Here is a 369,587-nt window from a genome sequence, read left to right as displayed (position 1 = left end):
CGGTTGCCTCGGCCGCCGCCAATCTCGGTGCCGTCAAGAACCGCATCGCGACCAACACCGAGTTCGTCAAGAACCTGATCGACTCCGTGGATCGTGGTGTCGGCCAGCTCGTCGACGCCGACATGAACGCGGAATCGACCCGCCTGCAGGCGCTCCAGACCCAGCAGCAGCTCGGCGTTCAGGCGCTCTCGATCGCCAACCAGAACAGCCAGAGCATCCTGTCGCTGTTCCGCTAAGCTTCAAACCATCGGCAAGGGGCCGCGCTTCTCACGAAGCGCGGCCCTTTTTCTTGTCCGGCGTAAGGTCGCGTACAAGCAGTGATTCCACCCCATTGTTGCGGCCGGGTCACGGAGCCACAAGCTTCGCACAAACTTCGCGTGCTATCGCCACTGTTACGTCAGGTTGAGTGCGCTTTTCCGCAGCCCAAAGGCATGATGCCGCCCTGCCGTACCGGTGCAAGCCCGGTATGTCCCCAAAACTCAATTTAATCTTCAAAGGGGCGTCAAGAAATGAGTTCCAGCCTTCTCACCAATTCGTCTGCAATGACCGCGCTGCAGACGCTCCGTAACGTCAGCTCGCAGCTCGCCACCACGCAGAACCGGATCTCGACCGGCCAGCGCGTCTCGACCGCTTCGGACAATTCGGCCTATTGGTCGATCGCGACCTCGATGCGCTCCGACAACGCCGCGCTCTCCGCGATCTCCGACTCGCTCGGTCTGTCGGCCGCGATGGTCGACACCGAATACACCGCTCTGAACACGGTCATCGGCGACAAGGACTCCGGCCTGACCAAGCTGCAGGCGCTGCTGGTCGAAGCCAAGACCGCCGGTATCGACCGCACCAAGATCCAGTCGGAAATCACTCAGATCCAGCAGGATATGAAGCTGAAGGCCAGCTCGGCCACGATCAACGGCATCAACTGGCTGAGCATCGACACCTCGACCAGCTCCACGGCCACGCCGACGACCTTCAACCTCGTGTCGTCGTACTCGCGCGTCGGCGGTACGCCCACCATCGGCTCCATCACCGTCACGACCGCGACCTACGCGCTCTACACCACCGGCGGCGCCACCAAGACCGGCATCCTGGATACGGTGTCCGGCGGCTCGACCGGTATGTCGGTCGACACGATCGCCATCGGTGCGCTGACTGACTCGGCGGCAGACCAGACCAAGCTCGATAGCTACATCACGCAGGTCACCACCGCGATCAACACGGTTGCCTCGGCCGCCGCCAATCTCGGTGCCGTCAAGAACCGCATCGCGACCAACACCGAGTTCGTCAAGAACCTGATCGACTCCGTGGATCGTGGTGTCGGCCAGCTCGTCGACGCCGACATGAATGCGGAATCGACCCGCCTTCAGGCGCTTCAGACCCAGCAGCAGCTCGGCGTTCAGGCGCTCTCGATCGCCAACCAGAACAGCCAGAGCATCCTGTCGCTGTTCAAGTAAGCTTAAGGCTTCGAAAAAAGACCGGGCTCCCATGGGAGTCCGGTCCCGCCATGAACGGCGGATGTGCCGGCACATGACGTGCCTGCGTTGGTCTCCTGACGCTGCATTCCAGGCGACACGCCGTAGCCGATTGCGCTGCGATGCGTCCGGCTGTCCGCCTGTTGCCGGCACGCAGGATGGCGTCACTCATTTTCTTGTAGAATTGCAACGCCTCGCCCGCGAACCGACACATTCGTGTTCTCGCGCAACCTTCAGACAAGGTTGGCAGCGGAATGTCGTCGACGTTCGCATTGGTACGAGGTCATATGCTGTTCAGTCGTGCGCAGATACAGCAACTGCTCAACAATCTGCTGGAGCTTGGGCCGCGACGGCTGATGGCCCTGGGCTTGATCGGCTTTGCCGTGCTCGTCACCGTCGTCGGCGGCGCGTACTATCTGAGCCGGCCCGAGTTCGAGACGCTCTATACCGGCCTCACCCGGGAAGACGTGACGCGCATGGGCGCTGCGTTGCGCGAGCAGAACATCGCCTTCGACGTCAATACCGCCGGTGACGCGGTCTCGGTTCGGCCGAGCCAGACCATGCAGGCGCGCATGCTGCTCGCCGAGAAGGGGCTGCCGACCAGCGCAAATTCCGGCTACGAGCTGTTCGACAAGATCGGCTCGCTCGGCCTGACCTCGTTCATGCAGGAAGTGACGAAGCTGCGCGCGCTCGAGGGCGAGATCGCGCGCACGGTCCAGCTGATGAAGGGTGTGAAGGCGGCGCGGGTGCACATCGTGCTGCCGGTGCGCGGCTCGTTCCGCGCGACGCAGCAGCCGCCCTCGGCATCGGTCGTGCTGCGCACCGACGGCGCGATCGAAGCGCGCACCGCGCAGTCGATCCGTCATCTCGTCGCCGCCGCCATCCCTGGCATGAGCCGCGACAAGGTGACCGTGCTCGATGCCGACGGCTCGATGCTGCTCGCCGAAGAGGACGAGGCGAGCGCCGCGCCGACCAAGATGGCGAGCCTGCAGAAGACGGTCGGCGGAATGGTGCAGGAGAACATCCGAAAGGCGCTGACGCCGTATCTCGGTCTCGACAATTTCGAGGTCAGCGTCGCTCCGCAGCTGTCCACCGACAAGCGGCAGACCAACGAAACCGTCTACGATCCCGAGGGTCGCGCCGAACGGTCGGTGCGGAACGTGCGCGAGAAGGAATCGTCGCAGAACGCGGACCGGTCGCAGCCGACCACGGTGCAGCAGAACCTGCCCGACCAGCAGGTGAACGCCGGGGGCAGCAAGAATTCCAGCGAAGACAAGACCCGCCGCGAGGACGTCACCAATTTCGAGGTCTCGTCCAAGACCACGACGACCGTCAGCGACGGCTATCTGGTCAAGAAGCTCTTCATCGCCGTGCTGGTCAACCGCGCACGCCTGGTCGCCGATCTCGGCGACAAGAGCAACCAGGCCATCGTCGACAGCAAGCTCGCCGAGATCAGCCAGCTCGCGGCGACCGCCGGCGGACTGGACAAGGCGCGCGGCGACCAGATCCAGGTCACTGCGGTCGACTTCATCGAGGGCTCGCGCGAGCTCGCGCCGGTGCCGCCGATCAGCTTCGTCGAGATGATCAACAAGCAGCTCGGCAGCGTCATCAACGCGGTGACCATCCTCGCGGTCGCTTCAATGCTGGTCTGGTTCGGCCTGCGGCCCGCGGTCAACGGCATCCTGACCCATCGCGCGGCGCAGGAGCAGACCGAAGCGGCGGAGGCCGCCGAGCTCGAAGCCGCCGCGGCCCTCGCGTTGGCCGAGAGCCAGGATCCCGAGCTCAACCTCGTCGAGGATCTCGAGGGCAAGATGCAGCGAACGCCGCAGAAGCGACTGGAGCAGATCGTCAGGCTCGACCAGGGCCAGGCGGCAGCGATCCTTAAAGACTGGATGCGACGCGAGGAGGCGGCATGAACGCGGCAATCGGAAAACTCCTGACGCAGTTCGACGCGAACGGCCGGGCGAAGTCTCCGCCGCCTCCGCCGCTCAAGCTCCAGGATGTGCTGACGAGGACGAAGGAAACGCGGCGGGAGCCTCAACCGCAGGCACAGCCGCAGCAGTATCAACCGCAACCGCAACCGCATCCGCAGCTCGAGTCGCCGATGCCGGCGACCGCGGTGGAAGCACCGTCGGCCAATCTTCTCGACGACGCCTATCGTCGCGGCCATGCTGCCGGCGTTGCCGAAGGCGACGCCAGGGTTGCCGAGGAGCGCGTGCGCAGCGCGATCCGGCTCGGCGAGGAACGCGCCAAATGGTCCGACCAACAGGCGACCACGATCGTCGGCGGCTTCGAGGCGGCTTGCCGCGAGATCGAGACCAACATCGCGAGCTCCGTCGCGCGCATCCTGTTGCCTTTTCTCGCCGATGCGGTCCGTGACAAGGCGATCGGATCGCTGGTCGAGCACATCGCGGCGCTGACCGGCAATTCCCCGGTCCCGGCGTTCAAGATCACCGGTCCGAGCGAGCTGCTCGACCTGGTCAAGACCCAGCTCGACGCTTCCAGGCGGACGGGGGTGGCGTACGAGCCCGCCGAAATTTTCGAGGTCCGCGTCGTGGCCGACCAGACCGTGATCGAGACGCAGATTGCGGCCTGGAGCGAACGCCTGAACGAAGCGCGCCGGTAGCCCGTCATGGAAGAGGTCAAGCAAGAGCTGGTGATCATCCGCCGGCGCAACGCGTTCGCCGAGGAGGCGCATCACGGCGGCGTCTGGAAGATTGCCTATGCGGACTTCATGACCGCGATGATGGCGTTCTTCCTGGTGATGTGGCTGCTCAACGCGCTCAACCAGGACCAGAAGCAGGTGGTCGCGAGCTACTTCAACCCGATCAAGCTCGCCGAGAATGCGCCGGCGCCGAAAGGTTTGAAGGATCTCACCAAGAAGGAGCCGACCACGTTCGACGGCCAGGAGGGCCGGCGTCAGCCGGGCGGGCCGAGCGAGGAGCGTCGCGGTGACTCCCCGACGGCCGAGAAGCCGCCCTTCTACGAGGAGAAGGTCCTGTTCCGCGATCCCTATGCGACGCTTGCCGAGATCGCCAACAACGCGAACGAAGCCTCGGGCCAGCGTCGCGCCGGCTCGCTGACCTCGGCCGAAGAAGACGGCCTGAAGGGCGGCGATGCCTATCGCGATCCCTTCGATCCCGGCTTTTGGAAGCTGGCGCCGCAAACATCCAAGGACGCCGATCGTATCATCGACAGCGAACCCAAGCCGAACGCGTCCGCACGCGACAGCGCTTCCAGTGCGGGGCAGGGCGAGCCGCAGCCGCGCCGCGCCAAGACGGACGATGCCGGCGGAAGCGTGGCTCAGAACGCCGATGCGTCGTCGGCAAGCCTGTCGCCCCTGCTGCCGCCGGGACATGCGCCGTCGCAATCGTCCCGCGAAGGCAGTGCCCAAGCGAATGTCCAGGCGAACGCTCAGGCCAATGCCGGCGCACAGGCGCGCGCCGGCGACGCGAAGAAGGATTCCGAGCAGCGCGAGGCCGCGCAAACCCAGCAACCGACCGTCAAGCAGCTTCAATCCGCGATCGCGGAAGCGCTGTCGGACGTCAAGGCCGGCGCTGGACCTGCGGCCGAGGTGCGTCAGGTCGAGGAAGGCCTGCTCGTCAGCCTGACCGACGACGCCAGCTTCGGCATGTTCGCGGTCGGCTCGGCCGAGCCGCGGCCCGAGCTGATCCGCGTGATCGACAAGATCGGACCGCTGCTGTCGAAGCGTTCCGGCGTGATCATCGTGCGCGGCCATACCGATAATCGGCCGTACAAGTCCGAGAACTACGACAACTGGCGGCTGTCGACCGCCCGCGCGCAGATGGCCTATTACATGCTGGTCCGTTCCGGCGTCGATGCGCTGCGCATCGAGCATGTCGAAGGCTACGCCGACCGGCGGCCGAAGCTTCCGAACGACCCTGCGGCCGCGCAGAATCGCCGGATCGAGATCCTGATCCGGGAGAAGCGCCCGTGATCAGGTCGCTCCTCTGCGCAGCCCTGTTGATGGTGTCGCCGCTAGCGCTCGCCGAGCCGGGCCCTGCCTCGAGGTCGAGCGAACCGTATGAGCTCGTGCGTGCGTTGCAGGCGGTGCAGGACGGAATCGCCAATGGCGATACCGCGGCGCATGGCAGCCACATCGCGCTGATCCGCCAGGTCGGCGAGAAGTTTCTCGCCGCCGATGCGAGCGTGTGGAGCAATCCGCAGAACGGCCAGGCCGTCGTCATCTACCTGCTCAGCGGCGGTGCGCCGCAACTGGTCCGCAAGCTGCCGCGCGACAAGATGAGTGTCGACAGCCGGCTATTCGACGGTGCGCTCGCCTATGTCGAGGGCCGGCAGGACGACGCGCGCGATCTGCTCAAGGACATCAAGCCGCGAACACTCCTCTCGGGCCTGGGCGGTCAGGTCGCGCTGGTCCAGGGCGCGCTGTTCGCACGCACCGAAGCGTCGCTGGCGATCGAGCGCCTGGACGACGCGCGCCTGCTGTTGCCCGGCACGCTGGTGGAAGAGGCGGCGCTGCGGCGCGAGATCCTGCTGGTCGGGCAGGCCGAGGACTTCGACAAGTTCGAGTTCCTGACGCAGGCCTATGTCCGCCACTACCGCAATTCGATCTATGCCGGCGATTTCTGGCAGCGCTTCTCCTCGGGCCTGACGCAATCGAACCTCGCTCTCGACGAGCGCCGCTTCGCGCGGATCGCCGCGCTGCTGGAGCAGATCGACCGCGCCAGCCGGCTCAAGCTTCATCTCATGATCGCGCGCAATGCGATGCTGCGCGGACTGATGCAGGTGACCCGGCTCGCGTCCGAGCGCGCCCTGGCGCTCAGCGCCGACGCCTCGGCGGAGCGCGAGCGCGCGCGTTTCTTCCGCGGTGCCTCGCGGGCGCTCACCGACGAATATGACGGAGGTCTTGCCGAGCTGAAGGCTATCGATCGGTCGAAGCTGCCGGAGCGCGACGTCCCGCTTCTGAATGCGACGGTCCAGCTCGCGCTCGACATCCGCAAGCCGTTCGCGGGCAAATCCACCGCCGAGAAGCCGCCGGTCACGCCGGCGCGCCTCGATCTCGCATCATCGACCGCGATGCTTGCGCGCGCGCAGCAGCAGCTCGGCGAACTCGAACTTCTCACCAGGGATCGCCGCCCATGACCAAGCTCAGCGGAACCTCCGGACAGCTCTTCTCGGGACTTGCCGAGAGCCTCAATATGCGCGGTGCGTCGCGTTCGGCGAAGGGCACGGCGACGAAGTCGCAGGCGGATTCGTCGTTCAACGACCTGCTCCACACCGTCTCGAACCTGGCCAAGCGGGCACTCAACGACGCGGGCAGCGATACCACCGTGAAAGCCGGAACGCTGCGTACGCGCTTGGCGCACTCGGCCGGCAAGGACGACGCCGTGGACGATCGCACCGAAGCGACCGACGACACCAAGTCCAGCCACAAAGCATCCGACCAGAAGACCGACCACGCGTCGGAGACGGAGCGCCCGCTCGACGTCGCCGTGAAGGCGGACGCTGCGAACCGCGCGAGCATTCCGGCGATCGTCGGCGAGCAGCTGGCCGTCGCGCCGGCCGTGAAATCACAACTGCAACCGCCATCGGGCGAGGGCAGGGATGCGTCCGCGCGCGACGAGCGCTCCTCCACGACGAAGCGTGAGGTGCAGGCGACGGGCATGGCGAAGGCGGCAACGGTCGATGCCGAGCCGTCCGCCGCCGCTCCGATCGGCGCGCGCTCGCAGGCCGCAGCGTCCCAGGCAACGGCAACCGCGCAGCAAGGCGGCGAGGCGTCTGCGAAGGCGATGCCCGCGACGCCGGGCTTCGAGGCCGTCACGGCCAATGTCGAGCGCGCGGTCAAGGCCTCGGCCCGGGACGCGCTGCCCGAGGCGACCAAGGTCACCGTGCTCCAGCAGGAGACCCATCTGCCGCCGGCGCAGTTCAACGCGCCGCAGCAGGTCGCCAGTGCGGTGGTCTCCGAGCTGAAGGAATCCTCGGCATCGGCTGCGTCCGCAGTCCCCGATCTCGCAACGTCCCAGACCAACGCACCCGACCAGCCGCTGAAGGTCCTGACCGTCAGTCTCGAGCCGCCGTCGCTCGGCAATGTCACCGTGCGGCTTCGCCTCGTCGGCTCGGAGGTCTCCGTTCACCTCGCCGCCGAGCGCAAGGACACGAGCCAGATGCTCGACCAGCAGCGCGATACGATCCGCGATCTGATGCACTCGGCCGGCTATGTCGCCGACGTCGCGCCGGTCCAGCACGGTTCGCTGGACGGATTCCAGAGCGGCTCCAGCCAATCGCAACAGCAACCCTCGGGACAGCAGCTCTCGGGCCAGCAGCAGCCCTCGTCGCAGTCGCAAGGCTCGTTCGACGGCTCCGGTACGTCGTCCGGACAATCGGACGGCAGTGCGAGGCAGGCCCGCGACGAGCGCCAGTCCAACCAGGAGACGCGTCATGACCAGGACGTGGCGCCGCAGATTAGTCGCGGCCCTGTTTATCTGTAACGCCGGCGCCGCCGAGGCCGCCACCGACAGCGCGCGCCCTTGCGAGCGCGAGATGGCGCGTGCGGCCCAGCAGCACGGCATTCCGCTCGGCATCCTCTATGCAGTCGGCCTCACCGAGACCGGACGGCGCGGCGCCCTCTATCCTTATGCGCTGGGCGCCGATGGCCAGACCGTGTTCGCCAAGGACATGAGCGACGCGATCGCGAATTTCGAGGCGATGCGCGCCAAGGGCATCAAGCTGATCGACCTCGGCTGCATGCAGATCAATCACTACTATCACGGCGACAAGTTCGCCTCCGTGCAGGCGATGTTCGATCCCGCCAAGAATGTCGAGTACGCCGCGCGCTTCCTCAAGGAGCTGAAGCAGCGCGAGGGCAGCTGGACCATGGCGGTGGCCCGCTACAATGCGGGCCCCAACAACCAGCCGGCGCAGAAGCGCTACGTCTGTCACATCGTCGCCCATCTCGTCTCGAGCGGTTTCGGCGCGTGGACCGACAAGGCGCGCTCGTTCTGTCAGCCGAAAACGACCTGACAACATGAAGTTGTGCATGGTTCCCGACCATCAGCCCCGCGCAAGCAAGAACCCTCATTGTAACTGCAACCTACCGAAGGAGCCCAATTCATGAGCCTGTATGGTGTTATGCGCACCGGCGTTTCCGGCATGTCTGCGCAATCCAACAAGCTGTCGACGGTCTCGGACAACATCGCGAACGTCAACACGACCGGCTACAAGCGGGCTTCGACCGAATTCTCCTCGCTGATCCTCAAGAGCGGTTCGGGCAATTACGATTCCGGCGCCGTCGAGACCACGGTGCGCTACGCCATCAGCGACGCAGGCCACACGCAGTTCACCACCTCGACCACGGACCTTGCCGTGCAGGGCAACGGCTTCTTCGTCGTGTCGAACGCCAACAACACGCAGCAATATCTGACCCGCGCCGGCTCGTTCGTCCCGGACAGCCAAGGCAACCTCGTCAACGCGGCCGGCTTCTACCTCCTGGGCCAGCCCGGCAAGGTGACCAATTTCTCGCAGAACAGCCTGTCCGGCATGCAGATCGTCAACGTTGCCCAGGTTTCGCAGGTGCCCGTGCCGTCGACGGCAGGCACGCTCACGACCGGCAATATGGATCCGAAGGCGGCCGTGATCGCCGGTCCTCCCGGCCCGGCGTCATATTCTTCGAAGAGCTCGATCGTGGCCTACGACAATATCGGCCGGGCCGTCACGCTGGACGTCTACATGTCCCACACGGCGACGGCCGCCGGCACGGACACCTGGCAGATCCAGGCCTACAACTCCGCAACGGGTACGTCGGTCGGCGCCGCCACCACTTTCACCTTCGATACGACCGCAACCGGCAATGGCGCGCTGGCCGCGGCGAGCCCGACGACGCTCGCCTTCACCGTCCCCGGCGGTGCGGCGATGACACTGGACCTGTCGAACATGACGCAGGCCGGAACCGACTTCAGCTTCAAGGCGACCGTCAACGGCAGCGCTCCTTCGGCCATCGACAAGGTCAACGTCGACGAGAACGGGTTCGTGACGGCCGTGCTCAAGAACGGGCAGCAGACGACGCTCTTCACGATCATGCTCGCCGACGTCGCAAGCCCGGACAATCTGACGCCCGAGCCGGGCAACGTCTATTCGACCAACATGAATTCCGGCAACGCGCAGGCCGGCAATGCCGGCACCGGCGGGCTTGGTACGGTTCAGAGCGGCGCGCTGGAAGATTCCAACGTCGATCTCGCGGACGAGCTCACCGGGATGATCGAGGCCCAGCGCGGCTTCACCGCGAACTCGAAATCGTTCCAGACCGGCGCCGACCTGCTCGACGTCGTCGTCAACCTGAAGCGCTGAATTCTTCGGCGCGCACTCCGGGCAAGAGCGAAACATGTCCCTTACTGCTGCTCTCGACTCCGCCCGCGCGTCGCTCATGGCGTCGGGCATCCAGTCCTCGACGATCTCGCGCAACATCGCCGGCGCCAGCAGCGCCGGCTATTCGCGCAAGATCGCCGTTCTGGACAATCTGCCCGGGGCCGGCGTCTATGTGGCGGCGATCCAGCGCGCCGCCAGCTCGGGTCTCTACAACAACGTCCTGACCGCGACCTCGTCGTCGGCCAAGCAGGGCGCGATCTATGACGGTCTCCAGAAGATCGCAACGGCCACCGTGGACGATCCGGAGCTCGACCAGTCACCGACGGCGCAGCTCAACGCGCTGAAGAAGGCGCTGCAGCAATATGCCAACGCCCCGGACAACACCACGCTGGCGCAGGCGGCGGTCACGTCCGCCAAGGACATGGCGGCCGGGCTCAACCAGGCGACCAATACCGTGCAGACGGTCCGTGAGGGCGCGGATGCCGACATGGCGACCTCGGTCGCCAACATCAACCAGCTGCTGACCCAGTTCGAGAAGGTCAACAACGCGATCGTGAGGGGAACGATCTCCGGCGACGACGTCACCGACTATCTCGACCAGCGCGACAGCATCGTCTCGAAACTGTCGGAAGAGGTCGGCGTCGAGATGTCGCTCCGCCCCAACGGCGACGCGGCGCTCTACACCGACAGCGGCGTCGTGCTGTTCGACAAGACGGCGCGAACGGTCAGCTTCACCGCGACCAACATCTATTCGCCCGGCACCACGGGCAATGCGGTCTATATCGACGGCGTCCCCGTGACCGGCGCCAATTCGGTCATGCCGCTGAAGTCGGGCAAGCTCGCGGGTCTCGCCCAGCTGCGCGACAAAGACACCGTCACCTATCAGAGCCAGCTCGACGAAATCGCCCGCGGCCTGATCAATACTTTCAAGGAGAGTGATCAGACCGCGGCGGCGCTGCCCGACGTTCCCGGCCTCTTCACCTATCCCGGCGCGCCGGCCATGCCGGCGAGCGCCACCGTCTCGGTCGGCCTTGCCGGCCTGATCAGCGTCGCGGCATCCGTCGATCCGGCGCAGGGCGGCAATCCCAATCTGCTGCGCGACGGCGCCATCAGCGGCAACGTCGCATACCGATACAACACCGCCGGCAACGCCGGTTATTCGACCCGCCTGCAGCAGCTCATCGGCGGCATGGATGCCTCGCAGCCGTTCGACGCAACCACGCAAGGCAAGCCGAGCGGCAGCCTGATCGACTTCGCGTCGTCGTCGACCAGCTGGATCGAGAACCAGCGCCAGACCGCGGACTCCAACGTCACCTACCAGAAGACGCTGCTCGACCGCAGCACCGCGGCGCTGTCCAACGTCAGCGGCGTCAACATGGACGACGAGATGTCCTTGATGCTTCAGGTCGAGCGCACCTATTCGGCCTCGTCGAAGATCATCTCGACCGTCGACGAAATGTTGCAGAGCCTGCTGGCTGCCGTGGGGAATTAAGCCATGATGAGCGCGAATTACATCTCGACCCTGATGCTGTCTTCATCGTTGAGGTCTTCGATCACGAACAACCAGGCCGCCCTGAGCAAGGCCTCGACGGAAGCGACCACCGGCCGTTTCGCCGACGTCGGCCTCGAGCTCGGTGCCACGACGGGGGGCGACGTTACCCTGCGTGCGGACTGGAGCTTCGCCGATCAGCTCATCGATACCAACGAGCTCGTCTCGGGGCGCCTCGACGTCACGCAGAACCGGATCACCCAGCTTGGCACGACCGCAACGGACTTCCTCAAGGACCTGATCGCGGCCCGCAGCACCGACAATGGCGGGCGGATCGTCCTGCCGCCCGCGTCCGCCAACCTCCAGGATCTGATCGGCGCGCTGAACGTTTCCTACAACGGCTCGTATCTCTTCTCGGGCGTCAACACGGCGAACATGCCGGTCACAGCCTATGCCACGGGCTCGGCCAGCAAGAACCAGGTCGACGCGGATTTCCTCGCGACCTTCGGCTTCTCGCAGTCCTCGGGCAGCGTTGCCAGCATCACCCCGGCCCAGATGCAGACGTTCCTCAACACCACTTTCGATGCCGAGTTCGCGAGCCCGGCCTGGAACACCAACTGGTCGACGGCGACTGACCAGGTCATGCAGAGCCGCATCTCCACGACCGAGATCGCAGATACGTCCGTCAGCGCCAACCAGACCGGCTTCCGCAAGCTCGCCGAGGCCTACACCATGATGGCGGATCTCGGGAACGCGAAACTGAGCCAGGAAACGTTCCAGGTCGTCGTGGACAAGGCCATCTCCCTCGTCGGCGGCGCGATCACCGATCTCGCCACGCTCGGCGGCAGCGTCGGCACGGTCCAGCAGCGGATCGACTCCGCGACCGACAAGCTGAAGACGCAGCAGGACATTCTGAACAACCAGATCGTCGGCATGGAGAAGGTCGATCCGACGGAGGCCTCGGTCCGGGTCAACACCCTGCAGACCCAGATCCAGACGGCGCTGGCGCTGACCTCGCAGCTCCAGAAGATCAGCCTCATCAACTATCTCTGAGCCAGAGCACGTTTTCGAGGTTTACGACCCTTGTCTTGTAATTCCGTTTCCTGCGCAGAGTGGTGCTGATGAGCTTTGAAGCCTATGAAGCAGTCGTCGACGAGAGCGGCTCCGAGGCGAGAGGTCGCGAGCGGCAGGCGCTCAGCGTCGGCATCGACCGCCTCGAGCGCCTTCAGAAGGGACGCGCCAGTTTCGAGGATCAGGTCCAGAGCCTGCTCTATGTGCGACGGCTGTGGACGATCTTCATCGAGGATCTCTCGCATCCGGAGAACGCGCTTCCCGAGAAGCTGCGCGCGGAGATCATCTCGATCGGCTTGTGGGTGGTCAAGGAAGCCGACCGCCTCCGTGAGGAGAAGTCGAACGACGTCGTGCAGCTCATCGAAATCAACCGCCTGATCCGAGACGCGCTCTAATGAAGATATCCTTGCGGGCGGGCGAACGGATCTACATCAACGGCGCGGTGCTGCGTGTGGACCGCAAGGTCTCGGTCGAGCTCGTCAACGACGTGATGTTCCTGCTCGAAGGGCAGGTGATGCAGGCCTCCGACGCCACCACGGCGATGCGGCAGCTCTATTTCATCGTCCAGCTCATGCTGATGAACCCGACCGACGTCCGCGACGCTTCGGCACTCTACGCCCAGCATCACGCGGCCCTGGCCGCGGTGTGCGAGAGCCACGAGATGCTGGAGGGACTGGCCGCGGTCGACGAGCTGGTCAGGGCGACTCGCTACTTCGAAGCGCTCAAGCGGATCCGGGCGCTGTTCCCGGTGGAGCAGGCCATCCTGGCCGGCGCCACCACTGAAGTCCCATTCCAGGCTGCCTGACATCGGAGAGGCACATGAACGTCACCAGCGCGACCGACAGCACCAGCAAGTCGTCCAGCTCGACCAACTCCACGACCACGGCGAGCAACAGCGTCGACTACAATACGTTTCTTCAGCTCCTCGTGGCCGAGATGAAGAACCAGGATCCGACCAATCCGATGGATACCTCGCAGTATATGAGCCAGTTCGCCCAGCTCTCGACGGTCGAGCAGGCGATGCAGACCAACACGAAGCTGGATGCGCTGCTGTCCTCGCAGTCGCTGTCGCAGGCCGACGGGTTGATCGGAAAGACCGTCAGCTTCACCGATTCCACTGGCGCGACCTTCTCCGGCAAGGTCAAGTCGATCTCGATCAACAGCGACGGCTCCGTCGCGACCCTCGAGGACGGCACGAAGGTCGCCGTCGGGCCCGGCCTCACGATCAGCCAGTCATGAACGAGCGGGACGCCCTCGACATCGTCCAGGCGGCGATCTGGACCATCATCGTCGCCTCCGGGCCTGCGGTCGGCGCGGCGATGCTGGTCGGCACCATCATTGCACTGATGCAGGCCCTGACCCAGATCCAGGAGGTGACGCTGACCTTCGTCCCGAAGATCATCGTCATTCTCGTGGTCGTCGCGGTCTCGGGCTCCTTCATCGGCGCCCATCTCTCCACCTTCACCGAGATGGTCTACTCGCATATCGAGCGGGGCTTCTGAGCCGCGAGGGTCCACCACCCTCGCGTAAGCTTTGCACGGCAGATTACGGGGCGGACCCTCTGCCGGTGACCCATGGCCGATACGTTAGCTGCTAGCCTGCCCAGCCCTCGCCGTTTCGGGGCGGACGCCTTCTTTGCGGCCGGCATCGTGACCATGCTCACGATCCTGTTCCTGCCGATACCGCCGATCCTGATCGATCTCGGCCTTGCCTTCTCGATCGCGCTGTCGGCGCTGATCCTGATGGTCGCGCTGTGGATCCAGCGGCCGCTGGATTTCTCCGCCTTCCCGACCGTGCTGCTGATCGCGACGATCCTGCGCCTGGCGCTCAATATCGCGACCACGCGTCTCATCCTGTCGCGGGGCGGCGAGGGCGAGCAGGCCGCAGGTCACGTCGTCGCCGGCTTCTCGAAGTTCGTCATGGGCGGCGACTTCGTCATCGGCTTGATCATCTTCGCGATCCTGGTCACGGTGAACTTCGTCGTGATCACAAAGGGTGCGACGCGTATCGCCGAAGTCGGCGCCCGTTTCACCCTGGACGCCATCCCCGGCAAGCAGATGGCGATCGACGCGGATCTGTCCGCGGGCCTGATCGACGACAAGGAAGCCCAGCGCCGGCGCCGCGAGCTCGAAGAGGAAAGCGCCTTCTTCGGCGCCATGGACGGTGCCTCGAAGTTCGTGCGCGGCGACGCCATCGCCGGCTTGATCATCACGGCGATCAACATCTTCGGCGGCATCGTGATCGGCGTCACCCATCACGGCCTCACGCTGTCGCGCGCCGCCGACGTCTACACCAAGCTCTCCGTCGGCGACGGTCTGGTGTCGCAGATGCCAGCCCTGATCGTGTCGCTGTCGGCGGGCCTGCTGGTCTCCAAGGGCGGCACCAGGGGCTCGGCGGAGCAGGCCGTGCTGCGGCAGCTCGGCGGTTATCCTCGCGCCGTGTCGGCCGCCGCGCTGATGATGTTCGTGCTCGCGCTGATGCCGGGGCTGCCGATGCCGCCCTTCATTCTGCTCGGCGGCGTCATGGCCTTCGTCGGTTACTCCCTGCCGAGGCGGCAGGCGGCCGAGAAGCAGAAGGAAGATGCGCGCAAGGCCGACGAGCGCGCCCAGGCCCAGGCCAAGGAAGCGGTCAAGGACTCGCTCAAGACGGCGGAGATCGAGCTGGCGCTCGGCGGCCACCTTTCGGTCCACCTGCTGGGCTCGCGCACCGAGCTCGGCCACCGCGTCGCCAAGATCCGCAAGAAGTTCGCCAAGCAATACGGCTTCGTGATTCCCGAGATCAAGCTCACCGACAATCTGTCGATCGATCCGAAGAGCTACCAGATCCGGATCCACGACACCCGCGTCGCCCACGGCGAGCTCAGGCTCGGCGAGGTGCTGGTGCTCGTCGACAAGGACGGAAAGCCCGACGTGCCCGGCGAAGAGGTGATCGAGCCCGCCTTCGGCATGAAGGCGCTGTGGGTCACGGAAGCCTTCACCGACGAGGTCAAGCGGCAGGGCTGCAAGCCGGTCGACAATTTGTCGGTTCTGCTCACGCATCTGAGCGAAGTGCTCCGGGCAAATCTCGCCCAGCTCCTGTCCTACAAGGACATGCGCGGCCTGCTCGACCGGCTCGATCCCGAATACAAGCGTCTCGTCGAGGATCTCTGTCCTTCGCAGATTTCCTACTCGGGCCTGCTGGCGATCCTGAAGATCCTGCTGGCCGAGCGCGTGTCGATCCGCAACCTGCACCTGATCCTCGAGGCGATCGCCGAGATCGCGCCCCATGTGCGGCGCCCCGAGCAGGTCGCGGAGCATGTGCGCACGCGCCTTGCCCAGCAGATCTGCGGCGACCTCTCCGACAACGGCGTGCTCAACGTGGTCCGCCTCGGCAACCGCTGGGATCTCGCCTTCCACCAGAGCCTCAAGCGCGACGCCAAGGGCGACGTCGTCGAATTCGACGCCGATCCGCGCCTCATCGAGCAGTTCGCGACGGAAGCCAGCGCCGCGATCCGCAAGTTCACCGAGAACGGCACCAGCGTCGTGCTGGCGGTGACCCCCGAGGCGCGGCCCTATGTCCGGATGATCCTGGAACGGGTATTCCCGACGCTTCCGATCCTGTCGCATGTGGAAGTGGCGCGCAGCGCCGAGATCCGTGCGCTCGGAGCCATCTCGTGATCAGCGGCCTTGCCGACAGCGTGCTGGTCACGTTCATCGTGTTCTGCCGCATCGGCGCCTGCCTGATGTTCGTGCCCGGCTATTCCAGCGTCAACGTCCCGGCCCAGGTCCGCCTGTTCATCGCGCTGGTCACGACCTTCGCGCTGACGCCGATCCTGATCGCGGTGGTGAAGCCTCTCACCGAGAACGTCGCGCCGCTGTCGCTCGCGCTCCTGATCGGTTCCGAGATCCTGGTCGGCAGCGTCATCGGCCTCGGCGGTCGCGTGTTCTTCCTCGCGCTCCAGACCATGGCGACCGTGATGGCGAGCGCGATCGGGCTCAGCAACATCCCGGGCACGCCGGTCGCCGACACCGATCCGGCGCCCGCCCTCGTGCCGCTGATCATGGCATCGGTCACCACGCTGTTCTTCATGACCGACCAGCACTGGCAGGTGCTGCGCGGGCTGATGAACTCCTACGACGTCTGGCATCCCGGCAGCAGGATCGGCGGCAGCATGCCGCTCGACCAGCTCGTGGGCCGCCTGTCGGAGGCGTTCGTGCTGACACTGCGCATCGCCAGCCCCTTCATCGTCTATTCCGTCATCGTCAACTTCGCGGTCGGGCTGCTCAACAAGCTGACGCCGGCGATCCCGGTCTATTTCATCTCGGTGCCCTTCGTGCTGTTCGGCGGCTTCCTGCTGCTCTACCTGACCAGCGACGAGCTCTTGACGCAATTCATCCTCGGCGTCTCGTCATGGCTGGCGGAGTGAGGGATCATGAAGTCGCGCGCGGACAAGCTCGGTCGGATGGTCTCGCTGGTGAAGCTCCAGCTGCGGCTGTCCGAGTGGCAGCTCGCGCATCTGCGGCAGCAGGAGCGCAGCCTGCAGGACGAGCAGGAATGGCTGGTGGGCGCGCTGAACGGGGGCAAGCCGCCGGCGGGCTCGTCGAGCGACTCGATCGCACGGCGGCTCAACAGGACGAGCGTCGGGGCGCGCGCGGTGAAGGAGCAGGCCTCGCGGCAGCTCGACCAGGTTCGCGCCGAGACCCGCCGCGTGAAACAGCTCGAGGAAGTCGCCAAGGCGGCGCTCGCGGACAAGGTTCGCGACGCCGAAAAGCGCGCGCTCGAAGAGATGACGGGAACAAGCCTCACCGTGCGCGCGTGGACGCCACGGCCAGCCAGCCGGACCAAGACATGATCGTGACAGCAACACCCGACCTCGTCCTCGACGTCCTCGAGGCCGCCGATCCCGTGACGCAGCGCACGGCGACCGCGAAGCTCGATGCGCTGAAATCATCGGATGCCGATTTCGCCGCCACGATGGCCACGGAAGCAAGCAAGGCAAAAGCGGCTGCCGATCAGTCCGCGGCAACGCTTGCGGGGACGCAGTCGACGGCCGTGAACGGGCCGCCGGTGCAGGTGATCAAGAAGCCCGGCCAGGACGAGGTCTATCGCAAGTTCGAAGCCTTCATCCTGCAGACCTTCGTCGAGACGATGCTGCCGAAGGATTCGGAGCAGGTGTTCGGCAAGGGGACTGCCGGCGGCGTGTGGAAGTCGATGCTGGCGGAGCAGCTTGGCGCCCAGCTGGCGAAGGGCAAGGGCATTGGCATTGCCAAGCAGCTCGCCGGCGCACATCCGGTGGGACCGGACACGACGGGCAAGGCCGGATGACGATCAGGGAAATGGGTGACAGACGTTGAGGGGTGAATTTCCTATGCAGGCACAAGAAAGCGCGGCGGCCCTGGTGATGGAGCAGCCGGTGGTGGACGCCGAAGCGATAGCGATGGAAGCGGCATCAAGCGATGCGCTGCTGCCCGTGCTGCTGACCAATGTCGGCGGCGAAGCGGTCATCGAGGCCACGGAGACGGAGAAGTCGGACGAGGTGCGCGGCCTCTTGGCGTCGATCCGCCGGCTCGAAGGCATTGTCGAGGAGGAGACGGAGGCGCTCTCGACGGGCAAGAAGATCGATTTCGACGAATTCAGCGCCCGCAAGAGCCGCGGCATGCTCGAATTCGTTCGCCTGATGCGGGCGCGCATGCATCTCGGCGCCGAGCTCGAGGTCACCGAGGAGATCCAGCGTCTGCGCGAGAAGCTCGAGCGCAATCGTTCCCTCCTCGAGATGCATTACGATGCGGTGCGCGAGGTCGCCTCCATCATCGTCAGGGCAATCAAGGACGTCGAGTCGGACGGCACCTATACCGGTCGCGCAGCACAGGACGGAAAATGATCAGGGTCGTGCTGGCCGGGCTCTGGGTCTGCATCCTCACCGCGGGCACGAGCTATGGCGTGGCCTACTGGAAGGAGAACGGCAGCCTGCTGCCGCCAAAGGACGCCTATCTCGACGGGCTGCAATACCAGAAGACGCGCGCGTTGAGCGTGCCCATGGTCGAGAACGGCAACGTGCAGGGCTACATCGTGGCGCGCTTCGTCTACACCGTGGAGGCGCGGACCATGCACCAGCTCAACGTCCCGCCCGAGCCGTTTGTCGTCGACGAGGCCTTCCGCAGGATCTATGCCGACGACCGCCTCGATTTCCGGAAGCTCGCCCGCTACGACCTCGGCATCCTCACGACGGCGATCAAGCAGCGCGTCAACGAGCGGATGCAGGCCGACGTCGTCCAGGACGTTCTGGTCGAGGACTTCAACTACGTCTCCAAGGAAGAATTCCAGTCGAAGCCGTAGGCATCGCCGGCGGGCAAACCCCGGCCATTCTGAACAGTCGTGCCGCATGAAAGCCGGGGCGAGAGCCCTGGTCTGGTCGCGCCTGCGCTGCAGGGCCTGCATTCCCGCACTCCCGGCCTGACAAATGGAAAAGGCCTCTGCGAAGTCTTTCGCAGAGGCCTTTGTCCGTGCGGTGGCGTTCGCCGGGTCAGTTTCCGGGTTGATACGCCGCCGGGGCGGCATGCGCCCTGTTGAGGAGGATGCCGACCTCGTCGAGGTCCTGCATCGGCTCGTCGAGGGTCTCGCCGGCCGGGATGTTGAGGCGATACCCGACGTAGCGGCGGGCCACGATCGCATCGAAGCCGAGGCGGTCGCGGAGCTTCTTGCGCAGCTTGCTGACGTGGCTTTCGATCACGCTCTCGTCGAAGGTGGACTCGAAGATGCCGTAGACCGCGTTGAAGATCTGCGTCTTGGTGATCCACTTGCCGTGGTTGCTGACCATATACTCGAGAATGCGCAGTTCGCGGCGGGGCAGGGTGAGCGCGTGGCCGGCGATTTCGGGATCCCGCCCGTTGAAGAAGACCTGGATCCTGGTCTCGCAAGGCCTCGGCAGCTCGCCGACCCGGCGGCGTGCGATAGCAGCCGTTCGGGCCAGGATCTCGCGGAGATGTATCGGCACGTGCACGACGTCGTCGACGCCCGATTCAAACAGCTCCAGCGTGTTCTTGAGCATCTTCTGGCTGCTCATGGCGATGATGGGAGCCGACGAGCGCTTGCGCATCGCCCGCGGCAGAGTCCCGCGGCCGTCGCAATCCCCGAGAAGGAAGGCATCGACCGCCGCCAAGTCCGATTCACTCGCGGATTGCAGCCACTCCCAGAACTCTCCGGAGGAGAAGCCGATCGACGATACACCTTCGCGAACGAGCCCTCCAACGTAGCTGTTCGTGACGCTCTCGCGATCATCAACGATAATATACATCAGTCTTTCGCCCCTGTTTCGCACTTATCGCGGCCGGCTGGTTGTTGTGATGCCCGGCTCGGCGACTATGCTGTTTGACGATATTCCCATCCCGCGAACCGTTGTTATGGTTTCGATATTCGCGGGCAGCCCTACGCATTCAGTGCCTGCGTTTTCCGCGGGCCTGTTACTTCGACTCGATACTGAACGCTTACTGCGTGAGGCCCGGCGGGTGTCTTACGGATCACCTCGCGGGGCGGATTGAGACAGCGACCTAGAACAGTTGCGCCAAGTTGCTTATCGCGTCCGAACGCTACTGAACCTTGCCGATCTCCTCGCCAACTGGCGAGAATCACTTAAGTAGGACCGTAACGATTGCCGATTTCCGATCAAGCGTGCGGAACAAAGCGATTGCTATGCGTGTTTGATGCTGTTGGTTTGTTACGAGTTGTTTCTTGATATATCTGATCGCACTAATTGATTTGAAATCTAAACTACTTCTGAATCGCGCCGTGTCTACAGTTCCGCATCTCTGTATAATCACTACTATTTTGGGTGGTGCTGGGGGTCGTGCGTAGAGGGGGGTTTTCAACCCCGGATTGACTCTATCCACCGCTTGTCCACATGCGACAATTCGACTCATGTGTGGCGACTAGACTCCAGCTTGGCGAAATCTTGGCGGGTGTGTGTCTTTCGAGTCGCACTTTCGCCGCGTGCGTGACGCGTTTGACTCATTCGACGTCGCATCGCGCGCGATGAGAAGTTTTCGACGCGCACGTTTCAGGCAAGCTTCGACAAATAAATTCGTCGCTCGATAGATCGAAGCGAACGGAGCATTCTCACATGTCGTCCGATGGACAAGCTCGTCCCGGCGCAACGCCCGATGTTGCCGCGGCGGCGAAGCCGGCTCCGGAAGCACGCAATACAAGTTCGCCGCAAGCGACCAAGCCCGCGCCAAACGCAAAGCGCATGTCGGCTGCAGCGAACGACGAGACTTTGGCGAAAGAGGCGCTCGAAGGACTGAAGCGCATCCGCGCCAAGGCGCGCCTCGACAAGATGGCAATACCCACGCCGGCACCGGCCGTGATCAAGCCGGCCGTGATCGTGGCCAAGCCGCCGCCGCCGCGGCCAACCTGGGTCGTGCCGCTCGCCACCTTGGCCGCCGCAGCCATCCTGGTGGTCTGCGCCTGCACCGGCGTCATCGCCTATCTCACCACGCAGCCCGCCCAGAACAATGTCGCGGCCAATACCGAGATCAGGAATCTGCGCGAGACGGTCGCGCAGCTGCGCAAACAGCTGTCGGGCGTGTCCGAGAATCTGGACGGTCTGCGCACCGCGGTCGATCAGTCGAGCAAGGCGACCAGTGATCGCTTCGGCAGGTTCGCCGAGAACCTCGACCGCATCGAGCGCGTGAGCTCGTCCTCGACGGTGAAACTCGACAAGCTCGCCCAGGCGCAAGTCCAGGTACCGACGCCGGCGACTGTTGCTTCGCAGCCGACCTCGCAGACGATGCCGATGATGGCCTCGGTCGCCGTTCCCGAATACACGGGTTCGGTGCCGGCGTCCGAACGCACGGCGGCGCCGCGCAAGGTGGTCAAGGGCTGGTCGGTGCGCCAGGCCTATGAGGGGATCGCGATCCTGCAAAGTCCGAACGGCGTCATCGAGGCCGTGCTGGGGCAGCAGGTGCCAGGTCTCGGCCGCATCGAGGAGATCAGAACCGAGAACGGGCGCCTGGTCGTGGAATCCAGCGGCGGTGTCATCTATTCGTCACGCAAGACGACGCCTTGATCTGAGCCCGCCGCCTACTGGCGGTGATGCTCGAAGCTGGTGCAGAGCAGCTCGACTTCCGGCTCGGCGATGGGCGCGCGGAACAGGCGGCAGGAGAACTCGGCCGCCGTCTTGCCGTCCGCGATGATGCGGTCCTCCCGAAGGAAGATGCAGCGCTTGCAGACGTCGGTATGGTGCCGCTGCTCGGCCGCGTCGGACTGATCCAGCACGTGGCGTAGCGCGTCGCGCAAACGGATCTTGGCTTCGTCGTCGAGCACGGCAATGGCGTCGACGAGAACGTTGACGGGATCGCGCGCCAGGAACTTCTTGCCCTGCTGCGTGACGCTCAGCATGACCGACCGCTTGTCCTTGGCCGAGCGCTTGCGCTCGATATAGCCGAGCCGTTCGAGTTCGCCGATGATGAACGAGGCGGTGCCGCGCGTGGTGCCGACGTAACTCGCCAGCGCCGAAGGCGTGCGGGAAAACCGGTTGGCACGGGAGAGGAAGCGCAGCGCCATCCATTCGCGGTCGCGCAGGCCGTGCTTGGTGCCTTCGAACCACAGGATGCGAGCGACCTGCTCCACCAGTTCGATCGATTCGCGAGCCAAATTCATTTCAATTCCGGACCGGATAAATCTTTATTCAATTGAGCCTGGGGCAGCGCAATCTGGGTGGACGACAATGAAGCTCTCGGATGATCCCTCGTCCTCGCGGAGCACGCCCTGGGGGATGACGCTTCTCCGTTCCCGAACATGGAACTTCCGGCCGTCGAACTAGAGCGTCACAAAGAAAGTTCGGGTGAATCGCACGGCTCAACTCTTCGGAAAATTTCAGTCAAATGACTGCGCTTCGCGCCGGATTCCGACCGCGCGCGCGGCATCCCGGCAATATGATGTGTCGTTACCGCCACTGCGCAGGCTATTTGTTGCAACCGAACGCTTCGAACGGCGCGAAGCGGCCGCGGATCTGCAACTCCTGGCCGCGCGGGCCGCGGCTGTAGAGTCGCAATGTTGGGTTAATGGATGTTGCGCCGCAGTGCAGCCACGCGGTTAAAGCCCGCACACGATCAGATTCGGATGGGTGGACCCGAGCGACAGTCGCAGGACGCCGGTCTCGCGCCAACGAAGGAATGAGACGGAGAGCCGCATCCTCGCAGGCTGGTGACTTGCCTTTGCCCGGCAACTATTGGCGAATGCGTCGCCCCGGGGCACCAGCATTGGGAATAGGAAGGGAAAGACCGATGAGCTTTGAAACCACCATGACATCCGACGTCGTCGGGCTGACAAAAGTCGCCCCGCTCTCGCGCCGCGGATTCATGAGCGCCACCGCGGCCGTCGCCGCTGGCTATACGCTCGCGGCCGGTCCGGTCCGCGCCGACATCATCACGACTGACACGAACGGCCTCCAGACCGGCGATGCCAGGATCAAGGTGGGCTCGGAGGAGATGCCGGCCTATTTCGCCCGCCCGGCCGGCAACACCAAGGCGCCGGTGATCATCGTGGCGATGGAGATTTTCGGCCTGCACGAATACATCAAGGACGTGACGCGGCGCCTCGCCAAGCTCGGCGCCTTCGCCATCGCGCCCGATTACTACTTCCGCAAGGGCACCGACCTCACCAGGATCACCGACATCAAGGACCTGTTGCCGATCGTCAACGCCAAGCCGGACGCCGAGCTGCTGTCCGACCTCGACGCGGTGGTGGCATGGGCGGGATCGCAAGGCGGCGACACGGCGAAGCTCGGCATCATCGGCTTCTGCCGCGGCGGACGCACCGTCTGGGAATACGCGGCCCACAACGGCAACCTCAAGGCCGGCGTTGCCTTCTACGGCACGGTGGTCGACCCCGCCAATCCGCTCTGGCCGAAGAGCCCGATGCAGCTCGCTCCCGAGATGAAGGCGCCGGTGCTCGGCCTCTATGGCGGTGCCGATACCGGCATTCCCGTCGCCCAGGTCGAGCAGATGAAGGCGGCGCTCGCAGAGAACAAGAAGACGGCCGAATTCAAGATCTATCCCGATGCGCCGCACGGCTTCCACGCGGACTATCGCGGCAGCTACCGCAAGGACGCCGCGGACGATGCCTGGAAGCAGGCGGAGGCGTGGTTCAAGAAGTACGGCGTGTTGAGCTGATACCGAATTTCAGGGCGGCCCGCGTGGCCGCCCTTTCTCTATCAAGAGGCGCTGGTCTCACTTCGTCATCGCGCCGTAGACGATGTCCTGGACCTGCTCGCGATAATATTTGCGCAGCTCGCCCGGCGCCGCCGTTCCCACCACGACGACGAGGCGCTCCTTCGGATCGCAGAAGAACTGCGTGCCGTAGGCGCCGTTCCAGGTGAACTCGCCGGGATTGCCGGGGACCGACGACAGGCCCTCGCCGGTGCGGACCGCCACGGAAAGGCCGAAGCCGAAGCCGCCGCGATGCGGCTCGACATTCGCCACGTTGTTCTTGATCTCCGGGCCGAGGTGGTTGGTCGTCATGTGGTGCACGGTCTTCGGGCCGAGGATGCGCTGGCCGTCGAGCTCGCCGCCGTTGAGCAGCATTTGTCCGAAGCGGACGTAGTCGCCGACGGTCGCGAACGAGCAGGCGCCGCCGCAATCGAACTTGGTCGGGCTATCGAGCAGCTTGATGGTCTGCGGCTTGCCGGTCAGCGGATCGTTCGCGAACGGGCGGGCGAGGCGAGGGCGTTGCGCGTCGGTCGGATGGAAGGTCGCGTCCTTCATGCCGAGCGGCTGCCAGACATTGGCGGCGAGATAGTCGCTGAGCTTCTGCTCGCTGACCTTCTCGACCACGGCGCCGAGCACGTCGATCGAAAAACCATACTCGAACTCGGTCGAGGGCTGATGCGCCAGCGGCAGCTTCGTGATGCGGTCGACGAAGGCCTGGGTGTCGCCCTCGATCGCGGGCGCGACGCCGTCAGGGTATTGCCGCGCCACCGGGCTCGACGAGTCCGGGCGGCCGCCATACATCAATCCGGAGGTGTGCCGGTAGAGATCGTGGATGAAGATCGGCGAGGCCTGCGGCTCGAGCTTGAGCGAGCCGTCGCTCTGGGGCACGCCGACCTTCATGTCGGCAAAGCCGGGATAGTAGTCGGACAGCTTGGCCTGGAGCGGCAGCTGGCCCCTTTCCATCAGGGTCAGGCCGGCGACCGCCGCCATCGGCTTGGTCATCGAGGCCAGCGCGAAGATCGCATCGACCGGCATCGGCGTGCCCTTGTTCGGATCGAGCATGCCATAGGCCTTGTAGTGCACGAGCTTGCCGTCCCGCGCGACGGCGACCACCGCGCCGGGGACGCGCTTGGCGGCGATCTCGCGTGCGAAGAAACTGTCGAGCCGCGCAAGACCCTGCTTCGAGAAGCCGGCGTCGTCCGGAGTGGTTTCGGGCAGCGGCGCGGCCTGTGCTGCACCGAGCGTGATGGCGGCCGCCGCCGCCGCGATCATGGCGATCGTCTTGTTCATTCTATTCCTCCCAGGCGAGCTCGTTATCGCAGTGGCTCGCGCGCTGCCTAGATCACGACCGCGCCGGAACGAAGTCAAGCGCGGGCAGGGCATGTCTGGGAGGCGCCGGACGTGCCGGAACCTAGCGGCCTTCGCCGGCGCGCCACAGCGCATCCAGGGCCTGGCGATAGCTGGGATAGGCGAGGGTGACACCGAGCTCACGCTTCAATTTCGCATTGGAGACGCGGGCGCTGCTGGCATAGAAGCTGCGCGCCATCGCCGACATCTCGGCGGTCTCGAACGCCTCTTCCGGCGGCGGCGCGACACCCATGAGCCGCGCGGCATAGGCGATCACGTCCTGGGGCGGTGCGGGCTCGTCGTCGCAGACATTGAAGATGCCGGCGCCTTCGTGGCCGATCGCGGCCACGATCGCGTCGGCGATATCATCGGCGTGGATGCGGTTGAAGACCTGCCCGGGCTTGATGATGCGCCGGGCCGTTCCGGCGCGCAGCGTCACAAGGGCGTTGCGGCCGGGGCCGTAGATGCCGGCGAGCCGAAGGATCGCGACGTTGCCCGGTACGATGTCCATCCAGGCCTGCTCGGCCGCGAGCCGCAGGCGCGTGCGCTCGAAGGCGGCCTGGGGCGGCGTGCTTTCATCCACCCACGCTCCGCCGTGATCGCCATACACGCCGATGGTGGAGAGATAGATGATCTTGCGGCGGCCTCCCGTCAGCACGTCGCCGAATGCCGCGAGAGCGGGGTCGCCGGTGCTGCCGGGCGGGATCGACACGAGGACGACATCGGCCTCGCTGAGGCGCCTGACGGTCTCATCGGTCGGGCTGCCGCCGGAAAAGCCATGCAGCTCGATACCCGCAAGGTCGTCCCGCTTCTTGGGATCGCGCACCGTGCCGGCAATGTGCGAGAAGGCGCCGCCGAACTTGCGGGCAAAATGCTGGGCGCTGTAGCCGAGGCCGAGGATGAAGAGCCGCATGCGTCTCCCGTGCAGGTCGAGGTTCCCGTTCGCGCTGGCGGTGCGCCTGTCGCTCATAAGAGATTTTTGGGTCCGGCAAAAGATATTGCGATTTTACTCGGCCGCCAGTGCGGGCGATGGTCGCCCGTGACAGGGAGGCATCGACCATGCAGGCAGAAGCGATCGCTCCAGCGGGTGCAGCCGAGCTGATCCGGCGCGCGGCTGCGCTGATCTTCGATGTCGACGGCACCCTGGCCGAGACCGAGGAACTGCATCGGCGGGCCTTCAACCACGCCTTTGCCCGTCACGGTCTCGATTGGCATTGGGACCGGGCCACCTACAAGGACCTGCTGCGCGTCACCGGCGGCAAGGAACGCATGCGCGCCTACCATAACAGGCAGTGGATCGCGCCGCCGTTGTCGGACCCGGATATCGCCGAGCTTCACCGCATCAAGACTGCCCATTACGCCGAGCTGGTCGAGACGGGCTGCTGCCCGTTACGGCCGGGCGTGGCGGAGCTGCTCGACGCTGCAAAGGCGCGGGGCCAGCGGCTTGCGATCGCGACCACCACCTCGCACGGCAATATCGATGCGCTGCTGTCGCAGGCGCTGGGCCGGCGTTGGGCCGCCGATTTCGATGCGATCGTGGCCGGCGACGATGTCAGGCACAAGAAGCCGGCGCCGGATGTCTATCTCGAGATCCTGGCGCGGCTGAAGCTCGACGCGGCCGACTGTCTCGCGATCGAGGATTCCGCAAACGGCCTGATCGCGGCCTCGCAGGCCAACATTCCGGTGCTGATCACGCGCAGCATGTTTTTTGGGGATGTCGACTTCACCGCGGCGAGGGCCGTGCTGGATGATCTGTCGGGCCTTGGATGAGGGGCCAACACAAAAGTTGGAAAACAACCCCATGCACAGTAGACCACGCCGGCGTGGGAGCCCGTCGTCAGTGGACCCTGTGGCTCGCTCTATCGTCTTCAGCCTGCTCGACAATCTGCGCAATCGGGCTCGACTGGTGATGGACGAGGCGCCAGCCGTCGCCGACGCGCCGAAAATGGTTGGCTGCGGCCAGGGCGGTGCCATCGACGATCTCGATGCAGAGCACGCGCGCGCTGTCGCCGTCGACGATGGCCTGAGGCTCGGCGCAAACGATCTGCGGCCGTTCCGGATTCTGCAGGATGTCCCGCCAGCTTCCGATCACGGTGGCGCGGCCGATGATCGCGGGCCAGCCGGGATGGATGCAGGAGATGGCGTCGTCGTCCGCCCACATCTTCTCCATGCCGGCGAAGTCGCCGGTGGAGAAGGCGGCATAGAAGGCCGCGTTCGCGGCGATGACCTTGCTGTCCTTTGCCATACCTCTCGGGTGCGGCAATGACAGGCAAAAATCAAGCGCGACTTCCGTTCGATTTTGCGTTTGGTTTGACCGCAGTGCAGCATTCAAGACGCTGCCCACTTTATGGTCATGCCGAGACAAGCGTCTCCACGGCCCGCCGCGCGCCGTCTTTATAAAGACGGCCGAGCGCCGCGGTCACGGCTTCGCGCAGGCGCGGCTCGTCGCCCAGGGGCCCGAACACCTTCTGGACGCCGAGCAGTGCGGGCGCGAGCCGTTCGGCGACGGGACCGGCCTCGCGTGCCAGCGCGGCGAACTCGGCCGCAAGCGGATCGCGCACGTCGGTGGCGCGGCCCTTCTCGTCAGTGGCGGTGACGTAGCGCATCCAGCCGGCGACCGCGAGCGCATGCGTATCGACCGGCAGGTTCCGCGCGAGACGATCCTGCATCGCGCCGAGCAGGCGCTGCGGCAATTTCTGCGAGCCGTCCATCGCGATCTGCCAGGTGCGATGGTGCAGCGCTGGATTGGAAAAACGCTTGAGCAACGAGGCGCGGTAGGCGGCGAGATCCGTGCCCGCGGGCATCGTCAACGTCACCGCGGCCTCTTCCATCACCCGCGCGGCCAGACGCGCGAAATGCGGATCGGTCATGGTGTCGGCGATGGTCTCGTAACCTGCGAGATAGCCGAGATAGGCCAGCGCCGAATGGCTGGCATTGAGCAGTCGCAGCTTCATCAGCTCGAACGGCTTGACGTCGGTGACGAGCTCGACGCCGGCGGCGGCAAGGTCGGGCCGGCCCGCCGTGAAGCGGTCCTCGACCACCCATTGCGTGAAGGGCTCGGTCATCACCGGCCAGGCGTCGCGCATGCCGAGCGCGGATGACACCGCATCGCGGTCGGCGTCCGTCGTCTCCGGCACGATGCGGTCGACCATGGTCGAAGGGAAGGCGGCGTCGTCCGCGATCCACTTGCCGAGATCCTTGGAGCGGAGCGCGGCGAACTGCGTCACGATCCGCTGCACGGTGTGGCCGTTGGCGGCGAGGTTGTCGCAGCACAGCACGGTGAAAGGCGGAAGTCCCTGTGCGCGCCGGCGTGCCAGCGCCGCCACGATGAAGCCGGGTGCCGAGCGCGGCGCGTCAAAATTGTTGAGATCGTGCACGACATCGGGATGCCGCTCGTCGAGATCGCCGGTCTGCGGCGTGTGGCAATAGCCCTTCTCGGTGACCGTGAGCGAGACAATGCGGGTGGCGGGATCGGCCATCCGCTCGACCAGCGCTGCGGGCTTCTCGCGCGCGACGACGCTGTCGAGCAGGGCGCCGATCACGCGGTGTTCGGTGCCTTCGGCGGCACGTACGGCAACGGTGTAGAGATGGTCCTGCGGGGCGAGGGCGTCGCGTGTATCCGGGCTGCGCAGGCTGGCGCCGACGATGCCCCAGGACATGCTGCCGCCGGCAATGCAATCGTCGATGACGACCGCCTGGTGCGCGCGGTGGAAAGCGCCGAGGCCGAGATGCACGATACCGGGCGTAACGCGCGCGCGGTCATAGGCCGGGCGGCGGATGCCGGGTGCCAACCGGTCGAGATTGGCGCTGCCAAGGCGCTCTGAATTGCGCATGGACGTCTCCCCCTTGCTTTGCCGCTGCTTGACATGGCGCCCGTATCAGGTCAATGCTCCGGTCAATTGGTAAGACCAATTTCCAAAAATTGGCGGGCCGCGGGTTTGACGACCCCCGCGCAGCCCTTTCGGGAGGACCAGCGTGCCGCTGGAAGCTGTGGAGGCGAGACGGCTTTATCGCCAGGTCGCCGATCAATTGCGAAGCCTGATCGACAGCGGCGAGTACGCGGTCGGCAGCCGCTTGCCGACCGAGCGCGAGCTCGCCGAGCAGCTCAAGATCTCGCGCCCCACGGTGCGCGAGGCCCTGATCGCGCTCGAGGTCGAGGGGCGAGTCCGCATCCGCGTCGGCTCCGGCATCTACGTGACCGAGCCCGCGGACGCCGCACCCACGCTGCCGGCCGCCGGTATCGAAGGCCCGTTCGAGCTGCTGCGCGCCCGCGAATTCCTGGAAAGCGCGATCGCCGAGCAGGCCGCGCGCGTCGCGACCAGGGACGATATCGCCCGCATCGATGCCTCGCTCGTCGCGATGGAGAATGTCGAGCACCCCGGCGAAGCCTCGATGGTGCATGACCGCGCCTTCCACGTCGCGATAGCCGGCAGCCTCGGCAACGCGGTGCTGGTGCGCGTGGTCGGCGAATTGTTCGACCAGCGCCTCAATCCCTATTTCGCGCAGCTTGCGCATTATTTCGAAAGCCCGGGCACCTGGCGCACCGCGCTGGACGAGCATCGTGCCGTGCGCGACGCGATCGCGAGACACGATCCCGACGCCGCCCGTGAGGCCATGCGGAAGCATCTGGCGCGCTCGCAGGAACGCTTTGCGCAGAATTTTGGGGCCGAGACTGCCGCCGGAGGAAACCGGCCGGCGCGAGCTCCGGCAAAACCAGACAGCGCACCGAAGAAGCAGGCCAAGGAACGCCCCAAGGAGCGTGCCAAGAGCGGCAGTGCACGGCGTCGATGAGATTGGGCGGTCCGTCCCGATGTTGGGGCGGACAAACAAGAAGCAGACTTTAGTCAGTGGAGGATAAGACAGTGTTGAAGAAGATGACGATGGTGCTGGCGACTTCGGTCGCGGCGATGTTCGCAGCAAGCAATCCCGGCATGGCGCAGACCAAGCTCAAATGGGCCCATGTCTACGAGACCTCGGAGCCGTTCCACACCGCTTCGGTCTGGGCCGCGCAGGAGATCGGCAAGCGCACCAACGGGCGCTATACGGTCGATGTCTATCCGGCCTCGCAGCTCGGCAAGGAAGCCGACATCAACCAGGGCCTCTCGCTCGGCTCGGTCGATATCATCATCTCCGGCTCGAGCTTCGCGGCGAAGAGCTTCGCGCCGATCGGCGTGACCTACTATCCTTACACCTTCCGCGACGCGGACCATCTCCTCGCCTACACCAAGAGCGATATCTTCAAGGAGCTCGCCAAGGGCTATGAGGACAAGAGCGGCCACCACATCGTCGCGGTGACCTATTACGGCGTGCGCCAGACCTCGTCGAACAAGCCGATCAAGAGCTGCGCCGACCTCAAGGGCCTGAAGATGCGCGTGCCCGACGTGCCGGCCTACCTCGCCATGCCGCGCGCCTGCGGCGCCAACACCGCGCCGATCGCGTTCGCCGAAGTCTATCTCGCGCTCCAGAACGGCACCGTCGAGGCGCAGGAGAACCCGCTGACCACGATCGAGGCCAAGAAGTTCTACGAGGTGCAGAAGCACATCGTGCTGACCGGCCACATCGTCGATCACCTCAACACCGTGGTGGCCGGCGCGCTCTGGAAGAAGCTCTCCGACGAGGACAAGAAGATCTTCACCGACGTCGCGCAGGAAGCCGCTGCCAAGGCCACCGAGGAAATCAAGCAGAACGAGGCCAAGCTCGTCGCCTTCTTCAAGGACAAGGGCCTGACCGTGACCGAGGTCGACAAGAACGAGTTCCGCGACATCGTGCTGAAGAACGTTCCGTTCGAGACCTTCGGTTATCGCAAGGCCGACTGGGAACGCATCCAGGCGGTGAAGTGACGACGTAGTCGTCATCCCGGGCGGTCCGCAGGACCGAACCTACGGTGCGCAATTGCGCACCTGAGATCTCGAGGTTCCGGGTTCTCGCTTCGCGAGCCCCGGAACGACGATTTGGAGAGAGGTAACCCCATGTCCACCGTCGAAGTGCACAGGCAGATCACCGGCGACGAGATCGCCCATACCTTCGAGGAGGAGGCGACGCCGAAGGTCGATCTCGGCGTCTACGCCTTCGAGGATTGGGTGGCGCTCGTGATCTTCTGGGTGATGGCGCTTGCCGTCTTCCTGCAGTTCTTCACCCGTTACGTCCTCAACGACAGCTATGCCTGGACCGAGGAGATCGCGACCTATTGCCTGATCGGCGTGGTCTTCATCGGCTCCTCGATGTGCGTGCGGCTGTCGCGGCACATCCAGGTCGACCTGATCTACCGCTATCTGCCGCATCCCGTGGCGCGCGCATTGTCCACGGCGATCGACCTGATCCGGATCGCTTTCTTCGGCTACGCCATCAAGCTGGTCTGGGTCTACATCCAGATCATCGGCGATGAGTCGATGACGACGATCAATCTTCCCAAGGACTACGTCTATTACGCCGTCCTGGCCGGCTTCGTGCTGATGTTCGCGCGCTCGGTGCAGGTGGCCATTCAACATTTGCGACAGGGTTATTCGATCCTCGAACGTCCCGGCGCCTACGACGGTTTTGAAGGGTAATCCCATGTTCCTGTTGCTCGGAGGTTTCCTCGTCCTGATGCTGCTCGGCGTTCCCGTGGCGATTGCCATGGCCGCGTCGTCGCTGCTCTACATCCTGGTCAGCGGCGTGACGCCCGACGTTACGCTGGCGCAGCGCATGATCGCCGGCGTCGAGAGCTTTCCGCTGCTCGCCGTCCCCTTCTTCATCCTGGCCGGCAATCTCATGAACATCGCCGGCGTCACCGGCCGCATCTACAAATTCGCGGTCGCGCTGGTGGGGTGGATGCGCGGAGGCCTCGGCCACGTCAACATCATCGGCTCGGTGATCTTCTCCGGCATGTCCGGCACCGCGATCGCGGACGCCGCGGGTCTCGGCACCATCGAGATCAAGGCGATGAAGGACCACGGCTACTCCACCGAGTTCTCGGTCGGCGTCACCGCGGCCTCGGCCACGCTCGGGCCGATCATCCCGCCGTCGCTGCCCTTCGTGATCTACGGCATGATGGCGAACGTCTCGATCGGCGCGCTGTTCCTGGGTGGCGTCATTCCCGGCATCGTCATGACGCTGCTGATGATGGCGACGGTCACCTATTTCGCGCACAAGAACAAATGGGGCAGCGACACGCCGTTCTCCTGGCCGCAGCTCGGCTCGGCCGGCCTCGAGATCGCCATCGTGCTGGCGTTCCCGATGGCGATCTGGCTGATGGTGATGGCCGGCATGTCGGTCAACATGGCCGTCGTCATCGGTCTCGGCACGCTGCTGATCATCGACTGGTATTTCGATTTCTCGGCGGTGATGGCGCTGATGGCGCCTGTCATCCTGATCGGCGGCATGACGCTCGGCTGGTTCACGCCGACGGAAGCCGCGGTGGCCGCCGTGATCTGGTCGCTGTTCCTCGGCCTCGTCCGCTACCGCACCATGACCCTGAAGACCGTGGCGAAGGCGACCTTCGACACCATCGAGACCACGGCCTCGGTGCTGTTCATCGTCACCGCGGCCTCGATCTTCGCCTGGCTGCTGACGGTGTCGCAGGCCGCCCAAATGCTGTCGGACTGGATGCTCAGCATCACCCACAACAAATGGGTGTTCCTGGCGCTCGCAAACGTGCTGATCCTGTTCGTCGGCTGCTTCATCGACACCACGGCGGCGATCACCATCCTGGTGCCGATCCTGCTGCCGATCGTCCTCAAGCTCGGCATCGATCCCATCCATTTCGGCCTGATCATGACGCTGAACCTGATGATCGGCTTGCTGCATCCGCCGCTCGGCATGGTGCTGTTCGTGCTCGCCCGTGTCGCAAAACTCTCGGTCGAGCGCACGACGGTCGCGATCCTGCCCTGGCTGGTGCCGCTGATGCTCGCGCTGATCGCGATCACCTACATTCCCGAACTGACCCTCTGGCTGCCTAAATACATGGGACTCTCCAAATGACCTCGACCGCTCTCGCCGCAACCCTGTTCGGCCCCGAAGACCTGCGCATGGTCGAGCATCCGCTCGACAAGCTCGCGAACGGGATGGTGCGCATCCGCTTCGGCGCCGGCGGCATCTGCGGCTCGGACATGCACTATTTCCGTCACGCCCGGACCGGTGATTTCGTCGTGAAGTCGCCGCTGGTGCTCGGTCACGAGATCTCGGGCGAGGTGGTGGAGATCGCAGGCGCCGCTGCCAACCTGAAGGTCGGCGATCGCGTCGCGGTCAACCCGTCGCGCTGGTGCGGCCATTGCGCCGCCTGCCGCGAGGGCCGGCCGAACCTCTGCGAGAACATCTACTTCATGGGCTCGGCCTCGAAGACCCCGCACATGCAGGGCGGTTTCGCCAATTATTTCGACGCGGTCCCGGCGCAGTGCGTGAAGATTCCGGACCATGTGTCGTATCAGGCGGCAGCACTGGCCGAGCCGCTCGCGGTCTGCCTGCACGCGGTCGCGCGCGCCGGCAATATCGAGGGCAAGCGCGGCATCATCTTCGGCGCCGGGCCGATCGGCCTACTGACCATGCTCGCCGCTCACCGCGCCGGCATGGCTGATGTCACCGTGGCCGACATCGCGCCGGCCCCGCTTGCGTTTGCGACCAAGCTCGGCGCTACGCATGTCGAGAACGTCTCGGGTGGTGAGGAAGGCCTGAAGGCCCAGGCCGCGTCGCGTCCCTACGACGTCGCGTTCGAGGTCTCGGGGACTGCTGCGGGCCTCGCCAGCGCGATCGGCATCGTCCGGCGCGGCGGCGTCGTGGTCCAGATCGGCAATCTGCCAGGCGGCCAGATCCCGACGCCGTCGAACGCGGTGATGGCGAAGGAGATCGACCTGCGCGGCTCGTTCCGCTTCGGCTTCGAGTTCATGACCGCGGTGGAACTGATCGGCAACGGCAGCGTCGACGTGTTGTCGCTGGTGACCGCCGAGCGGCCGTTGTCCACCGCACCCGACGCGCTGCGGCTCGCGCTCGACCGCTCGCAGAGCGTCAAGGTCGTGCTGACCGCCAACTGATCGGAGACAATTCATGATGCTCGAGGGATGGCGCTGGTACGGACCGGATGATCCGGTCTCGCTCGACGACGTCAGGCAGGCCGGGGCGAGCGATATCGTCTCGGCGCTGCATCAGGTGCCGATCGGCGAAGCCTGGACGCGCAAGGCGGTCGAGGAGCGCAAGAATTTCATCGAGAACGGCCAGCCGGGCCGCTCGCAACTGACCTGGTCGGTGGTGGAATCGATCCCGATCCCCGACGACGTCAAGCGTCTCGGGGGCAAGGCGACGAAGTCGATCGCGGCGTGGATCGCGAGCCTGGAGGCGGTCGCCGCCAGCGGCATCAAGATCATCTGCTACAATTTCATGCCGGTCGTGGACTGGTGCCGCACCGATCTGGAATGGGAGCTGCCGAACGGCGCCCGCGCCATGCGCTTCGACCAGGACCGCTTTGCCGCGTTCGAGCTGCACATCCTGAAGCGCCCTGCCGCCGCGCAGGAATATTCGCCGGAGCAGCAGGCGCGCGCGAAAGCGCTGTTCGAGAAGATGAGCCAGGCCGACATCGACTATCTCGTGATGGTGATCGCCAGCGCGCTGCCGGGCTCGACCACCGAGCCGATGACGATCCCGCAATTCCGCGACCGGCTCGAGACCTACCGCGACATCACGCCAAAGATCCTGCGGCAGCATCTCGCCGAATTCCTGGCGCAGGTGACGCCGGTCGCCGAGCAGCTCGGGGTGTCGCTGACCCTGCATCCGGACGATCCGCCGCGGCCGCTGTTCGGCCTGCCGCGCATCGCCTCGTCCGCGGACGACTACCAGGCGCTGTTCGACGCCGTGCCGTCGAAGGCCAACGGCATCTGCCTGTGTACGGGCTCGCTCGGCGTGCGCGCGGAGAACAACCTGCCCGAGATGGCCGAACGCTTCGGCCCGCGCATCGCCTTTGCCCATCTGCGCGCCACCAAGCGCGAGGCGGACGGCCTGTCGTTCTACGAGTCCGATCATCTCGACGGCGACGTCGACATGGTCGCGGTGCTCAAGGCGCTCCTGAAGGAGAACGCCAAGCGCTCAAAGGACAAGAGGATCGTGTTCCGGCCCGACCACGGCCACCGCATGCTGGACGATCTCGCCGCGACCAAGCGCACCAATCCCGGCTACACCGCGATCGGGCGCCTGCGCGGCCTTGCTGAGCTCCGCGGCGCGATCCGGGCGATCGAGCATCGGTGATGCCAGCGCTTTAGTTTTGGCGGCAGAGCGGCGATACTCCGGGACGAAATCAGGGAGAGCTGACCTTCCATGCGCGTCTTTTCCGCCGCCCTTGCCACCGAGACCAACACCTTTGCGCCGATGCCGACAGGCGTGTCGGCATTCCACGAGCGTGCTTACTATCCGGCCGGGCAACATCCCGACCGGATGCAGATGCACGGCGGCCCGCTTTGGGCCGCCCGCGAGGTCGGGCCTTCGCGTGGCTGGACCCTGATCGAGGGGCTGGTGGCGGCGGCCGTGCCCAACGGCATCGTGACGCGCGCGGCCTTCGAGAGCCTGCGCGACCAGCTCCTTGCGGACCTCAAGGCCGCTCTTCCCGTGGACATGGTCCTGCTCGGCATGCACGGCGCCATGGTCGCCGACGGCTATGATGATTGCGAAGGCGATCTCCTTGCGCGCGTCCGGCAGATCGTCGGACCTGATACGGTCATCGGCGGCACGCTCGACCCGCATACCCATCTCAGCGACGCCATGGTTGGCAATGCCGACCTGCTGATCTGCTGGAAGGAGTACCCGCACACGGACATCCTGGAGCGGGCGAGGGAACTCGTCGGGTTCTGCACGGCGCTGGCCGAGAAGCGGCTCAAGCTCAAATCCGCGGTCGTCGATACCGGCATGATCGCGACGCTGCACACCACGCGCGAGCCGGGAAAGAGCTTTGTGAACCGCGTGCGCGCGCTCGAGGGCAAGGACGGCATCGTCTCGGTCTCGATCGTGCACGGCTTCTCGTGGGGCGACGTGCCTGACATGGGCACCAGGATGCTTGTCTACAGCGACGCCGCGATGGATCCCGACGGCGCGCGGGGGAGAGAGCTGGCGCAACGCCTGGCGCGCGAGCTGTGCGAATTGCGCGATGCGCTCGTCGAGCCCCTGATCGGCGTCGATGCCGCGCTCGATGCGGCAGTGGCCACGAACGGGACGGTGGTGCTCGGCGACGGAAATGACAATCCCGGCGGCGGCGCGCCGGGCGATTCGACCTATATCCTGCGGCGCCTCATCGACCGCAACGTCGCGAGCGCCTGTCTCGGGCCGCTGTGGGACCCGGGCGCCGTGCGGATTGCCTTCGATGCCGGTGTTGGCGCGCGCCTTGGCCTGCGCATCGGCGGCAAGATCGGGCCGCTGTCCGGCGATCCCGTCGACGCCGTCTGGGAGATCCGCGCACTTAGGCCGGACATGGTCATGACGGGACTTGCGGGGACGCCGGCGAAGCTTGGCGACTGCGCGCTTGTTGCGTGCAACGGCGTCGAGGTCGCGCTCTCGACCTTCCGTTGCCAGGCCTTCGGCGCCGATCTCTTTACGCAGCTCGGGGTCGATCCCGCGCAGCGCAAGATCGTCGTGGTCAAGTCATCCCAGCATTTCCGCGCGTCGTTCGAGCCGATCGCCGCGAGGGTCATCATGGTCGACGTGCCCGGCGTGGTCGCGCGCGACATCACCTCGTTGCCGTATCGCAAGATCAAGCGTCCGAAATGGCCGCTGGACGCCGGCTGACGGCGCATCCGCGCTTCAATAGCAGGCGGTCATCAATTTCAGCTTCGGATAGAGCCGGTCGATCGCGGCGATCTCGCTTCGCATCTGCGCGATGATCCAGTCGCGGATCTCGGCGGCGATCGGGCGCATCGCCCGGTTGCGCGGCGGCAGGAATTCGCAGATGCGGCGCGTGGTGGTGAGCCGGTCGGAGGCCGGCACCAGCGCGCCGGTCAGCAGCCAGTGCGAGGCGACCGTGAGCCAGCCGAGCGCGATGCCCTGGCCGAGCAGGGCGGCCTGCACCACGACGGCATAGTCGGTGAAGCTCAGTCCCTTGGCCGCGCCGCGGCGCCCGGTGAGGAGCGAGGCGTAATCCGCGGCCCAGTCGCCCGGCGTCTCCGCGAGGCGGATGATGGTGTTGCCCTCGGCGGGATCGGTCTCGCCGAGATAGGCCGGGCTGCACATCGGCAGCATCGCTTCCTTCATCACCAGCGTGCCGCCGGACGACGGCTCGTCACGGTCGCGAAAGCGCATGCCGAGATCGACATTCTCCACCGGCCCGCGCAGCGCGCCGGAGATGAGCTGGAAGCGCAGGTCGACCTGCGGAAACTGCTTCTGCAGCTTGTCGATGCGCGGCATCAGCCAGTGCGTGGTGAAGGGAGGAGACCGACAGCGTCACCGTCTCGGTGCCCTTGCGACGCCGCTCGATCTCGGTGAGCCCGCTCTCGATGCTGCGAAAGCCTTCGAGCACGCGGCGATAGAGCAGCTCGCCTTCCTCGGTGAGCACGGCGCGGCCCGCCTTGCGATCGAACAGGCGGACGCCGAGATGATCCTCGAGCTGGCCCAGCATGCGGCTCACCGCGGGCTGCGTGACGTTCAGCTCGGCCGCCGCCGCGGTGAAGCTGCCGTTGCGCGCCGCCGCGTCGAAGACGAACAGGGCGTTACTCGACGGCAGCATGCGGCGCAGCTCTGGCATAACGTCATGTTATGGACGCGGTGAGAATTTGGCAATTGCCGAGTTTTGCCAAGTCTGGTGTCATTGGCATGACAGCCTAAACACAGGGGCTTCGGGAGAAGATTTGGTGCGGCGCACGCTTTGACGGTGCGGGCTCCAGATCCCTGTCTATAAAGCAGGCTTATGGCGCGCAGTGAGGCACGCCATTGCAGGACATGGCGAGGTCGATCGTTGGACAAACGAGCGGAAAGCGTCGAGATCAGGTCCGCGAGCAAGGCTTACGGCGCGGTGCGCGCCCTCGACGACGTGTCCCTCAATGTCGGCGCCGGCGAGTTCGTCTCGCTGCTCGGCCCCTCCGGTTCTGGCAAGACCACGCTGCTCGGCATCTTGGGCGGCTTCATTCTGCCGACCTCGGGCACAATCCTCTTTGGCGGGCGCGACGTCACCTACATGCCGCCGCACAAGCGCGACATCGGCGTCGTGTTCCAGAACTATGCGCTGTTCCCGCATATGAGCGTCGGCGAGAATGTCGCTTTCCCCTTGCGCGCGCGGCGCCTGCCGAAATCGTTCTGGCCGGACAAGGTGCGTGCGGCGCTCGGCATGGTCGGCCTTGCCGGTTATGAGGAGCGCGGCATCGCGCAGCTCTCGGGCGGCCAGCGCCAGCGCGTCGCGCTCGCGCGCGCCATGATCTTCGAGCCGCGCCTGATCCTCATGGACGAGCCGCTCTCGGCGCTCGACAAGCAGCTGCGCGAATCCATGCAGATCGAGCTGCGGGCGCTGCACCGGCGCATCGGCGCCACCATCATCTACGTCACCCACGACCAGCGCGAGGCGCTGACCATGAGCGACCGCGTCGCCGTGATGAAGGACGGGAGGCTGGTCCAGATCGACGTGCCCGAGCGGCTGCACGATCACCCCGCGGATTCCTTCGTCGCCAGCTTCATCGGCGAGGCGACGATGCTCCCCGTTCGCCGCGTCGACGCCTCCAGCGTCGCGCTCGGCAACGCACTTCTGCGCAGTGCCCGCGCCATTCCCGACGGCGATGCGCTGATGCTGGCCGTGCACAGCGAGAAGCTGCTGATCGACGACGGCGCGCAGGACGGCGCCTGCAACCGGCTGACCGGGACGGTCACCGACATCGTCTACCAGGGCGAGAGCCTGCGCATCTTCCTGGCGCTCGCCGATGGCATCGCGCTCAGCCTGCGCCAGCCGGCCTATCACCAGGCCTATCACCGCATCCCGCCGCTCGGCGGCAGCCTCACCGTCACGCTCCACCCCGAGGACACCATCGTCGTGCCCCGGGTGGGGGACTGAACCTAACGCCGCGTCCAACCGGAGAGAAGAAACCACATGTCGACCCAAGCCGCGTTCAGCAACTTCAAGGTTCTCACTTTCGACGTCGTCGGCACCTTGATCGATTTCGAGGCCGGCGTGCTCGCAGCGGTGCGCAGGATCTCCGGCAAGACGCCGGCCGAGCTCAGCGACGACGTCATCTTCGAATCCTACAAGCGCGGCCGCGACAAGCACTATGAGCGTTCGAGCGAGGTGATGTTCCATGTCTACCGCTATCTCGCCAAGGAGCTCGGGCTGCCCGCCGACGATGCGTCCTGCGACGTGTTCCAGCTCGCCGTCTTGCGCTGGGGTCCGTTTCCGGATTCGGTCGAGGCCTTGAAGCGCCTGCGCACCAAGTTCCGCCTGGTGGCGATGACCAATGCCGACCGTGTCGCGCTGTCCTGCTACGCGCATGCGCTCGGCAATCCCTTCGACGACACCGTCTGCGCCGACGACACGGACGTTGCAAAACCCAACCCGGAATTCTTCGCCTACAACAGGGGTCGCCAGTCGGCGTTCGGCTACAAGCAGTCCGACATCCTGCACGTCGCGCAGAGTCAGTACCATGACATCGGGATCGCGCGGAAACTCGGCTACAAGGTGTGCTGGATCGAGCGCCGCCAGGGTATCGCCGGTTTCGGCGGCACGCCGGCGGTCGAGACTTTGACAAAGCCGGACTTCCACTATCCGACGCTGAAGGCGTTGGCCGACGCGGCGATCGGGCCGGCGGCGTAAGGTCGTGAGCACGGGCATGACACGGGACTGGAGCGCGCTGCCATCGGTCAATTCGCTGTGGGAAGCCACGGCGGATCCGGCGCGCGCCTTTCCCGTGCTGTCGGGCGACCAGCAGGCGGATGTGGTGATCATCGGTGCGGGCTATACCGGCCTCTCCGCCGCGCACCACATCGCCAGGAGTGGACTCGCACCGATCGTGCTGGAGGCGAACCGTCCCGGCTGGGGGGCGAGCGGGCGCAATGGCGGGGTGATCACCGCAAAGTTCCGCCTCTCGTTCCGCGAGATCGACGCTGTGCACGGCCGCGCCATGGCCAAGCGCATGTACGAGATCGCGCATGAATCGACCGACATGGTCGAGGAGCTCGTCTCCGAATTCGGCATCGCCAGTGCGAATTTGACGCGCACCGGCCAGGTCAAGGCTGCACATAACGAGACGACGCTCCGCGCTGCGATCGACGAAGCCAACTGGATGACGCGCGAGATGGGATCGGCCGAGGTCCGCATCCTCGACCGGAACGGCGTGCGCGAGGAGACCGGCTCCGACATTTTCGTCGGCGGCGTGCTCAATCCCGGCTCGGGCGGCATCCATCCGCTGAACTATCTGCGCGGGCTCGCGAGCGGCGTGGCCGGCCGCGGCGTGCCCATCTTCCAGGAATCGCCGGTGATAAAACTTCGGCGGGAGAAGGATGGCATCGTCGCCGAGACGCCACGAGGCGCCGTGCGCGCAAAGCAGGCGATCATCGCCACCAACAGCTATTCCGACCTGACCGGCGCGACCGCGCATCTGCAGCGCACGCTGATCCCGTTCCGCAGCGCCATGGTCGCGACGGAACGACTGCCGCGCAATCTTGCGGGAAAATTGATGCCGACGGGGCGCACCTATACCGAGACCAAGCGCATGATGCGCTGGTTCCGCATGGTCGACAACCGCGTCATCTTCGGTGGCCGCGGCGCTTTCGGCAAGGAGGACTCGCAGGCCGCCTTCGACGCCTTGCGCAAGGCGATGGTCGGCATCTTCCCGGATCTCGCCGACATTCCGCTCGAATACAAATGGTCGGGCCTCGTCGCGATGACGCTGGACTCGGTGCCGCATATCGGCCGGCTCGACGACCGCACGCTGGTCTCGCTCGGCTACAACGGCGCCGGCGTTGCGATGTCGAGCCTGATGGGCCGCTATCTCGCCGCCCTCGTGCGCGGCGAGAGCCCCGACGTCGGCCTGCTCGATGTCAGCCGGATGAAGGCGATTCCGTTCTATCCGCTGCGCGAACCCGCCGTGCGCATGGTCGCCGGCTGGTACCAGTTTCTCGATGCGATCGGTCGGTGAGATCATTTTGGCGATGGAGGAGGCGAGGATGAACACGAAACGGAATTTTGAAATGGGCTGCGCGCTGTTGGGCGCGCTCGCGCTCGGCGGCACCGCGGCGAATGCCGCCGAACAGATCACCTTCGTCTCGCAGGGCGGCGCCTATCAGCAGGCGCAAACGGTGGCGATCCTCGATCCCTCCGCCAAGAAGCTCGGCATCACCATCAACCAGGATTCCATCCCCGACGCCTGGCCCGCGATCAAGACGCAGGTCGGCAGCGGCAAGCCGATCTGGGACGTGGTCGACACCCCGACCGGCAACTGCCTGCGCGGCGGCGAGCAGGGGCTGATCGAGAAGCTCGACTTCTCGAAGATCCCGAACGGCGCGGCGATGCCGGAGGCGTATCGCAGTCCCTATTCGGTCTCCTACGAGTTCTATTCCAGCGTGCTGGCCTACAGCCAGAAGACCTTTCCGAAGGATGCGCCGAACAGCTGGGCCGATTTCTGGGACGTGAAGAAATTCCCCGGCCGCCGCGCGCTGCGCAACCACCCGTTCGCAACGCTCGAGGCGGCGCTGATGGCCGATGGCGTCGCGCCGGACAAGCTCTACCCGCTCGACGTCGATCGCGCCTTCAGGAAGCTGGAGGAGATCAAGCCGCACATCACGGTGTGGTGGACCTCGGGCGCGCAATCGGCGCAGCTCCTCAACGACGGCGAGGTCGACATGGAGATGGCCTGGAACGGCCGCGTCAGCGCGGTCGCCAAGGAAGGCGCCAAGGTGTCCTTCACCTACAACCAGGGCATCCTGCAGAGCACCTCGCTCTGCATCCTCAAGGGTGCGCCGAATCTCGACACGGCGGTGAAGTTCCTCAACGAGGCCGTCGATCCCGTGCACCAGGCCAATCTGCCGCTGCACATCGACTATGGTCCGGGCAATCCCAAGGCGTTCGAGACCAACGTGATCAAGCCCGAGCGTGCCGCGCAGCTGCCGAGCGAGCCCGCCAACGCATCGAAGCAGGCGCTGATGTCCTATGCCTGGTGGTCTTCTCCGGCCGGAGAGGCCGCCGAGAAGCGCTGGGCATCGTTCATGCAGAAGTAAGGTCGGAGAAGGGATGAACTCGAGCCGCATCGACAGAGACGGTGCGCTCCCTCTCCCGCTTGTGGGGGAGGGTTGGGGAGGAGGTGTTTCCGCAGTGAACGCTCCCCAAGAGGAGAAAGCCCTCACCCGGATCGCTTTCGCGATCCGACCTCTCCCGCAAGCGGGAGAGGTGCAGCACCCGAGATGAGCGAGCGAATGCTGACAACATCGGTGCCAGATCCATCCCAGAAGCATCAGCGCCGCGAGCATGCGCTGATGCTGGCATTGGTGTCGCCGGCGCTGCTGGTGATCCTGGCGCTGATCGTGCTGCCGGTCGGCTGGCTTGCCTGGCAGTCGATCTATCATGATGGCTTCACGCTGGAGAATTATCGCCGCGTCTTCACCGAAGACGTCTATTGGCGCAGCTTTGCGCTAACTTTCGAGATCAGCCTCGCGGTGACGATCATCGCGCTGCTGCTCGGCTATCCCGTCGCCTATCTCGCCAATTCCGTGCCGAAGGGATGGAGCATCCTCATCCTGTCGCTGGTCGTGCTGCCGTTCTGGACCAGCGTGCTGGTGCGCGCCTATGCCTGGCTGGCGCTGCTGCAGCGCACCGGCGTGATCAACCAGTTCCTGCGCTATCTCGATGTCATCTCGGAGCCGCTTGCGCTGGTCCACAACACGTTCGGCACGGTGGTCGCGACCGTGCACATCCTGCTGCCGTTCATGGTGCTGCCGCTCTACGCCACCATGCAGAAGATCCCCGGCGATCTCATGCAGGCCGGCGCCAGCCTGGGCGCGAGCCCGTCGCTGACCTTCATGCGGGTCTTCCTGCCGCTGTCGCTGCCGGGCGTGCTCGCCGGCTGCACCATGGTGTTCGTGCTCTGCCTCGGCTTCTACATCACGCCGGAGCTGTTAGGGGGCGGGCGCACCGTGATGGTGTCGATGCTGGTGAGCCGCAATGTCGAGCTCTACAACCAGTTCGGCGCCGCGAGCGCCGTTGCCGTGGTGCTGCTGCTCAGCGTGCTCGCGATCTTCTTCGTCGTCAGCCGCTTCATCTCGCTCGATCGCGTGCTGGGGCAGAAATGATACGCACCTCGCCCGCACGGATCGTCCTCTACGTGATCAGCGCCTTGGTGCTGGTCTATCTGATCCTCCCCGTTCTGATCATCGCGCCGATCTCGTTCTCCAGCGCGCGCTTCCTGACCTTCCCGCCGCCATCCTTCTCGCTGCGGTGGTACCAGCAATATTTCTCCAATCCTGCCTGGATGCAGGCGACGCGGGTGACGCTGACGGTCGCGCTGCTCACCGTGGTGATCGCGACGCCGTGTGGGGTTGCCGCCGCCTATGCCATCAGCCAGTCGAAGCTGCGGATCATGCGCCTGATCCACATGGCGTTGCTGTTGCCGCTGGTGGTGCCGATTATCATCACCGCGGTCGGCATCTTCTTCGTCTATGCCAGGGTCGGCCTGGTCGCGACCATGCCCGGCCTCGTATTGGCGAACGTGATGCTGGGGCTGCCCTATGTCGTGATCTCGGTGCTGGCGGGCCTGCAGAGCTTCGATCCCGCACAGGAGATGGTGGCGCGCAGCCTCGGCATGAACCGCCTGCGCAGCTTCTTTGCGGTGACGCTGCCGCAGATCAAGTCCAGCGTGGTCGCGGGCGGCATCTTCGCCTTCATCTCGGCGATGGACGAGACCATCGTCGCGCTGTTCATCTCCGGTGGCCAGTACCAGCCGCTGACCAAGCGCATGTTCACCGCGCTGCGCGACGAGATCGACCCGACGATTGCCGCGATATCGACGCTGATGACGGCGGCGTCCTTCATGCTGGTGTTGCTGGCGAGCACGCGGCAGAAGCGGGGCGGGTAGGGGCTGTTGCTCCGCTCTCGGTGTCATCGCCCGCGAAGGCGCGCGATCCAGTACTCCGAGGCGGTTGTGGGTCCTCGATAGGCCGCGGCGTACTGGATTCCCCGCCTTCGCGGGGAATGACAGTTGGGGTGCAGTGCCAGCTAACTCTTCGCCCCCAGCCACGCCAAGATCATCTCCACGATTTGGCTCCTGCTCTTCGCCAGCACCTTCGGCTCGCTCAAATCCCGATCGAACAGCGCCCCAAAGGTGTGGCGGTTGGCGACGCGGAAGAAGCAGTAGGAGGAGATGGCGAGGTGCAGGTCGATGGCGTCGACGTCGTCGCGGAAGGCGCCCTCGGTGCGGCCGCGCCTGAGGATGCCGTCGAGGGTTGCGATCACGCTGGCATTGAGCTGGCGCAACTGAAGGTTCTGCTTCAGGTGCTTGCCGTGGTGGATGTTCTCGATGGAGACGAGGCGGATGAAGTTCGGATTGCGCTCGTCATGGTCGAAGGTCGCCTCGATCAGCCGACGCAGGCCTTCGCGGGCATCGCAGCTCTCGATGTCGAGCTGGTCCTCGAGTGCGCGGATGCTGCGATAGGCTTCCTCCAGCACGGCGAGATAGAGCTGCTCCTTGCCGCCGAAATAGTAGTAGATCATGCGCTTCGACGTGCGCGTCCGCGCCGCGATCGCGTCGACGCGGGCGCCGGAATAGCCCTCCGAGGCGAATTCGGCCATCGCCACTTCGAGGATGTCGCGCTTGGTGCGCTCGGGGTCGTTGGTGCGCTTTGATGGGGGCGGCATGCGCTCGAGCATTGCTGTTTCTCCCGCCAGTTTCCACGGATCACCTTGAAGGTGAAGGCAAATTTCGCCCCCTCGGGCCGTGATCCAACGCGTATTGCATAAACGTACTAGTTCGTACATTATGAGCCGGAAGCAAAGCTGCGGCAACAAAAACCAGAACAGGCGGACTGGCGAACCGCCTGACGCGAACCGCACGGGACACATGGGGAGGAATTTCATGACGGTGACGTCAACCGCATCGCTGCCTGCGTCATCCGCAGCGCAAGCCACGCCGAACAAGCTGCCGAAGCGCGCCGCGCTGGTCAGCTTCGTCGGCAGCATGCTCGAATACTACGACTTCTTCATCTACGGCACCGCGGCGGCGCTGATCTTCCCAAAGGTGTTCTTCGCCAATGTCGATCCCGGCACGGCAACGCTGCTCGCGCTGCTGAGCTTCGGCATCGGCTACATCGCGCGTCCCGTCGGTGCCGTCATCCTCGGTCATTTCGGCGACCGCATCGGGCGCAAGACGGTGCTGCTGTTCACGCTGGTGCTGATGGGCGGCTCGACGCTCGCGATCGGGCTGCTGCCGGACGCGAAATCGATCGGCAATGCCGCGCCTGTCATCCTGACGCTGCTGCGCCTGTTGCAGGGCCTGTCGGCGGCCGGCGAGCAGAGCGGGGCGAACTCGCTGACGCTGGAGCACTCCGCCAATTCCAACCGCGCCTTCTTCACGAGCTGGACGCTGAGCGGCACCCAGGCCGGCGCGATCCTGGCGACGCTGGTGTTCATCCCCGTGTCGAGCCTGCCCGAAGACCAGCTCCTGAGCTGGGGCTGGCGCATTCCGTTCCTGCTGTCGTTCTTCGTGCTGGTCGTCGCCTATCTGGTGCGGCGGACCATGCCGGAAACGCCGGTCTTCGAAGACATCAAGGACAAGGCGAAGGTGGCGCGCTTTCCCGTCGTGGCACTGCTGCGCGACTACTGGCCCGACGTGCTGCGCGTGATCGTCTGTGCTTTGATCGCCACCGTCAGCACCATGACTGCCGTGTTCGCGCTCGGCTACGCGACGTCCAAATTCGGCGTCGCGCGTCCGACCATGCTGTGGGCCGGCGTGCTCGGCAATGTCACCGCGCTGATCACCCAGCCGCTCTGGGCCCTGCTCGCCGACAAGATCGGCCGCAAGCCGGTGTTCATCGGCGGTGTGCTCGGCTGCGCCGTGCTGCTGTTCCCCTATTTCATGCTGGTGACGTCGGGCAACACGATCGCCATCTTCGCCGCCGCGATGATCCTGTCCGGCGTGGTCTACGCCGCGCCGAACGCGATCTGGCCGTCGTTCTACGCGGAGATGTTCGAGGCGCGCGTGCGCTATTCCGGCACGGCGATCGGCACCCAGCTCGGCTTCCTCGCCGCCGGCTTCACGCCGTTGGTCAGTGCGAGCCTGGTCGGCGAGGGACCGAACGGCTGGGTTCCGGTCGCGATCTTCGTGGCCTGCTGCTGCGTGATCTCGGCGGCGGCCGCGGCGACCGCGCGCGAAACCCACACCGTGGATATCGCCGATCTCGGCAAGCGCCGCGCTTGAGCAAACAGACAGGATAGCAGCGCATGCTGACCAACGCAGTTTCGACCACGAGCGGGCCGGTCGTCGGCGCCGAGCAGGACGGCCTGCGCGCCTTCAAGGGCGTGCCGTTCGCGACCGCGCGGCGCTTTGCCGGGGCGGTGCCGCCCCGCGCGTGGACGGAGCCGCGCCGCTGCACGGACTACGGCGCCTACGCGCCGCAGCCCGGCCACCTCGATCAGGCCGCCGAGGAGTCATGTCTCAGCCTGAACATCTGGGTGCCGGCCAAGGCCGATGGCCCGCTGTCGGTGCTGTTCTTCATCCATGGCGGTGCCTTCGTCACCGGTGGCGGCGCCGATTACGATGGCGCATTCCTCGCCGCGCATGGCCCCGCGGTGGTCGTCACCATCAACTACCGGCTTGGCCCGCTCGGCTTCCTGCAGCTCCAACGTCACGGATTGAGCGAGGCCAACAACCTCGCCATCACGGATACGCTCGCCGCACTCGACTGGGTGCGCGCCAACATCGCCGGTTTCGGCGGCGATCCCGACGCCATCACTCTGTCCGGCCAGTCGGCCGGCGCCTCCCTGGTGATCGCGCTGGCGACGCTGCCGCAGGCGAGGGGCAAGTTCATCCGTGCCCTCGCGCTGAGCGCACCGGGACGGACCATCATGAGCGCCGATCATGCCGACGCGGTCGCGCGCCGCGTGCTCGACGAGCTCGAGCTGGCGCGCGATCCGGTCGCGATCGCCTCGGTGCCGCTGCCAAGGCTCTTTGCGGCCGTCGAGCGCGTCGGCCGCATGATCGCGGATGAGACGGCGTCAGGTACCGTGTTCGGTCCGGTGCTCGACGGCAGCGTCATCCCGCGCGAGTCGTGCGACGTCTTCGCCGCGGGCGGTTTGCGCGACATTCCGCTCTGGCTCGGCTCCTGCCGCGACGAGATGGCGATGTTCCTGAAGAGCACGCCGCCGGCTGCGATGATCCGCACCACCGAGCGCCAGGTGCGGACCTCGCTCGGCGATGCCGGGTGGGAACGTCTGCTGGCCTATTACCGCGCCACCGCGCGCGTCGATGAAGATCCCTACGAGGCGCTGCTGTCCGATGCGTTCTGGCATCGCCCCATGGCTGATCTCGCGCGGTTGCATGCTGCGGCCGGCGGCGCGGTGTGGCTGAGCCGGTTCGACCATCGCCCGGCGCTGGAGCCGTTCCTGTCGCAGGGGCCGACCCATGGCGCTGATAACGCGTGCCTCTGGGCGCATCTGCCTGACTTCATCGATCGCCCGATCCTGAAGCGCAAGGGCGGGCCGATGACGCCTGGCGACATCGATGTCGCCGCACGTTTTCAGGCGAGCCTGCTGCGCTTCGTCACGACGGGTGTGCCCGATGTCGCGGAAGCCTGGCCGCGGTTCGCACTGGAAAGGGAGCCGCTCGCCATCTTCGGCCAGCCGTTCCATGTCGTGCCTCTCAGCGAAGGCGTGCGTCCGCGCCTGTGGGCGGAGCTGCAATCCGGCGCGCCGCGCGTCCCGGCGATCGCTTGATCGCGATAGTCCGGTCATGTAAGGCTTGCTCCAGCGCCGATTTGATCCTCAGCTTGCGGGCGCTTCTAAAAATGCAGCTAAAGAGAATCGCAGCCCCTGCATCGACCCGCATTGCGTGAATCGTCGGCCATCTCGAACGGAGAGGCCCAATGAAGTTTGCTGCCATCGCGGACGTGCATGGAAATCGTCCGGCGCTCGAAGCCGTACTCGCGGACATTGCCGCGCTCGGCATCGACGAGATCGTGAATCTCGGCGATCACGTCAGCGGCCCGCTCGAGGCGGCGCGAACCGCGGACCTGCTGACGGAGCGCGGCTTTCCGTCAATCCAGGGCGATCAGGATCGCATCTTGCTGGAGCTCCGGCAGGCCGGCACCTCGTCGCGCAGCGATTTCCGGCAGCTCGAGCCCAGGCACTTCGATTGGATCGCGAGCATGCCGTCCACCCTGATGTACCGGGATCGGGTGTTCCTGTGCCATGGATCGCCGAAGGACGATGCTGCGTTCTGGCTCGATCATATCGCGGATGACGGCAGTGCGCGCCCGGCCGGGATCGCGGCTATCGAAGCCGGCGCCGCGGGGATCGATGCCGGCCTCATCCTGTGCGCGCACACGCACATTCCAAGAGTTGTTCGCCTCAGGGACGGACGCATGGTGGTCAATCCAGGCAGCGTCGGATTGCCCGGTTACGACGGGAAGGCGCCCGTGCCCTATGTCGTCGAAGTCGGCACGCCGCACGCGTGCTACGCCATCCTGGAGCATGGCCGAGGAGGCTGGTCCGCCATGATCCGCTACGTACCCTACGACACCGCGACCATGGCCGCACTGGCGCAGGCCAAGGGAATGCTCACCTGGGCGAGCGCCATCGCAACGGGCTGGGTGCAGCGGGAGGGGACGTAGCTCTCATTTCTGTTCGTTGTGCACGACCAGCACCGGCACGCTTCCATCCGCCAGCACCTCCGATGTCTGACTCCCGAGGAACAGCTTCTTGATACCGCGGCGTCCGTGGGAGCCCATGACGATCAAGTCGCAGCCGCCCGACTTGGCCGTTGCGATGATCGTGGTGGCAGGGTGCGCGTTCGGAACATGCAGGAGCTCCGCAGCTATCCCGGCCTGCTCCGCCATGGCGCGGGCTTGATCGAGGAAGTTGCCCGCGCGTTGCTTGGACGCGGCGTCGAAGACATCCATCTCGTGCTGCGAGGGTATCCATCCCGAGGCGTGTCCGCTTCCGTAGTCGATCGGCAGCGGCTCCGTCACGGCGATCACTGTCACCTTGGCCTTCACGGCCTTCGCCAGGGCAATTCCGTGCCTGAGGCCGTTTCTCGCGACCTCCGATCCATCCGTGCTCAGCAGAAGATGGGCGTACATTTGCGAACTCCCTTCTCGACAACGTCGTCAGCGTGTTCCGGCGCTGGATTGACCTTCAGGCGGGTCTGCACCTCATGGACAGACCAGGACCGGGATTTTCGCGTGCGTCAGTACCTTGCTGGTCACGCTGCCGATCAGAAGTGCGGACAGCCCGCTTCGTCCATGCGACGACATGACGATGAGGTCGCAGCCCTTGTCCGCGGCAGCCGCGAGGATGGCTTGATGGGGTTGCCCGCTCTCCGTCTGGATCGTCTGGCAGGACACACCGGCCGTCCTGGCGGCATCCGACGCGCGATCGAGCACCTTCGTGGCCTGCTCCTTGCGATACTCGACATAGGTCGCGACAGCCTCGAGGAACCGTCCCGAGAGGTCTGAAAACGGTTCCACGACGAAGATGATGGAGACGGCGGCGCGAAGGGATTTCGCGAGTGCCAATCCGTGCGTGACCCCGCGCTCCGCCAGCTCGGACCCATCGGTCGGAATGAGAATGTGCCGGTACATGCTTTACCTCCCGATTGTCCGGACGTATCGCTGCCCCGCGGGTAAGCCTAGCTCGCGCTCCGAATGAAGTCTTGAGATAAATCAACCTAGCGGGTTCACCGTACCGCGATTGGGCTGTCCGCAATCGGCACAACCTCGACGTCGGTCGAGGCGACCTCGGCGACGACAGCGGCGTCCGTGAGGGAACCGCGGGAGTCTCGAGTCCACACGCCGGCGAACGTCGCGCCGTTGGCGCTGCGGGCGTCGTGGGACCGGACGGTCGGGCCTGCCGGCTCAAGCCGCGAACAGAACCCAAGCCAGAGATGCCAAGAGACCCGCGAACCAGGCAACGCAAACCAGGAACAGCCAGTCGAACCTGGTCATGGTGCCGAAAACCGAGTCCCAGGATTCGCGGCAGCGAGATGCGAGCGAAGCCAGAAGCTTGTATGAATGCATGGCACAGCTCTAGCGCAGGACGATCCGCCAGGTCTTGCTCGTCTGCGCCAGGGATTTGAGGCTTTGAGCCAGCGCGTCAGCCGCTCCCGTTCGAACTGCGATACGCCCTTGGCGTGACGCCGGCCCAGCGAACGAAAGCGTGCGTGAAGGAGCTGACCTCACTGTAACCCAGCAACCACGCGATCTCGGAAATCGGCAATTCCTCTTCCATGAGATAACGGCGTGCAAGCGCATTTCGAAACGCTTCGAGGATGTCCAGGAAGCCCGCGCCTTCGGAGGATAACGCCCGAGAGAGTGTTCTCCGGCTCATGCCGAGACGGCGCGCGACTTCCGCGGCGTTGGCTTTGCCGTGCGGAAGCAATTGGGCGATCTGATCTTCGACACGAGACCGCATGCTGGCCCGCCGCGAGGGCCGGTTGGTCAAGGCCTCGTCGGCATATTGAAGCAGGATTTTGTTGAGGTGAAGATCGGCCCTCACGAGCGGCAACGCGCCGATCTGCGAGGGAAACAGAATCTCGTCCCTGTCGGCCGAAAATTCGATGCTGCATCCGAGCTGAGATCGGACATCCCGGGGAATTTCACCCCTGCCGTGCTTCAACTTGATCTGCTTTGGCGCCAGCCTGGCGTCGGTCAGTGCGCGGCAGATGCGAACGAGCGCAATCAGCCAGAATTCCATATGATGCCGATCCGCACGTCGATCGATGTCGACATACTCAAATCCAATCGCAAATCCCTGTTCCAGCGACGTCTGCAGCCTTACGCCCTCGTTGTTGATCGCGCAGTAGCGCTCTGCGGCATGCAGCGCGTCCACGAGCCGCTCTGATGAGGCCATCGCGTAGTACAGAAGTCCGATCTCCCCCAGCTGGAAGCCTTGAGCCAGATGGAAGCCGAAGCAGTCGTCGTGCAATTCCTTCGCGGCGATCTCGAGGAGCGATACTTGCGCGCTTGCAGCAATACGGAGCGCGGGGTTCTCGACGTCCCCGATCGTCAGGCCCACGGCCGAGAGGATCGGAGTGAGGTCAATCCTCGCATCCCGGAGGCGGGCACATGCGAGGCGGGCTATCCCCCCGGTTGAGCTCGGGATCGATGGCAAGCCGCTTGCCGGGCGTTTGGCGGTTCTCATTCGGCACCGAGTTGTGGTCTCGGCAAACGTCGGGAGGTGAGGAGGCTCGCATCTTGACCTATGTCAAAGCCTGATGCCTCCGGGACAAACCGGTGTGACCCTAACTCGCAATCGATTGACCCAGGATCACAAGACGTGACGCAGACAATCGTCTAGCCGGTTGCTTTGCGGCCACCGCATTTCCGCCTTTGGACCGACGGCGGATGTCTCCGGCTGGGCGCACGGGGGCGAATGCAAATGAAGGACATGATTGCGCATTGGGAAAAGCTTCAGGCTGACGCAGCCGAATGCGCGCTGATCAGGGATCTTGCGACCGACAGGATGAAGCGTGAGTTGTACTCGCGCCTTGCCGAACATCTCCGCACATTGGCGGGTGAGGTGGAGCGGGTGATTTCCGCCAAGGTCAACGATCAGACCGGCTAGGCCATGGCTGGCAAGCAACCCGGCCGGCACAGCGGCATCCATCGGTCGATTCATTTCCTGATCATCGAAACCGGGCAGTCCGGAATCTGGGAATACCGTTTTCGTGTCGGCGCGCGCGACGTCTCGGGCAAGGTGCAGGCGATCCTCGCGCTGCTGGCGGCGCGCCGCGTCAAGATGAGGATCGACAAGGCGTTAAAGCAAGCTGCGGCGAGAGAAGCGACTGCCGACGGCGTGGCGAAACCGGATGCTCCCATTGAGGCGGCCCCGCCTGCGCATGTGAGGTGTCGTCGCCGGGCGTCGGAGCCTCAGCAGGCTGCGTCTGACACGGCGGTGGTGTTCACCTGCGAGGCCTGCAATGCCGTCTACGAGGCGTTGCAGGTTCTCGTTGGGGCCAAGGGGATTTTCCGCTGCACCGTTTGCTATTGGCCGGTCCATCAATGGAACGGTGATCATGATTATGCTTGCTGGCGCCTGCTCGGCGGGAAACCGCGCCGCTCATGAGGGCGAGCCCCCTCAGAACTGCACTTCGCTCGGGATGTCCTCGGCACTGAGGCCAACGGTTTCGTAGGCCTTCAGCAGCCATTCGCGGGTCTGGCCCAGCGAACGGTTGTAGTCGGCCCAGGCACTCAGGAAATCCTTGTAGCGACGATCGGACTCGGCGCGGATGCCGAGATTGGTCGGCAGCGTCAGGAGCGGCCGCGGGATCGCGAGATCGCCAAGCGTCGGATTCTTCTTCAGGGTGAAGATCGACAGCACCGCCAGCGAGACATTGCAGTCGGCGCGGCCGGTCGACACCGCGAGGATCGCCTCGTCGCGCGTCTTGAAGCCGAGGATGGTCGCCTTCGGGCAATAGCGGCGCGCGATCGTCTCGTGCGTCGAGCCGATGTCGACCGCAATCTTGACCTCGGGCTTGTTGAGCTCGGCCCAGGTCTGAGGCTTGGCAAAGCCCTTCTTGGTGATGACGGTGAAGGAGTGCACCAGGATCGGCGTCGAGAAATCGATGACGAGCGAACGCTCGGGCGTCGGGTTCACGGCAAAGGCGAGGTCGATCTTGTCGGCCTGCAGGTCCAGGATCTGGTTGCCCCAGGTCGATTCCAGCGTCTCGACCTTGGCCCCGAGCTTGGCCGCGATGTCGTTCGCCATGTCGATGCAGGCGCCCGACCATTGATTGGTCGCGAGGTCCTTGTGGAAATAGGGGTCCTGGCCGGCGATGACCGCGACCCGCAGCACGCCGGTCTTCTTGATGCGATCGAGCGTGGAGGTCGGCGCGGTATCGGCCTTGACTGATGTGGTCGCGGCCATTGCGGCGCCCGCCAGCGCGACGGTGGTGAGTGCGTCCCTGCGGTTCATGGTCAGTGCTCCCTGGGAATGATCAACAACTCCGGCCGGTGGACTATTTCTGTATTCAGATCGTAATGCAATATGGTATTGCGGATCTGCCAGCGATTTGAGCGATGAGGCAGGTCGGAGCCTAGCCCGTTGGCAGAACGAGAGAAATCCCCCTGGGAGTGGGCGCGGCTGGCGGGCCGGCTTGCGGGTTTCGGGAATGAGGAGAAAGTCTGTGCGTGCTGTTTTCGTCGATGCCAATGACACGCTGGCCGCGGTCACCGAGAAGCTGCTGGGTGCCGCCAATCTGCCTGTTAGCATCAACCGCAACCCATCCATCAAGCCCGACGATCTGCCCGACCTGCTCGCGGATGCGGAGATCATGATCGTCGATCATACGGCGGTGCCGACGGCAATCGCCGGGACGTGCGCCAGGCTGAAGCATGTCGTCTTCCTCGGCACCGGCGCGCGCAGCTACATGAATCCGGAGGAGCTCGCTGAGCGCGGCATCTCCGTCCACACCATCAAGGGCTATGGCGACACGGCCGTTGCAGAATGCGCGATCGCGCTGATGTGGGCCTCTGCGCGAAATTTTGGCGAGATGGACCGCGGCATGCGCGAGGGCAACTGGCTGCGCCGCGACGCGATGCAGCTCACCGGCAAGACGCTCGGCCTGATCGGCTTCGGCGGCATCGCGGCGGAAGCCGCGCGCATGGCGGCAGGCTGCGGCATGAAGGTGATCGCCTGGAACAGGACGCCGAAGACCCATCCGGGCGTCGCGTTCGTGTCGCTGGAGAAGCTGCTGGCGGAGAGCCACGTCGTCTCGCTGCATCTTCTGCTCAACGACGAGACCAAGGGTTTTCTGTCGCGCGAGCGCATCGCGCAGATGCGCAAGGGCAGCATCCTGATCAACACCGCGCGGGGCGCTGTCGTCGACGAGGATGCGATGCTGGAGGCGCTTCGCTCGGGCCACATCGCCCATGCCGGCCTCGACGTCTTCACCGTCGAGCCGCTCCCGGCGGGCCATGCGCTGACGAAACTGCCGAACGTGACGCTGTCGGCGCATTCGGCGTTCCGCACGCCGGAGGCGAGCGACAATCTCATCGGCGCGGCGCTCGATCACTGCCGCCGCATCATCGCCACCGGCAAGTAAGGGGGACATCCCATGTCTGACATCACCCGCATCGACCAGAACGCCCGCCGCAGCCGCGCTTCCGTGTTCGGCGATCTCGTCTTCCTCGCAGGCCAGGTCGCGGACACCAAGACCGCCGACATCACCCAGCAGACAAAAGAGGCGCTGGCCAAGGTCGACGACATGCTGGCGCGCGCCGGCACCGACAAGTCGCGCCTGCTCAGCGTCCAGGTCTGGCTCAAGACCATGGACGATTTCGATGCCATGAACGCTGTGTACGACGCCTGGGTCGTGGCGGGCAACGCACCGACGCGCGCCTGCGGCAAGGTCGAGCTCGCCGATCCGGCCTACCGCATCGAGGTGATCGCGATTGCCGCGCGCGGTTGACATGCGCGCCGAAGGCCTCTGCACTGTTTGCATCGGCCTTGCACCTTGTTCCCGCCTGTCCTACGCCACCTCGGAACAAATCTTGCGCGAAGCCTTGAAGCGCATCGCCAAAGCCTGCAGGGAGCTGTCATGACCATCAGAAACACCCGCACCGGGGGCCAGATCCTGATCGATCAGCTGGTGGCCCAGGGCGTCGACCGCGTTACCTGCGTGCCGGGCGAGAGCTACCTCGCCGCGCTCGACGCGCTGCATGACAGCCCGATCGACGTCGTGATCTGCCGCGCCGAAGGCGGCGCCGCGATGATGGCGGAAGCCTATGGCAAGCTCACGGGGCGCCCGGGCATCTGCTTCGTCACCCGCGGCCCCGGTGCCACCAATGCCAGCCACGGCGTCCACATCGCGATGCAGGATTCGACGCCGATGATCCTGTTCGTCGGCCAGGTCGACACCGGCATGCGCGAGCGCGAGGCGTTCCAGGAGCTCGACTACAAGGCCGTGTTCGGTCCCATGGCGAAATGGGCGGTCGAGATCGACCGTCCCGACCGTATCCCGGAGCTGGTCGCGCGCGCGTTCCGCGTCGCGATGCAGGGCCGTCCCGGTCCCGTCGTGATCGCGCTGCCGGAGAACATGCTGACCGAGACTGCCGCGGTCGCTGATGCCATGCGCATCGAGCCGGCGGTGAGCTGGCCGGCGCCGTCTGATATCGAGCGCGTCGGCGCGATGCTCGCCGGCGCCAAGGCGCCGCTGGTCATCCTCGGCGGCTCGCGCTGGACCGATGAGGCGACCAAGAGCATCGCGCGCTTTGCCGAGCGCTTCGACCTTCCGGTCGCGACCTCGTTCCGCCGGGCCTCGCTGATCGACGCCGATCATTCGCACTATGCCGGCGATCTCGGCATCGGGCCGAGCCCGGGCCTGAAGGCGCGCATCGACAACGCCGACGTCGTCCTCCTCATCGGCGGCCGCATGTCGGAGATGCCGTCCTCGTCCTACACGCTCTTGGATATTCCGACGCCGAAGCAGAAGCTGATCCACGTGCATCCGGGCTCGGAAGAGCTCGGCCGCGTCTACCAGCCCGAGCTCGCGATCCAGGCAACGCCCGCTGCATTCGCCGCCGCCGTCGAGACGCTGAAGCCCGCGGGCGCGGTTGCCTGGAAGGGCGAAGCCGCCAAGGCGCATGCCGATTATCTCGCCTGGACCGAGAAGGCGCGCGAGCTGCCGGGCCATTTCCAGTACGGCCAGGTGATGACCTGGCTGCGCGACCGGCTGCCGAAGGACGCGATCGTCTGCAACGGCGCCGGCAATTATGCCGGCTGGATCCATCGCCATCACCGCTTCCACAGCTTCGCCGCGCAGCTCGCGCCGACTTCGGGCTCGATGGGCTATGGCGTGCCGGCGGGCGTGCTGGCGAAGCGGCAATATCCTGACCGTGTCGTCGTCGCCTTTGCCGGTGATGGCTGCTTCCTGATGAACGGCCAGGAATTCGCCACCGCCGTGCAGTACGACGCGCCGCTGGTCGTGATCGTGGTCGACAATTCGCAATACGGCACCATCCGCATGCATCAGGAGCGCGACTATCCCGGCCGCGTCGTCGGCACCCAGCTTAAGAACCCGGACTTCGCGATGTACGCCAAGGCGTTCGGCGGTCATGGCGAGCGCGTCGAGCGCACCGAGGAGTTCGCGCCGGCGTTCGAGCGCGCGCTGGCCTCGGGCAAGCCGTCGATCCTCCATTGCATCATCGATCCCAGGGCGATCTCGGTCGGCAAGGATTTCACGCCGCAAGTGAAGGCTTAAGCGATGCCGGAAGGCCGCCACGTCGCCATCATCGGAGCCGGCGCGGTCGGCGTGATCAGCGCCATCGAGGCGCTGCGCGAGGGTCATCGCGTCACGCTGATCGATCCGGGCGAGCCGGGTGGCGAGCAGGCGGCAAGCTATGGCAATGCCGGCTGGCTGTCGTCGCATTCGGTGATCCCGCCGGCGGAACCCGGTGTCTGGAAGAAGGTGCCGGGCTATCTGATGGACCCGCTCGGGCCGCTGGCGATCCGCTGGTCCTACTTGCCGAAGGCGCTGCCCTGGCTGATCAAGTATCTGCTGTCGGGCTGGACCGAGGCGAAGGTCGAGAAGACGGCCTTTGCGCTACGCGATCTTCTCAAGGACGCGCCGCTGCTGCACCGGAAGCTGGCGGAAGAGGCGGGTGTTCCTGAACTGGTCGAGCGCAACGGCGTGATGCACGTGTTCCCGTCGCGCGGCAATTTCGACAATGATCTCGGCTGGCGCCTGCGCAAGAAGGTCGGCGTCCAGTGGATGGAGCTGAGCGCCGATGAGATGCGCCAGCGCGAGCCGGATTTGCACCCGCGCTACACCTTTGGCGTCGTGGTGGAGGAAGCCGGCCGCTGCCGCGATCCCGGTGCCTATGTCGCAGCCCTTGCCAATCATGCGATCGCGAATGGTGCCAAGCACGTGCGAGCCAAGGCGACGGGGCTGAAGCTGAACGGCAACAAGGTCGTGGCCGTTCTCACCGAGACCGGCGAGATTGCTTGTGACGCCGCCGTGGTCGCGGCTGGCGCGCATTCAAAACGGCTCACCGCATCGGTCGGCGATCCCCTGCCGCTCGAGACCGAGCGCGGCTATCACGTCATGATCGAGAATCCGGAATCAGGTCCGCGCAGCTCGATGATGGCGTCCGACGCCAAGATGGTGGTGAATTGGACCGACAAGGGCCTGCGCGCCGCCGGCACGGTCGAGATCGCCGGGCTCGAAGCCGCGCCGAACTGGAAGCGCGCCGAGATTTTGCGCAACCACCTTCTCGGCATGTTCCCGAAGCTGCCGAAGGACATTCCGGCCTCGCGCATCAAGACCTGGTTCGGGCATCGGCCGAGCATGCCGGACGGGCTGCCCTGCATCGGCCATGCCCGCGCCTCGCGTGACATCGTCTATGCCTTCGGCCACGGTCATGTCGGCCTGGTCGGCTCCGCCCGCACCGGCCGCCTCGTCGCGCAGCTCCTGAGCGGCAAGCAGCCCGAGATTCCGGTCGCACCGTTCGCACCCACCCGCTTCCTCTGAGATCGCGCCCATGACCTATCCTGCCAACTCGCCTTCTCGTATTGCCCGTGGCGGCAAGGCCGTCTACGGCGCGCCGCTCGGCATCCTGATGCTGGAAGCGCGCTTTCCCCGCATTCCCGGCGACATGGGCAACGGCACGACCTGGCCGTTCCCGGTGCTCTATCGCGTGGTGAGCGGCGCTTCGCCGGAGAAGGTGGTGCTGAAGGGCGCGGCCGGCCTGCTGCCTGATTTCATCGACGCGGCGCAAGACCTGGTGCGGCTCGGAGCCGAAGCCATCACCACCAATTGCGGCTTCCTCTCGCTGTTCCAGAAGGAGATCGCGGCAGCCGTCGGCGTTCCCGTCGCGACCTCGTCGCTGATGCAGGTGCCGTGGGTGCAGGCGACGCTGCCGCCCGGCAAGCGCGTCGGCCTCGTCACGGTGTCGGGCTCGACCCTGACGCCGGCCCATCTCGAAGGCGCGGGTGTGCCGCTCGACACCCCCCTGGTCGGCACCGAGCACGGCAAGGAGTTCTTCCGCGTCCTGATCAAGGCCGAGAAGGACGACATGGACATCGCGCAGGCCGAGCGCGACGTGGTCGAGGCCGGCAAGGAGCTTGTCGCCAAAAACCCTGATGTCGGCGCCATCGTGCTCGAATGCACCAACATGCCGCCTTATGCGGCAGCATTACAGGCCGAGGTCGGCTTGCCGGTCTACGACATCTATTCCATGATCACCTGGTTTCATGCTGGGCTGCGCCCGCGCGCCTTCGCCTGATTCCTTCTGTCGCAAAGCTCTGAACAAACTCGGCTAAACTCTGGTTTGCATTGCCATCGACCAACCAGCCCCGGTATATTGGGCTGTGTTCGGGCATGAATGCAGCTGATGATGAGCAACGTGGAACTGGCCTCCGATAGTATTGTCGATCGCGTCTATGAACAGCTCAAGGCGATGGCCGTGAGCTACGAGTTCAAGCCGGGCGAGCGGCTCAATGAGGGCGAGCTGGCCAAGCGCCTGGGCGTCAGCCGCACTCCGCTGCGCGAAGCGCTCAACCGTCTCAACACAGAGGGCTTCCTGCGCTTCACGCCGGGCAAGGGTTTCTTCTGCCGCGAGCTCGATGCCCACGAGATCTTCGATCTCTACGAGCTGCGCAAGTCGATCGAGGTCGCCTCGATCCGCCTCGCCATCAAGCGCGCGAAGGACGAAGACATCGACGCGCTGCTGAAATTTCTCGAAGCCACCGGCCCGGATCCCGGCGAGCGCACCTCGGTGGAGCTGGTCGAGCTCGACGAGACCTTTCACGAGCGGCTGATGGGCATGTCGAACAATGCCGAGATGCTGCGCGTGTTGCGCAACGTCAATGCCCGCATCCGCTTCGTGCGCTGGATCGACATGGACCGCATCAACCGCTCCAACACGCAAGCCGAGCACCGCGCCGTCGTCGAAGGCCTGAAGGCGCGCGACGAGGAAGCATGCGTTTCCGTGCTGGAAAAGCACATCGACCGCCGCCTCGATCGCATCACCTCCGCGATCAAGGAAGGCTACGCGCAGATCTACATGCCGGCAGCGGCGAGGACCGCGGCGAACTAGGCAGCGTGCCGCAGCGACGGCGCCCTTCCTTCTCCCCTTGCGGGAGAAGGTGGCATAGGCGGCCTTCGGCCGCCGTTCTTGAGAACGCCGAAGCAAGGCTTCGGCTACGGCGCGGATGAGGGGTATCTCTCCGCATCCACGGGTGCGCCTGACCGAGTCGAGACAGACGCCTCACCCAAGTGAATATGCGTCTCCTGCGGTGATGCCCTCTCCCGCAAGGGGAGAGGGCGCAGCAATGCGCATCGTCCCGCCCTCACACTATGCCATCTTTATCGGGACCGGATTCCGTGCTCATCTCGGCGTCGTCGCGGCCCGGGCCGGGTGTCTCATCCGGCGATAGCCGCAACGAGCAGCTATCCTGGAGTGAGACCATGAAACTATCCGGCAAGGTCGCCGCCATCACCGGCGCGGCGCGCGGCATCGGCAAGGCTTGCGCGAAGAGGTTTTTGGATGACGGCGTCAAGGTCGTCATCTCGGATGTCGATGCCGATGGCCTCGCCGCGACCGCGGCCGAGCTCGGACGGCCGGATGCGTTGCGCACCGTGGTCGGCAATGTCGCCAAACGCGCCGACGTGGACCTGCTCGTCGCAACCGCCGTGAAGGAATTCGGCCGGCTCGACATCATGGTCAACAATGCCGGCGTCGCCCGCAATCGCGACATCCTCGAGATTACCGAACAGGAATTCGACGAAATCATCGGCATCAATTTGAAGGGCGCGTTCTTCGGCGTGCAGGCGGCGGCCAAGCAGATGATCGCGCAAGGCAGCGGCGGCGGGGTCATCATCAACATGTCCTCCGTAAATGCGCTGCTCGCGATCCCGGCGCTTGCGACCTACGCCATGTCCAAGGGCGGCATGAAGCAATTGACGTCCGTGGCCGCCGTCGCGCTCGCCCCGCACAACATCCGTGTCGTCGCGGTGGGACCGGGCACGATCCTGACCGACATGGTGGCGTCGTCGATCTACACGTCCGACGATGCCCGCAAGACCGTGCTGTCGCGCACGCCGGCCGGCCGGGGCGGCGAGCCGAGCGAGGTTGCCTCCGTGGTGGCGTTCCTGGCCAGCGACGATGCGTCGTATATCACGGGGCAGACGATCTATCCGGATGGCGGCCGGCTGGTCCTGAACTACACGGTGCCGGTGAAGGAGAAGTAGGGAGCGGAACGCGCCACGTACTCGGTGTCATCGCCCGGCTTGACCGGGCGATCCAGTACTCCGTGACGCTTGTGATTGAACCGATGGGCTGCGGTGTACTGGATGCCCCGCCTTCGCGGGGCATGACAGCTACGATGAGGCGGGCTGCATGCCCTTCACTCCGCCGCCACCGTCATCCCATAGCCCAGCCGCTTTGAAATCCCGCCCGCGCAATCGCGCAACGCGTTGGCAATCGGGCTGTCCCAGCGCGCATCGAACGTGCCTTCCGGGCCCATCGCCGTGATGACCAGCGCGACATGGCCGGCATGGTCGAACACCGGCGCGGAGAACGCGTTGACGCCGGGCAGGGGATCGCCGAGCGCGCGCGCGAGGCCGTGCTTGCGGACCTCGGCCACCATGTCGGCGACCTTCGCGCCCTTGACGGCGCGCTTCGGGTTGTAGCCGACGCCGTGACGGTCGAGGCCGCTCTCGAGCGCGGCGTTGATGGTCTTTTCCGGCAGGAAGGCCGCAAACGCACGTCCTGTCGCCGTCTCCAGCAGCGCCATCACCGAGCCCGCGCGCATCACGATATGGACGGGCTGTCCGGGCTCCTCGAGCTGCACCACCGTCGGGCCATGCGTGCCCCACACCGCGAGCGACACCGCGTGCCCGATCTGGCTCGCAAGGCTCGCGATCTTCGGCCGTGCGATGCGCACGCCGGAGAGGCGGCGCAGGCTGATCAGGCCGAGCTCCAGCGCCAGCGCGCCGATCTCGTAGCGGCCGGTGGTCTCGTCCTGCTCGATCAGGCCGATGCGCGAGAAGCTGGCGAGATAGGGATGCGCCTTGGCCGGCGTCATGCCGGCCTCGCGCGCGAGATCGCGCAGCATCATCGGCTCGCCGCTGCGGGCAAGCGCCCGGAGCAGTTCTCCGCCGACTTCGATCGACTGGATGCCGCGGCTTTCTCTCTTCATGCGCCTCCGATGCGCTTAGCTTACGCCGCGTTGCGCCTCGCGGCGCTATCGGCGAGATGACGGCCGGCAATGTAGCCGAAGGTCAGCGCCGGCCCAAGCGTGATGCCGGCGCCGGGATAATTGCCGCCCATGATGCTGGCCATGTCGTTGCCGGCGGCATAGAGCCCGGGAATCACCCGGCCCTCGGCGTCGAGCGCGCGCGCATTCTCGTCGGTGACGATGCCGGCATAGGTGCCGAGATCGCCGACCACCATCTTGATAGCGTAGTACGGGCCGTTCTCGATCGGTGCGACGCAGGGGTTGGGGCCGTGCATGGCGTCGCCCTGGTAGCGGTTATAGGCTTTCGAGCCCTTGCCGAAGGCGGCGTCGTGACCGAGCGGCGCGGTCGCATTGAACTCCTTGACCGTCGCGGCGAATGCCTTGGCATCGATGCCGGCTTTCGCCGCGAGCGCTTCAAGTGAGTCGCCGCGCATGAGATAGCCGGTATCGAGATGATGACCCAACGGCATCGGGAACGGCGGCACGCAGCCGAGGCCGTATTTGCGCAGTGTGGGATGATCGCAGACGAGGTAGGCCGCGATCTCCTCTCCGGGCTTTGCCGCCTTGATCATGGCCTGGACGAAGTCGTGATAGGAATTGCCCTCGTTGGCGAAGCGCTTGCCGTCGCGCATCACCGCGATCACGCCGGGCTTGGCGCGATCGATGAAGTGCGGCATCACGCCCTTCGAGCCGTCCTTGCGCGTGGTCAGCGATACCGGCACCCACGCCGCCGCGTTCGGCAGGCGATCCTCGACATGTCCGCCGGCGCTTTCCGCAAGGCGCAGCCCGTCGCCGGTGTTGCCGGTCGGGCCCGGCGAGAAGTGCTCGTTGCCGGTCGGTGCGTGCGGAAACATTCTTTTACGCCGTTCGACATCATGCGGAAAGCCGCCGCAGGCAAGCACGACGCCCTGCCGCGCGCGGATGCGCACGTTGCGTCCTTCGCGCGACACAATTGCGCCGGTCACCGCGCCGTTCTCGACCGTCAGCTCGCGCACCGGCGAGGACAGCCACATCGGGATCTTCAGATCTTGCGCGGATTTCGCGAGGCGGCCCGCGAGCGCATTGCCGTTGGTCAAGGTCATGCCGCGGCCATAGCGCAGCACGTCCATCAGATGCCGCGACAGACGTTTTGCGACGTAGACCGCCGAGGTCAGCGACTTCGTCACGCGCATGAAATGGATGATCTCCTTGCCGCTTCCGAGCATCATGCCGAACACGGTGAGCTCGGGCAGGGGCATGCCGAGCGTCTTGATCTGGTCGCCGAGCTCGCGGCCGTCGAACGGGCGGGTCACCATGGAGCGGCCGCCCTGTGCGCCGCCGGGCGCTTCGGCGTGATAGTCCGGAAACACCAGCGGCATGTCGAAACGCAGCGCGGTCTTGCTGGTGAAGAAATCGACCGCTTCCGGGCCGGCGCTCAGGAACGCATCGACGCGCGCGGCGTCAAAATTGTTGCCGGCTTCATGGCGCAGATAGGTGCGCGCCTGCTCCGGCGTTTCCGCGATGCCATAGGCCTTCGCCAGCGAGGTGCCGGGGATCCAGAGCCAGCCGCCGGAGCGGGCGGTGGTGCCGCCGAAGCGCGGCTCCTTCTCGACGATCAGAACATTCAGGCCGCGAGAAGCCGCGGTGATCGCGGCCGACATTCCGGAGCAGCCCGATCCGGCCACGAGCACATCGCACTCGTATGTTTCGCTTGCGTTATGCTCGTTGCCGGTCATGTCTCATCTCACTTCTTCAGCAGCGGACATTTGGATTCGGAGACCGGACGGAAGGCGTCCTCGCCCTTCACGGTCTTGATGATCTCCAGATAGTCCCACGGCTCCTTGGACTGTTCGGGCGTCTTCACCTTGGCCAGATACATGTCGCGGATGACGCGGCCGTCCTCGCGGAGCTTACCACCGTGGACGAAGACATCCTCGATCGGCAGCTCGCGCATCTTCGCCATCACCTTGGCCGGATCGTCGGTGCCGGCGGCCTTGATGCCTTTCAGGTAGTGCAGCACCGAACCGTAGACGCCGGTCTGGATCATGGTGGCATCACCTTGGTCCGCTCGTAGAACTTCTTGGACCAGGCCCGCGTCGCCTCGTCCATGTTCCAGTAAGACGCCGTGGTCATGTAGGTGCCCTGCGCGGCCTTCAGGCCGATCGCATGCACGTCGGTGTCGAACATCAGCAAGCCGACAAGCTTCTGGCCGCCCTGGACCAGGCCGAACTCGCCGGACTGCTTGATGGCGTTATCGGTGTCCTGACCGGCATTGGCGAAGGCGACGACGTCGGACTTCGAGCTCTGCGCCTGCAGCGCAAAGGAGGAGAAGTCTGCGGTGTTGGTCGGATGCTTGACGCCGCCCAAGACCTTGCCGCCCATCTCGTTGATGAAGCGGGTGGCGTCCTTCTCGAGCTGCTGGCCGAAGGCATAGTCCGCGGTGATGAAGTACCAGGACTTGCCGCCTTCCTTGATGACGGCGGAGGCCGTCACCTTGGACAATGCATAGGTGTCGTAGGTGAAGTGCACGGTGTTCGGGCTGCACAGTTCGTCGGTCAGCGAGCTTGCGCCGGGCCCGGAGAGCAGGGCGATCTTGTTGCGCTCGCGCACCATGTTGTGCACGGCGATCGCGATGCCGGAATTGGGGATGTCGACGACGGCGTCGACCTTGCCGTTGTCGAACCAGCCGCGCACGATCTGCACGCCGACGTCGGTCTTCATCTGGTGGTCGGCGCTGATGATCTCGATTGGCTTGCCGAGCACCGTCGGCCCGAACTCCTCCACAGCTATCTTGGCGGCCTCGACCGAGCCCGGCCCTGAATTGTCGCGGCCCCAGCTCGACAGATCCGTCAGCACGCCGATCCGCACCGCGTCGTCGGAGACCTGCGCGGTGGCCGCGGACGTCATCGCAGCTGATGTCATGGCCGCGAGCATCGCGCAGGCCAGAAGCCCTCTCATCGTCGTTCCCTCTCTTTTATGGGCCACCTGGGGCGGCCGGTTTATTCGGGCGACAAATTAGATAATGGCAAATGAGTTTGTCAATGGCGAATAGGGCGGTTGGGCGGGTTCCACGATTGCCGAGGCGACGATCGCAGCGCTGTGCACCGCTGCCTCATCACCCGTCATTGCGAGCGCAGCGAAGCAATCCAGAATCCTTCCGCAGGCATTCTGGATTGCTTCGTCGCAAGAGCTCCTCGCAATGACCGATGAGGGGGCGGTGGCACCCAACGCTCTCGTGTCCCGGACGCGCTGCAGCGCTCTTGCGCTGCTGCGCAGAGCCGGGACCCAGAAGGCAACACGGGAAGGCGCAGTGACATGGGCCCCGGCTCTGCAGCGCACCGAAGGAGCGCTGCGCAGCGTCCGGTGCACGAGAGCGACCAAATGCGCGGGCAGGTTGCAACCATTCCCACGATTGGCCATGATGCCCTCTGGAATGATGGGGCAGGGCATGACGGCAGCAATTGGGGTCTCCACTTCGGCGGAGAGGTCGACGACGGCGCATGTGGTTTGGGCGAGTGCGCTTGGTACCGCGATCGAGTGGTACGACTTCCTGATCTACGGCACGGCCGCGGCCCTCGTCTTCAACAAGCTGTTCTTCCCGAGCTTCGATCCCTTCGTCGGCACGCTGGTGGCGTTCTCGACCTATGCGGTCGGCTTCGTGGCGCGGCCGATCGGCGGCGCCATCATCGGACATTACGGCGACCGGCTCGGGCGCAAGACGATGCTGGTGGCGACGATGATCGCGATGGGGCTCGGTACCTTCCTGATCGGCTGCCTGCCGACCTACAGCCAGATCGGCGTCTGGGCGCCGATCCTGCTGATCGCCTTGCGCTTCGTCCAGGGCATCGGGCTCGGCGGCGAGTGGAGCGGCGCGGTCGTGATGGTGATCGAGCACGCCGGAAACCGCCGCGGCTTCTATGGCAGCCTGGTGCAGATCGGCTTTCCCGTCGGCGTTGCCGCCTCCACCGGCATCTTCGGCCTGATGACCAAGCTGCCCGAGGCCGACTTCCTGAGCTGGGGCTGGCGCGTGCCGTTCCTGATCAGCATCCTCCTGGTCGGCGTCGGTTTCATCGTGCGCATGAGGCTTGCGGAGACGCCGCACTTCAAGGAGGTGGTCGAGCGCAAGGAGGTGCTGGCGCAGCCGGTATGGGAAGTGCTCCGCCGCGACTGGCGCAGCTTCCTGCTCGCGATCGGCATCACGGTGTCGGAGGTGGGGCTTGCCTATCTCCTCACCGTCTTCACGGTGGTTTATGCCACCACAAAACTCGGCCTGCCGCGTCAGGTTATCCTGGACGCGGTGGTCTATGCCGCGATCGTCGAGTTCGCGACGCTGCCGCTCGCCGGCTGGCTGTCCGATATCTTCGGCCGCCGGGCGCTGTATCTCGCCGGCGGCGTGTTCTCGGTGGCGCTGGCGTTTCCGCTGTTCTGGTTCCTCGACACCAAGGAGCCCGCGCTGATCACGCTCGCGCTCGTCGTCACGATGACGCTGACCCATGCGCTGCTGTTCGGGCCGAAGGCGGCCTTCATGCCGGAACTGTTCCGCACCCAGGTGCGCTACAGCGGCGCATCGTTAGGGGCCAACGTCGCGGCCGCGCTGAGCGGCGGCTTCTCGCCGTTGATCGCCACCGCGCTGCTGGCCTGGGCCGGATCGTACTGGGCGGTGTCGATCTACATCATCGCACTGTCGATCATCACGATCGTCGCGACCTTGATGGCGCCGGAGACGGCGCGCGACGCGCTTAAATCCTGAACTTCAGTGGCAGGCGGCCACGTCCTGCATCACCAGGAAGGTGATGCTGGCGGGCGGCAGGCGAATGCGGCCTGCGCGTGCAGCTTTCGGCGCGAGGCGAGGCAGATCGTCGCCGTCGGTCAGGGCGAGTGTCGCGCCGTTCAATTGCACGTTCGCGCTCTGGAGGCGGCGCGCCCGAAGTGTGTAGCGCTCGGCCCGCGCCGCCAGCGTCACTGCGTGCGATCCATGTTGCGAGCTGTTGATGAGAAGCACGGACGCCGCGCCCCTCGTCGTGGGATGGCAATGGGCATAGGCGTGAACCTGCGTCGAGGCCATGTTCGGGTCGAGCACGGTCGTTCCCATCAGGCGATGCCAGAGCAGTGCGGCCCAGTAATTGGGCCGTGGCCGAAATGTCTTTTCCTCGAGCAGGCCGTAGTCGCTCGCCGCGAGCGTGTTGTGCATCACCACCTGCACACCCGCCTTGGCCAGGCGGCCGAGCTGGTCGAGATAGCGAAAGCTGTCGAGAAAGGTCGCATCCCACGGATTGCCTCCGCAGGCGGCCGCCGCGGTCTCCGTCAGCCAGATCGGCTTGCCCGGCTCGAACGCGTCGCGCAGGCCGCGATGGACGGCGAGCACGGTCTCGGTCCGCGACAGCCAGTCATGGGACAGCGCCCGGGCCGGATCGTCGTGCACGCCGCAGCGGAGCGAGAGCGTGTTGTAGTGGTGATAGGAAACACGATCGAGACCCGGGCTGGACGCGGCCAGCAGATCGCGCGTCTTGATGCCGGAATCGCCGACCGAGCCAGGCCCTGCGATGAGCGTCTCCGGCGACGCGCGCTTCATCCATCTTTGAAAGATCTTGAAGTCGCGGCCATAGGCATTGGCGTCATATCCTGCCGGCGCACCATTGCTCGCTGCGAGCGTAGGCTCGTTCATGAATTCGGCGGCAGCGATGCGGCTGTCCAGCGATCGCGTGAAATCGAGGAGGCGCTGCGCCTGGCCCGGCGCCCAGACGCCGTCGGCGTCGCGGATGCCGGGGCTGACCGCGAAAGACGTCACGATCTCCGCATTGGCGATGCGTGCGAAGTCAACGACGCCGCGCCATTGCGTACGACCGAGCACGGTGTCGAAGCCGGCAGGCGGTGCGGCCGGCGGATCGTCGGTGTCGGCGAAAAAGGTGGCATTCGCCCAGGTGCCGCTCACGCGCAGATAGGCCGGCCCGAGTGCTGCGGCGAGCTTGCGCAGCCGCGTGTTGGCGAGATCGATCGGCGGCCGATAAGCGTAGCGATCGCGGCGACCGCCTCCTTGCGCATAGGGTCTCCAGAACCGCCCGCCGGTCACCTCCACCATCTCGACGTTGTAGGACTGAAAGCGTGGATCGATCGTGTCGATGACCCTCATCGCCTTGGGATCGACGATCTCCGCACCGGCTCCCGGCGATATCGCGATGGCGAACAATGCCATTCCGGGCGCGCGGATAGCGCACGCGGGTACGTTCAGACATCTCCACCAGATCTTCTGCATGGCTGGGTCCTGTCGCACGACCGATCCTAGCGCGTCGTCCGCATGATGCGCTGCGATATCAAGGCCAAAGGCGTTGCCCGGAGATGTCCGATCCATTATCGGTCGGTCCGACGCAACTGGCCGTCCCCTGGAGCATAAGACATGAAAAAAACCTCCTCACCCACGCGACGCGATCTGCTCGCAAGCGCCGCCGTGGTGACTGCAGCCGCCATCGCCGACACCTCTCCTGCAGCAGCGCAAGCCGGGCCGAAGCCGATCTTCGCCGTTCCGATGGTGACGATTCCGATCGTCGGCGAGACCCAGGTGTTCCAGGTCCGCCGCATCTACTGCATCGGGCGCAACTACGCTGCGCACGCGATCGAGCGCGGTTCGGACCCGAACCGCGAGCCGCCGTTCTTCTTCCAGAAGCCGACGGATGCGATCCAGAACGTCGCGGTTGGCGAGGTTGCCGACCATCCCTATCCGTCGCTGACCAAGAACTATCATCACGAGGTCGAGCTGGTGGCCGCGCTGAAATCCGGCGGCACCAACATCCCGGCCGACAAGGCGCTCGACCATGTCTACGGCTACGCGCTCGGCCTCGACATGACCCGGCGCGATCTCCAGAACGGCATGGCCGCGGAGAAGAAGCCCTGGGAGATAGGCAAGAGCTTCGACCACGCCGCGGTGATCGGCCCGATCCACCCGGCGAGCAAGACCGGCCATTTCGAGAAGGGCGCCATTTCGCTCGCGATCAACGGCACGGTGAAGCAGAGCTCGGACCTCAGCAAGATGATCTGGAGCGTCGCCGAGCAGATCGCGAAGCTCTCGGAAGCGTTCGAGCTGAAGGCCGGCGACATCATCTATTCCGGCACGCCGGAGAATGTCGGGCCGGTGGTGAAGGGCGACTTGCTCGTGTGCAAGCTCGAGGGCCTGCCTGACATGTCGATCAAGATCGTGTAGCCGCGGCAGCTTTCCTACCTCGCCCCGCTCGCGGGGAGAGGTCGGATCGCTCTTGCGATCCGGGTGAGGGGGTACAGGCTATCGACGAATTCCTGCGCGGAGGCAGCCCCTCACTCCAACCCTCTCAGCGCGAGCGAAGCTCGTCGCGGCCCCGTAAGAACGGGGCGAGGGCGTGTACCGCCGTTTTGTCGACGATGGTTCAACTTGGAGGGCAAGATGCTGCGGCAAGGTCTAATTTTTGCATTCGGTTTGCTCCTCCTCGCGACCGCCGCGAAAGCCGAAGGCCCCACCGACGTCGCACCCACCGGCACACTCCGCGTGGCGGTCGCCGTCGGCCCCGCCGCCTCCGCGTTCTGGACCACGCGCGATCCTTCGACCGGCAAGCCACGCGGCGTCACCGTCGAGCTCGCCAAGGCCGCCGCCGACAGGCTGCACGTGCCGCTCCAACTCGTCGAATACCAGAGCTCCGACGAGATCGCCGCGGCGAGCAGCAAGGACGTCTGGGATCTCTCCTTCATGCCGGCGGACGTGAAGCGCGAGGCGCTCGTCGACCAGGGTCCGGCCTATGTCGCCTATATGAGCGGCTATCTCGTGCGGGCCGGCTCGGACATTCGCACCGTTGCGGATGTCGATCGTGCCGGCATGCGGATCGGGTGTATCGAGGGAACGTCGACGTCGCGCACGGTCGAGAAGTCGATCAAGCAGGCGAAGCTGACGAAGTTCGTGAAGCCGGAAGAGGCCGCCGCCTTGATCGGCAAGGGCGAGCTCGACGCGCTCGCGATGGGCATGGGGGCCCTGGAAGACCTCTCGCGAAAGCTGCCGGGCACGAAGGTGCTGGACCAGGTGATCCAGTCGACCGGCGTCGTCGTTGTCGTGCCCAAGGGCAAAGCCGCGGCAAAGGTCTGGGCGGCGCATTTCCTTGATGAAGCCAAGGCGGACGGCACGGTGCGCCGCGCACTCGATGGCAACGGGTTCACCGGCGACAAGGTCGCGCCGTAGTTGCGGTGATCGGCGTCCGGCTTGCCCCTGAATTGCCGGAGTTCCCCGCGCGATTGCCCCGTGTTGGGCAACAGACAAACGTCCTGCGGCCATATTTCGGTAAGAAGTGATCTCCCGTGAGGGAGGCACTCCGATGAACAAAGCTCTGATCACTGCCGTCGTGCTGCTTGCGGGCGTGCCTGCAAGCGCTGCCGCACAGGAGCGTGCCGGTGCCGCGGCAATCGGAGCCGTGTCGGGCGCCGTGGTGCTGGGTCCGATCGGCGCGATCGCCGGCGCTGCGATCGGTTACACCGCTGGACCTGCAATCGCCCGGTCCTGGGGCGTGCGAGATTCGCGCTCGGCGCGGCAGCGGCCGCCGCCGCGTCGCGAGGCCAATCGCGCAGCCGGCACGCCGCCGCGCACGCGCCAGGCGATGGACGCCAGCGGCCAGATGAGAGCCGCCAGCAATCCGCCGGTGCAAGCCGCGCCGGCGCCGCAGCCGGTTCAAGAGGCTCCCGCAGCGCCCGTGCAGACCTCGGCGCCGCCTGCTCAGGGATTCGAATAAGGCCTCGGCGTCAGGCCGCGGTGGTCTTCGGCCGCAGCCGGTCGACCGTCCGCGCGATCAGCGCGGCCACGTCCGGCACCTTCGGGCCGATGCGAAATTCCGGTCCCGCAACGACGACCGACAGCCTGCGGTCGCCGATCGGCAGCGGGATCGCGGCGCCGGCGAGGTCGCGGCTGTAATCTGCAAAGCTCTGGCAATAGCCGCGCGAGATCGAGTTGCGCAGCTCGGTCTCGACCGCCTCAATGCTGATCGGCGTCGAGGGCCCGTACTGCTTGAACTCGATCTTGCGATAGACCGAGTCGCGCTCTTCCTGCGAATATTGCAGCAGCAGCGCGCGGCCGCTCGCGGTGGCGTGGATCGGCACGCGATGGCCGATGGTCGCGAAATAGCGGATCGCGGCCTTGGACTCGACGACGTCGATGAACACCGCCATCACGCCGGCCGGCGCCACGATGGAGGCGGTCTCGCCGGTCTCCGTCGAGAGATCGGAGATCAGCTGATGCGTCCAGGCCGGCAGCGGCTCGACCTCCGAGATCATCCGCGCCATGGCGAGCCACCGCGGCGTCGGATAGAAGCCGGCGCGCGGCCGCGGCTCGTAGAGATAGCCCTTCTCCGACAACGTCGCGAGCAGGTTGAAGGTCGACGAGCGCGGCCAGCCGAAATGATCGGCGATCTCGGCAAGCGTTGCCGGCTTCTTCACTTGCGCGAAGAACTCCATGATCTCCAGGACGTTTGCGGCTTGGCGAACGATCATGGCGAGGCTTGCAATCCTTTAACCCTGGCCGAGAATCTTCTTCGCGGCGCGAAGATGCGGCTTGTCGATCATCTGGCCGTCGAGCCGCAGCGTGCCGGAATTCGGATTGCTCGCGAACGCCGCGATCACCTTCTCCGCCCATGCGCGCTCGGCGTCGGTCGGCGCGAACGCCGCGTTGACGACGTCGACATGTTTGGGATGGATCAGCGCCTTCCCCGAAAAGCCATCACGCCGCGCAGCGCGCGTTTCGGCTTCGAGGCCCGCGAGGTTGTCGATGTCGGTATAGACGGTGTCGATCGGTGCGACCTCGGCCGCGGCGGCCGCCATCAGGCAGAGGTCGCGCGCGAGGCGGTAGGGGCTGTGGAACACGCCGCCGCTCGCTTTTTCGGTGGCGCCGAGCGAGGCCGAGAGATCCTCCGCGCCCCACATCAGGCCGGCGAGGCGAGGGGAGCAGCCCTTGTAGCTGCCGAGGCCGAAGATCGAGCTCGCGGTTTCCGTCGCGACGCAGACGATGCGGGTCGCGCCGACCGCGATGCCGGCTGCTGCTTCCAGCGCCTCGAGCCAGGTTGCGACCTGCCGCACGTCGTCGCCGCCCTGCGATTTCGGCAGCACGATGCCATCGGGCCGGCCCGGCATCACCGCGGCAAGATCAGCCAGCGTCATCCCGGTGTCGAGCGCGTTGACGCGGACATAGAGCTGGTGCGGGCCGGGACGGCTCTTCAGCATCGCCAGCGTCAGCCCGCGTGCTTCGGGCTTCTTGTCGGTGACGACGGAATCCTCGAGGTCGATGATCAGCGCATCGGCCTTGCCTTCGCTCGCCTTCTCGAATTTGCGCGGGGAATCGCCCGGCACGAACAGCATCGAACGCATCAGACCGGCCTCTTGTGCATCATCGCCATGCGGCGGCATTTGCCGACGATCTCGTCGTTCTGGTTCAGAGCGTGGTGCTCGAACTCGACGATGCCCGCCTTCGGGCGCGATTTGGATTCCCTCAACGAAAGCACCTTCGTCGTCGCCCGCAAGGTGTCGCCATGGAAGACCGGTTTCGGAAAGGTGACGTCGGTCATGCCGAGATTGGCGACGGTTGTGCCCATGGTCGTATCATAGACCGTCATGCCGATCATGATGCCGAGGGTGTAAAGGCTGTTGAAAATGCGCTGGCCGAACTCGGTCTTTTCCGCGAAATGCGCGTCGATGTGCAGCGGCTGCGGGTTCAGCGTCAGCAGGCTGAACATGGTGTTGTCCATCTCCGTGACGGTCCGGGTCAGCGGATGCCTGAACTCCTGGCCCACGGAAAAGTCTTCGAAATAAAGTCCGGCCATCGCGGTTTCCTCCCTGTGTTCTGCGATTTGGCCCGCGCTGCGGCTTTAAGGCGGCGCGGCCAGGTGAACTGCTTTTTGCTCTGCGAGCTGCTCGATCTCCTCAGTCGAGAGACCGGCCTCGCGCAAAATGTCGCGGCCGTGCTGGCCGAGCGTCGGGGCGGGACCGGCGGCTTCCGGCTGGGTCACGCTCCAGGTCGAGGGCACGCGCATCTGGCGGATGCGCCCCTCGACGGGATGCTCAACCGTCTGGAAGAAGCCGGTCGCCTTGAGGTGCGGATCGTCCAAAATCGTCTCCAGCGTGTGCATCGGCATCACCGGGATGTCGGCGCGCTCCAGGAGCTCGCGCCACTCCGCCGTGGTGCGCGTAGCGAAGATGTGCCCGATCTCCTCGTAGATCTCGTCGATATGTTTCGTGCGCGCGGCGTGGTTGGCGAAGCGCGGCTGCTCCAGGAAATGCGGCTGTCCGATCGCCTCGAAGAAGCTGCGCCAGTGCTTGTCGTTGTAGATGAGGACGCAGAGATAGCCGTCGCTGGTCTTGTAGGGCCGGCGATAGCGCGAGAGCAGGCGGGCATAGCCGCCATGGTCGAGCGGGGGATCGTAAGTCAGGCCGCCGAGATGGTCGACCAGCACGAACTCAGCCATGGATTCGAACATCGGCACGTCGATGCGCTGGCCGACACCCGTGCGCTGCTGGTGCATCAGCCCGCCCATGATCGCATTCACCATCATCAACCCGACGATGCGGTCGGCGATGGTGACGGGCACGTAGCGCGGCGTGCCGTCGCCGGCGGCGGCGAGCAGCGTCGGAATGGTGGCGGCGCCCTGGATCAGGTCGTCATAGGCGGGCTTTGCGGCATAGGGGCCGGACTGGCCGTAGCCGAACGCACCGACATACACGAGGGCGGGATTGATTTCGCGAAGCGTCTCGTAGTCGAGGCCGAGCCGCGCCATCGCCTGCGGGCGCACGTTGTAGACCAGCGCGTTGGCACGCTTGGCCAGTCGCAGCAGCGTGTCGCGGCCTTCCGGCTTCTTCAGATCGAGCACGATGCTGCGCTTGCCGCGATTGGCGTTGTGGAACATCCCGCCCATGCCGGGTGTGCGACCCGGGCCGATCTGGCGAACGATGTCGCCCTCGGGGCTTTCGACCTTGATGACGTCGGCGCCCATGTCCGCGAGCACCTGGGTGCCGTAGGGGCCCATCAGCACCGAGGTCAGGTCGAGAACGGTGAAGCCGGCGAGCGGTCCCATGGGGCCTCGTGAGATGAATTCATATACGTGGAGTTAGAGTTCAGAAAACGCTGGTGTCAATTCAGCGTAGTCGGCCAGGCGCGCATAGCGCCATGCGTAGTTCATATACTTGACAGATAAATTCACATATATGTACATTTTCCTCAAGCAAGAAATGGAGCGAGGGCCGGACGGTGCTGCAGCAAGCCGCTGCCGCCTTCGGCATGGGGACGCGTTAGGGAGAACCAAATGAAGAAGAACCTGGCCTGGGCCGCCGCCGCGCTCGCGCTTTCGCTGCCGGTCTCGACACTTCAGGCTCAGGCGCTCGAGCTGAAGGTCGCCGACAGCTTCCCCGCCGGCCACTACCTCGTCCGCCTGCTGCTCAAGCCCTGGATGGACGACGTCACCAAGCGCACCAACGGCGCGGTGACCTTCACCTATTATCCCAACCAGCAGATCGGCAAGGCGGCCGACATGCTGCGCCTGACCCAGTCGGGCGTGGTCGACATCGGCTACATCGGACCGTCCTATGTCTCCGACAAGATGCCGCTGTCGGAAGTCGCGCAATTGCCGGGCGCGTTCGCGACCAGCTGCCAGGGCACGCTCGCCTACTGGAAGACCGCGCGCGAAGGCATCCTGGCCAAGCAGGAATACGCACCGAACAAGATCAAGCTGCTGATGGCCGTGGTGCTGCCGCCCTATCAGGTGTGGACGGTCAAGTCGAAGGTGGAATCCACCAAGGACATGCAGGGCCTGAAGCTGCGCACCACGGGCGGTGCGCAGGATCTGACGCTGCGGGCGCTCAACGCCGTGCCGGTGCGCATGGCCGCGCCCGATGCCTATGAGTCGCTGTCGCGCGGCACGATGGACGGCCTGCTGTTCCCGCTCGACAGCGTCGTCTCCTACGGTCTCGACAAGCTGGTCAAGCACGCCACCGAAGGCGTCAGCTTCGGCAGCTTCATCGTCGCCTATTCCATCAACCAGTCGGTCTGGAACAAGCTGCCCGACGACGTGAAGAAGGCGATGGACGAAGCCTCGGAGGCGATCACGCCGAAGGCCTGTGCCGACGTCGACAAGGAAGGCGAGGTCACCAAGAAGCAGATGCAGGATGAAGGCGTCAGCTTCGATCCGCTGCCCGAAGCGACGCGCGCCGAGATCAAGGACAAGCTCAAGGGTGTCGGCAAGGAATGGGCAAGCGGGCTCGACAGCCGCGGCAAGCAGGCCTCCGCCGCGCTGAAGGAGTTCGAGGACCTGCTCGCCGCCGGCGGCACGAAGTAATCCGACAGCAACGAGGGAGGCGCGAGAGGTGATCAAGCGGGCAGGAGATGTGCTCGGCGCGCTGGAGCGCGCGCTGACGGTGATCGCAGTGGTGTTCCTGTTCGCGATCATGCTGCTGGTGGTGACAGACGTGTTCATGCGCTACGCGCTGAACAGTCCGTTCGCCTTTACCTATGACCTGATCGGGCTCTATCTGCTGGCCGGCGTGTTCTTCTTCACGCTGTCGGACGGCCTGCGCGAGCATGCGCATGTCGGCGTCGATATCCTGCTCTCTCGCTTCTCGCCGGCGGGCCGGCGGCTGTCGGAGATCGTCACCGCACTTGCGGGCCTGTTCGTGTTCGTCCTGATCTGCAAGGTCGGGTTCGAGCGTGCGCTGGAGAATTACGAGCAGCACGATGTGCTGGCCGGCGCGATTGCCTGGCCGACCTGGATCTCGGCGGCGCTGGTCCCGTTCGGCTGCGGCGTGCTGGTGCTGCGGCTGGCGCTGCAACTCGTCGGCAATGTGCTGAGCCTCGTCAGCGGCCGGGACCTCTATCCCCTGCCGCCGGTCGCCGGCGTTGGCGAAGCGCGATCCTTCGAGTAACGGGCGATATCCATGACACCTTTCATCGTTCTTGCCCTGCTGTTCGGCCTGCTGGCCCTCGGCACGCCCGTCGGCTTCGCCATGGCCTTTGCCGGCTCGGTCGGCCTCGTCATGGTCGGCGGCTGGTCCACCCTGTTCGGCATCCTGCAAACCGCGCCGCTCTCGACCGTCTCCTCCTACGAGCTGATCACCATCCCGATGTTCCTGCTGATGGCGGATCTCGTGCTGCTGTCGGGTGTCGCTGACGATCTGTTCAAGACCGCCTCGGCCTGGGTCGGCCGCATTCCCGGCGGTCTCGGCATGGCAACGGCACTCGCCGGCGCCGGCTTCGGCGCGATCTGCGGCACCTCGACGGCCTCGGCCGCGACGCTGTCCTCAACCAGCCTGCCCGCGATGATCCGCCAGGGCTACGAGCCGAAGATGGCCGCCGGCGTCGTCGCGATCTCGGGCACGCTGTCGATGCTGCTGCCGACCAGTGTCGCACTGGTGATCTTCGGCCTGCTGGCCGAGGTGAACATCGGCAAGCTCCTGATCAGCGGCATCATCCCGGCGATCCTCGTCACCATCACCATCATGGCCACGATCTATTTCCTGGTCTGGCAGGACCCTGCGCGCGCACCGGCCGCGAAGTCGGTGCCGTGGCGCGAGAAGTTTGCGCTGCTGTGGCAGGTTTCGCCGATGGTGGTGCTGTTCTCGATCGTGACGGGCACGATCTATCTCGGCGTCGCCACGCCGACCGAGGCGTCCGCTTTCGGTGCGTTCGGCGCGTTCCTGCTCGCGATCGTCAAGGGCAAGATCACGCCGTCATCGCTCTACAGGACGCTGCTGCGCGCCAGCCACGGCACCTGCATGATCATCATGATCCTGGTCGGTGCCTCGATCTTCGGCTATTTCTTCACGCTCACCCATGTGACGCAGGATCTCGTCGCCTGGATCGGCAGCTTGCCGACCTCGCGCTGGGTGATCATCACGCTGATCCTGTGTGGCTACATCGTGCTCGGCTCCTTCATGGATCAGATCGCGATCCTGGTTCTGACCGTGCCGATCGTGCTGCCGCTGATCAAGACGCTCGGCTTCGATCCGATCTGGTTCGGCGTCATCAAGATCGTCACCGCCGAGGTCGGCATGATCACGCCGCCGGTCGGGCTGAACTGCTTCATCGTCGCCCGCTACGCCAAGCGGCCGGTCGCGGAAGTCTTCCACGGCACCTTCCCGCACTTCATCGCGCACCTGATTGCGATCGCGATTCTGGTGGCGTTTCCGTCTATCATCCTCTGGCTGCCCTCGCAGATGGGGCGCTAGGATCGGAGCCCGGCTCCCAATAAGGAGAACAAGAACATGGATTTCGCGCTTACCGATCAGCAGGAAGCCATCCGCGATGCCATCGCAAAGATCTGCGAAGGCTTTCCCGATGCCTACTGGCTGAAGAAGGACCACGACGGCGGCTTCCCGCACGACTTCCACAAGGCGCTGGCGGATGCCGGCTGGCTCGGCATCTGTGTGCCCGAGGAATATGGCGGCTCGGGGCTCGGCATTACCGAAGCCGCGATCATGATGCGCACGATCGCGGAGTCCGGCGCCGGCATGTCCGGCGCCTCCGCGGTGCATATCAACGTGTTCGGTCTCAACCCCGTCGTCGTGTTTGGCACCGAGGAGCAGCGCAAGCGCATGCTGCCGCCGATGGTCGAGGGTCGCGAGAAGGCCTGCTTCGCCGTCACCGAGCCCAACACCGGCCTCAACACCACGCAGCTCAAGACCCGTGCGGTCGCCAAGAACGACCGTTACATCGTCAACGGCCAGAAGGTCTGGATCTCGACCGCCCAGGTCGCGCACAAGATCCTGCTGCTGGCGCGCACCACGCCGCTGGAGGAGGTGCGCTCGCCGACCCATGGCCTCAGCCTGTTCTATACGGATTTCGACCGCAAGAAGATCAAGGTCCACGAGATCGAGAAGATGGGCCGCAAGATCGTCGATTCCAACGAGCTGTTCTTCGAGGATTTTGAAATCCCGATGGAGGACCGGATCGGTGAGGAGGGCAAGGGTTTTCAGTACATCCTCGAAGGCATGAACCCCGAGCGCATTCTGATCGCGGCGGAAGCCGTCGGCCTCGGCAAGCTGGCGCTGTCGCGGGCGACCGAATACGCCAAGACGCGCGTGGTGTTCAATCGCCCGATCGGCAAGAATCAAGGCATCCAGCATCCGCTCGCGGTGAACTGGGTCGAGCTCGAAGCGGCCTGGCTGATGGTGATGCAGGCGGCCTGGCAATACGACAAGGGCCTGCCCTGTGGCGCCGGCGCGAACGCGGCTAAATATTTCGCGGGCGAAGCCGGGTATCATGCCTGCGAGCAGGCGGTGATGACCCATGGCGGCTTCGGCTATGCCAAGGAATTCCACGTCGAGCGGTACCTGCGCGAAGTGTTGATCCCGCGCATCGCGCCGGTCAGCCCGCAGCTCGCGCTCAGCTTCATTGCGGAAAAGGTGCTCGGGCTCGCCAAGTCGTACTAGGCTGCGCGGAGGATCGTCATGAACCTCGCTCATCATCTCCTGCGTGCCGCTAAGGCCGACGCCTCCGCGCCGGCGCTGCTCAAGGGTCTGACGCCGGTCGCCGACTACGGCCGGCTCGCCACGACGGTGGCGTCGCTTGCTGGATCGCTGCAGCAACGCTTCGGCCTCGCCAGAGGCGACCGTGTCGCGCTGCTGATGAAGAACGTGCCCGACTACGTCGCCTGCCTCTATGCCTGCTGGCACGCCGGTCTCGTCGCCATCCCCATCAACGCAAAACTGCATCCTCGTGAGGTTGCGTTCATTCTCGACAATTCGGGCGCCGCCGTCGTCTTCGTGACCGGGGACATGGCGGGCGTCGCGTCGGAAGCTCTGGCGCTGGGCACGACCCAGCCACGTATCGTCGAGATCGGCTCGGCCGAACATCGCGGCATGGAGAAGGCCGACGGCATCGCCATCGCCGATGTCGCCATCACCGATCCCGCCTGGATCTTCTACACCAGCGGCACCACCGGCCGGCCCAAGGGCGCGGTACTCAGCCATCGCAATCTGCTCGCGATGTCCCTGAATTATCTCGCCGAGATCAATCCGATCGTGCCCGGCGAGGCGCTGCTGCACGCAGCTCCCATGTCGCACGGCTCCGGCCTTTATATGGTGCCGCATGTGCTCGGCATGGGCGTCCAGATCATTCCCGAAAGCGGCCGCTTCGAGCCCGACGAGATTCTCGAGCTGACGGCGAAGCGCGAGAACATCTCCTTCTTTGCCGCGCCCACCATGGTGCGACGCCTGACGGTTGCGGCGGAAGCCGCTCGTGCGGCCGCGCCGGGGTTGAAGACCATCATCTATGGCGGCGGTCCGATGTATGTCGCCGACTGCAAGGCGGCGCTCGCCGTATTCGGGCCGAAGCTCGCGCAAATCTATGGTCAGGGCGAGACGCCGATGACCATCACCTACCTGCCGAAGTCGATGCATGCCGATGCCGGCCATCCGCGCCATGAGGAGCGCCTTGCCTCCGTCGGCATCGCGCAGGGCGTGGTGCAGGTGCGCACCGTGGATGAGGCGGGGCAGGATGTTGCGCCCGGCGAGGTCGGCGAGATCATCGTGCGCGGCGACACCGTCATGTCCGGCTACTGGCAGAACCCTGACGCCACCGCGAACACACTGCGCGACGGCTGGCTCTACACCGGCGACATGGGTGCCTTCGACGCCGACGGCTTTCTCACTCTCAAGGACCGTTCCAAGGACGTCATCATCTCCGGCGGCACCAACATCTATCCGCGCGAGGTCGAGGAGGTGCTGCTGCGGCACGAGGCCGTTGCCGAAGTCTCGGTGATCGGCCGGCCGCATCCGGAATGGGGCGAGGAGGTCGTGGCCATCGTGGTTGCCGCTGAGGGGAGGACGGTCACGCGAGACGAGCTCGACCAGATCTGCAACGCCTGGATCGCACGTTTCAAGCGGCCCAAGCACTATTACCTTACCGGCGAATTGCCCAAGAACAGCTATGGCAAGATCGTGAAGACGGAGCTGCGCACGCTGCTCGGCGAGGCCTCTGCGCGCCTCACGCCGATAGGCTGAGGCCGCGATGCCGGAAAGCGCGCAGCCGATCGACTTTGCCGGCCTGATCCGTGAAGGCGATCTCGTGGTGTGCGGGCAGGCAACGGCGGAGCCGCTCACCCTGACCGAAGCGCTGATGGCGCAGGCGGCGCAGCTTCCGCCCTTTCGCATGATGGTCGGACCGGTATTCTCGGAGACGTTTTCCGCAGCAAGCCCGAACGTGTCGTTCCGGAGCTATGGCGTGATCGGCACTACGCGGCGGCTGGCCAGGGCCGGGCGGCTCGAGGTGATCCCAAGCAATTACAGCGCCTTCTGCGCCGACTTCGCCACGCAAAGACACAAGGCCGATGTCGTCCTCGTGCAGCTTGCGCAGTCCGGCGGACGTCTCAGCGCCAGCCTCTCCAACGACTATGTCATCGATGCCGCGCGCGGCGCGCGCCTTGTCATCGCAGAGATCAATCCCGAGGCGCCTTTCACCTTCGGTGCGGAATGGCCGGAGGACGTGCCGATCCACCGGCGCGTGACGGCGCGCCGTCCGCCGGTCGAATTGGCATCGACACCGCTCGACGACACCTCCCGCCGGATCGCGTCCCATGCCGCGAGCCTCATCGCCGACGGCAGCACGCTGCAGTTCGGCGTCGGCCGCATCCCCGACGCGATCCTGTCCTCGCTGTCCCATGCGCGCAATCTCGGCATTCATTCCGGCCTGATCAACGACGCCGTGGTCGATCTGATCGAGCGTGGCGCGGTGACGAATGCGGAGAAGGGGATCGATGCCGGGATCACCGTCACCAACCAGGTGATCGGCACGCAGCGGCTCTATCGCTTCGTGCATGAGAACAAGGCGGTCACGGTGCGACCAACGTCATACACGCATGGCCAGGGTGTTCTCGCCCGGATCGACCGGTTGGTTGCGATCAACTCGGCGCTTCAGGTCGGGCTCGACGGCAGCGTCAATTCCGAGACGCTGGATGGCATTGCGATCGGCGCGATCGGAGGCCAGCTCGATTTCGTGCGCGGTGCCAATGCGTCACGGGGGGGCAGGGCGATCATCGCGCTGCCGGCGACGGCGTCAGACGGGAGCAGCCGGATCGTCGCCAATGTCGAGACCGTGACGACGCCCCGAGCCGACGTCGACGCCGTCGTCACGGAATGGGGCATCGCCGAGCTGCGCGGCTGCGGCCTCGCAGAGCGTGCGCGACGCCTGATCGCGATCGCGGCGCCCGAGCATCGCGATGCCCTGTCGGCGCAGATCCGCAAGGCCGCCGGCTAGCTCAGTTCATCATCGCGAGCGTCGGACGCTGGCTCTCACTGGTGCCGATGATGGCAGGGATATCGGCCGCCTCGCCGGCGATCATGTGCGACATTCCCCAGAACAAATGCGCGAGGCGGGAGAACACCAGCCGCTCGCGCTCTGCAGGAACGGTGCCGTCGGGGATCGTCACGGTCTCCAGGCCAACGACTTTCTTGAAATCCGGCCAGATCGTCATCGACTGCGCGATCACGGAATAGCAGCGCGGATCCTCGTCGCTCTCGTCGGGCGCCGCCGGCAGACCCGGATATTGCGTCGGTGCGGCGTAGAATCTGTAGGCGCCATAGCCGAGCCGGAGCAGGAATTTTTCGGGAACGGCGACGTCGGCGGCAAAGGACACCAGCCGCGCCTCGCTCAACACCTCCGCTTCGATGGCGCTGAGGTCCGATGCGCGCAGCGCCGAGCAGAAGGCGAGGTCGCGATTGTGCTCGCGGAGCAGATTGGCGAGCGGTTGCTGCTGTTGCACGGTGTCGGTGAGCAGGATGATGGTCTTGAGCATCGGTTGATATCCGTCAGGGGAAGAGGTGGCGGGCGGTCATGACCGCCTGGTCGGACGCATGGGCCGCGAAGAAATCGTTGGCGATGCGCTGGCCCGGTGCGATCTCCAGGATGCGGTGGCGCGCGAGCGCGGCGGCCTCGCGCGCGGCGCCGATGTCGTCCTGCCAGGCGCACAGCGACAGCTCCAGCCGGTCGTAGCCGCCGCAATCGGCGGCATAGGCGCCGGTCACGGCTTCCACGGTCGCCGGCCACCGCGCCGGCGTCGCTTGCCGCGACATCGCGCAGGATCACGGCGATGCCGTTGCCGGTCTCGGCTTTCGTGGTCATCACCATGAAGGCATCGCGGGCGCCGGTGCGTCCGGCCCGGCGGGCCGTGCGGGCGATGCCGGCAAAGCCGGGATCGGGACCGAGATCCAGCGTCGTCGTCTGCCGGTCGTGCAGGATCGTGGCGCGCATCGCGCCGAGATCGCCCTTCAGCGAATGATAGGAGCGGGGCAGCCACACGGTATCGAGCGGCACCTGTGACGAGGTCAGGCTCCACGCCTGGTCGAGTAGATAGCCCTCCCAGATCGCGGGATAGGATGCGGCGAGCTGCTGCCAGGCGCGCAGCAGCATTTCGGCGCGCGCGGTGCGGCCGAGATAGAGCACGCGCGCCGACATCTCCCAGCGGTTCCACTTGTGCAGGGCCACGTCGCAGCCGAGGTAGGACGGCAGCAGCGGCGCCTCGCGCAAGCTCGCGTCCACGTCGACGAACAGCAGCGGCTCGCGATATTTGTTCCACATCCGCAACATGAACTCGGCCTTCTCGAAGCAGAGCATGCGGTCGCCGAACTGGGTGGCGATCGGCTCGATGTGACAGGCGAGGTCGAACCGTTCGAGCGAGTGCCGGAGCGCAAAGGCCGCGGTCGCGTCGGCTCCGCGCGGATAGCAGGAGACGATACGGGGGCGGACGCTGGATGCGTCGGCGGCGGTGAGGAATTTCGACCAGCCGATGCCGCCCCACCACATCTCGTGCGGGCCCTCGGCGCCGCAGGGGCCGACGGTGCCGAATTCGGTCAGTTTTGATTTCAGGAAATCGAAGCCGGGATTCTCGCTTGCGGGAATGACGACGGCGCAGCCGGGATTGAGCGAGCGATAGAACAACTCGGCGGCCGCCCCGCTCGGTGGCTCCTTGAGGATGATGACGCCGTTGCGCCGGCCTTCGCCGACGCCGTCGAAGATCGGAGCGCCGTACTGGCCGACCAGCCATTCCAGGCGACCGCGCTGGGCCGGGCCGAGCCTGATGCCGCCGGATCGCAGCAACCGATCGAGGTCTTCGTGCGTCTCGTCCGTCAAGTCCATGCCCCTTCGCGTCAGCCCCTGGACTTCAACGATCCGGGCGGCGCGACCAGGCGGACTATTTCGGGTGGGAGCCGAGCGGAGTGATCGCGACGGAATAGATCGCGATCTCCTTGGCCAGCGGGGTGACCGGGATCAGCAGGCAGCCGTCCTCGCTTTCGCTGTGATAATGTTCGCCGTTCCGCTGCATGCCGGCAAAGACCAGGCTCTCGGCTGCAATGCCGATGACGTCCTGGCTGGCAGCGGCCTCACGGATCTCGCCGGCGGATTGCACGGTGACGCCATGCAGCAGGCCCTCGGCTGCGAATTTCGGCAGCGGAAGCGCCAGCATGGCGATGCCCATGGCGCGCGAGACGGGAATGCGCACGCGCAGCTCCCCGAGCCCCGTGCGATGGATGGCGACCTGCTCCAGCACTGCCTCGCCATCGGCGCGAAACAATCCGACCTGAACCGTGCCGCAAGGGCTTTCCTCGAAGACGTCGGCGGGCAGGCGGTTGGCGCCGAACAGCGTATAGAGATAGGCGTAGGACGGTGACGTCAGCGCGAAGCTGCCGGCGAGCCACATCGGCGGCCCGGCCGACGTGCAGGCGGCCGAGAGGCCGCGGGCGGTGATCTGATTGCGGACGAAATCGCGGTCGAGCATCGGCGCCAGCGCCTGCGTGCCGAGATTGACGTCGTGCTTGAGGTCGCCGAGCAGCGCCAGTTCGTCCTCGTCGGGCAGCAGCAGCAGGCGCGCCAGCGTCGCGGCGCTCCAGCGTGCAGCGACGTCGGGCGCATCATAGGGCTGCAGGGAGAAGTCCCGTGCGATGTCTCCGGCGCTTGCTGCGAAGGCGCGCGCACCGGCCTGGATTTCGGCGGCCAGCGCGATCTGGCTGGCGGCGTGCGGGTTGATCTCGCGCAGGACCTCGCCGCCGTCATAGTCGCGCACCGAGCCATCTGCGGAACAGCAGACCTGCTCCAGCAGCGCGACATTGCGCACCAGCATGCGCTTGGCGTGAGGTGTGATCACGAGATCGGAGATGAAGCCTGTCGCGCTGTCCTCGTCGGCGAGGTCATGGAAGGAATCGTCGAGGGAGATGAGGTAGGCGCCATGGAGACGGATCTTGATCCCTTCGAGGTCGAAGACCCGCCGGAGCGCCTTCTGGACGCTGCCGGAATAGCCGAGGTCGGCGAGCACGAGGTCTGTACACTCGTCGAAGCCCGGTATCGCCTGACGCAAATAGGCGAGCAGCCGCGCACGCAGGATCGCGGCGAGCGCGAGAAGCTCGCTGGTCTCCATCAATTCCGGCAGCGACTCGGCGAGCGCCTCGCCGGTCACGATGCCGTCTGGCGATTTCGCGAAGAACGCCGCGACCTTTGGTGGCAGAACCTTGACCATATCGCGGAAGGTCGGCGCGTCGAACTTCGCGATCTTCGGCAGGAATTCGAGCAGCGGCTGCATCGTGTCGGCCGAAGCCATCAGGCTGACGCGGCGGTTGATCTCCAGATAGGCGGAGGTCGCGCCACGCGGATCCTGCCAGATCCGGTGCGACAGAAAGCCGTCGCGGCCGAGAACGCCGAGCGCCACCCGACGGCCGGGACCTGCGACCTGTTCGCAGCGCTCCGCAATGAAGGCGTCGAAGGCGGTCATGACAGGACCGAGCACCGTCGCACCGAGATGAAAGGCGGGAGACCTCTCGGCGCTTCGTGCCGCCATCATGCGCCGCAACGTGCGCATGCCGTTGTCGAGCCGCGAGGGAACACCGGGACACAGCAGCTCGAACAGCGAGGTTTCACGCTGCAGCTTCGAAGCCAGCTCACGCGAGGCCTGGGGATAGTAACGCGGCCGGATGCCGTGACGTCGCGCCCCCCTGACGTCCGCGTGCTCGTTGTCGCCGATGTGGAAGGAGGCGTGCGCATCGACGCCCTGTTCGGCCAGGTACTTCGCGAACAGCGTTTCGCTCTTGCCGCTGCCATGGTCGCAGGAGGCGTAGAGAAAGTCCCAGACGAGGCCGGGGCTGCGGGCGCGCAGCAGCCGCGCCAGCCGGTGGGAATCCCAATAAGTGTCGGAAATGAATCCGACGCGATGGCCGGCGCGCTTCATGTCCTGATATTGCCGAAGCATGTCCGGATTGACGCGGCAGAGCTCGAGCTCGGCCGCGAACTCCGATTCGACGAGGTCGTTCAGATCGCGGCGCGCCAGGCCGAACAGGTTGAACGGAAAGAACGAATAGATCTCCTCGATGTGAACTTCGACCGCGCCGTGCCGGTCTTTCGCGGCCTTGCGTGCGCGCCCTTCGGCCTGGATTCGATGCTGAACAAAACTGACGGAAACATTCGGACAAGTTCTTGAAATGCCCGAAAGCTCGTAAGTCCTTTCAAATACGCCATCCGGCGTCGTGCAGGCGCGAAGCAGAAATGTATCGAAAACATCGAACGACCATGCGGAAACAATTTGAGCACGGCGCGCCGCGCCGATCGTTGCGATCGTCATGCTGTAATTCCCCGTCCACCATTACGATTAACGTGCGCATGCGGCCGTTCAGGCGCCGTGCGAGCGAAAAAAATTCACGCGCGATTCAAAATCGCATTCGTCGCGACTGACAGATTCAAAAAAATCGCTAGGTTCGAAAAAGGTGATTCGGAAAAAATTGCCGGGTGCGGAAGTCGTCGCGCGTTCATTCACACTCGGAAACAATCGCTGCGTCGCCTGCGATGCGCGTGTCGCGTTCGATCACCTAGTGCCGCGTAATGTCAGCGTTTTCTCTCCACTGCATCTGTTCAGGATGGATGATCCGCCATGGCGCGAGACGATGTGATGATTGCAATCGCGATGCGCGAGATGATCGCGCGATCGGCAATTATTGCCCGACACCCGGCAAAAACGACCGGCTAACATCTTGAAAAACAACAAAAATTATTCGCCTGGATTGTTTTGGCGGCCCGTTCAACGCCTGGAAGCCGTGTGGCATGTGCGCCGCCGGCGTTGCGGGTTGGAGGTTGCGGGATGAGTTACGCTGCTGATGTCTGGGCTCCCGCCGAGGCGGAGATCGCGACGACGGCGCCGGTCGATGCGATCGTGCAGGTCGCGCCGTCGGTGCCGCTTGCGCCCGACTGTGCGCCCGACGTCGTCTTCGATGAAGACAGCGAACTCCTCGACAGGCTCGCCGCCGACGACGAGACAGCGTTCCGCATGCTGGTCGAGCGTCACATCGATCGCGCTTACGCCATCGCGCTCCGCATCGTCGGCAACGCGGCGGACGCCGAGGACGTGGTGCAGGACACCATGCTCAAGATCTGGAGCCATCGCGGCCGCTGGCAGCACGGCCGCGCCAAGTTCTCGACCTGGCTCTACCGCGTCATCTCCAACCGCTGCATCGACCTGCGCCGCAAGCCGCGCAACGAGAACGTCGAGACCGTGCCGGAAGTCGCCGACGGCCAGCCCGGCGCCGTCGAGATCATCGAGCGCAACGAGCTGAACGACATGCTGGAGCTGGCGATGCAGCGCCTGCCCGAGCAGCAGCGCATCGCGGTGATCTTCTCGTACCACGAGAACATGAGTAACGGCGAGATCGCGCAGGTGATGGACACGACGGTCGCCGCGGTGGAGTCGCTGCTCAAGCGCGGCCGCCAGCAGCTGCGCCAGCTCCTGCGCAAGCACGAACGCGACATCCGCACCGCGTTTACCGATTGCTAACCATAAAATTTGCCCCGCACGAATTTTCGCGCCTGATCTCGCTGCGCTCCGCCGTTTGAGCGAACGGACGGGGCTGCGGTCCGCGTCGTCGTAAGTCGATTTCCACGATGCGGCACGCCATGCCCATCAGCACAGGAGCTTCCAATGCCCGCGATCAACACCAATACCGCTGCCAACGCCGCGGTCCGTTACCTCAACATCAACTCTTCGCAGGAGACCAGCTCGCTCTCGAAGCTGTCGAGCGGCTCGCGCATCACCTCCGCCTCCGACGACGCCGCCGGCCTTGCGATCTCCACCCGCATTTCCTCGGACGTCACCACGCTGCAGCAGGCCGCGACCAACGCCTCGCAGGCGACCGCGATCCTGCAGACCGCCGACGGCGGCGCCTCGAACATCTCCGACATTCTCGCCCGCATGAAGTCGCTGGCCTCCGAATCCGCCTCGGGCACCACGACCGATTCCAGCCGCGCCTACATCAACTCGGAATTCACGCAGCTCACCAGCGAAATCGATTCGATCGCGTCCGGCACGCGTTATTCCAGCCAGAGCCTGCTCGACGGCTCCAGCGTGTTCGCCTCGGGCGTCTCGGTGCTGGTCGGCTCCTCCGGCTCGGACACCATCACGATCACGCTCACGAGCCTCACCGCGTCCTCGCTCGGCGTCTCCTCGCTGGACGTCAGCACGCTGTCGGATGCGACCTCGGCGCTGACCACGCTCGATACCGCGATCGACACGGTGTCCGCGGCCCGCGCCAGCATCGGTGCCCAGGAATCGCGCTTCAACTTCAGCGCCGATTCGATCTCGACCCAGACCCAGAACCTGCAGTCCGCGAATTCGGCGATCAAGGACGTCGACATCGCGGCCGAGCAGTCCAAGCTGTCGTCGGCGGAAGTGAAGACCCAGGCGGCCGTGTCGGCGCTCGCCGCGGCGAACCAGATGCCGCAGTACCTGCTCAAGCTGCTGGGCTGATGATGACCAAAGCGGGCCGGCATGACGCCGGCCCGCGTCCTGCCAGGGGATAGTCAGGCAAAGTGACCAGCGTCAGCAGCAGCACAAGTTCCGGCGTCAGCGTCACCACGAGCGGGACGACCAATTCGAGCAGCATCGATTGGTCGGCGCTGATCCAGGCCGCCGTCGACGCGAAGACCGCGCAGGCGGACACTATCTCGACCTCGATCACGAGCAACGAGGCCAAGATCTCGGCCTATCAGACGCTGCAGACCGATCTGCAGACGCTGTATTCGGGCCTGTCGTCGCTCTCGACCGCGGTGGTCAACTCGCTTTCCTCCAGCGCGTTCGCGACGCGCTCGGCGAGCATCAGCTCGACCGGCGACGTCAGCGCCTCCTCGGCGCTCTCCATGACGATCAAGAACGGAGCCGCGATCGGCGACCACACGCTGACGATCAGTCAACTCGCGACCGCGCACAAGGTGTCCGGCACGGCGCAATCGAGCCAGACCGACGAGCTCGGCTATTCCGGCACGTTCTCCATCGGCCTTGCTGGCGGAACCACGTCCGACATCACCGTCACCGACACGATGTCGCTCCAGGACGTCGTCGATGCCATCAACGCCCAGACCTCGACGACGAATGTCCAGGCCTCCATCGTGCAGGTCTCCAGCACGTCGTACCAGATGGTGCTGACCGGCACCGAGGATGCAGCCGACATCACCTATTCCAGCACGTCCGGCGACGACCTCATGAACGAGCTCGGCGTGACCGACAGCTCGGGGAGTTTCACCAACGTCATCCAGGAGGCGCAGTCGGCCGAGTTCTCGCTCGACGGCATCGCGATGACCCGCGACACCAATGACATCTCCGACGTCCTCAGCGGGGTCACCTTCAGCCTGCTCCAGGCGACACCGGACGGAACCTCGCTGAACATCAGCATCGAGACCGACACCAGCCAGATCGAATCGGCGGTGGAGACGTTCGTCACCAACTACAACGCCTTCCGCGACGAGGTCGTCGCGCAGCAGGCGACCGCAACCGACGGCACGGCGGATTCGAGCGCGGTCTTGTTCGGCGACGGAACGATGCGCAACATCATGGATGCGCTCCAGAACGCCCTGAACAGCACCGTGGGCGGCATGACCATGGCCGATCTCGGCCTGTCCTTCAACGAGAAGAACGAGCTCGAGCTCGACACCTCGACGCTATCGGATATCCTCAGCACCAATCTCAGCGGCGTGACCAAGCTGCTGTCGGCGCAGACGACGACGTCCTCGAGCCAGCTCAGCGTCGTCAACACCGGGACGGCGCCGCAATCCTTCACCCTGGATCTGACCGTCGATTCCGACGGCAATCTCGCCTCGGCCTCTGTCGGCGGCGATTCCTCGCTGTTCACGGTCAGCGGCACCACGATCATCGGCGCCGCCGGATCGATCTATGCCGGTATGGCGTTCACCTATAGCGGCTCGACCTCGCAGTCGATCACGGTGACCTCGACCACGGGGATCGCATCGCAGATCTATCAGATCGCGAAGAACTCTTCGTCGTCATCCGGTGCGCTGCAGACGCAGATCACCAGCCTGACCAACCGTGACGACGACCTCCAGCAGAAGGTCGACGACATCAACAGCGCGGCCTCGACGCTGCAGTCGCAACTCCAGACGCAATACGCGAAGTACCAGGCCGCGATCGAGAGCGCCAACAGCACGCTCAACTATCTCAAGGCCCTGCTCAATTCCAGCTCGAGTGATTGATGATGCATAATCCGATGGCGTATATGGCCAACCAGGCCTATCGGGGAACGGCGACGACCGTGCCGCCGCTCAAGGCGGTCTCGATGCTGCTTGGCGGCACGATCACGTTCCTGCAGAAATCCTTGGCCGCCCAGGAGGCGCGGCGCTTCGAGGAAGGGCACGACTATCTGATGAAGGCGACGGCAATCCTGCGCGGGCTCAGCCACAACCTCGATTTCGCCAAAGGCGGCGACGTGGCGGAGCATCTGTTCCAGACCTACAATGCGATGATCCTGGCGAGCCTCAAGGCTTACGGCCGCCCGCACGCCCGCCAGAGTTTCGGCCGCATCATCGCCGGGTTGACCGAGTTGCGGGAGGCCTGGGAGTTCGTCGACGCGACGGTGCGCGGCGGCAAGCCGGGGCCGGCCGATTCGGCCCGCAAGGGCTGAAGAAACTGGTCGTCGGTAATGCGGGGAGGGCAGGCCACCGGCCGCTCCGTTGCTTTCCGTAGTGCTGCGGGCGGTTTTGACGCCCGAAGCCGTCGAAATCCGGTTTCCGCCGCGGCTGCAATGCTTTATGACGGGCCTGACCGAGGCGGGACCGGCGGGCGATGGACGTCACCGAGTTTGAGGAACTGATCGATCGGCTGGGCGAGGATCTCTCCCTCTGGCCCGACGATCGGCGCGTGCCCGCCGAAGAGTTGCTGGCGCGATCATCCGACGCGCAGGCCCTGCTGGACGAAGCGCGCATCTTGCGCCAGGCACTTGCCGCCCCTCCGGTCCGCGCGCCCGCGGGTCTCGCCGACCGTATCGTCGCCGCCGCTGCAAAGACCAAGAGCGACACCGCCGAGCCGCGCACCGAAGGCGAGACGGCGGGGAGCTGAGCGGCTTCGCCTTTCCACGCTGGCACATTCCGACCGCACTCGAAGCGATGACGTTTCCGCATCGTGACGGCCGGGCTTGTCCCGGCCATCCACGCCTTGCTTTGTGCGGCAGAGAACGTGGATGCCCGGGACAAAGCCCGGGCATGACGACGTCGTTGGGACGGGGTCGATCGTCTCACCAAACCAGCCCGACATCATCGCTCTTATAATGCGCCTTACGCGGCAGATTTTGCCGTGTCGAAAGCGGTTTTCACGCACGCGAATCCTCGCCTGAATCCGCGCGCCCACGCGTTTCATCAGCACACAGATTTCAAGCGCCGCGACCGCACACGCAGTCGCCGATCGCGCAAGAAAGCGGAGTTTCTGATGACCGTTTCGGCCGTGAGTTCAACGACGACCGCAAGCACGACGACGTCGTCGTCGAGCACATCGTCCAGTTCGTCCCTGACGTCGAGCGACTTCCTGAGCCTGCTCGTCAGCGAGCTGCAGAACCAGGATCCGCTGAACGCGACCTCGACCACCGACTTCATCAATCAGCTCACCTCCTACGCCAATTTCACCCAGCAGCAGTCGATCAACTCCAACATGTCCTCGCTCGCGAGCTCGTTCTCGAGCCTCGTGACGCTCAACTCAGTGAACTATATCGGCCACACCGTCGAGGCGAAGACCGATACCTCGACCCTCAGCAACGGCTCGGCGACGTTCGGCTATTCGCTGTCCTCGGCCGCGTCGAACGTCTCGATCAGCATCTCGGATTCCTCCGGCAACGTCGTCTACACCGGCACCGGCACGGGCAATTCCGGCTCCAACAGCTTCACCTGGGACGGCAAGGACTCCAGCGGCAATCAGCTGTCCGACGGCGGCAAGTACACGATCGCGGTGACCGCGACGGACAGCGCCGGCAACTCGGTCCTCAACTACACGACCGTCACCGGCACGGTGACCGGCATCGACACCTCGACGTCCACGCCTTCGCTGACGGTCAACGGCGTCGCCGTCAGCGCCGCCAACATCCTCGGCGTCACGTCCTGATCCTGCGGCCAGCTTTTCTCGGAGTTTCATCATGAGTCTCACCGGTGCATTGTCCTCGGCGATCTCCGCGCTCAGCGCGCAGAGCCAATCCCTGTCGATGATCAGCGACAACATCGCCAACTCCGATACGACCGGCTACAAGACGACGTCGGCGATGTTCGATGCGCTCGTGACGGCGTCGAGCAACACCACCTCCTACGCGTCGGGCGGCGTCACCGTCTCGGGCCGCTCCAACATCACCCAGCAGGGCCTGCTCGCCGCGACCTCCAATGCGACGGACGTCGCGATCCAGGGCTCGGGCTTCTTCGTGGTGACCAGCGCCGCGACCGGCGGCATCACGTCCTATACCCGCAACGGCGCCTTCACGATCAACAATGCCGGCTATCTCGAGAACAACGGCAGCTACCTCGAGGGCTGGCGTACCGATGCGGACGGCAACGTCGTCGGCAGCGAGTCCGCGAGCAACTTGTCGGCCATCAACACGCAGATCGCCTCGACCAGCGGCAGCGCCACCACCAAGACCACGATCGCGGCCAATCTGCCGTCGGACGCCGCCACCGGCGACACCTATACCAGCTCGATGACGGTCTATGACTCTCTCGGTGCGGCCAACACGATGCAGGTCACCTGGACCAAGACCGGCACCAACGCCTGGAGCGCGAGCTTTGCCAATCCGACCTCCAGCTCGGACACCACGACCGCCACGGGCACGGCGTCGGGCACGATCGACATCACCTTCAACAGCGACGGCTCGCTGGCCAGCACCAGCCCGGACCCGGCAACCGTCTCGATCACCGGCTGGACCGACGGCGCGGCCGACAGCACCGTCACCATGGCCCTCGGCACGGTCGGCGGCACCGATGGCCTGACGCAATACGCCTCCGGCGAGACGACGCCTGATGTCAACGTCACCAGCATCGATTCCGACGGCCTGTCCTATGGCAAGCTGTCGAGCATCTCGATCGGCAAGAGCGGCGTGGTCGACGCCACCTATTCCAACGGCGAGACCATCGCGATCTACAAGATCGCGGTGGCGACGTTCGCCGATCCCAACGGGCTCGCGGCCGCCAGCGACGGCCTCTATTCGGCGACGGTGGCCTCGGGTAATGCCGCGTTGCAGGCCTCCGGCGAGAACGGGGCGGGCACGATCTACGGCAGCGAGCTGGAATCCTCCACCACCGACACCTCCAGCCAGTTCTCGAGCATGATCTCGGCGCAGCAGGCCTATTCCGCCGCGTCCCAGGTCATCTCCACCGTCAACAAGATGTACGACACCCTGATCTCGGCGATGAGGTGAGCGATGCCCGGTGAAACGGCAAGCGCGGCCGGCGAAGCGCTGTTGCGCCGGATGCAGCGGCTGCTGGCGCGAGCCGCGACCGTCAGGGGCAGTGACTGCAAGCAGCTGCTCGCGCTGCTCGACGATATCGGAACAACTCGCCGCGGTCTGCTCAGGGAATGTGCGGAGATCGAGGGCAAGATGCGGCAGGCAACCGTCAGGGCGAGCGCGATCGGCGCATATTTGCGCAATTCGCAGGTCCACCGCGGTAAACGGCACAACTAGAAGAAGGCGATGACCATGAGTGTAGCTCAAGCCAGGACGACGAATGCCGCGAATGGCGACGTCAGGATCAAGTCGCTGATCACGCTGATCGACACGCTGACCGCGCTTGTCGCCGAGGAGAATGCCGAGCTCGCCAAGGGCCTGCCGGCCTCGCGCCTGAAGCAGGTGGACGAGAAGAACCGGCTGGCGGAGATGTTCGAGCGGACGGTGGCCGAATGCGCGGCAGGCACGACCAGCCTCAACGTGCGCGACCGCATCCTGCGCGAGCAGCTCATGGAGCGGATCCTGAAGCTGCGCATGGCGATGGACGAGAATCTGGTGCGCCTGCGCGCGGCGATCGAGGCCAGCAACCGCCGGATCGAGGCGGTGATGCAGGCGATCCGCGAGCAGATCGCCGCGGTGTCGCCCTATGGCGCGTCCGGCCGCGTCGCCGCCGCCCGCGCCGTCTCCAGCGGCACCAGCCGCAGCGCCTGACGGTCTTGGGAGCCCGCCGTGTCACTCGATATCGCCCGATCGATCGCCTTCAGCGGATTGTCGGCGACGTCCGTGCAGATCAGCGTGACGTCGTCGAACATCTCGAACGCCGACACGACGGGCTACACCAAGAAGTCCGCGAACCAGTCGAGCAGCGTCACCAACGGCGTCGGCACCGGCGTCACGGTGACGGGCATCACCTCGACGGTCGACAAGCTGCTCCTGAAGTCGCTGGTCGGCGCTGATTCCGAGCTCGGCGCGGCCGACACCACCAACACCTATCTGACGTCGCTCCAGAAGCTCTACGGCTCGATCAGCAGCAGCGACGATTCATCGTCCGGGACCTCGCTCGCCAACAGCATCGCATCGCTGGAATCGGCGCTGTCGTCGCTGGCGAGCACGCCGAGCAGCGCCTCGCTGCAATCCAACGTCGTCAGCGCGCTCGACGACGTCGCAGGCCAGTTGCGGGAGACCTCGAGCGGAATCCAGAAGCTGCGGTCGGATGCCGACCAGGATATCGCGTCCTCGATCGACGACGTCAATGCGGACCTGCAGCAGATCGCGGATCTGAACGCCGAGATCAAGCAGACCGCGGCGACCGGCCAGTCGACCGCGGATCTGGAGGACCAGCGCAACACCGCGCTGCAGGACCTCGCCTCCAAGATGAACGTGAGCTATTTCACGGCGTCGAACGGCGATCTCCAGATCTATACGACGTCGGGGCAGGCGCTGGTCGATTCGTCCGCGCATACGATCAGCTATACGGCCGCCGCCAATGTCACGGCGGCGACGACCTACACGGCCGGCTCGTCGTCGAGCGGCTTCAGCGCGATCACTGTGAACGGCGTCGATATCACCTCCCAGATCACCGGGGGCGATATCGGGGCCCTCATCACGCTCCGCGACGACACGCTGCCGGACGCGCAGTCCCAGCTCGATCAGCTCGCGCAGCAGCTCGCCTCCGCGATGAACAGCATCTCGAACAGCGCCTCCTCGGTGCCGGCGTCGACCAGCCTCACCGGCACGACGTCAGTCACCGGCAGCACGGCGCTGTCCGCCACCGGCACGGTGCGGCTTGCCGTGACCGACCAGAGCGGCAATCTGGTCTCGTATGGCGATCTTGACCTGTCGTCCTATGCCACCGTCGGCGATCTCGTCACCGCCATCAACGGCATCTCCGGATTGTCCGCCTCGGTGGATTCCGACGGCCATCTCTCGATCACGGCGACCGGTTCCGGTAACGGCGTCGCCATCAACGAGATGACGAGCTCGGTCGGCAGCTCGGGCGAGGGATTCTCCGAGTATTTCGGTCTCAACGACCTCGTGACGGGAACAAGCGCCTCGGATATCGCGGTCAACAGCAAGATCCTGTCCGGGACGAACGAGCTGCAGCTCGCGACGCTGGATTCGTCGTCGAGCCTGACGGTCGGCAGCACGGTGCTGTCCTCGGGCTCGGCCACCGTGATCAATGCCTTCTACGATGCCTTGACGGAGTCGCGGTCGTTCGCGTCCACCGGAGGTCTTGCCGCCTCGACCGGCTCGCTGGCCGACTATGCCTCCGCGATCGTGTCTGACGTCTCGAGCAAGGCCTCGCAGGCGTCGACCAATTACACCGCCAAGGAGACCGCTCAGTCGACCTATGCGAACTCGCTGGCGTCGCAGTCCGGCGTCAACCTCGACGAGGAATCGGCCAATCTGAGCACGCTCCAGAACAAATATTCGGCGGCATCGGCCCTGATCCAGGCCATCAACTCGATGTACTCGGCGCTGCTCACCGCCGTGCAGTCGACGTAAGAGGGGCGCGCGCATGGTCGCGATGAGAGTTGCCACCTTCGCCCAGTCGAACAGGATGATCGCCGACGCGATGCGCGTGGAATCGGTCATGGCCAGCAAGCAGATCCAGGAGTCCTCGGGGGTCGTCTCGACCGATTTCGGCGGCTACGGCTCCGACGCCCAGCACGTCGTCAACCTCCAGGTCTCGGTGACGCGCGCGCAGTCCTACATCGACGCCGCAACGCTCGCCGACAGCAAGGTCCAGGTGATGTATTCCGCGGTCGGCTCGGTCACCGACATCCTCACCCAGCTTCGTTCCCAGCTCAGCGCCGCCTCGACGGGAAGCTCCACCGAGGTGAATTCGGTGATCGGCTCCGCCCAGCAGATGCTGGAGCAGATGGGCTCGCTGATGAATACGCAATATGACGGCCAGTACGTCTTCGCCGGCGGCAAGACGGAGACGGCGCCGGTCGATCTCACGAGCTTCTCGTCCGGCGCCGGTTCGACGACCATTGCGGACACCAGCTACTATAGCGGCGACAGCGAAATCGCGTCGGTGCGGGTCGCGGCCGACGAAACCGTGTCCTACGGCGTCACCGCGGATAATTCGGCCTTCGAGGAGGTGATGCGTGTGCTGAAGTTCGTTGCCAACAGCACCACGCTGTCGTCCGCGGACATCACCAGCGCGCTCGATCTCGCCAGCACGGCGCTCGACGACACCGCGGCGGTGCAGGCGAAGCTCTCCAGCGCCGCATCCTCGATCGAGACGGCGAGCGCGCGCCAGACCGACTACAAGAGCTATGCCGAGACGTTGTCGAACGACCTCACCAGCGTCGATGTCGCCGCCATCACGGCGCAGCTTTCGACCTACCAGACGCAGCTCACCGCATCCTATTCGGCACTCGGCAAGATCCTGAGCCTGAATCTGGCGAGCTACCTGAAATAGGCCCGGCACACTCAGTGTCATTCCCCGCCTAGTGCGCAATTGCGCACGGGGGCGGGGAATCCAGTACGCCGCGGCCGCTCGGTTCTATCACAGTCGCCTCGGAGTACTGGATCGCCCGCCTTCGCGGGTGATGACAGTATGGTTGCCTTTCGGCGGCTTATTCTGCCGCGATCCGCTCCATCGCCATGGTGCGAAGCCTGGCGCGCTGGATCTTGACGCCGTTGGCGCTGTCGGTGACGGGAAAGGCCTCGACGAGATATATCCGCGCCGGCACCTTGTAGCCGGCGAGCCGCTCGCGCAGGCGCGCGGTCAGCGCCTCCTGCTGCGGCGGCGCCATGGTCGGGATCACGAAGGCGACGCAGCGCGCCTGGCCTTTCAGGTCGACCGCGACGACCTGGGCGTCGGCAACGCCCGGACAGGATTTGAGCTCGTCCTCGATCTCGCCGGGTGCGACGAGAAAGCCGCCGAGCCGCATCGCGTCGCCGGCGCGGGTCTCGTAGACGAAGGCGCCGTCGCCGCGCAGCCGGCCGATGTCGCCGGTGCGGAAGAATCCGTCGGCGGTGATCGCATCGCGCGTCGCATCCGGATTGTTGAAATAGCCGAGGAAGCGCGAGGGCGCGCTGATCTCGATCTCGCCGGAGACGCCGTGAGCCGCAAGTTCGCCGGTCTCGGTGTCGCGCACGCGAACCTCGGCGTCGGGCGACATCGGCCAGCCGCCGCCTTCGATCCGCTCGGCGAAGGCGTCGCCGGTGCGGGCGATCGAGAACAGCGCCTGCACCTCGCTCGAGCCATAGAGGCCGAACAGCTTCATGCCGCGCGCCTCGGCCTCCGCGGCAAGCTCGCGCCAGCCGGGCTGGAATGCGGCAAAGCCGCAGATCTCGAGATGCGGAAACGGACGCGGCGCATCGGTGAGGGCGAGGATGCGGCGAAACATCTCGTCCGAACCGAAGGAATGGGTGATCTTCTGCTCTTCGAGGATCTTCTGCGCCGGCGCGGCCTCGAAGGCATCGAGCACATGGACGGTCGCGCCCGCCGCGATGAAGCCGAGCAGGCTGGTCATCCCGAAGGTGCCGCAGAACGGCAGCATGGCGAGCAGCGAATGACGCTGCGGCGAGAGCTTGAGCGCCGTGGCGACCGAGGCGGCGTGGCTGGCCAGTGTCCGCTGCGAATGCGCGACGAGCTTTGGTCCCTTGGTCGTGCCTGAGGTGGTATAGAGCAGGACCGGCAGGTCGACATCGTCCTCGGCGCGTGGCGCCGAGGGATAAGCCTTGTCGAACGCATCGAACCGCACGCAAGGCCAGTGCGCCGGCATCGCATCCGCGCCGACCACCGCGAGCTTTTGCAGCGCGGGCACCTCGGTCTTGGCGACATCGGCGAGAATGGCGGCAAAATCGATCGCGCGGAACGCGGCCTCGACCACCATCAGCCTGGCGCCGGATACCTTAAGCAGATGCGCGACTTCGGCACTGCGGTAGCGTGTGTTGACGGCGGCGACGATCGCGCCGAGGCGCGCGGCGGCGAACAGCAACGCGACCCATTCGATCCGGTTGACCAGCCAGACCGCGACCACGTCGCCCTTGCCGATCCCCTGCGCGGCAAGCCAGGCCGCGGTCTGCCCGATCTTCTCCCGGAATTCCGCGCGCGAGATAGCCACGCCATCGAACACGAAGGCGGGATCGGCGGCGTCCTCGATCCGGATCAGCGATTGCAGCGAGAAGTCGTCGGCGCTCATGGCAACCGGAGTAACCCGATCGCGCAAAACTGTCTACTTGGTGCCGAACATGCGGTCGCCGGCATCGCCCAGGCCCGGCACGATGTAGCCGTGGTCGTTGAGCCGCTCGTCGATCGCGGCCGTCCAGACCGGCACGTCGGGATGTTCGCTCTGGAACCGGGCGATGCCCTCGGGCGCGGCCAGCAGGCACACGAAGCGGATGTCGCGGGCGCCGCGGTCCTTGAGCAGGGACGCGCCGGCGCAGGCCGAGTTGCCGGTCGCCAGCATCGGGTCCATCAGGATCACGGTGCGGTCGGACAGGTCCTGCGGCGCCTTGAAGTAATATTCCACGGCCTGCAATGTCTCGGGGTCGCGGTAGAGCCCGATATGGGCGATGCGCGCCGATGGCATCAGCGCCAGCATGCCGTCGAGGAAGCCGACGCCGGCGCGCAGGATCGGCGCCAGCGTGAGCTTCTTGCCGGCGATCTTCGGCGCCTGCATCGCCGCGATCGGAGTCTCGATCTCGACCAGCTCGAGCGGCAGGTCGCGCGTCACCTCGTAGCCCAGCAGCATCCCGATCTCGTTCAGGATCTCGCGAAAGCTCTTGGTCGAGCGGTCCTTCTCCCGCATCAGGGAGAGCTTGTGCTGGACCAGGGGGTGGGCGACGACGTTGACGGTGCTGGTGCTCATGAAACCGCTCTACACGGTTCCGTGAAATTGCGCCAGATCGGCAAGTCCGTTCGTTCAAGCCTTTTTCCCCCGGGATCCGGGGCTCAGGCAGGCATCGCCACCGTGCTGCGCGCCCGGTTGCTTGCCTCGTAGGCAGCTTGGTCAATTCACGGTCGATCGCGGTGCGCATGGCTGACCAGAGCTGGCGCGCCTGATCGAAGCCAAGAAGAGGTGAGGGCTAGACGCCGAGCCCGCGGGCGGCGAGCGTGATCACGATCGTCAGGACCGCGCCCCAGACCAGGCTCAGCGTCATGGTCAGGATGGTCGTGGTGACCGCGTGCTCGAGATGTCCCTTCAGCAGCTGCACGCTACTTGTCCGAGGCGGGTTTTGCGCCGGCGCGCATGCCGAGCAGCAATGCGGTCATCAGCGCAACCAGGATGGCGATCTTGAGCTCGATCATGTCGGCCGCCGCGTGGTCATGCGTGCGAGCAGCCGCATCGCTCTCTCCGCCAGCACCATCAGCGGATTGCCGCGGTTCTCGACGTCGAGCTCTATCGTCTCGGTGGGAAATACCAGCGCACACCGCGCCGGCGCACTCTGGCGGTTGGCGAAGTCCACGGCGGAGCTCCTGAACAGGAACAGGCCGCCGATGCGGCCGGTCGCCTCGCGCGCGACCCAGAAGCCGGCGCTGTTGCGCCCGATGAAGAATGCCGGGATAGCGGCGCTGAGGATTTCGGGATCGAGCGGCTTGAGCGCCGCCGCTGGCCTGGACTGAGTTTGGCGGCGATCCGCCTGGAGGGCGATGGCGGCCATGGCGGCCTCCTCACACATCTGCAGGGTCATGATGCGTACTCCAAAAGTCAGCCATGGAGATGCCAGACATAGATTGCGGTCTTCAGCGCGATCAGCGCGGTCAGCACGCTGCCCATCGAGAGCAGGGCGAATGCCTGAAGCGCGATGCCCTTGAGCCGGGCCTTGCGCGCCGCCGGCGGCGTCGCAGGGCGTTCGGTTGCATCGAAGCGCCGGTCAAAGCCATATGTCAGCATCGACATGTGATTGTTCCTTGCTTGTGGGCGGCGAGACCGCCGCTTGTCCCTTCGATGATGTTCATCGGCGCGTAGGATTGCGAGATGAGCGCCGGGGCGCCCGCATAGGAATGTCATAAAGACGCGGACCGGCGTGACGGCAGCCCTCTGAAGAGGCCGGGGTGTCGCTTCGGCTGAACCGGCTGGGATGGCACCGGATCGGAGCGCGTGATCCCGATCGCGGCCGCAAAGGCAAGCCGCAGCCGCGGCTGCTCGATCTGCTTGCAGAAGCCGTCCAGGATGGCCTCGGCGTTCGGGACTTGCCCGCCGATGGCGGCGCACAGCCGGGAACTGGTCCGCCGGAAGAAGTGGAGCGAACAGCCGGCATCGTGCCGTCCGCCGGAGCGATCGAGCTCCGCCGCGAGCGCCGCAACGTTGATCCTGTCGGATTCGTCGTGCGTCACGGCAAGGCGCAGCAGTGCCAGCTGCCAGGCGTGGAGCAGCCTGTGGGATCCGTCGGCGGGTTTCGGCATGCGGTGTCCGGATGGAATCGGCGCCTCAGGCACCGACACCGTCGATCAATTCCTCGTCGGCGATCGCGGCGAATGCCCGTACCACCTCCCTCTGCGCCGCAGCGTCCAGCGGCACGATTGGCAGCCGCGTATGCGCCGCCATCAGGCCGAGCACGCTCAGCGCATATTTGAGCGCGGCCGGGCTCTCCTTCGACAGGCAGGTGCTCAGGGGAATGAGGCGCTTGTGCAGATAGCGGGCGGATTGCAGGCGGCCCTGCCTGACATGCGAGAAGATCGTGCGGCAGAGATCCGGCGCGATGTTGGAGACCTCCGAAATTGCGCCGTCGCCGCCGTCCGCGATGAAGCCGAACGCGGTCCTGTCGTCGCCGGAGAGACAACGAAAGCCCGCGGGAAGGTTGCGCGACAGGCGCATCGGACGGGTGATGTCGCCGCTGCCGTCGCGCAGGCCCACGAACTGGCGGGATTCGACGAGACGCAGCAGCGTCTCGTCGGCAAGCGGCCGCAGCGTGCGGGACGGATTATCGTGCAGGATCACCGGCAGGCCGATTGAGCCGGCAATGGCCCGGAAATGCGCCAGCATGCCCTCCTGCATCGGCTTGTTGTAGGCGGGCACCACCGACATGACGGCGTCGGCGCCGGCGGCCTCCGCGCGCCGCGCCAGCTCGATGGCGCGGTCGGTTGCGTTCGAGACCGTGCCCGCGATGACCCGCACGCGGCCGCGGGCGATGTCGACCGCGGCGCGGATCACGAGCTCCTGCTCGGCCGGCGACAGCGTCGGCGCTTCGCCTGCGGTTTCACAGACCACGATGGCGGGAACATTCGCGGCGATCTGGCGCTCGCAGAGTGCGGCGAAGGCCTTGAGATCGATCGCGTCCGCCGCATCGAACGGCGTCGGCAGGTCCGGAATGAAGCCGGTGAACCAGGCGGAGGGAGGAATGAACATGGCTTTGCTCGCTGCAAGGCGCCGGCTCAGGCCGCGCGCTGCGAGACGATGCCGTTGGGGCTCTTACCCATGTCGAGCTCGATCTCGCGCGGCAGCTCGACGATGGTTTCGGAATGCTGCCCGTTTTCGAACAGCGCGTATTTGATGGCCTGGGCCCGGCTGACGAACAGGCCGCCATAGAGGCCGTTCTGCTCCTGCGCGACCCATTGTCCGCGGCGATTCCTGCCGATGAAGACGACGGTCGAAGGCGAGCTATGCGAGGGAGGTTCGACGAGTTTCACGGATGTATTCCTTCTTGGCGATGCCGGCCTGGGACGCATTTTTCCGCCGGCGTCCTCAATATTCCCCGTCGCGAATATGATTTCGAGGGCGGGACCGCGGCGATCTCATAGGAAGATCATAAGGGCGGGCGCTCAGGCGAGCTCGCTGACGATGTGGATCAATGCGAACAGCGCGCCGAAGGCGACGCCTTCGTCCCAATGATTGAGCGCCGTTCCGAACAGCGGCTCGCGCCTGACGAGGCCCGCGAGCACGCACAGGATGATCGACATCCAGAGCAGTACCGAAAGACTCCGGCCGAAGCCGACGCTGCCGAATGCGGCAAAGCCGGCCAGCAGCACGAAGCGAACGGCAAAGCGCATGATCACCCGCGATGAGCTCAGCATGCGCGGCATGTTGGGGGCCTGCGGCATGGCCTCGATCCGCCGGACGGCTCTAGCCGAAATTGTCGCAGGCGACCGGCTCGTAGAGCGGATCGATCGCCGGGCGCACCGTGGGAACGCTCGGCCGCGCCGATTCGGCGGTCAGCGCCTGGACCTCGACGAAGGCGGACAGCAGAGCGAGCGCGAGGTCGGCATGGTGCGCCTCGACCGCGGCGTCCAGCCAGTCCGGCAGTTCGCGCTCGCGCGAGAGCGCGCAATGCCACTCGCCCTCGTCATAGGCGATGCGGCGGACCTGCCACATCGGCAGCTCGAGGTCGATCAGCGCCAATGCCGCATCGGCCCAGGCCTCGACGTCGACCAGGCGCATGATGCGAGCGCTGCGTTCGCTTTGGCCGAGCGGCGGAAAGCGCCGGCAGGCATGCGCGATGATCTCGAGCATCAACGGCCGCGTCATCGCCGGTGCCGCGCGGAGCTGCTGGGCGAGGGACGGTGGGCTTAGGCGTCGGAGTGCGGCGGTCATGTCGGGCCTCCTGGAGTTGGTGTCGGTCAGTCGGCCGGCACCTCCAAGATGGCTGGAAGGGCATTTGAAAACGAGATGGGGACCGGGCGGGCGATATAGGGATTTCATAAGTGCCCGTATTCTTCCCGCTAAGCCCGACGGAGCGTCCGCCGCCGCCTCGCCAGAGGTCGGGATTTATAGAGGCAGGGCATTTTGAGAAGACGCGCGGTCGCCGTCCGCCGTACCAACCACAGGTGAAGGCGCCGGCGGATTGCATGCTGCAAAGCCGGACGGGAACGTGCGTCTGGAATGCGGTGTCGGTGTCACATGGTGGGCGGCACGACGTGCCGGCCTTTATGAGATTCCTATAACGTCGCCATAGGCCTCATCTCGAAAACCTATGTGCGCAATGGCACCTCAGCGCGGTGAAGTTCCCGGCCGGGAGAGACACGTGCTGCATTCGCTTGCAGCAAGCGGCCTGCCGGGAATCCAGAGACAGGCAATGCCGGATATCGTCTCGTATTGAGGAGTATCGCCATGATGGACATTCTGATGCTGGGGCTGGGCTTCGTCTTCTTCGCCCTCGCCATCGGCTACACCTATGCCTGCGAACGGCTGTGAGGGGCGCGCCATGATCTTCGATTACGCGCTCGCCGGCGCCGTCTCGTTCGGCCTCCTGGTTTATCTCACCTATGCGCTGCTGCGGCCGGAACGGTTCTGAGTCGTGCTGCTGCTTGCCGAATTGCTGCTGGCGGACGCCGCGCTCGTCGTCTGCCTGCTTGCGGTGCTCCTGCCGCTGTTGCGCCAGACACAAAGTCTGAAGGGTTAATGCCATGACTATGATCGGTTGGCTCCAGATCATTCTATTCTGCGTCATCATCGTCGCGCTCACCAAGCCGCTCGGCGGCTACATGACGCGCGTCTTCAACGGCGAACGGACGTTCATGTCGCCGGTGCTGCGCCCCATCGAGGCCGGCATCTACTGGGTTTCCGGCGTCAACGAGCGGCGCGAGCAGCACTGGCTGACCTATACGGTCGCCATGCTGCTGTTCCATGTCGGCGGCTTCCTCATCATCTATGGGGTGATGCGGCTCCAGGCCATGCTGCCGTTCAATCCGGCCGACCAATCCGCGGTGGCCCCGGATCTGTCCTTCAACACCGCGATCTCCTTCATCACCAACACCAACTGGCAGAACTACGGCGGCGAGAGCACGGTCTCCTATCTCGTCCAGATGCTCGGCCTGACGCACCAGAACTTCCTGTCGGCGGCAACCGGCATCGCGCTCGCGGTGGCCCTGATCCGCGGCTTCTCGCGCGCCTCGGTGCGTACCGTCGGCAATTTCTGGGTCGATGTCACCCGCACCACGCTTTATGTGCTGCTGCCGATCTGCGTGGTCTACACGCTGTTCCTGGTCTGGCAGGGCATCCCCCAAACGCTGGGTGCCTACGTGGACGCGACGACGCTCGAGGGGGCCAAGCAGACCATCGCGGTCGGCCCGGTCGCCTCGCAGGTCGCGATCAAGATGCTGGGGACCAATGGCGGCGGCTTCTTCAACGCCAACGCCGCCCACCCCTTCGAGAACCCGACTGCGTTGTCGAACTTCGTGCAGATGCTGTCGATCTTCCTGATCGGCGCGGCCATGACCAACGTGTTCGGCCGCATGGTCGGCAACCAGCGCCAGGGCTGGGCGATCCTGGCCGTGATGGGCGTGCTGTTCATCGTCGGCGTCGCCGTGACCTATTGGGCGGAAGCGAACGGCACCTCGATCATGCACGCGCTGGGCCTGACCGGCGGCAACATGGAGGGCAAGGAGGTCCGCTTCGGCATCGTGGCGTCCTCGCTGTTCGCCGTGATCACGACGGCCGCCTCCTGCGGCGCGGTCAACGCCATGCATGACAGCTTCACCGCCCTCGGCGGCATGATCCCGCTCATCAACATGCAGCTCGGCGAGATCATCATCGGCGGCGTCGGCGCCGGTCTCTACGGCATGCTGCTGTTCGTCGTGCTCGCGATCTTCGTGGCAGGCCTGATGGTCGGCCGCACGCCGGAATATGTCGGCAAGAAGATCGAGGCGCGCGAGGTCAAGATGGCGATGCTCGCGATCCTGGTGCTGCCGCTGATGTATCTCGGCTGGACCGCGGTCGGAGTGGTCTATCCGGCGGCAGTCGCCTCGATGGCGAATGCCGGCCCGCACGGCTTCACCGAGGTGCTGTACGCCTTCACCTCGGCGACCGGCAACAACGGCTCGGCCTTCGCGGGCCTCACCGGCAACACCTTGTTCTACAACCTCACGCTCGCCAGCGCGATGTTCGTCGGCCGCTTCTTCATGATCGTTCCGGCCATGGCGATCGCCGGCTCGCTCGCCGCCAAGAAATCGATCCCGCCGTCGGCCGGCACGTTCCCGACGACCGGCGGGCTGTTCGTCGGCCTCGTCGTCGGCGTGATCCTGATCATCGGCGGCCTGACCTTCTTCCCGGCGCTCGCGCTCGGCCCGATCGTCGAGCACCTCGCGATGAACGCCGGTAACGTCTTCTGATTGTCGGAGTGACCTCCATGGATACGATGAAACTGCAAAAGCGCGCTCCGACGTCGGCGATGCTCGATCCCAAGATCGTCCTGCCTGCGATCCGCGCGTCCTTCACCAAGCTCGATCCGCGGCTGATGGTGAAGAACCCCGTGATGTTCGTGGTCGAGATCGTGGCCGCGCTCACCACGGTGATCTTCCTGCGCGACCTCGTCACGGGCGGCACAGGTCTGGGCTTCACCTTCCAGATCATCCTCTGGCTCTGGTTCACGGTGCTGTTCGCCAATTTCGCCGAAGCCGTCGCCGAAGGCCGCGGCAAGGCCCAGGCTGAATCGCTGCGCAAGACCCGCACCGAGAGCCAGGCCAAGCTGCTGACCGGCGCCGGCCAGGCCTTCAGGCTGGTCCCGGGCACCAGCCTCAAGGTCGGCGACATCGTGCTGGTCGAGGCTGGCGACACCATCCCGTCCGACGGCGAGGTGATCGAGGGTGTCGCCTCCGTCAACGAGGCCGCCATCACCGGCGAATCCGCGCCCGTCATCCGTGAATCCGGCGGCGACCGCTCGGCGGTCACGGGCGGCACGCAGGTGCTGTCCGACTGGATCCGCGTGCGCATCACCGCGGCGCAGGGCTCGACCTTCATCGACCGCATGATCAAGCTGGTCGAAGGCGCGGAACGCGCCAAGACGCCGAACGAGATCGCGCTCAACATCCTGCTGGCCGGCCTCACCATCATCTTCGTGTTCGCCACCGTCACCATTCCGAGCTACGCGGCCTATGCCGGCGGCTCGATCTCGGTGATCGTTCTGGTCGCGCTGTTCGTGACGCTGATCCCGACCACGATCGGCGCGTTGCTGTCGGCCATCGGCATCGCCGGCATGGACCGCCTGGTGCGCTTCAACGTGCTGGCGATGTCCGGCCGCGCCGTCGAAGCCGCGGGCGACGTCGACACGCTCTTGCTCGACAAGACGGGCACCATCACCCTCGGCAACCGCCAGGCGACCGCGTTCCGCCCCGTGCGGGGCGTCACCGAGCAGGAGCTGGCCGATGCGGCCCAGCTCGCCTCGCTCGCCGACGAGACCCCGGAAGGCCGCTCGATCGTCGTGCTTGCGAAGGAGAAATACGGCATCCGCGGCCGCGACATGGCCGAATTAGGGGCCACCTTCATTCCGTTCACGGCGCAGACCCGCATGAGCGGCGTCGATGCCGGCGGCTCGTCGGTGCGCAAGGGTGCCGTCGATGCGATGCTGAATTATGTCGGCGGCGGAGCGCCGCTGGCGATCACCTCCGGCAACACCGCGCGCGCCCTGCAGCCCGGTGGGCTCTCCGAGGTCGGCCGCGAGGTCCAGACCATCGCCGACGAGATCTCGAAGGCCGGTGGCACGCCGCTTGCGGTCGCGAAGGACGGCAAGCTGCTCGGTGTCATCCAGCTCAAGGACATCGTCAAGGGCGGCATCCGCGAACGCTTCGCCGAGCTGCGCCGCATGGGCATCCGCACCATCATGATCACCGGCGACAATCCGATGACCGCGGCTGCGATCGCGGCGGAAGCCGGCGTCGACGACTTCCTGGCGCAGGCCACGCCTGAGGACAAGCTCAAGCTGATCCGCGACGAGCAGGCCAAGGGCAAGCTGGTGGCGATGTGCGGCGACGGCACCAACGACGCGCCGGCGCTGGCGCAGGCCGACGTCGGTGTCGCCATGAACACCGGCACCCAGGCCGCGCGCGAAGCCGGCAACATGGTCGACCTCGACTCCAACCCGACCAAGCTGATCGAGGTGGTCGAGATCGGCAAGCAGCTGCTGATGACCCGCGGTGCGCTGACGACGTTCTCCATTGCGAACGACGTCGCCAAGTACTTCGCGATCATTCCGGCGATGTTCCTGGCGTTCTACCCGCAGCTCAACGTGCTCAACATCATGAACCTGTCGAGCCCGCAGAGCGCCATCCTGTCGGCGATCATCTTCAACGCGCTGATCATCATCGCGCTGATCCCGCTGGCACTGAAGGGCGTCGCCTATCGCGCAGTCGGCGCCGGCGCGCTGCTCCGCCGCAACCTCCTGATCTACGGTCTCGGCGGCATCGTCATTCCCTTCATCGGCATCAAGGCGATCGACCTCGTCGTCGTCGCCCTGCACCTCGCCTGACCGCCGTCCCCGGGCGTGCAACGCGCGCCCGGGGGTCGACGAAGACATTGGAGATCCAACATGCTCAGAGAAATCCGCCCCGCCATCGTCCTGCTGCTGGTGCTCACCGCCATCACGGGCCTTGCCTATCCACTCGCGATGACCGCCATCGCCGGCACGCTTTTCCCCGCGCAGGCGCAGGGCAGCCTGATCGAGCGTGACGGCAAGGTGGTCGGCTCCGCCCTGATCGGGCAGGAATTCAAGGAGGACAAATACTTCCACGGCCGTCCCTCGGCGACGCTGGCGCCGGACCCGAACGATTCGACCAAGACGGTGTCCGCGCCCTACAACGCCGCCAATTCGGGCGGCTCCAATCTCGGCCCGACCAGCAAGGCGCTGGCCGACCGGCTGAAGGAGGATGTGGACAAGCTCAAGGCCGAGAATCCGAACGCGGCCGTCCCGGTCGACCTGGTCACCACCTCGGCCAGCGGCCTCGACCCCGACATCTCGCCGGAAGCCGCGCAATTCCAGGTGCCGCGCGTGGCCAAGGCGCGGAATATGCCGGAGCAGGCGGTGACGCAGCTCGTGGCCGCCAACGTCCAGGGCCGTCTGTTCGGCGTGCTCGGCGAACCCCGCGTTAACGTATTGGCCCTGAACCTCGCGCTCGATCGCGCATCGGCGAAGTAGCGGCCTATGCCGGTCGCGTCAGGATGACTATATTGCCCTCATGGTCCGAGAGCGCCGCGATCCCGAACAACGTCCCTCGCCCGAGGCGCTGCTGGAAGCGGCGCGGCGGGAGGAGAGCGCGAGCGGCAAGCTGAAGATCTTCGTCGGCGCCGCTCCCGGCGTCGGCAAGACCTACGAGATGCTGCAGAGCGCGCACGCCAAGCGCAAGGCCGGCATCGACGTCGTGATCGGCTTCGTCGAGACCCATGGCCGCGCCGAGACCGAGGCGCTGGTGCGCGGCCTCGAAGCGGTCCCGCGCAAACGGCTCGATTATCGCGGCCAGATCGTCGAGGAAATGGACCTCGACGCGGTGATCGCGCGGCGGCCGGCCATCGCGCTGGTCGACGAGCTCGCTCACACCAACGCTGCCGGCAGCCGCCATCCCAAGCGCTATCTCGATGTCGAGGAGCTGCTGTCCCACGGCATCGACGTCTACACCGCCGTCAACATCCAGCACATCGAGAGCCTGAACGACGTCGTCGCCCAGATCACCCATGTGCGCGTACGCGAGACCGTGCCGGATTCGGTGTTCGACCGCGCCGACGCCATCGAGCTGATCGACCTCACGCCCGACGATCTGATCCAGCGGCTGAAGGAGGGCAAAGTCTATGTCCCCAAACAGGCCGAGCGGGCGCTGGAGCATTATTTCTCGCCGGGCAACCTGACCGCGCTGCGCGAGCTGGCGCTGCGGCGGACCGCCGAGCGGGTCGATGAGCAACTGCTCAACCACATGCAGGCGAATGCCATTGCCGGCCCATGGGCCGCCGGCGAACGCATCCTCGTCTGCGTCAGCGAGGATCCGCGCGCGGCCGGTCTCGTGCGCTACACCAAGCGGCTCGCCGATCGGCTGCACGCACCCTTCATCGCGATCTCGATCGAGACGCGGCGATCGCTCCAGCTGTCCGACGCGGAGCGCGACCGGCTCGCCGACACGCTGCGCCTTGCGGAATCGCTGGGTGGCGAAGCCCTGACCATTCCCGCCGTCGGCCGCCGCATCGCCGACGATGTCATCAGTTTCGCGCAAGCCAACAACGTCACCCAGATCGTGATCGGCAAGTCGACGCGGTCGCGCTGGTTCGAGATGACGCGCGGCTCGGTCGTGCACGATCTGGTGCGCCGTGCCGGCAATATCAGCGTCCACGTCATCCCCGGCGACGAACTGTCCGAAGAAGCCGCACCCAAGACCGCGGTGCAGACGGCGGCGCGCTCCGATCCTTTCGATGCCCGGCCCTATCTCAAGGCGATCGGGATTACCGCGCTTGGCCTTGCGGCCGCCGTGGTCATCAAGCCGTATTTCGGGATCGAGAATGTCGATCTCGTCTTCCTGACCGCCGTGGTGACGGTCGCGGTGCGGTATGGACTGTGGCCCTCGCTGCTTGCCAGCCTCGTCTCGTCGTTCGCCTACAATTTCTTCTTCCTGCCGCCGGTCTACACCTTCACCATCACCGATCCGACCAATGTCGCGGCGTTCTTCTTCTTCATGCTGATTGCGATCCTGGTGTCGAACGTGGCCGGACGGGTGCGCACCCAGGCCGATACCGCGATCGGCCGTATCCGCACCACCGAGCAGCTCTATGCGTTCAGCCGCAAGCTCGCCGGTACTGCGACGCTCGATGACGTGTTGTGGGCGAGTGCCTATCAGATCGCACTGATGCTCAAGGTGCGCGTCGTGCTGCTCCTGCCCGAAGACGGTCTCCTGACGGTGAAATCCGGCTATCCGCCGGAGGACGAGCTCGACCAGGCCGATCTTGCCGCCGCCAACTGGGCCTGGAGCAATGATCGTTCCGCCGGCCGCGGCTCGGACACGCTGCCGGGTGCAAAGCGGCTGTTCCTGCCCATGCGCACCGGGCGCGGCCCGATCGGCGTGATCGGCATCGACAACGACCGCACCGGCCCGCTGCTGACTCCGGACCAGCGACGGCTGCTGGACGCGCTGGTGGACCAGGGCGCACTGGCGATCGAGCGCGTGCTGCTGGTCGAGGACATGGATCGCGTCAAGCGCACCGTCGAATCCGAGCGGTTGCGCTCGGCCTTGCTGACCTCGATCTCGCACGACCTGAAGACGCCGCTCGCCTCGGTGCTGGGCGCAGCCTCGACCATGCGCGATCTCGCGGGCGCCCTGTCCGACACCGAGAAGCGCGATCTGCTCGCCACCGTGATCGACGAATCCGAGCGGCTCAACCGCTTCATCGCCAATCTCCTCGACATGACCAAGCTCGAATCCGGCGCGATCGTGCCCAACACGGCGCTGCACGATCTCGGCGAGATCGTCGGCAGCGCGCTCCGCCGCGCCAGCAAGATCCTGACCGCGCACAAGGTCGAGCTGGTGCTGGCCGCCGACCTGCCGATGCTCGAGCTCGATGCCGTGCTGTTCGAGCAGGTGCTCTTCAACCTGCTCGACAACGCCGCAAAATATTCGCCGCCCGACACCACGATTGCGATCAGGAGCCGGCGCGAGCGGGATCAGGTCGTGCTGGAGATCGCCGACGAGGGCGACGGCATCCCGCCCGCCGAGCTCGAGAGCGTGTTCGACAAGTTCTACCGCGCGCAGAAGGGCGATCGTGTCCGTCCCGGCACCGGGCTCGGGCTCGCCATCTCCCGCGGCTTCGTCGAAGCCATGCGCGGCACGATCTCGGCCGCCAACCGCAATGACCGGAGCGGCGCGGTCCTCACCATTCGTCTGCCCGTCCCCGCGCAGACCCACGCATTGGATACCGCCGCATGAGCGCCGCCCCGATCAAGGTCCTGGTCATCGACGACGAACCGCCGATCCGCAAATTGCTGCGGATGGGGCTGACGACGCAGGGCTATGAGATATTGGAAGCGCCGAACGGCAAGACCGCGCTGGAGAAGCTGGCGGAAGGGCCGGCGCTGATCATCCTCGATTTGGGCCTGCCAGATATCCAGGGGCACGAGCTGCTGCGCACCATCCGGGCCCGCAACGAAGCTGTGCCGATCGTGGTGCTGTCGAGCCGCGGCGACGAGGCCGGCAAGGTGCAGGCGCTCGATCTCGGCGCCGACGATTACCTGACCAAGCCGTTCGGCATGGACGAGCTCTTGGCGCGTTTGCGCGCTGCACTACGTCACCAGCTCCAGGTCCAGGGCGAGCGCCCGGTGTTCCGCACCGGCGATCTCTCGGTCGATCTCGTGCGCCGCATCGTCAAGGTCGGCGAGCGCGAGGTGAAATTGTCGCCGAAGGAATACGATCTCCTGCGCGTGCTGGTGCAGCACGCCGGCAAGGTATTGACCCATCGCTTCCTGCTGAAGGAACTATGGGACGAACTGACCGACGCGCAATATCTGCGCGTCTATGTCCGCCAGCTCCGCCAGAAGATCGAAGCCGACCCCGAACGCCCGCAATATGTGCTGACGGAGACGGGGATCGGGTACCGGCTGAAGGCGGGGGAGTAGGCGCAGGGGACCCCGTCATGGCCGGGCTTGTCCCGGCCATCCATGTGCTTCAGCGTGCCGCCTAGACGTGGATGCCCGGGCCAAGCCCGGGCATGACGACCTTGGTGGCAGCGCGATCCTGTCTCCACGTCGTCATGCGAGGAGCCCTTGCGACGAAGCAATCCAGAATCTGTCCGCGAAAAGATTCCGGATTGCTTCGCTGCGCTCGCAATGACGGAGCAGATTAACCCGCCTTCCTCGCCCGCGCCGTCGACCTGTGCGCCTTCTTCGCGGCCTGCCGCCGTCCCGTCGCCCGGCGCGCATGCGACTTCGCGGCGGTCTTCTTGCCGCGGCCGCCGCCCTTCAGGCTCTGCTTCAGGGCGTCCATCAGGCTGACGACGTTGCTCGGGCGCTCCTCGGGCTCCGGCAGCTTGATTGTCTTGCCGCTGGCCTTGCGCTTTACCAGCGCCTTCAGCGCGGTCTCGTACTCGTCCTTGAACTTGCTGGGATCGAAATGCGCAGCCTTGGTGTGCAGGATATGGCCGGCGAGCTCGACCATGTCCTTGGTGATCTTCGGGCTCTTGATGTCGCCGAAGAACTCGTCCTCGTCACGGAGCTCGTAGGGAAAGCGCAGCGTGGTGCCGAGCAGGCCCTTGCCGAGCGGCTCGATCGCGATGATGTGCTCGCGGTTGGTGAGCACGATCTTGGCGAGCGCCACGCGGTCCTGGTCCTTCATGGCGTCGCGGATCACCGCGAAGGCGTCGACCGCGGCCTTGCCATCGGGCGCGATGTAGTAGGGATGGTTGAGATAACGCTGGTCGATCTCCTCGCTCGGCACGAAGCTCTCGATGTCGATGGTGTGGTTGCTCTCGATCTGGACCGCCTCGAGCTCCTCCGGCTCGATCTCGACATATTTGCCCTTGCGCAGCTCGTAACCGCGCCCCTTCTGATCGCTCTCGACCACGTCGCCGGTCTCGGAATCGACCATCTGCTGCTTGAGGCGGTTGCCGGTCTCGCGGTTGATCATGTGAAACCGGGTCTTCTCGGCCGCCGTGGTCGCGGGATAGAGCACGACCGGGCAACTGACCAGCGACAGCCTCAACGTTCCCTTCCAGTAGGCACGGGGCGCCATTGCATTCTCCAGCGTTTTCAAGACGTTTTGGAACCCCAACCCTCCCGTCGTGTTTTGGTTCCGGGTGGGACTTTTGCCATGATAGGCTTCAACGCCGAATGAGATGCGGGACCGGTCGTGCTGCGAAAACTCTCCACCTATCGACAGAAACGCGATTTCGAGAAGACGCCGGAGCCGTCGGGCAAGACCGCGGTGGCGCCATCGAAGCAGCGGCGCTTCGTGATCCAGAAGCACGATGCGACCCGGTTGCACTATGATTTCAGGCTCGAATTCGACGGCGTGTTCAAGTCCTGGGCCGTGACCAAGGGGCCTTCGCTCGATCCGCACGACAAGCGCCTGGCGGTCGAGGTCGAGGATCACCCGCTCGACTATGGCGATTTCGAAGGGACGATTCCCGAAGGCCAGTACGGCGGCGGCACGGTGATGCTGTGGGATCGCGGCACCTGGGAATCGGACGATCCCGACCGCGGCTTCAAAAAGGGCGATCTCAAGTTCACGTTGCACGGCGATAAGCTGCACGGCAGCTGGGTGCTGGTGCGCATGCGCAACCGCGGCGGCGAAAAGCGCACCAACTGGCTGCTGATCAAGCACCGCGACGAATATGCCAGTGCGGACGAGGATATCCTGGCAGAGGACAAATCCGTCGCATCCGGCCGCGCGATGGATCAGATCGCCGTCGGCAAGGGCCGCGCGCCAAAGCCGTTCATGCTGGCCAAGGGAGCCAAGGGCAAGGCCGACGCGGTCTGGCAGTCCAATCGCGCCGAGGAGACGAAAGGCAGGACCTTGCAGCCGGCGCCGCGCACGGCGCTGAAGGCCGGAAAGAGCGGAAAGAAGACGACGACGGCCACGACCGCCAGGAAAGTCTCGGTGATGCCGGATTTCGTCGCGCCGCAGCTGTGTACATCGGTCGAGCGTCCGCCCGCCGGCGACAGCTGGTGCCACGAGATCAAGTTCGACGGCTATCGCGTCCAGCTACGCATCGAGGATGGCGAGGCGACGTTGAAGACGCGCAAGGGCCTCGACTGGACCGACAAGTTCGGGACGATCGCGAAGGAGGGCGCATCGCTCCCGGACGCCATGATCGACGGCGAGATCGTCGCGCTCGATCACAACGGGGCGCCGAATTTCTCCTCGCTCCAGGCCGCGCTGTCGGACGGCAAGACCGAGGACCTCATCTTCTTCGCGTTCGATCTCCTGTTCGCCGAGGGCCTCGACTACCGCCGGCTGCCGCTCGGCGAACGCAAGGAGCGCCTCAAGGCGCTGCTGGAATCGCGCAAGAAGAAAGCGAGCCAGATCCGCTATGTCGAGCACTTCGTGAGCGGCGGCGACGCCGTGCTGCAGTCGGCCTGCAAGCTCGAGCTCGAAGGCGTGGTCTCGAAGAAGGTCGATGCGCCGTACCGTTCGGGTCGCACCGAGAGCTGGACGAAAGCAAAGTGCCGCGCCGGCCATGAGGTCGTGATCGGCGGCTACAAGACCACCAACGGCAAATTCCGCTCGCTGATGGCCGGCGTGCATCGGGGCGATCATCTCGCCTTCGTCGGCATGGTCGGGACCGGCTTCGGCGCCGACAAGGTCAAGCGCATCATGCCGTCGCTGAAGGCGATGGAAGCCAAGGAAAGCCCGTTCGGGGGCAAGAATGCCCCGAAGAAGACGCGCGATGTGCACTGGCTGAAGCCCGAGCTCGTCGCCGAGATCGAGTTCGCCGGCTTCACCGCCGACGGCAATATCCGCCAGGCCGCGTTCAAGGGCCTGCGGCAGGACAAGCCCGCCGAGGAGGTCGAGGCCGAGACGCCTGTCGATACCGCGCTGGCAAAGCCGTCGGCCGGGAAGCGCGCTGTGCCCAAGACAGCCAAGCGGAAGGACGCCGGAACGGCCGAGGTGATGGGCGTCGTCATCTCCAAGCCGGACAAGGAGCTGTGGCCGGATGGCGGCGACGGCGAGGGTGTCACGAAGCTCGATCTCGCGCGCTATTTCGAAGCGGTCGGCTCGTGGCTGATCGCGCATATCAAGGGGCGCCCGTGCTCGATCTTGCGCGCACCCGACGGCATCGGCGGCGAAAAATTCTTCCAGCGCCATGCCATGCAGGGCACGTCGAACCTGCTGGAGCTCGCCAAGGTCTCAGGCGACCGCAAGCCTTACCTGCAGATCGATCGCGTCGAGGGTCTCGCTGCGGTCGCGCAGATCGGCGGCGTCGAGCTGCATCCCTGGAATTGCGCGCCGGACGCTTATGACACGCCGGGCCGGCTGGTGTTCGACCTCGATCCCGCGCCGGATGTCGATTTCGCCGACGTCGTCGAGGCAGCCAAGGAAATGCGCCAGCGCCTCGCTGATGTCGGCATGGAGAGCTTCTGCAAGACCACCGGCGGCAAGGGCCTGCACGTCGTGGTGCCGCTGCTCCACGGCGCGCGCGACAAGGTGAGCTGGAAGGAGGCCAAGGCCTTCGCGCAAGGTGTCTGCCAGTGGATGGCCGACGACGATCCCGAGCGCTATCTGCTCAACATGTCGAAGAAGCTGCGCAACGGAAAGATTTTTCTGGACTATTTGCGCAACGATCGCCTGTCCACCGCGGTCGCTCCACTGTCGCCCCGCGCGCGCGACGGCGCGACGGTCTCGATGCCGCTGACCTGGGCGCAGGTGAAGAGCGATCTTGATCCTAAGAAATACACGGTGCGGACCGTACCGGGCCTGCTGGCGCGTTCGAAGGCGTGGGATGGCTATGATGATGCGGCCGCGTCGATCAAGGCAGCGGCGAAGAAACTTGCGGGGAAGAAGTAGGGTGGGTTAGCTCGCGGACGCGCGAAGCGAAGTCAGCGAGCGTAACCCACCACTTTTGTCTCTGCGGAAACCAAAGAGGTGGGTTACGCCTTGCGGCTAACCCACCCTACGAGTCTACGAGTCCTCGCGCTATATCCGTCCCATCAGCAGCAGGATCAGCAGGATGACGATGACCAGTCCGAGGCCGCCGCCGCCGTAATAGCCGGTGCCGTAGAACGGGCCGCCGCCGATGCCGCTGAAGCCGCCGAGCAGGGCGATGACCAGAATGATCAGAATGATCGTACCGATAGACATGCGAATCTCCTCCAGCCCTTTGAGAAAGGGTCGTTTGCACCTGTCCCTTTGTGCGAGGGCAACTTGCCGCATGTTTTAAAGTTCCGGATTTGAAACGGGCTGGCAGGTCCCAACTGCATGGAACCTTTGCCCGTCCGGCCGGCATGATTATGTGAGGATCATTCAGCGCAGGGCAGGACCATGTCAGCACCGCTTGTCGTTTCCATTCCGCATCGTCTCGGCCGCGAGGAGGCCGCGCGTCGGCTCAAGACCGGGCTCGGTCGCGCTGCAGCGAGCGTTCCCGTGGTGCAGGTCGAGGAGGAGCGCTGGAGCGGCGACACCATGAATTTCCGCATTCGCGCGCTCGGGCAGATCGCGACCGGTCAGGTCGATGTCGCGGACGACCACGTCAAGGTCCAGGTGGTCTTGCCCTGGCTCCTGCAGCGCTTCGCCGAGATGGCGCAGGCGACGATCAGGAAGCGCGGGCAGTTGCTGCTGACCAAGGACGACGGAAAATGAGTGTCAGGCGCGGGCGCGCTGCCGCGCCGGCATGAGGGCGCTGGATGCGCGCGCCTCGATGACAGCCGCAGGGACATCACGGAAAGCCTGTGCGAGCGGGAGCTCGTTGCCCGCCAGCCCCGGAGCGCTGTAGCCGGTGATATCGACACTCGCGTCAAAACCTTCGAGCACGGGCCATTCGCGCCCAGCCTGGGTGAAGGGCGCGAACTGGCGCCCGACCACGACGATTGCGGCCGCGCGACCATGGCGGCGGGCGAATGCGATGACATGGTCGGCGTGCGCGCCGCGCACCTCCAGCGGCTGGTAGTCGCCCTGCGCGAAGACGTCCGCATGCGCGTTGCGCAGCTTGAGCAGCTGCCGCGTCCAGGCCAGCTTGAGCCGGCCGTCCGGCCAGGTCTTGACCAGCGTGCTCCAGTCCGGCGCTTCCAGTGCTGCCAGCGCCGCGTTCCGCGTGGAAAAATCCACGGGACGGCGGTTGTCGGGATCGACCAGCGAGAGATCCCAGAATTCGGTGCCTTGATAGAAGTCGGGCGCACCAGGCAGTGTCGCCTTCAGCGTGAGCTGGCTCAGCGAGTTGAGCGCGCCGAGCAGTGCGAGGCGGCGGGCCAGGGTCTGCAGTGCCTCCAGGAATTCGCCCGACAAGGCGGGATCGAGGAGCTTGGCGATAAAGCTCTTGATGCCGTTCTCATACGTCTCGTGCGGATTGAGCCAACTCGTCTCCTCCTTGCCTTCGCGCGCGGCCTTCAGCGCATAGGCCTGGATGCGTTCGACGAATTCTGCGCCAGGCGTCTCGCCAAGTGGCCAGGCGCCGAGCAGGGTCTGGTACAGCATGTATTCGAACGTCGCCGACGGCGCGCGCAGATTGCTCCGGAGCGCGAGATGCGGCGCGTTCAGCACCTTCCAGCGCGATACCGCGCTGGTCCATTCGCCGGGGATCTCGCTCAGGGCGGCGATCCGGGCACGGGCGTCCTCGCCGCGCTTGGTGTCGTGGGTGGCGGTCGCCGTCATGCCCTGCGGCCATTCCTTGGCGCGCGCCCGCATGGCCTCGTGGAACGCGGCAATGGTGAGGCCGGTGCTCGCGGGATCGCCGCCGACCTCGTTCAGCGCGAGCAGCCGGTGGAACTGGTAGAACGCGGTGTCCTCCAGTGACTTCGCCATCACGGGTCCGGTGAACTGCTGCACCTTCAGCGCGAAGCGGCGCACCCGCGGCTTACTGTGCGGAGGGCGGCCGGGCTTGAGCAGGTCCATGGTCAGCGCGTCGCGCAGGAAGTCGAAGATGCCTTCGTCCGCGGCGAACCATTCCCGCCGGGCGCGCTCGATGGTGTCGTCGATCAGCTTGCGGTCGGCTGCAGTCGGGCCGCTATGCGTCAGATAGGTGCGATAGACCGGGAAATGCAGCACGTACAGCTCGAGCGCCTGCCGCAAGCTGTCGGCCGAGAAGTCGCGCGTCGAGTAGTGCCCGTTGGCGATGCGCGCCAGGAGGCGCGTCAGCACGGTGAATTCGCTCGTCAGCAGCGTCTCCAGCACGCGCCGCTTGGCGTCCTTGACATAAGGCGCAAGCCGCGGCGCGCGGTTGCTGATCTGCCGCCAGGTCTCGTCCAGCGCCTCCAGCCCCTTGGCGTCGACCAGCACTTGCGTGATGACGTTCATCCACTCATAGCCGGTGGTGCCCTGGACGCCGGCGAAATGCGGCAGCTTCTCGTGCTCGCAGAGGATCTTTTCGATCACCGTGTAGAACGGCTTGGTCTTGCCCTGGGCATCACGCACCAGCCGGCGCAGCCGCTGGCAATATTGCGCGGGATCGCGCAGGCCGTCGATGTGATCGAGGCGGATGCCCTGCAGCCTACCGTCGGCGACGAGTTGCTTTACCAGCCGGTGCGTGGCGGCGAAGGTGCCGGGGTCCTCGACGCGCAGGCCCGCCAGCCCGTTGACGTCGAAGAAGCGGCGATAGTTGATGTCGCTGGACGCAAGCCGCCAGTGCCCGAGCTTGTAGTGCTGGCGCTCCAGCAGGTGATGCAGCACCAGCGTCTGCGCAGGACGGTCCGTCCCGGCGCGATAGGCCTCGAGGCCGTGGGCGATGATGTCGGCGCTGCCAGCGATCTCCTTCAATTCCGCCTTGAACGCCGGAGCCTCCTTGCGGTTCGGCCGTCGCAGGCCCGTGTAGCGCGCGGCGAGCGAGAGCAGGCGTTTACCGGCCACGGTATCGGCGGCGTCGGCCTCCTTCACGATGATCCGCAGCATTTCGCCGTAGCGCTCCGGCGCGACGGGTAGGCGATGCTCGAAATACCAGGCGGAAAAGCTGCCCTCGTCGGGATCGTAGCGCAGCTCGATCTCGCCGCGCTCGAGCGCCTCGCCATAGGACGCGCCGAGGATCGGCAGCAGCACGCCGCCGCGGGCGCGGTAGGCCAGCTGATCCCAGTCGATGTCGAAGGAGACCGCATGGGGCGAAGCCTGCCCCCATTCCAGCACGTCGAGCCACCAGGGATTGTCGGCGAAATGCACGCCGACATGGTTGGGCACGAAGTCGATGATGAGACCGAGATCGTGCGCCCTAAGCGCCTCGCTCAGCCGCGCGAAGCCGGCTTCGCCGCCGAGCTCCGGATTGAACTGGCTGTGATCGACGGTGTCGTAGCCGTGTGTCGAGCCCTTGCGGGCCTTCATCACCGGCGAAGCATAGAGATGGGTGATTCCCAGCGCCTTCAGATACGGCACCACCGCGGCAGCCTTGTCGAAGTCGAAATCCGCAGTGAGCTGAAGCCGGTAGGTCGCGAGCGGAATGGCAGGAGGCATGCTAACCTCCGAGGCGCCAGACCACCGACCAGGGCGGAAGCCGATCACCGGACGCGCCGCCCCAGACCGGCGTGCCCGCGCTGATATTGGCCGCGATCTCGTGATCGCCGAGATTGGCGATGAGCCGCAAATTCGTGCCGTCGCCCATGCGCCAATGCGCGCTGAGCAGGCCGTTGTCGGTCGCCTCGGCATCACCGAAGCGCGCGCCCTTCAGCCGTGGCATGATCTCCTTGCGCCGGAGCGCGAGCAGCTCCCGCACCAGCGCCAGGCGCGCGTTCTGCTCCGGCGTGTGGCCGGTCCAGTCGAGCACGGCCGATTGCAGCGTTGCCGGATCGAGCGGGTCGGGAACGTCGTCGCCATATTTCTCGTAAGCCCAGGCATATTCCTGTTTGCGGCCCTTGCGCACGGCATCCGCAAGCCCGCCCTGGAAATCGCAGAAGAACGGGAAGGGCACCTTCGAGCCCCATTCCTCGCCCTGGAACAGCATCGGCACCATCGGCGCCAGCAGCGTCACCGCGAGCGCGGCTTCGATCTGCTGCGGCGATGCCAGGCTTTCGAGCCGGTCGCCGAGCGGACGGTTGCCGATCTGATCGTGGTTCTGCAGGAAGTTGACGAATGTCGCAGGGGGTAATTCGCCGCTCGGCTCGCCGCGCGGCTTCTTGCCCCAGAATTCCGAGATCTCGCCCTGGTAGACGAAGCCGGAGGCCAGCGCACGGGCGAGATCCATGCGCGGGGTCTGGTAGTCGGCGTAATAGCCGTTGAGCTCACCGGTCAGCATCACATGCCAGACGTGATGATAATCGTCGTTCCACTGGCCGCGATATCGACCGTTGGGCGGCTCCTGCGCGGCGTCGAGCAGGCTGGCGCGGTTATCGCCGTTCTCCAGCACGAGATGGATGTGCCGTCCCGTCGCCTTGGCAAGTTCGCCCGCGGCGACGCTGAGATCCTGCAGCATCGACTGCTCGCCGGGGATCGCCATGATGTGGTTGGCGGCATCGAGCCTCAGCCCGTCGAAGCGGTAGTCGGTGAGCCATGACAGCGCGTTCTCGACTGCGAAGGCGCGGACCTGCGGCACGCGGTAGTCGATCGCGCTGCCCCAGGGCGTGTGCGCGTCGGTGAAGAAGGTCGGCGCATAGCGGCCGAGGTAATTCCCTTCGGGCCCGAAATGATTGTAGACGACGTCGAGGAAGACCATGAGCCCGCGCAGATGGGCCTCGTCGATCAGCGTCTTCAGATCTTCGGGGCGGCCATAGGCGCTGTCGGGTGCGTACCACAGCACGCCGTCATAGCCCCAGCCGCGGCGTCCCGCGAAATCGGCCAGCGGCATCAATTCCAGCGCCGTGATGCCGGTTGCGACGAGATGATCGAGCTTGTCGGTCATGGCGCGGTAGGTGCCCTCGGCCGTGAAGGTGCCGACATGGGTTTCGATCAGCACCGTCTCTTCCCAGGGGCGGCCGCGCCAATCCTTTGCGCGCCAGGCGAAGGCGTCGTGATCGATCACCTCGCTGGGGCCGAACACGTCGTCCGGCTGGAAGGCGGACGCCGGATCGGGCACGTCGATCTCGTCGTCGATCCTGAACTTGTAGGGACTGCCGACGGGCAGGCCGGCAATCTCCGCGACATACCAGCCGTCCTGCCGGCGCTGCATGGCATGTCTGCGGTCGAGCAGGAGATCGACGCGGCGTGCGCCGGGGGCCCATAGCCGGAACGACACGCCGTCCTTGATCGGCTTCGCCCCGAACGATGCCCTCATGGCGCCCCCGCGAAGGCGAGCACGGAGCGCGGCGGCGCCTTGCTGTCGCTTCCGGGCGGGAAATCGATCGTGTTCAGCTTGGCGTCAGTCGTGTTCAGGATCTGCTGCCAGCTCTTGTATTCGGGCATCTTCGGCAATTTGAATGCGATCTCTTCGGGGGCGGCGTTCAGAACGATAAAGATCGCCGCGCTACCCGGTTCCATCGGCCCCATCACATAGGAGAGAAACCGCCCATCCGGGAATGTCCAGTCGCTCTCCGTCATCTCGTCGCCCGCAGGCGTCAGCCAGAGCGCGCCGTAGGAGATGCCGTCCTTCGGCCGCCCGTCGAGCCAGCGATGGCTGCGAAGCTGCGAGAAGCGGCTGCGGACATCGGCGAGATGAGCGACGAAGTCGACCATGTCCTCGCCGTCCTTGCCGAGATTGTCCCAGCCGACCCAGCCGACCTCGTTGTCCTGGCAATAGGCGTTGTTGTTGCCGGATTGCGTATTGCCGACCTCGTCGCCGGCGAGGAGCAACGGCACGCCCTGCGCCAGCATCAGGCAGGCCAGCACGTTCTTGCGCAGCTGCCGGCGCAAGCCGAGAATGGCCGGGTCGTCGGTCGGGCCCTCGACACCGCAATTGTTGCTGTGGTTGTCGTTGGAGCCGTCGCGATTGTCCTCGCCATTGGCCTCGTTGTGCTTCTCGTTGTAGCTGAACAGATCGGCCAGCGTGAAACCGTCATGCACGGTGATGTGGTTGATGCTGGCGCGCGGCCGCCGTCCGTCGTGGTTGAACAGGTCGGAGGACGCCGTCATGCGGCTGGAGATGTCGCCGATCAGGCTGCCTTCGCCGCTCCAGTAGCGGCGCATGGCGCTGCGATAGCGGTCGTTCCATTCCGACCATTGCGAGGGGAATGCGCCGACCTGGTAGCCGCCGAGACCGAGGTCCCAGGGCTCGGCGACGAGCTTGACCGTGGCCAGCACCGGATCCTGGCGGACGGCGGTCAGGAACGAGATGCCGCGATCATAGCCGTTCGGGCCGCGCGCGAGCGTGGTCGCGAGGTCGAAGCGGAAGCCGTCGACATGGCAGACCTCGACCCAGTAGCGCAAGGAATCCATCACCATCTGCAGCACGCGCGGATGGGTGAGGTTCACCGACGAGCCGCAGCCGGTGAAGTCGTCGTAATAGCGCGGGTTCTCGCGGTTCAGCCAGTAGTAGGACGCATTGTCGATGCCGCGGTAGCACAGCGTTGGGCCGAGATGGTTGCCCTCGGCAGTGTGGTTGTAGACGACATCCAACATCACTTCGATGCCGGCGTCGTGCAGGCGCGCGACCGTGGTGCGGAAGGAATCCAGCGCATTGTCCTGGGCGTAGCGCTGCTCCGGCGCGAAGAAGGAGAGCGTGTTATAGCCCCAGTAATTGGCGAGCTTCTTCTCGACCAGGATGCGGTCGTCGACGAAGCTGTGGATCGGCAGCAGCTCGACCGTGGTGACGCCGAGCCTTTTCAGGTGCTCGATCATCGCAGGCGAGGACAGGCCGCCATAGGTGCCGCGCAAATTCGGGGGCACGTCGTCGCGCTTCTGCGTCAGGCCCTTGATGTGGGCCTCGTAGATGATGGTGTCTTCCCAGGGGATGTTGGGGCGGATCTCGCGGCGGCCCCAGTTGAAGGTCTCGTCGACCACGACGGCCTTGGGCATGCCGCGCGCGTTGTCGCGGCGGTCGAAGGACAGGTCCTCGCGCGGCGAGCCGGTGCGATAGGCGAAATGCGCATCGCTCCAGACCAGCCGTCCCGAGAGCCGCTTGGCATAGGGGTCGAGCAGCAGCTTGTTGGCATTGAAGCGGTGACCGTGCTCGGGCTCGTAGGGGCCGTGCACGCGGTAGCCGTAGAGCTGGCCCGGCGAGACGTCGTTGAGATAGCCGTGCCAGACGTCCTCGGTCTTCTCGGGCAATTCGATGCGCTCGAGCTCGCGGCGGCCCTGCGCGTCGAACAGGCACAGCTCGACCTTCTGCGCATTGGCGGAGAACAGCGCGAAATTGGTGCCGCGTCCGTCCCAGCTTGCGCCGAGGCGAGCGGGCGATCCAGCAGTGAGGCGCATCGGTCAGCTTTCCGGAACGAGGAAGATCGCAGCGAGCGGCGGGATGGTCAGGCGAAGCTCGGGCGTCTTGCCGTCAACGGTCCGAACCTCGCCGATGTTCCCGACATTGCTGCCGCCATAATGGGCGGAGTCCGAATTGAAGACTTCCTTCCACTTGCCCGCCAGGGGCACGCGGACGCGATAGTTCTGGTAGACGTTGGGTGAGAAGTTGACGATCACCAGGCACCGTGCGTGCTCGTCAAAACCCTTGCGCAGCCAGGCGAACACGTTGCGATTGGCATCGTCAGTGATCACCCATTCGAACCCCGCCTGGTCGCAGTCCATCTGATGCAGCGCCGGCACCGCGCGGTAGAGCCGGTTGAGGTCGCGGATCACCGCCTGGACACCGGAATGGTACTTGTATTCGAGCAGGTGCCAGTCGAGCGACTGGTCGTGATTCCATTCGCGGCTCTGCGCGATCTCGGCGCCCATGAACATCAGCTTCTTGCCGGGATGGCCGAACATGAAGCTGTAATAGGCGCGCAAATTCGCAAAGCGTTGCCACTCGTCGCCGGGCATGCGGCCGAGCAGGGAGCGCTTGCCGTGCACGACCTCGTCATGCGACAGCGGCAGGATGAAGTTCTCCGAGAAGGCGTAGTGCAGGCCGAACAGGATCTCGCCGTGATGGTGCTTGCGGTGAACGGGATCCTTGCTGATGTAGTTCAGCGTGTCGTGCATCCAGCCCATGTTCCACTTGTAGCCGAAGCCGAGCCCGCCGAATTCGACCGGGCGCGAGACCTGCGGCCATGCGGTGGACTCTTCCGCCGCCGTGGTCGCCTGCGGGAAGCGTGCGAACAGCTCGGTGTTGAAGCGGCGCAGGAAATTGATCGCCTCGATGTTCTCGCGGCCGCCGTACTGGTTCGGAATCCAGGCGCCGGGCGGCCGGCTGTAGTCGAGGTAGAGCATGGAGGCCACGGCGTCGACGCGCAGGCCGTCGATGGCGTAGCGCTCGAGCCAGAACAGCGCGTTCGAGACCAGGAAGTTGGTCACTTCGGTGCGGCCGTAATTGTAGATCAGCGTGCCCCAGTCGAGATGGCGGCCCTGCAGCGGGTTGGCGTGCTCGTAGAGCGCCGTGCCGTCGAAGCTGCCGAGCCCGTGCGGATCGTCGGGGAAATGTCCGGGCACCCAGTCGAGCAGCACGCCGATGCCCTCGCGATGGCATGCATCGACCAGGGCGGCAAAATCCTCCGGCGTGCCGAAGCGGCTGGTCGGCGCATAGAGCCCGGTTGGTTGGTAGCCCCATGAGCCGTCGAACGGATGCTCGCTGACGGGCAGGAATTCCAGATGCGTGAACCCCATGTCGCGGGCATAGGCCGGCAGCTGCTCGGCCAGCTCGCGATAGGTCAGCCATTCGTCGCCGTTCTTGCGCCGCCACGAGCCGAGATGGACCTCGTAGATCGACATCGGCGCCGACAGCGCGTTGATGCCGTCGGGCGCGGGCCGCGGACGCGGCAGATGCGCCTCGTCGAACACGATGGAGGCGGTCTTCGGGCGCACCTCGCTGGCGAACGCCAGCGGATCGGATTTCAGCGGCAGCAGGTGGCCATGCGGGCCGATGATCTCGAACTTGTAGTGATCGCCGTTCTTCGCATGCGGGATGAACAATTCCCAATAGCCGGCGCCGCGTACCCGCATCGGATGGCGCCGCCCGTCCCAGAAATTGAAATCGCCGACCACGGACACGCGCCGCGCATTCGGCGCCAGCACCACGAAGCCGATGCCGTCGATGCCTTCGAGCCGCATCGGATGCGCGCCGAGCTTGTCATAGAGGCGCTGATGCGTGCCTTCGCCGAGCAGATACAGATCGAAATCGGTCAGGATCGGCGGGAAGCGATAAGCATCCTCGAACTCGACGACGTTGTCGCCGAACTTGGCCCGGAGCTGGTAGTGCTTCGAGCCGTTCGGGAGCGCGCCGACGAACAGGCCGGCATCGTGGACGCGGTCGAGCTTCGCCACCTCGCCATGGTCGCCCACCGCTTCGACATTGGAGGCCTCGGGCAGAAACGCGCGCACCACGCTCCTGCCGCCCTCGGGATGCAGCCCGAGATAGTGGAAGGGGTCGGAGTGGCGGCCCTCGATGATCGCGTAGGCTTCGGCTGGAAGTTTAGGCATAGGCTTCGCTTTCGGCGTTGGACAGAATGCGAAGCAGCACGGTCAGCGGCGCATGGAGCCCCTCAGGCCGGTGGGACAGCTCGTACTCTACTTCGTCGAACGCTTGATCAAGCAGGAAAAATCTTAACAGGCCGTCCGCGGCCTGCGCATCCTGCGGCCAGAGCCGCCGGTCGGTCATCGCGTCACGGTAGGCGGACAGGAAGGTCGCGGTGGCACGCCCGCGCCATTCGTCGAGCGCGGCCGTGAGCCGGCCTTGCTCCTCGGTCCCGCTCGAAAGCGCCCGGCTAAGGGCCCTGTTAACCGAAAGATCAATCGAACGGATCAGGCCGGCGACGTCACGCGCGGCAGGCAGCTTGCGCCGCTTCTCGGCCACGGGCAGACGCGGATCGCCGTCGAAGTCGATGATGAAGATGTCGTCCTTCACGATCAGAATCTGCCCGAGGCGGAAGTCACCATGATGACGGATGTTCAACCCGCCAATCCCGGAAGGCAATAGCGCAGTCAAATGACCGGGCAGGCTCGCTCGCATGGTCGCGAGCTGGTCGATCAGCGGGCGGTCGGCCTCCCGCAGGCCGTCGCGGCTGTCGGCCAACCGCTCGAAGACGCGTTCGGCCCGTGCCTTGAGATCGGAGGTCCATCGTTTGACGTCGGCGGGGCCGATCGGCTCCGGCGCGAGATCGGCCGGCTTTGCCGCCGCCAGCGCGACATGCAGCTCGGCAAGCCGCCGGCCGGCCTGCGCGATGAAGTGCAGATAGGGCGCCTGCTCCTGGGTCTCGCGCGGCGCTTCGCCCGCGGACAACAGCCGCTGCTCGTCGATGTAGCGGTCGAGATAGCCCGTAGTCATTGACCAGCCGTCGCCCTGGTTCTCGACATAGGCATGCAGCACGCCGAGCACGCTGCGCCGATTGCCTTCGACCAGCTCGGCGCTGCCGAGCAGCGCCGGCGTATTGGCGAAGCGGGCCACCTCGGTGAGATAGTGGCCGATCTCGATCTCGGGGTTGATGCCGTCTTCGAGCCGGCGATAGATCTTGGCGACGTATTGATTATCGACGAGCGCCGTGCTGTTGGACTGCTCGATCGCGCGAATGCGTTGGGGCTCCTTGATGGTGTAGTCGGCGAACCGGCTGGTGGCCTTGAACTCCAGCCGCAGGTCGTTCTCCTCCACCACAAGGTTCTGCGACAGGTTGCGCAGGAACAGGCCGATGAAGATCTGTTCGCTCGCGACATCGAGCAGCGTGCCTTCGCGCGCGCCCTGGCGTACGGCGGCCAGCGCCTTCGGATTGAAACGCTCGCGGTCGAAGCGCACCCATTCGATCTGCAGCGGCAGCACGTAGCGTGTCGCCGGGTCGCCTTGCTTCGTCTGGAAGAAGGCGATCCAGGGCCGGTTGTCGCCGATGTCGCAGAACGGCACCGCCGAGGTCAGCGCGGTCTCGATGTGCTTGGGATCGTGCTCGGGATACCATCGCGTCCGCGACAGGAATCCCGGCAGCACGTCGCGTTCGAACACGCCGCGCTCGCGAGCCAGCGAAACCCAGTTCGAGTTCACCGGCACCACCAGCGTTTCGAATTCGGGCACCGCGCGCGGCACCACCGGCTCGGACTTGTCGCGCTCCTGCAGCTGGAACCAGTAGAAGCCGTAGGGCCCCAGCGTGATCATGTAGGGCAGTTCACCGATCGGCGGGAAACGCGTCCGCCCGAGCATCTCCTGCGGGATGCGATCCTTCCATGGCGACAGATCGAGCTCGGTCGCCTGGGCCGCGCGCGACAGGTTGGCCACGCACAGGATCACCTCGTCGTGGTATTGCCGGACATAGGCAAGCACGGCCCGGTTCGCCGGGCGGATGAAGGTCATGGTGCCGCGGCCGAAGGCGAGCGTCGACTTGCGCACCGAGATCAGCCGCTTGGTGGCGCTCAGCAGCGAAGACAGGCTGCGCGACTGCGCCTCCACGTTGACCGATTCATAGCCGTAGACGGGGTCCATGATCAGCGGCGCGTAGAGACGGGCCGGGTCGCAGCGCGAGAAGCCGCCGTTGCGGTCCGGGCTCCACTGCATCGGCGTGCGCACGCCGTTGCGGTCGCCGAGATAGATGTTGTCGCCCATCCCGATCTCGTCGCCGTAATAGATGATCGGCGTGCCCGGGAACGACAGCAGCAGCGAGTTCATCAGCTCGATCTTGCGGCGGTCGTTGTCCATCAGCGGCGCAAGGCGCCGGCGGATGCCGACATTGATGCGCGCCCGCGGATCGTTGGCATAGGTGGTCCAGAGGTAGTCGCGCTCGACGTCGGTGACCATTTCCAGCGTCAATTCGTCGTGGTTGCGCAGGAACAGCGCCCATTGGCAGCTCGCCGGAATGTCCGGCGTCTGGCGCAGGATGTCGGTGATCGGGAAGCGGTCCTCCTGCGCGATCGCCATGTAGATGCGCGGCATCAGCGGGAAGTGATAGGCCATGTGGCATTCGTCGCCGCGGCCGAAATATTCCTGCACGTCCTCCGGCCATTGATTGGCTTCGGCCAGCAGGAGCTTTCCCTTGGAATAGGCGTCGAGCTCCTGGCGCAGGCGCTTGATGATCGTGTGCGTCTCGGGGAGGTTCTCGTTCGAGGTGCCCTCGCGCTCGCAGAGATAGGGAATGGCGTCCAGGCGGAAGCCGTCGACGCCGGCATCCAGCCAGCGCTTCATCACCTGGATGATGGCGCTGACCACGCGCGGATTGTCGAAATTGAGATCGGGCTGGTGCGAGAAGAAGCGGTGCCAGTAGAAGGCGCCGGCCTCCGGATCCCAGGTCCAGTTCGATTTCTCGGTGTCGGTGAAGATGATGCGCGTGCCCTGGTACTTCTGATCGGTGTCGCTCCAGACATACCAGTTGCGGGCGCTCGAGCCCGGATGGCTGCGGCGCGCGCGCTTGAACCATTTGTGCTGGTCGGAGGTGTGGTTGACGACGAGCTCGGTGATGACCCGCAGGCCGCGCTTCTGCGCCTCCTGGATGAAGCGCTTGAAGTCCTTCATCGTCCCGAAATCGGGATTGACCGAGCCGTAGTCGCCGATGTCGTAGCCGTCGTCGCGGCCGGGCGAGGGATAGAACGGCAGCAGCCACAGCGCGGTGACGCCGAGCTCCTGCAGGTAGGGCAGCTTCTCGGTCAGCCCGGCGAAGTCGCCGATGCCGTCATTGTTGCTGTCGGCGAAGGCCTTGACGTGGAGCTGGTAGATGATGGCGTCCTTGTACCAGAGCTCATCGACGACCTCGGCAGCCTCGGCCTTCTTGGTATCGACGGAAGACAATACGTTCATGGCGTGACCCCTTACGCCAGGCAGCGGAACAGCAGCGCCGGATCGCGGTCGGGATCGATACGCAACCTGATCCCGCCCCATTCGATACGGGCCTGTTCGCCGGTGAGGAGGTTTTCGAGTGCCGTCACATGGTGTCGCTGCCCGCCGGCGTCAACCGTGACATCGCCGAGCGGCAGCCAGAATTCGCGCGCATGGCGGGAGAGCGCGATCACGACGACGATGGTGTTCGCGGGATCGGCCGCCTCCTTGGCGAAGGCGATCGTCTCGCCGTCCTCGATGCCGAGGAAGCGCAGGTTTGATGTCTGCTGAAGCGCCGCGTTCTCGTTGCGGATGCGGTTGAGCGCGGCGATGTAGGGCTTGATGTTGCCCGGTGCCTCCCAGTCGCGCTGCCTGATCTCATACTTCTCGGAATCCAGATATTCTTCACGGCCGGGGAGCGCGTCGTGCTCGCGCAGCTCGAATCCGCCAAAGATGCCGTAATTGCCCGACAGCGTCGCCGCCAGCGCGACGCGCGACTTGAACGCCCAGGGCTCGCCGCTCTGGAGATGATAGGGCAGGAGGTCGGCGGTGTTGACGAACAGGTTGGCCCGATAGAAGTCCCGCTCCGGATAACGCGTCAGCTCGCCGAGATGGTGCTCCAGCTCCCATTTCCCCGTGCGCCAGGGAAAGTAGCTGAAGGACTGCGCGAAGCCGAGCTTGGCGAGGCCCTTCATCAGCTTCGGCCGTGCGAAGGTCTTGGAGAACAGGATCACTTGGGGATGCCGGCGGCGGATGTCGCTGATCAGCCACTCCCAGAACGCAAGCGGCGCGGTGTCGTGATTGTCAATGGCGAAGATGGTCACTCCGTGGTCGATCCAGAACAGCATGGCGTCGCGGAACGCATTCCACAGCCCGGTCCGATCGACCGAGCCGAAATCGGGGATGACGATGTCCGAATAGGGCCCGTCCGCCGTCCGCACCGAGCGGTCCGGCCGCCATTTGAACCATTCCGGATGCTGCGTCAGCCAGGGATGGTCCGGCGAGCACTGCACGGCGAAGTCGATCGCGAGCTCGAGCCCGTATTCGAGGCATGTGGCGACCAGCGCGCGAAAATCCTCGATCGTGCCGAGCTCGGGATGCAGCGCATCGTGCCCGCCCGCGGCGGAGCCGATCGCATAGGGCGATCCGGGGTCATCTGCGCTCGCCACGGGCGCGTTGTTGCGTCCCTTGCGGCGCGTGTGCCCGATCGGGTGGATCGGCGTGAAATAGAGCACGTCGAAACCCATTGCGGCGATATCGGGCACGCGCGCGATGCAGTCGCGCAGAGTCCCGTGCCGGCCCGGCACCTCGCTCTGGCTGCGCGGCATCATCTGGTACCAGGCGCTGAAGCGCGCCTTGTCGCGGTCGATCGTCAGCGGAAAGGGCGGCGAGCGCGTAAGATCCGGCCGCGACTGGCTCTCGGCCATCGCTTCGCCGAGCTCGGCCGCCAGCAGCGGGGTGACGTCGCCGGTCTGGAGGTAGTCTTCGCATTGCTTGATGATCACGGCTGCGGCGTCCTGCCGCGCGCTATGCGCCTTGGTCAGGAGGCCGGCGCCCTCGATCGCATCGAGGCTGACATCAGCCCCGGTCCGCTGTTTTCGCGCGACGGCGTGCGACCAGGTGGCGTACTCGTCGGTCCAGGCCTCGATCGCGTAGACATATTGGCCGGGCTCAAGTGGCGTGAACGCGCCGGACCAGCGGTCATTGCCGTGATGGATCATCGGCTCGCTCCGCCATTCGCGATCCTGCTCTCCGCGCCAGACCAGCGCCGCACCGACGACGGCGTCGCCGTCGCGGTAGATGTCGGCCCAGACCTCGACCCGTTCGCCGGCAATGCGCTTCACGGCGAAGCGGCCGCCGTCGATCAAAGGATAGATGTCTTCGATGAGGAAAGCGCTGCCGGCTGCGGCACTCTCGACAGTTTGAATTGTCTTGTTCACGGTGATGCCATTGACAAGAAAGCAGGAGCCCGTTTCCCTTGTCGGGAACCTACGCTTGGTACCATTATAGAAAGCCGCTTGTGTGTCATTGGTTCCCTGGGGAACGGCAGGCGCAGTTTGCGAGTTACCCCTGACTAACCTCTTCCGCGACCTCGTTAAAATCGATGCCACCGGCCAAACAATGGCCTGCAAGCTGCGTGCCGAATGGATCTTTTAGCTCAAGCCCGGATCAAGGGCGTTCAGTCCGAATTCGTCGATGCCCTCGGCAAACTGCGGGTCACCGCGCCCGAGGCGCTCAAATCCATCCTCGAGGCCCTGCCGGAGAAGCGGGTCTACCGCTTCGTCAGCGGCCCTGTCGTGGTCCGCGCCCTGGGGCATCCGCGCACCGAATTGGTGACAGTCGGGAAACCGCCGCTGCAATGGAAGGTCGTCGGCAACGGCAATGTGATCGCGCAAGGCGAGACGCGCGAGCCTGTGATCGCCTGGCCCGACGGCATGCCGCTCGGCTATCACCGCCTGACGCTGACCGATGCCGGCGGCGTGAGCGAAGAGGTGCCGATGATCGTGGCGCCCGAGCGCGCCTTCGGCGGCGATTTCGACCGCGGCTGGCTGCTCGCGGTGCAGCTCTACAGCGTCCGCTCCGACCGCAATTGGGGCATCGGCGATTTCACCGATCTCGCCGGCCTGGTCCGGCTGGCAAAACAGCTCGGCGCGGACGGCGTCGGCCTCAATCCGCTGCATGTGCTGTTCGATGACCAGCCGGCCGATTGCAGCCCTTATTCGCCGAACAGCCGGCTGTTCCTCAATCCGCTCTATATCGACGTCGAGGCGATCCCGGAATTTTCCGCCGACCTCATCCCCGACGCGGCTGCGACCGCCGCGCGGCTGCGCCAAGGCGACCGTGTGCCCTATGCCGACATGGCGGCGCTGAAATGGCTGGCCCTGCGCGCCGCCTTTGACAGTTTCGTGAGAGGCGCGAGCGGCGTCCGCCGCAACCAGTTCGATGCCTTCCGTGCCGACCGCGCGCCGTTGCTGTCGCGCTTTGCCTGTTTCGAGGTGCTGCGCCATCGCTTCAACCGCCCGTGGTGGGAATGGCCGGCCGAATGGCAGCAGCCGGACGAGGCGAAATTCGCCGAGCTGCGCAACGGCCCGGACAAGCGCGAGGTCGAGTTCGTCGAATTCGTGCAGTGGACCGCCGACAGCCAGTTGCATGCGGCCAAGGAGCTTGCTCACCAGCTCGGCATGCGCGTCGGGCTCTATCTCGACGTCGCCGTCGGTGTGCAGTCGAACGGCTTCGATGCCTGGAACGAGCAGACGGCGATCTCGCGGCATCTCGCGGTCGGCGCGCCGCCCGACGTGCTCAACACGATCGGCCAGGATTGGGGCCTCGCCGGCTTCAATGCCGGCGGCTTGGAGGCCCAGTCGTTCGTGCCGTTCGCCGACATGCTGGCGGCGTCGATGCGCCATGCCGGCGCCATCAGGCTCGATCACGTGCTCGGCCTGAAGCGGCTTTATCTGGTGCCGCGCGGCTTCAAGCCCGACAACGGCGCCTATGTGCAGATGCCGTTCGAGGCGCTGCTCGGCGCCGTGGTGCGCGAGAGCGCGGCCCATAAGTGCATCGTGATCGGCGAAGACCTCGGCACCGTTCCGGAAGGTTTCCGCGAGACCATGCAGGATTTCGGCATCTGGTCCTATCTCGTCATGATGTTCGAGCGCGACGAGGCCGGCCGCTTCCGCAATGTCGACCACTACCGGCCCAACGCGTTGGTCACGCTGAACACGCATGATCTGTGCACCTATGCCGGCTGGCGCTCCTTCAGCGACCTCAAGATGAAGCGCTCGCTTGGGCTCGATCCCGGCGAGGACGACCAGGCGCGCTGGGATGCGCTCGGCGGGCTCGACGCGATCCTGCGCCAGAACGGCATCAGCGCCAACGACCTCTATTCCGTGCTCGCATTCCTGTCGCGGACGCCCTCGCGCCTGCTCGCGGTGTCCATGGAGGATCTCCTCGGCGTGATCGACCAGCCCAACATTCCCGGCACGATCGACGAGCACCCGAACTGGCGCCAGCGCCTTCCCGTCGCGCTCGACGAGATCGCCTCCAAGGTCGACCTCACGGCCTTGCGAGCGGCGACGCGGGAACGTTCCCTGACCGGCGGGAGTTGATCGGGCGGGGTTCTTTCAGGCTCGCACGACATTGTCTCAGAGGATCGAGGACTATGCGCTGATCGGCGACTGCGAGACCGCGGCGCTGGTCGGGCGCAACGGCTCGATCGACTGGCTGTGCTGGCCGGCCTTCGATTCCGATGCCTGCTTTGCCGCGATTCTCGGCGACCGCAAGAACGGCCGCTGGCTGGTCGCGCCCGCCGGGGACGTGACCTCGATCTCGCGCCGCTATCTCGGCAATACCCTCATCCTCGAGACACGCTTCGAGACCGGGACCGGCACCGTCGCCCTGATCGACTTCATGCCGCCGCGCGGCAAGGCCTCCGACATCGTGCGCCTGGTCCGCGGTATCAACGGCAAAGTGAAGATGCGGATGGAGCTCGTCATCCGTTTCGGCTTCGGCGTGGACATTCCCTGGGTGCGGCGGATCGATCATTCCCTGATGGCCATCGCCGGGCAGGACATGACGGTGCTGCGGACGCCGGTCGAGACCCGCGGCGAGGACCTGACCACGGTGTCGGACTTCGAGGTCAGGGAAGGCGAGACCGTCCCGTTCGTCCTCACCTACGGCCCCTCGCATCTCGATCCGCCCAAGCCGATCGACCCCGAGCTCGCGCTTCAGGAGACCGAGAAGTTCTGGAATGAATGGTGCGGCCATTGTACTGGGGACGGCGACTATCACGACCTGGTGGTGCGCTCGCTGATCACGCTGAAGGCGCTGACCTTTGGTCCGACCGGCGGCATCGTCGCCGCGCCGACCACGTCGCTGCCGGAGAAGCTCGGCGGTGCCAGGAACTGGGACTACCGCTTCTGCTGGCTGCGCGATGCCACCTTCACGCTGCTGGCGCTGATGAACTCGGGCTACACCGAGGAAGCCCTCGCCTGGCACAATTGGCTGTTGCGCGCCGCCGCCGGCTCGCCGTCGAACATGCAGATCATGTACGGCATCTGGGGCCAAAGGCGCCTGCTGGAATGGGAGGCGGGCTGGCTCGCCGGCTACGAAGGCGCGCAGCCGGTGCGCGTCGGCAATGCCGCGCATGCGCAGCTCCAACTCGACGTTTACGGCGAACTGATCGACGCCTTCCATCAGTCGCGCATGGCCAAGCTCAAGCTCGACGAGGAGAGCTGGGCGCTGGAATGCGCGGTGCTGCAGCATCTTGCCGAGGTCTGGGACCGGCCCGACCACGGCATCTGGGAGCGGCGTGGCCAGCCCCGGCACTACGTCTTCTCCAAGGTGATGACCTGGGTCGCGTTCGACCGCGGCATCAAGAGCGCCGAGACCTTCGGCTTCAAGGCGCCACTATTGCATTGGCGCGCCTTGCGCGAGACCATTCATCGCGAGGTCTGCCGCAATGGCTTCGACGCGATGGAAAATGCCTTCGTCGAGTCCTACGGCTCGAAACTTCTCGACGCATCCGTGCTGCTGCTGCCGGCCGTCGGCTTCCTGCCGGCCGACGACCCGCGCATCCGCGGCACCATCGCCGCGGTCGAAAAGCACATGATGCGCGACGGTTTTGTCCTCCGGCACGATCCGCGCGAAGTCTCCGAGGAGCAGCAGCCGATCGAGGGCGCGTTCCTCGCCTGCAGCCTGTGGCTCGCCGACGCTCACGTGCTCGCGGGCGATCTCGACAAGGCGCAAGCGCTGCTCGACCGCGTGGTCGGCATCGCCAACGATGTCGGCCTCCTGGCGGAAGAATACGATTCAGGTGCGAGGCGCCAAACCGGCAACTTCCCGCAAGCCCTGACCCACATCGCGCTGATCAACACCGCGCACAATCTCTCCGCAGCAAGGCAGGAGAGCGAGAAGCCGGCGGTGCAGCGGTCGAAGTGAGCGGTGACGGAGGACTCTCCGTTCCCTCCCCCCTTGCGGGGGAGGGGCAGGGAGGGGGGTACCACACGGGGATTCTCTCCGTCGCGCACCAGCTGCTGGTGCATCAACAGCGTCACCTTTTCCTGGGCTACCCCCCTCCCTAACCCTCCAGCGCAAGGGGGAAGGGAACATACTGCCATCGCGGTGCCAGTCGAGTTTCGTACTATCGGGCCTCAGCCAACCCCGTTCCGCTTCAAGATCATCTCCATCGCCTCCGCAAAACCGTCCTGCTCGTTGCTCCCTGTGACGTGGGTCGCCTCGTCCTTGACGTTGTCGGTGGCGTTGCCCATGGCGATGGAGGTGCCGCTGACGCGGAACATCGCCAGATCGTTCTGCATGTCGCCGATGGTGGCGACCGCGTCGGTCGAGATGCCCAGGCGCTTGGCCATAAACTCGACGAACGTGCCCTTGTTGAAGCCGGGCGGGGTGATGTCGAGATAATAGGTCTGCGAGCGCACCGCAGTGGCCTCGCTGCCGAGCGCCTCCTGCATCGCCTTCTCGCAAGCGGCGAGCCCGGCCGCGTCGGCGCTGGCGCCGACGATCTTGCAGGCGCTGGCGAGATACGGCGAAAAATCGGTGATGATGGTCGGGTCGGAGCGGATCGTGTGCTGCTCGTGCGCGACGTATTTGCCGCTGGGATTGTCGATCAGCCATTTGTCGGCGGTGAACAGCCAGATGTCTGCGCCGAAGTCGCGGAGGATTTGCAAGGACCGCTCGGCGGCGCTCGCGGGAATCAGGTGCTGCTCGACCGGCCTCATCTCGGGATCGATGATCGAGGAGCCGTTGAAAGGCCCGACCGGCAGCCACAGCGCCAGCGGCTCGATCAGGAAGCGCATGCCGATCGCCGGGCGGCTCGAGGTGATGGTGAAGCCGATGCCGGCCTGGTGCAGCCGTTGCACCGCGTTCCGCGCGCGGTCGGTCAGCGTCTTGTCCTTGGTCAGCAGCGTACCGTCGACGTCGGAGACCACGAGTGAGATGGGGGTCATGGCAGAACCTTGGGTATCGCACCGCCCAGTTTCAATTGCCGCACGATGCCGTCCACGATCGCCTCGACGGTCTCGTCGATGGAGACGGTGACGACGTGCTCGCCAGTTTCAGGCGGCTCCAGCGTGTCGAACTGGCTCTTCAGGAGGCCGGGCGGCATGAAATGGCCCTTGCGCTGCGCCAGCCGCTCGGCGATCAGCTCCTTGGTGCCGCGCAGAAAGACGAAGCGGACGTCGCTGCGGCCGCGCAGCAGCACGTCCCGATAAGTGTGCTTCAGCGCCGAGCAGGCGATGATGATGTGCCCGCCGCCCTTGCAGACCCGCTCGATCTCGTCGGCGATGGAGTTGAGCCAGGGCCAGCGGTCCTCGTCGGTGAGGGGATGGCCCGCCCGCATCTTCTCGACATTGCTGGCGGGATGAAAGCTGTCGCCGTCCTCGAAGCGCCAGCCGAGCCGCTGGCCGAGCGCGCCTGCGACCGTGCTTTTGCCCGAACCCGACACGCCCATCACGATCAACGCACAAGGTGCTTCAACGCGGCCCACGAAATTCCTCCGGAAGCGCGGCCCTGTCGACCAGCCAGACGGTCTCACCGTTCGAGCGCGCGCGTAAGGCCGGCAGATTCTCGCCATTGAGGAGGCGCGTCAAGATCGGCTGCTTGTCGTGCCCGGCAATCTCGAACAGCATTTCGCGGCAGGAAGCCAGAGCCGGCAGGGTGAGGGAGATCCTCGGCACGAAGGGCGCGACGTTCGCCTTGGGAACGCCGACGGCCCAGCGCCGGGTCTCCTCGATTTCAGGGTAGCCGGGAAATAGCGAGGCGGTGTGGCCATCCGGCCCGGCGCCCATCAGGACGAGGTCGAACAGCGGCCGCGCCGGGTCGAGCTGGTCCGAACCGTAGAAGGCCTGCAGTTCGTGCGCATAGGCCGCGGCGCCCTCGTCCGGATTTTCGACCACGGTCGGAATCGGGTGGAGGTGGCCGGCCGGCGCGTTGCGATCGAGGAAGGTGGCGCGGGCCACCGCCATGTTGTTGAGCGGATCGGTCTCGGGCACGAAGCGCTCGTCACCGATGAACCAGTGCACCCGGTCCCACGGGATCTTGCCGCGCCAGGCGTCGCTGCCGAGCAATTGATAGAGCTTCTTCGGGCTGGATCCGCCGGTCAGGCAGATGGCGATGCGCGAGGGGTTGGCCGCGATCCGCGCCATCACCCGTTCGGCGGCGGCTAGCGCCAGCGCCTCGGCGTCGCCTGCGACGATCAGCTTCGGCTGTCCGGCCGCGCTCACGAGTATTTCCGCCAGCTTCGCCCGTCGCGCCGCAGCAGCTCGTCGGCGCATTTCGGGCCGTCGCTGCCGGCTTCATAGGTCTCGATGCCGTTGGTGCCTTCGCTTGTCCAGGCGTCCAGGAACGGCTGCACCGCCTGCCATCCGGCCTCGATGCCGTCGGCGCGCTGGAACAGGATGTTGTCGCCGATCATGCAGTCGTAGATCAGCGTCTCGTAGCCGGTCGAGGGATCTGCCCGGAAATAGTCGCCGTACTTGAACTTCATCTCGACGCCGTCGATCGTGATGCTCGGCCCCGGGATCTTGGCGTTGAACTGGAGCTCGATGGTCTCGGTCGGCGCGATGCCGATGGTCAGGAAGTTCTGCGACAGGCGGTCGACCGTGGTCCCTGAGAACATGGACAGCGGCGCCTGCTTGAACTTGATCGCGACTTCGGTGCGCTTGTGGCCCAGCGCCTTGCCGGTGCGCAAATAGAACGGCACGCCGGCCCAGCGCCAATTGTCGATCATCAGCTTGAGCGCGACGAAGGTCTCGGTGGTGCTGCCGGGCTTGACGTCCTCGGTCTTGCGGTAGTCCGGAATCTCGTCGTCGCCGATGCGCCCGGCGAGATATTGCGCGCGCACCGAGTTCCTCAGCGCTTCCTCGCGGGTCGGCTGCTGGATCGATGTGAGCACGTCGGCCTTCTCCGAGCGCACCGAATGCGCGTCGAAGCGCGCCGGCGGCTCCATGGCGACCAGCGACATCAGCTGGAACAGGTGGTTCGGCACCATGTCGCGCAGCGCACCGGTGGCGTCGTAGAAGCCGCCGCGATGGCCGACGCCGAGCTTCTCTTCCACCGTGATCTGGATGTGGTCGATGTGGTTGCGATTCCAGATCGGCTCAAACATGCCGTTGGCAAAGCGCAGCACCAGAATGTTCTGCACCGTTTCCTTGCCGAGATAATGATCGATCCGGTAGATCTGGTGCTCGTCCATGATCTTCAGCAGCTCGGCATTCAGCGCCTTGGCCGATGCGAGGTCGGTGCCGAACGGCTTTTCGATCACGAGGCGCCGCCAGGCGCCGTTTTCCCTCGTCATGCCGGTGCGGCCGAGCTCGCGCGCGGTCGGCGCGAAGGCGGCCGGCGGGGTTGCGAGATAAAACAGGCGGTTGCCGCCGGTCTCCTGCGCGCATTCCAGCGAATCCAGATGCTCGCGCAAGCGGTCGAACGAGGGCGGGTCCTTCGGATCGGCCTCGACGAAGGTCACGCATTCCAGCAGCTTCTTGGCGATGTCGTCGTCGATGGGCCGCGTCGCGAACTGCCGCAGGCCCTTCATCAGGCTGTTGCGCAGCTCGTCATCCGACTGGCTCTTGCGCGCCACGCCGACCACGCAGAATTTTTCCGGCAGCAGGTGCTCGGCGGCGAGATTGTAGAGCGAGGGCATCACCAGGCGATGGGTGAGGTCGCCGGTGACGCCAAAAATGACGAAGGCGCAATTTTCCGGCTTGCGCTTGGCTTGCGGGTCTTGTGTCACGAACGATCGGCCTTCGCTTTGGTTACGCTCACTTCGGCTTCGAAGCGCCCGGCTGCTTCGGCTCCTTGTGCCCGCCGAAGCCGGCGCGCATCGCAGAGAGAATTTTTTCGGCGAAGGTGTGTTCCCGACGGGAACGGAAACGTGTGTAGAGCGCGGCGGTCAACACTTCGGCCGGCACGGCCTCGTCGATCGCGGCATTCACGGTCCAGCGTCCTTCGCCGGAATCCTCCACGAAGCCGGAATATTCCGCAAGCTGCGGGCTGTCGGCCAGCGCCGTCGAGGTGAGATCGAGCAGCCAGGACGGGATCACGCTGCCGCGCCGCCACACCTCGGCGATGTCGGCGAGATCGAAATCGTAGCGATGATCGGCGGGCAGGGCGTCGATATTGGCGTTCTTGAGAATATCAAACCCTTCGGCATAGGCCTGCATCAGGCCGTATTCGATGCCGTTGTGGATCATCTTGACGAAATGCCCGGCGCCGACGGGGCCGGCATGGATGTAGCCCTGCTCGATGCGGGGATCGCGCCCCTCGCGTCCTTCGGTGCGCGGAATGTCGCCGGCACCGGGCGCGAGCGCGGCGAAGATCGGGTCGAGCCGGTCGACCACGGCCTTCTCGCCGCCGATCATCATGCAATAGCCGCGGTCGAGACCCCAGACGCCGCCGGACGTGCCGACGTCGACATAGTGGATGCCGCGCGCCTTCAGCGCCTTGCCACGGCGGACGTCGTCCTGCCAGAAGGTGTTGCCGCCATCGATGATGACGTCGCCTTCCTGCATCACGCCCGCGATCGTGTCGATCGTGGTCTCGGTGATGTGGCCTGCCGGCAGCATCACCCAGGCGGTGCGCGGCCGCTCGAGCTTGGAGATGAACTCTTCCAGCGTCGCCGAGCCGACTGCGCCGTCGGCGGCAAGGCCGGCGACGGCCTTGGCGTCCTTGTCGTAGACCACGGTCGAATGTCCGTGGCGCATCAGGCGGCGAACGATGTTGCCGCCCATCCGGCCGAGGCCGATCATGCCGAGTTGCATGTAATGGATTCCCTTAGTTCAGCGCGTCGTTGAGCGCAGCATTGAGCGTTGCAAGGCCCTTCTCGAGCCCGCCCTTCAGGTGCACCCGCAGTGCGCGCCGGCCGCGCTCGGTGAGCACGTCGAAATCGCCGCGCGCCTGCGCCGCCTTGATCACGCCGAAGCTGGCCTTCTGGCCCGGTACGGCGAGGTCCTTGGCATCGTCGGCGGTGATCTGGAGGAACACGCCGCTGTCGGGGCCGCCCTTGTAGGCCTGCCCCGTGGAGTGCAGGAAGCGCGGCCCGAACTCGGCGCAGGTCGCGACATGCCGCTTCTCGCGCACTTCGAGCCGCATGGCCTGGAGCGCGTCGATGGTGGCCTTGTCGCGTGCGATGTAGCCGAGCAGGGCGACATAATCGCCCGCGCCGGATCGCGACAGATGCGCCTTGAGCCAGGAGGTGAGATCGCCATTGGCGCCGGCGGCGCGCAGCGCCGTGGCGTTGGCCTCGTCGGTGTAGAGATCGGCCTCGTCGGTCGAGACCACGGGCTGCTCGTCCGGCAGCGCCCCCGTCTTCTCGAACGATGCCGTCAGTTCGCGGGTCTTGATCTTGGCCGCCTCGACGTCGGGCTGGTCGAACGGGTTGATGCCGAGGATCGAGCCCGCCACGGCGGTCGCCATCTCGAAGCGGAAGAACTCCTGGCCGAGATGCTCGATCGACTTCACGGCGATACGCACGACGGGATGGCCCGCCGCTTCGATCCCGGCGAGAGCCGAGTCATGCGCGGCGTCCGCTTCGCCTTCGATGCGGATGTCGATGAAGAAGCGGTCGTTGCCATAGACCGAGGGATCGCCCAGCGGCTCGCCGTCGATCGGGATCAGGCCCTTGCCTTCCTTGCCGGTGGATTCGGCGATCAGCTGCTCGGCCCAGGCGCCGAAATCGGCGATCTTCTTCGACGAGAGGATCGTCACCTTGTCGCGGCCTTCGAGCCCGGCCAGCCCCATGGCGAGGCCGAGCTGCACGCCCGGGTTCTCGGCGGGCGGCACGTCCGGCCCGCACGAGCGCGCCATCGCAAGCGCGTGCTTGATGAAGGTCTTGACGTCGATGCCCGCGGTTGCCGCCGGCACGAGACCGAACGGCGAGAGCACCGAATAGCGCCCTCCGATCGAGGGCTCGCCATGGAAGATGCGGGCATAGTTCAGCTTCTTCGCCGCCTTCTCCAGCGACGAGCCGGGATCGGTCACCGCGATGAAGCGATGGCCGGTCTTCACCTTGGGACCGACGGCCTTGGCGACGCGCGCGTGGAAATAATCCTTCATCGCGTTCGGCTCGGTGGTGCCGCCGGACTTGCTGGAGACGATGAAGACCGTGTTGGCGATGTCGATCTTGTCCTCCATCGCCCGCACCTGCGCCGGATCGGTGGAGTCGAGCACGTGCAGCTTCGGGAAGCCGGGCTTCTTGCCGAAGGTTTCGGCCAGCACCTCGGGTCCGAGGCTCGATCCGCCCATGCCGAGCACGACGGCATCGGAGAACTTCTGGCCCTTCACGCGGCCCGCATAGTCCTCGTAGTCGGCAACGTCGGCCTTGGCCGCGCTGTCGAGCCAGCCGAGCCATTTGTTCTCGTCGGTGCCGGTCCAGACCGACTTGTCGCGCTGCCAGAGCCTGCGGATCTTCGCGGCGGCACGCCATTCCTCGGTGCTCTTGGCCACGGCCTTGCCGAGCCCGTCGCCGAGCGAAAGCTGCTGGCGGTCGAGCGCCGGCCCGAGCACGGTGGCGCGCTTGTGCGCGACCGCGCCATAGAGCTTGTCGGCGGCGTCCGCGAACAGCTTGACGCCGTCCTTGACCAGCTCCTCGGTGATCGCATCGAGCGAGATGCCCGAGCGCTCCAGCTCTTCCAGCACGCGCCTTGCGTCCTCGACGTTCTCTTCCAGGCTGTCGCGCGGCTTGCCGTGGTCGCGGAACGCGTCGAGCGTCGCCGGCGGCACGGTGTTGATGGTGTCGGGGCCGATCAGCTCCTCGACATAGAGCACGTCGCTGTAATCCTTGTTCTTGGTGCCGGTGGAGGCCCACAGCATGCGCTGCGGCTTGGCGCCCTTGGCGGCGAGCTTCTCCCAGCGCGGACCCGAGAACAGGCGCTTGTAGTCCTGGTAGGCGAGCTTGGCGTTGGCGATCGCGACCTTGCCCTTCAGCGCGGCGAGCCGCTCCTTCTCGGAGGGATCGTTGGCGCGTGCGATCTTCTCGTCGAGCTGCTTGTCGACCACCGCGTCGATGCGGCTGACGAAGAAGCTCGCCACGCTCGCGACATGCGACGGATCGCCGCCGTCGGCGACGTATTTTTCCAGGCCCGAAAGATAGGCCTCCGCAACCTCGAGATAGACCGCCTTGGAGAACAGCAGTGTGATGTTGATGCTGATGCCGTCGCCGATCAGCGTCTCGATCGCGGGCAGGCCTTCCGGCGTCGCGGGCACCTTCACCATCAGGTTCTTGCGGCCGACGTCCTTCCACAGCCGCCGCGCCTCGGCGACGGTGCCGGCGGTGTCCATCGCGAGGTAGGGCGAGACTTCCAGGCTGACATAGCCGTCGCCGCCCTTGAGGCGGTCATAGACCGGGCGCAGCACGTCGGCGGCGTTCTGGATGTCCTCGACGGCGACGGCCTCGAACAGGTCGGCCACGGTCCGGTCGCCGCGCTTCAGCGCCTTGCCGATCGGAGCGTCGTACTCGTCCGAGCTGCCGATCGCCTTCTCGAAGATCGAGGGGTTGGAGGTGACGCCTTTGACGCCGTCGGTGTCGATCAGCCGCTTCAGGTCGCCCTTGGCGATGAAGCCGCGGGCCAGGAAGTCCAGCCAGACAGCCTGTCCGTGCTTTTCCAGTTCTTTGACGGGATTCATGATAGTTATTTATCTCCAAGCCTGCGGGCGAGGGGTTTCCGCGCCGGTCCTGACGCGCTATCCTCTAGCTTACATGCTCCCGGGAGGGAACCAATCAAGCGTGTGGGAGTCATATCCTCCAGTGTAACTCCGTCGCGATCATGGCGATCCAGGCGGGAGTGGCTGTGTTGCGTAAAAAGTCGTTGGCCGGGAAAGGTTCGGCCGAGATCTGATTGCGTAACGTCTGCCGGCCGCTGCACAGCGGGTCGTCAACGGATCCCGATCCGCCCGATAGGTTGTGGTTCGGTCGCGAATGGCCGTGCTGGGGGAAAGCATGCACGTACTTCCTGACGGCCGCGATCTTGCCGTCCCGCAATCGGTCGCGCCGGCCATATGCGCCGATGCCTCCCACGATCTCGAAATCGGGCAATGCGCCATGCGCTTGCGGCTGCTGGTCGCGGCCGGCTTCGCGATGATGGTGTTCAGCGCGAGCCTCGCCTTCGACTGGTGGGATAGCCTCGGCGACTACGACACGGCGGCCGGCTATGCCGGCGTCGCGGTGTTCGGCCTGATCACCGGCTGGCTGATCTGGCGGCTCCCCTCCGAACGAGGGGCCGTGGTGATCGTGACGCCCTACGGCATCCGCGACCTGCGCATCGGCAACGAATTTCTGCTGTGGGAGTCGATCGCGGAGATTTCGACCGCGGAGCGCCGCGGGCACAGGATGATCGTGCTGACGCCGACGCCGGACTTGCAGCGGCAGCTCTCCTGCATTCGCGCCAGCAGCCGGACGGCCTCGCGCGGCGCACAGGACGATCGCATCCTCATCTCCGCCGAGGGCCTGGCGACCGATTTTGAGACATTGCTGCGCGCTTGCCGCGAGTGCCATGCCGCCAGCGATTCACGCACCGCATCGCGGCGCGACCGCGATCAAGAGTCTGTCAATCGTGACTCTGGCGCTCAAGGCCTGGCCGTACAAGCGTCATAAAGCTGCCGCCGGCAGGCGCCTATGCTGCACCGCCGGATGAACGGATATCCGGTAACGCCCGGATGTTGCGACCGAGTGACATTTGCTGGAAATGAGCGAAGATATACATAGATTCGCATAAATAACAGGCAGGTGCCTGTTCGTAACTCACCCGGTTGCCTACGTTGTGCGTTGCGTCGAGTCGGTCCCCGGGTGTCCAATGATCGTCATGTGCTCACGCTGATTCGAGAAGCGGCCTGAGGAACGGTCCAGTAACTGCTTTCGTTTCAGCTTGTAGCGGAACTCACGCGGAGAGGGATCATGTACAACGATTCTCTATTCAACGCTTTCGCTCGGTCGTTCGAGGCGAGAAGCCAGCACGACATGTCGATGGCGGAATATCTGGAATCGTGTCGAAGCGATCCCATGAAATACGCCAACGCGGCCGAACGACTTCTAGCAGCGATCGGTGACCCCCAGACGATTGACACGGCCAAGGACCCACGCCTTGGCCGTATTTTTTTGAACCGCACCATCCGCACCTATCCGGCCTTCGCCGGCTTCTACGGCATGGAAGAAACCATCGAGCGCATCGTCGGTTTCTTCCGCCATGCCGCGCAAGGCCTCGAAGAGCGCAAGCAGATTCTCTATCTGCTCGGACCGGTCGGCGGCGGCAAATCCTCGCTCGCCGAGCGGCTCAAGTCGCTGATGGAAGTGCACCCGATCTACGTGCTCAAGGCCGGCGATGAGCTCTCGCCGGTGTTCGAGAGCCCGCTCAGCCTGTTCGATCCGGATAACCTCGGACCGATGCTGGAAGAGAAGTACGGCATTCCGCGCCGGCGTCTCACCGGGCTGATGAGCCCGTGGTGCTACAAGCGGCTGGAGGCCTTCGGCGGCGACATCTCGCAATTCCGCGTCGCCAAGATTCAGCCGTCGCGGCTGCGCCAGATCGCCGTCTCCAAGACCGAGCCCGGTGACGAGAACAACCAGGACATCTCCTCGCTGGTCGGCAAGGTCGACATCCGCAAGCTCGAGACCTACGCGCAGAACGATCCCGACGCCTACAGCTATTCCGGCGGCCTCAACCGCGCCAACCAGGGCGTGCTCGAGTTCGTCGAGATGTTCAAGGCGCCGATCAAGATGCTGCATCCGCTGCTGACGGCGACGCAGGAAGGCAACTACATCGGCACCGAGAACATCGGTGCGATCCCGTTCACGGGCGTGATCCTGGCGCACTCCAACGAAGCGGAGTGGGCGAGCTTCAAGTCCAACAAGAACAACGAGGCCTTCATCGACCGCATCTGCGTGATCAAGGTGCCGTACTGCCTGCGCATCACGGAAGAGCAGAAGATCTACGAGAAGCTGATCCAGGGCTCCGAGCTCGCGTCCGCGCCGTGCGCGCCCTCGACGCTGGAGACGCTGGCGCGGTTCTCGGTGATGTCGCGCCTGCGCAAGCACGAGAACTCCACGGTGTTCGCCAAGATGCGGGTTTACGACGGCGAGAGCCTGAAGGAATCCGATCCCAAGGCGCGCAGCGTGCAGGAGTATCGCGATGCCGCCGGCGTCGACGAAGGCATGGACGGCGTCTCCACGCGCTTTGCCTTCAAGATCCTGGCCGCCACCTTCAACCACGATCCGCAGGAGGTCGCCGCCGACGCCGTGCACCTGATGTACGCGCTGGAGCAGTCGATCCGGCGCGAGCAGCTGCCCGAGGAGGTCGAGAAGCGCTATCTCGAGTTCATCAAGGCGGATCTGGCGCCGCGCTACGCCGAGTTCATCGGTAACGAGATCCAGAAGGCCTATCTCGAATCCTACTCGGATTACGGCCAGAACCTGTTCGACCGCTACGTCGACTATGCCGATGCATGGATCGAGGACCAGGACTTCAAGGATCCCGATACGGGGCAGCTGCTGGATCGCGAATTATTGAACCAGGAACTGACGAAAATCGAGAAGCCGGCCGGCATCGCCAACCCCAAGGACTTCCGCAACGAGGTCGTCAAATTCTCGTTACGGTCGCGGGCCCAGAACGGCGGCAAGAATCCGACCTGGACCTCCTACGAGAAGATTCGCGACGTGATCGAAAAGCGGATATTCTCCCAGGTCGAGGACCTGCTTCCGGTCATCTCCTTCGGGTCGAAGAAGGACGGCGAGACGGAGAAGAAGCACGGTGAGTTCGTCGCACGCATGGTGGAGCGCGGCTACACCGAGCGTCAGGTTCGCCGGCTCGTCGAATGGTACATGCGTGTGAAGCAGGCCGGTTGAGGCGGATGGAAAAGTGCCCATTCACATTATTGACAGGCGCCTGAATCCAGGCGGCAAGAGTCTTGAGAACCGCCAGCGGTTCTTGCGTCGGGCCAAATCCCTGGTGCAGGGCGCCGTCAAGAAGACCTCGCAGGAACGCGACATCAAGGACGTCCTGGAGGGTGGTGAGGTCACGATACCGCTCGACGGCATGCACGAGCCGCGGTTCCGCCGTGAAGGCGGAACGCGCGACATGGTGCTGCCCGGGAACAAGAAGTTCATCGAGGGCGATTATCTCCAGCGCTCCGGCCAGGGCAGCGCCAAGGATTCCGGTCCCGGTGAAGGCGACAGCGAGGACGCTTTCCGCTTCGTCCTCTCCCGTGACGAATTCGTCGATCTCTTCCTCGACGACCTCGAGCTGCCGGATCTTGCCAAGCGCAAGATCGCGCAGACCGAGAGCGAGGGCATTCAGCGCGCCGGCTACACCACGTCGGGTTCGCCCGCCAACATCTCGGTGAGCCGGACGGTGAAGCTCGCGCTGGCGCGCCGGATCGCGCTCAAGCGTCCCCGCAAGGAGGAGATCGAGGAGCTCGAGGCCGCGATCGCCGCCTGCACCGACGAGGACGAGCGGACCGAGCTTCTTGCCCAGCTCGAGGCGCTGAAGGCCAAGTCGAAGCGCATTCCCTTCATCGATCCGCTCGACATCCGCTACCGCCGCTTCGAGACGGTGCCCAAGCCCGTCGCGCAGGCCGTGATGTTCTGCCTGATGGACGTTTCCGGCTCGATGTCCGAGCACATGAAGGACCTCGCAAAGCGCTTCTACATGCTGCTCTACGTGTTCCTGAAGCGGCGCTACAAGCATGTCGAGATCGTCTTCATCCGACACACCGACCGCGCCGAGGAGGTCGACGAGCAGACCTTCTTCTACGGCCCGGCTTCCGGCGGCACGCTGGTCTCCAGCGCGCTGCAGGCAATGCACGAGATCGTGCGCGAGCGCTTCAATCCGTCGGATTGGAATATCTACGCCGCTCAAGCCTCCGACGGCGACAATTCCTATTCCGACGGCGAGCTCACCGGGCTGCTGCTGACCGAGAAGATCCTGCCGGTCTGCCAGTTCTTCGCCTATCTCGAGGTTGGGGAATCCGGCGGCAGCGCCTTCGATCTCTCCGACTCTTCGCTCTGGACCCTCTACGAGCGCCTGCGCAACAGCGGCGCACCGCTCTCGATGCGCAAGGTCTCCGAGCGCAGCGAGATCTTCCCGGTGTTCCACGACCTGTTCCAGCGCCGCGAAACTGCTCAGGAGAAAGCCGCTCCATGACGGGACGTTTGTTCGAAGGCGCCGATTGGGATTTCCACACCTTGCAGCGCATTACCGATGCCTGCGAGGAGGTGGCGCTGAAGGATCTCGGCCTCGACGTCTATCCGAACCAGATCGAGGTCATCACCGCCGAACAGATGCTGGATGCCTACTCGTCCGTCGGCATGCCGCTGTTCTACAAGCACTGGTCGTTCGGCAAGCAATTCGCCTATCACGAGGCGTCCTATCGCAAGGGTCTGATGGGCCTCGCCTATGAGATCGTGATCAACTCCTCGCCCTGTATCTCCTACCTGATGGAGGAGAACACGGCGACGATGCAGACCCTGGTGATCGCGCACGCCGCCTTCGGCCACAACCATTTCTTCAAGAACAACTATCTGTTCAAGCAGTGGACCGATGCCGAGGGCATCCTCGACTATCTCGACTTCGCCAAGAACTACGTCATGCAGTGCGAGGAGCGCTACGGCCGCATCGAGGTCGAGCGCACCCTCGACGCTGCGCACGCCCTGATGTCGCACGGCATCGATCGCTATCCCGGCAAGAAGACGCTCGACCTGCGCGCCGAGGAGAAGCGGGCAGGGCGCCGCCGCCAGCACGAGGAGGAGGTCTTCAACGATCTCTGGCGCACCGTCCCGGCCGGCAAGAGCAAGACCAGGTCAGCGCTCAGCATCGAGCGCCGCCGCAAGCTGCTCGGCCTGCCGCAGGAGAACCTGCTTTACTTCCTGGAGAAGAGCGCGCCGCGGCTGGCGCCCTGGCAGCGCGAACTGTTGCGCATCGTCCGCCACATCGCGCAGTATTTCTATCCGCAGAGCCAGACCAAGGTGATGAACGAGGGGACGGCGACCTACGTCCACTATCGCATCATGACCGCGCTGCACCAGCAGGGCCGCATCACCGACGGCAACTTCCTCGAATTCCTGGGTTCGCACACCAACGTGGTGTTCCAGCCCGAATTCGACGATCCACGCTTCTCGGGCTTCAATCCCTATGCGCTCGGCTTCGCCGTGATGCAGGACATCGAGCGCATCGTCACCAATCCAGAAGACGAGGACCGCGAATGGTTCCCCGACATCGCCGGCAAGAACGACGTGATGGGCGTGCTGCGCGACGTCTGGGCCAACTACCGCGATGAAAGCTTCATCGCGCAATTCTTGAGTCCCAGATTGATGCGGCACTTCCGCATGTTCCACCTGCACGACGATCCCGAAGAGCGCGCCGGCATCCGGGTCGATGCAATCCACGACGATCGCGGTTTCCGCCGGGTGCGGCGCGAGCTGGCGCGGCAGCACGATGTCGGCTACATCGACGCCAATATCGAGGTGGTCGACGTCGATCTCTCCGGCGACCGCCGGCTGATCCTGCATCACCACGTCATCAAGGGCTCGCAGCTCAACGAGACCGACGCCAAGCGCGTGCTGCAGCACCTCGCCGATCTCTGGACCTACGACGTCTCGCTGATCGAGGTCGACGCCAACGACAAGGTGTTGCGAGAGTACGTCGTGAGCCCGCGCCCGATCCCGGCGGCGGTGGCCTGAGGCTGGCAAGACCGGGCTCCGACGGAATTGAGAGAGGCCGAGCGCCAGCTCACTCCGTCACCCCTGAGGTGCGCGTTCAGCGGTGCTTCGCACCGCTCGCTTCACACCTCACGATGACGGAGATGCTCTGTCATTGCGGGGGCAGCGAAATAGCTTCGCTCGCGCGCTTCTACGCCGACCGCTTCTTCGCAGGTTTCTTCTTCGCCGCATTCAGCTCCACCGCCGCGCGGATCAGGGCCTTCAACGCCTTTTCGTTGATCTTCTCGCCCTGGCGAATATCGATCGCGCGCCGCACATTGCCGTCGAGGCTGGAATTGAACAGGCCCGCGGGATCCGCCAGCGCCGCGCCCTTGGCGAAGGTCAGCTTCACCACCTCCTTGTAGGTCTCGCCGGTGCAGATGATGCCGTCGCGCTCCCACACGGGAACGCCGCGCCACTTCCATTCCTCGACGACCTCGGGCTCGGCCTCCTTGATGAGGCCGCGGACCCGCGCCAGCATCTCGCCGCGCCAGTCGCCGAGCTCCCTGATCCTGCCGTCGATCAGCTTTGCGGGCGAAGCTGCATCATTCGCCTTCGCACTGCTGGTCTTCGCCACCACCGCCTTCTTCATGACCGCGCCTCCCTGCGCGCGCCGCTGCGGCCGAGATAGGGCAGCGCGAACAGATAGAGCCCCGTCGCGAGCAGCGGGATCAGCGGCACGAGCGCCAGGAAGCCGATCCAGGCGGCATCGAGCTGCATGGTCATCGCGACGATGTTCGCGATGACGGCGAGGGTGAAGGCGATGGACAGCCAGCGATGGGTTTGTCGAATCCACATGTTTTAGCGACTCCTCTGCGATGATCGAAAACGGCTTGCGCTCAATCCGGCCGCGCCAGCAGCTCGTCGAGCCTGGTGAAGAACTGCTTCCAGCCGGCATGCGCGCCGCCAAAGGCCTGCTTCTGGGTGGGGCTGAAGCCCGCCTGCTCGACGCGTAGGTGCGTGCCCGCGCCGGTCGGCGTCAGCGTGAAGGTCACGATGCTTTTCAGGTCGAAGGCGGCGTCCTCGTGCGAGAAATTCCAGGTGTAGGCGAGGCTCTTCTGCGGCTCGAGGGTCAGCACCTCGCAGTCGAGCACGCCGCCCCATTCGCCGCGCAGGTTGAAGCGATGACCGACCTCGGGCTTGAAGTCGTTCTTCATCAGCCATTCCTCGATCAGATGTGGCTGCGTCAGCGCGCGCCACAGCCGCTCGGCCGGAAACGCAAATTCGCGCTCGACGACGACGGAGCGGGTTTCGGTCGCAGGTTCGGTCATTGGTCCATCCTCTTCAGGAGATCGTCGAGCGCGTCGAGCTGGTTCTGCCAGAAGCCGGCCATCTGGCTGGTCCAGTCGACCAGCGGATTGAGCGCGCCGGGTTGCGCGCTGTAGTGGGTCTGCCGTCCCTCGTGACGATCGCGCACCAGGCCCGCCTGCTTCAGCGCACCCAGATGTTTCGAGACCGCCGGCTGGGAAACGCCGGATCGCGCCGTCAGTGCCCCGACCGTCTGCTCGCCCTCACGGCACAGCCGCTCGAAGATCGCCCGCCGGGTCGGGTCGGCGAGGGTCCTGAACAGGAGGTCGTGGGCGGCGGACATGTGAGATCCATAACTCGTAGGTTATGGATTAATTCATAACCGTAGGGTTATGGATAAGTCAAGTGGGATGTGGGAATGAGTTGAGAAGGAGGCGCCACGGGCTCCTCTTACCTCTCCCGCTTGCGGGAGAGGTCGGCGCGTCCCGGGCGATGCGAAGCATCGTCCCGCGCGCCGGGTGAGGGTTCTTTCCTCTGGGGGATTGTCCCGTTGAGGAGAAACCCTCTCCCCAACCCTCCCCCGCGAGCGGGGGAGGGAGCGCACCTTTGTCGTGGCAACTGCAACGCCCTCACGGCCGCAGATACAGATACCCCTGCGACTGCAGCTCGGCCAACCTGACCACGCCGCCTTTCTCCGCGCTGACGAAGCCGGGCAACAGGTCCGTCAGCGTGACGTTCTGCGCCTTCATCGTGTTGCCGCAGGCGGCGAGCTCGACACCGTCCTTGGAGAAGTCACCGATGCGCTTGCTGATGTCGGGGTTGGCCTGCGCCCAGTGAAACGCCTTCAGCGCCGGCCCGTGGATCACGAGCGCGATCGTGACGTGGTCGGGTCCGCCGACGCCGTCGATGTGGTTCTGGATGTTGCCGAGGACGAAATTGACCTTCTCGGCGTCGCTGAGGTGATAGACGACTTTCAGCTTGTTCGATGGCGGGGCCTCGGTCGCAGCTTTCGCGCTGGAGGCGCCAAACGCAGCTCCAAGCGCCGAAACGGCGCTCCACAGGATGTTCCGGCGATTCATGGCGATTTCCTTCGATGAGGCCTGAATTCGCGGGAGACATATCACTTGTGGCGGAGCGCTGCGAGTTCCTTGCGGTCGGTCACGAGCGACGCGCATTCGCTGGTGTCGGTGCGGTCGAGCCGGAAAATCTTGTCGTCGGCGCCGGCGACCAGCGCATGCTCGGCCTCGTCGTCCGGCTTGTTGTTTTGCCAGACCCGGATCTGCACCAGGCGGATGATCGCCGACTTGTTGTCCTTGGACAGTCCCACCTCGATGCCGCCTCCCTCGCAATCGACGCCGCAGCCCATGCGAACTTCGTCGCCGTCACTGAGCAGCACCGCGTGACTGCCGCACGAGCCGCTGGAGTCGAAATCGCCGGAGCGGTGGCGATAGCGGAAGCCGAGGCGGAAGGAATTGTGCAGCTGCTTGTCTTCCTTGTCGGTCTCCGCCGAGATCAGCAGCTTCATGGAGGCCACCTTCTGCTTGGGATGGCGCGCCAGGTGCTCGGCGTCGTAGCGGCGGACGAAGCAGGCATAGGCTTTGTCGCCGGGGGCCCCCGCATAGACCCGGGCCGTGAAGGCGTCGGCCTCGGCCTTCGTGGTCTCCCGGACCTGGTCCTCGTCGGCGTGGGCGAAACCGGCGAAGGCGGCAACAGCGAACGGCAGGAGAAGGGCAAGCTTCATGATCTCACCGGGCGTGTGAACCATCGTTAACCCGCAACGGGCAGGCGGGGCGGACTTGGCTTTAGTCGCAGGCGGCGAGGGGCGCGTTCAAGCGCGCCGGCCTGCGCCCCTTGCGGGCAGTCCCACGCAAGGTTCCCGCCTTAATAATTTAGAAGGAGGGGCGTTGGTAAACCCCTGGTTGTTGCAGATGACTGGTGGCGGTCAAAATGTCCGTAAGTCAGAACTTGCCCAACCTTGCATTCGGCTATTCCGTGCCGCGGCTGCTGAAGATGCTGGCCGCCGGCCTCTTCCTCACGCTGCTGTTCGCCGCGATCGCATTCAACTGGCTGAACATCAAGACTCTCACCGCGTTCCAGATCACGGCCAGCTATGTCGGTCTCGCGGTGTGCGGCTTTGCCACGCTCAGGGTGCTCTGGCGGCTGGTCTCGAGCAGGCAGCCGGTTCTCTTCATCACCCGCGTCGGCCTTCGCGACACCCGCATCGCCGATGACACGATTTCCTGGAAATCCGTGCGCGACATATCGGATTGGCGCTATCGCAGCCAGATCATCGTGGTGCTCAAGCTCGATCCGCTCGTCGCCGACCGCTTCGAGGTAGGTCTTCTCAAGCGCATCATATCGATGATGAATAACGCGGTCGGTGCCGAGGGTGTGCTCGTCAATCCCGGCGGCCTGACCATCGACGGCGAAACGCTGCTCGAGACCTGCAAGCAATACTGGAAGGCCGGCCGTCTCGCATCGACGCCCCGTCCCGCGGCGCAGCCCGAGCCCGTCCACTAGTCCAGGCCGCAACCGCGGCGGACCACGCGGCTTTCACGAGACACTGCGTCCCGGCAGTCGCCGCACGCGTGACGCGTTCGACGCGCATACGCGCACGGCAGAGCGCTGTGGCGTGGTTCCATGTGCGGCCTTAGTCGAACCTCAACCCGGGAAGGTTCAATCGGTGTGTCCCCTCGCTTTTTGGGAACCCGATGCTGCCAGCCATTCGACATTGTTCCAGTTCGTCGATGTGATAGCCTTCACAGGCGATTGCGTTTGGCAGTCGTAGAGTGGGGCCGCCTCTTTGTAGTGTGTGGAGTCCCCCCGCAATGGGCGAAATTCGCAACTTCAGATCCGGAAATCAGGATGGGCCGCCGCCACACGGCTCCATGCCTCGTCGTCTCGCGGCGATCATTGTCGGCGACATCGTATCCTACAGTCGCTTGATGCAAGCCGACGAGGAGGGGACGCATGCCCGCGTCAAGCGGATCGAGCGGGATCTCATCGAGCCCAGTATCCTCGAGCATCATGGGAGCCTGGTGAAAACGACGGGCGACGGTTTCATCGCCATCTTCGACAGTCCCGTCGAGGCTGTTCGATGCAGCATCGTCATTCAGCAGAATCTCGTCGGCCGCAATGCCGGGCTCCCGAAGCATTCCCGGATCGAATACCGGATTGGCGTCAATCTCGGCGACGTCATCGTCGAGCCGGACGATGTCTATGGCGACGGCGTCAATATCGCCACCCGCATCGAAGGCATTGCCGAGCCCGGCCAGGTCTTCATCTCAGGGGCAATCTACGAGCAGATCAAGCACAAGGTCGTATGCGGCTACGAGTCGCTCGGCGATCGCAAGGTCAAGAACATCACGGATCCCGTACGCGTCTATCGCGTGCTGCCGGATGCGGATGCCGTCATCGGGACGCGAGGCCGGCGCGAGACGATCCTGATCTTTCTTCTGGCTATCACGCTGCTGGTCATCGCCAGTGGCGCGCTGTGGTACTTGCTGGCACCGGGGAGATTGGGCCAACACGCCGCCGCGCCGATCGTCGCTCCGGCTCCAACGCCGAGCCCGCAGCCTCCGCCGCGCGAAGCGGCGGCGCAGACGCCGTCACCATCGCCCTCACTGGCTTCCGCCCCGCCATCGCCGACGCCCAGCCCATCGGCGGCGCCGCCTCGCGAACCGGAGATGATCGCCGTTCGTGGCGGTAGTTTCGCCATGGGAAGCAATGATGATCCGACGGAACGCCCGGTCCACCAGGTCGCGATCAAGCCGTTCTCGATCGGCAAATATCCGGTGACCGTGCAGGAGTGGAACGAGTGCGCCGCCGCGAAGGCGTGCTCCTTCACGGCGACCGGCAAGGACGATGCGCCGATCAGCAATGTGAGCTGGACCGATGCGCAGCAATATGTGGCCTATCTCTCCCAGGCGACGAAGAAGCCGTACAGGCTTCCGAGCGAAGCCGAATGGGAGTATGCGGCGCGCGGCGGAACGCAGAGCAAGTATTGGTGGGGTGACAAGCTCCAGCCGGGCATGGCCGGCTGCAAGGATTGCGGCAACCCCGCCAGCGAACAGCCGGCGAAGGTTGGCAGCTTCAAGCCAAACCCGTTCGGACTGTACGACATGGGCGGCGCGATCGACCAGTGGGTCGAGGATTGCTGGCACAAGAGCTATCAGGACGCGCCCGGCGACGGCTCGGCATGGAGCGGCGGTGACTGCTCCTCGCACGTCCTCCGCTCGGGCTCCTGGAAGAACGATTCGCGATATGTGCGGCCGTCCAACCGCGATGGTTACGACACCAATGTCCGTTACCCCACGCATGGATTCCGCGTCGCGCTCAGTCCTTAAGCTCTGGAGTGGATTTGATGAAGATCATTTTTCTGGCCGCATTGGCGGCGGCGATCGCATTGCCTCCGGGCGCAGCCTACGCGCAGGGCAAGACCGCGCCCAAGGACGCCAAGGTCTATTTCATCAGCCCGCGCGACGGGCAGAAGCTTCGCGGTCCATTCTGGGTCCGGTTCGGTTTGCGCAACATGGGCGTAACGCATGCCGGCGATGACTACCAGAACGCCGGGCATCATCATCTTCTGGTCGACGTCAACGATCCCATCGATTCCAAGGAGCCTATCCCGCAGGACAAGTCGCACCTGCATTTCGGTGCAGGGCAGACCGAAACCATGCTCGAGCTTGCGCCGGGCACGCACACCCTCCAGCTGGTGCTTGGCGACGCCAAGCACTATCCGTTCGAGCCGCCCATCGTGTCCGAGAAGATCACCATCCGTGTCAGGCAGCCCGCTTCAGCGCGCTAGCCGATCTGAACGAATCGATATTGGCTTCGGTATATACGAACCATCTCCGGCGTCATTGCGAGGAGCTCTTGCGACGAAGCAATCCAGAATCCGTCAACGGAAAGATTCTGGATTGCTTCGCTGCGCTCGCAATGACGAGAGTGGTCGCTCACCGCAGGCTGGCGTTGATCTTGTCCAGCACCGTCGAGCCCGGGCACAGCGTGTCCGCTTCCAGCGTATTGAGCGGGGTCTCGACCGTGTTGAGGTGCTCGTGCAAATCTTCCGCGTCGGGATCGACATACAGGAGGCCGGTGACGATCTGGCCCTTGGCGGCGTGCTTTGCCAGGAAGGTTTGTGCCCCCAGCCGGTCATGCGGATCGTAGTCGGCGTCGATCTTGCGCAGCGCGATCTTGCTGCCGTCATGCTGCTCGACCATTTGCACCGTGCCCGGCGCGTAGTCCACCGCAATGGGGTCGCGGCCGACCAGCACATCGAGCCGGTTCACGGCATCGTTGTGCTCGCGGACATAGTCGAAGCTCTTGGTCGAGCCGGCGTGATTGTTGAAGGCGATGCAGGGGCTGATGACGTCGATGAAGGACGCGCCCTTGTGGCGGATCGCGGCCGCGATCAGCGGCACCAGCTGGGTCTTGTCGCCGGAGAACGACCGCGCCACGAAGGTGGCGCCAAGCTGCAGCGCGATCGCGACGAGGTCGATGGCGTTGTCGGTGTTGGTGACGCCCTTCTTGCTCTTCGAGCCGCGGTCGGCGGTCGCCGAGAACTGGCCCTTGGTCAGGCCGTAGACGCCGTTGTTCTCGACGATATAGGTCATGTTGACGCCGCGCCGGATCGAATGCGCGAACTGGCCGAAGCCGATCGAGGCGGAATCGCCGTCGCCGGAAACGCCGAGATAGATCAGGTCGCGGTTGGCGAGGTTGGCGCCGGTCAGCACGCTGGGCATGCGGCCGTGCACGGAGTTGAAGCCGTGCGAATTGCCGAGGAAGTAGTCCGGCGTCTTGGACGAGCAGCCGATGCCGGAAATCTTCGCCACCCGGTGCGGCTCGATCGAGAGCTCGTAGCAGGCCTCGATGATCGAGGCCGTGATCGAGTCGTGACCGCAGCCGGCGCACAGCGTCGAAATTTTTCCTTCGTAATCGCGATGCGTGTAGCCGAGGTCGTTCTTCTTCAGCCCGGGATGATGAAACTTTGGCTTTGCGATGTAGGTCATGACCGTTTCTCTCTGCTCCCTCTCCTCGCGGTGTCCTCTCGCGAAGAGAACGATGGAATAGTCCTCCGCGGCATCCACATCGTCATTGCGAGGAGCCCTTGCGACGAAGCAATCCAGACTGCCTCCGCGGCAACACTCTGGATTGCTTCGCTGCGCTCGCAATGACGATGTGGATGCAGTTTGCCATCATGACACGGCCTTGCGGAGCGGGGTCACCTTGAGGTGATCCTGGTGGTCGCCAATGGCTTTAGCGATGAAGCGGGCGGTGATCGGGGTGCCGTCATAATGCACGATCGGCACGAGGCGAACGGGATCGATGCCGTTCTCGTTGACGATGAGCTGGCGGAGCTGGGCGTCGCGATTCTGCTCGACCACGTAGACGAAGTCGTGCTCGGCGAGGAAGCTCGCGACGCTGGAGTGGAACGGGAAGGCGCGGATGCGCAGGCGGTCGAGCTGATGCCCGCGCGCCTCCAACAGGCCGATCGCCTCGTCCATCGCCGGCGAGGTCGAGCCGAAATAGATCACGCCGTACTTGGTCGGCCGTTCCGCATTGGCCTGCAGCGGCCGCGGCACCAGGTCCTGCGCGGTCTCGAACTTGCGCACCAGCCGCTGCATGTTGTCGGCATAGACCGAGCCTTCCTCGGAATAGCGCGCATAGCGGTCACGCGACGTGCCGCGGGTGAAGTAGGAGCCCTTGGTCGGATGCGTGCCCGGATAGGTGCGGTAGGGGATGCCGTCGCCGTCGACGTCGAGATAGCGGCCGAAATCGCGGCCTTCTTCCAGCATCTCCGTGGTCATCACCTTGCCGCGGTCGTATTGCCGGGCGTCGTCCCACTTCAGCGGGCGGCAGAGCCGGTGGTTCATGCCGATGTCGAGGTCGAGCATCAGGAAGATCGTGGTCTGCAGCCGCTCGGCGAGATCGAAGGCGGCCGCCGCGAACTCGAACGCCTCGGCCGGATCTTCCGGGAACAGCAGCACATGCTTGGTGTCGCCGTGCGAGGCATAGGCGCAGGCGATGATGTCGCATTGCTGGGTGCGCGTCGGCATGCCCGTCGAGGGGCCGGCGCGCTGGATGTTCATGATGACGGCCGGAATCTCCGCGAAGTAGGAGAGGCCAATGAACTCCGTCATCAGCGAGATGCCGGGGCCGGAGGTCGCGGTGAAGGCGCGGGCGCCGTTCCAGGACGCGCCGATGACGATGCCGATCGAAGCCAGCTCGTCCTCGCCCTGCACGATCGCGTATTTCGCCTTGCCGGTCTCAGGATCGTGCCGGAACTTCTTGCAGTGGGCGGTGAAGGCTTCCGCCACCGACGAGGACGGCGTGATCGGATACCACGCGCACACCGTTGCGCCGCCATAGACGGCGCCGAGCGCTGCCGCGCTGTTGCCCTCGATGAAGATGCGGTCGCCGACCTTGTCGGACTTCTTCACCCTGAGCCCGATCGGGCATTTCAGGTTCTGCAGTGCCCAGTCGCGGCCGAGATGCAGCGCATGGACGTTGGAGGAGAGCAGTTTCTCCTTGCCCTTGTACTGCTCGCCGATCAGCTGCTCGATCAGCTTCGGGTCCATGTCGAGCAGCGCCGAGAGCGCGCCGAGATAGATGATGTTCTTGAACAGCTGGCGCTGGCGCGGATCGGTGTAGGTCGAGTTGGTGATCGCGGTCAGCGGCACGCCGATGACGGTGATGTCGTCGCGGAACTTGGTCGACGGCATCGGCTTGGTGGAATCGTAGAACAGATAGCCGCCGGGCTCGATACCGGCGACGTCCTTGTCCCAGGTCTGCGGATTCATCGCCACCATCATGTCGACGCCGCCGCGGGCGCCGAGATGGCCGTCTTCCGTCACCCGCACCTCGTACCAGGTCGGCAGGCCCTGGATGTTGGAGGGGAAGATGTTGCGCGGGGACACCGGGACGCCGTGGCGCAGGATCGCACGCGCGAACATCTCGTTGGCGCTGGCCGAACCCGAGCCGTTGACGTTGGCGAAGCGGACGACGAAGTCGTTTACGCTGCTGAGCGGCTTTTTGTCGGACATGTCGAACCTGCGTGAGTCATCTCGATGAAATATTTCTGCATGTCCCAGGCTCCGGTGGGACAACGTTCGGCGCACAGCCCGCAATGCAGGCAGACATCCTCGTCCTTGACCATCACGCGCCCGGTCTTGAGGTCGGAGGACACGTAGAGGTCCTGGTCCGGATGCGGAGAGGGCGCCTTCAGACGCTGGCGCAGATCGTCTTCCTCACCATTGCCGGTGAAGGTGATGCAATCCATCGGACAGATGTCGGCGCAGGCGTCGCACTCGATGCAGAGCGAGGTCGAGAACACGGTCTGGACGTCGCAGTTCAGGCAGCGCTCGGCCTCGCCCAGCGCCAGCTTGACGTCGTAGCCCAGCTCGACCTCGGCGCGGATGTCCTTCAGCGCGATCACCTTGTCGCGATGCGGCACCTTGAAGCGCTTGTCGTTCGAGATGTCGTTGTCATAGCTCCATTCGTGGATGCCCATCTTCTGCGAGGAGACGTGGACGTCCGGCAATGGCCGTTCGCTGATGTCTTCGCCCGAAAGCATCTTGTGGATCGACAGCGCGGCGTCATGGCCGTGCGCGACCGCCCAGATGATGTTCTTCGGCCCGAAGGCGGCGTCGCCGCCGAAGAACACCTTGGGGTTGGTCGAGGCGAAGGTCGCGGGATCGACCTTGGGCATATGCCATTTGTCGAACTCGATGCCGCAATCCTGCTCGATCCAGGGGAAGGCGTTCTCCTGGCCGACCGCGACCAGCACGTCGTCGCAGGGAATCGTCTGATCGGGATCGCCCGAAGGCACCAGATTTCGGCGGCCTTTTGCGTCGAATTCCGCTTTGACGTGCTGGAAAGTGACGCCGATGAGCTTGCCGGCGACGTGCTTGAATGCCACCGGCACCATGTAGTTGAGGATCGGGATATCCTCGTGGATCGCGTCTTCCTTCTCCCAGGGCGAGGCCTTCATCTCCTCGAAGCCGGAACGCACGATCACCGTGACTTTCTCGCCGCCGAGCCGGCGCGCGGTGCGGCAGCAATCCATCGCGGTGTTGCCGCCGCCGAGCACGATCACGCGCTTGCCGATCTTGTCGGTGTGGCCGAACGAGACATTGGCCAGCCATTCGATGCCGATATGGATGTTGGCGGCGGCTTCCTTGCGACCGGGGATATCGAGCTCGCGGCCGCGCGGCGCGCCGGAGCCGACGAAGATCGCGTCATACTTCTCCGCGAGCAGCGCCTTCATGCTCTCGATGCGGTGGCCGCCCTTGAAATCGACGCCGAGACCGAGGATGTAGCCGGTCTCCTCGTCGATGACGGAATTGGGCAGGCGGAATTTCGGGATCTGCGTGCGCATCATGCCGCCGGCTTCCGGATCGGCATCAAATACGGTGCAGTGATAGCCGAGCGGCGCGAGATCGCGCGCCACCGTCAGCGAGGCGGGGCCACCACCGACGAATGCGACGCGCTTGCCGTTCTTCGGCGCGGGTTTTGGCAGGCGCTGCTTGATGTCGTCCTTGAAGTCGGCGGCAACGCGCTTGAGGCGGCAGATCGCCACCGGCGTTTCCTCGACGCGTCCGCGCCGGCATGCCGGCTCGCATGGGCGATCGCAGGTGCGTCCCAGAATTCCGGGAAACACGTTCGATTTCCAGTTGATCATGTAGGCGTCGCTGTAGCGGCCTTGTGCGATCAGTCGGATGTATTCGGGAACCGGGGTGTGCGCAGGACAGGCCCATTGGCAATCGACTACTTTGTGAAAGTAGTCGGGGGCCGCGATATCGGTCGGTTTCATTCCTACCCTCGTCCGCGCAGGCTCAAAGACCCGGCGGCCTTTTCTTTGAGCTTGTCGACGCTTAACGCGCGGCGATCTGGTTTCTGAATGACGTCATTGGGTTAGCTTATTAGAACCGTTCCGAAGTACAACGGCAAATTTTCGCGATCACCGCCTTTCATGGGAGCTGCGCGCGCACAGCATTAACGGCCGCGCGCGAGCTGCGTGCGGTGCAATATATTGCGCCTGCGAATGAGTGCGGTGTTACTGTATCTCTGCGAAGCCCAGGTGCCGGATGATGCAATCCGAGGGCTCAACTATCCCTTCTCGCGAGGGTCCGTGATGAGATCGATCTGTGTCAACTGAGTTTGAGATTGATAGTGGGATGAGGATCGCCCTTACCGAAGCGGGCGCTTGGGTAATAAGGGCCGACGGTAGAGAGTTTCGTCTCGAGGAAATCAACGATTTCTATCGAGCTTGGCTATTGCTGGAGCGACCCTTCTCCGAGGTAAAGGCCGCGTTCGACCAGATAGCTCGCAGCGCAAGTGCAGTGACGCCTTTTCCGTTCGCCAAACTCATCGGGTCCGCACTAAAAGCTAAATCAGGCCATTGGACTGATCTTGCGATGGTTTGGGTCCCGTTCCTTGCGGCAGCAGAAAAAGCGACCTTGAAAGACCTCCTTTCGGACGTCAGAGATTCAAAATGGGCCAGCCAGAAGATTACGCAGCTAGCTCGAAAGCACGTGAATGAAATCGAGCGAGCCGATCCCAAACGCTTGAACTAGCTAGACCTTAGGCACGATTCCGCAAGGTTAGTTGTTCGCGATGTCGCTCTTCGCGAGGTCCCACATCAGACCGTAGGTGCCGACGGAGACGGGCAGCGGGAAGGGCGCCGCGGCAGGACCGGTGAAGCGCTCGGCGATGACGGCCGAGACCGCACCGACATGCGTGCCGTCGATCAGCACGAACCAGTCGCGTGCGCCTTCGTTGCGCACCGCCGGAATGTCCGCCGTCGCGCCCGACAATTCGGGCTCGCTCTCCAGCAGATGCATGGAGATGATGCCCTCGCGCGTCGCCGGCTTCAGCTTTTCCTGCAGTGCATCGCGCCATGGCCCTGCATTGTCGGGCGTCGGCCGCAGCCGCACCACGCCGAGCGCGGCTCCGCGCCCGGTGCCGCTACTGATGGTGATGCGCGCGACCACGCGCAGCATGTCCTTGAAATGCGCCATGGTCCGCCGCGACCATTCGGTCTGGTTGGCCAGGCGCGCCCGATAGGCGGGACTGTCGAGAACGTCGAGCGTCTCGGTCGAATACAGCGAGAGATATTTTGGATTGGCGGCGTGCGCGACATAGCGCCGCGCTTCCAGGAAACCCTCGATCGCGACGCGCTCTTCCAGATGTTCGCGATCGTACCAGCGGTTGAATTCGGCCTCATCCGAAGCGTCGATGTTCATCGACGTCAGCAGCATGCCTTTCCCGGCGAGTGGCATTTTCTTGTCCTTCCCAGTCCATCTCCTCATGGTGAGGAGGCGCGTCAGCGCCGTCTCGAATCCATGAAGGCCCGCGCTGCCGCATCCCGGCTTTTCATCCTTCGAGACGCGCTCTTCGAGCGCTCCTCAGGATGAGGGGATAAATTCAGCGCGAGATTTTCGACGCGACGTCCGCGATCGACTTCATGACCGCGTCCCTCACGCCGGCATCATAGAGCGAATGCCCGGCTTCTTCCACGACGCGAATCTCGGAACCGGGCCAGACTTTCGACAGCGCGTGCGATGTCTCGGGAGGGCACAACAGATCGTAGCGTCCCTGGACGATGATGCCGGGAATGCCCTGGAGCCGTCCCGCATTCCGCAGCAGCTGGTTTTCGGTCATGAAGCTGTCGTTGATGAAGTAATGCGCCTCCATGAACGGCGTCGACGGCAATGTGCGCCAGACGTTCAGCGAGGCGAGGTCGAGCCGCGTCCGCGCCGGCTTGTGCTCGGACAGGGTGCGCTCGGTGTCGTGCCAGGCTTTCGCCGCCGGCCCGTGCACCGCCGGGTCGGCATCGAGGATGCGGCGCCAATAGGCGTCCACCGGCCGGTCGCGCTCCTCCGGCGGCAGCACGCTGAGGAAATCCTCGTAGAGCGCGGGATAGAAGCGCGACAGGCGGATGGTGAAGGCGCTCTCGACCTCCGCACGCGTGCCCAGGAAGGTCGCGCGCACGACGATGCCACTGACCCGCTCGGGATGCGCCTGCGCATAAGCCAGAGCCAGCGTCGCACCCCAGGAACCGCCGACCACCATGCAGCGTTCGAAGCCGAATTTCTCGCGGATCTTCTCGATATCCGCGATCAGATGCGCCGTGGTGTTGTGCTCGCGCGATCCCTTGGGCCGGCTGCGGCCGCAGCCGCGCTGATCGAACAGCACGGCGTGGAAGCGGTCGGAATCGAACAGGCGGCGGTGGTCGGGCTGGCATCCGCTGCCGGGCCCGCCATGCAGGTAGATCACGGGAATGCCGTCGGGCCGGCCGACGCTTTCGACATAGATCTCGTGACCGTCGCCGACATCGAGCATGTCGGAGGTCAGCGGAGCAAAGGGATCGGCGCGTCTGCTAGGGGTGGCCGTGCCGGAGTCAGGCGCCATTCTCGGATTCCAGGGTGCCGCCGGCGAAGTTGCGGTAGAGGAAGCGGCTGGTCTCGCCCTCGGCCTCACGCTCGGCCTGCTTGAAGATGGTCTCGTGCAGCGGCGACAGCGCGCAGGCCGGATCGGTGTTGGCGGCATCGCCCGTCAACGCAAAGGCCTGGCAGCGGCAGCCGCCGAAATCGATCTCGCGGAATTCGCAGGTCTTGCACGGCTCCTTCATCCAGCCGGTGCCGCGATAGCGGTTGAAGGCTTCGGAGTTCTGCCAGATCCAGGCGATCGAGTGGTTGGAGCGTACCGACTCGAACTCGAGCCCGGTGATGCTCTCGGCGGCGTGGCAGGGCAGCACCTTGCCGGCGGGCGAGATGTTGAAGAACTGCCGGCCCCAGCCACCCATGCATTTTTTCGGCCGCAGCGCGTAATAATCAGGCACGACATAGTCGATCGTCAGCCGGCCCTTGTGCGCTTCGCGGGCGTCCTCGACGAGGCGGGTGCATTCCTCGAGCTGCGCCACGGTCGGCATCAGGGCGGCGCGGTTCTTCAGCGCCCAGCCGTAATATTGCACATTGGCGACCTCGAGCCGGTCGGCATCGAGATCGAGCGACATCTGGATGATGTCGGGGAGCTGGTGCAAATTCTGCCGGTGCATCACCGCATTCACGGTGAGCGGCAGGTCCAGCTCGCGCGTCCATTTCGCGACTTCGAGCTTCTTGCGATGCCCGTTCTTGTAGCCGGCGACGCGATCGGCAAGGCCTTCCTCGACGCCCTGGAAGCTGATCTGCACGTGGCAGAGCCCGGCATCGGCGAGCTCACCGAGCTTCTCGCGCGTCAGCAGCACGGCGGAGGTGATGAGGTTGGTGTAGAGGCCGGCGTCGCTGGCATGCTTGACCAGCTCGACGAGGTCCTTGCGCGCCGTCGGCTCGCCGCCGGAGAAATGCACCTGGAGCACGCCGATCTCGGCGAGCTCGCTCAAGACCTTCTTCCATTCCTCGGTGGTCAGCTCCTTGCCCGAGCGGTCGAGCTCGACCGGATTGGAGCAATAGGGGCATTGCAGCGGGCAGCGATGCGTGATCTCGAGCAGCACGGCGAGCGGAATGCCGAAGGTTTCCGCCGTCGAACGCTGCTTCTCCAGCACCGCGAGGCTGTCGCTCGCGACGGGAGGATGTCCAAGCACCTCGCTCATGACGTCTTCTCCCTGATCTCAGTGAGAAAACCCTTGTCGGCGAGATCCTGCAGCATGGCGATCACGTCGGTGAGGATCGCATCGCGGGGCGCCGCGTATTTCGCTGCGAGCAGATCCGCGACGTCGCCGACATTGCGCTCGCCGTTGCAGAGCTGCAGGACCTCGACCGCGATCTCGTCGGGCGCCAGCACCCGCTCCGGCGCCAGGATCACCCACACCTGCCGGGTCTCGTCGTATTTCAGCTTGGCATGCCGCGGCAGCACGGGGCGGCTCGCCTCGCTGACGCTGATGTTACGCGGCCCGGCCATTGCTCTTGTCCTCAGCTCGCTTTGGGCACGAACGCGCCCGGCGGAATGTGGCCCTCGACATAGGCGTGCTGGAGCGCATCGAGTTGCACCCACAGCACGTTGGTCTTGAAGATCAGCGCGTTGCAGACCTGCGCGCGTTGTTCCGGCGTCGTCGCGTGCGCCTTGACATAGTCGAGCGCAAAGCCGGCATCGCGCGGGGCCTGCGCCAGGCGCCGCTTGAAGTAGCTCATGATATCAGGATTGACGAAGTCGTAGTGCTCCAGCATGCCGGAGATGCGCTCTTCATGCAGGTTCGGCGCGAACAGCTCGGTGAGCGAGGAGGCGATCGCCTCCAGCGGGCTCTTCTCGCGGCAGTAATGGACATAGGCCTCCACCGCGAAGCGCGTCGCCGGCAGGATGCCTTCGGTCGATTCCACGTAAGCCGTGTCGAGCCCGAGGCCTTCGGTCAGCTTGAGCCAGCGCTCGATGCCGCCCTCACTGCCGACGTCGCCGTCATGGTCCTCGATGCGGTGGCGCCATTCCAGGCGCGTGGCGCGGTCGCGGAAGCGCGAGATCACCACCGCGTCCTTGATCGGGATCGTGCTCTGGTAATAGTAGCGGTTGAGCGCCCAGGCCTGCACCTGGCCCTTGTTGAGCTTGCCGCCGTGCAGCAGCTTATGGAACGGATGCAGGCTGTGATAGCGCGTCGCCCCGATATGGCGCAGCGCCGCCTCGAGCTCGTCGGCCGAATTCAGCCTGATGTCCTTGCCGATCGAGAGCGCGGTCATTCCAGTCATTGACGCGGCATTCACAACACGATCTCCGTTCCGTCAGCGGGTATCTGCCAGCCCGCCTGTTCGGCAGTCTTGCGCTCGGGCGAGTCAGGCAGCAGCGCCGGATTCGAGTTATTGATATGCAGAAATATCTTCCTGTCGAGTGCGAGGTCGGCGAGCCGCGCGATCGCGCCGTCGTGACCGGACATCGCGACATGGCCCATGCTCTTGCCGGTCTTGTGGCCGAGCCCGGCCTTGATCATCTCGTCGTCCTGCCACACCGTGCCGTCGAAGAACACCAGCGCGGCGCCGTCGATCTCGGCCTTGAGCGCGTCGGTGACCTCGGCGCAGGCGGCGATGAAGTAGAAGCATTTGCCGGTCGACTTGTCGGTAACCTTCAGGCCGAGCGTGTCGCCGTCGCCGGTCTCGCCGCCCGGATGCGCCTTGCCTTCGAGGTACCAGGCCGACTTGCCTGGCACCGCGAAGGGCAGCACCTCAAGTCCTGACCGCGCACCGTCGGGCAGTCGCGGCTCGAACGGTTCGCCAATGCCGATCGGCTGGCGCTTGACGTTCTTCTCGTTCAGCACGTTGAAGATGCTGTTGCTCTTCAGGATCGCCAGCACCTTCTCATGCGCATAGACCGTGAAGGGCGAGCCCTCGCGCATCGACAGCAGGCCGGCCACCGCATCGACCTCGCCATTGGTCAGGATCACGCCGGCGACCGGCGTATGGCGCAGCGCGCCCGCCTTCGGATGCAGCTGCGGCGTGGCGTTCAATTGCTGACGGAGATCGGGAGAGGCGTTGATCAGGAACCAGTGCTCGCCGTCGCCGCTGAAGGCAACCGAGGCCTGGGTCCGGTGGAGCTCGTGTCCATAGCTGCGGGCCGCGCGGCAACCCTCGCAGCCGCAATTCCATTGCGGCACCCCGCCGCCGGCCCCGGCGCCCAGGACGACGACGCGAAGCATGTTACGTCTCCTGGAGGCAACGTCGCGAGGTGAATCTCAGGCCGACACGGCTTCCTTCGTCCGGAAACCAATCGTGACCGCAAGATCCACCTGCGCAGAACGCAAAACTCGCCAACCGCTTATTTGCGGGTGGCGCTCACATACATGTTGATTTCCATGCCGCAGGGCACTTCGACGATCTTCGGGGCTTTCCAGGCCATTTTGGCTCTCCATATTCGCGAATTCGGACGTGTCCGCCCGGGGATTAAAGTAATGCGGGCGGAAAAGTTCGCCAGTGAAATTTTCCCGAGAAGGTCCATGTTGCGCCGCGAAAATGGCCGCGGGAACATCACTTGTGAGGGCGCTGCCTTGCGCTGGGCGCATTCGGTCGCGAACCCTGTCCTGATAAAGCAGTTGTGAGTGCAGTGCAGCTTTCAATCCGGTACAGGCGGCCCAATTGGATCTCGATCATGCCCAAATACTTCTTCAACACCCGGATCGGTGACGAACTGATCGTGGATCCCGACGGCGAGGATCTGCGCAATCCCGATCGCGCCTGGGAGGTCGCCCGCCAGATGATCCTGGAGGTCCTGAAATCGGAGGGGACCCAGCCGGCGCTGCTCGAGGCCGTCATCGAGGTCACCGACGCCGAAGGCGAGATCGTGCTCGAGTTTCCCTTCACCGAGGCGCTGCTGGACATGCCGGACCAGTCGGCGACGCGGCATTAGAGGGCCACCGCTCCATCCCCGTCATTGCGAGGAGCCCTTGCGACGAAGCAATCCAGACCGCCTCGGACGAGGGATTCTGGATTGCTTCGCTTCGCTCGCAATGACGAAAGATGCGGCAATCCGAGCCTCCGCCGCCCTTCGCCCCTGCGAAATCCGCATGGCTTTGCCGCGTTCCCGGCGCTAAAAGACGCCGGTCACACGGAGCAAGCCATGCAAGATCTCTGGCGCCTGTCGGCCGCCGACCTCGCCACCCTCGTCAGGTCCAAGAAAGTGTCGGCCCGGGAGGCTGCCAAGGCCGGCCTTGCCCGCCTGGATGCCGTCAATCCCGCGCTCAACGCCGTGATCGACCACCGGCCGGAGGACGTGCTCAAGCAGGCCGATGCGGTCGATGCCGCCATTGCCAGGGGCGAGGACCCCGGCGTGCTGGCCGGCGTCCCCGTCACCATCAAGGCCAATGTCGACCAGGAAGGCTTTGCCACCACCAACGGCCTCAAGCTGCAGCGCGACCTGATCGCGCGCGAGGACAATCCGGTCGTCGCCAATTTCCGCAAGGCCGGCGCCGTCCTGCTCGGCCGCACCAATTGCCCGGCCTTCTCCTACCGCTGGTTCACCACCAACCTCGTCCATGGCGACACCAAGAACCCGCGCGATGCCTCGCTGACCCCCGGCGGGTCCTCCGGCGGCGCCGGCTCAGCGGTCGCCGCCGGCATCGGCCATATCGCCCACGGCACCGACATCGCCGGCTCGATCCGCTATCCCGCCTATGCCTGCGGCGTGCACGGCCTGCGTCCGACCTTGGGCCGCATTCCCGCCTTCAACCCGGCGCTGCCGGAGCGCCCGATCGGGCCGCAGATCATGGCGGTCTCGGGCCCGCTGGCGCGGACCATCAACGATTTGCGCATCTCGCTTGCCGCGATGTCGGCCCGCGACATCCGCGATCCCTGGTATGTCCCGGCCCCGCTCGAAGGCCCCGCGCGCGAGAAGCGCGCCGCGCTCTGCCTCAACCCGGACGGCCTTGCGACCAAGCCCGAGGTGAAGGCCGCCGTGACCGACGCCGGCAAGCGCCTGGAGCGCGCCGGCTGGACCGTCGAGATCATCGAGAACACCCCGCCGATGCGCGAGGCGGTCGAGTGGCAGCGCAAGCTCTGGCTCGGCGATGCCTACGAGGCGCAGCTCGAGATGGCCGAGCGCGAAGGCGATCCCGGCGCGCTGGCGTGCCTGCGCGGCAACCGCGCCAAGGTCACGCCGATGGACCAGGCGAACTACGCGCAGGCGCTGACCCGCCGTGCCACGTTCACACGCGACTGGATGGTGTTCTTCGAAAAATACGCCGTGGTGCTGACGCCGGTCTCCGGCGAGCTGCCGTTCCCCGATCATCTCGACCGCAAGGACGCGGAGTCCTTCGAGCGTGTCTGGGAAGCGCAGATGCCGCAGATCGCCACGCCCTTCATGGGCCTGCCGGGCCTCGTGGTCTCGACCGGCCTCGTCGGCAAGGCGCCGGTCGGCGTGCACGTCGTCTCCGGCCGCTATCGCGAGGACCTCTGCCTGCTCGCCGGCGAGGCGATCGAGGCCGGCGGCGTGCCGCCTTCGCCAATCGACCCCGTGGGTTAGCGATGACTGATTTCTACGACTTCAAGGCCAACTCGCTTCTCGGCGAGGAGGTGACCATGCGCCGTTTCGAGGGGCAGGTGCTGCTGATCGTCAACACCGCGAGCAAATGCGGCTTCACGCCGCAATATCGCGGGCTCGAGGATCTCTATCGCGACCTGTCGCCGCGCGGCTTCGCGGTGCTCGGCTTTCCCTGCAACCAGTTCGGCGCGCAGGAGCCGGGGCAGGCGGGCGAGATCCAGGCGTTCTGCTCGACCAATTACGACGTCACCTTTCCGCTGTTCGCCAAGATCGACGTCAACGGCGCCAACGCGCACCCCTTGTATGAGTACCTGAAACGTCAGCAATCCGGCCTGTTAGGGGCCTCCATCAAATGGAATTTCACCAAATTCCTGGTGGACCGTGCCGGCAAGGTGATCGCGCGCTACGCGCCGACCGCAAGGCCGGAAGGACTGCGAAATCAAATCGAGACCCTGTTATGAGCGAGACAATCATGAGCGACGAATTTCCGGACCGCCTGTCGGTCGATCCGAACAGCCCCTATTACAACGCGGACATCCTGGCGCGCGACGTCGGCATCCGCTTCAAGGGCATCGAGAAGACCAATGTCGAGGAGTACTGCATCAGCGAAGGCTGGGTCCGCGTCACCGCCGGCAACGCCAAGGACCGCCACGGCAACCCGCTGACCATCAAGGTGCACGGTCCGGTCGAGCCGTACTTCCGGGATAAGAAGTAGACCACCGTCATTCCGGGGCGCGCGATAGCGCGAACCCGGAATCTCGAGATTCCGGGTCTGGTCCTTCGGACCATCCCGGAATGACGCCAAGAGAGAGGCCCCCATGTCCGTCCGCATCGTCGACGTCCGCGAGATCACCAAGCCGATCTCATCCCCGATCCGCAACGCCTATATCGACTTCACCAAGATGACGACCAGCCTCGTTGCCGTCGTCACCGACGTGGTGCGCGACGGCAAGCGCGTCGTCGGCTACGGCTTCAACTCCAACGGCCGCTACGGCCAGGGCGGCCTGATCCGCGAGCGCTTCGCCTCGCGCATCACGGAGGCCGATCCGAAGTCGCTGCTCAATAGCGCCGGTGACAATCTCGACCCCGACAAGGTCTGGGCCGCGATGATGACCAACGAGAAGCCCGGCGGCCATGGCGAGCGTTCGGTCGCGGTCGGCACCATCGACATGGCGGTGTGGGACGCGGTGGCGAAGATCGCGGGCAAGCCGCTGTTCCGCCTGCTTGCCGAGCGTCACGGCGTCAAGGCCAATCCGCGCGTCTTCGTCTACGCCGCCGGCGGCTATTACTATCCCGGCAAGGATCTCTCGATGCTGCGCGGCGAAATGCGCGGCTATCTCGACCGCGGCTACAACGTCGTGAAGATGAAGATCGGCGGCGCCGACATCGACGAAGATCGCACCCGCATCGAGGCGGTGCTGAAGGAGATCGGCAAGGACGCGCAGCTCGCCGTCGACGCCAACGGCCGCTTCAATCTCGAGACCGGTATCGCCTACGCCAAGATGCTGCGCGACTATCCCTTGTTCTGGTACGAGGAGGTCGGCGATCCCCTCGATTACGCGCTGCAGGCCGCTCTCGCCGAATTCTATCCCGGTCCGATGGCCACGGGTGAAAACCTGTTCAGCCATCAGGACGCCCGCAACCTCATCCGCTACGGCGGCATGCGCCCCGACCGCGACTGGCTGCAATTCGACTGCGCGCTGTCCTACGGCCTGTGCGAATACCAGCGCACGCTCGAAGTCCTGAAAACCCATGGCTGGTCGCCCAGCCGCTGCATCCCGCATGGCGGCCACCAGATGTCGCTCAACATCGCCGCCGGCCTCGGCCTCGGCGGCAACGAGAGCTACCCCGACCTGTTCCAGCCCTATGGCGGCTTCCCCGACGGCGTCCGCGTCGAGAACGGTCACATCACCATGCCGGATCTCCCGGGCATCGGCTTCGAGGGCAAGTCCGATCTCTACAAGGAGATGAAGGCGCTGGCGGAGTAGGGCGGCACTGAACACGACGGCCGCGCCACCTCTCCGCCATTGCGAGCACAGCGAAGCAATCCAGAATCTTTCCACGGAGACAGCCTGGATTGCTTCGTCGCTGCGCTCCTCGCAATGACGGTGGATGGGGCAGCGGTACATTCCTCGTAGACAGCAGCCGGTGATTGTCTCTGGCATTTGCACACACCCCGTCATTGCGAGCGTAGCGAAGCAATCCAGAATCTCTCCACGGAGACAGTCTGGATTGCTTCGTCGCTGCGCTCCTCGCAATGACAACGTGGCGACGACTTGCGCTTTTTATCACTCTTATCGCAAGCATTGCTCGTAATCGGCGCTCGGTTGTGTTATCGTGATAACTCTCGTCGATCGAGCGCAATCATGAAGCAGCCCTGCGTCTACATGTTCGCTAATCGCCGCAACGGGACGATCTACGTCGGCGTTACATCGAATCCACCGCGCCGTGCGTTCGAGCACCACGAAGGCCTGGTCAAGGGCTTCTCCTCGAAGTACAGCTGCAGGCTTCTCGTCTGGTACGAACTCCACGCGACGATGACCGACGCGATCGCGCGCGAGAAGCAGATCAAGGGCGGTAGTCGGGCCAAGAAGCTCGCTCTGATCGAAGGTGCCAATCCGAACTGGACGGATTTGTACGAGACGCTGATCTGATTGTTGGGAGAGTGGTAGCTCTAGGCGAGACGCCGCAACACACCCCGTCATTGCGAGCGTAGCGAAGCAATCCAGACTTGCCCCCACGGAGGGACTCTGGATTGCTTCGTCGCTGCGCTCCTCGCAATGACGGAGGAGGGAGCGGGATCGTCGGCGAGCGCTTTGCCTGCTGCGGGCCGGATCGCTGGACTTGCATGAGCCGCCACCACACCCTCCGTCATTGCGAGCGTAGCGAAGCAATCCAGAATCTTTCCGCGGAGGCAGTCTGGATTGCTTCGTCGCAAGAACTCCTCGCAATGACGGAGGAGGGAGCGGGACCGTCGGCGAGCGCTTTGCCTGCTGCGGGCCGGATCGCTGGACTTGCATGAGCCGCCACCACACCCTCCGTCATTGCGAGCGTAGCGAAGCAATCCAGAATCTTTCCGCGGAGGCAGTCTGGATTGCTTCGTCGCAAGAGCTCCTCGCAATGACGGAGGAGGGAGCGGGATCGTCGGCGAGCGCTTTGCCTGCTGCGGGGCGGATCGCTGGACTTGCACGAGCCGCCGTCCCACCCTCCGTCATTGCGGGCGCAGCGAAGCAATCCAGAATCTTTCCGCGGAGGCAGTCTGGATTGCTTCGTCGCTGCGCTCCTCGCAATGACGGAGGAGGGAGCGGGATCGTCGGCGAGCGCTTTGCTGCTGCGGGCGGGTCGCTGGACTTGCACGAGCCGCCGTCCCACCCTCCGTCATTGCGAGCGCAGCGAAGCAATCCAGACTTGTCCCCACGGAGGGACTCTGGATTGCTTCGTCGCCTCGCTCCTCGCAATGACGACGAGAGAGCGTCCGCCACCTACGACAGCCGCATATCCAGCAGCCGTCGTCCTTCGCCCTTGAGCAGCTTCTTCACCGCGCTGGACGCCACGACCTCGCCGTCGTTGGCGTAGGCCTCGTGGTTCTTCTCGATATCATCGAGGCGGTAGAGGTAGTTCACCATCACGCCGGCGGACTCGCGCACGCCTTTCGGCGAGAGGTCGCCGAGCCAGTTGATGCGCTCCAGGCGCGCGCCGTTGCCGAGATGGAAGCGGGCGACGGAGTCGATCAGCCGCCCCTTGGGCGTGCGCGCCTTCAGGAAATAATGCGCGGCCAGCGGCTCCAGCACGCCGCGGAGCAGCGCGGTCGTCTCCGGGCTCTCGAACCATTTGGCATCGTCGAGGCGCTTCAGCACCTCGCGGTCCTCGTCCGACAGCGGCAGGTCCTTGTCCTGCTTCACCCATTGCATGAAGCCGGGCACCGGCGACAGCGTCACGAAGGTGTCGAGCTTGGGTGTCTCGCGGCGCAGCTCCTCCACCACCTGCTTGATCAGGAAGCTGCCGAAGGAGATGCCGCCGAGGCCACGTTGGGTATTCGAGATCGAATAAAAAACGGCGGTGCGCGCCTTCTCGATCGGAAGATGCTGGCGATCAACAGCGAGCAGCGGCGCAATCGCGCCCGGGATGGTCTCGGTCAACGCGACCTCGACGAAGATCAAGGGCTCGTCCACCATCGCCGGATGGAAGAAGGCGTAGCAGCGGCGGTCCACGGGGTCGATGCGGCGGCGCAGATCGTCCCAGTCGGAGATCTCGTGCACGGCTTCGTAGCGGATGATCTTTTCGAGGATGTTGGCCGGGGTCGACCAGTCAATCCGGCGCAGCACGAGAAACCCCCTGTTGAACCACGACGAGAGAAGATGCGAGACGTCGCGATCGAGCGCGGCGAGATCGGTATGCCCGTTCATCATGCCGAGCAGGTCGGCGCGCATGGCGACGAGATCGCCGGTGCCGCCGGGCGCCCGGTTGAGGCGGCGAATCAGCTCCTGCCGCCGCGGCTCCGAGGCGAAATGCAGTGAGCTTGCGTCCTCGTCCGTCGGCTTGGCGCGCCATTTCTCGATCGCCGTGGACAGGCGTTCCCGGTCCGGTCCGAAATCGCGCACCAGCGCCTCGAAAAAAGCGCGGCGTCCCGCCGCATCCAGATCCTGATAGAGATCCAGCACCTCGCGCGCCATCGCCGTGCCGGAGGCTTCGCCCCGGCCCGACAGCAGGGCGTTGCAAAGCTCGACCAGCCCGTCGGCGTCCTGCCTGGTGTCGGAGCCGTCGCCGCGCCGAAGCAGCGTGCGGCCGCGCTCGGAGATCGTGGCGAGCAGGTCGGAGAAGAAGGCGTTGGCCATCTGGGCTTTCGTCTCAGGTTTGTGCGATGCGGAAGCTTACACGGGATTTAGGTGGAAGCCGATCACAATCAAGCAGGTGAATGCGGCATCTTTAGTCGGGCCGTGCGTTTGGAGAATGGCGGCATGACGCGCGAAGGCAGTCGCACGGCCACGCCGTCATGCCCCGGCTCGACCGGGGCATCCAGTAGGCCGCGACCTCACGGTTCAATCACTGCTGCCTCTGGAATACTGGGTCGCCCGCCTTCGCGGGCGATGACACCGAGGGTGAGGCTGGCGAGCTGCCGTAGGGTGGGCAAAGGCGCACTTGCGCCGTGCCCACGATATCTCGCCAATAGCGAAAAAGACGTGGGCACGCTTCCGCCTTCGCTCTTCGAGCTACGGCCGACAAGTCGCTTTGCCCACCCTACGGTTCTGTGCATTTGGAGGACGAGGCTGCCTACCCACCCGCCGTCATTGCGAGCGCAGCGAAGCAATCCAGAGTCGTTCCGCGGAGACAGTCTGATTGCTTCGTCGCAAGAGCTCCTCGCAATGACGGGATTGGGCGGTTGTGCTCACCCCTTCCCGGCAAACTCCGTCGGCGTCCGCCCCGTGACCTGGCGGAACGCGGCCGAGAACGCCGGCACGCTGGCGTAACCCAGCTGCGTCGCCAGCTGTTTCACCGATACGCTCGCATCGGTGGACAGCCGCTGGATCGCGGCCGCAATGCGCGCGCGCTGGCACCAGCTCTTGAAGCTCAATTGCGTCTCGCTCGAAAACAGCCGCGACAGCGTACGCGCCGAGGTTCCGACCTCGCGCGCCAGGGTATCGATGTCGTGCAGCCCGGTGGGGTCGTCGAGCACGATCATCGCGGCGCGGCGGCAGCGCGGCTCGCGCGGCAGCGGCACGAAGGTCGCGGAATCCTCGGCCTGGTTCAGTTCCAGCATCACCAGGCGCACCAGCAGCTCGGTGCGTTCTTCGGTGTTGCGCGTGTCGAACAGCGCGAGGATCGCCTGGTTGAGCAGGGGCGAGACCCGCACCACGAACTCCCGGGTCAATCCCTGGTACCGCTTTTCCCGCTTGAGCCAGGCGAGGTCGAAATACAGCGTGCGCATCTCGATGTCGGCGAGCAGGTCGATGGCGTGCTCCAGGCCGGCCGGCACCCAGACGGCCCGGTCCGGCGGCACCAGCCAGCGTCCCTCGGGCGTCGTCACCTGCATGGTGCCCTTGGCCGCGTAGATCAGCTGGGCTTCGCGGTGCAGGTGCGGATCGATCCGCATGCCCTTGGGATAGTCGCGGGCGACCAGGTGCACGCCCGCGGGCGAGCGGTGGTTGCTGCGGACCTCCCGCAGGATTGGCGTTTCCAAGTTTGGCGTTTCGAAGACAGTCATTGGCGGCATCCCGTCATGGGGAGGACATATAACTCATTTCGGAGCAGGAGAGGATTCGGGAATGAACAGCCCCAGCCGGGTTATCAGTTTCGTCAATGCAGGCCATTTCATCGACCATTATTCGATGCTGATCTTTGCCGCCGCCGTGATCATCATGGGGCCGGCGCTCGGCATGGCCTATTCGGAGCTGCTGCCCTACGCGACCCCCGGCTTCATCGCCTTCGGCGCCGGCTCGCTGCTCACCGGCTGGCTCGGCGACCGCTGGAGCCGCCGCCACATGATGCTGATCTTCTTCGTCGGCATCGGCCTCTCCATGATCTCGGTCGGCTTTGTGCAGACGCCCGTGCAGCTCGGCGCGGCGCTGCTCGCCATCGGCATTTTCGCTTCGATCTACCATCCCGTCGGCACCGCCATGATCGTGTCCTATGCCGACCGTCTCGGCCGGGAGATGGGCATCAACGGGGTCTGGGGCAATCTCGGCGTTGCCTCCTCGGCGCTGGTGACGGGGGTGATCGGCCAATATCTCGGGTGGCGCTTCGCCTTCATCGTTCCCGGAATCGTCACCGTCCTGATCGGCATCGTGTTCGCGATGATGGTCGTGCACGAGGACCGCAAGGGTTCGAAGCAGGCCGCGGCGCAGGCACGCGTGGCCAAGCAGGACATGTGGCGCGTGATCCTGTCGCTGCTGATCGTGGTGATCGCGATCTCCACGACCTTCAACGCCGTCACCGTGGCGCTGCCGAAGCTGTTCGCCGAGCGGCTCGCCGACCTCACCAAGAGCCCGGCGCTGTTAGGCGTCATCGCGGCCTGCGTCTACGTGTTCGGCGCGATGACGCAGTATACGATCGGCCGCTTGCTCGACCGCTACTCGCTGAAGACCGTGGCGCTGCCGCTGTCCTTCATGCTGGCGCCGTTCCTCTATCTCGCGGCCAGCCTGGAAAACCTGCCGCTGATCCTGGTCTCGATCGGCATCGTCATGGGCGCGTTCGGGCAGGTCACGGTCAATGACGCCATGGTCGGCAAATACACCAGCGAGGAGTGGCGCTCGCGCGCCTATGCGGTGCGCTATTTCATCGGCTTCACCGCCGCCGGCGCGTCCGTCGGCCTCGTGGCCTGGCTCTACGAGCAGGGCGGCTTCGTCACCATGCTGCATGCCTTCGCCGCGCTCTGCCTGCTCGCCATCGTCGCGGCGATCATCCTGCCCCGCGAGATCCGGTCGCCGCAGGCGGTGTGAAGCCTCGTGTCCCGGACGCGCTGCAACGCGTCAGCGTTGCTGCGCAGAGCCGGGACCCAGAGGGCGCGAACTCCCGTGATGCATGGGCCCCGGCTCTTGCCACATCGTCATTGCGAGGAGCGTAGCGACGAAGCAATCCAGAATCCTCCCGCAGAGAGATTCTGGATTGCTTCGCTGCGCTCGCAATGACGGAAATGCGGTGAGGGCCGCGGACGCCGCGACCCGTCGCCCACGTCCCCCACCATGCCATCATGCCCCTGTTTTGCCCGACGCCGCAACGCGTTTCGGCAAGGCCGAAATTGCCCCAGCCTTTTCAACACCACCTCTACTGTGCATGGGGTTGTTTTCGCACTTTTATCTCGCCGGTTGAAATCCCTCCGGAACGGGCAGGGAACCGGCCCCGCGTCCCGCGGGTTCTGTCCCTGTGGTCCTGGCAACCTTGCCGGGCGGCGAACGGGGAAAAGACACCTGCATGCAGTGGAGCCTGCTCCGGCCGGTCGGCCTCGTCCCCGCGGCGCTTGTGCTCACCACCATCGCGGCCGGCGCCGAGGGCGGCAAGTCGGCGAGCCCGTCCGAATTTCTCCTGATTGTCCAGATCGGCCTGCTGATCGCGGTCGGTCGCGGCCTCGGCGAGCTCATGCAGCGCATCGGCCAGCCCTCGGTGATCGGCGAGCTGCTCGCGGGCATCATCCTCGGGCCGTCGCTGTTCGGCTGGATCTGGCCGGAGGCGCAAGCCGCGATCTTCCCGAAGACGCCCGAGCAGAAGGCGATGATCGACGGCATCGCGCAAGTCGGCATCCTGCTGCTGCTGTTGCTGACCGGCATGGAGACCGATCTCAAGCTGGTCAGGAAGGTCGGCAAGGCTGCCGTGGCGATCTCGATCGCCGGCATTTTGGTGCCCTTCGCCTGCGGCTTCGCACTCGGCGAATTCCTGCCCGATGCGCTGCTGCCGAACCCGCAAGCCCGCCTCGTCGCCTCGCTGTTCATGGGCACGGCGCTGTCGATCTCCTCGGTGAAGATCGTCGCCGTCGTCGTTCGCGAGATGAACTTCATGCGCCGCAATGTCGGCCAGATCATCGTCGCGACGGCCGTGATCGACGACACCATCGGCTGGATCATCATCGCCGTCATCTTCAGTCTCGCATCGCACGGCACGCTCGACATCGCCTCGGTGGCGAAGGCTGTGCTGGGCACGCTCGCCTTTCTCGCCGTCAGCTTCACCATCGGCCGCCGGCTGGTGTTCCAGCTCATTCGCTGGGCCAACGACAACCTCGTCAGCGCCGCGGCGGTCATCACGGTGATCCTGCTCCTGATGTGCGCGATGGCCATGATCACGCATGCGATCGGCGTACACACCGTGCTCGGGGCTTTCGTCGCCGGCATCCTGGTCGGGGAGTCCCCGATCCTGACGCGGCAGATCGACGAGCGTCTGCGCGGCCTGATCTCCAGCTTCTTCATGCCGGTGTTCTTCGGCCTCGCCGGCCTTGCCGCCGATCTCTCGGTGCTGCGCGATCCCGATCTCCTGATGCTCACGGGCCTCCTCGTCGTGATTGCCAGCGTCGGCAAGTTCGGCGGCGCCTTCGCCGGTGGCACATTGGGCGGGCTGAGCACGCGGGAGTCGCTCGCGCTCGCGAGCGGGATGAATGCGCGCGGCTCGACCGAGGTGATCATCGCCACCATCGGCCTCTCCATCGGCGTGCTCAGCCAGAACCTGTTCACGATGATCGTCACCATGGCGATCGTGACCACGATGGCGATGCCGCCGATGCTGCGCGCGGCGCTGGCGAAGCTGCCGATGGACAAGGAGGAGAAGGAACGGCTGGAGCGGGAGGAGTTCGAGAAGCGCGGCTTCGTCGCCAATCTCGAGCGCCCCTTGCTGGCCGTGGACGAAAGCGTCAACGCCACCTTCGCCGCCCACATCGCGGGCCTGATCGCCGGCATGCGCGGCCTGCCGATCACCGTGCTGCATGTCGGCAGGCGCGCGAAGGATCAGGAGAAGGTCCGCGACGAGGCGGCGAGCCACGAGGCGGTGGTGAAAAAGGCCGCCGAGACGGTCTCCGCCAATGGCGACGGCGATGCCGGCAGCGTCGACGTCGTCACCCGGGCGCGGCGCGCCGAGCTCGGCGAGGCCATCACCGAGGAGGCGCGCAAGGGCTTCGATCTCCTCGTCGTCGGCGTCGACAAGGTCGTCGCGACCAAGGATCGCTTCGACCGCAGGATCGAGGACATTGCCGCGACGTTCGAAGGGCCGCTCGCGATCGTCGCGGCCAAGGGCAGGCATGCGAAGCAGCCGGTGCCCGATGCGCTCAACATCCTCGTTCCGGTTTCCGGCAGCGGCGTCTCCAAGCGCGGCGCCGAGGTCGCGGTGGCGCTTGCGCAGGGAGGGTCAGGCTCGCTCCGGGTGATCTATGTGGCGACGACGCGGGACAAGGGCGCCCAGCGCGGCACATCCCGCGGCCTCAGCCAGGAGGCGGGCATCCTCAAGGACGCCAGCGATCTCGCCGCCCGCTACGAGGTCGACATCACCACGACGCTGCGCGTGAACCGGGCGCCGGAGGCGGCCATCCTGCGTGAGATCGACACCACCGATGTCGATCTCGTCGTCATGGGCGTCGACCGCATCCAGGGCGAGCATCTCTCCTTCGGCGGCGTCGCCGACGCCGTGCTCAGGCAGTCGAAGGTCTCGGTGCTGCTGGTGTCCAGCGGCGAGCCGCGCCAGGCTCCGGCGGAGCAGGCTTAGCGCTCCACCGTCATTGCGAGGAGCGCAGCGACGAAGCAATCCAGAATCCCTCCGCGGAAAGACACTGGATTGCTTCGCTGCGCTCGCAATGACGATCGTGGCATCGATCCCTTACCCCTTCACCTCCGCGGCGGCTTGTGCCTTCGGCGCCTTCTTCGACGCGCGCCAGTTCTCGAAGCGCTGCACCACCACGAAGAAGGCCGGCACGAACAGCACCGCGAGGCAGGTCGAGGCGAGCATGCCCGAGAATACCGTGATGCCGATCGACTTGCGCGCGCTGGCGCCGGCGCCGGTCGCGAGCACCAGCGGCACCACGCCGAGGATGAAGGCGAACGACGTCATCAGGATCGGACGGAAGCGCGCGCGTGCCGCCTCGATGGCGGACTCCAGCACCGGCTTGCCGTCGCGATTGTGCAGCTCGAGCCCGACCTCGACGATCAGGATGGCGTTCTTGGCCGACAGCGCGATCAGCAGGATCAGGCCGATCTGGCAGTAGAGGTTGTTGTCGATCTTGAGGCCGTTGAGGATCAACATCGGCCCGATCAGCGACAGCGGCACCGCGAGGATCACCGAGATCGGCGCGTACCAGCTCTCGTACTGGCCGGCGAGCACGAGGTAGACCAGCAGCATGGCAAGCCCGAACACCCAGTAGATCTGGTTCGAGACCGCCTTCTCCTGGTACGACATCGCGGTCCATTCGTAGCCGGTGCCCTGCGGCAGCGTCTTGTCCGCGATCTCCTCCATCAGCTTGAGCGACTGGCCGGACGAATAGCCCTGCGCCGGCAGGCCGATGATGGTCGAGGATGGATAGAGGTTATAGAGGCTGATCAGCGACGGACCGGTGGCCGGCGTGATGGTGGCGACGGTGCCGATCGGGATCATGTCGCCGTTCGAGTTGCGCACCTGCATGTTGGCAATGTCGCGCTCGGTGACGCGGAAGGCGGGATCGGCTTGCGTGTAGACCTGGAACACGCGGCCGAACTTGTTGAACTGGTTGACATAGGACGAGCCGAGATAGGTCGACAGCGCCGAGAACACCTGGTCGGTGGTGACGTGCAGCGTCTGGGTCTTGATGCGGTCGATCTCGACGTTGAACTGCGGCACCGACGAGCGGAACGAGGACTGCACGCGCTGCAGCGCGCTCTGGCTCTGGCCGTTACTGACCATCGCCCCGGTGATCGCCTGCAGCTTGGCGAAATCGCTGTTGCCGTCGCGCAGCTCGACCTGCATCGAGAAGCCGGCGGCGTTGCCGATGCCCTGGATCGGCGGCGGCGGCAGCACGATGGTGCGCGCCTCCATGATCACGGCGAGCTTGTCGTTGAGGCCGTAAACCAGCGAGCGCAGATCCTCGCCGGGTCCTTTGCGCGCGTCCCAGTCCTTCAGGATGATGTAGGCGACGCCGGCATTGGCAAGGCTCGCGCTGCTGTCGAGCGCGGAGATGCCGGCGATGGTGATGACCTGCTGGACGCCGGGCGTGTCCTTGATGATCTCGCTGGCGCGGTCGAGCACCTTCTGGGTCCGCTCCAGCGCAGCGCCGTCGGGAAGCTGGATCGCGGCGATCAGATAGCCCTGGTCCTCGATCGGCAGGAAGCCGGTCGGCACCCGCGACAGGCCGTAGCCGCCGATCCCGATCAGCACCAGCGCAATCGCGACCGACACGGTGGCGTGCCTGACCAGGAAGGTGATCAGCCGCGTATAGCCGCGCTCGACCCGGTTATAGACGTTGTTGAAGCCGCGGTAGAAGAAGTTGCGCTGCTCCGGCGGCACCGTCGGCCGCAGCCACAATGCGCATTGCGTCGGCTTCAACGTCGCAGCGTTGATGGCGGACAAGAGCGCGGTCGCCGCGATCACCAGCGCGAATTGCGAATAGATGCGGCCCGTGAGGCCGGCGAGGAACGAGGCCGGCAGGAACACCGAGATCAGCACCAGCGTGATGCCGACGATCGGCGCGAACAGCTGGTCCATCGCCCTGATCGCGGCGTCGTGGCCGTTCATGCCCTGCTCGATATTGTGCGCGGCGCCTTCGACCACGACGATGGCGTCGTCGACGACGATGCCGATCGCGAGCACGATCGCGAACAGCGTCGACATGTTGATGGTGAAGCCGAGCGCCGCCATCGCGGCGAAGGCGCCGATGATGGTGACGGGCACGGTCGTCGCCGGCACCAGCATCGCGCGCCAGTCCTGCAGGAAGACCAGGATCACGACCAGCACCAGCAGGCCGGCCTCGATCAGCGTCATGTAGACCTCGTGCACCGAGGCCTCGACGAATTTGGTGGTGTCGAACGGCGTGTCGTATTTGATGCCTTCCGGGAAGCGCTTGGCGAGCTCCGCCATCTTCTTTTCGACGGCCTGCTCGACCTGCAGCGCGTTGGCGCCGGGCGACTGGAATACGCCGATGCCGGTGGCGGGCTGCTTGTTGAGCGAGAAGATCTGGCTGTAGGTCTGCGCGCCGAGCTCGACCCAGCCGACGTCGCGCACCCGCGTGACGTCGCCGCTGGTCCCCGTCTTGACGATGATGTTCTCGAACTGGCCGGTGTCGTCGAGCCGTCCGTTGACGTTGAGCGTGTACTGGAACGCCTGACCCGGTGGCGTCGGCGGCGCGCCGACCTGGCCGGCGGAGACCTGCTGGCTCTGCTGCTGGATCGCGTTGATGACGTCCTGCGGCACGAGCCCGCGCGCCTGCAGCTTGCTCGGATCGAGCCACACCCGCATCGAATACTGGCCGGCGCCGAACACCGTGACGTTGCCGACGCCGGGCAGGCGCGAGAGCTCGTCGCGGATGTTGATGGTGGCGTAGTTGCTCAGGTAAAGGCTGTCGTACCTCTTGTCCGGCGAGGTCAGCGTCACGAACAGCAGGATCGAGGTCGATTTCTTCTGGACGGTGACGCCCTGGTTCTGCACCGACTGCGGCAGCTGCGAGAGCGCGCTGGAGACGCGGTTCTGCACCAGCACCTGCGCGAAGTTCAGGTCGGTGCCGATCTTGAAGGTGACGGTCAGCGTGTAGGTGCCGTCGGAGCCGCTGTAGGACTGCATGTAGAGCATGTCCTCGACGCCGTTGACCTGCTGCTCGATCGGTAGGGCAACCGTGTCGATCACGGTCTTGGCGCTGGCGCCGGGATAGCGCGTCGTCACCTGCACCGTCGGCGGCACCACGTCGGGGTATTGCGCGATCGCGAGGTTGAACAGCGCGACGCCGCCGATCAGGATCATCAGGAGCGCGATGACGTTCGAGAGGACCGGCCGCTCGATGAAGAACTTTGAGATCATGGCCGGCGGCTCCTACTTGGCAGACGCCTGGGACTGCTCGATCTTCGTCACCTGCGGGTCGATCTTCTGCCCGGGGATCACCCGCAGCAGCCCCGCGATCACGACGCGGTCGTCCGGCTTGAGGCCGCTTTCGATCACGCGCAGGCCGTTGTCGGTCGGGCCGATCTGCACCTTGCGCTGCTCGACGACGTTGTCGGCATTGACGACGAGGAGATAGCGGCCGCCCTGATCGCTGCCGAGCGCGGTGTCGGGGACGAGGAGGGCGCTCTTGTCCTGGTCGAAGGGCACGCGGACGCGGACGAAATAGCCGGGCAGCAGCGTTCGCTTGTCGTTGGGAATGACGCCGCGCACCGCGAGCGTGCCCGTCGATGTGTTGAGGGTCGGCGAGACATAGTCGAGGTGGCCTTCGTGCGGATATCCAGTCTCGGTCTGGAGGCCCACCTGGACCGGCAATTGTTTGAGGTCGGCGACGGTCAGCCCGCGGCGGGCCGCCTCGGCGCGAATGCGAAGGACGTCCTGCTCGTTGACGGTGAAGTTCACCCAGATCGGGTCCAGCGCGACGATGGTCGCGAGCTGGGTCGGAGAGGAGACGCCGACGAGCTCGCCGACCGACACCAGATGCGCGCTGACGATGCCGTCGAACGGCGCGGCCACCTTGGTGTAGCCGTAATTGACCTCGGCGAGCCTCGTATTGACCTGCGCCTGCTGGAGATTGGCCTGCGCGTTGTCGCGGGTCGAGGTCGAGGTGTCCAGGGTGGACTGCGAGACTGCCTGCCGCTGCACCAGCTCGACCTGCCGCTTGTAATCGGCTTCGGCCTGCCTGACCGTGGCCTGCGCGCCGACCTCGGCCGCCTGGGCCTGCTCGAGCTTGAGCTTGTAGGTCTCGGGCTCGATCGTGAAGAGCTGGGTGCCCTGCTTGACGAAGGTGCCGTCCTGGTAGTCGATCGATTGCAGGAAGCCCTGCACGCGCGCCACGAGGTCGACATTCTTGATCGGCGCGGTGTTGCCGGTGGCCTCGACATAGCGCGTCACCGCCCGCTGCACAGGTGTCGCCACGTCCACCTTGGGCGGCGGCGGCGCCACGAAGGTGTTCTTGTCCTCGCAGCCGGCAAGCGCCATCACCGCGGTCGCGGCGGCGAGCGTCCGTCCGACATGTCTCCACGCTCCATTGCGATGTGCGGGAGATGCAGGATTCGCTGAAGTCATTCGGAAGCCCCCGATGATTGGCTGTCGGTGCGGCAGGCTACCAACAAACGCCCTGAGGTGGAACACCATAGGCATGGCAGTCTCTTGGCGGTCGGCGGCCTTGCACTGCAAACCGCGCTGTGGCCTGTGACAGGTTTGTCACGACAAATCGCTTTTCACGGGGCGCACGATCGACCAGAATTGTGTCAAGTGTCACGTGATGGCGCGTGAGACGGCCGGGACGACAGAAGAGACCACAAGAAGAAAAGCGAGGAGAACATGACATGCGAACGTTGCTCCAATCGGCCCTTGCCGGCCTCGTTCTCGCAGCGGCGGTCGCCATGCCCGCGCTAGCCGATGGCCTGAAGGACGAGATCGCGCCGACCGGCAAGCTGCGGGTCGCGATCGCGATCAGCCCCGCCGGCGGCGCGTTCTGGTCCACCAAGACGGAAGCGGGCTATGCCGGCGTGCCGGTCGACCTCGGCAAGGAGATGGCCGCGCAGCTCGGCGTGCCCGTCGAATATGTCGTGCACCAGAATTCCGGCCAGATCACCGATGCCGCCTCGAAAGGCACTCTTGAGAAAGGTGCTTGGGACGTCACGTGGCTCCCCAAGGACCCCGAGCGCGAGACCAAGATGCTGTTCGGCCCGATCTACGAGGTCGCGGACGCCACCTACATCGTCAAGCCCGGCTCGGCCGTCACCAATTTCGCCACGCTGGACCAGGTGGGCGTCAAGGTCGCGGCCGTCAACGCCACCACCACCATGCGCGGCGCCGTCGCGCATCTGAAGCAGGCGAAGGTCACGGGCTATCAGACCTATGACGAGATCTTCGGCCTGCTGAAGAACGGCGAGATCGATGCCTTCGCGCTGTCGCGCGACCAGCTCAACAAGATGGCGCAGAAGATCCCCGGGACAAAGGTGCTCGACGAGACCTTCAAGAAGACGGTGACCGCCGTCGCCGTTCCGCTCGGCCACAACCAGGCGCTGACCTTCGTCACCAAGTTCATGAACGAGGCGGTGACCAACGGCACGTTGCGCAAGGCCTATGACAATAACGGCCTGAAGGACACGCCGATCCGGACCGAATAGGGCAGGCGGCGCAGCGAGGCCACGCCGCCCGGCACCTCATGGCTCCGCGGTGCGAATGCCCGCGGGGCTGACCTGCAGCTTGAGGGTGGAGGTCTTGTTCAGCGCCTTGCCGTCGAACGAGAACGCGATCAGCTCGTTCTCGACCATGCACTGCGCCACGACGTGCTTGGAGTCCTTCGACCACACCATGCCCTGGCACCAATGGCCGATCTTGGCTTCCGCCACCGGCGCGAGCTCGGTGCCCGAGATCCTGTAGACCTTGAGCAGGCCGAAATCGTTGAAGAACGGCGAGGCCGTCGGCTTGTTCGACCCGTTCATGACGGTGACAGCGACATGGTTGCCGTCCGGCGACATCTTCACCGCTTCCGGCGTCTGGCCGACACTCACCGTCGAGACGACGCGGACCGGCTTTGCGGTCATGTCGATCAGGCTGATCGTATCGTTGTCACCGGTCCCGGCGCCGACATTGCCGACGACGGCCGCGGCGCTGCCGGTGAGGTCGATGTCGTAGGGGCGGATGCCCGCGGTGAGGTCGCGCTTGGCGTACTCGACCTTGCTTCCGTCCACCGTGAGCAGCGAGATCTTGCTGTCGCCGTCGCGGGTGACCAGCGCGGTCGCGCCGTCGCGGGAAAAGACCGCATGGCTCGGGCCGGACTTGGCGTCGCCGAGCTGGATCTTTCCGCCCGGCGTCAGTGTGGTCCCGTTGATGGTGAAGACCGAGACCGTGCCCTCGCTGCGATTGGCGACCAGCGCCAGCGTGCCCGCGCGGTTGATCGAGACACCGGCCGCGCCCGCGCCGGCCTGAAGCGTCGCGAGCACTTTTGGTGGCGTGGACTTCAGGTCGATGACCGAGAGCTTGTCGTCAGGCACCGTCTTGGTCGCATCCGCCGGATCGATCTTCATCGCGCCCGTGACCAGCGCAAACGAACCATCGGGTGCAATCGCCACGCTTGGCGGCGGGCCGACGACACTGGCAGGCGCCGCCACCTCGCCAAGCAGTTTCAGCGTGCCGTCGGTGAGATCGATGACGCTGACCGTGTCCGGCAGCGGCTGCTTGCGGACCACGGCATTGCCGTTCTCCAAAGCCATCTTGCCGTCATTGGCGGTGACGACGATCTCGGCATGGGCGGCGAAGCCAGCGAGGCCAACCAGCGAAGTTGCGACCAGAGCTGACGCGGCAAGGCGCGTGCGCCTGCGAAAAGCGGCTTCCATGTTTTCCCCCTGAGGCTTTGTTCTTGTCGGGCCAAGCTAAATGCAACCGGGCGCATCAGGCAACAATCCAGGCGCGATCATTTTTGCCTTGGCCGGGGGAATAAAGCGGCGCGCCGCGGCTGAGCGTGGCGCATTGGGCGGCGTTACAGAACCTGCTCTCGACCACTGCGCAAAATGGCGCCTGCGTCAAACTGACACAGGCCTGTCATTCGCGGTGTTTAGAAGATTTCTGATCGTAAACATCCTCATTTTTCGGGGCGTCACAAAAATGAAATCGAAACTACTGACGACGGCTGCGATTGTCGCGGCCGCGAGCGCGCTCGCCTGCACTCTTCCCGTCCTCGCGGACGATTTCGGCCGGGACCGCGATCACGGCCATGATCGGGACGATCATCACCGTCATCCGCATGACATTCATACGGAAACGCCGATCAAGCATCTCGTGATCATCTTCAACGAGAACCGCTCCTTCGACCATTATTTCGCGACCTATCCGAACGCGGCCAATCCGTCCGGCTCGATCCCGTTCGTGCCGAAGCCGCATACGCCGAAGGTCAACAACCTCGCCAACGCCAATCTGCTGGTGAACAACCCGAACAGCAATCCGGCCAACGGCACCGGCGCGACCGACCCGTTCCGCCTCGACCGCACCCAGGCCAACGCGCGCTCCCAGAACCATTCCTACACGCCGGAACAGCAGGCCGTGGACAACGGCAAGGACGATCTGTTTCCGAAGTACACCGGCCGCGGCACCGCCGGCGGCGCCGGTGCGTTCGGCACCAACGGCCAGGTCATGGGCTATTTCGACGGCAACACCGTCACGGCGTTCTGGAACTATGCCCAGCACTTCGCCATGAGCGACAACAACTGGACGGACACGTTCGGTCCCTCGACGCCGGGCATGCTCGAGGTGGTTGCCGCACAGACCAATGGCGTGCAGAACGTCGTCGGTACGTCATCGTCGATCGCCGACGGCCAGGGCGGCCTGACGCTGATCGGCGACACCGACCCCGGCCACGACGCCTGCTCGAGCACCACCAGCACGATGCTGATGGGCGGCAAGAACATCGGCGACCTGCTCACCGACGAGCACATCAGCTGGGGCAGCTTCATGGGCGGCTTCGACCTGACGCTCAAGAACGCCAACGGCACCACCGGCTGCGCGCGCAGCACGTTCTCGGGCAACGTCAACAGCACCGTCGTCGACTACATCCCGCACCACGCCTTCTTCCAGTATCATGCGTCCACGGCGAACCCGACCCACGCGCGCCCGACTTCGGTCCACGCGATCGGCCATACCCATGATCTCAACGGCAAGGTCGACCCGGCCAACCACAATTACGACCTCGAAGACCTCTATGCGGCGATCAAGGCCGGCAATTTCCCGGCCGTCTCCTACGTCAAGATGCCGGCCTACCAGGACGGTCATGCCGGCAACTCCGACCCGCTCGACGAGCAGGCCGGCAATGTCGAGCTGATCAACTTCCTGCAGAAGCAGCCGGAATGGCGCGAGACCGCCGTCATCATCACCTATGACGACTCCGATGGCTGGTACGATCACCAATACGTCGCGCCGAAGAACGCCTCGTATGACGCGACCGCCGATCAGATCAACGGCGCCGGCCTGTGCGGCCTCGGTCCCAACAAGCAGCCCGCGCCGAAAGGCCTCTCCGGCCAGCCGGTGAACGGCCGCTGCGGTCCGGGCACGCGCGTTCCGCTGATCGTGGTCTCGCCCTACGCCAGGACCAACTACGTCAGCCACACCTACACCACGCAGGCGTCGGTGGTCCGCTTCATCGAGGACAACTGGATGCACGGCAAGCGTCTGGGCGGCGGCGCGTTCGATGCCGGCGCCGGATCGATCATGGACCTGTTCGACTTCGATCATGATCACAGCCACGACCTCCGGGCCGATGCGCTGTTCCTCGATCCGACCTCCGGCACGGTGATGACCAGCCCGCCCGACGAGCATCACCACCACTAGGACATCAGTTCATATGAACAGCCGCACCATGTGGCTTCTCGGCGCCGGCCTGCTTTGTCTGGCCGGCGCCGTCTTTGCGGCCGAGACAAATCCGGCTGGCATGAACCCGAATCCGGTTCAGCTCAGACGTTCGCCCGTCGCCCCGCTGTCGGCGATGGCGCAGCTCGGCAAGGAGATTTTCTACGACGCCTCGCTGTCGTCTTCGGGTGCGCTGTCATGCGCGTCCTGCCACAGCCCCGATCACGCTTACGGCCCGCCCAATGACGGCCCGGTCATGCTCGGCGGCGCCGACCTGTCGCGTCAAGGCGCGCGCGCGGTGCCGTCGCTGACCTATCTGGACCGTCACCCGAATTTCAGCATCGGCCCCGACAAGGGCGACGACGACAACATCGTCGATCTCGCGCAGATGGCCGCGATCGGCCAGCAGGCCGCGCGCACGACCAAGACCGCGGGCGGCTCCGGCGCGTCCGCAAACATCGTGCCGCAGGGCGGCCTGTTCTGGGATGGCCGCGCCGACACGCTGCAGGATCAGGCGCTGTTTCCACTGCTCGATCCCAACGAGATGGACGGCGGCAGCGCCGGGATCGTCGCGGACAAGCTGCGCCGTGCGCCCTATGCCGGCCGCTTCGTCGAGCTGTTCGGCGCCGGTGTGCTCAGGAATCAGCGGCTCCTGATTGCGGAGGCGATGTTTGCGGTCGCGCGTTATCAGGTCGAGGAGCCGAGCTTCCATCCCTACACCAGCAAGTACGATTACTGGCTCGAAGGCAAGGCGCGCCTTTCCGAGAGCGAGCTGCGCGGCCTGCAGGCGTTCAACGACCCTGACAAGGCCAATTGCGCGGGATGCCACACCTCGGCGCCGACGCGCGACGGCCTGCCGCCGCTGTTCACGGACCATCAGTACGAGGCGCTCGGCGCGCCGCGCAATGCCGCGCTCGCCGGCAATCGGGACCCCGGCTATTTCGATCTCGGCGTCTGCGGCCCGCAGCGCACCGACATTCCCGAGCAGACGCAATATTGCGGCATGTTCCTGACACCGACGCTGCGCAACACGGCAACCCGCCACGCCTTCTTCCACAACGGGGTCTTCAGCACCCTTCAGCAGGTGATGGATTTCTACAATTTCCGCGACACCAATCCGGACAAGGTGTTTCCGCGCGCCGCCGACGGCACGGTGCGGAAATACGACGACCTGCCGGCAAAGTATTACGCCAATGTCGACGTCACCGATCCGCCGTTCGACCGCCACCCCGGCGACAAGCCGGCGATGACGGAGCAGGACGAGGCCGACATCATCGCGTTCCTGAAGACGCTGACGGATGGCTACAAGATAGAGAACTAACGCGCCTTGATCTCCGCGTATTTCGCCATCGCCTTCTCGAATTTCCGGTTGAACAGCCACATCGCGGCAAGGATCTCGCGGAAGCTCGCCGAAGTGCGCGCCCGGTCGGCCTGGCCGAACGCGAAGATGCTGTTGTTGCGCAGGTGCTTCATGACCGTGGGGCTGGACACCCGGTAGTTCAGGAGATCGCCCGATTTGAGTGCGGACCTGGTCGGGGTCGGCACGATCTGGATCAGCTCGAACAGCTTCATCTGGTCGATCGGGTCGGGCAGCGTCTTCACGATCCCCGGGATCTCCCGGAAGAGATCGGCATGCGCGTTCATCAGGCCGTCGCGCACATTGGTCCAGTGATTGAACCGGTGATCGGTGCCGCGGGCACGCGCTTCTTCCTTGTCGTCGCGCGCATTGATCTCGGGATCTAGCGCTGCGATCTCGCCCTTGATGGCCTCCCATTTCCGGCGGCCGTTGCGGTCCTCGGAGGGGCCGGTCTGGAAGCTGCCCATATAGGTGTTCGAGCGTCCGTTGCGGACATTCTGCTTGCCGTTGGTTTCGGCAAAGAACAGCCCGAGGCTGATGCGGCCGGCGGCTTCGGCGTGTTGAGGCCCAAGCCCCTTGGCGCGGGCGATCGCAGCAGCGAGATCGACGACGTCCCTAAACGGCGTCGCCGAGTTCTGCGCGCCGGCCGGCGGCGCCTCCATGATGTCGAACAGCCGCGCATATTCGTCGATCAGGGGCTCGATCGCGGCGTCGAAATAGGCCGGGGGAATCTCGAACTTGTTGGGCTTGCCGATCCGCGACGGCATCGCGTCGGTCAGGTCCTTGTAAGCGCCGATCACGGCGACGCGGGCGAGATAGAGCGCCTGTCCCGGCAGGTTCGGCAGCGGCTCCTTCGCTTCGATCTGGCGCCCCCGCTCGGCGAGGATCGACTTGAATTCGCCGAGCGCGCGCTCATAGGTGGCGAGCGCCTCGGATTGTTTCGGGGTCGGCGCGCTGCCCTGTGCGATGGCGGGCGTCGTCACCAGGAAGGCAACGGTCGCGAAGGCCGCGGCGGCAAGTCGTCTCGATCCCATGGCTGGTTCCCGTCGATTCGATGGCCAGCGAGATCGTAAGCATCAGACGCGAGCAGCCGCAATTCTCCTCGTCACGCCACCCGGTATTCCGGCGCCGTCGCCAGGAACTTGGCATAGGCGTCCGCGTCCGGCGGCTGGAAATGTCCGGCGGGTCCGCCGCGTTTCCAGGTCGTCGCGCCGATATCGGCCATCAGCTCGTCGAAATGGCGGTAGTGATAGGGCGCGACGCAGAGGCCGCCATAGACGCCCGCGGCCGGCCGCTCGACGCGCTTGAAGTGCAGCATCATCTCGATGTTGTCGCGCATCGCCTGCGCCGTTGGCTGCTTCGCGAGCTGGCCGTCGGCATAGCGCACCAGCCAGTTGGCGGCGAGGTCGGCGCAGAGCACGGTGCAGAACGAGGAGTTGAAGCCGACGAAGCCGAGCTCGGGCAGATCCGGGTTGGCGATCAGGCGGTAGAGCCGGTATTGCCCGTCGGCATCGACCAGCTTCTGCTTGTAGGCCTCGGGGAGGAACGGCACGCCGAGCTTGTAGCCGATCGCGAGCACCGCGACGTCGGCCCCGATGCGCTCGCCGCCGCTCATCACGATGCTGTCGGCTTCGTAGTGATCGAACGTGCCGAACACCGCCTTGATGCGGCCGTCCGCCACCATCGGGTAGAAGCCGGGCGTTGCGATCGGGACCGAGCAGTTGACGCCGTCCTCGATCCGCTCCTTCGGTACCATCTTGCACTTGTTGAGCTTGAGCTGCGCCTTCAGCAGGCTCTCCAGCCCGCGCCAGTTCGCCCAGATGAGCGGCGCAGCGAGACGAAGCGCAAGCCGCGCCATGGGGCTCGCCCCCCAGCCCGGAAACATCTCCTCCTGGGCACGGATGTAGAGGATGCGCTTGAAGTTCACGAGGCCACCGATGAAATAGGGGATGCGCCAGACCGGCTCGCGCATCACGATGGTCACTTCGCGTGCGCCCGATTTCACCGCGTTCACGGCGATGTCGGTTGCCGATTTCGAGCCGCCGAGCACGACGACGCGGCGGCCTTTCGCCAGTGTGGGATCACCGTATTTCGACGAATGCAGGATCTGCCCGCCCTGGTCGAGGAAGCTGCCTTCGCCGCGGCAGTGCAGCTCGCGCGGCTCGTTGAACTGCCCGGTGCAGACCGCGACGAAATCGAAATCCTCGTTCGTCGGCGTGCCGCCCTTGCTCGTCAAGGTGAGCGTCCAGCCCGGCCTGCCGTCGGCGCGACGCGCCATGCCGGCGACCTCGGTGTCGAGGCGCAGCATGCGGTCGAGGCCGAAGCTCTTGGCGTAGTCGGCGAGATAGGCGTGGACCTGCGGCCCGGTGGGCCATTCCGGATAGCCTTGCGGCATGGCGCGGTCGGTGTAGCGGTAGAGATCCTTCGGGCTCTGGGTTTGCACCTCAGGGTAGGAGCGCGCCGGTTCCCAGACGCCGCCGAGATCGCCGCTGCGCTCGACGATGGTGACGCGGTGCCCGCGGGCGGAGAACGCCTTTGCGGCGGCAAGGCCGGAGACGCCGGCGCCGATCACGCAGACATGTTTTGGGCTGACCATGGGATTGCTCGCTATCGATGTGTTTCGCGCAAGCGGCCAGGTTCGGCCGCAAAGCGCGGCCGGCAGGGCCTGCAAGCAGATGAAAGTGGACGAGGGAGCGGCGTTAGTCGTTGGCCTCGGGCGGCAGGAAGTCGACCTCGTGAAGCGCCGAGATGCGCACCACTTCGGCGGGGTCGGTCAGATTGTGGAGCTGGTTGAACAGCGCCTCCAGCTTCTGCATCGGCGAGACCCAGAACAGCGCGCGGCAGGGCTTGTCGGACTTGTTGAAATAGCCGTGCGGAATGCCGCGCGGCATGCGCACGAGGTCGCCGGCATGGGCCTTCACCCATTTGCCGTCGAGCTTGAGGTCGAGCGTGCCCTCCTGCACCAGGATGAACTCGTCCTGGGTCGGATGGATGTGCACCGGCACGAACTGGCCGGGATCGCTGTTGGTCTCGAATGCGAAGGTGGAGTCGGTGACGGCCTTGGGGAAATAGACCTGACCCAGGATGTTCCAGGTCTTGCCGCCATAGCCCGTGCCGTTCGCGGTAATGCCTTTTTCGAGTGCAGTCATGGCTTGCTCCCTGATGGATTCCGGCGAGGACGGAGCTTCGGCCAGCCATGGGCCGCCTGTCTATCCGCTAAACGAATCCGGACGCGGCTGTTGCCGTGCAGCACGACGATTTTGCGCCTTGCCGCCCTTTTCGCGTTCGGGGAACTATTATAGGCTTAAAGCAATTCCGTGACGCGAAGCGTGGTCGACGATGTCCGCAGCCGTGCAGGAAATGAGCGCAAGGGCGTCCGCAGCCGAACGGCTTGCGGAGTTCGCCCGCGTCACCACCGACGACGTCGACGAGGCGGCCGAGCAGATCGGGCGCATCTTCTGCCCGCACGACCTCGCGCCGGCACGGCCGCGGGCGGCCGGCTTCTCCGCGCGGCACAATTGCGCGGCATTCTCGGGCTTTTCCATCAATTACGTCGCCTATGGCGGATCGGTCGGCATCGACCCCGGCTGCCTCGAGCGCTTCTTTCTGGTTCAGGTCCCGCTCAGCGGCGCCGCCCGCATTCGTGCCGGCGCCCGTGAGCTCGAGGCATCCCCGGGGCGGACGGCGTCGCTGCTGTCGCCGACCATCCCGACCCGGATGATGTGGAGCGATTGTGCGCAGGCGATCCTGCTGCTCGACCGCCGCATGGTGGAGCAGCGCGCCGCAGCGCTGGCGGGCAGGGCGGTCGGGCGGGTCGAGTTCGATCCCGCGATCGATCTGGACACGCCGGCCGGGCGCGGCCTGCAGGCCAGCCTCGCCGAGCTGATGCTGCTTGCCGAGCGTCTCGGTCCTTCCGGCCGGCTGTCGCCGCTCGCGATGGCCGATTGGCGCGAGGCGCTGCTGGACCTGCTCCTCAACGGCCAGCGCCATGGCCTGTCGGATGCGATCCGGACGTTCTCGGGGCAGGCCGAGCGGCTGCCGCGCGCACTGCGTGCCGCGCGCGACCATCTCCAGGACAATGCCGGCGAGCCGCTCGATCTCGCACAGCTCGCCTGCGTCTCCGGCATCGGCATCCGCGCGCTCCAACTCGGCTTTCGCCGTCACTTCGGCCTGTCGATCTCGGAGATGCTGCTCGACATGCGTCTCGCCAGCCTGCAGGCGCGCCTCGCGCAGGCCGCACCCGATGCGTCGATCACCGAGATCGCCTTCGATCTCGGCTTCACCCATCTCGGCCGCATGGCCGGCGCCTATCGCGAAAAGTTCGGCGAGACGCCGTCGGCGACGCTGCGGCGACGGATGAGCTGACGCGGAGCGCCTATTTGCGCGACCGCGTCGTGCCGCCGTCTTCGGTGGCCTGCCTGCGCAGAAATCCCTCGACATCCGCCTGCACCGAGTAGGGCGTCGGGATCGCGTCGCCGGCGGAATCGACGGCGGTGTCGAGCGAGCGGCGCAGCATGCGCGCCAGCTCGGCCTTGCGGTAGGGCTTCGTCAGCAGCGGCGCGTCCATGGTGGCGCGGCCCTGCGCGTGCAAGGAGTCGTAGGCGTAGCCGGAGGTGAACAGCACGCGCAGGGACGGCCGCGCGGCCACCATCTGCTCGGCGAGCTCGCGCCCGTTCATGCCGCCGGCCATCACGATGTCGGTGAACAGCAGGTCGAACGTCCTGCCCTCCGCGGCGACGGCGAGCGCTTCGGCGGCATTGGCGGCGGGGATGACCTTGTAGCCGAGGCTCTCGAGCTGCACCGTGACGTATTGGCGGACGTCGTTGTCGTCCTCGACGCAGAGGATGGTTTCCTGTCCGCCCACGATCTTGCGTTCGTCATAGCCGGCAGGGCGAAGCGTGCTGGTCTCGGCCTTCGGCAGATAGATCGTGAATGTCGTGCCGCGCCGTTCCTCGGAGGCGACCTTGATGCCGCCACCGGACTGCTTGACGAAGCCGAACACCATGCTGAGCCCGAGCCCGGTGCCCTTGCCGACGTCCTTGGTCGAGAAGAACGGATCGAAGATGCGTTCGAGGATGGCCGGCGGGATGCCCGAGCCGGTGTCTGCGATCTCGATCTCGACATAGTCGCCGGCATAGCCGGCGCCGACCGCGACCGCCTCGCGCACGCCGAACACGACGTTGCGCGTCGTCAGCGTCAGCCTGCCGCCGGCGAGCATGGCGTCGCGGGCATTGATCGCGAGGTTCAGCAGCGCCGCGCTGAGCTGGCCGCGGTCGGCGAAGGCGAGCCAGGCCTTGGCGTCGAGCTTGGTCACGATCTCGATCTTCTTGTCGAAGGTCGCCAGCAGCAGCTTTGCCAGCTCCTCGAGCAGCTCGTTGACGTCGATCTCGGCCGGCTGCAGCGCCTGCTTGCGCGCAAAGGAGAGCAGGCTCGAGGTCAGCGCCGCGCCGCGATCGGCGGCCTCGCTGATCAGCTTGGTGATGGTCGCGAGCGGCGGGTTGTCCTTCACGGCGTCGGCAAGGATCTCGATCGTGCCGGTGATCACCGTGAGCATGTTGTTGAATTCGTGCGCGATGCCGCCGGTGAGCTGGCCGACCGCCTCCATCTTCTGGGCCTGGATCAGCTGCTCCTCGGCAGCATGCCTGCGGGTGACGTCCTTGACGAAGGTGTTGATGAGATGGCGCCCGCCGAGATGCAGCGACGTGCTGGACGCCTCGATCAGGATCGCCTCGCCGTTCCGGTGGACGAGGCTGGCCTCGAAGCGGATGCCGATCGGCGCGTTCGACAGCTCGGGCAACAGCCGCATCATGCGTTGCCGAAAGCCGTCGCGCAGCGGTTCGGCGATCAGGAGATCGACGACATCGCTGCCGAGCGCCTCCTTGCGCGTCCATCCGGTCAGGGCTTCGGCCTGCAGGCTCCACTCCTGCACGATGCCGCGCTCGTCGGTCTGGACGAAGGCATCGAGCGCGGTCTTGATGACGGCCTGCGTCAGTTGCGCGCCGACCTGCGCCTGCTCGGCCAGTTGCGCGGCGAGGCGCTTGTTCTGTGACGTCTCGATCGCGCGCATGCAGGCCCGCGCGAGCAGGAGAGCGACGGCGCCGCTGACCGCGAGCGCGATAACCTGGGCAAGGCCGAACCCGGTTCCGGTCACGGCATGGGAGGCGAGCAGGGCCACGGCGGTCACGACGACCTGCGCGATCATCGCGAGTGTCAGAAGCCCCCTGAGTTTCATCTCTCACACCAGTGACGTCAGCCGCGGACCGCCCCAGCCTGTCGACGAGCCCGGCATCATGTGGGCTACAGACTGCCCGTGTCTCCGTCGAGGGTCAATTTGCAGCACCATGGCTGCCGGGAAAAACGACACGCCCTCAACCTGGCGGCGAATCGGTCTGGCGCAGCGTCGTGACCCAGATCGCGCGCGCTACCTGCTGGGTCGGGTTGTCGAACATGTGCGGCACGATGCTCGGAAAACGGAAACTGTCGCCGGCCTCCAGCACATGGGCCTGGTTGTCGAGCCACAGCCGCAGGCTGCCCGAGAGAATGTAGCCGGCCTTCTCGCCGGTGTGCTGCAGGAAATCGGTGCCGGAGGAAGCTCCGGGATTGAGCGTGAGCTCGTAGAGCTCCATCTGGCCCTTGCCCTCCGGCGTCAGCGCCTCCTTGACGACGCCGCTGGCGGTGAGCCGCAGCAGGCGCCGCGAGTTCTTGCGCACGATGTAGCGCTGCACGTCGGCGGCGTCGGTGGTCTCGAAGAAGTAGGAGATGGGAACGTCGAGCGCGATGCTGAGCAGGCGCAGCGTGCGGATCGACGGCATGGCGCGCGCGCGTTCGAGCTGGCTGATCATGCCGTTGGAGAGGCCGGTCTTGTTGGCGACGTCCTGGATCGAGAGCCCGGCGCGCTGACGCAGCAGCCGCACGGTTTCGCCGAGCCGCTGGTCAACCGCATCATCGGCCTCGATCGCCGGGGCGTCCTTGCTGCCGTTCGTATCGCCGCGACCATCCATGTCGCTCTCCCATGCATCGTCTCACCTGCGGACCGCATCGGTCCGAGGTTCAGTCACAGTGAAAAGGTCGCGCATACTAGCAATGCGATTGACAGCTGTATTTAGTCATGATGAACTTTTGATCGAAAAATTTAGAAGCACTAAAGCCCACTCCTGTCCCTTGCCGGGGTCTCGGGGGCGCGGGAGACGGTGCCGCGTGCGGGAACGGAGACTGGTCATGGCAGATGACACCAGCAGGTTCGGCGTTGGGGCGGTGCTTCCCGGTGGTCCCAGTCGCCGTCAGTTCTTCCAGCTCGGCGCGGGCGCTGCGGCGGGATGGAGCCTCGTCGGCAACGCCTTTGCCCAGACCGAACGCCCGACCAATCCGCCGGACAAGCCGCGCGGGCAGGTGATTGCGGCGCTGTCGCAGGAGCCGACCGTCTTTCATCCCTTGATGCCCGGCATCGAGGTCGATCAGGGCATCTGGTGGCAGGTGTTCTCGCTGCTCTGGTACATCGATCCCGACGGCAATTTCGTTCCCGATCTCGCGCGCGAAGTCCCGACCATCGAGAACGGCGGCCTCTCGGCCGACGGCCTGACGTGGAAGATCAAGCTGCGCAGCGACGTGAAGTGGCATGACGGCACGCCGTTCACGGCCGAGGACGTGAAATTCTCGCTCGAGCTGATCAACGATTCCAACTTCCGCGCCCGCAGCCGCGTCGGCCATAGCCTCGTCAAGGACATCAAGGTCGTCGCGCCCGATGAGATTCACTGGCGCATGGAAGCGCCATACTCGCCCTACATGTCGATCCTGGGATCGCTCACCTTCATCGTGCCCAAGCACATCCTGGAGAAGGTGACCGATCCGAACGCCTCGCCGTTCCACAATGCGCCGGTCGGCACCGGGCCGTTCCGCTGGGGCGAGCGCGTGCCGGGCGACCACATCCTGCTCAATGCCCACGCCGGCTATCACGGCAAGGGGCCCTACGTCGAACGCGTGGTCTTCAAGTACATCCCCGACCTCACCGTGCTCTACACCCAGTTCCGCACCGGCCAGGTCGACTACACCGGCCTGCAAGGCATCCTGCCGAACTTCGTGCAGGAGGCGAAGACGCTGAAGGGCCGCAAGATCTTCGTCTCCGCGACCTCGTCGGTGGAGCATATCGCGCCCAATCTCGAGTTCGGTCCCTTCGCCGACCGCGCCGTGCGCGAGGCGCTTTATCTCGCCATCAACAAGCAGGCGATCATCGACGCGCTCTATTACGGCCTGCCGACGCAGACCGAGAGCTTCGTGCCGCAGCAGGCATGGTCGTTCCAGAAGGGCCTGCCGCAGCACAAATACGATCCGGCCAAGGCCAACGCGCTGCTCGATGCCGCCGGCTGGGTGCGTGGCTCCGGCGGCATCCGCGAGAAAGGTGGCGTCAAGCTCGAATTCACCAACTCGACGACCTCGGGCAATGCGGTCCGCGAGCAGACCCAGCAGCTGCTGATCCAGGACTGGCGCGCGATCGGCGCCACCATGCGCGTCAACAACATGCCGGCCGCCGTGATCTGGGGCGACTTCTGGCAGCAGTCGAAATTCAACTCGGTGCTGGTGTCCGTGAACTTCATGCTCGGCTCGGACCCCGACGTGACGCCGCGCTTCGGCTCCGGCGCGATCCCCGCCAAGGGCGGCCGCGGCTACAACACCTATCAATACAAGAGTCCCGAGGCCGATCGCCTGCTCGCCGAGGGCGCCAAGCAGTTCGATCTCGGGCAGCGCAAGGCGACCTATGGCGATCTGCAGAAGCTGATCCGCGACGACCTCGCGATCCTGCCGATGTTCCAGGGCTTCATCGCCGAAGGCGTGAAGGAGGGGCTGCAGGGCTTCCGTCCCAACATCAACACCTCCATCAACTGCTGGAACATCCGCGAATGGTATTGGGCCTGATGTCTCGGGCGCGCTGGATCGGCTGAGATGGCCCGTTACGTCGTCAACCGCCTGGCGCAGGCGATCATGCTGCTTGTGATCGTCTCCGCGATCGGCTTCGCCCTGCTGCATCTGGCGCCGGGCGGTCCGCTGTCGCAATTCGCCATCTCCGGGCAGATGACGCAGGAGGATCTCGATCGCGTCACCCGGCAACTCGGCCTCGATCGGCCGTTGCCGATCCAGTATCTCGACTGGTTCGGTCGCATGCTGAAGGGCGACTGGGGCAAATCCTATCGCGACGGCGAGGCGGTGCTGTCGGTGATCTCTTCGCATCTCGGGGCCACGCTGGAGCTGATGGCGACTGCGACCATCATCGCGGTGCTGCTAGGCTGCTGGATCGGCATCCTTGGCGCGCTGCGCCGCTATTCGCTGTTCGATACGCTCGCGACCGTCGGCGCCATGATCGCGCTGTCGATCCCGACCTTCTGGTTCGGTCTCGTCACGATCTATGTCTTCTCGGTGAAGCTCGGCTGGCTGCCGGCCGGCAACCGCCAGACCATCGGCGACGGCTCCTTCCTCGACCTCCTGCATCATTTGATCGCGCCGGCCATGGTGCTGGCGCTGGTCGAGACCGCGATGTGGGGACGCTTCATGCGCTCCTCCATGCTCGAGGTGATCGGCCAGGACTACATCCGCACCGCGCGGGCCAAGGGCATGCCGGAATGGCGCATCCTCACGGTGCACGCCCTTCGCAACGCGCTGCTGCCGATGATCACCGTGGCTGGCCTGCAGTTTCCGACGCTGCTCGGCGGCGCGCTGGTCGCCGAGACCGTGTTCACCTGGCCCGGCATGGGACGGCTGTTCCTCGATTCCATCGGCTATCGCGACTATCCCGTGGTGATGGGCATCCTGATGTTCTCGGCGACCATGGTGCTGATCGGCTCGCTGATCGCCGACATCCTCTATGCCGTCGTCGATCCGCGCATCCGGGTGGGCTAGGCGATGGCGACCGCGGCTCTCTCCACCGTCCAGCTCGCGCCCGGCCAGGCCGCGTGGCGGCGGTTCCGCCGGCATCGACTCGCGCTCGCGGGCGCGGTGATCATCGTCATCCTCGTGCTCGGCTCGGCGATCGGTCCTTATCTGCTGCCGTTCGACGACACCTATATCGACATCATGAAGCGGTTCGCGCCGCCGCTGTCCGGCGCGCACATCCTCGGCACCGACGAACTCGGCCGCGACGTGCTGGCGCGCCTGATGATGGGCGGGCGCATCTCGCTGTCGATCGGCATCGTCGCCATGGTGATCGCGATGGCGGTCGGCATCGTGGTCGGTGCCTTTGCCGGCTTCTATGGCGGCGCCGTCGGTGCGGTGCTGATGCGGCTCGTCGACGCCGTGCTGTGCTTTCCGACCATCTTCCTCCTGCTGGCGCTGGCCGCGCTCACCGAGCCCGGCCTCGTCACCACCACCGTGCTGATCGCGGCCACCGCCTGGATGAGCGTGGCCCGCGTCGTCGAGGCCCAGGTGCGTTCATTGCGCGAGCGGGAATTCGCCGTGGCCGCGCTCGCCTTCGGCTCGTCGAACCTGCGCATCATGTTCCGCGAGCTCGTGCCCAACGCGATCGCGCCGATCGTGGTGGCGGCGACGCTGAACGTCGCCAAGGCGATCCTGCTCGAATCCTATGTCAGCTATCTCGGCTACGGCATCCAGCCGCCGGCGGCGAGCTGGGGCAACATGCTCAACAATGCGCAGATCTATCTCACCAGCGCGCCGTGGCTCGCGATCGCGCCGGGCGTCGCCATCACGCTCGCGGTGACGAGCTTCAACTTCCTCGGCGACGGCCTGCGCGATGCGCTCGACCCGCGGATGAACATCCCATGACGAGCCAGGCTTCGTTCGAACTGAATCCCAGGAGTGCCCCATGTCCCCGCCGCTCACCCGTATAAACAGCGACGAACGCCTGCCGCAGCAGGCGGACGTCGTCGTCATCGGCGGCGGCGTCATCGGCGTCTCCGCGGCCTATCATCTCGCCAAGAAGGGGCTTTCCGTCGCCCTCGTCGAGAAGGGCCATGTCGGCGGCGAGCAGTCGAGCCGCAACTGGGGCTGGTGCCGCCAGCAGGGCCGTGCGCGCGAGGAAATTCCGCTGGCGCGCGAGGCGCTGCGGCTGTGGGAGGACATGCAGAACGATGCCGGCGTCGATGCCGGCTTCCGCCGCACCGGCGTCCTGTTCCTCACCAAGAGCAAGGACGAGCTCGCCGGCTGGGAGCGCTGGGCGGCGATCGCGCGCGAGCAGCAGGTGCACTCCACCGTGCTGACGCCGGCCGAAGTCGCCGAGCGCATGCCCGGCAATGCCGAGCAATGGGTCGGCGGCCTGCACACGCCGAGCGACGGCCGCGCCGAACCGTCGATGGCGGTGCCCGCGCTCGCGACCGCCGCGCGCAAGCACGGCGTGACCATCCATCAGGGCTGCGCCGCGCGCGGGCTGGAGACTTCAGGCGGCAAGGTCAGCGCCGTCGTGACCGAGAAGGGCACCATCCGCACGCAAGCCGTGCTGCTGTCGGGCGGGGCGTGGTCGTCGCTGTTCTGCCGCCGTCACGGCGTCGAGCTGCCGATCGGCCTCGTCAACGCCACGGCATGCCGGACCACGCCGGGACCCGAGATCACCTCGGGCGCGCTCGGCACCGATTTCTACTGCATCCGCCGCCGCCTCGACGGCGGCTTTACGCTCGCGCTGCGCAACCGCGGCACGGTCGAGCTGTCACCCGACCTGTTCCGTTACGCGCGCACGTTCTGGCCGACCTATCTGCATCGCAAGAACGGATTGAAGCTGTCGTTCGGCAAGTCGTTCTTCGACCAGCTCATGCGCGGCACGAGCTGGAGCCTCGACAAGCCGTCGCCGTTCGAAACCGAACGCGTGCGCGATCCCGCGCCCGACATGTCGCTGGTCAACGCGGCCCTGGCATCGCTGATCAAGTCGAACCCCGAGTTGAAGGACATCGAGATCGCGGAAGCCTGGGGCGGCACGATCGACTGCACGCCCGATACCATTCCGGTGATCTCGCCGGTCGACGCGCTGCCGGGCTTCTTCCTCGCGACCGGCTTCTCCGGCCACGGCTTCGGCATCGGCCCTGCCGCCGGCAAGCTCGCCGCCGACATCGTCACCGGCTCGACGCCGCTGGTCGATCCCGCCGCCTACAGCCACAAGCGCATGATCGACGGCCGGCGCCTGGCGCCGGTCAGCCCGTTCTGAGGGCGGCATGACGGTTCTCTACAAGGCCAACATGGTGCGCGGCGAGGAGTGGGCCCGCTTCTTCGCGGAGCGCGCGCCCGACATGCCGTTCCGGCTCTGGCCCGACATCGGCGATCCCGCCGACGTGCGCTATCTCGTGACCTGGGTGCCGCCCGACGACATCGCCACGACCTTCCCCAACATCGAGCTGGTGTTCTCGGTCGGCGCCGGCGTCGACCAGTTCGACCCGACGAAACTGCCGCCGCACATCCCGCTGTTGCGCATGCTGGAGCCCGGCATCGCCGAGACCATGGTGGAATACGTCACCATGAGCGTGCTCGCCCTGCATCGCGACCTCCTGCATTTCATCAATCAGCAGAAGGAGCAGGTCTGGCGCGAGATCCGGATCACGCCGGCGAAGCGACGCCGCGTCGGCGTGATGGGGCTTGGCCAGCTCGGCCAGGCCGTGCTCGAGCGCCTCAAGGCGTTCGGCTTTCCGCTTCTCGGCTGGAATCGCTCGCCGCGCGAGATCGACGGCGTCACCTGTTATTCCGGCGCCGCGGCGCTGACCGAATTCCTCGCGCAGAGCGATATTCTCGTCTGCCTGTTGCCGCTCACCGAGGAGACCCGCGGCATCCTCAACGCCGATCTGTTCAAGCGCCTGCCGCGCGGCGCGGGGCTCGTCAATGTCGGCCGTGGCCCGCATCTCATCGAAGCCGATTTTCTCGCGGCGCTCGATAGCGGCATGTTGTCGGGCGCGGTGCTCGACGTGAGCGATCCCGAGCCGCTGCCGTCGGGCCATCCGTTCTGGGGCCATCCGCGCATCCTGCTGACGCCGCACAATGCCAGCATGACCACGCCCGATACCGCGGTCGACTACGTGCTCGACGTCATCGCGCGGCATCGTCGCGGCGAGGAACTGCCGGGTCTCGTCGATCGCACGCGTGGTTATTGAGGGACGAACTGATGGTTCGAGCGACGCAGCCACGGACTCGGTGCACCTCTCCCGCTTGCGGGAGAGGTCGGCATAGGCGGCCGCTGGCCGCCGTTCTTGAAAAACGCCGATGCTGTGCATCGGCTATGGCGCCGGGTGAGGGTTCTCTCCTCTCGGGGAGCCTTCGTTGTCGAGACACCCTCTCCCCAACCCTCCCCCGCAAGCGGGGGAGGGAGCGCGCCGTTTTCGGGTCGGGCATCAGGGGCTTCGCATGAGCATCGGCGCAGCCAATCAAATCTCGGCCGACACGCAGTCCCCCGTGCTGTCGGTCTCAGGCCTCACCACGTCGTTCATCCGCGAGCGGGAATGGATCCCCGTCGTCCGCAACGTGTCCTTCGACATCGCCCCCAGGGAGACCGTTGCCATCGTCGGCGAGTCCGGTTCGGGCAAGAGTGTCACCGCGCTGTCGATCATGCGGCTGATCCCGAAGGAGAGCGGCCGCATCGAGGGCCGCGTCACGCTCGCCGGCCGCGACCTTCTCGCGTTGCCCGAAGCCGACATGAAGGACATCCGCGGCAACGACGTCGCCATGATCTTCCAGGAGCCGATGACGAGCCTCAATCCGGTGCTCACCATCGGCTTCCAGATCGCGGAAGCGCTGGTCCAGCATCGCGGCCTGTCACGCGCGGCGGCGGAGGCCGAGACCATCCGGCTGCTCGACCGCGTCCGCATCCCCGCGGCGAAGGCGCGCTTCCACGAGCATCCGCATCGTTTTTCCGGCGGCATGCGCCAGCGCGTCATGATCGCGATGGCGCTGGCCTGCAAGCCGAAGCTCCTGATCGCGGACGAGCCGACCACCGCGCTCGACGTCACCATCCAGGCCCAGATCCTGGAGCTCCTGAAGGAGCTGCAGCGGGAGGAGGGGATGTCGATCCTCTTCATCACCCACGACATGGGCGTGGTCGCCGAGATCGCTGACCGCACCGTGGTGATGTATGGCGGGCAGGCGGTGGAGACGGACGCGACCGCCCGCATCTTTGCCGCGCCCGCGCACAACTACACGCGCGCACTGCTCGCCGCCGTGCCGCGGCTCGGCTCGATGGACGGCCGCGCGCGGCCGATGCGGTTTCCGATCGTCGACAAGGTGACGGGCACTTCGGACGAGCCGGCGGAGACGCCGGACACGGTCTCGACGGCCGAGCGGCCGCTATTGGAAGTCGCCGGCCTCACCACGCGCTTTCCGATCCGCTCGGGCCTGTTCGGCAAGGTCTCGGGCCGCGTGCATGCGGTCGAGAACGTCTCCTTCACCTTGCGCGCCGGAGAGACGCTGGCGCTGGTCGGCGAGTCCGGCTGCGGCAAGTCCACCACGGGCCGCTCGATCCTGAAGCTGACGGAGCCCGACAGCGGCACCGTCCTGATCGACGGCCAGGACGTGCTGGCGATGAACGGCCGTACCTTGCGCGACTTCCGCAAGCACATGCAGATCGTGTTTCAGGATCCGTTCGCGAGCCTCAATCCCCGCATGTCGGTGGGAACGGCGATCGCGGCGCCTTTGCTGGCCAATGGCCTCGCCACGGCCTCGCAGGCGCGCGACAAAGTCGCCGACCTGCTCGTCCGCGTCGGCCTCACGGCCGACATGGCCGCGCGCTTCCCGCATGAATTTTCCGGCGGCCAGCGCCAGCGCGTCTGCATCGCGCGCGCTCTCGCGCTGGGGCCGAAGCTGATCGTCGCAGACGAGGCAGTCTCCGCGCTCGACGTCTCGGTCAAGGCGCAGGTCGTGAACCTGATGCTCGACCTCCAGGCCAGCATGGGCCTCGCCTACCTCTTCATCTCCCACGACATCGCGGTGGTCGAGCGCATGAGCCATCGCGTCGCGGTGATGTATCTCGGCGAGATCGTCGAGATCGGCCCGCGCGCATCCGTATTCGGCAATCCCCAGCATCCCTACACGAAGAAGCTGATGGCCGCCGTGCCGGTGCCCGATCCGTCGCGCCGCGGCACCAGGCGCGAAGCCGCGAACGACGAGATCAGAAGCCCGGTGCGCGCGCCGGATTACCAGCCGCCGGTGCGGCAATATCGCGAGGTCTCGCCGGGCCACGTCGTGCAGGTTTGGGGTGAGGAGTGGTCGGCCAATAACTGAGGGTGCCCTTCAGCTCGTGCGACCTGTGAGTGCGCGACTGTGCAGCCTGTGCTCCTGAAATCGTGACTGGAGGGAAGCGACAGGGAGCTTCGGGTATGTGAACCGTCTCATATTTGGTCACTCTGCTTTCGAGCTATCACGTTCGCAAGAAATTGCCTCACCCGGAGCCAGCCTGGCAGATGTGGGTGAGATGCAATGCCTGCGAAGCCATGTGCTCGCAGCTTTGGATTGGCCCTCGTCGTGTTCACGAGGGAGCCGGTCCCATCACTCAGCGATCTTTCAAAAATTGGAATCAAGGGCAATCGGGAAACGCGTTCACGCAGCTCCTATTCGGGTCGGCCGGTAGGCTGCTACTTACCAAGGAGCCCTCCAATGAAGACAAGCAATGAAATTTCAAACTCATTTTCCGAGACGAGACAGGTCGGCAATTTTCGGATAGCTCGTTCCAGTCTTATCAAGTCGGCCCATCTTCTTGAAAGAATTGGGCTCGCGGCCATTGGGGCCACTTGCGGCCTCTATGTGGGCGCGACCCTGGTGCGTCAGAAAGACGGGCTTTTTGAAAGTGGCTGGATCGTGCTGCTTACGATGCTCTATGGGGCTGTCAGCTTCTATGTTGGAATTGATCTGTCTCGCGCTGTCGCCCGCAGGTCGATTTCGAACGTCTCAGAGGAATACAATGGATCGGAGGCGATCGAGATCATGAGTGCGGGCGGAACGTTCGGCGCGGCGATTGCAGCAGCTCTGTCCGTCAGCATTCTTGTCCTTGATCAAAGCCTTCCCGACGGCCTGATCGTCTTTGTTGCCGGCTGTTGGATGGTCGGCTCTTCGCTCCAAGTTGCGGCGGGCGTGATGGCGCGCGGCTACGATGTGCCCATGGACAAGGAGTGAAGACGACTTTGCTCAGGAAAAGCCGTCCGGTGTCGTGTAGTGGGCATAAGCTCGATGCCGGAGCCGGCTTCGGACCTGAGCGAGTGGTTGACGAACTCCTGGCAACCTCCGTCCTTCAACGCTGCCTGCAGACGATTTTTGGTAGCGCAGACGTTTGCATCGAACGACATTTCCGCTCGGAATCGCATTGGTGCTGAGCAGCCAAATTGTCGCGCGGCAAACAAGACGTGCCATCATGGTGACGTTGGGATATTCTCCCCGCGCGGCCGTGGTCCAAAATTCTGCTAACCGCCAGCCACAACATCGGTGGGAGCCATGCAGATTGCGGAGTGGCTCGAGAAACTGGGGCTTGGGCAATACGCGGAGCGTTTTGCCCAAAACGGGATCGACGTGGGCATCCTCCCCGAGCTGATGGACGAGGACTTCGACAAGCTCGGAGTCCTGCTCGGTCATCGCCGCAAGATGCTGCGGGCCATTGCCGAGCTCGATCCGGCCGCGTTGATCGCGTCGCCGGCTCCTGCTCATGACGCCGAGCGGCGTCACCTCACCGTGATGTTTTGCGATCTGGTCGGCTCGACTGCGCTCTCGGCGCGTCTCGATCCCGAGGATCTGTGGGAAGTGATCCGCGCCTACCGCGCCGCATGTGCGCGCGTCATTGCCGCTTACGACGGCAGGATAGCCAGGTTCGTCGGTGACGGAATACTCGTCTATTTCGGTTATCCGCGCGCTCACGAGGATGATGCCGAGCGCGCAGTGCGAGCGGGCCTCGATATCGTCGCCGCGATTCGCCAGCTCAAGACAGGCGCCGGCGAACGGGTCGAACTGCGGATCGCAATCGCGACCGGTCTCGTGGTGGTCGGCGATCTCATCAGCGGAGACGCATCAGAGGAGCACGCGACCGTCGGCGACACGCCGAACCTCGCTGCCCGGCTTCAGAGCCTGGCGGAGCCGGGGGCGGTCGTTGTTGCTTCATCGACGCGCCGGCTGCTTGGCGATCTCTTCACCTTTCGCAATCTCGGCCGCCGCGAGGTCAAGGGGATAGGCGAGCCGATCGCGGTCTGGGCGGTGGAAGGAGCGACCGCATCGGAGAGTCGCTTCGAGGCGGTCCGTGCCGCGCGCTCGATCGGCTTTGTCGGCCGCAAGGACGAGATCGAATTCATTCTCTCGCGCCAGCGGGAGGCATGGCAGGGCCAGGGCCAGTTGGTGCTGATTTCCGGCGAAGCGGGTATCGGCAAGTCGCGGATCGTCGCAACGCTGTCCGAAAGCCCCTCGTTGGGGACGCATCGCCGGGTGCGATATCAGTGCTCGCCTTACCACACCAACAGTGCGCTTCATCCTTTTGTCGCGCAGCTCGAGCGCGCCGCCGGAATCCGTTCGCATGACACGCCGGAGCAAAAGCTCGACAAGCTCGCGGCCATGCTGGCGCTGGGAACCCTCGAGGTCGCCCGAGCGACACCGCTCATTGCGGCCCTGCTTTCGATACCCACCGGCGACCATTGCCCGCCTCTCGGCTTGAGCCCGGCGCAGCAGCGGAGACAGACATTTGCCGCCCTTCTCGATCAGCTCGAGGGATTGGCGCGGGACCAGCCTCTGCTGGTCATCTGCGAGGATATGCATTGGGCCGATGCCACCACACTTGAACTGTTCGATCTCGCGGTCGATCGCATCAGGGGGCTGCCGATACTCGTGCTTATGACGTCCCGGCCGGAGTTCGAGCCGTCCTGGTCGGGCCTTGCCAACGTCAGTCTGTTGCGGCTCGACCGGCTCGATCGGCAGGACACGCGCGCGCTGGTCGAGCAGGTGGTCGTCGGCCGCCAGCTGCCACGCGAGATGATGAAGCAGATCATCGACAAGACCGACGGCATCCCTCTGTTCGTCGAGGAGTTGACCAAGATGGTGCTGGAGTCCGGGCTGCTGGTCGAAGATGCCGGACGCTATCGCCTGAATAGTCCGCTCCCGCCGCTTGCCATTCCCGCGACGCTGCAGGATTCGCTGATGGCGCGGCTCGACCGGCTCGCTCCGGTCAAGGAGGTGGCGCAGATAGGCGCCGCCATCGGCCGCGACTTCTCGTACGCGCTGCTGAAAACCGTGGCAGGACGCGATGACCTGACGCTGACCGCTGCGCTGGGACAGCTTGAAGAGGCCGAGCTGCTGTTGCGTCTCGGGGCTCCGCCCGAAGCAAATTATAGTTTCAAGCACGCCCTCGTTCAGGAAGCGGCCTACGAGAGTCTGCTCAGGAGCAAGCGGCAGGTGCTGCACACGCGAATTGGCGAGGTCCTGCGCGAGAAGTTTCCAGCCGTTGCCGAGACCGAACCGGAGGTTCTGGCACACCACTTTACCGAGGCGGGGCTGAGCGAGGTCGCCCTCGAATGGTGGCGCAAGGCAGGCCAGCAGGCGCTGAAACGCTCGGCGTATTCCGAGGCCATCGCGCATCTCGGCAAGGCCATTGCGATCGCCGATCAGTTGCCTGACGAGCCCCGCCGGATGATGAGCAGGCTGCACCTTCAAATCGCATACGGCCGTGCACTCAGGGGCAGCCTCGGCCATAGTGCTCCCGAAACGGTCGCGGCATGGACGCGTGCGCGCCAGTTCGCAGCCGACATCGATGATCCCGTTGAACTTGCGCCGGTGCATTCAGGGCTCTTCAATGCCTGCCTGACACACGGCGAGCTCGCTCCGATGCGGGAGCTGGCGGATGCCATCAGGAGCGCAGCGGACCGGCGACCGGACTCGCCGGTGGCCGCCGTCGTCGCCCATTGGACGGGCGGCGTCACCTGCTGGTTCGGGGGCGATTACCTGAATGCGAGAGCGCATCTCGAGCAAGCGCTGTCGATCCATGGCGCAGAACCGGATCCCGCGACCTTCAGGGCTTCGGCGCTGGATCTGCCGTTCGTGATCATGAGATTTCTTGCCCTGGTGCTCTGGCCGCTCGGCAGCACCGCTCGTGCGCGCAGGCTCGCCGCCGACGCGGTGGGTGCTCCGGGAGAAAAACGGGCGCTGTCCCAGGCCAATGCGCTGGTTCATCGCGCCGTGTTCGACGGGGTATGCGGGGGCATGCTGCAGCAAACGGAGACGATCCTGGCGCTCGGTCTAGCGCGCGAGCACACGATGCCGCTGTACGTGGCCGCGGGCACCTATCTGAATGGCCTGGCGAAATGGCGTGCCGGCGAACGAATGGCCGGACTTGCAGACATGCGTCACGGCTGGACCATGCTGCACGAGAACGATTGCTGCCTCTGCGAACCGTTTTGGGGGATGCATGTCGCCATGGCGAATGCCGAACTGGGCGAAGTCGAAACCGGGCTGATTATCCTGGACGATTTGATCGCCGGGACGGCACAATCCGGCCAGCATTGGCTTGATGCCGAGCTGCACCGTGTCCGCGGCAGGCTTTTATCGCGCCATGACCCTTCGGATGCGTCCGGTGCCGAAGACGCCTTCAAGCGAGCGCTGGACATCGCGCGTCACCAGCAGACCAGGACCTTCGAGCTGCGCAGCGCGCTTGAACTTGCGCGTCTGTACGACGCAAATGGCCGGGCGGCTGCGATACCCCGGGTGCTCGTTCCGGTGCTCGCTGAATTCGAGGCGGAGCGAAATCTTCCGGAATTCATGGAAGCGAATGAGTTGCTCAGGCAAGAGCACGGGACGCGCGCCGCTATTTCTGGCCGGCCGTCGTTTGGGCAGAGGTGAGGCTCACGAATTCACGTGCACGAAGTCCCGCAGCAGCGGATAGATCTCGTTGTTCCAGCGCTTGCCGGAGAACACGCCGTAATGGCCGACGCCGGCCTGCATGTGGTGGACGCGGCGATAGGCGCGCACGCCGGTGCAGAGGTCTTGCGCCGCCAGCGTCTGGCCGATCGAGCAGATGTCGTCCTTCTCGCCCTCGACCGTCATCAGCCCCATCCGGCTGACGGCCTTGGTGTTCACGGGGCGGCCGCGATGCATCAGCTTGCCCTGCGGCAGCAGATGCTCCTGGAACACGTCGCGCACGGTCTCGATGTAGAACTCCGCCGGCAAATCCATCACGGCGAAATATTCGTCGTAGAAGGTCTTGATGCTCGCCGCCTTCTCCTTCTCGCCCTTGGCGATGTGGTTGGCGAGATCCATGTGCTGCTTGATGTGGCGCTCGAGGTTCATCGAGACGAACGCCGTGAGCTGCACGAAGCCGGGATAGACTTTCCGCATGGCGCCGCGGCATTGCACCGGCACGTAGTTGATCAGATTGCGCTCGAACCACTCGATCGGCCGGCTCTTGGCGAACTCGTTGACCCTGGTCGGCTGGATGCGCGTGTCGATCGGGCCCGCCATCAGCGTCAGCGTCGCGGGCCGCGAGGGGTGGTTGCCCTCGCACATGACCGCGGCGGCCGCGAGCGCCGAGACCGAAGGCTGGCAGATCGCCACCATGTGCGGGCGCGGGCCGAGCTGGCCGAGGAAATCGATCAGGTGATCGGTGTAGTCGTCGAGCCCGAAACGGCCTTCGCTGCGCGGAATGTCGCGCGGGTTGTGCCAGTCGGTGATGTAGACGTCGTGGTCCTGCAGCAGCGTTTTTACCGTGCCCCGCAGCAGCGTTGCGAAGTGCCCGGACATCGGCGCCACCAGCAGCATGCGCGGCTGCTCGGCGATGCCATCCTTCCTGAAATGCAGCAGCGAGCCGAACGGCGTCGCGTAGGCGATCTCCTCGCGAACCGCGACCTCGCGGTTGCCCACCATGACGCTGTCGATGCCGTAGGCCGGGCGGTCATAGGTGAGGGTGGAGCGGGAGATCAGCTCCAGCGCCGCCGACAGCCGTCCGACCACCTGGTCCGATATGCCCTGCGGCACCAGATGGAGGAATTTGAGCGCGGACGAGGCGCCCACCCGAAACGGCGCCGTCAGATCCATCTGGTTCTGAAAGGCCTGATAATACATCGACATCATACTGAAATGCCCACCCTGACCCATGTTGCCATGCAATATCGAAGCCAAGCCGGGGCGGGATCGCCCTGAAAATTGGCACGTCGCTTGCTGCTCGTTTCACGCGAAGCACAGCGAATGGGCACGCCGCGAGCCGGGCGGAGTGCCGGTGACAGGCGCAGGAAAGGGGCGAAATGGCGAAGGCGACACTGACCATCAGCAGCAAGAACTACTCGTCCTGGTCGCTGCGCGGCTGGCTGCTGACGAAGTTTTCCGGCCTCGATTTCGAGGAGATCGTGACGGCGCCGGACGATGCCTCCGCACGCGCGGAGATCCTGCTGCTGTCGTCGTCGATCCTGGTGCCGTGCCTGCGGCACGAGGGCGCCGTGGTCTGGGATACGCTGGCGATCGCCGAATATCTCAATGAGGCCATGCCGTCAGCCGGCCTGTTGCCGGATGACCGCGTCCAGCGCGCCCATTGCCGCTCGATTTGCGGCGAAATCCATTCCGGCTTCACCACGCTGCGGGCCTCGCTGCCGGTCAATTTGAAGGGGCACTTCCCCGGCTTCAAGATCTGGTCGCGGGCGCAGGCCGACATCGACCGCGTCTGGTCGATCTGGCGCGACTGCCTGGAGAAGTCGGGCGGCCCGTTCTTGTTCGGCGAGCGGCGCACCATGGCGGATGCGATGTACGCGCCGGTGGTGACGCGCTTCGTCACCTATGACGTCAAGCTCGAGCCGCGCCTCAAGGCCTATGCCGATACCATCATGGCCATGCCCGAGATGAAGGAATGGATCGCGGCGGCGAAGGAAGAGCCGGCCGAGATCGAGGAGCTCGAGGTCGAATATTAGGCAGCCGCGGCATCGCCCTGCCTGTTTTGGCAGCGCGGCCCGGTGCCGCGGGCCCCTGCAGCATGTCGTTGAAGCCGTTAACCTTTGGCCCCCGTTGCAGGATGCGTCAGGCCTGCGTGCTGGCAGATATTGTGGGGGCCTGCGGGGTGGTTGCGACATCTAGCCGTGAACAGCCGCGTACGAGGCTCTTCCGCTGATTCGGACGTGATTCGTTCGGGCCGCGTTCCGTTCGTTAAGACGGAGCGCGGCTCCGTTGCATTTTGAAACAGCGGCTGCCGTCAGGAGACCGGCTGCTTCACCCGCGGCAGGCGCCAGCCGATGACGGTCGCTTCGACCGCGATGCCGGCCTCGTGGTTCTGCCAGCGTCCTCCGACATAGCGGCAGGCGAACGGGAGCTGATACGTACCGCTGTGATCCTCACACAATACTTCGACCGGCAGGCCGGGCGGCGGTTCTCCCGCGCCGTCAAATTCCGCCAACCGTCTATCACGCGTTGCCATTGCAAAAATCTCCCCTAATCAAAGCCGCGGAAAGAGCGCCCACCTCCCCCGCATGCGGTTCACTGCTCCCCGTCCCGGGGGAACACGCCAAGCTCAACGCGAGAATGCGGTACGAGTGTGGTAGCCTTGGGCGGCCGTGCGCAAACAGCGCACATTGCCGTGATATTTTGACGAGGAACCCGCATGCAGCTTCGAAGTGCCAGCGTTCATGTCCCGATGTTGCTGCTCGCCACGCTGGCGGCCGCGCCGGTCCGCGCGCAGGACGTGCCCGGCATCGAGATCTGCACGGTCGAGAAGACCATGGAGCGCCGCACCAGCTGCCTTCAGAGCAATGTCGACTTCCTGCAGAAGACCATCACCAAGCTCAACCTCGATCACCAGCAGAAGCTGGATGCGGCGGCCCGCCAGATCGACGCGCTGAAGACCAGCCTCGCCGGCCTGCAGAAGACGATCGGCGATCTCCAGGCCGCGCAGGCCAGGACCGCCGAGGATGTGAAGAAGAAGCAGGACGCGCCGCCGCCGAAGGACGCGGCGAAATAGGCGCTCACCTCACGCGATAGCGCTCGATCACGCCGCGGTCGGGTTCGTAGCCGAGCCCGTTGCCCGCGGGCACCGCGACGTGGCCGGTGGCGTCGACGTCGGCGCGCCCGCCCCAGAGGCAGGCCTCGCGCCTGAGATAGAACATCTCGACCAGCCCGTCGTCGCGCGTCGCCAGAAGATGCAGCGTCGCCAGCAGGCCGGGGCCGAAATACGGCGAGTGCGGGACGATCTTGACGCCGTGCTGATCGGCCAGCGCCGCCACCTTCAGGAACTCGGTGATGCCGCCGACCTTGATCACCGACGGCTGGGCGTGGCTCACCGCGCCCGCATCCATCATCTGGCGGAATTGATATTCCGTGCAGGCATTTTCGCCCGCGGCGATGCCGAGCCCGCCGTTGCTGCGCACGTCGGCGAGCGCGGCAAAATCCTCGGGCGGCCACACCGGCTCCTCCAGGAACATCGGCTGCGCGTCCCTGCACGCCTTCGCAAACGCGATCGCCTGCTCGCCTGACAGCGGGCAGTTCATGTCGACCATCAGCGGAATGCCGGGGCCGATCGCCTCGCGCGCGGCGAACACCGCTGGCGTCGTGGTCTCGTGCAGCTTGATCGCGCCATAGCCGAGCGCCAGCGCCTTCCTGCATTCGCCGGCGATGTTGTCGGGCGAGCCGATCCGCAACAGGCTCGCATAGGCGGGAATGTTCGTGCGCTTGGTCTCGCCGAGCAGGCGATGCAATGGCACGCCCTCGATCTTCGCAGCGAGGTCCCACAGCGCGATGTCGAGGCCGGAGATCGCGAACATGGTGACGCCGTAGCGGCCGAACAGATGAAGATTGCGCTGGATCTGCTCCATCGCCGCGGCAATGCCGGCGGCGTCGGGAACCTCGAGGCCGATGGCCTGCGGCGCGATCATCTCCTCGACGGCGCTGCGCGTGGTGCGCGGGCAGACATAGGCGAACGCATCGCCCCAGCCGGTCAGCCCGGTGTCGGTGGTGACCTCGACCAGCACCATGTCGAGCGCGGAAATCGCGGACGCGCCCTGGCGGAAGCTCGCAACACCGGCGTCGTAGGGGATGCGGATATGGTGCGCCCGTACATCGGCGATCTTCATGCTGCGGTTCCTCCAGCTTTCTCGTGAGCGGTTTTGAGCTTGCCGAATGTAGACACGAACGGCCGCACGTTGCCAGAGGCTGTTCCGGCGCTATCCTCCCCGCGGACCGCAACGCCGATCAAGCGAAGGCGTTGGTCATGGGTGCATCATGGCCTTGCTTCGAACGAGGACTGGAAACGACCATGAACCCAGCCCAGCGCGCGCTCTGGTACATCGAGAGCCATCTGGCCGAGCCGATGACGCTCGACGAGATCGCCGCGGTCTCGGGGGTGTCGCGGTTCCACATCGTGCGTGCGTTTGCCGCAGCCACCGGTCTTTCCGTGATGCGGTACGTGCGCGCGCGGCGGCTCAGCGAGGCGGCGCGCAGTCTTGCGAATGGCGCGCCGGACATCCTGTCGCTGGCGCTTCAGGCGGATTACGGCTCGCACGAAGCATTCACCCGCGCCTTCCGCGACCAGTTCGGCACCACGCCGGAAGCGGTCCGGGCCGCGACATGCACCGGCCATCTCAAGCTACAGGAGCCGATCCTCATGGACTCCACCATGCTCGACCATCTCAAGCCCCCACGTTTCGAAACCGCAAAGGCCATCCTCGTCGCCGGCCCCATGGAGCGCATCTCCTGCGACAATGGCGCTGCCATTCCGGGGCTGTGGCAGCGCTTCCATCAGGAGGTCGCCGACATTCCAGCGCGCGTCGGTCAGGTCGCCTATGGCGTCTGCTGCAACGGCGACGATGCCGGTAATTTCGACTACATCGCCGGCGTCGAGGTCGCCGATTTCTCCGACCTGCCGCGCCGCTTCGGTCGCATCCGTATCGGAGAGCAGCGCTATGCGGTGTTCACCCACACCGACCACGTCGCCTCGATCCGCCGCACCGTCAGCACGATCTGGAATCAATGGCTGCCGGCCTCCGGCCTGAAGGCCGCGGATGCACCGAACTTCGAGCGCTATGACGAGGCATTCGATCCCGCAACCGGCAATGGCGGCTTCGAGATTTGGATACCCGTCAGAGAATAACGCGCAAGGCTGGCATACCATCCCGCTTGCTTGGCAAGCCCCGGTGACTTTGTCATAACCGCAGGCAAATCTTGCGTGTGGGGCCCGTGCCGGACATCCCGTGCAAGCCATAACAAGCAGCCGGGAGGGTCCCACATGTCCAACGTCCGCGTTCTCGCCACCGACCTCGAATTTCCCGAAGGGCCGGTCGTGATGCCGGATGGCTCGGTGGTGCTGGTGGAGATCCGCGGCCAGCGACTGACCCGTGTCTATCCCGACGGCCGCAAGGAGATCGTCGCCAAGGTCCCGGGCGGCCCGAACGGCGCGGCCCTCGGCCCCGACGGCAAGATCTACATCTGCAACAATGGCGGCTTCTCCTGGATCCCGACCCGCAACATGATCATGCCGGGTCCGCAGCCCGACGATTATCTCGGCGGCTCGATCCAGCGTGTCGACCTGCAATCCGGCAAGGTCGAGACCGTCGTGACCAAATGCGGCGAGCACGATCTGCGCGGGCCGAACGACCTCGTGTTCGACAGGCAGGGCGGCCTCTGGTTCTCCGATCTCGGCAAGCGCCGCGCGCGCGAGATGGACGTCGGCGGCATGTATTACCTCAAGCCCGGCATGAGCGAGATCGTAGAGGTCGTGCACGGCGTGCTGCCGGCCAACGGCATCGGCCTGTCGCCGGACGAGAACACGGTCTATATCGCGGAGACGCCGACGGGCCGGCTCTGGGCCTACGAGCTCTCCGCACCCGGCACGCTCAAGCCGCGCGACGTGATCTATCGCGGCGAGCGCGGCAAGCCGATCTGCGGCCTCGGCGGCTACCAGATGTTCGACTCGCTCGCGGTCGAGGCGAACGGCAATGTCTGCGTCGCCACGCTCGTCTCCGGCTGCATCTCGGTGATCGCGCCCGACGGCACGCTGGTCGAGCAGGTCCCGACCGGGGACCGCGTCACCACCAACATCGCCTTCGGCGGCCCCGAGCTGAAGACCGCCTACATCACGCTGTCGGGCAAGGGCGAGCTGATCGCCATGGACTGGCCGCGCGGTGGATTGCCGCTCAATTTCCTAAACAAGTGACAATCGCGTAAAACACGATTGTTATCCCGGGGCTATGCGAAGCATAGAACCCGGGATCTCGAGATTCTCTGGTGCGCAATTGCGCACCATGGTTCGGCTCTTCGAGCCGCCCCGGAATGACAACAATGAGGACCGATAGAATGCCCTGGCCTGATCCCATCACCCTGCGTGGACAGCATGCCCGTCTCGAGCCGCTGTCGCACCAGCATCTCGACGGGTTGGTGACGGCCGTGAAGGACGGGGAGCTCTCAAAACTCTGGTACACCGCGATCCCGCTGCCCGAGAACATGGGCAAGGAGATCGACCGCCGCCTTGGCCTGCAGACTGCGGGCTCGATGCTGCCCTTCACCGTGTTCGACGCCGGCGGCAGCATCGTCGGCATGACCACCTACATGAACATCGATGCCGCCAACCGCCGCGTCGAGATCGGCTCGACCTGGTACGGCAAGAGCGCGCAGCGCGGCCCGCTCAATACCCAGTGCAAATTGCTGCTGCTGCGCCACGCCTTCGAAACGCTGAACTGCATCGCGGTCGAGTTCCGCACCCATTTCTTCAACCACCAGAGCCGCCGTGCCATCGAGCGCCTGGGCGCCAAGCAGGACGGCGTCCTGCGCAGCCACCAGATCGCGCCGAACGGCACGCTGCGCGACACCGTCGTTTACAGCATCACCGCCGCCGAATGGCCGACGGTGCAGGCGCATCTCGAATTTCAACTCAACGACAAGCCGCGCTAGGGGCGGCCGAGGCACCATGGACAGATTTGATTATGTGATCATCGGCGCGGGCTCTGCCGGTTGCATCCTCACCAGCCGGCTCAGCGAAGATCCGAATGTCAGCGTCTGCGTGCTCGAGGCGGGCCCCAGCGACTGGCATCCCTACATTCACCTGCCGGCGGGTTTCATCAAGACCTTCCACATGAAGAGCATCAACTGGGCCTACCAGCAGGAGCCCGGGCCCTACACCAACGGGCGCAGCATCTATGCCCCGCGCGGCAAGACGCTGGGCGGCTCGTCCTCGATCAACGGCCACATCTACAACCGCGGCCAGCGCATGGATTTCGACACCTGGGCGCAGATGGGCAATCGCGGCTGGGGCTATGCCGACGTGCTGCCCTACTTCAAGCGGCTGGAGAAGCGGGTCGGCGAGGGCGACAGCACCTTCCGCGGCCGCGACGGCAATCTCACCGTGACCACGATGGACTGGCGCGATCCGCTCTGCGAGGCCTTCATGGAAGGCGCGGTCTCGCTCGGCATTCCCCGCAATCCCGATTACAACGGCAAGACCCAGGAAGGCGTCTCCTACTGCCAGCGCACCATCAACAACGGCCTGCGCGTCTCCGGCTCGACCGCGTTCCTCAAGCCGGCGATGAAACGGCCCAACGTGCATGTGCACACCCATGCGCACGCCACCGAGATCATCTTCGAAGGCAAGCGCGCCGTCGGCGTGCGCTACACCAAGGGCGGCCGTGGCGGCACGCCGGTGGAGGTGCGCGCCAACAAGGAAGTGATCCTCTCCGGCGGCACCTATAATTCGCCGCAGCTGCTGCAGCTCTCCGGCGTCGGCTCGCCCGACCTGTTGCAGCAGCACGGCATTGCCGTGCGTCACGCGCTGCCCGTCGGCGAAGGCCTGCAGGACCATTACGCGCCGCGCACGGTGGCGCGGGTCAAGGACATCAAGACCATCAACGAGCTTCGCCGCGGCTTCTCGCTGTGGATCGAGGCGCTGAAATGGGCCACCGCGCGCAAGGGCCTGCTGTCGCTGTCGCCGACCATGGTCTATTGCTTCTGGCATTCCGGCGAGAGCGCCGACTCGTCCGATCTCCAGCTCACCTTCACACCGGCGTCCTACAAGGAAGGTGTGCAGGGCCAGCTCGAGGACGAACCCGGCATGACCGTGGCGTCCTGGCAGCAGCGCCCCGAGAGCCGCGGCTATGTCCGCATCCGCTCCAACGATCCGTTTGCGGCGCCGATCATCCAGACCAATTATCTGGACGCCGAGCTCGACCGCCGCGTCATCGTCGGCGGCATGAAGCTCGCGCGCAACCTGCTGAAGAGCGCGCCGCTCTCGCCCTATTACGCCTACGAGGATTTCCCCGGCCCCAACGTCAACACCGACGACGAATTCTTGCACGCGGCAACGGAGCGTGGCACGACCACCTTCCACCCCGGTTGTACCTGCCGCATGGGCCCTGCGGATTCGAACTGGGCCGTCGTCGACGACCAGCTCCGCGTCCACGGCCTCGAAGGCCTCCGCGTCATCGACGCCTCGGTGATGCCGCGCATGATCTCGGCGAATTTGAACGCGTCGACCATGATGATCGCCGACCGCGCCTCGGATCTCATCCGCGGCAAGGCGCCGATGGAAGCCGCGCGCATTCCGGACGCGGCGGTGGCGTGAGCAGCGCAATTGCGTAGGGTGGGTTATCGAGCGGCTGCGCAAAGCGCAGTCCGCGCGGCGTAACCCACCACTTTTGTCGATGCGGAAACGAAAGAGGTGGGTTACGCTAACGCTAACCCACTCTACGAGCTGACCTCCTATGCTGGTCCCACGAATACGGTGATTATCCCAAAGGTGGCTGACCCAAACGCGACCGTCTCAACCGAAACCTATACTCAAACTGATAGTAGAGCGGATTCTTGGATTTCAACGAGCCTCGGTAGCGAGACATTGACCAACAACTTTTCCCGGTCAGCGCAGACGCAAAGCAAATAGATGAAAACCAAATGGAGAAGAGCTGAAGTGAGTCTCGCTGCGATCGGCCTTCTCTCTTATGCCGCTTCGTGGATCATGAACTACTGGATGTGGCAGGTTATGCCGACCCATGCAGACCCGGAGAGCGGATACATCATCCCGATGATAGTTCGTGGACGCACTCTGTACCTCAGTTCGTTCTACCATATTACGTATAAGGTGGTCCTCTTTGGAAGTTTGCTGATATTCCTTTGTTCCGTCATTATCGATTTTTACGTGGATCCCTTTCAACGACGGAATCGCCAGCGCCGGTCGTGACCTGCGGCTACAACCTCGTCGCCCCGGCTCACCAGCATCAGCGACACCAGCGCGCAATTACGGCAATTACGGTGACCAGCGCGCAGGGTGGGTTAGCTAGCGGCTGCGCGAAGGCGCTGCCGCTGGCGTAACCCACCACTTCTGCCGATGGTGGAAATGAAAGAGGCGGGTTACGCCGACGCTAACCCACCCTACGAGATTTCCTGTGTCGCTCGCGCGTCAACCCCTCTCCGCAAAAATATTCTACTTTACCGAAATTCGGAATTGCGGCATAACCCGACACAGCCCGGCCCGACGAAGAGGGGCGGTTCGCGAGTCGTTCGAAACGCGGGCCGGGTTGCGGTGGACGCGGCAGCGTCGGCACGAGAGGTGGCGGGCAGGGCGGGTAGTCCCTGTGAGCCCGAAACCGCGTGCGGACGGACGGCGCTGAACGCGTACGGCAAAACCGTGTGGGCCTTATTTTGGGGCTAGGTGGGTAAATTTGGACATCAATGGGCAAAGTATAGCCCTGTAAAATAAGCTCTTTTGGAAATACCCTTTCCGATCAAGACCGAAGGCATCCACCGAGAACCAGCTGCATTGGGGCAAGGCCCCAGCGCAGCCATCCCGGAACACATGGGCGAAGCCCTGGAAGCCATCTCCAAATGTCGAAAAGAGCAAAGCAGAACATCACCAACCGGCACTGCACCGCGCGAGTCACGCAGCGCCAGAAAATCTACGACGCGGAATGCTCGGGCCTGTACGTCAGCCTCAGCCCGACCGCGCCGCCGACCTTCTCGCTGAAGTACACTTGCCCGATCACAAAGCAGCGCGGCACCCATCGGCTGGGCATCTATCGCAAGGCCGAAGATGGCCAGCCCGCGCACGATGTCGCCTATTGGCGCGTCGAAGCAAACAGCGTGAAGCGGCAGCTGGCCCGAGGCGAAGATATCTCGGTCAAAACGCGACGCGCGCAGGATCAGCAGGCCAAGCAGATGACGACGGTCAGCCAGCTGATCGATCTGCGCATAGCGTGGTGCGCCGAGGAGATCACGGTTCGCCGCCATACCGAAGCTGGCGTGATCCTGAAAACGAAACCGCGCTTCCGGGCTCACGCCGAAATGGCCCGTCATCTAGAGCGTTTCGTTCGGCCGCGCCTTGGGCCGATGATTGCGAAAGAAGTCAGCAACGACGATATCGCGCAGCTGCAGGCTGATATCCTCGCGGGCACGCTGATCATCAAGAAGGGCAAGACCAGCAAGAAGGACTCGGTCAGCAGCGCGCGGCATATGCGCAAGGCGGTTTCGGGCCTCTTCAATTGGGCCGCCGAAGCTGGCCGCAAGTACGTCAGCGCCAGCCCCTGCATCAACCTGCCGCCGCTGCCGAGGGAAGAGCCGCGCAAGCGCAAGCTGACGACTGATGAGATCAGGACGCTATGGCACGGGCTGGACCGGCCCGACATCACCGTGGATCGGCGCATCTGCCTCGCGATCAAGTTCGCGCTGGTCTCGATGCTGCGATCCGTTGAGCTGCTGCATATCCATCGCGATGAGCTGGTGCATGATCTGAACAGCGCGAAGCCGCTGGTGATGATTCCCGAGGAGCGGGTCAAGGCAGGCCGCGAGATCCACCAGCCGCTGTCCGATCTGGCGGTTGAGATCGCAAAGGAAGCCATGGGCAACCATCAATGGATGTTCACCGGCCGCTGGGAAGGCGAACCGCTGAACCGCAAGGCGATGGCCTGCGCCCTGCGTGGCAACAGAACCAAGCGAAACGGCAAGGTGCTGGTGCGATCCGTTGGCCTTTGCGAGCAACTCGGCATCGCTCCCTTCACCCCGCACGACCTGCGCCGCACGGCCGCCAGCCTCCTAGGCAGCCTGAAGGTGCCGCGCTCGATCATTTCGATGTGCCTCGACCATACCGTCCAGAAGGACGAGCACGGCGATGTCTCGCCGGTGACCGGGAAGCACTACGATCAGGACCCGCGCGTCAAGGAAAAGCGCGAGGCTCTGCAGAAGCTGGCTGATGAGATCAGGCGCATCATCAGCGAGCCCGCAAACATGAACAAAACTGAGGCTGCAGTTCGTCGAGCTGCTTGAAACGAGAAGGCCGCTAGGCGTCAGCCGCCGCGGCCGGTTTTTGCCTCCCTAAGGTTGTGCACCCTGAGTCACAAGAACACGCGCGACCCCAAGGGCTGCTCAGCGAGCACCTTCGTTGCAAGGGTGCTTGATGTAGCCGTAGCTCAACGACATCTGTGGGCTTTGCGAACCATACTGCCAAAAACTGATCTGGCGTCGCACATTGTCTTGGCCCAGCCACTTATAGCCTATCGTACTTAGCGGAGAGCCACTCGCGTATTTTTGGCTTGCCTCCACCTCGGGCTCGCCAAGCGATGTCGTCCACTGCGCCAAAGAGTTCGCAAATTCGTGCAGGTTACTATCGGAGCTGCGGCCCACCGAGCTGAGGACGTTGCCGCAGAACGATACGTTTGGGCCGTCTTTGAATAAGACGTACGATGTCCAATTCTGGCCGCTCTTTATGGGGTTGCTGAACTTGTAGCCCTTTTCAAGCGCCAATTGCGAAGCCTGCTGCATCGACATGCCGAGGCGAAAGCCATCAACCTCGTTCGCCGCAGCCACGTCGAGCACGGTCAGCAGCGTTAGCATGCCTGCGTACCAGATCTTCCTAGTCACCTTTTGCCCCGATCAACTCGCTGCTTTGAATACTTTGCGGGCGATGCCTTTAAGCCCGTCCATGACGTTCTTACCTCCTGCCATCGCGGCGGAAACGGCGATGGTGAAGTCACCAGATGCGCCAGCGAGCTTGCAAACGAGGACTGTGGAAGAGAACAGGGCGATGGTCACCGCTCGACTGCAGATCATTTCGCTGTTTTTGTTCCAGTACTCCCGCACCGTATCCGCAAACGACTTAACCGACTTGTTTGCTTGGCCCTCGCTGACGGCCCCATTTTTTATCTGCTCTGGCAGATCGCGAATGACGGCAAGCTGATCCCTCAGCACCGTAAGAGATTCGATCTCTTTCTGTTTCTGCGCCTTCGCCTCGGTGGAGTTCGGCCGCTCGCTGTTCAGAACTTCAAGGCGATCCTCAACGAGGAGCAATGACGTTGTCGCCGCTGTTTTCAGCTCGTCGCCGTTTAAGGTCAACGCCTTGCCCACTCGCGTCCGCGCAGATGGTTGGGGCCGAGCCCTGTCCGGAGGCCGGGCGCGCTCCAGTCGTTCAACCTCACGGTCAAGTTCATGCAAGAAGAGAATGGGTGAACCGTACTGATCTCTCTCTTCATTGAGGCCATCGCGCATCTCTTCGCCAATGATCCACAATTCTTCAATTTCGTTTAACATTCTGTTCTTCGCGTCGATGGCGAGGCCGAGAAGCGCCAGGTTTATGATCGGAAAGCAGTACACCAGGATGCGGTGATGCCCGGCCGCATCGATGGTGAAGGCAGTCGATACACCCCGAGTTGGATATCGTGGCTCATATCCGGCCTCGCGGAATATAGTGGCGACTTTAAACTGAAGCTCCACTGCCTCCATGTCGGAGCGATCTTTGCGCGCAAGTTTGCGCATACTGACCGTCCGCTGCCGCTTCGCCTTTTTCGCCATTCTACCCCCCGGAGCAGGCTTCTGCGCTAATCAGTTATTCAGGTAGATCGATCACCTGATGCAAATTGGTGACGCGATAACCTGCAGGCCTGCCGCCCACCAGTTGCACGTTCACATCAACGATGAAGCCTTTCTTGTAGACGTTTTCGTCCGCTTCGCGCACCTCATGCTTGATTCGCTGCTCGGCCAATTCCGAAGCGTAGATCAACGGCAGATCGCGAGGCGAGATGTCCTCAATTGCGACCCGCTCTCCTGTCCTCTTGCCCATCACGCTGTCCTTGACGTTGGACTGCTTGAAGGTCATCAGAACTCGTTGATGATCGGCCGAGCTAGAAGACTCCAGCAGGAGCCTTTGATCTTCGATCTGTTTTTGAGCTTCGCGCGCTTGAGTGGTGTCGAACACCAGGGCCGCTTTGATCTTTTTCTTGCCGTCCTCGTAAGCAACGGCCTGCAATGTTGACCGGCCCTTAGGGTCATTCGCTATCGCCGACACCGCCCCCATGAAGTCCTTCAGGTCGCCACGACTAGCGTCAGCCTCCTTGCCACCGTTGAGATATTTGCCGAGTATCCCCCCGTAAGTTTTAACGAATTTCTCGACGATCTGAATTTGCTCGATGACGTTTACGACGGCGCTCAACCCCTGCATTGCCCAAGGGATCAAGTCGGCTTCTATTGAGCCCGCACGGACCTCGCGCACGAAAATTTTGGCGTCGCCCGATAACTCGGGGTACTGGGCCCGCACAAACCTCTCATACTGGCTCGCTATTGATGAAAATGCCGAAACGAAGTCGTCTAGCTGAATAGGTCGTTGAGTTTGAATGTTAAGAATGATGTGAGGTAATTCGTCCGGTTTGCGGCGCGCCATAGTCTGCGTTTAGTCCCCCCTCAGAAGTCCAAAATTTATTATCGCGCAAAGGTAGAGGGTAGCTGTCGTGCGCGCGTCAGTAAAGATGCTGCACCGGCCTTCTTTTGTCTAGGACCCCTACCCATCTCCGCTTCTGATCGGCGTGACGGTGCAGCCCCCGATCAAGCCGTCGAACTTCGACGGCGGCGGCTGCGGGTTGACGCTGGCGCGGATCATCCGGCTACGAGCGGCTGCTGTGAGGCCGAACTCACCAGCATAGCGCACCACATCGCCCGCGTGCTTGCGCACGATGCTGACCAGCGGGTTCAGCGCCGCGTCACCGTACTTGGTCTTAACCAGTTGCGCACCCATGATCGGATCGTTCGCCTGCATCTTCGCCAGCGCCTCGGCCGCCATGCGCCACTGGCCGAAGCTGTAGCAATAGGCCGCCAGCGCGGGGACATCGAGTTGGGCCCGCCACTCCGTATTTTTCAGGAGGGTCAGAGCCGCGCCGGACTGCGCATCGCACGCGAATAAAGAACCCTTGGGCGCCTTCAAATTAGCCGTTAATAAACAACTCAGGCACGCCGCTGGCCCCTAACGAACCTATACAGACAAAGAAGGAAAACAGCTCCGACGATAACTCCCACTCCGAAACCATCCCACCCCACAGTTGGACCAAGGTAAGCCGCAACGACCCCACCAGTGATTCCGAACGTTGTTATCAGGATGAAGCCCCTGGGCTCTGGTTCTCCTAGCATAATCAGCTTCGCGATTACCCCAGCGATGCCTCCGACTATGATAACCCAAGCGATCTCCATCTCTCTGCTCCGTAAAGCAACAAAAGAGTTTAACGAAGGTCATCCTCACGATGGCGTCGCACGCCATATGATTGATTGCTGAATGCGGACGCAGACAAAGGTCTCCTAATGAAAATGTAGTCTCTATCTGCCACCCTGTGACAACGATTGCACTGGCCGCTCATTTGATCGAACGACCGCTCGAACTTTCCCTCATCTTTTGCTTTGACTGCTACCGCAACCGCCTCCTCTAGTTCAGCTGCAACCGCCAAATCAGAAGTCGAGACGACTTTAGGATAGAAGCGCCCAGCTTCCTTAAGGCTCGCGGAGATTTGCTCAAGTTCAAACGCTGCTAAACCCCAATTCCCCCGTTTGGCGGCAAAAAATAATTTCGCGTGTCGAATTTGCATACTTATCATGAGATCGCTCAAACGCGGGGCATAGGTTGTTGCATCCGGTCCCAAGTTCTCCTCGGCTTCAGAAGCCGCAGGTATAACCAGAAGAATGAACAGCACTGCGCTGATGCGCTTCAAAGGTTGACGCATGGTCACTCCCAAGTCAGATAACTGCGCGTCCCACTCAGAAGCAACTTCCGTGACCCACCCCTCAGCAGCACGATGCGCCGTCGAATTGATGACTTGGCGTGAACCGCTCCGAAATCGCACGTCGCGGAGGCGCTCTACTTGTTCACTTGAACTGGCTGGGTGCCGCCATAGGCCGGCAAAGGATGCAACACGAACGCCCCGGCGACGCCTTTGATCGATGGCGCCGCCGGCGCCTGCTTCGTCAGCCTTTCTTCGAGGCCTCGTAAGCGTCGCGGTATCCTCGCGCGATGGCGCGCACACCCCGTCCGATATCGTCGTAGACATCATCGGGAAGATTTGCCAGCGATACCCGCAATGACCATTCGGGCGCGTCGAAGCCGCCGCCATTTAGCAGTACGATGCCGTGGGCCTCAGCCAGGCGAAACGCAAGATCGAGGGGGTGAACGGTTTTCTTGAGATAGTCGACGGCCTCGTCGCCAATGTTCTTGCGCGCCCAGAATTCGAAATCGATCAGGCCGTAATACGCATCATAATTGGGGTTGGGAGTGAGCTTGTCGGCAAGGCCAAGACCGTCCAGCAGCGACCACAGCCGCTTATTGACAATTTCCATGCAGGCAGCCTGATAGGCCTTCTTGGTGTCCATCATCTCCGAGAGCGAGAACAGGCTCATCATGACCTGCTGCGGCAGCGACAGGCCCGCTGTGTGATTGAGAGCTACGTCGCGGCTGTCGGCAACAATGCGGTCGATAAGCTTCAGCTTGCGTGGTTCCAGGGTTAGCGGTCCGTAGCGTTTGTCGAGCGCCTTGACGGCGTCATCGGGCAACTTCGCGATCATCTTGTCGAAGATGTTATCTTCATGAATGGCGATCGCGCCGAGCCGCCATCCCGTGCAGCCGAAATATTTCGAATATGAATACACACCGATGGTGTTGTGTGGCAGTTCGCCAAGCAGCGAACGAAAACCATGGACGAAGGTGCCGTAGACGTCATCGGTCAACAGCATCAGATCGGGACGCTTGGTCTTAACCAGTTTGCTCAACTTGCCGATCGTTTCTGGGCTCACCCCCATCCCACTGGGATTGGCTGGATTGACGATGAAGAACGCCTTGATCTTCGGATCTTCAAGCTTTGCGATCTCCTCGTCGGTGAACTGGAACTTATTCTCCTGGGGCGCCTTGATCTGGACGACCTTGAGGTCGTAGTCCTCAAGATGCGTCATTTCGATATAAGGCGTGAAGATCGGAGTACCGAGCGCGATGGTATCGCCGGGAAGCAGCAGTCGGTTGGCCTTCAGCGACTTGAAGAGGTAGCACATCGCCGCTGTGCCGCCCTCGACTGCATAGATATCGAATTTTCCCGGCGGCCGCGGCTCGCCACACACCGCCCACATCAGGTATTCGTGCACAATCTTCTCGTTGTGAACAAGCATGCGGTCCGGCACCGGATAATTGTCGCCAATGATAGAGTCCACGAGCTCGTGGACAAAGGCATCCGGCTCAAAGCCAAACTTCTTGACGGCAAAGGGCAGCATCTCCGACAGAAAGCTTGCGCCGGGCATGTCGGAGTGCTGGGCAAGCCAGGTCTCGTAGCGTGCCGCAATGCCTTTGGCTTGAGGCATGCCGCCGATTCCAGCGGCGTGATCCATGACGCGCTTGCTCTCAGTGATCGCGAACTGCCCGAGTAGGAAGAAACCTTCCCGCGGCGTCGTGGCAACCCAGTTCGGATTACCTCGGCCCGCGTTCAGGAACGCAGACTGCGTCCGCTTCGAGGTTGCCTTGGCGAGATTGATCAACTCGTCTTTGATCTCGAAAGGGCTCAGCGCTTCAAATTTCTTCAGCGTCAAGATATCAGCCATAAGACACTCCCGAACGGTGCGGTTTGGGGAACAAGGTCAAGCGGGCTCCGCGCCTGCATCATCGTAAACAAGGATGATTGTCGGCCGATGGCATTCTGTTGATCTAGCTCAAGGGTATTTGAATCACCGTCGTGCCGCGACGCAGCAACTCGACAGTGCCGGCGCTCCCTCAACCCGGGCTCGGCCATTGACATAAATCAACATGTCGCATGCGGGCTCCTCGCCTCATGTTGATCCGATACGACCAGATCTCCCGCTGTCGGGATCTTCGCGTCCGACATAGTGCGAAGCGGGTTGGGCATGCCTACGCATGAAGGGTGACATCATGATCGACTGGTTCTTTCAGACACTCAAGAGCTATCCGGAAATCGCGATCTTCCTATCCTTGGCCTTGGGCTACTATTTTGGCTCGTTCACCTATAAGGGCCTCGGGCTCGGTGCTGTCACTGCAACCCTGATCGCTGCTGTGATCATCGGTCAGATCGGAATTACGATCACTGGGCCGCTTAAACCATTTTTCTTTCTGATGTTCCTGTTTGCCATCGGCTATGGCGTAGGGCCGCAATTCGTTCGGGGTATCGCGCAGGATGGCATTCCACAGGCGATCTTTGCCGCCGTCGTCTGCGTGTTTTGCCTACTCGCTCCCTATGTCACAGCCAAGATCGCTGGCTATGATGTGGGCTCGGCAGCAGGATTCTACGCGGGCTCGCAGACCATCTCTGCTTCGATGGGTCTTGCGACCGACGCCATCAACCGGCTAGGTCTTTCGCCGGAGGAGACCAAGAAAATCCTCGACGGCATGCCTGTCGCCTACGCGGTCACCTATATCTTCGGCACTGTAGGATCGGCGATCGTCCTTGCGCTGTTTGGACCGGCGCTGCTCGGCATCGACCTTGAGGCCGCATGTAAGAAATATGAGGAGGAGCACGGCGGCAAAAAGCAGTTGGGCGGCCCTGGCACCGCGTGGCACCAGTTCGACGTCCGCGCGTTCCGTGTTCGCGAGCGCGGCCCAGTTGTCGGAAAAAAGGTGCACGAGGCCGAGGCACTTATCCCGGATCAGCGCGTGTTCATCCTTCGGCTGCGACAGGACGGGAAGATCGTGGACGCCACGGCGGACGCCGTGATCCACGCGAATGATGTCGTTGCGGTGGCCGGCAGGCGCGACGTGCTGGTCCAACTCATCGGCGAACAGGCGGAAGAGGTGGACGATCGCGAGCTGCTCGCGATGCCCATCGAAGGTGTGGACGTTTACGTCACCAGCAAGGATGTAGACGGCAAGACCTTGGAGGAGCTTGCACGGACGCCAGCATCGCGGGGCGTCTTCCTGCGCAAGATCACGAGGGGCGCTATCGCGACCGAGATTCCAATCCTTCCAAACACCAAGATCAACCGCGGCGACATCGTAACGATAGTCGGACGCACGCCGGACGTCGCGGCCGCAACGAAGATGCTGGGTCGGCCAGACAAAGCGACCGACATGGCTGATGTCGCTTTCATCGGCGCCGCCATCGCCATCGGGGCGCTGATCGGCGCGATCGTCTACAAGGTCGGCAGCGTGCCGCTGACGCTATCCACCTCCGGCGGTGCATTGATCTCGGGCCTGTTCTTCGGCTGGCTGCGCTCTGTTCGTCCGACCTTCGGCCGCATTCCCTCGCCGACGGTCTGGTTCATGAACTCTGTCGGCCTGAATGTCTTCATTGCCATCGTAGGTATCTCGTCTGGCCCGGGCTTCGTGGCGGGCCTGAAGGCGCTCGGCATCGGATTATTTCTGTGGGGCATCGTGGCGACGACTGTGCCTCTGGTCCTCGCAATGTATGTCGGCAAATACGTGTTCCGCTTCCATGACGCCATCGTGCTCGGCTGTTGTTCCGGCGCACGAACCACAACAGCATCGCTTGGCATGGTGAACGATCGCGCCAAGAGCCAGATCCCGGGTCTTGGCTATACCGTCACCTACGCGGTCGGGAATACGCTGCTAACTATCTGGGGCATGGTGCTCGTCATGCTGATGACGTAGAAATCGGTGTGCCGAGATGCTGACCTGGCTGGAGGGGTTTCTCGTCCGCTATCCAGAGCTCGCGCTATTCTTGGTAATTGCCGCGGGCTATTGGATCGGGAGCTTTAAGATCGGCGCCTTCAGTCTGGGTCCGGTCACGGGCGCGTTGTTCGCTGGCTTGATCGTGGGCGACTTCGCACATGTGCCCGTTTCCGGTATGACAAAATCGTTTCTATTCCTGCTATTTCTTTTCGGCGTTGGCTATTCAGTTGGTCCGCAATTCGTACAGGCGATGAAGCGTGACGGCCTGAAGCCGATGTTGCTCGCTGTCGTTGTTTGCGTCACCGGCCTCGCGGCCTCAATCGTCGTGGGCAGGATTCTCAACCTCGATCCTGGCTTTGCGGCGGGGCTGATGTCGGGAGCGCTCAGCCAAAGTGCGGCAATGGGAACGGCGACCGACGCGGTCAATAGTCTCGCGGTGCCTGAGACGCAGCGTGCCCTTTTTGTCTCCCACATCGCAGTCGCCGATGCGGTCTGCTACATCTTCGGTTATGCGGGCGTTATCATGTGGTGCACGGTGATCGCACCAGCGCTTCTGCAGATCGACCTGCGAGAGGAGGCGCTCAAGCTTGAGCAATCGCTGGGAATGAGCCGAACGAAGCCGGGGCTGGCGTCTGCCTGGCGAAAATTCGAGTTGCGCGCTTATCGACTGGATGAGAACTCTCCTCTCGCTGGATCAACTGTAGCGGCCGCGGAGGCCCGCCTGCCGGAGCACCGTCTATTCATTCACCGCCTTCGCCGCGGAGAACGATTGTTCGAGGCCGAGGCAGACACCGTATTGGCGCCGGGGGATGTCATCGCGATTTCGGCGCCACGCCAGATCATCGTGGAACTCATCGGCCCTCGAGCCCAGGAAGTCGAGGACTCGCTGCTGCTCGACATTCCAGTGATCTCCGCTGACGTATTCCTGATAAGCGTCAAACTTGCCGGCATGAATCTGCAAGAGGCGTCGCAGCAGGACTGGACGCGCGCCGTTTACTTGCGCTCGTTGAGCCGGGGCGGCCAAGCGCTTCCGATTGCTCCGGGCTTGGTTCTGCAGCGTGGCGACCTACTGCGCATCGTCGGTCCTGAACGATTGGTAGAGAATGCAGCGAAGAACATAGGTGCTATTGTTTCGCCCAGCACCAGCATCGACTTCGTTGTGCTGGGGCTTGCCATCTTCTTCGGCGGCATCATCGGCGTGCTGGTGAGCTTTCCCGTTGGCAGCATCAAGATAGCGCTCAGCACCAGTGTCGGCACGCTGCTCGCCGGGCTTCTGGTCGGCTACATCCGTACCCTCAACCCGCGCTTCGGTAGCATTCCCGACGCTGCTATCAGCCTGATGACATCACTTGGTTTGGCGGCGTTTGTCGGGCTAACAGGCATCCACGCCGGGCCAATCTTTCTTTCGGCCTTGCGAGAATCGGGCGTAGGCCTACTGCTCGGCGGCGTGGCCGTCACGCTGCTGCCGCAGGTCGTCGGATTTTGCTTCGGTCATTTCGTTTTGCGGATGAATCCGATCCTTCTCCTCGGGGGGCTAACCGGAGCGCAGACTGTCACAGCTGCAATGGCCGCCCTTCAGGAGCGGTCGGGGAGCCCAGTGCCCGTGCTCGGCTATACGCCGGCCTATCCCATCGCGAACATCCTGCTCACAACCTGGGGCTCGGTTATTGTGCTTGTGTTTGCGGCCTGAACAATTCGTCAATGTGTTATACAAATCCAGCAGAATGTGCAGAAGATTGCGCAAGTGAGGAATCAGAATAACCAATATCTAGCAGCTTGGCTCGCCTGGAACCTTGTTGTTGCACTCGCGGTAAGCTTGCTTTTGTACTTCCATCAAATCTGAAGGACAGCGCAAATTGAGAACGACGAAACGGCTGTGTGCAACGATCAGAGATTACAGAACCGCCGCCAAATGATTTGCAACGCATTGCGTCATCAAGTTCGTCTCCACCTTGCCTCCTATCTTAACAGCTCGCCGAACTTCGACGGCATCGACGGGCTGAAACTGGCTGCTGCCAATCTTGTGCGGGCAACTGGTGTAAGGCCGAACTCGCCTGCAAAGCGCAGCATGTCCTCGGCCGCATCTGACGCAATCTTGACCAATGGGTTTCGCCGCGCGTTGCCATCGGCGGTCTTTACCAGTAGCCCGTGCATGATCTCATCGCGGTTGGCAATCCGCTCCAGTGCTTCGCAGGCAAGTCGCCATTGGCCGTAAGCGTGGCAATAAGCACCTAGGCAGGCCACATCCGCTCTGGTCAGCAGACCAAGGGCATGCAGTTCAGGGGCGACTCGCCACCACTCGTCCTGGGCGAAGGCACATAGGAATGACGGCGGATCAGGGCATTTAGGCGGGCAGTCGGGCTTGGGCGGACGCCGCAGCTTTTGATGACCTCGATTGCCGCGCAAGGCCTTAAGCGTAAATGGAATTGGCGGAGGACCGGGCTTCATTGGAAACCTCCTTTCGATCAGCCCAGCCTACAGCCAACGCGCGCTGGCGCGTAGAACGCTTTTCTAGAAAATCGCGCATCTCTCGCCCGTTAGGCTGAAGGCGCCGCCAGCGCTTCGGCGGGACCCGCGCGAGTGGCGCCTCCTTCCCCCCCGCCCCCTGTTGAAGCCATCCGGCCTGCGGCGCGGGCATTGGGTGCGCTGATCGGCGGTGACCGCTACCAGACAGCGGGGAAGGCGTCGCGCGAACGCAGGCCCTGTTTGCGGGGCGTCTTGCGGCAACTTTGCCACCGAAGCCCATTTTAGCCCAACGAACCCCAATCTCGATTGCGCCGCAAAAAGCACTCCGCCGGAGCACAATTGGACAAAGGAACTCGCGCTCAGGCTGTAAAGAGCCATGACAGCCTCAAGACGGTATGACAGTATTCCTACAACCTCTGCACAGGGGATAAAGGATGGGCAGACGAGTACCCGAAAACTTGCCGCTAACCGATGCAGCCGTGCAGTACCTGACATGGGCTTTGGAGGAACTTGAGCAGCTTGACCACCCGAGCGCCGCTCATCATGTGCGCGTCGCGCTCGATGATCTGCGTGCGCACAAGCATCAGTCCGAGCTTCTGAAGCTTGCCGACGTAAGACCCGATCTCGTTGCCAAGACCAGGCTAAGCTAAACGACCGTACCCGGAGCCCGAAGTCACGAATCCCGCCGCCAGATCCGAAGCGCACGCAAGACGCCCGGAAAGTGGCGCAGGAGAGCATTGACGATCAAAGGGCTATCCTCAAGACGCTTTGCGACCCCCCAATAAAGCAAGAGCAAAGGATTGGCGAGTTCGCGCCGCGCGCCCGCGCGGTGATCGACGTATGAGAAAGCGCAAGGGGCCGTATGGATGGAATGAGAGAGGCTGCCCAACTGAGCGCCCTCTTTGCTTCCTTCAAGGCAACTAGGAATGCGGCGCCGCCGGAGGCGGGGCCGACCAGCGAACGGTTCCAAAGTGGAAACCCATTTGGTTGACATGAGTCAAACCTAAGCGTCACCAACGCGCTGAAACGATCCTGCCTGTCAGCATCACCATCGCTTTCGATGGAATGGGCTCGCAACGTTGGAGTCGCTTATGGTTCGATATACTCTTGTTGGCCTCGCGGCGGCCATTCTCCTGCTCGCCAGTTTTAGTCCAGATGAAGCATTCGCGCGGCGCGGTGGCGGTTATCGCGGCGGCGGATTTCATGGAGGTGGCGCTCGCGTCGCTCATGTACGGGGCGGCGCGGTTCACGCTGGGCGCGTCGGAGTTGCCGGTCGGGGCTACGGATACAGACCCATTCCCGGCAGACCAGTTGCACGAGCGGCGGTGCGGAGAGGCGCATACCGCACTGCCTACAGAGGCGCTGCTTATCGCGGCGCAGCCTATGGCGCCGCCGCTGTTGGCGCAGCAGCAGCGGGCGCTGCCTACTACAACGGTTATTACAATCGTTGCTACTACGACGCCTACGGTCAGTGGGTTTGCCCGCCATATCAATACTGATCAACAGCCGAGGCGGCCCTAAGATAGGCCGCCGTTTCGGCTTGGTTACCAGCATTTCAACCGTCGCGCAGGCTCATCATGAGCAGCATATTCTCGCATCGCGAGCGCTCGTCACCAGTCATCTTGACCTACATCAAGAGCTACCAGCACCGACCCAGCCAATTCGCTAAGGGGCTAGTCTTAGGAGCTTTTCAATGAAACGAACTACAGCCATCGCAGCGTTAGCCTTTCTGATCACAACTTCGCCTCTGGTCTGCGCAGCACAGACAACAACCACTGCTGCACCTGACGGCCCTAAAGCGACAGACTTGAAGAGTTTAACAGATATGCGCGTTGGCATCGTCAGGGCTGCTCTCCAACTGACGAGCGATCAGGAAAAATATTGGCCAGCAGTCGAGAACGCAATTCGCAACAGAGCGGCAAATCGGCAGGCGCGATTGCAGCGGATAGTCGAGCTGCACGACGACGCCATCGATCCCCTTAAGGACAGCAATCCAGTCGAGCTGATGCAACGAAGAGCTGATCGCCTCATCCAGCGTGGCGACGACCTCAAGAAGCTCGCTGCTGCCTGGGAGCCTCTCTACAAGACCTTGAGTGACGATCAGAAGAGAAGAATGTCTTTTGCGTCTTACGTCGTCATGCGCGGAATGCGCGATGCCATCGAGCACAGTCTCGAGCCTGAAGACGACGACGACTGATTGCCGGCTGAAGTCCTACGTCAGAGCGGAACTTCGTTGATCGAGTTCCCGCGTTCATGAAACGCGCGTTCGCCTTTCGCGTTCGCGCACTTTTCTTGATCTACGTCAAACGCAAACGTCCCTCGCCGATCTCGTGTGGAGAGAAGGAGGACCAGCGCATGCAGTTCTTAACGAGAATGGTCGTCACGGGAGCGATCCTTGCATCGCTCAGCATCGGCTTGCCAGCAATGGCGCAAACGGCGGATCAGCCATCAGCGGCGACGAGTTCAGCGCCGGCACCGGTTCCCGACCAAGGAACCCTCAAGCCCGCGGAGCTGGAAGCCTTGGTTGCTCCGATCGCCTTATATCCAGACACGCTGCTGTCGAACGTGCTGATGGCCTCCACCTATCCGCTCGAGGTGGTGCACGCCGCGCGCTGGCTGGACCAGAACAAGGAGCTGAAGGGAGATGCTCTCAAGATCGCGGCCGAGAAGCAGGAATGGGATGCGAGCGTCAAGGCCCTGATCGCGACACCCTCGGTCCTGCAAATGATGAACGAGCAGCTCGAATGGACGCAGAAGCTCGGCGAGGCCTTCCTGGCGCAACAGCAGGACGTCATGGATGCAGTGCAACGGCTGCGCTCGAAGGCTTACGACCGCAAGAAGCTGGTGACGACGAATGAACAGAAGGTCACCGTTCGAGAGGACCAGAACAGGCAGTTCATCTACATCGAGCCGGCTGCGCCTGACAGCATCTATGTTCCCTATTACGAACCTCAGGTCGTGTTCGGCGATTGGCCCTACTCCGACTATCCGGCATATCCCTATTACTGGGGTTACCCCGGCTATATCGGAGCTGGCCTGATCGCGACCGGCGTGGCCTTCGGCGCGGCTTACGCACTCGGACGATGGGCGACGGGCGGCTATTGGGGACGTGGCGGATGGTGGGGCGGCAGTCGCGTCAATTGGGGCGGCGGCGCGATCGACATCAACCGCGGGCCTCGTGTCGAGCACTGGCGCCATGACACAAGGCACCGCCAAGGTGCCCGCTACAACAACTCGAACCTTCAGCAGAGATTCGGCAACGCCAATCGCCCCCAAGGCGGGCGGCAGGGATTGGGAAATGCCACCAATCGTCCTGTTGCAGGCGACCGCGCGCAGCGCGGGGACCGCTCGCAACGTGCCGACCGCAGCCGTGCGACGAACCGGCAGGCGGCAGCTAACAGAGGTGCAGGCAACCGACAGGCCCGCAATCGCTCCAGCGCCGGCCGACACGCGCGGCCCGGGAATCGCGTTGCGCATCGCGGCGGCTCGCGGGCCGGCCATTTCAGACCCGCCGCCGGGCGTGGCGGCGCAGCAAGATTTGCAGGAGGCGGACACCGTGCAGCAGCATTCCGGGGCGGCGGTGGCCGGAGTTTTCATGGAGGCGGCGGTGGAGGGTTCCGGGGCGGCGGCGGAGGCCGCGGTGGCGGCGGACGCCGGTCGGACATCAACTTGAAGCACGACGTTGTGCTTCTCGGTTGGCTCGATAATGGTCTCGGCTATTACCGCTTTGCGTACAATGGCAGCGAGAAGGCCTATGTCGGAGTGATCGCGCAGGAAGTGCAGGAGGTCAGACCGGATGCAGTGACACGCGGCAATGACGGCTACCTCCGCGTCCATTATGAGCGGCTCGGCCTCACGTTCAGGTCTTATGAGAGTTGGACCCGCGGTGGAGGCACCATACCAAGGTCCTCCGCTGAGTCACCACCGGCGGGGAGAAGTCACTTCTAGGCATCGAGCTGTGAGACCGGCCCGGACCATGCGCTTTGATTGCCGGGCCGGTTGGCAGCGAAGGTGAGGTCGCGACCGGGCCAAATTGCCGATTGTCACCAATTGAGCTCGCGAGGTAGGCCTCCGGGCGCCCCCGTGAGATCGCAACCGCCGACTAATCGGAATCCTGATGTCCTCGCAAAATGAATGCACCGCAAACGCTCCTGATTTTGCGGCGCCCCCGTCGGCCTGGGCACCATTCGCGAGCCGCGCATTCCTCTGGCTGTGGCTTGCCAACGCGGTGTCTGCGCTGGGTACCTGGATCCAGAATGCCGCCAGCGCGTGGATCATGACGGATCTGGCACCGAGCCCAATGATGGTCAGCCTGGTGCAGACGGCGGCACAGTTGCCTGTGCTGCTCCTCGCCCTTCCCGCCGGAGCCATCGCCGATGTTATGGACCGCAAGCGCCTGCTGATCATTACAAACATCTTGATGTTGGCAGCCTCCGCTATCCTCGCGATCGTCGCAGCCGTGGGACGCGTCGATCCCGCAATGCTGCTGGGGCTGACGGTTCTCCTCGCCATAGGTGCCGCATTGAATAGTCCGGCATGGGCAGCGTCCGTGCCACTGACAGTGCCGCGCCGATCGCTGCCACAAGCACTCGTCCTAAATTCGGTCGGGTTCAATATCGCTCGGGCTATCGGGCCAGCGCTGGGTGGCTTGTTATTGGCAATCTGGGGCGCAGCTGCGGCTTTCTCAGCAAACGCGGCCTCCTTCGCTTTCATTGCTCTGGTGGTCGGCGGCTTTCTGACGTTCCCGCGAACGCAGGCGGCGAACAACGTGCCGCCGGAACCGCTGGGGTCGGCAATGCGCGTCGGCCTCGCCTATGCACTGGCTGAGCCGGTGGTGCGCAGCACGCTTGTTCGTTCGGCAGCTTTTTTCGGTTGCGCGAGTGCGATCTGGGCCCTGCTGCCATTGTATGTGCGCGAGGTGCTGGGGCTTTCATCCGCGTCCTACGGCCTGATGATGGGCGTCATCGGCACCGGCGCGGTGCTGGGCGGCTTGATGATGCCGGCGCTGAACAGGCTGTTTCCACGCAACAACCTGATCCTTCTCGCCGGCACCCTATGCGGCCTCGCATTGGTGCCTCTTGCCGTGGTGCCCAGTGCTACGGCCGCTTATACAGCCTTGTTCGTGTTCGGCACCGGCTGGATCATCGGCGCCTCTAACCTGCAGGCAACCGTTCAGCTGGCGGCGGCGCCCTGGGTGCGCGCCCGAGCGCTGGCACTGTACCAGGCGGTCTTCAATGGTGGCATGGGCCTGGGAGCAATCTTTTGGGGTTGGCTCGGCGATCGTGTCGGACTGACAGAAACGATCCTGACGGCGGGGCTTGCAGGCTGCGCGATTGCGCTTCTCACGCGGGCGATACATCTCCCGCCCGAGATCAACGATCCGTCGGCCTCAGCGATAACAGACCCGCCTGCCTTGTCGATTGCCGAAGAGATCAGACCGCTCCTGCTCAGCTCCCGGCATCGGTTGCGTGCCGCGGTGAGCTATCGGATCGATCCGTCCGATGTCCCTGCCTTTCGCTCCGCCATGGCCGGCGTTCGACTGTCTCGGTATCGCGATGGGGCGGTCGGGTGGGCACTGTCGCGGGACGTCAGTGATCCCATGCATTGGGTGGAGACATTTATCATCCGTGATTGGCATGAGTTGCAGCGAGGAATAGATCGCCTCAATCTTGCCGATAGCGAAGCCGTAGCTCGGGCTCGCTCCTATCATCGCGGTGATGAATTACCGCGTGTGACCCTGCTGCTCCAAGAATAAAATTCCTCCGCCGGGCGCCTGACCTGGCTGCATGGGGGCAGGACGACCACTTCAGAGGGGTGAGTTGGATCAGTGCCTGGAGTTAGAAATATTCTGCTCAGCTAGTTTGACTAGGGCTGAGCTCTGTTCACCTGCAGCCCTCTCAGACTCCAGCAATGCCCTAAACGCTGCACGTTTTATGATGCTCAGATACAGCAGCAGCCGTTCGCCACCATCGCCGCTCGAGATTGCGTCAACTTGAATCCGGCGTTCGATCTCTCTTTGGATGGCTTTGTCGGCCATATGGGCGATAAAGCCTAAGGTGTCCGGATCACTCATGAGGTAGCTCCATTTGCTCGACGCGGCATGTTATACTGCTCGGGCGCGACACGAAATGGAGGCAGTGATGACGATTGCCCAGCGCGACGTTGTTCCGAGCGAGAGCCATCAAGGATATCTTCTGGAAGTTTGGAAGGAGTGTCTAGTCGAGATGCTTGCTGACGTGGCGGATGTAAAAGCCCGTCACGAAGACGCATTTGAGACTGTTAGGGCGAATGCATCAGCGGCGGTGGCCGAAGCGCGAGCGTCCTATGGCGACGCTCTCACCAAGCTAGAACGAGCCATCGATGAGCGGCTGGGAAGGTTGCGCAAGCTGATCGAGGAGAAGAACGGCCCGCGCATCAAGCCTTACGAGGAAAATGCAATCCACTACGAGGGTCAGTTGGTCGTCCACCAAGGCGCGACATTCCAGGCTCTGCGTGATACCGCCAAGCCTCCCTGTGAGGAGAGCGACTGGATCTGCGTGGCAGCCGGTGGCCTCGACGGCCGTTCGCCTCGCGTGCGAGGTACCTATGCCGCCGGTGAGCGGTACTCACAACTGGATATCGTCGCGTTGAATGGCGCAGCCTTCATCGCCTGCCGCAGCAACCCGGGTCCGTGCCCTGGCGATGGATGGCAGCTGATTTCTTCGCAAGGAAAGAGAGGCCCCCAAGGTCCTAGGGGCGAGCGCGGCGAACGCGGGCCATCTGGTGCGAAGATCGCGAGTTGGCGGGTCGAGCCGGCCGATTACACTGCAACGCCCGTCATGAACGACGGCACGGAAGGCCCGCCGCTGGAACTGCGGCGGCTGTTCGATCAATTTCACCAAGACGCCATTTGAGATTGGCTTTGTAATCAATCTGAGAGCCGATTGAGACTCACTGATCCCTGAACATTCGCCATTGCTGCGGATGCCGTTGAAAATAAGCCGTCATCGAATGATCGGATGTCGGGCCGCTCAAGAGTTAAGGCATCGCGGGAGTCGCGCAGTTTCCAAATGATGGTCAATGACCATCATTTGCTGAAGCAGCTGCTCGAATAGATTCGACACAAGAGCAGGCCAGTCTTTCAGACGCTGAATGAAAGGTGGTCTCCGGGTCGCGCAGCAGGCGCGTCGCACGATCACTGCGTTGGGTAATTCGCGCGGCATCGACAAGTAGCCGCCGAAGGGCGCTGCCGACCTCGCCATCGTCGTCAGCCGCGTTCTGGGAGCGCCAGCCGTAGCAAGACCATTAGATTGTATCGAGTCCGACCTGGTAGCCCCGCCGATCTTGGCGCTGACGCTCACGATGTCGCTGCTGCTGCTCGCGTCGGCGCTGCCGCTTCTGCTCGGCGGCTTGCGGCGGACGCGATGGCGGGCGCTGGTGGAGCATCAGGCCGGCTTTCGATTGTCGAGCGCCCGCCGTACCACCGCGCATTCCGCGTCGGTCAGCTTCGGCAGCAATCCCAGCACAATTTGCAGCGGCGGCGGGAGGGCTTCACCCCGATCAGGCGGTGCCGCATTTCCGGTGGAGGGTGGTCCACAAGCGCCACTTGGCATATCTTCTTCATTGATATTGTTCGGTATTTTTTTGTCGGGTGCGTAATTTTGCGCAGTTGGCGTTTTTTCGCCGTTGATCTGGTTCAGCTTTTTGTTGACGGCTGCGGAATCTGCCGCAGTGTCGTTTCGGATGGTGCCCTCAGCGACTCCTAGCGCCTTCGCGATCCGGCGGTTACTGGCCGAAGGCTGCAACGCCTTGATCAACTTGGTGATGCGCTTGCGCTGTTCGACGACCAGGCGAAGGTTCTCCAGCTGAATGCAGTCGAGAAACCGGTTCACATCGTCGAAGCCATGACCGATGTGACGCCATCGGTCTTCCTTCAGCAACCATTCCAACTTGATGCAGGCGCGCTCGAAGCTGTAGCCCGCGATGTGGACGCCCTCGCGCAGCGCGCCGTAGGCTTCGTTGGCGGCGCTGATCTCGCCGTCACCCAACTCCGTCAGAAATGCGTAGGTTGCCTGTGCCTCGGCCCGATCATCCATCGTTTCGCGCTCCTCTTACTGCCTGCTTGCTTCGGCCTGCAGCGCCTCTATCTCGCTCAAGGTCCAGCTCGATACTTCGGCGATGCTCTGGATCGCCATCAGCCGCCTGCGCCATTGCTCGTTCTGCCGCTTCAGGATCACCAGCAGCTCGCTGACAGACGGAATAAATTTCAGGGTGCCGATGGCCTCCCAGATCGCGGCGTCGAGCGCAGGCAGGCTCAGTGTCTCGACGCTGGAGACGTGCTCCATCATCACCTTAAGATACACAGCGGGGTCGCTCGGCGCGCCAGACGGGAACGCGCCAACCAGCACCGCAATGCGCGCGGCGACCACACTCGGCTTGAGGCGATATCGCTCGTCGTCGTCGGTTTCATAGGCGTCGTCCGGGTCAAACCTTTTCACCGCCGACTCGCACCAGGCCAGCAGAGTTTTGTCGTTTTCGCCGAGCACAACTTTGCGCTTGGCGTCGGCGATCAGTTGGTCGATCACCTCGCGGCTTGTCGTCGCTTCCATTTTTTCTCGAAGAGTATCCACCTCGATCTGGGCGTCGCGCCGGGCGATGCTGTCGGCTTTGGCAGCAAATTGTTTCAGCGAACGCAACGGATGGATGGGATGCGGCTGCAAGGGCACGACGTTGCGCATCATAGTCCCCTCAATGCCCGGCACGCCGGAACTGCTCGCTCATTCCAAAGCCGATCCCGCTGGCCGACACCTTGCCGCCGTTGCGCTGACGGCGGCCGGGTGGCTGCTTATTCCAACCGCGACCGAGCAGCCACTTGCTCAGCGTCGGCAGGTAGCGCGGCTCGACGACATCGACCCACGCGCTGGCGGAGGCGATGATGATGGCGGGCGGAGCCTCGCGGCAGGCGAGATCAAAACTTCGACGGGCGATGAACTCGTCGAGGGCGCTATCGGGCCAGCTGCGCGCCTCTGACCAGAGCGACCACAGTTCCCCGAAACGATCTTCGATCAGCGCCTTGCTTTCTTCCGGCGCGCCGCCGACAGGCGCGAGCGCGCGGGCGGGGGTCACAGCGAGCGCACGCGAGCGCTCCCTCTCTCCCTCTATCGGGGATGCTTTAGCATCCCCATAGGTGGTTCTAAGTGGTTCAGGTGCAGTGGTGCACCTTTCCGAGGCTCCAGTGCACCTTTTATTTGGTTCTAAAGGGTGCGCTGGTGCACCTTTTATTTTGGGCCTCGACATCCGGTAGCGGTTCGAATGCCCGCGTCCTGCGCATCCCGGTTCAACTGTCAAGTGACCGCGCTCGCGCAACCTCCGTACCGCGCGGATCACCGTGGCTTTATCGACACCGATGCCGGTCGCGATGGTGAGGCTGGACGGCCAGGCCGCACCCCCGTGCCGCGAATTGAAATGCTGCCCGATCTCGTATGCGACCTTGAAGTCGACCGGCGATAGCTCAGCGTCCCCTCTGACCTGATCGAGCCAGACGAACAATTTGCGCGTACTGCTGCGGCGGCTGGTGAGGCTGGTCATGGCGCAATCCTCAACCAAGCGGCAAGGTCATCAACGTGCGGCTTCCAAGATTCGTCCACACTCCACCCTTCGCATTCAGCAATTGTCGGTAGTCGCGCTCCTTTCCGGACCAATTCGGTAAGTAGAGACCGCCGCTGTGGTCCATTCAGCCCTTGCGCCTCCATCCGGCTGTTGGCGATCAGCAAAAAATAAGCCGCCATCCTGCCAGTAACTGATTGTTTCTGCGAACCGAGGCCGAGAACGAACCGGTGGCGCGGCTTGCCGTCGATACGGACCGAACGCACCAGGTCGAAGCTGCGAGAGGACATCGGAAGGCCGCTGCACCCTCTTTTGAGGTTGCGCTTGCGGACTCGGATGAAGCCGATGGTGGTGTCGTTACCAGATCGCGCATCATCGCACGGGTTGGCATCTACGGTGCGGTCGTTACCAAAATGCCCCGCCTCTAGCGTTTTGATATCTACGCCTGGATCGGGCTGCGCATTTGGGATGGGGCTGGTGCTCACCATGGGCTCGGTTCCCTCTTGATCTTTCCGAGGCCGGGCGTACTGGTGGGACACTGTGGTCTGGACTGTCCCGATCGTGACCCGGTCGGAGTTTTAGAACGCCGCTCCTTTTTGCCGAGGGCGGCGTTCTGTTTTTTAGGCCCGTGTCAGGTGGATGTCGTCCGCATCAAATGCGGGAGCTTGGCGCGGACGCAAGAAGCCCACGCCAGGCCTGATGAGCGGGCATCAGCTCGGCAAGGTCGCGAGCAATTTTTTCCACCCGGCGTTCGCTCACATTGATCCGCCGCTTGATCAGCGCACCGCTCACCAGCGAACAAGCGGAGGGCCATCTTGAGGCTCGGTTGCGGGTCGTCGGCAGGTGCGGATGCCAGCGTTCGACCGCCAGTGCGACAAGCACGGCGATGCACTGATCGCGCAGCCAGTGATCAGCTGCGTCTCGTCCTTTGCGGCGAGGCATCGGCGGCTTGCCCAAATGCTGAACGGCGTAGCCCGCTATCGTCGCTGGCAGTTGCTCGCCATGGTCGATCATCTCCGCTGCGACCTGCAGCAACGCGACGTGGGCATCTACTACGCCGTCGTTGGCCCAGCCGATCACCTTGACGGCCTGGACCGTGTCTTGGCGGGCCATCGTCTTCAACCGGGCTTGCATGTACAGATGCGAGTTTTCCGTTCGCAGCAGCGCGCTGACCAGATCGAGCCAGTGCTCGATGATGCGGATCATGTCCGCTTCTCGGAGCGTAGCTTCAGCGTTAGCGATGGTCGTCGGCAGGTTCGTTGCCATGGTGCCCTCGGCGAGCACTGCGATCTTCAGCCAGCCTTGATCCGCTGACCGCAGCTTGGCAAGCGAAGGCGAACGCGCTTTTGGGCCCTGGTGGGGGTATTTGGCCTTAACTGGGCTTACTTGGGCCTATTCTGAATTGGGGCCTGAGTGCTTCACGGGCGATCTGCGAAAGCCCATCGCTTTTCCAACATATTGAAAAGCCGACATTTTTTATGTGGTGATGGGGCTGGACAACGTATCGTGTGGTCCTGGCCGTCGTTGCTACGGTCAAGCCTTTCGCGGAGATGCGCGCGAGCCCAACCGGGCAGACGGCATCGTCAATTCGTGGGGCGAGGGAGGCCAGAGGGAAAGTTCGGCTCCCGGGAGAGCACGGCATAAGCCGTCCGACCATCGCGCAGGGAAGGCCGTGTGTTGGGCTTCACCTGTATGCTGTTGTGCGGTTTCTCTGCGCTACCTTCGCGCAGCAGACCGCGGGTGCCGCCGGCACCCGGCCTTCCCTGCGCCCTCTGTTCGAAGAGGGAGAGAGATAAAGCAAAGCTCGGGCGAGTTGAGCCGCGAGGATGCGAAGGTGTGTCTGTGATTGAGGTGGGAGTGGGAGGATTGTGGCGATGCCGCTTGCTCCGTCATTGCGAGCGCAGCGAAGCAATCCAGAGTCTTTCCGCGGAGGCATTCTGGATTGCTTCGCTGCGCTCGCAATGACGTGGAGAGAACGCGACACACTCGCTATCGTAGGGTGGGCAAAGCGAAGCGTGCCCACGCATCGTGCGTGTCATTACCGGATCGTGGGCACGGCGCTTTGCGCCTTTGCCCACCCTACGGCACTGTACGCTACCGCCACTCTCGTGCCCCGGACGCACCGCATCGCCCCCGGCGATGCGAAGCATTCGTCCGGTGCGGTGCGCTGCAGAGCCGGGGCCTATATATCCGCAGTATACCGTGGCGCCTCCTGGGTCCCGGCTCTGCGCAGCAGCGTTGCACGCTGCAGCGCGTCCGGGACAGGAGAAGCCTACACTTCCCGCCGGCTCAGAAACGCCAGCCGCTCGAACAGGTGCACGTCCTGCTCGTTCTTGAGCAGCGCGCCGTGCAGCGGCGGGATCAGTTTTCGCGGATCCCTTTCCCTCAACTGCTCGACGCTCATGTCCTCGTTGAGCAGCAGCTTGAGCCAGTCCAGAAGCTCCGACGTCGACGGCTTCTTCTTCAGGCCGGGCACCTCGCGCACCTCGAAGAAGATGCGCAGCGCTTCTTCCACCAGGCGCTTCTTGATGCCGGGGAAGTGGACGTCGACGATGCGGCCCATCGTGTCGGCATCGGGGAACTTGATGTAGTGGAAGAAGCAGCGGCGCAGGAACGCGTCCGGCAGCTCCTTCTCGTTGTTGGAGGTGATCATCATGATCGGGCGCTGCTTGGCCTTGATCGTCTCGCCGGTCTCGTAGACATGGAATTCCATGCGGTCGAGCTCGAGCAGCAGGTCGTTCGGGAATTCGATGTCGGCCTTGTCGATCTCGTCGATCAGCAGCACCGGGCGCTGCTCGGCGGTGAAGGCTTCCCACAGCTTGCCGCGCTTGATGTAGTTCTTGATGTCGGAGACGCGGGCATCGCCGAGCTGGCTGTCGCGCAGGCGCGACACCGCGTCGTATTCGTAGAGGCCCTGCTGCGCCTTGGTGGTGGACTTGATGTGCCAGGTCAAAAGCGGCGCGTTCAGCGCCTTCGCCACTTCCTCGGCCAGCACGGTCTTGCCGGTGCCGGGCTCGCCCTTGATGAGGAGCGGGCGCTCGAGCACGATCGAGGCGTTGACGGCGACCTTGAGATCGTCGGTCGCAACATAATCCTTGGTGCCGGTAAATTTCATTGCGCGTCCTTGTTGGTCGTCATCCCGGGCATTGCCAATGTCATGGCCCGGTCGCGACATGGGAACGGCCGCGCTTGGCGGCCGTTCCTGGTTCGGTCAGGCTTTCAGACCCGTCTTATCAGCGAAAGGATGACCAGCACAATCACCGCGCCGATGGTGGCATCCACGATGGCGCCGACCGTGCCGGTGGCGAGCGCGATATGCAGCTGTGGCAGCACCCAGCTCGCGACCAGCGCGCCGATGATGCCGACGACGATGTTGCCGATCAGCCCAAATCCCGCCCCATGGACAATCTTGCCGGCAAGCCAGCCGGCGATCGCGCCGATGATGAGTGCTGCGAGAATTCCCATTGCAAACGTCCCCAAAACAACCCCGTGAGGCCCCAATTCTAGTGCAAAAAGCCTCCCGGTCCAGCGCAGAGCGCCGGGCTCCGCCCCTTGACGTTCGCCGGCCGACGGGCAATCTGTCACCCATGTTCCTGCAATTCTTCACCTCTCTGCGCGATGCGCAGGTCCCCGTGACGCTGCGCGAATACCTCACGCTGATGGAGGCGCTCGACGCTGACCTTGCGGACTACACGGTCGAGAACTTCTACTATCTGTCGCGCGCCTCGCTGGTGAAGGACGAGCGCAACCTCGACAAGTTCGACCGCGTCTTCGGCACGGTGTTCAAGGGGCTGGAAAGTCTGCTCGACGCCATGGAGAAGGCGGAGATCCCCGAGGAGTGGCTGAAGAAGCTCGCTGAAAAGTACCTCACCGAGGAAGAGAAGAAGCAGATCGAGGCCATGGGCTGGGACAAGCTCATGGAGACCCTGAAGAAGCGCCTCGAGGAGCAGAAGGGGCGGCACCAGGGCGGCTCGAAATGGATCGGCACGGCGGGCACCTCGCCGTTCGGCGCACACGGCTACAATCCCGAAGGCGTGCGCATCGGCCAGGAGAAGAACCGCAACAACCGCGCCGTGAAGGTGTGGGACAAGCGCGAGTTCAAGGATCTCGACGGCAATGTCGAACTCGGCATCCGCAACATCAAGGTGGCGCTGCGCCGCCTGCGCAAGTTCGCGCGCACCGGCGCGCCCGACGAGCTCGATCTCGACACCACCATCCGCGAGACCGCCAATCACGGCTATCTCGACGTGCACATGCGCCCCGAGCGGCGCAACGCGGTGAAGCTGTTGGTGTTCTTCGACATCGGCGGCTCGATGGACGCGCATATCGAGCAGGTCGAGGAGCTGTTCTCGGCGGCGAAGAGCGAGTTCAAGCACATGGAGTATTTCTACTTCCACAACTGCCTCTATGAAGGCGTTTGGAAGCAGAACAAGCGCCGCTTCACCGACCGCACGCCGACCTGGGACGTGCTGCACAAATACCCACACGACTACAAGGTCGTTTTCGTCGGCGACGCCTCGATGTCGCCTTACGAGATCATGGTGCCCGGCGGCTCGGTCGAGCACGTCAACGAGGAGCCCGGCTCAATCTGGCTCGACCGCATCATCCGCACCTATCCGCACGCGGTGTGGCTGAACCCGGTGCAGCAGAAGCACTGGGACTATTCGGAATCGACCACCATCATCAAGCGCATCTTCACCAACCGCATGTACCCGATCACGATCGAAGGGCTCGAAGCTGCGATGAAGGAATTGACGCACTGACCATGACGAGGCCGGGCTCAATCGGCAACGGTAGTGTGCTCCCTCTCCCGCTTGCGGGGGAGGGTTGGGGAGGGGGTATCGCCACGGGCGATACTCCCCAAGAGGAGAGAGCCCCCACCCGCGTCGCTTCGCGCCGCGACCTCCCCCGCAAGCGGGAGAGGTAGACCGAAACTGTGGCTAGCAGATGCCGTACAACGGCTACGAATGAATTGAGGGAGAACCATATGCCCCAAAACATCACCCGCGGCATCAAGGCGCTGATCGACGAGGCCAATGCCGAGATCGAGACGCTCAACGCCAAGGACGCCATCGAGATCTCCAAGAACGGCGACGTCGTCATCGTCGACATCCGCGATCCCCGCGAGATCGAGCGCGACGGCCGCATCCCCGGCGCCTTCGCCTGCACCCGCGGCATGCTCGAATTCTGGATCGATCCGCAGAGCCCCTACGCAAAGCCGGTCTTCCAGGAGGACAAGAAGTTCGTCTTCCATTGCGCCGGCGGCCTGCGCTCCGCGCTCGCGGCCAAGACCGCGCAGGACATGGGCCTCAAGCCCGTCGCCCACATCGCCGGCGGCTACGCCGCCTGGCGTGACGCCGGCGGCCCGACGGAGAAGTGGGAGCCGAAGAAGAAGGGGTGAGGGGTGCTCCGATGTCGCTCCAATCCGTGCTGTCATTCCCCGCGAAGGCGGGGAATCCAGTACGCCGCGGCCCATCGATTGAATCACAACCGTCTCGGATTACTGGATCGCCCGGTCAAGCCGGGCGATGACAGCAGAGTTTGACGCGCACGGCTTCAACCTCACTCGTACTGCGCGCGCCTCGGAATGACTGCAAGGAAAGCCAATGACCGCCACCGACCCTCTCGTCTCCACCGAATGGCTCGCCGCCCACATCAACGACGCCAACGTCAAGGTGCTCGATGCCAGCTTCAAGCTGCCGGGCGTGCTGCCGCTGCCGAAGGACGACTATCTCGCCGCGCATCTGCCGGGCGCGGCGTTCTTCGATGTCGACGCGGTGTCGGATCATTCCAACCCGCTGCCGCACATGTATCCGAGCGCGGAGCAGTTCGGCCGCGACATCGGCAATCTCGGCATCTCCAACGCCGACACCGTCGTGCTCTACGATGCCGGCGGCTGGGTCGCCGCACCGCGCGCATGGTGGATGTTCCTGGCTTTCGGCCACGGCAATGTGCGCATCCTCAATGGCGGCCTGAAGAAGTGGCGCGCCGAGGGACGCTCCGTGGAGAGCGGCGAGGTGAAGCCGAAGGGCGCAACGTTCAAGGCGAGCTTCGATGCGAAGCGCGTGCGCAGCATGCAGCAGCTGGTCGCCAACGTCGAAAGCCGTGCCGAGCAGGTGATCGACGCGCGCGCCGCCGACCGTTTCGAGGGCCGCGCGCCCGAGCCGCGGGCGGGCATCCGTTCCGGTCACATCCCCGGCGCGCGCAACGTGCCCTACAATCTGCTGTTCAATGCCGCGACCGGCGAGATGAAGCCGCTCGAGGATCTGCGCGCCGCCTTCACGGGCGCCGGCGTCAAGCTCGACGCGCCGATCGTGACGAGCTGCGGCTCCGGCGTGTCCGCCGGCGTGCTGACGCTCGCGCTGTATCGCCTGGGCGTGACAGACACCGCGCTCTACGACGGCTCGTGGTCGGAATGGGGCCAGGAAAAAGGCCCGCCGATCGCGACGGGCCCGGCGTAATCGCAGGAGCGATCCGACCTCTCCCCGCAAGCGGGGAGAGGCGAAGAAAGATCAGCGCGTCCGCGCGGTCGTCGCAAATGCCTGCGGCTGTCCGAACGGATCGAGCTGCTGCTGCAACTGCTGCGGCGGCGGACGGCGCACCACGCGGTGCCGCTTCTTCGCCTTTGCCTTCTTGGCCGCCTTGTCGTCGGCCTTGCCGCTGTCCACCTTGGCCTTCGGCGGTGCATCCTTGGTGGTCGTGGTGGCGGGCGCGTTCAGCGCCGCCAGTTTGGCCGTGGCAACGTCGAGTGCCGCGGAGGCAAGGGCGGCGTCGGCGCCGGCCGGCGCCGGCTCGCTGGCGGTCGCCGCTGGCTTCGCTTCGGGGATCGACGCCGTGGTGTCGGCCGGGGTGAGCGTGTCGGTCGGCGCTGCGGCTTCCACCGTAGCGTCGGTCGCGGTGGCCTCAGTCTTGCTGGCCTCAGTTTTGGCCGGTTCGGCGGACGAAGCGTCAGCCGGGGCTTCGCTGACCTGAGGCTGAGCGTCGGCCTCGGTTGTCAGCGCGGCGACCTGGTCAGGCCCGCTTGCCGGCAGTCCGATGGTCGGCACCTGGTCGCGCAGGTTCGGTGCGGGCTCGGCCATGTCAGGCTCGGCGCGCAAGACCGCGAGCACCGGCTGGGCCGGCTCGGAGGCTTGCGCGAACACCTGCTCCCGCGGGCCGTTCCGCCAGGAGGGGGCGCTGACATATTGCTCGTGCGTCGCCCGCAGCAGCGCGGCGGCGCCCAGGCCGAACACCAGGATGGAGGTTGACAGCACGATCGCGGCAAACAGGAAGCGAAAGCCCGGAAGCATCGGACGGGTTACGAATTTCCGCCCCGGCGGTGTGGAGGCCAGGGCCCAAGAGCCATCTGAACGCGGTGACGGTACAGCTTGCCGCGTTCGCCACGCGGGAATCGGAGCTCAAAGCGGAGGCGAATCAGGCTGATTCGAACATATCGCAACGATTCAGCGTCATTCCCTAAAAATCGGGGCCGAAGCTCCGGCAATTGGGGGCACGATGCGATTTCCGCCCCGTGATGCAACGGGGCAACGGTAGTCTTGCGGATCACAAATCGGCCAATCCGGCGCAAATCAGCCTGATATGTCTTGAATGTGCCGCTATCTTCGGCCATCTGGCCGTTAACGGTCCGGACGGGGCCCCGGGGCTATATAAGAGCGATGATGATCAAACACTTTCTGACGATATGCGCTGCCGCAACAGTCGCTGCGGCGGGAACCTCGCTCGCTCAGGCGCAGAGCTATCCGGTCCAGCAGGTGCCGAGCTATGGCGCCCCGGCCGAATACCGCCCCGGTGATCGCACGCCGAATTTCGACGCGCTGGAGGATGACGACGACGCGCTGCCGCAGGCCGCGCTGCCGCCGCCCGGTCCCGTCGACGATCCGCGCTACGGCCGCCCGGCCGGTGCACCCCCGGTCTACTCCGCCGCCCCGCCGCAGGGGCCGGTGATGTCGCCGGATGATCCCCGTTATGGCCGCCCCGCCGGCGCTCCGCCGGTCTATTCGGCGGCTCCGCAGGGCCCGGTGATGTCGCCCGACGATCCCCGCTATGGCCGCCCCGCCGGCCCGCCGCCGGTGATCTACGCCAATCGTCCGGGTCAGCAGGGACAGGCTCCGGCCAGTGACGGTCTGCGTCCGCCGGAAGCGGTCGGTGGCCCCGCCGCAACCGGAACGGTCCAGGCTGGACAGCCGCCCGTCGGCGCCGATGGCCGGCCGATGACGATCGCTTCGCTGCCGCCCGAGGAGCAGCCCGACGCTGCGCCGGCGCAGCTGCCGCAGAATTTGCGCCGCCAGGAAGTCGCGTTCCAGACCAAGGAGCCGGCCGGCACGCTCGTGGTCGATACCCCCAACACCTACCTCTATTACGTCCTCGGCGGCGGCCGTGCGATCCGCTACGGCGTCCGCGTCGGCCGCGACGGCTTCACCTGGACCGGCGTGCAGAAGATCACCCGCAAGGCGGAGTGGCCGGATTGGCATCCGCCGACGGAGATGATCGAGCGTCAGCCCTATCTGCCGCGCTTCATGGCCGGCGGCCCCGGCAATCCGCTCGGCGCCCGCGCGATGTATCTCGGCTCGACCGTCTACCGCATCCACGGCACCAACCAGCCGTCGACGATCGGCAAGTTCGTGTCGTCGGGCTGTATCGGCATGCTGAACGAGGACGTCTCGGACCTGTTCGACCGCGTCAAGGTCGGCACCCGCGTGGTGGTGATGCCGGGCGGCCCGCCGCCGGGAACGGCGACCGCATCCGCTGCGCCGGCGGCCGGTCCTGCTGCTGGCCCGGCTCCGATGGCCGCCCAGGCTGGCCCCGTTCCGGGCACCCAGCCGACGGTGGTGCCGCCGCTGCCCGCGCCGGTCACCGTGCGCTAAGAGCTTCGAACCAGATCAAATTGCGAAGGGCGTGCCGTCGGCACGCCCTTTTCGTTTTCAGGCCAGCTTGCGCGGCAGCTCGCCGCCCTTGGTGAAAGCGTCGATTGAATCGACCATTTGGCCGTAATGGATGCGCAAGCCGTCCTCGGTGGCGTAGCCGAGATGCGGCGTCAGCACGAGATTGTCGAGCTTGCGGAAGGGATGGTCGACCGGCAGCGGCTCGACCGCGAACACGTCGATGCCGGCGCCCGCAATCTTCTTCTGCTGCAACGCCTCGAGCAGGGCCTGCTCGTCCACGATCGGCCCGCGCGCGGTGTTGACGAGGAAGGCGGTCGGCTTCATCCGCGCGAGGTCCGCTCGGCCGACGAGACCGCGCGAGCGCTCGCTCAGCACGACATGGATGGTGACGATGTCGGCCTTGGCGAACAGCTCCTCCTTGGTGGCGTAGCCGACGCCGGCGGCCGCGCACTTCTCCGGCGTGAGGTTCGGGCTCCAGGCGATCACGTTCATGCCGAACGCCTTGGCGATGCCGGCCATCTTGGTGCCGAGCTTGCCGAGCCCGATGACGCCGAGCGTCATTCCCTCGATCTCGACGCCGGCAAAGGTCTGCCAGGGCTCGCCGGCATGCATGCGCGCATTCTCGCGGCCGATGCCCCGGGTCAGTTCCAGGATCAGGCCCATGGTGAGCGGCGCCGTGGGATCGCGCGTATATTGCGTGCCGCCGATGACGACGCCGCGTCCCTTCGCGGCTTCCATGTCGATCGAGGCGTTGCGCATGCCCGAGGTCAGCAGCAGCTTCAGCTTGGGCAGCTTGTCGAACAGGCTCTTGGGGAACGCCGTGCGCTCGCGCATCGCGCAGATGATCTCGAAATCGGCCAGCGCGCTCGCCGCGGCGGCTTCCGAGGCGAAGGGATGGCTGAACACGGTGACATCGACACGGTCCGACAGTTTCGGCCAGTCGGCGACGTCCAAAGCGAGGTTGAAATAGTCGTCGAGAATTGCGCAGCGCAGCCGGCTCATCAGCGTTCTTCCAGGACCAGGGTTGATGGCGAGAGTGACGGCGCGAGGCGGGGGCGCCATCGTCGGAACCTGGCCATGGTTGCGCGCAATCAGCCTCGCGCGCAAGCAGCTAGCGTCTTCAAAAATGCGATAGCGGGAAGGCGCTTAGAGGTCGCGGGGCTTCAGCCGGATCGGCGCATCCATGCCATGCTTGGCGCGCCAGGCGGGGCCGGGGCCGCGCATGTAGTGCAGCTCGGGCCGGTAGGGGTTGAAGGCGGTCGCGAAGAAGCGCTTCCAGAAGCCCTTGATCTCCGACACGAGTCCGGACGCGTTCCCGGCGTCGGCCGGAACGGGAAATGAGTGGGTTTCGATCAGAGCCATGGTCGGCCTCGCTGTGCTCCCGTTCATTCTGAGCGGGTGGCGCTGTTTCCGCGCGAAACCGAGCTTTGGCCTGATTTATTAAAAGATAGTTTCAATTGTCCGGATTGGGGTCCGGATGGTGTCCGTCCCGTATTCATCCGTGGTGAACGGAGGGAAAACGTTGCCCTTTGGGGGCGGGATCGTTACATCGGCGGCAAGCAAATCTCCTCAAATCGAAGGTATTCGGGACCGATGGCGCGCCAGTTCATCTATTTCATGCAGGGCCTGACCAAGAGCTACCCGACCCGGAAGGTGCTCGATAACATCCATTTGAGCTTCTACCCGGACGCCAAGATCGGCGTGCTCGGCGTCAACGGCTCGGGCAAGTCGACGCTGCTCAAGATCATGGCGGGCCTCGACAAGGAGTATAACGGCGAGGCCTGGGTCGCCCAGGGCGCCCGCGTCGGCTATCTCGAGCAGGAACCGCATCTCGATCCCGCGCTCAGCGTGCGCGAGAACGTCATGCTGGGCGTCGCCAAGCAGAAGGCCATCCTCGATCGCTACAACGAGCTGGCGATGAACTATTCCGAGGAAACCGCCGACGAGATGACCAAGCTGCAGGACGAGATCGAGGCCCAGGGCCTCTGGGATCTCGACAGCAAGGTCGACCAGGCCATGGACGCGCTGCGCTGTCCGCCCGACGATGCCGACGTCACGAAGCTCTCGGGCGGTGAACGCCGCCGCGTCGCGCTGTGCCGGTTGCTGCTCGACCAGCCCGAACTGCTGCTGCTGGACGAGCCGACCAACCATCTCGACGCAGAATCCGTGTCGTGGCTGGAAGGCCATCTGCGCAACTATCCCGGCGCGATCCTGATCGTCACCCACGATCGCTACTTCCTCGACAACGTCACGAGCTGGATTCTCGAGCTCGACCGCGGCAAGGGCATTCCCTACGAGGGCAATTACTCGTCCTGGCTGGTGCAGAAGCAGAAGCGCCTCGAGCAGGAGGGGCGCGAGGACGCCGCGCATCAGAAGACGATTGCCCGCGAGCAGGAATGGGTCGCGTCCTCGCCGAAGGCACGCCAGGCCAAGTCGAAGGCGCGCTACCAGCGCTACGAGGAGCTGCTCAAGCAGGCGAGCGAGAAGCAGACCCAGACCGCGCAGATCATCATCCCCGTCGCCGAGCGGCTCGGCGCCAACGTGGTCGATTTCGAAGCGCTCAGCAAAGGCTACGGCGATCGCCTGCTGATCGACGATCTCACCTTCAAGCTGCCGCCCGGCGGCATCGTCGGCGTGATCGGTGCCAACGGCGCCGGCAAGACCACGCTGTTCAAGATGATCACCAAGCAGGAAACGCCGGACAAGGGCACGATCACGGTCGGCGAAACCGTGCATCTCGGCTATGTCGACCAGTCGCGCGATGCGCTCGACGGCAACAAGAATGTGTGGGAGGAAATCTCCGGGGGCAACGAGCTGATCCTGCTCGGCAAGAAGGAAGTGAATTCGCGCGGCTACTGCTCGTCGTTCAACTTCAAGGGTGCTGACCAGCAGAAGAAGGTCGGTGCGCTCTCCGGCGGTGAACGCAACCGCGTGCATCTCGCCAAGATGCTGAAGTCCGGCGCCAACGTCCTGCTGCTCGACGAACCGACCAACGACCTGGACGTCGACACGCTGCGCGCGCTCGAAGAGGCGCTGGAGGATTTCGCCGGCTGCGCCGTCATCATCAGCCACGATCGCTGGTTCCTCGACCGCATCGCGACCCACATCCTGGCGTTCGAAGGCGACAGCCACGTCGAATGGTTCGAGGGCAACTTCCAGGACTACGAGAAGGACAAGATGCGCCGGCTCGGCCAGGACAGCATCATTCCGCACCGCGTGAAGTACAAGAAGCTGACGCGGTGACGGCGGCATGATGCGGCGGGCACTCATCGCTGCGGTGATCGCGGTCACCTGCGGCTGGTCGCCCGCCCGCGCCGCGGATGCTGCCTTCACGCAGTTCATCGCCTCGCTCTGGCCTGAGGCGCAAGAGGCCGGCGTCTCGCGTGCGACGTTCGACCGCGAAACGCGCGGGCTCGAGCCCGATTACAAATTGCCCGATCTGATCCTGCCGGGACGGCCCGCGACTGGCGCGCCGTCGCAGGCCGAGTTCGTGCAGGTGCCGGCGGACTACGTCAAGGAAGCCTCGATCGCACGGCTCGCGGGCGAGGGGCAGCGCCTGCTGCAAAAGTATCGCCCTGCGCTGAACGAGATCGAGAAGAGCTCCGGCGTGCCTGTGACCGTCATGCTCGCGATCTGGGGCCGCGAGACCGACTATGGCCGCTACACGCTGCCCTATGACCTCGTGCGCGTGCTGGCGACGCAGGCCTATGTCGGCCGGCGCAAGGACCAGTATCGCAACGAGTTCATCCTCTCGCTGAAGATCCTCGGCGAGGGCGTGGTGACGCGCAAGGACATGCGCTCGTCCTGGGCCGGCGCCACGGGCCTCACGCAGTTCCTGCCGTCCGAATATTACAAGCACGGCGTCGACTTCGACCGCGACGGCCGCATCGACATCTGGCACTCGGTGCCGGATGCGCTGGCCTCGGCCGCGCAGCAGCTCGTCAACAAGGGCTGGCAGAGCGGCGTGCGCTGGGCCTATGAGGTGCAGGCGCCTGCGAAGGTCGATTGCACCACAGGCGTGCCGGAGGTGACCAAGCCGATCAGCCAGTGGCTGCGCGAAGGCTTTGTGCCGGTGCGCGGGCAGAAGCTCAGCGCCGCTGAACAGGCGCAGCCGGCCTCGCTGTTGCAGCCGGAAGGCATCTACGGTCCATCGTTTCTGACGACGAAGAACTACTTCGTCATCAAGGAATACAATTTCTCCGACCTCTATGTGCTGTTCGTCGGTCATCTCAGCGACCGCATGACGAGCCCGCTGCCGTTCGCGACATCTTGGGTGGCTTCGAAGCAGCTGCGCACGAAGGACGTCGAAACCATGCAGCGCGGGCTGACGCGCGTCGGGCTCTACAAGGACAAGATCGACGGCAAGGCGGGCATGCAGACGCGCGCCGCGCTCGGCGCTTATCAGAAGTCGGCTGGCCTGAAGGTCGATTGCTGGCCGAGCGAGGACGTGCTGCGCTCGATCCAGGCCGCGCGTTAAGGTCCTCCACAAAAGAAAAAGCCCGGCCGAGAGTATCGGCCGGGCTTCGATCGTGGCGCCGAGGGGCGCCGTGCGATCAGATCAGTAGCAGACGCGAACCGGGCGGCTGACCCAGCCGTAGCCGTCCCAATAGCGCTCACGGCGCCAGTAGCAGGGCGCGGGCGGCGGGGGCTCGGCAACGTAAACGGGGCCGCCATAGGCGGGACGGCTCGAGGCGATTGCGCCGCCGACGATGGCGCCGCCGATCAGGCCGGCTGCGATGCCGGCGCCGACGCCGTCATGGGCCTTTGCAGACGGGGTGGCGGTCACCAGCGAACCGGCAACCGTCGCAACCGTAAGGGCGGCAACGATAGTCTTCTTCATGCTCTTGGCTCTCCTGGGAGATGGGTTCCTCTTGTTAGAGGCGCCCGGGTTTCAAAGGTTCACGCACACTCTGATGGAATTGTCCTTGCGGCTAGGAAGCGCGCAAATGGTCAATCCACGGTAAACGCACACGGAGCTGTGACGAGAAAAAGCGGTCTTTTTCGGGCCCCGAGATGAACGGCGCCCCCGTAGTGCACCGGCCCGGAGCGCCTCAGCCGCAGACGCGGACGCGGCGGACGCGCCAGGCATAGCCGTCCCAGAAGCGCTGCCGCTGCCAGGCGCAGCCGCCATAGTAATCATCAGCGACATAGCCGGGACCGGGCGCGTAGTAGCGGGGCGGGTAATAGCCGGGGCCGTAACCCGGACCGTAGCCGTAGGCGGGACCCGGTCCGTAATAATACGGAGAGGCCAGCGCGCCGCCGACAATGGCGCCGCCGATGATGCCCGCCGCGACGCCAGCCGCGACGCCGCGCTGGGCCTGCGCCGGCGTTCCGGCCGTCAGGGCCACAATGGCGAGGGCAGCGGCTGCCAGGAGCGACTTCTTCATCGGATGACCTTTCGTACAAACACGCTGGAACTCTTAGGGTGCGCAGAGTTCCATACTTCGTTCGAATGATCAATGAACGGCACCTTTGCGGGGGGCGACCAATTATTGTGGACCGCAGCTCCGCCAGGGAGGCGAGGATGGGCAACGCGATGATCAATGCATTGATTGCTGCCGGGATCGTCTTTGCGATCGGGTACGGCTGGATCACCCACCTCCAGAACCGCAGCCAGCGCCGCTCGCGCGCAGGGGCCGGCGGGGACAGCGGTGGCGACAGCTATTCGGGGAGCAGCGGCGACGGCTTCTCGCTGGGCAGCTGGTTCTCCAGCGACAGCTCGGGGAACTCGACCGACGGCGGCAGCTGTTCGAGCAGCGATAGCGGCAGCAGTGGCGGCGATTGCGGAGGCGGTGGCGACGGTGGAGGAGGCGGTGGCGGCGACTAGATCCGGCCCCATCTTGATCCAGCGCAATGCTTTGATTTAGAGCCGTTCTAGGCTGTTTTTCGGCCAGTTTGGAATAGCTTCAAATACCGGTTTTTCCCTTTGCATCCGGCCGGCCCGTTAAATATCGATGATGGCGCATCACCGAAGGGCCTACCGCTTCCATGATCGTTTGTTCCTGTAACGTGCTGAGCGATGACGACATCCGCGCCGCCGTCGCCGAGTCCGACGATGCCGTGCGCCATGCCAAGCAAGTCTACGGATGCCTCGGCTGCAGCGCCGAATGCGGCCGCTGCGCCCGCACGATCAAGACCATCATCGACGAAGCGCTTGGCCCCTGCGCCAAGTCCTGCTGCTCGGGCTGCCCGCACAGCCACACCGTGGCCGCCAACGACGAGACCGCCGAGCCCGCCGAGTTCGCCCTCGCGGCCTGCTGAAACTTTCCCCACCGTCGGCTGAGTTTTTCCCCGGCTGCGTCCCCGTAGCCGGTTGCCCCAGTGTTTAATCTGACTTAGAAGCATTCTAAAGTCGGATAGGACCGATTTGGACTGCAAGAGCTGGAGTGAACCATGCAGGGCGACGCAAAAGTCATCGACTATCTCAACAAGGCGCTGCGTCACGAGCTGACTGCGATCAACCAGTACTGGCTGCACTACCGCTTCCTCGACAATTGGGGCCTGCTGGACATGGCCAAGGTCTGGCGCAAGGAATCCATCGAGGAGATGGAGCACGCCGACAAGCTCACCGCGCGCATCCTGTTCTTCGACGGCTTCCCGAACATGCAGGTGCTCGATCCCCTGCGCATCGGCCAGAACGTCAAGGAGATCATCGAGTGCGATCTCGCGGCCGAGATGAGCGCGCGGGCGCTCTATCAGGAAGCGGCCACCTATTGCCACGGCGTCAAGGACTACGTCACGCGTGACCTGTTCGAGAAGCTGATGAGCGACGAGGAGCACCACATCGACTTCCTCGAGACCCAGCTCGACCTGATCGGCCGCATCGGCCTCGAGCTCTACACCCAGAAGCACGTCGGCGGGCTCGAGGGCGAGGGGCACTAAGCCCGGCTCTCTCCATTCGTCATGGCCGGGCTTGACCCGGCCATCCACGTTTGCCGCACGACGAAGACATGGATGTCCGGGTCAAGCCCGGGCAGGCACAGCGGCGGGCGCCCCACCTACAACTGCGTCTTGTAACGCTCTTCCGTGATCTGCTGGTTCTCCGGCTCGCCGAGACCGGTCTGCTCGTGGATGACCTCGCTGATGCTCGGCATCACCGAGCGCTGCACCTTCTCCGGCGCCCACAATTTTGAGCGCATCAGCGCCTTGCCGCAGTGGAAGTAGACTTCGCTGACGGCGACGTTCAGCACCGCGCGCGGCGGCTTGCCGAATTCAACCATCGAAGCCAGCAGATCCGGATCGACCGACAGCGTGCCGCGTCCGCCGACGCGCAATGTCTCGTCGATGCCGGGCACGAAGAACAACAGATGCACGAAGCCCGAGCCTTCGACCACATTGCGAAAGCTGTCGATGCGGTTGTTGCCGGCGCGATCGGGCATCAGCAACTGGTTGGGGCCGGCGACGTGGACGAAGCCGACGCCACCGCCGCGCGGCGAGGCATCGACGCTGCCGTCGGTGCCGGACGTCGCGAGCACGCAGAACGGCGACATCTCGATGAATTTCTTCGCGTGCGCGTCGATTGCGGGGCGCGCCTTCGCGATCACGCGCGGGGTCGGCTTGGCATAGATAGTTGCGAGGTCGTCGGCGCAAAGATCGGTCACGAAGGTCTCCCTGATTGAGGACTTCTCGGCATCAATAGCACGTGCGCCGCGGTGTCGTCACTGCACCGCACAGGCGTTTTCCGGCTGCCCAGGTGGCGTCACCGGGGGATTTCGCTTATAACGAGTGCCGTACTTTATCGTTTTTCAAAAGAAGGAATTTCAACATGGCCCTGACGCAGGCAATGCGGGTCGCGGGCGAGCTGCCGCGCCGTCGTGAGAATGTTCCAGGACAGATCATCGTTCGGTTGAAGCCGGCCGTTGCCCGGCAGATCGCGGCGGACGCGCCTCGGGCGGCCACGTCGCGCGCGCTGGCGGATGCGATGCCCGATGAAGTGCGAGGTCCGATCGGTTTCCTGCGGGACAATTTCGGGCTTCAGTCGATGAAGCCGCTGTTCGTGGTCGACGCCGGTGACGCGCCGGCGCAGGCGCTGGACGCGGTTCATCGTTCGATCGTGCGCTCCGCAACGGCAGCACCGCGAGAGTCGCTGGCCGGATTTCAGATCGTGCAGGTCAAGGACAAGAAGATGGGTGCAGCCGCCCTGAAGCGGTTGAGTGCCTCCAAGGCGATCGATCTGGTCGAACCCGTTCCCCGCCGCTGGCTCAAGACCGCCGCCGATCCCATGAAAATCAGGCAATGGGGTCTTCGGGCCATCAGATGGTTCGACGAGCGGCGGCCCGGTGCGGGGCGGGTTCATGTCGCCGTGCTCGATAGCGGTGTCGATGCCGGACATCCCGATCTCGCAGACGCGATCGAGGAATACCGGCACGACGGCAACGGAGCGCGCGACTTTCTCGGCCACGGCACGCATGTCAGCGGCACGATCGCGGCCGTGGTCAACAATTCGGTCGGTATCGCGGGCGTGGCGAATTGCCGGCTGCACTGCTGGAAAGTCTTCGACGATCCCAAGCGCCCAGGCGACGACGAGAACTTCAACTTCGAGTTCTACAGCAAGGCGCTCGCGGCTGCGCTCGATTCCAACATCAAGGTCATCAATCTCAGCATCGGCGGCGAGGACCATTCGAAGGCGGAGGCAACGATCTTCGCCGAGCTGATCGATGCCGGCGTCGTCATCTCGACTGCGATGGGCAACGAGTTCGAGAGCGGCAATCCAAAGGAGTATCCGGCCGGCTACCCCGACACGATCGGCGTTTGGAGCCGTCGATGAATCTCATCGGCGCGCCTCGTTCTCCAACACGGGCAGGCACATCAAGCTGGTCGCGCCGGGCGTCAACATCCTGTCGACGGTGCCGCGGATGAAGGCGAGCTTCGCCGATCATACGCGCTACGATTCCTGGCCCGGAACGTCGATGGCAACGCCGCACGTGACGGGGGCTGCTGCACTCGTCTATGTCCACAAGCCGAAATCCAGGGCGGCCGGGCTTGCGGTTGCCAGGCGCCTGATCGCGACGGCGACCAAATTGCCGGCGATGCGGGGACGGAATTTCACGCCGCAATACGGCGCAGGTCTGCTCGATGTCGCCGCTGCGCTCGGTCGCGCCAAGCCGGCGCGGAAACGGCGAAAATAGGTTGCCGCGACCTTGATCGGGCGCCGCGAACGGCTAGGTTCTCGGCATGTCCGTGCAGTTCAAATTCCGGGATCGCGTCGATCAGCGCCGGCGGCGCATGATCATCAAGACGCTCGGCGATGCCGGCTACACCGCCCGGAGCCTGTTTCCGGGACAGACGCGCGAAGCGCTTGCGGCGATCTTCACCGTCGCCGAGGCCGACGCCAGGTCCGTCCGCGCCGCGCTCGACGATTTCGGCGATGATATCGAATTCGTCGAGGCCTCGCCGAGGCGAGGCCTCAAGAAAACCTGAAGGCTTAACGGCCTGCGGCGCGACAGGCGCCGCAGATGACGCGACGGACAATCAGCGATTGGCCGATTCAACCGTTCGCTGCGGCGCGGTCTGCAGCATCTGGCGGACCTGCTCGACGTAGAATTTCGCATTGCCCGTGGTGCCGTGGCCGCGCGTCTCGGTGCTTGCGGGGATCAGATACAGCTTGCCGTTCTTCACCCGCTTCATCGCGGCATCCGTAATGCCGGTCTCGGGCGGATTGCGCTCGTCGTCGGCGGAATTGATCAGCAGCAGCGAGGCCTCGATCAGCTCCAGCTTCTCGCCCGCATTGTAGTCGTGCGAGGAGTCCCACTGATAGACGAAGTCGTTGGCGTCCGCCGTGATCGGCGCCGCGAGCCGGTCATCGACGATCTTGTCGGCCTTCGCCGCCGTCGGCGCCTGCTGTTGATAGGCGAGGGTGCCGCCGATGCTGGCGATGCCGTAGGCGGTGATGGCGTATTTCATCATGCGCGGCTGGCTGGTGTAGTTGCCGCCGTTGTAGTCGGGATCGTTGCGGATGGTGTCGAGCATGATCCGCCGCATCATCCAGTTGCGCGACGCCATCTCGGTCGGTTGCGAGGCCATCGGGATCAGCGCGTCCATGTCCTTCGGATATTTCTCGCCCCACAGCCAGGTCTGCATGCCGCCCATGGAGTTTCCGATCACGAGCCGCAGATGCTTGACGCCGAGACCTTCGGCCACGAGGCGATGCTGCGCCTCGACCATGTCGTCGTAATTGTATTTCGGGAAGCCCGTCTTCATGCCGTCGGAGGGTTTTGACGATTTGCCGTGGCCGATGCTGTCGGGAATGATGATGTAGTATTTGGATGCATCGAGCGGCTGTCCCGCACCGAACATCTCGCCTGCGAAGGCGGGCGTCAGCATGCTTGCGCCGGAGCCGCCCGTGCCGTGCAGCACCAGGACAGGCTGGCCGGTCGGCTCGCCGACGGTGGTGTAGTGCAGCTTCAGTTCCGGCATGGTCTCGCCGGTGTGGAACTTGAAGTCCTTGGCGACCCAATCGCCCTGTTTCGGCGCTGGATAGTCGGCGGCAAATGCCGATGCCGAGATGGACAGCAGAACGGCCGACAGCGCCGCGCAAGAAGCTTTCATGTTCCTCTCCCCTGCGGCTCATATCGGGCGGCCGCGTTGGCGCGGAGCTTAGCAGAAGGATAGGTAAGGATGTAGGATTTCGGCTCCGCCGTTCGTCTTATGAGGACACCACCGGGAGAGACTGCATGTGCCGCAACATCAAGACGCTGTTCAACTTCGAGCCGCCCGCGACGGAGGACGAGATCCACGCCTCGGCCCTGCAGTTCGTGCGCAAGCTGTCGGGCTTCAACAAGCCATCGGCGGCCAACGAGGCGGCGTTCGAGCTCGCCGTGGCCGAGGTCTCGGAGGCTGCACGGAAGCTCCTGACTTCGCTGCACACCCATGCGCCGGCGCGCGACCGCGAGGTGGAGGCGGAAAAGGCGAAGGAGCGCTCGCGGCTGCGCTTCGGCTAGCGGCGGACGCCGCTGGCCTGTTCCGTGATCTGGCTCACGGTATCGGACGTCTCACCTTGCGATGATGCCTGCCGGGGTTTTTGACAGCCCGGAGCACGATCATGAGCCGCCCCCTTCTTCCGCTGAAAGCAGGTGCCATCATCTTCACGCTGCTGTGGACCGCGTGGATGATGTGGTGGAGCGGCTCGTTCTCCAGCGCCAACGTCGTCATCCTGGCCGTGTGCGGCACGGTGGTCGGCTATCTCTGGTATCGCGCCATGCGCTGGCAGTTCGAGCGCATGGGCATGCTGCCGCGCAAGGACGATTCATCCGGAACGTCTTGAGCCACCGGCGTGTCCCGGACGCGCTGCAGCGTTCTTACGCTGCTGCGCAGAGCCGGGACCCAAATGGTAAGCAAGGCCGCGGTGACATGGGCCCCGGCTCTGCAGCGCACCGCTTCGCGCTGCGCTGCGTCCGGGGCACGAGAGCGCCGCTCATCCTAATCCTTGTGGCCGTGCTTCTTCTTTTTCTTCTTTTTCTTGTGATCGTCGTCGTCGCCGCTCTCGTCGTCGCCGAACGCTTCGTCGGTCTCGCGCACGGCGGCTTCCAGCGCCGCGCGCTCGGCTGCTTCCTGGGCTTCCCGCTCGGCGGCGTCACGCTCGCGCTGGCGGCGGCGTTCGTCCCAGGCGTCGAAGAGCTGATCGAGCCATGGCAGCACCTGTTCGATCGACGGCAGCTGGCCGGGAGGTCCGGCCTCGCCGCGCGGGCCCTGCGGCCCGGCAGGGCCTTGCGGACCGACGGGCCCCTGCGCGCCGGCCACGCCGCGGGGACCGGCCTCGCCCGGCTTGCCCTGTAGGCCGGCCTTGCCCTGCGGTCCCGCCTTTCCGGCCGGGCCCGGCTTGCCCAGCGGACCCGGCTTGCCGCGCGCACCGTCGGGGCCCCGCTTGCCCGGATGACCCTGCGGTCCCGGCCGTCCCGGCTCGCCCTGCCGCCCGCGCGGACCCTGAGGTCCCTGCCGTCCCTGATCGTCTGCCACGCCACTGCTCCCTTGGTCGGAAGCAAGCTACTTAGCGGCGTTTGACGACAGCAGCAATTCCGCCGGCGCGTTGCGTCGCGGTTGATCAACATCAATCGGCGGCGGCCCATGCCGTGTCATTGAATTGCAGGCCGACACAACCATGCGAGGAGCGAACGATGCGCGCAGCGTGGACGATCTTCTGCCTGTCGATCCTCATCCTCGCGGCCGCGATCGGGCTTGCTCATCTGCTCGTGCCGGATGTGGTGCCGGTGGCCTTTGCCGAGGAGCCGCAGTCGTCATGGGCTGTCATGACGGCCTTCATGCTCCGCGCCATCGAGCTGATCGCGGCGGGGCTCGCGATCATCGCACTTGCGATCCTCGCAGGCGGATTGATCCACCGCGCAACATCGCGCGCTAGTCGTGATACGCGGGCACCTCGATGCCCGAGGCTGCGTAGATCTTGATCTTGTTGCGCAGCGTGCGCACCGACAGGCCGAGCACGCGCGATGCGCGCGTGCGGTTGCCGTCGCAGCGCGCGAGCGTCTGGAGCACGAGCTCGCGCTCGACCTCGTCGACGGTTGCGCCGATCAAGAGCGGAACGATCTGGTTTGGAGCAAGGAATTGAGCGTCCTGCGGCGCCGCGACATGAACAGTGGTCATCTACACACCCCCGATCAACGCCCGCTTCCTTCGCTGGAAGCGGATCGAGAACAAACGACCCCCAGGCCGTAGAACCACGGTGGGCGGGTTTGGTTAATGAAAGGTTAATTGTTCGCGCTCGCACCAATTGACCTTGGGAATGCCGCGGTACGGCCGCGATTGGCACGGGATGCATAGCAACGCGGGACAATTTCGCGTGGCTCATGCGGTGTCATCGCCCGCCCAGTGCGCAATTGCGCACAAGGCGGGCGCGATGACACCGTGCATGTGGTGCAAGTGTTCGCCCCTCACACCGTCCGGTATCCGCCGTCGACCATCACGATCGTGCCCGTGACATAGGCCGACAGATCCGAGGCGAGGAAGATCGCGGGGCCGACGATGTCCTCGGGCTTGCCGGTGCGCGCCAGCGGTGTGTGGTCGACGAAGGCCTGCACCAGCGCCGGATTGGTCGCGCGCACATTGGCGTTGATGTTGGTCTCGATGAAGCCCGGCCCGATCGCGTTGACGCGCACGCCTTCCTTGCCGAGCTCGACCGCAAGCGCCTTGGTGAAGCCGAGCACGCCGTGTTTCGAGGTCGTATAGGCCGCAGAGCTCGGCGTGCGCAGATGCACGAAAGACTGGATCGAGCCGATATTGACGATGCGGCCTTTGCTCGCGCGCAAGGGAGCCAGGAAAGCCTGCGTCATGTTGAAGACGCCGTTGAGATTGAGCGAGATGATGTCGTTCCAGTCCTTGGCCACCGTCTCGGTCTCGGCGGTGAAGGCGTTGCGGCGGGTGATGCCGGCATTGTTGACGAGGATCGAGACCTGCCCGACCTTCCTTTCGATTTGCTTGGCCAGCGCGAAGCAATCGTCGCGCATGGTCACGTCGAGCGCGAAGCTCTCGGCCTTGCCGCCGGCCTTGCGGATTTCGCCTGCGGCTTCCGCGACCGTGTCGGCGTTGACGTCGAGCAGCACCACCTGCGCGCCTTCGCGGGCATAGCCGGCGGCGATGGCCCGGCCGATGCCGGACCCGGCGCCGGTGACGACCGCGATGTGGTTTGCGAGCAATGCCATGACATTTTCCTCCCGATTTCGTTTCTAAGTTTCATGAAAGGCTAACTCGAAATTAAGGGGTCGGAAACGGCGGCCTTGGCATACTGATCCCGGTTGCTAAACGTTGCGCGCATGATGGAACGGCTTGAATCCTGGAAACTGGGTCTCGAACGCCTGCGGTCGGCACAGCCGGCCGACTGGGCCGAAGCGGGGCGGCTCGTCGCCGAGATCGCGCGGATGAGCACCGACACCATGCTGCGCCAGGCGGCCGAGCAGGCGCTTCCGGTGCTGCGGCAGGCCGTGAGCAATGACGACCACAGCGTCACGGTGGCGGCCCAGCGCCGCATCGGCGTGGTGCTCGAGGTCGTCCACGATCTCGCCGCGCCGCGCTTCGGCCGCCGCAGCGCCATGCCGAAGAAGCTCTCGAGCGAGGATCGCGCCCGCAAGATGCTGGGCCTGCCGCTCGCGGTGCAGCTCACCTGCGACGACATCAACCAGGCCTATCGCCGAGCGGCCAAGGGCACGCATCCCGACCAGGGCGGCAGCGCGCAAGCCTTCATCGACCTCGCCGCCGCGCGCGACATCCTGATCCATCCCGGCGGGCACAAGGACGCGTGAGGGAGCGAGCGGGATCTCGTAGGGTGGGCAAAGGCGCAAAGCGCCGTGCCCACGATCTTCTTCATGATGGATGGAATGGTGGGCACGCTTGCGCTTTGCCCACCCTACGGAGCTTGAGCTCGCGGAGCCGCCTCAGCTCTTGCCCACGCAGCTCGGATAGGGCGCAGCTTCGCCCGCGACGATGGGGCAGAGTACGATCGGGTTGAGGTCGCTCAGGCGCGCCTGCCAGCGTTCGTCCTTGATCGGCGGCTCGTCGGTCTCGGGGCCGCGCTCGGCCCATTGGATGGTGTAGTAATCGGTGCTGCCCTTCAGCGTGATCAGCAGCGCGGTCTCGCTGTGGCGGGTCGGGCCGCTGTCGATGCGGCCGCAGCCGATCACGGCGGCGAACGCCTCGAAGCGGCCGAATGTCATTTCGCCGAGCGGCTGGGCCGCAAAGCTGTCGGGGCAGGCCGATTTGAAGCCGCCGGCGATCGTGCCCGCGAGACCTTCCGGCGAGGCGTCGGGCGTCAGCGTCATGCCCTTCTCGCCCGTGACAGTGATCATCTGGGTCCAGCGCTCGGGCGTCTCGCCCTTGAGCACGGCTTCGCGGATGTAGCGGCCGCCCTTGGTGTTCTCGAACACCACCGCGAAGTTCGACGGCATCGCGAAGCTGACGAGCTGGCCGAAGATCGGCGAGATCACGCGGAAGGATTGCGGCGCCTGCGCCGGCGCCGCGCCGGCGAGCGCGAGCGACAGGGCGAAGACGGCAGCCGTCGTGAGAAGCGTGCGCATCGATTGATCCCGCAGAAACCGGAGAGAAACGCTGGATGGAAACGCGAACGGGCAAGGATGCTAGCAGCGCATCCTTGCCCGGCCCTTGTCGTCCGCCGATCGAATCTTACCAGCTGCAGTGGCCGGACTTCAGCGCATTGTCCTTCAGCACGAGCGCGTCGAGGAAGGTCGGCACGGTCTCGCTGGCGCGGTGATAGCCGGCCGGCCACGGCGTGGTCGGGACGGCCTCGTCCCAGATCTGGCAGAAGCCCGAGTCCTGCCAGCGGATCAGGTGATAGCTGGCTTCGGCAGGGCTTGCGGCGACGAAGGCAGTGACGGCCAGGCTCGCAGCAGCGCACAGCATGGAAAGACGACGCATGATCAGCTCCTCGAAATGAAAGATGTGATGCGCCTCCCGACAATGATGGGGAGGGTGGTGCGGCGCGCTTTTGGGGATGCGCCCCGGACAAGATGTGAGTAGTTCCGCACGCCGGTGAGGTTCAAAGAACGGGTGCTGGAAATGCGCGCTTTCGGCCGGAAATGCAGGACCGTGCGCAAAAAGAAAAAGGCGGATCGCTTGCGCGACCCGCCCTTTGAATCCGATGTATGTCGCCTGAAGCCTAGAGCGTGCAGCGGCGCTCGGCGCGCATCTTGATCTGCAGGTCGGACGCGGCCTGGAAGGTCGGGACCGGCTTGCTGACGACCTTGTAGGTCGACACGCCCCACTGGAACGGCTTGTACTTGAGGTCCTCGTTCCAGACCTGGCAGACGCCGGTGTTGTCCCAGCGGATCACGTAGTAGGCGGGCGCCGCGGAAGCGGGCACGGCGAACACGGAACTAGCGATGCCGGCAACGGCACAGAGGGCGAGAACGCGACGCATGAAGTATCTCCTTGTGGGGAACCGTGAACTGTGACGGAAAAATCCGTGCGGTAAAAGCCGGCCCATTGCAAGCCGCCGGGCCACGGTTTCACGGACATGTCAGGCGGTGCGGCGCACTTGGTTCGGCTGCGTGCCCGATGGGTCACAGGTGCCGAACCGCGGTTCACTCCGCAGGTTTACCTGGCGGGTTCACTCCGCAGGTTCATTTGGCAAGCGACGCCACCGCCTCGATCTCGATCAGCATCTTCGGATCGGGCAGGGCGTGCACGACGCAGGTGGTGCGCGCCGGGTAAGGCGGCGGGCCGAACGCGCCGGCATAGAGCGCGTTCATCGCGGCGACATCGGAGGCGCGGGTGAGCAGCACGTTGACCTTGGCGAGGTCGCGGAAGGTCGCGCCGGCCTCGTCCAGCACGCGGCGGATGTTGACCACGACATTGGCGAACTGCGCCTCGAAGCCGTCGGGCAGCGCGCCATGGGCATCGAAGCCGGGAATGCCCGAGACGAACAGCAGGTCGCCGACGCGCGTCGCAAAGGACAGCGGCGGCGCCTTCACGTGCGGCGGGGCTGCGAAGTGCTGGATCGGCATGGCATCACCTCTCGGCGTGTCGGAAGCATGAGCGTAGCGGGATGCGTGGGAGTTGCAATCGGGTTGGGTAGAGAGGGGCCAAACAAAAGTTGCGAAAACAACCCCATGCACAGTAGGGGCCGGACAGAAATCATTGGGCAATTTTGAATTCGGGGAAAAAGAAGCGATTGCTTGCGCCGTCGGGCAAATCAGGGGCAGAATGGGATGATGGGAATGGTGGCCGCGCGTGGTGGTTCGCCTCTCCCCGCGTGCGCCTGTCGGCCGGAGAGGCCGTGGTGCATCCACCCGTCATTGCGAGCGCAGCGAAGCAATCCAGACCGGCTCCGCGGAAGGATTCTGGATTGCTTCGCTGCGCTCGCAATGACGGAAAATGAGGACCCTCCGCGAGCCTAGCCGTCGCCGTGCTTGCGGAAACGCCCTGCCATCATGTTGCCGCCGCGATCGATCGGATAGATTCATCGCGTCTGATTCGTTTCCTCCCCCAAAAAATAGCCCCCGGAGACCCCCATGAAGATCGCAACCACCCTTCGCGCCGCGCTGGTCGCCATTGCCGCGCTCGCCGGCCTCTCGACCTCGGCGCTGGCCGACGGCGGCACCGTGGTGCTGACGATCTACAAGGCGGGCTGGATCATCGGCGGCTCGGGCGGCAGCGGCGTGCTGAACTTCCGCGGCCGCTCCTACGGGCTTTCCACCGGCGGGCTCGACTACGGCCTCGTGTTCGGGGGATCCAAGACCGTGCTGCGCGGCCGCGTCTCCAACATCAACCGCCCTTCCGACGTCGCCGGCGTCTACGGCGCCGCCGGTGCGGGCCTGGCGGTGGGCGCCGGCGCGCGCGCCATCGTGCTCACCAACCAGAAGGGCGCCGTGCTGGAGCTCTCCGGCACGCAGGTCGGCCTGATGGCGAACGCGGATCTCAGCGGCCTCGCGATCACGATGCGATAGGGGCGGTGCCGTAGCTTCGTAGCCCGCATGAGCGACAGCGACATGCGGGGCAACTCCTGGCCCCGGATGTCGCTGTCGCTCATCCGGGCTACGTCCCCGTCACCGCCGCATGAATCCGCTCGCAATGCGCGACGAGATTTGCGTGCGCATCGACGAAAGCCTTCAGCGGCGTCGGGATCGGAAAATAATAGGTGTTGGCGACGAAGCCGTAGATGCCGGCATCACAGCTGGTCGGCGCCGCACCGTGCACGAAGCCGGCGGCCGGCACGATCTCCGCCAGCACCTGCAGATCGGCAAGGCCCCGCGCGTAAGCCTGCTCGGGCGTGTAGCGGCCGATGCCCTGGTAGTGATAGCGCTGCGCGTTGTACGCCTTCGCCTTCTCGAACCCTTCGGCAGTCACCTGCGGATGTTGCGCGATGAAGCCGTCGCGGAACGCCGGGTAGAAGCGCTCGTCCTTCCAGCGCGAATACGACATCACCCAATAGAGATCATCGAGCATGCGTGTGACCAGATGATTGGTCCGCCGCTGCTCGGCCGAGAGCGCCGCATCGATGGTCAGGCGATATTTGCCCGTCGCATGCGCGATGATGGTCTCGCTGTCGCCGATGGTCGCGCCGTCGTCGACGATGTAAGGCAGCTGCCCGCGCGGCGCGGCAGAGGCATCGAAGATGTGCTCGTGCACGAACGGCACGCCCGCGAGCTTGAGGAAGGCATAGACCTTGAGGCCGTAGCCGTTGTTGTCGGCGACGCCGAACAGATTTGGGTAGGAGTAGAGGGTCAGCATGGGCGGGCTCCTCCGGGATGGCGGAGGCAGCATGGCGGGCCGCGGGGGCGGATGCAATGGAGAGAGGGCCGAGCAGTTGCGGCTGGCGCAGCCCTCGTAGGGTGGGTTAGCCCTGGGCTGCGCGAAGCGCAGTCCCTTGGCGTAACCCACCATGTCAGCATCCGCCGCGACAGAAGCGGTGGGTTACGCCACGCGGCCTGCGCTTCGCGCAGCAGCGCGGCTAACCCACCCTACGAACGCGCCGCCGCGTTGAACACCGCGAGCTGCGCCTCGAACGCGCGACGGAACGCCGGCCGCCCTTCGCCGCGCCCGACATAGGCGGCGATCTCGGGGTATTCGTCGAGTAAGCCCGAATTGTTGAGCCGGCGCAGCACAGTTACCGTCATGAGATCGCCGGCGCTGAACGCGCCGTCGAGCCAGTCGGCCTTGCCAAGGCGGCGGGATAATTCGCCGAGCCTGGTGCGGACGCGCTCCTGAAGCATCGGCAGGCGCTCCGCGTACCAGCTCCGGTCGCGCTCGAACAGCACCGCCATGCCGAGCTCGACGATTGGCGGCTCCAGCGTGCTCAGCGCGGCGAACATCCATGCGATCGCGCGGCTCCTGGCGTTGCTGTCCGTCGGCAGCAATCCGGCATGCCGCTCGGCGATGTGCAGCACGATGGCGCCGGATTCGAACAGCGCGAGATCGCCGTCCTCATAGGTCGGGATCTGCCCGAACGGATGCAGTGCCAGATGCGCCGGCTGCTTCATCGCCGCGAACGAGACGAGGCGGACATCGTAGGGCTGGCCGACCTCCTCCAGCGCCCAGCGAACGCGCATGTCCCGCGCCTGCCCGCGGCCGCGGTCGGGCGAGGTCTCGAAGGCGGTGATGGTGGGCATGGCGGGCTCCGGGGGGGCGTGATGTATCCAGAGGACGAACGGGCGGTGGGGATTCCGACAGGTTAGCGCAAAGTGCGCGGCGGCGTGCCCCGGACGCAGTGCAGCGCGCCGCCTCTTGCGGCGTGATGCGCTGCAGAGCCGGGGCCCATGACGGACCCGAGCCGGAGCTTCTGGGTCCCGGGTCTGCGCTGCGCTTGCCCGGGACACGAGAGCGGAGGCGATCCGGAGTAAGCCGCTCAGCGCGCGCGATCAATCCACGCCGCCAGCTCCCGCCAAGGCTCCAGCGTCCAATGCCCCGACGCCGCTCCGGACGGCGACGGCAGCACGAAAATCTCCGGCCAGCTCTCGTCGCGCGCCTGCCGCCCCAGCGCAATCCCGGTCGACGGCCTGCCGTAAAACAAGCTCGCCGCCTTCTTGCTCGTGAACGCAATCGTCCGCGGCCGGTACTTTTCCATCTTCGCCCTGAAGCCCGCCACGTCGATCATGTAAGCCGCGATCTGGTGATCCATCCCGGCGCCCGTCTTGCAGAGATCGGTGAAGCCGATCCCGAGTTCGATCAGGCTAGCGAACTCGCTCGGCTGATAGCGCCGCGGCGTGATCCCGGCCTCATGGATCGCGCGCCAGAAGCGGTTGCCGGGATGGGCGTAGTAGTGCCCGAGCGCGGCCGAGCGCGTCGAGGCGGCGGTGCCGACGAAGACGAGGCGGAGAGCGGGGCGGAGCTGGTCGGGGAGGCGATGGAGGGTAGGGCTGGGCATGCAACTATTCGCAGCTGTAGCCTGCATGAGCGTCAGCGAAATGCGGGCTTCTGTCAATTCTCGGGGGCGCTTCGCTTACCCCTCTTCGCATTCTTATGATTTCTCGCCTTCCGCCTGAAAAACGACTCGCTGCTGCTCAAGCGGTGCCGACCAAGAATTTGGCAATACATGCAGCCGAACTCAAGCGATTTGAGCGGGCCAATACGTCCGGTGAGTGATCTGCAAGATTCTGACGAAGAGGACTAGGCGCATACCTGTCCTCTTCGCCTTGATAGCCTCACAGCACCCGGTTATTCTCCTTCACCTTCTCCGCATCCAGATACAAGCTCTCGCCCATCTCCTTAAACTTCGCGCTCATCTTGGCCATGCCGTCCTCGGCGGTGCCGCTGATCGACATGCCCACGCTGTTCGGATCGTTCAGCGTGGCCGCGTAGTCCCGCACGTCCTGCGTGATCTTCATCGAGCAGAATTTCGGGCCGCACATCGAGCAGAAATGGGCGACCTTGTGGGCTTCCTTCGGCAGGGTCTCGTCGTGGAAGTTTTTCGCCGTGTCCGGGTCGAGGCCGAGGTTGAACTGGTCGCTCCAGCGGAAGTCGAACCGGGCGCGGGAGAGGGCGTCGTCGCGCAGCTGGGCGGCGGGGTGGCCCTTGGCGAGATCGCTGGCGTGGGCGGCGATCTTGTAGGTGATGACGCCGGTCTTGACGTCGTTGCGGTCGGGCAGGCCGAGATGCTCCTTCGGCGTGACGTAGCAGAGCATGGCGCAGCCGAACCAGCCGATCATGGCGGCGCCAATGCCCGAGGTGATGTGGTCGTAGCCCGGCGCGATGTCGGTGGTCAGCGGTCCAAGCGTGTAGAACGGCGCTTCGCCGCACTCCTTGAGCTGCTTGTCCATGTTGATCTTGATCTTGTGCATCGGCACGTGGCCGGGGCCCTCGATCATGACCTGGCAGCCCTTGTCCCACGCGATCTTGGTCAGCTCGCCGAGCGTTTCCAGTTCGGCGAACTGTGCGCGGTCGTTGGCGTCGGCGATCGAGCCGGGACGCAGGCCGTCGCCGAGCGAGAACGAGACGTCATACTTGCGCATGAGGTCGCAGATCTCGTCGAAATGCGTGTAGAGGAAGCTCTCCTTGTGATGCGCCAGGCACCACTTCGCCATGATCGAGCCGCCGCGGCTGACGATGCCGGTGACGCGGCTGGCGGTGAGGTGGATGTATTGCAGGCGCACGCCGGCGTGGATGGTGAAATAGTCGACGCCCTGCTCGCACTGCTCGATCAGGGTGTCCTTGTAGAGCTCCCAGGTCAGCTTGACGGGATCGCCGTTGCACTTCTCCAGCGCCTGGTAGATCGGCACGGTGCCGATCGGCACCGGCGAGTTGCGCAGGATCCACTCACGCGTGGTGTGGATGTTGCGGCCCGTGGAGAGGTCCATCACGGTGTCGGCGCCCCAGCGGATCGCCCACACCATCTTCTCGACCTCTTCCTCGACCGACGAGGTCACCGCGGAGTTGCCGATATTGGCGTTGATCTTGGTCAGGAAGTTGCGGCCGATGATCATCGGCTCGAGTTCTGAGTGGTTGATGTTGGAGGGGATGATGGCGCGGCCGCGCGCGATCTCGTCGCGCACGAACTCCGGCGTGATGAAGGCGGGCACCGAAGCGCCGAAGCTCTCGCCGTCGGCAAGCGCTGCTTCCGCGCGCTCGAGCTGCTGCTTGCGGCCGAGGTTCTCGCGCTCGGCGACGTAGATCATCTCCTTGGTGACGATGCCGGCGCGGGCGAATTCGAGCTGGGTGATCTTGTGGCCGTCGAGGCCGCGCAGCGGCTTGTGATAGGCGCTGAACGCGCGCGCGGCCTTGTCGGTGGAGACGCTGCCGTTGTCCTCCGGCTTGATCTGGCGTCCCTCATATTCCTCGACGCCGCCGCGCTCCAGCACCCATTGCTTGCGGCTGCGGGCGAGACCCGCGTTGACGTCGATGGTGACGGACGGATCGGTGTAGGGGCCCGAGGTGTCGTAGACCGGCAGGTTCGGCTCGCCGGCGCCTTCGGAGAGGATGATCTCGCGCAGGGGCACGCGCACGTCGGGTGCGGCGTCGGGCGTCGCGAAGATCTTTCGCGAGGAGGGCAGCGGGCCGGTGGTGACGGCGGGGACGGTTTTTTCGGGGTTGGAGCGGATGTTCATGGGATCCTCCGGTTTAATTCGTGTACGTGTGCGCCGAGGCGATGGCGGTGATCGTTTGCTCCGTCATTGCGAGGAGCTCTTGCGACGAAGCAATCCAGACTGTCTCCGCGGAGAGACTCTGGATTGCTTCGCTTCGCTCGCAATGACGAGCGGAGAGGGTTTCGGTCACGCAGCCTCCTTCAGCCCGAGCCATTGCCGCACGCGGGCGTCGGGGTCGGCGTTCTGGGTGACGTCGGACACCACGGCGATGGAATCCGCGCCTGCGGCAAAGATCTCCGCGGCGTGCTCGAACTTGATGCCGCCGATCGCGACCAGCGGAATGCTGCCGATGCGCTTCTTCCATTCCGTGATCTTCGGAATGCCCTGCGGCTCGAAGCGCATGGACTTCAGCGTGGTGAAGAAGATCGGGCCGAGCGCGACGTAATCGGGTTTTGCGGCAAGCGCGGTTTCGAGCTCCGCGTCGTCATGCGTGGAGACGCCGAGCGAGAGGCCGGCCTCGCGGATCGCTTTGAGGTCCGCGTCGGCGAGATCCTCCTGGCCGAGATGCAGATATTTTGCACCGGCGACGATCGCCGCGCGCCAATAGTCGTTCACGACCAGCTTGGCCTGCGTGCCGTTCGTGATGGCCAGCGCGTCGGTGACGATCTGCAGCGCATCGGCGTCGTTGAGCTCTTTCGTGCGCAGCTGGATGGTGCCGACGCCGAGCTTGGTCAGGCGTTCGACCCATTTGAGGCTGTCGACGACGGGATAGAAGCGATCAGGATACGGCATGCCAGAACGGGGTCCCAACGACAGGGGTGGAGGGGGAGGCGAAGTCGCGCGAGTTCATCAGCCCGGCTTCGTAAGCGGTGCGGCCGGCCTCGATACCGAGGCGGAAGGCGTTCGCCATCGCGACGGGATCGGCGGCCTTGGCAATGGCGGTGTTGAGCAGCACGGCGTCATAGCCGAGCTCGAGCGCCTGCGCGGCGTGGGAGGGCGCGCCGATGCCGGCGTCCACCACCAGCGTGATGTCGGGCAGCCGCTCGCGCATCAGCTTGAGAGCGTCGCGGTTGGTGATGCCCTTGGCGCTGCCGATGGGCGCGGCCCACGGCATCACCACCTTGCAGCCGGCATCGACCAGGCGGTTGGCGACCGAGAGATCCTCGGTGCAATAGGGGAACACCTCGAAGCCGTCCTTGATCAGGATGGTGGCGGCCTCGACCAGGCCGACGACGTCGGGCTGCAGCGTGTCGTTGTCGGCGATGACTTCGAGCTTGATCCAGGACGTGCCGAACAGCTCGCGCGCGAGCTTGGCGGTGGTCACGGCCTCGCGCACCGTGCGGCAGCCGGCGGTGTTCGGCAGCACTGTCACGTCGAGCTCGCGGATCAGCTTCCAGAACGCATCGCCCGATTTGCCGCCGGCGGATTCGCGGCGCAGCGACACCGTGACGATGTTCGAGCCTGAGGCGCGGATAGCCTCCTGCATGATGGCGGGCGAGGGATAGAGCGCGCTGCCGATCAGGAGGCGGGAGGCGAAGGATTTGCCGTAGAAGGTCACCATGAAGGTGTCTCCTTGAATTCAGCTGTCGTCCCGGCGAAGGCCGGGACCCATAACCCCGAATGCGCGTTGTGACGGCCGCTCTCTCCCCGCGTGCCCCAAGTGAGATCACGCGGTATGGGTCCCGGCCTTCGCCGGGACGACGGGGGGAAAGAGTGTGCCCGCATCCCCATCACCCTCCCTGCCGCGGCGTGATGATCTCGATCTCGTCGCCGGCTTTCAGGCTGGTCTCGGCCCAGCGGCTTTTCGGCACGACGTCGTAGTTCAGCGCGATGGCGAAATGGGTGCCTTCGTAGTCGAGCTCGCTGAGCAGCGCGCCGACGCTGGCTGAATTCACCTCGCGCTGTTCGCCGTTGACGATCACGCGCATTGCATCACCTCGTTGTCGATCTGGCCGCGCTCGACGTAGTTCAGCGTCAGCTCGGCGAGGGCCGGCGCGATCAGGAAGCCGTGGCGGTAGAGGCCGTTGACGGCGATGGTCTCACCGCGAATGCCGATGCGCGGCAGGTTGTCGGGAAAGGCGGGACGAAGACCCGAGCCGAATTCGACGATACGGGCTTCGCCGAAGGCGGGGTGCACGGCATAGGCCGCCCCCAGCAGCTCCAGCGCGGAGCGCACGCTGACGCCGGTGTCCTCGGCCTCGATCGAGGTCGCGCCCAGCATGAACAGATTGTCCTCGCGCGGGATCACGTAGAGCGGCCAGCGCGGATGGATCAGCCGCACGGGGCGCGACAGCTGCACCTCGTCGGTCTCGATCAGGATCATCTCGCCCTTGACGCCGCGTAAGTCAGGCTGTTCCTCGCGCGCGGACAGGCCGCGGCAGTCAATCACGATGCCTTTGGGATCAAGGTTTGCGAGATCCTTCGCGCTGACGTCGCTGTCGAACTTGATGGTGCCGCCGGCCGCCTTGATGCGCTCGTGCAGCTTCGGCAGCACGCGGCGCGGCTCGACATGGCCCTCGGTCGGGAAGAACAGCGCATCGCGGAAGCGGCCTTCCAGCGACGGCTCGAGCTCGGCGAGAGCGGCGGCATCGAGCCGGCGGTGGCCTTCGGTCATCCGCGCAAAACGCTCGAAATCGTTGCGCTCGCGCGGATGGGCGACGACGAGGGAACCGTTGAAGGGGGTGTCGGGCAGCTCGCGCCTCCAGATGTCGAGGGAGCGCAGGCCCAGCCTGGAGATGATGGGTTCGGCGACCTCGGCCTCGCAATAGGGCGCCAACATGCCGCCGGCCCAATGGCTGGTGGAATCGGTCATGGCGGCGTCACCGCGCTCGTGTAGGGTGACGGTGTGGCCGGCCTGCGCGAACAGCAGGGCTTGCCAGGCGCCTGCAATGCCTGCGCCGATGATGGATACCGGTGAATCCGGACGCTTGGTCGTGTGCAACATCCCTGTCCCTTCGCCGGCATGACCCGGATCAGGTTCAAAGGGTCACCGCGGTCCTGGGCGGTATTGCCCATTTAGCGGTATCTCAGCTCCTCCTCGGAGCACCCCTCGGAACGGCTCTAATGTATGCCACGGAGGCGGGGTGGTCAACGCGCTTGGCCCGGAACCCCACCGCTCGTGCCCCGGACGCGATGCAGCGCGCCGCCATTTGGCGGCGTGATACGTCGCAGAGCCGGGGCCCATGCTTATGTGGGATGCTGGGTCCCGGCTCTGCGCAGCAACGCTACGCGTTGCAGCGCGTCCGGGACACGGCAGTTACTTCAAGGCCTGCGCCCGCGCGTTGCGGACGCCCTGCGCCAGCTTCCTATGCGGGACGGTGCCGAACATCGGCTGCGGGTTGCCGTTGGGCTCGAGCCAGGTGTCGTTGCTGGCCTGCTGCACCGTCTCCTGGCGCTGGCGCTTTGCAGCGTAGTAATAGCCGCCCGCGAAATAACGCACAGCTCGGGCGTGGTCGCCGTTGGCGGCGCGATAGGCGCCGGCGAGGTACTTCACGGCATAGGTGAGGTTGGTGTTGGGATCGCGCAGGCCCGCGGCATCGCCGGTGTAGCCGACGCCGCGCGCGGTCGCGAGCTTGATCTGCATCAGGCCGATGGTGCCGCCATGGCCGACGAGGCCGGGCTGGTAGCGGCTTTCGCGCATGATGACGCGATGCACCAGCGCCTCCGGCACGCCGTTGGCGCGGGCATGCATCGCGACCATCTCGGCATAGTCCGCCTCGCCCGCGAATGCGGCCTGCGGAACGAAGAGTGCGGCCGCGAGCAACGCGGCAATGGGTAAAATTTTCATGGGATATTCCTGAGGTCGTTGGAAAGTGACCTGCACCCGGCTGCCGTTAGGCCCGGCGAAGGCGGCGATGATGTGACCAAAAGCCGCCGTTAACGTTTTTGCGGTACCGAGCCGCTGTTACGACTCAATGCTGGCGTAGTCAGGCTGCCGGGGCGGACGACCCCCGCTCGCGACAGCACGCCTGTCTATTCGCGCCGGCCTGCGAAAGCGAGTATGTAAGCGCTGCAAATCGGGAGAGGTGCCATGACAAAAGCCAGCCTCGTCAGTGCGCACACCGGCGACATCCCCAGACAGAACCCCTGTGCCCAGTGCGGCACGCCGATCCCCCATCCCGACTGGATCGAGCCGGGTGAGGGGCGCATCTCCTATCTCTGGAATTGCCGCGCCTGCAATTATCGCTTCGAGGCTGTGGCGATCTTCGAGGAGCCCGCGGCGATCCGGCTCGCAGCCTAAGCCGCCAGCCGCGGCTGCTGCCACACCGGCAATTGCATCCGCACGATCAGGCCATGCGGCGCGCGGTCGTGCAGCGAGAGTTCGCCGCCATGGGCGACCGCGATCGCGCGCGCGATCGACAGGCCGAGGCCGAAGCCGGTGGAGTCGTCCATGGTGCGCGCGTCGTCGCCGCGCACGAACGGCTCCAGCATCTCCTGCTTGCGCGCGTCCGAAATGCCGGGACCGTCGTCCTCGACGTCGATGACGAATTTGGTGCTCGATGCGTCCAGGCGGATCGTCACCTCGGCGCCGAAGCGCACCGCGTTCTCGACCAGGTTGGTGACGCCGCGATGCAGGTCGTCGGGCCGCGCGGCGGCGGTCGCCGATATCGGCCCCTCATAATGCACGACATGACCCATGTCGCCGAACTGGTCGGCGATGAGCTGCAGCGTGCTGGCGATGTCGACCAGGGTCACCGCCTCGATCTTGCGGTCGTTGCGCAGGAGCGACAGCACGCTTTCCAGCATCGAGCGCATCTGGTCGAGGTCGATCAGCATCCGCTTGCGGTTGGTCTCGTCCTCGATGAACTCGGCGCGCAGGCGCAGCCGCGTGATCGGCGTGCGCAGGTCGTGGCTGATCGCGGCCAGCATCCGCGTGCGGTCCGACATCAGCCGCGCGATGCGCTCATGCATGCGGTTGAGCGCGCGCGCCACCGAGCGGATCTCTTCCGGACCGCGCTCGGGCAGCGGATCGGCGCCGCCGTCCAGGCTGAAATTCTCGGCGGCTCTAGCGAAGGACGACAGCGGGGCGGCCAGCGCGCGCGCCGCCCACAGGCCGAGCACGGTGATGCAGATGAACGCCGTCATCAGCGTCACCAGCCACGGCGCGCCCCAGAACCACGGCCGCGGGCCGCCGCCCTCGACGCGGCCGGCGATCATGCTGCCATCGGGCAGTTCGATGCCGACGCGATGCGCGGGGCCGCCTCCGGGGAGCTGCATCAGCTTGTAGCCGCGCCCGAGATGGCGGCGCATGCCGCGCAGATGCGGGTTGTCGCTCTCCTCGACGATTCCGGCGGCGCCGGGCGCGAGCATCTCGATGCCGAGCTTGGGAAAGGCACGGGTGAGATCGGCAACGAGGCGCGGGCGATCGCCGGCATCAGCCGCGCCGAGCAGCAGCGCGGCATCGGTCAGTTGATGCGCGCCGTCCGGCGGCGTGTCCTGACGGTCGGGCCGGCTGATCAGGAAGGCGATGGTGACGACGAGATGCAGCGCGACGGTCGAGGCCAGTACCAGCGCGGCGATCTGCCCGCCGATGCCCCTGAGATGGAAGAACCCGAACGGCTTCATCGTCGGCGTCCCCTCAATTGCTCAGGGACGCCGCGACCGCTTCAGTGCCTGCCGGTTCAGTCCTTGGCGTGAACAGATAGCCGCCGGAGCGCACCGTCTTGATGATGGTGGGATCGGCCGGATTGGGCTCGATCTTGCGGCGGATGCGGCTGACCAGCACGTCGATGGAGCGCTCGAACGAGCCGGTGTTGCGGCCTTGCGTGAGGTCGAGCAGGCTGTCGCGCGACAGCACGCGGCCGGGCCGTTCGCAGAAGGTGCGGAGCAGGTCGAACTCAGCGCTGGTCACCGCGACGCGCGCGCCTTCGGGATTGCGCAGCTCGCGCAGGCGCAGGTCGATGCGCCAGCCCTCAAAGGCCAGCGTGCTCGCGCCCTCGATCGAGCTTGCGGCTTGGGCTGCGGCCTGGCGGCGCAGCACCGCGTTGATGCGGGCGAGCAGCTCGCGCGGGTTGAACGGCTTCGGCAGGTAATCGTCCGCGCCCATCTCGAGGCCGACGATGCGGTCGATGTCCTCGCCGCGCGCGGTCAGCATGATGATCGGCGTCTGCGACTCCGAGCGCACCTTGCGGCACAGGCTCAGGCCGTCCTCGCCGGGCAGCATGACGTCGAGAATGATGAGGTCCACGCGGTGATCGGCCATGGCGCGCGACATCTCGCGGCCATCGCTCACGGCGGTGACGTTGCAGGCGTTGTTGCGCAGGTACTTCGCAATCAACGTCCGGGTTTCGCGGTCGTCCTCGACGACCAGGATGTTGGGATTGGGAATGGCCATGCGCTTTGTTTGTCCAAGATTCGGGCCAAATGGCGAAGATTTTTGTTTCAGATTGTTTCCGCTGGCCGGTCCGCAACATGGGGACACCACCGGGCAGGAAAGCGGCAAGGTCTCGTTAAGGCCGTTAACCATACCGTGGCGCCGTCGCGTAAGAAACCCCGCAAAACCCACGGAGTCATGATGACCTCGATTTCGGCGGCCTCCGCCGGCAGCTACCAGTCGCCGCTGCAGCGGCTGCAGCAGGAATTGCAATCGGAAGTTTCCGCCGGCACGATCTCGTCGTCGGACCAGTCCGCGCTCTCGACGGCGCTGACCGACATCGACACCGCGCTCCAGCAGAGCCGGTCGAGCGACCAGTCCAGCGGCACGCGCCCCTCCAAGGACGAGATGCAGTCGAAGATCGACGATCTCATCTCGAACGAAGTGTCGAACGGGACGCTGACCTCCGATCAGGCCGACGAGCTCAAGAACGTCTTCCAGTCCGCCTTCGCGAACGGCCCCGGCGGTGCGGGCGGTCCAGGTGGTGCCGGCGGACCGCCGCCCGGCCCGCCGCCGGACGACAGCTCTTCGGATTCCTCGTCCACGGACCAGACCAGCAGCAGCTCGACGGACCAGACCACGGCCGAGATCCTCCAGCAGTTTCTCCAGGCGCTGCAGCAGTCGCAATCGTCGAGCGCGTCCTACGGCGCCAACGGCGGCTCGTCGGGCGGCTCGAATTTTTCCGCGCTGCTGATCGACTTCAAGAGCTGACTTTCAGAGCTGACCTGCGCGACGCAAGGTCGGCGCGTTCCCCGCCGCGCTCATGCATCACCCAGGGCGCATGAACGTCGGCGGGGAACCGTGCGCCGCAAAATGTTCCTGAGTGACGCAGGAACAAGCGTCGCGTTTTCGCACTCGCGCATGGCGCGACGAAATTGCGGCGCGCAAGGAACTGCACGTGTTCAGCGCTGTTTTCCCCGCACAAGTTTTCTGTGAAGGAGAGGACAACACATGCTGATGAAATCGATCGCCGCCGGCCTTGCCGGCACCGCCCTGCTTGCGACCGTTGCGTTCGCCCAAGCGCCGACCGCCACCACCGACAAGGCTGCGCCTGCGGCCACCACCACGACCACGTCGGCCACCGGCCAATGGCGTACGTCGAAGATGTCGGGCGTGAAGGTCTATAACGATGCCAACGAGAACATCGGCTCGATCAGCGATCTGCTGATGGACAAGAGCGGCGCCGTCAAGATCGCCGTGATCGGCGTCGGCGGCTTCCTCGGCATGGGCGAGCATCTGGTTGCCGTGCCCTACGAGAAGCTGAAGTTCGTCAACGAGGCCGTGGCCTATACCGGCACCGGCGCCAAGCCCGCGACGACCACCACGGGCGCCGCGACCGGCACCACCGAGACCAAGCCCGCGGCGACGACCACGACGGCGTCCTCGACCTCGAAGTGGTATCCGGACCACGCCGTGTTCAATGCGAGCAAGGAAGAGCTGAAGAACATGCCCGAGTTCAAGTACTCGGAGTAATGCGGCCCGACTGACGGCTCAAACGCAGTGCGCCCGGCTTTCACCGGGCGCGCTGCCGTGTCTTTCGTGTGCCGTCATTGCGAGGAGCGAAGCGACGAAGCAATCCAGGCTGTTTCCATGGAGGGATTCTGGATTGCTTCGCTTCGCTCGCAATGACGGAGATAGCCGAAACTAGTGCGTGACCAGCGGGCAGCCGCCCTTGTCGAGCGGACGGAAGGCTTCGTCGCCGGGGACGGTGGCGATCAGCTTGTAGAGGTCCCACTCGCCCTTGGACTCCTCGGGCTTCTTCACCTCGAACAGATACATGTCGTGGACCATGCGGCCGTCGATGCGGATCTTGCCGTTCCTGGCGAAGAAGTCGTTCACCGGCGTCTTGCGCATCTGCTCCATCACCTTCGGCGCTTCGTCGGTCTTGATGGCGTCGATCGCCTTGAGATAGTGCATGGTCGCCGAATAGAGGCCGGCCTGGATCATGGTCGGCATGTGACCGACCTTCTCGTTGAAGCGCTTCGAGAAGGCGCGGGTCTCGTCGTTCATGTCCCAGTAGAAGGCGTCGGTGACGATCAGGCCCTGCGTCGCCTTGATGCCGAGCGAGTGCGTGTCGGTGATCTCCTGCAGCAGCGCGATCATCTTCTGGCCGCCCTGGGTCAGGCCGAACTCGGCGGCTTGCTTCAGCGCATTGGTGGTGTCGCCGCCGGCGTTCGCCAGCGCGACCACCTTGGCCTTGGAGGCCTGGGCCTGCAGCAGGAACGAGGAGAAGTCCGACGAGTTGAGGGGATGGCGGACCTCGCCGAGCACCTTGCCGCCGCTTTCCTTGACCACGTTGGCGGCGTCGCGCTGCAGCGCCATGCCGAAGGCGTAGTCGGCGGTGACGAAGAACCAGGTGTCCTCGCCGCGCTTCACCATCGCCTTGCCGGCGACGTTCGACAGCGCATAGGTGTCGTAGGTCCAGTGCACGGTGTTGGGCGAGCAGGCAACGCCGGTGATGTCGGACGAGCCGCCGCCGGAATTGATGTTGATCTTGTTCTTCTCGCGCGTCAGCGCCGAGATCGGCAGCGCCACCGAGGAGGTCGGAACGTCGAAGATCGCGTCGACCTTGTCGTTGTCGTACCAGTTGCGGGCGATGTTGACGCCGACATCGGGCTTGTTCTGGTGATCCGCGGCGACCACCTGCACGGGCTTTCCGGCAACCTTGGCGCCGTAATCGGCGACCGCCATCTCGACCGCGGCGAGCGAGCCCTTGCCGGTCGCGTCCGCATAGAGGCTCGACATGTCGGTGAGCACGCCGATCTTGACGACGTCGTCGGAAACTTGCGCCTGCGCCGCACCTGACGTGGCGGCAAGCGCGAGACCGGCCGCGACGGCGGCGATGAGTTTTTGCATGGTTGTTCTCCCTCAGCGTTGTTGTTTGGGCTTTATTTGCGGGGGATGTTCTAGCGACAAACCGTCGCAGTCGTAAAGGCGAAGCGGCGCAAGGAGGGTTGAGAATAAGTAGGGGGTGGGCGGTGTTCCGAACCCTCTCCCCTTGCGGGTGAGGGGTCTCTCTCCACGTGCGCCCGTCTTGCAGCCGAAGCTGCGGAGGCAACCCCTCATCCGGCGCTTCGCGCCACCTTCTCCCGCAAGGGAGAAGGACGAAAGCATTACCCGCCGCCCTTGAGCCGTTCGTTGCGGCGGCGCAGGCCTTCCATGGTCGCGAGGAGGATGACCGACACCGTCGTCAGGATCACCGCGGCTGCCGTAATGGTCGGGCTGATGTTCTCGCGGATGCCGCTGAACATTTCGCGCGGCAGGGTGCGCTGCTCGGGGCCCGCCATGAACAGCACGATCACCACCTCGTCGAAGCTGGTCGCGAAGGCGAACAAGGCGCCCGAGGCGAGGCCGGGCAGGATCAGCGGCAGGATCACGCGGCGGAACGCCTGAAGCGGCGAGGCGCCGAGCGAGGCGGCGGCGCGCGCCAGATTGGTGTCGAAGCTCTGCAGCGTCGCGCCGACCGTGATGACCACAAAAGGCGTCGCCAGCGCGGTGTGGGCGAGGATCAGGCCGAGATAGCTGCCGGTCAGGCCGATCGGCGCGAAGAAGAAGTAGAGGCCGACCGCGGTGATGACGCCGGGCACGACGACCGGCGACAGCACGAAGGCCAGCACCAGCGGCTTGAAGCGGCTCTTCCATTGCGCGAGGCCCAGCGCGGCCAGCGTGCCGAGCGCCATGGACAGCAAGGTCGAGGCGATGCCGATGATCAGGCTGTTCTTCAGCGAATTCATCCAGCGCGGCGAGTTGATGAAGTCGTCGTACCAGCGAAGGGAGAAGCCGGGCAGGGGATAGGTGAGGTATGAGCCGGAGCTGAACGACAGCGGCATGATCGCAAGGATCGGCGCGATCAGGAACACGAAGACCAGCGTGGAGACGACGATGGTCGCGGTCCACGCGATGCGCTGGCTCGGTGTACGGAGGGCGGAATTGTCGCTCAATTCTTCATCCCTCCCGTGACCTGCTGGCCCTGCACCAGCTTGCCGTAGACGAGCGCGAGCAGGAGCGTGGCGAGCAGCAGCACCGCACCGAGCGCCGAAGCGAGGCCCCAATTGGCCGTCTCGGTGGTGTAGAGCGCGATGAAATAGCTGATCATCTGGTCGGCGGCGCCGCCGACGAGGGCCGGTGTGATGTAGTAGCCGAGCGCCAGGATGAAGACGAGCAGGCTTCCTGCGCCGATCCCGGGCAGCGTCTGCGGCAGATAGATCCGCAGGAAAGCGGTGAGGGGCGGCGCACCGAGCGAGGCGGCGGCGCGCATGTAAGCGGGCGAGATCGCCTTCATGCTGCTGTAGAGCGGCAGGATCATGAACGGCAGCAGGACGTGGGTCATGGCCACGCAGACGCCGAAGCGGTTGTAGATCAGGCGCAGCGGCTCGTCGATGATGCCGAGCCAGTGCAGGCTGTCGTTCACGACGCCCTTGCTCTGTAGCAGCACGATCCAGGCGCAGGTGCGGACCAGCAGCGAGGTCCAGAACGGCAGCAAGACGAAGATCATCAACAGGTTCGACCGCCCGGGCGGCAGCGTCGCCAAGAGGTAGGCGACGGGGAAGCCGAGGATCAGGCAGAGCGCCGTGACGCCGAGGCTGATGAGGAAGGTGCGGGCGAAGACGTCGCGATAGATGGCCTGATCCGGCGGGGCCGCCGTGACCGCGCCATCGGCGTTCCGCGTCAGGTCGAGCGCGGCCAGAAGATAAAAGCCGGTGATGGGGCCGCCGGCATCCCTGATCGTCCTCCAGGTGGCGCGTTCACGCCAGGCCGGGTTGATCCTGATGAGCGTCTCCTTCGCCGTGCCCGCTTCCGGCACGGCCTTCAGATTGCGTGCGGTGCCGGTGAGGATCGTGCGAAAGCCGTTCAGGGCGTAGTTGAGCCGCTTGGCCGCAATCGCGATGGTGCCGGCGGCGCGCGCCGCCTGGATGTCGTTGGCCAGCGCCGCATAGGCTTTTTCATCCGGCAGGTCCTTGCCGTCCCAGTCGGCGAGGGCGGCGATCGTCTGCGGCAGAACCTGGCGCACCTCGCGGTCATCGACCGCGCGCCACAGCATGCCGGCGATGGGGCCGGCGAACGTGAACAGCAGGAAGACGAGCAGCGGCAGCACCAGCGCCAAGGCCTTGAACTGCCGCGCACGCTCGGCCTGTTTCAGGCGGCGCTTGAGCGGGACTTCGGTCTCCATCAAGGACGCGGTTATCATAGCGTGAGCCTCTTTGACGAGAGGCCAGAGCAAGCGCCTCGTCCTTCGAGACGACCGCGGAGCCTGTCATCGGGCCGCGCTTCGCGCGGACCCGGTGGCGGTCTCCTCGAGATGAGGCTGATCGACATCGGTGCCAGTGGAGACATGGCCACAGCCTCAGACCTCATCCTGAGGGCCCGCCGCAGGCGGGCGTCTCGAAGGATGCGCTGCGGGCGAGATATGCGCCACGTCTTCCCTCAGCGCTATTTCGGTCACGCGCTACTTCGCCGCCCATTTGTTGAAGCGCTCGGTCAGGCGGTCGATGTTCTCGAGCCAGAAGCCGACATTGATCTCGACCGCGTTCTTGATGTTGTCGGGCGCCGTCGGCAGGTCCTTCAGGACGGCGGGCGCGAGCTTGCCGGCGGCGTCCTTGTTCGAGGTGCCGTAGGAAATGTTCTCCGACAGCTTCGACTGGTTCTCCGCCTTGCCGGCGAAGTCGAGGAACTTGTAGGCGGCGTCCTTGTTCGGGCTGCCCTTCAGGATGACCCAGCTGTCGAGGGTGAACAGCGCACCGTCCCACACCATGCCGAAGTTCTTCTTGTCGTTCTTGTTCGCGGTGTCGATGCGGCCATTGTAGACCGAGGTCATCGCCACCTCGCCCGAGGCGAGCAATTGCGGTGGCTGGGCGCCGGCCTTCCACCAGACGATGTCGCCTTTGATGGTGTCGAGCTTCTTGAACGCGCGATCGACGCCTTCGTCGGTCGCCAGCACCTTGTAGACCTCGTTCGGCGCGACGCCGTCGGCCATCAGCGCGATCTCCAGCGTGGTCTTCGGGCCCTGACGCAGGGCGCGCTTGCCGGGGATCTTCTTGGTGTCGAAGAAGTCGGCCCAGCCCTTGGGCGCCTCCTTCAGCTTGTCCTTGTCGTAGCCGAGCACGAAGTCATAGAGGATGGCGCCGACGCCGCACGGATTGACCGACGGCGGGATGTAGGCGGCCTCGCCGCCGATCTTGGTATAGTCCATTTTCTCGAACAGGCCTTCCTCGCAGCCGACCGCGAGTTCGTCGCTCTCGACCTGGACGACGTCCCAGGTGGCGGCACCGCCCTGTACCTTGGCGCGCAGCACGCCGACGCCGCCGTCCCAGGACTCGTCATTCATCGCGACGCCCGACGCCTTCCTGAACGGCTCGAAATAGACCTTCTTCTGGGCGTCCTGATAGGCGCCGCCCCACGACACGACGGTGAGGTCGCGTGCCTGTGCGACCGTGACGAGCGCAGCGCTGGCCGTGAGCGCCGCGGCGAAACCCAGAGCAATGTTGCCAGTCTTGCGCTTCAGCATGGTCGTTGTTCCTTTTTCATCTGCATTGCGTTGAGCGTGATTATTTCAGATCCGCCTGCCCCGGATCAAACCGGATCGAGGGCGAGGCAGTCCTCGGGACGGAAGGTGATATGGACGCTTTCGCCGTGTTGCAGGCTGTCATGGGCTCCCGGCTGAAGCTTGACCATGAACTCGGCATTCCCCGCGACATCGAGCACGGCCAGTGCGTGGTCGCCGAGATAGATGGTGTTCTGCACCTTGGCCGGCAGCCGGTTCTGTCCGTCGTTCGCGCTGCCGTCCCTGATGATGGCGACGCGCTCGGGCCGCACCGACAGGGAGGTCGATGCGCCCGCTCCTGAGACGTTGACGGCCCGCGCGGTCACGGCGCCGCCGCCGGCGAGCGCGACGCGGCAATAGTCCGCGGTGACTGTCTCGACGGTGCCGGCCAGCACGTTGTTCTCGCCGATGAAGTGGGCGACGAAGCTGTTGACCGGGTGCTCATACAGCGCGTCGGGCCTGTCGATCTGCTGCACGATGCCGTCGTTGAACACGGCGATGCGGTCCGACATCGTGAGCGCTTCGCTCTGGTCGTGGGTGACGTAGACGACGGTGATGCCCATCGTCTCGTGAAGCTGCTTGATCTCCAACTGCATCTGCTCGCGCAGGCGCTTGTCGAGGGCGCCGAGCGGCTCGTCCATCAGCACGAGTTGCGGATTGAAGACCAGCGCGCGGGCCAGAGCCACGCGCTGCTGCTGACCGCCGGACAACTGCCCCGGCCGCCGCTGCGCCATTGTTTCCATCTTGATCATGCGCAGCGCCGCGCTGACGCGTTCCTGCGTCTCCGCCTTATTGGTGTTGCGAACCGAGAGCGGGAAGGCGATGTTCTCCGCGATCGTCAAATGCGGGAACAGGGCATAGTTCTGGAACACCATGCCGATGTCGCGCTTGTGCGGCGGCACGTTCTTGATCGGCCGGTCGCTGAGGTAGATCTCGCCCTGGGTCGGAACCTCGAAGCCGGCCAGCATCATCAGCGTGGTGGTCTTGCCCGAGCCGGACGGGCCGAGCAGGGTGATGAACTCGCCCTTCCTGATGTCGAGATCGAGGTTCTTCACCACGAGGTGCTCGCCATCATAGGTCTTTTGAATGCCGGAAAAGCGCACCAGTGCCGGCGCAGGCGCAACCATGCCGGCTTCCATCTTACCCTCGCGTCATCGGCACCAAAGCTGTCGCTCCCTCGTCCGAGGTTGCGAAAAACAGCTTAACACCCTCGGACGAGAATGCCAGCGGCGCAAGTGACGCGCGGGCAGGGCGCGCTACATCCCCGACAGCTTCGTCACCGACACGTTCAGCGCGCCGCCGGCTTCGGCGACCACGCGCAGCGTCTTGGAATCGAAGGCGATGTCGGCAAGTGTCAGGCTTTCGATCCTGGCATCGACCTTGACGCCGTCCTCGCTCTTCTGGAAGTCGGCGATCGCGGCCGCGATCTTCTCGCGCGCGTTGGCGGCGATCGGCTTCAGGTCGAGCGTCGCCTTCTGCACCAGTGCCTGCTGCATCTGCGGAACCACGGCGCGCGCCGCCGCCCCCAGCAGGCCGAAGGCGGCTTCGGACTCGACCGCGAGCTGGATGTCGGCGAGCCGCAGCGTCTGCTGCGCCTGGTCCAGCATCGGCCGGCCCCAGATGTGCACGGTCGCCTCGGCGCCGAGTCCGAGCCAGCTCTTCTTCTCCTTGGCGCGCACCAGCAGCGAGATCAGCAGCCGGTCGCCCGACGGGATCACGTTGACGCTCTTCACGGTGACGTCGACGGGGCCCGAGCCGTCCTCGGGATAGGTGTGGCCGACCATCTGCGCGGCGATCAGCTTGTTGATCTCGGTGAAGGGCACGTCGATGGGCACGCCGATGTTCACGCCGGTGCCGGTCGGCGGCACGATCGAGATCTTTTGGGGGAACGGACAGTCCGGCTTGGACGGCGTCGAGGTCACGCGGGTCTCGAGCTCGAGGCCGAGCAGCAGCGTCACGTTCTGCGCATCGACGCGCGGCTGCGCGGCGATGGCACGCGTCGGCTTCATCTCCAGCCACAGCGGCGGCAGCGCGGCCGAGGAGCCCGAGCCTTGCAGCGCGATCGAGCGGCAGGCCTTGGCCCATTGCAGCTTGGCATTCTCGCGCAGCGAGGGATCGTTGCGGATGCGCTCGGAGACGATGTTGATCTGCTCGGCGACGTTCTTGTCGATCAGCGGCTTCACCTGTGCCGGCACGTTGACCTTGGCGCCGGAGACGTTGAGGTTGGTGTCGCCGAGATTGACCTGGGCGGCTAGATTGGGCTCGAGATGCCAGTTCGCCGCGAGCTTCGGGCGCGAGGTGACGATGACGTTGCCCTTGATCTCGGCGCTGGCGTTCAAATTCTTGATGTTGACGGCGCCGATCCGTTTCGCGGCGTCGCCGCCGAGCACGCTGCCGAGCGCGTCACCGAGCGCGCCGGTTGCCTTGGCCGAGAGCGAGCCCGTCACGTTCAGCTTGCCGCTGAGCGGCGTCGAGATCGTCAGCACGTCCTTGTCGCCGGCGGCGGCCATCGGCCCGCGTACCGCGGACCAGCCGATGTCGGCGTTTTCCAGGATCTGCGAGATCGGGTTGTCGGCCTTGCCGGCGAAATTGCGCGGCGCGGCCTTCTCGGCCTGTTCGCGGATCGCCGAGATCGCGATGGCGACCGGCGCGATCACGACCGAGCTCTTCGCGGCCGGCGGCAGCGGCGGCAGCTGCGCGACCGGCGGCGCCGAATTCGTCGCGCGCGGCGAAAAGAAGTCCATCGCCTTCAGGCTGACGAAGAACGACGCCGCGAGCACCGCGACGCCGATCAGGATAGTCTTCAGATTCAACGTCAGACGCATCAATCCCCCGAGCCGCCCCGGTGGGGATTTTACAGGGCGGGCGAGGAGGGCGCTAGAGCGCACCGGTGGGGTGGAATTGGGGCGAACAGGTTAACGGCCGCCGCGCCGTATTGCTGTCAGCCGCGCTTTGGCCGGCGGACCGCCCTCACATTGCCGCGAGGCCCGCCGCCGCAGAAGAAGCGGTCGGCGCCGTCGGACTCGAGCCCCGAGACCATGGTCCCCGCGGGCATGTCGAGCTGCTCCAGCACCTTGCCGGTCTCGGGGTCGACCCGTCTGATGTCGCTGTCCTCGCCCTCCCACGTACCGTGCCAGAGCTCGCCGTCCACCCAGGTCACGCCGGTGACGAAGCGCTTGCTCTCGATGGTGCGGAGGACCTTCCCGGTTGCCGGATCGATCTGGTGGATCTTGCGCTCGCGATATTGTCCGACCCAGAGCGAGCCCTCGGCCCAGGCCAGTCCGGAATCGCCCCCGCCGCCCGGCGCCGGAATGGTGGCGAGCACCTTGCCTGTGGCCGCGTCGATCTTCTGGATGCGATCCTCGGCGATCTGGAACAGGTGGCGGCCGTCGAAAGCCGTTCCCGCATGCGCGGCGACATCGATGGAGCGCGCGATCCTGCCGCTGGCCGGATCGACCGCGTTCAGCTTCTCGCCGGATGCGAACCAGACATGGGTGCCGTCATAGGTGACGCCGTGCACGGCGTCGACGCCGTCAAACGGTCCGTATTCCCTGACGATCTCGGCGGCTGAACGTTTCATCTGTCTGATCCCTGTGAGGTGAGCCACCTTAGGTCTTGGGAAGCGGGGTGGGGAGTAACAAGCCTGTCGGGAAACCCGGCACGGGCGGCGTCATCCAGCGGCGCGCGCGTCCGTGTCCGAAGCATTGCACCTTGTTCGACCGCGCCAGCTCATCGAGGGCGCGCTGCACGGTGCGCGGACTGATGCCGAGCGCAAGGGCGAGCGCCGAGCTCGCCCACGGCTCGCCGTCGGCGAGAAAGGCGAGGACGGCGGCGTGCTTCTCCTCCACGGGCCGTGCCAGCACGAGGACGTCGCGCGTCTTGCGCGGCGCGAGCACGAAACCCTGCCCGGTCGCGCTGATGTCGGCCAGCGGCTTGAGCTTGGTGCGGAGCCGGCCGATCTCGACGCGCAAGCGCGCGCGGTGCGATTCATCGACATGCCTTGCCTGGAACGCGCCTGCAATCAATCGCTCGCGCGAAACATCCGCGGGCCAGGCCTGCGCCAGGAGGCGGGCGAGTGCGAACAGCACCGGCCGCGTTCCGAGCGGGATGACAACGCCCTGCCGGCGCACGACATGATGGAAGGTGTCGAGGACGAGCGCCGTCGAGCTCGCCAGCCGCTCGACCTCTCCGAGCAGCAACGGATGCTCGCTGCCGCGTGCGATGAGGCGCGCAGCCGGCGTGTCGAGGATCAGCTTCGCACCGTCGACCTCGGCCGTGAGCGCCGGGATTCTTGCCTGCCGCGCTGCGCTGCCTGCGCGCTTCAGCGCCGCGCGCGCGTCCGCCGTTCTGAGCCGCCTGATGGCAATGCCGGCGACCACGAGCTCGCGGACGACAAGGGAGGCGGGCGGAAGCGGCGCGGTGCCGAGCTCCGCCAGCGTGCGCTCGGCATCGTCGAGCCGTCCGAGCAGGAGCAGGCGGCGCGCCTCGATGTGACCGGCGTGCGCGGCATTGGCGAGATCGCCGTGCTTCTCGAGTGTCGCCCGCGCGGCCGCGAGCGCATGCGGCGGCCAGCCGAGATCGCGCGAGACCAGCGCGATCTCGGCTTCGGCCACCACGCATCTTGCGCGCGCCACCGCCTCGCGCGGACCGAAGGCGCGCGCGGCGCCGCGCAGCAGGGCCTTGGCCCTGGCGAGATCGCCGAGCTGCGCCATCGCGATGCCGCGCAGCGCCAGCGATGGCGCATCGTTGCGCAGCGCGACGCGGTTGAGCGCGCCGAGCGGATCGCCGGCCTCGAGTGCGCGGGCGGCGGCCGTGATCAGCGATTCCATGTCAATCCCGCCACACTTGTTACTCCCACCGCGCAACCGCCCGGTGCCAGAAATCGTTGACGGCCGACAGCGTGCGGCAAGAGGCGAGCGGTTCCGCGACGACGAGATGCGGACCGGCCGCCCAGGCAAGAGGTTTGGAGAGACATCATGACATCAGTCGACAATGCACGGACGAACGGACAGGCCATGCACACCCCGCCGGTGGTATCGCCGCAGGACTGGGAGGCCGCCCGGCTGCAATTGCTGGTGAAGGAGAAGGCGCATACCCGTGCCCGCGACGCCCTGGCCGCCGAGCGCCGGCGCATGCCGTGGATGGAAGTGACCAAAACCTATGCGTTCGAGGGGCCCGGCGGCAAGGTCAGTCTGGCTGATCTGTTCCAGGGCCGGCGGCAGCTGATCGTTTACCGCGCCTTCTTCGAGCCCGGCGTGTTCGGCTGGCCCGATCACGCCTGCCGCGGCTGCTCCATGGTGGCCGACCAGGTCGCCCATGTCTCGCATCTGAACGCCCGCGACACCACGCTGGTGTTCGCCTCGCGCGCGCCGCAGGCCGACATCGCCAGGCTGAAGAAGCGGATGGGCTGGACCATTCCCTGGGTCACCGTCACTGACAGTTTCGATGCCGATTTCGGCGTGGACGAGTGGCACGGCACCAACGTGTTCTACCGCGACGGATCGCGCATCTTCCGCACCTATTTCGTCAAGAGCCGCGGCGACGAGCAGATGGGCGGCACCTGGAACTATCTCGACATCACCCCGCTCGGCCGCCAGGAGGTGTGGGAGGATTCGCCGCAAGGTTATCCGCAGACGCCGACCTACAAATGGTGGAATTGGCACGACAGCTATGCCGAAGGTGCCGCGCCCGACAAGAAATGGGTCGAGATCTCGGACGCCGGCGAAAAGGCGTTTCGCGAGGAGGCCGCGGGAGAACGGAAATGACCGCTCCCGCCAGCGCGGCCCCGCCCGCCGGTCACGACGGCGTCGCGGCCGCGCGCCATCTCGCGAAATGGCTTGGCCTTGCGGCCACGCCGACCTTCGCGATCATGGCCCTGCTGACCGCCGCGCTCGGCGGCGGTCCAGCGGACATGCTGTGCGGCGGCGGCTCCTGGCAGGGCGGGATGGTGGCGATGTATCTCCTGATGAGCGCGTTTCATTCAGCGGCATGGCTGCGGTTGATTGCGGGAAGGCGGGCGTAGGCGGGAAACGCTGCGACACCGCCGGACCTGCTACTGCGACGCCGCCTGCAGATAGGCGACGATCTTGCCGGCTTCATCGGCAGAGATGCCGCCATAGGGCTGCATCTTGTTGCCGGACACGACCTCGTCCGGCTTCACCATGAAGCGGGTGAGCTTGTCCTGGTCCCAGTTGAATCCGGCTTCTTTCATCGACGATGAATAATTGTAGTTCGGCAACGAGCCGGCCTTGCGTCCGACGATGTTGTTGAGGTTGGGGCCGAGGCGGTTGTCGCCTTCCTTTACGGAGTGGCAGGTGCGGCAGGAATTGTTGAAGGCCTGCTGGGCTGCCGCGTCGCCCGCCGGCTGCTGCGCGAAAGAGGAGGCGGACGGGAGTGACGTCAGCGCGCCCGCAACCGCAATCGCGCGCAGCCATCTGCTTGTCTGCAGGCGTGGTCGCATCTGTGCCTCCGTTAGGGACCGCACCGCAGCGAGATGCGCGTCGGAATGTCGAGGGCAAACGAAAACGGCCCCGGAGGGTTCCGGGGCCGTTTGCGTCAGAATGTCCTGTCTCGTTAGCGCGTCGCGGCGCCGAGGTCCGCGCGGCGCTCACTCATCGGCAGCACGATCACCTTGGTGCCGACGTTGACGCGGGAGTAGAGGTCGGTGACGTCGTCGTTGGTCATGCGGATGCAGCCCGAGGAGACGTGCTTGCCGATGGTCTCGGGCGCGTTGGTGCCGTGGATGCGGTAGATCGTGCCGCCCAGATACATGGCGCGGGCGCCGAGCGGGTTGCCGGGGCCGCCGGCCATGTGGCGCGGCAGATAGGGTTGGCGGGCAATCATCTCCGGCGGCGGGGTCCAATCCGGCCACTCGGCCTTCTTGCTCACCGACTGGATGCCGGACCAAGTGAAGCCGTCGCGGCCGACGCCGATGCCGTAACGCAGCGCCTGGCCGTTGCCGAGCACGTAATAGAGATAGGTGTTGGGCGTATCGATGATGATGGTGCCCGGCGCCTCGCGCGTCGCGTAGGAAACCGTCTGGCGGCGGAAGCGGGCCGGCATCTCGACGGTGTCCTGATCCTCGGAAGGGGCGACCTGCGAGGGCGCCGCCTGGTAGGGCTGATAGGGCTGGATCGGCTGCGGCGCCGCCATCGGCGGCAGCGGCTGGAAGAAGGGGAAGAGCTGCACCGGCGCGGCCTTGGCCGGGCCTGCGAACGCGATGGCGGAGATCGCGACTGCGCCGAAAGCAACGGCGCGCGAATACGTCTTGAACGTGTCCAGCTTGAACATGTGATCGCCCCTGTTTGCTCGGTGATTTCAATCACCGCGGCACCGTTGCGGTGCTCCGTTGCCTAAATCACTAACGGAAACAAGTTTCGGGACGTTTGCGCGGAAAACCGAAAACGGTTTCGTCGCGGAAAGGATTGTTTCATGACAGTTTCGTGGCCGCAGGGGTTCGTTAACGAACAAAACGGTGGGCCGACACTTCTGTGACGTCACACGCCTGAAATATCCTTCGTTGATGGTCCTAAGCCGAGAATCATCAACTCTCGGGATTCCCCCATGCGGGTATTAATCGCGACTGACGCCTGGCATCCGCAGGTTAACGGTGTGGTGCGGACGCTGACCTCGCTGGCGAACGCGGCCAAGGCCCTCGATGTCGAGATCGACTTCCTGACGCCGGACGGCTTCCCCTCCTGGCCGCTGCCGACCTATCCGGGCCTGCGCATTGCGCTGCCGAGCGGGAAGGAGATCGCGCGGCGGATCGAGAAGGCGGCGCCCGAAGCGCTGCACATCGCCACCGAAGGTCCGATCGGCTGGGCCGCGCGGGCCTATTGCCGCCGCAACCGGCTTGCCTTCACCACCTCCTATACGACGCGCTTTCCGGAATACGTCTCGGTGCGGACCGGCATCCCCGATGCGGTCGGCTATGCCGTGCTGCGCCACTTCCACGATGCCGCGGCCATGACCATGGTGGCGACGCCCTCGCTGCGGCAGGAGCTGTCCGAGCGCGGCTTCAAGCGGCTCGGCTTCTGGACACGCGGCGTCAACACCGAGCTGTTTCATCCCGACAGCCCGGCCAAGCTCGATCTGCCGCGCCCGATCTTCATGACCATGGGGCGCGTCGCAGTGGAGAAGAACCTCGACGCCTTCCTCTCGCTCGACCTGCCCGGCACCAAGGTCGTCGTCGGCGACGGCCCGCAGAAGGCGCAGCTCGAGAAGAAGTATCCGGACGCAGTGTTCCTCGGCGAGAAGAAGGGCGCCGATCTCACCGCGCATCTCGCCGCCGCCGACGTCTTCGTCTTCCCGAGTCTGACCGACACCTTCGGCGTGGTGCAGCTCGAGGCGCTCGCCTGCGGCACGCCGGTTGCGGCGTTCCCGGTCACGGGTCCGAAGGACGTCATCGCCGACCATCCGATCGGCGCGATCGATCACGATTTGCGTACCGCGTGCCTGCGCGCACTCACCATGTCGCGCGAGACCTGCCGCAATTTCGCGCTGGAGCGTTCCTGGGAGAACAGCGCGCGGCAGTTCGTCGGAAATCTCACCGCACTTCAGCCCAGCCGCGCCTTGCGCCCCACGCCTGTCATGGCGCGGCGGCCGGTGCGCAGCTGATCGAACCTTTGAACCACAGCGAGAACCTCATCGATGGCTAAGATCATGAACCTTGACGGCACCCAGCAGCTCGACCTCACCCGCGGCTCGGTCGAGCAGGCCTATGACCGCTGGGCGCCCGTTTACGATCTCGTGTTCGGCGGCGTGTTCGCCAAGGGCCGCGCGGCCGCGATCGCGGCCACCAACAAGATCGGTGGTCGCGTGCTCGAGGTCGGTGTCGGCACCGGCATCTCGCTGCCGCTCTACGCGCCGCACCTGCGCATCTTCGGCACCGACATTTCGGACGCGATGCTCGACAAGGCGCGCCAGCGCGTCACCGAAGGCAACCTCAAGAACGTCGAGGGCCTCGCGGTGATGGACGCCGAGAAGCTCGAATTCCCCGACAATTCCTTCGACGTCGTGATGGCGCAATATGTCGTCACCGCCGTGCCGAACCCGGAGAAGGCGCTGGACGAATTCGCCCGCGTGCTGCGTCCGGGCGGCGAGCTGATCATCCTCACCCGCGTCAGCGCGGATGCCGGCATGCGCCGCTTCATCGAGCAGAAGCTGCAGCCGGTGGTGCGTCCGCTCGGCTTCCGCACCGCCGAGTTCGCCTGGTCGCGCTACGCCAAATGGCTGGCCGGCGCCAACGGCATCGAGCTCGCCGAGCGCCGCCTGATCCCGCCGCTCGGTCACTTCTCGCTGGTGCGCTTCCGCAAGGTCGACGTCGCCAAGGCGGCGTGAGCAGGGCGAAGAGCGGCGGCGCGGTTCGCCGCTCACGCGTTCACGTGCGTCATCGCGCCGCTGCACATCGTCACATGACAAAATGATGATGTCACACGGCCTACATCGAATCCCTGTAAATCCAGAACCCGAAAGCATTTTGGGGGAGAGCATGATCAAGAATTATCTCGAGCAGCTGCGGATCCAGCGCTGGGACGACCATCGCTACTATCACCACAGCCGCATCAATCAGAGCCTGCACTTCGTCAGCGCGCTGAGCTTCCTCTTCGCTTATGTCTGGCTGTTCATCGACCCCGTCGTCTCGGCGCTGGTCGGCTGGCTGGTGTCGATGACCTCGCGTCAGGCCGGTCACTTCTTCTTCGAGCCGCACACCTACGACCACATCAACCAGGCGACGCACGAGTACAAGGAAGAGATCAAGGTCGGCTACAACCTTCAGCGCAAGGTGGTGCTGATGGCGATCTGGGCGTTCTCGCCGCTGGTGCTGTTCGTCGATCCGACCGTGTTCGGCCTGTTCACCCCCTGGGCCAGCGCGACCGACTTCATGCGGCAGACGGCCAAGATCTGGCTCTTCATCGGCGGCGGCGGCCTCCTGTTCCGCACCGTGCACCTGTTCTTCATCCGCGACGTCGAGACCGGCCTCGTCTGGATGACCAAGATCCTGACCGATCCGTTCCACGATCTGATGCTCTATCGCAGCGCGCCGCTCGCCTTGATGCGCGGCGAGCTGATGGACCCCGGCCTGCACCTCAATCCCGAGCACACGCTGGGCTTCATCGACGAGCCCGTGCTCGAAGAGCAGCACGCCTGAGCGCGCCGCGCACACCACGCACTCCGATGTCTGAAGGTTACGTCATGCCCGGGCTTGTCCCGGGCATCCACGTCTTGGGGGCTGCTTCGCCTCTCCCCGCGCGCGGTCGGACAATCGCATATGGTGCACACAATGCGGCGGCAAAGGCAGTGGGCTCCCTCTCCCGCCTGCGGGGGAGGGCTGGGGTGGGGGTGTCTCCGCGTCGGGATTGTTGGGGATTACTGAGGATGTCCCTGTGCGGTGAGAACCCTCACCCGCCGCGCGCGGGACGATGCTTTCGCATCGCCCGGGGCGCGTCGGCCGCGTCGGCCTCTCCCGCAAGCGGGAGAGGCGGAGCAAGCCCGCGCAGTGCGGCCTCAGCGCCCAAAGCGCTTGGCCAGCATCTCTTTCAAAATCTGCCGCTTGATGGCCTTGTTGGTGAGCACGCCGTCGTGCCACCAGAAGCCATCGGCCTTCATCTTTTCGGCCGCGCGGACGAAGCGTTCGGCGACCTCGGTGAAATCGGCGTCCGTGTAGTTCAGGCTGAAGATCAGCCGGCCGGTGCCGACCCAGCTCAGCGCCAGGCCCTCGGCCCGCAAATAGTATTGCAGCATCCAGTTGTAGCGGGACGGCGTGGTGTATTTCACCGTCCAGATCGACGAGAAATTGGCGAACCGCACCGGCAGGTCTGCGTCCGTCATCATCTGGTTCAGCTTCGTCACGCGGCCGTTCCAGGTCTCCTCCAGCCCGTCATAGACGGCACGGAAGTTGGGACTGGCGAGCCGGCTCAGGAACTCGTCCATCGCCGTCATGACATAGGGGTGCGAGTTGAAGGTGCCGCGGGCGAAGCAGATGTCGGCGGGACGATCGTCGCGGAAGCGGCGCATCAATTCGCGCTTGCCGCAGACCACGCCGACCGGCAGGCCGCCGGCGAGGCTCTTGCCGTAGGTCACCATGTCGGCCTTGACGCCGAAGTATTCCTGGGCGCCGCCGGCGGCGAGGCGGAAGCCGACGAAGACCTCGTCGAAGATCAGCACGATGCCGCGCTCGGTGCAGACTTCGCGCAGCTTCTTCAGCCACTCGGTGTAAGCCGGGCGATCGAAATTGCCGCCGCGCGAACTGTCGACCAGCGAGGAATCGCCGGGCGCATTGCCGTTCGGGTGCAGGCCCTGCAGCGGATTGACCAGCACGCAGGCGATGTCCTTGCGGGTGCGCAGCACGTGCAGCGTCTTCTCCGACATCTCGGAGAGCGTGTAGGTCTCGTGCGCGGGAATCGGATTGCCGACACCGGGCTGCACGTCGCCCCACCAGCCGTGATAGGCGCCGGCGAAACGAACGAGATGGGTGCGCTTGGTATGGTAGCGCGCCAGCCGCACGGCCTGCATCACCGCTTCGGTGCCGGACATGTGGAACGAGACCTCGTCGAGGCCGGAGATCTGGCAGAGCCGCTGCACGTTCTCGAGGATGACGGGGTGGTAGGGGCCGAGCACCGGGCCCAACGCATGGGCGCGCTTCTCGGAGCCCTCGATGCACTCCTTGTAGAAGTCGTTGCCGAAGATGTTGACGCCGTAGGATCCCGTGAGGTCGTAGGAGGTGTTGCCGTCGACGTCCGTGACGGTGACGCCGCGCGAGGACTCCATGAAGGTCGAGGTGCCCAGATGCTCGCGCACCAGGCGCGAGAATTGGAACGGCACGCGATAGCTCTCGGTGAAGTTCAGATCGGAGATCGTCTCCGCCGCTTCCTTCGTCATCGCGCGACCCTTCGGGTAGCGCTCGGCGTAGAGAGCCGCGAGACGGAAGAAGGCGTTCTTGCGCTGCTTCATCACGTTGTCGGGCGCGCCGTCGCAGCCGAAATATTTGTCGCCCTCGAATTCGTAGAACGGGAGCAGCTTTGCCACCCGCCGCGACATCTTGGAGTGTCCGGCGAGCGATCGGTGCTTGGCGCGGGACAGTTCGACCCGCGCCTTGATCTTCGGGAGGACGGCGGCAGCAGACGCTGCGGCGGCCACGGAAAATGAGAGAATCGGGAGTGTCGTTTCCATGACAACAAGCGCTAATACTGCGAGCTGACAGATTCATGACAGTCAAAGCCCTCATCGCCTCTTTCACCCAGCAGGAAGACCTCAACTTCCTGTTGACCAACCGCATCCCCCGCGCGGCGCTGACCCGCTTCATGGGCTGGTTCTCCAAGATCGAGAACCCAATCGTGCGGGACTTCTCGATCGCGCTGTGGAAGCTGTTCTCCGACCTCGATCTGTCGGAGGCGCGCAAGACCCACTTCAGGAGCCTGCACGACTGCTTCACGCGGGAGCTGAAGCCGGGCCTGCGGCCGTTCGACCAGGACCCTTCCGTCGTCGCCAGCCCCTCGGACGGCATCGTCGGCGCCCACGGCAAGATCGCCGACACCGAGCTGTTCCAGGTCAAGGGCGCGCCCTATTCGCTGCTCGACCTGCTCGGCGATTCCGCTTTGGTCGAGCAGCACCGCAACGGAAGCTTCGTCACGCTGCGGCTGACCTCGAGCATGTATCACCGCTTCCATGCACCCTATGATGCGCAGATCGAACGCGTCACGCTGATCCATGGCGACGTCTGGAACGTCAACCCGATCGCGCTCAAGCGGGTCGAGCGTCTGTTCTGCAAGAACGAGCGCGCCGTGATCCGCACCCATCTTGCGACCGGCGAGGCCGTGACGCTCGTCCCGGTTGCCGCGATCCTGGTCGCGAGCATCCGCCTGCACTTCCTCGACATGGTGCTGAACGCGCAGACCCGCGGGCCGGTCAATTTTCCGTGCGATGTCAACGTGACCAAGGGCGAGGAGCTCGGCTGGTTCGAGCACGGCTCGACCATCATCATCCTCGCGCCCGGCGATTTTACCTTCTGCGACGGCATCGCCGAGGGCACGCGCATTCGCGCCGGCCAGGCGCTGCTCCGGAGAAAGTAGCCTTCAAACCGCCGTCCCCGCCGCCTATATCGTCCGCGGGGACGATTTGACGATACGGATTTCGTGATGGCGCGAGTGCCGGTCATGGCGGCGGGTGGTATCGTGTTGCGGCGTGGCTCGACGCCGCTGATCGCGATCGTGCGCCAGCGCAAACGCAATGAGTGGGTGCTGCCCAAGGGTAAGCTCGACGACGGCGAGACGCCGAAAGAAGCCGCGCATCGCGAGGTGCTGGAAGAGACCGGCCACGACGTCGCCATCCACGAATTCCTGGGCACGCTCGTCTACCAATCCGGCGGACGCTCGAAGGTCGTGCATTTCTGGCGGATGGAGGCCGACGGAGGTCCCGTCCGCAAGTTGATGAACGACATCAAGGCGGTCGACTGGCTGACGCTGGACGACGCGATCGCACGGCTGTCGCGCGAATACGAGCGTGCGTTCCTGACGCAGATCGGCCCGATCGCCCTCGCGGCGGCGGGGCTTGTGCCCGCGGTCATTGCTGAGCCGGCACCGGTCTCGGAGCAGAAGCTGCCCGAGCCGAAATCGCCGCTGGCGGCCGACGATATCGATGCGGCCTTGCAGACATTGACGCCGGCCGAGGCGGCTTCGGTCGAAGAGCTGCAGCACGGCCTGTTGCAGAAAGTGAAGGCCTGGCTGCGCGGCGAGGCGTGAGGTCTTTTTGCGTACGCCGTAAGTTGCAGGTAGGTCGCGTATCCACGAACTGATGCGGTCAACGTCGCACGAGCCCTGTCCACGTCATTGCGAGCGCAGCGAAGCAATCCAGCATCTTTCCGCGGCGAGACTCTGGATTGCTTCGCTGCGCTCGCAATGACGGAGGAGACAGCGGTGTGAGGCTTATCCCTCTGCACGTCGCAAACTCGTAGGGTGGGCAAAGGCGCACTTGCGCCGTGCCCACGTCTTCCAACAATTATGCAAGTCGTGGGCACGCTGCGCTTTGCCCACCCTACGATACTGCCCGTCGCCGCGCTGACGGTGTATCCCTCTCCCCTTGCGGGAGAGGGTGGCTCGCCGCGCAGCGGCGAGACGGGTGAGGGGTATCTCTCCGCGAATGAATCTCTTGAGCTGAGGCAACCCCTCATCCGGCGCCATAGCCGAAGCTTCGCTTCGGCGCTCTTAAGAACGGCGGCCATAGGCCGCCTATGCCACCTTCTCGCGCAAGGGGGAGAAGGAAGAGCTACCGCCGCTCTTTCTCCTTCGGGGCCGGCTTGCGCGGGGCTGCGGGACGCTGCACGCCGGGAACGCGCTGCTGGAAGCCGCCGGGGCGCTGCACGCCAGGTTGCCGTGCTGCGGGCGGTTGCCCCGGCTGCAGGCCGGTGCGCGGCTGTTGCGGTTGTGGCGTTGCGCCCGGTTGCGGCGGTACGGTTGCTCCAGGCTGAATCTGTCCGCCGCGCTGCGGCTGGGCTTGTGGCGTGCCGGTCGGCGCCGTGCCCTGTCCGGTGCGCGGTGCGCCGGGACGTCCGGTGCCTTGCTGCTGGCCGGGCTGCCGCTCGCCCTGTTGCTGCTGGCCGCGCGGCTGCTGACCCTGGCCCGCACGCTGGCCGCCCGGCTGCACCGCGCCGCCTTGCTGGCCTTGTCCTTGTCCTTGCCGCTGCGGCGGCTGCGCACCCTGCCGGCCCGGAGCGCCCGGCTGCTGCTGGCCCGGACGGTTGTTCTGGCCCGGCTGGCCGTTCGGCCGTTGCTGTTGCTGGCCCGGCGCGGTCGTCGGCCGCAATTGCTGCTGCTGCGGCGGCTGGGCCGGCCGCGGAATGCGGCTGATCGCGGCCGGATTGGCGCGGCGGAAGTCGCGCTGCTCGGTGACGATCTGCCGGCCCGTGGTCTGCGCCAGATGAACCTGGCTGACGAAGCCGCGGTCGCGTGCGATCTGCTGCGGGGCAATCGTGATCGGCACGGCGGCAAATCGCATGACGCCGCCCGTGGCTGCGCCCGGGCGGATCGCAAAGCCGCTCGCGCCTTGCGTGAGCGCGCCGAGCCGCGCGCCGCTGCTGCGGTCGTTGACCTCGATGTGGCCGACGCGGCCGTCGGCGTCGGGATAGAGCTTGATGTTGACGTTGTTCGCAGTGCTGGCCGTCGCGCCCTCGGGCACGTCGACGACGCCGGTGGTGCCGCGGATGCCGAGCGTCGCGGTCGGCGTCGCGATCTTCATGTCGCCGCTCTTCGCCACGGCCGCGGCGACGAAGGCAACCGTGCCCTTGCCGATGTCGAAGATCGCCGAGTTCTGCTTGCCGCCGTCCTCATAGACGTAATTGTCGATGGTGATCCTGGCGCTGGCGGAGAGGTTGAACGTGGTGGCGTCGTTGAAGGTGATGCCGAGCGAGGAGTTCGACGACGTCTGCACGACGTCGTTGAGATAGATGTCGTCGCGCACGCGCAGCGGATAGGAATTCTTGTCGCGGACCACCGTCGCGATCCCCGTCACGGTCGCGACGTTGCCGATCGGCTCGACTGCGGGCGCCTGCGCATCTGTCGCGGGCGCCGGTGATGCCGATGGCGTCGGCGAGGCGGATGGCGTCGGGGAAGGGGCGGGGTTTGGTTGAGCCTGGGCAAGCTCGATGGTGTCGGATGCACGAGCCACGCTGCTGCCAGCCAGCGGCAAGGCGAGCAGGGCAAGCGCGAAGACGAAGCGGCGCCAGGCTACCAATGAAGTCACGAGGATGTCCCGGTGAGAATGCGAGGCGAGTGTTTTGTGATTTCAGCCGGGGGTAGCTGAATGGCGGATGAACATGTGTCGCAGGGACGGGGTGAACTTTCAAGCGATGCGTAGTGTCCATGAATGGGGCTCGGTCTCTCTCCGACGTCATGGCCGGGCTTGACCCGGCCATCCACGCCTTACTTCACGACACCAAGAACGTGGATGCCCGGGACAAGCCCCGGGCATGACGAAGAGTATGCATGTGCTGGAGATGATGCGCTTCGCGCGTCAGCTCACGCGCTTCCAGGTCTGGCCGCCGCAGAACATGCCGCCGAAGGCGCAGCCCTGCACACGCAGTGCGTTCGGGCCCTTCATCGCGATCGTCGAGTCGTAGTTGCGGCCGGAGTCGGGATCGTGGATGCGGCCGCTCCACTTCGCGCCGTCGGGCTTCATGTTGATCAGGATGCGCTCATTGGTCTTCTGGGCATAACCGCAGAGATTGGCGCCGCACTGCTCGACGCGGACATTGCCCTTGTTCTCTTCGGTCGCCCACACACCGATCGGCGAATTCGGCGCAGCCATTGGTGCGGCGGCGACCGGAGCCGGGGCGGGCACATAGGCAGGAGCGGGCGCAGCCGCGACCGCAGCAGGAGGCGCAACCGGCGCGGCCTGCGTCGTCGTATCGACCGACGGCGCAGCGGCAACGGTCGGCGCGGGCGCGGCGGGAGCAACAGCGGGGGCGGCCGGAGCGGTCGCCTGGACCGGCGCCTGCTGCACGGGCTGCTGCTGCACCGGAGCCGGCGCGGGCTGCGCGGTCGTGGCCGGAGCCGGCGTGGTGTCGACGTCATCGTCCTTGGAGCCGCCAAGGCCCTTCAGGTTGATGTTGTTCAGCTTGATCGGCTTGTCCGAGAGGCCCGGCGCGACGATGGTCACGCAGTTGAGCGAGGCGCAGTTGCGCGGCGTCTCGATGCGGATGTGCTGGCCCTCGATCTGGAACGAGATCGAATTGCCGCCGGCATGGGCGGCCGCCGTCGAAGCCAGGAAGAGCGCGGTGGCGGCGATGGTGAGCTTGTTCATGACAGCCTCCGAAAATGTGCGGTCCGGTGATGGACTGAAGTCGCTGGTGGATGAAGCGTGGTTCGACCCTACGCCGGGCCGAACCCGCCTTCCGTGACGGACGTCACAACGGTCCGCCGGCGCTGGGTGAGGCAGCGCACATTCGGCTGCTGTTTGCGCGACGTAACCTTGCCGCGACACGACAGGAGGTGCCGATGGCACGGCTTATGACTTCGCTTGGCATATTGATCGCCCTGACGGCGATGGCGCCTGCGGCCGAGGCCGGCTCCTATTCCTTCTCGATCGGCGGCCACCGGTTCCACGTCGAGGCGCCCAGGAATTGCCGGTCGAGTTCCTGCGTTTCGGTGTCCAGCCGCAGCCTTCGGCCGACTGAAGATGTCACCACGACACCGGCCGCGCCGCCTCCGCCGGCGCCGCTGGTCCAGGCGCAGCCGGTCGTTCCGCCTGCTCCGGTGCGGCCGCCGCAGCCGGCCGTGGCCACGCCATCACCCGCATCGACGGCGCCTGTCCTTGCCGCGACGACGTCGCAGCCCGTCGTGCCGCCGCCGGCGCCCAAACTTGAAGCACCAAAAGTGTTGAGTCCCAATCCGCCGCGGGTGGACCTGCAGCGCATGGATCCGCCGAAGACCGTCGCGCTCGATCCGCCGCGCGTAGCGCCGGTTGCCCCTCAACCCGAAACCGGCCAGGGCACGACGATCGCGCAGCGCGGTGACGAGGAGGCATATTCCCCGCTCGGCGAATGGGAGAGCCGAGGTGCCAAGGGCACGGTTCGCATCGAGCGCTGCGGTCCGGCCCTGTGCGGCTTTGCGCTCACCGAGGCTTCCAACCGGGGCGAGAGCGTGCTCGTCAACATGAAGCCGAAGACGCACAATGTGTGGACCGGCAGCATCTACAGCCGCTCCAGCGGCAACACTTATTTTGCGACGATGACGCTGAAGGGCTCGGGCAGGCTGTACGTCGAGGCCTGTGCTCTCGGCCGCTTCTGGTGCTCCGGCAACGACTGGACCCGCATCGAGGAGCCGCAGGACAAGATGGTCTCGACGTCACGGCAGTGGAGCGCGCGGTCGTAAGTTTGTCGCGAAATGCAGACTGTCACCCTCCCCCTTGCGGGAGAGGGTGGCTCGCTGCGTCAGCAGCGAGACGGGTGAGGGGTATCTCCCCGCGAGCGATTCTCTTGCGGCGGAATTCGCTGAAGCAACCCCTCATCCGGCGCTTCGCGCCACCTTCTCCCGCAAGGGGAGAAGGAAGGATACCGCCGTCGCGGAAGAGTATCCCCTATCCAATTTGTAATCGTCCTGCACCGAACCTGCTTCTGCCTTGCACGCGACCGATGGGTGCAAGGAGAGCCGGCATGAAACGCCTCAGCCTCATCGCCGCGCTGCTGATCGGCAGCGCGATCCCGGTCCACGCCGACACCGACATCTGGAATAATGTGCTGAAGCAGCAGCGCGGCGACGACGCGCTGCATGTCGACAGCGCTTTCTGCGATGCTCAGGTTGGCGCGCCGCAGAACGGCACGGTGACATCGGCACGCTACAAGCGCTGCATGCTGTCGCGCGGCTGGCGCTTCAGCCGCACGCGTCGCGAGAAGGATGATCGCTATCCCGATCCTGACAGTCCCGGCATGATGTGCCGCGACTTCAAGATCGGCGGCATCACGGGTTCGGAATGCTCGAATTTCTGATGGGCGCGCGGTGACGCACAGCGGCTGCGCGATGCGCTCAGCCGGGCAAGCCCGCGGTGCCGTCTATGCAATCTCTAGATCATGCCGAGCACGATGGCGCCGACGAAGGCCATGGCGAGGTACGCGGTGACTACGTTCAGTCTCCCGGCGAAGGTCATGAGGTCGTTCCCTCCATGCGCGCCGCCCCGCGCGCATGGCTTATGGTTAACAGAAAGTCTCTTCCCGAAAAAGTCAGCCTTGCTGTCGCTCGCCTTCGCGAGCCGCCGGCGCGGCTGCGGGTCGGTATGGTTAAAGAACACTGAAATCAACGTGTTGAAGAGTCTTTAAGTAAATTCACCGAACGTGCGTGCATGACGCGCGGAGTTCGTTTGTATCTCGTCGGCTCCATCGTCCTTGTTTCGCTAGCGGGTTGCGGACGCGGCTTCTTCCAGGCCGAACGTGAACCATGGCGGGCCGAGGCGGAAGCGGCGTGCCTGAAATCGGGCGCCGTCAAGGAGAGCGCGGACATCGTCCGCATCGACCCGATCTCGGGGCCCGGCATGTGCGGCGCCGAGTATCCGCTGAAGGTGGCCGCGCTCGGCGAGGCCTCCAGCACCTATGGTTTCGCCGACGAGGCGCTGCGCCCGCCCGGCAGCATCGGCAACCAGCCGCGCTGGCCGGTGCAGCCGCAGTCGAACTATCAGCAAGGCCAGAATTATCCGGCATCGTCCTACCCGCAGCGGTCGAACTATCCCGAGAGCGCGGTGCGCCAGCCATCCGGCTATGGTGCATCCTCCGGACCGATGTCGCTCAATGCGCCCGGGGTCGCGCCGCAGGAAGACGAGATCGACCTGCCGCCCGAGGGCACCGATGCCGCGGGCGCCGCGCGCTACATGAACGCGCCGAGCTATCCAACGCGATCGGCAGCACCTTATTCGCAAGCACCCGCGCAGCAGCCGCTGCCGCGTCTCGGCCCGCCGCAGGGCAATCCCGTCGCCGCCGTCGGCCCCGTCACGATCAAGCCGACCGCGACGCTCGCCTGTCCGATCGTGTCCGAGCTCGACCGCTGGCTCGCCGACACCGTGCAGCCGTCGGCGATGCGCTGGTTCGGCGCCCGCGTCGCCGAGATCAAGCAGATCTCCGCTTATTCCTGCCGCGGCATGAACGGCAATCCGCACTCCCACATCTCCGAGCACGCCTTCGGCAATGCGCTCGACATCTCCGCCTTCGTGCTCGCCGACGGCCGTCGCGTCACCGTGAAGGACGGCTGGCGCGGCATGCCGGAAGAGCAGGGCTTTTTGCGAGACGTTCAGTCGGGCGCGTGCGCGCATTTCACCACGGTGCTGGCGCCGGGATCGAACGTCTATCACTACGATCACATCCATGTGGATCTGATGCGCCGCCCCAGCCGCCGCCTGATCTGCCAGCCCGCCGCCGTGTCGGGCGAAGAGGTCGCCGGGCGCGCGCAGCGCCGCAATCCCTATGCGAACTCGAAAGATCCTTACGTCACCGGCTCGCTCGGCGCGAGCAAGAGCACGACGCGCAAGCGCGAGGAAGACGAGTACGCCGACGATTAGCGCGTCGCATCTCCTGTAGCCCGGATGAGCGCAGCGATATCCGGGGCAGCCTGTATCAAACGCGTCGTCCCGGCGAAGGCCGGGACCCATAATCCGATGACGCAGTTTGGCGAAGATTCGTGGTTCGGTACTCTAACCGTCCAGAATTGATGGATCACGCGGTATGGGTCCCGGCCTTCGCCGGGACGACGGCGGAATGTTGGGCGGCTGTTTCGCGGAGTCAGCTGTCGCGTTTGCCGAAGCGGCGCTCGACCGATCCATCAACTCACCTCGAGCCCGGCTTCGCCGATGCCGGGATCAGCCCCATGCAGAGCTGCACCTCGCCCGGGACGTTGTAGGTGCGCATGATGTGGCGGCTGTCGCGCAGGCCGGACGCCTCGCGTTGCACCACGAACATCCAGAGCGCCTGGCCGGCTTCCAGCACCAGCTTGCGCCGCGCGGGCTGCATCGAGGCCGGCGTCTCCGTCGCCGCGTGAGCAGTGTCGAATTCGCGCAAGCGCGCCAGCGCCTGTTCGAGCGTGCGGCCCATCCGCCCAAGCGCGGAGGCCTGTTCCTGGACGATCTCGTAATGGAGGATATCGACAGGCGGGCGAAGATCACGGGACATGGCCCGAATATAGCCGCCGGACCGGCACGCGCAACGCGCGGCGCTACTTCGCCCGGTACGCCGCCAGGAACATCCGCGTCGCGCTGTCGACCACTTCGGTCATGCGCTCTTCCGACGGCGCGGGCGCGGCCTGGAAGACGAAGGGCAGGAACAGCGAGGCCTTGCACAGTTCCATGAACTGCGACGCCGCCAGGTCGCAATCGTCGATCCTGAGATCGCCGGAGGCGACGTGGATCCCGAGATAATCGGAGAGGCGGTTGATGGTCTTGTCCAGCACTCGCGCATAATAGCGGCGGCCGACATCGGGCATGCGCTCGGCGATCGCCATCACGGTACGGATCGCCGATCCGCCGCCGGGCCGGCAGAGCAGGTGGATATAGGCCTGGCCGAAATCCTTCAGCGTGGTCTCGGCATCGCGCGCGGGATCGAAATTGAAAACGACCTGGCCGTGCTGGAGCGCCTCCTGCTCGAGGATCGCTTCGAACAGCGCGCATTTGTCGGCGAAGTAGACGTAGAGCGTGCCCTTGGACACCTGCGCGGAGCGGGCGATCTCGCCCATGCTGGCGCCGTCAAAGCCGAGATCCATGAACACCTTGCGGGCGCCGTCGAGGATCTGGCGGCGCTTGGAGCTGTCCTCCTCCTGGATGACGTGCGGATGTTCGCGCTCGGCTACAACCATTGGTTCAGGGTCTCGGCAGGTTTTTGGGTCGGGGCTTGGTCCGGGAAACCTGAATAAAGGATTCGGGTCCCTAGGGTCGCCTGGGAACATTATGTATATTGACCGAACCGTTCGGTCAATGATATTTGGGATGAACGACAGGAACCGGCCGCAGGACGGCCGCCCTTGATCGTGCTTTTTTTGGGGAGGCCGTTATGGCCGTATCGAGAGACCAGGCGGCGCGCGCCATTCGCCAGGACACGGTGGAGACGGCATCGGCGAACGATGGGGCTGCGCCCGAGTCATCGGCGGTCCTTGCCGAGCAGCTGCGCTCGCACGTGGCCGAGGAAACCAAGCGCCGCAGCGAGGCCCCGGAGAAACAAGTGACCGACAAGCCGGCCGCTGCGCCGGACGCGCCCGCCGCGGGCGCGCCGAAATCCGGCAAGCGCAAATTCGTCCTGATGGGCGTCGGTCTCGTGCTGGCGCTCGCGGCCGCGGGCTATGCCGGCTATTACACGCTGGTCGGCCGCTTCTACATCTCGACCGACGACGCCTATGTCCGCGCCAACAACACCATGCTCGGCGCGCGCGTTGCCGGCCACATCTCTTCGATCCTTGCCGGCGACAACACCACGGTGCGCGCCGGCGACATCATCCTCCGCATCGACGACGGCGACTACAAGATCGCGGTCGACGCCGCGGCGACCAAGATCGCAACCCAGCAGGCGACCATCGACCGCATCGGCCGCCAGGTCGCCGCGCTCGACAGCCAGGTCGCGCAGGCCAAGGCGCAGCTCGTCTCCGCCGAAGCCGGCCTCAAGCGCGCCGATCTCGACTATGAGCGCCAGCAGGCGCTGAGCAGCAAGGGCTTTGCCTCGCGCGCCACCTTCGAAAGCTCGGAAGCCGGACGCGACCAGGGCGCCGCCGCCGTCAAGGCCGCGCAGGCGGCCTACGACGTCGCGGTCAGCAATGTCGACGTCGCCAAGGCGCAGCAGGCCGAAGCGCAGGCGCAGCTCGCCGAGCTCAAGACCGCGCTCGCCAAGGCCGAGCGCGACCTCGCCTTCACCGCGGTGCGCGCGCCCGTCAACGGCACGTTCTCCAACCGCCTGGTCAATGCCGGCGACTTCGTCGCGGTCGGCCAGCGGCTCGGCAACGTCGTGCCGCTCGACGACGTCTTCATCGACGCCAACTTCAAGGAAACCCAGCTCAAGCGCATCCGTCCCGGCCAGCCGGTGACGATCAAGGTCGATGCCTATGGCATGCGCAAGTTCTCCGGCGTGGTCGACAGCATCGCGGCGGGCGCGGGCTCCGTGTTCACCCTGCTGCCGCCCGACAACGCCACCGGCAACTTCACCAAGATCGTGCAGCGCGTGCCGGTCCGCATCCGCGTGCCGAAGTCGGTGGCGAAGCAGAACCTGCTCCGCGCCGGCATGTCGGTCTACGCCACCGTCGACACCAACAAGGGCGCGGCCGACGCCGACAGCGAGGTCGATCTCGACGATCCCACCGCGATCCATCCGCAGTAGGATTTGATGACATGAGCCGCACCGCAGCCTCCAATGCAGGTGCGCTCCCTCTCCCGCTTGCTGGAGAGGGCTGGGGAGAGGGTGCCTCCGCAACGGGACAATCCCCCAGAGGAGAGAACCCTCACCCGACGCTTCGCGCCGACCTCTCCCGCAAGCGGGAGAGGTGTCCCCAACTCGCAGCCTGCTCCAGCCCGAGCTGACACCATGGCCACCGCCACCACCGCTTCACCTGCCATGATGGCGGACCCCGCTTCGGAGCGCATCGCGCCGAAGCGGCTGTTCGCGTTCATCATCATGGTGTTCGGGATGTTCATGTCGATCCTGGACATCCAGATCGTCTCGGCGTCCCTGAGCGAGATCCAGGCCGGCCTGTCGGCGAGCTCGAGCGAAGTCGCCTGGGTCCAGACTGCCTATCTGATCGCCGAGGTGATCGCGATTCCGCTGTCGGGATTCCTGTCGCGGGCCTTCGGCACGCGGCTGCTGTTCGCGATCTCGGCGGCCGGCTTCACCGCTTCGAGCCTGCTCTGCGGCTTCGCCACCACGATCGAGGAGATGATCCTCTGGCGCGCGCTGCAGGGTTTTCTCGGCGCCGGCATGATCCCGACGGTGTTCGCCTCGGCCTACACCGTGTTCCCGCGCACGAAATTCCACATCGTCGGTCCCATCATCGGGCTCGTCGCGACGCTGGCGCCGACCATCGGCCCGACCGTCGGCGGCTACATCACCGATCTGATGTCGTGGAACTGGCTGTTCTTCATCAACGTCGTGCCCGGCATCGGCATCACCGTCGGCGTGCTGGCGCTGGTCGATTTCGACGAGCCGCATTTCGAGCTGCTCGACCGCTTCGACTGGTGGGGCCTGCTGTTCATGGCCGGCTTCCTCGGCACGCTGGAATATGTGCTGGAGGAGGGGCCTCAGCACGAATGGATGCAGGATACGTCGGTGGCGATCTGCGCCTGGATCTGTGCGATCTCGGCGATCGCCTTCTTCTGGCGCGTGTTCACAGCGGCCGAGCCGATCGTCAATTTGCGCACCTTCTCCAACCGCAATTTCGCGGTCGGCTGCGTCCTGCAGTTCTGCATCGGCATCGGCCTCTACGGCCTGACTTACATCTATCCGCGCTACCTCGCCGAGGTGCGCGGCTACAGCGCGCTGATGATCGGCGAGACCATGTTCGTCTCGGGCATCACCATGTTCCTGGTCGCGCCGCTGGTCGGCCGGCTCATGGTCAAGGTCGACATGCGCTACATGATCGCGTTCGGCCTCGTCGTGTTCGCGATCGGCTCCTACCAGATGACCTGGATGACGCGCGATTACGATTTCGTCGAGCTGCTGGTGCCGCAGATCCTGCGCGGCATCGGCATGATGTTCGCGATGGTGCCGACCAACAACATCGCGCTCGGCACGCTGGCGCCCGAACGGGTGAAGAACGCGAGCGGCCTGTTCAACCTGATGCGCAATCTTGGCGGGGCCGTCGGCCTTGCCGTCATCAACACCGTGCTCAACGACCGCACCGACCTGCACATCACGCGCCTGCAAGAGCGCGTGACCTGGGGCAATGCCACCGCGACCGAAACGCTGACCATGCTCCAGCAGAAATTCCAGGGACTCGGCGATTCCACGCTGATGGCGATGAAGCAGCTCAGCCAGATCGTGCACCGCCAGGCCGTGGTGATGAGCTTTGGCGATGCCTTCTTCGTGCTGACGGTGTTCTATCTCGGCCTCAGCCTGCTGGTCACCTTGCTGAACAAGCCGGCCGCGATGACCGGCGGCGGCGACGCGCATTGACGCAGCGATACAGTCGGTGTCATCGCCCGGCTTGACCGGGCGATCCAGTATTCCACCAGCGCCGGTGGGATACGGAGAGGCCGCGGCGTATTGGATCCCCCGCCTTCGCGGGGGATGACAGCGGAGAGTGAGACAAGGGCGCGCGCACCAACGCCGTGCACGCCCCCCGAACCAAATTGCAACACTCATCCGTGAACTCGCGGAAGCCCCGTTGCAAAGCGGAAGCGACACATCTATAAATCGCGCCTCATTCAATCGAACCGGGGAGAGATTTGCATGATTTCGTCGCATTCGCAGATCGTACGCCCGCGCTCGATGATCACCTGGCTCGGTATGTACGCGGCCTGCTAGAGGCCTCTTCCGCCAGTTTCGATTGGGTTTTGTCTCCCGATCGCTCCGTTTCCCAAGTCAAATTCAGTCTCAAGTGACGCCGTCCTGGCCCCTCGCGGCCGATTCGCGTCCATCGATGGAGCCGGCTCGCGCAAAGCGGCCGGATGATGCCATGACCGCTCTGTCAAAGAAGCCCGCGGCGATCCGCGTGGTGCTGCCCTTCGTGTTCAGGCACTGGCTGAAGCAGCCGGGGCGGACGCTCGCCATCGTCACCGGCCTGCTGGGGGCGACCGCCGCCGACCTGTTCATGCCGGTGTTCTCGGGCCAGCTGGTCGATGCGCTGACGCGCGGGCCGTCCGACCCCGATGCGCGCCACGCCGCATTGGTCGCGTTCGCCGCCATCGTGGCGCTGGGCGCGACCTCGATGGTGCTGCGGCTTGCCGGCCTGCAGGCGATCGTGCCGTTCACGCTCAAGCTCATGTCCGAGATTGCGCAGGACGCCTTCACGCGCGTGCAGCGCTTCTCGACCGACTGGCACGCCAACTCCTTTGCCGGCTCGACCGTGCGCAAGATCACGCGCGGCATGTGGGCGCTCGACCTGCTCAACGACACCATCCTGCTGGCATTGCTGCCGTCGCTGGTCGTGCTGATCGGGTCGATGATCCTGCTCGGCGTGCACTGGGCTTCGCTCGGCGCGGTGATCGCCCTCGGTGCGGCGATCTATGTCACGATGACGGTGCTGTTCTCGACGCGCTACATCGCGCCGGCCGCTCGCGTCTCCAATGCATGGGACACCAAGGTCGGCGGCACGCTGGCGGACGCGCTGACCTGCAATGCGGTGGTGAAATCCTTTGGCGCCGAGACGCGAGAAGACGCGCGGCTCGGTCGCGTCATCAACCGCTGGCGCACGCGCGTGCGTCGCACCTGGTTCCGCTACAACTACACGGCCATGGCGCAGCTCTCGCTGCTGCTGTGCCTGCGCGCGTCGGTGATCGGCGGCTCGGTGCTGCTGTGGATGTACGGGCACGCCTCGCCCGGCGACGTCACCTATGTGCTGACGAGCTACTACGTCATCCACGCCTATTTGCGTGACGTCGGCATGCACATCAACAACCTCCAGCGATCGGTCAACGACATGGAGGAGCTGGTGGCGATCCATGACGAGCCGATCGGGATTGCGGACGCCGCGGGTGCGCGGCCGATCGTGATCGAGGGCGGCGAGATCGTGTTCGACGACGTCACGTTCCATTATGGCGGCCATCGCGCGCCGCTATACGACGGCCTGTCGGTCAGGATCCGCGCCGGCGAACGCGTCGGCCTCGTCGGCCGCTCCGGCTCCGGCAAGACCACGTTCGTCAAGCTGGTGCAGCGGCTCTACGACGTCACGGATGGTCGCGTGCTGATCGATGGGCAGGACATCGCGCAGGCGACGCAGCAATCGCTGCGCAGCCAGATCGCGATCGTGCAGCAGGAGCCGATCCTGTTCCACCGGACGCTCGCCGAGAACATCGCCTATGGCCGGCCCGGCGCCAGCCTCGATGCGATCGAGCAGGCCGCGCGGCTGGCGAATGCGCACGACTTCATCCTGCGCCTGCCGAAGGGCTACGGCACGCTGGTCGGCGAACGTGGCGTCAAGCTGTCGGGCGGCGAGCGGCAACGCGTGGCGCTGGCGCGCGCGTTCCTGGCGGATGCGCCGGTGCTGATCCTGGACGAGGCGACGTCGAGCCTCGATTCGGAATCGGAGGCGCTGATCCAGCAGGCGATGGAGCGTCTGATGAAGGGGCGCACCTCGATCGTGATCGCGCACCGGCTGTCTACGGTGAAGAGCCTCGACCGGATCCTGGTGTTCGACCGCGGCGAGATCGTCGAGCAGGGCACGCATGCTCTGCTCGCGAGCAAGTCAGGGGGCATCTATCGCGGCCTGTTCGAGCGCCAGGTGGTGGAGCTCGGGCGGATCGCAGCAGCGGAGTGAGAGGCGATATGGTTGACGCGGCCAGGCCAACACGACGGCATCTCAACGCTGATCAGAAGCGTGCGTTGAAAGCTGCGATCGTGTGCGTGTTCACGCAGCAATATGGCCGCAAGGCCCAACGCGGGGTCGAGCCGAACGACCGCCGCTACAGTCGCGAGATGGAGAGAAAGCTCAAGCAGTTGAAGCCGGAACGGCTCGATTTGCTGATGCGGGATGACGAAGACTAGGCAGCGGTTACAGGGCAGTTGTGGCGCCTGGCTGACGGGCAAATGCCCTGAGAGCCACGTCGCCAAGGATGGAATGACATGAAAGACCTGACGCACGGCTCTATCGCGAGACACATCCTGGCCATGGCACCGCCGATCATGGTCGGGATGATCTCGATCATGCTCTGCCAGCTGGTCGATCTGTACTTCGTCTCGGGTCTCGGCGATGCCGCTGTGGCAGGCGTCGCGGCGGCCGGCAATGCCGGATTCCTCATCAACGCGCTGATGCAGGTGCTCGGCGTCGGCACGGTGGCGCTGATCGCGCATGCCGTGGGACGCAAGGACCGGCCGGATGCCAACCTGATCTTCAACCAAGCGATTGCGCTATCGGTGCTGCTCGGCTTGCTGACGCTGGCGATGGGCGCGACGCTGTCGCGACCCTACATGCATTCGGTCGCGGCGGACCAGGCCACGGTCGAGGCGGGGACCATCTACCTGTTGTGGTTCATGCCCGCGCTGGCGCTGCAATTCGCGACGCAGGTGATCGGGTCCGCGCTGCGCGCGACCGGCATCGTGCGCCCCGTGATGCTGGTGCAGACGCTCGCGGTCGCGATCAACATTGCGCTGGCGCCGGTGCTGATCTCGGGCTGGGGCACGGGCTATGCGCTCGGCGTCGCCGGCGCGGGACTGGCGAGCTCGATCGCGGTCGCGATCGGCGTTCTGATATTGCTGGCCTATTTCCGCAAGGTGGAGCGCTACGTCGCCTTCAATGCGGCGCAATGGCGTCCGCAGCCGCGTCATCTGAAGCGCATCCTCGATGTCGGCCTGCCCGCCGGCGGCGAGTTCGCCATGATGTTCATCTTCATGGCCGTGGTCTATTACGTGCTGCGCGACTTCGGCGCGGCGGCGCAGGCGGGATTCGGCATCGGCCAGCGCGTGCTCGGCCTGATCCATATGCCGGCGCTGGCGGTTGCGCTGGCGGCCGGGCCGATCGCCGGCCAGAATTTCGGCGCCGGCAACGGCGCGCGCGTGCGGGACACGTTCGTCAAGTCGGCGCTGATCGTGACCATCGTGATGCTCGGCTTCATGGCCCTCGCGCAGTTGAAGCCGGATCTGCTGCTCGGCGGATTCTCCAACGACCAGGAGACGATGGAGATCGCCCGCCTGTTCCTGCGGATCATCTCGTTCAACATGGTGGCGCAGGGACTGATCTTCACCTGCTCGAGCATGTTCCAGGGCCTCGGCAACACCAGGCCGGTGCTGCTGAGCTCGGCGACGCGCGTGTTCACTTATTCGCTGCCGGCGATCCTGCTCTCGACCCGTCCGGGCTTCCGGATCGAGTATGTCTGGTACCTGTCGATCGCGGCGACCACGTTCCAGGCCGCCTTGAGCGTGTGGCTGCTGCGCCGCGAGTTCAGGAAACGGCTGCCGACGGTGCCGCAGCACGAGGCGGCGGAGCCGGTGGAAGCCGAGCCCGTTACGCCGCCTGCGCGCGCGCCGGCGTAGCGAGGCTTACCTCCGCCCCACGGCTCTTGCCTTTGCCGTGGGGCTATAGCGCGCCGATGCTATTCCAGACGAGTGTGAGACCCGACAGAAACAGCAGGCCAAGCACAACATCGCCGAAATGCTTGTCATTCAGCACGTGATAGACGCGTGCGCCGGCCCAGGCGCCGATGAGCGTGCCGGGAAAGGCGACGGCTGCCAGCCAGACCACCTTGAACGCGACGAGGCCGGATGCTGTCTGCAGCACCAATGCGGTGGCGAGTACCGTGAAATTGAAGAGCTGGAAGATGCCGCGCCGCTCATGCTTGTTCCAGCCGCGGATGTTGGCCCAGAGGATCGGCAGCGGGCCGGACAATCCGGCGAGCCCGCCCAGGATGCCGCCGGCAAAACCGATCGCGCCGTCGGCGATCCGGCCGCCGAACTTGATGGCGAGCGGCTTCTTGTTGAGATAGAGCGCCGTCGAAAAGATCAGCAGCAGCACGCCGACGCTCAGCTTGAACACCTTTGGATCGGCGGAGGCGACCATCATGGTCCCGAGCGGCACGCCGATCAGCCCTCCGATCAGGAACGGCCACACCAGCGAGAGATCAAAGCTCTTCCACATCGACGGCAACGTCGAGGTCTGCGCGATCACCGAGCAGATCAACACCAGCGGTACCGCGAGCGAGGGCGGCAGCACGTAGAGCCAGATCCCGAGCGCCATCAGCGCCGTGCCGAACCCCGCCAGTCCCGAGACGAAGCCGCCGGCCAATGCGCCGAACAGCAGCAGCGCGTAAGTGAGCGTTTCCAACGAATTATTCCTGCCGCAATGGGCGATCCCGAACTGTTGATCGCCATTGCCCGCATAGCACGCCTTCGGCCAGGCAGGTCAATTTCCAAACCGCACGCAAGCGTGATCCCTCGGGGCGCCCGGGGACGAGCGTTCGTGGCAGGCGCCCCTACATGATGGCCGTACTTCAATCCGGGGGCCCGCCCGACGCCGATATCGCCCTGAATCGCCTGTTCCCCGAACGAGATGGAAAATGACCATGACCCGCATGAATATTGCCGTTGCGGCCGCGCTGCTGTCCACCGCCGCCCTGACGCCGACATTGGCACAGGCGCAGTTTTCCGAGCCTGCGGCCTATCAGGCCGCGCATCCCGATCGCGACGTGCTCAATGGCGGCCAGCTCACGCCCGCGGGGCGCGCAGCCCGCGGCGAGGCAGTGGTCCCGAGCGAGGCCTATGCGGCTTATCCTGCAGCGGCTGCGCCGGTTGTTCGCCCGCGCCACCGCCGTCATCATCAATACCAATAAGTGTCTAAACGATCTGCCTGCTGTCGGCGGGCTTGTGGAGCGCGCCGACGAGGATGCGCAGCGCCTCCGTCAACTCGGCCCTGTTGCGCGCTGCGCCCAGCGAGACGCGCGCCGCATGCGGCGGTGTTCCGTCCACGGTGAAGGCGTCGCCGGCGACCACGGCGAGGCCATTTCGCAGCAGATGCGCCGCGACGTCGGGGCGGCCTTCGGGCAGCCGCAGCCAGAGATGGTGGGCGGCAGGCTTGGCCAGGAACTGAAACCCTTTCAGCACGCGCTGCGCGAGCTGCTGGCGGCCAATCGCCTCGTTGCGAATGGCGGTGATGATCCGGTCGGCAACGCCGCTCTCGATCCAATGCGTCGCCAGCGCGACCATGAGCGGCGCCGGCATCTGCACCGTTGCTTGCAGGGACGTCCGCATCTCCTGCTGCGCGGCGTTGTCGGGCGTCACGAGGTAAGCGACGCGCAGTGCGGGCGCGATGCACTTCGACAGCGTGGTTGCGAGATAAGTTCGTTCCGGAACGAGGTTCGCGATCGGCGATGCCGAGCGATCGAGCAGCCCGTAGGCATCGTCTTCGATCAGCATCGTATCGGCGTCGCGGATGATCCTGGCGATCGCGCTGCGCCGCTCCGGGAGAAGCGTCGCGGTGGTCGGATTGTGCAGCGTCGGAATCAGATAGACCGCCTTCGGCTTGTGGGCGCGGCAGGCTTTCGCCAGCGCATCGGGCAGGATGCCGCCGTCGTCCATGGCCACACTGATGAGCTTGACGCCGAGCCGCGCCGCGGCCGCCTTGATGCCGGGGAAGGTGAGGGCTTCCGTCAGCACGACATCGCCAGGCCGCGCAAGGTGCGCGAGCAGGTTGAACAGGATCGTCTGCGCGCCCGGGAAGATCACAAGCCTGTCGGCATGCGCGTGCGGGACGCGCGACCGCATCCAGCGCGCCGCGACCTCGCGCTCATGGGCGCTGCCGCCGGGCGGCTGATAATTGAGGAACGCGGTCAGGCCCGATTGGGCGCGGAGGGCTTCCATCCCGGCGATGATCCGCTCGTCGAGCTGCGCTTCGAGCGGATGCGGCGGCACGTTCATCGACAGGTCGATCGCGACGGGATGCGGCAGATCGACCGCGCGCCGCGCGCTGGTCTCCGACACGAACGATCCCTGGCCGACGCGGGCTTCCATGATGCCGCGGCGCCGCGCCTCGGTGTAGGCGCGCGTCACCGTGGTGAGGTCGATGCCGAGCGCCTTGGCCAGCGCGCGCTGGGTCGGCAATTGCTGTCCCCGCACCAGGCGGCCGGCGGCGATGTCGGCCTCCATCGCCTCGACGATGCGCTGGTAGCGTGGCCCGCTGAGCTCGGAGATTGTAGGAGTCCAATCCATGCAATTTAGGCCCATATCCTTTGAATGTATGGATACAAGATAGTATTGTATGGATCAGCAAAACGGAAGGGGTGTCGTCATGACGACCGGTTCAGTTTCCCTGGCGAATGCAATGTGGCGCGGATTTCGCGGCAAGTGTCCGAACTGCGGCGAAGGACATATGTTCGGGCGTTTCCTGAAGGTCGCTGACGCTTGCGATCATTGCGGCGAGGAGCTGTTCCACCAGCGCGCCGACGATTTCCCCGCCTATCTGGTGATGGTCGTGGTTGGCCACCTCGTGGTGCCGGCGATCCTCGCGATCGAGACGGCCTACGCGCCGCCGGTCTGGCTGCAGCTGGCAGTGTGGCTGCCGGTGACATTGTTTGCCTCGCTGGCGCTGCTGCAACCGACCAAGGGCGCCATCGTCGGCCTGCAATGGCAGCTCGGCATGCACGGCTTCGAGGCGGGCAAGCTGCGGCGCGAAGCCGGTCGGCTTGCGCCGGTCCTCGCAAAATCGAATACGCGCGCGGCCTGAAGCGGCTCCACGTTTACATCGTGCGCCCGGCCGCTACACTCCATCGTACAAACAAGAACGATGGAAACGCCAATGGCCGCACGCGCGAAGACCTTTCTGCTCTGTCATGGCGCCTGGTCCGGCGGATGGTCCTGGAAGAAGATGCATCCGCTGATGGCGGCGGCCGGTCATCGGCTCGTTGCGCCGACCTATACGGGGCTCGGCGAGCGCGCGCATCTCGCAAGTCCCTCGATTGATCTGAATACGCACATTCAGGACATCCTCAACGTCATCACGTTCGAGGACCTCAATGACATCGTGCTGCTCGGCCACAGCTATGGCGGCATGGTCGCGACCGGCGTCGCCGACCGCGCCCGCGAGCGGGTGACGCAACTGATCTATCTCGACGCCTTCGTGCCGCGCGACGGCCAGTCGCTGTTCGACCTCAACGAGGCCGGACGCGAGCCGATGCGCAAGGCGGCAAGCGCCGGCGACGGCTACCGCATCCCGCCGAACCCGCCGCCGCCGGATACGCCGCAGGCCGATCTCGACTGGCTCAACGCGCGACGGGTGGCGATGCCGATCAAATGCTTCGAGACACGATTGAAGCTCGCCCATGGCGAGCCGCCGATGCCGCGCAGCTACATCTATTGCACGCGCATCCCGCCGGGCGACACGTTCGGGCAATTCGCCAGGCGCACGAAGAGCGAGGAAGGCTGGCGCTATGTCGAGCTCGACGCCAGCCACGCGCCGAACGTGACGGCACCGGAGGCGTTGATGGCGGTGTTGGAAAGCGCGTCGTGATCAGGAAAGCCGAGGCGCGAGACGCCTCCAGTCTGGCGGCGGTGAGCATAGAAGTCTGGTTGAGCACCTATCTCCGCGAGGGGGTGAACGCATTTTTCGCGGACTACGTTCTCTCGGAGTTCACTGCGCAGAAGTTTCGGGACGCTGTCGGTGATCCCAATCTATCGATCTGGGTGTCGGAGAACCGGATAGGAATCGACGGTTTCGTGACGATTGGTTCGACGTCCACGCCGCCGCTGGCCAATTGCTCGCCGCTGGAAATCATGACCCTGTATGTCCAGCCAAGACACCAGTCGGGCGGAAGAGGCGTTGCACTTCTGCAGCGCGCCTTGGCTCATTGCCGGAGCATGGGTGGCGAACGCGTCTGGCTGAAGGTCAACGCGCAAAATGATCGCGCCATCGCCTTCTATCTGCGACACGGCTTCAAGAGGATCGGCTCCACGCATTTCGTGATTGCTGACAGTGCGTACGAGAACTTCGTTATGGAAGCTGACGTCCGGCGTGCCGTGGACTGAAGGCCGGGAGTGACAGTGCCGCAAATGGTGAGGGGCCCGATGCGCTAGCATCGAACCCCTCGTCACTTTCTTCTTCAAGCGAACCGGAAAACCACTTCGCTCGACGACGCTTTAGAATATCAGCCGGCCTGTAAGCCGGGTTCTGTAGGGCACCGCCTGCTTGCGCAAGCGATACGTGACGGCCATTCCTCTGGGACCATGTTTGCACATGGCCTCGAGCAACCTACCCGGACGGCGGGCCTGACATCGCCCCGCGGCGTTATCGCTTGCGCGAACAGCCCGCTACGCCGTCCCTATTCGGTTTTGCTCCCGGTGGGGTTTACCATGCCGGCTCCGTTGCCGGACCCGCGGTGCGCTCTTACCGCACCTTTTCACCCTTACCCCGCGAAGCCCGAAGGCGAAGCGGGGCGGTTCGTTCTCTGTGGCACTTTCCCTGGGGTCACCCCCGCCGGACGTTATCCGGCACCGCATGTCAAGGGAGCCCGGACTTTCCTCCCCGGCGGCCTTTCGGCAACCTGCCGGAGCGGCCGTCCGGCCGACTGACGGGGTTACGCATGGAGCATTTGTGACGGTTCCGTCAAGCCGGGATCGCCCCCACGCCGGCTTGGAAATAAATTATCCTGAAGATGTCGTTTGGAGCGTGGCCCGTTCGACTGGCTGTCGGCGAGGTAGCCGAACAACAGGAGTGAAGCGATGCAGTATCTGCTGATGATCTACCAGAACGAGGCCGAGTACGCGAAGATCGACACGGGAACGACCCAGAAGATGTCGGCGGAGTATGAGGCCTTTACGCAATCCATCATCCGCAACGGCAATTTCAAGGCCGGCGACCGGCTCCGCCCGACCACGACCGCGACCACGGTGCGCGTGCGCGATGGCAAGACGCTGACGACCGACGGTCCGTTCGCGGAAACGCGCGAGCAGCTCGGTGGCTACTATCTGATCGAGGCCAAAGATCTCGACGCCGCGATCGAGATCGCCGCGCGAATTCCGAGCGCCCGCGTCGGGTCGATCGAGGTGCGGCCGATCTGGGTGTATGAGAAGTGAGCAGTGTCGTTCCGGGGCGGCCTGAAAGGCCGAACCCGGAACCTCGAGATTCCGGGTTCGTGCTTTGCACGCCCCGGAATGACGTGCAAAGCGTCGACGCATGACTCCAAACGAGATCGACAAGATTTTCCGCGACGAGGCAGGGCGGGCGCTGGCCACGCTGATCCGCCTCGTCGGCGATTTCGATCTCGCCGAGGAGGCGTTGCAGGATGCGTTCGCCGTCGCACTCGAACGCTGGACGGTGGGCGAGGCGCCCGACAATCCGCGCGCCTGGCTCGTCAACGTCGCCAAGCACAAGGCGATCGATCGCGTCAGGCGCCAGGCCGTCTTCCGCGGCAAGCAGCAGGCGCTGGTGCACGAGCTCGAGCTGAACGCGCAAGTGGCCGACGAGCCGCCGGCGATGCTCGACGACGACATGCTGCGGCTGATCTTCACCTGCTGCCATCCCGCCTTCGCCGCCGAGGTCCAGGTCGCGCTGACGCTGCGCACCGTCTGCGGGCTCTCCACCGCCCAGGTCGCGCGCGCCTTCCTCGTCAGCGAGGAGGCGATGGCGCAGCGTCTCGTCCGCGCCAAGCAGAAGATCAGGTTGGCCGGCATCCCCTATGAGGTGCCGGAGCGCGACGCGCTGGCGCTGCGGCTCGATGGCGTGCTCGCCGTGATCTATCTCGTCTTCACCGAAGGCTATGTCGCCACCTCGGGCGCGGATTTGATGCGGCCGGATCTTGCGGTCGAAGCCATCCGGCTCGGCCGCCTGCTCGACGCCCTGATGTCGGGGCGCAGCGGCATCAAGGGCCTGCTCGCCCTGATGCTGCTGCACGATGCGCGGCGCGCCGGGCGCGAGACGGCGGCCGGCGACATCGTGCTGCTGGAAGAGCAGGACCGCACGCTGTGGGATCGCGCGCAGATCGAGGCGGGCCTGCGTCTGGTGGACGATGCCTTGCGCATGCCCGGCCGGCCGCAAGCCTATGCGGTGCAGGCCGCGATCGCCGCGCTGCATGCGCGGGCGCCGAGCTTCGAGGCGACCGACTGGCCGCAGATCGCCGGGCTCTACGAGGTGCTGCTGCGTCTCAACCCGTCGCCGGTGATCGAGCTCAATCATGCTGCGGCGGTGTCGATGGTCGACGGCCCCGCACGCGCGCTCGATCTCGTCGATGCGATCACCGCGCGCGGCGGGCTCGACGGCTACGAGCTGCTGCCCGCGGTGCGCGCGGATCTGTTGCGGCGGCTGAGCCGAAAGGAGGAGGCGCGCGCGGCCTATCGTGCGGCGACGGCGACGACGCAGCTCGAGCCGTTGCGGCGGCTCTATGCGCGGCGGATGAGGGAGATGGGCTAGATGCCGAGCGCGCTTTGGTATGCGAACAGGGCGGGCGCGCCGCCCGTGTGCAGGAAAATGACGTCCTCGTCGTTGCGCCAACGCCCCTGGCGGATCATCGCGATCAGGCCCGCCAGCCCTTTGCCCGAATAGACGGGGTCAAGCACGAGCGCCTCGGATCGTCCCGCAAGCCGGATGGCTTCTATCGTGGCCTCGTGCGGCACCCCATAGGCTGGTCCGGCATGGCCGGCGACCACTTCCACGATGGCATCGTCGAAACCGACGCCGAGCAGATCCGCCGCCTGTCGCGCAAGGGCGACCACGTCGGAGCGGACCCGCGCGGGCTCCGCATCGATATCGATTCCGACGATGCGCGTGTCCGGCATGGCTGCGGCTGCGCCGATGACGAGACCGGCCTGCGTGCCGGCGCTTCCGGTGCAATGCACGATCGCGGCCGGCTTGAACCCCAACCGCGCCGCCTGCTGCTCGATCTCGCAGATCGTCGTGGCGTAAGCGACTGCGCCGAGTGCGTTCGAAACGCCGTAAGGCACGAAATACGGCTTGCGCCCTTGCGCCTGGAGATCGTCGACGAGCGCGCGGATGGCGGCATTGCGATCGCCGGTCCAGGGCACGTCATGCAGTTGCGCGCCGAACAGCCGGTTGAGAAAGGCGTTGCCCGAGGTCTCGTATTCCGGCGTCGGCGGCGCAAGCCGGCCGTGATAGACGGCCAGATGACAGGGCAGGCCAAGCTTGGCGGCAACCGCCGCGACCTGCCGCTGGCTATTCGATTGCACGACGCCGCCCGAGACGATCGTATCGGCGCCGTTTGAGACGGCATCGTGCAGGACGTAGTCGAGCTTGCGCAGCTTGTTGCCGCCGAAGCCGAGCCCGGTCGCGTCGTCGCGTTTGATCCACAGCCGCGGCCCGCCGAGATGGGCCGTCAGCCGCTTCATCGGTTCGAGCGGCGTGGGAAGATCGGCGAGGCCCAGGCGCGGAAAAGCGGCGAGGCGGTCAATCAGCAGCTTGCGATCAATCTGCATCGTGTCGTTCGTCCTGCATCCCGCCGGTCGTCGGACAATAGCCCGGCGGTGGGAGTTGCAGCGACGACCGTCCGATCACTTTCGAGCGAACTGCGGGAATGGAATTCTTGTCGCGACGAAGCGCAAGAGCCTTACTTCGACGCGACCGCCGTTCCTTCCGCGGGCAGGCTTGCCAGCAGCGCCTGCAAGGTCGAGAGCGTGGAATGGTCGGCGACGCCGTCCAGCCGCGCCGGGCGGAAGTGGCGCTGGAAGGCGGTGACGACCTCCATGGTCGCGGCGTCGTATTTGCCGGTCAGCGGCACGCCATAGCCGTATTTTGCGAGCGCCTGCTGCATGCTCAGCACCGCGTCGCTGATGGTGCCGAGCATCAGGGTCTCGCCGCGCACGACCGGCGCAGGCGTCACCCAATGTCCGACGCCGGAATTGGCCAGCGAATGCCACGGAAACTTTTCGCCGGGATCCTTCTTGCGCGCGGGCGCGACGTCGGAATGGCCGAGCACCCGGTGCGCGGGCACCTTGCGGCGGAGCATGATGCCGCGGCACAGCGCGATCACGGCGGCGATCTGGCGCAGCGGGTACTCCGGATAGCCCCAGTCGTGGCCGCGATTGATGATCTCGATGCCGATCGAGCAGGAGTTGATGTCGTCCTCGCCGGCCCAGGACGAGACGCCGGCATGCCAGGCGCGCTTGGCCTCGGACACGCATTGCACGATGCGGCCGTCCTCCAGCACGACATAATGCGCCGACACTTCGGTGCCCGCCGTGCACAGCCGCGCCAGCGCGCCCTCGACGTCGGGCATGCCGGTGTAGTGCAGCAGGATCATGTCCGGCTGCCGTCCCTTGTTGCGCTCGCCGTAATTGGGCGACGGGATGATGTCGGAGACGATCGAGGAATCCGGCTCGAACGTCCGCATGCTCGCCGCGGCCTTGGGAACCGGGAGAACGCGCTGACGCTTCGAATCAGACGGTGTGGACGAACCGGACGGCATGACAGCTCAAATCGGACGAGAGTGGGCCAAGCCCTTCTCTTTACTATTCCTTTACCCTCCGCCGGACGCAATCGCGCGACGAGGTTAACGGATGCATTTTGCGCCGGTGTGTGGATGACGCATCACCGGCACGTCACCTTTTCGAGTTGTCGCCACCCGATCAACGCTTTCTTAACGCTAAGGGCCGTTACTGAGGGATGAAGAGCCGACCCGCGTCCGGAGGCGGCCAAAGCGTATTTTGGCTCGAAATCCCATGGCTGCCCGACAAATTCCGCTGGGAACTCTGGGTTTGCCGCCCAGGACGACCGGGCTCGGTAACCATGTTGGACTGGGGCTTGGGCGTGGAACCGCCGCGACGCGGAATCATTCGAGGCATTATGGGCTGGTTCGCCCCCGATCAGGCGCGGTCGTTCGGCAGGCCTTGTGCTGGAAGGCGCGGCCCATGAGCTCCGCTCCTCACATTCCCGTGCTCGGCCGCGAGGCGATCGATCATCTCGCCCCGCGCGACGGCGGTATCTACGTCGACGCCACCTTCGGCGCCGGCGGCTACAGCCGCGCCATTCTCGACGTGCCGGGAACCCGCCTCATCGCCATCGACCGCGACCGCACCGCGATTGCGGGTGGGGCCGAGCTGGTCGAGCGGTCTGCCGGACGGCTGACGCTGGTCGAGGACCGCTTCTCCAACCTCGCCGAGGTCTGCACAGCGCAGGGCGTCGATGGTGTGGACGGCGTCGTGATGGATGTCGGGGTGTCCTCGATGCAGCTCGACCAGGCCGGCCGCGGCTTTTCCTTCCGCCTCGACGGTCCGCTCGACATGCGCATGGCGCAGACCGGGCCGACCGCGGCCGACGTCGTCGCGCGCGCCTCGGAAGGCGATCTCGCCGACGTCATCTATCTCTTCGGCGAGGAGCGGCAGTCGCGCCGCATCGCACGCGCCATCGTCGCGGATCGCCAGGAGACGCCGTTCACGACGACGCGCGCGCTCGCCGATCTCATCGGCCGGATCGTGCGCTCGAAGCCCGGCGACATCCATCCGGCGACGCGGACGTTCCAGGCCCTGCGCATCCTGGTCAACGAAGAGCTCGACGAGCTCCAGACCGCGCTCGCGGCAGCCGAGCGCGTGCTCAAGCCCGGCGGCCGTCTCGTCGTCGTCTCGTTCCATTCGCTGGAAGACCGCATCGTCAAGAATTTCCTGGGCGAACGTTCCAAAACCGGCGGCGGCTCGCGTCACCTGCCGGAGGTGGCGCAGACTGCGCCGAGCTTCCAGCTGCTGACGCGGCGGCCCGTGATTGCCGGCGACGAGGAAGTCGCAAACAATCCGCGCGCGCGGTCCGCCAAGCTGCGCGCCGCCGAGCGCACGTCGGCGCCCGCGCATCGCGACGACGAGCAATCGTCCTGGCCGAGGCTTGCCGACGTGATGAGGGGAGGCTAGCGCATGCGCATCATCCACCTCCTCGTCATCGGTGCGCTGATCTTCGCGGCGGCCTATGTCTACCGGATCAAGATGGACTCCACCGCGCGCACCGAGAAGGTGCTGCGGCTGCACGCGGAGATCCGCGAGCAGCGCGACGCGATCGCGGCGCTGCGCTCCGAATGGGCCAAGCTCGATGCGCCCTTGCGCCTGCAGGGCCTGTCCGAGCGGCACCTGCCGCTCAAGCCGGTCAACGGCACGCAATATGACTCGCTGAAGAATCTGCCCGAGCGTCCGCCGCGGATGTTCAGACCCGGCGAGCCCGATCCGATCGGGGCCATGCTCAACACCATCGAAGCCGCGAGCGATCCTGACACCGTAACGGGCTCCGTGCCTCAGCCCGAGGACAAGCAATGAGCCCGGCGCCCGCAAAACCCACCGAAAAGCCGACCGAACCCTGGCGGCAGCGGCTGATCCGCAGCCTGCTCTACGGGCGCAATGTCGATCGCGCCGCCAAGGCGCGGGCGCGCGTCGGCCTTGCCATGCTCGCCTTCACCTCGGTCTACGTCCTGATCGGCGGCCGGCTCGTGATGTTCGCGATCGGTGCCGACGCCCACAGTGCGCGCCGCGCGGCGTCGCAGGAGGTGGTTGCGACCGCGCGGCCCGACATCGTCGACCGCAACGGCGCCATCCTTGCGACCGACGTCAAGGCGGCGAGCCTGTTCGGCGAGCCGCGCCGCATCATCGACAAGGACGAGGCGATCGAGCTTCTGACCGCCACCGTGCCCGACCTCGACGAGGCCGAGGTGCGCGAGCGGCTGAGGACGCGCAAGGGTTTCGTCTGGCTCAAGCGCGAGGTCACGGCGAAGCAGCAGCAGGACATCCACAAGCTCGGCATTCCCGGCATCGGCTTCCTGCGCGAGAACAAGCGCGTCTACCCGACCGGCAACGAGGTCGCCCACCTCATCGGTCTCGTCAACATCGACAACCAGGGCATCGCCGGCATGGAGAAGTGGCTCGACAATCAGGGCCTCGCCGATCTCCACCGCGCCGGGTTTGCCACCGACCGGCTGCAGAAGCCGATCGAGCTGTCGATCGATTTGCGCGTCGAGCACGCGCTGCGCGACGAGTTGCTCAAGGCCAAGGAGAAGTACCACACCAAGGCCGCCTCCGGCATCGTCTCCAACGTCAAGACCGGCGAGATCGTCGCGATGGTCTCGCTTCCGGACTTCGACCCGAACAATCCGAAGGAAGCGCACGACCCCGACCGCATCAACCGCCTGACGACGGGCGTCTACGAGATGGGCTCGACCTTCAAGGCGTTCACGCTGGCGATGGCGCTCGATTCCGGAAAGATCAATCTGAACACGTCGTGGGATGCGCGCGGAAACCTGCACTACGGCAAGTTCACCATCCACGACAGCCACCCGCTCGGACGCTTCATCAACACCAAGGAAGTGTTCACCTACTCGTCCAACATCGGCGCTGCGCGGATCGCGCTCGGCCAGGGCGTCGAGGCGCACAAGGCGTTCCTCGGCAAGATGGGTCAGTTGACGCGGCTGCGCACCGAACTGCCGGAGAGCGCGGCGCCGCTGGTGCCTCGGCGCTGGGGCGAGCTGAATACCGTGACCATCGCTTTCGGCCAGGGCATGTCGGTGGCGCCGCTGCAGGCGGTGATGGGCATCAACTCGCTGGTGAACGGCGGCTATCTGATTCCGCCGACCTTCATGAAACGCACCCCCGAGGAGGCCGCGGCGCTGGCCAAGAAGGTGATCAAGACGGAGACCAGCGACAAGATGCGGTTCCTGATGCGGCTCAACGCCGAGATCGGCACCGCCAAGACAGCCGACGTGAAGGGCTACTATGTCGGCGGCAAGACCGGCACGTCGGAAAAGGTCATCAACGGCCGCTATGCCAAGAAGCGCGTGCTCAACTCCTTCACCGCGATCATGCCCTGCGACGATCCGAAATATCAGATCCTGATCATGCTGGACGAGCCGCAGGCGATCCCCGAAACCAAGGGTTTCATCACCTCGGGCTGGAACGCGGTGCCGACCGGCGGCAAGGTGATCGAACGCATCGCGCCGCTGCTGGGCGTCGAGCCGCGGTTCGACCTGCCGCCGTCCGAACGCCTTATTCTTGCAGCATCCCGGACAACCCAGTAATCAACTGGAGTGGCCATCGCCGGTGCTGATTCGGCTTTTCCTGACGATTCGGCTTCCCCGGCGCGGCGTGTCGACTGGAAGACCATGAAGCTGCGCGACCTCCTAGGTCAGGATGTTCTAGGCAATGATGCCGCGATCGAGCCCGCCGTGGCGGCGCTCGAGGTCACAGGCGTTGCGCTCGACAGCCGCGCGGTCAGGCCCGGCGACCTCTTCTTCGCGCTGGCAGGCAGCAAGACCGACGGTACCCGCTTCATCGATGCCGCCATTGCCGCAGGCGCGGTAGCGGTCGTCGGCGAGCAGGTGCCAGCGGCCAGCAAGGTGCCGTTCATCGCGGTCGCCAATCCGCGCCGCGCGCTGGCGCTGGCCGCGGCAAGATTTTTCCCCTCGCAGCCGGCAACCATCGCCGCGGTGACCGGCACCAGCGGCAAGACGTCGGTCGCGGCCTTCACGCGCCAGATCTGGGAACGGCTCGGGCACGCCTCGGCCAGCATTGGAACCATTGGCCTGGTTTCGCCCAAGCGCACCGTCTATGGCTCGCTGACGACGCCGGATCCGATCGCGCTGCACCGGCAGCTCGATGAGATCGCTCGCGAAGGCGTCACGCATCTCGCCTTCGAGGCGTCCTCGCACGGGCTCGACCAGTACCGGCTCGACGGCGTGCGCGTCTCCGCCGGCGGCTTCACCAATCTGTCGCGCGATCACATGGATTACCATCCGACGGTCGCGCATTACCTCGGCGCGAAGCTCAGGCTGTTCCGCGAATTGGTCGCTCCAGGCGGTGCAGCCGTGATCTCCGCCGATCACGATTGCTCGGCCGAAGCGATCGAAGCGGCGAAGGCGCGCGGGCTGCGCGTGATGGCGGTCGGGCGCAACGGCGACGGGACAGGCGAGGGCATCCGTCTCACCGAAGCCGCGGTCGAAGGTTTCACGCAGAAGCTGACGGTCGAGCATCGCGGCAAACACTACGCCATCCGATTGCCACTGGTCGGCGAATTCCAGATCGAGAACGCGCTGGTGTCGGCCGGTCTTGCCATCGGAACCGGCAGCGATGCCGCAAAGGTGTTTGCGAGCCTCGAACATCTCGAAGGCGCCAAAGGGCGGCTCGAGCGCGTCGGCGAGCGCAACGGCGCGCCGATCTTCATCGATTATGCGCACAAGCCCGATGCGCTGGTGAAGGCGCTGCAGGCGCTGCGGCCTTATGCGAAGCGCAGGCTGGTCGTCGTGTTCGGCGCCGGCGGCGATCGCGATGTCGGCAAGCGGCCGATCATGGGCGAGATCGCGGCTGAGAATGCCGACGGCGTCATCATCACCGACGACAATCCGCGCAGCGAGAAGCCGGAAGCGATCCGCGCTGCGATCCTTGCCACCGCGAAGGGTGCCCGCGAGATCGGCGACCGTGCCGCGGCGATCCGCACCGCGATCGAGGAACTGCAAGACGGCGATGCGCTGCTGATCGCCGGCAAGGGTCACGAGACCGGGCAGATCGTCGGCAGCGAGGTGCTGCCCTTCAGTGATCACGAGGCGGTTGCCGCCGCACTAGCGTCGAGGATTGCATGAGCGCGCCAATTTGGACGGTTGCCGAGGTCGCGCGTGCGCTGGGCGTGGCCGGATCGTTCCCCGATACGCCGATCGACTTCGTCACCCAGGACAGCCGCCTGGTGAAACCGGGCAGCCTGTTCGTCGCGCTGAGCGGCACGCCGAGCGGCGGTTTCATCTCGGCCTTCGCCAGCGCGCGCGACGGCTGGGAATTCGCGGACAAGGCGGAAGCCGCGGGCGCGGCGGCGATGATCGTCCCGCACGAGATCGCGGGCATCCGCATTCCCCAGATCGTGGTGAAGGACACGCTGATCGACGGCCTCTGGGGCCTCGCGCGGGCCGCGCGCGCGCGCTTCAATGGCCCCGTGATCGGGCTCACCGGCAGCGCCGGCAAGACCAGCACCAAGGAGTTCCTGGCGGCCTATCCCGGCGCCTATGCCAGCCCCTCGAGCTTCAACAATTTCTGGGGCGTGCCGCTGACGCTGTGCAATGCAAAGCCAGACGCCAGCCTGTGGGTCGTCGAGATGGGCATGAACCAGACGGGCGAGATCGCGCGGCTCAGCGAATTGACGCGGCCGACCGTTGCGCTCGTCGTCAACGTCCAGCCGGTGCATCTGGAGAAGCTCGGCTCGCTCGAAGCCATCCGCCGCGAGAAGGTGTCGATCGCGCTCGGCCTGCCCGAGGACGGTGTGCTGGTTCTGCCCGCCGGGCTCAAGGCGTCGGAGTGGAAGGGCAAGGTGGTGCGGTTCGGCGAGCATGCCGAGGTGCACGAGGTCGCGCACGCGCCGCACGGCGAGAGCTGGCAGATCGTGGCCATGATCGGCAAGAAGGAGATCGCCTTCAGCCTGACGCCGGGCGCGCCGCACCGCGTGCAGAATGCGCTGGCCGCGCTCGCCTCGATCCGCGCCGCCAATCTCGATGCGGCGACGCTCGCGATCAAGCTCGACCGCGTCGGCATCATGACCGGCCGCGGCGTCGAGCAGGCGGTCGGCGGTATCACCGTGATCGACGACAGTTTCAACGGCAATCCGGCCAGCGTGGCGGCGGCGCTGCAGAGCCTGCAGGCGCGCCATATGAGCGGCGGACGCCGGATCGCGGTACTGGGCGACATGCTGGAACTGGGCGATGACGCACCAAGCTACCACACCGGTCTCGGCAAGCATCTCGACGGTATTGACGGCATCTACTGCGTCGGCCCCCTGATGCGTCATCTCTATGACGTGCTGCCGGCAGGCAAGGGCCTCGGCTGGCATGATGATCCCGCGACGCTGAAGGCCAGCGAGGTCGCGAACCTGCTGCAGGCAGGCGATGTCGTGGTTGTCAAGGGCAGCAAGAAGATGTTCTGGGTCAACAAGTTTGTGCCGGGCCTAGTGGCCGCCTTGCAGGCAAAGGCGTAAACTGCTTGGAAGGCGCTGTTCCCAATCCCGCCGTTTACGGCACCAAGCCGTCCGTTTTCCCAGAGGTCGCACGACCCCATGATGAAGCGAATGCGCGTAAGGCACGGTGAGGCCGAGGGCCAAGACCGCGTGCGAAAGGCGCCATAGGACCGTCTGAATGTTTTACTGGCTGATCGAGCTCTCCAATACATTTCCGAGCCTGGGTGCGTTTCGTACCCTCCTGAACGTTTTCCGCTACATCACCTTCCGCACCGGCGGTGCGGTCGTCACCGGCGCGCTGTTCGTGTTCCTGTTCGGGCCCTGGATCATCGATCATTTGCGCATCCGCCAGGGCAAGGGCCAGCCGATCCGCTCCGACGGCCCGCAATCGCATCTCAGCAAGAAGGGCACGCCCACCATGGGCGGGCTGATGATCCTGTCCGGCCTCACGGTCGGCACCGTGCTGTGGGCCAATCCGCTCAACCCGTATGTCTGGATCGTGCTCGCCGTGACGCTCGGCTTCGGTTTCGTCGGCTTCTATGACGATTACCTCAAGGTGACCAAGCAGACCACGACCGGGTTCGGCGGCAAGCTGCGCCTGCTGATCGAAGCGGCGATCGCGCTGGTCGCCTGCTACGCGCTGGTGCGCCTCAACCGCGATCCCGCCTCGACCGCGCTGACGATCCCCTTCCTGAAGGACACCGTGCTGCATTTCGGCTGGTTCTTCGTCATCTTCGGTGCCTTCGTCATCGTCGGCGCCGGCAATGCGGTGAACCTCACCGACGGCCTCGACGGCCTCGCCATCGTGCCCGTGATGATCGCGACCGCGAGCTTTGCGATGATCGCCTATCTCGCCGGCAACGCCGTGTTCGCCGATTATCTCCAGATCAAATATGTTGCAGGCACCGGCGAGCTCGCGGTGCTTTGCGGCGCGCTATTGGGCGCCGGCCTCGGCTTCCTCTGGTTCAACGCGCCGCCGGCCTCGATCTTCATGGGCGATACCGGCTCGCTCGCGCTCGGCGGCATGCTGGGTGCGATCGCGGTCGCGGTGAAGCACGAGATCGTGCTCGCGGTGATCGGCGGCCTGTTCGTGCTGGAGGCGGTCTCCGTCATCGTGCAGGTGGTGTCGTTCAAGCTCACCGGAAAGCGCATCTTCCGGATGGCCCCGATCCATCACCATTTCGAGCAGCTCGGCTGGACCGAGCCTCAGATCGTGATCCGCTTCTGGATCATCTCGGTGATGCTGGCGCTCGCCGGCCTCTCCACCCTGAAGCTGCGGTGATGATGGTCGCCGTGATTCAATCTTGCCGTCATTCCGGACGACGCGAAGCGGCGATCCGGAATCTCGAGATTTCGGGTTCGACGCTGGCGCGTCGCCCCGGAATGACAGAGGTGTGGTCATGATCCCCGTCACATCCTTCGCCGGCAAGACGGTCGCGGTGTTCGGCCTCGGCGGCTCGGGGCTCGCCTCCTGCCACGCGCTGAAGGCGGGCGGCGCCGAGGTGATCGCCGCCGACGACAATGCCGAGAACGTCGCCAAGGCCGCGCAGGCCGGTTTCATCACCGCCGACTTGCGCAATGTCTCCTGGGCGAATTTCGCTGCCCTCGTGCTCGCGCCCGGCGTGCCGCTGACGCATCCAGTGCCGCACTGGAGCGTCTTGAAGGCGCGCGAGGCCGGCGTCGAAGTGATCGGCGATATCGAGCTGTTCTGCCGCGAGCGGCGGCGTCATGCGCCGAATGCGCCGTTCGTCGCCATCACTGGCACCAACGGCAAGTCGACCACGACGGCGCTGATCGCGCATCTCACCAAGGTCGCCGGCTACGACACCCAGATGGGCGGCAATATCGGCACCGCGATCCTGTCGCTGGAGCCACCGCGCATGGGCCGCGTCCACGTCATCGAGATGTCGTCCTACCAGATCGACCTCACGCCCTCGCTCGATCCCTCCGTCGGCATTCTGCTCAATGTCAGCGAAGACCATATCGACCGTCACGGCACCATCGAGCATTACGCCGCGGTGAAGGAGCGTCTCGTTGCGGGCGTGCAGGCAGGCGGCACCTCGATCGTCGGTGTCGATGACGGCTATTGCCGCGACATCGCCGACCGGCTCGATCGTACCGGCAAGAATGTGGTGCGCATCTCCGTCAGGAATCCGCTGGCGAGCGGCATTTACTTCGAGCACGGCAACATCGTGCGCAGCTCGGGCGGCGCGCGTAGCGAGGTTGCAAAGCTCGGTGGCATCGGCTCGCTGCGCGGCCTGCACAATGCGCAGAACGCGGCCTGCGCCGCCGCCGCCGCGCTCGCGATGGGCATCAGCCTCGATGTGCTGCAGAACGGCCTGCGCAGCTTTCCCGGCCTTGCGCACCGCATGGAGCAGGTCGGCCGCCGCGGCAACGTGCTGTTCGTCAACGACTCCAAGGGCACCAACGCCGACGCCACCGCGCACGCGCTGTCGTCCTTTGGCGACATTTTCTGGATCGCCGGCGGCAAGCCCAAGGCGGGCGGCATTACCAGCCTGACCGGCTATTTCCCGCGCATCCGGAAAGCCTATCTGATCGGCGAAGCCGCGCAGGAGTTTTCGGGAACGTTGGGCTCGGTCGCGCACGAGATCAGCGGGACGCTCGACGTCGCCGTCGAGCACGCCGCGCGCGATGCGGAAGCGTCGGGGCTTGCGGATGCTGTGGTGCTGCTGTCACCGGCCTGCGCGTCCTTCGACCAGTACCGCAACTTCGAGATCCGCGGCGCAAAGTTCCGCGAGTTGGTGCAGGCGCTGCCGGGTGTGAAGCCGGTGGTGTGAGGATGTCGCGGCGACGCTGGATCTGGATCGGCGCTGCTGTGCTCGCCGTTCCGGTCGTTGCTGGCTTCCTGTTTGTCGTCCTCATTGACAGCGTCATGAGCGGCTTCGGCGCCTGCCGCGTCGTGCGCCAGCGCGCGTTCGCCTCGCCGAACGGCAGCCAGCTGGTCGTCGTGGTCTGGAAGTCGTGCGGAGCCACGGTGCCCGACAGCACGCAAGCCAGCATCCTGGCGCGCGGCCGGAATTTCTCGCCTGAGAGCACGCCGACCTTTGTCAGCGTGCGCGGGCATCTTGATGTCGTTGTCGCCTGGAGCAGCGAGCGGGCGGTCCGGATCGGATTCATCCCCGGTCCGGAGCAGGTCTACAAGCGCGACCAGCGCGCCGGGGATGTCGCGATCAGCTACGAGTAGGGCGCGGGGAGGATCGGTCGCGTGGCACTCCCTTGTCCCGGACGCGCTGCAGCGTGCAACGCTGCTGCGCAGAGCCGGGACCCAGAAGCCGCTATGGGCCCCGGCTCTGCAGCGCACCGCAAGAGCGCTGCGCTGCGTCCGGGGCACGAGACCGTGCACAACTTCATCCACTTCCTTAACCCTGCGGTAACCAACCTCGGCGACCAATGGACGGACCTCTGTCCGAAAGCGGCCGCCCATGCTCTCCCGTGAAGAACGCACCCCCTTTTCCGAATGGTGGTGGACCGTCGACAAGCCGCTAATGGGCGCCATCCTGGGCTTGATGCTGACCGGCGTGATCCTGTCGCTGGCGGCGAGCCCGCCGGTTGCGACCCGCATCGGGCTCGATCCGTTCCACTTCTTCAGCCGCCACGTGATGTTCCTCCTGCCGTCCTGCCTGGTGCTGCTCGGGGTGTCGTTCCTGTCGCCGCGCGCGATCCGCCGCTCGGCGCTGATCATCTTCGCGGCCAGCATCATCCTGATCGTGCTGACGCTCGCGATCGGCCCCGAGGTCAAGGGCTCGCGGCGCTGGATCACACTGCTCGGCGTCAACATCCAGGCCTCAGAAATCGCAAAGCCGTCCTTCGTCGTCATCGCCGCCTGGCTGTTCGCGGAATCCACCAAGCGGCCGGAAATGCCCGCGACCTCGATGGCGCTGGTGCTGCTGCTGATGCTGGTCTCGCTGCTGGTGATGGAGCCGGACTTCGGCCAGACCATGCTGATCCTGATGGTGTGGGGATCGCTGTTCTTCATCGCGGGCATGCGCATGATCTGGGTGTTCGGCCTTGCAGGGCTCGGCGCCGCCGGCCTGTTCAGCGCCTACCTGTTCGTCCCGCACGTGGCAGGCCGCATCAAGCGCTTCATGAATCCGGCGTCCGGCGACACCTTCCAGGTCGATACCGCCATGGAGGCCTTCTACAACGGCGGCTGGTTCGGACTGGGACCGGGCGAGGGCATTGCCAAACGCAGCCTGCCGGACAGCCATACCGACTTCGTGTTCGCGGTGGCGGCCGAAGAGTTCGGCATCATCCTGTGCCTGGCCATGCTGGCGCTGTTCGCCTTCGTGGTCATCCGCACGCTGTCGCGCGCCTATGCCAATGAGGACATGTTCTCGCGCTTCGCCGCCTCGGGTCTTGCGATCCTGTTCGGCGTGCAGGCCGCGATCAACATGTCGGTGAACCTGCAGCTGATCCCCGCCAAGGGCATGACGCTGCCGTTCATCTCCTACGGCGGTTCCTCGATCGTGTCGCTCGCCTATGGCGTCGGCATGATGCTGGCCCTGACGCGGCTGCGCCCGCGCACCGAGGTCGAGGCCAGCGGCCACGCCGAGGCGATGCGGAGCTACGCGTAGCTCTTCGTCATTGCGAGCGCAGCGAAGCAATCCAGAATCCCTCCGCGGAGACAGTCTGGATTGCTTCGCTGCGCTCGCAATGACGGCAAAGGCCTTGTAAAAGAGCAATTATGGACACCTCCCCCCTGATTCTTCTCGCCGCGGGCGGCACCGGCGGCCATCTGTTTCCGGCCGAGGCGCTCGGCGTCGAGTTGATCCGGCGCGGCTTTCGCGTCCGCCTTGTCACCGACGAGCGCGCGCTGCGCTATAGCGGACTGTTCACCAAGGACATGATAGACGTCGTCTCGAGCGAGACCGCGCGCGGACGAAATCCGTTGCAGCTTGCCTATGCCGGCCTCACGCTCGCGGCGGGGACGCTCTCCGCCTACCGCCTGATCAAGCGGCTCAAGCCCGTCGCGGTGATCGGCTTCGGCGGCTACCCGACGCTGCCGCCGCTGGTCGCGGCAAAATTCGCCGGCGTGCCCGGCATCATCCACGATGCCAATGCCGTGCTCGGCCGCGCCAACCGGTTTCTGTCGAGCCGCGTCAACGCCATCGCGACGTCGCTGCCCGGCGTGCTCGACCGCGATCCCGCGCTGGCGGGCAAGACCACGACCGTCGGTACGCCGATGCGTCCGGCGGTGCTCGCCGCGGCCGCCGTGCCTTATGCCGCGCCCGAGGTGAACGGTCCGCTGCGCCTGCTCGTCGTCGGCGGCAGCCAGGGCGCGCGCATCATGGCCGACATCGTGCCGGGCGCGATCGAGCGGCTCGAGCCTGCGCTGTGGAGCCGGCTCGTCCTCACCCAGCAGGTCCGCGACGAGGACATGAGCCGTGTCCGCGCGGTCTACGACAAGCTCAAGATCAAGTTCGAGCTCGCACCGTTCTTCACCGATTTGCCGGCGCGGCTCGCCGCCAATCATCTGGTGGTGTCGCGCTCCGGTGCCGGCACCGTCGCCGAGCTCGCCGCGATCGGGCGGCCCTCGATCCTCGTGCCGCTGCCCGGCGCGATCGACCAGGACCAGTTCGCCAATGCCGGCGTGCTGGCCAAGGTGGATGGTGCGATCCGCATCCCGCAGACCGAGTTCACCTCGGACCGGCTGGCGTCCGAGATCTCCGCCTTCGCCGCCGAGCCGGCGCGCCTCACCGCCATGGCCGCGGCCGCAAAGGGGGCAGGGCGGCTCGACGCCGCCGAGCGGCTGGCCGATCTGGTGGCCAAAGTCGCTGGAATCTGACGCGAAACCCCGAATTTCCTTAGTTTTACCGTGATGGCCGGGCTTGTCACACGAAGTCGGATTTATCCGACTTCGTGCTTTCAAAAGTGGCGGCACTCGGTATACCGAGTGCCTATGCATCCACGTCTTGCAAGAAAGACGCTAAGATTCGTGGATGCCCGGGACAAGCCCGGGCATGACGACTGAACGACGGGATAGAGCATGAGACTGCCGCGCGAGATCGGACCCATCCACTTCGTCGGGATCGGCGGGATCGGCATGAGCGGCATCGCCGAGGTGCTGGTCAATCTCGGCTATGCTGTGCAGGGCTCGGACGCCTCCGACAATTACAATCTCGATCGCCTGCGCAAGAAGGGCGCGAAGGTGTCGGTCGGCCACAAGGCCGAGAATGTCGATGGCGCCGAGGTCGTCGTCGTCTCCACCGCGATCAAGCGCGACAATCCGGAACTGATGGCGGCGCGCGAGCGCCGCATTCCCGTGGTGCGCCGCGCCGAGATGCTGGCCGAGCTGATGCGGCTGAAGAGCTGCGTCGCCATCGCCGGCACCCACGGCAAGACCACGACGACCACAATGGTCGCAACGCTGCTCGATGCCGGCGGGCTCGATCCGACCGTGATCAACGGCGGCATCATCAACGCCTATGGCTCCAACGCGCGTCTCGGCGCCGGCGACTGGATGGTGGTCGAGGCCGACGAGAGCGACGGCACCTTCCTGAAGCTGCCGACCGATGTCGCGATCGTCACCAATGTCGACCCGGAGCATCTCGATCACTTCAAGACCTTCGACGCGGTGCAGGATGCGTTCCGCCACTTCGTCGAGAACCTGCCGTTCTACGGCTTTGCCGTGATGTGCATCGATCATCCCGTGGTGCAGACTCTGGTCGGCAAGATCGAGGATCGCCGCATCATCACCTATGGCGAGAATCCGCAGGCCGACGTGCGGTTCGTCGATCTCACACCCATGGGCGGCGGCTCCAAATTCAAGGTCGCGTTCCGCGATCGCAAGACCGGGGCCGTGCACGAGATCCCGGATTTGATGCTGCCGATGCCGGGCCGCCACAACGCCTCCAATGCGACGGCCGCGATCGCCGTTGCGCGCGAGCTCGGCGTATCGGACGAGGCGATCCGCAAGGCGATCGCCGGTTTCGGCGGCGTCAAGCGCCGCTTCACCAAGACAGGCGAATGGAACGGCGTGACCGTGATCGACGATTACGGCCATCACCCCGTCGAGATCGCGGCGGTGCTGAAGGCAGCGCGGGAATCCACCAACGGCAAGATCATCGCCGTGGTGCAGCCGCATCGCTACACCCGCCTGCAATCGCTGTTCGAGGAATTCTGCACCTGCTTCAACGATGCCGATGCTGTCGTTGTCGCCGACGTCTATGCCGCCGGCGAAGCGCCGATCGACGGCATCGACCGCGATCATTTCGTCGCCGGTCTGCGCGCGCATGGGCATCGCGAGGTGGTGCCGCTGCCGGCGGCGCCTGAGCTGGCAGGGATCGTCAAGGGGCTCGCAAAGTCCGGCGATCTCGTCGTGTGCCTTGGCGCCGGCAACATCACGCAATGGGCGTATGCGCTGCCGGACCAGTTGAAGGCGCTGGGGTAGGGCGGTGAGCTTTCCCGACATCACGCCTGATCTCAAAGCCGCGATGCCGCAACTTCGCGGCCGGCTGCTCGCCAACCAGTCGTTGGCCGAGCTGACCTGGTTTCGCGTCGGCGGTCCGGCGCAGGTGCTGTTCACGCCGGCGGATGAGGACGATCTCGCCTATTTCCTTGCGCATCTCGCGTCCGACATTCCCGTCTATGTCGTCGGCGTCGGCTCCAATCTGATCGTGCGCGACGGCGGCATTGCCGGCGTGGTGATCCGCCTTGCGCCGCGCGCCTTTGGCGAAGCGAATGCGAACGGCGACATAGTCACCGCGGGCGCTGCCGCGCTCGACAAGCGCGTGGCGGAAGTTGCGGCTGCCGCCAATGTCGGCGGGCTCGAATTCTACTTCGGCATCCCCGGCACCATCGGCGGCGCGCTGCGCATGAATGCGGGTGCCAATGGCGGTGAGACCAAGGACGTGCTGATCGAGGCGCGCGGTGTGGCGCGCGACGGCACCAGGCACGTCTTCTCCAACGCCGACATGAAGTTCGTTTATCGCAACAGCGGCGTCGATCCCTCCATCATCTTCACCTCCGCGCGCTTTCGCGGCGAGGTCAAAGATGCCGAGACGATCCGCGCGCGTATGGCGGAGGTGCAGAGCCATCGTGAGACCGCGCAGCCGATCCGCGAGAAGACCGGCGGCTCGACCTTCAAGAATCCGCCGGGACATTCAGCCTGGAAGCTGGTGGATGCCGCGGGCTGTCGCGGCCTGCGCGTCGGCGGTGCGCAGGTCTCGGAGATGCACTGCAATTTCCTGATCAACACCGGGGACGCCACCGCGCACGACATCGAGGCGCTGGGCGAGACGGTGCGTGAGCGCGTCAAGGCGAATTCCGGAATCGAGCTGCACTGGGAAATCAAGCGGATCGGGGTTTCCGCGTGAGTGTCATTCCGGGGGCGCGAAGCGCAACCCGGAATCTCGAGATTCCGGGTTCGATGCTACGCATCGCCCCGGAATGACGAACAAGATTGCGGGCTATGAACATGCGCATCACCATCCTCTTCGGCGGCTCCAACAGGGAGCGTCTGGTTTCGGTCGCCTCGGCGCAGGCGCTGCATCAGGCGCTGCCCGAGGCCGATCTCTGGTGGTGGGACGTCGAGGACAAGGTGCATGTGGTGCAGTCGAGGCAGCTGCTCGAGCATGCCCGGCCCTTCGAGGACGAGTTCAAGCCGGGCACATCAGGCATCCCGCTCGAAGCGGCGCTCGACCAGGCCAGGGCGGAAGGCCGCGTGCTGGTGCTCGGCCTGCATGGCGGGCGCGCCGAGAACGGCGAATTGCAGGTGATGTGCGAGGCGCGCGGCGTGCCGTTCACCGGATCGGGCTCGGCGTCCTCGCATCTCGCCTTCGACAAGATCGCGGCCAAGCACTTTGCCGCACTCGGCGGCGTGACGCCGCCGGCGAACGTCGCGCTCGACAACATCGAGGAGGCCTTCGCCGAATATGGCAGGCTGATCGCAAAGCCGGCGCGGGACGGGTCGAGCTACGGCCTGATCTTCGTCAACGCCAAGCAGGATCTCGTCGCCGTCCGCAACGCGGCCAGGCACGAGGACTATGTGATCGAGCCCTACATCGCCGGCGTCGAGGCGACCTGCGGCGTGCTGGAGCGTACCGACGGATCGATCATCGCGTTGCCGCCGATCGAGATCATTCCGGGCGAAGGCAGTTTCGATTACGCCGCAAAATATCTCCTGAAGTCGACCCAGGAGATCTGCCCCGGACGGTTTTCGCCGGAGATCATGGCCGCGCTGAAGGAGCAGGCGATGCTGGCGCACCGGGCGATGTCCTGCACCGGCTATTCGCGCTCCGACTTCATCGTCTCGGACAAGGGTCTCGTCTACCTCGAAACCAACACGTTGCCCGGGCTGACCAAGTCCTCGCTCTACCCCAAGGCGCTGAAAGCCGAGGGCATCGCGTTCGTCGAGTTCCTGAGCGGGCTGGTCGAGCTCGCCGGGCGGGGCGTGCGGAAATGATTAGGACTGGTTAACGGCCAGGCGGGCGAAATGGCCCGGTTTGGAGCCCAAATCCGGTAAAATGCCGGAGATCGCGGCATAAATGCCTCACATGGCTGGGCAAAAAGCATTCCGCGTTAACGAATTTTACCTTTTGTTTACCAGGACATCCGAAGGTTAACGCTGGCGGCGCATATGGCGCTTTGGCTGCCGGCGCGTGAGCTGTTGTGGATGATGTCACCTCCAGCGAACGCAATGATGGGAGAGGCTTCGTTCTGCTGATCCGGCCCGGCACGTCCGAGACGTCATGTTCGCCAGGACCCGCGCGATGTCGCGGGCAAACTGTTGACGAGCTCGTGCAATGGATGGTGCAGGAAGCCTCACCCGGTCGTTTTTGAGATCGCTGAGGCCCCAAGCTGATCTGAAGGCGGCCGCTATCGGAGCGGTCGTGCTTCTGCGCGAGTGGGTGCAGGACAAGCGCGAGGAGAAGCGCGCCGCCGCCAGGATCAAGGCCAAGGCCGTGGTCGAGCGCGAACCGCCGCCGCGCGTGGTCGCTCTGGTCGAGCGCTATGCGCCGCGCCGGGTCGGGATCACCATGACCGTGCTGCTGCTGATCGGCAGCTGCGGCTTCGGCATCGTCAAGGGCGGCCATCTCCAGGATTTCATCACGGCGGTCAGCGATGCCCGCAATGCCATGGCCAATTCCGCCGGCTTCCGCATCACCTCCGTGGTGATCAACGGCCGCAAGCAGCTCACCCAGGACGAGATCCTTGCCATCGGCGGCGTCAGCGGCCGCTCCTCGCTGCTGTTCCTCGATGCCGACGTCGTGCGCGAGAAGCTCAAGGCCAATCCCTGGATTGCCGACGCGACCGTGCTGAAGCTCTATCCGGGCCGGCTGATGATCGACATCACCGAGCGCCAGGCCTTCGCGCTGTGGCAGGAGGCCGGCCGGCTCTCCGTCATCGCCGACGACGGCGCCGTGCTCGAACCCTACGTCTCGCGCCGCTTCCTGTCGCTGCCGCTCGTCGTCGGCAAGGGGGCCGACACCCAGGCCCGCGATTTCCTGGCGCTGCTGGCGCGCTATCCGCAGGTCAACTCGATCACCAAGGCTGCCATCTATGTCGGCGAGCGGCGCTGGAACCTGAGGCTGAAGGACGGTCTCGACATCCGCCTGCCCGAGCAGGACGTCGGCAACGCGCTCGCGATGCTGACCAAGCTCGACAAGGAGGACAGGCTGTTCTCCCGCGACATCGTCGCCGTCGACATGCGCCTGCCGGATCGTCTGGTGGTGCAGCTTTCCGACGACGCCGCCAAGGCGCGCGAGGAGCTGTTCAAGGACAAGAAGAAAAAGAAGGCCGGGGACGCCGCATGACCGGTCTTGATCGCACCCAGACCCCGAAGACGCGCCAGATGCCGCACAAGCGTGGCGGCCTGGTCGCCTGCCTCGACATCGGTACCAGCAAGATCGCCTGCATGATCGCGCGGCTGAAGCCGTCAGCGCCGAGCGAAGCCTTGCGCGGCCGCACCCATGCGGTGGAATTGATCGGCTACAGCCAGATCCAGTCGCGCGGCATGAAGGCCGGCGCGGTGGTCGATCTCGGCGAATGCGAGCAGGCGGTCCGCCAGGCCGTCGGGCTTGCTGAGAAGATGGCCAAGGTGCGGGTCGAGTCCGTGTTGTTGTCGGTCTCCGGCGGCCGGCTCTCCGGCGCGCTGGTCGAAGCCGCCGCCGACATCCGCGGTGGCGCCGTGACGCCGGCCGATGTCAGCCGCGTCACCTCCACCGGCATGCGCCATGCCACCGGCGAAGGCCGCACCGTGCTTCACGCTCTGCCCGTCGGCTACACGCTCGACGGCGTCAAGGGCATCCGCGATCCCCGCGGCATGGTCGCGCATCAGTTCGGCGTCGACATGAACGTCGTCACCTGCGACGCCACGGTGGCACGGAACCTGATGCTGGCGGTCGAGCGCTGCCACATCAATGTCGAAGCCATGGCGGCGAGCCCTTATGTCGCCGGCCTGTCGGTGCTGACCGACGACGAGGCCGATCTCGGTGCCGCCGTCGTCGAGATGGGCGCCGGCACCACGACGATCGCGGTCTATTCCGGCGGCCGCTTCGTGCACGCGGCGGGTTTTGCGGTCGGCGGGCAACACATCACGATGGATCTTGCGCGCGGACTCTCCGCGACCATTGCCGATGCCGAGCGAATCAAGACGTTATACGGCACCGTCATCACCGGCGGATCGGACTCGCGCGAGCTGATGTCCGTGCCGACAGCCGGTGACGAGCAGGATCTGCCGCAGATCGTCTCCCGCGCTACCATCGCCAACATCGTCAAGCACCGTGCCGAGGAAATCTTCGAAATGGTCCGGGACCGGCTGAAGGATTCGCCCTTCGCGTCAGAGCCCAACGGCCGCGTCGTGCTCTCGGGCGGCGCATCGCAACTGACCGGTCTCGTCGAGCTCGGCACCCAGATTCTCGGCCGGCCCGTGCGGGTCGGACGTCCCCTCGGCTTCGGCCGGCTGCCCAACGAGGCGAAGAACGCCGCGTTTGCGGTGCCGTCCGGACTCCTCGTCTACCCGCAATATGTTCACCAGGAACATGTCGAACCGCGGCATACGCGGCAGCAGGTCAGGACAGGGACCGGCGGTTATTTCGGAAAGGTTGGACGATGGCTACGCGAGGGCTTTTGATGACTCCTTTCCGCAATCTCCCATTTTCACCAACTCCCGCGGCCGCCGGCCGGGGCGAACCCACACGCGCGTGATCGAGAGGCAACCATGACCATCAGCATCAATGTTCCTGATATTCACGAACTGAAGCCCCGGATCACCGTGTTCGGCGTCGGCGGCGCCGGCGGCAACGCCGTCAACAACATGATCACGGCGGGCCTGCAGGGCGTCGACTTCGTGGTCGCCAACACCGACGCGCAGGCGCTGACGATGTCGAAGGCGCAGCGCATCGTGCAGATGGGCACGGCGGTCACGCAGGGCCTCGGTGCAGGTTCGCAGCCGAACGTCGGCGCGGCGGCGGCGGAAGAGGTGATCGACGAGCTGCGCGACCATCTCTCGGGCGCCAACATGGTGTTCGTCACCGCCGGCATGGGCGGCGGCACCGGCACCGGTGCTGCTCCCGTCATCGCCAAGACCGCGCGCGACATGGGCATCCTCACCGTCGGCGTCGTGACCAAGCCCTTCCACTTCGAAGGCGGCCGCCGCATGCGCACCGCTGAAGCCGGCATCAACGAGCTTCACAAGGTCGTCGACACGCTGCTGATCATCCCGAACCAGAACCTGTTCCGGGTCGCCAACGAGAAGACCACCTTCGCTGACGCCTTCGCGATGGCCGACCAGGTGCTCTACTCGGGCGTCGCCTGCATCACCGACCTGATGGTCAAGGAAGGCCTGATCAACCTCGACTTCGCCGACGTCCGCGCCGTGATGCGTGAGATGGGCAAGGCGATGATGGGCACCGGCGAAGCTTCCGGCGACAAGCGCGCGCTGACCGCTGCGGAAGCCGCGATCGCCAACCCGCTGATCGACGATAGCTCGATGAAGGGCGCCAAGGGCCTCCTCATCTCCATCACCGGCGGCAAGGATCTCACCCTGTTCGAGGTCGACGAAGCCGCGACCCGCATCCGCGAGGAAGTCGATCAGGACGCCAACATCATCGTCGGCGCCACCTTCGACGAAGCGCTCGACGGCCTGATCCGCGTCTCGGTCGTCGCCACCGGCATCGAGCAGGCTGCGATCGCCCGCAACAGCCAGGCGACCTCCGCTCCCGTGGCGAACGCCGCGCCGCAGCAGATCCAGCACGTGCAGCAGGCTCCCGCTGCTCCGGCCGCCGCTGCCGAGAGCCGTCTCGCCGACCTCACCGCCCGCCTGCGCGCCGACAATCAGCGCCTGGCCGAACGCGCCCAGAAGCTGGAATCGCAGATCCCGGGTGCCGCGCCGGCTCCGGTTGCGTCCGCCCCGATCGCGCCGCGCCCGAACGTCGAGCGTGCCGCGCTCGCCGCCATCGCGGCGGCTGTCGCCGAGGTCCCGCAGGCCCCCGCGCCGCAGACCTATGGCGACGTGACCGTGCGCCCGATCGCGCAGAAGCCGACCCTGTTCCCGGAGCCCGAAATGGCCCCGGTCGCAATGCAGGAGCCGATGACGCCGGAAAACTTCATCCCGCCGCAGGCCGAGCGTCCGCCGGTCCGCGCTCCGCGCATGCCGCGCATCGAGGAACTGCCGATGCCGGCCCAGGCCGAGCTTCGCCAGGCCCGCGGTGAGGTGGAAGAAGAGACCCCGCAGAAGACCCGCCTGTCGCTGCTGCAGCGCCTCGCCAATGTCGGCCTCGGCCGCCGCGACGAGGAGAGCGAGCCGCCGGTCGCCGCCCGCACCGCCGGTCCCGCCATGCCGCCGCTGCCCGACCGCCGCCCGCAGAAGACCGTGGCGCAGCAGATCGCGGCCAGCGAGCCGGTATCAGAGTACGCCCGTCGTCCCGCGCCGCAGGGCCTCGACATGCACGGCCGCCCGGCGCCTGTTGCGCCGGCGCCACAGGGTGACGACCATCTTGATATCCCGGCCTTCCTGCGGCGGCAGGCGACCTGAGGATTGTTACAATAAGGCAGACCCAAAAGGGCCCCGGCGGGAAGCTTGCCGGGGCCTTTCCTTTTTGTCCGGGATGGTCCGGATTGCAGAGCCAAGCAACTGATTTTAAATCATTAATTATGCATTCGGTGGTTCAGTAAAACCGCCGGCAGCGGCCCAAAACGTCGGCGCAATTTGGTTAAGCCTTGGCGCGAATACGGCAGGTTTGGGGTAACAATCGGTAAAAAAGCGTGAGTTGGCGCTGTTTGGGGCAGTGACTATGGTTTGCCGTGACTTGGGGATACGGAGATTCGCAACCGTCGGCACTGGCCGGCCAAGTGGGTCTAGTATAAGTCGCAGTGGTCGTAGTGGGGCGGGTTCCTGATGAAATTTAGCCGGCAAACAACGCTTCGCGCGCAAGCCACCGTGGCAGGCGTAGGCGTTCATTCCGGTCTTCCCGTCACTCTCACGCTGGGGCCTGCGCCTGTCGACGCAGGTTTTATTTTTGTCCGCACCGGCCTCGAGGGAAGTGACCGCGAAGTTCAGGCGACCGCCGAGCAGGTGATCGCGACCGATCTCGCCACCGTCCTCGGCGATCGTAACGGCCCGTTGGTCTCCACTGCCGAGCATGTGCTTGCTGCACTGCGGGGCATGGGCGTAGACAACGCCACGATCGAGCTCGACGGCCCGGAAGTGCCGATCATGGACGGCAGCGCCGCGGCGTTCATTGCCGCCATCGACCAGGCCGGCATCGTCACCCAGTCGGCGCAACGCCGCTTCATCCAGATTTTGAAGCCGATCTCGGTCAAGATCGGCGACTCCTTCGGCGAGATCCGGCCCTATGCCAACGGGTTCCGCGCCGAGGTCGAGATCGACTTCACCAATCCCGTCATCGGCCAGCAGAGCTACACCTTCGAGCTCAGCCCGGAGCGCTTCCGCCGCGAAGTCGGCCGCGCCCGCACCTTCGGCCTGATGTGTGACGTCGCCCGGCTCTGGAGCGCCGGCTATGCGCTCGGCGCGTCCTTCGACAACACCGTCGTGTTCGACGAGGAGCGGCTGCTCAACACCGAGGGCCTGCGCTACGCCGACGAATGTGCCCGCCACAAGGTGCTGGACGTGATCGGCGACCTCGCGCTGGCCGGCCTGCCGCTGCTCGGCGCCTACCGTTCGGTTCGCGGCGGCCACAAGCTCAACCACGCCGTCCTGACCGCGCTGCTTGCCGACCGTACCGCCTGGCGGGTGGTCGAGGGTGAGGCGGTGCGTCGCACCACGCGTCCCGTGGCCGAGGTTGGCGGTAGCATCGTCGGCGGCCGGATCGCGGCGGCCTACGGGCCGGACGTTTCCTGAAGAGAGACGTCTCCTGACGGGACCTGCCGCCGCTGACGCTTGGCGGCGACTTTCCCCCGGGAAACTCCTGGTAACCATGATCGGCTAGCATTGCGGCACGTTCGCCTTAATCCGGGCGAAATGCCTGCCTATCCGGTTTGACGATCGTTTTTCGGATACATCGGCGTGGGCGTAGGGCAGGCACCACGGCACCATTTCGCGCCCATGACGGAGTTCATGGGCTGGCGGGCACCGCATCACAGGGCGTCAGGGCTTAAACTCATGTCGGCACAGCGTACGACGCGCGGATCTCTTTCGATGTCGCCAGGGCCCGCGGCCCGCGGGCTACTCCAGGCCGCTACCTTCGTCCTGCTCGCACTGCCGCTGGCCGGCTGCGGCACCGGCGATCTCTGGGACAAGTTCACCGCCAAGGACGACACCTTCGTCGAGGAGCCCGCCGACAAGATCTACAATGAGGGCCTGTACCTCATGAACGAGAAGAAGGACATGAAGGCGGCGAACAAGAAGTTCGAGGAAGTCGACCGCCAGCATCCTTATTCCGACTGGGCCCGCAAATCGCTGCTGATGTCCGCCTACGCGTCCTACCAGGGCGGCGACTACGACGGCTGCATCGGCGCCGCGACCCGCTACGTCACGCTGCATCCCGGCAGCCCGGACGCGGCCTATGCGCAGTACCTGATCGCCGCTTCGCATTACGACCAGATCCCGGACATCAGCCGCGACCAGACCCGCACCGAGAAGGCGATCGCCTCGCTGGAAGAGGTGGTGCGCAAATATCCGACCTCCGAATACGCGACCTCGGCCAAGGCCAAGATCGAGGGTGCCCGCGACCAGCTCGCCGGCAAGGAGATGAACGTCGGCCGCTATTACATGCAGAAGCGCGACTACACCGCCGCGATCAACCGCTACAAGGCCGTCGTTACCCAGTACCAGACCACGCGCCATGTCGAGGAGGCGCTCTACCGGCTCACCGAGGCCTATATGGCGATCGGCATCGTCGGCGAGGCGCAGACCGCCGCCGCCGTGCTTGGCCACAATTTTCCTGACAGCCGCTGGTACAAGGACGCCTATAATCTTGTAAAATCCGGCGGTCTCGAGCCGAGCGAGAATCAGGGGTCCTGGATCAGCAAGACCTTCAAGAAGATGGGCCTCGGCTAGGAAATTTGGTTCCATGCTGGCGCGTCTGTCGATCCGTGACATCGTCCTGATCGAACGGCTCGATATCGAATTCGCCACCGGCCTTGCGGTTCTGACTGGCGAGACCGGTGCGGGCAAATCCATTCTGCTCGATGCCTTTGCACTGGCGCTCGGCGGCCGCGGCGACGCTGGCCTCGTGCGCCATGGCGCGGAGCAGGGGCAGGTCACCGCCGTCTTCGATATCCCGACGAATCACCCCGCGACGAAGATCCTGGCCGAGAACGGGCTGGACGATACCGGCGAGATGATCCTGCGAAGGGTCCAGCTCGCCGACGGCCGCACCCGCGCCTTCATCAACGACCAGGCGATCAGCGTGCAGACGCTGAAGGCGGTCGGCGCCGCCCTGGTCGAGATCCACGGCCAGCACGACGAGCGCGCGCTGGTCGATGCCGCCACCCACCGCCGCCTGCTCGATGCGTTCTCCGGCCTGGAGAAGGACGTCGCGGCAGTCGAATCGCTCTGGGATGCGCGCCGCACCGCCAATACCGCGCTGGAGGAACATCGCGCCGGCATGGAGCGCGCCGCGCGCGAGGCCGACTATCTGCGCCATGCCTCCAGTGAGCTGAAACAGCTCGCGCCGAAGGAGGGTGAGGAGACTTCGCTCGCCCATCGCCGCACCACGATGATGCAGGGCGAGAAGATCGCCTCCGATCTGCGCGAGGCGCAGGAGGCGGTCGGCGGCCATCATTCGCCGGTCGCGGCGCTGTCGGCGGCGGTGCGCCGGCTGGAGCGCCGCGGCGTCAATTCGCCGGCGCTGGTCGAGCCTGCGGTGAAGGCGATCGACATCGCGATCAACGCGCTTGAAGAAGCCGACCAGCATCTCCTGGCCGCGCTGGCCGCGACCGATTTCGACCCGGCCGAGCTCGAGCGCATCGAGGAGCGGCTCTTTGCCTTGCGTGCAGCGTCTCGCAAATATTCGACCCCGGTAGACCTGCTCGCGGCGCTCGCCGCCCAATACGCGGCCGACGTCGTGCTGATCGACGCCGGCGCCTCGCAGCTGAAGAAGCTGGAGCAGGCCGCGATCGAGGCCGATGGGCGCTATGCGGCTGCTGCCAAGAAGCTGTCGCTGGCCCGGCAGAAATCGGCGGAGAAGCTCAACAAGGCCGTCAACGCCGAGCTCGCCCCGCTCAAGCTCGAACGCGCCAAGTTCATGACCCAGGTCGCGACCGACGAAGCAGCGCCGGGCCCGCAAGGCTTCGACCGCGTCGAGTTCTGGGTGCAGACCAACCCGGGCACCAAGCCGGGCCCGATGATGAAGGTCGCCTCCGGCGGCGAGCTGTCGCGCTTCCTGCTGGCGCTCAAGGTGGTGCTGTCCGACCGCGGCTCGGCGCCGACCCTCGTCTTCGACGAAATCGACACCGGTGTCGGCGGCGCGGTCGCCGACGCCATCGGCGGGCGTCTGGCGCGGCTCGCCGGCAAGGTGCAGGTGATGGCCGTGACCCACGCCCCGCAGGTCGCCGCCCGCGCCGACCAGCATCTGCTCATCTCCAAGGACGCCCTCGACAAGGGCAAGCGCGTCGCCACCCGCGTCAATGCGCTCGCCGCCGACCACCGCCGCGAAGAGATCGCCCGCATGCTGGCGGGGGCGGAGATCACGGCCGAGGCGCGGGCCGCTGCGGAGAGGCTGCTGAAGGCGGCGAGTTAGGTTTCGCGTCCCGGACGCGGTGCAGCGCGTCGCGCTGCTCCGCAGAGCCGGGACCCAGAGTGTCGCCGCGTGGACCCCGAATCAGCTGCGCACCGCTTCGCGCTGCACAGCATCCGGGGAACAAACCGCCCAACCCGCCTTTACCCTCCCGCCCGCTCCGTCGTATCCAAGCACCCATGGCAAGAGCAGCAAAATCCCAGGCAAAACCGCTTCGCGACGTCGCCGACCTCACCAAGGCGCAGGCCAAGATCGAGCTCATGCGGCTGTCGCTCGAGATCGAGGGGCACAACGAGCGCTACTATCAGGATGACGCGCCGACCGTCACCGACGCCGAGTACGACGCCCTGCGCCAGCGTCTCAACGCGATCGAGAAGCGCTTCCCTGAATTCGTCAGCGCAGAGTCGCCGTCACAGAAGGTCGGCGCGGCACCGTCGGGGCGGTTCAGGAAGGTACGCCACTCCGTGCCCATGCTGTCGCTCGACAACGCCTTTGCGGAAGAGGACGTGCGCGACTTCGTCGGCCGCATCGTGCGCTTCCTGAAGCTCGACGACGACAAGATCAATTTCTCCGCCGAGCCGAAGATCGATGGCCTGTCGATGTCGCTGCGCTATGAGGGCGGCGAGCTCGTCACCGCGGCGACGCGCGGCGACGGTGCGGAGGGCGAGGACGTCACCGCCAACATCCGCACCCTCGAAGACGTGCCGCAGAAGCTGAAAGGCCGCAACGTCCCCGACATCTGCGAGGTGCGCGGCGAGGTCTATATGACCAAGAAGGCGTTCCTCGCGCTCAACGAACGGCAGAAGGCGGCGGGCGACACCATCTTCGCCAATCCGCGCAACTCGGCCGCGGGCTCGCTCCGGCAGAAGGATCCGGCCATCACGGCGTCGCGGCCCCTCGGCTTCTTCGCCTATGCCTGGGGCGAGATGAGCGCGATGCCGGAGCCGACGCAGACCGGCATGATCCATTGGTTCGAGCGCTGCGGCTTCAAGACCAATCCGCTGACAAAACTGTGCCACTCGGTCGAGGAACTGGTCGCGTTCCACCAGAGCATCGAGGAAGAGCGCGCCGAGCTCGACTACGACATCGACGGCGTGGTCTACAAGGTCGATCGCATCGACTGGCAGGAGCGGCTCGGTTTCGTCTCGCGCACGCCGCGCTGGGGCATCGCGCACAAATTCCCGGCCGAGCGCGCCATGACGGTGCTGCGCGACATCGAGATCCAGGTCGGCCGCACCGGCTCGTTCACCCCCGTCGGCAAGCTCGAGCCGGTCGGCGTCGGCGGCGTGATCGTGCAGAACGTCACGCTGCACAACGAGGACTACATCAAGGGCATCGGCAACAAGGGCGAGGTGCTTCGCGAGGGGCGCGATATCAGGATCGGCGACACCGTCGTGATCCAGCGCGCCGGCGACGTGATTCCGCAGATCGTCGACGTTGTCCTCGACAAGCGGCCGAAGAGTGCCAAGGAATATGCCTTCCCGAAGAAATGCCCGTGCCCGCTGCACACCGACGTCGTGCGCGGGGAGACGGCGGCCGGCGAAGAAGAATCCCGCGCCCGCTGTAGCGGCGAGTTCGCCTGTCCCTACCAGAAGATCGAGCACCTGAAGCTGTTCGTGTCGCGGCGCGCCTTCGATATCGACGGTCTTGGCGAAAAGCAGCTCCAGTATTTCTTCGACGAAGGCTGGGTCAAGGAGCCCGCCGACATCTTCACGCTCGAGAAGCGCAATTCAAAACTCAAGCTCGAGGAGATCGAGGGCTACGGCGCGACCTCGGTGCGCAATCTGTTCGGTGCCATCGACAGCCGCCGGAAAATCGCGCTGGAGCGATTCGTCTATGCGCTCGGCATGCGCCATGTCGGCGAGACCACGGCGCTGGCGCTGGCGCGGGGCTACGGCTCCTGGGAGGCCTTCCACGACGCCTGCCTCAAGGTCGCCAAGGGGGACGAGGAGGCGATGGCGGACATGGACGCGCTCGACCAGATCGGCGACACCGTGATCAAGAGCGTCGCCGACTATTTCGGCGAGAGCCACAACCGCGGCATCGTTGAGCGGCTGACCAAGGAGGTCGAGATCGTCGACGCAGAGAAGCCGAAGAGCAACTCGCCGGTCGCCGGCAAGACCGTGGTGTTCACGGGCTCGCTGGAGAAGATGACGCGGGACGAAGCGAAGGCGACCGCGGAGCGGCTGGGTGCGAAAGTGTCGGGCTCGGTGTCGAAGAAGACCGACCTCGTTGTGGCCGGCCCCGGCGCGGGCTCGAAGCTCGCGGACGCCAACAAGCACGGCGTCAAGGTGCTGACCGAGGACGAGTGGCTGAAGCTGATCGGGGAGTGAGTCGGTCTCGTGCCCCGGACGCGGCGCAGCGCTTCTTCAGCGGTGCGCTGCAGAGCCGGGGCCCATTGCGCAGCGATGTTGGCGGCTTCTGGGTCCCGGCTCTGCGCAGCAACGCTTCGCGTCGCAGCGCGTCCGGGACATGCGAGAGCCCGCCCCCTACATCATCCCGCTCTCTTCCTCCTCCGCCTGCTCGATCAGCGCTTCGCTCACCACCAGCTCGCGGCGGGGGACGACGAAGATCATCATGCAGGCGCAGAGCAGCGAGATCGCCAGCACCGCCGACGTCAGCGGCAGCGTGGTGGCGGAATGGCCGCCGAGATAGGCGCCGAATTGCGACATCAGCGCGCCGATGCCTTGCTGGAGGAAACCCATCGCTCCCGAGGCGGTGCCGGCGGCTTCGGGGCGGATGCTGATGGCGCCGGCGGCGGAGTTCGCCATCACGAAGGCATTGCCGACCATCACGATCATCTGCGTGCCGAACAGCCAGGCCGGCGCCTCGTTCCAGCCTGCGAAGCTCAGGAGTAGGTTCAGCAGGCTGCCGCAGAGCTGCAGGCCGAGCCCGAACCAGATCAGCTTTTCCAGCGAGTGCCTGGGCGCAAAGCGCACGCAGAGCAGGTTGCCGACGAGATACGCAAAGCCGGTCGTCGCGAACCACGCGCCATATTCGGCGCTGCTCCGTCCCATCTGCGTCACCACGATATAGGGGCCGCCGCCGGCGAAGGTGAAGATGATCTGGGAGGCCAGCACCTGGCACATCACATAGCCGATGAAAGCGCGGCTCTTGATCAGGGTGCCGACATCGGTGCGAAAGCCGCCGCTGCCGACGGCGCGGCCACGGCGTGTCTCGGGTAGCGCGATCGCGATGCCGACGGCGACTGCGATCGCGCCGATCGTGACGGCGTAGAAGATCGCCCGCCAGCCGAACGCGGTCTCGATCAGGCCGCCGGTGAGCGGCGAGACCATCTGCCCGATCATCAACGCTGCGACCACCAGGCTGATCATCGAGGCGACCCGTTCGCGCGGATAGATGTCGCGGATGATGGCGCGGCTGATCACCATGCCGGAGGCGCCGCCGAGCGCCTGGAAGAAGCGCGCCGCGATCAGTTGCGGCAGGGTCTCGGCGAAGATGCAGGCGATGCTCGCCGCGACCATCAGCGCGAGGCCGCCGAGCAGCACGGGGCGCCGGCCGAACTTGTCCGACAGCGGCCCCATGATCAGCTGCGACAGCGCGATGCCGACCATGTAGAGCGACACCGTCATCTGCGCGATCGAGATGTCGCTGCCGAAACTCGTCGCCAGCACCGGCAGTGCCGGAACCAGGATGTAGAGCGAGATCGGCGCGATCCCGGTCATGACCACAAGCAGCAGCAACACCACGCGCGAGGTCGCGATGTTCCGAGCCGTTTCCGGCGGCTTGCTGATCATGCCGTGCATATGAGTCCGTCTCGTCGAAATTCGAATCGACTGTAGCGTGCTTGCACAAGACGGAAATCGGCGTTTCGGAATGCGGCTATACGGATTCCGGGACGGTGATGATGGGACGTAGGGCGGCCGTTATTTTACGGGCGCGGGTATGCCGAGATGTTGTGCGGTGGTGCCGCATTCTCGGTGTCATTCCCCGCGAAGGCGGGGAATCCAGTATTCCAGAGGCGGTTGTGATTGAACCGATGGGCCGCGGCGTACTGGCTGCCCCGCTTTCGCGGGGCATGACGGCGGTGGTTGGGGAAGCAGCCTTGCGCAAATCGCGTAGCGCCATGCGTCGCGCTCTCGCGCGCTACGCCTTCAGCTCCGCCGTGGCCTGGTCGAGCCAGGCCCCCGTCGCCTCGTCGAGCGCCGGCCGCACCTCGGCCCGCACGCGCGCGTGGTAGGCGTTGAGCCAGTCGAGCTCATCCTTGTTCAGCATCGCGACATCGATCAGCCGGCGGTCGATCGGCGCGAGCGTCAGCGTCTCGAAGGCGTTCATCGGCTTCTCGGCGCCCTTGATGCTGGCTTCGATCACCAGCTCGAGGTTCTCGATGCGAATGCCGAAACCGTCGGTCTTGTAGTAGCCGGGCTCGTTGGAGAGGATCATGCCGCGCTTCAGCGGCGTGGTGCCGAGCTTGGAGATCCGCGCCGGCCCTTCGTGCACGCTGAGATAGCTGCCGACGCCGTGGCCGGTGCCGTGCTCGAAATCGACGCCGGCGGCCCAGAGATATTGCCGCGCCAGCGTGTCGAGCTGCGCGCCCGTGGTGCCGTCGGGGAAGGCCGCGCGCGCGATCGCGATGTGGCCGCGCAGCACGCGGGTGAAGCGGTCGCGCATCTCGCCCGTGGGCTCGCCCACCGCCATGGTGCGCGTGACGTCGGTGGTGCCGTCCTCATATTGCGCGCCGGAATCGATCAGCAGCAGATCGCCCGGCGCGATCCGCCGGTTGCTCTTGCGGGTGACGCGATAGTGCACGATGGCGCCGTTCGGCCCGGTGCCGGAGATGGTCGGGAACGACACGTCCTTCAGCGCGCCGGTGTCGCGGCGGAAGGTCTCCAGCGCCTCGACCGCGTCGATCTCGGTGAGCTTGCCGCTTGCCGCCTCGCGATCGATGAAGGCGAGGAAGCGCGCCAGCGCCACGGCGTCGCGCACATGAGCCGTCTTGGTGCCCTTGATCTCGGTCGGGTTCTTGACCGCCTTGAGCAGCGCAATCGGGTCGCTGCCGCGCACCGGCTTGCCGCCGGCGCCCGCGATCAATCGGCTCAGCGCGTCGGCCGCGGTCGCATTGTCCAGCGCGATCGCCGCGCCGCTCTTGGCGAGCGCCATCAGCGTCGGCGCCATCGCATCGGGCTCGCGCACGTCGGCGGACTGCTCGAGGTGGTCGCGCGTCAGGTTGGAGAGTTTCCGGTGGTCGATGAAGATGGTGGGACGGCCGTCCTTCGGCACCAGCGCGTAGGACAGCGGCAGCGGCGTGTGCGCGACGTCGGCACCGCGGATGTTGAAGGTCCAGGCCACCGCGTGGCTGTCCGACAGCACCAGCGCATCGGTGCCGAGTTTGGCGATCTCGCCCCTGATCTGCGCCAGCTTCTCGGCTTCCCCGACGCCGGCATGCTGGAGGCTGTGTACCGCGACCGGGGCGAGCGGCGGCTGCGGCCGGTCCTGCCAGATCGCGTCGACCGGATTGCCGTCGACGGCGACCAGCTCGGCGCCGGCCTTGGCGCAGGCGGCGGCGAGGCGTTCGGCTGCCGAAGAAGTGTGCAGCCACGGGTCAAATCCGAGGCGGTCGCCGGCTTTCAGGTGCGAGGACACCCAGCTTTCCGGCGGCGGATCGATCAGCGATTCCACCGCCCAGGCCTTCGCGTCGACCTGCTTCGCGGCCTGGATGGTGTAGCGGCCATCGACGAACAAGGCAGCCTCGTGCGTCAGCACCACCGCGAGCCCCGCCGATCCCGTAAATCCGGTCAGCCAGGCCAGCCGTTCTTCCGACGGCGGCACATATTCGTTCTGCTGCTGGTCGGCGCGTGGGATCACGAAGCCGGTCAGCTTGCGGCGGGCGAGTTCTTCGCGGAGCGCGGCAAGGCGCGCCGTCAACGCGACGCCGGCCTCCGGCTCCTCGAATGTCTGGAAGTGCGCTTCGAACATGGTGGATCACTTTAGGATCATGGGGATCGGTCCGCAATCTAGACGCATTTGCGTCGCATCTGGCATGGACTGTGCTTGAAATAGTTCCATTCGAATTGAGTGGAGTAAAGGATGCGGCATTCGCGCTTCGTCCGGATAATAGGGAAATTCGAGCAAGTGGTTCATCTCAACGGCGAGGGGACACACGATGCCAGCGTTCACGTTTGAGAAGATTTCGCCGCCGGCGCGCCGCGCCCCGGCTGCGGCGACACCCAAGAAGCCGCGCGGTCTCATCAGCCAGATGATCGACCGTTTCGCCGAGCGCCGCGCAAGGCGCGCCCTGCTGCGCCAGCGCGTGCCGCGACAGGACGAGAAGCCGGCGGAGTGACGGTCTCGTAGGGTGGGTTAGCCGAAGGCGTAACCCACCACGGTGCGGATCCGCAGAGACAGAAGAGGTGGGTTACGCCAAGGGACTGCGCTGCGCGCAGCCCGGGGCACCCCCCTACGACACCTTCCGCAGCAGCAAACTGCTCCACCCCTCGATCCGCAGGTGCCGCAACGGCACGAGCCCGCGCGCCCGGTAGGCCGCGATCACGGCGGGCGCCTGGTGGGTCAGGAGGCCGGAAAGAATGACGTGGGCGCCGGGGGCAAGGTGCTGCGTCATCGGGCCCGCCAATTGCCGCAGCGGATTGGCGAGGATGTTGGCCAGCACCAGGTCGAACGGGCCGGATTTGGCAAAATCGGGCGCGGCAAAGCCGGTGGCACGGATCACCCGCACGTTGGGGCCGACTTCGTTCAGAGCGGCATTCTCGGCGGCCACCCGCACCGAGGGCGGGTCGATGTCGGAGGCCAGCACCGCGCGGTGCAGCGCCTTGGCCGCGGCGATGGCCAGCACGCCGGTCCCGGTGCCGAGATCGAGGACATCGCGGGGAAGGGAACTCTTCAGGACATGGTCAAGCAGGAGTAAACAGCCGCGCGTCGTACCGTGGTGGCCGGTGCCGAAAGCGAGCGCCGCCTCGATCTCGATTTTGAGCTTGTTCGGCGCCACGCGGTCGCGGTCATGGCTGCCGTGAACGACGAAGCGACCGGCCGGCACAGGGACGAGATCTTCCAGGCTTGCCTTGACCCAATCCTTGGCCTCGACCGTGTCGAAAAGGAGCGTGTCGGCGATTTCATTTCCTGCTGAAGTTGCAACGAGTTCGCGCAGCAATGCCTGGTCCGGTGCATCGGCGAAATGCAGCGTGACATCCCATTGTCCGTCGGGCCGCTCGAATGCGGCGACCGCCGCGTCACCTTCGAAAAACACCTCGGTTAGCACGTCGACCACGCGCTTTGCCGCGGCCTCGGTGCCGATCGAAAAGCTGGCGCGATGGGTAGGGGAAGGCTGCATGTTTTGGGGTCCGTCTGGCCAATTTTGGGTATTTTTGCCGTCAATTTTCCGCATAAGTTGCAAGTTCTGGATTAACCGGACAGAAGGTCGCACCCCGTAGATTTGCGGCTGTTGGGGAGAGCCAACACAGCTTGAAATTGAAACGGAGGCGTGTCTTGAAGCGCATGGTCTTGAAGTTCTGGTCCGACGAATCCGGTGCGACCGCAATCGAATACGGCCTCATCGCGGCCGGTATCGCGCTGGCGATCATCACCGTGGTGAACAGCCTGGGCAGCACGATGAACGAGAAGTTCGGTTCGATTAGCAGCTCCTTGAAGTAATTTCCGCCTCCGATTTCCCAGCGGGGGCAACTTTCTTCATAGAATTCCAGACGAGCGCCCGCACGGGGAATTGCCTCCGGCGGGCGATGTCGTTTGAGGGGGCGGGGCGAAATACCCGGTAGCGCCTCAATTCGAATTTGGCGGCCTAAGGCCAGAGACCAATTGGATATGAATGTGCTGGGCGACGATCTGGCGCGCCCATTCGGCCTGATCTTCCCTTATCAGCTTGGCGACCAGAAGTTCGTCCACGATCGAAGCGGCAACCTGCTCGCTCCAGCGGATATCGTCTGCGTTTCTCTTCTCGTCGATCATGCGAGACGGTACCCCGACGTCCACAGCCTGTGCGCTCGTTATTCGAGTGCTGTCCACCGTCTTATACGCAGCTTATCCCGTAACTCTTCCACAACCTGATCCGCTTTTGTGCAGGCACATCTCGGCAGATACCCACTGCTTCACCACGGCTTCCTCCACAGCCCGTCCACAACCCATCCACAGCCCTATCCACGGCTTCCGAACAGTGCGCGGTGGTCCCGCAGGATCACGCGTGCCGCGTTGTGGCCGGGGGCGCCGGTGACGCCGCCGCCGGGGTGGGCGCCGGAGCCGCAGTGATAGAGGCCCTTCAGGGGCCCGCGATAATCGGCGTGGCCCAGCATCGGCCGGGCCGAGAACAGCTGGTTCAGCGTCAGCGCGCCGTGGAAGATGTCGCCCCCGAGCAGGCCGAATTGCCGTTCGAGGTCGAGCGGGGACAGGATCTGGCGGCCGAGCACGCTGGAGGCGAAACCCGGGGCGTATTTATCCACCGTCGCGACCATGAGATCGGCGACTTCCTCGCGATGGTCGTCCCACGATTTTCCATCGGGAAGCTCCGGCGCGACGTGCTGGCAGAATAGGCTCGCGACATGCTTGCCGGCGGGCGCCAGCGTGTCGTCCAGCGTCGAGGGGATCAGCATCTCGACTACGGGTGAGCTGCTCCAGCCCTGCGCCCGCGCATCGAGATAGGCGCGGTCCATGTACGCAAGGCTCGGCGCCAGGATGATGCCGGAGGTGAGGTGATCGCCTTCGCCGGGCAGCGCGGTGAAGGACGGCAGGCGGTCCAGCGCCACGTTCATGCGGAAGGTGCCGGATCCGTTCTTCCAGTTCCTGATGCGGACGAGGAAGTCCTTGGGCAACGCGTCGGCTGCGATCAGCCGCGTATACAGCAGCTTCGGATTGACGTTGGCCGCGACATATTTCGCGCGGATCGTCTCGCCGTTCTCCAGCACGACGCCGACGGCACGGTCGCGCTCGACGATCACCTCGCGCACGCCGGCATCGGTGTCGATCGTGGCGCCCTTGTCGCGCGCGGCACGCGCCATCGCCTGCGTGATCGCGCCCATGCCGCCGATGGCATGGCCCCAGACGCCCTTCTTGCCGTTCACCTCGCCGAAGGCGTGATGCAGCATCACATAGGCCGAGCCGGCGGCGTAGGGGCTGGCGTAATTGCCGACGATGGCATCGAAGCCGAACAGCGCCTTGACCAGATCATGCTCGAAGCGTTCGTCCAGCATTTCGCCGGCCGAGCGCGTGAACAGATCGAGCAGGCTGCGGCTTTGCTCCAGCGTCAGGCCGCGCAGGATGTTGGCGCTCTGCAAGGCGTTCACGGCCTCGCGGATCGCACCGGTGCCGAAGCCGTCGAGCAAGTTCGGTGGTGCGCGCAGCACGAACTGCCTGAGCACGTCGGCGATGTCTTCCAGCTCGCGCGAGAAGCCGTCGAGCGCTTCCGCATCATGCGCGTTGAGCCGCGACACTGACGCTTTCGTCCGTCCCTCGCCGGTGAGGAGGTAGCTGCCGTCCGGCGCCGGTAGGAAATTCTGCGCACGGCGTTCGACCACGCGCAGGCCCTGCTCGGTGAGCTTGAGGTCACCGATCACCTGCGGGTTGAGCAGGCTCACGGTGTAGGCCGCGACCGAATTGCGAAAGCCGGGGTGAAACTCCTCCGTCACCGCAGCGCCGCCGACCACCTTGCGCCGCTCGACCACGCGCACGCGCAGGCCCGCCATCGCGAGATAGGCCGCGCAGGTGAGGCCGTTATGGCCAGCGCCGATGATGACGACGTCGGTTTCGGTCATGATTTCCTTGTTGTCATTCCGGAGCGATGCGCAGCATCGAACCAGGGTGCGCGGCTGCGCACCGGAAAATCTCGAGGTTCCGGGTTCGCTGCTTCGCATCGCCCCGGAACGACATCTGTATATCAAGCATTCCTTGCTGCAACATCACGACACCCTTTATTGCCCGTTCAGGCGCCTTGTGCTCCATTGCACCCTATCCGGCGCCCGCCGGGGGCAATATCCGACGCGTTTCCCGCGCGAACCGGTGCCTACTTCGCTGGAAAACGCCTTGCCGGAGCTTTCATGGATTCGATCGTGCACCCCGCCGCCACGGAGCAGCCGTCGTCGTCGCGCAACCGGCTGTTGCTGACGGTCTACACCGCGGCGATCTTCGTCAGCGCGCTGCTGCTGTTCTCGGTGCAGCCGCTGTTCACGAAGATGGTGCTGCCGCGGCTCGGCGGCTCGCCGGCGGTGTGGTCGGTCGCCATGGTGTTCTTCCAGTCGCTGCTGCTGGCGGGCTATGCCTATGCGCATCTGCTGATGCAGGCGAGGAACCGGATCGTTCCGGTCGCGGTACATCTGGTGCTGCTGGTTCTGGCCTTCGTCACGCTGCCGCTCGGCATCGCCACCGCCTATGGCGAGCCGCCGGCCTCGGGCTACGCGTTCTGGCTGCTCGGCCTGTTCGTGGTCTCGATCGGCCTGCCGTTCTTTGCGCTCGCGGCCAACAATCCGCTGCTGCAGGCCTGGTTCGTCCGCACCGGCCATCCCGCCGGGCACGATCCCTATTTCCTCTATGCCTCTTCCAACATCGGCAGCTTCCTCGCGCTGTTGTCCTATCCCTTCCTGCTCGAGCCGATATTCTCGCTGCACACGCAGAACCGGTTCTGGACCGGCGGCTACGGCCTGCTGATTCTCCTGATCGCCGCCTGCGGCGCGCTGCTGCTGCGCTCTCCGAAGCTCGCCGTGGCCGACGCGCGCACAGAGGACGTCAATGCGCCGGCACCGGGCCTCATGACGCGGCTGCGCTGGATCTTCCTCGCCGCGGTGCCGTCCGGCCTGCTCATCGCGGTGACCGCGCACATCTCGACCGACGTCGCGGCGGCGCCGCTGCTCTGGGTGCTGCCGCTGTCGCTGTACCTGCTGACCTGGGTGGTGGTGTTCCAGTCGCGGCCGCTGCTGCCGCACAAATGGATGCTGATGCTGCAGCCGGTTGCGATCGCCGGCGTCGTCGTCCTGCTGGCTTTCGGCGGCGAGCAGAACCTGCTGCTGACGCTCGGCGGTCATCAATTGTGCTTCTTCGTCATCGCCATGGCTTGTCATGGCGAGCTGGCGCGAACGCGGCCGGCCGCCAAATATCTCACCGGCTTCTACGTCGCGCTGTCGTTCGGCGGCATGGTCGGCGGCCTCTTTGCCGGCCTCGTCGCGCCCTTCACCTTCTCCTGGATCGCCGAATACCCAATCCTGATCGCGCTTGCCGCGCTGTGCCGGCCGTCCGCGAACGAGCGTCTTGCGGGCATCGTCAAATGGTACTGGCTGGCACTTACCGCGCTCGCGGTGGCGCTGATCGCGCCGTCCTATACGACCGGCAATCTCTCGACCTGGTTCGAGGATCACCGCGTCTGGGTCGCCGGTGCCGTCGGCGTGCTCGCCGCGCTCCTGACACTGGCGCTCAATGCCGGGCGCTGGAAGATCTTCGCCACCGTCGCGCTGGCGCTGGCCTTGATCCGGATCTATCCGGCGGACGAGGGCCGCGTCACCACGGTGCGCAGCTTCTTCGGCGTGCACAAGATCGTGGAGACGCCCGGCGGCTATTTCCACGTGCTGATGCACGGCACCACCATCCACGGCGCCGAGCGCTTCCGCAACAATGACGGCACGCCGGTCACCGGCCGGCCCGAGCCGATCACCTATTATCACAAGGACGGCGGCATCGGTCAGGCCGTCACCGCGATCCGCGAGCGCAAGGGCGCGCCGCTCAAGGTCGCCGCGATCGGTGTCGGCTCTGGCACGCTCGCCTGCGCCGCCGAGCCCGGCGAGGACTGGAAGTTCTTCGAGATCGACCAGTCCATGGTGGATGCCGCGCGCGACCCCAAGAACTTCCGCTACATCTCGAGCTGCATGCCGGAGATGAAGCCTGTGATCGGCGACGCGCGCCTCACCTTCGCCAAGGAGCCCGACGGCGCCTACGATCTCATCATCGTCGATGCCTATTCGTCCGATGCGATCCCGATCCATCTCGCCACCGAAGAGGCGATGAAGATCTACAAGGACAAGCTCGCGCCGCATGGTGCGGTGGTGATGCACGTCTCCAACCGCCACCTCGATCTGGAGACCGTCGTCGTTGGTATCGCCGACGCCAACGATCTCAAGAGCTGGGTCTTCAACGAGGATTCGGGCCGCGATGCCGACTACATCTTCTCGACCGACGTCGTGATCTCCGCGCGGGAGGAGGAAGACGTCGGCAAGCTCGCCGCCTCGAAGTCGTGGGAGCTGACCGAGGCCGACGACAGGGTGCGGGTCTGGACCGACGATTATTCCAACATCCTGGGCGCGCTGTACCGGCGGTTGCGGGACGGGGAGTAGGGGCTTCGTAGCCCAATATCCCGTGCCCTCGGACGCTGCGCAGCACGAAGTGATGCGCTGCAGAGCCGGGGCCCATGGTGCGGCATTCTGGGTCCCGGCTCTGTGGAGCAGCGTTGCACGCTGCACCGCGTCCGGGGCACGCGACCAGCTTAAGGCTCCACCGGCGTCCCCGCCGGGAGCGCAATGCCCCTCTCGCCTGAGACCTCCCGTAACAGGTCCGGATTGTCCGAGATGATGCCGTCGACGCCGATGTCGATCATCCGCGCCATGTCGTCACGCTTGTTCACCGTCCAGACCACTACGCGCAATCCCAGCGCATGGGCGTCGGCGAGAAGCGCCGCGGTGACGTCGCCGAAATAGGGCGACCAGATCGCGCCGCCTGCGGCCTTGATGGTTCGCGGCAGTGAGCCGCCGTGATCGGCCGGGCTGAAACCCGCGGTCCAGTTGGTGGCCTTGTCGAGCACCACCGTCGGAGCCGAGCCGCGCTGGAGTGTCAGGTACACGGTTGGAATTTTCGGCGCCCGCTGCTGCACGAGCTGCAGGGTCCGCCAGTCGAACGACTGGATCATCACGCGATCGGAGAATTTTTCGGCGTCGATCAGGTGAAGCAGCGCGGTGACGAAACCTTGCGGGTCGAGGGATTCGTCCGGGTGGTTCGGATCGATCTTGGTCTCGATGTTGAAGCGCACGTTGGTATTGCCGGACCTGCGTACCAGCGCGAACAGCTGCTTCAGCGTGGGGATGCGCGTCCCCGGCACGGCGCGCTGCTCGGGGAACTGTTTGGCGTAGGTGCTGTCGGGGCGGATCTGGCCGACGTCATAGGTCCTGATCTCGTCGAGCCGCAATTTCACGAACGGCGTGCCGGGCGCGGCGACATAGGCGCCGCTCGCATCGCGCGCGAGGTCGGGGTTGAGCCCGCGTTCGTGCGAGATGACGATTTCCCCGTCGGCGGTCACGCCGACGTCGAGCTCCAGCGTGTCCACGCCCATCGACAGCGCGTTGGCGAAGGCGGGCAGGGTGTTCTCCGGCAACAGCGCCCGCCCGCCGCGATGCGCTTCGAGATCGAAGGCCATGGCTTGTTCCGTATGGGCTAGTCCCGCAGCGAGAACCGCGAGCACGGTCAGGATTGTCGTGGCACGTGACGGCATCACAGTCCGGGGGGCAAGAGGACGGCGGAATTCTAACGAATTTGGCAGGTCCGGCCTATTCTATAGGCTTTTACGCCTGTTGAAACCTTGGGCTGCGGCTTGGGTTGCGTCTGCCAGGCTTGTATGTACTCATGGACGCCGCCCCGGAATCCTGCCCGTGCAACAGAAACGCGATCACCGCATCATTCGCAGCCGGCATTTTCACAAGATGCAGCGGCGGCATTTCATCATTTTCGACGTTTTGCCGTTCATCGGCACATTGGTTGCGCTGGGCCTTCTGTTCTATCGCCCGGTCGGCGTGATGGAGCTCAGCCTGTTCCTCGGCTTCTGGCTGATAACTGGCCTTGGCCTCACCGTCGGCTACCACCGGCTGTTCACCCATCGTGCCTTCGCGACCTCCATCACCATGAGCGCGATCCTGATCGTCATGGGGTCGATGGCGGGGCGCGGCCCCATGCTGTCCTGGGCGGCGATGCATCGGCGCCACCACGAGCTGTCCGATCACGACGGCGATCTGCACTCGCCGCGGCTGCATGGCGGTGGCCCGATCGGGCGCCTGCGGGGCTTCCTGCACGCGCATTTGACCTGGATGATCGCGCACGATTATCCCAACGTCGCGCGTTATGTGCCGGACTTGATGGCGGACCGCAGGCTGGTTGCGGTCAACAGCTATTATTACAGCTGGGTCGTGCTCGGTTTGCTGCTTCCCGCGGCGATCGGCGGCATCGTCACCATGAGCCTGTGGGGCGCGCTGACCGGCCTACTCTGGGGCGGCGTGGTGCGCATGTTCGTGGTCGAGCAGACCTTCTCCGCCATCAACTCCATCATGCACACATTCGGTACGCAGCCCTTCGTCACCCGCGACGACAACAGCCGCAATCTGGGCGTGATGGCCTGGCTCGCCTGGGGCGAGGGCTGGCACAACAATCACCACGCCTTTCCCTATTCCGCCGCCTTCGGTCTGCGCTGGTTCGAGTTCGATCCCGGCTTCATCTTCATCCGCGCGCTGGAGGCGCTCGGACTTGCCTGGGACGTCAAGGTGCCGAGCGAAGAGAAGATCGCGCGGCGCATGCTGCGGCAGCCGGGCGATGCGACGGCGCCCGATCTGGAAACGGGCTGAGCGTCATCGGCCGGCGCGAGGGCCGGTGATGGCGCGGCTTTGATCCGATGCTCTTCAACGACTATCCCTTTCTCCTGGTCTTCCTGCCGGCGGCGCTGCTGATCTACCGCCTGGCCGATCCCTATCCGCAACTCCGGATCGGCGTGCTGGTGGCGCTGTCGCTCGCCTTCTATGCCTGGGGCAGTCCGTCCTTCATCGTGCTCCTGATCGCCTCGATCGCGATCAACTGGGCCGCCTCGGTTGCCTATGGGCGGGTGAAGTGGAAGGCGGTGCTGACGCTGGTGATCGTGCTCGATCTCGCGGCGCTCGGGCTGTTCAAATACGCCAACTTCCTGCTCGCCAATCTCGGCCTCTTGCTGGGCGCGAAGCTGCCGTCGCTCGAGATCGGGCTGCCGCTCGGCATCTCCTTCTTCACCTTCCATCACATCATGTACCTGGTCGATCTTAAGCGCGGCAAGGCGCCGCTCTACGCGCTCGACCGCTATGCGCTCTACATCGCCTTCTTCCCGCAGGCGATCGCGGGACCGCTGGCGCGGTGGTCGGAGGTGATGCACCAGCTCGGCCGGCAGGTGTACGCACCGGGCTGGCAGCGCCAGTTCTGCATCGCGGCCTGTTTCATCGCGCTCGGCCTGTTCGAGAAGGTCGTGATCGCCGACAGTCTGGCGCATCTGCTCGATCCCATCTACGAGGAGGCAGCAGGCGGGCCGCTTGCGAGCGGCGATGCCTGGCTCGCCTTCTGCTTCTCGTTCCAGATCCTGTTCGACTTCTCCGGTTATTCCGACATCGCGATCGGCCTCGGCCTGCTGTTCGGTGTGCGGCTGCCGTACAATTTCAATGCGCCGCTGCGCTCGACCAATATCCAGGATTTCTGGCAGCGCTGGCACATCACCCTGATGTTGTTCCTGCGCGACTATGTGTTCTACCCGCTGGTCAACACGCGCCTCTTGCCGCGTCGCCTTCTGCCGGTGCAGTTCTTCGGGGCGATGATGATCACCATGGCGCTGTGCGGCCTCTGGCACGGCGCGAGCTGGACCTTTGTTCTCTGGGGCGTGCTGCACGGCCTTGCGCAGGTGGTCTGTTCGCTCTGGCGCCGCTACGGGCCGGATTTTCCATCATGGCTCGGCTGGGCGCTCACCGTGCTGTTCGTGCTCGCCACCGGCGTGGTGTTTCGCGCGGGATCGGTGGAGGCGGCGTGGCATGTGTTTGCCGGGCTTGCCCAGCCATGGCCGCTCGACCGCGGCAAACATTTGTGGCCGCTGATCGTCGCGCCGTTGTTCGCCTTTCTGCTGCCGGCGAGCCAGGACATCGTCGCGGCGCTGACCCGCCGCCCCAATCCGTGGCTCGCGGCTCTGCTCGGTCTTGTGTTGTTCGCACTGCTGCTTCACATGGGTGGTCGGGATCTTCATGAGTTCGTCTACTTCAAGTTCTGACGCTGACCCCGGCTGGGGACGGGGCCTGCTCGCATGCCTGGGCACGCTGATCGGCGCTGCGCTGCTGGTGCTCGGATTGATGGTGCTGGTCGATCCCTATGACAGCGGCAAGCTTGGCCTGCTCGGGATAAACGGCGTCGACAATCGCCTGACGCAGATCACGGCGGCGAGCCGCGCACGGAATCCGGACTTCAATGCCGCCATCCTCGGCAATTCGACGGCGCAGATGATCGAGCCGGCGGAATTGTCGCGTGCGACGGGTTTGCGCTTCGTGCAGCTCTACATGACCGGCGGCCTTCCCCGCCAACAGCTCGCGGTGCTCGATTTTTACTTGCGCAATCACAAGGAGGTGGGCGCGCTCGTCGTCGCAGCCGATCCGAGCTGGTGCGCGCACGCACGGGAGAAGAAAGAGGGCGGCGTCCCGTTCCCTGACTGGCTCTACGACAGAAGCGTCGTCACCTATGCGGTGCGGCTGATCTCCTGGCAGGCGATCGAGCACGCCTTTCAGCGCATCAGCATTGGACTCGGCCGGCGGCCGCGGATGAATCCGGACGGTTTCGTCAGCTATGAGGATATCTGGCCGCCTGGCCAGTTCAGGGAGGTCGGCTGGCCCACCGATCCGGTGCCGGTCGCGTCGGCCGAGATGCGGGCGACATTTCCCGAGATTGCGGCGCTGACGAGCCTCGTCGAAAAGCTGAAGGCGGATGTGCCCGTCGTCATCATCGTGCCCCCGACCTTCGCGGCCACCGTGCCGAAACCCGGCACGGAAACCGCCGCGGAGCGAAGTGCCTGCGATGCCGCGCTGAAGAAGGTCGTGGCCGGCCGCCCGCGCAGCAACTTCATCAGCTATCGCGTCGACAACGAACTCACCCGCGACCGCGCCAATTTCGCGGACTACATCCACTACCGTCGACCTCTTGCGCGCAAGATCGAGCAGGGCATTGCCGCGAGCCTGCGCGACGGAGAGAGCGCGAAGATCGATTTCTGAGCCGGCTCAGCCGATCTCCTCGAAACCGCCCTCAAGCCAGAGCCGGCGCGCCAGCTTGCGCTGGATCTTGCCGCTGGTGGTCTTCGGCAGTGTGCCGGGACGGATCAGCGCGACGTGGCGCGCGGAGAGCTCGTGGTTGTCGGCGACGGCCTCGCGGATCCGGCCCTTCGTCTCCTCGGCGTCGATGGCATGGCGCGCGGTGCGCTCGACCTCCTGCACGATCACCAGCGTCTCCTCGCCGGTCTCGTCCGGCACCGAGAACGCCGCGCCGCAGTTTTCGCGCAAAGCCGCGTCGAGCGATTGCACCGTGCGCTCGATGTCCTGCGGATAATGGTTGATGCCGCGGATGATGATGAGATCCTTGATCCGTCCGGTGACGAACAGTTCGCCGCTCTCGTCGAGGAAGCCGAGATCGCCGGTGCGGAGCCAGGGGCCGTCCTCGCCGCTGATCTCCGCGTTGAGCCCGTCGCGGCTCGCCTCTTCGCTGCGCCAATAGGCACGTGCGACGTTGGCGCCGCTGACCCAGATCTCGCCGACATGGTCGGCCGGTAGCCGTGTACGCTTCTCCGGATCCACGATGGCGATCCGCTCGCCCTCGAGCGCGCGTCCGCAACCGACCACGATCTGCGCGTCGTCGTCGCCGGAAGGCGTTTCCGCCGCATGCGCCTGAAGCGCGGCGCGGCTGACGGTGCGCGTGGCGTGACCATCGCCGCGGCGGGCGCCGGAGATCAGCAGCGTCGCCTCCGCCATGCCGTACGCCGGATACATCGCGCGCGGATCGAAGCCATGCGGCGCGAATGTCGCGATGAACCGGTCGATGGTTTCCGCGTGCACCGGCTCGGCGCCGTTGAGCGCGATCCGGAGCGAGGACAGGTCGATGCCGCTCATCTGGTCGGCGCGATAGCGGCTGACGCAGAGGTCGAAGCCGAAATTCGGGCCGCACGCCACCTCCGCGCGATATTGCGAGATCGCGCGCAGCCAGCCGAGCGGCCGCTGCATGAACGCGTTCGGCGCCATCAGCACGCAGGCAGCCCCGACATAGAGCGTCTGCAGCGCGTTCAGGATCAGACCCATGTCGTGATAGAGCGGCACCCAGTTGACGTAGGTCGATTGCCTGGTGTTGCCGAGCGCGAGCAGGATCATCTCGAGATTGGCGAGCAGGTTGGCATGGCTCACCATCACGCCCTTGGGCTCGGACGTTGAGCCCGACGTGTATTGCAGGAAGGCAATGTCATCCGGCGCCGGCGCTGGCAGATCGGCCGCCGCGCCGTCATGGCCGAGATCGACCTCGATCCAGCGGATGTTCGCGAGCGCAAAGCGCGCCTGCAGATCGCCGCGGAGCGCGAACGCAGACGTGGTCAGCGCCAGCGCCGGCGTGCAATTGGCAAGGATCGCGGCGCTGGCATCGCGCGCGCTGTTCCGCCGCGGCATCATCATCGGCACCGCGATGATGCCGGCCATCAGGCAGCCGAAGAATGCCACCAGGAATTCGAGGCCGGGCGGAAACACCAGGATGGCGCGATCGCCGGGGCGTGCGGCCGCACTCAGGCGCGTGGCGAGAGCGCTTGCGGCGTCGTGCAGTTGGCGAAAGGTGAGGGCTGCTTCCTCCGTCCCGCGATCGGAGACGAAGACATAGGCGCGGTCGTCGGCCTGCTCCGCCGCGCGCCGGGCCAGCACAGCCACGAGCGAGCGGAAATTGTCCATCGGAGTGCGCCGGGTCTAGCCGCTCTCAGGCGGCGGTGCGGATCGCGCGCTTGTCGGCGAGAAATCGGGACAAGGCCTCGACGGTCGGATGGTCGTAAAAGTCGTCCGTCGAGAGTTCGAGATCCAGCTTCTCCTCGAGTTCCATCATCAGATAGACCAGCATCGCCGAATCGAGACCGAGGCGGTTGAACTTTGTGCCGGTGTCGACCCGATCCTTGGAGATACGCAGGATATTGGCCAGAGCGGTAACGCAGAAATCCGAAATCTGCTCGCGTGTCATGTCATTTCCCAGAAATAATGGCAAAGACAATACGGGTGACCCCAAGGTTGTCAATTTGGCCGCGACGCCGCGGCGTTGAAGGTTGGGGACTGTTGCCTTCCTGCGTCGCCCGGCTGCTCAATCGACGCCCACTGGGCCTATTTTCCGGTCGGCGGCGGCATGCCATCCGCCGAGGGCGGTTGACGGCCATCGCGGAAGGCGGAAACTGGCGGCCAAAAACAGGGGGCTCACATGCGGCCAATCCTCATCGCGGCGTTCGTGATTCTCATGGTTGGACAAGCGGCAGCCAGGGATGTGCTTTCAGGCGCGAGCCTCTATCAGGACGTGGCGCGCTATGCCTCCTTCGGCCTGCACCGCTTCGGCTCGGCCGGCGACCGCGCGACCGCCGACTGGATCGCCGGCGAGATGAAGCAGGCGGGTTTCGACGTCAGCTTTCAACCTGTCGTGCTCGGCCGGCAATATGTGGTCGAGCAGGCCAGCGCCGAGGCCGCCGGCACCACTGTCGAGGCGACGCCGTTCTGGTGGCCGCCGGAGGACCGGGCGAGCTTCCGCCTGTCCGCACCGCTCGCACGCGATGGCGATGCCGCCGGCAAGATCCTGTTGCTCGATCTGCCGTTCGATCGCGGCGCCTATCTCGGGCCGGGCCATCGTGCCGCCATCAGTGAAGCGGCAGCGAAGAAACCGGCGGCGATCCTGCTGACGATCGGCAATCCGGCCGACGACCGCTTCGCCTACAACGTCACGCAGGAGGATGCGCCCTGGCCGGTGCCGGTGATCGTGGTCGGCGCGAAGTCGCGCGCGGCGTTCGAGCGCGCCCTCGCCGCGGGCGCGCCTGTCACCCTGGACGTCAAGGGCCATTACGAGCGCGATGTCGCCGGCCGCAACGTGATTGCCGAGATCGGTACCGGCCGCGGCCCGACCATCGTCGTCTCCACGCCGATGACCGGCTGGTACTCCTGCGTCTGCGAGCGCGGCCCCGGCATCGCGAATTTCCTTGCGCTGGCGCGCACTGTCGCCGCCGAGACATGGCCGGCGCATGTCGTCTTCATCGCCACTGCCGGCCACGAGATCGGCCATGGCGGCATGGAGCTGTTCCTGAAGCACGGCGCGCCCGCGCCGAAAGAGACGCTGGCGTGGATTCACTTCGGCTCGTCAAACGCCTGCTATGGCTTTGCGGAGGGCGCCCGCACCGATCGGCCCGAGGAAGAACGCTATCTCGTGCTCAGCAAATCCGCGGTCGCCCTGACCGACGAGGCTTTCGCAAACGTCGCGGCCAAACGTCTGGTGACGGAGAAGCAGGCGGTCGGCGAGCTGCGCGACGTGCACGCGGCGGGCTACGCCAATTTCCTCGGCATGGCCGGCCGCCATCGCACCTTCCACACGCCGTCGGATGATCTCGGCGCGACCGGGCCCGAAATCCTCGAGCCGGTCGCCCGTGCCTTCGTCGATGCTGCACGGAAGATCGTCGAACGCGGCGATGCCGCGTTCCGATAGAGCAGGTTCAGAAAACCGTGGTGCGGTTTTCCGAACGTCAGTTCTGGTAATAATAGTTGCGCGGCTGATAATACTGGCGCGGCTGCTGCTGCTGGTAATAGTAGCCCTGCTGGCCATAGCCCTGGTCGTAATTCGGCTGAGGCAGTTGCTGATTGGCCTGCGTGCCATAGGGGCGCGTGATCGGGCGCGGCGCCGGATAGCGCGCGCCGGTGTCGCTGCCGTCGGCCGGATAGATGTAATTGTCATCCTGCGGCATGTAGCGGCGGGCAGGTTGCTGCGGCGGCGCCAGGTTCACGGGATCGCCCGTGGTCGCATACTGCTCTTCAGCAGGCTGCTGCGGAGCGCGGGCGACGGCACTGTTGGCGCGGCCGCGCGGATTGCGCGCCAGTGCCACCTGCGCCGAGCCGGTCAGCGTCACCGTGGTGTTGAGCACGCCCTGCTGCTGCACCAGCGCATAGAGTGTCGATGCGTTCTGCCGCGACAGGCGCACGCAGCCATGCGAGGCGGGCGAGCCGAGCCGGCCGACCGAGTCCGTGCCGTGGATGGCGTGACCGACTTTCGTGAAGAAGATCGCGTGCGGCATCGGCGCGTCGTCGAATTCCTTGGAGTAGTGATCCTCTTCCATGCGGAAGGCGCGGAAGCCGCCGTTCGGGGTCTCGCGCGAGGGGATGCCGGTCGACACCGGCCAGTGGTAGCGCGCGACGCCGTCCACCGCGACGGTCATCTGCTGATTGTCCTTGTCGACGGTGATCTCGACCTTGGCCTGCGCGGTGCCCGCGCTCAAAAGCATCAGGGAGGTGAAAGCAATAAAAAACGAACGCATTTGACTTCTGGCCTCCGGCCTGTTCACGCTGGCGCCGCGGCTCTCCGTCCCCCGGCGTGCAATATGCCTGCAATCCGGCTTTCGTTCCAGCGGCCTGCCCGCCCATCGTTAACGTGATGTCCGTTGTAAGCAAGGCCGCTTTGTGCCGCGCAGGCGGCGGCGATGCTGACATTTTCGCGAGCGGACATGCGTTCACAACGCCGACAATTCGTCACAAAGGCGCAACCATTTGGCCGCTCGGTGCGTTGATCATGACCTGCCGATTGGCGGCGTTCGCCGCCGTTTTACCCCTTGGGACTGAAGATGAACAAAGCCCGTGTTACCGCCGCCGCACTACCGGTCGGCGCCGCCGCACTACCGGTCGGCGCCGCCACCCTGCCGGCCGGCTTGCCTGTCCGCCTGCTGTTCGCAGCCGCCGCCATTCTCCTTGCACTGCTGGCGTTGCCTGGAGCCGGTCATGCCCAGGGCATCGTGCGCGGCGCGCAGGAAGGCTCCTATGAAGGTAACAGGATCGCCGGTCCCGTGGGCGGCGTGGTGGGTGGCGCGGTCGGCGCCGGCGTCGGAGGAGCCGTCGGTGCGGTCGAGGGCGTGTTCGGCATTCCCCACCGCCACTATCGCCATTGCCGCGGATACTACGACGGCTACCACCGCTTTCATTGCTACAGGTGACGGCCTCGTAGCCCGGATGGAGCGCAGCGAAATCCGGGGCCTTTCACCCTGCCGAAAGACTGTCCCGGATTTCGCTGCGCTGCATCCGGGCTACGCGTCTCAATTCTTCAGCCGGTAACCGGTGCGGAAGATCCACCAGATGATTCCGAGGCAGATCACCAGGAACGCCAGCGTCATGCCGATGCTGACGGATACGCTGACGTCGGCGATCTCGTAAAAGCTCCAGCGGAAGCCGGAGATCAGATAGACCACCGGATTGAGCAGCGCGACCGAGCGCCAGCCCGCCGGCAGCATGTCGATGGAATAGAAGCTGCCGCCGAGGAAGGTCAGCGGCGTCACCACCAGCATCGGAATCATCTGCAGCTTCTCGAAGCCGTCGGCCCAGATGCCGATGATGAAGCCGAACAGGCTGAACGTCACCGCGGTCAGCACCAGGAAGGTCAGCATCCAGACCGGATGGTGGATGTGCAGCGGCACGAACAGCCCGGCCGTCGCCAGGATGATCAGGCCCAGGATGATCGACTTGGTCGCGGCGGCGCCGACATAGCCGAGCACGATCTCGAAATAGGAGATCGGCGCCGACAGGATCTCGTAGATCGTGCCGGTGAATTTCGGAAAGTAGATGCCGAACGAGGCGTTGGCGATGCTCTGGGTCAGCACCGAGAGCATGATCAGGCCCGGCACGATGAAGGTGCCGTAGCTGACGCCCTCGACCTGGCTGATGCGCGAGCCGATCGCGGCGCCGAACACCACGAAATAGAGCGAGGTGGAGACCACCGGCGAGACGATGCTTTGCAGCAGCGTGCGCCAGGTGCGCGCCATTTCGAACAGATAGATGGCGCGGATGGCGCGATGGTTCATGACGTCCTCACGAGGTCGACGAAGATGTCCTCGAGCGACGATTGCGTCGTGTCGAGATCGTTGAAGCGGATGCCGGCGGCGCGCAGATCGCCGAGCAGGCTGGTGATGCCGGTGCGCTCGCCCTTGGTGTCGTAGTCGTAGACCAGCGTCGCGCCGCCGTCGCAGAGGTCGAGCTCGTAATGGGCGAGGCTCTCGGGCAGCGAGGTCACCTTGCCCTGCAGGTGCAGCGTCAGCCGCTTCTTGCCGAGCTTCTGCATCAAGGTCGCCTTGTCCTCGACCAGCACGATCTCGCCCTTGTTGATGACGCCGATGCGGTCGGCCATCTCCTCGGCTTCCTCGATGTAGTGGGTGGTGAGGATGATGGTGACGCCGGACTGCTGCAGGCCGCGCACCACTTCCCACATGCCCTTGCGCAGCTCGACGTCGACGCCGGCGGTGGGCTCGTCCAGGAACAGGATCTGCGGCTCGTGCGACAGCGCTTTCGCGATCATCACGCGGCGCTTCATGCCGCCGGAGAGCGTGATGATCTTGTTGTCCTTCTTGTCCCAGAGCGAGAGGTCCTTCAGCACCTTCTCGATATGCGCAGGATTCTTCGGCTTGCCGAACAGGCCGCGGGAGAAGCTCACCGTCGCCCACACGCTCTCGAAGGCGTCGGTGTGCAATTCCTGCGGCACGAGGCCGATCAGCGAGCGCGCCTTGCGATAGGAGGTCTGGATGTTCTCGCCGCCGACGAGGACGCGGCCCTCGCTGGGATTGGCGATGCCGCAGATGATCGAGATCAGCGTGGTCTTGCCGGCGCCGTTGGGGCCGAGCAGCGCGAAGATCTCGCCGCGCTTGATGTCGAGATTGACGTTCTTGAGCGCCTTGAAGCCGGACCCATAGGTCTTCGACAGATTGGCGACGGAAATGATGGAGGACATGATGGCCGCAAGGCTTGGGGGCAAAAGGGCTGGGGAGGGAGGCTGGAGCTGCCGGGAAGGGCGGCCAGCGGAGCACTGAGATAGGAATGCCCTTGCCCGGTCGCAATCGGCCGGAGAAAAATGGCCTCAAAACAGGCCCTTCCGTGGCAGGTTCCGGGCAAGTGTTGCGCAATCGCCACGGACTGCTGCTAAGATTGTCGCTCACGCGGCTCTTTGTTGCGTCTGCGAGCAGGCCATGGCTACGATTCCGGCCAATCGCAAAGCGTATTGTCCCCAGGGAAAAGATCGATGAGACCGAACGGCCGTCACACCGCCGGCGCCAGCCAATTGTCCGCCCTCCGCGTATGGGCGTTGGGCCTGCTTCTGCTGTCAGCTGTTGCCATCAGCCCGTCCACGGCTCAGGCCGCGCCGAGCCAGGCCGCGGCTGCGACCACGCATGTTTACCTGCTCCGTGGCGTGCTCAACATCTTCTCGCTCGGGCTCGACACCATCGGTGCCCGGCTCCAGGCGCAGGGCGTCCCGGTGACCGTCGCCAACTTCGTGTCCTGGTCCTCGCTCGCCGATGAGGCCGCGACCGCCTACAGGGCCGGCCGCATCAAGACCATCATCCTGGTCGGCCATTCCTCCGGCGCGACCGCGCTGCCGGACATGATCGCCAAGCTCAACCAGCTCGGCGTGCCCGTGAAGCTCGCGATCGGCCTCGACTCCGTGTTCAAGACCAAGCTCTCGACCGGCGCCGAGCGCTACATCAACATCTATATCGGCGACGGTCCCGGCGAGCCGGTGCGGGCCGCACAGGGCCTGCGCGGCAAGCTCGACAATGTCGACGTGCGCGGCACCGGTGTCGGCCACATCTCGATCGACAAGAACGAGGCTATCCAGCGCCGCGTCATCGCAGAGATCGACGCCGCGATCATGCGCTCGCGCGCTCCGGCGGCTCCCGTCGCCGAACCCAGGGCGCCGCGTCCCGCGCGCGCCGCGGCGGCAACGGCTCCGGCAAGGAACTGAGCGCATCGCTGATGTCAGGATCGTGTGACGCGGCCTAAAGCGCGATGAATGGTCATCGCGCTTTAGGCCGTTGTTCACGCATGATCTTTCCGGAAAACCGCTTCGCACTTTTCCGGATCATGCTTTAAGCCGCCGTCACACGCACCGGCATGCTCTCCAGCCCGCGCAGCGAATTGTTGAGCCGGCGCTTCGGCTCCGCCGTCAGCTCGATGGTCTTCACGCGCCTTGCGAGCTCGCTGAAGATCAATTCTCCCTCCAGGCGCGCGATCATCTGACCGACGCAGGCGTGGATGCCGGCGCCGAAGCCGACATGCCCGGTCGCGGTCCGCTCGATGTCGAAGCGGTCGGGCGCGTCCCATCGCACGGGATCGCGATTGGCCGAGGCCATGAACAGCAGCACCTTGCGGTGGGCGGGGATCACGCCGCCGCCGATCTCGACGTCGCGCGAGGTGGTGCGAAAGAACGTCTGCACCGGCGAATCGTAGCGCAGGCCTTCCTCGAAAGCGTTCCGCGCCAGCTCCGGCCTGTGGTGCAGCTTGCGGTATTCGTCCGGATGCGTGGCGAGCGCGAGCAGGGTGTTGCCGATGCCGTTGACGGTGGTGTCGACCCCGGCGGTGAGGAACGGCCGCACCAGATGCGTTGCCTCGTGCTCGGTGATCTCGCCGTCGTCGGCCGCCTGGTAGATCATCATGCCGAGGCTGTCGGGCTGCAGCGCATCGCGCGCGCAACATTCCATGATCCAGCTCTGCGCGGCAAGGCCTTCCTTCCGTGACGCCGCGAGTATCTCGTTCTCCGGCCCGAAGCTGTTGAACACGAAGGTGCTCCAGGCCAGGAGCTTCTCGCGGCCGTCCGGCCGGATGCCGATCGCGTCCGGAAACACCTTCATCGGAAAGGCTTCCGCAAGGTCAGTCACGGCATCGAACGTGCCCTTGTCGATCAGCTCCGCAACCTTCTTCTCCGCTTCCTTCTGGAACGTCTCGCGCAGCTTCCTTGCGACGCCCGGCGACAGCGTGCGGCCGAGCACACGGCGGCCCTTGTCGTGGTCGGGCGGATCGATCTGCAGCGTCAGCGGCTTCGGCAGCGCCGGGTTCATGCCGTGCAGCCCGACGCCTTCGCCGCTGATGAACGTCTTCCAGTCCTTCAAGGCGGGCTCGACCTCGGCATAGCCTGCCATGGCCCACACGCCGTAACGCTCGATCTCGAAGACCGGCCCGAGCGCACGCAGTGCGGCATAGGCAGGATAGGGGTCGATCAGGAAGTCGGGCGCAAACGGATCGGCCGGACTGGAAGCAATGCCGCTCATGGTCAGCTCCGCCGCTATTGCCTGGTCAGCGGGCACTGGCCTTCGCTCTCGGCGCGGAAAGCGTCCTCGCCCTTGATCGTGGCGACGACCTTCAGGAGATCCCAGGCCGATGTCGATTCCTCGGGCGCCTTGACCTGCAACAGATACAACGGGTGGATCTTGCGTCCGTCCTTGCGGATATAGCCCTTGCCGAACAGCACATCATCGGTCGGAATCTCCTTCATCGCGCCGACGACGGCCTTGCCGTCCTTGGCGCCGCCGGCCTTGTCGACCGCCTTGAGGTAGTGAATGACCGAGGCATAGACGCCGGCCTGCATGTCGTTCGGATAGGCTTTTGACGGAATGCGCTCCGCGAAGCGCTTCGCGAACGCGCGCGTGCCGTCGTTCAGATCCCAATAGAACGGGTTCATGATTTGCGCGCCTTGCGCAAACTTCAAGCCGAGCGCAGGCAGGCCGTTCATGCCGAGGATCAATCCGACCAGCTTGTGATCTTTGGTCAGCCCGAACTCGGCGGCCTGCTTCATCGACGTGATGGTGTCGTCGCCGGCGTTGGCAAAGCCCACGACGTTCGCGCCGGACGCCTGGGCCTGGAGCAGGAACGAGGCGTAGTCGGCCGTTCCCAGCGGATGCCGCACACTGCCGAGCACCTCGCCGCCCGAGGCTTTCACGGCCTCCGCGGCCTGCTTCTCCAGGTCATGACCGAAGGCGTAGTCGGCGGTGATGAAGAACCACTTCTTGCCGCCCTGCTGCA

339 protein-coding genes, 1 other RNA gene, 3 pseudogenes and 1 riboswitch (1 of these 344 only partly in view) are annotated in these 369,587 nt (G+C 65.1%); of the genes and pseudogenes, 192 read left to right on the top strand and 151 right to left on the bottom strand.

Annotated features, from left to right (window positions below; all coding sequences use genetic code 11):
* From JQ617_RS13975 to JQ617_RS13875, 21 genes are all read left to right on the top strand, one after another.
* A partial coding sequence (locus JQ617_RS13975; RefSeq protein WP_283842060.1) for a flagellin occupies nucleotides 1–236 on the top strand: 236 nt, incomplete at its 5' end.
* A 273-nt stretch (nucleotides 237–509) separates the two neighbouring features.
* Complete coding sequence (locus JQ617_RS13970) at nucleotides 510–1,451, top strand: flagellin (RefSeq protein WP_212026788.1); 942 nt, start codon at nucleotides 510–512, stop codon at nucleotides 1,449–1,451.
* 305 nt (nucleotides 1,452–1,756) lie between these two features.
* The gene (gene fliF / locus JQ617_RS13965) at nucleotides 1,757–3,385 is read left to right on the top strand and encodes a flagellar basal-body MS-ring/collar protein FliF (RefSeq protein ID WP_063690012.1); all 1,629 of its coding nucleotides are present in this window, start codon (nucleotides 1,757–1,759) and stop codon (nucleotides 3,383–3,385) included.
* A complete protein-coding gene (locus tag JQ617_RS13960) occupies nucleotides 3,382–4,095 on the top strand; it encodes a hypothetical protein (RefSeq protein ID WP_212026787.1) in 714 nt (237 codons plus the stop codon). The genes fliF and JQ617_RS13960 overlap by 4 nt, the downstream gene beginning before the upstream one ends.
* Before the next feature lie 6 nt (nucleotides 4,096–4,101).
* Nucleotides 4,102–5,427: a MotB family protein gene (locus tag JQ617_RS13955; RefSeq protein ID WP_212026786.1), complete on the top strand. Its 1,326-nt coding sequence runs from the start codon at nucleotides 4,102–4,104 to the stop codon at nucleotides 5,425–5,427.
* Nucleotides 5,424–6,593 carry a chemotaxis protein gene (locus tag JQ617_RS13950; RefSeq protein ID WP_212026785.1) on the top strand — a complete coding sequence of 390 codons (1,170 nt, stop codon included), beginning with the start codon at nucleotides 5,424–5,426 and terminating at the stop codon, nucleotides 6,591–6,593. Before JQ617_RS13955 ends, JQ617_RS13950 begins: the two co-directional genes overlap by 4 nt.
* Nucleotides 6,590–7,939, top strand: coding sequence for a flagellar hook-length control protein FliK (gene fliK, locus JQ617_RS13945; protein WP_212026784.1), 1,350 nt, complete (start codon nucleotides 6,590–6,592; stop codon nucleotides 7,937–7,939). Before JQ617_RS13950 ends, fliK begins: the two co-directional genes overlap by 4 nt.
* Nucleotides 7,890–8,471, top strand: coding sequence for a transglycosylase SLT domain-containing protein (locus JQ617_RS13940; RefSeq protein ID WP_063689998.1), 582 nt, complete (start codon nucleotides 7,890–7,892; stop codon nucleotides 8,469–8,471). Before fliK ends, JQ617_RS13940 begins: the two co-directional genes overlap by 50 nt.
* A 90-nt stretch (nucleotides 8,472–8,561) precedes the next feature.
* Complete coding sequence (locus JQ617_RS13935) at nucleotides 8,562–9,794, top strand: flagellar hook protein FlgE (RefSeq protein WP_212026783.1); 1,233 nt, start codon at nucleotides 8,562–8,564, stop codon at nucleotides 9,792–9,794.
* Between the two features lie 34 nt (nucleotides 9,795–9,828).
* Nucleotides 9,829–11,304 (top strand): flagellar hook-associated protein FlgK, encoded by a 1,476-nt coding sequence (flgK, locus tag JQ617_RS13930; RefSeq protein ID WP_212026782.1) that lies wholly within the window; start codon nucleotides 9,829–9,831, stop codon nucleotides 11,302–11,304.
* Nucleotides 11,305–11,307: 3 nt separating this feature from the next.
* A complete protein-coding gene (locus JQ617_RS13925; RefSeq protein WP_063689991.1) occupies nucleotides 11,308–12,354 on the top strand; it encodes a flagellar hook-associated family protein in 1,047 nt (348 codons plus the stop codon).
* Nucleotides 12,355–12,422: 68 nt separating this feature from the next.
* On the top strand, nucleotides 12,423–12,767 hold the full coding sequence (flaF, locus tag JQ617_RS13920; protein WP_212026781.1) for a flagellar biosynthesis regulator FlaF: 345 nt from the start codon (nucleotides 12,423–12,425) through the stop codon (nucleotides 12,765–12,767).
* Complete coding sequence (gene flbT, locus JQ617_RS13915) at nucleotides 12,767–13,177, top strand: flagellar biosynthesis repressor FlbT (RefSeq protein ID WP_212026780.1); 411 nt, start codon at nucleotides 12,767–12,769, stop codon at nucleotides 13,175–13,177. Before flaF ends, flbT begins: the two co-directional genes overlap by 1 nt.
* A gap of 14 nt (nucleotides 13,178–13,191) precedes the next feature.
* The gene (gene flgD / locus JQ617_RS13910) at nucleotides 13,192–13,611 is read left to right on the top strand and encodes a flagellar hook assembly protein FlgD (RefSeq protein ID WP_063689985.1); all 420 of its coding nucleotides are present in this window, start codon (nucleotides 13,192–13,194) and stop codon (nucleotides 13,609–13,611) included.
* Nucleotides 13,608–13,874 (top strand): flagellar biosynthesis protein FliQ, encoded by a 267-nt coding sequence (fliQ, locus tag JQ617_RS13905; RefSeq protein ID WP_018641238.1) that lies wholly within the window; start codon nucleotides 13,608–13,610, stop codon nucleotides 13,872–13,874. The genes flgD and fliQ overlap by 4 nt, the downstream gene beginning before the upstream one ends.
* A 72-nt stretch (nucleotides 13,875–13,946) precedes the next feature.
* Nucleotides 13,947–16,028 carry a flagellar biosynthesis protein FlhA gene (flhA, locus tag JQ617_RS13900; RefSeq protein WP_212026779.1) on the top strand — a complete coding sequence of 694 codons (2,082 nt, stop codon included), beginning with the start codon at nucleotides 13,947–13,949 and terminating at the stop codon, nucleotides 16,026–16,028.
* Nucleotides 16,025–16,777 carry a flagellar biosynthesis protein FliR gene (gene fliR / locus JQ617_RS13895; RefSeq protein WP_212026778.1) on the top strand — a complete coding sequence of 251 codons (753 nt, stop codon included), beginning with the start codon at nucleotides 16,025–16,027 and terminating at the stop codon, nucleotides 16,775–16,777. Before flhA ends, fliR begins: the two co-directional genes overlap by 4 nt.
* Before the next feature lie 6 nt (nucleotides 16,778–16,783).
* On the top strand, nucleotides 16,784–17,203 hold the full coding sequence (locus tag JQ617_RS13890) for a hypothetical protein (protein WP_212026777.1): 420 nt from the start codon (nucleotides 16,784–16,786) through the stop codon (nucleotides 17,201–17,203).
* Nucleotides 17,200–17,676 (top strand): rod-binding protein, encoded by a 477-nt coding sequence (locus tag JQ617_RS13885; RefSeq protein WP_186467560.1) that lies wholly within the window; start codon nucleotides 17,200–17,202, stop codon nucleotides 17,674–17,676. The genes JQ617_RS13890 and JQ617_RS13885 overlap by 4 nt, the downstream gene beginning before the upstream one ends.
* Before the next feature lie 43 nt (nucleotides 17,677–17,719).
* A complete protein-coding gene (locus JQ617_RS13880) occupies nucleotides 17,720–18,232 on the top strand; it encodes a flagellar biosynthesis protein FlgN (protein WP_212026776.1) in 513 nt (170 codons plus the stop codon).
* Nucleotides 18,229–18,687 carry a hypothetical protein gene (locus JQ617_RS13875; protein ID WP_063689970.1) on the top strand — a complete coding sequence of 153 codons (459 nt, stop codon included), beginning with the start codon at nucleotides 18,229–18,231 and terminating at the stop codon, nucleotides 18,685–18,687. Before JQ617_RS13880 ends, JQ617_RS13875 begins: the two co-directional genes overlap by 4 nt.
* Before the next feature lie 187 nt (nucleotides 18,688–18,874).
* Here JQ617_RS13875 and JQ617_RS13870 read toward each other — a convergent pair whose 3' ends face one another.
* Nucleotides 18,875–19,645, bottom strand: coding sequence for a response regulator transcription factor (locus JQ617_RS13870; RefSeq protein WP_212026775.1), 771 nt, complete (start codon nucleotides 19,643–19,645; stop codon nucleotides 18,875–18,877).
* 822 nt (nucleotides 19,646–20,467) lie between these two features.
* Between JQ617_RS13870 and JQ617_RS13865 the strand changes: the two genes are divergently transcribed.
* Nucleotides 20,468–21,412, top strand: a complete 945-nt coding sequence (locus JQ617_RS13865) for a hypothetical protein (RefSeq protein ID WP_212026774.1) — start codon at nucleotides 20,468–20,470, stop codon at nucleotides 21,410–21,412.
* 14 nt (nucleotides 21,413–21,426) lie between these two features.
* On the opposite strand, the gene JQ617_RS13860 is transcribed toward JQ617_RS13865, so the two are convergent.
* Nucleotides 21,427–22,005, bottom strand: a complete 579-nt coding sequence (locus JQ617_RS13860; RefSeq protein WP_212026773.1) for a MarR family winged helix-turn-helix transcriptional regulator — start codon at nucleotides 22,003–22,005, stop codon at nucleotides 21,427–21,429.
* Between the two features lie 626 nt (nucleotides 22,006–22,631).
* On the opposite strand from JQ617_RS13860, the gene JQ617_RS13855 reads away from it, so the two are divergent.
* Nucleotides 22,632–23,519: a dienelactone hydrolase family protein gene (locus JQ617_RS13855; protein WP_212026772.1), complete on the top strand. Its 888-nt coding sequence runs from the start codon at nucleotides 22,632–22,634 to the stop codon at nucleotides 23,517–23,519.
* 57 nt (nucleotides 23,520–23,576) lie between these two features.
* On the opposite strand, the gene JQ617_RS13850 is transcribed toward JQ617_RS13855, so the two are convergent.
* Together JQ617_RS13850 and JQ617_RS13845 are read right to left on the bottom strand one after the other, a co-directional pair.
* Nucleotides 23,577–24,845 carry a serine hydrolase domain-containing protein gene (locus tag JQ617_RS13850; protein WP_212026771.1) on the bottom strand — a complete coding sequence of 423 codons (1,269 nt, stop codon included), beginning with the start codon at nucleotides 24,843–24,845 and terminating at the stop codon, nucleotides 23,577–23,579.
* Between the two features lie 121 nt (nucleotides 24,846–24,966).
* Complete coding sequence (locus JQ617_RS13845; protein WP_212026770.1) at nucleotides 24,967–25,815, bottom strand: SDR family oxidoreductase; 849 nt, start codon at nucleotides 25,813–25,815, stop codon at nucleotides 24,967–24,969.
* A gap of 146 nt (nucleotides 25,816–25,961) precedes the next feature.
* Between JQ617_RS13845 and JQ617_RS13840 the strand changes: the two genes are divergently transcribed.
* Nucleotides 25,962–26,672, top strand: coding sequence for an HAD family hydrolase (locus JQ617_RS13840; protein ID WP_212026769.1), 711 nt, complete (start codon nucleotides 25,962–25,964; stop codon nucleotides 26,670–26,672).
* A gap of 67 nt (nucleotides 26,673–26,739) precedes the next feature.
* Here the strand turns inward: JQ617_RS13840 and JQ617_RS13835 are convergent, their stop codons facing one another.
* Together JQ617_RS13835 and JQ617_RS13830 are read right to left on the bottom strand one after the other, a co-directional pair.
* The gene (locus tag JQ617_RS13835; protein ID WP_063689954.1) at nucleotides 26,740–27,147 is read right to left on the bottom strand and encodes a nuclear transport factor 2 family protein; all 408 of its coding nucleotides are present in this window, start codon (nucleotides 27,145–27,147) and stop codon (nucleotides 26,740–26,742) included.
* Nucleotides 27,148–27,253: 106 nt separating this feature from the next.
* Nucleotides 27,254–28,735, bottom strand: a complete 1,482-nt coding sequence (locus JQ617_RS13830; protein ID WP_212026768.1) for a mannitol dehydrogenase family protein — start codon at nucleotides 28,733–28,735, stop codon at nucleotides 27,254–27,256.
* Nucleotides 28,736–28,877: 142 nt separating this feature from the next.
* On the opposite strand from JQ617_RS13830, the gene JQ617_RS13825 reads away from it, so the two are divergent.
* The 7 genes from JQ617_RS13825 (at nucleotide 28,878) to JQ617_RS13795 (ending at nucleotide 36,638) form a co-directional block, all read left to right on the top strand.
* Nucleotides 28,878–29,693 carry a FadR/GntR family transcriptional regulator gene (locus JQ617_RS13825; protein ID WP_212026767.1) on the top strand — a complete coding sequence of 272 codons (816 nt, stop codon included), beginning with the start codon at nucleotides 28,878–28,880 and terminating at the stop codon, nucleotides 29,691–29,693.
* Nucleotides 29,694–29,782: 89 nt separating this feature from the next.
* Nucleotides 29,783–30,742 (top strand): sialic acid TRAP transporter substrate-binding protein SiaP, encoded by a 960-nt coding sequence (locus JQ617_RS13820; RefSeq protein WP_212026828.1) that lies wholly within the window; start codon nucleotides 29,783–29,785, stop codon nucleotides 30,740–30,742.
* Nucleotides 30,743–30,871: 129 nt separating this feature from the next.
* On the top strand, nucleotides 30,872–31,450 hold the full coding sequence (locus tag JQ617_RS13815) for a TRAP transporter small permease (protein ID WP_212026766.1): 579 nt from the start codon (nucleotides 30,872–30,874) through the stop codon (nucleotides 31,448–31,450).
* A gap of 4 nt (nucleotides 31,451–31,454) precedes the next feature.
* Entirely contained in the window at nucleotides 31,455–32,861 is a 1,407-nt protein-coding gene (locus tag JQ617_RS13810) for a TRAP transporter large permease (RefSeq protein WP_063689940.1), read from the top strand.
* Entirely contained in the window at nucleotides 32,858–33,907 is a 1,050-nt protein-coding gene (locus JQ617_RS13805) for an L-idonate 5-dehydrogenase (RefSeq protein WP_212026765.1), read from the top strand. The genes JQ617_RS13810 and JQ617_RS13805 overlap by 4 nt, the downstream gene beginning before the upstream one ends.
* Before the next feature lie 13 nt (nucleotides 33,908–33,920).
* Nucleotides 33,921–35,111: a mannonate dehydratase gene (gene uxuA / locus JQ617_RS13800; protein WP_212026764.1), complete on the top strand. Its 1,191-nt coding sequence runs from the start codon at nucleotides 33,921–33,923 to the stop codon at nucleotides 35,109–35,111.
* 69 nt (nucleotides 35,112–35,180) lie between these two features.
* Nucleotides 35,181–36,638: a M81 family metallopeptidase gene (locus JQ617_RS13795; RefSeq protein WP_212026763.1), complete on the top strand. Its 1,458-nt coding sequence runs from the start codon at nucleotides 35,181–35,183 to the stop codon at nucleotides 36,636–36,638.
* Nucleotides 36,639–36,653: 15 nt separating this feature from the next.
* On the opposite strand, the pseudogene JQ617_RS13790 reads toward JQ617_RS13795, so the two are convergent.
* Nucleotides 36,654–37,590: pseudogene (locus JQ617_RS13790) on the bottom strand (LysR family transcriptional regulator).
* A gap of 210 nt (nucleotides 37,591–37,800) precedes the next feature.
* Here JQ617_RS13790 and JQ617_RS13785 point away from each other — a divergent pair.
* From JQ617_RS13785 to JQ617_RS13760, 6 genes are all read left to right on the top strand, one after another.
* Nucleotides 37,801–38,883, top strand: a complete 1,083-nt coding sequence (locus tag JQ617_RS13785) for an ABC transporter ATP-binding protein (RefSeq protein ID WP_212026762.1) — start codon at nucleotides 37,801–37,803, stop codon at nucleotides 38,881–38,883.
* A 36-nt stretch (nucleotides 38,884–38,919) separates the two neighbouring features.
* A complete protein-coding gene (locus tag JQ617_RS13780; protein WP_212026761.1) occupies nucleotides 38,920–39,636 on the top strand; it encodes an HAD family hydrolase in 717 nt (238 codons plus the stop codon).
* Nucleotides 39,637–39,652: 16 nt separating this feature from the next.
* The gene (locus tag JQ617_RS13775; RefSeq protein ID WP_212026760.1) at nucleotides 39,653–40,960 is read left to right on the top strand and encodes an NAD(P)/FAD-dependent oxidoreductase; all 1,308 of its coding nucleotides are present in this window, start codon (nucleotides 39,653–39,655) and stop codon (nucleotides 40,958–40,960) included.
* Between the two features lie 28 nt (nucleotides 40,961–40,988).
* Nucleotides 40,989–42,038 (top strand): ABC transporter substrate-binding protein, encoded by a 1,050-nt coding sequence (locus tag JQ617_RS13770; RefSeq protein WP_212026759.1) that lies wholly within the window; start codon nucleotides 40,989–40,991, stop codon nucleotides 42,036–42,038.
* 195 nt (nucleotides 42,039–42,233) lie between these two features.
* Nucleotides 42,234–43,106, top strand: coding sequence for an ABC transporter permease (locus JQ617_RS13765; RefSeq protein WP_249156983.1), 873 nt, complete (start codon nucleotides 42,234–42,236; stop codon nucleotides 43,104–43,106).
* Entirely contained in the window at nucleotides 43,103–43,888 is a 786-nt protein-coding gene (locus JQ617_RS13760; RefSeq protein ID WP_212026758.1) for an ABC transporter permease, read from the top strand. The genes JQ617_RS13765 and JQ617_RS13760 overlap by 4 nt, the downstream gene beginning before the upstream one ends.
* A 140-nt stretch (nucleotides 43,889–44,028) precedes the next feature.
* Here JQ617_RS13760 and JQ617_RS13755 read toward each other — a convergent pair whose 3' ends face one another.
* On the bottom strand, nucleotides 44,029–44,679 hold the full coding sequence (locus JQ617_RS13755; RefSeq protein ID WP_212026757.1) for a TetR/AcrR family transcriptional regulator: 651 nt from the start codon (nucleotides 44,677–44,679) through the stop codon (nucleotides 44,029–44,031).
* A gap of 205 nt (nucleotides 44,680–44,884) precedes the next feature.
* On the opposite strand from JQ617_RS13755, the gene JQ617_RS13750 reads away from it, so the two are divergent.
* The 3 genes from JQ617_RS13750 to JQ617_RS13740 all read left to right on the top strand — a co-directional run bounded on the left by JQ617_RS13750 (nucleotide 44,885) and on the right by JQ617_RS13740 (nucleotide 48,635).
* A complete protein-coding gene (locus tag JQ617_RS13750) occupies nucleotides 44,885–46,225 on the top strand; it encodes an MFS transporter (protein WP_212026756.1) in 1,341 nt (446 codons plus the stop codon).
* 23 nt (nucleotides 46,226–46,248) lie between these two features.
* The gene (locus JQ617_RS13745; protein WP_212026755.1) at nucleotides 46,249–47,739 is read left to right on the top strand and encodes a carboxylesterase/lipase family protein; all 1,491 of its coding nucleotides are present in this window, start codon (nucleotides 46,249–46,251) and stop codon (nucleotides 47,737–47,739) included.
* Between the two features lie 149 nt (nucleotides 47,740–47,888).
* Entirely contained in the window at nucleotides 47,889–48,635 is a 747-nt protein-coding gene (locus tag JQ617_RS13740) for a metallophosphoesterase family protein (RefSeq protein ID WP_212026754.1), read from the top strand.
* 3 nt (nucleotides 48,636–48,638) lie between these two features.
* On the opposite strand, the gene JQ617_RS13735 is transcribed toward JQ617_RS13740, so the two are convergent.
* The 3 genes from JQ617_RS13735 to JQ617_RS13725 form a co-directional block, all read right to left on the bottom strand.
* The gene (locus JQ617_RS13735) at nucleotides 48,639–49,103 is read right to left on the bottom strand and encodes a universal stress protein (protein ID WP_212026753.1); all 465 of its coding nucleotides are present in this window, start codon (nucleotides 49,101–49,103) and stop codon (nucleotides 48,639–48,641) included.
* Between the two features lie 72 nt (nucleotides 49,104–49,175).
* On the bottom strand, nucleotides 49,176–49,604 hold the full coding sequence (locus JQ617_RS13730) for a universal stress protein (RefSeq protein WP_212026752.1): 429 nt from the start codon (nucleotides 49,602–49,604) through the stop codon (nucleotides 49,176–49,178).
* Nucleotides 49,605–50,115: 511 nt separating this feature from the next.
* Complete coding sequence (locus JQ617_RS13725) at nucleotides 50,116–51,162, bottom strand: AraC family transcriptional regulator (protein WP_212026751.1); 1,047 nt, start codon at nucleotides 51,160–51,162, stop codon at nucleotides 50,116–50,118.
* A 237-nt stretch (nucleotides 51,163–51,399) separates the two neighbouring features.
* Between JQ617_RS13725 and JQ617_RS13720 the strand changes: the two genes are divergently transcribed.
* Complete coding sequence (locus JQ617_RS13720) at nucleotides 51,400–51,585, top strand: hypothetical protein (RefSeq protein WP_212026750.1); 186 nt, start codon at nucleotides 51,400–51,402, stop codon at nucleotides 51,583–51,585.
* Nucleotides 51,586–51,588: 3 nt separating this feature from the next.
* Nucleotides 51,589–52,086 (top strand): hypothetical protein, encoded by a 498-nt coding sequence (locus tag JQ617_RS13715; protein ID WP_212026749.1) that lies wholly within the window; start codon nucleotides 51,589–51,591, stop codon nucleotides 52,084–52,086.
* Nucleotides 52,087–52,098: 12 nt separating this feature from the next.
* Here JQ617_RS13715 and JQ617_RS13710 read toward each other — a convergent pair whose 3' ends face one another.
* Entirely contained in the window at nucleotides 52,099–52,935 is an 837-nt protein-coding gene (locus JQ617_RS13710) for a transporter substrate-binding domain-containing protein (RefSeq protein WP_212026748.1), read from the bottom strand.
* Nucleotides 52,936–53,146: 211 nt separating this feature from the next.
* On the opposite strand from JQ617_RS13710, the gene JQ617_RS13705 reads away from it, so the two are divergent.
* The 7 genes from JQ617_RS13705 (at nucleotide 53,147) to JQ617_RS13675 (ending at nucleotide 60,211) form a co-directional block, all read left to right on the top strand.
* Nucleotides 53,147–54,064: an NAD(P)-dependent oxidoreductase gene (locus JQ617_RS13705; RefSeq protein ID WP_212026747.1), complete on the top strand. Its 918-nt coding sequence runs from the start codon at nucleotides 53,147–53,149 to the stop codon at nucleotides 54,062–54,064.
* A gap of 12 nt (nucleotides 54,065–54,076) precedes the next feature.
* Nucleotides 54,077–54,430: a RidA family protein gene (locus tag JQ617_RS13700; protein WP_212026746.1), complete on the top strand. Its 354-nt coding sequence runs from the start codon at nucleotides 54,077–54,079 to the stop codon at nucleotides 54,428–54,430.
* 129 nt (nucleotides 54,431–54,559) lie between these two features.
* On the top strand, nucleotides 54,560–56,221 hold the full coding sequence (locus JQ617_RS13695; protein ID WP_212026745.1) for a thiamine pyrophosphate-binding protein: 1,662 nt from the start codon (nucleotides 54,560–54,562) through the stop codon (nucleotides 56,219–56,221).
* Between the two features lie 3 nt (nucleotides 56,222–56,224).
* On the top strand, nucleotides 56,225–57,490 hold the full coding sequence (locus tag JQ617_RS13690; protein WP_212026744.1) for an NAD(P)/FAD-dependent oxidoreductase: 1,266 nt from the start codon (nucleotides 56,225–56,227) through the stop codon (nucleotides 57,488–57,490).
* 10 nt (nucleotides 57,491–57,500) lie between these two features.
* The gene (locus JQ617_RS13685) at nucleotides 57,501–58,244 is read left to right on the top strand and encodes an aspartate/glutamate racemase family protein (protein ID WP_212026743.1); all 744 of its coding nucleotides are present in this window, start codon (nucleotides 57,501–57,503) and stop codon (nucleotides 58,242–58,244) included.
* Between the two features lie 108 nt (nucleotides 58,245–58,352).
* Entirely contained in the window at nucleotides 58,353–59,057 is a 705-nt protein-coding gene (locus JQ617_RS13680) for a GntR family transcriptional regulator (protein WP_249156982.1), read from the top strand.
* 371 nt (nucleotides 59,058–59,428) lie between these two features.
* On the top strand, nucleotides 59,429–60,211 hold the full coding sequence (locus JQ617_RS13675; protein WP_212026741.1) for an SDR family NAD(P)-dependent oxidoreductase: 783 nt from the start codon (nucleotides 59,429–59,431) through the stop codon (nucleotides 60,209–60,211).
* Nucleotides 60,212–60,366: 155 nt separating this feature from the next.
* Here the strand turns inward: JQ617_RS13675 and JQ617_RS13670 are convergent, their stop codons facing one another.
* The 3 genes and pseudogenes from JQ617_RS13670 to JQ617_RS13660 form a co-directional block, all read right to left on the bottom strand.
* Nucleotides 60,367–61,161 carry an IclR family transcriptional regulator gene (locus tag JQ617_RS13670; RefSeq protein ID WP_212026740.1) on the bottom strand — a complete coding sequence of 265 codons (795 nt, stop codon included), beginning with the start codon at nucleotides 61,159–61,161 and terminating at the stop codon, nucleotides 60,367–60,369.
* Nucleotides 61,162–61,181: 20 nt separating this feature from the next.
* A complete protein-coding gene (locus JQ617_RS13665) occupies nucleotides 61,182–62,915 on the bottom strand; it encodes an FAD-dependent oxidoreductase (RefSeq protein ID WP_212026739.1) in 1,734 nt (577 codons plus the stop codon).
* A gap of 8 nt (nucleotides 62,916–62,923) precedes the next feature.
* Nucleotides 62,924–64,137, bottom strand: a pseudogene (locus JQ617_RS13660) (ABC transporter substrate-binding protein).
* Between the two features lie 490 nt (nucleotides 64,138–64,627).
* Between JQ617_RS13660 and JQ617_RS13655 the strand changes: the two are divergent.
* The gene (locus JQ617_RS13655; RefSeq protein WP_212026738.1) at nucleotides 64,628–65,929 is read left to right on the top strand and encodes an MFS transporter; all 1,302 of its coding nucleotides are present in this window, start codon (nucleotides 64,628–64,630) and stop codon (nucleotides 65,927–65,929) included.
* 3 nt (nucleotides 65,930–65,932) lie between these two features.
* Here the strand turns inward: JQ617_RS13655 and JQ617_RS13650 are convergent, their stop codons facing one another.
* A complete protein-coding gene (locus tag JQ617_RS13650; RefSeq protein WP_249156981.1) occupies nucleotides 65,933–67,372 on the bottom strand; it encodes a glycosyl hydrolase family 79 N-terminal domain-containing protein in 1,440 nt (479 codons plus the stop codon).
* A 201-nt stretch (nucleotides 67,373–67,573) separates the two neighbouring features.
* Between JQ617_RS13650 and JQ617_RS13645 the strand changes: the two genes are divergently transcribed.
* From JQ617_RS13645 to JQ617_RS13635, 3 genes are all read left to right on the top strand, one after another.
* Nucleotides 67,574–68,374 carry a fumarylacetoacetate hydrolase family protein gene (locus JQ617_RS13645; RefSeq protein ID WP_212026736.1) on the top strand — a complete coding sequence of 267 codons (801 nt, stop codon included), beginning with the start codon at nucleotides 67,574–67,576 and terminating at the stop codon, nucleotides 68,372–68,374.
* A gap of 216 nt (nucleotides 68,375–68,590) precedes the next feature.
* A complete protein-coding gene (locus JQ617_RS13640; protein ID WP_212026735.1) occupies nucleotides 68,591–69,373 on the top strand; it encodes a transporter substrate-binding domain-containing protein in 783 nt (260 codons plus the stop codon).
* A 133-nt stretch (nucleotides 69,374–69,506) separates the two neighbouring features.
* Nucleotides 69,507–69,917, top strand: coding sequence for a hypothetical protein (locus tag JQ617_RS13635; RefSeq protein ID WP_212026734.1), 411 nt, complete (start codon nucleotides 69,507–69,509; stop codon nucleotides 69,915–69,917).
* Between the two features lie 10 nt (nucleotides 69,918–69,927).
* Here the strand turns inward: JQ617_RS13635 and JQ617_RS13630 are convergent, their stop codons facing one another.
* Genes JQ617_RS13630 through JQ617_RS13615 form a run of 4 tightly spaced genes read right to left on the bottom strand, consistent with a single transcriptional unit; the run spans nucleotide 69,928 to nucleotide 73,241 of the window.
* Nucleotides 69,928–70,671, bottom strand: a complete 744-nt coding sequence (locus JQ617_RS13630; RefSeq protein WP_212026733.1) for an IclR family transcriptional regulator — start codon at nucleotides 70,669–70,671, stop codon at nucleotides 69,928–69,930.
* 18 nt (nucleotides 70,672–70,689) lie between these two features.
* Nucleotides 70,690–71,541 (bottom strand): HpcH/HpaI aldolase/citrate lyase family protein, encoded by an 852-nt coding sequence (locus JQ617_RS13625; protein ID WP_212026732.1) that lies wholly within the window; start codon nucleotides 71,539–71,541, stop codon nucleotides 70,690–70,692.
* A complete protein-coding gene (locus JQ617_RS13620) occupies nucleotides 71,541–72,020 on the bottom strand; it encodes a MaoC family dehydratase (RefSeq protein WP_338025202.1) in 480 nt (159 codons plus the stop codon). Before JQ617_RS13620 ends, JQ617_RS13625 begins: the two co-directional genes overlap by 1 nt.
* An 18-nt stretch (nucleotides 72,021–72,038) precedes the next feature.
* Nucleotides 72,039–73,241 carry a CaiB/BaiF CoA transferase family protein gene (locus JQ617_RS13615; RefSeq protein WP_212026731.1) on the bottom strand — a complete coding sequence of 401 codons (1,203 nt, stop codon included), beginning with the start codon at nucleotides 73,239–73,241 and terminating at the stop codon, nucleotides 72,039–72,041.
* Nucleotides 73,242–73,469: 228 nt separating this feature from the next.
* Between JQ617_RS13615 and JQ617_RS13610 the strand changes: the two genes are divergently transcribed.
* From JQ617_RS13610 to JQ617_RS13585, 6 genes are read left to right on the top strand one after another with little or no spacing between them, the layout of a single operon-like run.
* Nucleotides 73,470–74,498, top strand: coding sequence for a TRAP transporter substrate-binding protein (locus tag JQ617_RS13610; protein WP_212026730.1), 1,029 nt, complete (start codon nucleotides 73,470–73,472; stop codon nucleotides 74,496–74,498).
* 28 nt (nucleotides 74,499–74,526) lie between these two features.
* Nucleotides 74,527–75,081 (top strand): TRAP transporter small permease, encoded by a 555-nt coding sequence (locus tag JQ617_RS13605; protein WP_212026729.1) that lies wholly within the window; start codon nucleotides 74,527–74,529, stop codon nucleotides 75,079–75,081.
* A 12-nt stretch (nucleotides 75,082–75,093) separates the two neighbouring features.
* Nucleotides 75,094–76,383, top strand: coding sequence for a TRAP transporter large permease (locus JQ617_RS13600; RefSeq protein WP_063689832.1), 1,290 nt, complete (start codon nucleotides 75,094–75,096; stop codon nucleotides 76,381–76,383).
* Nucleotides 76,384–76,419: 36 nt separating this feature from the next.
* Nucleotides 76,420–77,586 (top strand): acyl-CoA dehydrogenase family protein, encoded by a 1,167-nt coding sequence (locus JQ617_RS13595; protein ID WP_212026728.1) that lies wholly within the window; start codon nucleotides 76,420–76,422, stop codon nucleotides 77,584–77,586.
* 18 nt (nucleotides 77,587–77,604) lie between these two features.
* Complete coding sequence (locus JQ617_RS13590; RefSeq protein ID WP_212026727.1) at nucleotides 77,605–79,158, top strand: AMP-binding protein; 1,554 nt, start codon at nucleotides 77,605–77,607, stop codon at nucleotides 79,156–79,158.
* Between the two features lie 7 nt (nucleotides 79,159–79,165).
* Complete coding sequence (locus JQ617_RS13585; RefSeq protein ID WP_212026726.1) at nucleotides 79,166–80,410, top strand: acetyl-CoA hydrolase/transferase family protein; 1,245 nt, start codon at nucleotides 79,166–79,168, stop codon at nucleotides 80,408–80,410.
* Between the two features lies 1 nt (nucleotide 80,411).
* Here the strand turns inward: JQ617_RS13585 and JQ617_RS13580 are convergent, their stop codons facing one another.
* The 3 genes and pseudogenes from JQ617_RS13580 to JQ617_RS13570 form a co-directional block, all read right to left on the bottom strand.
* A complete protein-coding gene (locus tag JQ617_RS13580; RefSeq protein ID WP_212026725.1) occupies nucleotides 80,412–80,948 on the bottom strand; it encodes a hypothetical protein in 537 nt (178 codons plus the stop codon).
* Between the two features lie 13 nt (nucleotides 80,949–80,961).
* Nucleotides 80,962–82,282 (bottom strand): annotated as a pseudogene (locus JQ617_RS13575) (hypothetical protein).
* A 61-nt stretch (nucleotides 82,283–82,343) separates the two neighbouring features.
* The gene (locus JQ617_RS13570) at nucleotides 82,344–84,758 is read right to left on the bottom strand and encodes a hypothetical protein (RefSeq protein ID WP_212026724.1); all 2,415 of its coding nucleotides are present in this window, start codon (nucleotides 84,756–84,758) and stop codon (nucleotides 82,344–82,346) included.
* A 513-nt stretch (nucleotides 84,759–85,271) separates the two neighbouring features.
* Between JQ617_RS13570 and JQ617_RS13565 the strand changes: the two genes are divergently transcribed.
* The 11 genes from JQ617_RS13565 (at nucleotide 85,272) to JQ617_RS13515 (ending at nucleotide 95,314) form a co-directional block, all read left to right on the top strand.
* Nucleotides 85,272–85,961: an RNA polymerase sigma factor gene (locus JQ617_RS13565; RefSeq protein ID WP_212026723.1), complete on the top strand. Its 690-nt coding sequence runs from the start codon at nucleotides 85,272–85,274 to the stop codon at nucleotides 85,959–85,961.
* 144 nt (nucleotides 85,962–86,105) lie between these two features.
* Nucleotides 86,106–86,930: a flagellin gene (locus JQ617_RS13560; protein WP_018641141.1), complete on the top strand. Its 825-nt coding sequence runs from the start codon at nucleotides 86,106–86,108 to the stop codon at nucleotides 86,928–86,930.
* Nucleotides 86,931–86,992: 62 nt separating this feature from the next.
* A complete protein-coding gene (fliD, locus tag JQ617_RS13555) occupies nucleotides 86,993–88,666 on the top strand; it encodes a flagellar filament capping protein FliD (protein ID WP_212026722.1) in 1,674 nt (557 codons plus the stop codon).
* Entirely contained in the window at nucleotides 88,666–89,094 is a 429-nt protein-coding gene (locus JQ617_RS13550; protein ID WP_212026721.1) for a flagellar export chaperone FliS, read from the top strand. Before fliD ends, JQ617_RS13550 begins: the two co-directional genes overlap by 1 nt.
* 161 nt (nucleotides 89,095–89,255) lie before the next feature.
* Nucleotides 89,256–89,528, top strand: a complete 273-nt coding sequence (locus tag JQ617_RS13545; protein ID WP_212026720.1) for a hypothetical protein — start codon at nucleotides 89,256–89,258, stop codon at nucleotides 89,526–89,528.
* A gap of 366 nt (nucleotides 89,529–89,894) precedes the next feature.
* The gene (locus tag JQ617_RS13540; RefSeq protein ID WP_212026719.1) at nucleotides 89,895–90,560 is read left to right on the top strand and encodes a flagellar hook assembly protein FlgD; all 666 of its coding nucleotides are present in this window, start codon (nucleotides 89,895–89,897) and stop codon (nucleotides 90,558–90,560) included.
* Nucleotides 90,561–90,591: 31 nt separating this feature from the next.
* Entirely contained in the window at nucleotides 90,592–91,857 is a 1,266-nt protein-coding gene (flgE, locus tag JQ617_RS13535) for a flagellar hook protein FlgE (protein WP_212026718.1), read from the top strand.
* Between the two features lie 3 nt (nucleotides 91,858–91,860).
* Nucleotides 91,861–92,121 (top strand): hypothetical protein, encoded by a 261-nt coding sequence (locus JQ617_RS13530; RefSeq protein WP_212026717.1) that lies wholly within the window; start codon nucleotides 91,861–91,863, stop codon nucleotides 92,119–92,121.
* A gap of 15 nt (nucleotides 92,122–92,136) precedes the next feature.
* Entirely contained in the window at nucleotides 92,137–92,595 is a 459-nt protein-coding gene (locus JQ617_RS13525; protein ID WP_063690762.1) for a hypothetical protein, read from the top strand.
* An 18-nt stretch (nucleotides 92,596–92,613) separates the two neighbouring features.
* Nucleotides 92,614–94,389 carry a flagellar hook-associated protein FlgK gene (gene flgK / locus JQ617_RS13520; RefSeq protein ID WP_212026716.1) on the top strand — a complete coding sequence of 592 codons (1,776 nt, stop codon included), beginning with the start codon at nucleotides 92,614–92,616 and terminating at the stop codon, nucleotides 94,387–94,389.
* 13 nt (nucleotides 94,390–94,402) lie between these two features.
* Complete coding sequence (locus JQ617_RS13515; RefSeq protein ID WP_212026715.1) at nucleotides 94,403–95,314, top strand: flagellin; 912 nt, start codon at nucleotides 94,403–94,405, stop codon at nucleotides 95,312–95,314.
* Between the two features lie 157 nt (nucleotides 95,315–95,471).
* Here the strand turns inward: JQ617_RS13515 and JQ617_RS13510 are convergent, their stop codons facing one another.
* The 10 genes from JQ617_RS13510 to JQ617_RS13470 all read right to left on the bottom strand — a co-directional run bounded on the left by JQ617_RS13510 (nucleotide 95,472) and on the right by JQ617_RS13470 (nucleotide 101,378).
* On the bottom strand, nucleotides 95,472–97,046 hold the full coding sequence (locus tag JQ617_RS13510) for an AMP-binding protein (RefSeq protein ID WP_212026714.1): 1,575 nt from the start codon (nucleotides 97,044–97,046) through the stop codon (nucleotides 95,472–95,474).
* Between the two features lie 33 nt (nucleotides 97,047–97,079).
* Nucleotides 97,080–97,715, bottom strand: coding sequence for a uracil phosphoribosyltransferase (gene upp, locus JQ617_RS13505; RefSeq protein ID WP_212026713.1), 636 nt, complete (start codon nucleotides 97,713–97,715; stop codon nucleotides 97,080–97,082).
* A 217-nt stretch (nucleotides 97,716–97,932) separates the two neighbouring features.
* Entirely contained in the window at nucleotides 97,933–98,061 is a 129-nt protein-coding gene (locus JQ617_RS40245) for a hypothetical protein (protein WP_283806171.1), read from the bottom strand.
* Nucleotides 98,062–98,151: 90 nt separating this feature from the next.
* The gene (locus JQ617_RS13500; RefSeq protein ID WP_212026712.1) at nucleotides 98,152–98,538 is read right to left on the bottom strand and encodes a hypothetical protein; all 387 of its coding nucleotides are present in this window, start codon (nucleotides 98,536–98,538) and stop codon (nucleotides 98,152–98,154) included.
* Between the two features lie 17 nt (nucleotides 98,539–98,555).
* Nucleotides 98,556–98,747: a hypothetical protein gene (locus JQ617_RS13495; protein ID WP_212026711.1), complete on the bottom strand. Its 192-nt coding sequence runs from the start codon at nucleotides 98,745–98,747 to the stop codon at nucleotides 98,556–98,558.
* A 107-nt stretch (nucleotides 98,748–98,854) separates the two neighbouring features.
* Entirely contained in the window at nucleotides 98,855–99,253 is a 399-nt protein-coding gene (locus JQ617_RS13490) for a hypothetical protein (protein ID WP_212026710.1), read from the bottom strand.
* A 25-nt stretch (nucleotides 99,254–99,278) separates the two neighbouring features.
* On the bottom strand, nucleotides 99,279–100,196 hold the full coding sequence (gene dapA / locus JQ617_RS13485; RefSeq protein ID WP_212026709.1) for a 4-hydroxy-tetrahydrodipicolinate synthase: 918 nt from the start codon (nucleotides 100,194–100,196) through the stop codon (nucleotides 99,279–99,281).
* Between the two features lie 26 nt (nucleotides 100,197–100,222).
* Entirely contained in the window at nucleotides 100,223–100,477 is a 255-nt protein-coding gene (locus JQ617_RS13480; RefSeq protein WP_186467548.1) for a hypothetical protein, read from the bottom strand.
* Nucleotides 100,478–100,609: 132 nt separating this feature from the next.
* A complete protein-coding gene (locus JQ617_RS13475; RefSeq protein WP_212026708.1) occupies nucleotides 100,610–100,888 on the bottom strand; it encodes a hypothetical protein in 279 nt (92 codons plus the stop codon).
* A gap of 22 nt (nucleotides 100,889–100,910) precedes the next feature.
* The gene (locus tag JQ617_RS13470) at nucleotides 100,911–101,378 is read right to left on the bottom strand and encodes a hypothetical protein (RefSeq protein WP_212026707.1); all 468 of its coding nucleotides are present in this window, start codon (nucleotides 101,376–101,378) and stop codon (nucleotides 100,911–100,913) included.
* 610 nt (nucleotides 101,379–101,988) lie between these two features.
* Between JQ617_RS13470 and JQ617_RS13465 the strand changes: the two genes are divergently transcribed.
* The 6 genes from JQ617_RS13465 to JQ617_RS13440 all read left to right on the top strand — a co-directional run bounded on the left by JQ617_RS13465 (nucleotide 101,989) and on the right by JQ617_RS13440 (nucleotide 110,142).
* On the top strand, nucleotides 101,989–102,078 hold the full coding sequence (locus JQ617_RS13465; protein WP_018641117.1) for a K(+)-transporting ATPase subunit F: 90 nt from the start codon (nucleotides 101,989–101,991) through the stop codon (nucleotides 102,076–102,078).
* 112 nt (nucleotides 102,079–102,190) lie between these two features.
* Entirely contained in the window at nucleotides 102,191–103,894 is a 1,704-nt protein-coding gene (gene kdpA, locus JQ617_RS13460) for a potassium-transporting ATPase subunit KdpA (protein WP_212026706.1), read from the top strand.
* A 17-nt stretch (nucleotides 103,895–103,911) separates the two neighbouring features.
* Nucleotides 103,912–106,026 (top strand): potassium-transporting ATPase subunit KdpB, encoded by a 2,115-nt coding sequence (kdpB, locus tag JQ617_RS13455; protein ID WP_212026705.1) that lies wholly within the window; start codon nucleotides 103,912–103,914, stop codon nucleotides 106,024–106,026.
* 60 nt (nucleotides 106,027–106,086) lie between these two features.
* Nucleotides 106,087–106,692 (top strand): K(+)-transporting ATPase subunit C, encoded by a 606-nt coding sequence (locus JQ617_RS13450; protein WP_212026704.1) that lies wholly within the window; start codon nucleotides 106,087–106,089, stop codon nucleotides 106,690–106,692.
* Between the two features lie 40 nt (nucleotides 106,693–106,732).
* Nucleotides 106,733–109,456, top strand: coding sequence for a DUF4118 domain-containing protein (locus JQ617_RS13445; protein WP_212026703.1), 2,724 nt, complete (start codon nucleotides 106,733–106,735; stop codon nucleotides 109,454–109,456).
* The gene (locus tag JQ617_RS13440) at nucleotides 109,453–110,142 is read left to right on the top strand and encodes a response regulator (RefSeq protein WP_063689747.1); all 690 of its coding nucleotides are present in this window, start codon (nucleotides 109,453–109,455) and stop codon (nucleotides 110,140–110,142) included. Before JQ617_RS13445 ends, JQ617_RS13440 begins: the two co-directional genes overlap by 4 nt.
* A 223-nt stretch (nucleotides 110,143–110,365) precedes the next feature.
* Here JQ617_RS13440 and ku read toward each other — a convergent pair whose 3' ends face one another.
* Complete coding sequence (gene ku / locus JQ617_RS13435) at nucleotides 110,366–111,253, bottom strand: non-homologous end joining protein Ku (RefSeq protein WP_212026702.1); 888 nt, start codon at nucleotides 111,251–111,253, stop codon at nucleotides 110,366–110,368.
* 117 nt (nucleotides 111,254–111,370) lie between these two features.
* Between ku and ligD the strand changes: the two genes are divergently transcribed.
* Nucleotides 111,371–114,028 carry a DNA ligase D gene (gene ligD / locus JQ617_RS13430; RefSeq protein ID WP_212026701.1) on the top strand — a complete coding sequence of 886 codons (2,658 nt, stop codon included), beginning with the start codon at nucleotides 111,371–111,373 and terminating at the stop codon, nucleotides 114,026–114,028.
* A 129-nt stretch (nucleotides 114,029–114,157) separates the two neighbouring features.
* Here the strand turns inward: ligD and JQ617_RS13425 are convergent, their stop codons facing one another.
* Nucleotides 114,158–114,322 carry a DUF3309 family protein gene (locus JQ617_RS13425; RefSeq protein ID WP_018318514.1) on the bottom strand — a complete coding sequence of 55 codons (165 nt, stop codon included), beginning with the start codon at nucleotides 114,320–114,322 and terminating at the stop codon, nucleotides 114,158–114,160.
* Between the two features lie 180 nt (nucleotides 114,323–114,502).
* On the opposite strand from JQ617_RS13425, the gene JQ617_RS13420 reads away from it, so the two are divergent.
* Entirely contained in the window at nucleotides 114,503–114,820 is a 318-nt protein-coding gene (locus JQ617_RS13420) for a polyhydroxyalkanoic acid system family protein (RefSeq protein ID WP_063689739.1), read from the top strand.
* Between the two features lie 3 nt (nucleotides 114,821–114,823).
* Here the strand turns inward: JQ617_RS13420 and treY are convergent, their stop codons facing one another.
* The 6 genes from treY to JQ617_RS13390 are packed head-to-tail and all read right to left on the bottom strand — an operon-like array spanning nucleotide 114,824 to nucleotide 128,833.
* A complete protein-coding gene (gene treY / locus JQ617_RS13415; RefSeq protein WP_212026700.1) occupies nucleotides 114,824–117,610 on the bottom strand; it encodes a malto-oligosyltrehalose synthase in 2,787 nt (928 codons plus the stop codon).
* A gap of 1 nt (nucleotide 117,611) precedes the next feature.
* Nucleotides 117,612–119,363: a malto-oligosyltrehalose trehalohydrolase gene (treZ, locus tag JQ617_RS13410; RefSeq protein WP_212026699.1), complete on the bottom strand. Its 1,752-nt coding sequence runs from the start codon at nucleotides 119,361–119,363 to the stop codon at nucleotides 117,612–117,614.
* Nucleotides 119,360–121,438: a glycogen debranching protein GlgX gene (gene glgX / locus JQ617_RS13405; protein WP_212026698.1), complete on the bottom strand. Its 2,079-nt coding sequence runs from the start codon at nucleotides 121,436–121,438 to the stop codon at nucleotides 119,360–119,362. The genes treZ and glgX overlap by 4 nt, the downstream gene beginning before the upstream one ends.
* Before the next feature lie 3 nt (nucleotides 121,439–121,441).
* Nucleotides 121,442–123,589, bottom strand: a complete 2,148-nt coding sequence (gene glgB / locus JQ617_RS13400; protein ID WP_212026697.1) for a 1,4-alpha-glucan branching protein GlgB — start codon at nucleotides 123,587–123,589, stop codon at nucleotides 121,442–121,444.
* Nucleotides 123,582–126,875: a maltose alpha-D-glucosyltransferase gene (gene treS, locus JQ617_RS13395; RefSeq protein ID WP_212026696.1), complete on the bottom strand. Its 3,294-nt coding sequence runs from the start codon at nucleotides 126,873–126,875 to the stop codon at nucleotides 123,582–123,584. The genes glgB and treS overlap by 8 nt, the downstream gene beginning before the upstream one ends.
* An 11-nt stretch (nucleotides 126,876–126,886) precedes the next feature.
* Entirely contained in the window at nucleotides 126,887–128,833 is a 1,947-nt protein-coding gene (locus JQ617_RS13390; RefSeq protein WP_212026695.1) for a maltotransferase domain-containing protein, read from the bottom strand.
* 204 nt (nucleotides 128,834–129,037) lie between these two features.
* On the opposite strand from JQ617_RS13390, the gene malQ reads away from it, so the two are divergent.
* Both malQ and JQ617_RS13380 read left to right on the top strand, forming a co-directional pair.
* Complete coding sequence (gene malQ / locus JQ617_RS13385; protein WP_212026694.1) at nucleotides 129,038–130,999, top strand: 4-alpha-glucanotransferase; 1,962 nt, start codon at nucleotides 129,038–129,040, stop codon at nucleotides 130,997–130,999.
* Nucleotides 131,000–131,030: 31 nt separating this feature from the next.
* Nucleotides 131,031–132,830 (top strand): glycoside hydrolase family 15 protein, encoded by a 1,800-nt coding sequence (locus JQ617_RS13380; RefSeq protein ID WP_212026693.1) that lies wholly within the window; start codon nucleotides 131,031–131,033, stop codon nucleotides 132,828–132,830.
* A gap of 212 nt (nucleotides 132,831–133,042) precedes the next feature.
* Here the strand turns inward: JQ617_RS13380 and JQ617_RS13375 are convergent, their stop codons facing one another.
* The 6 genes from JQ617_RS13375 to JQ617_RS13350 are packed head-to-tail and all read right to left on the bottom strand — an operon-like array spanning nucleotide 133,043 to nucleotide 140,528.
* Entirely contained in the window at nucleotides 133,043–133,855 is an 813-nt protein-coding gene (locus tag JQ617_RS13375; protein ID WP_212026692.1) for an HAD family hydrolase, read from the bottom strand.
* Nucleotides 133,852–134,394: a gluconokinase gene (locus JQ617_RS13370; RefSeq protein ID WP_212026691.1), complete on the bottom strand. Its 543-nt coding sequence runs from the start codon at nucleotides 134,392–134,394 to the stop codon at nucleotides 133,852–133,854. Before JQ617_RS13370 ends, JQ617_RS13375 begins: the two co-directional genes overlap by 4 nt.
* Nucleotides 134,381–135,130 (bottom strand): 6-phosphogluconolactonase, encoded by a 750-nt coding sequence (gene pgl, locus JQ617_RS13365; protein ID WP_212026690.1) that lies wholly within the window; start codon nucleotides 135,128–135,130, stop codon nucleotides 134,381–134,383. The genes JQ617_RS13370 and pgl overlap by 14 nt, the downstream gene beginning before the upstream one ends.
* Nucleotides 135,127–136,638 carry a glucose-6-phosphate dehydrogenase gene (gene zwf, locus JQ617_RS13360; RefSeq protein WP_212026689.1) on the bottom strand — a complete coding sequence of 504 codons (1,512 nt, stop codon included), beginning with the start codon at nucleotides 136,636–136,638 and terminating at the stop codon, nucleotides 135,127–135,129. Before zwf ends, pgl begins: the two co-directional genes overlap by 4 nt.
* Nucleotides 136,639–136,666: 28 nt before the next feature.
* On the bottom strand, nucleotides 136,667–137,665 hold the full coding sequence (gene gnd, locus JQ617_RS13355) for a phosphogluconate dehydrogenase (NAD(+)-dependent, decarboxylating) (protein ID WP_212026688.1): 999 nt from the start codon (nucleotides 137,663–137,665) through the stop codon (nucleotides 136,667–136,669).
* Nucleotides 137,666–137,678: 13 nt separating this feature from the next.
* The gene (locus JQ617_RS13350; protein ID WP_212026687.1) at nucleotides 137,679–140,528 is read right to left on the bottom strand and encodes a bifunctional transaldolase/phosoglucose isomerase; all 2,850 of its coding nucleotides are present in this window, start codon (nucleotides 140,526–140,528) and stop codon (nucleotides 137,679–137,681) included.
* Nucleotides 140,529–140,820: 292 nt separating this feature from the next.
* On the opposite strand from JQ617_RS13350, the gene JQ617_RS13345 reads away from it, so the two are divergent.
* The 4 genes from JQ617_RS13345 to JQ617_RS13330 all read left to right on the top strand — a co-directional run bounded on the left by JQ617_RS13345 (nucleotide 140,821) and on the right by JQ617_RS13330 (nucleotide 146,571).
* A complete protein-coding gene (locus JQ617_RS13345; protein ID WP_212026686.1) occupies nucleotides 140,821–141,495 on the top strand; it encodes an STM3941 family protein in 675 nt (224 codons plus the stop codon).
* A 300-nt stretch (nucleotides 141,496–141,795) separates the two neighbouring features.
* Nucleotides 141,796–143,739 (top strand): PrkA family serine protein kinase, encoded by a 1,944-nt coding sequence (locus tag JQ617_RS13340; protein WP_063689700.1) that lies wholly within the window; start codon nucleotides 141,796–141,798, stop codon nucleotides 143,737–143,739.
* 19 nt (nucleotides 143,740–143,758) lie between these two features.
* Nucleotides 143,759–145,036 carry a YeaH/YhbH family protein gene (locus tag JQ617_RS13335; RefSeq protein ID WP_208608629.1) on the top strand — a complete coding sequence of 426 codons (1,278 nt, stop codon included), beginning with the start codon at nucleotides 143,759–143,761 and terminating at the stop codon, nucleotides 145,034–145,036.
* Complete coding sequence (locus JQ617_RS13330) at nucleotides 145,033–146,571, top strand: SpoVR family protein (RefSeq protein ID WP_063689696.1); 1,539 nt, start codon at nucleotides 145,033–145,035, stop codon at nucleotides 146,569–146,571. Before JQ617_RS13335 ends, JQ617_RS13330 begins: the two co-directional genes overlap by 4 nt.
* A gap of 169 nt (nucleotides 146,572–146,740) precedes the next feature.
* On the opposite strand, the gene JQ617_RS13325 is transcribed toward JQ617_RS13330, so the two are convergent.
* From JQ617_RS13325 to JQ617_RS13300, 6 genes are all read right to left on the bottom strand, one after another.
* The gene (locus JQ617_RS13325) at nucleotides 146,741–147,181 is read right to left on the bottom strand and encodes a DUF1801 domain-containing protein (RefSeq protein WP_212026685.1); all 441 of its coding nucleotides are present in this window, start codon (nucleotides 147,179–147,181) and stop codon (nucleotides 146,741–146,743) included.
* Nucleotides 147,178–147,387: a hypothetical protein gene (locus tag JQ617_RS13320; RefSeq protein WP_212026684.1), complete on the bottom strand. Its 210-nt coding sequence runs from the start codon at nucleotides 147,385–147,387 to the stop codon at nucleotides 147,178–147,180. Before JQ617_RS13320 ends, JQ617_RS13325 begins: the two co-directional genes overlap by 4 nt.
* A gap of 41 nt (nucleotides 147,388–147,428) precedes the next feature.
* On the bottom strand, nucleotides 147,429–147,860 hold the full coding sequence (locus JQ617_RS13315; protein ID WP_212026683.1) for an SRPBCC family protein: 432 nt from the start codon (nucleotides 147,858–147,860) through the stop codon (nucleotides 147,429–147,431).
* A complete protein-coding gene (locus JQ617_RS13310; RefSeq protein WP_212026682.1) occupies nucleotides 147,857–148,180 on the bottom strand; it encodes an ArsR/SmtB family transcription factor in 324 nt (107 codons plus the stop codon). Before JQ617_RS13310 ends, JQ617_RS13315 begins: the two co-directional genes overlap by 4 nt.
* A 286-nt stretch (nucleotides 148,181–148,466) precedes the next feature.
* Nucleotides 148,467–148,916, bottom strand: a complete 450-nt coding sequence (locus JQ617_RS13305; protein WP_212026681.1) for a DsrE family protein — start codon at nucleotides 148,914–148,916, stop codon at nucleotides 148,467–148,469.
* A gap of 41 nt (nucleotides 148,917–148,957) precedes the next feature.
* Nucleotides 148,958–149,578: a hypothetical protein gene (locus JQ617_RS13300; RefSeq protein WP_212026680.1), complete on the bottom strand. Its 621-nt coding sequence runs from the start codon at nucleotides 149,576–149,578 to the stop codon at nucleotides 148,958–148,960.
* A gap of 206 nt (nucleotides 149,579–149,784) precedes the next feature.
* On the opposite strand from JQ617_RS13300, the gene JQ617_RS13295 reads away from it, so the two are divergent.
* The 3 genes from JQ617_RS13295 (at nucleotide 149,785) to JQ617_RS13285 (ending at nucleotide 152,644) form a co-directional block, all read left to right on the top strand.
* Nucleotides 149,785–150,357, top strand: coding sequence for an STM3941 family protein (locus JQ617_RS13295; protein ID WP_212026679.1), 573 nt, complete (start codon nucleotides 149,785–149,787; stop codon nucleotides 150,355–150,357).
* Nucleotides 150,358–150,665: 308 nt separating this feature from the next.
* Complete coding sequence (locus JQ617_RS13290; protein WP_212026678.1) at nucleotides 150,666–152,183, top strand: SUMF1/EgtB/PvdO family nonheme iron enzyme; 1,518 nt, start codon at nucleotides 150,666–150,668, stop codon at nucleotides 152,181–152,183.
* 17 nt (nucleotides 152,184–152,200) lie between these two features.
* Nucleotides 152,201–152,644 (top strand): DUF4399 domain-containing protein, encoded by a 444-nt coding sequence (locus tag JQ617_RS13285; protein ID WP_212026677.1) that lies wholly within the window; start codon nucleotides 152,201–152,203, stop codon nucleotides 152,642–152,644.
* Between the two features lie 148 nt (nucleotides 152,645–152,792).
* Here JQ617_RS13285 and JQ617_RS13280 read toward each other — a convergent pair whose 3' ends face one another.
* The 3 genes from JQ617_RS13280 to JQ617_RS13270 form a co-directional block, all read right to left on the bottom strand.
* Nucleotides 152,793–153,848, bottom strand: coding sequence for a 2-oxoacid:ferredoxin oxidoreductase subunit beta (locus JQ617_RS13280; protein ID WP_063690756.1), 1,056 nt, complete (start codon nucleotides 153,846–153,848; stop codon nucleotides 152,793–152,795).
* A 186-nt stretch (nucleotides 153,849–154,034) separates the two neighbouring features.
* A complete protein-coding gene (locus JQ617_RS13275) occupies nucleotides 154,035–155,882 on the bottom strand; it encodes a 2-oxoacid:acceptor oxidoreductase subunit alpha (protein WP_212026676.1) in 1,848 nt (615 codons plus the stop codon).
* A complete protein-coding gene (locus JQ617_RS13270; protein ID WP_212026675.1) occupies nucleotides 155,852–157,651 on the bottom strand; it encodes an FAD-dependent oxidoreductase in 1,800 nt (599 codons plus the stop codon). The genes JQ617_RS13275 and JQ617_RS13270 overlap by 31 nt, the downstream gene beginning before the upstream one ends.
* Nucleotides 157,652–158,015: 364 nt before the next feature.
* Between JQ617_RS13270 and JQ617_RS13265 the strand changes: the two genes are divergently transcribed.
* Nucleotides 158,016–158,414: a hypothetical protein gene (locus JQ617_RS13265; protein ID WP_212026674.1), complete on the top strand. Its 399-nt coding sequence runs from the start codon at nucleotides 158,016–158,018 to the stop codon at nucleotides 158,412–158,414.
* Nucleotides 158,415–158,441: 27 nt separating this feature from the next.
* On the opposite strand, the gene JQ617_RS13260 is transcribed toward JQ617_RS13265, so the two are convergent.
* The 7 genes from JQ617_RS13260 to pqqA all read right to left on the bottom strand — a co-directional run bounded on the left by JQ617_RS13260 (nucleotide 158,442) and on the right by pqqA (nucleotide 163,656).
* A complete protein-coding gene (locus JQ617_RS13260; RefSeq protein ID WP_212026673.1) occupies nucleotides 158,442–159,119 on the bottom strand; it encodes a DUF4286 family protein in 678 nt (225 codons plus the stop codon).
* A 145-nt stretch (nucleotides 159,120–159,264) separates the two neighbouring features.
* Nucleotides 159,265–160,251, bottom strand: coding sequence for a prolyl aminopeptidase (gene pip, locus JQ617_RS13255; RefSeq protein ID WP_212026672.1), 987 nt, complete (start codon nucleotides 160,249–160,251; stop codon nucleotides 159,265–159,267).
* Nucleotides 160,241–161,431 (bottom strand): pyrroloquinoline quinone biosynthesis protein PqqE, encoded by a 1,191-nt coding sequence (gene pqqE, locus JQ617_RS13250; protein ID WP_063689666.1) that lies wholly within the window; start codon nucleotides 161,429–161,431, stop codon nucleotides 160,241–160,243. The genes pip and pqqE overlap by 11 nt, the downstream gene beginning before the upstream one ends.
* Nucleotides 161,428–161,739, bottom strand: coding sequence for a pyrroloquinoline quinone biosynthesis peptide chaperone PqqD (gene pqqD / locus JQ617_RS13245; RefSeq protein ID WP_063689663.1), 312 nt, complete (start codon nucleotides 161,737–161,739; stop codon nucleotides 161,428–161,430). Before pqqD ends, pqqE begins: the two co-directional genes overlap by 4 nt.
* Nucleotides 161,740–161,750: 11 nt before the next feature.
* Entirely contained in the window at nucleotides 161,751–162,506 is a 756-nt protein-coding gene (gene pqqC, locus JQ617_RS13240) for a pyrroloquinoline-quinone synthase PqqC (RefSeq protein ID WP_249157071.1), read from the bottom strand.
* Nucleotides 162,507–162,526: 20 nt separating this feature from the next.
* Nucleotides 162,527–163,456: a pyrroloquinoline quinone biosynthesis protein PqqB gene (pqqB, locus tag JQ617_RS13235; protein WP_212026670.1), complete on the bottom strand. Its 930-nt coding sequence runs from the start codon at nucleotides 163,454–163,456 to the stop codon at nucleotides 162,527–162,529.
* Between the two features lie 119 nt (nucleotides 163,457–163,575).
* The gene (gene pqqA, locus JQ617_RS13230) at nucleotides 163,576–163,656 is read right to left on the bottom strand and encodes a pyrroloquinoline quinone precursor peptide PqqA (RefSeq protein WP_007595659.1); all 81 of its coding nucleotides are present in this window, start codon (nucleotides 163,654–163,656) and stop codon (nucleotides 163,576–163,578) included.
* Between the two features lie 249 nt (nucleotides 163,657–163,905).
* Here pqqA and JQ617_RS13225 point away from each other — a divergent pair, with 249 nt between their 5' ends.
* The 6 genes from JQ617_RS13225 to JQ617_RS13200 all read left to right on the top strand — a co-directional run bounded on the left by JQ617_RS13225 (nucleotide 163,906) and on the right by JQ617_RS13200 (nucleotide 168,446).
* Entirely contained in the window at nucleotides 163,906–164,163 is a 258-nt protein-coding gene (locus tag JQ617_RS13225) for a DUF6894 family protein (RefSeq protein WP_212026669.1), read from the top strand.
* Between the two features lie 210 nt (nucleotides 164,164–164,373).
* Nucleotides 164,374–165,774 carry an amidase family protein gene (locus JQ617_RS13220; protein WP_212026668.1) on the top strand — a complete coding sequence of 467 codons (1,401 nt, stop codon included), beginning with the start codon at nucleotides 164,374–164,376 and terminating at the stop codon, nucleotides 165,772–165,774.
* 2 nt (nucleotides 165,775–165,776) lie between these two features.
* Nucleotides 165,777–166,253, top strand: coding sequence for a glutathione peroxidase (locus JQ617_RS13215; protein WP_212026667.1), 477 nt, complete (start codon nucleotides 165,777–165,779; stop codon nucleotides 166,251–166,253).
* Nucleotides 166,250–166,507 (top strand): DUF3297 family protein, encoded by a 258-nt coding sequence (locus tag JQ617_RS13210; protein WP_011089470.1) that lies wholly within the window; start codon nucleotides 166,250–166,252, stop codon nucleotides 166,505–166,507. The genes JQ617_RS13215 and JQ617_RS13210 overlap by 4 nt, the downstream gene beginning before the upstream one ends.
* A gap of 103 nt (nucleotides 166,508–166,610) precedes the next feature.
* Complete coding sequence (gene tarD, locus JQ617_RS13205) at nucleotides 166,611–167,780, top strand: D(-)-tartrate dehydratase (protein ID WP_212026666.1); 1,170 nt, start codon at nucleotides 166,611–166,613, stop codon at nucleotides 167,778–167,780.
* Between the two features lie 378 nt (nucleotides 167,781–168,158).
* Complete coding sequence (locus JQ617_RS13200; RefSeq protein ID WP_212026665.1) at nucleotides 168,159–168,446, top strand: GIY-YIG nuclease family protein; 288 nt, start codon at nucleotides 168,159–168,161, stop codon at nucleotides 168,444–168,446.
* 828 nt (nucleotides 168,447–169,274) lie between these two features.
* Here the strand turns inward: JQ617_RS13200 and JQ617_RS13195 are convergent.
* Together JQ617_RS13195 and JQ617_RS13190 are read right to left on the bottom strand one after the other, a co-directional pair.
* Nucleotides 169,275–170,627, bottom strand: coding sequence for a malonyl-CoA decarboxylase (locus JQ617_RS13195; protein ID WP_212026664.1), 1,353 nt, complete (start codon nucleotides 170,625–170,627; stop codon nucleotides 169,275–169,277).
* 551 nt (nucleotides 170,628–171,178) lie between these two features.
* On the bottom strand, nucleotides 171,179–172,003 hold the full coding sequence (locus JQ617_RS13190; protein ID WP_502754875.1) for an AraC family transcriptional regulator: 825 nt from the start codon (nucleotides 172,001–172,003) through the stop codon (nucleotides 171,179–171,181).
* A 52-nt stretch (nucleotides 172,004–172,055) separates the two neighbouring features.
* On the opposite strand from JQ617_RS13190, the gene JQ617_RS13185 reads away from it, so the two are divergent.
* Together JQ617_RS13185 and JQ617_RS13180 are read left to right on the top strand one after the other, a co-directional pair.
* Nucleotides 172,056–173,228, top strand: coding sequence for an MFS transporter (locus JQ617_RS13185; RefSeq protein ID WP_212026662.1), 1,173 nt, complete (start codon nucleotides 172,056–172,058; stop codon nucleotides 173,226–173,228).
* A 472-nt stretch (nucleotides 173,229–173,700) separates the two neighbouring features.
* Complete coding sequence (locus JQ617_RS13180) at nucleotides 173,701–175,968, top strand: cation:proton antiporter domain-containing protein (protein ID WP_212026661.1); 2,268 nt, start codon at nucleotides 173,701–173,703, stop codon at nucleotides 175,966–175,968.
* Between the two features lie 111 nt (nucleotides 175,969–176,079).
* Here JQ617_RS13180 and JQ617_RS13175 read toward each other — a convergent pair whose 3' ends face one another.
* Nucleotides 176,080–179,238, bottom strand: a complete 3,159-nt coding sequence (locus tag JQ617_RS13175) for an efflux RND transporter permease subunit (RefSeq protein ID WP_212026660.1) — start codon at nucleotides 179,236–179,238, stop codon at nucleotides 176,080–176,082.
* Between the two features lie 12 nt (nucleotides 179,239–179,250).
* The gene (locus JQ617_RS13170; protein WP_212026659.1) at nucleotides 179,251–180,444 is read right to left on the bottom strand and encodes an efflux RND transporter periplasmic adaptor subunit; all 1,194 of its coding nucleotides are present in this window, start codon (nucleotides 180,442–180,444) and stop codon (nucleotides 179,251–179,253) included.
* Between the two features lie 263 nt (nucleotides 180,445–180,707).
* Between JQ617_RS13170 and JQ617_RS13165 the strand changes: the two genes are divergently transcribed.
* Complete coding sequence (locus tag JQ617_RS13165) at nucleotides 180,708–181,514, top strand: transporter substrate-binding domain-containing protein (protein WP_212026658.1); 807 nt, start codon at nucleotides 180,708–180,710, stop codon at nucleotides 181,512–181,514.
* Between the two features lie 36 nt (nucleotides 181,515–181,550).
* Here JQ617_RS13165 and JQ617_RS13160 read toward each other — a convergent pair whose 3' ends face one another.
* Nucleotides 181,551–182,726: a YncE family protein gene (locus JQ617_RS13160; RefSeq protein WP_212026657.1), complete on the bottom strand. Its 1,176-nt coding sequence runs from the start codon at nucleotides 182,724–182,726 to the stop codon at nucleotides 181,551–181,553.
* A gap of 268 nt (nucleotides 182,727–182,994) precedes the next feature.
* On the opposite strand from JQ617_RS13160, the gene JQ617_RS13155 reads away from it, so the two are divergent.
* Both JQ617_RS13155 and JQ617_RS13150 read left to right on the top strand, forming a co-directional pair.
* Nucleotides 182,995–184,710, top strand: coding sequence for an alkaline phosphatase family protein (locus JQ617_RS13155; protein ID WP_212026656.1), 1,716 nt, complete (start codon nucleotides 182,995–182,997; stop codon nucleotides 184,708–184,710).
* A gap of 13 nt (nucleotides 184,711–184,723) precedes the next feature.
* Nucleotides 184,724–186,049 (top strand): cytochrome-c peroxidase, encoded by a 1,326-nt coding sequence (locus JQ617_RS13150; protein WP_212026655.1) that lies wholly within the window; start codon nucleotides 184,724–184,726, stop codon nucleotides 186,047–186,049.
* On the opposite strand, the gene JQ617_RS13145 is transcribed toward JQ617_RS13150, so the two are convergent.
* The 3 genes from JQ617_RS13145 to JQ617_RS13135 form a co-directional block, all read right to left on the bottom strand.
* The gene (locus tag JQ617_RS13145) at nucleotides 186,046–187,119 is read right to left on the bottom strand and encodes a hypothetical protein (protein WP_212026654.1); all 1,074 of its coding nucleotides are present in this window, start codon (nucleotides 187,117–187,119) and stop codon (nucleotides 186,046–186,048) included. The two genes, JQ617_RS13150 and JQ617_RS13145, sit on opposite strands and share 4 nt — an antisense overlap.
* A gap of 71 nt (nucleotides 187,120–187,190) precedes the next feature.
* Complete coding sequence (locus JQ617_RS13140) at nucleotides 187,191–188,681, bottom strand: flavin-containing monooxygenase (RefSeq protein WP_212026653.1); 1,491 nt, start codon at nucleotides 188,679–188,681, stop codon at nucleotides 187,191–187,193.
* A gap of 103 nt (nucleotides 188,682–188,784) precedes the next feature.
* A complete protein-coding gene (locus JQ617_RS13135; protein ID WP_063689614.1) occupies nucleotides 188,785–189,234 on the bottom strand; it encodes a cupin domain-containing protein in 450 nt (149 codons plus the stop codon).
* Nucleotides 189,235–189,424: 190 nt separating this feature from the next.
* On the opposite strand from JQ617_RS13135, the gene JQ617_RS13130 reads away from it, so the two are divergent.
* Nucleotides 189,425–190,450 carry an AraC family transcriptional regulator gene (locus tag JQ617_RS13130; RefSeq protein ID WP_212026652.1) on the top strand — a complete coding sequence of 342 codons (1,026 nt, stop codon included), beginning with the start codon at nucleotides 189,425–189,427 and terminating at the stop codon, nucleotides 190,448–190,450.
* 10 nt (nucleotides 190,451–190,460) lie between these two features.
* On the opposite strand, the gene JQ617_RS13125 is transcribed toward JQ617_RS13130, so the two are convergent.
* On the bottom strand, nucleotides 190,461–192,317 hold the full coding sequence (locus JQ617_RS13125; RefSeq protein ID WP_212026651.1) for an ATP-binding protein: 1,857 nt from the start codon (nucleotides 192,315–192,317) through the stop codon (nucleotides 190,461–190,463).
* A gap of 136 nt (nucleotides 192,318–192,453) precedes the next feature.
* Entirely contained in the window at nucleotides 192,454–193,086 is a 633-nt protein-coding gene (locus JQ617_RS13120) for a cupin domain-containing protein (RefSeq protein WP_212026650.1), read from the bottom strand.
* Between the two features lie 217 nt (nucleotides 193,087–193,303).
* Here JQ617_RS13120 and JQ617_RS13115 point away from each other — a divergent pair, with 217 nt between their 5' ends.
* From JQ617_RS13115 to JQ617_RS13080, 8 genes are all read left to right on the top strand, one after another.
* Nucleotides 193,304–194,995, top strand: a complete 1,692-nt coding sequence (locus JQ617_RS13115) for a peptide ABC transporter substrate-binding protein (RefSeq protein WP_212026649.1) — start codon at nucleotides 193,304–193,306, stop codon at nucleotides 194,993–194,995.
* A 27-nt stretch (nucleotides 194,996–195,022) separates the two neighbouring features.
* On the top strand, nucleotides 195,023–195,973 hold the full coding sequence (locus JQ617_RS13110; protein ID WP_212026648.1) for an ABC transporter permease: 951 nt from the start codon (nucleotides 195,023–195,025) through the stop codon (nucleotides 195,971–195,973).
* A 3-nt stretch (nucleotides 195,974–195,976) separates the two neighbouring features.
* Entirely contained in the window at nucleotides 195,977–196,852 is an 876-nt protein-coding gene (locus tag JQ617_RS13105; protein ID WP_145664788.1) for an ABC transporter permease, read from the top strand.
* 40 nt (nucleotides 196,853–196,892) lie between these two features.
* Nucleotides 196,893–198,221 (top strand): NAD(P)/FAD-dependent oxidoreductase, encoded by a 1,329-nt coding sequence (locus JQ617_RS13100; protein WP_212026647.1) that lies wholly within the window; start codon nucleotides 196,893–196,895, stop codon nucleotides 198,219–198,221.
* Between the two features lie 7 nt (nucleotides 198,222–198,228).
* A complete protein-coding gene (locus tag JQ617_RS13095) occupies nucleotides 198,229–199,155 on the top strand; it encodes a 2-hydroxyacid dehydrogenase (RefSeq protein ID WP_212026646.1) in 927 nt (308 codons plus the stop codon).
* A 250-nt stretch (nucleotides 199,156–199,405) separates the two neighbouring features.
* The gene (locus JQ617_RS13090) at nucleotides 199,406–201,274 is read left to right on the top strand and encodes an ABC transporter ATP-binding protein (RefSeq protein WP_212026645.1); all 1,869 of its coding nucleotides are present in this window, start codon (nucleotides 199,406–199,408) and stop codon (nucleotides 201,272–201,274) included.
* 372 nt (nucleotides 201,275–201,646) lie between these two features.
* Nucleotides 201,647–202,162 (top strand): hypothetical protein, encoded by a 516-nt coding sequence (locus JQ617_RS13085; protein ID WP_212026644.1) that lies wholly within the window; start codon nucleotides 201,647–201,649, stop codon nucleotides 202,160–202,162.
* Nucleotides 202,163–202,477: 315 nt separating this feature from the next.
* A complete protein-coding gene (locus JQ617_RS13080) occupies nucleotides 202,478–205,852 on the top strand; it encodes an adenylate/guanylate cyclase domain-containing protein (RefSeq protein WP_212026643.1) in 3,375 nt (1,124 codons plus the stop codon).
* A 3-nt stretch (nucleotides 205,853–205,855) separates the two neighbouring features.
* On the opposite strand, the gene JQ617_RS13075 is transcribed toward JQ617_RS13080, so the two are convergent.
* The gene (locus JQ617_RS13075; protein ID WP_145664767.1) at nucleotides 205,856–207,079 is read right to left on the bottom strand and encodes a polyhydroxyalkanoate depolymerase; all 1,224 of its coding nucleotides are present in this window, start codon (nucleotides 207,077–207,079) and stop codon (nucleotides 205,856–205,858) included.
* Nucleotides 207,080–207,249: 170 nt separating this feature from the next.
* Here JQ617_RS13075 and JQ617_RS13070 point away from each other — a divergent pair, with 170 nt between their 5' ends.
* Entirely contained in the window at nucleotides 207,250–207,906 is a 657-nt protein-coding gene (locus JQ617_RS13070) for a glutathione S-transferase family protein (protein ID WP_212026642.1), read from the top strand.
* 278 nt (nucleotides 207,907–208,184) lie between these two features.
* Here JQ617_RS13070 and JQ617_RS13065 read toward each other — a convergent pair whose 3' ends face one another.
* Nucleotides 208,185–208,406, bottom strand: coding sequence for a hypothetical protein (locus JQ617_RS13065; protein ID WP_063689576.1), 222 nt, complete (start codon nucleotides 208,404–208,406; stop codon nucleotides 208,185–208,187).
* A 183-nt stretch (nucleotides 208,407–208,589) separates the two neighbouring features.
* Here JQ617_RS13065 and JQ617_RS13060 point away from each other — a divergent pair, with 183 nt between their 5' ends.
* The gene (locus JQ617_RS13060) at nucleotides 208,590–208,946 is read left to right on the top strand and encodes a hypothetical protein (protein ID WP_212026641.1); all 357 of its coding nucleotides are present in this window, start codon (nucleotides 208,590–208,592) and stop codon (nucleotides 208,944–208,946) included.
* A gap of 4 nt (nucleotides 208,947–208,950) precedes the next feature.
* Here the strand turns inward: JQ617_RS13060 and JQ617_RS13055 are convergent, their stop codons facing one another.
* The gene (locus tag JQ617_RS13055) at nucleotides 208,951–210,054 is read right to left on the bottom strand and encodes a mandelate racemase/muconate lactonizing enzyme family protein (protein WP_212026640.1); all 1,104 of its coding nucleotides are present in this window, start codon (nucleotides 210,052–210,054) and stop codon (nucleotides 208,951–208,953) included.
* A 182-nt stretch (nucleotides 210,055–210,236) separates the two neighbouring features.
* Here JQ617_RS13055 and JQ617_RS13050 point away from each other — a divergent pair, with 182 nt between their 5' ends.
* The 5 genes from JQ617_RS13050 (at nucleotide 210,237) to JQ617_RS13030 (ending at nucleotide 217,219) form a co-directional block, all read left to right on the top strand.
* Nucleotides 210,237–211,070, top strand: coding sequence for an AraC family transcriptional regulator (locus tag JQ617_RS13050; RefSeq protein WP_212026639.1), 834 nt, complete (start codon nucleotides 210,237–210,239; stop codon nucleotides 211,068–211,070).
* 135 nt (nucleotides 211,071–211,205) lie between these two features.
* Nucleotides 211,206–212,132, top strand: a complete 927-nt coding sequence (locus JQ617_RS13045) for an SMP-30/gluconolactonase/LRE family protein (protein ID WP_145664759.1) — start codon at nucleotides 211,206–211,208, stop codon at nucleotides 212,130–212,132.
* Nucleotides 212,133–212,272: 140 nt separating this feature from the next.
* Nucleotides 212,273–212,866, top strand: a complete 594-nt coding sequence (locus JQ617_RS13040) for a GNAT family N-acetyltransferase (RefSeq protein WP_212026826.1) — start codon at nucleotides 212,273–212,275, stop codon at nucleotides 212,864–212,866.
* 16 nt (nucleotides 212,867–212,882) lie between these two features.
* A complete protein-coding gene (locus JQ617_RS13035; RefSeq protein ID WP_212026638.1) occupies nucleotides 212,883–214,529 on the top strand; it encodes a GMC family oxidoreductase in 1,647 nt (548 codons plus the stop codon).
* Between the two features lie 1,256 nt (nucleotides 214,530–215,785).
* Nucleotides 215,786–217,219: a tyrosine-type recombinase/integrase gene (locus JQ617_RS13030; RefSeq protein WP_212026637.1), complete on the top strand. Its 1,434-nt coding sequence runs from the start codon at nucleotides 215,786–215,788 to the stop codon at nucleotides 217,217–217,219.
* Nucleotides 217,220–217,318: 99 nt separating this feature from the next.
* Here JQ617_RS13030 and JQ617_RS13025 read toward each other — a convergent pair whose 3' ends face one another.
* The 6 genes from JQ617_RS13025 to aspD all read right to left on the bottom strand — a co-directional run bounded on the left by JQ617_RS13025 (nucleotide 217,319) and on the right by aspD (nucleotide 222,784).
* A complete protein-coding gene (locus tag JQ617_RS13025; RefSeq protein ID WP_212026636.1) occupies nucleotides 217,319–217,786 on the bottom strand; it encodes a hypothetical protein in 468 nt (155 codons plus the stop codon).
* A 39-nt stretch (nucleotides 217,787–217,825) separates the two neighbouring features.
* Entirely contained in the window at nucleotides 217,826–218,740 is a 915-nt protein-coding gene (locus JQ617_RS13020) for a hypothetical protein (RefSeq protein ID WP_212026635.1), read from the bottom strand.
* A 34-nt stretch (nucleotides 218,741–218,774) separates the two neighbouring features.
* Nucleotides 218,775–219,605, bottom strand: a complete 831-nt coding sequence (locus JQ617_RS13015) for a hypothetical protein (protein WP_212026634.1) — start codon at nucleotides 219,603–219,605, stop codon at nucleotides 218,775–218,777.
* A 117-nt stretch (nucleotides 219,606–219,722) separates the two neighbouring features.
* Nucleotides 219,723–220,142 (bottom strand): P27 family phage terminase small subunit, encoded by a 420-nt coding sequence (locus JQ617_RS13010; RefSeq protein ID WP_212026633.1) that lies wholly within the window; start codon nucleotides 220,140–220,142, stop codon nucleotides 219,723–219,725.
* Nucleotides 220,143–220,434: 292 nt separating this feature from the next.
* Nucleotides 220,435–220,929, bottom strand: a complete 495-nt coding sequence (locus tag JQ617_RS13005) for a hypothetical protein (protein WP_212026632.1) — start codon at nucleotides 220,927–220,929, stop codon at nucleotides 220,435–220,437.
* Between the two features lie 241 nt (nucleotides 220,930–221,170).
* A complete protein-coding gene (gene aspD / locus JQ617_RS13000) occupies nucleotides 221,171–222,784 on the bottom strand; it encodes an aspartate 4-decarboxylase (protein WP_212026631.1) in 1,614 nt (537 codons plus the stop codon).
* Between the two features lie 325 nt (nucleotides 222,785–223,109).
* On the opposite strand from aspD, the gene aspT (JQ617_RS12995) reads away from it, so the two are divergent.
* Together aspT (JQ617_RS12995) and aspT (JQ617_RS12990) are read left to right on the top strand one after the other, a co-directional pair.
* Complete coding sequence (gene aspT / locus JQ617_RS12995) at nucleotides 223,110–224,801, top strand: aspartate-alanine antiporter (RefSeq protein ID WP_212026630.1); 1,692 nt, start codon at nucleotides 223,110–223,112, stop codon at nucleotides 224,799–224,801.
* A 16-nt stretch (nucleotides 224,802–224,817) separates the two neighbouring features.
* Nucleotides 224,818–226,512: an aspartate-alanine antiporter gene (aspT, locus tag JQ617_RS12990; protein WP_212026629.1), complete on the top strand. Its 1,695-nt coding sequence runs from the start codon at nucleotides 224,818–224,820 to the stop codon at nucleotides 226,510–226,512.
* Nucleotides 226,513–226,781: 269 nt separating this feature from the next.
* Here the strand turns inward: aspT (JQ617_RS12990) and JQ617_RS12985 are convergent, their stop codons facing one another.
* The gene (locus JQ617_RS12985) at nucleotides 226,782–227,270 is read right to left on the bottom strand and encodes a phage terminase small subunit P27 family (RefSeq protein WP_212026628.1); all 489 of its coding nucleotides are present in this window, start codon (nucleotides 227,268–227,270) and stop codon (nucleotides 226,782–226,784) included.
* A 452-nt stretch (nucleotides 227,271–227,722) separates the two neighbouring features.
* On the opposite strand from JQ617_RS12985, the gene JQ617_RS12980 reads away from it, so the two are divergent.
* Complete coding sequence (locus tag JQ617_RS12980) at nucleotides 227,723–227,938, top strand: hypothetical protein (protein WP_212026627.1); 216 nt, start codon at nucleotides 227,723–227,725, stop codon at nucleotides 227,936–227,938.
* A gap of 360 nt (nucleotides 227,939–228,298) precedes the next feature.
* Here the strand turns inward: JQ617_RS12980 and JQ617_RS40350 are convergent, their stop codons facing one another.
* Nucleotides 228,299–228,538 (bottom strand): hypothetical protein, encoded by a 240-nt coding sequence (locus tag JQ617_RS40350; protein ID WP_212026626.1) that lies wholly within the window; start codon nucleotides 228,536–228,538, stop codon nucleotides 228,299–228,301.
* A 443-nt stretch (nucleotides 228,539–228,981) separates the two neighbouring features.
* On the opposite strand from JQ617_RS40350, the gene JQ617_RS12970 reads away from it, so the two are divergent.
* The 3 genes from JQ617_RS12970 to JQ617_RS12960 all read left to right on the top strand — a co-directional run bounded on the left by JQ617_RS12970 (nucleotide 228,982) and on the right by JQ617_RS12960 (nucleotide 233,043).
* On the top strand, nucleotides 228,982–229,485 hold the full coding sequence (locus JQ617_RS12970; protein ID WP_212026625.1) for a Spy/CpxP family protein refolding chaperone: 504 nt from the start codon (nucleotides 228,982–228,984) through the stop codon (nucleotides 229,483–229,485).
* A gap of 176 nt (nucleotides 229,486–229,661) precedes the next feature.
* Nucleotides 229,662–231,236 carry a DUF3300 domain-containing protein gene (locus tag JQ617_RS12965; protein ID WP_212026825.1) on the top strand — a complete coding sequence of 525 codons (1,575 nt, stop codon included), beginning with the start codon at nucleotides 229,662–229,664 and terminating at the stop codon, nucleotides 231,234–231,236.
* 169 nt (nucleotides 231,237–231,405) lie between these two features.
* Nucleotides 231,406–233,043, top strand: coding sequence for an MFS transporter (locus JQ617_RS12960; protein ID WP_212026624.1), 1,638 nt, complete (start codon nucleotides 231,406–231,408; stop codon nucleotides 233,041–233,043).
* Between the two features lie 69 nt (nucleotides 233,044–233,112).
* Here the strand turns inward: JQ617_RS12960 and JQ617_RS12955 are convergent, their stop codons facing one another.
* Nucleotides 233,113–233,361 carry a hypothetical protein gene (locus tag JQ617_RS12955; RefSeq protein ID WP_212026623.1) on the bottom strand — a complete coding sequence of 83 codons (249 nt, stop codon included), beginning with the start codon at nucleotides 233,359–233,361 and terminating at the stop codon, nucleotides 233,113–233,115.
* Between the two features lie 67 nt (nucleotides 233,362–233,428).
* Here JQ617_RS12955 and JQ617_RS12950 point away from each other — a divergent pair, with 67 nt between their 5' ends.
* Nucleotides 233,429–234,181 (top strand): collagen-like protein, encoded by a 753-nt coding sequence (locus JQ617_RS12950; protein WP_212026622.1) that lies wholly within the window; start codon nucleotides 233,429–233,431, stop codon nucleotides 234,179–234,181.
* Between the two features lie 531 nt (nucleotides 234,182–234,712).
* Here JQ617_RS12950 and JQ617_RS12945 read toward each other — a convergent pair.
* From JQ617_RS12945 to JQ617_RS12915, 7 genes are all read right to left on the bottom strand, one after another.
* Nucleotides 234,713–235,363 (bottom strand): AsnC family protein, encoded by a 651-nt coding sequence (locus tag JQ617_RS12945; RefSeq protein WP_212026621.1) that lies wholly within the window; start codon nucleotides 235,361–235,363, stop codon nucleotides 234,713–234,715.
* 15 nt (nucleotides 235,364–235,378) lie between these two features.
* The gene (locus JQ617_RS12940; RefSeq protein ID WP_212026620.1) at nucleotides 235,379–236,008 is read right to left on the bottom strand and encodes a hypothetical protein; all 630 of its coding nucleotides are present in this window, start codon (nucleotides 236,006–236,008) and stop codon (nucleotides 235,379–235,381) included.
* Between the two features lie 7 nt (nucleotides 236,009–236,015).
* The gene (locus JQ617_RS12935; RefSeq protein WP_212026619.1) at nucleotides 236,016–236,855 is read right to left on the bottom strand and encodes a helix-turn-helix domain-containing protein; all 840 of its coding nucleotides are present in this window, start codon (nucleotides 236,853–236,855) and stop codon (nucleotides 236,016–236,018) included.
* Entirely contained in the window at nucleotides 236,852–237,361 is a 510-nt protein-coding gene (locus JQ617_RS12930; protein WP_212026618.1) for a hypothetical protein, read from the bottom strand. Before JQ617_RS12930 ends, JQ617_RS12935 begins: the two co-directional genes overlap by 4 nt.
* 163 nt (nucleotides 237,362–237,524) lie before the next feature.
* Nucleotides 237,525–238,139, bottom strand: a complete 615-nt coding sequence (locus JQ617_RS12925; protein WP_212026617.1) for a hypothetical protein — start codon at nucleotides 238,137–238,139, stop codon at nucleotides 237,525–237,527.
* Between the two features lie 1,006 nt (nucleotides 238,140–239,145).
* Nucleotides 239,146–239,988, bottom strand: a complete 843-nt coding sequence (locus tag JQ617_RS12920) for an AAA family ATPase (protein WP_008140272.1) — start codon at nucleotides 239,986–239,988, stop codon at nucleotides 239,146–239,148.
* Between the two features lie 104 nt (nucleotides 239,989–240,092).
* Nucleotides 240,093–240,338: a GlsB/YeaQ/YmgE family stress response membrane protein gene (locus JQ617_RS12915; protein WP_212026616.1), complete on the bottom strand. Its 246-nt coding sequence runs from the start codon at nucleotides 240,336–240,338 to the stop codon at nucleotides 240,093–240,095.
* A gap of 122 nt (nucleotides 240,339–240,460) precedes the next feature.
* Here JQ617_RS12915 and JQ617_RS12910 point away from each other — a divergent pair, with 122 nt between their 5' ends.
* The 3 genes from JQ617_RS12910 to sseA all read left to right on the top strand — a co-directional run bounded on the left by JQ617_RS12910 (nucleotide 240,461) and on the right by sseA (nucleotide 243,334).
* The gene (locus JQ617_RS12910) at nucleotides 240,461–241,636 is read left to right on the top strand and encodes a vWA domain-containing protein (RefSeq protein ID WP_212026615.1); all 1,176 of its coding nucleotides are present in this window, start codon (nucleotides 240,461–240,463) and stop codon (nucleotides 241,634–241,636) included.
* A 224-nt stretch (nucleotides 241,637–241,860) separates the two neighbouring features.
* The gene (locus JQ617_RS12905; RefSeq protein ID WP_212026614.1) at nucleotides 241,861–242,274 is read left to right on the top strand and encodes a rhodanese-like domain-containing protein; all 414 of its coding nucleotides are present in this window, start codon (nucleotides 241,861–241,863) and stop codon (nucleotides 242,272–242,274) included.
* 205 nt (nucleotides 242,275–242,479) lie between these two features.
* Nucleotides 242,480–243,334: a 3-mercaptopyruvate sulfurtransferase gene (sseA, locus tag JQ617_RS12900; RefSeq protein ID WP_212026613.1), complete on the top strand. Its 855-nt coding sequence runs from the start codon at nucleotides 242,480–242,482 to the stop codon at nucleotides 243,332–243,334.
* A 51-nt stretch (nucleotides 243,335–243,385) separates the two neighbouring features.
* On the opposite strand, the gene JQ617_RS12895 is transcribed toward sseA, so the two are convergent.
* Nucleotides 243,386–244,162 (bottom strand): hypothetical protein, encoded by a 777-nt coding sequence (locus JQ617_RS12895; protein ID WP_212026612.1) that lies wholly within the window; start codon nucleotides 244,160–244,162, stop codon nucleotides 243,386–243,388.
* Between the two features lie 369 nt (nucleotides 244,163–244,531).
* Here JQ617_RS12895 and JQ617_RS12890 point away from each other — a divergent pair, with 369 nt between their 5' ends.
* Entirely contained in the window at nucleotides 244,532–245,737 is a 1,206-nt protein-coding gene (locus JQ617_RS12890; protein WP_212026824.1) for a L,D-transpeptidase, read from the top strand.
* Nucleotides 245,738–245,794: 57 nt separating this feature from the next.
* On the opposite strand, the gene JQ617_RS12885 is transcribed toward JQ617_RS12890, so the two are convergent.
* Both JQ617_RS12885 and JQ617_RS12880 read right to left on the bottom strand, forming a co-directional pair.
* Nucleotides 245,795–246,757 (bottom strand): D-2-hydroxyacid dehydrogenase family protein, encoded by a 963-nt coding sequence (locus tag JQ617_RS12885; RefSeq protein ID WP_212026611.1) that lies wholly within the window; start codon nucleotides 246,755–246,757, stop codon nucleotides 245,795–245,797.
* A gap of 144 nt (nucleotides 246,758–246,901) precedes the next feature.
* Complete coding sequence (locus tag JQ617_RS12880; protein WP_063689544.1) at nucleotides 246,902–247,117, bottom strand: hypothetical protein; 216 nt, start codon at nucleotides 247,115–247,117, stop codon at nucleotides 246,902–246,904.
* Between the two features lie 231 nt (nucleotides 247,118–247,348).
* Here JQ617_RS12880 and ettA point away from each other — a divergent pair, with 231 nt between their 5' ends.
* Both ettA and JQ617_RS12870 read left to right on the top strand, forming a co-directional pair.
* Entirely contained in the window at nucleotides 247,349–248,998 is a 1,650-nt protein-coding gene (gene ettA, locus JQ617_RS12875; protein ID WP_018641021.1) for an energy-dependent translational throttle protein EttA, read from the top strand.
* 7 nt (nucleotides 248,999–249,005) lie between these two features.
* Nucleotides 249,006–250,232, top strand: coding sequence for a lytic murein transglycosylase (locus JQ617_RS12870; protein ID WP_212026610.1), 1,227 nt, complete (start codon nucleotides 249,006–249,008; stop codon nucleotides 250,230–250,232).
* 81 nt (nucleotides 250,233–250,313) lie between these two features.
* Here the strand turns inward: JQ617_RS12870 and JQ617_RS12865 are convergent, their stop codons facing one another.
* Together JQ617_RS12865 and JQ617_RS12860 are read right to left on the bottom strand one after the other, a co-directional pair.
* A complete protein-coding gene (locus JQ617_RS12865) occupies nucleotides 250,314–250,595 on the bottom strand; it encodes a hypothetical protein (RefSeq protein WP_063689537.1) in 282 nt (93 codons plus the stop codon).
* Nucleotides 250,596–250,806: 211 nt separating this feature from the next.
* Nucleotides 250,807–251,142: a hypothetical protein gene (locus JQ617_RS12860; protein ID WP_212026609.1), complete on the bottom strand. Its 336-nt coding sequence runs from the start codon at nucleotides 251,140–251,142 to the stop codon at nucleotides 250,807–250,809.
* 137 nt (nucleotides 251,143–251,279) lie between these two features.
* On the opposite strand from JQ617_RS12860, the gene JQ617_RS12855 reads away from it, so the two are divergent.
* The 3 genes from JQ617_RS12855 (at nucleotide 251,280) to bfr (ending at nucleotide 252,637) form a co-directional block, all read left to right on the top strand.
* Nucleotides 251,280–251,582 (top strand): hypothetical protein, encoded by a 303-nt coding sequence (locus tag JQ617_RS12855; RefSeq protein ID WP_212026608.1) that lies wholly within the window; start codon nucleotides 251,280–251,282, stop codon nucleotides 251,580–251,582.
* Between the two features lie 161 nt (nucleotides 251,583–251,743).
* Complete coding sequence (locus JQ617_RS12850; protein WP_027560715.1) at nucleotides 251,744–252,016, top strand: (2Fe-2S)-binding protein; 273 nt, start codon at nucleotides 251,744–251,746, stop codon at nucleotides 252,014–252,016.
* A gap of 132 nt (nucleotides 252,017–252,148) precedes the next feature.
* Nucleotides 252,149–252,637 carry a bacterioferritin gene (gene bfr / locus JQ617_RS12845; protein ID WP_011089420.1) on the top strand — a complete coding sequence of 163 codons (489 nt, stop codon included), beginning with the start codon at nucleotides 252,149–252,151 and terminating at the stop codon, nucleotides 252,635–252,637.
* A gap of 116 nt (nucleotides 252,638–252,753) precedes the next feature.
* On the opposite strand, the gene JQ617_RS12840 is transcribed toward bfr, so the two are convergent.
* A complete protein-coding gene (locus JQ617_RS12840; protein WP_212026607.1) occupies nucleotides 252,754–253,356 on the bottom strand; it encodes an MSMEG_1061 family FMN-dependent PPOX-type flavoprotein in 603 nt (200 codons plus the stop codon).
* Nucleotides 253,357–253,520: 164 nt separating this feature from the next.
* Between JQ617_RS12840 and JQ617_RS40240 the strand changes: the two genes are divergently transcribed.
* From JQ617_RS40240 to JQ617_RS12825, 3 genes are read left to right on the top strand one after another with little or no spacing between them, the layout of a single operon-like run.
* On the top strand, nucleotides 253,521–254,522 hold the full coding sequence (locus JQ617_RS40240; protein ID WP_212026606.1) for a S8 family peptidase: 1,002 nt from the start codon (nucleotides 253,521–253,523) through the stop codon (nucleotides 254,520–254,522).
* On the top strand, nucleotides 254,413–254,883 hold the full coding sequence (locus JQ617_RS40235) for a S8 family serine peptidase (protein ID WP_212026605.1): 471 nt from the start codon (nucleotides 254,413–254,415) through the stop codon (nucleotides 254,881–254,883). The genes JQ617_RS40240 and JQ617_RS40235 overlap by 110 nt, the downstream gene beginning before the upstream one ends.
* Before the next feature lie 46 nt (nucleotides 254,884–254,929).
* Nucleotides 254,930–255,175 (top strand): hypothetical protein, encoded by a 246-nt coding sequence (locus tag JQ617_RS12825; protein WP_212026604.1) that lies wholly within the window; start codon nucleotides 254,930–254,932, stop codon nucleotides 255,173–255,175.
* Between the two features lie 51 nt (nucleotides 255,176–255,226).
* Here the strand turns inward: JQ617_RS12825 and JQ617_RS12820 are convergent, their stop codons facing one another.
* Nucleotides 255,227–256,303, bottom strand: a complete 1,077-nt coding sequence (locus JQ617_RS12820; RefSeq protein ID WP_212026603.1) for an alpha/beta fold hydrolase — start codon at nucleotides 256,301–256,303, stop codon at nucleotides 255,227–255,229.
* A gap of 125 nt (nucleotides 256,304–256,428) precedes the next feature.
* Here JQ617_RS12820 and JQ617_RS12815 point away from each other — a divergent pair, with 125 nt between their 5' ends.
* Together JQ617_RS12815 and JQ617_RS12810 are read left to right on the top strand one after the other, a co-directional pair.
* A complete protein-coding gene (locus tag JQ617_RS12815; RefSeq protein ID WP_212026602.1) occupies nucleotides 256,429–256,695 on the top strand; it encodes a DUF2277 domain-containing protein in 267 nt (88 codons plus the stop codon).
* A gap of 101 nt (nucleotides 256,696–256,796) precedes the next feature.
* Nucleotides 256,797–257,018 (top strand): hypothetical protein, encoded by a 222-nt coding sequence (locus tag JQ617_RS12810; protein WP_212026601.1) that lies wholly within the window; start codon nucleotides 256,797–256,799, stop codon nucleotides 257,016–257,018.
* Nucleotides 257,019–257,173: 155 nt separating this feature from the next.
* Here the strand turns inward: JQ617_RS12810 and JQ617_RS12805 are convergent, their stop codons facing one another.
* Entirely contained in the window at nucleotides 257,174–257,710 is a 537-nt protein-coding gene (locus tag JQ617_RS12805; protein WP_212026600.1) for a collagen-like domain-containing protein, read from the bottom strand.
* A 158-nt stretch (nucleotides 257,711–257,868) separates the two neighbouring features.
* On the opposite strand from JQ617_RS12805, the gene JQ617_RS12800 reads away from it, so the two are divergent.
* Nucleotides 257,869–258,156, top strand: coding sequence for a hypothetical protein (locus tag JQ617_RS12800; RefSeq protein WP_212026599.1), 288 nt, complete (start codon nucleotides 257,869–257,871; stop codon nucleotides 258,154–258,156).
* Here the strand turns inward: JQ617_RS12800 and JQ617_RS12795 are convergent.
* Both JQ617_RS12795 and JQ617_RS12790 read right to left on the bottom strand, forming a co-directional pair.
* The gene (locus JQ617_RS12795; protein WP_063689501.1) at nucleotides 258,107–258,352 is read right to left on the bottom strand and encodes a helix-turn-helix domain-containing protein; all 246 of its coding nucleotides are present in this window, start codon (nucleotides 258,350–258,352) and stop codon (nucleotides 258,107–258,109) included. The two genes, JQ617_RS12800 and JQ617_RS12795, sit on opposite strands and share 50 nt — an antisense overlap.
* Nucleotides 258,353–258,639: 287 nt before the next feature.
* Nucleotides 258,640–259,407 carry an SDR family NAD(P)-dependent oxidoreductase gene (locus JQ617_RS12790; protein ID WP_212026598.1) on the bottom strand — a complete coding sequence of 256 codons (768 nt, stop codon included), beginning with the start codon at nucleotides 259,405–259,407 and terminating at the stop codon, nucleotides 258,640–258,642.
* Between the two features lie 111 nt (nucleotides 259,408–259,518).
* Between JQ617_RS12790 and JQ617_RS12785 the strand changes: the two genes are divergently transcribed.
* The gene (locus JQ617_RS12785) at nucleotides 259,519–260,004 is read left to right on the top strand and encodes a J domain-containing protein (protein ID WP_212026597.1); all 486 of its coding nucleotides are present in this window, start codon (nucleotides 259,519–259,521) and stop codon (nucleotides 260,002–260,004) included.
* A 132-nt stretch (nucleotides 260,005–260,136) separates the two neighbouring features.
* On the opposite strand, the gene JQ617_RS12780 is transcribed toward JQ617_RS12785, so the two are convergent.
* The 4 genes from JQ617_RS12780 to JQ617_RS12765 form a co-directional block, all read right to left on the bottom strand.
* Entirely contained in the window at nucleotides 260,137–260,775 is a 639-nt protein-coding gene (locus JQ617_RS12780) for a hypothetical protein (RefSeq protein ID WP_212026596.1), read from the bottom strand.
* 106 nt (nucleotides 260,776–260,881) lie between these two features.
* Nucleotides 260,882–261,133: a hypothetical protein gene (locus JQ617_RS12775; protein ID WP_063689488.1), complete on the bottom strand. Its 252-nt coding sequence runs from the start codon at nucleotides 261,131–261,133 to the stop codon at nucleotides 260,882–260,884.
* Nucleotides 261,134–261,374: 241 nt separating this feature from the next.
* Entirely contained in the window at nucleotides 261,375–261,635 is a 261-nt protein-coding gene (locus JQ617_RS12770) for a hypothetical protein (RefSeq protein ID WP_212026595.1), read from the bottom strand.
* Between the two features lie 202 nt (nucleotides 261,636–261,837).
* Nucleotides 261,838–262,221: a RidA family protein gene (locus JQ617_RS12765; protein ID WP_211412042.1), complete on the bottom strand. Its 384-nt coding sequence runs from the start codon at nucleotides 262,219–262,221 to the stop codon at nucleotides 261,838–261,840.
* Nucleotides 262,222–262,728: 507 nt separating this feature from the next.
* Here JQ617_RS12765 and JQ617_RS12760 point away from each other — a divergent pair.
* Nucleotides 262,729–263,163: a hypothetical protein gene (locus JQ617_RS12760; RefSeq protein ID WP_063689480.1), complete on the top strand. Its 435-nt coding sequence runs from the start codon at nucleotides 262,729–262,731 to the stop codon at nucleotides 263,161–263,163.
* Nucleotides 263,164–263,251: 88 nt separating this feature from the next.
* Here JQ617_RS12760 and JQ617_RS12755 read toward each other — a convergent pair whose 3' ends face one another.
* From JQ617_RS12755 to JQ617_RS12715, 9 genes are all read right to left on the bottom strand, one after another.
* On the bottom strand, nucleotides 263,252–263,947 hold the full coding sequence (locus JQ617_RS12755) for a glutathione S-transferase family protein (RefSeq protein ID WP_212026594.1): 696 nt from the start codon (nucleotides 263,945–263,947) through the stop codon (nucleotides 263,252–263,254).
* A 230-nt stretch (nucleotides 263,948–264,177) separates the two neighbouring features.
* A complete protein-coding gene (locus tag JQ617_RS12750) occupies nucleotides 264,178–264,825 on the bottom strand; it encodes a glutathione S-transferase family protein (RefSeq protein WP_212026593.1) in 648 nt (215 codons plus the stop codon).
* Between the two features lie 236 nt (nucleotides 264,826–265,061).
* On the bottom strand, nucleotides 265,062–265,580 hold the full coding sequence (locus JQ617_RS12745; protein WP_212026592.1) for a mismatch-specific DNA-glycosylase: 519 nt from the start codon (nucleotides 265,578–265,580) through the stop codon (nucleotides 265,062–265,064).
* Nucleotides 265,581–265,857: 277 nt separating this feature from the next.
* On the bottom strand, nucleotides 265,858–267,756 hold the full coding sequence (gene thiC, locus JQ617_RS12740) for a phosphomethylpyrimidine synthase ThiC (RefSeq protein WP_212026591.1): 1,899 nt from the start codon (nucleotides 267,754–267,756) through the stop codon (nucleotides 265,858–265,860).
* 165 nt (nucleotides 267,757–267,921) lie between these two features.
* Entirely contained in the window at nucleotides 267,922–268,527 is a 606-nt protein-coding gene (locus JQ617_RS12735) for a thiamine phosphate synthase (protein ID WP_212026590.1), read from the bottom strand.
* Nucleotides 268,514–269,296, bottom strand: coding sequence for a thiazole synthase (locus tag JQ617_RS12730; RefSeq protein WP_212026589.1), 783 nt, complete (start codon nucleotides 269,294–269,296; stop codon nucleotides 268,514–268,516). Before JQ617_RS12730 ends, JQ617_RS12735 begins: the two co-directional genes overlap by 14 nt.
* Before the next feature lie 169 nt (nucleotides 269,297–269,465).
* Nucleotides 269,466–269,663 (bottom strand): sulfur carrier protein ThiS, encoded by a 198-nt coding sequence (gene thiS / locus JQ617_RS12725; protein WP_145664663.1) that lies wholly within the window; start codon nucleotides 269,661–269,663, stop codon nucleotides 269,466–269,468.
* A complete protein-coding gene (locus tag JQ617_RS12720; RefSeq protein ID WP_212026588.1) occupies nucleotides 269,654–270,679 on the bottom strand; it encodes an FAD-dependent oxidoreductase in 1,026 nt (341 codons plus the stop codon). Before JQ617_RS12720 ends, thiS begins: the two co-directional genes overlap by 10 nt.
* Nucleotides 270,667–270,795, bottom strand: a riboswitch (TPP riboswitch). (Overlaps the previous gene by 13 nt.)
* A 196-nt stretch (nucleotides 270,796–270,991) precedes the next feature.
* On the bottom strand, nucleotides 270,992–271,522 hold the full coding sequence (locus tag JQ617_RS12715; RefSeq protein WP_212026587.1) for a lytic transglycosylase domain-containing protein: 531 nt from the start codon (nucleotides 271,520–271,522) through the stop codon (nucleotides 270,992–270,994).
* Nucleotides 271,523–271,765: 243 nt separating this feature from the next.
* Here JQ617_RS12715 and JQ617_RS12710 point away from each other — a divergent pair, with 243 nt between their 5' ends.
* Complete coding sequence (locus JQ617_RS12710) at nucleotides 271,766–271,975, top strand: hypothetical protein (RefSeq protein ID WP_212026586.1); 210 nt, start codon at nucleotides 271,766–271,768, stop codon at nucleotides 271,973–271,975.
* On the opposite strand, the gene JQ617_RS12705 is transcribed toward JQ617_RS12710, so the two are convergent.
* Both JQ617_RS12705 and JQ617_RS12700 read right to left on the bottom strand, forming a co-directional pair.
* The gene (locus JQ617_RS12705) at nucleotides 271,972–273,300 is read right to left on the bottom strand and encodes an ATP-binding protein (RefSeq protein ID WP_212026585.1); all 1,329 of its coding nucleotides are present in this window, start codon (nucleotides 273,298–273,300) and stop codon (nucleotides 271,972–271,974) included. The genes JQ617_RS12710 and JQ617_RS12705 overlap by 4 nt on opposite strands.
* 13 nt (nucleotides 273,301–273,313) lie before the next feature.
* Complete coding sequence (locus JQ617_RS12700) at nucleotides 273,314–274,069, bottom strand: response regulator (RefSeq protein ID WP_212026584.1); 756 nt, start codon at nucleotides 274,067–274,069, stop codon at nucleotides 273,314–273,316.
* 180 nt (nucleotides 274,070–274,249) lie between these two features.
* Between JQ617_RS12700 and JQ617_RS12695 the strand changes: the two genes are divergently transcribed.
* Complete coding sequence (locus JQ617_RS12695) at nucleotides 274,250–274,819, top strand: hypothetical protein (protein WP_212026823.1); 570 nt, start codon at nucleotides 274,250–274,252, stop codon at nucleotides 274,817–274,819.
* Nucleotides 274,820–275,059: 240 nt separating this feature from the next.
* A complete protein-coding gene (locus JQ617_RS12690; protein ID WP_063689441.1) occupies nucleotides 275,060–275,581 on the top strand; it encodes a PRC-barrel domain-containing protein in 522 nt (173 codons plus the stop codon).
* Nucleotides 275,582–275,752: 171 nt separating this feature from the next.
* On the opposite strand, the gene JQ617_RS12685 is transcribed toward JQ617_RS12690, so the two are convergent.
* The 8 genes from JQ617_RS12685 to JQ617_RS12650 form a co-directional block, all read right to left on the bottom strand.
* A complete protein-coding gene (locus JQ617_RS12685) occupies nucleotides 275,753–276,964 on the bottom strand; it encodes an ABC transporter substrate-binding protein (RefSeq protein ID WP_212026583.1) in 1,212 nt (403 codons plus the stop codon).
* Between the two features lie 257 nt (nucleotides 276,965–277,221).
* A complete protein-coding gene (locus JQ617_RS12680; protein WP_212026582.1) occupies nucleotides 277,222–278,049 on the bottom strand; it encodes an ABC transporter permease in 828 nt (275 codons plus the stop codon).
* Nucleotides 278,046–279,296 carry an ABC transporter permease gene (locus tag JQ617_RS12675; RefSeq protein WP_212026581.1) on the bottom strand — a complete coding sequence of 417 codons (1,251 nt, stop codon included), beginning with the start codon at nucleotides 279,294–279,296 and terminating at the stop codon, nucleotides 278,046–278,048. The genes JQ617_RS12680 and JQ617_RS12675 overlap by 4 nt, the downstream gene beginning before the upstream one ends.
* A 258-nt stretch (nucleotides 279,297–279,554) precedes the next feature.
* The gene (locus JQ617_RS12670) at nucleotides 279,555–280,613 is read right to left on the bottom strand and encodes an ABC transporter substrate-binding protein (protein WP_212026580.1); all 1,059 of its coding nucleotides are present in this window, start codon (nucleotides 280,611–280,613) and stop codon (nucleotides 279,555–279,557) included.
* 65 nt (nucleotides 280,614–280,678) lie between these two features.
* Complete coding sequence (locus JQ617_RS12665; protein ID WP_212026579.1) at nucleotides 280,679–281,788, bottom strand: ABC transporter ATP-binding protein; 1,110 nt, start codon at nucleotides 281,786–281,788, stop codon at nucleotides 280,679–280,681.
* Nucleotides 281,789–281,905: 117 nt separating this feature from the next.
* Complete coding sequence (locus tag JQ617_RS12660) at nucleotides 281,906–283,474, bottom strand: DUF4403 family protein (protein WP_212026578.1); 1,569 nt, start codon at nucleotides 283,472–283,474, stop codon at nucleotides 281,906–281,908.
* A 116-nt stretch (nucleotides 283,475–283,590) separates the two neighbouring features.
* On the bottom strand, nucleotides 283,591–284,229 hold the full coding sequence (locus tag JQ617_RS12655) for a Vgb family protein (protein WP_212026577.1): 639 nt from the start codon (nucleotides 284,227–284,229) through the stop codon (nucleotides 283,591–283,593).
* A gap of 28 nt (nucleotides 284,230–284,257) precedes the next feature.
* Complete coding sequence (locus JQ617_RS12650; protein WP_212026576.1) at nucleotides 284,258–285,478, bottom strand: helix-turn-helix domain-containing protein; 1,221 nt, start codon at nucleotides 285,476–285,478, stop codon at nucleotides 284,258–284,260.
* 147 nt (nucleotides 285,479–285,625) lie between these two features.
* Here JQ617_RS12650 and JQ617_RS12645 point away from each other — a divergent pair, with 147 nt between their 5' ends.
* Together JQ617_RS12645 and JQ617_RS12640 are read left to right on the top strand one after the other, a co-directional pair.
* Nucleotides 285,626–286,414, top strand: coding sequence for a DUF899 domain-containing protein (locus JQ617_RS12645; protein WP_208608624.1), 789 nt, complete (start codon nucleotides 285,626–285,628; stop codon nucleotides 286,412–286,414).
* Nucleotides 286,411–286,671 (top strand): hypothetical protein, encoded by a 261-nt coding sequence (locus tag JQ617_RS12640; protein WP_212026575.1) that lies wholly within the window; start codon nucleotides 286,411–286,413, stop codon nucleotides 286,669–286,671. The genes JQ617_RS12645 and JQ617_RS12640 overlap by 4 nt, the downstream gene beginning before the upstream one ends.
* A gap of 30 nt (nucleotides 286,672–286,701) precedes the next feature.
* On the opposite strand, the gene JQ617_RS12635 is transcribed toward JQ617_RS12640, so the two are convergent.
* A complete protein-coding gene (locus tag JQ617_RS12635) occupies nucleotides 286,702–287,109 on the bottom strand; it encodes a c-type cytochrome (RefSeq protein WP_212026574.1) in 408 nt (135 codons plus the stop codon).
* Nucleotides 287,110–287,222: 113 nt separating this feature from the next.
* Complete coding sequence (locus JQ617_RS12630; RefSeq protein WP_063689407.1) at nucleotides 287,223–287,939, bottom strand: L,D-transpeptidase; 717 nt, start codon at nucleotides 287,937–287,939, stop codon at nucleotides 287,223–287,225.
* Between the two features lie 273 nt (nucleotides 287,940–288,212).
* Here JQ617_RS12630 and JQ617_RS12625 point away from each other — a divergent pair, with 273 nt between their 5' ends.
* The 3 genes from JQ617_RS12625 to JQ617_RS12615 all read left to right on the top strand — a co-directional run bounded on the left by JQ617_RS12625 (nucleotide 288,213) and on the right by JQ617_RS12615 (nucleotide 290,799).
* Nucleotides 288,213–289,265: a glycosyltransferase family 4 protein gene (locus JQ617_RS12625; protein ID WP_212026573.1), complete on the top strand. Its 1,053-nt coding sequence runs from the start codon at nucleotides 288,213–288,215 to the stop codon at nucleotides 289,263–289,265.
* 33 nt (nucleotides 289,266–289,298) lie between these two features.
* On the top strand, nucleotides 289,299–289,988 hold the full coding sequence (locus tag JQ617_RS12620; RefSeq protein ID WP_063689402.1) for a class I SAM-dependent methyltransferase: 690 nt from the start codon (nucleotides 289,299–289,301) through the stop codon (nucleotides 289,986–289,988).
* 151 nt (nucleotides 289,989–290,139) lie between these two features.
* Nucleotides 290,140–290,799 (top strand): hypothetical protein, encoded by a 660-nt coding sequence (locus JQ617_RS12615; RefSeq protein ID WP_212026572.1) that lies wholly within the window; start codon nucleotides 290,140–290,142, stop codon nucleotides 290,797–290,799.
* Between the two features lie 356 nt (nucleotides 290,800–291,155).
* Here the strand turns inward: JQ617_RS12615 and JQ617_RS12610 are convergent, their stop codons facing one another.
* On the bottom strand, nucleotides 291,156–292,820 hold the full coding sequence (locus tag JQ617_RS12610) for an aminotransferase class III-fold pyridoxal phosphate-dependent enzyme (protein WP_212026571.1): 1,665 nt from the start codon (nucleotides 292,818–292,820) through the stop codon (nucleotides 291,156–291,158).
* Between the two features lie 35 nt (nucleotides 292,821–292,855).
* Here JQ617_RS12610 and asd point away from each other — a divergent pair, with 35 nt between their 5' ends.
* Together asd and JQ617_RS12600 are read left to right on the top strand one after the other, a co-directional pair.
* Nucleotides 292,856–293,719: an archaetidylserine decarboxylase gene (asd, locus tag JQ617_RS12605; RefSeq protein ID WP_212026570.1), complete on the top strand. Its 864-nt coding sequence runs from the start codon at nucleotides 292,856–292,858 to the stop codon at nucleotides 293,717–293,719.
* A 66-nt stretch (nucleotides 293,720–293,785) separates the two neighbouring features.
* Nucleotides 293,786–294,388 carry an NUDIX hydrolase gene (locus tag JQ617_RS12600; protein ID WP_212026569.1) on the top strand — a complete coding sequence of 201 codons (603 nt, stop codon included), beginning with the start codon at nucleotides 293,786–293,788 and terminating at the stop codon, nucleotides 294,386–294,388.
* Nucleotides 294,389–294,911: 523 nt separating this feature from the next.
* On the opposite strand, the gene JQ617_RS12595 is transcribed toward JQ617_RS12600, so the two are convergent.
* Both JQ617_RS12595 and JQ617_RS12590 read right to left on the bottom strand, forming a co-directional pair.
* Nucleotides 294,912–296,375: a FecR domain-containing protein gene (locus tag JQ617_RS12595; RefSeq protein ID WP_212026822.1), complete on the bottom strand. Its 1,464-nt coding sequence runs from the start codon at nucleotides 296,373–296,375 to the stop codon at nucleotides 294,912–294,914.
* A gap of 279 nt (nucleotides 296,376–296,654) precedes the next feature.
* On the bottom strand, nucleotides 296,655–297,443 hold the full coding sequence (locus JQ617_RS12590) for a DUF2147 domain-containing protein (protein ID WP_212026568.1): 789 nt from the start codon (nucleotides 297,441–297,443) through the stop codon (nucleotides 296,655–296,657).
* 194 nt (nucleotides 297,444–297,637) lie between these two features.
* Between JQ617_RS12590 and JQ617_RS12585 the strand changes: the two genes are divergently transcribed.
* Together JQ617_RS12585 and JQ617_RS12580 are read left to right on the top strand one after the other, a co-directional pair.
* A complete protein-coding gene (locus JQ617_RS12585; RefSeq protein ID WP_212026567.1) occupies nucleotides 297,638–298,513 on the top strand; it encodes a DUF2147 domain-containing protein in 876 nt (291 codons plus the stop codon).
* Between the two features lie 281 nt (nucleotides 298,514–298,794).
* Nucleotides 298,795–299,127 carry a hypothetical protein gene (locus tag JQ617_RS12580; RefSeq protein WP_212026566.1) on the top strand — a complete coding sequence of 111 codons (333 nt, stop codon included), beginning with the start codon at nucleotides 298,795–298,797 and terminating at the stop codon, nucleotides 299,125–299,127.
* 74 nt (nucleotides 299,128–299,201) lie between these two features.
* Here JQ617_RS12580 and JQ617_RS12575 read toward each other — a convergent pair whose 3' ends face one another.
* Nucleotides 299,202–299,435, bottom strand: coding sequence for a hypothetical protein (locus JQ617_RS12575; protein WP_212026565.1), 234 nt, complete (start codon nucleotides 299,433–299,435; stop codon nucleotides 299,202–299,204).
* Between the two features lie 42 nt (nucleotides 299,436–299,477).
* Between JQ617_RS12575 and JQ617_RS12570 the strand changes: the two genes are divergently transcribed.
* Nucleotides 299,478–300,683, top strand: a complete 1,206-nt coding sequence (locus JQ617_RS12570; RefSeq protein ID WP_212026564.1) for an extensin-like domain-containing protein — start codon at nucleotides 299,478–299,480, stop codon at nucleotides 300,681–300,683.
* A gap of 265 nt (nucleotides 300,684–300,948) precedes the next feature.
* Here the strand turns inward: JQ617_RS12570 and JQ617_RS12565 are convergent, their stop codons facing one another.
* Both JQ617_RS12565 and JQ617_RS12560 read right to left on the bottom strand, forming a co-directional pair.
* Nucleotides 300,949–301,290, bottom strand: coding sequence for a DUF6665 family protein (locus JQ617_RS12565; protein ID WP_212026563.1), 342 nt, complete (start codon nucleotides 301,288–301,290; stop codon nucleotides 300,949–300,951).
* A 43-nt stretch (nucleotides 301,291–301,333) separates the two neighbouring features.
* Nucleotides 301,334–301,969 (bottom strand): TetR/AcrR family transcriptional regulator, encoded by a 636-nt coding sequence (locus JQ617_RS12560; protein WP_063689372.1) that lies wholly within the window; start codon nucleotides 301,967–301,969, stop codon nucleotides 301,334–301,336.
* Nucleotides 301,970–302,163: 194 nt separating this feature from the next.
* On the opposite strand from JQ617_RS12560, the gene JQ617_RS12555 reads away from it, so the two are divergent.
* From JQ617_RS12555 to JQ617_RS12535, 5 genes are all read left to right on the top strand, one after another.
* Complete coding sequence (locus tag JQ617_RS12555) at nucleotides 302,164–303,474, top strand: HlyD family secretion protein (RefSeq protein ID WP_212026562.1); 1,311 nt, start codon at nucleotides 302,164–302,166, stop codon at nucleotides 303,472–303,474.
* A gap of 204 nt (nucleotides 303,475–303,678) precedes the next feature.
* Entirely contained in the window at nucleotides 303,679–305,262 is a 1,584-nt protein-coding gene (locus JQ617_RS12550) for a DHA2 family efflux MFS transporter permease subunit (protein ID WP_212026561.1), read from the top strand.
* 502 nt (nucleotides 305,263–305,764) lie between these two features.
* Nucleotides 305,765–307,564 (top strand): ABC transporter ATP-binding protein, encoded by a 1,800-nt coding sequence (locus JQ617_RS12545; protein ID WP_212026560.1) that lies wholly within the window; start codon nucleotides 305,765–305,767, stop codon nucleotides 307,562–307,564.
* A gap of 8 nt (nucleotides 307,565–307,572) precedes the next feature.
* Nucleotides 307,573–307,791 carry a hypothetical protein gene (locus JQ617_RS12540; protein ID WP_212026559.1) on the top strand — a complete coding sequence of 73 codons (219 nt, stop codon included), beginning with the start codon at nucleotides 307,573–307,575 and terminating at the stop codon, nucleotides 307,789–307,791.
* Between the two features lie 78 nt (nucleotides 307,792–307,869).
* Nucleotides 307,870–309,276, top strand: a complete 1,407-nt coding sequence (locus tag JQ617_RS12535) for an MATE family efflux transporter (RefSeq protein WP_212026558.1) — start codon at nucleotides 307,870–307,872, stop codon at nucleotides 309,274–309,276.
* A gap of 43 nt (nucleotides 309,277–309,319) precedes the next feature.
* Here the strand turns inward: JQ617_RS12535 and JQ617_RS12530 are convergent, their stop codons facing one another.
* Entirely contained in the window at nucleotides 309,320–310,063 is a 744-nt protein-coding gene (locus tag JQ617_RS12530) for a sulfite exporter TauE/SafE family protein (protein WP_212026557.1), read from the bottom strand.
* A 238-nt stretch (nucleotides 310,064–310,301) separates the two neighbouring features.
* Between JQ617_RS12530 and JQ617_RS12525 the strand changes: the two genes are divergently transcribed.
* On the top strand, nucleotides 310,302–310,568 hold the full coding sequence (locus tag JQ617_RS12525) for a hypothetical protein (RefSeq protein ID WP_212026821.1): 267 nt from the start codon (nucleotides 310,302–310,304) through the stop codon (nucleotides 310,566–310,568).
* Nucleotides 310,569–310,572: 4 nt separating this feature from the next.
* Here the strand turns inward: JQ617_RS12525 and JQ617_RS12520 are convergent, their stop codons facing one another.
* Complete coding sequence (locus JQ617_RS12520; protein ID WP_212026556.1) at nucleotides 310,573–311,943, bottom strand: aminotransferase-like domain-containing protein; 1,371 nt, start codon at nucleotides 311,941–311,943, stop codon at nucleotides 310,573–310,575.
* 49 nt (nucleotides 311,944–311,992) lie between these two features.
* Here JQ617_RS12520 and JQ617_RS12515 point away from each other — a divergent pair, with 49 nt between their 5' ends.
* From JQ617_RS12515 to JQ617_RS12510, 3 genes are all read left to right on the top strand, one after another.
* Complete coding sequence (locus JQ617_RS12515) at nucleotides 311,993–312,457, top strand: DUF983 domain-containing protein (RefSeq protein ID WP_212026555.1); 465 nt, start codon at nucleotides 311,993–311,995, stop codon at nucleotides 312,455–312,457.
* Between the two features lie 72 nt (nucleotides 312,458–312,529).
* Nucleotides 312,530–313,240, top strand: coding sequence for an alpha/beta fold hydrolase (locus JQ617_RS39950; RefSeq protein ID WP_249156968.1), 711 nt, complete (start codon nucleotides 312,530–312,532; stop codon nucleotides 313,238–313,240).
* Complete coding sequence (locus JQ617_RS12510) at nucleotides 313,237–313,755, top strand: GNAT family N-acetyltransferase (RefSeq protein ID WP_349630609.1); 519 nt, start codon at nucleotides 313,237–313,239, stop codon at nucleotides 313,753–313,755. The genes JQ617_RS39950 and JQ617_RS12510 overlap by 4 nt, the downstream gene beginning before the upstream one ends.
* Nucleotides 313,756–313,870: 115 nt before the next feature.
* Here the strand turns inward: JQ617_RS12510 and rnpB are convergent.
* Nucleotides 313,871–314,298: RNase P RNA component class A (gene rnpB, locus JQ617_RS12505), an RNA gene on the bottom strand.
* Between the two features lie 150 nt (nucleotides 314,299–314,448).
* Here rnpB and JQ617_RS12500 point away from each other — a divergent pair.
* Both JQ617_RS12500 and JQ617_RS12495 read left to right on the top strand, forming a co-directional pair.
* Nucleotides 314,449–314,802: a YciI family protein gene (locus JQ617_RS12500; RefSeq protein WP_212026553.1), complete on the top strand. Its 354-nt coding sequence runs from the start codon at nucleotides 314,449–314,451 to the stop codon at nucleotides 314,800–314,802.
* 100 nt (nucleotides 314,803–314,902) lie between these two features.
* Nucleotides 314,903–316,135 (top strand): RNA polymerase sigma factor, encoded by a 1,233-nt coding sequence (locus tag JQ617_RS12495; RefSeq protein WP_212026552.1) that lies wholly within the window; start codon nucleotides 314,903–314,905, stop codon nucleotides 316,133–316,135.
* Here JQ617_RS12495 and JQ617_RS12490 read toward each other — a convergent pair.
* Together JQ617_RS12490 and JQ617_RS12485 are read right to left on the bottom strand one after the other, a co-directional pair.
* Nucleotides 316,132–317,154, bottom strand: coding sequence for a D-cysteine desulfhydrase family protein (locus JQ617_RS12490; RefSeq protein ID WP_212026551.1), 1,023 nt, complete (start codon nucleotides 317,152–317,154; stop codon nucleotides 316,132–316,134). The genes JQ617_RS12495 and JQ617_RS12490 overlap by 4 nt on opposite strands.
* Before the next feature lie 131 nt (nucleotides 317,155–317,285).
* Nucleotides 317,286–318,143, bottom strand: coding sequence for an N-acetylmuramoyl-L-alanine amidase (locus JQ617_RS12485; RefSeq protein ID WP_212026550.1), 858 nt, complete (start codon nucleotides 318,141–318,143; stop codon nucleotides 317,286–317,288).
* Nucleotides 318,144–318,585: 442 nt separating this feature from the next.
* Here JQ617_RS12485 and rsmH point away from each other — a divergent pair, with 442 nt between their 5' ends.
* The 20 genes from rsmH (at nucleotide 318,586) to ligA (ending at nucleotide 345,125) form a co-directional block, all read left to right on the top strand.
* A complete protein-coding gene (rsmH, locus tag JQ617_RS12480; RefSeq protein WP_212026549.1) occupies nucleotides 318,586–319,575 on the top strand; it encodes a 16S rRNA (cytosine(1402)-N(4))-methyltransferase RsmH in 990 nt (329 codons plus the stop codon).
* A gap of 3 nt (nucleotides 319,576–319,578) precedes the next feature.
* Complete coding sequence (gene ftsL, locus JQ617_RS12475; RefSeq protein WP_063689346.1) at nucleotides 319,579–319,971, top strand: cell division protein FtsL; 393 nt, start codon at nucleotides 319,579–319,581, stop codon at nucleotides 319,969–319,971.
* Nucleotides 319,968–321,719 carry a peptidoglycan D,D-transpeptidase FtsI family protein gene (locus JQ617_RS12470; protein WP_212026548.1) on the top strand — a complete coding sequence of 584 codons (1,752 nt, stop codon included), beginning with the start codon at nucleotides 319,968–319,970 and terminating at the stop codon, nucleotides 321,717–321,719. The genes ftsL and JQ617_RS12470 overlap by 4 nt, the downstream gene beginning before the upstream one ends.
* Nucleotides 321,720–321,803: 84 nt before the next feature.
* The gene (locus JQ617_RS12465; RefSeq protein WP_212026547.1) at nucleotides 321,804–323,276 is read left to right on the top strand and encodes a UDP-N-acetylmuramoyl-L-alanyl-D-glutamate--2,6-diaminopimelate ligase; all 1,473 of its coding nucleotides are present in this window, start codon (nucleotides 321,804–321,806) and stop codon (nucleotides 323,274–323,276) included.
* On the top strand, nucleotides 323,273–324,652 hold the full coding sequence (locus JQ617_RS12460) for a UDP-N-acetylmuramoyl-tripeptide--D-alanyl-D-alanine ligase (protein ID WP_212026546.1): 1,380 nt from the start codon (nucleotides 323,273–323,275) through the stop codon (nucleotides 324,650–324,652). Before JQ617_RS12465 ends, JQ617_RS12460 begins: the two co-directional genes overlap by 4 nt.
* A 157-nt stretch (nucleotides 324,653–324,809) precedes the next feature.
* Entirely contained in the window at nucleotides 324,810–325,913 is a 1,104-nt protein-coding gene (gene mraY / locus JQ617_RS12455) for a phospho-N-acetylmuramoyl-pentapeptide-transferase (RefSeq protein WP_063689338.1), read from the top strand.
* Between the two features lie 118 nt (nucleotides 325,914–326,031).
* Nucleotides 326,032–327,429 carry a UDP-N-acetylmuramoyl-L-alanine--D-glutamate ligase gene (gene murD / locus JQ617_RS12450; RefSeq protein WP_212026545.1) on the top strand — a complete coding sequence of 466 codons (1,398 nt, stop codon included), beginning with the start codon at nucleotides 326,032–326,034 and terminating at the stop codon, nucleotides 327,427–327,429.
* Nucleotides 327,430–327,431: 2 nt separating this feature from the next.
* Nucleotides 327,432–327,836 carry a hypothetical protein gene (locus JQ617_RS12445; RefSeq protein ID WP_212026544.1) on the top strand — a complete coding sequence of 135 codons (405 nt, stop codon included), beginning with the start codon at nucleotides 327,432–327,434 and terminating at the stop codon, nucleotides 327,834–327,836.
* Nucleotides 327,837–328,074: 238 nt separating this feature from the next.
* A complete protein-coding gene (gene ftsW / locus JQ617_RS12440) occupies nucleotides 328,075–329,226 on the top strand; it encodes a putative lipid II flippase FtsW (protein ID WP_063689327.1) in 1,152 nt (383 codons plus the stop codon).
* A gap of 110 nt (nucleotides 329,227–329,336) precedes the next feature.
* Nucleotides 329,337–330,437 carry an undecaprenyldiphospho-muramoylpentapeptide beta-N-acetylglucosaminyltransferase gene (gene murG / locus JQ617_RS12435; protein ID WP_249156966.1) on the top strand — a complete coding sequence of 367 codons (1,101 nt, stop codon included), beginning with the start codon at nucleotides 329,337–329,339 and terminating at the stop codon, nucleotides 330,435–330,437.
* Nucleotides 330,438–330,638: 201 nt separating this feature from the next.
* Complete coding sequence (murC, locus tag JQ617_RS12430; protein WP_212026543.1) at nucleotides 330,639–332,042, top strand: UDP-N-acetylmuramate--L-alanine ligase; 1,404 nt, start codon at nucleotides 330,639–330,641, stop codon at nucleotides 332,040–332,042.
* 4 nt (nucleotides 332,043–332,046) lie between these two features.
* The gene (gene murB, locus JQ617_RS12425) at nucleotides 332,047–332,967 is read left to right on the top strand and encodes a UDP-N-acetylmuramate dehydrogenase (RefSeq protein ID WP_212026542.1); all 921 of its coding nucleotides are present in this window, start codon (nucleotides 332,047–332,049) and stop codon (nucleotides 332,965–332,967) included.
* Nucleotides 332,968–333,068: 101 nt separating this feature from the next.
* Nucleotides 333,069–334,055: a D-alanine--D-alanine ligase family protein gene (locus JQ617_RS12420; protein ID WP_212026819.1), complete on the top strand. Its 987-nt coding sequence runs from the start codon at nucleotides 333,069–333,071 to the stop codon at nucleotides 334,053–334,055.
* A gap of 340 nt (nucleotides 334,056–334,395) precedes the next feature.
* Complete coding sequence (locus JQ617_RS12415) at nucleotides 334,396–335,406, top strand: cell division protein FtsQ/DivIB (protein WP_212026541.1); 1,011 nt, start codon at nucleotides 334,396–334,398, stop codon at nucleotides 335,404–335,406.
* A complete protein-coding gene (ftsA, locus tag JQ617_RS12410) occupies nucleotides 335,403–336,725 on the top strand; it encodes a cell division protein FtsA (protein ID WP_063689315.1) in 1,323 nt (440 codons plus the stop codon). The genes JQ617_RS12415 and ftsA overlap by 4 nt, the downstream gene beginning before the upstream one ends.
* A gap of 87 nt (nucleotides 336,726–336,812) precedes the next feature.
* On the top strand, nucleotides 336,813–338,627 hold the full coding sequence (gene ftsZ, locus JQ617_RS12405; RefSeq protein WP_212026540.1) for a cell division protein FtsZ: 1,815 nt from the start codon (nucleotides 336,813–336,815) through the stop codon (nucleotides 338,625–338,627).
* 363 nt (nucleotides 338,628–338,990) lie between these two features.
* Entirely contained in the window at nucleotides 338,991–339,953 is a 963-nt protein-coding gene (gene lpxC / locus JQ617_RS12400) for a UDP-3-O-acyl-N-acetylglucosamine deacetylase (protein ID WP_212026539.1), read from the top strand.
* Between the two features lie 261 nt (nucleotides 339,954–340,214).
* Nucleotides 340,215–341,111, top strand: a complete 897-nt coding sequence (locus tag JQ617_RS12395) for an outer membrane protein assembly factor BamD (protein ID WP_063689308.1) — start codon at nucleotides 340,215–340,217, stop codon at nucleotides 341,109–341,111.
* A 13-nt stretch (nucleotides 341,112–341,124) separates the two neighbouring features.
* Nucleotides 341,125–342,795, top strand: coding sequence for a DNA repair protein RecN (gene recN, locus JQ617_RS12390; protein ID WP_212026538.1), 1,671 nt, complete (start codon nucleotides 341,125–341,127; stop codon nucleotides 342,793–342,795).
* 176 nt (nucleotides 342,796–342,971) lie between these two features.
* On the top strand, nucleotides 342,972–345,125 hold the full coding sequence (gene ligA / locus JQ617_RS12385; protein ID WP_212026537.1) for an NAD-dependent DNA ligase LigA: 2,154 nt from the start codon (nucleotides 342,972–342,974) through the stop codon (nucleotides 345,123–345,125).
* Nucleotides 345,126–345,281: 156 nt separating this feature from the next.
* Here the strand turns inward: ligA and JQ617_RS12380 are convergent, their stop codons facing one another.
* Together JQ617_RS12380 and JQ617_RS12375 are read right to left on the bottom strand one after the other, a co-directional pair.
* Nucleotides 345,282–346,559, bottom strand: a complete 1,278-nt coding sequence (locus tag JQ617_RS12380) for a multidrug effflux MFS transporter (protein WP_212026536.1) — start codon at nucleotides 346,557–346,559, stop codon at nucleotides 345,282–345,284.
* A gap of 340 nt (nucleotides 346,560–346,899) precedes the next feature.
* Entirely contained in the window at nucleotides 346,900–348,729 is a 1,830-nt protein-coding gene (locus tag JQ617_RS12375; protein ID WP_212026535.1) for an aminopeptidase P family protein, read from the bottom strand.
* 187 nt (nucleotides 348,730–348,916) lie between these two features.
* On the opposite strand from JQ617_RS12375, the gene JQ617_RS12370 reads away from it, so the two are divergent.
* Complete coding sequence (locus JQ617_RS12370) at nucleotides 348,917–349,096, top strand: hypothetical protein (RefSeq protein ID WP_212026534.1); 180 nt, start codon at nucleotides 348,917–348,919, stop codon at nucleotides 349,094–349,096.
* A gap of 114 nt (nucleotides 349,097–349,210) precedes the next feature.
* On the opposite strand, the gene JQ617_RS12365 is transcribed toward JQ617_RS12370, so the two are convergent.
* Nucleotides 349,211–350,098: a 50S ribosomal protein L11 methyltransferase gene (locus tag JQ617_RS12365; RefSeq protein ID WP_212026533.1), complete on the bottom strand. Its 888-nt coding sequence runs from the start codon at nucleotides 350,096–350,098 to the stop codon at nucleotides 349,211–349,213.
* Between the two features lie 164 nt (nucleotides 350,099–350,262).
* Between JQ617_RS12365 and JQ617_RS12360 the strand changes: the two genes are divergently transcribed.
* Nucleotides 350,263–350,418 carry a Flp family type IVb pilin gene (locus tag JQ617_RS12360; RefSeq protein WP_145665476.1) on the top strand — a complete coding sequence of 52 codons (156 nt, stop codon included), beginning with the start codon at nucleotides 350,263–350,265 and terminating at the stop codon, nucleotides 350,416–350,418.
* A 126-nt stretch (nucleotides 350,419–350,544) separates the two neighbouring features.
* Here the strand turns inward: JQ617_RS12360 and JQ617_RS12355 are convergent, their stop codons facing one another.
* Together JQ617_RS12355 and JQ617_RS12350 are read right to left on the bottom strand one after the other, a co-directional pair.
* Complete coding sequence (locus JQ617_RS12355) at nucleotides 350,545–350,730, bottom strand: hypothetical protein (RefSeq protein WP_212026532.1); 186 nt, start codon at nucleotides 350,728–350,730, stop codon at nucleotides 350,545–350,547.
* Nucleotides 350,731–350,915: 185 nt separating this feature from the next.
* Nucleotides 350,916–352,526: a phytoene desaturase family protein gene (locus JQ617_RS12350; protein ID WP_212026531.1), complete on the bottom strand. Its 1,611-nt coding sequence runs from the start codon at nucleotides 352,524–352,526 to the stop codon at nucleotides 350,916–350,918.
* 282 nt (nucleotides 352,527–352,808) lie between these two features.
* Between JQ617_RS12350 and JQ617_RS12345 the strand changes: the two genes are divergently transcribed.
* Complete coding sequence (locus tag JQ617_RS12345; RefSeq protein WP_212026530.1) at nucleotides 352,809–355,088, top strand: spermidine synthase; 2,280 nt, start codon at nucleotides 352,809–352,811, stop codon at nucleotides 355,086–355,088.
* A gap of 149 nt (nucleotides 355,089–355,237) precedes the next feature.
* Here JQ617_RS12345 and JQ617_RS12340 read toward each other — a convergent pair whose 3' ends face one another.
* Nucleotides 355,238–356,236, bottom strand: coding sequence for a glycerophosphodiester phosphodiesterase (locus JQ617_RS12340; protein WP_212026529.1), 999 nt, complete (start codon nucleotides 356,234–356,236; stop codon nucleotides 355,238–355,240).
* 157 nt (nucleotides 356,237–356,393) lie between these two features.
* On the opposite strand from JQ617_RS12340, the gene JQ617_RS12335 reads away from it, so the two are divergent.
* Genes JQ617_RS12335 through JQ617_RS12325 form a run of 3 tightly spaced genes read left to right on the top strand, consistent with a single transcriptional unit; the run spans nucleotide 356,394 to nucleotide 359,774 of the window.
* A complete protein-coding gene (locus tag JQ617_RS12335) occupies nucleotides 356,394–357,356 on the top strand; it encodes an acyl-CoA desaturase (RefSeq protein WP_349630608.1) in 963 nt (320 codons plus the stop codon).
* Nucleotides 357,357–357,403: 47 nt separating this feature from the next.
* Entirely contained in the window at nucleotides 357,404–358,786 is a 1,383-nt protein-coding gene (locus JQ617_RS12330; RefSeq protein ID WP_212026528.1) for an MBOAT family O-acyltransferase, read from the top strand.
* Nucleotides 358,761–359,774 carry a hypothetical protein gene (locus JQ617_RS12325; RefSeq protein WP_212026527.1) on the top strand — a complete coding sequence of 338 codons (1,014 nt, stop codon included), beginning with the start codon at nucleotides 358,761–358,763 and terminating at the stop codon, nucleotides 359,772–359,774. The genes JQ617_RS12330 and JQ617_RS12325 overlap by 26 nt, the downstream gene beginning before the upstream one ends.
* A 6-nt stretch (nucleotides 359,775–359,780) precedes the next feature.
* Here the strand turns inward: JQ617_RS12325 and JQ617_RS12320 are convergent, their stop codons facing one another.
* Together JQ617_RS12320 and JQ617_RS12315 are read right to left on the bottom strand one after the other, a co-directional pair.
* Nucleotides 359,781–361,478, bottom strand: coding sequence for a fatty acyl-AMP ligase (locus JQ617_RS12320; RefSeq protein WP_212026526.1), 1,698 nt, complete (start codon nucleotides 361,476–361,478; stop codon nucleotides 359,781–359,783).
* Between the two features lie 25 nt (nucleotides 361,479–361,503).
* Complete coding sequence (locus JQ617_RS12315) at nucleotides 361,504–361,758, bottom strand: acyl carrier protein (protein WP_027560604.1); 255 nt, start codon at nucleotides 361,756–361,758, stop codon at nucleotides 361,504–361,506.
* Nucleotides 361,759–361,989: 231 nt separating this feature from the next.
* On the opposite strand from JQ617_RS12315, the gene JQ617_RS12310 reads away from it, so the two are divergent.
* Complete coding sequence (locus tag JQ617_RS12310; RefSeq protein WP_212026525.1) at nucleotides 361,990–363,252, top strand: hypothetical protein; 1,263 nt, start codon at nucleotides 361,990–361,992, stop codon at nucleotides 363,250–363,252.
* 37 nt (nucleotides 363,253–363,289) lie between these two features.
* Here JQ617_RS12310 and JQ617_RS12305 read toward each other — a convergent pair whose 3' ends face one another.
* Nucleotides 363,290–364,075: a L,D-transpeptidase gene (locus JQ617_RS12305; protein ID WP_212026524.1), complete on the bottom strand. Its 786-nt coding sequence runs from the start codon at nucleotides 364,073–364,075 to the stop codon at nucleotides 363,290–363,292.
* Nucleotides 364,076–364,378: 303 nt separating this feature from the next.
* Between JQ617_RS12305 and JQ617_RS12300 the strand changes: the two genes are divergently transcribed.
* Nucleotides 364,379–364,744, top strand: coding sequence for a hypothetical protein (locus JQ617_RS12300; RefSeq protein WP_212026523.1), 366 nt, complete (start codon nucleotides 364,379–364,381; stop codon nucleotides 364,742–364,744).
* A 99-nt stretch (nucleotides 364,745–364,843) separates the two neighbouring features.
* Here the strand turns inward: JQ617_RS12300 and JQ617_RS12295 are convergent, their stop codons facing one another.
* Together JQ617_RS12295 and JQ617_RS12290 are read right to left on the bottom strand one after the other, a co-directional pair.
* Nucleotides 364,844–365,605 (bottom strand): ABC transporter permease, encoded by a 762-nt coding sequence (locus JQ617_RS12295; protein WP_063689259.1) that lies wholly within the window; start codon nucleotides 365,603–365,605, stop codon nucleotides 364,844–364,846.
* Entirely contained in the window at nucleotides 365,602–366,525 is a 924-nt protein-coding gene (locus JQ617_RS12290; RefSeq protein WP_063689257.1) for an ABC transporter ATP-binding protein, read from the bottom strand. The genes JQ617_RS12295 and JQ617_RS12290 overlap by 4 nt, the downstream gene beginning before the upstream one ends.
* A 288-nt stretch (nucleotides 366,526–366,813) precedes the next feature.
* On the opposite strand from JQ617_RS12290, the gene JQ617_RS12285 reads away from it, so the two are divergent.
* On the top strand, nucleotides 366,814–367,533 hold the full coding sequence (locus JQ617_RS12285) for a hypothetical protein (RefSeq protein ID WP_212026522.1): 720 nt from the start codon (nucleotides 366,814–366,816) through the stop codon (nucleotides 367,531–367,533).
* A gap of 124 nt (nucleotides 367,534–367,657) precedes the next feature.
* On the opposite strand, the gene JQ617_RS12280 is transcribed toward JQ617_RS12285, so the two are convergent.
* Both JQ617_RS12280 and JQ617_RS12275 read right to left on the bottom strand, forming a co-directional pair.
* Nucleotides 367,658–368,836, bottom strand: a complete 1,179-nt coding sequence (locus JQ617_RS12280; protein WP_212026521.1) for a cytochrome P450 — start codon at nucleotides 368,834–368,836, stop codon at nucleotides 367,658–367,660.
* A 14-nt stretch (nucleotides 368,837–368,850) separates the two neighbouring features.
* Nucleotides 368,851–369,587, bottom strand: partial view of an ABC transporter substrate-binding protein gene (locus JQ617_RS12275; RefSeq protein WP_212026520.1) — the 3' portion only. 472 nt of this gene lie beyond the right edge of the window; 737 of the gene's 1,209 nt are visible here — the last part of the coding sequence; its start codon lies beyond the right edge, outside the window; it ends in the stop codon at nucleotides 368,851–368,853.

Origin of the sequence: Bradyrhizobium sp. KB893862 SZCCT0404, assembly GCF_018130885.1 — a bacterium.
Taxonomy (GTDB): Bacteria; Pseudomonadota; Alphaproteobacteria; order Rhizobiales; family Xanthobacteraceae; genus Bradyrhizobium; species Bradyrhizobium stylosanthis.
Note: the sequence above shows the minus strand (reverse complement) of the source record. Positions and strands in the feature narration are given on the sequence as shown.

Excerpts from the sequence above, each read along its gene's own strand:
- JQ617_RS13710 (WP_212026748.1), bottom strand. The coding sequence starts at position 52,935 with ATGAACCGCAGGGACGCACTCACCACCGTCGCGCTGGCGGGCGCCGCA.
- JQ617_RS12470 (WP_212026548.1), top strand. The coding sequence starts at position 319,968 with ATGAGCCCGGCGCCCGCAAAACCCACCGAAAAGCCGACCGAACCCTGG.
- JQ617_RS13830 (WP_212026768.1), bottom strand. The coding sequence starts at position 28,735 with ATGCGCAATTCAGAGCGCCTTGGCAGCGCCAATCTCGACCGGTTGGCA.
- JQ617_RS12690 (WP_063689441.1), top strand. The coding sequence starts at position 275,060 with ATGCTGATGAAATCGATCGCCGCCGGCCTTGCCGGCACCGCCCTGCTT.
- gnd (WP_212026688.1), bottom strand. The coding sequence starts at position 137,665 with ATGCAACTCGGCATGATCGGCCTCGGCCGGATGGGCGGCAACATCGTT.
- JQ617_RS12355 (WP_212026532.1), bottom strand. The coding sequence starts at position 350,730 with ATGATCGACGAGAAGAGAAACGCAGACGATATCCGCTGGAGCGAGCAG.
- JQ617_RS13770 (WP_212026759.1), top strand. The coding sequence starts at position 40,989 with ATGAACACGAAACGGAATTTTGAAATGGGCTGCGCGCTGTTGGGCGCG.
- JQ617_RS12665 (WP_212026579.1), bottom strand. The coding sequence starts at position 281,788 with ATGGAAGCCGGCATGGTTGCGCCTGCGCCGGCACTGGTGCGCTTTTCC.
- JQ617_RS13675 (WP_212026741.1), top strand. The coding sequence starts at position 59,429 with ATGAAACTATCCGGCAAGGTCGCCGCCATCACCGGCGCGGCGCGCGGC.
- JQ617_RS13085 (WP_212026644.1), top strand. The coding sequence starts at position 201,647 with ATGAAGACAAGCAATGAAATTTCAAACTCATTTTCCGAGACGAGACAG.
- JQ617_RS13070 (WP_212026642.1), top strand. The coding sequence starts at position 207,250 with ATGGCGAAGGCGACACTGACCATCAGCAGCAAGAACTACTCGTCCTGG.
- JQ617_RS13185 (WP_212026662.1), top strand. The coding sequence starts at position 172,056 with ATGAACAGCCCCAGCCGGGTTATCAGTTTCGTCAATGCAGGCCATTTC.
- JQ617_RS12795 (WP_063689501.1), bottom strand. The coding sequence starts at position 258,352 with ATGACCACTGTTCATGTCGCGGCGCCGCAGGACGCTCAATTCCTTGCT.
- sseA (WP_212026613.1), top strand. The coding sequence starts at position 242,480 with ATGACCGCCACCGACCCTCTCGTCTCCACCGAATGGCTCGCCGCCCAC.
- JQ617_RS12950 (WP_212026622.1), top strand. The coding sequence starts at position 233,429 with ATGACGATTGCCCAGCGCGACGTTGTTCCGAGCGAGAGCCATCAAGGA.
- JQ617_RS12305 (WP_212026524.1), bottom strand. The coding sequence starts at position 364,075 with ATGCGTTCGTTTTTTATTGCTTTCACCTCCCTGATGCTTTTGAGCGCG.
- JQ617_RS12945 (WP_212026621.1), bottom strand. The coding sequence starts at position 235,363 with ATGGATGATCGGGCCGAGGCACAGGCAACCTACGCATTTCTGACGGAG.
- JQ617_RS13775 (WP_212026760.1), top strand. The coding sequence starts at position 39,653 with ATGACACGGGACTGGAGCGCGCTGCCATCGGTCAATTCGCTGTGGGAA.
- JQ617_RS13890 (WP_212026777.1), top strand. The coding sequence starts at position 16,784 with ATGAAGTCGCGCGCGGACAAGCTCGGTCGGATGGTCTCGCTGGTGAAG.
- JQ617_RS12615 (WP_212026572.1), top strand. The coding sequence starts at position 290,140 with ATGATCAAGAATTATCTCGAGCAGCTGCGGATCCAGCGCTGGGACGAC.
- JQ617_RS12540 (WP_212026559.1), top strand. The coding sequence starts at position 307,573 with ATGGTTGACGCGGCCAGGCCAACACGACGGCATCTCAACGCTGATCAG.
- recN (WP_212026538.1), top strand. The coding sequence starts at position 341,125 with ATGCTGGCGCGTCTGTCGATCCGTGACATCGTCCTGATCGAACGGCTC.
- JQ617_RS13075 (WP_145664767.1), bottom strand. The coding sequence starts at position 207,079 with ATGATGTCGATGTATTATCAGGCCTTTCAGAACCAGATGGATCTGACG.
- JQ617_RS13450 (WP_212026704.1), top strand. The coding sequence starts at position 106,087 with ATGCTCAGAGAAATCCGCCCCGCCATCGTCCTGCTGCTGGTGCTCACC.
- mraY (WP_063689338.1), top strand. The coding sequence starts at position 324,810 with ATGTTTTACTGGCTGATCGAGCTCTCCAATACATTTCCGAGCCTGGGT.
- JQ617_RS13655 (WP_212026738.1), top strand. The coding sequence starts at position 64,628 with ATGACGGCAGCAATTGGGGTCTCCACTTCGGCGGAGAGGTCGACGACG.
- JQ617_RS12600 (WP_212026569.1), top strand. The coding sequence starts at position 293,786 with ATGGCGCGAGTGCCGGTCATGGCGGCGGGTGGTATCGTGTTGCGGCGT.
- JQ617_RS12980 (WP_212026627.1), top strand. The coding sequence starts at position 227,723 with ATGGGCAGACGAGTACCCGAAAACTTGCCGCTAACCGATGCAGCCGTG.
- JQ617_RS12315 (WP_027560604.1), bottom strand. The coding sequence starts at position 361,758 with ATGACACGCGAGCAGATTTCGGATTTCTGCGTTACCGCTCTGGCCAAT.
- JQ617_RS12330 (WP_212026528.1), top strand. The coding sequence starts at position 357,404 with ATGCTCTTCAACGACTATCCCTTTCTCCTGGTCTTCCTGCCGGCGGCG.
- ftsW (WP_063689327.1), top strand. The coding sequence starts at position 328,075 with ATGCTCTCCCGTGAAGAACGCACCCCCTTTTCCGAATGGTGGTGGACC.
- JQ617_RS13080 (WP_212026643.1), top strand. The coding sequence starts at position 202,478 with ATGCAGATTGCGGAGTGGCTCGAGAAACTGGGGCTTGGGCAATACGCG.
- JQ617_RS12810 (WP_212026601.1), top strand. The coding sequence starts at position 256,797 with ATGAGCCGCCCCCTTCTTCCGCTGAAAGCAGGTGCCATCATCTTCACG.
- JQ617_RS13590 (WP_212026727.1), top strand. The coding sequence starts at position 77,605 with ATGAACCTCGCTCATCATCTCCTGCGTGCCGCTAAGGCCGACGCCTCC.
- flaF (WP_212026781.1), top strand. The coding sequence starts at position 12,423 with ATGAGCTTTGAAGCCTATGAAGCAGTCGTCGACGAGAGCGGCTCCGAG.
- JQ617_RS12785 (WP_212026597.1), top strand. The coding sequence starts at position 259,519 with ATGATGGAACGGCTTGAATCCTGGAAACTGGGTCTCGAACGCCTGCGG.
- JQ617_RS13200 (WP_212026665.1), top strand. The coding sequence starts at position 168,159 with ATGAAGCAGCCCTGCGTCTACATGTTCGCTAATCGCCGCAACGGGACG.
- JQ617_RS12940 (WP_212026620.1), bottom strand. The coding sequence starts at position 236,008 with ATGATGCGCAACGTCGTGCCCTTGCAGCCGCATCCCATCCATCCGTTG.
- JQ617_RS13285 (WP_212026677.1), top strand. The coding sequence starts at position 152,201 with ATGAAGATCATTTTTCTGGCCGCATTGGCGGCGGCGATCGCATTGCCT.
- JQ617_RS12610 (WP_212026571.1), bottom strand. The coding sequence starts at position 292,820 with ATGGAAACGACACTCCCGATTCTCTCATTTTCCGTGGCCGCCGCAGCG.
- pqqB (WP_212026670.1), bottom strand. The coding sequence starts at position 163,456 with ATGCTTCGCGTCGTCGTCCTGGGCGCCGGGGCCGGCGGCGGGGTGCCG.
- JQ617_RS13820 (WP_212026828.1), top strand. The coding sequence starts at position 29,783 with ATGGTGCTGGCGACTTCGGTCGCGGCGATGTTCGCAGCAAGCAATCCC.
- JQ617_RS13645 (WP_212026736.1), top strand. The coding sequence starts at position 67,574 with ATGAAAAAAACCTCCTCACCCACGCGACGCGATCTGCTCGCAAGCGCC.
- JQ617_RS13510 (WP_212026714.1), bottom strand. The coding sequence starts at position 97,046 with ATGAGCGCCGACGACTTCTCGCTGCAATCGCTGATCCGGATCGAGGAC.
- JQ617_RS13175 (WP_212026660.1), bottom strand. The coding sequence starts at position 179,238 with ATGATCTCAAAGTTCTTCATCGAGCGGCCGGTCCTCTCGAACGTCATC.
- JQ617_RS12350 (WP_212026531.1), bottom strand. The coding sequence starts at position 352,526 with ATGACCGAAACCGACGTCGTCATCATCGGCGCTGGCCATAACGGCCTC.
- JQ617_RS12860 (WP_212026609.1), bottom strand. The coding sequence starts at position 251,142 with ATGAAGAAGTCGCTCCTGGCAGCCGCTGCCCTCGCCATTGTGGCCCTG.
- JQ617_RS13300 (WP_212026680.1), bottom strand. The coding sequence starts at position 149,578 with ATGAAGCTTGCCCTTCTCCTGCCGTTCGCTGTTGCCGCCTTCGCCGGT.
- JQ617_RS13515 (WP_212026715.1), top strand. The coding sequence starts at position 94,403 with ATGGTCGCGATGAGAGTTGCCACCTTCGCCCAGTCGAACAGGATGATC.
- JQ617_RS13740 (WP_212026754.1), top strand. The coding sequence starts at position 47,889 with ATGAAGTTTGCTGCCATCGCGGACGTGCATGGAAATCGTCCGGCGCTC.
- JQ617_RS12825 (WP_212026604.1), top strand. The coding sequence starts at position 254,930 with ATGTCCGTGCAGTTCAAATTCCGGGATCGCGTCGATCAGCGCCGGCGG.
- JQ617_RS13570 (WP_212026724.1), bottom strand. The coding sequence starts at position 84,758 with ATGACGATCGCAACGATCGGCGCGGCGCGCCGTGCTCAAATTGTTTCC.
- JQ617_RS12965 (WP_212026825.1), top strand. The coding sequence starts at position 229,662 with ATGGTCGTCACGGGAGCGATCCTTGCATCGCTCAGCATCGGCTTGCCA.
- ftsZ (WP_212026540.1), top strand. The coding sequence starts at position 336,813 with ATGACCATCAGCATCAATGTTCCTGATATTCACGAACTGAAGCCCCGG.
- JQ617_RS12465 (WP_212026547.1), top strand. The coding sequence starts at position 321,804 with ATGAAGCTGCGCGACCTCCTAGGTCAGGATGTTCTAGGCAATGATGCC.
- JQ617_RS12800 (WP_212026599.1), top strand. The coding sequence starts at position 257,869 with ATGCGCGCAGCGTGGACGATCTTCTGCCTGTCGATCCTCATCCTCGCG.
- JQ617_RS13680 (WP_249156982.1), top strand. The coding sequence starts at position 58,353 with ATGATGAGCAACGTGGAACTGGCCTCCGATAGTATTGTCGATCGCGTC.
- JQ617_RS12705 (WP_212026585.1), bottom strand. The coding sequence starts at position 273,300 with ATGAAGCCGTTCGGGTTCTTCCATCTCAGGGGCATCGGCGGGCAGATC.
- JQ617_RS12620 (WP_063689402.1), top strand. The coding sequence starts at position 289,299 with ATGGCTAAGATCATGAACCTTGACGGCACCCAGCAGCTCGACCTCACC.
- JQ617_RS13850 (WP_212026771.1), bottom strand. The coding sequence starts at position 24,845 with ATGAACAAGACGATCGCCATGATCGCGGCGGCGGCGGCCGCCATCACG.
- JQ617_RS13330 (WP_063689696.1), top strand. The coding sequence starts at position 145,033 with ATGACGGGACGTTTGTTCGAAGGCGCCGATTGGGATTTCCACACCTTG.
- JQ617_RS13130 (WP_212026652.1), top strand. The coding sequence starts at position 189,425 with ATGTCCGCAGCCGTGCAGGAAATGAGCGCAAGGGCGTCCGCAGCCGAA.
- JQ617_RS12935 (WP_212026619.1), bottom strand. The coding sequence starts at position 236,855 with ATGACCAGCCTCACCAGCCGCCGCAGCAGTACGCGCAAATTGTTCGTC.
- JQ617_RS13735 (WP_212026753.1), bottom strand. The coding sequence starts at position 49,103 with ATGTACGCCCATCTTCTGCTGAGCACGGATGGATCGGAGGTCGCGAGA.
- JQ617_RS13635 (WP_212026734.1), top strand. The coding sequence starts at position 69,507 with ATGAACAAAGCTCTGATCACTGCCGTCGTGCTGCTTGCGGGCGTGCCT.
- JQ617_RS13835 (WP_063689954.1), bottom strand. The coding sequence starts at position 27,147 with ATGGCAAAGGACAGCAAGGTCATCGCCGCGAACGCGGCCTTCTATGCC.
- JQ617_RS12395 (WP_063689308.1), top strand. The coding sequence starts at position 340,215 with ATGTCGGCACAGCGTACGACGCGCGGATCTCTTTCGATGTCGCCAGGG.
- JQ617_RS12580 (WP_212026566.1), top strand. The coding sequence starts at position 298,795 with ATGAAACGCCTCAGCCTCATCGCCGCGCTGCTGATCGGCAGCGCGATC.
- aspT (WP_212026629.1), top strand. The coding sequence starts at position 224,818 with ATGCTGACCTGGCTGGAGGGGTTTCTCGTCCGCTATCCAGAGCTCGCG.
- JQ617_RS13940 (WP_063689998.1), top strand. The coding sequence starts at position 7,890 with ATGACCAGGACGTGGCGCCGCAGATTAGTCGCGGCCCTGTTTATCTGT.
- JQ617_RS12870 (WP_212026610.1), top strand. The coding sequence starts at position 249,006 with ATGATGCGGCGGGCACTCATCGCTGCGGTGATCGCGGTCACCTGCGGC.
- JQ617_RS12570 (WP_212026564.1), top strand. The coding sequence starts at position 299,478 with ATGACGCGCGGAGTTCGTTTGTATCTCGTCGGCTCCATCGTCCTTGTT.
- JQ617_RS13585 (WP_212026726.1), top strand. The coding sequence starts at position 79,166 with ATGCCGGAAAGCGCGCAGCCGATCGACTTTGCCGGCCTGATCCGTGAA.
- JQ617_RS12415 (WP_212026541.1), top strand. The coding sequence starts at position 334,396 with ATGGATGGTGCAGGAAGCCTCACCCGGTCGTTTTTGAGATCGCTGAGG.
- JQ617_RS40240 (WP_212026606.1), top strand. The coding sequence starts at position 253,521 with ATGGCCCTGACGCAGGCAATGCGGGTCGCGGGCGAGCTGCCGCGCCGT.
- JQ617_RS13275 (WP_212026676.1), bottom strand. The coding sequence starts at position 155,882 with ATGTCCGACAAAAAGCCGCTCAGCAGCGTAAACGACTTCGTCGTCCGC.
- JQ617_RS12360 (WP_145665476.1), top strand. The coding sequence starts at position 350,263 with ATGGTCTTGAAGTTCTGGTCCGACGAATCCGGTGCGACCGCAATCGAA.
- JQ617_RS12310 (WP_212026525.1), top strand. The coding sequence starts at position 361,990 with ATGCGGCCAATCCTCATCGCGGCGTTCGTGATTCTCATGGTTGGACAA.
- JQ617_RS12640 (WP_212026575.1), top strand. The coding sequence starts at position 286,411 with ATGACCGCTCCCGCCAGCGCGGCCCCGCCCGCCGGTCACGACGGCGTC.
- glgX (WP_212026698.1), bottom strand. The coding sequence starts at position 121,438 with ATGCGCCTCACTGCTGGATCGCCCGCTCGCCTCGGCGCAAGCTGGGAC.
- JQ617_RS13425 (WP_018318514.1), bottom strand. The coding sequence starts at position 114,322 with ATGTCTATCGGTACGATCATTCTGATCATTCTGGTCATCGCCCTGCTC.
- JQ617_RS12760 (WP_063689480.1), top strand. The coding sequence starts at position 262,729 with ATGAAGATCGCAACCACCCTTCGCGCCGCGCTGGTCGCCATTGCCGCG.
- JQ617_RS12865 (WP_063689537.1), bottom strand. The coding sequence starts at position 250,595 with ATGAAGAAGACTATCGTTGCCGCCCTTACGGTTGCGACGGTTGCCGGT.
- JQ617_RS13615 (WP_212026731.1), bottom strand. The coding sequence starts at position 73,241 with ATGGGACCGCTCGCCGGCTTCACCGTTCTCGACCTGACCTCGGTGCTG.
- JQ617_RS13860 (WP_212026773.1), bottom strand. The coding sequence starts at position 22,005 with ATGAATTTGGCTCGCGAATCGATCGAACTGGTGGAGCAGGTCGCTCGC.
- JQ617_RS12550 (WP_212026561.1), top strand. The coding sequence starts at position 303,679 with ATGGCCACCGCCACCACCGCTTCACCTGCCATGATGGCGGACCCCGCT.
- JQ617_RS13690 (WP_212026744.1), top strand. The coding sequence starts at position 56,225 with ATGCCGGAAGGCCGCCACGTCGCCATCATCGGAGCCGGCGCGGTCGGC.
- JQ617_RS12300 (WP_212026523.1), top strand. The coding sequence starts at position 364,379 with ATGAACAAAGCCCGTGTTACCGCCGCCGCACTACCGGTCGGCGCCGCC.
- JQ617_RS13050 (WP_212026639.1), top strand. The coding sequence starts at position 210,237 with ATGAACCCAGCCCAGCGCGCGCTCTGGTACATCGAGAGCCATCTGGCC.
- JQ617_RS12645 (WP_208608624.1), top strand. The coding sequence starts at position 285,626 with ATGACATCAGTCGACAATGCACGGACGAACGGACAGGCCATGCACACC.
- JQ617_RS12765 (WP_211412042.1), bottom strand. The coding sequence starts at position 262,221 with ATGCCGATCCAGCACTTCGCAGCCCCGCCGCACGTGAAGGCGCCGCCG.
- JQ617_RS13090 (WP_212026645.1), top strand. The coding sequence starts at position 199,406 with ATGAGCATCGGCGCAGCCAATCAAATCTCGGCCGACACGCAGTCCCCC.
- JQ617_RS13045 (WP_145664759.1), top strand. The coding sequence starts at position 211,206 with ATGTCCAACGTCCGCGTTCTCGCCACCGACCTCGAATTTCCCGAAGGG.
- JQ617_RS12850 (WP_027560715.1), top strand. The coding sequence starts at position 251,744 with ATGATCGTTTGTTCCTGTAACGTGCTGAGCGATGACGACATCCGCGCC.
- ettA (WP_018641021.1), top strand. The coding sequence starts at position 247,349 with ATGGCGCGCCAGTTCATCTATTTCATGCAGGGCCTGACCAAGAGCTAC.
- JQ617_RS12685 (WP_212026583.1), bottom strand. The coding sequence starts at position 276,964 with ATGCAAAAACTCATCGCCGCCGTCGCGGCCGGTCTCGCGCTTGCCGCC.
- JQ617_RS40235 (WP_212026605.1), top strand. The coding sequence starts at position 254,413 with ATGCCGGCGTCGTCATCTCGACTGCGATGGGCAACGAGTTCGAGAGCG.
- JQ617_RS13190 (WP_502754875.1), bottom strand. The coding sequence starts at position 172,003 with ATGCCGCCAATGACTGTCTTCGAAACGCCAAACTTGGAAACGCCAATC.
- murG (WP_249156966.1), top strand. The coding sequence starts at position 329,337 with ATGGACACCTCCCCCCTGATTCTTCTCGCCGCGGGCGGCACCGGCGGC.
- JQ617_RS12545 (WP_212026560.1), top strand. The coding sequence starts at position 305,765 with ATGACCGCTCTGTCAAAGAAGCCCGCGGCGATCCGCGTGGTGCTGCCC.
- JQ617_RS13375 (WP_212026692.1), bottom strand. The coding sequence starts at position 133,855 with ATGACCCCCATCTCACTCGTGGTCTCCGACGTCGACGGTACGCTGCTG.
- flbT (WP_212026780.1), top strand. The coding sequence starts at position 12,767 with ATGAAGATATCCTTGCGGGCGGGCGAACGGATCTACATCAACGGCGCG.
- JQ617_RS12770 (WP_212026595.1), bottom strand. The coding sequence starts at position 261,635 with ATGCGTCGCGTTCTCGCCCTCTGTGCCGTTGCCGGCATCGCTAGTTCC.
- JQ617_RS13475 (WP_212026708.1), bottom strand. The coding sequence starts at position 100,888 with ATGCCGCAGGCCCCCAACATGCCGCGCATGCTGAGCTCATCGCGGGTG.
- JQ617_RS12560 (WP_063689372.1), bottom strand. The coding sequence starts at position 301,969 with ATGGTTGTAGCCGAGCGCGAACATCCGCACGTCATCCAGGAGGAGGAC.
- JQ617_RS12485 (WP_212026550.1), bottom strand. The coding sequence starts at position 318,143 with ATGCCGTCCGGTTCGTCCACACCGTCTGATTCGAAGCGTCAGCGCGTT.
- JQ617_RS13320 (WP_212026684.1), bottom strand. The coding sequence starts at position 147,387 with ATGTGGATTCGACAAACCCATCGCTGGCTGTCCATCGCCTTCACCCTC.
- JQ617_RS12720 (WP_212026588.1), bottom strand. The coding sequence starts at position 270,679 with ATGTTGCACACGACCAAGCGTCCGGATTCACCGGTATCCATCATCGGC.
- JQ617_RS13795 (WP_212026763.1), top strand. The coding sequence starts at position 35,181 with ATGCGCGTCTTTTCCGCCGCCCTTGCCACCGAGACCAACACCTTTGCG.
- JQ617_RS13215 (WP_212026667.1), top strand. The coding sequence starts at position 165,777 with ATGACTGATTTCTACGACTTCAAGGCCAACTCGCTTCTCGGCGAGGAG.
- JQ617_RS12920 (WP_008140272.1), bottom strand. The coding sequence starts at position 239,988 with ATGAAATTTACCGGCACCAAGGATTATGTTGCGACCGACGATCTCAAG.
- JQ617_RS13720 (WP_212026750.1), top strand. The coding sequence starts at position 51,400 with ATGAAGGACATGATTGCGCATTGGGAAAAGCTTCAGGCTGACGCAGCC.
- JQ617_RS12730 (WP_212026589.1), bottom strand. The coding sequence starts at position 269,296 with ATGGTGACCTTCTACGGCAAATCCTTCGCCTCCCGCCTCCTGATCGGC.
- bfr (WP_011089420.1), top strand. The coding sequence starts at position 252,149 with ATGCAGGGCGACGCAAAAGTCATCGACTATCTCAACAAGGCGCTGCGT.
- JQ617_RS12895 (WP_212026612.1), bottom strand. The coding sequence starts at position 244,162 with ATGCTTCCGGGCTTTCGCTTCCTGTTTGCCGCGATCGTGCTGTCAACC.
- JQ617_RS12655 (WP_212026577.1), bottom strand. The coding sequence starts at position 284,229 with ATGAAACGTTCAGCCGCCGAGATCGTCAGGGAATACGGACCGTTTGAC.
- JQ617_RS12820 (WP_212026603.1), bottom strand. The coding sequence starts at position 256,303 with ATGAAAGCTTCTTGCGCGGCGCTGTCGGCCGTTCTGCTGTCCATCTCG.
- kdpA (WP_212026706.1), top strand. The coding sequence starts at position 102,191 with ATGACTATGATCGGTTGGCTCCAGATCATTCTATTCTGCGTCATCATC.
- JQ617_RS13120 (WP_212026650.1), bottom strand. The coding sequence starts at position 193,086 with ATGGATGGTCGCGGCGATACGAACGGCAGCAAGGACGCCCCGGCGATC.
- JQ617_RS13875 (WP_063689970.1), top strand. The coding sequence starts at position 18,229 with ATGATCAGGGTCGTGCTGGCCGGGCTCTGGGTCTGCATCCTCACCGCG.
- pqqD (WP_063689663.1), bottom strand. The coding sequence starts at position 161,739 with ATGGCCGGGCCGCGTAACATCAGCGTCAGCGAGGCGAGCCGCCCCGTG.
- JQ617_RS13340 (WP_063689700.1), top strand. The coding sequence starts at position 141,796 with ATGTACAACGATTCTCTATTCAACGCTTTCGCTCGGTCGTTCGAGGCG.
- ftsL (WP_063689346.1), top strand. The coding sequence starts at position 319,579 with ATGCGCATCATCCACCTCCTCGTCATCGGTGCGCTGATCTTCGCGGCG.
- JQ617_RS13625 (WP_212026732.1), bottom strand. The coding sequence starts at position 71,541 with ATGCGTTCGATGCTGTTCGTGCCGGGCGATTCCCCGCGCAAATTCGAG.
- JQ617_RS12500 (WP_212026553.1), top strand. The coding sequence starts at position 314,449 with ATGCAGTATCTGCTGATGATCTACCAGAACGAGGCCGAGTACGCGAAG.
- JQ617_RS13020 (WP_212026635.1), bottom strand. The coding sequence starts at position 218,740 with ATGGCGAAAAAGGCGAAGCGGCAGCGGACGGTCAGTATGCGCAAACTT.
- dapA (WP_212026709.1), bottom strand. The coding sequence starts at position 100,196 with ATGTTCATTCCTCCCTCCGCCTGGTTCACCGGCTTCATTCCGGACCTG.
- JQ617_RS12340 (WP_212026529.1), bottom strand. The coding sequence starts at position 356,236 with ATGCCGTCACGTGCCACGACAATCCTGACCGTGCTCGCGGTTCTCGCT.
- JQ617_RS13420 (WP_063689739.1), top strand. The coding sequence starts at position 114,503 with ATGTCAGCACCGCTTGTCGTTTCCATTCCGCATCGTCTCGGCCGCGAG.
- JQ617_RS13865 (WP_212026774.1), top strand. The coding sequence starts at position 20,468 with ATGTCGTCCGATGGACAAGCTCGTCCCGGCGCAACGCCCGATGTTGCC.
- JQ617_RS12520 (WP_212026556.1), bottom strand. The coding sequence starts at position 311,943 with ATGGATTGGACTCCTACAATCTCCGAGCTCAGCGGGCCACGCTACCAG.
- JQ617_RS13465 (WP_018641117.1), top strand. The coding sequence starts at position 101,989 with ATGATCTTCGATTACGCGCTCGCCGGCGCCGTCTCGTTCGGCCTCCTG.
- JQ617_RS12630 (WP_063689407.1), bottom strand. The coding sequence starts at position 287,939 with ATGTTCAAGCTGGACACGTTCAAGACGTATTCGCGCGCCGTTGCTTTC.
- JQ617_RS12930 (WP_212026618.1), bottom strand. The coding sequence starts at position 237,361 with ATGGTGAGCACCAGCCCCATCCCAAATGCGCAGCCCGATCCAGGCGTA.
- fliF (WP_063690012.1), top strand. The coding sequence starts at position 1,757 with ATGCTGTTCAGTCGTGCGCAGATACAGCAACTGCTCAACAATCTGCTG.
- JQ617_RS12890 (WP_212026824.1), top strand. The coding sequence starts at position 244,532 with ATGATCAAACACTTTCTGACGATATGCGCTGCCGCAACAGTCGCTGCG.
- JQ617_RS12715 (WP_212026587.1), bottom strand. The coding sequence starts at position 271,522 with ATGAAAATTTTACCCATTGCCGCGTTGCTCGCGGCCGCACTCTTCGTT.
- thiC (WP_212026591.1), bottom strand. The coding sequence starts at position 267,756 with ATGAACATCCGCTCCAACCCCGAAAAAACCGTCCCCGCCGTCACCACC.
- JQ617_RS12625 (WP_212026573.1), top strand. The coding sequence starts at position 288,213 with ATGCGGGTATTAATCGCGACTGACGCCTGGCATCCGCAGGTTAACGGT.
- JQ617_RS13025 (WP_212026636.1), bottom strand. The coding sequence starts at position 217,786 with ATGCTAACGCTGCTGACCGTGCTCGACGTGGCTGCGGCGAACGAGGTT.
- JQ617_RS13855 (WP_212026772.1), top strand. The coding sequence starts at position 22,632 with ATGAGCTTTGAAACCACCATGACATCCGACGTCGTCGGGCTGACAAAA.
- JQ617_RS13640 (WP_212026735.1), top strand. The coding sequence starts at position 68,591 with ATGCTGCGGCAAGGTCTAATTTTTGCATTCGGTTTGCTCCTCCTCGCG.
- JQ617_RS13810 (WP_063689940.1), top strand. The coding sequence starts at position 31,455 with ATGTTCCTGTTGCTCGGAGGTTTCCTCGTCCTGATGCTGCTCGGCGTT.
- JQ617_RS13280 (WP_063690756.1), bottom strand. The coding sequence starts at position 153,848 with ATGACCTACATCGCAAAGCCAAAGTTTCATCATCCCGGGCTGAAGAAG.
- JQ617_RS13885 (WP_186467560.1), top strand. The coding sequence starts at position 17,200 with ATGATCGTGACAGCAACACCCGACCTCGTCCTCGACGTCCTCGAGGCC.
- JQ617_RS13140 (WP_212026653.1), bottom strand. The coding sequence starts at position 188,681 with ATGGTCAGCCCAAAACATGTCTGCGTGATCGGCGCCGGCGTCTCCGGC.
- murD (WP_212026545.1), top strand. The coding sequence starts at position 326,032 with ATGATCCCCGTCACATCCTTCGCCGGCAAGACGGTCGCGGTGTTCGGC.
- JQ617_RS12365 (WP_212026533.1), bottom strand. The coding sequence starts at position 350,098 with ATGCAGCCTTCCCCTACCCATCGCGCCAGCTTTTCGATCGGCACCGAG.
- JQ617_RS13685 (WP_212026743.1), top strand. The coding sequence starts at position 57,501 with ATGACCTATCCTGCCAACTCGCCTTCTCGTATTGCCCGTGGCGGCAAG.
- JQ617_RS12985 (WP_212026628.1), bottom strand. The coding sequence starts at position 227,270 with ATGAAGCCCGGTCCTCCGCCAATTCCATTTACGCTTAAGGCCTTGCGC.
- JQ617_RS12555 (WP_212026562.1), top strand. The coding sequence starts at position 302,164 with ATGGCCGTATCGAGAGACCAGGCGGCGCGCGCCATTCGCCAGGACACG.
- JQ617_RS13040 (WP_212026826.1), top strand. The coding sequence starts at position 212,273 with ATGCCCTGGCCTGATCCCATCACCCTGCGTGGACAGCATGCCCGTCTC.
- JQ617_RS12495 (WP_212026552.1), top strand. The coding sequence starts at position 314,903 with ATGACTCCAAACGAGATCGACAAGATTTTCCGCGACGAGGCAGGGCGG.
- JQ617_RS12635 (WP_212026574.1), bottom strand. The coding sequence starts at position 287,109 with ATGCGACCACGCCTGCAGACAAGCAGATGGCTGCGCGCGATTGCGGTT.
- ku (WP_212026702.1), bottom strand. The coding sequence starts at position 111,253 with ATGGCGCCCCGTGCCTACTGGAAGGGAACGTTGAGGCTGTCGCTGGTC.
- JQ617_RS13755 (WP_212026757.1), bottom strand. The coding sequence starts at position 44,679 with ATGCTCGAGCGCATGCCGCCCCCATCAAAGCGCACCAACGACCCCGAG.
- JQ617_RS13305 (WP_212026681.1), bottom strand. The coding sequence starts at position 148,916 with ATGAATCGCCGGAACATCCTGTGGAGCGCCGTTTCGGCGCTTGGAGCT.
- JQ617_RS13270 (WP_212026675.1), bottom strand. The coding sequence starts at position 157,651 with ATGAAACCGACCGATATCGCGGCCCCCGACTACTTTCACAAAGTAGTC.
- JQ617_RS13150 (WP_212026655.1), top strand. The coding sequence starts at position 184,724 with ATGAACAGCCGCACCATGTGGCTTCTCGGCGCCGGCCTGCTTTGTCTG.
- JQ617_RS13220 (WP_212026668.1), top strand. The coding sequence starts at position 164,374 with ATGCAAGATCTCTGGCGCCTGTCGGCCGCCGACCTCGCCACCCTCGTC.
- pip (WP_212026672.1), bottom strand. The coding sequence starts at position 160,251 with ATGGCGCCTGACTCCGGCACGGCCACCCCTAGCAGACGCGCCGATCCC.
- JQ617_RS13545 (WP_212026720.1), top strand. The coding sequence starts at position 89,256 with ATGGACGTCACCGAGTTTGAGGAACTGATCGATCGGCTGGGCGAGGAT.
- JQ617_RS13440 (WP_063689747.1), top strand. The coding sequence starts at position 109,453 with ATGAGCGCCGCCCCGATCAAGGTCCTGGTCATCGACGACGAACCGCCG.
- JQ617_RS12290 (WP_063689257.1), bottom strand. The coding sequence starts at position 366,525 with ATGTCCTCCATCATTTCCGTCGCCAATCTGTCGAAGACCTATGGGTCC.
- JQ617_RS13815 (WP_212026766.1), top strand. The coding sequence starts at position 30,872 with ATGTCCACCGTCGAAGTGCACAGGCAGATCACCGGCGACGAGATCGCC.
- ligA (WP_212026537.1), top strand. The coding sequence starts at position 342,972 with ATGGCAAGAGCAGCAAAATCCCAGGCAAAACCGCTTCGCGACGTCGCC.
- JQ617_RS13500 (WP_212026712.1), bottom strand. The coding sequence starts at position 98,538 with ATGACCCTGCAGATGTGTGAGGAGGCCGCCATGGCCGCCATCGCCCTC.
- JQ617_RS39950 (WP_249156968.1), top strand. The coding sequence starts at position 312,530 with ATGGCCGCACGCGCGAAGACCTTTCTGCTCTGTCATGGCGCCTGGTCC.
- glgB (WP_212026697.1), bottom strand. The coding sequence starts at position 123,589 with ATGCCTAAACTTCCAGCCGAAGCCTACGCGATCATCGAGGGCCGCCAC.
- JQ617_RS13870 (WP_212026775.1), bottom strand. The coding sequence starts at position 19,645 with ATGTATATTATCGTTGATGATCGCGAGAGCGTCACGAACAGCTACGTT.
- pqqC (WP_249157071.1), bottom strand. The coding sequence starts at position 162,506 with ATGACCGCGCTCTCGATCGGCAAGGACATCAGGCTGAATTCGGCCGAC.
- JQ617_RS13095 (WP_212026646.1), top strand. The coding sequence starts at position 198,229 with ATGACGGTTCTCTACAAGGCCAACATGGTGCGCGGCGAGGAGTGGGCC.
- JQ617_RS13295 (WP_212026679.1), top strand. The coding sequence starts at position 149,785 with ATGTCCGTAAGTCAGAACTTGCCCAACCTTGCATTCGGCTATTCCGTG.
- JQ617_RS13650 (WP_249156981.1), bottom strand. The coding sequence starts at position 67,372 with ATGGCATTGTTCGCCATCGCGATATCGCCGGGAGCCGGTGCGGAGATC.
- JQ617_RS13135 (WP_063689614.1), bottom strand. The coding sequence starts at position 189,234 with ATGACTGCACTCGAAAAAGGCATTACCGCGAACGGCACGGGCTATGGC.
- JQ617_RS13105 (WP_145664788.1), top strand. The coding sequence starts at position 195,977 with ATGGCGACCGCGGCTCTCTCCACCGTCCAGCTCGCGCCCGGCCAGGCC.
- JQ617_RS13925 (WP_063689991.1), top strand. The coding sequence starts at position 11,308 with ATGATGAGCGCGAATTACATCTCGACCCTGATGCTGTCTTCATCGTTG.
- fliK (WP_212026784.1), top strand. The coding sequence starts at position 6,590 with ATGACCAAGCTCAGCGGAACCTCCGGACAGCTCTTCTCGGGACTTGCC.
- treS (WP_212026696.1), bottom strand. The coding sequence starts at position 126,875 with ATGAACGTATTGTCTTCCGTCGATACCAAGAAGGCCGAGGCTGCCGAG.
- ftsA (WP_063689315.1), top strand. The coding sequence starts at position 335,403 with ATGACCGGTCTTGATCGCACCCAGACCCCGAAGACGCGCCAGATGCCG.
- JQ617_RS13345 (WP_212026686.1), top strand. The coding sequence starts at position 140,821 with ATGGCCGTGCTGGGGGAAAGCATGCACGTACTTCCTGACGGCCGCGAT.
- JQ617_RS13030 (WP_212026637.1), top strand. The coding sequence starts at position 215,786 with ATGTCGAAAAGAGCAAAGCAGAACATCACCAACCGGCACTGCACCGCG.
- JQ617_RS12535 (WP_212026558.1), top strand. The coding sequence starts at position 307,870 with ATGAAAGACCTGACGCACGGCTCTATCGCGAGACACATCCTGGCCATG.
- JQ617_RS13880 (WP_212026776.1), top strand. The coding sequence starts at position 17,720 with ATGCAGGCACAAGAAAGCGCGGCGGCCCTGGTGATGGAGCAGCCGGTG.
- JQ617_RS12370 (WP_212026534.1), top strand. The coding sequence starts at position 348,917 with ATGCCAGCGTTCACGTTTGAGAAGATTTCGCCGCCGGCGCGCCGCGCC.
- JQ617_RS12885 (WP_212026611.1), bottom strand. The coding sequence starts at position 246,757 with ATGAGCCGGCTGCGCTGCGCAATTCTCGACGACTATTTCAACCTCGCT.
- JQ617_RS13600 (WP_063689832.1), top strand. The coding sequence starts at position 75,094 with ATGACACCTTTCATCGTTCTTGCCCTGCTGTTCGGCCTGCTGGCCCTC.
- malQ (WP_212026694.1), top strand. The coding sequence starts at position 129,038 with ATGGATCTTTTAGCTCAAGCCCGGATCAAGGGCGTTCAGTCCGAATTC.
- rsmH (WP_212026549.1), top strand. The coding sequence starts at position 318,586 with ATGAGCTCCGCTCCTCACATTCCCGTGCTCGGCCGCGAGGCGATCGAT.
- treY (WP_212026700.1), bottom strand. The coding sequence starts at position 117,610 with ATGCCTCCTGCCATTCCGCTCGCGACCTACCGGCTTCAGCTCACTGCG.
- JQ617_RS13565 (WP_212026723.1), top strand. The coding sequence starts at position 85,272 with ATGAGTTACGCTGCTGATGTCTGGGCTCCCGCCGAGGCGGAGATCGCG.
- JQ617_RS12280 (WP_212026521.1), bottom strand. The coding sequence starts at position 368,836 with ATGAGCGGCATTGCTTCCAGTCCGGCCGATCCGTTTGCGCCCGACTTC.
- JQ617_RS12815 (WP_212026602.1), top strand. The coding sequence starts at position 256,429 with ATGTGCCGCAACATCAAGACGCTGTTCAACTTCGAGCCGCCCGCGACG.
- JQ617_RS13165 (WP_212026658.1), top strand. The coding sequence starts at position 180,708 with ATGCGAACGTTGCTCCAATCGGCCCTTGCCGGCCTCGTTCTCGCAGCG.
- JQ617_RS12585 (WP_212026567.1), top strand. The coding sequence starts at position 297,638 with ATGGCACGGCTTATGACTTCGCTTGGCATATTGATCGCCCTGACGGCG.
- JQ617_RS13780 (WP_212026761.1), top strand. The coding sequence starts at position 38,920 with ATGTCGACCCAAGCCGCGTTCAGCAACTTCAAGGTTCTCACTTTCGAC.
- JQ617_RS13100 (WP_212026647.1), top strand. The coding sequence starts at position 196,893 with ATGTCCCCGCCGCTCACCCGTATAAACAGCGACGAACGCCTGCCGCAG.
- JQ617_RS13350 (WP_212026687.1), bottom strand. The coding sequence starts at position 140,528 with ATGAATCCCGTCAAAGAACTGGAAAAGCACGGACAGGCTGTCTGGCTG.
- JQ617_RS13055 (WP_212026640.1), bottom strand. The coding sequence starts at position 210,054 with ATGAAGATCGCCGATGTACGGGCGCACCATATCCGCATCCCCTACGAC.
- JQ617_RS12780 (WP_212026596.1), bottom strand. The coding sequence starts at position 260,775 with ATGCGCACGCTTCTCACGACGGCTGCCGTCTTCGCCCTGTCGCTCGCG.
- JQ617_RS13225 (WP_212026669.1), top strand. The coding sequence starts at position 163,906 with ATGCCCAAATACTTCTTCAACACCCGGATCGGTGACGAACTGATCGTG.
- JQ617_RS13550 (WP_212026721.1), top strand. The coding sequence starts at position 88,666 with ATGATGCATAATCCGATGGCGTATATGGCCAACCAGGCCTATCGGGGA.
- JQ617_RS13695 (WP_212026745.1), top strand. The coding sequence starts at position 54,560 with ATGACCATCAGAAACACCCGCACCGGGGGCCAGATCCTGATCGATCAG.
- JQ617_RS13960 (WP_212026787.1), top strand. The coding sequence starts at position 3,382 with ATGAACGCGGCAATCGGAAAACTCCTGACGCAGTTCGACGCGAACGGC.
- JQ617_RS13560 (WP_018641141.1), top strand. The coding sequence starts at position 86,106 with ATGCCCGCGATCAACACCAATACCGCTGCCAACGCCGCGGTCCGTTAC.
- JQ617_RS13630 (WP_212026733.1), bottom strand. The coding sequence starts at position 70,671 with ATGATCGTTCGCCAAGCCGCAAACGTCCTGGAGATCATGGAGTTCTTC.
- JQ617_RS12375 (WP_212026535.1), bottom strand. The coding sequence starts at position 348,729 with ATGTTCGAAGCGCACTTCCAGACATTCGAGGAGCCGGAGGCCGGCGTC.
- JQ617_RS13955 (WP_212026786.1), top strand. The coding sequence starts at position 4,102 with ATGGAAGAGGTCAAGCAAGAGCTGGTGATCATCCGCCGGCGCAACGCG.
- JQ617_RS12970 (WP_212026625.1), top strand. The coding sequence starts at position 228,982 with ATGAAACGAACTACAGCCATCGCAGCGTTAGCCTTTCTGATCACAACT.
- JQ617_RS13495 (WP_212026711.1), bottom strand. The coding sequence starts at position 98,747 with ATGTCGATGCTGACATATGGCTTTGACCGGCGCTTCGATGCAACCGAA.
- JQ617_RS13725 (WP_212026751.1), bottom strand. The coding sequence starts at position 51,162 with ATGAGAACCGCCAAACGCCCGGCAAGCGGCTTGCCATCGATCCCGAGC.
- flgE (WP_212026718.1), top strand. The coding sequence starts at position 90,592 with ATGAGTCTCACCGGTGCATTGTCCTCGGCGATCTCCGCGCTCAGCGCG.
- JQ617_RS13260 (WP_212026673.1), bottom strand. The coding sequence starts at position 159,119 with ATGCCACTCGCCGGGAAAGGCATGCTGCTGACGTCGATGAACATCGAC.
- JQ617_RS13110 (WP_212026648.1), top strand. The coding sequence starts at position 195,023 with ATGGCCCGTTACGTCGTCAACCGCCTGGCGCAGGCGATCATGCTGCTT.
- JQ617_RS13540 (WP_212026719.1), top strand. The coding sequence starts at position 89,895 with ATGACCGTTTCGGCCGTGAGTTCAACGACGACCGCAAGCACGACGACG.
- JQ617_RS12420 (WP_212026819.1), top strand. The coding sequence starts at position 333,069 with ATGCGCATCACCATCCTCTTCGGCGGCTCCAACAGGGAGCGTCTGGTT.
- JQ617_RS13325 (WP_212026685.1), bottom strand. The coding sequence starts at position 147,181 with ATGAAGAAGGCGGTGGTGGCGAAGACCAGCAGTGCGAAGGCGAATGAT.
- JQ617_RS12345 (WP_212026530.1), top strand. The coding sequence starts at position 352,809 with ATGGATTCGATCGTGCACCCCGCCGCCACGGAGCAGCCGTCGTCGTCG.
- JQ617_RS13145 (WP_212026654.1), bottom strand. The coding sequence starts at position 187,119 with ATGGGATCGAGACGACTTGCCGCCGCGGCCTTCGCGACCGTTGCCTTC.
- JQ617_RS13160 (WP_212026657.1), bottom strand. The coding sequence starts at position 182,726 with ATGGAAGCCGCTTTTCGCAGGCGCACGCGCCTTGCCGCGTCAGCTCTG.
- aspD (WP_212026631.1), bottom strand. The coding sequence starts at position 222,784 with ATGGCTGATATCTTGACGCTGAAGAAATTTGAAGCGCTGAGCCCTTTC.
- JQ617_RS12590 (WP_212026568.1), bottom strand. The coding sequence starts at position 297,443 with ATGAACAAGCTCACCATCGCCGCCACCGCGCTCTTCCTGGCTTCGACG.
- JQ617_RS12910 (WP_212026615.1), top strand. The coding sequence starts at position 240,461 with ATGTTCCTGCAATTCTTCACCTCTCTGCGCGATGCGCAGGTCCCCGTG.
- flhA (WP_212026779.1), top strand. The coding sequence starts at position 13,947 with ATGGCCGATACGTTAGCTGCTAGCCTGCCCAGCCCTCGCCGTTTCGGG.
- JQ617_RS13180 (WP_212026661.1), top strand. The coding sequence starts at position 173,701 with ATGCAGTGGAGCCTGCTCCGGCCGGTCGGCCTCGTCCCCGCGGCGCTT.
- JQ617_RS12735 (WP_212026590.1), bottom strand. The coding sequence starts at position 268,527 with ATGCCGTATCCTGATCGCTTCTATCCCGTCGTCGACAGCCTCAAATGG.
- JQ617_RS12525 (WP_212026821.1), top strand. The coding sequence starts at position 310,302 with ATGACCCGCATGAATATTGCCGTTGCGGCCGCGCTGCTGTCCACCGCC.
- asd (WP_212026570.1), top strand. The coding sequence starts at position 292,856 with ATGACAGTCAAAGCCCTCATCGCCTCTTTCACCCAGCAGGAAGACCTC.
- JQ617_RS12925 (WP_212026617.1), bottom strand. The coding sequence starts at position 238,139 with ATGGCAACGAACCTGCCGACGACCATCGCTAACGCTGAAGCTACGCTC.
- JQ617_RS12880 (WP_063689544.1), bottom strand. The coding sequence starts at position 247,117 with ATGGCTCTGATCGAAACCCACTCATTTCCCGTTCCGGCCGACGCCGGG.
- lpxC (WP_212026539.1), top strand. The coding sequence starts at position 338,991 with ATGAAATTTAGCCGGCAAACAACGCTTCGCGCGCAAGCCACCGTGGCA.
- JQ617_RS13840 (WP_212026769.1), top strand. The coding sequence starts at position 25,962 with ATGCAGGCAGAAGCGATCGCTCCAGCGGGTGCAGCCGAGCTGATCCGG.
- JQ617_RS13610 (WP_212026730.1), top strand. The coding sequence starts at position 73,470 with ATGAAGAAGAACCTGGCCTGGGCCGCCGCCGCGCTCGCGCTTTCGCTG.
- JQ617_RS13580 (WP_212026725.1), bottom strand. The coding sequence starts at position 80,948 with ATGCTCAAGACCATCATCCTGCTCACCGACACCGTGCAACAGCAGCAA.
- tarD (WP_212026666.1), top strand. The coding sequence starts at position 166,611 with ATGTCCGTCCGCATCGTCGACGTCCGCGAGATCACCAAGCCGATCTCA.
- JQ617_RS13805 (WP_212026765.1), top strand. The coding sequence starts at position 32,858 with ATGACCTCGACCGCTCTCGCCGCAACCCTGTTCGGCCCCGAAGACCTG.
- JQ617_RS13525 (WP_063690762.1), top strand. The coding sequence starts at position 92,137 with ATGAGTGTAGCTCAAGCCAGGACGACGAATGCCGCGAATGGCGACGTC.
- JQ617_RS13310 (WP_212026682.1), bottom strand. The coding sequence starts at position 148,180 with ATGTCCGCCGCCCACGACCTCCTGTTCAGGACCCTCGCCGACCCGACC.
- JQ617_RS12755 (WP_212026594.1), bottom strand. The coding sequence starts at position 263,947 with ATGCTGACCCTCTACTCCTACCCAAATCTGTTCGGCGTCGCCGACAAC.
- JQ617_RS12700 (WP_212026584.1), bottom strand. The coding sequence starts at position 274,069 with ATGGCCATTCCCAATCCCAACATCCTGGTCGTCGAGGACGACCGCGAA.
- JQ617_RS12445 (WP_212026544.1), top strand. The coding sequence starts at position 327,432 with ATGTCGCGGCGACGCTGGATCTGGATCGGCGCTGCTGTGCTCGCCGTT.
- thiS (WP_145664663.1), bottom strand. The coding sequence starts at position 269,663 with ATGCGCGTGATCGTCAACGGCGAACAGCGCGAGGTGAATTCAGCCAGC.
- murC (WP_212026543.1), top strand. The coding sequence starts at position 330,639 with ATGAGACTGCCGCGCGAGATCGGACCCATCCACTTCGTCGGGATCGGC.
- JQ617_RS13470 (WP_212026707.1), bottom strand. The coding sequence starts at position 101,378 with ATGACCGCCGCACTCCGACGCCTAAGCCCACCGTCCCTCGCCCAGCAG.
- fliQ (WP_018641238.1), top strand. The coding sequence starts at position 13,608 with ATGAACGAGCGGGACGCCCTCGACATCGTCCAGGCGGCGATCTGGACC.
- JQ617_RS13445 (WP_212026703.1), top strand. The coding sequence starts at position 106,733 with ATGGTCCGAGAGCGCCGCGATCCCGAACAACGTCCCTCGCCCGAGGCG.
- JQ617_RS13035 (WP_212026638.1), top strand. The coding sequence starts at position 212,883 with ATGGACAGATTTGATTATGTGATCATCGGCGCGGGCTCTGCCGGTTGC.
- JQ617_RS12855 (WP_212026608.1), top strand. The coding sequence starts at position 251,280 with ATGGGCAACGCGATGATCAATGCATTGATTGCTGCCGGGATCGTCTTT.
- pqqA (WP_007595659.1), bottom strand. The coding sequence starts at position 163,656 with ATGGCCTGGAAAGCCCCGAAGATCGTCGAAGTGCCCTGCGGCATGGAA.
- JQ617_RS12790 (WP_212026598.1), bottom strand. The coding sequence starts at position 259,407 with ATGGCATTGCTCGCAAACCACATCGCGGTCGTCACCGGCGCCGGGTCC.
- JQ617_RS12285 (WP_212026522.1), top strand. The coding sequence starts at position 366,814 with ATGAGACCGAACGGCCGTCACACCGCCGGCGCCAGCCAATTGTCCGCC.
- JQ617_RS13490 (WP_212026710.1), bottom strand. The coding sequence starts at position 99,253 with ATGCCGAAACCCGCCGACGGATCCCACAGGCTGCTCCACGCCTGGCAG.
- JQ617_RS12915 (WP_212026616.1), bottom strand. The coding sequence starts at position 240,338 with ATGGGAATTCTCGCAGCACTCATCATCGGCGCGATCGCCGGCTGGCTT.
- JQ617_RS13155 (WP_212026656.1), top strand. The coding sequence starts at position 182,995 with ATGAAATCGAAACTACTGACGACGGCTGCGATTGTCGCGGCCGCGAGC.
- JQ617_RS12660 (WP_212026578.1), bottom strand. The coding sequence starts at position 283,474 with ATGCGTCTGACGTTGAATCTGAAGACTATCCTGATCGGCGTCGCGGTG.
- JQ617_RS13935 (WP_212026783.1), top strand. The coding sequence starts at position 8,562 with ATGAGCCTGTATGGTGTTATGCGCACCGGCGTTTCCGGCATGTCTGCG.
- JQ617_RS13195 (WP_212026664.1), bottom strand. The coding sequence starts at position 170,627 with ATGGCCAACGCCTTCTTCTCCGACCTGCTCGCCACGATCTCCGAGCGC.
- JQ617_RS12650 (WP_212026576.1), bottom strand. The coding sequence starts at position 285,478 with ATGGAATCGCTGATCACGGCCGCCGCCCGCGCACTCGAGGCCGGCGAT.
- JQ617_RS13065 (WP_063689576.1), bottom strand. The coding sequence starts at position 208,406 with ATGGCAACGCGTGATAGACGGTTGGCGGAATTTGACGGCGCGGGAGAA.
- uxuA (WP_212026764.1), top strand. The coding sequence starts at position 33,921 with ATGATGCTCGAGGGATGGCGCTGGTACGGACCGGATGATCCGGTCTCG.
- JQ617_RS13125 (WP_212026651.1), bottom strand. The coding sequence starts at position 192,317 with ATGAAACTCAGGGGGCTTCTGACACTCGCGATGATCGCGCAGGTCGTC.
- flgK (WP_212026782.1), top strand. The coding sequence starts at position 9,829 with ATGTCCCTTACTGCTGCTCTCGACTCCGCCCGCGCGTCGCTCATGGCG.
- treZ (WP_212026699.1), bottom strand. The coding sequence starts at position 119,363 with ATGAGGGCATCGTTCGGGGCGAAGCCGATCAAGGACGGCGTGTCGTTC.
- JQ617_RS13290 (WP_212026678.1), top strand. The coding sequence starts at position 150,666 with ATGGGCGAAATTCGCAACTTCAGATCCGGAAATCAGGATGGGCCGCCG.
- JQ617_RS13595 (WP_212026728.1), top strand. The coding sequence starts at position 76,420 with ATGGATTTCGCGCTTACCGATCAGCAGGAAGCCATCCGCGATGCCATC.
- JQ617_RS12320 (WP_212026526.1), bottom strand. The coding sequence starts at position 361,478 with ATGGACAATTTCCGCTCGCTCGTGGCTGTGCTGGCCCGGCGCGCGGCG.
- JQ617_RS13970 (WP_212026788.1), top strand. The coding sequence starts at position 510 with ATGAGTTCCAGCCTTCTCACCAATTCGTCTGCAATGACCGCGCTGCAG.
- JQ617_RS13115 (WP_212026649.1), top strand. The coding sequence starts at position 193,304 with ATGGCAGATGACACCAGCAGGTTCGGCGTTGGGGCGGTGCTTCCCGGT.
- JQ617_RS13670 (WP_212026740.1), bottom strand. The coding sequence starts at position 61,161 with ATGAAGAGAGAAAGCCGCGGCATCCAGTCGATCGAAGTCGGCGGAGAA.
- JQ617_RS12775 (WP_063689488.1), bottom strand. The coding sequence starts at position 261,133 with ATGCGTCGTCTTTCCATGCTGTGCGCTGCTGCGAGCCTGGCCGTCACT.
- JQ617_RS13665 (WP_212026739.1), bottom strand. The coding sequence starts at position 62,915 with ATGACCGGCAACGAGCATAACGCAAGCGAAACATACGAGTGCGATGTG.
- JQ617_RS13060 (WP_212026641.1), top strand. The coding sequence starts at position 208,590 with ATGCAGCTTCGAAGTGCCAGCGTTCATGTCCCGATGTTGCTGCTCGCC.
- JQ617_RS13530 (WP_212026717.1), top strand. The coding sequence starts at position 91,861 with ATGCCCGGTGAAACGGCAAGCGCGGCCGGCGAAGCGCTGTTGCGCCGG.
- JQ617_RS12460 (WP_212026546.1), top strand. The coding sequence starts at position 323,273 with ATGAGCGCGCCAATTTGGACGGTTGCCGAGGTCGCGCGTGCGCTGGGC.
- JQ617_RS12710 (WP_212026586.1), top strand. The coding sequence starts at position 271,766 with ATGACAAAAGCCAGCCTCGTCAGTGCGCACACCGGCGACATCCCCAGA.
- JQ617_RS12955 (WP_212026623.1), bottom strand. The coding sequence starts at position 233,361 with ATGAGTGATCCGGACACCTTAGGCTTTATCGCCCATATGGCCGACAAA.
- JQ617_RS13315 (WP_212026683.1), bottom strand. The coding sequence starts at position 147,860 with ATGACCGAACCTGCGACCGAAACCCGCTCCGTCGTCGTCGAGCGCGAA.
- JQ617_RS12565 (WP_212026563.1), bottom strand. The coding sequence starts at position 301,290 with ATGTCCCGTGATCTTCGCCCGCCTGTCGATATCCTCCATTACGAGATC.
- JQ617_RS13265 (WP_212026674.1), top strand. The coding sequence starts at position 158,016 with ATGAGGATCGCCCTTACCGAAGCGGGCGCTTGGGTAATAAGGGCCGAC.
- kdpB (WP_212026705.1), top strand. The coding sequence starts at position 103,912 with ATGGATACGATGAAACTGCAAAAGCGCGCTCCGACGTCGGCGATGCTC.
- JQ617_RS13760 (WP_212026758.1), top strand. The coding sequence starts at position 43,103 with ATGATACGCACCTCGCCCGCACGGATCGTCCTCTACGTGATCAGCGCC.
- JQ617_RS12750 (WP_212026593.1), bottom strand. The coding sequence starts at position 264,825 with ATGCCCACCATCACCGCCTTCGAGACCTCGCCCGACCGCGGCCGCGGG.
- flgD (WP_063689985.1), top strand. The coding sequence starts at position 13,192 with ATGAACGTCACCAGCGCGACCGACAGCACCAGCAAGTCGTCCAGCTCG.
- JQ617_RS13750 (WP_212026756.1), top strand. The coding sequence starts at position 44,885 with ATGACGGTGACGTCAACCGCATCGCTGCCTGCGTCATCCGCAGCGCAA.
- pqqE (WP_063689666.1), bottom strand. The coding sequence starts at position 161,431 with ATGAGCGAGGTGCTTGGACATCCTCCCGTCGCGAGCGACAGCCTCGCG.
- upp (WP_212026713.1), bottom strand. The coding sequence starts at position 97,715 with ATGAGCACCAGCACCGTCAACGTCGTCGCCCACCCCCTGGTCCAGCAC.
- JQ617_RS13765 (WP_249156983.1), top strand. The coding sequence starts at position 42,234 with ATGCTGACAACATCGGTGCCAGATCCATCCCAGAAGCATCAGCGCCGC.
- JQ617_RS13715 (WP_212026749.1), top strand. The coding sequence starts at position 51,589 with ATGGCTGGCAAGCAACCCGGCCGGCACAGCGGCATCCATCGGTCGATT.
- JQ617_RS12515 (WP_212026555.1), top strand. The coding sequence starts at position 311,993 with ATGGATCAGCAAAACGGAAGGGGTGTCGTCATGACGACCGGTTCAGTT.
- JQ617_RS13170 (WP_212026659.1), bottom strand. The coding sequence starts at position 180,444 with ATGACTTCAGCGAATCCTGCATCTCCCGCACATCGCAATGGAGCGTGG.
- JQ617_RS12670 (WP_212026580.1), bottom strand. The coding sequence starts at position 280,613 with ATGCTGAAGCGCAAGACTGGCAACATTGCTCTGGGTTTCGCCGCGGCG.
- JQ617_RS12490 (WP_212026551.1), bottom strand. The coding sequence starts at position 317,154 with ATGCAGATTGATCGCAAGCTGCTGATTGACCGCCTCGCCGCTTTTCCG.
- JQ617_RS12675 (WP_212026581.1), bottom strand. The coding sequence starts at position 279,296 with ATGATAACCGCGTCCTTGATGGAGACCGAAGTCCCGCTCAAGCGCCGC.
- JQ617_RS13015 (WP_212026634.1), bottom strand. The coding sequence starts at position 219,605 with ATGGCGCGCCGCAAACCGGACGAATTACCTCACATCATTCTTAACATT.
- JQ617_RS12695 (WP_212026823.1), top strand. The coding sequence starts at position 274,250 with ATGACCTCGATTTCGGCGGCCTCCGCCGGCAGCTACCAGTCGCCGCTG.
- JQ617_RS12380 (WP_212026536.1), bottom strand. The coding sequence starts at position 346,559 with ATGCACGGCATGATCAGCAAGCCGCCGGAAACGGCTCGGAACATCGCG.
- JQ617_RS13845 (WP_212026770.1), bottom strand. The coding sequence starts at position 25,815 with ATGCGGCTCTTCATCCTCGGCCTCGGCTACAGCGCCCAGCATTTTGCC.
- aspT (WP_212026630.1), top strand. The coding sequence starts at position 223,110 with ATGATCGACTGGTTCTTTCAGACACTCAAGAGCTATCCGGAAATCGCG.
- JQ617_RS12960 (WP_212026624.1), top strand. The coding sequence starts at position 231,406 with ATGTCCTCGCAAAATGAATGCACCGCAAACGCTCCTGATTTTGCGGCG.
- JQ617_RS12905 (WP_212026614.1), top strand. The coding sequence starts at position 241,861 with ATGCCCCAAAACATCACCCGCGGCATCAAGGCGCTGATCGACGAGGCC.
- JQ617_RS13730 (WP_212026752.1), bottom strand. The coding sequence starts at position 49,604 with ATGTACCGGCACATTCTCATTCCGACCGATGGGTCCGAGCTGGCGGAG.
- JQ617_RS13210 (WP_011089470.1), top strand. The coding sequence starts at position 166,250 with ATGAGCGAGACAATCATGAGCGACGAATTTCCGGACCGCCTGTCGGTC.
- JQ617_RS12325 (WP_212026527.1), top strand. The coding sequence starts at position 358,761 with ATGAGTTCGTCTACTTCAAGTTCTGACGCTGACCCCGGCTGGGGACGG.
- JQ617_RS13700 (WP_212026746.1), top strand. The coding sequence starts at position 54,077 with ATGTCTGACATCACCCGCATCGACCAGAACGCCCGCCGCAGCCGCGCT.
- JQ617_RS12745 (WP_212026592.1), bottom strand. The coding sequence starts at position 265,580 with ATGCCCAGCCCTACCCTCCATCGCCTCCCCGACCAGCTCCGCCCCGCT.
- JQ617_RS12295 (WP_063689259.1), bottom strand. The coding sequence starts at position 365,605 with ATGAACCATCGCGCCATCCGCGCCATCTATCTGTTCGAAATGGCGCGC.
- JQ617_RS13005 (WP_212026632.1), bottom strand. The coding sequence starts at position 220,929 with ATGCGTCAACCTTTGAAGCGCATCAGCGCAGTGCTGTTCATTCTTCTG.
- JQ617_RS13745 (WP_212026755.1), top strand. The coding sequence starts at position 46,249 with ATGCTGACCAACGCAGTTTCGACCACGAGCGGGCCGGTCGTCGGCGCC.